Source organism: Streptomyces sp. NPDC088746, assembly GCF_044751065.1.
Lineage (GTDB): Bacteria > Actinomycetota > Actinomycetes > Streptomycetales > Streptomycetaceae > Streptomyces.
In genome coordinates, this window is sequence record NZ_JBIVLA010000002.1 from 1,122,239 (window position 1) to 1,523,851 (window position 401,613).

Annotated in this window: 341 protein-coding genes, 5 tRNA genes, 6 pseudogenes and 2 riboswitches (1 of these 354 running past the window's edge); of the genes and pseudogenes, 224 read left to right on the forward strand and 128 right to left on the reverse strand. The window is 70.9% G+C overall.

Annotated elements, in window-relative coordinates; genetic code table 11:
- Window positions 1-122 carry the 5' end (the start) of an ABC transporter ATP-binding protein gene (locus tag ACIP63_RS12685; protein WP_401514280.1) on the reverse strand. It extends 661 nt beyond the left edge of the window, so only the first 122 of its 783 coding nucleotides appear in the window; its start codon is at window positions 120-122; its stop codon lies beyond the left edge, outside the window.
- Window positions 123-204: 82 nt separating this feature from the next.
- Here ACIP63_RS12685 and ACIP63_RS12690 point away from each other — a divergent pair, with 82 nt between their 5' ends.
- From ACIP63_RS12690 to ACIP63_RS12705, 4 genes are all read left to right on the forward strand, one after another.
- On the forward strand, window positions 205-846 hold the full coding sequence (locus tag ACIP63_RS12690) for a TetR/AcrR family transcriptional regulator (RefSeq protein WP_401514283.1): 642 nt from the start codon (window positions 205-207) through the stop codon (window positions 844-846).
- 127 nt (window positions 847-973) lie between these two features.
- Complete coding sequence (locus tag ACIP63_RS12695) at window positions 974-1,822, forward strand: 3-hydroxyacyl-CoA dehydrogenase family protein (RefSeq protein ID WP_104791876.1); 849 nt, start codon at window positions 974-976, stop codon at window positions 1,820-1,822.
- Between the two features lie 243 nt (window positions 1,823-2,065).
- A complete protein-coding gene (locus ACIP63_RS12700) occupies window positions 2,066-2,389 on the forward strand; it encodes an STAS domain-containing protein (RefSeq protein WP_014154038.1) in 324 nt (107 codons plus the stop codon).
- A 246-nt stretch (window positions 2,390-2,635) separates the two neighbouring features.
- On the forward strand, window positions 2,636-5,101 hold the full coding sequence (locus ACIP63_RS12705) for an ATP-binding protein (RefSeq protein WP_401514286.1): 2,466 nt from the start codon (window positions 2,636-2,638) through the stop codon (window positions 5,099-5,101).
- A gap of 70 nt (window positions 5,102-5,171) precedes the next feature.
- On the opposite strand, the gene nucS is transcribed toward ACIP63_RS12705, so the two are convergent.
- Window positions 5,172-5,843, reverse strand: a complete 672-nt coding sequence (nucS, locus tag ACIP63_RS12710) for an endonuclease NucS (RefSeq protein ID WP_362895057.1) — start codon at window positions 5,841-5,843, stop codon at window positions 5,172-5,174.
- Between the two features lie 257 nt (window positions 5,844-6,100).
- On the opposite strand from nucS, the gene ACIP63_RS12715 reads away from it, so the two are divergent.
- Window positions 6,101-6,493, forward strand: a complete 393-nt coding sequence (locus tag ACIP63_RS12715) for an SCO5389 family protein (protein WP_104789158.1) — start codon at window positions 6,101-6,103, stop codon at window positions 6,491-6,493.
- Window positions 6,494-6,590: 97 nt separating this feature from the next.
- Here the strand turns inward: ACIP63_RS12715 and ACIP63_RS12720 are convergent, their stop codons facing one another.
- Window positions 6,591-7,622 (reverse strand): LLM class flavin-dependent oxidoreductase, encoded by a 1,032-nt coding sequence (locus ACIP63_RS12720; RefSeq protein WP_401514289.1) that lies wholly within the window; start codon window positions 7,620-7,622, stop codon window positions 6,591-6,593.
- Between the two features lie 214 nt (window positions 7,623-7,836).
- Between ACIP63_RS12720 and ACIP63_RS12725 the strand changes: the two genes are divergently transcribed.
- The gene (locus ACIP63_RS12725) at window positions 7,837-8,166 is read left to right on the forward strand and encodes an ATP/GTP-binding protein (protein ID WP_401514291.1); all 330 of its coding nucleotides are present in this window, start codon (window positions 7,837-7,839) and stop codon (window positions 8,164-8,166) included.
- 9 nt (window positions 8,167-8,175) lie between these two features.
- Here ACIP63_RS12725 and ACIP63_RS12730 read toward each other — a convergent pair whose 3' ends face one another.
- The 7 genes from ACIP63_RS12730 to mce all read right to left on the reverse strand — a co-directional run bounded on the left by ACIP63_RS12730 (window position 8,176) and on the right by mce (window position 17,751).
- Entirely contained in the window at window positions 8,176-9,045 is an 870-nt protein-coding gene (locus ACIP63_RS12730; protein ID WP_401514294.1) for an ABC transporter permease, read from the reverse strand.
- Window positions 9,042-10,205, reverse strand: coding sequence for an ABC transporter ATP-binding protein (locus tag ACIP63_RS12735; RefSeq protein ID WP_401514296.1), 1,164 nt, complete (start codon window positions 10,203-10,205; stop codon window positions 9,042-9,044). Before ACIP63_RS12735 ends, ACIP63_RS12730 begins: the two co-directional genes overlap by 4 nt.
- A 123-nt stretch (window positions 10,206-10,328) precedes the next feature.
- On the reverse strand, window positions 10,329-11,108 hold the full coding sequence (locus ACIP63_RS12740; protein WP_401514298.1) for an ABC transporter permease subunit: 780 nt from the start codon (window positions 11,106-11,108) through the stop codon (window positions 10,329-10,331).
- Window positions 11,109-11,113: 5 nt separating this feature from the next.
- Window positions 11,114-12,121, reverse strand: a complete 1,008-nt coding sequence (locus ACIP63_RS12745) for an ATP-binding cassette domain-containing protein (RefSeq protein WP_401514301.1) — start codon at window positions 12,119-12,121, stop codon at window positions 11,114-11,116.
- An 88-nt stretch (window positions 12,122-12,209) separates the two neighbouring features.
- The gene (locus tag ACIP63_RS12750) at window positions 12,210-13,148 is read right to left on the reverse strand and encodes a cellulose-binding protein (protein WP_362936521.1); all 939 of its coding nucleotides are present in this window, start codon (window positions 13,146-13,148) and stop codon (window positions 12,210-12,212) included.
- A 175-nt stretch (window positions 13,149-13,323) separates the two neighbouring features.
- Complete coding sequence (gene scy, locus ACIP63_RS12755; RefSeq protein WP_401514305.1) at window positions 13,324-17,118, reverse strand: polarized growth protein Scy; 3,795 nt, start codon at window positions 17,116-17,118, stop codon at window positions 13,324-13,326.
- A 204-nt stretch (window positions 17,119-17,322) separates the two neighbouring features.
- A complete protein-coding gene (gene mce / locus ACIP63_RS12760; RefSeq protein ID WP_401514308.1) occupies window positions 17,323-17,751 on the reverse strand; it encodes a methylmalonyl-CoA epimerase in 429 nt (142 codons plus the stop codon).
- 135 nt (window positions 17,752-17,886) lie between these two features.
- On the opposite strand from mce, the gene ACIP63_RS12765 reads away from it, so the two are divergent.
- The 4 genes from ACIP63_RS12765 to ACIP63_RS12780 all read left to right on the forward strand — a co-directional run bounded on the left by ACIP63_RS12765 (window position 17,887) and on the right by ACIP63_RS12780 (window position 24,804).
- Window positions 17,887-19,089, forward strand: a complete 1,203-nt coding sequence (locus ACIP63_RS12765; RefSeq protein ID WP_401514310.1) for an acetyl-CoA C-acetyltransferase — start codon at window positions 17,887-17,889, stop codon at window positions 19,087-19,089.
- 28 nt (window positions 19,090-19,117) lie between these two features.
- Entirely contained in the window at window positions 19,118-20,080 is a 963-nt protein-coding gene (meaB, locus tag ACIP63_RS12770; RefSeq protein ID WP_362936533.1) for a methylmalonyl Co-A mutase-associated GTPase MeaB, read from the forward strand.
- 135 nt (window positions 20,081-20,215) lie between these two features.
- Window positions 20,216-22,573: a protein kinase gene (locus ACIP63_RS12775; protein WP_401514313.1), complete on the forward strand. Its 2,358-nt coding sequence runs from the start codon at window positions 20,216-20,218 to the stop codon at window positions 22,571-22,573.
- Window positions 22,570-24,804 (forward strand): protein kinase, encoded by a 2,235-nt coding sequence (locus ACIP63_RS12780; protein WP_401514315.1) that lies wholly within the window; start codon window positions 22,570-22,572, stop codon window positions 24,802-24,804. Before ACIP63_RS12775 ends, ACIP63_RS12780 begins: the two co-directional genes overlap by 4 nt.
- 45 nt (window positions 24,805-24,849) lie before the next feature.
- Here the strand turns inward: ACIP63_RS12780 and ACIP63_RS12785 are convergent, their stop codons facing one another.
- Window positions 24,850-25,488: a PepSY domain-containing protein gene (locus tag ACIP63_RS12785; protein ID WP_401514317.1), complete on the reverse strand. Its 639-nt coding sequence runs from the start codon at window positions 25,486-25,488 to the stop codon at window positions 24,850-24,852.
- 124 nt (window positions 25,489-25,612) lie between these two features.
- Here ACIP63_RS12785 and ACIP63_RS12790 point away from each other — a divergent pair, with 124 nt between their 5' ends.
- Together ACIP63_RS12790 and ACIP63_RS12795 are read left to right on the forward strand one after the other, a co-directional pair.
- Window positions 25,613-26,272 carry a response regulator transcription factor gene (locus ACIP63_RS12790; RefSeq protein WP_401514320.1) on the forward strand — a complete coding sequence of 220 codons (660 nt, stop codon included), beginning with the start codon at window positions 25,613-25,615 and terminating at the stop codon, window positions 26,270-26,272.
- Window positions 26,269-27,720, forward strand: a complete 1,452-nt coding sequence (locus tag ACIP63_RS12795; RefSeq protein ID WP_401514323.1) for an ATP-binding protein — start codon at window positions 26,269-26,271, stop codon at window positions 27,718-27,720. The genes ACIP63_RS12790 and ACIP63_RS12795 overlap by 4 nt, the downstream gene beginning before the upstream one ends.
- A 12-nt stretch (window positions 27,721-27,732) precedes the next feature.
- Here ACIP63_RS12795 and ACIP63_RS12800 read toward each other — a convergent pair whose 3' ends face one another.
- The 4 genes from ACIP63_RS12800 to ACIP63_RS12815 form a co-directional block, all read right to left on the reverse strand.
- Window positions 27,733-28,209 (reverse strand): MarR family winged helix-turn-helix transcriptional regulator, encoded by a 477-nt coding sequence (locus tag ACIP63_RS12800; RefSeq protein WP_104789183.1) that lies wholly within the window; start codon window positions 28,207-28,209, stop codon window positions 27,733-27,735.
- 95 nt (window positions 28,210-28,304) lie between these two features.
- Entirely contained in the window at window positions 28,305-29,069 is a 765-nt protein-coding gene (locus ACIP63_RS12805) for an AIM24 family protein (protein ID WP_401514326.1), read from the reverse strand.
- Complete coding sequence (locus tag ACIP63_RS12810; RefSeq protein WP_401514329.1) at window positions 29,066-29,716, reverse strand: AIM24 family protein; 651 nt, start codon at window positions 29,714-29,716, stop codon at window positions 29,066-29,068. The genes ACIP63_RS12805 and ACIP63_RS12810 overlap by 4 nt, the downstream gene beginning before the upstream one ends.
- Window positions 29,716-30,348, reverse strand: a complete 633-nt coding sequence (locus ACIP63_RS12815; RefSeq protein ID WP_401515106.1) for an AIM24 family protein — start codon at window positions 30,346-30,348, stop codon at window positions 29,716-29,718. Before ACIP63_RS12815 ends, ACIP63_RS12810 begins: the two co-directional genes overlap by 1 nt.
- 214 nt (window positions 30,349-30,562) lie before the next feature.
- On the opposite strand from ACIP63_RS12815, the gene ACIP63_RS12820 reads away from it, so the two are divergent.
- The 3 genes from ACIP63_RS12820 to ACIP63_RS12830 all read left to right on the forward strand — a co-directional run bounded on the left by ACIP63_RS12820 (window position 30,563) and on the right by ACIP63_RS12830 (window position 32,767).
- Entirely contained in the window at window positions 30,563-30,913 is a 351-nt protein-coding gene (locus ACIP63_RS12820; RefSeq protein WP_099174426.1) for a DUF3817 domain-containing protein, read from the forward strand.
- Window positions 30,910-31,203 (forward strand): MTH1187 family thiamine-binding protein, encoded by a 294-nt coding sequence (locus ACIP63_RS12825; RefSeq protein WP_401514332.1) that lies wholly within the window; start codon window positions 30,910-30,912, stop codon window positions 31,201-31,203. The genes ACIP63_RS12820 and ACIP63_RS12825 overlap by 4 nt, the downstream gene beginning before the upstream one ends.
- Before the next feature lie 172 nt (window positions 31,204-31,375).
- Window positions 31,376-32,767 (forward strand): glycosyl transferase, encoded by a 1,392-nt coding sequence (locus ACIP63_RS12830; RefSeq protein ID WP_401514335.1) that lies wholly within the window; start codon window positions 31,376-31,378, stop codon window positions 32,765-32,767.
- A 26-nt stretch (window positions 32,768-32,793) separates the two neighbouring features.
- Here the strand turns inward: ACIP63_RS12830 and ACIP63_RS12835 are convergent, their stop codons facing one another.
- Window positions 32,794-33,780, reverse strand: coding sequence for a DUF5937 family protein (locus ACIP63_RS12835; RefSeq protein WP_401514338.1), 987 nt, complete (start codon window positions 33,778-33,780; stop codon window positions 32,794-32,796).
- Between the two features lie 71 nt (window positions 33,781-33,851).
- On the opposite strand from ACIP63_RS12835, the pseudogene ACIP63_RS12840 reads away from it, so the two are divergent.
- The 4 genes and pseudogenes from ACIP63_RS12840 to ACIP63_RS12855 all read left to right on the forward strand — a co-directional run bounded on the left by ACIP63_RS12840 (window position 33,852) and on the right by ACIP63_RS12855 (window position 37,933).
- A pseudogene (locus ACIP63_RS12840) lies at window positions 33,852-35,219 on the forward strand (MFS transporter).
- 10 nt (window positions 35,220-35,229) lie between these two features.
- The gene (locus ACIP63_RS12845; RefSeq protein ID WP_356711533.1) at window positions 35,230-35,739 is read left to right on the forward strand and encodes a MarR family transcriptional regulator; all 510 of its coding nucleotides are present in this window, start codon (window positions 35,230-35,232) and stop codon (window positions 35,737-35,739) included.
- 76 nt (window positions 35,740-35,815) lie between these two features.
- The gene (locus ACIP63_RS12850; protein WP_401514342.1) at window positions 35,816-36,148 is read left to right on the forward strand and encodes a DUF3817 domain-containing protein; all 333 of its coding nucleotides are present in this window, start codon (window positions 35,816-35,818) and stop codon (window positions 36,146-36,148) included.
- 84 nt (window positions 36,149-36,232) lie between these two features.
- Window positions 36,233-37,933: a methylmalonyl-CoA mutase gene (locus ACIP63_RS12855; RefSeq protein ID WP_401514344.1), complete on the forward strand. Its 1,701-nt coding sequence runs from the start codon at window positions 36,233-36,235 to the stop codon at window positions 37,931-37,933.
- Window positions 37,934-37,938: 5 nt separating this feature from the next.
- Here the strand turns inward: ACIP63_RS12855 and ACIP63_RS12860 are convergent, their stop codons facing one another.
- Window positions 37,939-38,574, reverse strand: coding sequence for a TetR/AcrR family transcriptional regulator (locus tag ACIP63_RS12860; protein WP_401514347.1), 636 nt, complete (start codon window positions 38,572-38,574; stop codon window positions 37,939-37,941).
- Window positions 38,575-38,913: 339 nt separating this feature from the next.
- Here ACIP63_RS12860 and ACIP63_RS12865 point away from each other — a divergent pair, with 339 nt between their 5' ends.
- The 4 genes from ACIP63_RS12865 to ACIP63_RS12880 all read left to right on the forward strand — a co-directional run bounded on the left by ACIP63_RS12865 (window position 38,914) and on the right by ACIP63_RS12880 (window position 43,052).
- Window positions 38,914-39,870 (forward strand): tetratricopeptide repeat protein, encoded by a 957-nt coding sequence (locus ACIP63_RS12865; RefSeq protein WP_401514350.1) that lies wholly within the window; start codon window positions 38,914-38,916, stop codon window positions 39,868-39,870.
- A 599-nt stretch (window positions 39,871-40,469) separates the two neighbouring features.
- On the forward strand, window positions 40,470-41,111 hold the full coding sequence (locus ACIP63_RS12870) for a DUF6230 family protein (RefSeq protein WP_104789203.1): 642 nt from the start codon (window positions 40,470-40,472) through the stop codon (window positions 41,109-41,111).
- 95 nt (window positions 41,112-41,206) lie between these two features.
- Complete coding sequence (locus ACIP63_RS12875; RefSeq protein ID WP_401514353.1) at window positions 41,207-41,773, forward strand: DUF6114 domain-containing protein; 567 nt, start codon at window positions 41,207-41,209, stop codon at window positions 41,771-41,773.
- Window positions 41,763-43,052: a hypothetical protein gene (locus ACIP63_RS12880; protein WP_401515109.1), complete on the forward strand. Its 1,290-nt coding sequence runs from the start codon at window positions 41,763-41,765 to the stop codon at window positions 43,050-43,052. Before ACIP63_RS12875 ends, ACIP63_RS12880 begins: the two co-directional genes overlap by 11 nt.
- Window positions 43,053-43,145: 93 nt before the next feature.
- Here the strand turns inward: ACIP63_RS12880 and pyk are convergent, their stop codons facing one another.
- From pyk to pta, 3 genes are all read right to left on the reverse strand, one after another.
- A complete protein-coding gene (gene pyk / locus ACIP63_RS12885) occupies window positions 43,146-44,573 on the reverse strand; it encodes a pyruvate kinase (RefSeq protein WP_401514356.1) in 1,428 nt (475 codons plus the stop codon).
- Between the two features lie 74 nt (window positions 44,574-44,647).
- Window positions 44,648-45,853: an acetate kinase gene (locus ACIP63_RS12890; protein ID WP_401514359.1), complete on the reverse strand. Its 1,206-nt coding sequence runs from the start codon at window positions 45,851-45,853 to the stop codon at window positions 44,648-44,650.
- A 40-nt stretch (window positions 45,854-45,893) separates the two neighbouring features.
- A complete protein-coding gene (pta, locus tag ACIP63_RS12895) occupies window positions 45,894-47,966 on the reverse strand; it encodes a phosphate acetyltransferase (protein ID WP_401514361.1) in 2,073 nt (690 codons plus the stop codon).
- A 239-nt stretch (window positions 47,967-48,205) separates the two neighbouring features.
- Between pta and ACIP63_RS12900 the strand changes: the two genes are divergently transcribed.
- Window positions 48,206-49,231 carry an ATP-dependent 6-phosphofructokinase gene (locus ACIP63_RS12900; protein WP_104789209.1) on the forward strand — a complete coding sequence of 342 codons (1,026 nt, stop codon included), beginning with the start codon at window positions 48,206-48,208 and terminating at the stop codon, window positions 49,229-49,231.
- A 63-nt stretch (window positions 49,232-49,294) separates the two neighbouring features.
- On the opposite strand, the gene ACIP63_RS12905 is transcribed toward ACIP63_RS12900, so the two are convergent.
- The 3 genes from ACIP63_RS12905 to ACIP63_RS12915 all read right to left on the reverse strand — a co-directional run bounded on the left by ACIP63_RS12905 (window position 49,295) and on the right by ACIP63_RS12915 (window position 52,410).
- The gene (locus ACIP63_RS12905; protein WP_401515112.1) at window positions 49,295-49,918 is read right to left on the reverse strand and encodes a helix-turn-helix domain-containing protein; all 624 of its coding nucleotides are present in this window, start codon (window positions 49,916-49,918) and stop codon (window positions 49,295-49,297) included.
- A gap of 165 nt (window positions 49,919-50,083) precedes the next feature.
- Entirely contained in the window at window positions 50,084-50,758 is a 675-nt protein-coding gene (locus ACIP63_RS12910; protein ID WP_401514365.1) for a response regulator, read from the reverse strand.
- Window positions 50,755-52,410, reverse strand: a complete 1,656-nt coding sequence (locus ACIP63_RS12915; RefSeq protein ID WP_401514368.1) for an ATP-binding protein — start codon at window positions 52,408-52,410, stop codon at window positions 50,755-50,757. Before ACIP63_RS12915 ends, ACIP63_RS12910 begins: the two co-directional genes overlap by 4 nt.
- Window positions 52,411-52,565: 155 nt before the next feature.
- Between ACIP63_RS12915 and ACIP63_RS12920 the strand changes: the two genes are divergently transcribed.
- From ACIP63_RS12920 to trxA, 4 genes are all read left to right on the forward strand, one after another.
- Window positions 52,566-53,930, forward strand: a complete 1,365-nt coding sequence (locus ACIP63_RS12920) for a cation:dicarboxylate symporter family transporter (protein ID WP_401514370.1) — start codon at window positions 52,566-52,568, stop codon at window positions 53,928-53,930.
- Window positions 53,931-54,097: 167 nt separating this feature from the next.
- Window positions 54,098-55,342, forward strand: coding sequence for a hypothetical protein (locus ACIP63_RS12925; RefSeq protein ID WP_401514373.1), 1,245 nt, complete (start codon window positions 54,098-54,100; stop codon window positions 55,340-55,342).
- Between the two features lie 115 nt (window positions 55,343-55,457).
- Window positions 55,458-55,874: a MerR family transcriptional regulator gene (locus ACIP63_RS12930; protein ID WP_401514376.1), complete on the forward strand. Its 417-nt coding sequence runs from the start codon at window positions 55,458-55,460 to the stop codon at window positions 55,872-55,874.
- Window positions 55,871-56,215 (forward strand): thioredoxin, encoded by a 345-nt coding sequence (trxA, locus tag ACIP63_RS12935; RefSeq protein ID WP_401514379.1) that lies wholly within the window; start codon window positions 55,871-55,873, stop codon window positions 56,213-56,215. The genes ACIP63_RS12930 and trxA overlap by 4 nt, the downstream gene beginning before the upstream one ends.
- A 116-nt stretch (window positions 56,216-56,331) precedes the next feature.
- Here trxA and ACIP63_RS12940 read toward each other — a convergent pair whose 3' ends face one another.
- From ACIP63_RS12940 to ACIP63_RS12985, 10 genes are all read right to left on the reverse strand, one after another.
- Entirely contained in the window at window positions 56,332-57,105 is a 774-nt protein-coding gene (locus tag ACIP63_RS12940) for an SDR family NAD(P)-dependent oxidoreductase (RefSeq protein WP_401514382.1), read from the reverse strand.
- Window positions 57,106-57,278: 173 nt separating this feature from the next.
- A complete protein-coding gene (locus ACIP63_RS12945; protein ID WP_401514384.1) occupies window positions 57,279-58,298 on the reverse strand; it encodes an ABC transporter ATP-binding protein in 1,020 nt (339 codons plus the stop codon).
- Complete coding sequence (locus ACIP63_RS12950; RefSeq protein ID WP_401514387.1) at window positions 58,295-59,452, reverse strand: ABC transporter ATP-binding protein; 1,158 nt, start codon at window positions 59,450-59,452, stop codon at window positions 58,295-58,297. The genes ACIP63_RS12945 and ACIP63_RS12950 overlap by 4 nt, the downstream gene beginning before the upstream one ends.
- Entirely contained in the window at window positions 59,452-60,339 is an 888-nt protein-coding gene (locus ACIP63_RS12955) for an ABC transporter permease (protein ID WP_401514389.1), read from the reverse strand. Before ACIP63_RS12955 ends, ACIP63_RS12950 begins: the two co-directional genes overlap by 1 nt.
- Complete coding sequence (locus ACIP63_RS12960; RefSeq protein WP_401514391.1) at window positions 60,336-61,457, reverse strand: ABC transporter permease; 1,122 nt, start codon at window positions 61,455-61,457, stop codon at window positions 60,336-60,338. The genes ACIP63_RS12955 and ACIP63_RS12960 overlap by 4 nt, the downstream gene beginning before the upstream one ends.
- Before the next feature lie 4 nt (window positions 61,458-61,461).
- Window positions 61,462-63,090, reverse strand: coding sequence for an ABC transporter substrate-binding protein (locus tag ACIP63_RS12965; protein ID WP_401514394.1), 1,629 nt, complete (start codon window positions 63,088-63,090; stop codon window positions 61,462-61,464).
- Between the two features lie 158 nt (window positions 63,091-63,248).
- Entirely contained in the window at window positions 63,249-64,259 is a 1,011-nt protein-coding gene (locus tag ACIP63_RS12970) for a membrane dipeptidase (RefSeq protein WP_401514397.1), read from the reverse strand.
- Entirely contained in the window at window positions 64,256-65,110 is an 855-nt protein-coding gene (locus ACIP63_RS12975; RefSeq protein ID WP_401514400.1) for a hypothetical protein, read from the reverse strand. Before ACIP63_RS12975 ends, ACIP63_RS12970 begins: the two co-directional genes overlap by 4 nt.
- The gene (locus tag ACIP63_RS12980; RefSeq protein ID WP_401514402.1) at window positions 65,107-66,855 is read right to left on the reverse strand and encodes a hypothetical protein; all 1,749 of its coding nucleotides are present in this window, start codon (window positions 66,853-66,855) and stop codon (window positions 65,107-65,109) included. The genes ACIP63_RS12975 and ACIP63_RS12980 overlap by 4 nt, the downstream gene beginning before the upstream one ends.
- 334 nt (window positions 66,856-67,189) lie before the next feature.
- The gene (locus ACIP63_RS12985; protein WP_401514405.1) at window positions 67,190-67,909 is read right to left on the reverse strand and encodes an IclR family transcriptional regulator; all 720 of its coding nucleotides are present in this window, start codon (window positions 67,907-67,909) and stop codon (window positions 67,190-67,192) included.
- Window positions 67,910-68,233: 324 nt separating this feature from the next.
- Between ACIP63_RS12985 and ACIP63_RS12990 the strand changes: the two genes are divergently transcribed.
- Window positions 68,234-68,692 (forward strand): hypothetical protein, encoded by a 459-nt coding sequence (locus tag ACIP63_RS12990; protein WP_401514407.1) that lies wholly within the window; start codon window positions 68,234-68,236, stop codon window positions 68,690-68,692.
- Here ACIP63_RS12990 and ACIP63_RS12995 read toward each other — a convergent pair.
- The 5 genes from ACIP63_RS12995 to ACIP63_RS13015 form a co-directional block, all read right to left on the reverse strand.
- Window positions 68,685-69,317 (reverse strand): hypothetical protein, encoded by a 633-nt coding sequence (locus ACIP63_RS12995; protein WP_401514410.1) that lies wholly within the window; start codon window positions 69,315-69,317, stop codon window positions 68,685-68,687. The two genes, ACIP63_RS12990 and ACIP63_RS12995, sit on opposite strands and share 8 nt — an antisense overlap.
- Window positions 69,318-69,466: 149 nt before the next feature.
- On the reverse strand, window positions 69,467-71,896 hold the full coding sequence (gene glgB / locus ACIP63_RS13000) for a 1,4-alpha-glucan branching enzyme (RefSeq protein ID WP_401514413.1): 2,430 nt from the start codon (window positions 71,894-71,896) through the stop codon (window positions 69,467-69,469).
- 49 nt (window positions 71,897-71,945) lie between these two features.
- A complete protein-coding gene (locus ACIP63_RS13005) occupies window positions 71,946-73,388 on the reverse strand; it encodes a maltokinase (protein ID WP_401514416.1) in 1,443 nt (480 codons plus the stop codon).
- A gap of 261 nt (window positions 73,389-73,649) precedes the next feature.
- Window positions 73,650-75,356 (reverse strand): maltose alpha-D-glucosyltransferase, encoded by a 1,707-nt coding sequence (gene treS, locus ACIP63_RS13010; protein ID WP_104789243.1) that lies wholly within the window; start codon window positions 75,354-75,356, stop codon window positions 73,650-73,652.
- Window positions 75,353-77,449: an alpha-1,4-glucan--maltose-1-phosphate maltosyltransferase gene (locus ACIP63_RS13015; protein ID WP_401514419.1), complete on the reverse strand. Its 2,097-nt coding sequence runs from the start codon at window positions 77,447-77,449 to the stop codon at window positions 75,353-75,355. Before ACIP63_RS13015 ends, treS begins: the two co-directional genes overlap by 4 nt.
- A 778-nt stretch (window positions 77,450-78,227) precedes the next feature.
- Here ACIP63_RS13015 and glgP point away from each other — a divergent pair.
- Together glgP and ACIP63_RS13025 are read left to right on the forward strand one after the other, a co-directional pair.
- The gene (glgP, locus tag ACIP63_RS13020) at window positions 78,228-80,915 is read left to right on the forward strand and encodes an alpha-glucan family phosphorylase (protein WP_401514422.1); all 2,688 of its coding nucleotides are present in this window, start codon (window positions 78,228-78,230) and stop codon (window positions 80,913-80,915) included.
- A gap of 188 nt (window positions 80,916-81,103) precedes the next feature.
- The gene (locus ACIP63_RS13025) at window positions 81,104-82,912 is read left to right on the forward strand and encodes a SpoIIE family protein phosphatase (RefSeq protein WP_401514425.1); all 1,809 of its coding nucleotides are present in this window, start codon (window positions 81,104-81,106) and stop codon (window positions 82,910-82,912) included.
- A 96-nt stretch (window positions 82,913-83,008) separates the two neighbouring features.
- On the opposite strand, the gene ACIP63_RS13030 is transcribed toward ACIP63_RS13025, so the two are convergent.
- From ACIP63_RS13030 to glgX, 5 genes are all read right to left on the reverse strand, one after another.
- A complete protein-coding gene (locus ACIP63_RS13030) occupies window positions 83,009-85,057 on the reverse strand; it encodes a M4 family metallopeptidase (RefSeq protein WP_401514426.1) in 2,049 nt (682 codons plus the stop codon).
- 397 nt (window positions 85,058-85,454) lie between these two features.
- Window positions 85,455-85,889, reverse strand: coding sequence for a hypothetical protein (locus tag ACIP63_RS13035; protein WP_401514429.1), 435 nt, complete (start codon window positions 85,887-85,889; stop codon window positions 85,455-85,457).
- 170 nt (window positions 85,890-86,059) lie between these two features.
- Entirely contained in the window at window positions 86,060-87,931 is a 1,872-nt protein-coding gene (locus ACIP63_RS13040; RefSeq protein ID WP_401514432.1) for an ABC transporter ATP-binding protein, read from the reverse strand.
- Window positions 87,928-89,730, reverse strand: coding sequence for an ABC transporter ATP-binding protein (locus ACIP63_RS13045; RefSeq protein ID WP_401514435.1), 1,803 nt, complete (start codon window positions 89,728-89,730; stop codon window positions 87,928-87,930). The genes ACIP63_RS13040 and ACIP63_RS13045 overlap by 4 nt, the downstream gene beginning before the upstream one ends.
- 185 nt (window positions 89,731-89,915) lie before the next feature.
- A complete protein-coding gene (gene glgX / locus ACIP63_RS13050; protein ID WP_401514438.1) occupies window positions 89,916-92,150 on the reverse strand; it encodes a glycogen debranching protein GlgX in 2,235 nt (744 codons plus the stop codon).
- A 154-nt stretch (window positions 92,151-92,304) separates the two neighbouring features.
- Between glgX and ACIP63_RS13055 the strand changes: the two genes are divergently transcribed.
- The 6 genes from ACIP63_RS13055 (at window position 92,305) to ACIP63_RS13080 (ending at window position 98,120) form a co-directional block, all read left to right on the forward strand.
- A complete protein-coding gene (locus ACIP63_RS13055) occupies window positions 92,305-93,525 on the forward strand; it encodes an Ig-like domain-containing protein (RefSeq protein ID WP_401514441.1) in 1,221 nt (406 codons plus the stop codon).
- 203 nt (window positions 93,526-93,728) lie between these two features.
- Window positions 93,729-94,979, forward strand: a complete 1,251-nt coding sequence (locus tag ACIP63_RS13060; protein ID WP_401514443.1) for an Ig-like domain-containing protein — start codon at window positions 93,729-93,731, stop codon at window positions 94,977-94,979.
- Window positions 94,980-95,059: 80 nt separating this feature from the next.
- Window positions 95,060-95,827 carry an enoyl-CoA hydratase/isomerase family protein gene (locus ACIP63_RS13065; protein WP_401514445.1) on the forward strand — a complete coding sequence of 256 codons (768 nt, stop codon included), beginning with the start codon at window positions 95,060-95,062 and terminating at the stop codon, window positions 95,825-95,827.
- A gap of 251 nt (window positions 95,828-96,078) precedes the next feature.
- Window positions 96,079-96,594: an ATP-binding protein gene (locus tag ACIP63_RS13070; RefSeq protein WP_401514448.1), complete on the forward strand. Its 516-nt coding sequence runs from the start codon at window positions 96,079-96,081 to the stop codon at window positions 96,592-96,594.
- 390 nt (window positions 96,595-96,984) lie between these two features.
- The gene (locus ACIP63_RS13075) at window positions 96,985-97,782 is read left to right on the forward strand and encodes a polysaccharide deacetylase family protein (protein ID WP_401514451.1); all 798 of its coding nucleotides are present in this window, start codon (window positions 96,985-96,987) and stop codon (window positions 97,780-97,782) included.
- Between the two features lie 122 nt (window positions 97,783-97,904).
- The gene (locus tag ACIP63_RS13080) at window positions 97,905-98,120 is read left to right on the forward strand and encodes an EF-hand domain-containing protein (protein ID WP_401514454.1); all 216 of its coding nucleotides are present in this window, start codon (window positions 97,905-97,907) and stop codon (window positions 98,118-98,120) included.
- 194 nt (window positions 98,121-98,314) lie between these two features.
- Here ACIP63_RS13080 and ACIP63_RS13085 read toward each other — a convergent pair whose 3' ends face one another.
- From ACIP63_RS13085 to gcvT, 5 genes are all read right to left on the reverse strand, one after another.
- Window positions 98,315-99,838: a catalase gene (locus ACIP63_RS13085; protein ID WP_401514457.1), complete on the reverse strand. Its 1,524-nt coding sequence runs from the start codon at window positions 99,836-99,838 to the stop codon at window positions 98,315-98,317.
- Window positions 99,839-100,128: 290 nt separating this feature from the next.
- Window positions 100,129-101,514 (reverse strand): L-serine ammonia-lyase, encoded by a 1,386-nt coding sequence (locus ACIP63_RS13090; RefSeq protein WP_401514460.1) that lies wholly within the window; start codon window positions 101,512-101,514, stop codon window positions 100,129-100,131.
- 157 nt (window positions 101,515-101,671) lie between these two features.
- Entirely contained in the window at window positions 101,672-102,931 is a 1,260-nt protein-coding gene (gene glyA, locus ACIP63_RS13095) for a serine hydroxymethyltransferase (RefSeq protein ID WP_401514463.1), read from the reverse strand.
- A gap of 18 nt (window positions 102,932-102,949) precedes the next feature.
- The gene (gene gcvH, locus ACIP63_RS13100) at window positions 102,950-103,327 is read right to left on the reverse strand and encodes a glycine cleavage system protein GcvH (RefSeq protein WP_376526419.1); all 378 of its coding nucleotides are present in this window, start codon (window positions 103,325-103,327) and stop codon (window positions 102,950-102,952) included.
- Between the two features lie 88 nt (window positions 103,328-103,415).
- Complete coding sequence (gcvT, locus tag ACIP63_RS13105; protein WP_401514467.1) at window positions 103,416-104,543, reverse strand: glycine cleavage system aminomethyltransferase GcvT; 1,128 nt, start codon at window positions 104,541-104,543, stop codon at window positions 103,416-103,418.
- A 167-nt stretch (window positions 104,544-104,710) separates the two neighbouring features.
- Window positions 104,711-104,808, reverse strand: a riboswitch (glycine riboswitch).
- A gap of 173 nt (window positions 104,809-104,981) precedes the next feature.
- Between gcvT and ACIP63_RS13110 the strand changes: the two genes are divergently transcribed.
- From ACIP63_RS13110 to ACIP63_RS13160, 11 genes are all read left to right on the forward strand, one after another.
- Window positions 104,982-105,671 (forward strand): AAA family ATPase, encoded by a 690-nt coding sequence (locus tag ACIP63_RS13110; RefSeq protein ID WP_401514470.1) that lies wholly within the window; start codon window positions 104,982-104,984, stop codon window positions 105,669-105,671.
- Between the two features lie 175 nt (window positions 105,672-105,846).
- Entirely contained in the window at window positions 105,847-106,623 is a 777-nt protein-coding gene (locus tag ACIP63_RS13115) for an enhanced serine sensitivity protein SseB (protein ID WP_401514472.1), read from the forward strand.
- Window positions 106,624-106,777: 154 nt separating this feature from the next.
- A complete protein-coding gene (locus tag ACIP63_RS13120) occupies window positions 106,778-107,572 on the forward strand; it encodes an enhanced serine sensitivity protein SseB C-terminal domain-containing protein (RefSeq protein WP_401514475.1) in 795 nt (264 codons plus the stop codon).
- Between the two features lie 357 nt (window positions 107,573-107,929).
- Window positions 107,930-108,922, forward strand: coding sequence for an ABC transporter permease (locus tag ACIP63_RS13125; RefSeq protein WP_362931711.1), 993 nt, complete (start codon window positions 107,930-107,932; stop codon window positions 108,920-108,922).
- Window positions 108,923-108,966: 44 nt separating this feature from the next.
- The gene (locus tag ACIP63_RS13130; RefSeq protein WP_401514479.1) at window positions 108,967-110,727 is read left to right on the forward strand and encodes an ABC transporter substrate-binding protein; all 1,761 of its coding nucleotides are present in this window, start codon (window positions 108,967-108,969) and stop codon (window positions 110,725-110,727) included.
- Between the two features lie 90 nt (window positions 110,728-110,817).
- The gene (locus ACIP63_RS13135; RefSeq protein ID WP_401514481.1) at window positions 110,818-111,807 is read left to right on the forward strand and encodes an ABC transporter permease; all 990 of its coding nucleotides are present in this window, start codon (window positions 110,818-110,820) and stop codon (window positions 111,805-111,807) included.
- Entirely contained in the window at window positions 111,804-112,892 is a 1,089-nt protein-coding gene (locus ACIP63_RS13140; protein ID WP_401514483.1) for an ABC transporter ATP-binding protein, read from the forward strand. The genes ACIP63_RS13135 and ACIP63_RS13140 overlap by 4 nt, the downstream gene beginning before the upstream one ends.
- On the forward strand, window positions 112,889-114,232 hold the full coding sequence (locus ACIP63_RS13145) for an ABC transporter ATP-binding protein (protein ID WP_401514486.1): 1,344 nt from the start codon (window positions 112,889-112,891) through the stop codon (window positions 114,230-114,232). Before ACIP63_RS13140 ends, ACIP63_RS13145 begins: the two co-directional genes overlap by 4 nt.
- A gap of 18 nt (window positions 114,233-114,250) precedes the next feature.
- Window positions 114,251-114,922 carry a trimeric intracellular cation channel family protein gene (locus tag ACIP63_RS13150; protein WP_401514489.1) on the forward strand — a complete coding sequence of 224 codons (672 nt, stop codon included), beginning with the start codon at window positions 114,251-114,253 and terminating at the stop codon, window positions 114,920-114,922.
- A gap of 52 nt (window positions 114,923-114,974) precedes the next feature.
- The gene (locus ACIP63_RS13155; RefSeq protein WP_401514491.1) at window positions 114,975-115,841 is read left to right on the forward strand and encodes a thioesterase family protein; all 867 of its coding nucleotides are present in this window, start codon (window positions 114,975-114,977) and stop codon (window positions 115,839-115,841) included.
- A 19-nt stretch (window positions 115,842-115,860) separates the two neighbouring features.
- Entirely contained in the window at window positions 115,861-116,832 is a 972-nt protein-coding gene (locus ACIP63_RS13160; protein ID WP_401514494.1) for a helix-turn-helix transcriptional regulator, read from the forward strand.
- On the opposite strand, the gene ACIP63_RS13165 is transcribed toward ACIP63_RS13160, so the two are convergent.
- Together ACIP63_RS13165 and ACIP63_RS13170 are read right to left on the reverse strand one after the other, a co-directional pair.
- Window positions 116,804-117,637: an alpha/beta fold hydrolase gene (locus tag ACIP63_RS13165; RefSeq protein WP_401514497.1), complete on the reverse strand. Its 834-nt coding sequence runs from the start codon at window positions 117,635-117,637 to the stop codon at window positions 116,804-116,806. The genes ACIP63_RS13160 and ACIP63_RS13165 overlap by 29 nt on opposite strands.
- A gap of 10 nt (window positions 117,638-117,647) precedes the next feature.
- A complete protein-coding gene (locus ACIP63_RS13170) occupies window positions 117,648-118,271 on the reverse strand; it encodes a TetR family transcriptional regulator (protein WP_401514500.1) in 624 nt (207 codons plus the stop codon).
- Between the two features lie 105 nt (window positions 118,272-118,376).
- Between ACIP63_RS13170 and ACIP63_RS13175 the strand changes: the two genes are divergently transcribed.
- The 4 genes from ACIP63_RS13175 to ACIP63_RS13190 all read left to right on the forward strand — a co-directional run bounded on the left by ACIP63_RS13175 (window position 118,377) and on the right by ACIP63_RS13190 (window position 122,142).
- The gene (locus ACIP63_RS13175; protein WP_401514502.1) at window positions 118,377-118,532 is read left to right on the forward strand and encodes a hypothetical protein; all 156 of its coding nucleotides are present in this window, start codon (window positions 118,377-118,379) and stop codon (window positions 118,530-118,532) included.
- A gap of 15 nt (window positions 118,533-118,547) precedes the next feature.
- Complete coding sequence (locus ACIP63_RS13180; RefSeq protein WP_401514504.1) at window positions 118,548-118,889, forward strand: DUF4190 domain-containing protein; 342 nt, start codon at window positions 118,548-118,550, stop codon at window positions 118,887-118,889.
- A gap of 128 nt (window positions 118,890-119,017) precedes the next feature.
- Window positions 119,018-120,802 carry a protein kinase gene (locus ACIP63_RS13185; RefSeq protein ID WP_401514506.1) on the forward strand — a complete coding sequence of 595 codons (1,785 nt, stop codon included), beginning with the start codon at window positions 119,018-119,020 and terminating at the stop codon, window positions 120,800-120,802.
- Between the two features lie 170 nt (window positions 120,803-120,972).
- Window positions 120,973-122,142 (forward strand): cysteine desulfurase family protein, encoded by a 1,170-nt coding sequence (locus ACIP63_RS13190; protein ID WP_401514509.1) that lies wholly within the window; start codon window positions 120,973-120,975, stop codon window positions 122,140-122,142.
- Here the strand turns inward: ACIP63_RS13190 and ACIP63_RS13195 are convergent.
- Window positions 122,135-122,830, reverse strand: coding sequence for an N-acetylmuramoyl-L-alanine amidase (locus ACIP63_RS13195; RefSeq protein WP_401514512.1), 696 nt, complete (start codon window positions 122,828-122,830; stop codon window positions 122,135-122,137). The two genes, ACIP63_RS13190 and ACIP63_RS13195, sit on opposite strands and share 8 nt — an antisense overlap.
- 61 nt (window positions 122,831-122,891) lie before the next feature.
- Here ACIP63_RS13195 and mnmA point away from each other — a divergent pair, with 61 nt between their 5' ends.
- Entirely contained in the window at window positions 122,892-124,025 is a 1,134-nt protein-coding gene (gene mnmA, locus ACIP63_RS13200) for a tRNA 2-thiouridine(34) synthase MnmA (RefSeq protein WP_401514514.1), read from the forward strand.
- 124 nt (window positions 124,026-124,149) lie between these two features.
- Here the strand turns inward: mnmA and ACIP63_RS13205 are convergent, their stop codons facing one another.
- Window positions 124,150-124,977 carry an MBL fold metallo-hydrolase gene (locus tag ACIP63_RS13205; protein ID WP_401514517.1) on the reverse strand — a complete coding sequence of 276 codons (828 nt, stop codon included), beginning with the start codon at window positions 124,975-124,977 and terminating at the stop codon, window positions 124,150-124,152.
- Window positions 124,978-125,179: 202 nt separating this feature from the next.
- On the opposite strand from ACIP63_RS13205, the gene ACIP63_RS13210 reads away from it, so the two are divergent.
- Window positions 125,180-125,476: a DUF3303 family protein gene (locus ACIP63_RS13210; protein ID WP_401514519.1), complete on the forward strand. Its 297-nt coding sequence runs from the start codon at window positions 125,180-125,182 to the stop codon at window positions 125,474-125,476.
- Window positions 125,477-125,534: 58 nt separating this feature from the next.
- Here ACIP63_RS13210 and ACIP63_RS13215 read toward each other — a convergent pair whose 3' ends face one another.
- Both ACIP63_RS13215 and ACIP63_RS13220 read right to left on the reverse strand, forming a co-directional pair.
- Complete coding sequence (locus ACIP63_RS13215) at window positions 125,535-126,335, reverse strand: alpha/beta fold hydrolase (RefSeq protein ID WP_401514522.1); 801 nt, start codon at window positions 126,333-126,335, stop codon at window positions 125,535-125,537.
- A gap of 62 nt (window positions 126,336-126,397) precedes the next feature.
- A complete protein-coding gene (locus tag ACIP63_RS13220; protein WP_401514524.1) occupies window positions 126,398-126,733 on the reverse strand; it encodes a DUF427 domain-containing protein in 336 nt (111 codons plus the stop codon).
- A gap of 65 nt (window positions 126,734-126,798) precedes the next feature.
- Here ACIP63_RS13220 and ACIP63_RS13225 point away from each other — a divergent pair, with 65 nt between their 5' ends.
- The 15 genes from ACIP63_RS13225 to ACIP63_RS13295 all read left to right on the forward strand — a co-directional run bounded on the left by ACIP63_RS13225 (window position 126,799) and on the right by ACIP63_RS13295 (window position 147,011).
- Window positions 126,799-127,338 (forward strand): TIGR00730 family Rossman fold protein, encoded by a 540-nt coding sequence (locus tag ACIP63_RS13225; RefSeq protein ID WP_401514527.1) that lies wholly within the window; start codon window positions 126,799-126,801, stop codon window positions 127,336-127,338.
- 15 nt (window positions 127,339-127,353) lie between these two features.
- On the forward strand, window positions 127,354-128,043 hold the full coding sequence (locus ACIP63_RS13230; RefSeq protein WP_356711388.1) for an SDR family oxidoreductase: 690 nt from the start codon (window positions 127,354-127,356) through the stop codon (window positions 128,041-128,043).
- A gap of 33 nt (window positions 128,044-128,076) precedes the next feature.
- A complete protein-coding gene (locus ACIP63_RS13235; RefSeq protein WP_401514529.1) occupies window positions 128,077-129,102 on the forward strand; it encodes a methionine synthase in 1,026 nt (341 codons plus the stop codon).
- Between the two features lie 44 nt (window positions 129,103-129,146).
- Window positions 129,147-131,345: an NAD-dependent DNA ligase LigA gene (gene ligA, locus ACIP63_RS13240; RefSeq protein WP_401514532.1), complete on the forward strand. Its 2,199-nt coding sequence runs from the start codon at window positions 129,147-129,149 to the stop codon at window positions 131,343-131,345.
- A gap of 331 nt (window positions 131,346-131,676) precedes the next feature.
- Window positions 131,677-133,818, forward strand: coding sequence for a putative bifunctional diguanylate cyclase/phosphodiesterase (locus ACIP63_RS13245; protein ID WP_401514535.1), 2,142 nt, complete (start codon window positions 131,677-131,679; stop codon window positions 133,816-133,818).
- A 195-nt stretch (window positions 133,819-134,013) separates the two neighbouring features.
- Window positions 134,014-134,310, forward strand: a complete 297-nt coding sequence (gene gatC / locus ACIP63_RS13250; RefSeq protein WP_014153935.1) for an Asp-tRNA(Asn)/Glu-tRNA(Gln) amidotransferase subunit GatC — start codon at window positions 134,014-134,016, stop codon at window positions 134,308-134,310.
- 5 nt (window positions 134,311-134,315) lie between these two features.
- On the forward strand, window positions 134,316-135,818 hold the full coding sequence (gene gatA / locus ACIP63_RS13255; RefSeq protein WP_401514538.1) for an Asp-tRNA(Asn)/Glu-tRNA(Gln) amidotransferase subunit GatA: 1,503 nt from the start codon (window positions 134,316-134,318) through the stop codon (window positions 135,816-135,818).
- Complete coding sequence (locus tag ACIP63_RS13260) at window positions 135,815-136,057, forward strand: hypothetical protein (protein WP_104789325.1); 243 nt, start codon at window positions 135,815-135,817, stop codon at window positions 136,055-136,057. Before gatA ends, ACIP63_RS13260 begins: the two co-directional genes overlap by 4 nt.
- 16 nt (window positions 136,058-136,073) lie before the next feature.
- Window positions 136,074-137,582 (forward strand): Asp-tRNA(Asn)/Glu-tRNA(Gln) amidotransferase subunit GatB, encoded by a 1,509-nt coding sequence (gatB, locus tag ACIP63_RS13265; protein WP_401514540.1) that lies wholly within the window; start codon window positions 136,074-136,076, stop codon window positions 137,580-137,582.
- Window positions 137,583-137,751: 169 nt separating this feature from the next.
- The gene (locus ACIP63_RS13270; RefSeq protein WP_401514543.1) at window positions 137,752-139,863 is read left to right on the forward strand and encodes a phosphocholine-specific phospholipase C; all 2,112 of its coding nucleotides are present in this window, start codon (window positions 137,752-137,754) and stop codon (window positions 139,861-139,863) included.
- 185 nt (window positions 139,864-140,048) lie between these two features.
- On the forward strand, window positions 140,049-142,268 hold the full coding sequence (locus ACIP63_RS13275; RefSeq protein ID WP_401514545.1) for an MMPL family transporter: 2,220 nt from the start codon (window positions 140,049-140,051) through the stop codon (window positions 142,266-142,268).
- Window positions 142,269-142,296: 28 nt separating this feature from the next.
- The gene (locus ACIP63_RS13280; RefSeq protein WP_401514548.1) at window positions 142,297-142,851 is read left to right on the forward strand and encodes a GNAT family N-acetyltransferase; all 555 of its coding nucleotides are present in this window, start codon (window positions 142,297-142,299) and stop codon (window positions 142,849-142,851) included.
- A 61-nt stretch (window positions 142,852-142,912) separates the two neighbouring features.
- On the forward strand, window positions 142,913-143,569 hold the full coding sequence (locus tag ACIP63_RS13285) for a hypothetical protein (protein ID WP_401514551.1): 657 nt from the start codon (window positions 142,913-142,915) through the stop codon (window positions 143,567-143,569).
- A gap of 182 nt (window positions 143,570-143,751) precedes the next feature.
- The gene (locus tag ACIP63_RS13290; protein WP_401514554.1) at window positions 143,752-143,925 is read left to right on the forward strand and encodes a hypothetical protein; all 174 of its coding nucleotides are present in this window, start codon (window positions 143,752-143,754) and stop codon (window positions 143,923-143,925) included.
- 47 nt (window positions 143,926-143,972) lie between these two features.
- Window positions 143,973-147,011, forward strand: a complete 3,039-nt coding sequence (locus ACIP63_RS13295) for an AAA family ATPase (RefSeq protein WP_401515115.1) — start codon at window positions 143,973-143,975, stop codon at window positions 147,009-147,011.
- A gap of 21 nt (window positions 147,012-147,032) precedes the next feature.
- On the opposite strand, the gene ACIP63_RS13300 is transcribed toward ACIP63_RS13295, so the two are convergent.
- The 3 genes from ACIP63_RS13300 to ACIP63_RS13310 all read right to left on the reverse strand — a co-directional run bounded on the left by ACIP63_RS13300 (window position 147,033) and on the right by ACIP63_RS13310 (window position 149,652).
- Window positions 147,033-147,320, reverse strand: coding sequence for a DUF6191 domain-containing protein (locus ACIP63_RS13300; protein WP_401514556.1), 288 nt, complete (start codon window positions 147,318-147,320; stop codon window positions 147,033-147,035).
- A 75-nt stretch (window positions 147,321-147,395) separates the two neighbouring features.
- Window positions 147,396-148,577: a PQQ-dependent sugar dehydrogenase gene (locus ACIP63_RS13305; RefSeq protein ID WP_401514559.1), complete on the reverse strand. Its 1,182-nt coding sequence runs from the start codon at window positions 148,575-148,577 to the stop codon at window positions 147,396-147,398.
- A gap of 118 nt (window positions 148,578-148,695) precedes the next feature.
- Entirely contained in the window at window positions 148,696-149,652 is a 957-nt protein-coding gene (locus ACIP63_RS13310) for an aldo/keto reductase (RefSeq protein WP_401515118.1), read from the reverse strand.
- Between the two features lie 129 nt (window positions 149,653-149,781).
- Here ACIP63_RS13310 and ACIP63_RS13315 point away from each other — a divergent pair, with 129 nt between their 5' ends.
- The 6 genes from ACIP63_RS13315 (at window position 149,782) to serA (ending at window position 159,453) form a co-directional block, all read left to right on the forward strand.
- Window positions 149,782-150,732, forward strand: coding sequence for a 2-hydroxyacid dehydrogenase (locus tag ACIP63_RS13315; RefSeq protein ID WP_401514562.1), 951 nt, complete (start codon window positions 149,782-149,784; stop codon window positions 150,730-150,732).
- Window positions 150,733-150,993: 261 nt separating this feature from the next.
- Window positions 150,994-153,825: a putative bifunctional diguanylate cyclase/phosphodiesterase gene (locus ACIP63_RS13320; RefSeq protein ID WP_401514565.1), complete on the forward strand. Its 2,832-nt coding sequence runs from the start codon at window positions 150,994-150,996 to the stop codon at window positions 153,823-153,825.
- A gap of 217 nt (window positions 153,826-154,042) precedes the next feature.
- A complete protein-coding gene (locus ACIP63_RS13325; protein ID WP_401514568.1) occupies window positions 154,043-155,899 on the forward strand; it encodes an acetolactate synthase large subunit in 1,857 nt (618 codons plus the stop codon).
- Between the two features lie 22 nt (window positions 155,900-155,921).
- Window positions 155,922-156,449: an acetolactate synthase small subunit gene (gene ilvN / locus ACIP63_RS13330; RefSeq protein WP_104789338.1), complete on the forward strand. Its 528-nt coding sequence runs from the start codon at window positions 155,922-155,924 to the stop codon at window positions 156,447-156,449.
- 107 nt (window positions 156,450-156,556) lie between these two features.
- On the forward strand, window positions 156,557-157,558 hold the full coding sequence (gene ilvC, locus ACIP63_RS13335; protein WP_389193933.1) for a ketol-acid reductoisomerase: 1,002 nt from the start codon (window positions 156,557-156,559) through the stop codon (window positions 157,556-157,558).
- 302 nt (window positions 157,559-157,860) lie between these two features.
- On the forward strand, window positions 157,861-159,453 hold the full coding sequence (serA, locus tag ACIP63_RS13340; protein WP_401514571.1) for a phosphoglycerate dehydrogenase: 1,593 nt from the start codon (window positions 157,861-157,863) through the stop codon (window positions 159,451-159,453).
- A gap of 81 nt (window positions 159,454-159,534) precedes the next feature.
- Here the strand turns inward: serA and ACIP63_RS13345 are convergent, their stop codons facing one another.
- Entirely contained in the window at window positions 159,535-160,674 is a 1,140-nt protein-coding gene (locus tag ACIP63_RS13345) for a PucR family transcriptional regulator (protein WP_401514574.1), read from the reverse strand.
- A gap of 177 nt (window positions 160,675-160,851) precedes the next feature.
- Between ACIP63_RS13345 and ACIP63_RS13350 the strand changes: the two genes are divergently transcribed.
- On the forward strand, window positions 160,852-161,778 hold the full coding sequence (locus ACIP63_RS13350) for a proline dehydrogenase family protein (RefSeq protein WP_401514577.1): 927 nt from the start codon (window positions 160,852-160,854) through the stop codon (window positions 161,776-161,778).
- Window positions 161,779-161,823: 45 nt separating this feature from the next.
- Window positions 161,824-163,455, forward strand: coding sequence for an L-glutamate gamma-semialdehyde dehydrogenase (gene pruA, locus ACIP63_RS13355; protein WP_401514579.1), 1,632 nt, complete (start codon window positions 161,824-161,826; stop codon window positions 163,453-163,455).
- 115 nt (window positions 163,456-163,570) lie between these two features.
- Here pruA and ACIP63_RS13360 read toward each other — a convergent pair whose 3' ends face one another.
- The gene (locus ACIP63_RS13360; protein ID WP_401514582.1) at window positions 163,571-165,883 is read right to left on the reverse strand and encodes a glycoside hydrolase family 3 N-terminal domain-containing protein; all 2,313 of its coding nucleotides are present in this window, start codon (window positions 165,881-165,883) and stop codon (window positions 163,571-163,573) included.
- A gap of 151 nt (window positions 165,884-166,034) precedes the next feature.
- Here ACIP63_RS13360 and ACIP63_RS13365 point away from each other — a divergent pair, with 151 nt between their 5' ends.
- A complete protein-coding gene (locus tag ACIP63_RS13365) occupies window positions 166,035-166,634 on the forward strand; it encodes a TetR/AcrR family transcriptional regulator (protein ID WP_401514585.1) in 600 nt (199 codons plus the stop codon).
- A gap of 129 nt (window positions 166,635-166,763) precedes the next feature.
- On the opposite strand, the pseudogene ACIP63_RS13370 reads toward ACIP63_RS13365, so the two are convergent.
- Window positions 166,764-166,972: pseudogene (locus ACIP63_RS13370) on the reverse strand (2Fe-2S iron-sulfur cluster-binding protein); the annotation flags it as partial.
- 341 nt (window positions 166,973-167,313) lie between these two features.
- Here ACIP63_RS13370 and ACIP63_RS13375 point away from each other — a divergent pair.
- From ACIP63_RS13375 to cimA, 8 genes are all read left to right on the forward strand, one after another.
- Complete coding sequence (locus tag ACIP63_RS13375) at window positions 167,314-167,442, forward strand: hypothetical protein (RefSeq protein WP_262346853.1); 129 nt, start codon at window positions 167,314-167,316, stop codon at window positions 167,440-167,442.
- Window positions 167,443-167,547: 105 nt separating this feature from the next.
- Window positions 167,548-168,591: a 3-isopropylmalate dehydrogenase gene (locus tag ACIP63_RS13380; protein WP_401514587.1), complete on the forward strand. Its 1,044-nt coding sequence runs from the start codon at window positions 167,548-167,550 to the stop codon at window positions 168,589-168,591.
- Between the two features lie 294 nt (window positions 168,592-168,885).
- On the forward strand, window positions 168,886-169,989 hold the full coding sequence (locus ACIP63_RS13385) for a branched-chain amino acid aminotransferase (RefSeq protein ID WP_401514590.1): 1,104 nt from the start codon (window positions 168,886-168,888) through the stop codon (window positions 169,987-169,989).
- Window positions 169,990-170,122: 133 nt separating this feature from the next.
- Window positions 170,123-170,812, forward strand: coding sequence for an urease subunit gamma (gene ureA / locus ACIP63_RS13390; RefSeq protein WP_401514593.1), 690 nt, complete (start codon window positions 170,123-170,125; stop codon window positions 170,810-170,812).
- Window positions 170,812-172,494, forward strand: coding sequence for an urease subunit alpha (locus tag ACIP63_RS13395; RefSeq protein WP_401514595.1), 1,683 nt, complete (start codon window positions 170,812-170,814; stop codon window positions 172,492-172,494). The genes ureA and ACIP63_RS13395 overlap by 1 nt, the downstream gene beginning before the upstream one ends.
- A gap of 8 nt (window positions 172,495-172,502) precedes the next feature.
- On the forward strand, window positions 172,503-173,519 hold the full coding sequence (locus tag ACIP63_RS13400; RefSeq protein WP_401514598.1) for an agmatine/peptidylarginine deiminase: 1,017 nt from the start codon (window positions 172,503-172,505) through the stop codon (window positions 173,517-173,519).
- 3 nt (window positions 173,520-173,522) lie between these two features.
- Window positions 173,523-174,167 (forward strand): TetR/AcrR family transcriptional regulator, encoded by a 645-nt coding sequence (locus ACIP63_RS13405; protein ID WP_401514600.1) that lies wholly within the window; start codon window positions 173,523-173,525, stop codon window positions 174,165-174,167.
- Window positions 174,168-174,445: 278 nt separating this feature from the next.
- Entirely contained in the window at window positions 174,446-176,053 is a 1,608-nt protein-coding gene (gene cimA / locus ACIP63_RS13410; protein WP_401514603.1) for a citramalate synthase, read from the forward strand.
- A 9-nt stretch (window positions 176,054-176,062) separates the two neighbouring features.
- Here the strand turns inward: cimA and ACIP63_RS13415 are convergent, their stop codons facing one another.
- On the reverse strand, window positions 176,063-177,931 hold the full coding sequence (locus tag ACIP63_RS13415; RefSeq protein WP_401514605.1) for a lectin: 1,869 nt from the start codon (window positions 177,929-177,931) through the stop codon (window positions 176,063-176,065).
- Window positions 177,932-178,222: 291 nt separating this feature from the next.
- On the opposite strand from ACIP63_RS13415, the gene ACIP63_RS13420 reads away from it, so the two are divergent.
- The 9 genes from ACIP63_RS13420 to ACIP63_RS13460 all read left to right on the forward strand — a co-directional run bounded on the left by ACIP63_RS13420 (window position 178,223) and on the right by ACIP63_RS13460 (window position 191,174).
- A complete protein-coding gene (locus ACIP63_RS13420) occupies window positions 178,223-179,197 on the forward strand; it encodes a LacI family DNA-binding transcriptional regulator (protein ID WP_401514608.1) in 975 nt (324 codons plus the stop codon).
- Window positions 179,198-179,329: 132 nt separating this feature from the next.
- Window positions 179,330-181,009, forward strand: a complete 1,680-nt coding sequence (locus tag ACIP63_RS13425) for an ABC transporter substrate-binding protein (RefSeq protein ID WP_401514611.1) — start codon at window positions 179,330-179,332, stop codon at window positions 181,007-181,009.
- A 19-nt stretch (window positions 181,010-181,028) separates the two neighbouring features.
- Window positions 181,029-182,084: an ABC transporter ATP-binding protein gene (locus ACIP63_RS13430; RefSeq protein WP_401514614.1), complete on the forward strand. Its 1,056-nt coding sequence runs from the start codon at window positions 181,029-181,031 to the stop codon at window positions 182,082-182,084.
- Window positions 182,081-183,061, forward strand: coding sequence for an ABC transporter permease (locus ACIP63_RS13435; protein ID WP_104789362.1), 981 nt, complete (start codon window positions 182,081-182,083; stop codon window positions 183,059-183,061). The genes ACIP63_RS13430 and ACIP63_RS13435 overlap by 4 nt, the downstream gene beginning before the upstream one ends.
- 5 nt (window positions 183,062-183,066) lie before the next feature.
- The gene (locus ACIP63_RS13440) at window positions 183,067-184,140 is read left to right on the forward strand and encodes an ABC transporter permease (protein ID WP_401515121.1); all 1,074 of its coding nucleotides are present in this window, start codon (window positions 183,067-183,069) and stop codon (window positions 184,138-184,140) included.
- Window positions 184,137-185,126 (forward strand): ABC transporter ATP-binding protein, encoded by a 990-nt coding sequence (locus ACIP63_RS13445; protein ID WP_401514615.1) that lies wholly within the window; start codon window positions 184,137-184,139, stop codon window positions 185,124-185,126. Before ACIP63_RS13440 ends, ACIP63_RS13445 begins: the two co-directional genes overlap by 4 nt.
- Window positions 185,127-185,178: 52 nt before the next feature.
- Window positions 185,179-186,591 carry a GH1 family beta-glucosidase gene (locus tag ACIP63_RS13450; protein ID WP_401514619.1) on the forward strand — a complete coding sequence of 471 codons (1,413 nt, stop codon included), beginning with the start codon at window positions 185,179-185,181 and terminating at the stop codon, window positions 186,589-186,591.
- A gap of 43 nt (window positions 186,592-186,634) precedes the next feature.
- The gene (locus ACIP63_RS13455; protein WP_401514622.1) at window positions 186,635-189,721 is read left to right on the forward strand and encodes a glycoside hydrolase family 3 N-terminal domain-containing protein; all 3,087 of its coding nucleotides are present in this window, start codon (window positions 186,635-186,637) and stop codon (window positions 189,719-189,721) included.
- A gap of 61 nt (window positions 189,722-189,782) precedes the next feature.
- Window positions 189,783-191,174, forward strand: coding sequence for a hypothetical protein (locus tag ACIP63_RS13460; RefSeq protein ID WP_401514625.1), 1,392 nt, complete (start codon window positions 189,783-189,785; stop codon window positions 191,172-191,174).
- Between the two features lie 12 nt (window positions 191,175-191,186).
- Here ACIP63_RS13460 and ACIP63_RS13465 read toward each other — a convergent pair whose 3' ends face one another.
- Window positions 191,187-191,780, reverse strand: coding sequence for an MSMEG_1061 family FMN-dependent PPOX-type flavoprotein (locus tag ACIP63_RS13465; protein WP_401514628.1), 594 nt, complete (start codon window positions 191,778-191,780; stop codon window positions 191,187-191,189).
- A 169-nt stretch (window positions 191,781-191,949) separates the two neighbouring features.
- Here ACIP63_RS13465 and ppk2 point away from each other — a divergent pair, with 169 nt between their 5' ends.
- Window positions 191,950-192,900: a polyphosphate kinase 2 gene (ppk2, locus tag ACIP63_RS13470; protein WP_401514631.1), complete on the forward strand. Its 951-nt coding sequence runs from the start codon at window positions 191,950-191,952 to the stop codon at window positions 192,898-192,900.
- Window positions 192,901-192,906: 6 nt separating this feature from the next.
- Here the strand turns inward: ppk2 and ACIP63_RS13475 are convergent, their stop codons facing one another.
- Entirely contained in the window at window positions 192,907-193,653 is a 747-nt protein-coding gene (locus ACIP63_RS13475) for a DUF4097 family beta strand repeat-containing protein (protein ID WP_401514634.1), read from the reverse strand.
- A 61-nt stretch (window positions 193,654-193,714) separates the two neighbouring features.
- The gene (locus ACIP63_RS13480; RefSeq protein ID WP_401514635.1) at window positions 193,715-194,581 is read right to left on the reverse strand and encodes a hypothetical protein; all 867 of its coding nucleotides are present in this window, start codon (window positions 194,579-194,581) and stop codon (window positions 193,715-193,717) included.
- Between the two features lie 81 nt (window positions 194,582-194,662).
- On the opposite strand from ACIP63_RS13480, the gene ACIP63_RS13485 reads away from it, so the two are divergent.
- The 4 genes from ACIP63_RS13485 to ACIP63_RS13500 all read left to right on the forward strand — a co-directional run bounded on the left by ACIP63_RS13485 (window position 194,663) and on the right by ACIP63_RS13500 (window position 196,341).
- Window positions 194,663-195,127, forward strand: coding sequence for a GNAT family N-acetyltransferase (locus tag ACIP63_RS13485; protein ID WP_401514638.1), 465 nt, complete (start codon window positions 194,663-194,665; stop codon window positions 195,125-195,127).
- A gap of 53 nt (window positions 195,128-195,180) precedes the next feature.
- The gene (locus ACIP63_RS13490) at window positions 195,181-195,621 is read left to right on the forward strand and encodes a hypothetical protein (RefSeq protein ID WP_401514640.1); all 441 of its coding nucleotides are present in this window, start codon (window positions 195,181-195,183) and stop codon (window positions 195,619-195,621) included.
- Between the two features lie 94 nt (window positions 195,622-195,715).
- A complete protein-coding gene (locus tag ACIP63_RS13495) occupies window positions 195,716-195,952 on the forward strand; it encodes a hypothetical protein (RefSeq protein ID WP_401514641.1) in 237 nt (78 codons plus the stop codon).
- Entirely contained in the window at window positions 195,949-196,341 is a 393-nt protein-coding gene (locus ACIP63_RS13500) for a type II toxin-antitoxin system VapC family toxin (RefSeq protein WP_401514644.1), read from the forward strand. Before ACIP63_RS13495 ends, ACIP63_RS13500 begins: the two co-directional genes overlap by 4 nt.
- Before the next feature lie 55 nt (window positions 196,342-196,396).
- Here the strand turns inward: ACIP63_RS13500 and ACIP63_RS13505 are convergent.
- The 5 genes and pseudogenes from ACIP63_RS13505 to ACIP63_RS13525 form a co-directional block, all read right to left on the reverse strand.
- Window positions 196,397-197,107, reverse strand: a pseudogene (locus ACIP63_RS13505) (cellulose-binding protein); the annotation flags it as partial.
- A gap of 181 nt (window positions 197,108-197,288) precedes the next feature.
- Window positions 197,289-198,671 carry a cellulase family glycosylhydrolase gene (locus tag ACIP63_RS13510; RefSeq protein ID WP_401514646.1) on the reverse strand — a complete coding sequence of 461 codons (1,383 nt, stop codon included), beginning with the start codon at window positions 198,669-198,671 and terminating at the stop codon, window positions 197,289-197,291.
- Window positions 198,672-198,952: 281 nt separating this feature from the next.
- Window positions 198,953-199,111, reverse strand: a pseudogene (locus tag ACIP63_RS13515) (DUF397 domain-containing protein); the annotation flags it as partial.
- 69 nt (window positions 199,112-199,180) lie between these two features.
- Window positions 199,181-199,426 carry a DUF397 domain-containing protein gene (locus ACIP63_RS13520; protein ID WP_401514648.1) on the reverse strand — a complete coding sequence of 82 codons (246 nt, stop codon included), beginning with the start codon at window positions 199,424-199,426 and terminating at the stop codon, window positions 199,181-199,183.
- Entirely contained in the window at window positions 199,423-200,244 is an 822-nt protein-coding gene (locus ACIP63_RS13525) for a helix-turn-helix domain-containing protein (protein ID WP_401515124.1), read from the reverse strand. The genes ACIP63_RS13520 and ACIP63_RS13525 overlap by 4 nt, the downstream gene beginning before the upstream one ends.
- Before the next feature lie 112 nt (window positions 200,245-200,356).
- On the opposite strand from ACIP63_RS13525, the gene ACIP63_RS13530 reads away from it, so the two are divergent.
- The 3 genes from ACIP63_RS13530 to ACIP63_RS13540 are packed head-to-tail and all read left to right on the forward strand — an operon-like array spanning window position 200,357 to window position 202,494.
- Window positions 200,357-200,803 (forward strand): ATP-binding protein, encoded by a 447-nt coding sequence (locus ACIP63_RS13530; RefSeq protein ID WP_401514651.1) that lies wholly within the window; start codon window positions 200,357-200,359, stop codon window positions 200,801-200,803.
- 15 nt (window positions 200,804-200,818) lie between these two features.
- Window positions 200,819-201,859 carry an NAD(P)/FAD-dependent oxidoreductase gene (locus ACIP63_RS13535; protein WP_401514654.1) on the forward strand — a complete coding sequence of 347 codons (1,041 nt, stop codon included), beginning with the start codon at window positions 200,819-200,821 and terminating at the stop codon, window positions 201,857-201,859.
- On the forward strand, window positions 201,856-202,494 hold the full coding sequence (locus ACIP63_RS13540; protein WP_401514656.1) for an SAM-dependent methyltransferase: 639 nt from the start codon (window positions 201,856-201,858) through the stop codon (window positions 202,492-202,494). The genes ACIP63_RS13535 and ACIP63_RS13540 overlap by 4 nt, the downstream gene beginning before the upstream one ends.
- A gap of 63 nt (window positions 202,495-202,557) precedes the next feature.
- Here ACIP63_RS13540 and ACIP63_RS13545 read toward each other — a convergent pair whose 3' ends face one another.
- Window positions 202,558-203,175 carry a YceI family protein gene (locus ACIP63_RS13545; RefSeq protein ID WP_401514659.1) on the reverse strand — a complete coding sequence of 206 codons (618 nt, stop codon included), beginning with the start codon at window positions 203,173-203,175 and terminating at the stop codon, window positions 202,558-202,560.
- A gap of 232 nt (window positions 203,176-203,407) precedes the next feature.
- Here ACIP63_RS13545 and ACIP63_RS13550 point away from each other — a divergent pair, with 232 nt between their 5' ends.
- Window positions 203,408-203,932, forward strand: coding sequence for a hypothetical protein (locus ACIP63_RS13550; protein WP_401514661.1), 525 nt, complete (start codon window positions 203,408-203,410; stop codon window positions 203,930-203,932).
- An 84-nt stretch (window positions 203,933-204,016) separates the two neighbouring features.
- Here ACIP63_RS13550 and ACIP63_RS13555 read toward each other — a convergent pair whose 3' ends face one another.
- Window positions 204,017-205,786 (reverse strand): amidohydrolase, encoded by a 1,770-nt coding sequence (locus ACIP63_RS13555; protein WP_401514662.1) that lies wholly within the window; start codon window positions 205,784-205,786, stop codon window positions 204,017-204,019.
- Window positions 205,787-205,831: 45 nt separating this feature from the next.
- Entirely contained in the window at window positions 205,832-206,809 is a 978-nt protein-coding gene (locus tag ACIP63_RS13560; protein ID WP_401514665.1) for a DMT family transporter, read from the reverse strand.
- 73 nt (window positions 206,810-206,882) lie between these two features.
- Between ACIP63_RS13560 and ACIP63_RS13565 the strand changes: the two genes are divergently transcribed.
- A complete protein-coding gene (locus ACIP63_RS13565; protein ID WP_401514667.1) occupies window positions 206,883-207,377 on the forward strand; it encodes an Lrp/AsnC family transcriptional regulator in 495 nt (164 codons plus the stop codon).
- A gap of 125 nt (window positions 207,378-207,502) precedes the next feature.
- Here ACIP63_RS13565 and ACIP63_RS13570 read toward each other — a convergent pair whose 3' ends face one another.
- A complete protein-coding gene (locus tag ACIP63_RS13570) occupies window positions 207,503-208,714 on the reverse strand; it encodes a glycoside hydrolase family 64 protein (RefSeq protein WP_401515126.1) in 1,212 nt (403 codons plus the stop codon).
- 612 nt (window positions 208,715-209,326) lie between these two features.
- Between ACIP63_RS13570 and ACIP63_RS13575 the strand changes: the two genes are divergently transcribed.
- Together ACIP63_RS13575 and ACIP63_RS13580 are read left to right on the forward strand one after the other, a co-directional pair.
- Window positions 209,327-210,910 (forward strand): acyl-CoA carboxylase subunit beta, encoded by a 1,584-nt coding sequence (locus ACIP63_RS13575; protein ID WP_401514670.1) that lies wholly within the window; start codon window positions 209,327-209,329, stop codon window positions 210,908-210,910.
- Window positions 210,911-210,974: 64 nt separating this feature from the next.
- The gene (locus ACIP63_RS13580) at window positions 210,975-211,178 is read left to right on the forward strand and encodes an acyl-CoA carboxylase subunit epsilon (RefSeq protein WP_014153860.1); all 204 of its coding nucleotides are present in this window, start codon (window positions 210,975-210,977) and stop codon (window positions 211,176-211,178) included.
- A 106-nt stretch (window positions 211,179-211,284) separates the two neighbouring features.
- Here ACIP63_RS13580 and ACIP63_RS13585 read toward each other — a convergent pair whose 3' ends face one another.
- From ACIP63_RS13585 to ACIP63_RS13620, 8 genes are all read right to left on the reverse strand, one after another.
- Window positions 211,285-211,866: an ATP/GTP-binding protein gene (locus tag ACIP63_RS13585; protein ID WP_014048542.1), complete on the reverse strand. Its 582-nt coding sequence runs from the start codon at window positions 211,864-211,866 to the stop codon at window positions 211,285-211,287.
- Complete coding sequence (locus ACIP63_RS13590; RefSeq protein ID WP_401514672.1) at window positions 211,847-212,521, reverse strand: DUF742 domain-containing protein; 675 nt, start codon at window positions 212,519-212,521, stop codon at window positions 211,847-211,849. Before ACIP63_RS13590 ends, ACIP63_RS13585 begins: the two co-directional genes overlap by 20 nt.
- 89 nt (window positions 212,522-212,610) lie before the next feature.
- Complete coding sequence (locus ACIP63_RS13595) at window positions 212,611-213,024, reverse strand: roadblock/LC7 domain-containing protein (RefSeq protein ID WP_006127847.1); 414 nt, start codon at window positions 213,022-213,024, stop codon at window positions 212,611-212,613.
- Window positions 213,025-213,034: 10 nt separating this feature from the next.
- On the reverse strand, window positions 213,035-216,196 hold the full coding sequence (locus ACIP63_RS13600) for a nitrate- and nitrite sensing domain-containing protein (RefSeq protein ID WP_401514675.1): 3,162 nt from the start codon (window positions 216,194-216,196) through the stop codon (window positions 213,035-213,037).
- 349 nt (window positions 216,197-216,545) lie between these two features.
- On the reverse strand, window positions 216,546-217,127 hold the full coding sequence (locus ACIP63_RS13605; protein ID WP_015611636.1) for an ATP/GTP-binding protein: 582 nt from the start codon (window positions 217,125-217,127) through the stop codon (window positions 216,546-216,548).
- Window positions 217,108-217,515, reverse strand: a complete 408-nt coding sequence (locus ACIP63_RS13610; protein ID WP_003966010.1) for a DUF742 domain-containing protein — start codon at window positions 217,513-217,515, stop codon at window positions 217,108-217,110. Before ACIP63_RS13610 ends, ACIP63_RS13605 begins: the two co-directional genes overlap by 20 nt.
- 134 nt (window positions 217,516-217,649) lie before the next feature.
- Window positions 217,650-218,063 (reverse strand): roadblock/LC7 domain-containing protein, encoded by a 414-nt coding sequence (locus ACIP63_RS13615; protein WP_024495006.1) that lies wholly within the window; start codon window positions 218,061-218,063, stop codon window positions 217,650-217,652.
- A 9-nt stretch (window positions 218,064-218,072) separates the two neighbouring features.
- Window positions 218,073-221,849, reverse strand: coding sequence for a nitrate- and nitrite sensing domain-containing protein (locus ACIP63_RS13620; RefSeq protein ID WP_401514678.1), 3,777 nt, complete (start codon window positions 221,847-221,849; stop codon window positions 218,073-218,075).
- A 607-nt stretch (window positions 221,850-222,456) separates the two neighbouring features.
- On the opposite strand from ACIP63_RS13620, the gene ACIP63_RS13625 reads away from it, so the two are divergent.
- From ACIP63_RS13625 to ACIP63_RS13665, 9 genes are all read left to right on the forward strand, one after another.
- Window positions 222,457-222,639 (forward strand): hypothetical protein, encoded by a 183-nt coding sequence (locus tag ACIP63_RS13625; RefSeq protein WP_401514681.1) that lies wholly within the window; start codon window positions 222,457-222,459, stop codon window positions 222,637-222,639.
- Between the two features lie 113 nt (window positions 222,640-222,752).
- Window positions 222,753-223,529 (forward strand): fumarylacetoacetate hydrolase family protein, encoded by a 777-nt coding sequence (locus ACIP63_RS13630; protein ID WP_401514683.1) that lies wholly within the window; start codon window positions 222,753-222,755, stop codon window positions 223,527-223,529.
- Window positions 223,522-224,994, forward strand: a complete 1,473-nt coding sequence (gene gltX, locus ACIP63_RS13635) for a glutamate--tRNA ligase (RefSeq protein WP_401514686.1) — start codon at window positions 223,522-223,524, stop codon at window positions 224,992-224,994. The genes ACIP63_RS13630 and gltX overlap by 8 nt, the downstream gene beginning before the upstream one ends.
- A gap of 86 nt (window positions 224,995-225,080) precedes the next feature.
- Window positions 225,081-225,800, forward strand: a complete 720-nt coding sequence (locus tag ACIP63_RS13640) for an HAD family hydrolase (RefSeq protein WP_401514688.1) — start codon at window positions 225,081-225,083, stop codon at window positions 225,798-225,800.
- Window positions 225,801-225,885: 85 nt separating this feature from the next.
- A tRNA-Gln gene (locus ACIP63_RS13645) sits at window positions 225,886-225,957 on the forward strand.
- A gap of 19 nt (window positions 225,958-225,976) precedes the next feature.
- A tRNA-Glu gene (locus ACIP63_RS13650) sits at window positions 225,977-226,049 on the forward strand.
- 60 nt (window positions 226,050-226,109) lie between these two features.
- A tRNA-Glu gene (locus ACIP63_RS13655) sits at window positions 226,110-226,182 on the forward strand.
- An 8-nt stretch (window positions 226,183-226,190) separates the two neighbouring features.
- Window positions 226,191-226,262 (forward strand) — tRNA-Gln (locus ACIP63_RS13660).
- A 20-nt stretch (window positions 226,263-226,282) separates the two neighbouring features.
- Window positions 226,283-226,355: transfer RNA gene (locus ACIP63_RS13665), tRNA-Glu, on the forward strand.
- Between the two features lie 60 nt (window positions 226,356-226,415).
- Here ACIP63_RS13665 and ACIP63_RS13670 read toward each other — a convergent pair.
- Both ACIP63_RS13670 and ndgR read right to left on the reverse strand, forming a co-directional pair.
- Window positions 226,416-227,057: a MerR family transcriptional regulator gene (locus ACIP63_RS13670; protein WP_401514690.1), complete on the reverse strand. Its 642-nt coding sequence runs from the start codon at window positions 227,055-227,057 to the stop codon at window positions 226,416-226,418.
- A gap of 398 nt (window positions 227,058-227,455) precedes the next feature.
- Window positions 227,456-228,172: an IclR family transcriptional regulator NdgR gene (ndgR, locus tag ACIP63_RS13675; RefSeq protein WP_033303994.1), complete on the reverse strand. Its 717-nt coding sequence runs from the start codon at window positions 228,170-228,172 to the stop codon at window positions 227,456-227,458.
- Between the two features lie 173 nt (window positions 228,173-228,345).
- Here ndgR and leuC point away from each other — a divergent pair, with 173 nt between their 5' ends.
- The 4 genes from leuC to ACIP63_RS13695 all read left to right on the forward strand — a co-directional run bounded on the left by leuC (window position 228,346) and on the right by ACIP63_RS13695 (window position 231,494).
- On the forward strand, window positions 228,346-229,770 hold the full coding sequence (leuC, locus tag ACIP63_RS13680) for a 3-isopropylmalate dehydratase large subunit (RefSeq protein ID WP_401514693.1): 1,425 nt from the start codon (window positions 228,346-228,348) through the stop codon (window positions 229,768-229,770).
- A 5-nt stretch (window positions 229,771-229,775) separates the two neighbouring features.
- Window positions 229,776-230,369, forward strand: coding sequence for a 3-isopropylmalate dehydratase small subunit (gene leuD / locus ACIP63_RS13685; RefSeq protein ID WP_401514695.1), 594 nt, complete (start codon window positions 229,776-229,778; stop codon window positions 230,367-230,369).
- 104 nt (window positions 230,370-230,473) lie between these two features.
- The gene (locus ACIP63_RS13690; protein WP_033303999.1) at window positions 230,474-230,701 is read left to right on the forward strand and encodes a hypothetical protein; all 228 of its coding nucleotides are present in this window, start codon (window positions 230,474-230,476) and stop codon (window positions 230,699-230,701) included.
- Window positions 230,702-230,843: 142 nt separating this feature from the next.
- A complete protein-coding gene (locus tag ACIP63_RS13695) occupies window positions 230,844-231,494 on the forward strand; it encodes an HU family DNA-binding protein (protein WP_401514698.1) in 651 nt (216 codons plus the stop codon).
- An 89-nt stretch (window positions 231,495-231,583) separates the two neighbouring features.
- Here the strand turns inward: ACIP63_RS13695 and ACIP63_RS13700 are convergent, their stop codons facing one another.
- Together ACIP63_RS13700 and cofC are read right to left on the reverse strand one after the other, a co-directional pair.
- A complete protein-coding gene (locus tag ACIP63_RS13700; protein ID WP_147959669.1) occupies window positions 231,584-231,787 on the reverse strand; it encodes a hypothetical protein in 204 nt (67 codons plus the stop codon).
- A 10-nt stretch (window positions 231,788-231,797) separates the two neighbouring features.
- Window positions 231,798-232,481: a 2-phospho-L-lactate guanylyltransferase gene (gene cofC, locus ACIP63_RS13705; RefSeq protein ID WP_401514701.1), complete on the reverse strand. Its 684-nt coding sequence runs from the start codon at window positions 232,479-232,481 to the stop codon at window positions 231,798-231,800.
- A gap of 148 nt (window positions 232,482-232,629) precedes the next feature.
- Here cofC and ACIP63_RS13710 point away from each other — a divergent pair, with 148 nt between their 5' ends.
- Genes ACIP63_RS13710 through ACIP63_RS13720 form a run of 3 tightly spaced genes read left to right on the forward strand, consistent with a single transcriptional unit; the run spans window position 232,630 to window position 235,608 of the window.
- Window positions 232,630-233,382, forward strand: coding sequence for a lysophospholipid acyltransferase family protein (locus ACIP63_RS13710; RefSeq protein ID WP_401514704.1), 753 nt, complete (start codon window positions 232,630-232,632; stop codon window positions 233,380-233,382).
- A complete protein-coding gene (locus tag ACIP63_RS13715) occupies window positions 233,379-234,389 on the forward strand; it encodes an NAD(P)H-dependent glycerol-3-phosphate dehydrogenase (RefSeq protein WP_393763859.1) in 1,011 nt (336 codons plus the stop codon). The genes ACIP63_RS13710 and ACIP63_RS13715 overlap by 4 nt, the downstream gene beginning before the upstream one ends.
- 34 nt (window positions 234,390-234,423) lie before the next feature.
- Complete coding sequence (locus ACIP63_RS13720; protein ID WP_401514707.1) at window positions 234,424-235,608, forward strand: D-alanine--D-alanine ligase family protein; 1,185 nt, start codon at window positions 234,424-234,426, stop codon at window positions 235,606-235,608.
- Window positions 235,609-235,639: 31 nt separating this feature from the next.
- On the opposite strand, the gene ACIP63_RS13725 is transcribed toward ACIP63_RS13720, so the two are convergent.
- Together ACIP63_RS13725 and ACIP63_RS13730 are read right to left on the reverse strand one after the other, a co-directional pair.
- Window positions 235,640-236,134 carry a DUF3515 domain-containing protein gene (locus ACIP63_RS13725; protein ID WP_401514710.1) on the reverse strand — a complete coding sequence of 165 codons (495 nt, stop codon included), beginning with the start codon at window positions 236,132-236,134 and terminating at the stop codon, window positions 235,640-235,642.
- A 20-nt stretch (window positions 236,135-236,154) separates the two neighbouring features.
- Complete coding sequence (locus ACIP63_RS13730; RefSeq protein ID WP_056791028.1) at window positions 236,155-236,388, reverse strand: Lrp/AsnC family transcriptional regulator; 234 nt, start codon at window positions 236,386-236,388, stop codon at window positions 236,155-236,157.
- Between the two features lie 320 nt (window positions 236,389-236,708).
- On the opposite strand from ACIP63_RS13730, the gene ACIP63_RS13735 reads away from it, so the two are divergent.
- Both ACIP63_RS13735 and thiD read left to right on the forward strand, forming a co-directional pair.
- Window positions 236,709-237,680: a thiamine-phosphate kinase gene (locus ACIP63_RS13735; protein WP_362931441.1), complete on the forward strand. Its 972-nt coding sequence runs from the start codon at window positions 236,709-236,711 to the stop codon at window positions 237,678-237,680.
- A gap of 10 nt (window positions 237,681-237,690) precedes the next feature.
- Window positions 237,691-238,500: a bifunctional hydroxymethylpyrimidine kinase/phosphomethylpyrimidine kinase gene (gene thiD, locus ACIP63_RS13740; protein ID WP_401514714.1), complete on the forward strand. Its 810-nt coding sequence runs from the start codon at window positions 237,691-237,693 to the stop codon at window positions 238,498-238,500.
- A 73-nt stretch (window positions 238,501-238,573) separates the two neighbouring features.
- On the opposite strand, the gene rpmB is transcribed toward thiD, so the two are convergent.
- Window positions 238,574-238,759 carry a 50S ribosomal protein L28 gene (gene rpmB / locus ACIP63_RS13745; RefSeq protein WP_003965989.1) on the reverse strand — a complete coding sequence of 62 codons (186 nt, stop codon included), beginning with the start codon at window positions 238,757-238,759 and terminating at the stop codon, window positions 238,574-238,576.
- Between the two features lie 257 nt (window positions 238,760-239,016).
- Between rpmB and ACIP63_RS13750 the strand changes: the two genes are divergently transcribed.
- The 9 genes from ACIP63_RS13750 (at window position 239,017) to mutM (ending at window position 249,063) form a co-directional block, all read left to right on the forward strand.
- Window positions 239,017-240,639 (forward strand): DAK2 domain-containing protein, encoded by a 1,623-nt coding sequence (locus ACIP63_RS13750; RefSeq protein WP_401514717.1) that lies wholly within the window; start codon window positions 239,017-239,019, stop codon window positions 240,637-240,639.
- A gap of 51 nt (window positions 240,640-240,690) precedes the next feature.
- Window positions 240,691-243,924 (forward strand): helicase-related protein, encoded by a 3,234-nt coding sequence (locus ACIP63_RS13755; protein ID WP_401514719.1) that lies wholly within the window; start codon window positions 240,691-240,693, stop codon window positions 243,922-243,924.
- Between the two features lie 88 nt (window positions 243,925-244,012).
- On the forward strand, window positions 244,013-244,597 hold the full coding sequence (gene rsmD, locus ACIP63_RS13760; protein WP_401514722.1) for a 16S rRNA (guanine(966)-N(2))-methyltransferase RsmD: 585 nt from the start codon (window positions 244,013-244,015) through the stop codon (window positions 244,595-244,597).
- A gap of 26 nt (window positions 244,598-244,623) precedes the next feature.
- Window positions 244,624-245,103, forward strand: coding sequence for a pantetheine-phosphate adenylyltransferase (gene coaD / locus ACIP63_RS13765; protein WP_041667884.1), 480 nt, complete (start codon window positions 244,624-244,626; stop codon window positions 245,101-245,103).
- A 97-nt stretch (window positions 245,104-245,200) separates the two neighbouring features.
- A complete protein-coding gene (locus ACIP63_RS13770; RefSeq protein ID WP_401514725.1) occupies window positions 245,201-246,307 on the forward strand; it encodes a cell division initiation protein in 1,107 nt (368 codons plus the stop codon).
- A gap of 137 nt (window positions 246,308-246,444) precedes the next feature.
- Window positions 246,445-247,110 (forward strand): YceD family protein, encoded by a 666-nt coding sequence (locus ACIP63_RS13775; RefSeq protein WP_401514727.1) that lies wholly within the window; start codon window positions 246,445-246,447, stop codon window positions 247,108-247,110.
- A gap of 2 nt (window positions 247,111-247,112) precedes the next feature.
- The gene (gene rpmF, locus ACIP63_RS13780) at window positions 247,113-247,286 is read left to right on the forward strand and encodes a 50S ribosomal protein L32 (protein ID WP_003965982.1); all 174 of its coding nucleotides are present in this window, start codon (window positions 247,113-247,115) and stop codon (window positions 247,284-247,286) included.
- Window positions 247,287-247,305: 19 nt separating this feature from the next.
- Entirely contained in the window at window positions 247,306-248,130 is an 825-nt protein-coding gene (rnc, locus tag ACIP63_RS13785; protein WP_401514730.1) for a ribonuclease III, read from the forward strand.
- A 75-nt stretch (window positions 248,131-248,205) separates the two neighbouring features.
- The gene (gene mutM / locus ACIP63_RS13790) at window positions 248,206-249,063 is read left to right on the forward strand and encodes a bifunctional DNA-formamidopyrimidine glycosylase/DNA-(apurinic or apyrimidinic site) lyase (RefSeq protein ID WP_401514733.1); all 858 of its coding nucleotides are present in this window, start codon (window positions 248,206-248,208) and stop codon (window positions 249,061-249,063) included.
- An 87-nt stretch (window positions 249,064-249,150) separates the two neighbouring features.
- Here mutM and ACIP63_RS13795 read toward each other — a convergent pair whose 3' ends face one another.
- Window positions 249,151-250,095 carry a CAP domain-containing protein gene (locus ACIP63_RS13795; RefSeq protein ID WP_401514736.1) on the reverse strand — a complete coding sequence of 315 codons (945 nt, stop codon included), beginning with the start codon at window positions 250,093-250,095 and terminating at the stop codon, window positions 249,151-249,153.
- Between the two features lie 157 nt (window positions 250,096-250,252).
- On the opposite strand from ACIP63_RS13795, the gene ACIP63_RS13800 reads away from it, so the two are divergent.
- From ACIP63_RS13800 to ACIP63_RS13815, 4 genes are all read left to right on the forward strand, one after another.
- On the forward strand, window positions 250,253-250,534 hold the full coding sequence (locus ACIP63_RS13800) for an acylphosphatase (protein ID WP_073745712.1): 282 nt from the start codon (window positions 250,253-250,255) through the stop codon (window positions 250,532-250,534).
- Between the two features lie 437 nt (window positions 250,535-250,971).
- On the forward strand, window positions 250,972-251,184 hold the full coding sequence (locus tag ACIP63_RS13805) for a hypothetical protein (protein ID WP_033304037.1): 213 nt from the start codon (window positions 250,972-250,974) through the stop codon (window positions 251,182-251,184).
- Window positions 251,185-251,493: 309 nt separating this feature from the next.
- The gene (locus ACIP63_RS13810; protein ID WP_401514741.1) at window positions 251,494-255,228 is read left to right on the forward strand and encodes an AAA family ATPase; all 3,735 of its coding nucleotides are present in this window, start codon (window positions 251,494-251,496) and stop codon (window positions 255,226-255,228) included.
- A gap of 253 nt (window positions 255,229-255,481) precedes the next feature.
- Window positions 255,482-256,900 (forward strand): sugar porter family MFS transporter, encoded by a 1,419-nt coding sequence (locus ACIP63_RS13815; RefSeq protein WP_401514744.1) that lies wholly within the window; start codon window positions 255,482-255,484, stop codon window positions 256,898-256,900.
- A 79-nt stretch (window positions 256,901-256,979) separates the two neighbouring features.
- Here the strand turns inward: ACIP63_RS13815 and ACIP63_RS13820 are convergent, their stop codons facing one another.
- Window positions 256,980-258,371 carry a purine-cytosine permease family protein gene (locus ACIP63_RS13820; RefSeq protein WP_401514747.1) on the reverse strand — a complete coding sequence of 464 codons (1,392 nt, stop codon included), beginning with the start codon at window positions 258,369-258,371 and terminating at the stop codon, window positions 256,980-256,982.
- A gap of 110 nt (window positions 258,372-258,481) precedes the next feature.
- Here ACIP63_RS13820 and ftsY point away from each other — a divergent pair, with 110 nt between their 5' ends.
- A complete protein-coding gene (ftsY, locus tag ACIP63_RS13825; protein WP_401514750.1) occupies window positions 258,482-259,687 on the forward strand; it encodes a signal recognition particle-docking protein FtsY in 1,206 nt (401 codons plus the stop codon).
- Between the two features lie 66 nt (window positions 259,688-259,753).
- On the opposite strand, the gene ACIP63_RS13830 is transcribed toward ftsY, so the two are convergent.
- A complete protein-coding gene (locus ACIP63_RS13830) occupies window positions 259,754-260,401 on the reverse strand; it encodes a bifunctional DNA primase/polymerase (RefSeq protein ID WP_401514752.1) in 648 nt (215 codons plus the stop codon).
- A 422-nt stretch (window positions 260,402-260,823) separates the two neighbouring features.
- On the opposite strand from ACIP63_RS13830, the gene ACIP63_RS13835 reads away from it, so the two are divergent.
- The 5 genes from ACIP63_RS13835 to ffh all read left to right on the forward strand — a co-directional run bounded on the left by ACIP63_RS13835 (window position 260,824) and on the right by ffh (window position 268,467).
- Window positions 260,824-262,299: a hypothetical protein gene (locus ACIP63_RS13835; RefSeq protein ID WP_401514754.1), complete on the forward strand. Its 1,476-nt coding sequence runs from the start codon at window positions 260,824-260,826 to the stop codon at window positions 262,297-262,299.
- A 337-nt stretch (window positions 262,300-262,636) separates the two neighbouring features.
- Window positions 262,637-263,980 (forward strand): ammonium transporter, encoded by a 1,344-nt coding sequence (locus ACIP63_RS13840; protein ID WP_401514755.1) that lies wholly within the window; start codon window positions 262,637-262,639, stop codon window positions 263,978-263,980.
- Window positions 263,977-264,315 carry a P-II family nitrogen regulator gene (locus ACIP63_RS13845; protein ID WP_014048583.1) on the forward strand — a complete coding sequence of 113 codons (339 nt, stop codon included), beginning with the start codon at window positions 263,977-263,979 and terminating at the stop codon, window positions 264,313-264,315. Before ACIP63_RS13840 ends, ACIP63_RS13845 begins: the two co-directional genes overlap by 4 nt.
- 32 nt (window positions 264,316-264,347) lie before the next feature.
- On the forward strand, window positions 264,348-266,798 hold the full coding sequence (locus ACIP63_RS13850; RefSeq protein ID WP_401514759.1) for a [protein-PII] uridylyltransferase: 2,451 nt from the start codon (window positions 264,348-264,350) through the stop codon (window positions 266,796-266,798).
- A gap of 121 nt (window positions 266,799-266,919) precedes the next feature.
- A complete protein-coding gene (ffh, locus tag ACIP63_RS13855; protein WP_401514761.1) occupies window positions 266,920-268,467 on the forward strand; it encodes a signal recognition particle protein in 1,548 nt (515 codons plus the stop codon).
- Between the two features lie 69 nt (window positions 268,468-268,536).
- Here the strand turns inward: ffh and ACIP63_RS13860 are convergent, their stop codons facing one another.
- Complete coding sequence (locus ACIP63_RS13860; RefSeq protein ID WP_399236667.1) at window positions 268,537-269,403, reverse strand: methyltransferase domain-containing protein; 867 nt, start codon at window positions 269,401-269,403, stop codon at window positions 268,537-268,539.
- Between the two features lie 521 nt (window positions 269,404-269,924).
- Between ACIP63_RS13860 and ACIP63_RS13865 the strand changes: the two genes are divergently transcribed.
- From ACIP63_RS13865 to ACIP63_RS13945, 17 genes are all read left to right on the forward strand, one after another.
- On the forward strand, window positions 269,925-270,518 hold the full coding sequence (locus ACIP63_RS13865) for a hypothetical protein (RefSeq protein ID WP_003965961.1): 594 nt from the start codon (window positions 269,925-269,927) through the stop codon (window positions 270,516-270,518).
- 155 nt (window positions 270,519-270,673) lie between these two features.
- Window positions 270,674-271,114: a 30S ribosomal protein S16 gene (gene rpsP / locus ACIP63_RS13870; RefSeq protein ID WP_401514766.1), complete on the forward strand. Its 441-nt coding sequence runs from the start codon at window positions 270,674-270,676 to the stop codon at window positions 271,112-271,114.
- A gap of 2 nt (window positions 271,115-271,116) precedes the next feature.
- Window positions 271,117-271,356, forward strand: coding sequence for an RNA-binding protein (locus ACIP63_RS13875; RefSeq protein ID WP_014153811.1), 240 nt, complete (start codon window positions 271,117-271,119; stop codon window positions 271,354-271,356).
- Between the two features lie 107 nt (window positions 271,357-271,463).
- Window positions 271,464-272,102: a ribosome maturation factor RimM gene (gene rimM, locus ACIP63_RS13880; protein ID WP_401514768.1), complete on the forward strand. Its 639-nt coding sequence runs from the start codon at window positions 271,464-271,466 to the stop codon at window positions 272,100-272,102.
- Window positions 272,102-272,923 (forward strand): tRNA (guanosine(37)-N1)-methyltransferase TrmD, encoded by an 822-nt coding sequence (gene trmD, locus ACIP63_RS13885; RefSeq protein WP_401515130.1) that lies wholly within the window; start codon window positions 272,102-272,104, stop codon window positions 272,921-272,923. Before rimM ends, trmD begins: the two co-directional genes overlap by 1 nt.
- A 124-nt stretch (window positions 272,924-273,047) precedes the next feature.
- The gene (rplS, locus tag ACIP63_RS13890; RefSeq protein ID WP_033304056.1) at window positions 273,048-273,398 is read left to right on the forward strand and encodes a 50S ribosomal protein L19; all 351 of its coding nucleotides are present in this window, start codon (window positions 273,048-273,050) and stop codon (window positions 273,396-273,398) included.
- Window positions 273,399-273,443: 45 nt separating this feature from the next.
- Window positions 273,444-274,217, forward strand: coding sequence for a signal peptidase I (lepB, locus tag ACIP63_RS13895; protein WP_401514770.1), 774 nt, complete (start codon window positions 273,444-273,446; stop codon window positions 274,215-274,217).
- Window positions 274,210-275,268 carry a signal peptidase I gene (gene lepB / locus ACIP63_RS13900; protein ID WP_401514773.1) on the forward strand — a complete coding sequence of 353 codons (1,059 nt, stop codon included), beginning with the start codon at window positions 274,210-274,212 and terminating at the stop codon, window positions 275,266-275,268. Before lepB (ACIP63_RS13895) ends, lepB (ACIP63_RS13900) begins: the two co-directional genes overlap by 8 nt.
- On the forward strand, window positions 275,186-276,067 hold the full coding sequence (gene lepB / locus ACIP63_RS13905; RefSeq protein WP_401515133.1) for a signal peptidase I: 882 nt from the start codon (window positions 275,186-275,188) through the stop codon (window positions 276,065-276,067). Before lepB (ACIP63_RS13900) ends, lepB (ACIP63_RS13905) begins: the two co-directional genes overlap by 83 nt.
- Before the next feature lie 49 nt (window positions 276,068-276,116).
- Complete coding sequence (gene lepB, locus ACIP63_RS13910; protein WP_401514774.1) at window positions 276,117-276,890, forward strand: signal peptidase I; 774 nt, start codon at window positions 276,117-276,119, stop codon at window positions 276,888-276,890.
- Window positions 276,880-277,368: an NUDIX hydrolase gene (locus ACIP63_RS13915; protein WP_401514777.1), complete on the forward strand. Its 489-nt coding sequence runs from the start codon at window positions 276,880-276,882 to the stop codon at window positions 277,366-277,368. The genes lepB (ACIP63_RS13910) and ACIP63_RS13915 overlap by 11 nt, the downstream gene beginning before the upstream one ends.
- Before the next feature lie 63 nt (window positions 277,369-277,431).
- Entirely contained in the window at window positions 277,432-277,740 is a 309-nt protein-coding gene (locus ACIP63_RS13920) for a DUF2469 domain-containing protein (protein ID WP_003965949.1), read from the forward strand.
- 132 nt (window positions 277,741-277,872) lie between these two features.
- Window positions 277,873-278,232: a YraN family protein gene (locus ACIP63_RS13925; protein ID WP_393763922.1), complete on the forward strand. Its 360-nt coding sequence runs from the start codon at window positions 277,873-277,875 to the stop codon at window positions 278,230-278,232.
- Window positions 278,232-279,854: a YifB family Mg chelatase-like AAA ATPase gene (locus ACIP63_RS13930; RefSeq protein WP_401514780.1), complete on the forward strand. Its 1,623-nt coding sequence runs from the start codon at window positions 278,232-278,234 to the stop codon at window positions 279,852-279,854. The genes ACIP63_RS13925 and ACIP63_RS13930 overlap by 1 nt, the downstream gene beginning before the upstream one ends.
- Window positions 279,851-281,023, forward strand: coding sequence for a DNA-processing protein DprA (gene dprA / locus ACIP63_RS13935; RefSeq protein ID WP_401514783.1), 1,173 nt, complete (start codon window positions 279,851-279,853; stop codon window positions 281,021-281,023). Before ACIP63_RS13930 ends, dprA begins: the two co-directional genes overlap by 4 nt.
- Before the next feature lie 261 nt (window positions 281,024-281,284).
- A complete protein-coding gene (gene whiG / locus ACIP63_RS13940) occupies window positions 281,285-282,121 on the forward strand; it encodes an RNA polymerase sigma factor WhiG (RefSeq protein ID WP_033304072.1) in 837 nt (278 codons plus the stop codon).
- 97 nt (window positions 282,122-282,218) lie between these two features.
- Complete coding sequence (locus ACIP63_RS13945) at window positions 282,219-282,776, forward strand: TetR/AcrR family transcriptional regulator (protein ID WP_401515136.1); 558 nt, start codon at window positions 282,219-282,221, stop codon at window positions 282,774-282,776.
- Between the two features lie 155 nt (window positions 282,777-282,931).
- On the opposite strand, the pseudogene ACIP63_RS13950 reads toward ACIP63_RS13945, so the two are convergent.
- Window positions 282,932-283,381 (reverse strand): annotated as a pseudogene (locus ACIP63_RS13950) (peptidoglycan DD-metalloendopeptidase family protein); the annotation flags it as partial.
- 277 nt (window positions 283,382-283,658) lie between these two features.
- Here ACIP63_RS13950 and rpsB point away from each other — a divergent pair.
- The 10 genes from rpsB (at window position 283,659) to ACIP63_RS14000 (ending at window position 294,450) form a co-directional block, all read left to right on the forward strand.
- Window positions 283,659-284,594: a 30S ribosomal protein S2 gene (gene rpsB, locus ACIP63_RS13955; protein ID WP_104789440.1), complete on the forward strand. Its 936-nt coding sequence runs from the start codon at window positions 283,659-283,661 to the stop codon at window positions 284,592-284,594.
- 101 nt (window positions 284,595-284,695) lie between these two features.
- Window positions 284,696-285,532, forward strand: a complete 837-nt coding sequence (gene tsf, locus ACIP63_RS13960) for a translation elongation factor Ts (protein ID WP_401514786.1) — start codon at window positions 284,696-284,698, stop codon at window positions 285,530-285,532.
- A gap of 158 nt (window positions 285,533-285,690) precedes the next feature.
- Window positions 285,691-286,464, forward strand: coding sequence for a UMP kinase (pyrH, locus tag ACIP63_RS13965; protein ID WP_104789442.1), 774 nt, complete (start codon window positions 285,691-285,693; stop codon window positions 286,462-286,464).
- 115 nt (window positions 286,465-286,579) lie between these two features.
- On the forward strand, window positions 286,580-287,137 hold the full coding sequence (frr, locus tag ACIP63_RS13970; protein ID WP_031100531.1) for a ribosome recycling factor: 558 nt from the start codon (window positions 286,580-286,582) through the stop codon (window positions 287,135-287,137).
- Window positions 287,137-288,225 carry a phosphatidate cytidylyltransferase gene (locus tag ACIP63_RS13975; protein ID WP_393763930.1) on the forward strand — a complete coding sequence of 363 codons (1,089 nt, stop codon included), beginning with the start codon at window positions 287,137-287,139 and terminating at the stop codon, window positions 288,223-288,225. Before frr ends, ACIP63_RS13975 begins: the two co-directional genes overlap by 1 nt.
- Window positions 288,226-288,591: 366 nt before the next feature.
- Complete coding sequence (locus ACIP63_RS13980) at window positions 288,592-289,119, forward strand: hypothetical protein (protein ID WP_401514790.1); 528 nt, start codon at window positions 288,592-288,594, stop codon at window positions 289,117-289,119.
- Window positions 289,120-289,202: 83 nt separating this feature from the next.
- A complete protein-coding gene (rlmN, locus tag ACIP63_RS13985; RefSeq protein WP_401514792.1) occupies window positions 289,203-290,309 on the forward strand; it encodes a 23S rRNA (adenine(2503)-C(2))-methyltransferase RlmN in 1,107 nt (368 codons plus the stop codon).
- Window positions 290,310-290,443: 134 nt separating this feature from the next.
- Window positions 290,444-290,560, forward strand: a riboswitch (TPP riboswitch).
- Window positions 290,561-290,633: 73 nt separating this feature from the next.
- A complete protein-coding gene (locus tag ACIP63_RS13990; RefSeq protein WP_401514795.1) occupies window positions 290,634-291,728 on the forward strand; it encodes a thiamine ABC transporter substrate binding subunit in 1,095 nt (364 codons plus the stop codon).
- A gap of 44 nt (window positions 291,729-291,772) precedes the next feature.
- Complete coding sequence (locus ACIP63_RS13995; protein ID WP_401515139.1) at window positions 291,773-293,386, forward strand: ABC transporter permease; 1,614 nt, start codon at window positions 291,773-291,775, stop codon at window positions 293,384-293,386.
- Window positions 293,387-293,388: 2 nt separating this feature from the next.
- Window positions 293,389-294,450, forward strand: a complete 1,062-nt coding sequence (locus ACIP63_RS14000) for an ABC transporter ATP-binding protein (protein ID WP_401514798.1) — start codon at window positions 293,389-293,391, stop codon at window positions 294,448-294,450.
- Between the two features lie 139 nt (window positions 294,451-294,589).
- Here the strand turns inward: ACIP63_RS14000 and ACIP63_RS14005 are convergent, their stop codons facing one another.
- From ACIP63_RS14005 to ACIP63_RS14025, 5 genes are all read right to left on the reverse strand, one after another.
- Entirely contained in the window at window positions 294,590-295,708 is a 1,119-nt protein-coding gene (locus ACIP63_RS14005) for an LOG family protein (protein WP_401514801.1), read from the reverse strand.
- 34 nt (window positions 295,709-295,742) lie between these two features.
- Window positions 295,743-296,906: a hypothetical protein gene (locus ACIP63_RS14010; RefSeq protein ID WP_401514804.1), complete on the reverse strand. Its 1,164-nt coding sequence runs from the start codon at window positions 296,904-296,906 to the stop codon at window positions 295,743-295,745.
- Window positions 296,888-297,625 (reverse strand): ABC transporter ATP-binding protein, encoded by a 738-nt coding sequence (locus tag ACIP63_RS14015; protein ID WP_401514806.1) that lies wholly within the window; start codon window positions 297,623-297,625, stop codon window positions 296,888-296,890. Before ACIP63_RS14015 ends, ACIP63_RS14010 begins: the two co-directional genes overlap by 19 nt.
- A gap of 226 nt (window positions 297,626-297,851) precedes the next feature.
- Window positions 297,852-299,231 carry an aspartate aminotransferase family protein gene (locus tag ACIP63_RS14020; RefSeq protein WP_401514808.1) on the reverse strand — a complete coding sequence of 460 codons (1,380 nt, stop codon included), beginning with the start codon at window positions 299,229-299,231 and terminating at the stop codon, window positions 297,852-297,854.
- A complete protein-coding gene (locus ACIP63_RS14025) occupies window positions 299,216-299,707 on the reverse strand; it encodes an Lrp/AsnC family transcriptional regulator (protein WP_187355837.1) in 492 nt (163 codons plus the stop codon). Before ACIP63_RS14025 ends, ACIP63_RS14020 begins: the two co-directional genes overlap by 16 nt.
- Before the next feature lie 177 nt (window positions 299,708-299,884).
- Here ACIP63_RS14025 and ACIP63_RS14030 point away from each other — a divergent pair, with 177 nt between their 5' ends.
- The 3 genes from ACIP63_RS14030 (at window position 299,885) to ACIP63_RS14040 (ending at window position 303,316) form a co-directional block, all read left to right on the forward strand.
- Window positions 299,885-301,324, forward strand: coding sequence for a gamma-aminobutyraldehyde dehydrogenase (locus ACIP63_RS14030; RefSeq protein WP_401514812.1), 1,440 nt, complete (start codon window positions 299,885-299,887; stop codon window positions 301,322-301,324).
- A gap of 258 nt (window positions 301,325-301,582) precedes the next feature.
- Window positions 301,583-302,746 carry a PotD/PotF family extracellular solute-binding protein gene (locus ACIP63_RS14035; protein WP_401514814.1) on the forward strand — a complete coding sequence of 388 codons (1,164 nt, stop codon included), beginning with the start codon at window positions 301,583-301,585 and terminating at the stop codon, window positions 302,744-302,746.
- Window positions 302,747-302,809: 63 nt separating this feature from the next.
- On the forward strand, window positions 302,810-303,316 hold the full coding sequence (locus tag ACIP63_RS14040) for a hypothetical protein (protein WP_401514817.1): 507 nt from the start codon (window positions 302,810-302,812) through the stop codon (window positions 303,314-303,316).
- Between the two features lie 3 nt (window positions 303,317-303,319).
- Here the strand turns inward: ACIP63_RS14040 and ACIP63_RS14045 are convergent, their stop codons facing one another.
- From ACIP63_RS14045 to ACIP63_RS14070, 6 genes are all read right to left on the reverse strand, one after another.
- Window positions 303,320-304,525 (reverse strand): serine hydrolase domain-containing protein, encoded by a 1,206-nt coding sequence (locus ACIP63_RS14045; protein WP_401514820.1) that lies wholly within the window; start codon window positions 304,523-304,525, stop codon window positions 303,320-303,322.
- Between the two features lie 74 nt (window positions 304,526-304,599).
- Entirely contained in the window at window positions 304,600-305,331 is a 732-nt protein-coding gene (locus ACIP63_RS14050; RefSeq protein ID WP_401514822.1) for a response regulator, read from the reverse strand.
- Window positions 305,328-306,539 carry a sensor histidine kinase gene (locus ACIP63_RS14055; RefSeq protein ID WP_401514825.1) on the reverse strand — a complete coding sequence of 404 codons (1,212 nt, stop codon included), beginning with the start codon at window positions 306,537-306,539 and terminating at the stop codon, window positions 305,328-305,330. The genes ACIP63_RS14050 and ACIP63_RS14055 overlap by 4 nt, the downstream gene beginning before the upstream one ends.
- The gene (locus tag ACIP63_RS14060) at window positions 306,539-307,345 is read right to left on the reverse strand and encodes an SAM-dependent methyltransferase (RefSeq protein WP_401514828.1); all 807 of its coding nucleotides are present in this window, start codon (window positions 307,343-307,345) and stop codon (window positions 306,539-306,541) included. The genes ACIP63_RS14055 and ACIP63_RS14060 overlap by 1 nt, the downstream gene beginning before the upstream one ends.
- A 52-nt stretch (window positions 307,346-307,397) precedes the next feature.
- Window positions 307,398-308,102, reverse strand: a complete 705-nt coding sequence (locus ACIP63_RS14065) for a glycerophosphodiester phosphodiesterase (protein WP_401514830.1) — start codon at window positions 308,100-308,102, stop codon at window positions 307,398-307,400.
- A 23-nt stretch (window positions 308,103-308,125) separates the two neighbouring features.
- Window positions 308,126-309,160 (reverse strand): adenosine deaminase, encoded by a 1,035-nt coding sequence (locus ACIP63_RS14070; RefSeq protein WP_401514831.1) that lies wholly within the window; start codon window positions 309,158-309,160, stop codon window positions 308,126-308,128.
- Between the two features lie 118 nt (window positions 309,161-309,278).
- On the opposite strand from ACIP63_RS14070, the gene ACIP63_RS14075 reads away from it, so the two are divergent.
- The gene (locus tag ACIP63_RS14075) at window positions 309,279-309,989 is read left to right on the forward strand and encodes a DUF4190 domain-containing protein (RefSeq protein WP_401514834.1); all 711 of its coding nucleotides are present in this window, start codon (window positions 309,279-309,281) and stop codon (window positions 309,987-309,989) included.
- A gap of 72 nt (window positions 309,990-310,061) precedes the next feature.
- On the opposite strand, the gene ACIP63_RS14080 is transcribed toward ACIP63_RS14075, so the two are convergent.
- Window positions 310,062-310,601 (reverse strand): NADAR family protein, encoded by a 540-nt coding sequence (locus ACIP63_RS14080; RefSeq protein WP_401515142.1) that lies wholly within the window; start codon window positions 310,599-310,601, stop codon window positions 310,062-310,064.
- 217 nt (window positions 310,602-310,818) lie between these two features.
- Here ACIP63_RS14080 and ACIP63_RS14085 point away from each other — a divergent pair, with 217 nt between their 5' ends.
- The 8 genes from ACIP63_RS14085 to ACIP63_RS14120 all read left to right on the forward strand — a co-directional run bounded on the left by ACIP63_RS14085 (window position 310,819) and on the right by ACIP63_RS14120 (window position 320,542).
- Entirely contained in the window at window positions 310,819-312,333 is a 1,515-nt protein-coding gene (locus ACIP63_RS14085; RefSeq protein ID WP_401514836.1) for a gamma-aminobutyraldehyde dehydrogenase, read from the forward strand.
- A 48-nt stretch (window positions 312,334-312,381) separates the two neighbouring features.
- Window positions 312,382-313,629, forward strand: a complete 1,248-nt coding sequence (locus tag ACIP63_RS14090; protein ID WP_401514839.1) for a spermidine/putrescine ABC transporter substrate-binding protein — start codon at window positions 312,382-312,384, stop codon at window positions 313,627-313,629.
- A 50-nt stretch (window positions 313,630-313,679) separates the two neighbouring features.
- A complete protein-coding gene (locus ACIP63_RS14095; protein WP_401514840.1) occupies window positions 313,680-314,831 on the forward strand; it encodes an ABC transporter ATP-binding protein in 1,152 nt (383 codons plus the stop codon).
- On the forward strand, window positions 314,828-315,751 hold the full coding sequence (locus ACIP63_RS14100) for an ABC transporter permease (RefSeq protein ID WP_362931547.1): 924 nt from the start codon (window positions 314,828-314,830) through the stop codon (window positions 315,749-315,751). The genes ACIP63_RS14095 and ACIP63_RS14100 overlap by 4 nt, the downstream gene beginning before the upstream one ends.
- The gene (locus tag ACIP63_RS14105) at window positions 315,751-316,554 is read left to right on the forward strand and encodes an ABC transporter permease (RefSeq protein ID WP_393763982.1); all 804 of its coding nucleotides are present in this window, start codon (window positions 315,751-315,753) and stop codon (window positions 316,552-316,554) included. Before ACIP63_RS14100 ends, ACIP63_RS14105 begins: the two co-directional genes overlap by 1 nt.
- A gap of 20 nt (window positions 316,555-316,574) precedes the next feature.
- Window positions 316,575-317,990, forward strand: a complete 1,416-nt coding sequence (locus tag ACIP63_RS14110) for an NAD(P)/FAD-dependent oxidoreductase (protein ID WP_401514843.1) — start codon at window positions 316,575-316,577, stop codon at window positions 317,988-317,990.
- A gap of 176 nt (window positions 317,991-318,166) precedes the next feature.
- A complete protein-coding gene (locus ACIP63_RS14115; protein ID WP_401514845.1) occupies window positions 318,167-318,628 on the forward strand; it encodes a hypothetical protein in 462 nt (153 codons plus the stop codon).
- 81 nt (window positions 318,629-318,709) lie between these two features.
- Window positions 318,710-320,542, forward strand: coding sequence for a chitinase (locus tag ACIP63_RS14120; RefSeq protein WP_401514848.1), 1,833 nt, complete (start codon window positions 318,710-318,712; stop codon window positions 320,540-320,542).
- Here the strand turns inward: ACIP63_RS14120 and ACIP63_RS14125 are convergent.
- Window positions 320,527-321,063: a phosphatase PAP2 family protein gene (locus ACIP63_RS14125; RefSeq protein ID WP_401514850.1), complete on the reverse strand. Its 537-nt coding sequence runs from the start codon at window positions 321,061-321,063 to the stop codon at window positions 320,527-320,529. The genes ACIP63_RS14120 and ACIP63_RS14125 overlap by 16 nt on opposite strands.
- A 393-nt stretch (window positions 321,064-321,456) precedes the next feature.
- Window positions 321,457-322,797 (reverse strand): 4-aminobutyrate--2-oxoglutarate transaminase, encoded by a 1,341-nt coding sequence (gene gabT / locus ACIP63_RS14130; RefSeq protein ID WP_401514852.1) that lies wholly within the window; start codon window positions 322,795-322,797, stop codon window positions 321,457-321,459.
- Between the two features lie 243 nt (window positions 322,798-323,040).
- Between gabT and ACIP63_RS14135 the strand changes: the two genes are divergently transcribed.
- From ACIP63_RS14135 to ACIP63_RS14205, 15 genes are all read left to right on the forward strand, one after another.
- Complete coding sequence (locus tag ACIP63_RS14135; protein ID WP_401514855.1) at window positions 323,041-325,410, forward strand: ATP/GTP-binding protein; 2,370 nt, start codon at window positions 323,041-323,043, stop codon at window positions 325,408-325,410.
- A gap of 154 nt (window positions 325,411-325,564) precedes the next feature.
- On the forward strand, window positions 325,565-327,142 hold the full coding sequence (locus ACIP63_RS14140) for a PucR family transcriptional regulator (RefSeq protein WP_401514858.1): 1,578 nt from the start codon (window positions 325,565-325,567) through the stop codon (window positions 327,140-327,142).
- 155 nt (window positions 327,143-327,297) lie between these two features.
- The gene (locus ACIP63_RS14145) at window positions 327,298-328,743 is read left to right on the forward strand and encodes an aldehyde dehydrogenase family protein (RefSeq protein WP_401514861.1); all 1,446 of its coding nucleotides are present in this window, start codon (window positions 327,298-327,300) and stop codon (window positions 328,741-328,743) included.
- Window positions 328,744-328,969: 226 nt separating this feature from the next.
- Window positions 328,970-329,662 (forward strand): DUF1524 domain-containing protein, encoded by a 693-nt coding sequence (locus ACIP63_RS14150; RefSeq protein WP_401514864.1) that lies wholly within the window; start codon window positions 328,970-328,972, stop codon window positions 329,660-329,662.
- A 228-nt stretch (window positions 329,663-329,890) separates the two neighbouring features.
- Entirely contained in the window at window positions 329,891-330,049 is a 159-nt protein-coding gene (locus ACIP63_RS14155) for a hypothetical protein (protein ID WP_401514866.1), read from the forward strand.
- A 518-nt stretch (window positions 330,050-330,567) separates the two neighbouring features.
- Window positions 330,568-332,514 carry an acyl-CoA dehydrogenase family protein gene (locus ACIP63_RS14160; protein ID WP_401514869.1) on the forward strand — a complete coding sequence of 649 codons (1,947 nt, stop codon included), beginning with the start codon at window positions 330,568-330,570 and terminating at the stop codon, window positions 332,512-332,514.
- Window positions 332,515-332,593: 79 nt separating this feature from the next.
- Window positions 332,594-333,835: a 3-phosphoshikimate 1-carboxyvinyltransferase gene (aroA, locus tag ACIP63_RS14165; protein ID WP_401514872.1), complete on the forward strand. Its 1,242-nt coding sequence runs from the start codon at window positions 332,594-332,596 to the stop codon at window positions 333,833-333,835.
- 41 nt (window positions 333,836-333,876) lie between these two features.
- Window positions 333,877-334,371, forward strand: coding sequence for a nucleotidyltransferase domain-containing protein (locus ACIP63_RS14170; RefSeq protein ID WP_401514874.1), 495 nt, complete (start codon window positions 333,877-333,879; stop codon window positions 334,369-334,371).
- A gap of 78 nt (window positions 334,372-334,449) precedes the next feature.
- Window positions 334,450-335,208 (forward strand): hypothetical protein, encoded by a 759-nt coding sequence (locus ACIP63_RS14175; RefSeq protein WP_401514875.1) that lies wholly within the window; start codon window positions 334,450-334,452, stop codon window positions 335,206-335,208.
- A gap of 61 nt (window positions 335,209-335,269) precedes the next feature.
- The gene (dxr, locus tag ACIP63_RS14180; RefSeq protein ID WP_401514878.1) at window positions 335,270-336,523 is read left to right on the forward strand and encodes a 1-deoxy-D-xylulose-5-phosphate reductoisomerase; all 1,254 of its coding nucleotides are present in this window, start codon (window positions 335,270-335,272) and stop codon (window positions 336,521-336,523) included.
- Window positions 336,520-337,830 (forward strand): M50 family metallopeptidase, encoded by a 1,311-nt coding sequence (locus ACIP63_RS14185; RefSeq protein ID WP_401514881.1) that lies wholly within the window; start codon window positions 336,520-336,522, stop codon window positions 337,828-337,830. The genes dxr and ACIP63_RS14185 overlap by 4 nt, the downstream gene beginning before the upstream one ends.
- Before the next feature lie 181 nt (window positions 337,831-338,011).
- Window positions 338,012-339,169, forward strand: coding sequence for a flavodoxin-dependent (E)-4-hydroxy-3-methylbut-2-enyl-diphosphate synthase (gene ispG / locus ACIP63_RS14190; RefSeq protein ID WP_401514884.1), 1,158 nt, complete (start codon window positions 338,012-338,014; stop codon window positions 339,167-339,169).
- A gap of 143 nt (window positions 339,170-339,312) precedes the next feature.
- Window positions 339,313-340,158, forward strand: coding sequence for a GNAT family N-acetyltransferase (locus ACIP63_RS14195; RefSeq protein WP_393764015.1), 846 nt, complete (start codon window positions 339,313-339,315; stop codon window positions 340,156-340,158).
- Window positions 340,159-340,187: 29 nt separating this feature from the next.
- Window positions 340,188-340,763, forward strand: coding sequence for a GNAT family N-acetyltransferase (locus ACIP63_RS14200; protein ID WP_401514887.1), 576 nt, complete (start codon window positions 340,188-340,190; stop codon window positions 340,761-340,763).
- A gap of 107 nt (window positions 340,764-340,870) precedes the next feature.
- Window positions 340,871-342,571, forward strand: coding sequence for a proline--tRNA ligase (locus ACIP63_RS14205; RefSeq protein WP_401514890.1), 1,701 nt, complete (start codon window positions 340,871-340,873; stop codon window positions 342,569-342,571).
- Between the two features lie 61 nt (window positions 342,572-342,632).
- Here the strand turns inward: ACIP63_RS14205 and ACIP63_RS14210 are convergent, their stop codons facing one another.
- The 3 genes from ACIP63_RS14210 to ACIP63_RS14220 are packed head-to-tail and all read right to left on the reverse strand — an operon-like array spanning window position 342,633 to window position 344,616.
- Window positions 342,633-343,547 (reverse strand): aminoglycoside phosphotransferase family protein, encoded by a 915-nt coding sequence (locus ACIP63_RS14210; RefSeq protein ID WP_401514893.1) that lies wholly within the window; start codon window positions 343,545-343,547, stop codon window positions 342,633-342,635.
- Between the two features lie 44 nt (window positions 343,548-343,591).
- Window positions 343,592-344,086, reverse strand: a complete 495-nt coding sequence (locus ACIP63_RS14215) for a ferritin-like domain-containing protein (protein WP_401515145.1) — start codon at window positions 344,084-344,086, stop codon at window positions 343,592-343,594.
- 5 nt (window positions 344,087-344,091) lie between these two features.
- On the reverse strand, window positions 344,092-344,616 hold the full coding sequence (locus ACIP63_RS14220) for a hypothetical protein (RefSeq protein ID WP_401514896.1): 525 nt from the start codon (window positions 344,614-344,616) through the stop codon (window positions 344,092-344,094).
- A gap of 171 nt (window positions 344,617-344,787) precedes the next feature.
- On the opposite strand from ACIP63_RS14220, the gene rimP reads away from it, so the two are divergent.
- From rimP to ACIP63_RS14270, 10 genes are all read left to right on the forward strand, one after another.
- On the forward strand, window positions 344,788-345,285 hold the full coding sequence (gene rimP, locus ACIP63_RS14225; RefSeq protein ID WP_401514898.1) for a ribosome maturation factor RimP: 498 nt from the start codon (window positions 344,788-344,790) through the stop codon (window positions 345,283-345,285).
- Window positions 345,286-345,287: 2 nt separating this feature from the next.
- Window positions 345,288-346,328, forward strand: coding sequence for a transcription termination factor NusA (nusA, locus tag ACIP63_RS14230; protein WP_356713707.1), 1,041 nt, complete (start codon window positions 345,288-345,290; stop codon window positions 346,326-346,328).
- A gap of 202 nt (window positions 346,329-346,530) precedes the next feature.
- On the forward strand, window positions 346,531-346,809 hold the full coding sequence (locus tag ACIP63_RS14235) for a YlxR family protein (RefSeq protein WP_329206847.1): 279 nt from the start codon (window positions 346,531-346,533) through the stop codon (window positions 346,807-346,809).
- 148 nt (window positions 346,810-346,957) lie between these two features.
- Window positions 346,958-350,086 (forward strand): translation initiation factor IF-2, encoded by a 3,129-nt coding sequence (gene infB / locus ACIP63_RS14240; RefSeq protein ID WP_401514903.1) that lies wholly within the window; start codon window positions 346,958-346,960, stop codon window positions 350,084-350,086.
- A gap of 200 nt (window positions 350,087-350,286) precedes the next feature.
- Window positions 350,287-350,583, forward strand: coding sequence for a DUF503 domain-containing protein (locus ACIP63_RS14245; protein WP_056792835.1), 297 nt, complete (start codon window positions 350,287-350,289; stop codon window positions 350,581-350,583).
- Window positions 350,584-350,608: 25 nt separating this feature from the next.
- The gene (rbfA, locus tag ACIP63_RS14250) at window positions 350,609-351,067 is read left to right on the forward strand and encodes a 30S ribosome-binding factor RbfA (RefSeq protein WP_384500998.1); all 459 of its coding nucleotides are present in this window, start codon (window positions 350,609-350,611) and stop codon (window positions 351,065-351,067) included.
- Window positions 351,064-351,960, forward strand: a complete 897-nt coding sequence (gene truB / locus ACIP63_RS14255) for a tRNA pseudouridine(55) synthase TruB (protein WP_104789493.1) — start codon at window positions 351,064-351,066, stop codon at window positions 351,958-351,960. The genes rbfA and truB overlap by 4 nt, the downstream gene beginning before the upstream one ends.
- Window positions 351,961-352,194: 234 nt before the next feature.
- Window positions 352,195-355,749 (forward strand): serine protease, encoded by a 3,555-nt coding sequence (locus ACIP63_RS14260; protein WP_401514907.1) that lies wholly within the window; start codon window positions 352,195-352,197, stop codon window positions 355,747-355,749.
- Window positions 355,750-355,792: 43 nt separating this feature from the next.
- Window positions 355,793-356,746 carry a bifunctional riboflavin kinase/FAD synthetase gene (locus ACIP63_RS14265; RefSeq protein WP_401514910.1) on the forward strand — a complete coding sequence of 318 codons (954 nt, stop codon included), beginning with the start codon at window positions 355,793-355,795 and terminating at the stop codon, window positions 356,744-356,746.
- A 79-nt stretch (window positions 356,747-356,825) separates the two neighbouring features.
- On the forward strand, window positions 356,826-357,941 hold the full coding sequence (locus tag ACIP63_RS14270) for an XdhC family protein (protein WP_401514912.1): 1,116 nt from the start codon (window positions 356,826-356,828) through the stop codon (window positions 357,939-357,941).
- A gap of 22 nt (window positions 357,942-357,963) precedes the next feature.
- Here ACIP63_RS14270 and ACIP63_RS14275 read toward each other — a convergent pair whose 3' ends face one another.
- The 9 genes from ACIP63_RS14275 to eccE all read right to left on the reverse strand — a co-directional run bounded on the left by ACIP63_RS14275 (window position 357,964) and on the right by eccE (window position 369,806).
- Entirely contained in the window at window positions 357,964-358,962 is a 999-nt protein-coding gene (locus ACIP63_RS14275) for an oligopeptide/dipeptide ABC transporter ATP-binding protein (protein WP_401514914.1), read from the reverse strand.
- A complete protein-coding gene (locus ACIP63_RS14280; RefSeq protein ID WP_401514916.1) occupies window positions 358,959-360,020 on the reverse strand; it encodes an ABC transporter ATP-binding protein in 1,062 nt (353 codons plus the stop codon). The genes ACIP63_RS14275 and ACIP63_RS14280 overlap by 4 nt, the downstream gene beginning before the upstream one ends.
- On the reverse strand, window positions 360,017-360,937 hold the full coding sequence (locus ACIP63_RS14285; protein ID WP_401514918.1) for an ABC transporter permease: 921 nt from the start codon (window positions 360,935-360,937) through the stop codon (window positions 360,017-360,019). The genes ACIP63_RS14280 and ACIP63_RS14285 overlap by 4 nt, the downstream gene beginning before the upstream one ends.
- A complete protein-coding gene (locus ACIP63_RS14290; protein ID WP_401514921.1) occupies window positions 360,934-362,025 on the reverse strand; it encodes an ABC transporter permease in 1,092 nt (363 codons plus the stop codon). Before ACIP63_RS14290 ends, ACIP63_RS14285 begins: the two co-directional genes overlap by 4 nt.
- 3 nt (window positions 362,026-362,028) lie before the next feature.
- The gene (locus tag ACIP63_RS14295; protein ID WP_401514924.1) at window positions 362,029-363,903 is read right to left on the reverse strand and encodes an ABC transporter substrate-binding protein; all 1,875 of its coding nucleotides are present in this window, start codon (window positions 363,901-363,903) and stop codon (window positions 362,029-362,031) included.
- Between the two features lie 197 nt (window positions 363,904-364,100).
- Window positions 364,101-367,022: an SCO5717 family growth-regulating ATPase gene (locus ACIP63_RS14300; protein WP_401514927.1), complete on the reverse strand. Its 2,922-nt coding sequence runs from the start codon at window positions 367,020-367,022 to the stop codon at window positions 364,101-364,103.
- 422 nt (window positions 367,023-367,444) lie between these two features.
- Window positions 367,445-367,678 (reverse strand): DUF397 domain-containing protein, encoded by a 234-nt coding sequence (locus tag ACIP63_RS14305; protein WP_104791893.1) that lies wholly within the window; start codon window positions 367,676-367,678, stop codon window positions 367,445-367,447.
- 80 nt (window positions 367,679-367,758) lie between these two features.
- Window positions 367,759-368,469, reverse strand: coding sequence for a hypothetical protein (locus tag ACIP63_RS14310; RefSeq protein WP_401514930.1), 711 nt, complete (start codon window positions 368,467-368,469; stop codon window positions 367,759-367,761).
- The gene (eccE, locus tag ACIP63_RS14315) at window positions 368,466-369,806 is read right to left on the reverse strand and encodes a type VII secretion protein EccE (protein WP_401514933.1); all 1,341 of its coding nucleotides are present in this window, start codon (window positions 369,804-369,806) and stop codon (window positions 368,466-368,468) included. Before eccE ends, ACIP63_RS14310 begins: the two co-directional genes overlap by 4 nt.
- 183 nt (window positions 369,807-369,989) lie before the next feature.
- On the opposite strand from eccE, the gene eccB reads away from it, so the two are divergent.
- From eccB to ACIP63_RS14345, 6 genes are all read left to right on the forward strand, one after another.
- Complete coding sequence (gene eccB, locus ACIP63_RS14320; protein ID WP_401514936.1) at window positions 369,990-371,522, forward strand: type VII secretion protein EccB; 1,533 nt, start codon at window positions 369,990-369,992, stop codon at window positions 371,520-371,522.
- Window positions 371,523-371,533: 11 nt separating this feature from the next.
- On the forward strand, window positions 371,534-372,784 hold the full coding sequence (gene mycP, locus ACIP63_RS14325) for a type VII secretion-associated serine protease mycosin (protein ID WP_401514939.1): 1,251 nt from the start codon (window positions 371,534-371,536) through the stop codon (window positions 372,782-372,784).
- A 146-nt stretch (window positions 372,785-372,930) separates the two neighbouring features.
- Window positions 372,931-373,371 (forward strand): hypothetical protein, encoded by a 441-nt coding sequence (locus ACIP63_RS14330; RefSeq protein WP_401514942.1) that lies wholly within the window; start codon window positions 372,931-372,933, stop codon window positions 373,369-373,371.
- A gap of 1,764 nt (window positions 373,372-375,135) precedes the next feature.
- Window positions 375,136-376,392, forward strand: a complete 1,257-nt coding sequence (locus ACIP63_RS14335) for a S8 family serine peptidase (protein WP_401514945.1) — start codon at window positions 375,136-375,138, stop codon at window positions 376,390-376,392.
- Between the two features lie 74 nt (window positions 376,393-376,466).
- On the forward strand, window positions 376,467-376,820 hold the full coding sequence (locus tag ACIP63_RS14340; RefSeq protein WP_104789510.1) for a WXG100 family type VII secretion target: 354 nt from the start codon (window positions 376,467-376,469) through the stop codon (window positions 376,818-376,820).
- 65 nt (window positions 376,821-376,885) lie between these two features.
- Window positions 376,886-377,185, forward strand: coding sequence for a WXG100 family type VII secretion target (locus ACIP63_RS14345; RefSeq protein ID WP_362937856.1), 300 nt, complete (start codon window positions 376,886-376,888; stop codon window positions 377,183-377,185).
- A gap of 418 nt (window positions 377,186-377,603) precedes the next feature.
- On the opposite strand, the gene ACIP63_RS14350 is transcribed toward ACIP63_RS14345, so the two are convergent.
- Window positions 377,604-378,407 (reverse strand): phytanoyl-CoA dioxygenase family protein, encoded by an 804-nt coding sequence (locus tag ACIP63_RS14350; RefSeq protein WP_401514949.1) that lies wholly within the window; start codon window positions 378,405-378,407, stop codon window positions 377,604-377,606.
- A gap of 180 nt (window positions 378,408-378,587) precedes the next feature.
- On the opposite strand from ACIP63_RS14350, the pseudogene ACIP63_RS14355 reads away from it, so the two are divergent.
- Window positions 378,588-379,449 (forward strand): annotated as a pseudogene (locus ACIP63_RS14355) (integrase core domain-containing protein).
- A 2-nt stretch (window positions 379,450-379,451) separates the two neighbouring features.
- Here ACIP63_RS14355 and ACIP63_RS14360 read toward each other — a convergent pair.
- The 6 genes from ACIP63_RS14360 to eccCa all read right to left on the reverse strand — a co-directional run bounded on the left by ACIP63_RS14360 (window position 379,452) and on the right by eccCa (window position 389,188).
- The gene (locus ACIP63_RS14360; RefSeq protein WP_401514952.1) at window positions 379,452-380,522 is read right to left on the reverse strand and encodes a (+)-(1(10)E,4E,6S,7R)-germacradien-6-ol synthase; all 1,071 of its coding nucleotides are present in this window, start codon (window positions 380,520-380,522) and stop codon (window positions 379,452-379,454) included.
- Between the two features lie 397 nt (window positions 380,523-380,919).
- Window positions 380,920-381,534 carry a hypothetical protein gene (locus ACIP63_RS14365; RefSeq protein WP_401514955.1) on the reverse strand — a complete coding sequence of 205 codons (615 nt, stop codon included), beginning with the start codon at window positions 381,532-381,534 and terminating at the stop codon, window positions 380,920-380,922.
- Between the two features lie 126 nt (window positions 381,535-381,660).
- Window positions 381,661-382,284 carry a hypothetical protein gene (locus tag ACIP63_RS14370; protein ID WP_401514958.1) on the reverse strand — a complete coding sequence of 208 codons (624 nt, stop codon included), beginning with the start codon at window positions 382,282-382,284 and terminating at the stop codon, window positions 381,661-381,663.
- A gap of 3 nt (window positions 382,285-382,287) precedes the next feature.
- Window positions 382,288-384,603 (reverse strand): hypothetical protein, encoded by a 2,316-nt coding sequence (locus ACIP63_RS14375; protein ID WP_401514960.1) that lies wholly within the window; start codon window positions 384,601-384,603, stop codon window positions 382,288-382,290.
- A complete protein-coding gene (locus ACIP63_RS14380) occupies window positions 384,603-385,073 on the reverse strand; it encodes a hypothetical protein (protein WP_401514963.1) in 471 nt (156 codons plus the stop codon). Before ACIP63_RS14380 ends, ACIP63_RS14375 begins: the two co-directional genes overlap by 1 nt.
- A 146-nt stretch (window positions 385,074-385,219) precedes the next feature.
- Window positions 385,220-389,188, reverse strand: a complete 3,969-nt coding sequence (gene eccCa / locus ACIP63_RS14385; protein ID WP_401514965.1) for a type VII secretion protein EccCa — start codon at window positions 389,186-389,188, stop codon at window positions 385,220-385,222.
- A gap of 246 nt (window positions 389,189-389,434) precedes the next feature.
- Between eccCa and eccD the strand changes: the two genes are divergently transcribed.
- From eccD to ACIP63_RS14415, 6 genes are all read left to right on the forward strand, one after another.
- Complete coding sequence (eccD, locus tag ACIP63_RS14390; protein WP_401514968.1) at window positions 389,435-390,937, forward strand: type VII secretion integral membrane protein EccD; 1,503 nt, start codon at window positions 389,435-389,437, stop codon at window positions 390,935-390,937.
- A 176-nt stretch (window positions 390,938-391,113) separates the two neighbouring features.
- Window positions 391,114-391,404, forward strand: a complete 291-nt coding sequence (gene rpsO / locus ACIP63_RS14395; RefSeq protein WP_003965855.1) for a 30S ribosomal protein S15 — start codon at window positions 391,114-391,116, stop codon at window positions 391,402-391,404.
- Between the two features lie 270 nt (window positions 391,405-391,674).
- The gene (locus tag ACIP63_RS14400) at window positions 391,675-393,888 is read left to right on the forward strand and encodes a polyribonucleotide nucleotidyltransferase (RefSeq protein ID WP_401515147.1); all 2,214 of its coding nucleotides are present in this window, start codon (window positions 391,675-391,677) and stop codon (window positions 393,886-393,888) included.
- Window positions 393,885-395,264 (forward strand): M16 family metallopeptidase, encoded by a 1,380-nt coding sequence (locus ACIP63_RS14405; protein ID WP_401514971.1) that lies wholly within the window; start codon window positions 393,885-393,887, stop codon window positions 395,262-395,264. The genes ACIP63_RS14400 and ACIP63_RS14405 overlap by 4 nt, the downstream gene beginning before the upstream one ends.
- 22 nt (window positions 395,265-395,286) lie before the next feature.
- Window positions 395,287-396,039 carry a 4-hydroxy-tetrahydrodipicolinate reductase gene (gene dapB, locus ACIP63_RS14410; RefSeq protein WP_401514973.1) on the forward strand — a complete coding sequence of 251 codons (753 nt, stop codon included), beginning with the start codon at window positions 395,287-395,289 and terminating at the stop codon, window positions 396,037-396,039.
- A 13-nt stretch (window positions 396,040-396,052) separates the two neighbouring features.
- The gene (locus tag ACIP63_RS14415) at window positions 396,053-396,505 is read left to right on the forward strand and encodes a hypothetical protein (RefSeq protein WP_401514974.1); all 453 of its coding nucleotides are present in this window, start codon (window positions 396,053-396,055) and stop codon (window positions 396,503-396,505) included.
- A gap of 57 nt (window positions 396,506-396,562) precedes the next feature.
- On the opposite strand, the gene ACIP63_RS14420 is transcribed toward ACIP63_RS14415, so the two are convergent.
- Together ACIP63_RS14420 and ACIP63_RS14425 are read right to left on the reverse strand one after the other, a co-directional pair.
- The gene (locus ACIP63_RS14420; RefSeq protein WP_401514977.1) at window positions 396,563-397,114 is read right to left on the reverse strand and encodes a hypothetical protein; all 552 of its coding nucleotides are present in this window, start codon (window positions 397,112-397,114) and stop codon (window positions 396,563-396,565) included.
- A 93-nt stretch (window positions 397,115-397,207) separates the two neighbouring features.
- Window positions 397,208-397,447: a hypothetical protein gene (locus ACIP63_RS14425; protein ID WP_104789522.1), complete on the reverse strand. Its 240-nt coding sequence runs from the start codon at window positions 397,445-397,447 to the stop codon at window positions 397,208-397,210.
- Window positions 397,448-397,622: 175 nt separating this feature from the next.
- Between ACIP63_RS14425 and thyX the strand changes: the two genes are divergently transcribed.
- From thyX to ACIP63_RS14440, 3 genes are all read left to right on the forward strand, one after another.
- Entirely contained in the window at window positions 397,623-398,360 is a 738-nt protein-coding gene (thyX, locus tag ACIP63_RS14430; RefSeq protein WP_401514981.1) for an FAD-dependent thymidylate synthase, read from the forward strand.
- 151 nt (window positions 398,361-398,511) lie between these two features.
- Window positions 398,512-399,411: a 4-hydroxy-tetrahydrodipicolinate synthase gene (gene dapA, locus ACIP63_RS14435; protein ID WP_401514983.1), complete on the forward strand. Its 900-nt coding sequence runs from the start codon at window positions 398,512-398,514 to the stop codon at window positions 399,409-399,411.
- A gap of 130 nt (window positions 399,412-399,541) precedes the next feature.
- On the forward strand, window positions 399,542-401,227 hold the full coding sequence (locus tag ACIP63_RS14440; protein ID WP_104789525.1) for a ribonuclease J: 1,686 nt from the start codon (window positions 399,542-399,544) through the stop codon (window positions 401,225-401,227).
- Window positions 401,228-401,613: the final 386 nt, after the last annotated feature.

Genomic DNA, 401,613 nt, shown 5'->3' on the forward strand with positions numbered 1-401,613 from the left:
GGGCCGAGGAGGCCGACGATCTCGCCGGGCAGGACGGCCAGGTCGACCGAGCGCACCGCGTGGACCGGCCCCGCCTTGGTCGTGAAGGTCCGGGAGAGCCCGGACGTACTGATGATTGGCATGGCGACCACAAAAACAGAGTGACTTAAAAATTGCAATCCCTCCAAAATTTCAGGGACACCATGTGCTCCGTAGGATGGGTCCATGGCTGAGGGACTGAGGGAGCGGAAGAAGCGCCGGACGAGGCAGCACCTCTCCGACGTGGCCACCTGGCTCTTCGTGGAGCGGGGCTTCGACGCGGTCACGATCGCCGAGATCGCCCAGGCCGCCGAAGTCTCGGTGAACACGGTCTACAACTACTTCCCGGCCAAGGAGGACCTCTTCCTGGACCGCAGCAGCGGCATGGTCGACCGGCTCCCGCGTTTCGTCCGGGGCCGCGACCACGGGGAATCGGCGGCCGAGGCCGTCCTGCGCGAACTGCGGATCCTCGTGGAGGGCGTCTCCCCGACGGTCGGCCTCATGGACGGCTACGCGAGCTTCATGCGGGTCATCGAGGGCGCCGACACCCTCAAGGCCCGGCTCTGGCACATCGGTCAGGAGGCCCAGCTCCGCCTGGAGGCGACCATGCGGGAGGAGTCGGGGGCGGACGCCGGCGACCCGGTCCCGGATCTGGTGGCCGGTCAGCTCTCCTGGGTGCACAGCACGCTCATGGCGTACATCGGGCGCGAGATGGTCGCGGGCCGCAGGCCGGAGGAGGTCTCGCGCGACGCGCTCGGCCTGCTCGACGACATGGAGGAGCTCCTCGGCGAGAAGGCGCTCAACTACGCGCGGCGCGCCGCCGCGTGACACCGGACGGTGTGATGTCCGTCATGTGAGACGTGACGCGCATCTCTTCGGGGCCTCACGGCCCCTCACGGGTACTAATCTCCGCCGGAGAGCATGCGAACGACCGAGATGCATTGGGGTGCGAAACGTGGCCAGGAAGCTCGCCGTCATCGGCGCCGGACTCATGGGGTCCGGTATCGCGCAGGTCTCCGCCCAGGCGGGCTGGGACGTCGTGCTGCGTGATGTCACGGACGAGGCCCTGGCGCGCGGGCGCGGCGGCATCGAGGCCAGTTACGGCAAGTTCGTCGCCAAGGGCAAGCTGGACGCCGCCGACGCCGAGGCCGCGCTCGCCCGGATCACGACGACCACCGACCTCGACGCCGTGGCGGACGCCGACGTCGTCGTCGAGGCCGTCTTCGAGAAGCTCGAGGTCAAGCACGAGATCTTCCGCACGCTCGACAAGGTCGTGCGGGAGGACGCCGTCCTCGCCTCCAACACCTCCGCCATCCCGATCACCAAGATCGCGGCCGTGACGGAGCGCCCGGAGCGGGTCGTCGGTGTGCACTTCTTCTCGCCGGTCCCGATGATGCAGCTCTGCGAGCTGGTGCGCGGCTACAAGACCAGCGACGAAACGCTCGCCACCGCACGGGAGTTCGCCGAGTCCGTGGGCAAGACCTGCATCGTCGTCAACCGCGACGTCGCGGGCTTCGTCACCACCCGGCTGATCTCGGCGCTGGTCGTCGAGGCGGCCAAGCTGTACGAGTCGGGCGTCGCCTCGGCCGAGGACATCGACACCGCGTGCAAGCTGGGCTTCGGCCACGCCATGGGCCCGCTCGCCACGGCCGACATGACCGGCGTGGACATCCTCCTGCACGCGACCGGCAACATCTACACCGAATCCCAGGACGAGAAGTTCGCCGCTCCGGAGCTGATGCGCCGGATGGTCGACGCAGGTGACATCGGGCGCAAGAGCGGGCAGGGCTTCTACACCTACTGATCACGACCGGGTCCCCGGCTGCCTGATGTGCCGTCAGTCAGAGCCGGGGTTCCGGGATCCGACGCCGTCCGGCGCGCGGATCCAGCGGGTACCGCCGGACCTGCTTCACCCCTCGGGGTGAATTCGGTATCGGTTCGCTTACAGACGGCAACTTCCCTGTCGCTGCGGCAGTCAGTTGTGGCAGAGGCAGGAAGAGAAAACCAGACAGACCGACCATGCTGCGGAGAGTTCCGGGGAGCGCATATGCACATCAGGGGCGACCACGCCGAGCTGGTCGTCGGGGGCCGCCTCGACGTCCGAAGCGCGGCGGACGCCCGTACGGTTCTGCACTCGGCCGTCGACGACGGAGCCGGCGACCTCGTGCTGAACCTGACCGAGCTGGACTCGTGGGACGCCACCGGACTCGGCGTCATCATGGGCGCGCACCGCAGAGCCGGCCGGGCCGGCCGGCGGCTCGTCCTGCGCGGTGTGCCGCCGCAGATGCAGCGCCTGCTCGTGGCGACGAGGCTGCACAGGATCCTGGCCATCGAGGGCGGGCTCGCCGCGGACTCCCTGCCACGCGTCTGAGGGATCCGCGGGGCCCCGCCCGGCCCGAGCCGCCCTGGAGCGGCGATACACGCACAATCCTCACGAGAATGTGATGTGGGGAGCCGCGCGGCCCCCCGCTGGATCGTAGATACTGTGCGAAGGTTTAGGGTTCGGCCGTCTGCCGATCGACGAGGACCCACTGGCGGACACCGGACCGGGAGCGACAGCGGGGCGTGCGAGGCCGGAGGGGGCAACCGCGCGCTGCGCGTCTGGGGGACTTTGACGATGGACCCGACCAACCGGGGACCGGAAGAGTACGGCCACGGCGCCGACCGTTCCGGCGACGACGCCGGGCGGCGGCGGCAGTCCCGCGACCCGCTGACGCCCGACCTCGGGCACCAGACGCCTCAGCAGTCGCGCACGGTACAGCTGATATCGGGCGACTTCCTGCTCACCGTCAATCCGGTCGACGGCAGCGAGATCGAGCCCTGCCGGCCGGGGGAACGGCCCGACGCACCCGTACGGCACACCGCCGAGCGGCGTGTGGAGCGCGAACGCGCCGCCTTGCCGCCCGTCCCCCCGGGGCCGCCCGCACCGCAGATGCCCCTCCTGGAACGCCAGGAGGAGCGCGAGCGGCTCGTACGGCTGCTCGCCCGTGGCCGCTCGGTGTGCCTCACCGGGCCGGCCGGGTCCGGGCGCACAGCCCTCCTGGACGCCGTCGCGGCCGACTGCGCGGACCTGGCGCCGGACGGCGTCGTACGTCTCTCCGGATACAAGCGGACCGCCGGCGAGCTGCTGTACGGGCTCTTCGAGGCCGTCTACCGCGCACCGCTGCACCGGCCCGACCGCGAAGGGCTCCTCGCGCTCGTCCACGGCATCGGCGCCGTCGTGGTCGTGGACGACCTGGAGCTCGGCGGCGCCGCGCTCCAGGAGCTGCTCGACGCCACCCCGGAGTGCGCGTTCCTCTTCGCCGCCACCCCCGATGTGCCCGCGCCGGGCCCCGAGGCGAACCTCGAAGAGGTCTTCCTCACCGGTCTCGGCCGCAGCGCCTCGATCGAGCTGATGGAACACGTCGTGGAGCGCGCGCTCACCGACGACGAGGCGAACTGGGCGGGAGACCTCTGGTTCGAGTCCGAGGGGCTGCCGCTGCGCTTCGTCCAGGCAGGCGCCCTGCTGCGCCGGCGCGACGATCTGCGCCCCGTCCAGGACGCGTTCGACGGCTACGACGACGATCCGGCCGACGCCCCCTTCGGCCGGGCCGAGCCCGCCGGCCTCCCGCTGCCCAGCCTCGGCGAGGGCGCGGCGCCCGCCGCCCTGCTCGCCTCCCGGCTGAGCGAGGCCGCCCGCGAGACCCTGCGCTTCGCCGTCGCGCTGGGCGGCGAGGTGCCGCACCAGGCGCACCTGCCAGCCCTGGTGGGGGACACCCACGCCGACGCCGCCCTGGGCGAGCTGGCCCTCAGCGGCCTGCTCTCCCCGGCCGGCCCCCGCTACCGGCTGGCCGCGGGGGCCCTGGCCCAGCTGGAGGCGAGCGGCTACGGCGAGAGTGCGGACGCCCACGCCCGCAGCGCCGCCCAGCACTACGCCTGGTGGGCGGGGCACCCCTCCGTCACCCCGGAGCGCGCGGTCGCCGAGGCGGACGCCCTCCTGGCGTCGATGACCCGCCTGGTCCCCGGCGAGGCACCGGGACAGGCCAGCGTGGCCGTCCTGCTGGCCCGCAGCGCCGCTCCCGCCTTCGCGGCGGGAATGCAGTGGGGCGCCTGGGAGAAGGCCCTCAGAGCCGGCCAGGAAGCCGCGAGGATCGCCGGTGAGGTGGCTGAAGAGGCGTACTTCCACCACGAGTTGGGTGTCCTCGCGCTCTGCACCGGGAACCTCGACCGCGCCAGGGCCGAGCTGGAGACGTCCATCGGCATGCGCGGGGCGCTCGCCGACAAGCCCGGCGCGGTGGCCGGACGCCGGGCGCTCGCCCTCGTCGGTGACCGCTCGGGCGAACCGGTGCACAGCACCCCGGCGGGCGAGGAGGTACCGGCCCCGCGTCACGACGAGTCGGCCTCACCCCCCGGCGGCATCCCGGCGGCCAAGCCCCTGTTCCCCCGGCTGACCGACACCTCCGCGACCCTGATCACCCGTCAGGACCCGCTGCCCCCCGGCCCGCCCACCGGGCGCATGGGAGTGCTCCAGGGCGCCCGGCGCAATCTCGTCGCGGTGGGCGCGGGTGCGCTGCTGGCGGCCGTGCTCGGCACCGTGGTGACCCTGGGAGCCACCTCGGGAAGCGAGGATCCGGACGGTCGGAACGTCACGACCGAACAGTCGGCGAACGAGGACGACAGCGAGAACGGCCTCCCCGCCGACGAACCGACCGACGGCCCCGCCACCGACGGGGACACCGCCGGCGGCTCCGAGTCCCCCGGCCCGTCAGGCACCGCCACCCCGTCCGGGAGCGGCAGCCCGTCCCCGGGCACCTCGTCGAGCCCGGGAACGAGCGCCTCCACCAGCGAGAGCCCCAGCGGCTCGCCGACCCAGGACAGCCCCACGCCGACGAAGAAGCCGACGGGCAAGCCGACGAAGACGCCCACCACGCCGCCCGAGGAGTCCGAGAGCCCGACCGAGGCCCCGCCCGACCCGCCCACCACGGAGCCGACCCCGACGGACACCCCGACGCAGCCGGAGACCTCCAACTCGGCGAGCGGCCCGGCGGAGTCCGTCACGGCCTCGGCGACGGAGAGCGGGCCGGCCTCCCCGACGGTGGCCTGAACGCGAAATCGCCGTACGGCTCCGGAGACCGGGGCCGTACGGCGATCAGGAAGCGGGCAGCGGCCCCAGGTCAGAACAGCCGCAGCTTGTCGTCCTCGATGCCCCGCATCGCGTCGTAGTCGAGGACCAGGCACCCGATCCCACGGTCCGTCGCCAGGACCCGGGCCTGCGGCTTGATCTCCTGCGCCGCGAACACACCCCGCACCGGCGCCAGATGCGGATCACGGTTGAGCAGCTCCAGATAGCGGGTCAGCTGCTCCACACCGTCGATGTCGCCCCGCCGCTTCAGCTCCACGGCCACCGTCGCACCGTCCGCGTCCCGGCACAGGATGTCGACCGGGCCGATCGCGGTCGGGTACTCACGGCGGATCAGGGTGTAGCCCTCGCCCATCGTCTCGATGCGGTCGGCGAGCAGCTCCTGGAGGTGCGCCTCCACGCCGTCCTTGATGAGCCCCGGGTCGACACCCAGCTCATGGGACGAGTCGTGGAGGATCTCCTCCATCGTGATGATCAGTTTCTCGCCCGCTTTGTTCACCACGGTCCAGACGCCCTCGCTGTCGTCGGCGCCCTCCTTCAGGGTGCACGGCGGGGACATCCAGTTGAGCGGTTTGTACGCCCGGTCGTCGGCGTGGATCGACACACTGCCGTCCGCCTTCACCAGGATCAGACGGGGGGCGGAGGGCAGGTGGGCGGTGAGCCGGCCCGCGTAGTCGACGGAGCAACGGGCGATGACGAGACGCATGGTCCGCAACGCTACTCGACGACCCACGGTCCACGCGATTCCCATCCTCCTCAGGCGCATCTCCCGACCGAGGCCGATCGGTCTTGCCCCTCTTTGCAACCGTTCGTTATTGGCCGGTTGTGTTCCCAATCTCCTGGTGCGGCCCGGACTGCGCCCTTAACGTGGAAGCAGGAGGTCGCCGCCTGTGTACGCAGCGTCGCCGTCCTGCCCTGCCCGTAAGGCCCCGGCCGCCCGCCGGGGTCGCGAGAGGAGAACCCATGTCGCTCGACGTCTCACCGGCGCTGTTGGAACAGGCCGAGCGAGGCGAGGTCGACGAAGCCGACTTCGTCGACTGCGTCCGGACCTCCCTGCCCTACGCATGGGAGATGATCAGCTCCCTGGTGGCCCAGCTGAAGGTGGACGGCGGAGAATTCGCCGACAACCAGACGCCGCCGCCGGACGAGCAGGCACGTGGTCAGCTGCTGCGTGCGCTCGCGAGTGATGCGATACGCGGCGCGCTGCAGCGGCACTTCGGAGTGCGCCTGGCATTCCAGAACTGCCACCGCGTCGCGGTGTTCCCGCTGGACGACTCGGTCGACGAGCGCCTGGCCCGATTCACCTCGGTGAGGGGCCAGTTGCTCAACCAGTCGCCCGAACTACGGGACTGCTGAGCGCTTCTGCTGCCGCTTCGGGCCGCGGGAGGTGCAACTGGCTCCGGGGCGGCAGCTCCCGTACCACCGCACCACCAGGACTACCAGCGTGAACAGCTCACTTCAGCAACGGCAGCACTTCCGTGCCCAGCCGCTCCACATTGGTCTCCGTCGCCGCGAGATCGCCCGACCCCTCGACCATGAGGGCGAAGCGGGTGATGCCCGTGCGCTCCGCCGTGGCCGCGAGCCGGTCGGCGGCGAAACGGGGCGGGCCCACCGGATGCAGGCCGCAGAGGAACTCGGTGTAGGCCACGGGGTCGCGCATCACCCGGTGCCGGCCGTCGACCGTCACATGGGCGTCGAGCCCCTGCCGCAGCCACCCCGGCATCGCCTTCACGAGCGTCTCCACGGCGTCCGCCGGGCGGTCGGAGATCTGGGCCACCCCTGCGGACACATGTGCTACCCGCTCCGCGACCTCCGCCGGCTGACCGGCCTCCCGGGCCGCCGAACTCCAGAGAGCGACCATGTCGGCCTTCTCCTCGTCGCCGCAATGCATCCCGAGGAGCATCGGCAAACCCTTTTCAGCGGCGAGTTTCACGCTTTTCGGCGACGTGCACGCGACGATCACCTCGGGACCCGCAGGACCGTCCCCGAGGAGCTCGTCGGCGCGGGGCACCACGGCCACCTCGCGGAAGCCGTAACGCTCCCCGCTCCCCGCCACCCGGGGTTTGCCCAGCCAGTCGAGCAGCAGCTCCAGCGCCTCCGGGAAGCCCTTCTCGTACGCATCGAGGCCGCCGCCGAACACCTCCAGGTCGACCCACGGCCCGCCACGCCCCACCCCGAGGGAGAAGCGCCCGCCGCTGGTCAGATGCAGCAGCGCGGCCTGCTCGCCGAGCGCGACGGGGTGCTGGTTCGGCAGCACGCTCACCGCCGTGCCCACGCGGATCCTGCGCGTGCGGCCGAGCAGCAGGGCGGCCAGTGTCGTGGCGGACGGGCACACCCCGTACGGCACGAAATGGTGTTCGGCCAGCCAGACGGAATCGAGCCCGGACTCCTCCGCGACCTCCGCCGAGCGGATCGCCCGGTGCAGGGCCTCACCCTGCCCCTGGCCCGGAAACTGAGCTGCCAGTACGAACGTTCCTACGCGCATCGCCTGTTGCCTCCTTACGGCCGACGCGGCTGTCCCTCTACCGGCAACAACGTCTGACACGTGCCAAAGGCACGGTCCACGGCGAAGTTGTTGCGATTTTCCGGTAACCCACCCGCCCCTCGGGTGCTCATCCGCCACTCCCGACACTGGTCAGCCGCCGGTGGCTCTAGGCTGGACGGAACAAACCGCCCGTGCCCGCCCCGTGAGGTGTCCCGTGTCCCCGCGCCGCAACCGCCCCCGAGGCGGCGAGAGTCCTACCGGCAGCCCACGAGGGGCGGGGGAGCGGTACGGAGGGGGCGGCGCCACGGAGAGCTGGCAGGGCGAGGAGTGGTCGGTGCGCCCGGTGAGCGGCGCGAGCGCGGCGGGCAAGCGCTACCGCTGCCCCGGCTGCGACCAGGAGATCCCGTCGGGGGTCCCGCACCTCGTGGCCTGGCCCGAGTTCGGCGGGATCGACGACCGCAGACACTGGCACAAGGCCTGCTGGAACGCGAAGGACCGCCGCACCACACGGGTGCAGCGGTCCAGGAACGCTCCGCGCTACTGAGGGGCGGCCTCAGACGTCCCGCCGGTCGAGCGAGGCGAGGGCGCCGGCCATGGCCACCGCGGTGACGCCGATGATGATCCACAGCGGCTCCCAGCCGGTCGGGCCGGACGCGGTCACCGAGACGTCGTACATCGCGCCGAGCTGGTTGGGGATCGAGTACTCGAAGAGCGCCTGCTGCACCGAGGCCAGCGTCGGCGAGAACATGAAGATCGCCAGCACGAGCGGGAGAAGCACCACCCCGATCATGATCGTGATGGCGCCCGCGGAGTGCCGGATGAGCGCGCCGAGCGCGAGCGAGAGCAGCCCGAGCGTCGCGACGTAGAGGCCGACACCCACCGTGGAACGCACCCAGTAGCCGGCGTCGGGTGTGGCGCCGTCCAGCATGGCCGTCTGCAGGACGCCGACGATCCCCGTGGTGACCGTGGTGATCGTGAAGGCGAGCAGGAAGAAGACGACCGACTTCGCGATCAGCATCCGCGCCCGGCTCGGGCACGCGGTCAGCGTCGTACGGATCATTCCGGTGCCGTACTCGGACGCGATGGTGAGCACGCCGAGGGTGATCACGCAGATCGACCCGAGCAGCACGCCGAAGAAGCCGAGGCTGAGCACGGGGGTGTCGTCGAGCGGCGCGTCCGAGATGCTCACGGTGAACGCGGTGAGCAGCCCGATGCCGACCAGGAGCACGATCATCACGCCGAGCGTCCACACCGTGGAGCGCACGGAGCGGATCTTCGTCCACTCGGAGGCGATCGCGTCACCGAGGCCGGGGGTGCGCACGGGAATCGGTGAGGCGTACAGGCCGGCCGGGCCGCCGTGACCCGGCTGGGGCCGCGGCTGCGGGGGAGCCTGGTGCGCCTGCGGGGGCGGTGGCATCGTCATCGGGAGTCCTCGCTGGTCTCGCGCTCGGGCCGGTCCGCGGTCTGCGCGGGCGCGGGTCCGGCCGGCGGTGCGGCGGCGTACGGGTTCTGTCCAGGGGGCGGCGGGGCGTACCAGCCCTGCTGCGGGACCTCCGGCGGGGGCGCGGGCGCGTGACCGGGCTGTCCGTGGCCCTGGGGGCCGTAACCGGCCTGGCCGGGCTGTCCGTAGCCGGGCGGCGGCAGCTGGAGCCCTTCCTTGGCGTCCGCCGTCGAGCGGTAGTCCACGGCGCCCTGCGTCATCCGCATGTACGCCTCCTCCAGCGACGCCTGGTGCGGCGAGAGCTCCCACAGCCGGACGTCCGACGCGTGGGCCAGATCGCTGATGCGGGGGAGCGGCAGCCCGGTGACGCGCAGGGCGCCGTCCGGCTCGTGCATGACCCCGGCGCCCGCCTCCGCCAGCGAGGCCGTCAGCTTCTCCCGTTCCTCCGGCCGGTCGGCCGGGACCCGCACCCGCGCGAAGTCCGCCGAGTTGGCGGAGATGAAGTCCTTGATGCTCATGTCGGAGAGCAGCTGCCCGCGCCCGATCACGATCAGGTGGTCGGCGGTGAGCGCCATCTCGCTCATCAGGTGGCTGGAGACGAAGACGGTGCGGCCCTCGGAGGCCAGCTGCTTCATCAGGTTGCGGACCCAGAGGATGCCCTCGGGGTCGAGACCGTTGACCGGCTCGTCGAAGAGCAGCACCTGCGGGTCGCCGAGCAGCGCCGCCGCGATACCGAGCCGCTGGCCCATTCCCAGGGAGTAGCCCTTGGACCGCTTCTTCGCGACGTGCTGGAGCCCGACGACGCGGAGGACCTCGTCCACCCGGGCCGCCGGGATGCCCGCGAGCTGGGCCAGGCACAGCAGGTGGTTACGGGCGCTGCGCCCGCCGTGCACGGCCTTGGCGTCGAGCAGCGCCCCGACCTGGCGCGGGGCGTTGGGAAGGCTGCGGAAGGCGTGGCCGCCGATCGTCACATGCCCGGACGTCGGCCGGTCCAGGCCGAGCATCATGCGCATGGTGGTGGACTTGCCCGACCCGTTGGGACCGAGGAACCCCGTGACGGCCCCCGGCCGCACCTGGAAGGAAAGGTTGTGCACGGCCGTCTTCGCGCCGTAGCGCTTCGTCAGGCCGACTGCCTCGATCATTCTCCAGCCCCATCGACTTATCTGTCGTCGGGGCCCAGGCCCGCGGCCGCACGCCCCCGTAAGAGTTAGGAGGATAACCAGCCGCGGGCGGTTCCGGCCAAGCCGTACGAGGAGCGACGGACGCTACGCGTCGCGCTTCCTCAGCACCAGGTAGCCGCCGATCAGCGCCGCCACCACCCACAGCGCCATGATCCCCAGCCCGGCCCACGGCCCGTACGGCGCCGGGTCGCTGTTCAGCGCGTCCGGGACCACCTGCATGATCTTGGAGCCCGCCTGGTCGGGGAAGTAGCGGGCCACGCTCTTGGCGCCGGGGACCGCCGAGAGGATCTGCGAGACGAGGAAGAAGAACGGCATCAGGATGCCGAGCGACAGCATGGAGCTGCGCAGCATCGTGGCCACGCCCATCGAGAAGATCGCGATCAGGCCCATGTAGACGCCGCCGCCGAAGACCGCGCGCAGCACGTTCTCCGCGCCGATGTCGGTGCCTCGGTCGCCCAGCATGGCCTGGCTGAGGAAGAAGGTCACGAAGCTGGTGGCCAGGCCGACCACCAGCGCCAGGGCCCCCGCCACCGCGATCTTGCAGAAGAGGAACGACCCGCGCCGCGGCACGGCCGAGAGCGAGGTGCGGATCATGCCGGAGCTGTACTCCGTACCCACCACCAGGACACCGAAGACGACCATCGCCAGCTGTCCCAGGACCGTTCCGGAGAAGCTCACGAACGTCGGGTCGAAGGTGGCCTGCTCGGCGGCCGAGAGGTCGTCGAACTGGCTGTTCAGCAGGGCGCTCAGGGCCGCGCCCATGGCGACCGTGACGACGAACGCGGAGATCAGCGTCCAGGTGGTCGAGGAGACCGTACGGATCTTGGTCCACTCGGAATTCAGGACCGCGGGTACCGATGTCATCGCCGTCACACCCCCTTCGTGCTCTCGCCGGCGAGGCCGCCGGCCTGCTGCTGGTTCCACTGTTCGCCCCAGTGCGGCCCCACCGGCGGTGGCTGCGCGCCGTCGCGGTCGGAATGGGCGTGGTACTCCACGGAGCCCGCGGTCATCTGCATGAAGGCCTCCTCCAGGGAGGCCCGCTGGGCGCTGAGCTCGTGCAGCACGATCCCGTGCCGGCCGGCGAGGTCACCGAGCCGCTCCGGGGCCTCGCCGTCGATCTCCAGCGTGCCGTTGCCCGACTCGACCGCGACGACGCCCTCCGCGTGCAGCAGGTCGCGTAGGCGCTCCTGTTCCGGGGAGCGCATCCGCACGAAGCTGCGGGAGTTCTCCTGGATGAAGTCCGCCATCGAGGTGTCCGCGAGCAGCTTCCCCTGCCCGATGACGATCAGATGATCGGCCGTCAGCGCCATCTCGCTCATCAGGTGCGAGGAGACGAAGATCGTCCGGCCTTCCGACGCGAGGGTCTTCATCAGATTCCTGATCCAGTGAATTCCCTCCGGGTCCAGACCGTTGACGGGCTCGTCGAACATCAGGATCTCGGGGTCGCCGAGCAGCGCGGCCGCGATTCCCAGCCGCTGGCCCATGCCGAGGGAGAATCCCTTGGACTTCTTCTTCGCCACCGCGGTCAGGCCGACCGTGTCCAGCACGTGCGCCACCCGGCTCGCCGGGATGCGGTTGCTCTGGGCGAGACACAGGAGGTTGTTGTACGCGCTGCGCCCGCCGTGCATCGACTTGGCGTCCAGCAGCGCCCCGATGTGCTTGAGCGGCTCCTGGAGGTCGCGGTAGTGACGGCCGTCGATCCGCACCGTGCCGCTGGTCGGGTTGTCGAGGTCGAGCATCATCCGCATGGTCGTGGACTTGCCCGCCCCGTTCGGGCCGAGGAACCCCGTCACCATTCCCGGTCTGACCCGGCATGACAGATGGTCGACGGCAACCTTGTTGCCGAAGCGTTTGGTGAGGCCGTCGAGCTCGATCATGCGCTCACGCTAGAACGGCCGCGCGCCCGGCGCCACCACAAAGGCGGAACCGGGCGCGCATGGGTACAGCTGATGTACGCGTTGTCGCTCAGCGGGTCTGCTGGGCGGGGACCCCACGGGTGGCGGACTCGTCCTCCGCCGGGGAGCCGGCGGCGGCGACAGCGGCACCCGTCAGCGTCGCCAGCATCTCGCGGACGTTGGTCAGCTGGGCGTTGATCGAGTCGCGGCGGTTGGTGAGCGCCGCCAGCTCGCGCTCCGACTCGCTGCGGATCCGGTCGGCCTTGGCGTTCGCGTCGGCCACGATGTCCTCGGCCTGGCGCTGAGCCGTCTCCACCGTCTGACGGGCCCGGCGCTCGGCGTCCGTACGGAGCTTCTCGGCCTCCAGGCGGAGCTGCTCCGCGCGGTGCTCGATCTCTGCGAGGCGCTTCTCGGCCTTCGCCTGACGGGACGCGAGGTCGCGCTCCGACTGGTCGCGGCGCTTGGCGAGGTTCGTCTCGAAGTCCGCGGCGGCCTGGGCCGCCTTGGCGCGGGTCTCCTCGAAGAGGGCGTCCGCCTCCTCGCGCTTCTGCTGGGCGTCCTTCTGGGCGTCGGTGCGGAGCGTGCTCGCCTCGCCCTTGGCCTTCTCGACGATACGAACGCCCTCGTCCTCGGCCTTCGCCTTGCGCTCCGCGGCGAACGTCTCCGCGTCGTTGCGCACCTGCTGGGCGGCCGACTCGGCCAGCTCGCGGTGCTGCTCGGCCGCGCGGCGGGCCTCCTCGCGCAGGTCCTTCGCCTCCTCCTCGGCGAGGCGGAGGATCTTCTCCACGCGGGCGCCGAGCCCGGCGTACGACGGCTCGGCGTCGTTGACCTGGGCCTGGGCGTTCTGCGTTTCGAGATGGAGTTCCTCGATGCGCTTTTCCAGAGAGGTGATCCGTGCGAGAGCGCTGTCACGGTCGGCGACGATTTTGGTAATGCGGTCGTCCACCTGACCGCGGTCGTATCCACGTCGCACGAGCTCGAAGCCGAAGGGGGAGGAAGGGTCGCTCATGGGGTTCCTGTCGAATGAGACCGGTGAGGTGTTAGAGGGAATCCTAGGGGCCAGAACGGCGTGTCAACGTGAAGATGCCGCTTTGGTATGGAGAATGACACCCCTTTTGAGTGGCTGACCCCCGGAGGGCTTGCGACCCGAAGGTTTGAATGTTCATGGCGAAGTACGCCGACGGCTACCCGTCCGACGCCTTGCCCCCCGACCGGTTGCCCGCCGCCGCACCGGCCTTGACGCCCCCGGCACCGCCGCCCGACGCCTTGCCCGTTCCGCCCGGGGCCTCGAAAGACTCCAACGCCTCGAGGACGTCCTGGACACGGGAGATCTCCGTATTGATGTCCTCGCGCCTGCGGACCAGCAGGTCCAGCTCCCGGCGGCCCTCGTCGACCATCTGCTCCGCCTCGGCCTGGGCGTCGGCGCGCAGTTTCTCGGCCACCCGGGTCAGCTCGGCCTTCTTCGTCTCGGCCTCCTTGAGGAGCGACTCGGCGCGCTTCACGGCGGCGATACGGACCTTGCTCGCCTCCGAATTCGCGTCCGCCAGCAGCTCCTTGGCCTGGGCCTCGGCCTCGGCGCGCTGCTCCGTCGCGGCCTTCATCAGCTTGTCGACGCGCTCGCCCGCGGTCTTCATCTGCTCCGAGGTCTCACGCCGGGCGCGCTCGTGCAGCTCCTCGATCTCGCTCTCGATGCGGGCCCTGAGCTCCTCCGCCCGCTCCCGGGTGGCGGTGGCGTCCCGGCGGGCGCCGACGAGCAGCTCGTCCGCGTCCGCACGGGCCCTCTCCACCAGGGTGTTGCCCTCGACCGTCGCCTCCGAGGTGATCCGCACCGCCTCGTTGCGCGCGGCGCCGACCATGCTGTCGGCCTGCTGCTCGGCCTCGGTGGCGGCGCGCAGCGCCTCCTCCTGGGCCTTCGCCACGAGCTGGTCGGCCTGTTCGGCGGCATCGGCACGGCGCTTCGCCGCGGCCTCGCGCGCCTCGTCCAGCAGCCGGTCCGCCTCCTGACGGGCCTCCGCTCGCAGCTGCTCCGCCGCGGACTCGGCGTCGGCGCGCAGCCGCTCCGACTCCTCGCGGGTGCGGGCCGCGTGCTCCTGGGCCGAACCGACGGTCTGCGCCGCCTCCGCGCGCAGCCGCTCCGCCTCGTCGGTCGCCTCTCCGACGAAACGCTCCGACTGCTCGGCCGCCTCGGCGCGGATCCGCTCGCTCTCGGTCGTCGCCTCGGCCATGAGCCGGTCGGCCTGCGCCGCCGCCTCGGACCGGATCCGGTTGGCGTCCTCACGGGCCTCGCCGCGGGCACGCGAGGCGTCCTGCTCCGCCGACGCGAGGGCGTCGGACGCCTCCGTACGCATCCGCTGGCTGTACTCCGAGGTGTCCGAGCGCAGCTTCTCCGACTCGGCGATGGCCTCCGAGACGGTCCGCTCGGCCAGGGCCTTGGCGGCCTCCGCCTCCTCGTGCGCGACCTGGCGGACGCGGTTGGCGTCCTCGGTGGCACGCTCGCGCTCGGCGTAGGCGTCGGACCTGACCCGGTCCGCCTCCTCCTGCGCCTCGGTCCTCGTCCGCTCCGCCGAGTGCTCGGCGGCGGAACGCAGCCCGGTGATCTCCTCCTCGGCCTGCTCCTGGAGCCCGGCGACGGAGTCCCGCACCTGCTGGGCGGTCTGCTCGGCGGCCGAGACCAGCTCGGAGGCCCGGCTCTCCGCCTCCTCGACCAGCCGCTGGGCCTCGTGCTGGGCCTCCTCGACCCGCTTGCGGGCGGAGGCGAGGAGCTCCTCGCTCTGCTCGCGGGCGCGCTCGCGCTCCTGCTCCGCCTCGGCACGCGCCGAATCGAGCGCCTCCTCGGCGGCGCGGCGGCGGCGGTTGGCCTCCTCCTGCGCGGCGGCCAGGGCCTCGGCCGCCTCCGCGCCGACCCGCTCGGCGGCGGCGGCCGCCTCGGAGCGGACCCGGTCGGCGCTCTCCTGGGCCTCGGTCTTCAGCCGCTCCGCCTCGGCCGCGGCCTCGCCGCGCAGCCGTACGGCCACGGACTCGCCCTCGGCGCGGGACTGCGCGGCGTCCGCGGCGGCCTCGGTGCGCAGGCTCTCGGCCTCCGTCGTGGCCTGCTCCTGGAGCGCACGGATCCGCTCGGCGGCCTCCGCGCGCAGCCGCTCGGACTCCTCGCTCGTCTCGCGGCGGATCCGCTCCGCCTCCGTACGCGCCTCTCCGAGCGCCTCCTCCGCGGCGGTGACCCGGGCCTCGGCCTCGGTGTGCAGCCGGGCCAGCTCCTCGGCCGCCTCGGTCCTGCGTGCCTCGACCCCGCGCTCGGTCTCCTCGCGCAGCGCCTCGGCCGCCTCTTCCGCCGCGGTGGTCAGGGCGGTGGCCTGCTCCTCGGCCTCGGCGCGCACCTTCTCCGCCTCGGCGCGGCTGCGTTCCAGCGCCTCCTCGGCCTGCTTGCGGAGGGTGGCGGCGCGCTCGGCCGCCTCGGTCCTGACGCGCTCGCTCTCGGCGCCGGCGGAGGTCCGCAGCTCCTCGGCGTCGGCCTTGGCCTTGGTGAGCAGCTCCTCGGCGGTGCGGGCACCCTCCTCGAGCTGCTGGACGGCCTCGCGGCGGGCCTCGCCGCGGATCCGCTCGCCCTCGGCGACGGCTTCGGAGCGCAGCTGCTCGGCCTCGCCGCGCAGCCGGCGGGCCTCCTCCTGCAGCTCGACGGTCTTGGCCCGGTACTCCTTGGTGTCGTCCTTGGCCGCGCCCTTGAGCTGGTCGGCCTGCTCGGCGGCCTCGCCGCGCAGCCGGTCCGCCTCGGCCTCGGCCTCACGGCGGATCCGTTCGGCCTCCTCACCGGCGGCCTTGGTGGTCGACCTGGCGTCGTCGGACGCCTTGGTCAGGACCTCCTCGGCGCTCCGGGCGGCCTTCGCGAGCTGGGCCGCGGCGTCCTCGGCGGCCAGGGTGCGGGCCTTCTCGGCCGCCTCCGCGACCACCCGCTCGGCCTCCGCGCGGGCGTCGACGAGTGCCTGCTCGGCCTCTTCCTTGAGCGTCTCGGCCTGCTTCGTGGCCTCGCCGACCAGGCGGGCGATCTCGGACTTGGCCGTACGGGTGCGCTGCTCGTTCTGCGACTCGGCGCCGGCCAGCCGCTTGACCGCGGCTTCCTTCGCCTCGGCGAGGACCTTCTCCGCCTCCAGCCGGGCCTCGCGCAGCCGGGTCTCGGCCTCCTGCATGCGCTGCTCGGCGGCGCGGTTCAGCTCCGCGGTCTGCTGCCGGGTCTGCTCGGTCTCGGCGGTGGCCGTCGAGCGCAGCCGTTCGGCGTGACCGGTCGCCTCCTGGGCCTGCGTGGAGGCGGCGTCGAGCAGCCGCTCGGCGTCCCTGCGGGCCCGGAGCAGCGTGGCCTCGGCCTCGGCACGGGCCGACTCCGCCTCGGAGTTGACGCGCCGGCGGGTCTCGTCCGCGAGCCGGGCGGCCTCGGCGCGGGCAGCGGCCAGCGACTGCTCGGCCTCCGTACGCGACTCGTCCAGGAGACGGCGGGCCTGGGACTCGGTCCTGGCCCGCAACTGCTCGGCCCAGGCGACGTTCTCGTTGACGTGGGACTCGACGGTCTGCCGGCGCTCCGCCAGCTCCTGGTCGAGCCGCTGGCGCCGCTGCACGGCCTCGGCGTGCAACTCGGCCTGCAGCCGGGCCTGGTGCTCCGCGTGCTCCTGAAGGATCCGCTGCGTCTGCGCCCTGGCCTCGCGCAGCTCGCGCTCGGCGTCGGTCCGCAGCTGGTCGGCCTGGATCTGGGCGTTACGCAGCATCTGCTCGGCCTGGTAGCCGATGTCCGCGCTGTCGTGTGCGGGACGGGTCGCGAGATTGCGCCGTGCCTCGTGCAGCTTGGCGCGCAAGACCTCGACCTGGTAGCCGAGGTCCTCGGCGTGCTGGACGGCCTTCTCCCGGTCGGTCTTCAGCCGGTCCATCTCGGCTTCGAACCGCGAGAGATGGTCGTCGTCAGCTCGGTGGCTCTGCTGGCTTTCGTAGCCCCGCACTGCGCGGTCCCATCCTTCCCCGAGCTCTCAACTCTGTTCGAGCAGGGGAGACCCCAACCCTGGTCGCAATTCTCCATGCGAGTACCGCTCGCCGGCGAGCGGTCCCCCGGGGAATGGTGACAGATCAACGGCGAGGACGCGGCACGGCCCCGATCCGGCCCCGGCCCGGAACAGCCCACTCTACCGGGCCGGGTATGGGTCAGGTCAGTGCTCGGTCGCGGAGGTGACCAGTTCGGTCAGCACGCCGTGGCAGTCCTTGGGGTGCAGGAAGGTGATCCGGGAGCCCATCGACCCGGTCCTGGGCTCGTCGTACAGCACCCGCACGCCCTTCCCGCGGATGTCCGCGGCGTCCGCGTCGACGTCGGCGGTCCCGAACGCGATGTGGTGCACGCCCTCACCGTTCTTTTCCAGCCACTTGCCGACGGCGGAGTCCTGGCGGGTCGGCTCCAGGAGCTGGAGGTACGAAGCGCCGCCGTCCGAGGTGTCGTTGATCTTCAGCATGGCCTCCCGTACACCCTGCTCCTCGTTGATCTCGGAGTGGTACACCTCGAAGCCGTAGGTCGCGCGGTAGAACTCGACTGTCTTGTCGAGGTCGAAACAGGCGATTCCGATGTGGTCGATTCGCGTCAGCATGGAACCAGTGCAGCGCCCCGGGGATGGTTACGCAACGTGCGCGCGATCACACCCACTGCCGGATGACGGGCGCCGTACCGCTCAGTACATTCAGGTAAACCCTCGTTCACAACCGATCCCAAGGGGCTGTGCCTCATGTCAGGAACGACCGGAACCACCTCAGTGATCGTCGCGGGCGCTCGGACGCCCATGGGCCGTCTCCTCGGCTCGCTGAAGAGCTTCTCCGGGGCCGACCTCGGAGGCTTCGCCATCAAGGCGGCGCTGGACCGGGCCGGCATCGGCGGGGACCAGGTCGAGTACGTGATCATGGGCCAGGTGCTCCAGGCCGGGGCAGGGCAGATCCCGGCACGCCAGGCGGCCGTCAAGGCCGGCATCCCGCTGAACGTCCCCGCGCTCACCGTCAACAAGGTGTGCCTCTCGGGGCTCGACGCGATCGCCCTCGCGGACCAGCTGATCCGCGCCGGCGAGTTCGACGTCGTGGTGGCCGGCGGCCAGGAGTCCATGACCAACGCCCCGCACCTGCTGCCGAAGTCCCGTGAGGGATACAAGTACGGCGCGGTCGAGATGCTCGACTCGATGGCGTACGACGGCCTGACCGACGCCTACGAGAACATCCCGATGGGCGAGTCCACCGAGAAGCACAACACCCGCCTGGGCCTTGCCCGCGCGGACCAGGACGAGATCGGGGCCCTGTCCCACCAGCGCGCCGCCGCCGCGCAGAAGAACGGCATCTTCGAGGCCGAGATCACCCCCGTCGAGATCCCGCAGCGCAAGGGCGACCCGGTCCTCTTCGCCAAGGACGAGGGCATCCGCCCCGAGACGACCGCGGAGTCCCTGGGGAAGCTGCGCCCGGCCTTCACCAAGGACGGCGCGATCACGGCGGGCACCTCCTCGCAGATCTCCGACGGCGCCGCCGCCGTCGTCGTCATGAGCAAGGCCAAGGCCGAGGCCCTGGGCCTGGACTGGATCGCCGAGATCGGGGCCCACGGCAACGTGGCGGGCCCGGACAACTCGCTCCAGTCCCAGCCGTCCAACGCCATCCGTCACGCCCTGAAGAAGGAGGGCATCGGAGTGGAGGACCTCGACCTCATCGAGATCAACGAGGCCTTCGCGGCGGTCGCGGTCCAGTCGATGAAGGACCTCGGCGTCACCTCCGACAAGGTGAACGTCAACGGCGGCGCGATCGCGCTCGGCCACCCCATCGGGATGTCCGGCGCCCGCGTGGTGCTGCACCTGGCGCTGGAGCTGAAGCGGCGCGGCGGCGGCACCGGGGCGGCGGCGCTGTGCGGCGGCGGCGGTCAGGGCGACGCGTTGATCATCCGCGTGCCGGGCAAGTAGTCCGTACGAGCGAGCGAGGAGGCCGAGTGTGAAGGTGGACGTCCCCACCCTGGTCGAGCAGGCACGTGAGGGCAGGCCGCGTGCGGTGGCCCGGCTCATCTCCCTGGTGGAGGGTGCCTCGCCGCAGCTGCGTGAGGTGATGGCCGCCCTGGCACCGCTGGCCGGCCACGCCTACGTCGTCGGCCTGACCGGATCGCCGGGTGTCGGCAAGTCCACCTCGACCTCGGCGCTGGTCTCCGCCTACCGGAAGGCCGGAAAGCGGGTCGGCGTCCTGGCCGTCGATCCGTCCTCGCCGTTCTCCGGGGGCGCGCTCCTCGGCGACCGGGTCCGGATGTCGGAGCACGCCTCCGACCCCGGCGTCTACATCCGCTCGATGGCCACCCGGGGGCACCTGGGCGGCCTCGCCTGGTCGGCGCCCCAGGCGATCCGGGTGCTGGACGCGGCGGGCTGCGACGTGATCCTCGTGGAGACGGTGGGGGTGGGCCAGTCGGAGGTGGAGATCGCCTCCCAGGCCGACACCTCCGTCGTCCTCCTCGCCCCGGGCATGGGCGACGGCATCCAGGCGGCGAAGGCCGGGATCCTGGAGATCGGCGACGTGTACGTGGTCAACAAGGCCGACCGGGACGGCGCGGACGCCACCGCCCGCGAGCTCAACCACATGCTGGGCCTGGGCGAGTCCCGGGGGCCCGGCGACTGGCGGCCGCCGATCGTGAAGACGGTCGCCGCCCGGGGCGAGGGGCTCGACGAGGTGGTCGAGGCGCTCGAGAAGCACCGGGCGTGGATGGAGGAGCACGGCGTCCTGGCCGAGCGGCGCACCGCGCGTGCGGCCCGTGAGGTCGAGACGATCGCGGTCACCGCGCTCCGCGAGCGGATCGCCGATCTGCACGGTGACCGCCGGCTGGACGCCCTCGCGGAACGGATCGTGGCCGGAGGCCTCGACCCGTACGCGGCGGCCGACGAGCTGGTCGCGGGACTCACCGGCGGGAACTGACGGCCCCCGGGCGGCGTGCGGGCCGCCCGGGAGCCGGCCCCGGTCCGAACGGCAGCGCCCACCTGACAGGGCGTGGAAAGATGTCGTGCACGGGGCGCGTGAGGTGCGCGTTCCTGTCATGCACCGGGGGGACGCATGCTGGGGCCGCTGCGCGAGGACTCACCGATACGCATAGGGCCGTACGCCGTGCTGGCGAGGCTCGGCGCGGGCGGCATGGGTGAGGTGTTCCTCGGGCTGCGCGAGGGCTCCGGCGACGACATCGCTCCGGTCGCCGTCAAGACGGTCCGCCGCGACGTGGCCCAGGACCCCGGATTCAGGCAGCGCTTCCGCCGCGAGATCGAGGTCGCCAGGTCGGTGACCGGGCCGGCCCTGGCCCCCGTGCTGGACGGTGACGCCGACGCGGACGTGCCCTGGCTGGCCACGGGCTATGTCGCGGGCCCGACCCTGTCGGCCGCGGTCCGCCGGTCGGGCGCGCTGGACGAGGAAGTGGTCCGGATGCTCGGGGCGGAGCTCGCCCGGGCCCTGGACACCGTCCACGGGGCCGGCGTCGTGCACCGTGACGTGAAGCCCGGCAACGTCCTGCTCGCCGCCGACGGGCCGCGCCTGATCGACTTCGGGATCGCGCGCGGCGCGGGCGCCACCCCGCTCACGACGACCAGCCGCATGATCGGCAGCCCCGCCTTCATGTCCCCGGAGCACGTGGCGGGCAGCGGACGCGTAGTACCCGCCTCCGACGTCTTCTGCCTCGCGTCCGTCCTCTGCTTCGCGGCGACGGGCCGCGACCCGTTCGGCGACGGCCCGGTGGCCGCGGTTCTGTACCGGGTGAAGTACGTCGAGGCGGACCTCGACCCAGTGCCCGGCGCCCTGCGCGCGGTGCTCCGGGACTGCCTGGTGGCCGACCCCTCCGCCCGGCCCGCCCCCGCGGAACTCGCCGCCCGGCTGGCCCCGGAAGGTTCGGTGGGATGGCCCGGCCCGGTGGCGGCCCACATCGCCGAGTACGAGCGCGAACTGGCCTCCGTCCGGGCGCCGGGCGGGCCGCCGCTGCCGGGATACACCCCGACGGAGGCCGTAGGCAGCCGGACGCCCGCGGCCCCGCCGCCGGAACGGGAACCCGGTACGACGCCGGTGGACCAGCTGCCCACCCAGGGGCCCGGCCTGCCGTCCGGCACGGCCCCGGCCCGCCCCGCCCGCCGTCGCCGGCTTCTCGGCGGGGTCCTCGCCGCGGTCCTCCTGGCGGGGGTGGCCACGGGAGGCCTGCTCGCCCTGCGGGACGGTGGCGGTGGCGGTGGCGGTGGCGGGGACGCCGAGGGCGGCAGCAGCCCCACACCCTCCGGCCCCGTCGGCTGGAAGGCGTGGCACGCGACCTTCTCCGGCACCCCGCTCGGCTGCGCGGCCGGCCAGGACGCGGTGGTCTGCCGTATGGCGGACGGATCGTACGAGGCGCTCTCCGCATCCGACGGCAAGAGCCTCTGGACATACGCGGCCGTCGAGGAACAGGGCGCGGGGGACGCCCGGATCAGCCCCACCGGGCAGTTCTTCATGCCGGGAGGCTCCACCCGCCCGGTGGTGGACGCGGGCTCGGCGTACTTCGCCACCGGTAACCGCCTGCTCGCGGTCGACGCGAAGACCGGCACGTCCCGCTGGGAGGCGCGGGCCGGCGGAGCCCACATGGCGTGGAGCTCACCGCGGGTGGCCGACGGGATGGTCTTCGCGGACATCGGCGACCTGCCCGACGGATCCGAGCTCGCCGCCTTCGACGTGCGGGACGGGACGGAGAAGTGGCGGAAGCCGCTGGTCGGGCAGGACCTGGCCCAGGCCGAGCGCGGCGACTTCTGGCCGCTGGGCGCCCAGGACGGGGTGCTGTACGTCAGCAACGAGAAGGGTCTGCAGGCGTTCGGCACGAAGGACGGCGCACGGCGGGACACGGGCTGCCCCGAGGAGACACCGCCCGACTTCGTCGTCCACTGCCCGGAGACCCAGGACGGCACCGGCCAGGAAGAGCCGCCCGCCGGAGTGGGCGCCCATGCGGCCGTGGTGGCGGAGACCGACCAGGTGACGGTCTACCGGACGGGCGCGTCGGCGCCGGCGGGCGAGGACGCGGCGGCGGACACCGAGGAACCGGAGATCGTGCTGGTCGGGCGGGCCGACGGCAAGGTCCTGGGCCGCTACGGCCTGGGCAAGGACGCGGAGGCCCGCGAGGAGAACCCGGTCTCCGCCCCGGCGCTCGTCGACGGCACGCTCGTCTGGGCGGACACCGACGCGCTCCACAGCGTCGCGCTCGGCGACGGGGGCGTCCCGGGGCCCCTGAGGCGGACCCCCATCGAGGACGTGCCGGTCCCCGAGATCGAAGACCCGTACGACCCCGACTTCGGCATCGCGCTGGGCAAGGAGAACACGCCCCCCGAGATCTTCCCGGCAGGCAGGGTCGTGCACATCGTCTACCGCCACGGCATCGCCGTCTCCGTCGCGATACCCGGCCCGGACGCCTCATGATCGGGCCCCTGCTTCCCGGGAGCCGCACCCGCGTCGGTCCCTACCGGCTTCTCGGGCTGCTCGGCGCGGGCGGCATGGGCGAGGTGTACCTCGCGCGCGAGGACAGCGCCACGCCGGCTCCCGGCGCACCGCTCGCGGGGCTCGTCGCGCTCAAGACCGTGCTGCCCGGACTCGATCTCGACGACGGATTCCGGATCCGCTTCCGCCGCGAGATCGCGGCGGCCGGTGCCGTGCGCAGTCCCCACTCCGCGGCCCTCGTCGCGGGGGACGCCACCGGTGCGACACCCTGGCTCGCCACGGAGTACGTCCCGGGCCCCTCGCTCGCCGAGGCGGTCACCCGCACCGGCCCGCTGCCCGAGGCCGTGGTCCGGGCCGTCGGTTCGCGCCTCTCCCTGGCACTCGCCGACATGCACGCCGTGCGCGTACTGCACCGGGACCTCAAGCCGGGGAACGTCCTGCTGGGTGCCGACGGGCCCAAGGTGATCGACTTCGGGATCGCCCAGGCCTTCGAGGCCACCCAGCTGACCCGGACCGGGGTGGTAGTCGGCAGCCCCGGCTACATCTCGCCCGAACACGTCAACGGCTCCCGTGCGCTGGTACCGGCCTCGGACGTGTTCTGCCTCGGAGCGGTGCTGGCCTTCGCCGCGTGCGGACGCGGCCCGTTCGACGACCCGGACATGGCCGCTGTCATCTTCCGGATCGCACACGGTGAGCCGGAACTCGACCGCGTACCGGCCGCATTGCGTGCGGTGGTCGAACGCTGTCTCGCCATCCGTCCCGAGGACCGGCCCACCCCGCACGAGCTCGCCGAGCTGCTTCTGCCGGGCGGTGTTCCCGGCCTCTTCCCGTGGCACGACGCGCTCCGGGGGCAGTTCGCCGCCCACACGGAACAGGCCCTGCGCTGTGCGGCGTCGGTGCGGGCGGCCCCGCCGAGGCCGTCCGCACCGCCGCAGGAGCCACCCGCGCCACCCGCGCCCACCCGGCGGCGGGGGCCGCTGGTGGCGACGGCCGCGATCGCCGTGGTCTGCGCCGTTCTGGGGGCCGCGTACCTGCCCGGCCTGCTCGACGGCGACGGCGACGACGGCGGCGGTCCGGCCGCAGGGCGGCCCGGCGCGTCGGCCACCGCGTCCGCGCCGGCGTCCTCCTCCGGCCCCACGGTCGTGCCCGGGGCGGACGCCGGCCGTACCGACGACTTCGGGTCCCGCGACGGGACGCTCGCCGCACGGCCGGCCGGCTGGAAGCCCTGGAAGTCCGAGGAGGGCACGGGAGAGTACGGCTGCGTGCTGTCGGCCGGAACCCTCGTCTGCTCCGGTGAGCACGGCGTCACCGCCCTGGACGCCGCGACCGGCCGTGAGCGCTGGAATCTCCCGGAGCAACAAGGGGCCGGGGCCGGTACGGACGGCCGGTCCATCGCCGCGGTGGAGGACGACACGGTCTACGCCTTCGTACGGGACGAGCTGGTCGGGCTGCGCCTCACCGACGGCAAGCGGGTGTGGCGGCGGCCCCTGCCGGACGGCCGGCTGGGGACGGGCGCCGTGTACGCGAACGGGGTCATCTACTACGTCGCCCGGGCAGAGGGCGGATCGGCCGGAACCCTGGTCGCCCAGCAGATCACGGGCGGGAAGAAACCCCAGAAGTGGGACGTGGACTACGACGAGTTCGAGTTCACGCTCCTCGCCGGTGACGGCCGGGTGGTGGCCGTGGGCAGCGACGTCCGGGTCTTCGACGCCGGGACGGGTGAGCGTCTGCCGGGTGGCGGAGAGGGGAAGGCCGGGTGCGGTCATCCCGTGCTCAAGGACGGCGAGCTGATCTGTGTCGCCGGGGACAGCCTCACGGTGACGGATCTGTCCGACCCCGCCCGCCGTCGCGTCCTGGCCGAGGGCGTGGAGGGCGCGATGAAGCCGGCCGTGGCGAAGGACGGCACGGTGGTGGTCTCGACGCCCGGCCAGGTGCGGGCCTTCCGGCTGAGCGACGGTGAGGAACGGTGGCACTACGTCGACACACTGCTCGACGAAGCGGCCGGGGACGTCTCGATCGTGGGCTCCAGCGCATTCGTCCACGCGGACGTCACGGTGGACTCCTACGCACTGGACGCCGACGGTGAGAACCCTCCCGGCCCGGGCAAGACCTTCTCGCTGCCCGGGACCACGCCCGCCCTGATCGCCGTGGACGAGGCCCTGTTCCTCTCCTCGCCGGACGACGGCACGGTCCTGTCCGGCTTCGCGCCGTGAGGCGGAGCCGGACAGGACCGTGGGGGCCGTGAGCCGAGGGACGGATCAGTCGTCGTCGCCGTCGTCGTCACCGTCGTTGTCGTTGTCGTCGTCCTGGTCCACGGTGACCTTGCCGCTCTTGGCGTCGACGTGCAGCTCGTGCTGCTTGCCGTCCTTGCCCGCGACCTCGACGTCCCAGCGCAGCGCACCGCGCTTGCCGTCGTCATCGTCGTCGTCCAGGTCCACCGACGTCACCGTGCCGGGCTGCGCGCCGAGCGCCGCCTTCACCGCGGCGTCCAGGGACACGGCCGCCGAGCGGGGCGCGTGCCGGTCGCGGTCGTCGTTGTCCTCGTCCTCGCGGTCCGACAGCACCTTGCCGTTCGCCGCGTCCACGCTCACGTCGTACCAGACCTTGTCGGAGCCGTACACGTCGAGCTCCCAGACCGTACGGTCGCTGTCGTCGTCATCGTCCAGCTCGGCCCCGGTGACCGAGCCGGGGACGGCCTTCAGCGCGGCGCCGGCGGCCTCGCCGACGGTGGTGCGTCCGGCCTTCTGCTCCCCGCTGACGCCTGACGCCCGGTCCGCCGTGGCCGCCCGGTCGTCCTTGCCACCGCTGTCGGAGTCCGCGAAGGCAACGGTCGTGACGAGCCCGCCGCCGACCAGTACGGCCGCGGTGAGGGTGGCGATGGCGATGTTGCGCTTCATGGTGGGTTCCTCCCCGATGGGATGTGCTGTGCTGAGCGACGGGAACCACACTGGCCCGGCGATGCTGAACGCAGCCTGAAGCCACCTGAAGGCGTCTTCAGGTTCGGTTTGCGAAGCTGTCCCCATGCGCCTGTTGATCGTGGAGGACGAGAAGCGTCTCGCGACGTCCCTCGCGAGGGGACTCACCGCCGAGGGCTTCGCCGTCGACGTCGTGCACGACGGCCTGGAGGGCCTGCACCTGGCGGGCCAGGGCGTCCACGACCTCGTGGTCCTCGACATCATGCTGCCCGGGATGAACGGCTACCGGATCTGCGCGGCCCTGCGCGCCGCGGGGCACGAGACGCCGATCCTGATGCTGACCGCGAAGGACGGGGAGTACGACGAGGCGGAAGGCCTCGACACCGGCGCCGACGACTATCTGACCAAGCCGTTCTCGTACGTCGTGCTCGTCGCCCGGGTCCGCGCGCTGCTGCGCCGCCGCGGCGGCTCCGCCTCGCCGGTGCTGACCGCCGGCACCCTGCGGATGGACACCGCCGCCCGTCGCGTCCACCGGGGCGAGGAGGAAGTCACCCTCACCGCCAAGGAGTTCGCCGTCCTGGAACAGCTCGTGCTGCGGGCGGGCGAGGTGGTGAGCAAGGCGGACATCCTGGAGCACGTCTGGGACTTCGCCTACGACGGCGACCCGAACATCGTCGAGGTCTACATCAGCACCCTCCGCCGCAAGCTCGGCGCCGCGTCGATCCGCACCGTACGGGGCGCGGGCTACCGGCTGGAGGCGCTGTGAGGTCCGTACGGGCCAGGGCCGCCCTGGGCGCCACCCTCGTCGTCGCCGTCGCGCTGACCGCCGCGGGGCTGGCCGTGCTGCTGGTGCTGCGCGGCAACCTGACGGACCGGGCGGGCCTTGAGGCCGAGGTGACCGCCCGCGAGGTGGCGGGGGAGCTGGCCGCGGGCAGGGCGTACGCGGACCTGGAGGCGGGCGACGAGGACAGCCATCCCGTCCAGGTGACCGACGAGGAGGGGCGCGTGGTGGCCGTCTCCAAGGATCTGGAGGCGATCTCGGGGACGGGCACGGCACAGGTCGTACCGGTCTCCCCGGCGCCGGCCACCGACCCGGGCGACGACGACGACGATGACGACGACGGGACCGACCCGCCCCGCAGCGAGGTCTCCTCCGACCCGCCGGACTTCACGAACGGCACCGCCACGGTCGACGGGGAGGCGGCGGACTACCGCTTCGCCACCGTCGAGGTGACCACGGAGGAGGACGTCACCCTGACCGTCCACGCGGGCGCCCCGCTCGCGGCCGAGCAGGAGGCCGTGGACACCGTACGCAACTCCATGCTGACCGGACTTCCGGTCATGCTGCTCGTCGTCGCCGGGGTGACCTGGCTGGTCACCCGGCGGGCACTGCGCCCGGTGGAGGGCATCAGGCGGGAGCTGGCCGCGATCACCGCGTCCGAGGACCTCGGGCGCCGCGTGCCCGAGCCGGACTCCCGGGACGAGATCGCGCGGCTGGCCCGTACGACCAACGAGACCCTCACCGTGCTGGAGGCCTCGGTCGACCGGCAGCGGCGCTTCGTCGCCGACGCCTCGCACGAGCTGCGCAGCCCGATCGCCTCGCTCCGCACCCAGCTGGAGGTGGGCGAGGCCCACCCGGAGCTGCTGGACGTGCCCGGCGCCGTCGCCGACACCGTACGGCTACAGGTGCTGGCCGCCGACCTGCTGCTGCTCGCCCGGCTGGACGCGGGGGAGCGCCCGGGGCGCACGGCGGTCGACCTGGGCGCGCTGGTCCGCGAGGAGGTCTACCGGCGTGCGGCGGACCGGATCGCGCCGGAGGTTTCCGTGGCCGACGCCGAGGCGCTCGAAGTCGGCGGGTCACGCGGCCAGTTGGCCCGGGTCGTCGGCAATCTGCTGGACAACGCCGAGCGCCACGCGGAGCGTTCGGTCGCCGTCTCGGTGCGGGCGGACCGGGGCGACGTGCTCGTCGAGGTCACGGACGACGGAGCGGGCGTGCCCGAGGCCGAACGGGACCGGATCTTCGAGCGTTTCGTACGCCTGGACGACGCCCGCAGCCGCGACGACGGCGGGGCCGGGCTCGGCCTGGCCATCGCCCGTGATGTGGCCTCCCGGCACGGAGGCACACTCACGGTGGGCGAAGGGGCGGGCGGCGGCGCGCGGTTCACCCTGCGGCTGCCGGGGCGGACCGGGGCGGGAGCGGCCGACGACGGCTGAGGGCCGGCCGCGCTACGGCTTGCCGCGCCGGCCGCGCAGGTGCTCCGCGATCGGGGTCAGCGCCGCGTGCAGCGCGGAGAGCTCCTCGGGGGAGAGCAGGTCCATGAAGTGCCTCCGCACCGACTCGACATGGTGCGGAGCGACCTTCCGCATCGTCTCTCCGCCCAGGTCGGTGAGGACCGCGAACAGTCCGCGCCGGTCCGACTCGCAGTGTTCGCGCCGGACCAGGCCGGCGTTCTCCATGCGGGTGATCTGGTGCGAGAGCCTGCTCTTGGACTGCAGGGTGGCGGCGGCGAGATCGCTCATCCGCAGACGCTGGTCCTCCGACTCCGAGAGGTTGACCAGGATCTCGTAGTCGTTCATGGTCAGGCCGAACGGCTGGAGGTCCTTCTCCAGCTGATGCGTCAGCAGCCTGCTGACGTCCAGGTGGGTGCGCCAGGCGCACTGCTCCGCATCGGTCAGCCAGCGGGTGGCCGTCTCGGTCTCCATGTATGGATTCTACCTAAGATGTTGAAAGCCGGACGAAGTCTGGGAGTGTGACTCCTCGCACGCACTGCCGGGCGTCACACTCCGCAGACTACCGTTCACAGCCCGAAGCGACGCTGGAGGTCCCCCAGCTGACCGGGCATGCGAGGGGTGGAGCCGTGTTGACCACCGCCGCCCGGCACACCCGGCTCGTGCGGGACGACGCCGGTCGCCTGCTCCGGCATCAGGGCCTCGGACGACTGGAGCAGCACCGTGCCCGCCCCGACGAACTCGAACTGGTGCTCCTCGCCCGAGGTTCCGCCGATCCCGGTCAGCGAGCGCAGTCCGCCCATGACGCCCGTCATGTAGTGGTGATCGTAGTGGTGGCACGGGGAGGGGCAGTCCGCCCACCCCACCAGCGCCTGCGGATCCACCCGCAGCGGCGGCTCCATGAAGACCACCGGGCCGTTGGACGCGGCGACGAACTTCCCCGTCCCGATCAGGGTCAGAAAGCCCGGCACGATCGACTGCTTCAGCGCCAGCGTCGGCTGGTAGGCCAGCAGGTTGCCGGACCGGATCGTCAGGTTGCCGTCCTCCAGGTCGAAGGAGTTCACGTCGAAGGCCCGGTGGGCGAGCAGCATCTTGCCGCTGCCCTCGGCCACCACCCAGTCGCTCGCGTGCAGCGGGGAGTGGAAGCTCGTGCGGATCAGCCGCTCGAAGCGGCCGTGCCCGATGCCGTTGAACTCGATCTGCCCGTAGTAGGCGATCATCTTGCCCTTCTGCAGGAACCACTGGCTCCCCTTGAGCTCCACGCAGAAGGTGTACGCGTTGACGTTGTCGTCCGACGGCAGCGTCATCGGGTCGTGAATCACCGGCGTGCTCAAAGCTTCTCCTCCGAGGCCTGGACGTACACCGCTCCGTTGCCGCTGAGCTCCAGCTGGAACGCCTCACCGGAACCGCGTCCCACCATGTCGCGCCAGCCGAGCGCGGTGGACAGCTTGTTGGTCACGTCCCCGTGGTGGGCGACGTAGGCCTGCGGGTCCACATGGACCGGCCTCCCCGGCGTGATCGGCAGCTCGATCACGCCGCCGTGCGCCATGACGGCGACCGCGCCGTGCCCCTTGAGCGTCGTCGTGAACAGGCCCTGCCCGGTCACCTGGCCGCGCACCATGCCCATCACACCGCCCTGCGAGCCCATGAACATGGTGCCCTGCTGGAGCGTCCCGTCGAAGGCGAGCAGCCGGTCCGCCTCCACGTACAGGGTGTCGCCCGCGAGGTCGATCACCTGGATGTGGTGGCCGCCGTGGCCGAACATCACCGTGCCGTTGCCCTCGACGGTCATCAGCGGGGTCGCCTCGTTCGCCACCCGCCGGCCGATCATCGACCCCAGGCCGCCCTGACCGCCCTGGATGTTCGGGGTGAACGAGACGTCGCCCCGGTACGCGAGCATCGCGCCGCGCTGGCTGTACAGCGTCCGGCCGGGGCCCACCACGGCCTCGACCATCTTCGAGTTGATCTCACGGAACGGCATCAGACATCGCCCCCGACGGTGTTCCGCTCGCTGGGCTGCACGTACACCAGGCCCTCGCCCTCGAAACGGATCTGGAAGGACTCGCCGGAGCCCTCGCCCATGAGTGTCCGGAAGTTGACCCCGGACTGGAAGTGCTGCTGGAGCCTGCCCTGGTGGGCGATGTAGGCGCCGGGGTCGACGTTCAGCGGGTACTGGGGCGTCACCCGCAGCACCACGGCCGAACCGTCCGACATGATGGCCGCCTGACCGGTGCCCTCGACGGTCGTGGTGAACAGGCCGTTGCCGCTCGCCCCGCCCCGGAGCCCCGTGAAGGTGGTGCCGGTGCGCAGCCCGGCGTCGGTGGCCAGCAGATTGCTCGCCTCGACGTACAGCGTCTCGCCGTGCAGCGAGACGAGGTTGATCTCGCTCGCCCGGTCGGCGAAATAGCAGGTGCCCTGCCCCCTCACCTCCATCATGACCATCTGCTCGCCGGTCAGCCGGCGGGTCACCATGCCGCGGAGGCCCTCACCGCCGCCCGACATCTTCTTGAACGCCATCTGGCCGTCGTACGCGACCATCGAGCCGTTCTTCGCCTTGACGGCATCGCCTGTCAGGTCGACGGCGAGCGTCTTGCTGCCTTGGAGTCGGAACATCGCCACAGTGCGACGTTAGCCGCAGGGGAGCCCGGCCGGACAGGGCCCGGCGGCCGATCCCGACCCCGACCTGACCCTGATATGCGCGGATACGCGCCGCGGGGCCCGGACCCGGACCCCCTGCCTCGGGGGGTCGGGAGCGATGCCACAATGGATGTGCTTGTGCCTGCTTTCACAAGCCGACACGCCCCTCCCACCCACCGAAGGTGCCCTCGTGGACATCAAGACCGCTTCCGCCCTGCACCGGCTGCGCCTCATCTCGCTTCCCGAGGCGCTGTCCTTCCCGGCGCTGATCCTCTTCGGCTCGGTGCTCAGCCGGGTCTCGGACATCGACTTCCTGATGATGCCGCTCGGCATGCTGCACGGCATCCTCTTCACGATCTACCTGGTGTTCCTGCTGGACGTGTGGGCCAAGGCCAAGTGGCCGTTCAAGCGTGTCGCCCTGTTCTTCCTCCTCGCCGTGCTGCCCTTCGGCGGGCTCTACGGCGAGAAGCTGCTCAAGAAGTACGAGGCCGACGGCGTCATCGCCGCCCGCGCCCGCGCCGAGGGGACGGTCAGCGCGTGATCGTCGCCTTCTCCGTCAGCCCCCTGGGCGTCGGCGAGGACGTCGGTGAGTACGTCGCCGACGCCGTCCGTGTCGTCCGTGAGTCCGGCCTGCCCAACCGCACGGACGCGATGTTCACCTCCATCGAGGGCGAGTGGGACGAGGTCATGGACGTCGTGCAGCGCGCCGTGGCCGCCGTCGAGGCCCGCGCGGGCCGCGTCTCGCTCGTGCTGAAGGCCGACATCCGGCCGGGCGTCACCGACGGACTGACCTCCAAGGTCGAGACGGTGGAGCGGCACCTGGCGGGCTGACGCCCCGTCCGCGCACCGGCCCCACGCGCACGACGAGCCCCCGACGCCTTCCGGCGCCGGGGGCTCGTTCCGTTCGGGCGAAGAAATCCGCTCACTCGGACCTGCCGGGTCGACACCCCGCGGGTTCTCCCCTTCTGTGGGGACACCGGCATATCCGACCGTTGGAGGCGCGATGCCGTCGGAAAGACGTGACCACGACCGGGGCGGCAGCCGCGGCCTGCCCGCCGGGCCGCTCGCGGAGCGGCCCGCGACCGGGTACCGGGTGCGGTACCGCGGCCTCCTGCGCACCGGGTGGCACCGAATACGAGCGGTCCTCCCGCTGACGCTCGCCCCCGTGTCCGCGGGGCTCGTGCTGCTCTTCCTGGTCCTGCCCGCGCACCGGGCCGGGCGCGGGAACGGCCAGGCGTGGCTCGGCCTCGCCGACTCCGTGACCGTCGCGTCCCTCGGCCTGGTCGCCGTGTTCGCACCGGTCGGCCTCGCCCTGACCGTGCACGCCGTGACGGTCGCGCGGGACCCGGTCCCGGTGACGCCCGAGCCCGGCACCCGGGTCGCCTTCCTCACCACGTACGTACCGGGCAGGGAGCCCCTCTCCGCGGTGCGGGCCGGCCTGGAGGGCGCCGCACGGATGCGGCATCCCGGGCCGCTGGACGTCTGGCTGCTCGACGAGGGCGACGACCCGGAGGCCAGGATGCTCTGCGCCGAGCTGGGCGTGCACCACTTCACCCGCCTCGGGGTGCCCGAGTGGAACCAGGCGGAGGGCCCGCACCAGGCCGGCACGGAGCACGGCAACCGCAACGCCTGGATCGCCAAGCACGGTGACGCGTACGACCTCCTCGCCTCCGTGGACACCGGTCACGTCCCGCTGCCCGGCTTCCTCGAACGGACGACGGGCTACTTCCGTGACCCGGACACCGCGTTCGTCGTCGGCCCGTGGCTCGCCGGGGACCACGACTTCCACGCCCTGGTGCAGCGCGCGGGCAACCGTTACGGCGCGCCCGTGCTCGCCGGCCCCGGAAGCGTCGTACGCATCGCCGCACTGTGCCAGGCCGGCGGCTTCCACGGCTCCGGAACCGAGGACACGACGACGGGTTTCGAGATCCACCGGCGCCGGAACCCCGGGACCGGGCAGTACTGGCGCTCCGTCCACACCCCGGACGTGCCGGCCTCCCGCGAGGGGCACGTCTCCCCGGCGGACCGCCACGGCCGGTGGCCGCACCGGTCCCGGGCGGAACTGCTGCGGCAGTACGGGAAGGCGCTGTTCCGGGTGCCGCCCGGCCGGCTCGTCGGCTACACGCTGCTCCTCGTCCACCATCCCGTGGCCACCGCCGCCGGGCTGCTCGGCGTGCTGAGCTGCCTGGCGGCGACCGTCCACACGGCGGCCCGTGGCTGGGCGGTGCTCGCGCTGCTGATCGCCCTCGCGCCGCTCGCGGCCCGGGTCTTCACGCTGCTGCGGGAGCGCGGGTACGGAGGCGGCGCACGGCACCGGTCCCGCGTCCCCGGTCCGGGCCAGGAGACGGAGCCCGCGCTCGCCACCGCCGCGGGGACCCCGGCCGCGGGAAGCTGACCCGCCGGCATGCCCGGACGACGCGCTCACGGCTCCTGCGCCGCCAGCGCGATGCCCAGCGGCGTGCGCTCGTACAGCACCTGGTGGCCGTAGCGCCGCGAGGTGAGCAGACCCGCCGCGCGCAGCGCCGACAGATGCGCGGACACGGAGGACGGGGCGAGCGAGAGCCGGTGCGCCAGCGCGCTCGTCCCGGCCGGTTCACCGAGGGCGCACAGCACGTCGGCTCGGGCCCTTCCCAGCAGCCGGGCGAGCGCGTCCGGCGTCCGGTCGGCTGACTCCGTCCACAGTCCGCCGATGCCGCGTGCCGGATAGATCACCGCGGGCTGCCAGGGCGGCTCGTAACCCCCGACGACGTCCGGCCAGACGAAGACACTGGGCATCAGGACGAGCCCCTGCCCGCCCAGGACCCGGCTGTGGTTCCCGCTGGTGCCGGCCACCGTCAGGGTCGAGTCCGTCCAGCGCAGCCGTGGGCTGATCTCGCCGAGCAGCCGCTCGAAACCGACCTCGGCGAGGCGGCGCGAGTGGTAGGCGACGTCCGCCTCCAGCAGGGCGCGCAACCGGGGCCAGTGCGGCTCGATCATCACCTCCCACGCCCGCTCCAGCAGGTCCGCCAGCTCCTGGACCGCGCGAGCCGGGTCGGCCAGCATCCGCTGCCCGGCGGGGGAGCGCAGGCCACCCGGGATGTCGGCGAGTGCGAGCGCCATGTCGTCGCGGGCGGTCGCCGGATCCGTCGCGCGCACGGCCGCGATCTCCTCGGCGAAGGTGGCGAGCGGCCCGAGCGGCGGCGGACAGATGAAGTCCGGGTTGTGGCCGTGCTCCGGCATCAGCAGCCACAGCGGCGCGAGATCCAGCCCGGCGGCGCCCTCCTCGACCTGCCGGAGCCACGGCAGGTGGTAGCCGTGCCGGGAGGGGCGGCGGAGCGTGCGTACGGCCTCCTGCGTCTCCCAGAGCGGGGAGAGGGCGAAGCGGCAGCGGAGCAGGTCGCTCTCGTCGAAGTACAGCTGGAACGGCATGGTGCCCACTCAAGTTTCGGCGTGAGCCGAAAGTCTACGGAAGGGCCGGGTCTCTGAGCCACGCTGCGTCCATGCCGAACGACACCACGCCGACGGGTACACCCCGCGAAACGCCCGCCGTCGAGGCGCTGTCCCCGGCCCTGTCTCCGGAGCGGAACTCCTCCTCCGACCCGGGCTCCGCCCCGGAGACAGAACCCCGGGTCAAGGGCTACCGCGCCGTCTTCGCCGTACGGGAGTTCCGGGCGGTCTTCGCCGCGCATCTGCTCTCCCTCCTCGGCGTGGTCGTCAGCGAACTGGCGCTCACCGTGCTGGTCTACGACCTCACCGGCTCGCCCCTCCTGTCCGCCCTCACCTTCGCGCTCGGCTTCCTGCCGTACATCGTCGGCGGCACGCTCCTGGCCGGGGTCGCCGACCGGTACCCCGCCCGCCGCGTCCTCGTCACCTGCGACCTGGTCTGCGCCGGCTGCGTCGCCGTGATGGTGCTCCCCGCCACACCCGTCGCGGGGCTCCTCGCGCTGCGCTGCCTGGTGGCCGCGATCGCGCCCGTCTTCACCGGGACACGGACGGCGGCCCTCACCGACATCCTCGGGGAGGGCGACCTCTACGTCCTGGGCCGCTCACTGCTGCGTCTGGTCTCGCAGAGCGCCGTGCTCGTCGGCTTCGGTGCGGGCGGGCTGCTGCTCACCGCGCTGTCCCCGCGCGGGGCGATCACCGTCACCGTGGTGACGTTCCTCTGCTCGGCGGCCCTGCTGCGCCTCGGCACCCGGGACCGGCCCGCCCGCGGGGGAGGGGACGCCGGTGGCGCGCTGCTCAAGGAGTCGCTCGCCGGGGCCCGCGCCGTCCTCGGCGACCGCCGGATCCGGGGGCTGCTCCTGCTCTTCTGGGTGCCGGCCTTCTTCGTGGTCGCCCCGGAGGCCCTCGCCGCTCCGTACGCGGACGCGATCGGCGCCGGCCCCGCCGTCCTCGGACTGCTGATGTGCGCGATGGCCGTCGGCCACATCGGTGCCGAGCTGTACGTGGCGACCGCGCTCGGCCCCCGCGCCCGCTCCCGGATCGTGCTGCCCACCGCCGCGCTCGGGCTGCTGCCCCTCGTGCTGTACGCGTTCCGCCCGGGGGCCGTCCTGACCGTGGCGGCTCTCGTGCTGGCCGGGGCGGGGGCGGCGTACATCATCGGACTCGACCAGTGGTTCGTCGAGGCGGTCCCCGAGCAGCTGCGGGGCCGGGCGATGACGCTCCTCACCGCCGGGCTGATGACGTCCAGGGGCTCGGCATGGCCCTCGCGGGGCTGGCGGCGGAGTTCTTCCCGGTGCACCAGGTGGTCGCGTACTCGGGTGCGGTCGGTACCGTCTGCACACTCCTGCTGGTCGTCGAGGTGCGTAGAACGCGCGTCCGGTACCGAAGTGCGAGACGGTGCTGACCGCCATGTGACCAGTGGGTAAGGTCGTGGCCGTGCCGAAGCCGCTCAGCCTCCCCTTCGATCCCATCGCCCGCGCCGAGGAACTCTGGCACCGGCGCTGGGGGCCGGTGCCCTCGATGGGCGCGATCACGTCGATCATGCGTGCGCAGCAGATCCTGCTCGCCGAGGTGGACGCGGTGGTGAAACCGTACGGGCTGACGTTCGCCCGCTACGAGGCGCTGGTCCTGCTCACCTTCTCCCAGGCCGGCGAGCTGCCGATGTCCAAGATCGGCGAGCGCCTGATGGTGCACCCCACCTCCGTGACGAACACCGTCGACCGGCTGGTGCGCTCGGGGCTGGTCGACAAGCGCCCCAACCCCAACGACGGCCGCGGAACGCTCGCCTCCATCACGGACAAGGGCCGTGAGGTCGTCGAGGCGGCCAGCCAGGACCTGATGGCGATGGACTTCGGGCTCGGGGCGTACGACGACGAGGAGTGCGCCGAGATCTTCGCCATGCTGCGCCCGCTGCGGGTGGCCGCCCAGGACTTCGAGGACAAGTAGCCGCACCGGACGGGGCGCCGTCGCGAGGGGCAGGGCGCCGCAAGATCGCCCCGGCCGCCCGGTTACGCTCGATGCCATGAAACGCAGTGTGCTGACCCGCTACCGGGTGATGGCCTACGTCACCGCCGTGATGCTGTTGATCCTGTGCGTATCCATGATCTTCAAGTACGGCTTCGACACCGGTGAGAGCGTGACACTCGTCGTCTCGCAGGTCCACGGTGTCCTCTACATCATCTACCTGATCTTCGCCTTCGACCTCGGTTCCAAGGCGAAGTGGCCGGTCGGCAAGCTGCTCTGGGTGCTGATCTCCGGGACGATCCCGACCGCCGCGTTCTTCGTCGAGCGCAAGGTGGTCCGGGAGGTCGAGCCGCTGATCGCCGACAGCTCCCCGCAGGCCGTCAAGGCCTGATCCGCACCGCCCGAACCGCCCCGCGCCAAGCGCCGGGCGGTTTGCCGTCGACATTTACTAGGACGTCCTAGTAAATTTGTCTCCATGGACGCTCATGCGATCGAGGAAGGCCGCCGCCGCTGGCAGGCCCGTTACGACAAGGCCCGCAAGCGCGACGCGGACTTCACCACGCTCTCCGGTGACCCGGTGGAGCCGGTGTACGGGCCGCGCCCCGGCGACACGTACGAAGGATTCGAGCGGATCGGCTGGCCCGGCGAGTACCCCTTCACCCGGGGACTCCACCCGACCGGCTACCGGGGCCGCACCTGGACGATCCGCCAGTTCGCAGGCTTCGGCAACGCCGAGCAGACCAACGAGCGGTACAAGACGATCCTGGCCAACGGCGGCGGCGGACTCAGTGTCGCCTTCGACATGCCCACCCTGATGGGCCGCGACTCCGACGATCCGCGCGCACTCGGCGAGGTCGGCCACTGCGGCGTCGCCATCGACTCCGCCGCCGACATGGAGGTCCTGTTCCGGGACATCCCGCTCGGCGACGTCACCACCTCCATGACGATCAGCGGGCCCGCCGTCCCCGTCTTCTGCATGTACCTGGTCGCCGCCGAGCGCCAGGGCGTCGACCCGGCCGTGCTCAACGGCACGCTCCAGACCGACATCTTCAAGGAGTACATCGCGCAGAAGGAGTGGCTCTTCCAGCCCGAGCCCCATCTGCGGCTCATCGGCGACCTGATGGAGCACTGCGCCCGCGACATCCCCGACTACAAGCCGCTGTCGGTCTCCGGCTACCACATCCGCGAGGCCGGGGCCACGGCCGCACAGGAGCTCGCGTACACCCTCGCCGACGGCTTCGGCTACGTGGAGCTCGGCCTCTCCCGGGGCCTGGACGTCGACGCCTTCGCCCCCGGGCTCTCCTTCTTCTTCGACGCGCACCTCGACTTCTTCGAGGAGATCGCGAAGTTCCGCGCCGCCCGCCGGATCTGGGCCCGCTGGATGAAGGAGACGTACGGCGCGAAGACCGACAAGGCGCAGTGGCTCCGCTTCCACACCCAGACCGCCGGTGTCTCGCTCACGGCCCAGCAGCCGTACAACAACGTCGTACGCACCGCCGTGGAGGCGCTGTCCGCGGTCCTCGGCGGCACCAACTCCCTGCACACCAACGCCCTGGACGAGACGCTCGCCCTGCCCTCCGAGCAGGCCGCCGAGATCGCGCTGCGCACCCAGCAGGTGCTCATGGAGGAGACCGGGGTCGCCAACGTCGCCGACCCGCTGGGCGGTTCGTGGTACGTCGAGCAGCTCACCGACCGCATCGAGGCCGACGCCGAGAAGATCTTCGAGCAGATCAGGGAGCGCGGCACCCGGGCGCACCCGGACGGCAAGCACCCCATCGGACCGATGACCTCCGGAATCCTGCGCGGCATCGAGGACGGCTGGTTCACCGGCGAGACCGCCGAATCCGCCTTCCGCTACCAGCAGTCGCTGGAGAAGGGCGAGAAGCGGGTCGTCGGCGTCAACGTCCACCACGGGTCCGTCACCGGCGACCTGGAGATCCTGCGCGTCAGCCACGAGGTCGAACGCGAGCAGGTGCGCGAGCTCGCCGGGCGCAAGGAAGACCGCGAGGAGGCGAAGGTCCGCGGCGCGCTGGACGCGATGCTGGCCGCCGCGCGCGACGGCTCGAACATGATCGCGCCGATGCTGGAGGCCGTACGGGCGGAGGCGACCCTCGGTGAGATCTGCGGGGTGCTGCGCGACGAGTGGGGCGTCTACACGGAGCCGCCGGGCTTCTGACCCGGTCAGTCCTCCCGCGAGGCCGCCGCTCCCAGTCCCGAGAGCAGCAGCAGGGTGAAGCGCTGGGCCCAGTCGGTGTCGACGGGCTCGGCGCTCACCAGTGCGCGGTGCACCACGGCGCCGGCGATCACGTCGAAGATCAGGTCGGCGGTGCGGGCCGCCACCACCGCGTCCGGCTCGACGGGCAGTTCACCGCGCCGCTGCGCACGCTCCCGCCCCTGGAGGACGAGGTGCTTCTGCCGGGTCACGATCGAATCGCGTATACGGTCCCGCAGCGCCTCGTCCCGCGTCGACTCGGCGACCACCGCCATCAGCGCCGTCTTGGTCTCCGGGCGCTCCAGCAGGGCCGCGAACTGGAGGACCACCGCCTCCACGTCGGCCGCGAGGCTGCCGAGGTCGGGCAGCTCCAGTTCGTCGAAGAGGACGGCGACCGCGTCCACCACCAGCTCGTTCTTGCCGGCCCAGCGGCGGTAGAGCGTCGTCTTGGCGACCCCCGCCCGCGTCGCCACGTCGCCCATCGTCAGCTTCGACCAGCCGAGGTCGACCAGCGACGCACGGGTCGCCTCGAGGATCGCGGCATCGGCTTCGGGGCTGCGGGGTCGTCCGGAACGAGAGGGTCCGGTTGGGCTGCGGCTCAGCATGCGGCGACCATACCGGCCGGTAAGTAGTACTGACCGGCCCGGGAGCCCGTGAGACAGATCACCGGGCGCTCTTGCCCCGGAGGGGGGCCTGCCAGTTACGCTACGACCCGTAGCGTAAGAAGCGACGGTCCGTCCGTCGTGACGCCACGACCGATCGACAGCCACAGGCACCGGGTGGGGACCCGGCGCCGAACACGGGGTTTTTCAGGGCCCCGGGACCGTTTCCGTCCACCCGTCGCGCACTCCGGCGCGGCTGTGGGCGGAACCGGTTCGCGGATCGCTTTCCGGAACAGTGCGCACAGGGGGGAGGATGTACGTATGCAGCCTAGGAACATGTCCATGAGCGGCGTCGTCGACCTCGCCGCTGTGAAGGCGGCCGGCGACGCCAAGGCGAAGGCGGAGCAGGCCCGCGCGGAGTCCGCCCGGCAGGGGGGCGGCGCCGCCGTGACCCCCGCCTCGCTGGTGATCGACGTCGACGAGGCGGGTTTTGAGTCCGACGTCCTCCAGCGCTCCACCGAAGTCCCCGTCGTCATCGACTTCTGGGCCGAGTGGTGCGAGCCGTGCAAGCAGCTCGGCCCGCTCCTGGAGCGCCTCGCCGTTGAGTACAACGGCCGCTTCGTGCTGGCCAAGGTCGATGTCGACGCCAACCAGATGCTGATGCAGCAGTTCGGGATCCAGGGCATCCCGGCGGTCTTCGCCGTGGTGGCGGGACAGGCCCTCCCGCTCTTCCAGGGCGCGGCCCCCGAGAGCCAGATCCGCCAGACGCTGGACCAGCTGATCCAGGTCGGCGAGGAGCGGTTCGGTCTGACCGGGATCGCCGTCGACCCGGACGCCGGAGCGGGTGGCGAGGAGAACGCCCCCGCGGAGGTGCCCGCCGGGCCGTACGACGCGCAGCTGGAAGCCGCCGCGCAGGCGCTGGACGCCAACGACTTCGACGGCGCGGTCCGGGCCTACAGGAGCGTCCTGGCCGACGACCCGGTCAACAGCGAGGCGAAGCTGGGCCTCGCCCAGGCCGAACTGCTGGGCCGCGTCGCGGGCCTGGACCCGCAGCAGGTCCGCAAGGAGGCCGCGGAGAACCCGGACCGGCCGGCGGCGCAGATGGCCGCGGCGGACCTGGACCTCGTGGGCGGGCACGTCGAGGACGCCTTCGGCCGGCTCGTCGAGACGGTGCGCCGCAATTTCGGCGACGACCGCGACGCCGTACGGGTGCGGCTCCTGGAGCTCTTCGAGGTGATCGGCCCCGACGACCCGCGGGTCACCGCCGCGCGGACAGCGCTGGCGCGCGTCTTGTTCTGATGTGACAACACGGCCGTGGAGCCCACCGGGCGCCACGGCCGTTTTCGCGGGCGAACGACAACGGACACACCCGCTTTACCAAAACTTGATAAAAGTACGCACTGTTACTCGCAGTAAATCGCCTCCAGCGGTCTGTCCGGTTTCGGGCCGTAATCCCGCTGTTCGCCCGTCACCCCGGTGCCACCCTGTGTGGCCGGGCGGTATCCCCCTGTCGTGTACTGGTTATCGGGTCGTTACTAGTCAGTAACGACCCCCCTTGTGTCCAGGCCGCGAATGCACCACGATCGGCCACGCTCGGTCCAATACCCCCCAGCCCGACGGCCAGTCGCGCAGGAGGGTCTTTTGGGTCCCCACCGGGTGGTCGGCGGCAGTGGCGCCGATCGCGGACAGGGGGGTTCCTGCCCCTGGGCAGGGCCTGTCCGAACCGGTTGCGCAGACGCGCGGCCAGTGGTTGTCGCTCGGGGGTGATCGCCGGTGATTCGGATGCGGTACGCGCCTCCGGTCCGGGCGCTCTCCTTCCCGAGGACGTAGCACTTCTCCCATCCCAGGGCGGGCACCATGCCCGTACCGGAGATGTACGTCCGAGAAGGAGGAAATTTATGAGTTCGCAGGTTCGCGGTGGTACCAGATGGAAGCGTTTCGCTCTGGTCATGGTGCCGAGCGTCGTCGCGACCGCAGCGGTCGGCGTCGGCCTGGCGCAGGGTGCGCTGGCCGCGTCCTTCAGCGTCTCCGGCCAGAGCTTCAAGGTCAGCACCGACAAGCTCGTCGGCAAGGACTTCGTCCAGTACGGCAGCGTCGCTGTCGGCAAGGACCTCAAGGGCAAGGACGCGGCGCACCCGGTCGCCGTCTCCGGCTTCAGCAGCGCCACGATCACCAACATGTGCCAGTCGGTGGTCACGCCTGACCTTCCGTTCGGTCTCGGCAGCGTCAGCCTGGAGCTGAATGCGGGTACCGACCCGAAGAAGCCCGTCGAGGCGACGAACCTGTACCTCGACGTCGCACAGCTCGACGCGGACGCGTACTTCGAGAACATCGACATCGGCGTCGCCGCCGGTTCGGTCGGTAAGCCCGGTATCCAGCCCGGCACAGAGAAGGCCGTCAACCCGAACGGCTTCGCGCAGCGTGCCGAGACGGCCACGCTGTCCAACGTGGAGCAGACGGCGTGGGCAACCACCGCCGGCACCTTCAAGCTCAGCAACCTGAGCCTGAAGCTGCACAAGGGCGTCAAGGAGTGCTTCTAGCACTCGCCCGGGGCGGCCGGAGGGTTCCGTGAGGACCTCCGGCTGCCCACCCCTTCTCTTCTCACAGCAGTACCGGTTCCAGGGAGCTGTTTTCCATGAGCCCCGAGTCCACAGGGCAGAACGAGCACCACCTCACCGTCTACCGGCGGGGATTCCGCACCTGGCGGGGTAACCGGCCGTTCTGGGCGGGCCTGTTCACCATCCTGGGTGGTCTACCCATCGCGTACTTCCCGTACGCCAACATGCACCTCGGCAACATGACGATCGCGATGTCCACCACCGCGGGTGCGGGTTCGCTGATCATCGGAATCCTGCTGATCACGCTGGGATTCACGATGTGGTTCCACCACATCGTGCGGGTGTTCGCAGGCGTCGCCGCGATCCTGCTCGCGCTGATCTCCATACCGGTCGCCAACATAGGCGGCTTCATCATCGGCTTCCTGTTCGCCCTTCTCGGCGGAGCGCTCTCGATCGCCTGGGCCCCGGCCGAGGCCACGGGTGTCCCGGCCTCCGAGGGCCCGGAGGCGCAGATGTCCAGGGTCGACGCCCCCGAGGCGCCTGAGCACCGCCAGGAGCCCCACGACGCGGGCGAGGCCCCGCGGAGGCCGATGCTCTTCAAGGCGGCGGCGGAGGCCGACGGTGGGAGGCATCGTGCGGGGTGACGACGGGCAGATGAACGACTTCGGTCCGGAGGACCTTCCGGAGCGGAGCGGGCCCCGCCACGCGGCGCCCAGGAAGTCACTCCTGACGAAGCTGCACATGCCCGCGGGCAAGAAGGCGTTCGCGCTCGCAGCGATGCCGACGGCCGTCTTCGTGGGCATGGGACTCACCCCCAAGCTGGCCATGGCCGACGACAACGCGGACATACCCTTCGCGCCCGGGCCCTGTGTGACCCGTTCCGACGAGCCGTCCGAGTCGGAGGAACCGGAGACGGAGCCGACCCCGAGCGCCTCGCCGTCCGACGACGCGGACAAGGACGACGCGGACAAGGACGAGGCGGGCGAGGACGACGCGGGCAAGGACGACGCGACCGCGACGCCGACCCCCTCCGCGAGTGCGAGTGCGAGCGCGTCCGAGGACGAGAAGTCCGCGGATGCCTCCGCGGACAGGACCGCCACCTCGGCCACCCCCACGCCCACGGAGTCGAAGAACCCCCTCGACCCGCTGGGTGTCGGCGACGCGCTCAAGGACCTCTTCGACGGACCGGACAAGGAGACGGCCGAGCCGTCCCCCAGCGCCACCACGGAGGCCCCGAAGCCGACGGAGAGCGCCACCACGAAGCCCGTCGAGAAGGCCACGGACGCGGTGAAGGACACGGTCGACAAGACCACCGACGCCATCCGTGACGCGGCCGAGAAGGCGGGCGAGGACGTCGAGGAGCTCGACGACGACGTCAAGGGCCTCGACCCGGTGAAGGACGAGGACATCCCGGACGGCGCCAAGGAGCGCTTCCCCTGCCCGACCGCCGACCCCGAGGCGCTCGCCGCGGCCGACCTGGAGGAGGGCCTCCCGCTGCTCCCGGACGACCCGTGGACGCTGGAGACCTCGAAGCTCACGCTCACCGGGCTCGACTACGCGGGCATCGTCGAGGTGAAGACGTACAACGGCAGTGTCAAGAAGGTCCTGAAGTTCACCGCCGAAACCATCGACATCAAGGACCTGCACCAGCTGACGAAGGGCCCGGGCGGCACCACCGGCCACGTCAAGGCGGAGGAGGGTTCCACCTCCACCATCCGCAACGGCCAGGTGACGATGTACACGGAGGAGCTGAAGGGCAACCTCTTCGGCCTCATCCCCATCACGTTCAGCCCCGAGACCCCGCCGCCGCTGAACGTGCCCTTCGCCTTCTTCACCGACGCCACCGTCAAGCAGGCCGGCCAGTTCGGCGGCTCGCTCAAGGTCCCCGGACTGCAGAACTACTTCACCGGCGGCAACAGCTAGTCGCAGACCCGTCCGGGAGCCGCACGACGACCGTGGCCCGCACCCTCCGTGAGAACGGGGGTGCGGGCCACGGTCGTCGGTGCGTACGGTGCGTCAGGCGTGCTCGCCGCCCAGGTGGTGCACCCGGACCATGTTGGTGGTGCCGGGGACGCCGGGAGGCGAGCCGGCCGTGATGACCATCGTGTCGCCGTCGCTGTAGCGGTTCAGCTTCAGCAGCTCCGCGTCCACCAGGTCGACCATGGCGTCCGTGTTGTCCACGTGCGGCACGACGTAGGACTCGACGCCCCAGCTCAGCGCGAGCTGGTTGCGGGTGGCCTCCTCCGTGGTGAAGGCCAGGATCGGCTGCGCGGCGCGGTAACGGGAGAGACGGCGGGCCGTGTCACCGGACTTGGTGAAGGCCACCAGCGCCTTGCCGTCCAGGAAGTCCGCGATCTCGGCGGCCGCGCGGGCCACCGAACCGCCCTGGGTGCGCGGCTTCTTGCCCGGCACCAGCGGCTGGAGGCCCTTGGACAGGAGCTCCTCCTCGGCGGCGACGACGATCTTCGCCATCGTCTTGACCGTCTCGATCGGGTACGCGCCGACGGAGGACTCCGCCGACAGCATGACCGCGTCCGCGCCGTCCAGGATCGCGTTGGCGACGTCGGAGGCCTCCGCGCGGGTCGGGCGCGAGTTGGTGATCATCGACTCCATCATCTGGGTCGCCACGATCACCGGCTTCGCGTTGCGGCGGCACAGCTCGATGAGGCGCTTCTGCACCATCGGGACCTTCTCGAGCGGATACTCGACGGCGAGGTCACCGCGGGCGACCATCACACCGTCGAAGGCGGCGACGACGCCCTCCATGTGCTCGACGGCCTGCGGCTTCTCGACCTTGGCGATGACGGGGACCCGGCGGCCCTCCTCGTCCATCACCTTGTGCACGTCCTTGACGTCCTCGGCGTCCCGCACGAAGGACAGCGCGACCAGGTCGCAGCCCATCCGCAGGGCGAACCGCAGGTCCTCGACGTCCTTCTCGGACAGCGCGGGGACGTTGACCGCCGCACCGGGGAGGTTGATCCCCTTGTGGTCGGAGATGACACCGCCCTCGATGACGATGGTGGTGACCCGGGGGCCGTCGACCGAGACGACCTTCAGCTCGACGTTGCCGTCGTTGATCAGGATCGGGTCACCCTTGGCGACGTCGCCCGGCAGCCCCTTGTAGGTGGTGCCGCAGATGGACTTGTCGCCGGCGACGTCCTCCGAGGTGATGACGAACTCGTCCCCGCGGACCAGCTCGACGGGACCCTCGGCGAACTTCCCGAGGCGGATCTTGGGGCCCTGGAGGTCGGCGAGCACGCCGACCGCGCGGCCGGACTCGGCGGCGGCCTTGCGGACGCGGTCGTAACGGCCTTGGTGCTCCTCGTGGGATCCGTGACTGAAGTTGAAACGGGCCACGCTCATGCCGGCCTCGATCAGAGCGACGAGCTGCTCATGGGAGTCGACGGCGGGACCGAGGGTGCAGACGATTTTGGAACGGCGCATGAGGCGGATCCTATCGGTTTGTTTCACTGCGGAATATTCCGTCTGGTGGAAGATACAAAGGGGCGCGGCCCCGCTCAGTTGTGGACCAGGTCGAAGGTCTGGCCGGCGATCTCCAGCTCCTCGTCCGTGGGGACGACGGCGACCGCCACCCGGGCGCCCTCGGGCGAGATCAGCCGCGGTTCGCCGGACCGTACGGCGTTGCGGCCGGTGTCCACGGCCAGGCCGAAACCCTCCAGTCCCGCGAGCGCAGCCTCCCGCACCGGGGCCGAGTTCTCCCCGACCCCCGCCGTGAACACCACGGCGTCCACCCGGCCGAGGACCGCCGAATAGGCGCCGATGTACTTCTTCAGCCGGTGGATGTAGACGTCGAACGCGAGCGTGGCACGCTCGTCGCCCTCGTCCACCCGGCGCCGGATCTCCCGCATGTCGTTGTCGCCGCACAGGCCGACCAGGCCGCTCCTCTTGTTCAGCAGGACGTCGATCTCGTCCGCCGACATCCCCGCCACCCGCTTCAGGTGGAAGGTGACGGCCGGATCGATGTCCCCGGAACGCGTACCCATGACCAGCCCCTCCAAGGGGGTCAGTCCCATCGACGTCTCCACGCACCGGCCGCCCGCCACCGCGGAGGCCGAGGCGCCGTTCCCCAGGTGGAGCACGATCACGTTCACGTCGGCCACCGGGCGGCCCAGCAGCTCGGCCGTCCTGCGCGAGACGTACGCGTGCGAGGTGCCGTGGAAGCCGTAGCGGCGGATCCGGTGCGCGTCGGCGGTCTCGACGTCGATCGCGTACCGCGCCGCGTACTCCGGGATCGTCGTGTGGAACGCCGTGTCGAAGACCGCGACCTGCGGCAGGTCCGGGCGCAGCGCCTGCGCCGTACGGATCCCGGTGATGTTCGCCGGGTTGTGCAGCGGGGCGACGGGGACGAGCCGCTCGATCTCCTTCAGTACCTCGTCGGTGATCACGGTCGGTTCGCTGAACTTCAGCCCGCCGTGCACCACCCGGTGGCCGATCGCCGCCAGTTCGGGGGAGTCCAGCCCGAGCCCGTCGGCGGCCAGCTCGTCGGCCGCGGCCTCCAGCGCCTCGGAGTGGTCGGCGATCCTGCCGGTGCGCTCGCGGGGCTCCCCGCCCTTCAGCGGTGTGTGCACCAGCCGGGAGGAGGACTCGCCGATCCGCTCGACGAGGCCGGTGGCCAGCCTTGAGCGGTCGCGCATGTCCAGCAGCTGGTACTTCACCGACGAGGAGCCGGAATTCAGCACGAGTACGCGGTGCGCGTCAGTCATGGAGCGGAAACCTTCACTGGTCGGGTCGGTGGTCATCGCGTCATTCCTCGCCCTGGGCCTGGATCGCGGTGATGGCCACCGTGTTGACGATGTCCTGGACCAGCGCGCCGCGGGAGAGGTCGTTGACCGGCTTGCGCAGCCCCTGGAGGACCGGGCCGACCGCGACCGCGCCCGCCGAACGCTGGACCGCCTTGTAGGTGTTGTTGCCCGTGTTGAGGTCCGGGAAGATCAGCACCGTCGCGCGGCCCGCCACCTCCGACGCCGGCAGCTTGGTCGCGGCGACGGTCGGCTCGACCGCCGCGTCGTACTGGATCGGGCCCTCGATCCTCAGGTCGGGACGTGAGGCGCGTACCCGCTCCGTGGCCTCCCGCACCTTGTCGACGTCGGCGCCCGTGCCCGAGGTGCCCGTCGAGTACGAGAGCATCGCGATCCTGGGGTCCACACCGAAGCGGGCGGCGGTGACCGCCGACTGCACCGCGATGTCCGCGAGCTGCTCCGCGTCCGGATCCGGGTTGACCGCGCAGTCGCCGTAGACCAGGACCTTGTCGGCGAGGCACATGAAGAACACCGAGGAGACGATCGAGGCCTCGGGCTTCGTCTTGATGATCTCGAAGGCGGGGCGGATCGTCGCCGCCGTGGAGTGCACCGAGCCGGAGACCATGCCGTCGGCCAGGCCCTCCTGGACCATCAGCGTGCCGAAGTAGTTGACGTCCGAGACGACGTCGTACGCCAGCTCCACCGTCACCCCGCGGTGCGCGCGCAGCGCGGCGTACCGCTCGGCGAAGCTCTGGCGCAGCTCGGAGGTCCCCGGGTCGACGAGCTGCGTCTCCGCGAGGTCGATACCCAGGTCGGCGGCCTTCTTGCGGATGACGTCGGTGTTCCCGAGGAGGGTCAGGTCGCAGACGTCGCGGCGCAGCAGCACGTCCGCGGCGCGCAGGACGCGCTCCTCGGTGCCCTCGGGCAGGACGACCCGGCGCCGGTCCGAACGCGCCTGCTCCAGCAGCTCGTGCTCGAACATCATCGGGGTGACCCGGCCGCTGCGGGCCACCGAGATCCGCTCCAGCAGCGCGCCGGTGTCCACGTGGCGCTCGAAGAGGCCGAGGGCGGTCTCCGCCTTGCGGGGCGTCGCCGCGTTCAACTTTCCTTCCAGGGCGAAGAGTTCACCCGCGGTGGGGAAGGACCCGCCGGCCACCGCGATGACCGGGGTGCCCGGTGCGAGGCGGGCCGCCAGCCGGAGTATCTCCTCGCCGGGGCGCTCGTTCAGGGTCAGCAGCAGGCCCGCGATGGGCGGTGTGCCGGCGCTGTGCGCGGCCAGCGAGCCGATGACCAGGTCCGCGCGGTCGCCGGGGGTGACGACCATGCAGCCGGGGGTCAGGGCCTTGAGGAGGTTCGGCAGCATGGCGCCGCCGAACACGAAGTCCAGCGCGTCCCGGGCCAGGCCCGAGTCGTCGCCGAGCAGAACCGTTCCGCCGAGGGCGGTGGTGATCTGGGCGACGGTGGGCGCGGAGAGCGCCGGGTCGTCGGGCAGCACGGAACAGGGGACCGGGAGCTGCGCCTTCAGCCGCTCGGCGATGTCCGTACGGTCCTCGGACGCCACCCTGTTCACGATCATCGCCAGGACGTCGCAGCCGAGGCCGGCGTACGCCCGGTAGGCGTTGCGCGTCTCGGCCCGGACGGACTCGGCGTCCTGGTCCTTGCCGCCGACCACCGCGATCACCGAGGCGCCGAACTCGTTGGCGAGCCTCGCGTTCAGGGCCAGCTCGTCGGGGAGCTGGGTGGCGGCGAAGTCGCTGCCCAGGACCAGCACCACCTCGTAGTCGCGGGCCACCCGGTGGAAGCGCTCGACGAGCAGCGAGACGAGTTCGTCCGTCCCCTTCTCGGCCTGGACCGCCGAGGCCTCCTGGTAGTCGAGACCGAAAACCGTCTCCGCGCTCTGCGAGAGCCGGTAGCGGGCCCGCAGCAGCTCGAACAGCCGGTCGGGCCGGTCGTGGACGAGCGGCCGGAAGACACCGACCCGGTCGACCTGACGCGTCAGTAGCTCCATGACTCCCAGATCGACGACCTGACGGCCGTCTCCCCGGTCGATCCCGGTCACGTACACACTGCGCGCCACGCGTGGTCTCCCGTCCTGTTTGGCTGGCATTGTCCCTTTGACGATACCTACCGGGGCAGGTGAGCCGCCCGCCGGGCAGGGCGCCCGGAGCGGGCGCCACCGGGCCCGTACCGTCCTCGCGACGCGGTCGGAAGCGCGGGGGCCCGGCTCGGCGTGGGACAATCGTCGTGGCTCACGGTACGGGGGTTTCACGACGGTCCCCGGAATGCATGGCACTAGCGAGCAGGAGACAGAGCAGGATGCGCATCGGAATTCTCACCGCAGGCGGCGACTGCCCAGGCCTGAACGCTGTGATCCGGTCGGTCGTGCACCGCGCCGTGGTGGGCCACGGCGACGAGGTCATCGGCTTCGAGGACGGCTTCAAGGGGCTGCTCGACGGCCACTTCCGGCCCCTCGACCTGAACGCGGTCAGCGGCATCCTGGCCCGCGGCGGCACGATCCTCGGCTCGGCCCGGCTGGAGCGCGACCGGCTGCGCGAGGCCGCCGAGAACTGCGCGGAACTCTCCCTCCGTTACGGCATCGACGCCCTCATCCCGATCGGCGGCGAGGGCACGCTCACCGCCGCCCGCATGCTGTCCGACGCCGGGATGCCCGTCGTCGGCGTCCCGAAGACCATCGACAACGACATCTCCGCCACCGACCGGACCTTCGGCTTCGACACCGCCGTAGGCGTCGCGACCGAGGCCATAGACCGGCTCAAGACCACCGCCGAGTCGCACCAGCGGGTCATGGTCGTCGAGGTCATGGGCCGCCACGCGGGCTGGATCGCGCTGGAGTCCGGCATGGCCGGCGGTGCCCACGGCATCTGCCTGCCGGAGCGGCCCTTCCAGGTCGACGACCTGGTCAAGATGGTCGAGGAACGCTTCGCACGCGGTAAGAAGTTCGCCGTCATCTGCGTCGCCGAGGGAGCGCACCCGGCCGAGGGCTCCATGACGTACGCCAAGGGCGAGATCGACCAGTTCGGTCACGAGCGCTTCCAGGGCATCGGCAACCGCCTCGCCGCCGAGCTCGAACGGCGGCTCGGCAAGGAGGCCAGGCCGGTCATTCTCGGTCATGTGCAGCGCGGCGGCACGCCGACCGCGTACGACCGGGTGCTCGCGACCCGCTTCGGGTGGAACGCCGTGGAGGCCGTGCACCGCGGCGACTTCGGCCGCATGACGGCCCTGCGCGGGACCGAGATCGTGATGGCCCCGCTCGCGGACGCCGTGACCCGGCTGAAGACCGTCCCCAGCGACCGGATGTACGAGGCCGAGTCGGTCTTCTGACGCTTCGCCCGCCCCCGGCCGGACCTGTTCGGACGGGGCGGGGCTTCTCGCGCGTACGACGGCTCAGATGCCGGCCGTCCGCCAGAACTCCTCGACCACCCGGTCCAGGAACTCCCGCCCCTCCTCGCCCGCCGTCCCGGCCCGGTCCCGGCCCGTGGTGTTCCAGCTCAGCGTCGACACCATCAGCGACTGGTAGTCGGTGTGCAACTGCTCCAGCACGTCCTGGACCAGGATCCGGTCCAGCGGTACGAGCTTGTCCACCGGGCGTACGTACGCCTGCCAGCGCGTCGTGACCGCCCTGGTCAGCAGGTCCGCCAGCTCCTCGTTCCGGCCGGTCGCCGTCAGGAACTGCGCCGCCGACATGTCCAGTACGTCGCAGAGCGCCAGGGCCTGGCGCTCGTTGCCGCGCCAGCGGCCCGACTCCTCGATCCGCTGGTACGCGGCGGCCGTCATCCCGAGCGTCCGCGCCAGGTCGTCCACGGCGACGTCCCGGGCCAGCCGGTGCTCGCGCAAGGTGCTCGCGGCGGCCAGCAGTTCGCCCGGCGCGCACCACAGCACACCGGCCAGCGCCATCAGTTCGCGTTCGCCCGGCAGCGCCGTGCCGCGTTCCCAGGCCATCACGGTCTCGGCGGTGATCCGAAGTCCGTACTGGGCGCCGAGCCCGTACGCAACATGTCCGGGAGCCATTCCCAGCGCCTCGCGCAGGCGGCGCGCGGCGGGGGCGTTGAAGGGCGGGGTGGGGTGCACGGCCCCACCGTAGAAGGCCGGGAACAGCCTGGCTACAGGCTGTTCCTATCAGTTCACCCTTCGTATGATCCTCCTAGGGGAGCCCCGGAGGGGCGGGCCCGACCATCAGCGGGTTTCAGCCACCCAGTGGTAGTGCAGCTCGGGCCGGCCGACCTGACCGTAGCTCGGCCGCCGCACGGCGCGCCCCGCCGTCACCAGATGCTCCAGATAGCGGCGGGCGGTGATCCGGGAGATTCCCAGCTCCTCCCCGGCGGCCGCCGCGGTCACCCCCTCTGGCGCCTCCCGCAGGGCCCGGGTCACCGCCTCCAGCGTCGGCCAGCTCAGCCCTTTGGGCAGCGTGGCCGGGTCCGAGACCCGCAGCGCGCCCAGTGCCCGGTCCACCTCTTCCTGGCCGCTCGCCTCGCCGGCCGCCGCACGGAACTCGGCGTACCGGACGAGCCGGTCCCGCAGCGTCGGATACGTGAACGGCTTCAGCACGTACTGCACGACACCGAGCGACACGCCCTCCCGCACCACCGCCAGATCGCGCGCGGACGTCACGGCGATGACATCCGCGCCGTGCCCCGCCGCCCGCAGTGAGCGCAGCAGCTGCAGACCGTGCCCGTCCGGCAGATAGAGATCGAGCAGCAGCAGGTCCACCTCCGTCCGGTCCAGCGCCCGTACGGCCTCCGCCCGGGAGTGGGCGACGGCGGCGACCTCGAAACCCGGCACCCGGCCCACGTACAGCTGATGGGCGTCCGCGGCCACCGGATCGTCCTCCACGACCAGCACCCGGATCACGGGGCCACCACCTCCGTCGTCGCCGTACGGCCGACGAGCGGCAGCCGCACCGTGAACTCCGCGCCGCCGCCCTCCGCCCGGTCCAGCGCCACCGTCCCGCCGTTGCGGTGGACCGCCTGCCGGACGAGCGCCAGGCCCAGGCCCCGGCCCGTGCCGTGGGTCGTCCAGCCGCGCCGGAACACCTCGTCCGCGTCGTCCGGGCCGATCCCGGCGCCGGTGTCCGCCACCCGCAGCAGCAGCTCGCCGGAGTCCGTCCGCGCGGTCACGGTGACCAGGGCCCGTGTCGCGGTGCGCTGCGCGGGGACGGGGGCGCCTGCGCCCGTCGCCGCCTCCGACGCGGCGTCCACCGCGTTGTCGATCAGATTGCCGAGGATCGTCACCAGATCCCGCGGGGCCAGTGAGCGCGGCAGGGCCCCGTCGTCGATCAGGCTGTCCTCGGCGAGCACCAGCTCCACGCCGCGCTCGTTGGCCTGCGCCGCCTTGCCGAGCAGCAGGGCGGCGAGCACCGGCTCGGCGACCGCGCCCACGACCCGGTCGGTGAGGACCTGCGCCAGCTCCAGCTCCGCCGTCGCGAAGTCCACCGCCTCCTCGACCCGGCCCAGCTCGATCAGCGACACCACGGTGTGCAGCCGGTTCGCCGCCTCGTGCGCCTGCGAGCGCAGCGCCTGGGTGAAGCCGCGCTCCGAGTCGAGCTCGCCCGACAGCGCCTGAAGCTCCGTGTGGTCCCGCAGCGTCACGACCGTCCCGCGCCGCTCGCCGCCGACCACCGGGCTGGTGTTGACGACGATCACCCGCTCCGCCGTCAGGTGGACCTCGTCCACCCGTGGCTCGGACGCCAGCAGCGCCCCGGTCAGCGGCGTCGGCAGCGCCAGCTCGTCGACCTTGCGCCCGACCGACCCGGGGGCCAGCCCCAGCAGCTCACGCCCCGCGTCGTTGATCAGGGCGACCCGCCGCTGGCCGTCCAGCATGAGCAGCCCCTCGCGCACCGCGTGCAGCGTGGCCTCGTGGTACGTGTGCATCCGGCTCAGCTCCCGGGCGTTCATCCCGTGCGTGTGCCGCCGCAGCCGGGCGTTGATCACGTACGTCCCGAGCGCGCCGAGTGCCAGGGCGGCGCCCGCAGCCGTCCCCAGGGCCCCGAGCTGCTCACGTACCTGCGTCGAGACCCGCTCGACGGTGACGCCCGCGCTGACCAGGCCGACGATCCTGTCGCCGTCCCGGACGGGCGTGACGACCCGTATCGAGGGCCCCAGCGTGCCGGTGTACGTCTCCTCGAACGTCTCGCCGAGCAGGGCGCGCTCGGTGTGCCCGATGAAGCTCCTGCCGATCTGGCCGGGGTCGGGGTGGGTCCAGCGGACCCCCTCCGGATTCATGATCGTGACGAACGCGATCCCGGTGTCCTCACGGACCCGCTCCGCGTAGGGCTGGAGTACGGCGGACGGGTCGGGGGTACGGATCGCCTCCCGCACCGACGGCGATTCGGCCATGGCGAGGGCGGCCGCCCGCACCTGGCGGGCCGCGGTCTCCTCCGCCTGGGAGCGGCCCGAGGCGTACGCGAAGAACGCGCACCCGGCCACGACCGCGGCCACGAGCAGGGCCTGCATCGCGAACAGCTGGCCGGCCAGGCTGCGGGGGAGGGTACGGGGCAGGCGCATGCCCCACAGTCTGCCTGGCAGGGGCCGCGGGCCCAAGGTGGCCGATAAGCGTCTGTGAACGATATGAACGCAAGGGTGACGGCCGTCACAGGGAAGTGAATAGTCACCGGGGCCCCCAGGGACGGGGGAGCCGCCGCACACCCGAGGAGACCCCCGTGGCAGAGAAAGCCGCACGACGGGACCGCACCCACTATCTCTACCTGGCAGTGATCGCCGCCGTGGTGCTGGGCATCACGGTGGGCCTCGTGGCTCCCGACTTCGCCGTGGAGCTCAAGCCGATCGGCACAGGCTTCGTCAACCTCATCAAGATGATGATCTCGCCGATCATCTTCTGCACGATCGTGCTGGGGGTCGGCTCCGTACGGAAGGCCGCCAAGGTCGGTGCCGTCGGCGGTCTGGCCCTCGGGTACTTCCTGGTGATGTCGACCGTCGCCCTGGCCATCGGCCTGGTCGTCGGCAACCTCCTGGAGCCCGGCTCCAGCCTCCACCTCACCGAGGCGGCCCGCGCCGCGGGTGAGGCGCAGGCGGGTGAGAGCGAGTCCACAGTGGACTTCCTGCTCGGCATCATCCCCACGACCATGGTGTCGGCCTTCACCGAGGGCGAGGTCCTGCAGACCCTGCTCATCGCCCTGCTCGCGGGCTTCGCGCTCCAGGCCATGGGCTCGGCCGGCGAACCCGTCCTGCGGGGCATCGGCCACATCCAGCGCCTCGTCTTCCGCATCCTCGCCATGATCATGTGGGCGGCGCCGGTCGGCGCGTTCGGTGCGATGGCGGCGGTGGTCGGTGAGACCGGCGTCGACGCCCTGAAGTCCCTCGCGATCATCATGGTCGGCTTCTACGTCACCTGCGCGCTCTTCGTCTTCCTGATCCTGGGCGCGATCCTGCGCCTGGTCGCCGGGGTCAACATCTTCTCCCTGCTGAAGTACCTGGGCCGTGAGTTCCTGCTGATCCTCTCCACCTCCTCGTCCGAGTCGGCCCTGCCGCGGCTGATCGCGAAGATGGAGCACATGGGCGTCAGCAAGCCCGTCGTCGGCATCACCGTGCCGACCGGCTACTCCTTCAACCTCGACGGCACCGCGATCTACCTCACGATGGCCTCGCTCTTCATCGCCAACGCGACGGGCGACCCGCTGAGCATCGGTGAGCAGATCTCGCTGCTGGTCTTCATGGTGATCGCCTCGAAGGGCGCGGCGGGCGTCACCGGAGCCGGCCTGGCCACCCTCGCGGGCGGCCTCCAGTCGCACCGTCCCGAACTGGTCGACGGTGTCGGACTGATCGTCGGAATCGACCGCTTCATGAGCGAGGCCCGCGCCCTGACCAACTTCGCGGGCAACGCGGTGGCCACGGTGCTGGTCGGCACCTGGACCAAGGAGATCGACCGGGCCCGGGTGGACGAGGTCCTCTCCGGCGCCCTCCCGTTCGACGAGCAGACGATGACGGACGACGCCCATGGCGGCGAGCCGCACGTCCCGGACGCCAGGGACGGCGACGGGGAGCAGCCCTCGCTGGTGAAGGCGTAGGGAACGGCCTGAGCGGCCGGTACGGGGCCCCCGTACCGGCCGCTCACGCATGTCCCGTCCCATGGTGTGCGGACAGTGTGATCATTCCGTGCTGGCGCCATGGGACGGGTCCGCGCAGTATCACTCCCCTGAACAGGCGCAGAAGGTGTCCTGACCAGGCACAAGGGGTGGGGACGCTGAAGACCGTACGACACCGGAGAGCCGCGGCCGCGCTGCTGTTGCCGGTTCTCATCGGCACAGCCGGCTGCGGCGCGGGCGAGAAGGCCCCGGCGGGGGATGCGGTCTACGGGCAGCCGCTCGCCGAGCAGTTCCAGGCGGCGACGGACGCCACCCGCGAGGCCGGCACCGCAGCGTTCGTGTCGACGCTGACGTACGGCGCGGCGGGCGGCGACGCCGTGCAGCGCGCGCGGGGGAGCCAGGACTACGAGCGGGGTACGGCACGCGCGGACCTCGGCCTCGACGCACCTCGCACGTTTCCGGAGGGCACGCTGGAGCTCCTCAGGGGAGCGGCTCCGGAGGGCAAGCAGGTGCTGGCCACGGCCGACGACGACGTCTACGTCCGCAGCGGAAGCTCCGCCTGGCTGAGATACACCCCCGAGGCCGTCAGTAAGTTCGGCGAGGCCGCGGGTGAGGTCGCCGGGCACGCGGCCGGGGACGCGGCGCCGTACAGCGGGACCCTCGCGGACCTCGTCCCGCGTGCGATCCCCCGGGAGGCCCCCGAGCGCCGCGCGGACGGCAGCCGGGTCTACCGGGTGGACCTGCTGCCCGAGGTCGCGGCGGAACTCCTGCCGCGTCACCTGCGGGGCCCCGGTGACGCCTGGGGGACGGAGTCCGTCGGGCTGACGGTGAAGCTGGACGCCGACGGCAGACTGGCCTCGGCCGCCGCCGACCTCGCGCCCGTGCTGGCCGCGCTGCACGACCAGGGGACGCTGGTCGAGGTGAAGCGGCTGCGGGCGGCGTACGAACTCACCGCCTTCGGTGAGCCGGTGAAGAGGCCGTTCGACGACGATGAGCCGGTCGAGGACGCCGCCGAGGTGCTGGCGCCCGTCGCCACGCTGAAGGCCGGCCGGTGCGCGGCCACCGGCGGCACGGGACTGGGCACCGAGGAGATCGTCCGGCCTGTGGGCTGCGCGGACCGGCACGACCTCCGGGTGCTGGGCCAGGTGAAGGTGGACCGGGCGTTCGACGGCAATCGGGATGTCGGGAGCGGCGACCGCTACGGAAGAGAGGAATGCGGGCGCGCCGATGCCGCCGCGCCGAAGGACTGGCGGCGCGGCGGCCGTTACGCCGACGGGTTCAGCATGCAGGGGGAGTCCGAGGTGAGCGTGTCGGTCTCCATGGACGGGGAACCCGGCAGCGGGACGGAGACGACGGTGACGGGCTCCTACACCTGCTACCTCACGACGTCCTGACGCGGACGCCTGCCGTGCGGCCCCCGGCCTGACCGACTGCCTCCCCGTCCGCCCTCCTTTCTTCCTTCTCGCCTTGCCTTGCCTTGACGCCGACGTCAAGGATTACCGTCGCGGTATGCGAATCGGGGAACTGGCCGAACGCGCCGGGACGACGACACGGACGCTGCGGTACTACGAGTCACGGGGCCTGCTGCACGCACGCCGTGCGGAGAACGGCTATCGCACGTACGACGAGAGCGACCTGCGGCTGATCCAGCAGATCCGGACCCTTCAGGACTTCGGGTTCGACCTGGAGGAGACCCGCCCCTTCGTCGACTGCCTGCGCGCAGGCCACCCGGCGGGCGACGCCTGCCCGGCCTCGCTGGCCGTCTACCGGCGCAAGCTCGGCGAGCTGGACGCGCTCATCGGCCAGCTCCAATCGGTCCGTACGGAGGTCGGCGCACAGCTGGCCCGCGCCGAACTGGAGGCGTCCGCCGGGGTGCCGGGCGGCCCCGAACCACGATGTGAACTGAACTGGGAGGACACGAGATGATCCATGCCGAAGGTGTCGCCGAGGTGACCGACGCGACGTTCGACGCGGAGGTCCTGGGAGCCGGCCTGCCGGTCCTGGTCGAATTCACCGCCGACTGGTGCGGCCCCTGCCGACAGCTCGCCCCGGTGCTCAGCGCGATCGCCCGGGAGGAGGCCGACCGCGTCAAGGTGGTCCAGATCGACGTGGACCATAACCCGGGGATCACCAGCCGCTACGCGGTCCTGTCGATGCCGACGCTGATGGTCTTCCAGGACGGCGAACCGGTGAAGTCGATGGTGGGCGCCCGCCCGAAGCGCCGCCTGCTCCAGGACCTGGAGGACGTACTCCCGGCGCCGGTGTGACCGGGGCCGGTCGGGGCCGGTCATTGGGAAGTTACGGACACCTCGCTGGGCTGTATATCCCGATTTGGCTGTCCGTGACTTCCCACCGACCGGGGGGGGCGAGGCGGGGGTGGGGGTTAGGTGGCTGTCCAGCCGCCGTCTATGGCAAGGGCGGAGCCTGTGGCGAAGGAGGCTCGGTCGCTGCACAGCCACAGGGCCGCCTGGGCGATCTCCACGGGGTCCGCCATGCGTTTCTGCATCTGGCGGGCGACGAAGGCCGTCCCCAAGTGCGGGTAGGCCTGCACGGCTTGGTCGATCATGTCCGTCCGGGTGGTACCGACGACAAGCGTGTTGATACGGATGCCGTGTTCCGCGTACTCGGCCGCAGCGGCCCTGGTCATGCCGAGCACCGCGTGCTTCGCGGCGACGTAGGGCACGGGGGCTCCGGTGGACCCCATGGCCGCGGTGCTGGACGTGTTGACGATCGCGCCCTTCCCCGCTTCGAGCATCACGGGGATCTGGGAACGCAGGCAGTTCCAGGTGCCGTTGACATTGACGGCCATCGAGCGGTCGAAGACCGCCTGGTCGAGTTCGTGCATCGGGGACAGGTCGTCGCCGGCGAAGCCTGCGTTGTTGAACGCCGCGTCCAGGGCGCCGAAGTGCTCCTGGGCCGCGTCCACGGCACGCTGTACGTCCTGGGCCACGGAGACATCGCCCGTGCTTGTCGCCGCACGGCCGCCGGAGTCGTTTATCTCCAGGGCCAGCTGCTTCAGTACGTCCTCGCGACGGGCCATCAGGAGGACCGCCGCTCCCTCGGCGGCGAACAGTCGGGCGGCCGCTTCTCCGATATCGCTCGACGCACCCGTGATCATGACGGTCTTACCGGCCAGCATTCCACTCATGTCACTCATCGGGCCGAGTAAACCTTCTCGGGCTCCTGAAGGACACCCGGCGTACCGCATGGTGGGGCGCGGTGGTCACCTACGGACCGTACGCCGCTCCGAAAGCCGAGGTCGAGGGAGACCCGGGTGTCCGTGGTCTCCCTCCGACCGGCTGTCCGCGGTCTCCCTTCGACCCGGCCGGATCAGGCCGGCGCCGGTTCCCGCGCCTGCGCGACCCAGCAGGCCACCTCGGATTCCGGCCCGGCCCCCGGCGCCTTCAGCAGGACCGGCTCCTCCGTCCGGCAGCGGTCGACGGCGAGCGGGCAGCGGGGGTGGAAGCGGCAGCCGGGCGGGGGGCTGCCCGGGTCCGGGACCTCGCCCGTCAGCGCCCGGGGGCGGGCGCCCGTGCCGTCCGGTACCGGTACGGCGGCCAACAGCGCCTGGGTGTACGGGTGCTGCGGCGCGTTGAATATCTGCTCGACGGTGCCCGTCTCCACGACGCGGCCCAGGTACATGACGACCACCCGGTCGGCGAGCGCGCCGACCACCGCCAGGTCGTGCGAGATGAACGCGAGGGCGATGCCCTCCTCGCGCGACAGGTCCCGCAACAGATTCGCCACTGCCGCCTGCGCCGATGCGTCGAGGGCCGACACCGGCTCGTCCGCGACGATCATCTTCGGGCGGGAGGCGAGCGCCCGGGCGATCGCCGCCCGCTGCCGCTGCCCGCCGGAGAACTCGTGCGGATACTTCTCCGCCGCTCCGTCCGGAAGGCCGACCCGGCGCAGCGCCTCGACGGCCTCGCGCGCGGTCTCCGGATCGCGGCGCCCGCGCCTGGCACCCAGCGCGCGCTCGCGGGCGACCACGACCTCCTGGATCTGCGCGCCGACGGTGCGCCGCGGGTTGAGCGAGGCGTTGGGGTCCTGGAACACCATCTGCAGCGGCAGCAGCCCCGAGGCGCGGCGGCGCCGTCCCATGGCGCCGACCGGTGTGCCGTCGAAGGTGACCGAGCCGGCGTGCGCGGGGGCGAGCCCGGTGACGGCGCGGGCCAGGGTGGACTTGCCGCAGCCGGACTCGCCGACGATGCCGACGATCTCACCGGGGGCGACCTCCAGACCGACCCCGGCCAGGGCACGCATCGGAGGCTGCCCCTTGCGGGGGTACTCGACGACCACGTCCTCGACGCGGAGCAGTGGAGCGGCCGGGTGGCCGGCGTTCACGGTCATGCCTTCCTCCTGGCGGGGGCATCGGCCGCGGAGACGGGGCCGGGGGTCGACGGGATGTCGGCGGGGCGGACGGCACCGGGCTCGGCCAGCACGCAGGAGACCGTACGGGCCGGGCCGATGCTCACCGGTACGGGGCGCGTACGGTCGCAGCCGTCGACCGCCGACGAGCAGCGCGGGTGGAACGGGCAGCCGGGCACGGGTGCGTCGGCGGCCGGGGCCGAACCGGGGATGGGGCGCAGCGGCACGGCGTGCCCGACGGCGGAGCGTTCGCCGAGCGACGCGTGCGGCAGCGCCTGCAACAGGCCACGCGTGTACGGGTGCTGAGGGGAGCCGATGACCTCGCCGACGGTGCCGGTCTCGATGACCCTGCCGGAGTAGAAGACGGCGATGCGGTCAGCGATGGAGGACAGGACGCCGAGGTCGTGGGTGACCATGACGACGGCCATGCCCGTCTCGCGCCGCAGCTCGTCGAGGAGTTCGACGATCCCGGCCTGGACGGTGACGTCGAGGGCGGTGGTCGGCTCGTCGGCGATGAGCAGGCGCGGGCCGCAGGCCAGGGCGGAAGCGATGGCGATGCGCTGGCGCATGCCCCCCGAGAACTGGTGCGGATAGCGGGCGGCGGCCGAGGCCCCGCCGGGGATGCGCACCAGGTCGAGCAGCTCGACGGCGCGGGCCGCCGCCTGCTTGCGGCTGACGCCCTGGTGACGGCGGACATGATCGGTGATCTGCCGCCCCACGGTGAGCATCGGGTGCAGGGCGGAGGACGGGTCCTGGAAGACGACCGCGATGTCCCGGCCGCGTACCTGCCCCCACTCCTTGTCCGGGAGCCCGACCAGCTCGCGCCCGTCGAAGCGGACCGAGCCGGTCACCCTGGCGCGTTCGGGGCCGAGGCCGACCAGGGTCATGCCCGTCACCGTCTTGCCGCTCCCGGACTCCCCGGCGATGCCGAGGACCTCCCCGCTGCGGACGGCGAGACCGACGCCGTCGACGAGCCGGATGTCCCGTCCGGCACGCGGCAGGGTGACCGTCAGGTCCCGTACGCGCAGGAGAGGCTCGACGGCCGTGACGGAACCAGCCGTACCGGTACGGGCCGTGCCCGTACCCGCCCGGGAGTCCAGCGGGGTGCGCGCGCCGAGGGTGTTGTCCCCACTCATCATCGTTCTCCAGCGGTCGAGAGCTTGGGGTCGAGCCGGTCGCGCAGGGCGTCGCCGAGGACGTTGAAGGCGACCACGACCGTGACGATGGCCAGGCCGGGAACGACCGCGAGCCACCACTGGTTGAAGTACTGCGACGCCTCGGAGATCATCGATCCCCATTCGGCGGACGGCGGCCTGGCACCGAGCCCCAGGAAGGACAGCCCGGCGAGCAGCAGGATCGCGCCGCCGACGTCCAGCATGGCGAGGACGAGGAGCGAGCCGGCGACGCCGGGCACCAGGTCCACGAGGATCGAGCGGACCGAGCCGACCCCGGCGAGCCGGTTGGCGTGGACGAAGTCCGACTCGCGCAGCGAGAGCACGGTGGAGCGCACGGTGCGTGCGTACCCGGGCCACCAGACGAGAGCGCCCGCGAGGACGGAGTTGGGCAGGGACGGGCCGAGCGAGGCGGCCACGGCCATCGCCAGGATGATCACCGGGAAGGCGAAGACGACGTCGGTGATCCGCATCAGGACCTCGTCGACCCAGCCGCCGAAGAAGCCCGCGACAAGGCCGACGACCGTGCCGATCACGGCGGTCGCGGTGATGAGCAGCAGCCCGACCGGGACGGAGAGCCGGGCGCCGTACAGGACGCGGGAGAGCACGTCCCGCCCGGCGGGGTCGGTCCCGAGCCAGTGCGCGGACGACGCGCCCTCCAGGGGCACCGCGCTCTGGTCGAGGGGGTCGTACGGCGCGAGCACGGGGGCGAGGAGGATGACGATCAGCCACAGGAGCAGCACGCCGACGGCGACGCCCTGTGCGGGGTTGCGGCGTGCCCAGCGCCAGGCGCCGGCCACCCGTCCCGTGCGGAGGCCCGGTGCGGTGACCGGGGTGAGGGTGGCGGTCATGACAGGCGGATCCTCGGGTCGAAGGCGGCGTACAGCAGGTCGGCGACCAGGTTGACCACGACGAAGACCAGGGCGATGAGGATGGATACGCCCATCACGGCGGGCAGGTCGAGGTTGGTCGAGCTGCGGAAGGCGTACTGGCCGATGCCGTTCCAGGAGAACTGCTGCTCGATGTAGACGGTCGCGGCGAGCAGCAGGCTGAAGGAGAGGGTGGTGGCGGTGATCAGCTGGCCGGACGCCGAGCGCACCGCGTAGCCCCACAGGACACCGCGTGCGCGAAGTCCCTTGGCGCGTCCCGCCTTCACGAAGTCGGAGGAGAGTGCTTCGAGTACGGCGCTGCGGGTGAAGCGCAGCACCATACCGATGACGGACAGGGCGAGGACCGATGCCGGCAGGACGAGATGGGCGGCCGCCGAGGCGAAGGCGTCCAGGTCGCCGGCCAGGAGCGCGTCGGCCGTGTAGAAGCCGGTGATCTGGTCCGGTGGATCGAGGGCCGGGGCGAGCCGTCCGGAACCGGGCAGGATGCCGAGGTTCTTGACGAACAGCACGGCGGCGACCATGCCGATCCAGAAGGTCGGCAGGGAGACCCCGGTGAGTGACAGGGTGCGGGCGATCCGGTCGAGCCGGCCGCCGCGCCCCTTCGCGGCGAGTACGCCGAACAGCACACCGATGACGAGGGCCATCACCGTGGCGACGACGACCAGTTCGAGGGTGGCGGGCAGCTTCTCGGCGAGGTCGTCGAGGACCGGGCGCTGGGTCTGCTGCGAGGTGCCCAGATCGCCGGTGAGCAGGTTGCCGAGGTACGAGGCGTACTGCACCGGCAGCGACCGGTCGAGGCCCTGCTCGGCGCGGTAGCGGGCGACGATCTCGGGGTCGTCGAGGGCGCGCTGGCCGAGGTTGGCGGTGGCCGGGTCGGCCGGGACGACGGAGCTGAGCAGGAACGTCACCAGGGTGACGCCGAAGATGATCAGCACCGAGGAGGCGACGCGGCGCAGTGCGTACGCCAGCAGGGGCGGCATCCTGCGGGGGCGACGGCGCGCCTCCTCCGCGGGGGCCCGGGAGCCGGGGGCCGGTCCGGCGAGGGCCGTGCCGGGGGCGGTGTCGGCGGTGTCGGTCACTGGGTCATCCCTCCGAGCGGCCGAGCGCGGCCAGATCGAGGTAGTAGAGCGGGTTGCGGACCAGGCCGGTGACCTCGGGCGAGGCGACGGTGACGAAGTTCGGCTCCAGCAGCGGGACGAAGGGACCGTCCTCGTTCATCGCCCGGTTCCACGCCGTGTAGGCGGTGAGCCGGTCCTGCTCGTCGACCGAGCCGTACGCCTTCTTCGTGAGGGCGGCGAGTCCGGGAGCGGCCTTCGCCGGCCAGTGCACCCGCTTGGAGAGGAAGTCGCCGGGTGCGAAGCCGAGCACGTTCTGCGGGTCGAGGTAGTCCGGCGGGTAGGACCACAGGGCGAGCTGCGTCCTGCCGTCCACGTACCGCTGCAGGGAGGTCGACGTCGGCGAGGGCCGGAGCGTGACGGTGATCCCGATCTTCCCCAGGTCGCTCTGTATCCGCTGGGCCATCACGCCGTAATCGAGGCCGGCCAGCCGGTGGTAGTCACTGGCGTAGTCGAGGGTCAGCTCGATCTTCTTCAGGCCCTGTTCCTTCTTCGCCTTCTCGACGAGGGCGCGGGCCGCCCCGGGATCGTGGGCGGCGGCGTCCGCCTGGCCGAGACCCCCGGTGAAGACGGTCGGCAGGATGCCGGTGGCCTGGGTGGAACCGGGCCCGGCGACCTCGACGAGGCCCTTGTAGTCGATGCCGAGCCGGATGGCCTTCCGCACGTCGTCGGAGGCCGTGGGGAGGCCCTTCGCACGGCTGACCGCGAGGTAGAGCACCTCCGCCGCCCGGCTGTTGTCGACGGTGAGGTCGGCGCCGTGCAGGCCCTTGGTCTGCAGCGCCGAGATGTCGAGGGCGATCTGCGAGTCACCGGACTGCACCCCGAGCAGCTGCTGCTGCGCGGACGGAACGTTCCGGATGATCACCCTGGGGTAGGCCGGTGCGTCACCGGCGTACTCCGGGTTGGCCTCCAGGACGATCTGCGAGGAGTTGCTGTAACTCTTCAGCCGGTACGGCCCGGAGCCCGCCGACGCCGTGTTCAGCCAGGTCTCGGCCTTGTCCTCGGTGACCGCGTTCTTCGCGTCGGTGCCGCCGTGCGCGCGCACCGCGTCGGCGTTGAGCACCCCGAATTGCGGGGTGGCGAGCATGGCGGGCACGTCGGCGCGGGGCGACTCGGTGGTGACGACGACGGTCCCCGCGCCCTTCGCCTCGACGGAGATCCCGGCCATCAAATAGGCCGGGCTGGCGTCGACGTGGCGCAGCCGGTCGAAGGAGAAGACGACGTCGCTCGCCTCGACGGGGGTGCCGTCGGAGAACCGGGCGTCCTCACGGAGGCCGAACGTCCAGGACTGCCCGTCCGCCGAGTTGGACCAGGCGGTGGCCAGACCGGGCACGGGCGTACGCAGGTCCTCGCCCCGGTAGGTGGTCAGCGTCTCGTACAGCGCGTGGTCGACGAGGTAGTCGGTGGGCTGGTAGACGCGGGCCGGGTCGATGGACTTGGCGTTGAACGCCGTGTCGACGACGAGGGTGTGGCGCGCGGCTTCGACGGACACACCCGCGGTCGCACAGGAGGTGAGCGAGGCGGTCAGGGCGGCGGCCAGCGCGAGGGCGGCGAGAGCGCGCCGCCGTGGCCGGGGCGCGGGAGGACGGTGGGGCATCGGGGTCTCCACTCGGAGAGACGGGCAGGGAGGAGGCGGGGGAGTCACTCCTGGGTGGCGTCCCGGGGCGTGGGGCTCGCTCCGGGGGCGTACGGCGGCTGACGGGTGCGTCGGTGGCGGCCGGGCGGCGGTTGTCGGTCCGCCGCCGGGCCGGGCGGTCAGGCCGAGGCGGTCACGGGTACGGCCGGCGGGCCACCCCGCAGGTCCACGTCGATGGTCTGCCGGTACAGGCGCAGCCAGTTGCCGCCGCACAGCTTCTCGACCTCGGCGGGCGAGAAGCCGGCCTTGGCGAGCCCGGCGGGGATGTTGCCGAACTGGGCCGACGTCTCGAACCACTCCGGGTCCGGCACGACCGGCGACTGGCCCGGCTTGCCCGCCCCGTACTCGGGGCCGCGCGTCCAGTGGCCCTTGCGCATCTCCACCATGTGCTCCTCGGTGAGGAAGCGACCGAGGTCGGAGCCGACACCGACGTGATCGACGCCGATCCGCTCCACGGTGCGGGCGACCAGCTCGCACCAGCTGTCGACGGTCTCGCTCCACTCGCCGGCGATGTTCGGATACATCGTCAGGCCGAGCACCCCGCCCCGCTCCGCGAGCGCGTCGATGACCTCGGGCCGCTTGTTGCGGGCGTGGTCGAAGAACTCGCGCGGGTTGGCGTGGTTGACCGCGACCGGGACGGCCGAGGCGTGGATCGCGTCATACGAGGTCCGGTCACCGACGTGCGAGCAGTCGACGAGGACGCCGCAGCGGTTCATCTCCTCGACGGCGTTGCGGCCGAAGCGGGTCAGGCCGGCGTCGGTGGTCTCGTAACAGCTCGCGCCCAGGGTGTTCTGGATGTTGTAGGTGAGCTGCATGACCCGCAGGCCCATGCGCGCGAACAGCTCGATGTAGTCGAGCCGGTCCTCGATCGGGGAGGCGTTCTGGGTCCCCATGAGGACGGCGGTGCGGCCCTCGGCGGCTGCCGCCTCGATGTCGGCCGTGGAGTACGCGATCCGTATGAGATCGGCGTTGTCGCGCTCCATCCCGTACCAGTCGGCGAGGGCCTGCATGGTCTCCGCCGCGTTCTCCCAGAACGCGATGGTGTTGGTCACGCAGTCCACGCGCCCGGCGCGCAGCTCCTCGAAGACCGTCCGGTTGAAGACGCCGCACTCGAGTCCGTCGATGTTCACCGCTGCTCCTCGTTGTCCGTGGCCGTGCCGCCGACGAAGTCCACGTCGTCGGTGAGGTCGGGTTCGATCACGCCGTTCTCGTCGACGGCGGTCGCGCCGGCGTGCTTGAGAGAGGTCACCGACTCCGGGGACAGCGCGTGTGCCGAGTCCTCGAAGAGCGACCACCACAGGGCGGCGGGGGTCTCCACCCCGGTGTGGACCGCGCGTGCCGCGGGCAGCGAGCCCACGAGCGGAAGGAGCCGCAACAGTTCGCTGTCGTCGGGCAGTTCGGGTGCGCGGCGCTCCATGACGAGGAGTACGCCGTCGCCTGCCAGGGCCTCGGGCAGCGGAGGCAGCCCGGCGCCCGGCGCGGCGTCCGAAGAGGTGGGCGTCACCGTGAGCACCACGCCCCGGTCGGTGCCCTGGTGCTCCAGTACGGCGGCGAGCCCGGCGCGCTCGACGCGCCCGGCCCACAGGGTGACCCGCTCGCCGGGCTCGGCCTGGAGCAGGTCGAGCAGCGCGGGGGCGACGACGAGGGCGCTCTGCCCGAGGCAGTCGACCACGAGCGCGCCCGGGGCCTCGGCGGCGATCTCCACCCGGCCCGAGCCGGCGCGGTCGGCGGCGCTCAGCCCTTCGGAGAGGAACCGGAGCGCGGGAAGCCCGGCGGCCTGGGCGTGCAGCACGAGGTCGCGTACGGCGGGTACGGCGCCGAGCGCGAGGCCCTGGGCCTGGAGCAGACGCTCGGTGATGAGCCGCAGTTCGCGCAGTGACAGCCGGAGGGTCTCGGCGTCGGAGGCGTTCTGCCAGGTGCGCCCGAGGCGGTCGGCGGCGCCGTCGCTCCCGGTGCCGCTGGTGAGGGTGGCGGAGGTCATCGGGCGGCTCCGTTCGAGGGGGCGGGTACGAGGGCGACGGTGTTTCCGGGGCGCGGCACGGCGGGCCAGAACCACGGGCCGGTGCCGGCACCCTCCAGGTCGGCGGCGGTGGGAGCGCCCTGGAAGATCACGCCGCGCAGGTCACGGCCGAGGTAGTCCTTGGTGCGTTCCAGGCCGTAGAGGGCGGCGTTCGCCAGGCGGATGATCCGCGCGGGCACGAAGGAGGCGTCACGGATGTTGGTGTGCGGTACGGCATAGGGGTGCCCGGCGAGGGACTGGAGGCGCTCGACGGCACCCCGCAGATCCGGCCGGCGTGCGAGGAGGCGTCCGACGGGCAGGGCCGGGTCCTCGGCGGCGAGTACGCCGTCGAGGTGCTGGACCATGCCGGGGATGTCCACGGTGAGATCGACGGTGCCCTCGGGCAGTTCGGCGGTGGCGCCGCACCGGGGCTCCTCGGCGGACCGGGACTTGTACCAGGTGTTGGCGACAGCGCCCGGCGCCGTCCGGTCGACGGCGAGAGCCCAGGCGTACCGGTCGGCGAGCAGCGCGCGCAGCTCACCGGCGGCCGTCGAGCCGTCCCGGCGGAACGTCTCGTTGACCGTGAGCCCTGCCGCGAGCCGGTCCGACTCCGCCGGATCCAGCTCGGTGAGCACGGAGTTGACCACCTCGGCAGCCTCGTCGCAGACCCCCTCGACACCGTCCACCAGCTCGGCAACCGTCGGCACCCGGCCCTCGGCCTCGGCCTCGGCGGCGCGTCCGGGGATCGCGGCGAGCACGCGTCGCAGGTCGGCGACGATCCGCTCGGCGGGGGTGAAGCAGGTGTACTCGTTGACGTCTTCGCTCTGGTAGACGGCGGCCCGCTCGAGCAGGGCGACCAGGGAGTCCGCCACACCGGAACCGGGAGCCGCCGCGAGGCCCCGGGCGTGGGCGAGGGCCTGTTCCCGCAGCGAGATCCAGCGGTCCACCAGCACCGGGTGGTTGCCGACCCACAGGACCAGGCCGAGCGCGGAGCTGTTGCCGACGCCGAGGAAACGGCGCACCTGCGGATCGAGGGCCACGGCCGTCTCCGAACGGCGGGCGGCCAGCGCCTCGACCAGGTCCGCGCTCAGCTCACGCATCATGTACGCGGACAGCAACTGGGCGTGGTACGGCACCGCGAGCGGGTGGTCGTCGCCGTACGCGAGGAACGTACGGGTGCCGAAGGTGCCGTTGCCGTCGAGGCCGATGTTGCGCATCAGATAGCCGACGCGGGCGAGCGCGACGGTGTCGGGCTGCCGGCCCGCGGCCAGCGCCTCCACGACGTGCTCGAAGACGCGCAGCGAGCGGTTGGCGCGGCACCAGGTGAGCGTGTGCGCGGTGGCGCGGCCGTGGTAGAGACGCGGCATCTCGTTGCGGGTGTGCTCGACGTCCTCGGCCGTCGCGGGACCGTCGAGGAGGGCGCCCATCATGTCCCAGCCGAGGTCGAAGATGCGCAGGGTGCGCTCCTGCGACGACGGCGGAAAGGCGAAGGCCACGAAGTCCATCACCCGGTCCGCGGCGTGGATGCGGTAGACGGCCTCGCCGCTGCCGTCCGCCTCGACGGTCAGTGAGCGGCGCTCGACGCGCCAGTCCTCGCGGAGCATCCGGTTGACCAGGGAGCGGGCCGACGAGAGGCGCCCGGCCTGCAGGGAGGAGAGGGCGGCCGAGGTCATGATCTCGGCGGCCGGCCGGCCGGAGGGCCCGGCCGGGCTGGGCTGTGGTGCCACGGATGGTTCCTTTCGTGCGGGTCGTGCGGTGCGGTGCGGTGCCGGGGATCCGGCTTCCTCGGGGCGGCGGAGCGGCTCCGGGCAGGGCGGAGGACGGGCCGGAGCCAGGCATGCGGATGTACGGGAGGACACGGCCGGCAGGGGGTGGGGTCCGGTCGCGAGTGTGGTGCGCGGGGTGGCGGCACGGCGGGGCACGCCCCGGTCGGGGGCGGCGGCGCCGGGGTGCCGCGATGGGTCGTGTCCAGCGGACGAGGGCCGGGACCGTGCGGGTGGGGCGGGTACTGCGTACGGGGCCCGGGTCAGGGCCCGGTGGTGCGGGGTCGGACGGCGGCGGTCACCTGCTCCCGGAGACGATCTTGGTGACGCGGGCGGCGCAGGCCACGGCGTCAGCCGCCGCCGCCTCGGCGTCGAAGCGGACCATGGGGCCGACCACGGACAGAGCCGCCATCACCCGGCGCCTCGCGTCGAGGACCGGGGCCGCCACGGCGACCGTCGGCTCCAGCCGGTTCGGCAGCGAGATCGCGTAGCCGAGCTCCCGGATGCGCTCCAGCTCCGCGTCACCGGCGGTCGGTACACCCGCCTCCCGCAGCGCCGCGAGATCGTGCGGCAGCGCCCAGGCGGTGAGCACCCGGCCGGAGGCGGTGTCGGAGATCGGCATCCGTGCCTCGATCCGGGAGTCGACGCGCAGCAGCCGGTCCACCTCGACCCGCTGCACGATCCGCGCCGAGTCACCGTCGAGGACGGCCAGGGACACCGTCTCGTCGACCAGGGCGGCCAGTTCCTCCATCGCCGCGGTGGCCCGGTGGCCGAGCCCGGCCTGGGCGAACGCGGCGTCGGAGAGCCGGGAGACACGGAGGCTGAGCCGGTAGGTCCCGTCCTCCGCCTGCTCGGCCCAGCCACCGGCGCAGAGCGTCACCAGCTGCCGGTGCACGTAGCCCCGGCTGCCGCCGGTGCGGCGGGCCAGCTCGGACACACCCACACCCTGCGGCTCGTCGGCCAGGGCAGCGAGGACCTCCAGCGTCTTGAGCGAGGAGGTGAGGATCTGGGTGGCCACTGTGCTGTCTCCTATAAGAGGACACTGTCTCCGATCGGGATGCGTCACTTAAACACCGCACTCGTCAGGCCGTCAATGGTTGCCGGGAGAAAAACAACAGACACACCATCAGGTGCGGTATTCACCTGCGTGTGCCTTTGATTTCATTCAGATGAGCGCATCTGGCTTACGAATATGAGGTTCCGACGAGTTCGGTGCGTCACCTCCGCGTGTCTTCCATACGGAGACGGCGCTGGGTCCGTGCCGCCCTGTGCGGCTGACTACGATCTTCCCGGACCCGGAACGTGCCGAGCGTGCCGGGGGACATCGACCATGGGGGAAGCAATGCGCAGGACACTTACCGCGACGGCCTTCGTTCTGGCGGCCGCTCTGCTGACGGGCTGCGGTGGTGACGCGGAGAAGCCGGCCGACGCGGGCAAGGGGAGCAGCCCCGCCGCTCAGGAATCGGCGAAGCAGGAGGAGGGCGGCGGAGGCGCCGTGGAGGAAGGCGCCTCGCACGAGGTGACGATCAAGGTCGAGGGGACGGGCAAGAGCAACGTCATGTACACCCTCGACGACTCGGACTTCGCGGAGGTGGACCTGCCGTGGACGAAGACGGCCACCATCGCTCCGCGGGGCGCGGAGCGCGAGGTCGGCCGGTTGGTCCTCGTCACGCCGGGCAACACGACCGCGGCCGACGGCATGCTCGTCGCGGCGGGGTGTTCGATCACCGTCGACGGTAAGACGGTCGTCGAGAACGAGGGTGGCGAGACGGGCAAGCCCTGCTCGTACACGCTCAAGTAGGCAGGGGCACGCGCTCAGTCAGGGGTGCGGGGTGCGCGGCGGCGGTCTCGCGACGTCCGTGCGATCTCGATGTCGGACCGAAGGGCGCTGAGGCGCACCGGACTTCGCGAATCGTCCAGCACGCCGCACGCAGCTGGTCGCCGATCCGTGGCGGCGGTACCTCCTCGGACCACCACGAGGGGTGCTTCGCCTGGTCGATGAAGCCCGGGACGGCCATCCCGGCCACCTCCACCGCGGAACCGGCCGGTGCCACCGCGGTCACGGTGACCTCGGCCTCCTGGTCGTTCACGAGCCGCGTGGAGACCGGCCGCCCGGCGGACCACGGGACCGCGGAGAGGACCGTCCCCTTGGTGAGTCCCGCGGCCGGTCCCCCGGAGAGCGTGACTCGGGCCGTGTGGGGAGGGTCCAGGAACGCGACCTCCCGCCCGTAGCACTCGATCCTGGTGACGGTGAGCGGGCCGGCGGGTGCGTGCCCGGCGGAAGCGGCGGGGGAGCGGAACGGCTGACCCGCCCGGGCCACTCCGCTGAGGCACCGGACGACGCAGACGACCCCGAGGTCGTCCCCGTACTCGACCTCGTGGATCCGCAGCGTGCAGCCGGGCTCGTGGACCGGCTCCGGTGCCACCGGCCGTTTCTCCGTGCTCACCGCGAGGACCGCCCTGAGGACGTGGCTGCTGATACACCCATGGCCGCAACGTAACGCACATGGGTGACGCGTCGACCGGGAGGGGGCGGTGCACCCGGACTCCGGGTGCACCGCCCCTTCCCCGTCCGTCAGGCCGGCCGCAGCCAGACCGTCGCCAGCGGCGGGAGCGTCAGCGTGATGCTGGTGTCCCTGCCGTGCGCCTGTACCGCCTCCGGCTTCAGCGGCTCCTCGTTGCGTACGTCGCTGCCGCCGTAGCGTGCCGCGTCCGTGTTCAGGACCTCGACCCAGGCCTCGGGACCGTCAGGTACGCCGATGCGGTAGTCGTTCCGCACCACCGGGGAGAAGTGGGAGACGGCGATCAGCGGTGATCCGTCCGCGTCGTAGCGGACGAACGCGAACGCGTTGTCCTCCGCGGCGCCCCCGTCGATCCAGCTGAATCCCTCCGGCGAGGTGTCCCGCTGCCAGAGCGCGGGCAGGGCGTTGTAGACCGCGTTGAGGTCCGTGACCAGCGAACGGACGCCCCGGTGGTCGCCGGAGGCCTCGTACGTCTCGTCGAGCAGCCACCAGTCCGGGCCGTGACCCTCGGACCACTCGGCACCTTGTGCGAACTCCTGTCCCATGAAGAGGAGTTGCTTGCCGGGGTGGGCCCACATGTAGCCGAGGTACGCGCGGTGGTTCGCCCGCCGCTGCCACCAGTCGCCGGGCATCTTGGTGACCAGGGCCTGCTTGCCGTGCACCACCTCGTCGTGCGAGATCGGCAGCACGTAGTTCTCGCTGTACGCGTACACCATCGAGAAGGTCATCTCGTTGTGGTGGTACTTGCGGTGGATGGGCTCCTTGGACATGTACACGAGGGAGTCGTGCATCCAGCCCATGTTCCACTTCAGGCCGAAGCCCAGACCGCCGTGGTCCGTGGCGCGGGTGACCCCGTCCCAGGCGGTCGACTCCTCCGCCATCGTGACGACGCCCGGGTTGCGCCGGTAGACCGTCGCGTTCATCTCCTGGAGGAAGGCGACCGCGTCCAGGTTCTCCCGGCCCCCGAACTCGTTCGGCGACCACTGGCCGTCCTCGCGGGAGTAGTCGAGGTAGAGCATCGAGGCGACCGCGTCGACCCGCAGCCCGTCGATGTGGAACTCCTCGCACCAGTAAGTGGCGTTGGAGACCAGGAAGTTACGGACCTCCTTGCGGCCGTAGTCGAACTCCAGGGTCCCCCAGTCCGGGTGCGCGGCCCGGTTCGGGTCGGAGTGCTCGTACAGCGGGCGGCCGTCGAATTCGGCGAGCGCCCAGTCGTCGCGCGGAAAGTGCGCCGGCACCCAGTCCATGAGGACGCCGATGCCCGCCGCGTGCAGCGCGTCGACCAGGAAGCGGAAGTCGTCCGGGGTGCCCATGCGGGACGTCGGCGCGTAGAAGCCGGTGACCTGGTATCCCCAGGAACCACCGAAGGGGTGTTCCGATACCGGCATCAACTCCACGTGCGTGAAGCCGAGTTCACGTACGTAGGCGGGGAGCTGGGAGGCCAGCTGGCGGTAGCTGAGCCCCGGCCGCCAGGAGGGGAGGTGGATCTCGTAGACGGAGAACGGGGACTCGTGGACCGGCCGGTCGCCCCGGTGGGCCATCCAGTCCGCGTCCTGCCACGCGTGGCGCGAGGCCGTGACCACCGAGGCGGTGGCGGGCGGGACCTCCGTGTGCCGGGCCATCGGGTCGGCGCGCTGGGTGTGAGACCCGTCGGGCCGGCAGATGTCGTACTTGTAGACGGCGCCCTCGCCGACACCCGGGAGGAAGACCTCCCAGACTCCGGTGGAGCCGAGCGAGCGCATGGGGAAGGCGGTGCCGTCCCAGTAGTTGAAGTCGCCCGTGACGCGGACCCCGCGCGCGTTCGGCGCCCAGACGGTGAACCGGGTGCCGGACACCCCCTGGTGCTCCATCGGCTGTGAGCCGAGCGCCTTCCAGAGCTCCTCGTGCCGGCCCTCGCCGATGAGGTGCAGATCGAGTTCGCCGATGGCGGGCAGGAAGCGGTACGGGTCGTCCACCTCGATCGTGTTGTCGTCGTACGCGACCTGGAGACGGTACCCGTCCGGCACGGCGGGCAGCGGCAGGATCCCCGAGAAGAAACCGTCGCCGTCGCTCTGCAGCTCGGCCCGCTTGCCCCCGGCCAGCACCGTCACCGAGCGGGCGTAGGGACGCAGCGCCCGGAACAGCACTCCGCCCGACGTCGGGTGCGCGCCCAGGAGCCCGTGCGGATCGTGGTGCTCACCGGCGAGCAGCCGGCCCCGGTCCGCGTCGTCCAGGGCGGTGGCGGGCAGCACGTTCTTGCTTCCTCCGCCGCGCCGGGGACGGGGCGGGGCGCCGGTGGCCGCGGCCGTCGTCTTCCTGGCCCGGGCGCGCTTCACCGGGGGCGGCGGGGGCGCGTCCGGGGGTGCGTCCACGGGCGCTTCGGCGGGGACGGGTGCCGCGGCGGGTGGAGCCGCGGGGGCGGTGACCTCGGTGGTCACCGGCTTGGCGGTGGGAGGGACCTCGATGGGATCGGAGGACTTGCGGGACGGCTTGCGGGCGGTCACAGAGACTGCCTCCTCGGAAGGCTCGGGGGGTGAGTGGTGGGAGCGGAGGTCACGCGGTCGTGCCGGCCAGGCGCTGGATGGCGGCCATCGGGACCGGCAGCCAGTCGGGGCGGTGGCGGGCCTCGTACAGCACCTCGTACACCGCCTTGTCGGTCTCGTGGGCGCGCAGCAGCTCCGGCTCGGCGCGTGGATCGGAACCCGCCGCGCGGGCGTAGCCCTCGCAGTACGCGGCACGGCAGCGGGCCGCCCATTCGGGGTTCCACGGGTGGTGCGAGCGGGCCGCGTAGTCGAAGGACCTGAGCATCCCCGCGACGTCACGCACCGTCGGCTGCGGGGCGCGCCGTTCGGGCAGCGGCCTGGCCGGCTCGCCCTCGAAGTCGATCAGCGACCAGAAGCCGTCCTCCGCCCGCAGCGTCTGGCCGAGGTGCAGGTCCCCGTGGATCCGCTGCGCCGCCCAGCCGCACTCCGTGTCCCCGAGCGCCGCGACCGCGTCGAAGGCGGTGCGCAGCCCCGGGACGTACGGGAGGAGGGCCGGGACCGCCTGGGCGGCGGCCTCCAGCCGCTCCACCATCCCGGCCACCAGGTCCCTGGTCCGGTCGTGGGCCAGGGGCGGCGTCGGCAGGGCGGCGGCGAGGGCGATGTGCACCTCGGCGGTGGCCCGGCCGAGCGCGTGCGCCTCCGGTACGAAGTCCTGACCGGCGGCCAGAGCGGCGAGCGCCAGCTGCCAGCCGTCCTGAGCACCGCGCAGGAACGGTTGCAGCACCCCGAGCGTGAGCGGCTCCGGGCTCGTCGTCGCCTCGAACCAGGCCACCGGGGCGGGAACCCGGCCGCAGCCCTCGCGGCCGAGCGCGAGCGGGAGTTCGAGATCGGGGTTGGTGCCGGGGAAGACCCTGCGGAAGATCTTCAGGATGAAGGCGTCCCCGAAGACGAGCGAGGAGTTGGACTGCTCGGCGTCCAGGACGCGCGGGGTGAGCCCCGGCGGGATGGGTTCCGCCCGGTCGAAGCGGAGAGGGCCGAGGGAACCCGGGTTACGGAATCGTTCCAGCAGGAGGTCGGCGACGCGCGGGTCGTGCAGCCCCTCGTACAGGGTGCGGCCGGCCAGCGGCCCGTCCGTGACCTGCCCGATGCGGGCTCCGGCCAGGCGCGGGGGCAGCGTCGTGCGCACGCCGAGCAGCAGCTGGTAGCAGTCGCCCTGGGCAGGCGCGGGGCGGCCGCCCGGCTGGTGCACCCGGACGAGCAGGTGCAGCAGTCCGGGGCCCGAGCCCGCCGCGTCCAGAGGCAGTATCTCGGTGGCGGCGACGAGGGAGAAGCCGGTGACGTCCTGTCCCTTGCCCGCGAACCAACGCTGCCGGGGCACCCACTCGTGGAGCAGCGGGGCGAGCGACGGCAGCAGGGCGGTTGTGCCCGTGGTGCTCGTCGAATGTCTTCTTGTCGTCTTTCTCGATGTTGTGCTCTTCGCCAGGGCGACTCGAGTGGATGCAGCCTCCGACATGGCATCGCGTCCTTTCCCCGGGCACACCACAGGATGCGAAGAGTGTCCCGGATTGCGGCAATGGCTGTCCGGCTGTGCGGGACGTGTCGGGTGAGGAAAAGTCCGTATGGACTCGATCAATGCTCGATCAATGGGCCACAAGTGCCCGGAAGAGCCAGGAACTGCTCGATATCGGGGAGAGTGCCCCGTGCGGGGCGGCGGAAACCGCCCCGCGGGTGGCGCCCCGGAGGTGAGGCGCCGTCAGTCGTCCGCCGTCTCCGGTCAGCCGACCGGAGCGTCCTTCCGCAGCCGGAACCAGTAGAAGCCGTGCCCCGCGAGAGTCAGCAGGTAGGGCCACTGACCCACGGCGGGGAAACGCACCCCGCCGATCAGCTCCACCGGATGACGCCCGTCGAAGGCCCGCAGATCGAGCTCGGTCGGCTGCGCGAACCGCGAGAAGTTGTGGACGCACAGCACGAGGTCGTCCTTGTACTCGCGGGTGAACGCGATCACCGCGGGGTTCGACGACGGCAGTTCGCTGTACGAACCGAGACCGAAGGCGGGGTTCTGCTTGCGGATCTCGATCATCCGCCGCGTCCAGTGCAGCAGCGACGACGGCGAGGCCATCGACGCCTCGACGTTGGTGACCTGGTAGCCGTAGACCGGGTCCATGATCGTGGGGAGGTAGAGCCGCCCCGGGTCGCTGGAGGAGAAGCCGGCGTTGCGGTCGGGCGTCCACTGCATCGGGGTGCGCACGGCGTCACGGTCGCCCAGCCAGATGTTGTCGCCCATCCCGATCTCGTCCCCGTAGTAGAGGATCGGGGAGCCGGGCAGGGACAGCAGCAGCGCCGTGAACAGCTCGATCTGGTTCCGGTCGTTGTCCAGGAGCGGCGCGAGGCGCCGGCGGATGCCGATGTTGGCCCGCATCCGCGGATCCTTGGCGTACTCCGCGTACATGTAGTCGCGCTCTTCGTCCGTGACCATCTCGAGCGTGAGCTCGTCGTGGTTGCGCAGGAAGATGCCCCACTGGCAGCCCGACGGGATCGCCGGGGTCTTCGCCAGGATTTCCGAGACCGGGTAGCGGCTCTCACGCCGTACGGCCATGAAGATGCGGGGCATCACCGGGAAGTGGAACGCCATGTGGCACTCGTCGCCGCCGGCCGTGTAGTCGCCGAAGTAGTCGACGACGTCCTCCGGCCACTGGTTGGCCTCGGCCAGCAGCACGGTGTCCGGGTAGTTGGCGTCGATCTCCTTGCGGACCCGCTTGAGGAAGCCGTGGGTCTCCGGGAGGTTCTCGCAGTTCGTCCCCTCGCGCTGGTAGAGGTAGGGCACGGCGTCGACGCGGAAGCCGTCGATGCCGAGGTCCAGCCAGAAGCGCAGGGCCGAGATGATCTCCTCCTGCACCGCCGGGTTCTCGTAGTTGAGATCGGGCTGGTGCGAGAAGAACCGGTGCCAGTAGTACTGCTTGCGGACCGGGTCGAAGGTCCAGTTGGACGTCTCCGTGTCGACGAAGATGATCCGCGCGTCCGGGAACTGCTTGTCGTCGTCGGCCCAGACGTAGTAGTCGCCGTACGGCCCGTCCGGGTCGGTGCGGGACTGCTGGAACCAGTCGTGCTGGTCGCTCGTGTGGTTCATGACGAAGTCGATGATCACGCGCATGCCGCGCTGGTGCGCGGCGTCGACGAACTCCACGAAGTCGGCGAGGTCGCCGAACTCGGGCAGCACGGCCGTGTAGTCGGATACGTCGTAACCACCGTCGCGCAGCGGCGACTTGAAGAACGGCGGCAGCCAGAGGCAGTCGACGCCCAGCCACTGCAGGTAGTCGAGCTTGGCGGTGAGGCCCTTGAGGTCACCGACGCCGTCCCCGTTCGAGTCCTGGAAGGACCGTACGAGTACCTCGTAGAAGACGGCGCGCTTGAACCAGTCGGGATCGCGGTCCTTGGCGGGAGTGTCCTCGAACAGGTCGTGGACAGGCTCATTGACGATCATGGTGTGGGTGACCCTCCGGTCGGCGGGGACGGTCGCAGGACCGCGATGTGCGCGGGTGTGACACCCGGCTCCAGACGCACATAGAAGGCCCTGCCCCAGTGATAGGTGTCGCCGGTGAGCTCGTCGCGCACCGGCACGCTCTCGTGCCGGTCGAGGCCGAGATGCGGCATGTCCAACGAGACCGTGGCCTCCTGGGTGTGGTGAGGGTCGAGGTTGACGACCACCAGAACGATGTCCGAACCCGAGCGCTTGCTGTACGCGATCAGCGCCTCGTTGTCGACCGAGTGGAAGTGGACGTCGCGCAGTTGCTGGAGCGCCGGATGGCGACGCCGGATCCTGTTGAGGGAGGTGATCAGGGGAGCGAGCGAGCGGCCCTCACGTTCCGCCGACTCCCAGTCCCTGGGCCTGAGTTGGTACTTCTCGGAGTCCTGGTACTCCTCGCTCCCGGGACACACCGGGGTGTTCTCGTACAGCTCGAAGCCCGCGTACACGCCCCAGGAGGGGGACAGGGTCGCGGCCAGCACGGCCCGGGCACCGAAGGCGGGACGGCCGCCGTCCTGGAGGTAACCGGGAAGAATGTCGGGCGTGTTCACGAAGAAGTTGGGCCGCATGTACGAGGAACTCTCGCCCGAAAGCTCCGTGACGTACTCGGTGAGTTCCTGCTTCGTGTTACGCCAGGTGAAGTACGTGTAGGACTGCTGGAAGCCGACCGAGGCCAGTGTGCGCATCATCGCGGGGCGGGTGAAGGCCTCGGCCAGGAAGATCACGTCCGGGTCGGTGCGGTTGATGTCGGCGATCACCTTCTCCCAGAAGACCACCGGCTTGGTGTGCGGATTGTCGACGCGGAAGATCCGTACGCCGTGCTCCATCCAGTACCGCAGGATGCGCACGCTCTCCGCGACGATCCCGGGCAGGTCCTTGTCGAACGCGATCGGATAGATGTCCTGGTACTTCTTGGGCGGGTTCTCGGCGTAGGCGATGGACCCGTCGGCGCGGTGGTGGAACCACTCCGGATGCTCCGTCACCCACGGGTGGTCCGGGGAGCACTGGAGGGCGAAGTCCAGCGCGATCTCCATCCGCAGCGTGCGGGCCGTCGCGACGAAGTGGTCGAAGTCCTCGATCGTGCCGAGATCCGGATGGACGGCGTCGTGCCCGCCGTCCGCCGAACCGATCGCCCAGGGCACTCCCGGGTCGTCCGCTCCGGGGGTGAGGCTGTTGTTGGGGCCCTTGCGATGGGTGGTGCCGATGGGGTGGATCGGCGGGAGATAGACGACGTCGAACCCCATCGCGGCGACGGCCGGAAGCCGCTCGGCGGCGGTCCGGAACGTGCCGCTGAGCATCCGGGGAGCCGGCGGCGGGAGCTGCTCCGTGACAGCCGCCGGAACCTTCCTGCGGGTGGCGGCCGTCTTCGCGGTCTTCGTGGCCCGGGGCTTCCGGGCGGGCTTCGGGGGCTCCACCGGCTCCGGCCGGGCGCCCTCGGAGCGCGGGAACATCTCGTACCAGGAGCCGTACAGGGCGCGTCGGCGCTCGACGGTCAGCGGCAGCGGCCGGGACGCGGTGACCAGTTCGCGCAGGGGGTGGCGGCCGAGCGCCTCGTCCACCTCGGCGGTCAGCGCGGCGGCGAGCCGGGAGGCCGCCGGGCGCTTCGTGTCGCGCAGCGCGTCGACGGCGGCCAGCACCGCCTCGCGGCCGTCCTTCTTGGGCACGCCCTCGGCGGCGCGGGCGTACAGCTCGGCCCCCTCCTCCAGGACCAGCGCGGTGTCGATGCCCGCCGGGATCTTGATCCGCGCGTGCGAGCGCCAGGTGGTGACCGGGTCGCTCCACGCCTCGACGGTGTACGTCCAGTGCCCCTCCGACCCCGGGGTGACGTCGGCGCCCCACCGGTCCGTGCCCGGTGCCAGCTCGCGCATCGGCGTCCAGGGTCCGGGCCGTCCGCTCGGGTCGCACAGGACGACATTGGCGGCCACGGCGTCGTGGCCCTCGCGGAACACCGTGGCGCTGACCTCGAAGGTCTCACCCGCGACGGCTTTGGCGGGCCGTCTGCCGCAGTCGACGAGCGGACGGACGTCCAGGACGGGAATGCGACCGATCATGGAATCACCTGGGGGTCGGAGCTCGGCATGCACGGCGCGCGACGTGGGCGTGAAGGGCTGACCGCGCGCGCCGCGATGGTGGGGTTGCGTCCTTTGTAGCTGCTCGGTTGTCGGCTGGCGGGCTGTGGGCATGGCCGCTCCTGTCCGCGTTCACTCGAATGGCACTCGAATGGCAGGCGCGCGGCGGATTCGTGCTCCGACCGGGGCACCTGGGATGTGCAGCGCGGGGGTCTCACCTGGTGCGCGATGGAGAGCGGGCTCCCGACGCTCGCTGATCCGCTCTCCATCGCGCACCAGGTCGTTCCCGAGGGAGCCTTCCCACCGTTTTCGAGTGGCCAACCCGGCGGTGTGTTAACTCCTGGGTGCAACCGGAGCACGCGCTGTGGGCCGCGCGCCGGTCCCCCGGCCGACGAGCGGGCACCCCCGAAGCCTTCCCTGAGGTGTGGGGTGCCACAAGTCCGCGTGAGGTGAGGAAATCAGCCATATCGCCCGTGACAGAAGGGTACGTAACTGGCGCATCTGGCCCATGGGGCGAGAGGGGCCCGAGAGACCGGCGGGACCCCGGCGACAGGAGGTGTCCAGGGGCCGGCTGAGGGAGGGCGCGCGCGGTGCAGCGCGGGGGACGGGAGCGGGCGGACCGCACCGCGCCGTACGCACTGAGCCGGTCGCGCGCCGTGGTCGCGTACGGCGGCACACCGCTACCGTCGAGGGTGACGGAGAGGGCGCCCACCGTCGTGCGTCCCCTCGGATCCGTACGTCCCCTGTAAAGGTGGGATACGTGAAGGCCATTCGTCGATTCACCGTGCGTCCCGTCCTCCCCGAACCCCTGCGACCGCTCAGCGACCTCGCCCGCAACCTGCGCTGGTCCTGGCACACCGAGACCCAACAGCTCTTCCAGGCGGCCGACCCGGAGGGCTGGCGGCCCGCGGACGCCGACCCCGTGCGTCTGCTCGGCGCCGTCTCCGCCGCACGTCTCGCCGAGCTGGCCGGGGACCAGCACTTCGTGCGCCGGCTCACCGAGGTGTCCGAGGGCCTCCGGGACTACCTCGGCGGCCCGAGGTGGTATCAGAACCAGCTCTCCCAGGGCGCGGAGCTCCCCGCGGCCATCGCCTACTTCTCACCCGAATTCGGCGTCACCGCCGCCCTGCCCCAGTACTCGGGCGGGCTCGGCATCCTGGCCGGCGACCATCTCAAGGCCGCCAGCGACCTCGGCGTACCGCTCATCGGGGTGGGCCTGCTCTACCGGCACGGCTACTTCCGCCAGAGCCTGTCCCGGGACGGCTGGCAGCAGGAGCACTACCCCGTCCTGGACCCCAACGAGCTGCCGCTCACCCTCCTGCGGGAGACCGACGGCACCCCCAGCAGGGTGGTCCTCGCCCTGCCCGGCGGCCGGTCCCTGTACGCCTCGGTCTGGCAGGCCCAGGTCGGGCGCGTCCCCCTGCTGCTCCTCGACTCCGACGTCGAGGAGAACGCACCGGGCGAGCGTGACGTCACCGACCGGCTCTACGGCGGCGGCAGCGACCACCGGCTGCTGCAGGAGATGCTGCTCGGCATCGGCGGGGTGCGCGCCGTGCGCACCTACTGCCGGCTGACCGGGCACCCGGCCCCCGAGGTGTTCCACACCAACGAGGGGCACGCCGGATTCCTCGGCCTGGAGCGGATCCGGGAACTCTCCGAGACCGGTCTGGACTTCGACGCCGCCCTGGAGGTCGTACGGGCCGGCACCGTCTTCACCACGCACACCCCGGTACCCGCCGGGATAGACCGCTTCGAACGGCAGCTCGTGGCCCGTCACTTCGGTGACGACGGCGAGCTGCCCGGGGTCGGCGTGGAGCGGATCCTGCGCCTCGGGATGGAGACCTACGCCGGAGGTGAGCCCGACCTCTTCAACATGGCGGTGATGGGGCTGCGGCTCGCCCAGCGCGCCAACGGGGTCTCCACCCTGCACGGAGCCGTCAGCCGGGAGATGTTCTCCGGGCTGTGGCCGGGATTCGACCCTTCCGAGGTGCCGATCACCTCGGTGACCAACGGGGTGCACGCCCCGACCTGGGTCGCGCCCGAGGTCCTCCGGCTCGGCGCCGGCACGTTCGGCTCCGAGCGCGCGGAGAACGCCCTCGCCGGAGCCGAGGTCGGCATCGCGTCCGGCGCCGACGGCGGGACGGCGGGCGCGGGGGGCACCCCCAGACGCTGGGACGCCGTGACCGCGGTCGGCGACCGGGAGATCTGGGACCTCCGCAGAGGGCTGCGCGAGCAGCTCGTCACCGAGGTGCGCAAGCGCCTCTACGCCTCCTGGCGCCGTCGCGGCGCCGGCACCGCCGAACTGGGCTGGATCGACGGGGTGCTCGACCCGGACGTGCTGACCATCGGCTTCGCCCGCCGGGTGCCCTCGTACAAGCGGCTGACGCTGATGCTGCACGACCGGGACCGCCTCCGCGAGCTGCTGCTCCACCCGACGCACCCGATCCAGATCGTCGTCGCCGGCAAGGCCCACCCGGCCGACGACGGCGGCAAGCGGCTCGTCCAGGAGCTGGTGCGGTTCTCGGACGACCCGAGGGTGCGCCACCGCATCGTCTTCCTGCCCGACTACGGCATGGGGATGGCCCAGAAGCTCTACCCGGGCTGCGACGTCTGGCTCAACAACCCGCTGCGCCCCCTGGAGGCCTGCGGCACCAGCGGGATGAAGGCGGCGCTCAACGGCTGCCTCAACCTCTCCGTGCGCGACGGCTGGTGGGACGAGTGGTTCGAGCCCGACTTCGGCTGGGCGATCCCCACCGCCGACGGCTCCGCCACCGACGAGGAGCGGCGCGACGAGCTGGAGGCCAACGCCCTCTACGCGCTGATCGAGGACCGGGTCGCCCCCCGCTTCTACGACCGCGACGCCGACGACCTGCCCCAGCGGTGGATCGAGATGGTCCGCCGCACCCTGGTCACCCTGGGCCCCAAGGTCCTCGCGGGCCGCATGGTGCGCGAGTACGTCGAGAGGCTCTACGCCCCCGCGGCGCAGTCGCGCCGGGCGCTGGAGCCGGCGGCCGCCCGCGAGCTCGCCGCCTGGAAGGCCAAGGTCCGCGCGGCCTGGCCGCAGGTGGCGGTCGACCACGTGGAGGCCTCCGCCGACACGGTCGTCGGCGGCTCCGCCGAGCTGGGGTCCACCCTGGCGCTCCGGGTCCGGATCGCTCTGGGCGGCCTCGACCCGGAGGACGTGGAGGTGCAGGTGGTCGCGGGCCGGGTCGACTCCGGGGACGCGATCGCGGAGGCCCAGACGTACCCGCTGAAGCCGGCGGGCGGTCACGACCTGGAGGACCGCTGGCTGTACGAGGGTCCGCTCGCCCTCGACCGTACGGGCCCCTACGGCTACACCGTGCGCGTCCTGCCCTCGCACCGGCTGCTCGCCTCCGGCGCGGAGCTGGGCCTGGTCGCGGTGCCGAACGCGTCCACGGGCGACGGCGGCGGGGTGCTCCTGCGCTGACTCCCCCCGCTCACGGTGGGCCCGGCGTGTCCGTGCGCCGGGCCCACCCGCGTGTCCTGCGGTCCGCCTGGTACCGGCAGGGGTGCATCGGGCGTGATCTCGCTAACATGACAGCCCTGCCGGTGTGGCCCTGAAGCCACCGACACGACAGCGAGGCGTCCCACCGGGCGCGAGTGGAGGTCAGCACGGTGAACGGCGGAGGCCGAGCGAGACGCCTGACCCGTCGGCTGGCCGCGCAGAACGGCACCTCACGGCAGTTGCACATCCGCCGGCCGGAACCCGCGGGACCGCCGAGGGGCGACCGCTTCACCACCGCGGCCCGGATGCGCTGGCTCAACGAGGCGAGCACCCGGATCGGCACGACGCTCGACCTGGAGCGGACGGCCAGCGAGCTGGCCGCGTTCAGCGTGCCGCGACTGGCCGACGCCGCCGCCGTCGATCTGCTGGAATCCGTGCTGCGCGGGGAGGAGGGCGAGCGCGTCACCGGCGCGGCGGTGCCCGTCACCCGCGCGATGGCCGTGCGCGCCATCCAGGCGCTGGACGAGCTCGAACCCGCCCCGGTGGGCGAGGTCGTCGACCGCCGGGAACGCCGCGAGACGCTGCTGACCACCGAGTGCCTGCGCAACGGCCGGCCCGTGCTGGTCGGCCGGATGACCCCGGAGGACTACGAGCGCGTGGCGCCGACGCCCAGCGCGGCGGAGGCGATGCGCCGGCAGGGGGTCCACAGCTACATGGCCGTGCCGCTGACCGCCCGCGGGGTCCTGCTGGGCTCCGCCGACTTCGTACGCGCAGGTGACAGCCCGCCCTTCAACCGGGCCGACCTGGAACTCGCGCACCAACTGGCCTCCATGGCCGCGGTTTTCATAGACAACGCCCGGCTCTACGGACGCGAGCGCGAGCATGTCGTCTCGCTCCAGCGCTCCCTGCTCCCGCGCGCCACACCGCACACCCCCGGCCTGCGGGTGCACGCCCACTACGCGCCGGCCGTCGACGCGCACGGGGTGGGCGGTGACTGGTACGACGTGGTCGCGCTCCCCAGCGGGCGCACGGCGCTGGTCGTCGGCGACGTCACCGGGCACGGCCTGCCCGCCGCCGCCACGATGGGCAGGCTGCGGACCGTCGCCCGTACGCTCATGATGCTGGACATCGCCCCCGACCGGCTCCTCGCCCGGCTGGACCTGGCCACCCGCGACCTGGAGGACGACCAGGTCGCCACGTGTCTGTGCGCGGTCTACGACCCGGCGGACTCCAGCTACACGATCGCGAGCGCCGGCCATCCGCCGCCGCTGCTCGTCGAAGCGGACGGGACCGCCCGCTATCCCGACGTGCCGGTCGGAGCACCGCTGGGTGCCGGGGTCATCCCGTACGACCCGCTGAGACTGCGCGGACCGGCCGGCGGACGGCTCGTGTTCTACACCGACGGGCTGATCAAGACGCGCACCGACGACGTGGACGTACAACTGGAGGGGCTGCGCGCCTCCGTGGCGGCGATGGCGCCCGAGAAGCTCGACGCCGGAGGCCCGCTCACCTCGCCGCGGCAGGACGACGGCCGGTTCGACGAGGCGGTGCTGCTGGTCGCGGGGGGCCACGAGCTCGCCCCCGACGTCCGGTTGCGGGAGTGGGACCTGCCCACGGAGGGCAACCCCGCGTCCACCGCCCGCAAGCTGGTCACCGAGCAGCTCGCCCGGTGGGGCCTGGACGAACTCGCCGATGTGACGGAGCTGGTGGTCAGCGAACTGGTCGGCAACGCCCTGCGCTACGGCGGCGGGCCCGGCCGGCTCAGGCTGCTCTGCGACGAGCGGCTCCAGGTGGAGCTGGCCGACACCGGGCCCGACCTGCCGCAGATCCAGCACGCCGACCTCAGCGACGAGGGTGGCAGGGGGCTCCAGCTCATCAACCTGCTGTGCCGCAGCTGGGGTTCGTGCCGGACGGCGACCGGCAAGATCGTCTGGGCCGAGCAGAACCTCCCCGGCCGGGACGCGAACTCCTCGCACTGACACGCGGAACAGCCCCGGGGAGGGTGCTCCCCGGAGCTGTTCCACTGCTGCCGCGCGCTCCGTGGCGACGCCCTGATCAGCGCCCCCGTACGGTGCTCAGAAGGTGAGCTTGACGCTGTTGAAGGTGCCGGTGTCGCCCGAGTAGACGTCCTGGACCTTGAGGTTCCACGTGCCGTTCGCCGTCTCGGCCGAGGCGTTGACCGTGTAGGTCGCCACCACGTTGTCCGCGGAGTCGCTCGACGAGGAGTTCTTCAGGCGGTACGCCGTCCCGTCCGGGGCGACCAGGTCCAGGACGAGGTCACCGCGGTAGGTGTGGCTGATGTTCACCGCCACCGACAGGTCGCTGGGCGCCTTGCCGGTGATGCCGCTGACGACGACCGGGAAGCTGGTGGTGCTCCGGTCGGCGATGGCCTTGACGGTCGTGTTCTGGAAGACCGTGCCGCCCGGGTCGGGGTCGGTGCCGCCGCCGGGACGGGAGCCGACGGCTATGCCGGCCCAGGCGTTGGCGACCGCGGTGTACTCGGCGCTCGTGGTGCCGTACAGCTCACCGGCCACGGCGAGGGTGCCGGTGCGGGCCGCGGCGTAGTTCGTGGTGGAGGTGAACTTCGTGGTGAGCGCCTTGAACCAGATCTGCAGCGCCTTGTCCCGGCCGATGCCGGTCACCGGGAGCCCGTCGGACGTCGGGGAGTCGTAGGAGACCCCGTTGACCGTCTTGGCGCCGCTGCCCTCGGAGAGCAGGTAGAAGAAGTGGTTCGCCGGTCCCGAGGAGTAGTGGACGTCGACCGAGCCGAGGCCCGAGTACCAGGAGTCCTTGGACGCGCCGTCCTTGCTGGGCTTGTCCATGTAACGCAGCGGCGTGCCGTCGCCGTTGATGTCGATCTTCTCGCCGACGAGGTAGTCGCCCGGGTCCGTGGTGGTGTTGGAGTAGAACTCCACGCCGGCCGCGAAGATGTCCGAGGTGGCCTCGTTGAGACCGCCCGACTCACCGCTGTAGTTCAGACCGGCGGTGTTGGAGGTGACGCCGTGCGTCATCTCGTGCGCCGCCACGTCGAGCGAGGTCAGCGGCGCGGCGTTGCCGCTGCCGTCGCCGTACGTCATGCAGAAGCAGCTGTCGGACCAGAAGGCGTTGACGTAGCTGTTGCCGTAGTGGACACGGGAGTACGCCCCGACGCCGTCACCCTTGATGCCGGTGCGGCCCATGACGTTCTTGTAGAAGTCCCAGGTCTCCGCGGCGCCGTAGTGCGCGTCGGCGGCTGCCGTCTCCGTGTTCGACGCGCTGCCGTTGCCCCAGATGTCGTCGGGGCCGGAGAACAGGGTCCCGGTGCCGGACGTACCGCGGTTCAGGTTGTACGTCTTGTGGTTGCCGCGCGCGGAGTCGGTCAGGTTGTACGAGCTTCCGGAGCCCGAGGTGCCCAGGGTCACCTGGCCGCTGTACTGCGTGTTGCCCGTGCCGGTCTCGATGGCCTGCCACTCGAAGAGCTTGGCGCCCGAGGTGGCGTCCGTGATGACGTGCAGCTCGTTCGGGGTGCCGTCGTGCTGGAGGCCGCCGACCACGGTCTCGTACGCCAGCTGCGGGGTCCCGCTCGCCGCCCAGACGACCTTGCGCGGGGCCTTGCTCGCCTCGGTGCTCTTCGAGCCGTCGGCCCGCGCCGCGGTGAGCGCCTGCTTCTCGGCGGTGGCCGGTGCGACGTCCGCGGTGGTGCCGACCGCCTTCAGCTGCGCGCCGGTCGCCCTGGACGCCTTGGTGACGCCCTCGGTCGTGCCGGACTTCGACTCGGCCACGACCAGGTCGCCGCCGAGGACGGGGAGACCGTCGAGCGTGCGCTCGTAGCGGGTGTGCGTGGTGCCGTCCACGTCCTTGACGACATCGCGGACGACGAGCTTCTCCGTGGCGCCGAGACCGAGTTCGTCGGCGGTGGCCGCCTTGGTGGCGTCGGCCTCGCGGAGCAGTTCGGCGCGCTGGGCGGGGGAGAGCTTCGCGGGGAGCGCGCCGGGGTCGGCGCCCTTCACCGCGGCCGCGGGGGCGGCGCTCGCGGCTTCGGGGGCGGCCGTCGCGGCACCGCCCTGCATTCCGACGGCGAGGAGGGCGGCTGCGGCAATCAGAGCGCCGGTCGCGGTGGCGCGACGGCTGGGCGTGGGTCTCACGCGGACTCCTTCTGCGAGGGGGAGCCGGCCGACTGGGTGAGCCGGCCGGGCAGAGCAGGCGGTGCGTGGAACGGGGGAAGAGTGTCAGCCGGAACAGGTGCGTGTCAGGACCGCGTCAACACATTGGCCGGAAGTCGTCCGTTGCCGGAATGGTCATGTTCGTTAAGCGGACGTTTCGCCGTGTGTCATGCGTGTGGCGTGGGAGGTTGATGGGGCTTTCATCTTCCGTGCACCGCAGGGCAGAGAGGGGTTTCCGTCGGTAGCCACCGTGCCCGGGGTGCGCTTGGGGAAGCGGACGGGGACCACGGGCTGAGACGGCGCGCGGGTATGGCCGGATACGGGCCGGGGCCGGGGCGGACTGCCGCTCACCGCGTGTTCGGCAGCGGGGCGGGGCGTCTCACCTCGCGGGCGCGGAGAGAACGCAGAGCTTGCCGTTGTCGGGGTCGCCGATGTAGATCCAGAGCTTCAGCGTGCTGCCGTCCCTCAGGGCCTGGTAGGAGGTGAAGGAGTCGCTGTTGTCGAACGACGCGTAGACGGTGGTCTGCCCCTTGAAGTCGGAGGCGACCCAGGTGCCTGCTCCCGACCTGACCACGTTCCTCCCGGCATCGTCGTCGGGGCTGCCGCAGACGTTGTCGGCGGCTATCGCCCCGTTCGGCTTCAGCTCCAGTGTGCCGCCGTGGGTGTCGGTCCATGTGGTCGCCGTACGCGCCGGACTCAGAACGGCCGGGTCACCGCCGGGGACCGGCGGGACGGGCAGCCAGCTGCACGCGGTCAGGCTGACGGCGAGCACGACGGGAAACAGGGTCTGGACCGACCGGGAGGAACGCGACACGGGCCACCTCATCACTCTGTGCGGGACACGGGCGAGGAGGTCGACCGGTGCGAGCAGGAGCGTAAACCAGGAGGTCGCGGCCTGGCCGGCCGGGTGGCGGAGGCCGCGGGCCCCCGGGCCGACGGCGTGGAGCGGCCCGGGGGAGCGGACGCCGCCGCCTTAGAAGGCCCTCAGGCCAGGCTCTCCCGCCACGCCCGGTGCAGGCCCGCGAACCGGCCCGTACCGCCGATGAGTTCGGCCGGTGAGCCGTCCTCCACGATCCGCCCGTGCTCCATCACCAGGACCCGGTCCGCGATCTCCACGGTCGACAGGCGGTGCGCGATCACCACCGCCGTGCGGCCGTGCAGCACCGTGTCCATCGCCCGCTGCACCGCCCGCTCACCCGGGATGTCCAGCGAACTCGTGGCCTCGTCGAGGATCAGCACCGCCGGGTCCGCCAGCAGCGCCCGCGCGAAGGCCACCAGCTGGCGCTGGCCCGCGGAGATCCGGCCGCCCCGCTTACGGACGTCCGTGTCGTACCCGTCGGGCAGGGAGCTGATGAAGTCGTGCGCCCCGATGGCCTTGGCCGCGTGCTCGATCTCCTCGGGCGTCGCCTCCGGACGGCCGATCGCGATGTTCTCCGCGATCGTCCCGGAGAACAGGAACGCCTCCTGGGTCACCATCACCACGCCCCGCCGCAGCTCGGCCGTCGCCAGGTCGCGCAGATCGGCGCCGTCCAGGAGGACCCGGCCCTCCGTCGGGTCGTAGAAGCGTGCCAGCAGCTTGGCCAGCGTCGACTTGCCCGCGCCCGTCGAGCCGACCACGGCCACGGTCTGGCCCGCGGGCAGGGTCAGATCGAAGCGCGGCAGGACCTCGCCGCCCGTGCGGTAGGCGAACCGCACCCCGTCGAACACGACCTCCCGGCCCGGGAGATCACCGGCGAGGGCCGGCAGCACCTTCGGGGCTACGGGCTCGGGCACCGAGGGCGTCTGCGCCAGCAGGCCGGCGATCTTCTCCAGCGAAGCGGCCGCCGACTGGTAGGAGTTGAGGAACATCGCGAGCCGGTCGATCGGGTCGTACAGCCGCCGCAGATAGAGCACCGCCGCGGCCAGGACGCCGAGCGCCAGCGTGTCCGACGCCACCCGGTAGGCGCCCCAGAGCACCATCGCCGCCACCGCCGTGTTGGCGACGAGCCGGGAGCCCACGACGTAGCGGGCCATCTCCAGCAGCGCGTCGCCGTTCCTCCGCTCGTGACGGCGGTTGAACACCGCGAAGTCCTCGTCGTTGGCGCGCTCCCTGCGGAACGCCTGCACCGGGCGGATTCCGTTCATCGTCTCGGCGAACTTCACGATGACCGCGGCGATCGCCGACGAACGCGCCGAGTACGCCTTCGCCGCCCGGCGCCGGTAGGCCCGCACCAGCAGATACAGCGGAGCGAAGGACGCCACGGCGATGGCGCCGATGCCGAGGTCGAGCCAGAGCAGCATCAGGGAGATCGAGACGAACGACAGGACCACCCCGATGAGTTCCTGCAACCCCTCGCTCAGCAGCTCCCGCAGGGACTCCACGTCGGTGGTCGAGCGGGAGATCAGCCGGCCCGAGGTGTAGCGCTCGTGGAAGTCCACACTCAGCGCCTGAGCGTGCCGGAAGATCCGCCCGCGCAGATCGAGCAGCACGTCCTGGTTGATCCGGGCCGCGGCCCGGATGAAGGCGTACTGGAGCAGCCCCGCACCGACCGAGCACACCGCGTACCCGATGCCCACGGCGGCCAGCGGGCCGTAGTCGTGGTCCCGGAACGCGGGCACACCGCTGTCGATGGCGTACGCGACGAGCAGCGGGCCCGCCTGCACGGCGGCCTGCTGGACGAGCAGCAGGAGGGAGGCCACGACCACCCTGGCCCGCAGCGGTGCGAGCAGGGAGGTCAGCAGTGCCCGGGTGGCACCCGGGGGAGCGGGCAGGGCGTCGGCGTCGAACGCGTCCCCGTCGCCCCCGGCCGGACCGGGCTCCCTCCCGGGGAGGTCCTCGTCGGCGAGGGCGGGTCCGTCGGCAGTCGTACTGGTCATCGGGTGCTGCCCTCCTCGGGGACGAGAACGCCGGTGCCCCGGTCGCCGGACATCAGCCAGGCGTACTCGGCGTTGGTGCGCAGGAGTTCCTGATGGGTGCCCACGGCGCTGATCCGGCCCTCGGAGAGCAGGGCCACCCGGTCCGCGAGCATCACCGTGGACGGCCGGTGGGCGACGACCACGGCCGTCGTCTCCTCCAGGACCCGTCGCAGCGCCGCTTCCACCAGCGTCTCCGTGTGCACGTCCAGGGCGGAGAGCGGGTCGTCGAGCACCAGGAAGCGCGGCCGGCCGACCACGGCGCGGGCCAGCGCGAGCCGCTGCCGCTGGCCGCCGGAGAGGCTCAGCCCCTGCTCGCCGACCTGGGTGTCGATGCCCTGCGGCAGCTCGTGCACGAAGTCGGCCTGCGCGACCGACAGGGCCCGGCGCAGCTCCTGTTCGCCCGCGCCCTCCGCGCCCATGAGCACGTTCTCCCCGACGGTCGCCGAGAAGAGGGTGGGTTCCTCGAAGGCCACCGAGACCAGCTCGCGCAGCCGGGACCGCTCGATGGTGGCGACGTCCTCGCCGTCCAGCAGGATCCGGCCGCCGGTGACCTCGTGCAACCGGGGGACGAGCGCCGTCAGCGTCGTCTTCCCGGACCCCGTGGCGCCCACCAGCGCCATGGTCTCGCCGGGCCGGATCCGGAGGTCCACACGGGCCAGGACCGGCGGCGAGCCGGGCTCGGCGTCGGGGTAGCGGAACTCCACCCCCTCGAAGACCATGCCCTGCCCGGCGGTCCCGGCCGCCTCTCCCGGGGCCCCGGACTCCGGCTCCTCCGCGACGTCCATGACCTCGAAGTAGCGGTCGGCGGCCGTCGCCGACTCCTGGCTCATCGCCAGCAGGAAGCCGATCGACTCGACCGGCCAGCGCAGCGCCAGAGCCGTCGAGAGGAACGCGACGAGCGTGCCCGCGGAGAGACCGCCGTCCGCGACCTCGATCGTGCCGAGCACCAGCGCCGCACCGATCGCCAGCTCCGGGATGGCCGTGATGAGCGCCCAGATCCCCGCGAGCAGCCGGGCCTTGCCCAGCTCCGTCGTGCGCAGCCGCCGCGCGAGCGCGCGGAAGGCCAGCGCCTGGCTGCGGTTGCGGCCGAAGCCCTTGACGATACGGATGCCCAGCACGCTCTCCTCGACGACCGTCGTCAGATCGCCGACCTGGTCCTGGGCCTTCCGCGCCACCAGGGCGTACTTCGTCTCGAAGAGCGAGCACAGGACCATCAGGGGGACGGCGGGCGCGAGCAGCACCAGCCCCAGCGACCACTCCTGGGCGAACAGGATGACGAAACCGACCAGAATCGTCGTGGCGTTGACCAGCAGGAACGTCAGCGGGAAGGCCAGGAACATCCGCAGCAGCATCAGGTCCGTCGTCCCGCGTGAGAGCAGCTGCCCCGAGGGCCAGCGGTCGTGGAACGCCACGGGAAGCCTCTGGAGATGACGGTAGAGATCGGCGCGCATCGACGCCTCGACACCGGCCAGCGGCCGGGCCACGAGCCACCGGCGGAGCCCGAACAGCCCGGCCTCGACGATCCCCAGAAGCAGCAGCCAGAGTGCCCCCAGCCATACCCCGCCCGGATCGCGGTCCGCGACGGGACCGTCCACCATCCACTTCAGGACCAGGGGGATCACCAGCGCGAGACAGGAGGCGAGAACCGCCACGAGCGCCGCGCTGATCCAGCGCACACGCACCGGTCTGACATAGGGCCACAGGCGCAGGAGGGAGCGCACGGCGGACCGGTCCGTGGGCTCTGCAGGTTTCTCGGGCATCAGGACCGAGCCTATGGTTCACCACTGACATCGCTCACGTGGTTTTCCGGTCACACGCCGCTGGTCGGAGGGACCGGTCAACCGATCGGCTGATGCGGGGACGGGCGTGACGGCGGATACGGTCGACGGCCGCCCGCCGGCCGGATTCCGGCATCCTCGGCTGAGACCGGCCCGCCCGGCCCCCCTCACTCCGCCACCCGCAGCAGCAGCACCGACCTGCCCTCCACCGTGAGCTCCGTGCCGCCCCGGTGGAGCGTGCCGGGGGCCGTGGACTGGTCCTCGCGCGAGGTGTCCAGCACCAGTTCGTAGGCCTGGGCCCACGGCGGGCCCGGGAGCCGGAAGTCGCAGGGCCGGTGGTCCGCGTGCAGGACCGCCAGGAAGCTGTCGTCGGTGATCTGCTCGCCCCGGGCGTCCCGGCCCGGGATGTCACGCCCGGAGAGGTAGAGCCCGAGCGTCGCGGCCGGCGCGTACCAGTCGCCCTCCGTCATCTCCGCGCCCTGCGCGGTGAACCAGGCCAGGTCCCGCAGGCCGTCCGGGGCCTGCGGCGTACCCGCGAAGAAGGCGCGGCGGCGCAGCACCGGATGGCGGTGGCGCAGGGCCAGGACCCGGGCGGTCAGCTCGGTCAGGCCCCGCCAGCGGGGCTCCTCCAGGAGCGACCAGTCCAGCCAGCTGACCTCGTTGTCCTGGCAGTAGGCGTTGTTGTTGCCGCCCTGCGTACGTCCCATCTCGTCGCCCGCCACCAGCATCGGCACCCCGGTCGACAGGAGGAGCGTGGTCAGGAGGTTGCGCAGCTGCCGCAGGCGCAGGGCGTTGACGTCCGGATCGTCGGTCTCGCCCTCGGCGCCGCCGTTCCAGGCGCGGTTGTCGTCCGTGCCGTCCCGGTTGCCCTCGCCGTTGGCCTCGTTGTGCTTGTTCTGGTAGCTGACCAGGTCGCGCAGGGTGAAACCGTCGTGCGCGGTGACGAAGTTGACCGAGGCGTACGGCCGCCTGCCGCCCCAGGCGTACAGGTCGCTCGACCCGGTGAGCCGGTAACCGATGTCGCGTACGTCGGGCAGGGCGCCGCGCCAGAAGTCGCGTACGGCGTCGCGGTAGCGGTCGTTCCACTCCGTCCACAGCGGTGGGAACGCGCCCACCTGGTAGCCGCCGTTGCCGACGTCCCACGGTTCGGCGATCAGCTTCACCCGGCGCAGCACCGGGTCCTGGGCGATCACCGCCAGGAACGGGGAGAGCATGTCCACGTCGTGCATCGAGCGGGCGAGCGCCGCCGCCAGGTCGAAGCGGAAGCCGTCGACGCCCATCTCCGTCACCCAGTAGCGGAGCGAGTCCGTGATCAGCCGGAGGACCTGCGGCTGCACCACGTGCAGGGTGTTCCCGCAGCCGGTGTAGTCCGCGTAGCGGCGGGCGTCCTGCTGGAGGCGGTAGTAGCCCCGGTTGTCGATGCCGCGCAGGGACAGCATCGGACCGAGCTCGCCGGCCTCCGCCGTGTGGTTGTAGACCACGTCGAGGATCACCTCGATCCCGGCGTCGTGCAGGGCGCGCACCATCTGCTTGAACTCGCCGACCTGCTGTCCCGTCGTGCCGCTCGCCGCGTAGTCCGCGTGCGGGGCGAAGTAGCCGATCGAGTTGTAGCCCCAGTAGTTGTGCAGTCCGCGTCGCAGCAGATGGTCTTCGTGGGCGAACTGGTGGACCGGGAGCAGTTCGACGGCGGTCACACCGAGGCGGCGGAGATGACCGATCGCGGCGGGGTGCGCGAGTCCGGCGTAGGTGCCGCGCAGCTCGGGCGGGATGTCCGGGTGGAGCTCGGTGAAGCCGCGTACGTGCAGTTCGTAGATGACCGTGTCCGCCCACGGGGTCTTGGGCCGACGGTCCTCCGCCCAGTCGTCGTCGTCATGCACGACGACGGCCTTGGGGACGTACGGCGCGGAGTCCCGGTCGTCGCGCACGGTGTCGGCGACGTGCTGCTCGGGCCAGTCCCTCACATGGCCGTACACCTCGGGCGGCAGGGTGAACGAGCCGTCCACCGCACGGGCGTACGGGTCGAGGAGCAGCTTCGCCGCGTTCCATCGGGCGCCGGTCCAGGGGTCCCAGCGGCCGTGCACCCGGTAGCCGTAGCGCTGTCCCGCGCCGATACCGGGAACGAAGCCGTGCCAGATCTCATGGGTCAGCTCGGTCAGCGGGAGACGGGTCTCGGTGCCCCGCTCGTCGAAGAGGCAGAGCTCGACGGCTTCGGCCCCACCCGCCCAGAGGGCGAAGTTGGTGCCCGCCACACCGTCCGGCCCGACCCGGAAGCGTGCCCCCAGCGGCATCGGGGCACCCGGCCATACGGGTGGTTCGTCTCCTTCGTTCTTCACGGTCGACCGGGCCGTCACCGCTCTCCCCGTCGTACGCGGCGTTTCCTCCTGCTCGGCTGTGCTCGACACCTCTAGCCTCCTGCGGCTCGTAGGAGCGGCCACCCGCCGTAGGAGTGCGCGGCGTCCCGGCCGCGGCCTTCCGAGCGGTGTCCTCCCCTCTGTTCTGCCCATCGGCGGGCCCGCACTCACGTTTCCCCGGGGCCGCCACGTCGTTGGGGGGAGCGTGAACCACGTAGCGAAGAGAGCACGGGCGGGTTCGGTCGCCGTGCTGACATGGGCAGGACTGTTCACCGTGCCGGCCGTACTGACGGGCTGCACCGAGGCGACGTCGCTCTTCGGGGACAACCGGTCACCCGGCGACGCCATCCGGATCTTCCCCGAGGACGGCGCCGAGAACGTCGGCGCCGACAGCCGGCTCGGAGTGACCGTCCCCGACGGACGGATCGAGCGGGTGAAGGTGACCCGGATGGAGGACGCGGAACACCAGGAGGTGCCGGGCCGGATCGCTGAGGACGGCCGTTCGTGGGCCCCCCGGGACGACACGTACCGGCTCGGGCTGGCCGGGAAGTACAGCGTGGAGGCCGTCGCCGTCGACGAGGACGGCCATCGCTCGGCCCGCAGCACCACGTTCACCACGCTGGTCCCCAAGGACCGGTTCATCGGCTACTTCAAGCCGGAGAACCGGTCCACCGTGGGCACCGGCATGATCGTCTCCTTCGACTTCAACCGGCCCGTCAAGAACCGGGCCGCGGTGGAGAAGGCCATCAGGATCACCACGGAACCCCGGGTCGAGGTGGTCGGCCACTGGTTCGGCAAGGACCGGCTGGACTTCCGCCCGGCCCGCTACTGGGAGCCGGGCACCGAGGTGACCGTGGACGTCGGCCTGCGCGACGTGGAGGGCGCGCCGGGGGTGTACGGCAGCCAGCGGAAGAAGGTGGCCTTCCAGGTGGGCCGCTCCCAGACGTCCGTGGTGGACGCCCGGGCGCACACCATGGAGGTACGCCGCGACGGCGAGGTCGTCAGCACGGTGCCGATCACCGCGGGCGCCGCGAAGACGACCACGTACAACGGGAAGATGGTGGTCTCCGAGCTGCACGACGTGACCCGCATGGACGGCAGCACCGTCGGCTTCGGCGGTGAGTACGACATCAAGGACGTGCCCCACGCCATCCGGCTGACGAAGTCGGGGACCTTCCTGCACGGCAACTACTGGGAGTCCCCGGACATCTTCGGCTCCGAGAACACCAGCCACGGCTGCATCGGGCTGCGCGACGTGAAGGGCGGCGGCTCGGACACCCCGGCCGGCTGGTTCTTCGAGCGCACCCTCGTGGGCGATGTGGTCGAGGTGGTCAACTCCACCGACAGGACCGTCGCCCCGGACAACGGCCTCGGCGGCTGGAACATCGGCTGGCCGCAGTGGAAGGCGGGCTCCGCGCTGCGCTGACCCCCGCCCGACCTGGGAAGGTCCCGGAGGTGAGCCCTCCGGGACCACCCTGCGGCGGTGCGACGCGACTTGGGACCGAACAGTGACATTCCGGGGAACTCTTCCTTACGCGCGGTGTGATTATCTTGCGCCGAGCGTGCACGTACGGCGCGCGGGGGTGCGGGCCATGGCGGGGCCAGGCCGTGCGAGGGGAGACGACCACATTGAACGGGCAGCCGATATCGGGGGCATGGGCCGACGCGGGCGGGGAACGGCGCGGGCGCGGAGCCCGGGGCCTCCTCGCGCTGGTACTGGGCGCGCTGCTGTTGCTGGTGACCGCTTGCGGGGGCAGCGGTAACGCCGCCGACAAGGACGGCAAGGGCCCGGCCGGGAAGGCCGAGGACACCAGTGCCTCGCAGGCGGTGGTGACGATCGCGCCCAAGGACGGCGCCGACGACGTGGCGACCAGCGGGGCGCTGAAGGTCTCGGCGGCCAAGGGCAAGCTGAGCACGGTGAAGGTCGCGGACCCCAAGGGCAAGGCGGTCGAGGGCAAGATCGCCGCGGACGGCCTCAGCTGGGTGCCGGACCGTCACCTGGCCGCCGCCACCAAGTACACCGTGCACGCGGTCGCCAAGGACGACGAGGGCCGGCAGTCGGCGAAGGACACCAGCTTCACGACGCTGGTCCCGCAGAACACCTTCATCGGCCAGTACACCCCCGAGGACGGCTCGACCGTCGGCGTGGGCATGCCGGTGTCGATCCACTTCACCCGGGGGATCACCGACCCGGCGGCCGTGGAGAAGGCGATCAGCGTGACGGCGGAGCCCGCCGTGCAGGTCGAGCCGCACTGGTTCGGCAACGACCGCCTCGACTTCCGCCCCGAGAAGTACTGGGCGGCGGGCACGAAAGTGACCGTGCGGCTCGACCTCGACGGCGTCGAGGGGCGGCCGGGGGTCTACGGCAAGCAGGCCAAGACCGTGAAGTTCACCATCGGCCGCAGCCAGGTCTCCACGGTCGACGCGAGCTCCCACCGGATGAAGGTGGTCCGTGACGGCAAGCAGATCAAGGACATCCCGATCTCCGCGGGCGCCCCTGCCACGACCACGTACAACGGACAGATGGTCATCAGCGAGAAGCTCAAGGTGACCCGGATGAACGGCGACACCGTCGGATTCGGCGGCGAGTACGACATCAAGGACGTGCCGCACGCGATGCGCCTGTCGACCTCGGGCACCTTCATCCACGGCAACTACTGGGGCGCTTCCAGCATCTTCGGCTCGACCAACACCAGCCACGGCTGTGTCGGTCTGCGGGACGTGCGCGGCGCCTGGGACAGCAAGACGCCCGCCGCGTGGCTCTTCGACAACTCCCTGATCGGGGACGTCGTCATCGTGAAGAACTCCCACGACAAGGTGATCCAGCCGGACAACGGCCTCAACGGCTGGAACATGGACTGGTCGGAGTGGATCAAGTAGATCCGTTCCGGAGGGCGGGCCCGGTGCTGTGACCAACGGCACCGGGCCCGCCCGCGTTAGTCATGGTTAACCTGCCTCCCATGACCGTAACCCTCGAAGTACAGGACAACGTCGGCACGATCCGGCTGGACCGGCCGCCGATGAACGCACTGGACGTCGCCGTCCAGGACCGGCTGCGCGAGCTCGCCGAGGAGGCGGGCCGGCGGGACGACGTGCGGGCGGTGATCCTCTACGGCGGCGAGAAGGTGTTCGCGGCGGGCGCGGACATCAAGGAGATGCAGGCGATGGACCATACGGCGATGGTCGTACGCTCCAGGGCCCTGCAGGAGTCCTTCACCGCCGTGGCGCGTATCCCCAAGCCCGTGGTCGCGGCCGTCACCGGCTACGCCCTGGGCGGGGGCTGCGAGCTCGCGCTCTGCGCCGACTTCAGGATCGCCGCGGAGAACGCGAAGCTCGGCCAGCCGGAGATCCTGCTGGGGCTGATCCCGGGCGCCGGCGGCACCCAGCGCCTGGCCCGGCTGGTGGGGCCGTCCAAGGCCAAGGACCTGATCTTCACGGGCCGTCAGGTGAAGGCCGAGGAGGCCCTGGCGATCGGACTCGTGGACCGCGTGGTCCCCGCCGCCGAGGTGTACGAGCAGGCGCGCGCTTGGGCGGCGCGGCTGGCCAAGGGGCCCGCGCTGGCGCTGCGGGCCGCCAAGGAGTCCGTGGACGCGGGGCTGGAGACGGACATCGACACCGGGCTCACGATCGAACGGACCTGGTTCGCGGGGCTGTTCGCCACCGAGGACCGCGAGCGAGGCATGCGCAGCTTCGTGGAGGAGGGCCCGGGCAAGGCCGAATTCCTCTGACCCAGCGTGAGTTGCGTACAGGGGCGCGCACGTTCATCCGTGCGGGCGGATTAGCTGGACCTTAAGAGAACCTTAAGGCGCGGCGGCCCCTCCGCTCGTGCAATTACTCGGCCCCCCGCACCCGCCGCAGGTGGGCATGGCTGAACAGGGCTCCGTTCTGCCCCTGGCATATGCCGGAGAACCGGCGCGGAATGACTGGTTCCGGCAGAGGGATTCTGCCGGAACGGTCACGGAGAGCGTTCTGTGCGTCCATGATGGGTGGCATGGCGGGCCTGGAGGGTGTGGAGCAGCCGCGACAGCGCGACAGCGCGACAGCGGCGCGATGGACGACTGCCGTCGAAGACGAACAGGCGTTCAAGGCGCTGGAGTTGTTCGGAAATCCGACGGAGGACGAAGTCCGTCTGCCCTCCCGTCCGGAGTCCGCCGCCACTGCCCGGCGCATCACTTCCTGCGTGATGCTGCGTCAGTGGCAGCTGCCTCCGCAGACGGCCGAATACGGTGTGCTACTGGTCTCCGAGCTCGTGGGCAACGCGGTGCGGCATACCGGGGCGCGGGTTTTCGGGCTGCGGATGCTGCGCCGCCGCGGCTGGGTGCGGATCGAGGTGCGCGACCCCTCGCGTGGGCTGCCGTGTCTTATGCCCGTCCGTGAGATGGATGTCAGCGGGCGAGGCCTCTTCCTGGTGGACAAGCTCTCCGACCGGTGGGGTGTGGATCTCTTACCGCGTGGGAAGACCACATGGTTCGAGATGCGCACTGCCGACCGCTGACACGCAGAAGCCCCCGGTCCGCCTGGGTGGTGGCGTGTCGGGGGCTTCTGAGGGGGCCGTGGAATGGGGGGGTGTGTCCACGGCCGCACAGGGGACCTGGCTCGGGTCGGAGGAGGTCGCGTCCCCGACTATGGCAGACGGGCGACCTCGGAGCCAAAGCCGCAAAGCGGACAAGTGGTGATGTAACTGGCGATTTGGCTTATGAATCGCAGGTGTGATGAGTCACTCGCCTGGCATTCTCTCCGTATCGATCGGTTTCTCTCGGTGATTCATCGATCACCTCATGGAGAGGGCCACACGCGGCCACCCCGGAATCTCCACGTGTTCCGCCTTACTGTGTCTCGGGTCTCGGGGAAATCGCACCCGAACCTATCCGCGAGGTGGACGTCCATGAGCGTTCGCAGGACCCCGGTGCCCCGACGCGGCGCCCTGCGCGCGGCGGCCGGAGCGCTCCTGGCAGGCACCTCAGCGGTCGGCTGCGCGGCGCAGGGCGGGGCGGCGCGGTCTCCGGCCCCGGCGGCCGCACGGAACGGCGAGACCGGCCGGAGCGCGCCACGTCCGGCCGCCACTCCGCGGCGCTTCCCCGGGCAGCCGGTGCAGATCGAGCACGGCCCCCGGGGCCGCCCCCAGGTCGCCCTCACCTTCCACGGCCAGGGCGACCCCGCCCTGGCGCGCACCGTCCTCGCCGAGGCAGAACGGGCCGGCGCCCGGCTCACCGTCCTGGCCGTCGGCAGCTGGCTCGACCGGAACCCCGGTATGGCGCGCCGGATCCTCGACGGGGGCCATGACCTCGGCAACCACACCCAGAGCCACCTCGACATCAACGCGATGGACGAGACGCGGGCGTACGAGGAGATCACCGGGTGCGCCCAGCGCCTGCGCCGGCTCACCGGTTCGATCGGCACCTGGTTCAGGCCCTCGCGCGCCCGGTACGCCACCCCGCTCGTCCAGGACCTCGCGCGCCGGGCCGGCTACCCCCACGTCCTCTCCTACGACGTGGAGTCCCTCGACTTCACCTCACCGGGGGTCGCGGCGGTCACCCGCAAGGTCGCCGGCGAACTCCGCAACGGCTCCGTGGTGAGTCTGCACTTCGGCTACCGGGACACCGTCGCCGCACTGCCCCTGCTCCTCACCGAGATCGACCGTCGCCGACTGCGCGCGGTGACCGCCACGGAGCTGCTGACCTGAGTCCTCGCGTCCGCCGGCGGGTCCCGGGCCGGGGCCGCGGGCGAGGTCGCCCGCCGGATCCGCCGCCCGGAGCGCCGGATAATCTGACCTCCGTCAACGACGCTTAACGAAGGGGCGGAACAGTGGCGGACATCGAGTCGGCACGAGCGGCATTCGAGCGCTTCGACCAGAACAGCGACGGCCGCATAACGGCCGCCGAGTACAAGAGCGCCATGGCGCAGCTCGGTGACCCCTATGTCACCGAGACGGTCGCGCAGGCCGTCATCAACGCCCACGACGGCAACGGCGACGGCGAGCTCACGTTCGACGAGTTCTGGGCCTCGCAGAACAAGGGCTGACCCGGTCCGGCAGGTGGCGGTCCGGCCCTTCGCGTCGGCGAAGGGCCTCGGATCCCGCACCTTCGGGCTCGGCATGAACCCCCGCACAGCGGCGGCGGACTCGGCATCGCGTCGGCCGCGCGACAGGCCCCCACCCCGGCGGGCCGGGGCGGAGGCCTGTGCGACGCGTGTGCGCGGAGCCGGGCGGAAGGCTCTCAGGCCTTGCGCTGCATGTCCCGGCGCGCGGGGTTGCCCTGCTCCTGGGCCTTGGGGTCCTTCTCGCCGGCCTTCGCGCGCACACCCTGCTCGATGCGCTTGCCGATGGTGCCGTCGATGTTCGACCAGTAGGTGAAGGCCCGCTGAAGCACGGGCTCGGTCACGCCGTTGAGCAGGTGGCCCACGACGTTGTCCACCAGCCGGTCCCGCGCCGCGTCGTCGAGGACCTCCCGCACCATGGTGCCCGGCTGCCCCCAGTCGTCGTCCTCGGCGTGGTCGACATAGGCCGCCCGGGTGATGTCGCCGTCGGCGTACCAGCTCGGCGGGGATCCGTAACGCTCGGTGTCGGCCGCCGGACCGCCCTTGGAGTTCGGCGCGTAGACCGGGTCGGTGGTCTTCCGGTACGCCATCGCTCCGTCCTTGGAGTACGTGTGCACCGGGACGACGGGGGCGTTCACGGGCAGCTGCTGGTAGTTGCCCCCGATGCGGTAGCGGTGCGCGTCCGCGTAGGAGAACAGCCGCGCCAGGAGCATCCGGTCCGGGCTCGGACCGATACCCGGTACGAAGTTGTTCGGCTGGAAGGCCGCCTGCTCGATCTCGGCATGGTTGTCGGTGGGATTGCGATCGAGCGTCATCCGCCCGACCTCGATCAGCGGGTAGTCGCCGTGCGGCCACACCTTGGTCAGGTCGAAGGGATTGAAACGGTAGTCCTTGGCGTCCTCGTACGGCATGATCTGGACCTTCAGCGTCCAGCTCGGGTAATCCCCGTCGCGGATGTGCTCGAAGAGATCACGCGTGTGATAGTCCGTGTCCGCGGAGGCCATCTGGTCGGCCTCGTGCTGGGTGAACGTCTCGACGCCCTGGTCCGTCTTGAAGTGGTACTTCACCCAGAACCGCTGGCCCTGCGCGTTGATCCACATGTACGTGTGGGAGGTGTAGCCGTTCATGTGGCGCCAGGTGCGCGGGATGCCGCGGTCGCCCATCAGCCAGGTGACCTGGTGCGCCGACTCGGGCGAGAGGGTCCAGAAGTCCCACTGCATGTCGTGGTCACGCAGGTTGTTGTCCGCCCGGCGTTTCTGGGACCGGATGAAGTGCTGGAACTTCATCGGGTCCTTCACGAAGAACACGGGGGTGTTGTTGCCCACCATGTCGTAGTTGCCTTCGCTGGTGTAGAACTTCACCGCGAAACCGCGGGGGTCCCGCCACGTGTCCGGGCTGCCCCGCTCCCCGGCGACGGTGGAGAACCTGATGACCAGGTCGGTCGTGGCGCCGGGCTGGAAGAGCGCGGCCTTCGTGTACGCGGAGACGTCCGCGGTCACCTCGAACCGCCCGAAGGCGCCGCTGCCCTTGGCGTGCGGCTGGCGTTCGGGGATTCGTTCACGGTTGAACTGGGCCATCTGCTCGATCAGGTAGGAGTCCTGGAGCAGGATCGGCCCACCCGGGCCGACGGTGAGCGAATGCTCATCGCTCTCCACCGGGGCGCCCGAGTCGGAGGTGGTCGGCTTGTGAGAGGTATCGGTCATTGCGTCGTTCCCCTTCGTCTTTGCCGCGGAGATGCCGGTGGCGGCTCCGCACCGGGCGCCTCCGGACCGAGCGCTCCGGCGAGGAGCGTCGAGGCGTGGGCGGAGCCGGTCAGGAAAAGCGCTCCGCGCCACCCGGGCGGGGCCGTGCTCGTCCCCTGCGCATGCACTGGTAACCCTCTACCAATGTAGGCAAACATGGACAACCGGCCAGTCAAGGACCGGTCGGCGCCCGTGGGGAGCCCGGCACCATCCGCCTGTCCACGCAGAGGGGATTCACACGTGGACGCGGTCTAACACTCGATGATGTTCACCGCGAGCCCGCCCCGCGCGGTCTCCTTGTACTTCACGGACATGTCCGCGCCCGTCTCCTTCATGGTCTTGATGACCTTGTCCAGGGAGACCTTGTGGCTGCCGTCGCCGCGCAGCGCCATCTTGGCCGCCGTGACCGCCTTGACCGCCGCCATGCCGTTGCGCTCGATGCAGGGGATCTGGACGAGACCGCCGACCGGGTCGCAGGTCAGGCCCAGGTTGTGCTCCATGCCGATCTCGGCGGCGTTCTCCACCTGCTCGGGGGAGCCGCCCAGGACCTCGGCGAGGGCTCCGGCGGCCATGGAGCAGGCGGAGCCGACCTCGCCCTGGCAGCCGACCTCGGCGCCGGAGATGGAGGCGTTCTCCTTGAAGAGCATGCCGATCGCTCCCGCGGCCAGGAGGAAGCGGACGACGCTGTCGTCCTTCTCGGCCTCGGTGCAGCCGCCCGCCGCGAAGTTCATCCAGTAGTGCAGGACGGCGGGGATGATGCCGGCCGCGCCGTTGGTCGGGGCGGTCACCACGCGGCCCCCGGCGGCGTTCTCCTCGTTGACGGCCATCGCGTAGAGGGTGATCCACTCCATCGCGTGGGTCTGGGGGTCGCCCTCGGCCCGCAGCTGCCTGGCCGAGTTCGCGGCGCGGCGGCGGACCTTCAGGCCGCCGGGGAGGATGCCCTCCCGGGACATGCCGCGGGCGATGCAGGCCTGCATGACGCGCCAGATCTCCAGCAGCCCGGCCCGTATCTCGTCCTCGGTCCGCCAGGCCTTCTCGTTCTCCAGCATCAGGGAGGAGATGGACAGCCCGGTCTCCCGGGCGAGCCTCAGCAGCTCGTCGCCGGTGCGGAAGGGGTGCTTCAGGACGGTGTCGTCCGGGACTATCGGGTTCTCGCCGGCCACCGCGTCCTCGTCGACGACGAAGCCGCCGCCCACCGAGTAGTACGTCTTCTCCAGGAGCGGGGCGCCGTCACGGTCGTACGCGCGGACCGTCATCCCGTTGGCGTGGTACGGAAGAGCCTTCCGCCGGTGCAGGACCAGCTGCTCGTCGGCGTCGAAGGGGATGTCGTGCATGCCGAGCAGGTTGATGCGCCCCGAGGCGCGGATCTCCTCGACGCGGGCGTCGGCGCCCTCGACGTCGACCGTGCGGGGCGACTCGCCCTCCAGCCCCAGCAGCACGGCCTTCGGGGTGCCGTGCCCGTGGCCGGTCGCGCCGAGCGAGCCGTACAGCTCGGCCCGTATCGAGGCGGTGTGGGCCAGCAGGCCCTCGTTCTTGAGGCGGCGGGCGAACATGCGGGCCGCGCGCATCGGGCCGACCGTGTGGGAGCTGGACGGGCCGATGCCGACCGAGAAGAGGTCGAAGACCGAGAGGGCCACGGGAGTACTCCTAAGGCGTTGGTGGACGTCGTTGTCCGCCGGGTGATGCGGGGACGGGCCGGGTGGGTCCGGGAGCGCGGGGCAAAGGGGTGGGGGCACCGGGCTCACTGTGTTCAGTGTGCGCGGTGCCCCCACCCTGCGTGCAAATCGCGGGTGACTACTTGATGCCGGGGTACAGCGGGAACTTCTCGGCCAGCGCGATCACGCGGGCCTTGAGGTCGTCGGCGTCGTACGTGGGCTTGAGCGCGGCCGCGATGATCTCGGCGACCTCGGTGAAGTCCTCGGCCTGGAAGCCACGGGTGGCCAGCGCCGGCGTGCCGATCCGCAGACCCGAGGTGACCATCGGAGGCCGGGGGTCGTTCGGGATGGCGTTCCGGTTGACCGTGATGCCCAGCTCGTGGAGCCGGTCCTCGGCCTGCTGGCCGTCCAGCTCGGAGTTGCGCAGGTCGACCAGGACCAGGTGGACGTCCGTACCGCCGGAGAGGACGGAGACACCCACCTCGGTGACGTCCGGCTGCACCAGGCGCTCGGCGAGGATGCGGGCACCGTCCAGGGTGCGCTGCTGGCGCTCCTTGAACTCCTCGGTCGCCGCGACCTTGAAGGAGACCGCCTTGGCCGCGATCACGTGCTCCAGCGGGCCGCCCTGCTGACCCGGGAAGACCGCCGAGTTGATCTTCTTGGCGAGCTCCTGCGTCGACAGGATGACTCCACCGCGCGGACCGCCGAGGGTCTTGTGCGTGGTGGTCGTGACGACGTGGGCGTGCGGCACCGGGTTGGGGTGCAGACCCGCGGCGACCAGGCCCGCGAAGTGCGCCATGTCGACCATCAGGTACGCGCCGACCTCGTCCGCGATGCGGCGGAAGGCGGCGAAGTCCAGCTGGCGCGGGTAGGCGGACCAGCCGGCCACGATGAGCTTCGGCTTCGACTCCTTGGCGAGGCGCTCGACCTCGGCCATGTCCACGACACCGGTGTCGTCGACGTGGTACGGGACCACGGTGTAGAGCTTGCCGGAGAAGTTGATCTTCATGCCGTGGGTCAGGTGACCGCCGTGGGCCAGGTTCAGACCCATGATCGTGTCGCCCGGCTTCAGCAGCGCGAACATCGCGGCGGCGTTGGCCTGCGCACCGGAGTGCGGCTGGACGTTCGCCGCCTCGGCGCCGAAGAGCGCCTTGATGCGGTCGATCGCGATCTGCTCGACCACGTCGACGTGCTCGCAGCCACCGTAGTAGCGGCGGCCGGGGTAGCCCTCGGCGTACTTGTTGGTGAGGACGGAGCCCTGCGCCTCCATGACCGCGACCGGAGCGAAGTTCTCCGAGGCGATCATCTCGAGGGTGGACTGCTGACGGTGGAGCTCGGCGTCGACGGCGGCGGCGACGTCCGGGTCCAGCTCGTGGAGGGAGGAGTTGAGAAGCGACATCAGTGGGTCCCTAAGGTCTCAGTTGCCGGAGAACGCGGTGTACTCGTCGGCGGAGAGAAGGCCCTTCGGCTCCTCCGCGACGCGCACCTTGAACAGCCAGCCGCCCTCGAAGGGGGCGGAGTTCACCAGCGACGGGTCGTCCACGACGTCCTGGTTGGCCGCGGTCACCTCGCCGGTCACCGGCGAGTACAGGTCGCTGACCGACTTGGTCGACTCCAGCTCACCGCAGGTCTCGCCCGCGGTCACCGTGTCACCGACCTCCGGGAGCTGGGCGTAGACGACGTCACCGAGCGCGTTGGCCGCGAACTCGGTGATACCGACCGTGGCGACGCCGTCCTCGAGGGCCGACAGCCACTCGTGCTCCTTGCTGTACCGCAGCTGCTGGGGGTTGCTCATGACCTGAATTCTCCTGTACGCGGGGGAGTGCTGATGAACGGTGGTCTTACGGTGTGAGACACGACTGCGTCACGTGCGGGGGCAGGTGTCACTTACGGCGCTTGTAGAACGGCAGCGCCACGACCTCGTACGGCTCGTGCTTGCCCCGGATGTCGACCCCGACACCCTCGGTGCCGGGCGCGGCGTGCGCCGCGTCCACGTAGGCCATGGCGATCGGCTTGCCCAGGGTGGGCGACGGCGCACCGGAGGTGACCTCGCCGACGACCTTCCCGCCGGCCACGACGGGGTAACCGGCGCGCGGCACCCGGCGGCCCTCGGCGACCAGGCCGACGAGCTTGCGGGGCGGGGCGGTCTCCGCACGGGCCGCCGCGGCGCTCAGCGCCTCGCGGCCGACGAAGTCGCCCTCCTTCTCGAACTTCACGACCCTGCCCAGGCCCGCGTCGAAGGGCGTCAGCGCGGTGGTCAGCTCGTGCCCGTACAGCGGCATGCCCGCCTCCAGGCGGAGCGTGTCGCGGCAGGAGAGCCCGCAGGGGATCAGACCGTACGGCGCACCGGCCTCGGTCAGGGCCTTCCAGAGCTGCTCGGCGTGGGCGGGTGCCACGAAGAGCTCGAAGCCGTCCTCGCCGGTGTAGCCGGTACGGGCGATGAGCGCGGGGACGCCGGCGACCGTTCCGGGGAGTCCGGCGTAGTACTTCAGTCCGTCCAGGTCGGCGTCCGTGACCGACTTCAGTACGGCGGGGGAGTCGGGTCCCTGGACGGCGATCAGCGCGTACGCGTCGCGGTCGTCCCGCACCTCGGTGTCGAAGTCCCCGGCGCGCTCGGTGAGGGTGTCCAGGACGAGCTGGGCGTTGCCCGCGTTGGCGACGACCAGGTACTCGGTCTCGCCCAGGCGGTAGACGATCAGGTCGTCCAGGATCCCGCCGTCCTCCGCGACGATCATCGTGTAGCGGGCCCGGCCCACGCCCACGGTGGCGATGTTGCCGACCAGCGCGTAGCTCAGGAAGGCCGCCGCCTGCGGACCGGTGACGGTGATCTCGCCCATGTGCGACAGGTCGAACAGGCCGGCCCGCTCGCGTACGGCGTTGTGCTCGTCACGCTCGCTGGCGTACCGCAGGGGCATGTCCCAGCCGGCGAAGTCGGTCATGGTCGCGCCCAGGGACCGATGCAGGGCATCGAGGGCGGTGAGACGGGGGGCGGCGCTCGGGGCAGTGCTCATGGACATGGCTCCAGGGCATGACGACAGGGGGTGGTTCCCTCCCCATCTGTCATCGGAACCTGAGAGGTTCGCCGAAAGCCCCTGAAAGGGTCCCGACGGGGTCGCCCCCGTCAGCGTCGGCTTGCACCTTGGGTGGAGCCGCAGAGCGGCCCGCTTTTCAGATCTGCCTCATCCACGCGGTACGGGGCCTGAGAGATTCAAGGGAGGAACTTGCTCCTTCGGCGCCCGGCGCACACGGTGACCGGGACTCTCCCGCGCGGATTCAAACGGCCTGTATGCAGTTGGCGGGGTCATCATCGCACGCATTGCGGGAGAGTGGGGCGTCCAGGCCCGGACGGGTGCCGACACCGACACGTACAAGCGGAAGCGGTTGTGCCGCATTACCTTTTCTTTACACTTCTTGGGCAGGTCAGTGGGTGACTCGGCAGGGGGAAGGCGATGACGTTGCAGCGCTACGCGACAACCGCGGGGGCGGCACGCGGTGCGATGCCCCAGCAGCCGGGCGCGCCCGCCCGGGAGCTGACGGGCGGGCGCGCTCCGGCGGTGCGTGATCTGCGGGGCGGGGGCGGCCGGGGGCCGAGCGGCCTGGACTTCGCGGCGGGTGACGTGGTCGTGGTCTCGGGGCTGCCCGGCAGCGGGAAGTCGACGCTGATCCGGCGGGCGGCGGAGGAGCACGCGGTCGACTCCCAGGACACCAGGGACCGCTGGGCGGCGGCTCTGCCCGGTTTACTCCCGTACGCCCTCTACCGGCCCCTGGTGCGTGCCGCGCACTACGCCGGGCTGTGGCGGCGCCTGCGGTCGGGCGGACCCGTCGTCGTGCACGACTGCGGCACCCAGACGTGGGTGCGGCGCTGGCTGGCGCGTGAGGCCCGGCGCCGGGGCAGCGGCCTCCATCTCGTCCTGCTCGACGTCACCCCCCGGGTGGCCCGGCAGGGGCAGCGGGAGCGCGGGCGCGGGGTCTCCGGATACGCGTTCGCCCGGCACCGGCGCGCGGTGGGCCGGCTGCTGCGCGACACGGAGACCGGCCTGCTGCCTCCGGGATGCGCCTCGGCGGTGCTGCTCGACCGTGAGGCCGCGGCGGGCATCGACCGGATCTCGTTCCCGGAGGCGCGGCTCCCGCGGGAGTAGACCGCCCGGGGCGTCACCGTTCGCATACGCACAGTTCGCGGAGCCCCGGCACGCTGTCCGGAATCTGGACGGTGCGGTGGACAGGGGTGTCCCCTCCGCCTGCGGCTCTGCCCTCCCGCCACGACCCGGTCTAGAGTTTCAGCCGCACCGCACGGCGAGAAAGGGACAAGACACCGTGGACATTCCGGCTCAGGCCCAGGCCCCGTCGCATCCGTCGCAGGGATGGCCGGCCAACGAACTGGAAGAAGTGCTCAGCGCCTCCCTCGGCGTGGCCGGCGCCGGCGGACGGCTGGTCGAGGTGCTCGGCCGCAGCCAGGTCTGGGTCCCCCTGCCGAACGGCGGCGGGCCCGACAGCATCGGCCTCGATCTGCCGACGGTCGACATCGACGGCGGCGCCTACGTCCCCGTGTTCAGCTCCGAGGCGCAGTTCCTCCAGTGCGTCGGCACCCATCTCTCCTTCACCGTGGCGCCCGCGCGCGAGTTTGCCCGTGGACTGCCTCCGCAGCTCGGTATAGCCGTCAACCCCGGCGGTGCCGTCGGGGTGCCCCTGCCGCCCGCCGCCGTCGCCGTGCTCTGCCGGGCCGGGCGCACGCCGCTGGACGGCCCCGCGAGCGGCGGCCGGGTGCGGCTGTACGAGCCGGACTGGAAGGAGGACCCCGTCGACTTCCTCGCCGCGGTGTCCGCCGAGTTCCAGCAGACCGCCGGGGTGAACACCGCGCGCCGGGCGCTGGCCAGCATCGAGGGCGACAGCCCCGTCCTCTTCGTCGGCGTCGAGTCCTCCGTGTGGGACGCCGCCGGTCAGAGCGCCCCGCTGGACGCCCTGGGCCGCGCGCTCGGCCGGGTCCAGGTGCCCTGGCCGGTCAATCTCCTGCTGCTCGACGTGGCGCAGGACCCGGTCGGCGACTGGATGCTGGAGAAGGTACGGCCGTTCTACCGGCGCGACGCGTACTGAGGGACGGAGCCCCCGTTGCCACGTGGCGTCAAGCCGGTGTCAGGGGCGGCGCATAAGCTGGTTGGATGACGAGGCCGCCCCGTGTGCCCGGGAGTGGCGCCACAGCACCGTGCGGCATGCGGGAACAGCGGAACGAAGAGGGGCGGGACCCAGGGTGAGTGCGTCAGGCACCGCGGCGGCCGGTCAGGTCGAGCACATGCTTCGCCAAGTGACCCCGGGGCGCCTCGACGCGTACGAGTCGCTGCTGCGCTCCCTCGCGGACGGCCAGGTCTGGATGCTCCTCTGGCACGGCACGGCGGGCTCCCCCGACGCCCAGTACGGCAACATGGAGGTCGAAGGGCAGGGTTACGCCCCCTGCGTGACCTCCGCCCAGGAGCTCTCGGCCAGCGGCTGGAACAGGGCGCACGAGGTGATCACGGGCCGCGACATCGCCCGCTCCCTCTTCCCCGACCGCTGGGGCATCTGGCTCAACCCGCACGCCCCCGGCGGCGGCGTCGGCATCCCCTGGCTGGACCTGCGCCGCATCGCCACCGGCCTCGACCGGATGCCCGCGGGGCCGCTGCGGCTCTCCGAACCCACCATCGCGCTCCCGCAGTTCTACGCCCTGCTGTCGCAGAACGCCCACCGCACCTCCGCCGTCCGCGCGCTGCGCCGCGCCTGGGTGCAGCCCGCGCTCGGCGCCCCGTACCTCGCGATCGGGCTCGACCTCTACGACACCGGCCGGCCGTCCGTCGACGCGGTCCGCGCGATGATGCAGCAGTCCATCGGCGTGGTCCCCGACGGGCTGCCCGTCTCCACGGTCTCGCTGTCCGACGAGTACGACCCCGTCGCGATGTGGCTGAACGCCAACTCACGCCCGTTCTACGACCGCGAGGCACACGCCCCGGCACCCCCGGTCCCGGGTTACGGCTACCCGCCCGCCACCGGCCCGGCACCGCACGCGTACTGAGAGGGCGTCGGGCGCGTCGCCCCGACGCGCGGTCAAATAGTCACCTGAACAACGCGGTTGGGTGGCATGTCCCTTAGTGGTGGATTGGTTCCCCGAGGGCCCGCTCAGCAAGCACAGCTGTCCGCATAACGGAAGCCTCTTGGCAGCATCACGTTTGAGCAAACATTCCCCGTCAGGTCTGGCGGGTGATCGCAAAGTGGCTGAAGACTCCACACAGCAGGTGCTCCATGCCCGACGAACCCCTCTTTCAAACAGGGTCAGTTCGGCATGTGTGATCGCATCTGTCATGTTTTGTTAGAGCCGCTACAGCGGCGGTCACAGGCCGGCCACCGTCGGCCGAGAGGGGTCTCCAGCGCAATGACGGCACCGATCGAGACCACCGGGGCGGATGCGCGGCCCGAAACGGTGCTGGAAGGCGCCGGGCGCAAGGAGATCGAGGGCCGCTCGCTCGGCCGCATCGCCTGGACGCGCTTCAAGCGGGACAAGGGCGCCATGGCCGGTGGCATCGTTGTCGTGCTGCTGATCCTCACCGCGGTCCTGTCCAAGCCGCTCCAGTCGCTCCTCGGGCTCGACCCCAACGCCTTCAACCAGAGCCTGGTCGACCCCGTCCTGCTGGCGCCCAAGGGCTCCCTGGGCGGAATCAGCTGGGACCACCCCCTCGGAGTCGAACCGCAGACGGGACGCGACATCCTGGCGCGCATCCTCGAAGGCTCCTGGGTCTCCCTCGTGGTCGCCGTGGGCTCCACGCTGCTCTCGGTCGTCATCGGCGTCGTCATGGGCGTCGTGGCCGGTTTCTACGGCGGCTGGGTGGACAGCTTCATCAGCCGCCTGATGGACACCTTCCTCGCCTTCCCGCTGCTCCTCTTCGCGATCTCCATCTCCGCCTCCCTGCAGGGCAACGCCTTCGGGATGGAAGGGCTCACGCTGCGGATCGCGGTCCTGATCTTCGTGATCGGGTTCTTCAGCTGGCCCTACATCGGCCGCATCGTCCGTGCGCAGACGCTCTCGCTGCGCGAGCGGGAGTTCGTCGAGGCCGCCAGGTCGCTGGGCGCCCGCGGCCCGTTCATCCTCTTCCGCGAGCTGCTGCCGAACCTCATCGCGCCGATCCTCGTGTACGCGACGCTGCTGATCCCCACGAACATCCTCTTCGAGGCCTCGCTGTCCTTCCTCGGCGTGGGCATCGCGCCGCCGCAGGCGTCCTGGGGCGGCATGCTCACGCAGGCGGTCGACCTCTACGAGGTGGACCCGATGTTCATGGTCATCCCCGGTATGGCGATCTTCATCACCGTGCTGGCCTTCAATCTGCTGGGGGACGGGCTGCGTGACGCACTCGACCCTCGTGGCAAGTAAACGCGGCAGTGCCGCACCGGACTAGCGAGGGGGCTTTCCTCAGCATGCAGAACAGAAAGACAGCAGCGGCCATAGCCATGGCCGTAGCGGTGTCGCTCGGCGCATCGGCCTGCAGTGGCAGTGATTCGGGCGGTGACAGCAACGGCGGTGGGGGCAACGCCAAGGCCGACGCCGGTCTGACGAGCATCGTCAACCCGACGGACAAGAAGGGGGGGACGGTCACGTACGAGCACTCCAGTGGCCCGGACTCCCTGGACCCGGGCAACACGTACTACGGCTGGGTGCAGAACTTCTCCCGCCTGTACGCCCGTTCCCTGGTGACCTTCAAGCCGGCCGCCGGCAAGGAGAGCCTGAAGGTCGTTCCCGACCTGGCCACCAGCCTCGGCAAGGCCAGCGCGGACGCCAAGACCTGGACGTACACGATCCGCAAGGGCGTGAAGTTCGAGGACGGCACCGAGATCACCTCGAAGGACGTCAAGTACGCCGTCGAGCGCTCCAACTTCGCGCCGGAGGCCCTGTCCAACGGCCCGACGTACTTCAAGGCGTACCTCGACGGCGGCGACAAGTACAAGGGCCCGTACAAGGACAAGTCGGCCGAGGGCCTCAAGTCCATCGAGACCCCGGACGACTACACGATCGTCTTCAAGCTGAGCAAGCCCTTCGCGGACATGGACTACCTCGCCGCCTTCTCGCAGACCGCTCCGGTCCCGCAGAAGGCCGACACGGGTGCCAGCTACGTCCAGAAGATGGTCTCCTCGGGTCCGTACAAGTTCTCGGCGTACGACGAGAGCAAGGGCGCGACGCTGGTCCGCAACCCGGAGTGGGACCCGAAGACGGACCCGATCCGCAAGGCGTTGCCGGACAAGATCCAGCTGAAGCTCAACGTCAACCCCACCACGGTCGACGACCACCTCCTCAACGACGTGACCACCGCGGACGTCGCGGGCACGGGTCTGCAGTCCAAGACCCAGCCCAAGGTCCTGGTCAAGTCCTCCGAGAAGGCGAAGACGGACAACCCGTACGCCGGCGTCCTTCAGTACATGGCGCTGAACGTGAACGTGAAGCCGTTCGACAACGTGGAGTGCCGCAAGGCCGTCCAGTACGCCGTCGACAAGCAGAGCCTGATCGACTCGATCGGTGGCTCGGTCAAGGGCGACCCGGCGACCACGGTCATTCCGCCGACCGTCGCGGGCTACAAGAAGTTCGACCTGTACCCGACCGAGGGCAACAAGGGCGACATCGCCAAGGCCAAGCAGCACCTGGCCAAGTGCGGTCAGGCCAAGGGCTTCAAGACCACGCTGACGGCGCGTTCGGACCGTCCTGACGAGATCACCGCCGCCACGCAGCTCCAGGGCAGCCTGAAGGCGATCGGCATCACCGCCGAGATCAAGCAGTTCCCGTCGGACAAGTACTTCACCGACTTCGCGGGTGTCCCCGAGTGGGTCCACAAGAACAACGCGGGCATGATGATGATGCAGTGGGGCGCCGACTGGCCGACCGGCTTCGGTTTCCTGGACCAGATCGTGAACGGATCGGCCATCAAGCCGTCCGGCGGCACGAACCTGATGGAGCTCGACGACAAGGGTGTCAACGAGGCCCTCGTCAAGGGCATCGGCACCGTCGACACCACGGAGCGTAACGCCGCCTGGGGCGAGGTCGACCAGAAGGTCATGGAGAACGCCTCGGTCGTTCCCCTCGTCTACCGCAAGAACCTGCTCTACCGCCCGGACTCCGCGGCGAACGTCACGGTCACCGACGCGTACCTCGGCATGTACGACTACGTGCTGATGACCTCGACCAAGTAACACCTGTTCATCAACAGCATCCCTTGAAAGGCAGGTGAAGGCGCCGGGCCGGCGGGCGTCACCCGTCCGCCCGCCCGGCGCCGCACGGCTGTGGCTGCGTACATCATCCGACGCGTATTCGCCGCGGTGTTGCTGCTGCTGGTGGTCAGCGCAGTCACGTTCGCGATCTTCTTCCTGGTGCCCCGCCTCGGCGGGCAGACCCTCGACTCGATGGCCGCCCAGTACGTCGGGAAGAGCCCCGACCCGGACGTCATCGCCGCGGTCAAGAAGAACCTGGGGCTCGACCAGCCCCTCTACATCCAGTACTGGGAGTTCATCAAGGGCATCGTCGTCGGTGCCGACTACCAGTTCGGTCCCGACCCGGTCACCTGCAACGCCCCGTGCTTCGGGTACTCCTTCAAGACCCACACCGAGATCTGGCCGCAGCTCGTCGACCGCATCCCGGTCACCCTGTCGCTGGCCGTCGGTGCCGCGGTCATCTGGGTCGTCTCCGGTGTCGCGATCGGCGTCCTCTCCGCGCTCAAGCGGGGATCGTTCTTCGACCGCGTCTCCATGGGCGTCGCGCTCGCCGGCGTCTCGCTGCCGATGTTCTTCACCGGCCTCGTCGTGCTGGCGCTGTTCGGCAACGGGGAGTACGTACCGTTCGCCGACAATCCCGTCGCATGGGCGGGCAGCCTCGTCCTGCCCTGGTGCACGCTCGCCCTGCTCTACTCCGCGCTCTACGCCCGGCTCACCCGGGCCGGGATGCTGGAGACGATGGGTGAGGACTACATCAGGACCGCGCGGGCCAAGGGCCTCAAGGAACGCAAGGTCGTCGTCAAGCACGGGCTGCGCTCGGCGCTCACCCCGCTCGTCACGATCTTCGGCATGGACTTCGCGCTGCTCCTCGGCGGCGCGGTCATCACCGAACGGGTCTTCTCCTTCCAGGGACTGGGTGCCTTCGCCATCCAGGGCGTGACCACCGCCGACCTGCCCAAGGTGATGGGCGTGACCCTGGTCGCCGCCTTCTTCATCGTCATCTGCAACCTGCTGGTGGACCTCGTGTACGCCGCGATCGACCCCCGGGTGAGGCTCTCATGAGCGACGCAATCAAGAAGGACTCCCCGGCGGCGGACACCGTTCCCGCCCCGCGGTCCGGCGACGACAAGGAATTCCTCTCCGTACGCGACCTCAGCGTCCACTTCGACACCGACGACGGCCTGGTCAAGTCCGTCGACGGCGTCAGCTTCGACCTGAAGGCCGGCCAGACCCTCGGCATCGTGGGCGAGTCCGGCTCCGGCAAGTCCGTGACCTCACTGGGGATCATGGGCCTGCACACCTCGGAGCGCGCCCGGATCGGCGGTGAGATCTGGCTCGACGGCGAGGAGCTGATCGGCGCCGGCCCCGAGCGCGTACGCAAGCTGCGCGGCCAGAAGATGGCCATGATCTTCCAGGACCCGCTGTCCGCCCTGCACCCGTACTACAGCATCGGCGCGCAGATCGTGGAGGCCCACCGGGTCCACAACAAGGTCGACAAGAAGACCGCGAAGAAGCGCGCGATCGAGATGCTCGACCGCGTCGGGATCCCCGAGCCGCACCGCCGCTACGACGACTACCCGCACCAGTTCTCCGGCGGCATGCGCCAGCGCGCGATGATCGCGATGGCTCTGGTCAACAATCCGCAGCTGCTCATCGCCGACGAGCCGACGACCGCCCTCGACGTCACCGTCCAGGCGCAGATCCTCGACCTCATCCGCGATCTGCAGAAGGAGTTCGGCTCCGCGGTCGTCATGATCACGCACGACCTCGGTGTCGTCGCCGAGATCGCGGACCACCTGCTCGTGATGTACGCGGGACGCTGCATCGAGCGCGGCACGGCGGAGAAGGTGTTCTACGAGCCCCAGCACCCCTACACCTGGGGTCTGCTCGGCTCGATGCCGCGCATCGACCGGGAGCAGACCGAGCGGCTCATCCCGGTCAAGGGCTCGCCGCCCAGCCTCATCAACGTCCCGTCGGGCTGCGCCTTCCACCCGCGTTGCCCGTACGCCGACGTCCCGCCGGACAACATCACCCGCACCGAGCGTCCGGAGCTGCAGCAGGTCAGCGACGGGCACTACTCCGCGTGCCACATGTCGCGTGAGCAGCGCGACCGGATCTGGACCGAAGAGATTGCGCCGAAGCTGTGACTGATCTGAACAAGAAGACTCCCGCGTCCGCCGCGGCCGGGTCGGACGGGTCCGGGTCCGAGCCGCTCCTCAAGGTCGACGGCCTGGTCAAGCACTTCCCGATCACCAAGGGCGTGCTGAAGCGCAAGGTCGGCGCGGTCCAGGCCGTGGACGGACTCACCTTCGACGTGCGTCCCGGGGAGACCCTGGGCGTGGTCGGTGAGTCGGGCTGCGGGAAGTCGACCATGGGCCGGCTCGTGACCCGTCTGCTGGAACCGACCGGCGGCAAGGTCGAGTTCCAGGGCCGGGACATCACCCACATGTCCGCGGGGCGGCTCCGGCCGATGCGCCGCGACATCCAGATGATCTTCCAGGACCCCTACGGCTCGCTGAACCCGCGCCACACGGTCGGCGGGATCGTCGGCACCCCCTTCCGGCTCCAGGGCGTCAACCCCGAGGGCGGCGTGAAGGCGGAGGTCCAGCGGCTGCTGGAGCTGGTGGGGCTCAACCCCGAGCACTACAACCGCTACCCGCACGAGTTCTCCGGCGGTCAGCGCCAGCGCATCGGCATCGCGCGGGCGCTCGCGCTGAAGCCGAAGCTGGTCGTCGCCGACGAGCCGGTCTCGGCGCTGGACGTGTCGATCCAGGCGCAGGTGGTGAACCTGCTGGACGACCTCCAGGAGGAGCTCGGGCTCACGTACATGATCATCGCGCACGACCTGTCGGTCATCCGCCATGTCTCGGACCGGATCGCGGTCATGTACCTCGGCAAGATCGTCGAGCTCGCGGACCGCACCTCGCTGTACGAGGCGCCGATGCACCCGTACACGAAGGCGCTGATGTCCGCGGTGCCGGTGCCGGACCCGCGCAGGCGCGGCGCCAAGAGCGATCGCATCCTGCTCAAGGGTGACGTGCCGTCGCCGATCTCGCCGCCGACCGGCTGCCGCTTCCACACCCGGTGCTGGAAGGCGACGCAGGTCTGCAAGACGACGGAGCCGCCGCTGCTCCAGCTGAAGACCGGGCACCAGGTGGCGTGTCACCACCCGGAGAACGGCGAGGACCAGGTCCCGGGGGACGCGCCGCTCGTCGCGGACGTCATCACGGTGAAGTCGGCGGGAGCCGCGGAGCCGGCCGCCGTGGCGGAGGAGGCGGCCGCCCCCGAGGCGACCGCTCCCGAGGCGACTGTTCCCGAGGCGTCGGACGAGCCGGAGGAAGCTCCCGAGGTGTCGGACGAGCCGGAGGAAGCGTCCGGGTCCGCAGCCCCGGAAGGGCCGGAGAAGCCCGCCGAGCCCGCCCCGGGCGGTGACGGCAAGGGCTCCTCCGCGCCGGTCGCTAGTGCGGAGGACAAGACGAAGGAGTAGTACCGGCACAATTGCCCGGTGCTCAACGAACTCTTCACCCCCTCCGTCCAGCATTCGCTCGACATCGTCGGAATCTTCGTCTTCGCGATCTCGGGTGCCCTGCTCGCCGTACGCAAGAACTTCGATGTCTTCGGCATCGCGGTCCTCGCCGAGGTGACAGCGCTGGGCGGAGGGATCTTCCGTGATGTGATGATCGGCGCGCTCCCTCCGGCGGCCTTCACGGATCTCGGCTACTTCGTGACCCCGCTGGTCGCGGCCGCCCTGGTCTTCTTCCTGCACCCGCACGTGGAGCGGATCCAGGTCGGCGTCAACGTCTTCGACGCCGCCGGACTGGGGCTCTTCTGCGTGGCCGGCACGGTCAAGGCGTACGAGTACGGCCTCGGCCTCACCTCGTCCGCCGCCCTCGGGCTGGCCACCGCCGTCGGCGGCGGGGTGCTGCGCGACGTCCTGGCCAACGAGGTGCCGTCGCTGCTGCGCTGGGACCGGGACCTGTACGCCGTGCCCGCGATCGTGGGCGCCGTCATGGTGGTCCTCTGCATCCGGTTCGACGCCCTCAACGGCTACACCAGCGGCGCCGCCGCGATCACCGCGTTCCTCCTGCGGCTCCTGGCCATGCGCTTCCACTGGCGGGCTCCGCGCGCCTACAACCGGCGGTCGGCCACGGCGGAGGAGAAGCCGGCCGTCATGTGACGGCAAACAAAAAGCTACCGCTCAGTAATACGATCGGTGTACCGTGCATGCCATGGCACAGGCAGCAGCGCAGGAGTCACGCGCGGTACAGGCGACCATCGGTGACAGCGAGTTCGACCGCGACACCACCGTCACGCTCCGGGAGGAAGGCGTCTACGACGCGGAGCTCTCCGCGGGGTGGACGATCATCCACGCGGTCAACGGCGGCTACCTGCTCGCCATGCTCGGCCGCGCGCTCGGTGACGCGCTCCCGCACTCCGACCCCTTCTCGGTCTCCGCGCACTACCTCACGGCCTCCGTCCCCGGACCCGCCGTGATCCGCACCCAGGTCGTCCGCACCGGCCGCACGCTCTCCACCGGTGAGGCCTCGCTCTTCCAGTTCGCGGAGGACGGCACGGAGATCGAGCGCATCCGGGTGCTGGCCACCTACGGCGACCTGGACGCCCTCACCGACGAGGTCCGTACGTCGGCCGAGCCGCCGGCCATCGCGCCCCTCGACCAGTGCTTCGGCACGAGCGACGGGACGGCGCCGATCCCCGGCAGCTCCGCCATCACCGAACGGCTGGACATCAAGCTCGACCCGGCGACCGTCGGCTGGGCCGTCGGCGCGCCGTCGGGCAAGGGCGAGATGCGGGGCTGGTTCGCGCTCGCCGACGGCCGCGACGCGGACCCGCTCTCGCTGCTGCTCACCGTGGACGCGCTGCCGCCGACCTCGTTCGAGCTGGGGCTGAAGGGCTGGACGCCCACCATCGAGCTCACCACCCACATCCGCTGCCGCCCGGCCCCCGGGCCGCTGCGCGTCTCCATCACCACCCGCAACCTCGCGGGCGGTTTCCTGGAGGAGGACGCGGAGGTCTGGGACAGCGCCGGCCGTCTCGTCGCCCAGTCCCGCCAGCTCGCCCGCGCGCCCCGCGGCTGAGGCCCGCCAGAATGGTGCGGTGAAGTCCGACCGGCTCCTCTCCATCCTGCTGCTCCTCCAGACCCGCGGTCAGGTCCCCGCCGGTGAGCTCGCCGAGCGCCTCGAAGTCTCCGTACGCACCATCTACCGGGACGTCGAGGCGCTCTCGGCCTCCGGCGTGCCCGTGTACGCGGAGCGGGGGCGCAACGGGGGGATCGCGCTGCTGCCCGGCTTCCGGACCGATGTCACCGGGCTCACCGCCGACGAGGCACGCGCCCTGTTCGTCCTCGCCGCGCAGGGCGCCCACAGTGCGCTCGGGCTCGACGCCGCGCTCGGCTCCGCGCTGCGCAAGGTGATGGCCGCGCTCCCGGCCCCGCACCGCCCCGCCGCCGAGCAGACCAGCCGCCGCATCCTGGTGGACCCGGTCCGCTGGATGAGCGGCCCGCAGGCCGCCGTCGACGTGGGTGAGCTGCACGACGCGGTCTTCGCCGACCGGAGGCTGCTGCTCCACTACCGGCACAGCGGCACGGACACGCTCCGCGTCTACACCGTCGACCCGTACGGCCTCGTGGTGAAGGCGGGCGTCTGGTATCTGACGGCCGATCTGGACGGCGCGCCCCGGCTCTTCCGCGCGGACCGGGTGGGACGGGCGGTCCTCTCCGAGGAGCCCGTGGTGCGCAGGGAGGGCGTAGAGCCCGCCGACGTCTGGGAGGAGCTGCGTCGGCAGGTCGAGGAGCGGCCCGGGGACGTACGGCTCCGGGTGCGCGTGCACCGCTCCCGGCTGGACCTCTTCGTACGCCTGTGCGCGGGGGTGCTGACCGGCCGGCCGGAGCCGGAGCAGGCGTCGGCGGGGGAGTGGCTGCTGGCCGAGCTCGCGGTGCCCGAACTCGGGTGGGCGCGCTCCCTGCTCTCCTTCGGTCCGAACCTGGAGGTGCTGTCGCCTCTTCAGGTGCGGACCTTGCTCGCCGATGCCGCGGCCGCGGTCACGGAGCTGTACGCAGAAAACGGGTGAGGGCCGCGGTGAGCTCGGCGGGCGCGTCCTCCTGGACCAGATGTCCGGCCCCCTCGATCAGCCGCAGCTCGGCACTCGGGATCATCCCGGCCAGCTCATGGCCGCGGGCCACCGGGATCCAGGTGTCCTCCGTGCCCCAGCACACCAGCACCGGCAGCTCCAGCTCGCCGTAACGGTGCTGGATCTCGTCGGTGAACCGCTGGTCGTTCTGGGCGATCTGCCGGTAGAACGCGGGCTGTCCGGCCTCCGTGCACCAGGGGGCGACGAGGCTCTCCAGCGCCGCCGGATGCAGGCCCCGGTGGCTGGCCGATCCGACGTACTCCGTCACCAGGGCCCGGTGCAGTCCGGGCGGCAGCTCGCCGAAGACCTCGGACCGCGCCCCGAGCAGCCGGTAGGCGGGCGATCCCCACGGGGCCAGGGCCACCGGGTCCACTAGGGCCAGACGCCGGTAGCGGGCGCCGTGCAGGAGGCGGGCCCGCAGGGCGACGCAGCCCCCGAAGTCATGGGCGGCGACGGCCGGTTCGTCGAGCCCCCAGTGCTCGATGAGTTCGGCGAGCACCCAGGCCTGGGAGCGGAGCGACACGTCCTGGCCGTCGTACTGCGCGGAGGCGCCGTAACCCGGCAGGTCCCACACGTACACACGGTGGTCCTGCGCCAGCCCCCGGGCGATGTCACGCCAGACGTACGAGGAGAAGGGCGTGCCGTGCACCAGGACCACGGGCGGAGCCTGCTCGGGCCCCAGTGAGGCCCAGCGGACCTCGCCCGCGGAGCTGACGAAGGTCCGGTCCAGCGTCCACTCGTTCATGAAACCGACCCTACGGCTTGTCCAGCCAGTGGGCCCGGCCCAGCGTGACCAGGCGCAGCCGGCGCCGGGCCACCCGGACGACCTCCTCCTCGCCCTCCGGACCGGCGTCCAGCAGCGCTGACGCGGTCAGCACCATGTGGTCGACGTACAGCCCGCCGAGCATCAGGAGGTCCTCCCGGTCCCAGCCCGCCGACTCCGGTTCCTCGCCGAGGACCTGGGCGACCTCCTCGGCGAAGCCGCGCAGCTGGGCGGCGATGGCCCCGCGGACCTCCCCGACACCGCCGTGCTGCTCGCGGGCGATGAAGCGGAAGTGGGCGGGCTGCGCGGCGACATGACCTGTTATCAGCCCGACGCTGCGGTCGAGCCGCTCCTCGCTGTCCCCCGTGTCGGCCAGGATCGCGCCGATCATGCCGTGCAGGCTGCCCAGCGTCTCCTCGACGAGGGCGACGCCGAGCGCGGCCGTGCCGTCGAAGTGGCGGTAGAAGGCGGTCGGGGTCACGCCCACGGCCCTCGTCACCTCACGCAGCCCCAGGCTGCTCAGGCTCTGGTGCTCCAGCAGTCCGAGTGCCGCGTCGAGCAGCGCCTGGCGGGTCTTCAGCTTCTGGGCCTGGCGGATGCCGACGGTGTGACTCATGACATTCAGTAAACAACCGTTCTCCGAGTTTAGGAAGTGATGCAGGGTCTAGACTCATAAGTCAGTGCACAGTCGTACTCTCAAAGCTCGCAGAAAGGCCCGGACATGTTCGTCCTCGTCGCCGCCCTGCTCCTGCTGGGGGTTGTCCTCGGAGCGGTCGCGCACCTCCCGCTCTCCGTGGCCCTGGCCGCCGCTGCCGTGATCGGTCTCTGGCTGGCGGTCTTCGGCGTCCGTGAACGCCTCGCCCGCCGCACCCGCTGACGAAGGAGCCGCACCATGACACTCATCACCGCACATACCGCTCCGCGTGACTCCCGCCGCGACTCCCGCTCCGACGAGGCGCGTTCCGGCGAGTCCCCTTCGGCCGGGGCGCGTTCCGGCACCCGGGAGGGCGACGGGCTCGCCGTCGCCTCGTTCGTGCTCGGGCTGCTCGGCCTCCTCGTGATGAACATCCTGCTCGGGCCCGTCGCCATCGTCATGGCGATCGTCGCTCTCGCCCGCTCCACCGCCCGCCGGGGCCGCGCGCTGCTCGGGCTGGCCCTCGGCATCGCCGACCTGGTCGTCCTGGCCGTCCTGGTCACGGCCAACGGCACCGTCTCCTGGAGCCTCGCGGCCTGAGGTTCGTGAGGGGGACGCTCCGCGTGAATTTCTGGAGTGAGTCTCTTGAATCCGCTTCCGCTTCCGGTGCCCGCTGGCCAGACTTTTCCCGGTACGGAAATGGTGTGTCACGGGGGGACAGTGTGGGCGTGTTGGACCTGACGGGCAGCGGTGCCAAACCGCTGGAAGCGGGCGATCCGGTACAGATCGGTGGGATTCCGCTCGCGGGCCGGCTCGGCTCCGGCGGGATGGGGCGCGTCTATCTCGGAGTCCACGAGGGGCGGTACGTCGCCGTCAAGCAGGTGCTGCCCTCGATCGCCGGCGAGGACCAGGACTTCGTCCGCCGCTTCGGGCACGAGCTGGACAACCTCGCCGAGCTGCCCGCGGAGGCCACCGCGCCCCTGATCGCCAGCGACCGCGACGCCCGGCCCCCGTGGCTGGCGACCGCGTACGTCCCCGGCCTCACCCTGAGCGACGCCGTCAGGCTGCACAAGGGCCCGCTGCCCGCCCGCACCCTGTGGCTCCTGCTGCGCGAGGCGGCCGCCGGGCTGGTCCCCGTGCACGAGCTGGGCATGGTGCACCGCGACCTCAAGCCGTCCAACGTCATGCTGACGGTCGAGGGCGCCACGGTCATCGACTTCGGCGTGGCCCGGGCCACCGAGCAGAGCCAGCTCACCAGAAGCGGCATGGTCGTCGGCACCCCGGCGTACATGGCTCCCGAACAGGCCACGACGAAGCGGGACCTGACCGGCGCCGCCGATGTGTTCGCGCTGGGCTCGGTCATCGCGTACGCGGCCAGTGGCAGCCCGCCCTTCGGCGAGGAGTCCGGCCCCGCCGTGCTGTACCGCATCGTGCACGAGGAGCCCGACCTGGAGGCGGTGCGGAAGCTGGACCCCGCTCTTGCCGACATCGTCGCGGCCTGCCTGGCCAAGGATCCCGAGGCCAGGCCCTCGGCCTCCGAGCTGGTGCGCAGTGCCGCGGAGCACGGGCCGTTCACGGCTCCTCTGTGGCCGGAGTCCATCAGCGGGAACCTCGACGAGAAGGCCGCCTTCGCGGCGAACGTCCAGAAGATCGAACTGCCGCCGCCCGTGTCCATGGAGACGCGGAACCTCGGGCGGAAGCCACGTACGAAGTTCCGGGACCGCCCGCGGCGCACCCGCGTCGCCTTCGCCGTCTTCCCCGTCGTCCTGACGGTGGGCGGGGCGACACTCGCCGTCCAGCTCCTGCCCCACATCTCGGAACCCGAGGACCGCGCGGCCGCCGGGCCGTCCGTCTCCGCCACGGCCCCGGCGGTGCCCGGCGCCGCCTCCTCGGGCGCGAGCCCGTCCGGCTCGGCGTCACCGGGGAAGTCGCCGAAGGACAAGCAGAACGAGAAGGAGAAGGGCGAGGGAGGCAAGGGAGGGGACAAGACCGCCGACGGGGGATCCTCCACCGCCCCGGGGGCCGGAGACACCGACGGCGGCGGTTCCCAGGACGTCTCCGGCGGGTCGGATGCGTCCGGCGGCTCCGGCGGCTCCGGCGGGTCCAGTGCCTCCGGTGGTTCCGACGCCTCCGGCGGCTCCGGTTCCGGGGGCACCGCACCCTCCGGGACCCACCGCTACCGCAACGGCGAGAACAGCAAGTGTCTCGTCGCCCCGTTCAACGGCTATCCGACCGCCGGCAACTGCGACGGGTCGGGTTCCTCCTGGACCCTCAAGCCCATGTCCGACGGGTCCTTCGAGATGGTCCACGAGTCGGGCAGGACCTGCCTGAGCGCCGGGGCCGGAGGGGTCCTGCTGCTCTCGTGCAACGAGGACGAGACGCGTCGCTGGCGCGTGGGGGCGGGAAGCACTCTCGTGAGTGTCTCCACCGGGCGCTGTCTCGGCTCGGGGAACGGGGGAGTGGTGGCGAGCAGCTGCTTGGGAAATGCGTCCCAGCGCTGGACGGCCGTCTGACCGCCCGCCCGGAGGCGGGCAGGACCCCTCGGGCCCTCCCGGGGGGCCCGCAGCGTCATCCCGGGCGTCCGCCGGCCGGGGCCCTCGGCCTCGCTCCCGGGCGCCCGCGGCCCATGGCGCGATGCCGCCCGGCACGCGCCGTGGCCCGGGCTCGTAGAATCGTCAGCACCATGGCTTACCTCGACCACGCCGCGACCACGCCGATGCTTCCGGAGGCGATCGCGGCGATGTCCGCGCAGCTCGCCGTCACCGGCAACGCGTCCTCCTTGCACGCTGCCGGGCGCCGGGCCCGCCGTACCGTCGAGGAGTCCAGAGAAACCCTCGCCGACGCCCTCGGGGCACGCCCCAGCGAGGTCGTCCTGACCTCCGGCGGCACCGAGGCGGACAACCTCGCGGTGAAGGGCCTCTACTGGGCCCGCCGCGACGCCGACCCCCGGCGCACCCGGGTCCTCGCCAGCCCCGTGGAGCACCACGCCGTCCTCGACGCGGTGGACTGGCTCGCCGAGCACGAGGGCGCCACCGTCGAATACCTCCCGGTCGACGCGTACGGACGGGTGCACCCGGACGCGCTGCGCGAGGCGCTCGTACGCGACCCCGACGACGTCGCCCTGGTCACCGTGATGTGGGCCAACAACGAGATCGGCACGATCATGCCGATACGTGAACTCGCCGAGGTGGCCGGAGAGTTCGGCGTCCCCGTGCACTCCGACGCGGTGCAGGCGTTCGGACAGCTGGAGGTCGACTTCGCCGCCTCCGGGCTGGCCGCCATGACGGTCAGCGCGCACAAGATCGGCGGCCCCTTCGGCATCGGGGCGCTGCTGCTCGGCCGCGACCAGGCCCCGGTGCCCGTCCTGCACGGCGGCGGCCAGGAGCGGCATGTGCGCTCCGGCACCCTCGACGTCCCCGCCGTGGCCGCGTTCGCCGTGGCCGGGCGGCACGCCGCCGACGGACGCGATGGCTTCGCCCGTGAGATCGGCGCACTCCGCGACGAGCTGGCCGCCGCCGTGCTGAAGGCCGTCCCCGACGCACTCCTCGGCGGCGACCCGGCCCCCGGCGGGCGGCTGCCCGCCAACGCCCACTTCACCTTCCCCGGCTGCGAGGGCGACTCCCTGCTGCTGCTGCTCGACGCCCAGGGCATCGAATGCTCCACGGGCTCGGCGTGCACCGCGGGCATCGCCCAGCCGAGCCATGTGCTGCTGGCCACCGGCACCGACCCCGCGCTGGCCCGCGGCACGCTGCGCTTCTCGCTCGGCCACACCACGACCGGGCAGGACGTGGAGGAACTCGCGCGGGCGATCGGTCCCGCCGTCGAGCGGGCCAGGACGGCGGGTCTCAGCTAGCCGTGGCCTTCTTGGTTCCCCCCGTGGACGCCGCGCGCACCAGCTTCATGTAGCGGGTCCAGTCCCAGTGCGGTCCGGGGTCGGTGTGGTCCGTGCCGGGCACCTCGACGTGCCCGATGATGTGCTCCCGGTCCACCGGGATCCCGTACCGCTTGCATATCGCGGCCGTCAGCCGCGCGGAGGACTCGTACATCTTGGTGGTGAAGTCCTGCGGGCGGTCGACGAAGCCCTCGTGCTCGATGCCGATACTGCGTTCGTTGAACGATCGGTTGCCCGCGTGGTACGCCACGTCGAGCTCCCGGATCATCTGGGTCACGCGGCCGTTCTGCCCGACGATGTAATGCGTGGCCGCCTGGTGTGCCGGGTCCTGGAAGACCTTGACCGCGCTCTCGTAGCTGCCCTGGGTGACATGGATGATCACCCGGTCCACGCCGTAGTCGTCGGGGCGGTCGGCCCGCCGCCAGTTCCCCTCGGACGCCGCGACCCAGGTCGCCGGTGCGTAGTCCAGCTCGCCGGTCTCGCGAGGCTTCTCCACGCCGGGCACCCGCCACCAGACGCGCCGGACCTCGTCCACGGCCACGGCGGCCGTGGCCGCCGCCGCGGCACCGCCACCGATCAGCAGCGAGCGCCTGCTGATGCCGTGACCAGGACCCTTTCCCGGCGACCCGGCACTCCCGTTGTTCCCCATGTGCTCCTCAACGCATATCCGCGAGCATTCGGTTCCCGGAGCCCCGTACTCTGGAGGAGCTATGACTCAGACCTCCCAGCGCCCCCTCCGTGTGCTCGCCGCCATGTCGGGCGGAGTCGACTCCGCCGTGGCGGCGGCCCGAGCCGCCGAGGCCGGCCACGACGTGACCGGTGTGCACCTCGCCCTCTCCGCGAACCCGCAGTCCTTCCGTACGGGCGCGCGCGGCTGTTGCACCATCGAGGACTCCCGGGACGCCCGCCGCGCGGCGGACGTCATCGGCATCCCGTTCTACGTCTGGGACCTGGCGGAACGCTTCCGTGAGGACGTCGTGGACGACTTCGTCGCGGAGTACGAGGCCGGGCGCACACCCAACCCCTGCCTGCGCTGCAACGAGAAGATCAAGTTCGCCGCGCTCCTCGACAAGGCGCTGGCCCTCGGCTTCGACGCCGTGTGCACCGGCCACTACGCCACGGTCGTGCTGAAGGAGGACGGCACCCGGGAGATGCACCGCGCCTCGGACATGGCCAAGGACCAGAGCTACGTCCTCGGTGTCCTGGACGAGAAGCAGCTCGCCCACGCGATGTTCCCGCTGGGTGACACCCTGACCACCAAGGACGAGATCCGCGCCGAGGCCGAGCGCCGGGGCCTGGCGGTCGCCAAGAAGCCCGACAGCCACGACATCTGCTTCATCGCCGACGGCGACACCCAGGGCTTCCTGGCGGGCCGCCTCGGCGGCCCCGCGGAGGGTGACATCCTCGACGAGTCCGGCACGAAGGTCGGCACCCACGAGGGGGCCTTCGGCTTCACCATCGGCCAGCGCAAGGGGCTGCGCATCGGCCACCCCGCCCCCGACGGCAAGCCGCGCTACGTCCTGGACATCTCCCCGGTGAACAACACGGTGACGGTCGGCCCGGTGGAAGCCCTCGACGTCACCGCGCTCACGGCCATCAGGCCCCGCTGGTGCGGCACCGCCCCCACGGGCCCTGGGACGTACACCGCCCAGCTCCGCGCCCACGGCGGCGAGACCGAGGTGACCGCGGAACTGCTCGACGGGACGCTCCACGTCTCCTTCACCGAGCCGGTCCGGGGCGTGGCGCCGGGCCAGGCGGTGGTGCTGTACGACGGGACGCGGGTCGTCGGGTCCGCCACCATCGCGACGACGGTGCGCAAGGAGAAGGCGGCGGCTTCCCGCTGACCGAGGGGGCCGGAGCGTCTCCGGCAGGAGCCGCGACGGCTTGCCTCGGCCGAGGCTCTGACGGCCGGTCGCACTCCGCCCGGGTCGCGCTACCGGCATCCGGCGGGCCAGGCGTCCTGGTGGTTCATGGGCTCATCGCGGAGGGCTGGGCGGCCGGGGGCTCGAAGCCGGCCAGCATCTCCTCCAGGCCGCGCTGGTCCGGGCCGATGAAGGGATCGGCCCCCGGTGCGTGGGCGAGCATGTCGAGGAACTCCGGCCCGCGCCCCTCGGAGGGCGGCAGGTGCGTGCTGAGGATGCGCTCGGGCTCCATCGCGCGCAGCGGTCCGGCCGAGCCGAGGAGCGCCACAGGGTCGACCAGGTGCACCCAGGGGCTGTCGACCGTCGCCCACAGGAGCTGACCGGCCCGGAGGTCGTCGGCCGGGACGGACGCGACATCGTCACAGCCGGCGAGGTCGACGCTGGGCATGGGCGCCCCGAAGCAGTCGGAGCTGAAGCAGGTGTGCGTGGCCGTGTCGAAGAATCCCACGGTCGCCGGGTTGTCGAACAGCGGCGGCCGGAAACCGACCAGCGTCCGGTCGCCCACGTCGAGGCTCTGCCCGGGATTGAGCAGGTAGACCCGGTCCGTCGGCAACGGGCGCTCGGTCGACATGATCCCCGCGCCCAGGAAGGTGGTCACCACCCGGGCCTCGGGAGCGGCGGCGAGAAGCTCGAACAGAGCCCCGGTGTGGTCGCGGTCCGGATGGGTCAGCCAGATCCAGCGCACGTCGGCGACGTCGACGACGGAACCGAGCGCGTCCACGAAGCCCCGGTCGGGCAGGCTGAGCCCGGTGTCCACGACGACGGGCTCAGCGGCGTGGAGCACGAAGGCGTTCACCGTCAGGAAACCGATTCCGGGTATGGGCAGGCAGTCGTTGAGGACGGTGACGTCACGTCCCAGCCGGTGGGTCAGCATCCGAGGCCTCCTCGCCCCCGACGACATCAACGGTCCGGTGTCCGCTCCGCGCCTTCACCCCCTCATCCGAGTCTTCTCCCGGTCGGTGCGCATAACAAGCCCTGACGGAAGTCCCGCGTCCCTCGAATGGCGTGGCCTGGGTGCGGCCCGGTCACACCGCTCCAACACTGAAGCGGCTTGCCGTCGAGAGAAAGAGGCACCCATGAGAACGATGCTGGTGATCCACATGGACACACAGAAGTCCAGCCAGATGATCGAGAACAACGAGATGGCGCAGTTCATGCGGTCCACGCTGGAGCGGCTGCGGCCGGAGGCCGCCTACTTCGGGCCGCACAACGGAGTGCGTACCGCTTTCGTCGTCATCGACCTGGAGGACCCTTCTCAGCTCCCGAGCATCACCGAGCCGTTCTTCGCGCAGCTCGGTGCCAGGGTCGAGGTCTTCCCGGTGATGACCGCCGAGGACGTACGGACGGGTCTGGAGCGATACGCGTCATCCTGAACGTGACCCCGCGCGGTCACGTCCGACCCCTGTGCGGGCGTGACGGCGCGGGGCGGTTTCAGGACGTCTGGCGTGCGAACACGTGCCTGCTGAAGAAGTCGGCCAGGACCGGCGCGATCGCGTGCGGGGCCAGCTCTCGGGTCTGGCCGGTCAGGGTGCGGTGCCTGGCCCGGGGGATCGCGGCCGCGAGGGCCAGCGTCGACCTGTGTGCCTGTTCCGTGCTGAAACCGCCGGTCACCACCAGGGTGCGCGCCGTGACCGAGGCCAGCCGGTCGGCGGGGACCGAGCCGTCACCCAGCAGGGCGTCGTCGTACGCGAGGGTGTGGGCCACCGCTTCGAGGCCGGACCAGAGCGGGGCCCGGCGCATGCGGGCGATCGTCTCCTCCGGGACTCCCGTCCGCGACAGATACAGCTCGACGGCGCCGCCCCGGTCACCCGCCGCCAGCAGCCGGTGCAGCAGTGCCGTGCAGCGGGACTTGTACAGGAGGCCGGCGGGGCCCGGGGTGTACGGCGGCTCGTAGACCGCCAGGAGGTCCACGGGCAGCCCCGCGGCCTGCGCCTCCAGGGCCAGCGCCCCTCCCGACAGCATGCCGAACACGCAGACGCGCCTGCCCGCCGTCGCCGCGACCGCGGCCAGGTCCTCGATCTCGCGGCGCGGCGCGTACGGCCCGCCGTCGCCGCTCGCCCCGCGGCCCCGGCGGTCGTACGTGACGACCGTGAAGCGCGGGGCCAGCAGAGCGGCCAGCGGGGCCTCGTCGGCCGCGGTGCTCAGGGCACCGCCGACCAGGATCACCGGCGGCCCGTCACCGTGGCGGCGATACGCGATCGGCGTCCCGTCACGGGAGAGAGTCTTGTCCATGTGAGGGTGGACTGCCGGGCCCCGCGGAACTCATCGGCGCGGCGGAGAAATATTCCTGACGGTCAGTCGGCGACCACGTCCGTGGCGTAGAAGCAGAAGTGCCCCTTGATCGCCGCGACTTGTTCCCTGGGCTCCGGGTAGGCCCAGACGAGGTCCGCCGCATCCGGCAGCGACCAGTACGACGCGTCGCCCTTGAACGGGCAGTGCGTACGGGTGTCCGAGGGCGTCAGCAGGTCGGTCCGCACATCCTCGGGCGGCAGGTAGTAGCGGTCGGGACAGCCCGTCTCGCGCAGCACCAGGGGGCGGCGGCTCTCGGCGAGCACCTGGCCGTCGTGCACCGCACGCACGTGCACGGCTTCGGGTCCGACGGTGATGGTGTGTCCTGTGGTGGAGGTCATACCTGGTTCAGCCGAGGGGGAGCCCGGTTTCTTCCCGGACCCGGGGCCGGTCGTACGGTATCCGCATGAACATCTGTGTCTTCCTCTCGGCCGCCGACCTCGACGAGCGCTACACCGGGCCCGCCCGTGAATTCGCCGAACTGCTGGGCCGGGGCGGGCACACCCTGGTCTGGGGCGGCTCGGAGAGCGGGCTGATGAAGGTCGTCGCCGACGGCGTCCAGGAGTCCGGCGGACGGCTCGTCGGGGTGTCCGTGGACTTCCTGGCGGCCAAGGCGCGGACGAACGCCGACGAGATGGTGACAGCCAAGGACCTGGCCGAGCGCAAGGCGCTGCTCCTGGAGAAGTCCGACGCGATCGTGATCATGGTCGGTGGGACGGGGACGCTCGACGAGGCGACGGAGATCCTGGAGCTGAAGAAGCACGGCAAGCACACCAAGCCCGTCGTCCTGCTGAACACCGCCGGGTTCTACGACGGCCTGCACCAGCAGTTCCGGCGCATGGAGGACGAGGGCTTCCTGCCGGTCCCGCTGACCGAGCTCGTCTTCTTCGCCGAGGACGGCGTCGGTGCGCTGGCCCACCTGGAGGAGTCGGCCGGCCTGCAGTGATGCGAGCATGAGTCCATGCCTACTCATCTCATCACCGGCGCCGGCTCCGGCATCGGAGCGGCCGTCGCCCGCCGTCTCCTGGAGCGCGGCGACGAACTCGTGCTGCTGGCCCGCGACGCGGGACGCGCCAAAGAACTGGCCGCGCTCCACCCCGGGGCCCGCACACTCGTCGGCGACCTCGGCAACCCCGACCGGCTCTCCTGGGCGTTCGGGCAGCAGCCGATGCCCGAACGCCTCGACTCGCTGCTGCACATCGCGGGCGTCGTCGAGCTCGGCACGGTCGGCGACCTCACCCCCAAGGCCTGGCACTTCCAGCTCAACGCCAACCTGGTCTCCCCGGCCGAGCTGACACGGCTGCTGCTGCCGCAGCTGCGCGTCACCCAGGGGCACGTCGTCTTCGTGAACTCCGGCGCCGGGCTCGCCGCGCACGCCGAATGGGGTGCGTACGCCGCGAGCAAGCACGGGCTCAAGGCCCTCGCCGACTCGCTGCGCCACGAGGAGCACGGCAACGGGGTCAGGGTCACCTCCGTCTACCCCGGCCGCACCGCCAGCCCCATGCAGGCCAAGGTCCACCAGCAGGAGGGCAAGGAGTACGACGCCTCACGCTGGATCGACCCGGAATCGGTGGCCACCACGATCCTGCTCGCGCTCGATCTGCCGAGGGACGCCGAGATCAACGACCTGACGGTCCGCCCCGGCCGCTGAGGACCCGCGGCCCGGGGCCCGTAGGCTTTCCGCGTGAGCGAGAAGAGCGGGTTCAGCGCGAGTGCAGCCACCGGGATCGGTTCCATGCCGGGGGGAGACGCCCGGGAGGCGGCCAAGACCGTCACCGGGTCCTTCGCCGACGGCCAGGGCATGCCGTATCTGGCGGAGCTGCCCGCGCGGGGCCCCGGCGCGGACATGACCGGACGCACCATCGGTCTGCTCGTCGAGATGTACGGCCATGTCGAACCCAGCGGCTGGCGCATCAGCGACCGCCCCGGCCGCGACACCCGCCGCGCCCGCTCCTGGCTCGGCGAGGACCTCGACGCGCTGGAGGAGTTCACCCAGGGCTACGAGGGGCTGCTCAAGGTCCAGGCCGTCGGACCCTGGACCCTGGCGGCGTCGCTGGAACTGCGGGGCGGCGAGGCCATGCTGGGCGACCCGGGCGCCTGCCGTGACCTGGCGGGCTCGCTGGCCGAGGGGCTGCGCTCCCACCTCGCCGAGGTGCGGCGCAGGATCCCCGGCGCCGAGGTCGTGCTCCAGCTCGACGAACCCTCGCTGACCGCCGTACTGCAGGGGCGGGTCAGGTCGGCGAGCGGCTACCGCACCTACCGTGCCGTGGACCGCCAGGCCGTCGAGGGAACACTGCGCGAACTGCTCGCGGTGAACGGCGACGGCCCCACGGTCGTCCACTCGTGTGCCCCGGAGGTGCCGTTCGCGCTGCTGCGCCGCGCCGGCGTCGGCGGGGTCTCCTTCGACTTCTCCCTGCTCACCGAGCGTGAGGAGGAGGCGATCGGGGAAGCCGTCGAAGGCGGCACCCAGCTCTTCCTCGGCGTGGTTCCCGGTGTCGACGCCGCCTCGACCGCATTGTCGGACCCGGGCGGTAGCGTCAGTGAGGTCAGGACGTTGTGGAGCAGGCTGGGGCTGAATCCGGGGACTCTCAGCGAGTCCGTCGTGGTCACCCCGTCCTGCGGGCTGGCGGGAGCGTCGCCCGCGTACGCGCGCGCCGCGCTCGCCCACTGCGCCCGGGCCGCGAGGTCGCTCGCGGACAACCCTGAGTAACGGGTCGTCGTAGAGGTCTTAATGGGGCAACGGAGGAACAGTCGATGGCCGGCGAAGAGCAGGCGCAGCAGCTGACCGGTGTGCCGGCGGAGGTGCAGGAACAGCACGCACTCCTCGCCGAGCAGATCGAGGAGCACCGCTTCCGGTATTACGTGAAGGACCAGCCCGTCATCGACGACGCCGAGTTCGACCGGCAGATGCGCGCGCTGGAGGCCATCGAGGACGAGCACCCCGAGCTGCGCACACCGGACTCGCCGACCCAGAAGGTCGCCGGCCCCTACACGACGGAATTCACCTCCGTCGAGCACCGTGAGCGCCTGCTCTCCCTCGACAACGCGTTCGACGACGCGGAGCTCGCGGCCTGGGCCGATCGCGTGGCCAAGGACGTGGGCAGGGGCGGGTACCACTTCCTGTGCGAGCTCAAGGTGGACGGCCTCGCCGTCAACCTCACGTACGAGCACGGCAGGCTGACCCGCGCGGCGACCCGGGGCGACGGGCGCACGGGGGAGGACATCACCCCCAACGTCCGCACGATCGCCGAGATCCCGCTCCGCCTCAAGGGCGACCACGTCCCCGAGCTCGTCGAGATCCGGGGCGAGGTCTTCTTCCCCATGGAGGCCTTCGAGGGGCTCAACGCCCGGCTGGTCGAGGCAGGCGACAAGCCCTTCTCCAACCCGCGCAACGCGGCGGCCGGTTCGCTGCGGCAGAAGGACCCGAAGGTCACCGCCACCCGCCCGCTCCACATGGTGGTGCACGGCATCGGAGCCCGTGAGGGCTTCGACATCGACCGGCTCTCCCAGGCCTACGACCTGCTGAGGGAATGGGGCCTGCCCACCGCCCAGCACAACAAGGTCGTCGAATCCCTCGACGAGGTCCGGGAGTTCATCGCCTGGTTCGGCGAGAACCGGCAGTCCGTCGAGCACGAGATCGACGGCGTCGTCGTCAAGCTCGACGAGATCCCGCTCCAGGGCAGGCTGGGCTCCACCTCGCGCGCGCCCCGCTGGGCGATCGCCTGGAAGTACGCCCCCCAGGAGGTCAACACCAAGCTGGTCAACATCCGGGTCGGCGTCGGACGCACCGGCCGCGTCACGCCGTACGCCCAGGTCGAGCCGGTGGAGGTGGCGGGGTCGGAGGTCGAGTTCGCCACCCTGCACAACCAGAACGTGGTGAAGGCCAAGGGCGTCCTCATCGGCGACACGGTGGTGCTCCGCAAGGCGGGCGACGTCATCCCGGAGATCCTCGGCCCGGTCGTCGATCTGCGGGACGGCAGCGAGCGGGAGTTCGTCATGCCGTCCGAGTGCCCCGAGTGCGGGACGGCGCTGCGGCCCATGAAGGAGGCCGACATCGACCTCCGCTGCCCCAACGCCCGCTCCTGCCCCGCCCAGTTGCGGGAGCGGCTGGCCTATCTCGCGGGCCGCAAGTGCCTGGACATCGACCACTTCGGCTATGTCGCGGCCGCGGCCCTGACCAAGCCCCTGGAGCCCGCCGAGCCGCCCCTGCTCGACGAGGGGGATCTCTTCGGGCTGACGGTGGAGCAGCTGCTGCCCATCCGGGCGTACGTCCTGGACGCCGACAGCGGGCTGCCCAAGCGTGACCCGAAGACGGGCGAGGAGAAGATCGCCACGGTCTTCGCCAACCAGCAGGGCGAGCCGAAGAAGAACGCCCTCGGCATGCTGGAAGGCATCGCGGCGGCCAGACAGGCCCCGCTCGCCCGGATCCTCACCGGCCTCTCGATCCGGCACGTGGGCCCGGTGGCAGCCGTCGAGCTGGCCCGGCAGTTCCGGTCCGTCGACCGGATCGACGCGGCGTCCGAGGAGGAGCTGGCCGCGGCGGACGGGGTGGGCCCGATCATCGCCGCCTCGGTCAAGCAGTGGTTCGCCGAGGACTGGCACCGCGAGATCCTGCGCAAATGGCGGGAGGCCGGGGTCCGGATGGAGGACGAGGGCGCCGGCGAGGACGAGGGGCCACGCCCGCTGGAGGGGCTCACCGTCGTGGTCACCGGCACCCTGACCGCCCACACCAGGGACGGAGCCAAGGAGGCGCTCCAGAGCCTCGGGGCGAAGGTCACCGGCTCCGTCTCGAAGAAGACCTCCTTCGTGGTGGTGGGCGACAACCCGGGGTCCAAGTACGACAAGGCGATGCAGCTGAAGGTGCCCGTCCTCGACGAGGACGGCTTCGCCGTGCTCCTGGAGCAAGGGCCGGACGCCGCCCGGGAAGCCGCCGTTCCCGCCGAGGAGACCTGATCGAGGCGCGATCGGGCGTGGAGACCTGATCGAGGCGCGATCGAGATGCCGGGGACGCGTGGCCGTGAGCGACGGGGGAAGTAAGGCAACGAGGTGACGCGGACGGACGGCCGGCCCGCCTCGCATCACCCGTTCGGCGCTTATCAGAAGGTGAACGGTGCAGGACCGCATTCGGGCAAGAGCTGCAGAGCGCTGCCCGTGGGGCCCCTCGTCGGCCTACTGTTGAACGAGCACCTGCCGTGCCCGGCCGCGTGGTGGGATTTGGGTCGTGGTGGCATGGGAGCGGGGGCCACCATGGGACATCGGCACCGCCGGCTGTGAGAGGGACGGAATGAAACCGACCGAGAGCGCCGCACCGGTGTCGCGTCTGCAAGGTTTCGTGGGCCTCACGTCCAAGGTGGGCGCCGTCGTCGTGGCGGTCGCCGCCGTGCAGCTGGCGACCGGGTTCTACCGCACGGTCCACGACGGACACGCGCTCTTTCCCGCCGGCACCGCCGGCTGGTCGCTCGCCCTGCTCACCGGAATCATCGTGGGCCATCTGGTCGCCCTCGGGCGCGACCGCTGGTGGGGCGGCACCGGTTCCGGCGCCGCCCTCACCCTCGCCGTCCTGCTGCTCTACGGCTGGGTGGCCGCGGGCCTGGTCAGCCTCGTCGTCGTGGTGCTCGTCGGTACGGCCAGGCGGCACCGGTGGTGGCAGGGGCTGCTGCACGGGGCGGTGGACATACTCGGCATAGGCGCGGCCGCGCTGGTCCTGTCCGCCTTCGGCGAGGTCCCGAGCGTCGAAACGCCCTGGCGGCCACTCCACTGGGGTATCGACGCCGTACCGGAAGTGCTGCTCGCCGCCGGCATGTATCTCCTCGTCACCCGCTTCCTGCTCTGGTACGCCAGGGCGTCCCAGGGCGGCGGGCTGCCGACGATCGCCCGCACCGCCCTGCTGCGCCAGGGGCTCGTCGCGGTCGCCCTGCTGGGCATCGCCCCGCTGATCTGTGTGGTGGCCTCGGCCAAGCCGGTGCTGCTGCCGCTCTTCGCCGTCCCGCTGATCGCCCTGGACTCCACGCTGTGGATCGCCCGCGCACGGGCCGAGGAGCAGCTGAGGGACCCGCTCACCGGTCTGCCCAACCGTCAGTGGCTCCTGGAGAGAACGTGGACGGCGCTGGAGGAGGCCGGCGGCACCGGCACCAGAACCGCCCTGGTCCTCATCGACCTCGACCGCTTCCGGGCCGTCAACGACACCCTCGGGCATCTCGCCGGGGACCGGCTGCTGCTCCAGATAGCGGAGCGGCTGCGGCTCGCCCTGCCGCGCGGCGCGGAGGCCGCACGGCTCGGCGGCGACGAGTTCGCCGTGCTGCTCCCGACCGCGGACTCGGCCACCAGCGCCCAGCGCATCGCCCGCCATCTCGTCGCCGAGCTCTCCTCGCCCCTCGACCTCGACGGGCTCACGCTCGTGCTGGAGGCGAGCGCGGGGGTCGCCGTCCACCCCGACCACGCGCTGGACGCCGAAGGGCTCCTCAGGCGGGCGGACGTGGCCATGTACCAGGCCAAGCGGGACCGCACGGGCGTGGAGGTCTACGAGTCCAAGCGCGACAGCAACACCCCGGACCGGCTCGGCCTGCTGGGCGATCTGCGCCGGGCCCTGGACGCCCACGAGGTGGAGCTCCACTACCAGCCCAAGGTCCGTTTCGACGGCCAGGTGGCGGGCCTCGAAGCGCTCGTGCGCTGGGTGCACCCGGAGCGCGGGCGGGTCCCCCCGGACGAGTTCATCGCGATCGCGGAATCCTCCGGCCTGATGCCCCACCTCACCGAGTACGTCCTGGAGACCGCGCTGGCCCAGGTGGCCCGGTGGCGGGCCCAGGGGCTGTTCGTCCCCGTCGCGGTCAACGTCTCGCCGCGCGACGTCCACACCCCCGGCTTCGCGGGCAGCGTCGCCGCCCGGCTCGCCCGGCACGGGGTCCCGGCCGGTGCGCTGCAGCTCGAGATAACCGAGCACGTCCTGCTGGAGGACCCTCAGCGGGCCGCGGACACCCTGGCCGGGCTGACCGGGCACGGCGTGAAGATGTCCCTCGACGACTTCGGCACCGGTTACTCCTCCCTCGTCCACCTGCGGAAGCTGCCGGTCAGCGAGCTCAAGATCGACCGGTCGTTCGTCGCACGGCTGGCCGTGGACAACGAGGACGCCGAGATCGTCCGCTGCACCATCGACCTGGCCCATTCGCTCGGCCTGATCGTCGTCGCCGAGGGCGTCGAGGACGACGAGACCTGGGAGCGGCTGCGGGACCTGCGCTGCGACGCGGTGCAGGGCTGGCTCGTCGCCGCGGCGATGCCGCCGCAGGAGACGACGGCCTGGCTGCGGGCCCGCGGCGAGCACGGGTGGCGGCGGCCCGCCGACCAGAAGGCCGCGGCGGCGGCGTTGCAGCCCGAGGTGGAGCAGCAGCGCCCGGCCGGACGGGCGGTCTCCGGCCCGGCGACGGCCTGAGGACCACACGGCCCCGCGCGACGGCCTGAGGACCGTACGGCCCCGCCCGGTGGCCGTTTTGTCCTCAATCGCCGGACGGGCCCGCCGTGGCCGGACCGGGATTGTGAGGCGGCGGGCGGTCATGCAGTCGGGGCAGTGTCCGGCGACCCCATAGGATTGGGCCAAAACCACACACCAAACCCTGAGGATCGCTGCATGCCTGGCATCACGCGCGAGGAGGTCGCCCACCTCGCCCGGCTGGCGCGTCTGGAGCTGAAGGGCGAAGAGCTCGAACACTTCGCCGGTCAGCTCGACGACATCATCGGCGCGGTCGCCCGCGTCTCCGAGGTCGCCGACCAAGACGTACCGCCGACCTCCCACCCGCTGCCGCTGACCAACGTCATGCGGGCGGACGAGGTCCGTCCGTCGCTCACCCCCGAGCAGGCGCTCTCCGGCGCCCCGGCCCAGGAGCAGCAGCGTTTCAAGGTGCCGCAGATCCTGGGGGAGGACTAACAGCCATGACGGACATCAGCACCATCATCAAGCTCACCGCGGCGCAGATCGCCGCGAAGATCGCCTCCGGCGAGCTGACGGCCGTCGAGGTCGCCGAGGCCCACCTGGCCCGGATCGACGCCATCGACGAGAAGGTCCACGCCTTCCTGCACATCGACCGCGAGGGCGCGCTCGCGCAGGCCCGCGCCGTCGACGCCAAGCGTGCGGCGGGCGAGAAGCTCGGCCCGCTGGCCGGCGTCCCGCTCGCGCTCAAGGACATCTTCACCACCCAGGACATGCCGACCACCGTCGGCTCGAAGATTCTCGAGGGCTGGGTCCCGCCGTACGACGCGACCCTCACGAAGAAGCTGAAGGCCGCCGACGTCGTCATCCTCGGCAAGACCAACATGGACGAGTTCGCCATGGGGTCCTCCACCGAGAACAGCGCCTACGGCCCGACCGGCAACCCCTGGGACCTCACCCGTATCCCGGGCGGTTCCGGCGGTGGCTCGTCCGCCGCGCTGGCCTCCTTCGAGGCGCCGCTCGCCATCGGCACGGACACCGGCGGCTCCATCCGCCAGCCCGCGGCCGTCACCGGCACCGTCGGCGTCAAGCCCACCTACGGCGGCGTCTCCCGCTACGGCATGGTCGCCTTCTCGTCCTCCCTCGACCAGGGCGGCCCCTGCGCCCGTACGGTCCTGGACGCGGCGCTGCTCCACGAGGTCATCGGCGGCCACGACCCGCTCGACTCGACGTCCATCGACGCCCCGGTCCCGCCGGTCGTCGAGGCCGCGCGCAACGGCTCCGTACAGGGCATGCGCGTCGGCGTCGTCAAGCAGTTCTCCGGCGAGGGCTACCAGGCCGGCGTCGTCCAGCGCTTCAACGAGTCCGTCGAGCTGCTGAAGTCGCTCGGCGCCACGATCGTCGAGCTGGACTGCCCGTCCTTCGACCTCGCTCTTTCGGCGTACTACCTGATCGCGCCGTCCGAGTGCTCCTCGAACCTGGCGCGCTTCGACGCCATGCGCTACGGCCTGCGGGTCGGCGACGACGGCACGCGCTCCGCCGAGGACGTCACCGCCCTCACCCGCGAGGCCGGCTTCGGCGACGAGGTCAAGCGCCGCATCATCCTCGGTACGTACGCGCTCAGCTCCGGCTACTACGACGCGTACTACGGCTCGGCCCAGAAGGTCCGCACCCTCATCACCCAGGACTTCGAGAAGGCGTTCGAGCAGGTGGACGTCATCGTCTCGCCGACGACGCCCACCACCGCCTTCCCGATCGGCGAGCGCGCCGACGACCCGATGGCGATGTACCTCGCGGACCTGTGCACCATTCCGACCAACCTCGCCGGCAACTCCGCCATGTCGCTGCCCTGCGGTCTGGCACCGGAGGACGGCCTGCCGGTCGGACTGCAGATCATCGCCCCCGCCATGAAGGACGACCGGCTGTACAAGGTCGGAGCAGCCGTCGAGGCCGCTTTCGTGGAAAAGTGGGGGCACCCGCTGCTTGAGGAGGCTCCGTCACTATGAGCGCAATGGCTAAGAAGGCCAAGAACTTCAAGAAGTCCAAGTCCGGTGTGTACGTGTCCCTGGGCACCACCGCCTTCGGCGCCCTGAGCGTCGTCAAGCAGGCGAGGATGGCCCGCCAGGACAACGACACGCTGCGGCTGGTCGACGCCGCCGTATCCGCCGCCGCGATCGTGACCGGACTCGCGATCCTCTACCGCGAGCTCAAGCGTCTCGGCGACGACGACGTCCTGCTGGGCTGAGAGGGAAAGTTTCATCGTGACTGTCATCGACCTGGAGTCGTACGAGGATGCCCTCGCGACGTACGACCCCGTCATGGGCCTCGAGGTCCATGTGGAGCTCGGCACCAAGACCAAGATGTTCTGCGGGTGCTCCACCGAGCTCAAGCAGGACGCGAACTCGCAGACCTGCCCGGTCTGCCTCGGACTGCCGGGCGCGCTGCCCGTCGTCAACGAGATCGGCGTCGAGTCCGCCGTCAAGATCGGTCTCGCGCTGAACTGCGAGATCGCCGAGTGGTGCCGCTTCGCCCGGAAGAACTACTTCTATCCGGACATGCCGAAGAACTTCCAGACCTCCCAGTACGACGAGCCGATCGCCTTCGACGGCTATCTGGACGTCCAGCTGGAGGACGGCGAGATCTTCCGCGTACAGATCGAGCGCGCGCACATGGAGGAGGACACCGGCAAGTCGACGCACGTCGGCGGTGCCACCGGCCGCATCCACGGCGCCTCCCACTCGCTGCTCGACTACAACCGTGCGGGCATCCCCCTCATCGAGATCGTCACCAAGCCGATCGAGGGAGCGGGCGCACGCGCCCCCGAGGTCGCCAAGGCGTACGTCGCCGAGCTCCGCGAGCTCATCAAGGCGCTCGGCGTCTCGGAGGCCCGGATGGAGATGGGCCAGATGCGCTGCGACGTCAACCTGTCGCTGCGCCCCAACGGCACCGAGAAGTTCGGCACGCGCTCCGAGACGAAGAACGTCAACTCGCTGCGCTCCGTCGAGCGTGCCGCCCGCTTCGAGATCCAGCGTCACGCCGCGGTGCTGAACTCCGGCGGGACGATCGTGCAGGAGACCCGGCACTTCCACGAGGAGGACGGCTCCACCACGGCCGGCCGCATCAAGGACAACGCCGAGGACTACCGCTACTTCCCCGAGCCGGACCTGGTGCCGGTCGCCCCCGCCCGCGACTGGGTCGAGGAGCTCCGCAAGGGACTCCCCGAGCTGCCCCGGCTGCGCCGCAAGCGGCTGAAGGAGGAGTGGGGTGTCAACGAGCACGACATGCAGTCCATCCTCAACGCCGGCGCGGTCGACCTGATCGTCGCCACGACGGAGGCGGGCGCCCCGTCGGACCAGGCACGCAAGTGGTGGATGGGCGAGCTCGCCCGTAACGCCAACGAGACCGGCCGCAGCCTGGACGAGCTGCCGGTCACCCCGGCGCAGGTCGCCCGGGTGGCGGAGCTCGTCGCCTCCGGCGACCTCAACGACAAGCTGGCGCGCCAGGTCCTCGAGGGTGTCCTCGCGGGCGAGGGCGACCCCGACACCGTCGTCGAGAAGCGCGGCCTGAAGGTCGTCTCCGACGAGGGTGCGCTGTCCACCGCCGTCGACGAGGCCATCGCGGGCAACGCCGCCATCGCGGACAAGATCCGCGGGGGCAAGGTGGCCGCCGCCGGCGCTCTGGTGGGCGCGGTCATGAAGGCCACCCGCGGCCAGGCCGACGCGGCACGCGTGCGTGAGCTGATCCTGGAGAAGCTCGGCGTCGAGGGCTGATCCCGGCACGCCCCTGGGGGCGGTGCACCCGTTCACCGGGTGTGCCGCCCCCTTCGCGTGGCCCGGGCCGGCCCGCAGGACGTTCACCACCAGGCCGTACGGCGGTCTTCCCGTAGCCATTCGGCGTGACTAGCTTCCAGAGCCGTAGATACGGAATCGGGAGGCTCACTTGACCACGGACATGTCACGGCGGCGGCTCTTCGCGCTCGGGGGCGGTGCGCTCGGCGCCGCCGCGGCGGGATCGTTCCTGCCCCCGTCGCTCCAGGCGGCGATCGCCGCGCAGCCCGCGGCCGGACGGTCCGGTGGTGCGGGGCTGGACGCCATCGAGCACGTGGTGATCCTGATGCAGGAGAACCGTTCCTTCGATCACTACTTCGGGACGCTGCGCGGAGTGCGCGGCTTCGGCGACCGCAACGCGATCGAACTCCCCTCCGGCCGGCCCGTCTTCGAACAGCCGGGGCCGGCGGGCACGACCGTACTGCCGTTCCCCGTGCGGGAGGCCGCGGAGGCGCAGAAGAAGGATTTGCAGTACATCGGCGCCCTCGACCACTCGTGGAGCGGTGGCTCCAAGGCGTGGGCCGACGGCTGGATGAACGGCTGGGTCACCGCGAAGACCGCCGCGACCATGGCGTACTACGACCGCGGGGACATCCCGCTGCACTACGAGCTCGCCGACACCTTCACGGTCTGCGACGCCTACCACTCGTCGATCCACACCTCCACCAGCCCGAACCGCAACCACCTGTGGAGCGGGAAGACCGGTAACGAGCCGAACGGCAGGCGGGCCGTCGGCAACGACGCGTACGACGAGGGCACCCACCCCGGATACGACTGGGGCACCTACGCCGAGCGGCTGGAGAAGGCCGGGCGGAGCTGGAAGACGTACACCGAGTGGGAGAACTTCACCGACAACCAGATCGAGTTCTTCGCCACCTTCAAGGCCATCGCGCGCAAGGCGCTGGCGAAGACCGACGGCCATACCTACATGGAGTCCTTCTACGCCACCGTGCGCGAGGCGGACGGGCCCGCCGAGCGGGAGCGGCTGCTGGCCCTGCTCGACGAGGGCGTCGCCGCCCTGACGGCGGCCGAGCGCAGTCTGTTCGAGCGGGGGCTGCGCCGGGTCGAGACGGGCACGCTCGCCCAGGAGTTCGCCGACGACGTGGCGGCGGGGACGCTGCCGGAGGTCTCCTACCTGGTCCCGTCGGCGGTCGATTCCGAGCACCCGAGCGTCTCCTCGCCGGTGCACAGCGCGACCGTCGTCTACAAGATCCTGGACGCACTCGGCAAGCACCCCGATGTGTGGCGGCGCACCGTCGTCCTCATCAACTACGACGAGAACGACGGATTCTTCGACCACGTGCCCCCGCCGGTCGCCCCCGCGGAGGTGCCGGAGGAGCACTGGGAGGGCAAGCCCACCGGGCTCGGCGTGCGGGTGCCGCTGCTGGTCGTCTCCCCCTGGTCGGTCGGCGGGTACGTCTGCTCCGAGGTCTTCGACCACACCTCCGTGATCCGCCTCCTGGAGCGCTGGACGGGGGTCGAGGAACCCAACATCGGCGCCTGGCGGCGCAAGGTCACCGGAGACCTCACCTCGGCCTTCGACTTCACCCGTGCGCGGCGGCAGCCCGGGACGGAGCCCCCCGCCGCGATCCCGCCGTTCGGCGGCCGCTGGCAGCCGAAGCCGCCCGCCGTCCAGCACATGCCCGCCCAGGAGGCCGGCGTCCGGCCGGCCCGGCCCCTGCCCTACCAGCCCGACGCGCAGGCCAGGCGCGTGGCCGGCGGGCTGCGGCTCGACCTCGGCAACACCGGCAGGTCCTCCGCGCACTTCACGCTCTACCCGTACGCGGGGGAGTTCCCCGCCCCCCAGCACCGGGACGTCAGGGGCACGGCACGGTGGGCGGTGCCGCTGACCGGTGAGGCGTACCGCTTCACGGTCACCGGTCCGAACGGCTTCCGGCGGGAGTTCGAGGGCGCGTCCGGCGGGGGCGCGGAACTCGCCTCCCGCATCGACGCCCACGAGCGGGACCTGCACCTCACGCTGCGCAACAACGGCAGGCGGACACTGACCTACACCGTGCGGCCCCTCGGATACGTCGACGAGGACGACCTGCGGAACTGGACCCGGACGGTCGCGGTCAAGCCCGGGCGCAGCCGTACGGTCGTGCACTCGGCGGCCGACGCCCACGGCTGGTACGACATTGAGGTGACGGCCGACGAGGCGGGCTCCTTCCGGCGCCGGCTGATGGGCCACATCGAGAACGGCCGGGCGAGCGTCACCGGCTGACGGCAGGAGGCGGGCGGTGGTGGCGGCCGTACGACGAAAGGGGCGAAGCCGACCCATGTGACCATGGCCACCAAAGCGGCACATGGTCAGGAATGGCTGACAGAGTGAGGCTCTCAGGTCATGCGACTTCGTGGGATGTTCCCGTCATATCCCCCTACGGTCCACGAACCCCAGGAGAACCTCCGTTGGCCGCCCTCGCACGCTGGTGTCTCAGGCACCGCCTCGCCACCGTCCTGATCTGGCTGATCGCCCTCGGAGGCGTGTCGGCCGCGGCCGGGTTCGCGGGGTCCGCGTACTCCGACGACTACGAGGTGCCGGGCACCGAGTCCGGCCGCGCCGGCGAGCTCCTGCGGACGGGTTTCGACGACCTCGGCGGCGAGACCGGCACCGTCGTCTGGCACACCTCCGGCTCCACCGTCCGCGACGCCCGCGTCGAGCGGACGATGACCAGGACGCTGCACGAGATCGGCGCACTGCCCGGCGTCGGAGACGTCAGCGGCCCCTACGGGGCGACGGATCAGGGGCGGATCAGCGCGGACGGGCACACCGCCTACGCGACGGTCACCTTCGGCCACCGGGCCGGGGAGATCCCGCCGGAACAGGCCCAGGCCGTCGTCGACACCGCGCAGCGGGCCGCCGGTGAAGGACTCCAGGTCGAACTCGGCGGGGCCGCCGTGGCGCTGACCGAGGCACCGGCGCTCCATCTGAGCGAGGCCGTGGGGGTGGCCGTCGCCGCGGTCGTCCTCTTCCTCGCCTTCGGCTCGCTCGCCGCGAGCCTGCTGCCCATCGCCACCGCACTCGTCTCCGTCGGCACCGCGTACGCGGGCATCGTGCTGCTCGGCCACGTCATGACCGTCGCCGACTTCGCGCCGATGCTGGGGATGCTCATCGGGCTCGGTGTGGGCATCGACTACGCCCTGTTCATCGTCACCCGGCACCGGAGAGGCCTGCGACGCGGCCTCTCCGTGCCCGAAGCCGCGCGGAACGCCGTCGCGACGACGGGGCGCGCCGTGGTCTTCGCCGGAGCCACCGTCTGCGTCGCCCTGCTCGGCATGCTGGTCCTGCGGCTCGGCTTCCTCAACGGGGTGGCGATCGCCGCCTCCCTCACCGTGGTGCTGACCGTCGCCGCCTCCGTGACCCTGCTGCCCGCGCTGCTCTCCTTCATCGGCATGCGGGCCCTGAGCCGGCGTGAGCGCGGCCGGCTCGCCGAGCACGGGTCGCAGGCCGAACGCGCCACCGGCTTCACCGCCCGCTGGTCGGCCTTCGTCGAGCGGCGCCCCCGGCTGCTGGGAGCGGCCGCGGCCGCTGTCATGGCGGTGCTCGCACTGCCGACCCTCTCCCTGCACCTGGGCACCTCCGACCAGGGAAACAACCCCGCCACGGCCACCACCCGCCAGGCGTACGACCTGCTGGCCGACGGGTTCGGCCCCGGCGTCAACGGGCCGCTGACCATAGCCGCCCACCTCGACGGAGCCGACGACCGGCTCGCCCTGGACGGCCTGCCCGCCGTGCTGCGGGACACCGAAGGCGTCGCCTCGGTGAGCCCGGTGACGTACAACGGCAGCGGCGACACCGCGTTCCTCACCGTCGTCCCCGACTCCGCTCCGCAGTCGCAGCGGACCAGCGAACTCGTCGACCGGCTCCGCCACGACGTCCTGCCGCCGGCGGGGGCCACCACCTCGCTCCGGACGCATGTGGGCGGGGTGACGGCCGGATACGACGACTTCGCCGAGATCATCGTCGGCAAGCTGCCGCTCTTCGTCGGGGTGGTCGTCGGGCTCGGCTGCCTGCTCCTGCTGCTGGCGTTCCGCTCCCTCGCCGTCCCCCTCAAGGCCGCCGTGATGAACGTGGCCGCCGTGGCCGCCTCCTTCGGCGTCGTCGTCGCGGTCTTCCAGTGGGGATGGGGGAGCGAGCTGCTGGGACTCGGCAGCGCGGGCCCCATCGAGCCCTTCCTCCCGGTGATCATGGTCTCGGTGCTCTTCGGGCTGTCCATGGACTACCAGGTCTTCCTCGTCGGCCGGATGTACGAGGAGTGGCTGGAGACCGGCGACAACCGGCGGTCCGTGCGCGTCGGCCTGGCGGAGACCGGCCGGGTGATCAACTCGGCCGCGGTGATCATGATCTCCGTCTTCCTCGCCTTCGTCCTCAGCGGCGACCGCGTCATCGCGATGTTCGGCATCGCGCTCGCCGCCGCCGTCGCACTCGACGCCTTCGTCCTGCGCACCCTGCTCGTGCCCGCGCTGATGCACATGCTCGGGGGTGCGAACTGGTGGCTCCCCGCCCGGCTGGACCGGCTGCTCCCGCATATCAGCATCGAGCCGCCGGACCGCACGGCACCACGTGCGAGGATCCCGGGGGAGCGCGCGGGGGAGGAAGTCCCGGCGGCCCCGCAGCGCGTTCACTGAGACAGCACGAAGACCGAGGAGATTCACTGTGTTCACGGTGTCACTGGGGGACGACGGAGCGGAGCTCCGGCCGGTCGAGCCCTGGCAGGCCGAGGAGTTCCTGGCCCACATGGACCGGGCGCGCGCCCTGGTCGACCCCTGGATCCCGTTCGCCGCGGCGGCCAAGGACCTCACGTCCGCACGCGCCCTGCTCCAGCGTTACGCGGACAAGCAGGCGGCCGACACCGGCCGGCTCTACGGCATCTGGCTGGACGGCACGCTGGTCGGCGGCGTCCTGTTCCGGATATTCGAGGCGGAGACCGGCAACTGCGAGATCGGCTGCTGGCTGGAGGCGGCCGCCGAGGGCCGCGGCCTGGTCACCCGGGCTTCGCGGAAGCTGATCGACTGGGCCTTCGGCGTACGGGGCATGCACCGCGTGGAGTGGGTCGCGTCCTCGGCCAACCGGCGCAGTGTCGCCGTCGCCGAACGGCTCGGCATGACCCGCGAGGGTGTACTCCGCGAGGCCTATCCGTACCGCGGCAAGCGTCACGACCAGGAGATCTGGGCCCTTCTGGCGTCCGAATGGCGGCAGAGGAAGGGCTGAGGCGGCCGGTGTCAGGCCGGTCTTAAGGAGGTTCTCATACGGGACCCCTAGCGTGCGGCGCATGAACACCTCCCCCTCCACTCCGACCACTGACGACACCGAGGAGAAGAAGGCGGCCGACGGAACCGCCACCACGCCGAGCGTGACGAAGCAGGCCGGGCCGGCGGAAGACGCCGTACCGGACGGAGTCGCACCGGGTGTGACCGCTTCGGACGTGACCGCCATGGACGTGGCGGCGACGGACGCGGCCGCGGAGGACGGCCTCGAGACCGACCTGGAGCCCGACCCCTACGCCGAGGCCGAAGCGGCCGCGGCGTCCGGGGCCGGAACCGGAGCCGCCGCCGTGGTGGCGGCCGGGCTGGGCGTCATCTCGCTCTCGGGTGCCTGGACCGGCCGTGTCGCCGCCGAGCGCGAGACCCTGGTCGGCCAGATCAAGACCTCCGGCGGCACAGGCAGCGCCGCCCAGCAGATCTCCGAGATCTACGGCGACGCGTGGCACAGCACGGCCCTCGTCAACGGGGTCTTCGCGCTGCTCGCGCTGCTCGTCGGCGTCTTCGTCCTGGTCCGGCCCTCCTTCGGCACCCCGTCCCTCGTCCCGCAGGCGGGCTGGGTCCGCTCCGTCGCCATGGCGGGCATCGCGCTCGGCGTCCTCGGCCTGCTGATCTCCGTGGGCATGTACCTCGACCTCTTCGTCGCGCTGCCCTCCGCGGCCGGCTGAGGACCTGGCCGACGCCTCGGCCCCCCGGTGACGGCCGGTCTAAGGCATCCGCCACCCGGGCCTAAGGCCCCCCGCCCGCAGAGATGCGGCACTCGCCCGATGTGGCGGCAACCCCTGGCGGACGAGAGTGGGGGCACGGCAGAAGCCGTGCCCCCACTTTCCGCTCCACCAGGGAGAACACCATGTACGAGTACGAGATCCACCAGCTCGCCGTCGCCGAGCTGATCCGCAGGGCCGAGGAGCAGCGGACCGTCCGCCAGGCGGTGCTCGCCCGCCGCGCCGCCCGTCGTTCCGGACAGGACGACACCGAAGGGCGGGTGGGGAAGAACCGGAGCTGGTTCGTCCGCGCCGCGTAGCGATGGACCACCGAAAATCGGTCGCCGGGGTGTCGTACGCGTATGCGATGCTCGGCGACGTGGAGACCAACACCGTCAGCCCCGTCTTCGTCGGCCGAGCCGGTGAACTCGCCGCGCTCACCGAGACGCTCGTCCGCGCCGCCGCCGGGGAACCGCAGGCACTGCTCGTCGGCGGCGAGGCGGGCGTCGGCAAGACCCGGCTGGTCGAGGAGTTCATCCGGGCGGCCTGCCGCCGGGACGCCGTCGTGGCCGTCGGCGGGTGCGTGGAGATCGGGGCCGACGGCCTGCCCTACGCCCCGTTCGCGACGGCGCTCCGCGCCCTGCGCCGGGCGCTCCCGGAGGAACTGACGGAGGCTCTGGCCGGCCAGGAGGGCGAGCTCGCCCGGCTGCTGCCCGAGCTGGGCGAGGCCGACCGGGCGCCGGACGACGAGCACGGCACCGCCCGGCTCTTCGAGCTCGCCGCCCGGCTGCTGGAGCGCGTCTCCGCCACCCGCACGGTCGTCCTCGTCCTGGAGGACCTCCACTGGGCCGACGCCTCCACGCGCCATCTGCTCGCCTATCTCTTCCGCACCCTGCGCAGCGGCCGCCTCGTCGTGATCGGGACGTACCGCGCCGACGACGTCCACCGCCGCCACCCCCTGCGCCCGCTCCTCGCCGAGCTCGACCGGCTCCGCACGGTCCGCCGCATCGAACTCGACCGCTTCAGCCGCGCGGAGGTCGGCCGGCAGCTCACCGGGATCCTCGCGATGGTCCCCGACGCCGCGCTGGTCGACGACATCTTCGAACGCTCCGACGGCAACGCCTTCTTCGTCGAGGAGCTCGCCCGCAGCGTGGAGTGCTGCGGCGACGGCTCCGGACTCTCCGACTCCCTCCGCGACCTCCTCCTGGTCCGCGTCGAGGCGCTGCCCGAGGACGCGCAGCGGATCGCCCGGATCATCGCCGAGGGCGGCTCCACGGTCGAGCACCCGCTCCTCGCCGCCGTCGCCGGCCTCGCCGAGGACGACCTCGACGAGGCGTTGCGGGCGGCGGTCGGCGCCAACCTGCTGCTGCCCGCCCCCGACACCGACGGCTACCGCTTCCGCCACTCCCTGGTCCGCGAGGCCGTCAGCGACGACCTGCTGCCCGGCGAACGCACCCGCCTCAACCGCCGCTACGCCGAGGCGCTGGAGGCCGACCCCTCCCTCGTACGCGCCGACGAGCGCGCCGCACGCCTCGCCAGCTACTGGTACGCCGCGCACGACGCGGCCAGGGCGCTGCCCGCCGTGCTCCAGGCAGCGGTGGCGGCCCGGCGCCGTTACGCGTACAGCGAGCAACTCCGGCTGCTGGAGAGGGCCATGGAGCTCTGGGACGACGTACCCGACGAGGTGCGCGCCACCCTGCGGCCGCTCGACCACGCCGAGGCCTACCCGGGGTGCGGCTGCGATCCGGCGGACCCGCTGGGCTACCTCGACCTGATGGCCGAGGCCACGGTGTCCGCCCGCTTCGGCGGCGACCGCGAACGGGCCCTGGCCCTCGCGAAGAAGGCGCTGCGCATCCTGGACCGGGCCCGGGACCCGCTGCGCGCGGCATGGTTCTGGGTGCAGCGTTCCCTCCTGATGCAGAGCCTCTCCCGGGGGGACGGCCGTCAGGAACTGGCCACCGCCGAGGACCTGGTGCGGGGTCTGCAGCCGTCCGCCGTGCACGCCGACGTCCTCGCCTCGGTCGCCGGCTGGGGCGCCCTGCACCGGCCCGGACCCGAGGCGCTGGTCGCGGCCGACCGGGCCGTGGAGTACGCCCGGCTCGTCGGCGAGGAGTCCATCGAGCTGCACGCCAGGCTCACCCGCGGCTGGCTCGCGATCGACGCGGGCGACGTCGAGGAGGGCATCGCCGAGATGTACGCCGTCCGCGACCGGGCCGAGGAGCTGCACCTGGTGGGCGTCATGAGCCGTGCCGCCACCAACCTGCCCTCCTCGCTCGAATCCTGCGGCCGCTCCCTGGAGGCGGTGGCCGCCGCCGACCACGGCATCCGGATCTGCCACAGCCACGGGGTCCCCGAGTCCGAGGCCTGGACACGGGCCAACCAGGCGCAGTCCTACTACTCGCTGGGGCACTGGAAGGAGAGCCGGGCAGCCGCGGAGGCCGCGGCCCCGCTGGCCCGGTCCCGCAAGTCGAACGCCCTGGTGGCCGCCCGCCGCACCGACCTGGCCCTGGCCACCGGGGACTTCGAGGAGGCCGAGGAGCAACTGACCCTGAACCGCCGCCATCTCGGCCACGAGACGCAGCCGCAGCACCTGATCTCTCCGGTACGGCACGCCATGGTCATCGCCGCCCGGAAGGGCATGCTCCCCGAGGCGCGGGCCGCGTTCGAGGCGCAGTCCGACATCGGACTGCCACCGGGAACCCAGCGGTACTCCCTGCCGCTGCTCGCCGCCGCCGCCGCGATCGAGGCCGACGCCCGCGGGCTGCCCGCCACGGACCCCGGGCGGCCGGCGATCCTGGAGCGGATCCGGGGCCACCTCAAGCGGCTGCCGATGCTGGTGCCCGTCTGGGCGGCGTACGGCGTGCTGATCGAGGCCGAACTGGCCCGTGCGGAAGGGGAGGACACCCCGGACCACTGGTGCCGGGCCGCCACCGCCTTCGCCCCGCTCCAGCGCCCCTTCGAGCTGGCCCAGATCCGCCATCACTGGGCGGAGGCGATCCTCACCGCCTCCGGCGACCGGACACCGGCGGCAGGACTCCTGCGCGAGGCCCACGCGGTCGCCGTACGCCTCGGGGCGCGGCCGCTCGCCGAGAGTGTCGAGCAGCTGGCCGGGCGGGCCCGAATCGCGCTCACCGGGCCGGACGACGTGGCCGGGGGCGAGGCCCGGCCCGCCGGGCCCGCCCCGGCGGTGGACGCCATCGAGTCGTTCGGGCTGACCTCACGGGAGCAGGAGGTGCACCGGCTGGTCGCGGCGGGCTACACCAACCGCCGGATCGCGGAGGAGCTGTACATCTCGCCGAAGACCGCCAGCGTGCACGTGTCCAACATCCTGGCCAAGCTCAGCGTCTCCAGCCGGGGCGAAGCGGCCGCCCTGGCGCACCGCTTCCGGCTGTACGCGGCGGGGTGAGAGCGGGCGGCCCCGCGGCTCTCAGCGGCGGGGCCGCCCGTGGTCGCGCCGCCCGTCGTCGCGCCGGTCCTGGGAGCGCCGGTCCTGGGACGGCCGGTCGTCCTGCTGCCGGTCGTCCTGCTGCCGGCCGTCCTCGGGAGGCGGCCCGGGTGCCGGGCGGCGGAGCGTCACCTTGCCGGAAGTGAGGTCTATCGGGCCCCGCGCCGGGTCGCCGACGCCCAGGTCGACCCGGCTCAGCTCCAGCCGCTTCTGCTCCTCGGCCATGTGCTTACGGCCCGGCGCGAAGAGCTCCTCGAAGAAGTTGAACACCCGCTGTGCTCCCTCCGGCCTGGTGCCCGTCCGGCGCGATACGGCCCGCCGGGTCCTGACGGGCCCGGGACGCCGCTACCGCACCTTCAGGAGCAGGATCCTGTCGTCGCCCGACTTCGCGGAGCCACGGCCGTCCGTGTTGCTCGTGACCAGCCACAGCTTGTCGCCGCCGGCGGCGAGCACCGTGCGCAGACGGCCGTACTTCCCCTCCAGGAACGCCTGGGGGGCGGCCAGGGGTTCCCCGTCCGCCTTGCCCGACAGCGGGATCCGCCAGAGCCGCTCGCCCCGCAGGCCGGCCATCCAGACCGATCCCCCGGCGTACGCGATACCGCTCGGCGAGGCCTCGGAGGTCTTCCACTGGGCCACCGGGTCGACGAAGCCCTCCTCGCCCTTCCTGCCCTCGACGTCGGGCCAGCCGTAGTTCCGGCCCGGCTCGATCAGGTTCAGCTCGTCCCAGGTGTCCTGGCCGAATTCCGATGCCCAGAGCCGCTTCCCGCTGTCCCAGGCCAGGCCCTGCACATTGCGGTGCCCGTACGAATAGACCAGCGAGTCGGCCTCGGGATTGCCGTGCACGGGCTCGCCGTCGGGCGTCATCCGCAGGATCTTGCCCGAGGGGGACGCCTTGTCCTGGGCGAGGCCGGTGTCGCCCGTCTCGCCGGTGCCCACGTACAGCATGCGGTCGGGGCCGAACGCGATCCGGCCACCGTTGTGGACGGCGCCCTTCGGGATCCCCCGCAGGATGGTGTCCGGTGCCCCCAACTGCTGTCCCGGGGGCTTCTTCTCGTCGTACTGGAGGCGGGCGACGCGGTTGTCCGACTCGGTGGTGAAGTACGCGTAGATCAGGTGGTCCGCGCCGTAGGTCGGTGCGACGGCGAGCCCCAGCAGGCCCCCCTCACCCGCGGGCGCGACCCCCGGCACCGAGCCCAGCAGGGTCTTCTCGCCGCTCTCCCCGTCGACCCGGGTGATCGTCGCCTCGTCACGCGAGGAGACCAGCAGGTCGCCCCCGGGCAGCGCCGCCAGGCCCCAGGGTGAGGCGAGGCCGTCCGTGAGCGTCTTCACCACCTCGACCGAGCCCTTGGCCGGCGGCAGGTCCGCCGACGGGCTCGCCGAGGCCGGGGGAGCGGACGTGGCGCTCGCCGGGGGCGAGGAGGCGCCCTCGCCGGCCGCAGGGCCGTCGCCGGACGAACAGGCGGTCAGCAGGAGGGAGGCCGAGGCGAGCAGGGCCACCGCCCCCTTGCGCAGCACGGGACTTTGCACAGCACCGATCCTTTCGAGGGTCGCACGACCATGTTCTTACACCGCCGCCCGAACCGGGTTCCCGATCTCCGCCAATTCTTCCGCCCCGGAGCCCGGCCGTCCCGCCGCGCCGGCCGTCTCAGTCCCACGACCCGCGGGCACGCGGCAGCCCGGCTATCTCGGCCAGATCCCGGTCCGTGAGCACGAGTCCCGCCGCACCCGCGTTCTCCACGGCCCAGAGCTCCCGCTTGGTGCCCGGCACGGGCACCACATGGCGGCCCTGCCGCAGGACCCAGGCCAGGGCCACCTGCGCCGGAGTGGCGCCGTGCCGCTCCGCGATCCTGCGCAGCCCCGACACCACCGGCTGGTTGGCCGCCATCATCTCGCCCGTGAAGCGGGGATGCCTGGCCCGCGGGTCGTCCGGCTCGAAACCCTGGCCGGGCTTGAGCGTGCCCGTGAGATAGCCGCTGCCGAGCGGCATCGCCGCGAGCACCCCCACACCCCGGGCCGAGCACCACGGCAGCAGATCCTCCAGCGCCTGGGGCGACCACACGGAGAGCTCCGCCTGGACCGCGCTGACGGGAAAGACCTGCTGCATCCGCTCCAGCTGCCGGATGGTCCCGTCGTGCATCCGGGCCCCCGGCCCGCGCCCGGCCCGGGCCCCCACCGCGCACAGTCCGAGCGCCCGCACCTTGCCCGCCGTCACCAGGTCCGCCATCGCGCCCCAGGTCTCCTCGACCGGCACCTCGGGGTCCGCCCGGTGCAGCTGGTAGAGATCGATCACATCGGTCTGGAGCCGTCGCAGCGAGGCGTCACAGGCGCGGCGCACATAGCCCGGGCGCCCGTTGGCCACGATGTGCTGATCGCCCACCAGCAGACCGCACTTGGTGGAGAGGAAGGCCTCGGAGCGGCGGCCCTTGAGCGCCCTGCCCACGAGCAGCTCGTTGGTGAAGGGCCCGTACATGTCGGCGGTGTCGAGCAGCTGGACGCCCGCGTCCAGCGCGGCGTGCACGGTCCGCACCGAGCGGTCACCGCGCTGCTGCGACGTGCTGTACGCCCAGCTCATCGGCATACAACCCAGCCCGACCGCACCCACGGCGAGTGCCGCCGCACCGATAGTCCTGCGCTCCAACTCCCCGAACCCTCCCTCGGCCCATGATCACGGGGCCACCAGCACCCCAAAGTAACCTCTACGGCCCGGCGCCCTTCGCATAGCCTCCTGACCATGACTTCTCCCTCTGCCACCGACGTATGGCTGCCGTTTCCCGCCGATGAGATCGACGGCCTTCCCGAGGGCCTCGACTACCGTTTCTGGGACGGCGGCCGGGACTACCCGGCGGACCCCTCCGACTGCGCTTTCTACGTCGTTCCCTACATGAAGGGTTCGGAGGTCGCGGTCCGCCCGCTCAAGGGGATGAAGGCCGTGCAGGTCGTCCAGACCCTCTCCGCGGGCATCGACCACGTGGAGCCCGGGCTCGGCCTGCTGCCCGCCGGAGTGCGGCTGTGCAACGCCAAGGGTGTGCACGAGGCCTCGACGGCCGAGCTGGCACTCGCCCTGATACTCGCCTCCCTCCGGGGGTTCCCCGGCTTCGTGCACGGCCAGGACGCGGAGGAGTGGCGGTCCGGTTTCTATCCGGCGCTCGCCGACAAGTCCGTCCTCGTGGTGGGGTACGGATCGATCGGCGCGGCCATCGAGGACCGGCTCGAACCCTTCGAGTGCGCGCGGGTGGTGCGCGTCGCACGCTCCGCACGGACAACCGCGCGCGGCCCCGTACACGCGCTCGACGATCTGCCCGCTCTCCTCCCCGAGGCGGACATCGTCATCCTGTCCACCCCGCTGAACCCTTCCACACAAGGGCTGGTGGGCCCCGGATTCCTCGCCGCGATGCGTGACGGCGCACTGCTCGTGAACGTCGCGCGGGGCGCCGTCGTCGACACCGCGGCCCTGCTGCCCGAACTCGAGTCCGGGCGCCTGCGTGCCGCGCTCGACGTGACCGACCCCGAACCGCTGCCCGCCGGCCATCCTCTCTGGCATGCTCCCCACACACTGATCACCCCCCATGTAGGCGGCAGCACCTCCGCGTTCCTGCCCCGGGCCAAGCGCCTGCTGGCCGGACAGCTCACCCGGTTCGCCGCGGGAGAGCCGGTCGCCAACCTCGTACTCACCACCGGCTGACCACGCTCCGGAGCGGTCCCGGCGCTCTCCGTTCCGACAACACCGCAGGTGGTAACGGAGAGTAGAGAAGCTATGTCCCTGAGTGACGGCTCTGGTGTATCGTCCACAAGAGGGCTGCGCCGTGGAAGGACGGCGCCGGGGGGAAGCGGAACGCGAGGGGGCGACGGGCATGTTCGGCCAGCGGAGAGACGATCCGACGCGGCGTGGCGGGCAGGCGAGGCAGGCGGCGAGGGCCCCAGGGCCTGCCCTTGGAGCTTTCCGGTGAGCGCCCTCGCGGCCCTGCTCTCCAGGCGGCCGGCCCCGGGACGGGCCGCGGGGCTGCGCTCCCAGCTCGTCCTCGGTGCCGTCTGCGCCGGATACGCGGTGGGAGCCGCCCTCGGCTGGGGATCGCCCGGAGTCGCCCTGTTCATGGGTGACTTCGGCCTCTGCGCCGCCGCCCTGATCGCCGCGGTGTCCTGCTTCCTCTACGCCCGCTCCGGCGGAAGCCGGTTCAGGCCCGCCTGGCTCCTCTTCTCGCTCTCCTCGGCCATGGCCGCCGGGGGCAACGCGGTCTGGGGGTGGTACGAGGTGGTGCTGAGGCGCCCCGTGCCCACCCCCTCCGTGGCGGACCTGTTCTTCCTCTGCTTCGCGCCGCCCGCCATCGTCGGACTGCTCGTCCTGGCCAAGCGGCCCGTCACTCGGGCCGGCTGGGTCTGCCTGGTGCTGGACGCCTGGCTGATCGGCGGGTCCCTGCTGACGCTCTCCTGGAGCCTCGCGCTGGCGCACACCGCCCATGTCGCCAACGCCGCCGGCGAGAGCGTGGCCAGGGCGGCGCTCTCGCTGGCCTACCCGCTGCTCGACATCGTGCTGGTCTCCATGGTCCTCGCGCTGCACTTCCGGCGGGTCAACATGAACCGCTCCGCGGTGAACACCGCCATCGCCGGCCTCGCCCTGACCGTGCTGTGCGACGCCCTGTTCACGGCCCCGCTGCTGCGCTCCGCCTACCAGTCGGGCCAACTGCTGGACGCGGGCTGGTTCTCCGGCTCCCTGCTCCTCGCGTACGCCCCCTGGGGCGTCGGCCGGGGCCGGGACAACGCTGTCGAGGCCCCCTCCCTGGAGCCGCGAGCCGCGAGCCGCCCGATCGCGGGGTCCCTCGCCGCGCTCACGCCCTATCTGGCCGCGGCGGTCTGCACCCTCGGCATCCTGTACAACGTGGTGGAGGGCCGCAGGGTCGACCGGGTCGTGGTCCTCACCGGGTGCACGGTCGTGCTCGCGCTGGTCATCCGGCAGGCCATCATGCTCCTCGACAACATCGCGCTCACCCAGGAACTCGCCCAGAAGGAGAACCACTTCCGCTCCCTGGTGCAGGGTTCCAGCGACGTCATCATGATCGCCGAACCCAGCGGCAGGCTCCGCTACGTCAGCCCCGCGGCGGCCGGGGTCTACCTGCGCGACGCCGAGGACCTCGTCGGCGCGGAACTGTCGTCGATCATCCACCCCGACGACCTCGGGGGAGTGGTCCACGAGCTGCGGCGCTTCCTCGCCGTGCCGTCCCGGGAGGAGCCCACCACCCGGATCGAGTGCCGCTTCAGATCGGGCACGGGGGACTGGCTCCACGTCGAGTCCACCGTCAACCGCCACGAGGGCGGCCTGCTGCTCAACAGCCGCGACGTGACCGAGCGGGTCAGACTGCAGGCGCAGTTGCAGCACAACGCCGAACACGACCCGCTCACCGACCTGCCCAACCGCGCCCTCTTCACCACCCGCGTCGGCCAGGCGCTCGGAGGGCGCCGGGCCGGGGACCCGGGCACCGCCGTGCTCTTCATCGACCTCGACGGCTTCAAGGCGGTCAACGACTCCATCGGCCACCAGGCGGGCGACGAGCTCCTCGTCCAGGCCGCACGCCGACTCCAGGAGTCCGTCCGCACCTCGGACACCGCCGCTCGCCTCGGGGGCGACGAGTTCGCCGCGCTCATCGTCGGGGACGGCACCCGCGACCAGGCCGACAGGGAGTGCCAGGTCCACGAGATCGCCGACCGGCTGCGCCTCAGGCTCTCCCAGCCGTACAGGATCGGTACCGGCGAGGTCCGGGTGGCCGCCTCCATCGGAGTCGCCTTCGCCGAGCCCTCCATCACGCCCAAGGACCTCATGCGCAACGCCGACCTCGCCATGTACCGGGCGAAGGCGAGCGGCAAGGACCGGGTCGAGCTGTACGCCCCCCAGATGCAGGCGGACGTCGTCCGCCGCTCGGAGCTCGCGTCACGGCTCCGCACGGCCCTGCGCGACGGCGAGTTCGCCCTGCTCCACCAGCCCGTCGTCCACCTGGCCAGCGGCACGGTCGCGGCCGTCGCCGCCCAGGCCCGCTGGCGCTCCGCCCAGGGCATCCTGTTCACCCCCGCCGAATTCCTCCGGGTCTCCGAGGGCAGTGACCGTGCCGCCGAACTCGGCACATGGCTGCTGGAGGAGGCCGTCGAGCAGGCCGCGGACCGGTTTCGGGCCGGGCATCCGGTCTCCGTGTCGGTGCGCGTGTCGGCAGCCCGGCTCCTGGACCGAGCCCTGCCCCCGGGGTCCGTCGAGGCGCTCCTGACGCGGTACGGGCTGCCCTCCGGCGCCCTGATGATCGAAGTGGCCGACAGCGACCCGCGGATCTCCATCGACGAGCTGGAGCGGCGGCTGGTCGCGCTGCGCCGTCTCGGCGTCCGGATCGCGCTCGACGGCTTCGGCAGCGGGTACGCCGCGGTCAACGCCCTGCGCAGGCTCCCCGTCGACGTCCTGAAGCTGGACCGCTGCCTGGTGGAGGGCGTCGTCGAGTCGGCGAGGCTGCACAAGATCACCAGCGGGCTGCTGCGCATCGCCGGCGATCTCGGGATGCAGTCCGTGGCCGACGGTGTGGACGTGCCCGAGCAGGTGCGCGCCCTGCGGGCGATGGGATGCACGCACGGCCAGGGGATGGCCTTCGCCGGGCCGCTGGACGAGTACCGGCTGCGACGCACGCTGATCCGGGGGAAGTACCCCGTCCCGGGCATCGGCCCGGCCGCTCAGCCGGTGCTGGCGGGCGGTGCGCTCCCGCTCCAGGGCCGCTCACATGATGAGACTCCCGTCCCACCCACTTGACACCGTGTGTGTGCCGGAGAGAGGGTCAATGCCATGCGCACCCGAATTCTCGTACTTGGAAAGCGCGTCGGCTGAAGCAGGGTCACTCATGGACACCCTGCAGACCGCACCGGCGCGCTCCCCTCGCTTGCCTCACGGCACGAGGGGTTTTTTGTTGCACCGGGACCTTTCAAAACCCCGTAAAAACACCGCATAAACCCTCAGCTTCGAGAAGAGAATGCCGATGACCGAGCAGGCCACCGGGGCCCAGCACCCGCAGCCGCGGGCCCGTAACGGCGGACCGTCCTCCGCCACCGTTGAGCACCTCACGGGCGCGCAGTCCCTCATCCGCTCTCTCGAGGAAGTCGGCGCCGACACCGTATTCGGCCTCCCCGGCGGCTGCATCCTTCCGGCGTACGACCCGCTGATGGACTCCACCCGGGTCCGCCACATCCTGGTCCGCCACGAGCAGGGTGCCGGTCACGCGGCCACCGGTTACGCGCAGGCCACCGGCAAGGTCGGTGTCTGCATGGTCACCTCGGGTCCCGGTGCGACGAACCTGGTCACCCCGATCGCCGACGCGGCCATGGACTCGGTTCCCATGGTCGCCATCACCGGGCAGGTGGCCTCCGCGGCCATCGGCACGGACGCCTTCCAGGAAGCCGACATCTGCGGCATCACGATGCCGATCACGAAGCACAACTTCCTGGTCACCCGCGCCGAGGACATCGCCCACACGATCGCCGAGGCCTTCCACATCGCCTCCACCGGCCGTCCGGGCCCGGTCCTCGTCGACATCGCCAAGGACGCGCTGCAGTCGAAGACCACCTTCAGCTGGCCGCCGACGATGGACCTGCCGGGCTACCGCCCGGTCACCAAGCCGCACGCCAAGCAGATCCGCGAGGCCGCCAAGCTCATCACCCAGGCCAAGCGCCCGGTGCTCTACGTCGGCGGCGGCGTCATGAAGGCCGGCGCCACCGCGGAGCTGAAGGTCCTGGCAGAGCTCACCGGAGCGCCCGTCACCACCACCCTGATGGCGCTCGGCTCCTTCCCCGACAGCCACCCGCTGCACGTGGGAATGCCCGGCATGCACGGTTCGGTCACCGCCGTCACCGCGCTGCAGAAGGCCGACCTGATCGTCGCGCTCGGGGCCAGGTTCGACGACCGCGTCACCGGCAAGCTGGACAGCTTCGCCCCGTACGCCAAGATCGTCCACGCGGACATCGACCCGGCCGAGATCGGCAAGAACCGCGCCGCCGACGTCCCGATCGTCGGTGACGCCCGCGAGGTCATCGCCGACCTCGTCCAGGCGGTCCAGGCCGAGCACACCGAGGGCAACACCGGCGACTACGCCGCCTGGTGGAAGGACCTCAACCGCTGGCGCGAGACCTACCCCGTCGGCTACGACCTGCCGGAGGACGGCAGCCTCTCGCCGCAGCAGGTCATCGAGCGCATCGGCGAACTCGCCCCCGAGGGCACGATCTTCGCGGCGGGCGTCGGCCAGCACCAGATGTGGGCCTCGCACTTCATCCGGTACGAGCAGCCCGCGACCTGGCTCAACTCCGGCGGCGCCGGAACCATGGGCTACGCCGTCCCGGCCGCCATGGGAGCCAAGGCGGGCATGCCCGAGCGCGCGGTCTGGGCGATCGACGGCGACGGCTGCTTCCAGATGACCAACCAGGAACTCACCACCTGCGCGCTCAACAACATCCCGATCAAGGTCGCCATCATCAACAACGGCGCGCTCGGGATGGTCCGCCAGTGGCAGACCCTGTTCTACAACCAGCGGTACTCCAACACCGTGCTGCACTCGGGCCCGGACGCGGACGGCAACGCCGCCAAGGGCACCCGCGTCCCGGACTTCGTCAAGCTGTCCGAGGCCATGGGCTGCTACGCCATCCGCTGCGAGGACCCGGCCGACCTCGACAAGGTCATCGCCGAGGCCAACGCGATCAACGACCGCCCGGTCGTCATCGACTTCATCGTCCACGAGGACGCCATGGTGTGGCCGATGGTCGCCGCCGGCACGTCCAACGACGAGGTCATGGCAGCGCGCGGCGTCCGCCCCGACTTCGGCGACAACGAAGACGACTGAGAGACAGAGAGAGACCGACTCCATGTCCACCAAGCACACGCTCTCCGTCCTGGTCGAGAACAAGCCGGGTGTCCTCGCCCGGATCACGGCCCTGTTCTCCCGGCGCGGCTTCAACATCGACTCGCTCGCGGTCGGTACCACCGAACATCCCGACATCTCACGCATCACCATTGTCGTGAATGTCGAGGGCCTGCCCCTGGAGCAGGTGACCAAGCAGCTCAACAAGCTGGTCAACGTCCTGAAGATCGTCGAACTCGAGCCCTCCGCAGCGATCCAGCGGGAGCTCGTCCTGGTGAAGGTCCGCGCCGACAACGAGACCCGCTCCCAGATCGTCGAGATCGTCCAGCTGTTCCGCGCCAAGACCGTGGACGTCTCCCCGGAGGCCGTCACGATCGAGGCGACAGGGGGCGCCGACAAGCTGGAGGCCATGCTCAAGATGCTGGAGCAGTTCGGCATCAAGGAGCTCGTCCAGTCCGGCACCATCGCCATAGGGCGCGGCGCGCGCTCGATCACCGACCGTTCCCTGCGCGCACTCGACCGCACGGCGTGACCCCCGCACGGGTCGCTCCGCCGCTCGCATGGCGAGACCCGGCAACGTATCCGACGCACCCCGCCGTACGGTGGGACGCAACACCTGCACACCAAGGAGAAGACCCAGTGGCCGAGCTGTTCTACGACGACGATGCCGACCTGTCCATCATCCAGGGCCGTAAGGTCGCGGTCCTCGGTTACGGCAGCCAGGGGCACGCCCACGCGCTGTCGCTGCGTGACTCGGGTGTCGACGTCCGTGTCGGTCTGCACGAGGGTTCGAAGTCCAAGGCCAAGGCCGAGGAGCAGGGTCTGCGCGTGGTGACCCCGTCCGAGGCCGCCGCCGAGGCCGACGTCATCATGATCCTCGTCCCGGACCCGATCCAGGCCCAGGTCTACGAGGAGTCCGTCAAGGACAACCTCAAGGACGGCGACGCGCTGTTCTTCGGCCACGGCCTGAACATCCGCTTCGACTTCATCAAGCCGCCGGCCAACGTCGACGTCTGCATGGTCGCCCCGAAGGGCCCGGGCCACCTCGTCCGCCGCCAGTACGAGGAAGGCCGCGGCGTCCCGTGCATCGTGGCCGTCGAGCAGAACCCCACGGGCAAGGGCCTGGAGCTCGCCCTCTCCTACGCGAAGGGGATCGGCGGCACCCGTGCCGGCGTCATCAAGACGACCTTCACCGAGGAGACCGAGACCGACCTGTTCGGTGAGCAGGCCGTCCTCTGCGGTGGCACCGCCGCCCTGGTCAAGGCCGGCTTCGAGACGCTGACCGAGGCCGGTTACCAGCCGGAGATCGCGTACTTCGAGTGCCTCCACGAGCTGAAGCTCATCGTCGACCTCATGTACGAGGGCGGCCTGGAGAAGATGCGCTGGTCCATCTCGGAGACCGCCGAGTGGGGCGACTACGTCACTGGCCCGCGCATCATCACGGACGCCACCAAGGCCGAGATGAAGAAGGTCCTGGCCGAGATCCAGGACGGCACCTTCGCCAAGGCGTGGATGGCCGAGTACCACAACGGTCTGCCCAAGTACAACGAGTACAAGAAGGCCGACAGCGAGTCCCTGCTGGAGACCACCGGCAAGGAGCTCCGCAAGCTCATGAGCTGGGTCGACAACGAGGACGCCTGAGTTCTCGCCGGAGGGCAGGTCCACAAAGGACCTGCCCTCCGGCGCACGGCCGGCCTCACACCCCGTGTCACTGCGGGGAGAGGTGGGTGGCAGGAGACGGCACCGTACGTCTGTACAGACCGTCCACCCCGTGCGGGTGATCCTTCCACCGGGGCGCAGTGTGTGCCCGGCCGCATGACTACACTCTCAACAACACATACACGCGTCAGGGCCCACAGTGTCGTGCGTCTTCCACGCGGCTAGCCCCTCCACCGCCTGCGGCCGTCGGGACGGCCGTCCGCACTGGACTTGTGAGGACACACGTGAGCTCGAAACCTGTCGTACTCATCGCCGAAGAGCTGTCGCCCGCCACGGTCGACGCTCTGGGTCCGGATTTCGAGATCCGGCACTGCAACGGCGCGGACCGCGCCGAACTCCTCCCCGCGATCGCCGACGTCGACGCGATCCTGGTGCGCTCCGCCACCAAGGTCGACGCCGAGGCCATCGCCGCCGCGAAGCAGCTGAAGGTCGTCGCCCGCGCGGGTGTCGGTCTGGACAACGTGGACGTCTCCTCGGCCACCAAGGCCGGCGTGATGGTCGTCAACGCGCCGACGTCCAACATCGTCACCGCCGCCGAGCTCGCCTGCGGTCTGCTCGTCGCCACCGCGCGCAACATCCCGCAGGCCAACACCGCCCTGAAGAACGGCGAGTGGAAGCGGTCCAAGTACACGGGCGTCGAGCTCAGCGAGAAGACCCTCGGCGTCGTCGGCCTCGGCCGCATCGGCGTCCTGGTCGCGCAGCGCATGTCGGCCTTCGGCATGAAGATCGTCGCGTACGACCCCTACGTGCAGCCCGCGCGCGCCGCGCAGATGGGCGTCAAGCTCCTCACGCTGGACGAGCTGCTGGAGGTCTCCGACTTCATCACGGTGCACCTCCCCAAGACCCCCGAGACGCTCGGCCTGATCGGCGACGACGCGCTGCACAAGGTCAAGCCCTCGGTGCGCATCGTCAACGCCGCGCGCGGCGGCATCGTCGACGAGGAGGCGCTCGCCTCCGCCCTCAAGGAGGGCCGGGTCGCCGGCGCCGGTCTGGACGTGTACACCAAGGAGCCCTGCACGGACTCCCCGCTCTTCCAGTTCGACCAGGTCGTCTGCACCCCGCACCTCGGCGCCTCCACCGACGAGGCCCAGGAGAAGGCCGGCATCGCGGTCGCCAAGTCCGTCCGCCTGGCGCTCGCCGGTGAGCTCGTGCCCGACGCGGTCAACGTCCAGGGCGGCGTCATCGCCGAGGACGTGCGTCCCGGCCTGCCGCTCGCCGAGAAGCTCGGCCGGATCTTCACCGCGCTCGCGGGCGAGGTCGCGGCCCGCCTCGACGTCGAGGTGTACGGCGAGATCACCCAGCACGACGTGAAGGTGCTGGAACTCTCCGCGCTCAAGGGCGTCTTCGAGGACGTCGTCGACGAGACCGTCAGCTACGTCAACGCCCCGCTCTTCGCGCAGGAGCGCGGTGTGGAGGTCCGCCTCACCACCAGCTCCGAGTCGCCGGACCACCGCAACGTGGTGACGGTCCGCGGCACCCTGTCGAACGGCGAGGAGGTCGCGGTCTCCGGCACGCTGGCCGGCCCCAAGCACCTCCAGAAGATCGTCGCCATCGGCGAGCACGACGTCGACCTGGCGCTCGCCGACCACATGGTCGTCCTGCGCTACGAGGACCGTCCCGGCGTCGTCGGCGCGGTCGGCAAGATCCTCGGTGAGGCCGGGCTGAACATCGCCGGCATGCAGGTCTCCCGGCAGGACGCGGGCGGCGAGGCGCTGGTCGTCCTCACGGTCGACGACACCATCCCGCAGTCGGTCCTCAACGAGATCGCCGAGGAGATCGGCGCGACCTCGGCCCGCTCGGTGAACCTCACCGACTGACCGGTTCTCCGCACGTACGACCGCGCCCGGCGGACAGACTTCGCTCTGTCCGCCGGGCGCGGTCGTTCTCACGGCCGGGACTCAGAGCCGGGCCCGCTTCAGCGCCATGTGCAGCAGCAGCCGGTCCTCGCCGTCGTTCAGGTCGAGGCCGGTCAGCTGCTGGACCCGGGCGAGCCGGTAGTAGAGCGTCTGGCGGTGGATCCCCAGCTCCGTGGCCGTCCGGCTCGCCTGGCCCGCCAGGTCGAGGAACACCTCGGCGGTGCGCGCCAGCTCCGCGTGGGGCGGGGTCAGCAGGGGGCGGACGGCCCGGTCCGGCGCGGTGTCCGGGGTGGGGGGCAGGGCGGTCAGGAGCCGGTAGGGGCCGATGGACGACCAGTCGGCGACCGGGCCGAAGCGGGATTCCGCCGCGGCGGCGCGGGCTGCGGACAGGGCCTCGTGCCAGGAGTCCGCCAGCTCCGTCAGACCCCGGCGGGCGGCGGCGAGGCCCGCGGTCGCGGCGGGCCCGGCGGTGGTGCGCAGCCGCTCCGCGGCCGTCGTCGCCGGGTCGAGCGCCTCGGGGGAGCGCAGCCGGACCAGGGCGGCCAGGGCATGGCCGCCGGCCCAGGGCGCCGGGGCGAGGGCCGCCGCCGACGGCACCGTACGCACGGACGGGGTCTCGCCGGGCCACGGGATCACGCAGACCACCGTGTGCAGCCCGTCCGCGTCGGCTCCCAGGGCTTCGTGCAGGGCGGCCACCGCCATGTCGCGCTGCCAGCCGCGCCCCGCGACCAGCACCGCGCCGAACTCCCGCGACAGATCCGCGCCCGCCCGCTCCTCGTCGGCGAGCAGGGCCCCGATCCGGGACGCCACGTCCATCGCGGCGGCCAGCTGCCCGTCCGTCGGCCCCGGGTCGGCGTCCAGCAGCCACACGTAGCCCAGGACGACACCCCTGTGGCGTACCGGAAGGCAGATGCGGTCCCGGAACACCCCGGCCTCCGGGGCGGCCGGGATGCGGACCGGGCCCGTCGCACGGGTGATGCCGAAGCCCTCGAACCAGGCGCGGACCGCGGGGGTGGAGCGCCGGGTGAGGATCGAGCGCGTACGGACAGGGTCCATGGCCGTGTCGTCGTCGCTGTCGTGGGCACCGAAGGCGACCAGGCCGAAATCGCGGTTCTCCAGCGTCGCGGGGGCGCTGAGCAGCGCGGAGATCTCGTCGACCAGCTCCTGGTAATCGCCCTTCACCCCGCCATTCTCGCACCCCTTCAGACATATGTCTGAGATCCAGTACACGGATGCGTGACAGCTGTCGATGGCAGGCGGGTGCACGGGTCCCTAGATTTCACAGTGGTTCTCCGTGCCGTCCCGGTCTGTTCACATGCGTACCGGTCCGGCCTCGTTCGTACTCCGTGGAGGTGCCCCGTGCTGGGTCCCGTGATTCTCGCCGCGTCACGCAGCGACAAGATGCGTCGTTTCATCTCGGCCGCGCCGGGCACCAAGCAGGTCGTCGACCGCTTCATCGCCGGTGAGGGCGTCGACCAGGTCGTCCCCGTCATCGAGGACGCGGCCTCCAAGGGCCTCGAGGTCACCCTGGACGTCGTGGGTGAGGACATCACCACCCCCGAGCAGGCGGCCGCCGCGCGCGACGCCTACCTGGAGCTCATCGGCCGCCTGAAGGAGCTCGGCCTCGGCACCCGGGCCGAGATGTCCGTCAAGCTCTCGATGTTCGGCCAGGCGCTGGAGGGTGGTCACGAGCTGGCCCTCGCCAACGTCCGCCCCGTCGTCGAGGCCGCCGCCGCGATCGGCACCACGGTCACGCTGGACGCCGAGGACCACACCACCCTCGACTCGATGTTCGCCATCCACGAGGAGCTGCGGAAGGACTTCCCGCAGACCGGCTGCGTGATCCAGTCCTACCTGTTCCGCACCGAGGCCGACGCCCGCCGCCTCGCCGCCGCGGGCAGCCGGGTCCGCCTGGTGAAGGGCGCCTACAAGGAGCCCGCCTCCGTCGCGTACCAGAGCAAGCCGGAGATCGACAAGGCGTACGTCCGCATCCTGAAGACGCTGATGCTGGGCGAGGGCTACCCGATGATCGGCTCGCACGATCCCCGTCTCATCGCCATCGGCCAGGAGCTCGCACGCCAGGCCGGGCGCAAACTGGACGAGTACGAGTTCCAGATGCTGTACGGCATCCGCAGCGACGAGCACATCCGGCTCGCGGCCGAGGGCCACCGCATGCGCGTCTACACGGCGTACGGCACCGACTGGTACGGATACTTCATGCGCCGCCTCGCGGAGAAGCCGGCCAACCTGCTCTTCTTCGCCCGCTCCGTCGTCACCAAGGGCTGACCTGCCCGGCCGACCACCCACCTCAACCAAGGAGACAAGGCACTCATGGACGCTGTCACCCAGGTCCCCGCGCCGGTCAACGAGCCGGTCCACTCCTACGCCCCCGGCACCGCCGAGCGAGCCCGCCTGGAGGCGAAGCTCAAGGAGCTCGCCGAGAACCCCATCGACCTGCCGATGACCATCGGCGGCGAGAAGCGCATGGGCGGCGGCGAGCGCTTCGACGTCGTGCAGCCGCACAACCACAAGGCCGTCATCGGTACCGCCGCCCAGGCGACCGAGACAGACGCCCAGGACGCCGTCGACGCGGCCCTCGCCGCCGCTCCGGCCTGGCGCGCCATGTCCTTCGACGACCGCGCGGCCATCATCCTGCGCGCCGCCGAGCTGCTGTCCGGCCCCTGGCGCGAGACGCTGGCCGCCTCCACGATGCTCGGCCAGGGCAAGACCGCGCAGCAGGCCGAGATCGACTGCCCCTGCGAGCTCGTCGACTTCTGGCGCTTCAACGTGCACTACGCGCGCCAGATCCTCGCCGAGCAGCCGCCGGCGAACTCCCCCGGCGTGTGGAACCGCATGGACCACCGCCCGCTCGAGGGCTTCGTCTACGCGATCACGCCGTTCAACTTCTCGGCCATCGCGGCCAACCTGCCCACCGCGCCCGCCCTCATGGGCAACGTCGTGGTGTGGAAGCCGTCCCCGACGCAGACCCACGCCGCCGTGCTGCTGATGCAGCTCCTGGAGGAGGCCGGGCTGCCCAAGGGCGTCATCAACCTGGTCACCGGCGACGGCATCGCCGTCTCCGAGGTGGCGCTGAACCACCGCGACCTGGCCGGTGTCCACTTCACCGGCTCGACCCCCACCTTCCAGCACCTGTGGAAGACGGTCGGCAACAACATCGCCAACTACCGCACCTACCCGCGGCTCGTCGGCGAGACCGGCGGCAAGGACTTCGTCGTCGCGCACCCGAGCGCCGACCGCGCCGTCCTGAAGACCGCGCTGACCCGCGGCTCCTTCGAGTACCAGGGCCAGAAGTGCTCCGCCTCCTCGCGCGCCTACGTCCCGGCCTCCATCTGGAACTCCGGTTTCAAGGAGGAGTTCGCGGCCGAGGTCGACTCCATCACCATGGGTGACGTCACCGACCTGTCGCACTTCATGGGTGCCGTCATCGACGCGCGGTCTTTCGCGAAGAACAAGGCCGCCATCGACCGCGCCGCGGCCGACCCGACGTGCACGATCGTCGCCGGCGGCACGTACGACGACTCCGTCGGCTACTTCGTCCGCCCGACGGTCATCGTCTGCGACGACCCGGCCAACGAGGTCTTCACCACCGAGTACTTCGGCCCGATCCTCGCCGTGCACGTCTACGAGGACGAGAAGTACGACGCCATGCTGGAGCAGATGGAGTCGGTCTCCGACTACGCGCTGACCGGTGCGGTCATCTCCAACGACCGCGCGGCCGCCGCGTACACGATGGACAAGCTCCGCTACGCCGCGGGCAACTTCTACATCAACGACAAGTCGACCGGTGCCGTCGTCGGCCAGCAGCCCTTCGGCGGCGGCCGTGGCTCGGGCACCAACGACAAGGCGGGCGCCCCGCAGAACCTGCAGCGCTGGACGCTGACCCGCGCCATCAAGGAGACGCTGGTTCCGCCGACCGACTACACCTACCCCCACCAGGGCTGACGGCCCTGCGGGGCGCCCCCTTCCGGCGCCCCGCCCCGTACTCCGCCTCCCGACCGGCTCCCCCCGCCGGCCGGGAGGCGGTTTCCATGTCCGCCCGGGCCCTCGGAGGGCGGACTCAGCCCTTCACGGTGAAGCCGGCCCGCAGGAGGGCGTCGTCGGACGAGGACGGACCGACGAGCAGCTCGAAGGCGCCGGGCTCGACGACGCGCCGGCCGGCGGCGTCCACGAGGGTGCACTCGGCGACAGGCACCTCCAGCAGCACCTCGCGCTCCTCGCCCGGGGCCAGCGTCACCTGCCGGTAGGCCTTGAGCTCCTTCTCGGCCCAGGTCACGGACGTCACCGTGTCGCTGACGTACGCCTGCACGGTCTCCAGGGCAGGACGCGCACCCGTGTTGCGCAGGGTGACGCGGGCCCGCAGCGTGTCGCTCTCCCCGACGCTCGCCGTGAGCACCTCCAGACCGGAGTACGCGACGGTCGTGTAGCTCAGGCCCTCGCCGAACACGAAGGCCGGACGCTGGGTGAGATCGGCGTACCGGGAGCCGTGCTGCCCGCGGATCTGGTTGTAGTACGTCGGCTGCTGCCCCGCGTGCCGGGCGAAGGAGACGGGCAGCCGGCCCGACGGCTCGACGAGGCCCAGCAGGACCTCCGCCACCGCACGGCCGCCCTGCATGCCCGGGTTGAAGGCGTGCAGGATCGCCGCCGCGCCCAGCGCGGACGGCGGCAGCACCAGGGGCTTCGAGCTGATGACCACGACGACCAACGGCTTGCCGGTCGCGGCGAGCGCGTCGAGCAGCGCCACCTGGTCGCCGACGAGTTCCAGGGTCGCGGTCGAGCGCCCCTCGCCGACCAGCTCGATGCGGTCGCCCACCACGGCGACGACGTGGTCGGCGGCCTCGGCGGCGGCGACGGCCTCGGCGATCAGGGTCTCGGAGGGCTCCGCGGGCACGACGACGTCCGGGCGGGGCTGCCCGTCCGGGAAGAACGCGCCCTCCGGGTCGGGGCCCACGGAGAGGATCTCGGCGCCTCGCGCGTACGTGACGTGCCAGCTGTCCGGGACGTGCTCGCGGAAGCCGTCGAGCACCGTACGGATCATGGCGCGCGGGTGGCCGTCCGGCATCCAGTCCGTCTGCCCGGAGGAGCCCGCCCAGTCGCCCAACTGGGTCTGCGCGTCGTCCGCGTTGGGGCCGATGACGGCGACCGTACGCGGCGCGGAGCCCGCTCCGGCGACGGCGCGTCCGTCCTTGCCCGCCGTGAGTCCGCCGGCCAGCGGGAGGGTGCCGTCGTTGGTGAGCAGGACCAGCGACCGGCGGGCGGACTCCAGGTTCAGCACGGTGTGCCCGGCGCCTCCGATGACGGCGGCCTGCCGGGCGGCGTCGGGGTGGCGGGGGTTCTCGAAGAGGCCGAGCTCGAACTTCAGGGTCAGGACACGCCGTACCGCCGCGTCGATCTCCGCCTCGTCCAGGGTGCCCAGGGCGACCGCGGTCTGCGCGCCCTCGAAGAACTGAGGGGTGGCCATCACCATGTCGTTGCCCGCCCGGACCGCCGCCGCGGCGGCCTGGGCGTGTTCGGCGTAGATCTTCTGCTCCCACACCATGCGGCCGACGTTGTCCCAGTCGGTGACCAGCGTGCCGGTGTAGCCCCACTCGCCGCGCAGCACCTCGTTGAGCAGCCAGTCGTTGACGGTGATCGGCACCCCGTCCATGGACTGGTAGCCGAGCATGAACGTACGGCACCCCTCGCGGGCGACCCGCTCGAACGGCGGCAGGAACCAGGAGCGGAGCTTGCGCCGGGAGATGTCGGCCTCGCTCGCGTCACGGCCGCCCTGGGTCTCGGAGTAGCCCGCGAAGTGCTTGGCGCAGGCCAGCACCGCTGTCGGGTCGTCCAGGCCCTCGCCCTGGTAGCCGCGGACCATGGCCGAGGCCAGCTCGCCGATGAGGAAGGGGTCCTCGCCGAAGGTCTCGCTGACCCGGCCCCAGCGCAGGTCCCTCGTGATGCAGAGCACCGGGGAGAACGTCCAGTGGACGCCCGTCGCCGAGACCTCGACGGCGGTGGCCCTCGCGACGCGCTCCACGAGCTCCGGGTCCCAGGTCGCGGCCAGACCGAGCTGCGTGGGGTAGATCGTGGCCCCCTCCCAGAAGGAGTGGCCGTGGATGCAGTCCTCCGCGACGAGCAGCGGGATGCGCAGCCGGGTCCGCCCGGTCAGCTCTGCCGCTTCGAGGACATGTGCGGGCGAGGCGTGGACGAGTGAGCCCGCGTGCAGGTCCTCGATGAGGTGGCGTACCCCGTTCTTGGCGTTCAGCTGGAGCATCTGACCGGTCTTCTCGGCCAGGGTCATGCGGCCGAGGAGGTCGCCGACCCGCTCGGCGACGGGGAGAGCGGGGTCGAGATAGGGCAGGGAGGAGGCCACCGGGGGGTCCTTTCGCGACATGGTTCGCCTTCACCATAGAGTCAATACCGACCACCTGGTAAGTATCTCCGGGGCCCAATCTCCGGGGGCCGGACCTCCGGGCGGTTGAATGGGTGTCCGATGGACCGAAGTGCCGGCCTGACCGAGGGCCGGCGGACCGGGAGAGTGGCGAGTGTCGGCCGAAGCACCGCGCGGCTACGCGAAGGGCCGCGCCAAGCGGCGCGAGATCCTCGATCAGGCCATGTCCCTGTTCGGTGAGGCCGGTTACCGGGGTGCGTCGCTGCGGGTGATCGCGACCCGCTGCGGCATCTCGCACACCGGCCTGCTGCATCACTTCCCGACCAAGGAGGCGCTGCTGCTCGCCGTGCTGGAACACCGCGACGACGTGGACGACGCATGGCTCTCGCTCGGCGGCACCACCGGCGTCGAAAGGCTGCGGCGCTTCGCCGAGCTGGCCGCGCTGAACTCCGAGCGGCGCGGGATCGTCGAACTCTTCTCTGTGGTCTCCACCGAGGCGACGGCCGCCGACCACCCCGCCCACCGTTATTTCGTGCGCCGCTACGAGAACTCGGTCGCGGGCGCACAGCTCACCTACGGACAGGTTCGCCAGGAAGGCGCGTTGCGGGCCGGTATCGCCCCGGACGCGGCGGGCCGGCAGCTGATCGCGCTGATGGACGGGCTCCAGGTGCAGTGGCTGCTCAGCGACTGCACCACGGACATGGCGGGCGTCCTGCGCGCGCACATCGAGGCGCAGCTCACCGTGGCTCTCTGAGGACGTGTCAGCCGGGGCTGGAGCGGCCGTGCGGGACTCCCCTGCGGCCCCGGTGCAGGAGCGGCCGGACGGCGCAGTCGCCGCCTTGACCGCGGCGAGTGGTCCAGGGCGAGCCGGGGGACAGGGCCCGGACACGCAGGCGTACATCCGGCGCTCGGGAGCGCCGATGTCGTCCCGGTGCTCGGGTGCGCCGCCCAGGGCGGTGACCTCGCAGCTGCCGCAGACGCCTTCGCGGCACCCGGACGGGAGGGGTGTCCGGCATGGGCGAGGGCGTCCGGCAGGGACTCGTCGGCCGGCACGGCGACGGTGTCCCCGCACCGGACGCAGACCGCGGCGACGTCCGGGGCTGACGTCCGGGGGCTGACGCCCGGTCCACCCGTACGTGGTGCCGCGCCCGCTGGTCACGACGAATTCCCTGTCCGGACGGTGGGGATCCACCGCCGCCGTCTCAGATAGTAGGAAGTCCGAGTATCTGTAGAGACAGATGGCCCGAGCTGTCCTAGCTTTGTAGGAGCCGAACGAATCGCTGATCCAGCGACCGGCGTGTGTGAGCGTGCCCCGAGCAGGCAACCCCTGCGGCAGCTCCCCGCCCTGCCGGCGCCTCGAAATCCCGATCTCGATATCCGTCGTGCGAAGTCCCGATCTCGAAATCCACGCGATCTCAAGGAGTCGATCCCTCATGGCCGAGACCACTGTCCGCCGCGTCCGCCACAGCTCCCGCTCCGCCGAGTCGGAGCGCAAGAACGCCGCCGCCGCCCTGCAGCGCGCCCTCGACCGCCGGGACAACGGCGGGTCGACCGGCCACTGAGGTCCCGGTCCCGCCCCATGGCGCCCGTCCCCCCGCCGGGGACACGCGGTGTCCGCATCGTGGACGTCGAATGTCATGGGGTGGGACGGAAGCTAGGGTGCCTGTATGTCTCGCAGCATCGATCTCGCAGTGATCCCCGGCGACGGTATCGGCCAGGAGGTCGTCACCCAGGGCCTCAAGGTTCTCAACGCTGTTCTCCCGCAGGATGTGAAGCTGGAGACCAAGGAGTACGACCTCGGCGCCCAGCGATGGCACCGCACCGGTGAGACCCTTCCCGACGCGGAGCTCGAAGCCCTCAAGGGCCACGACGCCATCCTGCTCGGCGCCATCGGTGACCCGTCCGTGCCGTCCGGCGTGCTGGAACGCGGTCTGCTGCTGAAGCTGCGCTTCGCCTTCGACCACTTCATCAACCTGCGGCCGTCGAAGCTCTTCCCGAACACGGCCACCCCGCTGGCCGGCCGCCCCGAGATCGACTTCGTCGTCGTCCGCGAGGGGACCGAGGGCCCGTACACGGGCAACGGCGGTTCCCTGCGCACGGGCACGGAGCACGAGGTCGCCACCGAGGTCAGCGTCAACACCGCCTACGGCGTCGAGCGCGTCGTGCGGGACGCCTTCGCGCGTGCCGCGGCCCGCCCGCGCAAGAAGCTGACGCTGGTCCACAAGAACAACGTCCTCGTGCACGCCGGCCACCTGTGGAAGAACACCTTCGACAAGGTCGCGGCCGAGTTCCCCGAGGTCACCACCGACTACCTGCACGTCGACGCCGCGACGATCTTCTTCGTCACCCAGCCGGAGCGCTTCGACGTCATCGTCACCGACAACCTCTTCGGTGACATCCTCACCGACCTGGCCGCAGCCGTGACCGGCGGCATCGGCCTGGCCGCGTCCGGCAACATCAACCCGACGGGTGCCTTCCCGTCCATGTTCGAGCCGGTGCACGGCACCGCGCCCGACATCGCGGGCCAGGGCAAGGCCGACCCGACGGCCACGATCCTCTCCGTCGCCCTCCTGCTGCGCCACCTCGGCTACGAGGCCGAGGCCGTGCGCATCGAGGAGGCCGTCTCCGCCGACCTCGCGGAGCGTGACGGGAAGAGCGCACGTACCACCGACGAGATCGGCGACGCGCTCGCGGTACGCGTAGCGAGCTGACCCGACGCCTCCACTTCGAAGCCGCCGGGTCGCAATCGCACCCGGCGGCTTCTTCTCGCGGTCTCCGGGTGCCACCATCGACCCCTGGACCGCGTTTTCGCGTCGCGTGAGCGTCGCCGTGAACGTCACCGCAATCACATCATTTCGTGCACAGCCGCCCCCGGGAGATAATCGAACGCGGGACCGCGGCACGCGGTAGAGCTCGGACGTCCTACAACCTGCCCGGCTGCTGCCGGGCGGGAGCGGGCGTGAGCGCGGTCCATCACACACAAGACCGGTGAAGGACACGCACTCATGACGACGCCCACGATCGAGCTCAAGCCCTCCTCGCACCCGCTGTCCGACGCGGAGCGCGAGGCGGCCATGGCCAACCCCGGGTTCGGCCGGTACTTCACCGACCACATGGTGACGATCAGCTGGACCGAGGGCCGCGGCTGGCACGACGCGCAGCTCGTGCCGTACGGCCCGCTGTCGCTCGACCCGGCCAACATGACCCTGCACTACGGGCAGGAGATCTTCGAGGGCCTCAAGGCCTACCGGCAGCCCGACGGCTCGGTCGCCACCTTCCGGCCCGAGGCCAACGCCGCCCGCTTCCAGCGGTCCGCCGCCCGCATGGCGATGCCGGAACTGCCCGTCGAGACCTTCATCGAGGCCTGTGACGTCCTGGTCCAGCAGGACCAGGCCTGGGTCCCGCCGCACGGCGGCGAGGAGTCCCTCTACCTGCGCCCGTTCATGATCGCCGCCGAGGTGGGCCTCGGGGTCCGCCCGGCCAACGAGTACCTCTTCGTCGTCATCGCCTCTCCCGCCGGCGCCTACTTCCCCGGCGGCGTGCAGCCGGTCTCGATCTGGCTCTCCCAGGACCGGGTGCGTGCCGTCCCCGGCGGCGTCGGCGACGCCAAGACCGGCGGCAACTACGCCGCCTCCCTCCTCGCCCAGGCCGAGGCGGCGGAGCAGGGATGCGACCAGGTCGCCTACCTCGACGCGGTCGAGCACAAGTGGGTCGAGGAGCTCGGCGGCATGAACCTCTACTTCGTGTACGGGCAGGAGGACGGCGGCAAGCGGATCGTCACCCCCTCGCTCACCGGCTCGCTGCTCGCCGGGATCACCCGCGACTCCCTCCTCACCGTGGCCCGCGACCTCGGCTACACCTCCGAGGAGGGCCGCGTCTCCATCGACCAGTGGCGCACCGACACCGAGAACGGCACCCTCACCGAGGTCTTCGCCTGCGGCACCGCCGCCGTCATCACGCCCGTCGGCACCGTGAAGTCCGCGGGCGGCGAGTGGACCCAGGGCGACGGCACCCCCGGCGAGGTCACCATGAAGCTGCGGGAGCGTCTGCTGGACATCCAGCGCGGCACCGCCGAGGACACCCACGGCTGGATGCACGAGCTCGGCTAGGCGTCCGCCGTACGCACCAAGGCCGCGTTCCCTGGAATCCGCCGACCAGGGGCGCGGCCTTTCTCGTCCCCCGAGTTTTGAACGCCGCTCAAAACCTGGTTAGAGTGCTGCTCCAACCAGGAGGTGCCGTGACGTGCGACTGACCCCGACCGAACGCGACCGGCTGCTGCTCTTCGGCGCGGCCGAGCTGGCCAGGGCCCGGCGAGCCCGTGGCCTGCGGCTCAACGTGCCCGAAGCGACCGCCCTGATCGCGGACACCGTCTGCGAGGCGGCCAGGGACGGACGCAGACTGGCCGAGGCGATCGAGGCCGCCCGCGCCGTGCTCGGGCCGGACGACGTGCTGCCGGGCGTGGCCGACGTCGTCACCGAGGTGCAGGTGGAAGCCGTGTTCGACGACGGGTCCCGGCTCGCCGTGGTCAGCGGCCCCCTCGACGGGGGGACGCTCGGCGACGACGCCCCCGGAGCGCTCCTCCCCGCCCCCGCGACGCCCGAACCGGAGCCCGCCGTGCGGCTCACCGTCCGTAACACCGCGACCGTCCCGGTCAGCGTGACGTCCCACTTCCACTTCTTCGAGTCCAACCCCCGGCTCCACTTCGACCGCGCGGCGGCGTACGGGATGCGGCTGGGCGTGCCGGCCGGCTCCTCCGTCCGCTTCGGCCCGGGGGAGACCGCCGAGGCCGCACTCGTCCCCATCGGCGGCGACCGGATCGCGATCGGCTTCGCCGGGCTCGTCGACGGACCGCTCGACGCGCCGGGCGCCAAGGAGGAGGCGCTGCGCAGAGCGGCGGCCTGCGGCTACCTCGGAGCGGGGGAGGGGGAGTGATGGACCCGTACGAATACGCCTCCGTGCACGGGCCGCGCGCCGGGGACCGGATCAGGCTCGGCGACTCCGGACTGACCGTGCGCGTGGAGTCCGACGCCCAGAAGCAGGGCGACGAGTTCCTCGCCGGCTTCGGCAAGACGGCCCGCGACGGCCTGCACCTCAAGGCCGCCGCCGTCCGGGAGACCTGCGACGTCGTCATCAGCAACGTCCTGGTCATCGACGCCGTGCTCGGCATCCGGAAGGTCTCGATCGGCATCCGCGAGGGCCGCATCGCCGCGATCGGACGGGCCGGCAACCCGGACACCCTCGACGGGGTCGACGTCGTGGTCGGCACGGGGACCACCATCGTCTCCGGCGAGGGCCTGATCGCCACGGCGGGCGCCGTGGACCCCCATGTCCATCTGCTCTCCCCGCGCATCATGGAGGCGTCCCTGGCCTCCGGCGTCACCACGATCATCGGCCAGGAGTTCGGCCCGGTCTGGGGCGTCGGCGTCAACTCCCCGTGGGCCCTGCGCCACGCCTTCAACGCCTTCGACGCCTGGCCCGTCAACATCGGCTTCCTGGGCCGGGGTTCGTCCTCCCACGAGGCGCCGCTGGTCGAGGCGCTCGCCGAGGGGGGCGCCTGCGGCTTCAAGGTCCACGAGGACATGGGCGCCCACACCCGCGCCCTGGACACCGCCCTGCGGGTCGCCGAGGAGTACGACGTCCAGGTCGCCCTCCACAGCGACGGGCTGAACGAGTGCCTGTCCGTCGAGGACACCCTGAGCGTGCTCGAAGGCCGTACGATCCACGCCTTCCACATCGAGGGCTGCGGCGGCGGCCACGTGCCCAACGTGCTGAAGATGGCCGGCGTACCGAACGTCATCGGCTCCTCCACCAACCCCACGCTGCCCTTCGGCCGGGACGCGGTCGCCGAGCACTACGGGATGATCGTCTCCGTCCACGACCTCAAGACCGACCTCCCCGGTGACGCCGCGATGGCCCGCGACCGGATCAGGGCGGGCACGATGGGCGCCGAGGACGTGCTGCACGACCTGGGGGCCATCGGGATCACCTCCTCCGACGCGCAGGGCATGGGCCGGGCCGGCGAGACCGTACGCCGCACCTTCGCCATGGCCGCGAAGATGAAGGCCGAGCTCGGCCCGATGGAGGGTGACGGTCCGGACGACGACAACGCGCGTGTGCTGCGCTACATCGCCAAGCTCACCGTCAACCCGGCCATCGCCCACGGTCTGTCGCACGAGGTCGGCTCCATCGGGACGGGCAAGCTCGCCGACATCGTCCTCTGGCGCCCCGAGTTCTTCGGCGCGAAGCCCCAGCTGGTCCTGAAGTCCGGCTTCCCCGCCTACGGAGTCACGGGCGACCCCAACGCCGCCACCGACACCTGCGAACCCCTCGTCCTGGGGCCGCAGTTCGGCGCGTACGGGGCCACCGCCGCCGACCTCTCCGTCGCCTTCGTCGCCGAGGCCGCCACCCAGCTGGGCGCCGACCTCATGCCCACCCGCCGCCGCAGGGTCGCCGTCCGGGGCACGCGTGGCATCGGCCCCGCCGACCTGCGCCTCAACTCCCGTACCGGACAGGTCGCCGTGGACGGCGACACCGGCCTGGTCACCCTCGACGGCGACCCCCTGCGCTCACCGGCCGCCGAATCCGTCTCCCTCAACCGCCTCTACTTTCTCTAGGACCCGCCATGACCTTCCGCATGCCGCCCGAGTGGGCCCCCCACGAGCGCACCTGGATGGCCTGGCCGGGCCCCAACCCCACCTTCGCCACCGGCGCCGAGCTCGACGAGGCCCGCCGGGCCTGGGCCGGCGTCGCCCGCGCCGTACGCCGCTTCGAACCCGTCACCGTGATCACCGGGCCGGGACAGGAGGACAGCGCCCGGGAGCTCCTCGGCCCGGACATCGAGACCGCCGTACGTCCCCTCGACGACGCCTGGATGCGCGACATCGGCCCCACGTTCGTCACCGACGGCCGGCGACTCGCCGCTGTGGACTGGACGTTCAACGGCTGGGGCGCCCAGGGGTGGGCCCGCTGGGAGCACGACCGGCACATCGCGCGGGCCGTCGCCGACCTCGCCGGCGTCCCCGTGCACAGCTCGCCCCTGGTCAACGAGGGCGGCGCGATCCACGTGGACGGCGAAGGCACCGTGCTGCTCACCGAAACCGTCCAGCTGGGCAAGGAGCGCAACCCCGGCTGGACCCGGCAGGCCGTCGAGGACGAGATCCACGCCCGCCTCGGCACCGAGGAGGCGATCTGGCTGCCCCGGGGCCTGGCCGGGGACTACGGAACGTACGGCACCCTCGGCCATGTCGACATCGTCGCCGCCTTCGCCCGCCCGGGTGTCGTCGTCGCCCACGTCCAGCCGGACCCCTCCCACCCGGACCACGAGATCACCCGCGAGACCGTCCGGATCCTGCGGGCCGCCACCGACGCCCGGGGCCGCCCGCTGGAGGTCGTGGAGGTCCTCGCGCCCACCGCACTCACCGACGCCGACGGCGCGTGGGCGGACTACTCCTACATCAACCACTACCTCTGCAACGGCGGGGTGGTCCTCTGCGCCTTCGACGACCCGAGGGACGAGGAGGCGGCGGCCGTCTTCGGCGACCTCTTCCCCGACCGTACGGTGGCACCCGTCGACGCCCGTACGATCTTTGCCGGTGGTGGAGGCATCCACTGCATCACGCAGCAACAGCCCAGGATCTGAACCGTGCCCAGTACCCCGCGCCGTCGCAACATCGCCCCGCCCAGGGAGGACGTGCTCGCCGCCGTCATGGCCACCGTCGCCGAGCGGGGGCTCGACGGGCTCACCATGGCGGGGCTCGGCCGGGAGGTGCGGATGAGCAGCGGCCACCTCCTCTACTACTTCCGCACCAAGGACGAACTGCTGCTGCAGACCCTGGAGTGGAGCGAGGCACGGCTCGGCACCGAACGCCGGGCCCTGCTCACGGGCCCCGGCACCGCGCGCGAGCGGCTCGACGCCTACATCGCGCTGTACGTCCCCGACGGCCACCGCGACCCGCACTGGACGCTCTGGCTGGAGGTCTGGAACCGCTCGCAGGGCGCCGACGACGACGCCCGCGCCCGGCAGGCCGCCATCGAGGACGCCTGGCACCGCGACCTCGCCGAGCTGCTGGCCGACGGCATCGCGCGCGGCGAGTTCCGCGCCGTCGAGACCGACCGGGCCGCCACCCGCCTGCGGGCCCTGCTGGACGGCTTCAGCGTCCATGTCACCGTCGGCATCCCCGGCACCGGACGGGAACAGGTCCTGGACCAGATGCGCAGGTATGCGGACGAGACGCTCACACCTCCCGGGCCGGCCGCCCCTGCGACGGACATCACGCCCGCATCCTGAGACGGGCCGGGACCCGGGGGCGCCGCTGTGCCAGACTGCGGGCGTGTCCTCGTTCGCCATGATTATCGGCAGCAGGCGCGCCGGTCCGCAGTGACCGTCCCGTACCACCATGTACGGAACGGACATCGTGCCCCAGACCCGCGCGCAGACCTCTCGCACCCGCGAGGGGTTTTTTCGTTTTCCGGCCCACACCACGGCCGGGGCGAGGCACGCGAGATGATGGGGGCAAGTGGAGCCGATTCGTCCGGATCCGCTCACCCGACAGGAGTCAGATCAGCATGACCACCAAGGCCACGGCCCCCGACGACACGTTCCATGTCTTCGACACCACCCTGCGCGACGGTGCGCAGCGTGAAGGCATCAACCTGACGGTCGCGGACAAGCTGACCATTGCCCGGCATCTGGACGACTTCGGCGTGGGCTTCATCGAGGGCGGCTGGCCCGGCGCCAACCCCCGCGACACCGAGTTCTTCGCCCGCGCCCAGCAGGAGATCGACTTCGAGCACGCCCAGCTCGTCGCCTTCGGCGCCACCCGCAGGGCGGGCGGCAAGGCCGCCGAGGACCCGCAGGTACAGGCGCTCCTGGACTCCGGTGCCCCGGTCGTCACGCTGGTCGCCAAGTCCCACGACCGCCATGTGGAACTGGCCCTGCGCACCACCCTGGACGAGAACCTGGAGATGGTCCGCGACACCGTCAGCCACCTCCGGGAGCAGGGCCGCCGGGTCTTCGTCGACTGCGAGCACTTCTTCGACGGCTACCGCGCCAACCCCGAGTACGCGAAGGCGGTCGTGCGCACCGCCCATGAGGCCGGCGCCGACGTCGTCATCCTCTGCGACACCAACGGCGGGATGCTCCCCGCCCAGGTGCAGGCCGTCGTCTCCACCGTCCTCGCCGACACCGGCGCCCGGCTCGGCATCCACGCCCAGGACGACACGGGCTGCGCGGTCGCCAACACCCTGGCCGCCGTCGACGCGGGCGCCACCCATGTGCAGTGCACCGCCAACGGCTACGGCGAGCGGGTCGGCAACGCCAACCTCTTCCCCGTGGTCGCCGCGCTGGAACTCAAGTACGGCAAGACCGTCCTGCACGAGGGCGCGCTGGCCGAGATGACGCGTATCTCCCACGCCATCGCCGAGGTCGTCAACCTCACGCCCTCCACCCACCAGCCGTACGTGGGTGTCTCCGCCTTCGCGCACAAGGCCGGGCTGCACGCCTCCGCGATCAAGGTCGATCCCGACCTCTACCAGCACATCGACCCGGAGCGCGTCGGCAACACCATGCGGATGCTGGTCTCCGACATGGCCGGCCGTGCCTCCATCGAGCTCAAGGGCAAGGAGCTCGGCATCGATCTGGGAGGCGACCGCGCACTCGTCCAGCGGGTCGTCGAGCGGGTCAAGGAGCGCGAGCTCCAGGGCTACACCTACGAGGCCGCCGACGCCTCCTTCGAACTGCTGCTGCGTTCGGAGGTCGACGGCAGGCCCCGCCGCTACTTCCGCATCGAGTCCTGGCGGGCCATCGTCGAGGACCGCCCCGACGGCACCCACGCCAACGAGGCGACCGTGAAGCTCTGGGCCAAGGGCGAGCGCATCGTCGCCACCGCCGAGGGCAACGGCCCGGTCAACGCCCTGGACCGGGCGCTGCGGGTCGGCCTGGAACGCATCTATCCGCAGCTCGCCAAGCTGGAGCTGATCGACTACAAGGTCCGCATCCTGGAAGGCCGCACCGGCACCGAATCCACCACCCGGGTGCTGATCACCACGGGCGACGGATCCGGTGACTGGGCGACGGTCGGCGTGGCCGAGAACGTCATCGCCGCGTCCTGGCAGGCCCTTGAGGACGCCTACACGTACGGCCTGCTGCGCGCGGGCGTCGAGCCCACCGACTGACGGCGGGGCCTACTGGAGCCGCCACTTCTGGTTGGCGGCTCCGGTGCAGGTCCAGATCTGTACGCGGGCGCCGTTCGCCGAGGACTGGTCCGTCACGTCGAGGCACTTGTCCGCCGCCGTGTTGACCACGTCCCCCGTCGACGCGTCGTACGTCCAGCGTTGCGCACCGGAGCCGTTGCAGGTGTACAGCTGGACCTTTGCTCCGTCGGCCGTGGAGCCCGAGGTGACGTCCAGGCAGGCGCCGAGCACCTTGATGCTTCCGTCGCCGCCGACCGTCCAGCGCTGGTTGGCCGCGCCGGTGCAGTCCCAGATCTGGACGGGGGTGCCGTCGGCGCCGGTGTTGCCCGTGGCGTCCAGGCACTTGCCGCCGGTGCCCGCGAGGGCGCCGCTGCTGCCGGAGGAGCCCGACTGGGTGCCCGACCAGGTGAACGTGGCCGAGGTGCGGCCGGGCAGCGAGTAGGTGAACTTCTGCCCGCCCCAGTTGACGGTGACCTGCTGGGCGGACGCCGATCCGTTGTACGCGATCAGGGCCTTCGAGCCGTCCGGGTTGCGCCACGCCACGTTGGGGACGGCCGAGCTGCCCGTGGAGGCTATGCGGGCGGCGCCGGGCCGGACGTACTTCGTCAGGTGGCCCATCGTGTAGTACTCGATCGTGTAGTCGACCTGGCCGTGCCTGCTGTCCCCGTTGTGCACGGTGACCAGCCCGTCGCAGGTGCCGCAGCCGCCGTTGTGCGGGCCCCGGTTCTGGTCGACGGCCAACGACCACTTGGTCACCGACTTCGCCCAGTTGCGCGTGTAGTCGATGATGTTGAGCATGTCCTCGCGCTGCTGGTCGGCGATCCACGTGCCGCCCGAGTGCTCGGTCTGGAAGGCGTCCAGCTCCGGGTACCGGTCGTGCACGGCGGTCTGCTTCGCGATGTCGCCGCCGTACCCGTGCCAGGCGATCCCGCCGAAGTTCGGGTGGCTGCGCACCGCCGCGTCGTCGACCGTCGCGGCGGCGTACGCGTCGTAGGTGTCCCAGTTCCAGTCGTGCGCCAGCACCTTGGTGGCCAGGCCCGCCGCCTGGAGCTTCGGCAGCAGCTCGCTCTTGGTGAAGTAGGCCAGCCCGGAGCCGTTCCAGCTCATCGACGGATAGCCGGAGCAGCAGGTCGGCTCGTTCTGCGCGGTGACGTAGTCGACCGGGACGCCCTGGTCCCTCCAGGCCTGGAGGTACTTCACGAAGTAGTTCGCGTAGGTGCCGTAGTTCTCGGCCTTCAGCCAGCCGCCGTTGAGCTGTCCGCTGTCCTTCATCCAGGCCGGCGCGGTCCACGGGGAGGCGACCGTGGTCAGTGCGGGATTGAGCTGCTTCGCCTGCCGGGTGAGCGGCAGCACGTCCTGCAGATCGTGTGCGATCGAGAACGTGGCGAGGCTCGGGTCCGTCTGGCCGGCCGGCATGTCGTCGTAGGTGTAGCCGAACCGCGCCAGGTCGGAACCGCCCATGGGATTGCGTACGAACGAGAGCCCGATGCCCTCCGTGGGGGAGAAGAGCTTCTTCATCGTCTCGTCGCGGGTGGCCTGGCTCAGCGCCCCGCTGCCCTTCATCAGCCAGGCCGCCGTGTCCGTGAACGAGGCGCCGCCGCCGGTGAAAGTCTGGTAGCGCGTGTTCTCGTCGACGGTGATGTTCGTGCCGGAGCCGCCGTTGCCGGAGCCGAAGGCGACCGGTGTCTGCTGCTGGAGCCCCCGGGTGACATGGCGTCCGCCGGAGTCGTCCGTGGTGGTCAGCGCGATGTTCACGGTCTCACCGGCGGCCTGCGCGGTGCCGGAGGAGAGCCCGGCCAGTCCCGCGGTCGCGAGCGCCGTCGCGACGAGGACTCTCACCGCTCTGCTTGTCCGAATCATGGGCTGCTGCCTTTCTCGGCAGGGGCGTGGGGGAAGTGCCGTCGAACGAGCCGTGAGTGAACTGCTCTTACGTGTTCGCGTCAAGACCTTCGTCCGTTCAAGAAGTGAACGGAAGCTTCGCCGGACCTGCTTCGATCATGGGTACGGACCAATGTCGGCGTGAAGTATTGACGCCCCTGTTCCGGCGCGGTTAACTCCAGCCGCAACGCCGGTACCGGTTCCGGGACCGGTTACGGAACCGGTACCGAAGCCCGCGCCACCCCCTGTCCTGCCTTGCCCCTGGAGGCCCCGTTGCGTGTCACCATCGCCGATGTCGCCCGTGAGGCCGGCGTCAGCAAGACGACCGTGTCACGGGTCATCAATCTCAAGGGCGAAGTGGACGGTTCGACCGCCGCCCGCGTTCGTGAAGTGATCGCGGACCTCGGCTACGTACCCAGCTCCGGCGCCGTCGGGCTGGCACGCGGCCGCAGCCGTACGGTCGGGCTGCTGGTGCCCTCGTTCACCTGGCCGTGGATGGGTGAGGTGCTCCAGGGGATCGTCGACACGGTCGAGGCCGCCGACTACGGGCTCCTGCTCTTCACGTGCACCCGGGGCGCGCAGTCCGTCGAGCGCTTCACCACCCAGGTGTCGGCGCGCGCCTTCGACGGGCTCGTCGTCGTCGAACCGGAGAACACGCTCGAACAGCTCACCGCACTGCACCGCTCCGGGCTGCCGATCGTCCTGATCGACGACCGGGGCCACCACCCGGAGTTCCCCTCCGTCGTGACCACCAACCACGAGGGGGGCGCGTCCGCCGCCCGTCATCTGCGGGACGGGGGGCGCACCAGGCCCCTGGTCGTCACCGGCCCGCGGCACTTCGGCTGCGTCCGCGACCGGCTCGCGGGCTTCCGTTCGGTCCTGCCCACCGACCTGGTCGTGGACGGGGACTTCACCGAGCACCGTGGCCGTCTCGCCGTGGAGGAACTCCTCGCGGCAGGCACGGAGTTCGACTCCGTCTTCGCCCACAACGACATCACCGCGACCGGCGTCCTGCGGGCCCTGAGGGCCGCCGGCCGCCGTGTACCCGACGACATCGCGGTGGTCGGCTTCGACGACATCCCGATGGCCGAACACACCGAACCTCCGCTGACCACCGTGCATCAGCCCACGCGGCAGATGGGCGAGGCGGCGGCGAGTCTGCTGCTCTCCCACCTCGGCGGCACCGCCGTACCGGACGGACCGGTCGTGCTGCCCACCGAACTGGTCGTGCGCCACTCGGCGCCGTAACGGGCCCGGCTCCGCCGGTCACCCGTCCGCATCCCCGAACAGCCGCACCCGCACACGCCACACCCGCCCCCGCGCGTCCAGCGCTGCCACCACCGCCGGATCTCCCAGACCCGCAGTCCTCCTGGAGTCGCCATGTCCGTACGCCGTCGTCACACTCTGAGAGCGCTCTCAGCCGCCACCGCCGTGGTCGCGCTCGCCGCCGGCTGCTCGTCCGCCAACTCGGGTGCCAACAAGGGAGGCGGAGCCGGTGCGTCCGGTGTGCTGACCATCGGCAAGCCCGACGGACCGCAGACGAACAACAGCAACCCGTTCCTCGCGACCTCGGCGAGCGCCACCCTCGGCTACCGGTTCATGATCTACGAGCCGCTGGCGATGACGAACCAGATCCGCCCCACCGACAAGGCGGACCCGTGGCTGGCGACCGCGTGGGACTGGGAGGCCAACTTCACCAAGGTCACCTTCACCCTGGACGACCGGGCCAAGTGGGCCGACGGCAAGCCGCTGACCGCCGAGGACGTCGCGTTCACCTTCGAGCTGCTCAAGAAGCACCCGGCGCTCAACGGCAACGGCATCCCGTACGACGGCGTCACCGTCGAGGGCAAGAAGGTCGTCCTGACCTTCAAGGACTCCCAGTTCGTCAACCAGAACAAGATCATCACGACGTACGTAGTGCCCAAGCACATCTGGGAGAAGGTCGAGAACCCCGAGACCTGGCCCAACCGCACCCCGGTCGGCTCCGGCCCGTACAAGCTGAAGACCTTCACCCCGCAGACCACCACCCTGACCGCCACGCCCACCTACTGGAAGGGCGAGACCAAGGTCAAGGAGCTGCGCTACAGCACGTACAACGACAACAGCGCCGCGACCACGGCCCTGGCGAACGGCAAGCTGGAGTGGTCGTTCGTCTTCATGCCGAACTACAAGCAGCTGTACGTCGCCAAGGACCCGAAGAACCACAAGCTCTGGTTCCCCTCCGGGCTCGGCATCCACGGGCTGTGGTTCAACACCGCCCGCAAGCCGTTCGACAACCCGGCCCTGCGCAAGGCGATGGCCATGGTCGTCGACCGCAAGGCGATCCACGTGCAGGCCCAGGCGACCCTCTACCCGGAGATCAGCAACCCGACCGGCATCCCGCTGCCCGCCGGTGACCCGTTCCTCGCGCCGGAGTACAAGAGCGCCACCACCGAGCCCGACGTGGACGGCGCCAAGGCGCTCCTCAAGGACGCCGGGTTCCAGCTCAGCGGCGGTGTCCTCAAGGACCCGAGCGGGAAGCCGGTGGAGCTGACCTTCACCGACCCGGCCGGCTGGAACGACTACATCACCGGGCTCTCGATCATCAAGGACAACATCAAGCAGCTCGGCATCGAGGCCAAGGTCAAGACACAGACCGCCGAGGCGTGGACCAACGACGTCGCCGCCGGCAACTTCGACGCCACCCTGCACTGGACCAACAGCGGCGCCACTCCGTACGACATGTACCAGAACATCATGGACGGGGCGATCCTCCAGCCCGTCGGCAAGCCCTCCCAGCTCGGCAACTTCGGCCGCTTCAAGAGCCCCGAGGCCACCGCCGCGCTGAAGGAGTACGCCAACGCCACGGACGACCCCACGCGCACCAAGGCCATGAACGCCCTCCAGAAGATCATGGTCGAGCAGGCCCCGCTCATCCCGACGGCAGCGGCCCCCATCGGCGCCGAGTACTCCACGAAGAACTGGGTGGGCTGGCCCACCGAGGAAGACCCGTACGCAGCCCCGCAGCACACCCAGCCCGACGCGCTGGAAGTCGTGCTGAACCTCAAGCCCGCCAAGTAAGTACGGGGAAGAACCGGCCATGACCGAACCACAGTCCGCAGACGTGCGCACCGCGACCGACGTGGTGCTCGAAGCACGTGGAGTCACCAAGCACTTCCCCGTACGGCGCACCGCCGGCGACCTCGTCGCCCGCAGACGCCGCACCGTCCACGCCGTCGACGACGTCTCGCTGAAGCTCCGGCGCGGCACCGTCACGGCCCTGGTGGGGGAGTCGGGCTCCGGAAAGTCCACCGTCGCACGGCTGCTCGCCCAGCTGTACCCGCTCACCGCGGGTGAGATCCAGCTGGGCGGCACGGCGGTGAAGGCCGGGCGTGGCCGGTCCTTCCGCAGATACGTCAAGCAGGTCCAGCTGATCTTCCAGGACCCGTTCGCCTCGCTCAACCCGGTGCACACCGTGCGCTACCACCTGACCCGGGCACTCAAGATCCATGACAGGGCGGGGAACGGGGAAGCGGACCTGGAGAAGAACCTGGCCGCTCTGCTCGAACGCGTCCAGCTGACTCCTCCTCATCAGTTCCTGGACAAGTTCCCGCACGAGCTGTCCGGAGGGCAGCGCCAGCGCGTCGCGATAGCGCGCGCGCTCGGCGCCGACCCTCAGGTGCTGCTCGCCGACGAACCGGTCTCGATGCTCGACGTGTCGATCCGGCTCGGCGTCCTCAACCTGCTGCGCGACCTCAAGGAGCGCCTGCACCTCGCGATCCTCTACATCACCCACGACATCGCGTCCGCCCGCTACTTCGCCGACACCACCCTGGTGATGTACGCCGGCCGCATCGTCGAGGGCGGCGACAGCGAGCAGGTCACCCAGCACCCCGCGCACCCCTACACCCAGCTGCTGATCGCCTCCGCGCCCGACCCCGACCGGGTGGCGGACGAGGAGGCGCAGGAGGAGACCGGGAGCGGCGAGCCGCCCTCCCTGATCGCCCCGCCGGACGGCTGCCGCTTCCACCCCCGCTGCCCGAAGGCCATGGAGCGCTGCCGCACCGAACTGCCGCCCCGCTTCGACCTCGCCGACGGCCAGTGGGCCGCCTGCTGGCTGTACGACGGCACGACCGCCGAGGGAGCAGCGAAGTGAAGTACATCCTCCAGCGGATCGCCTTCTACGCGGTCACCGCGTGGGCCGCCATCACCATCAACTTCCTGATCCCGCGCATGATGCCGGGCGACCCCGTCGACGCCCTGATGAGCCGCTACCAGGGGCAGCTCGACACCACGGCCATCGCCTCCCTGAAGGCGCTGTTCGGGCTCGACGAGAACCAGTCCATCTGGTCGCAGTACACCGACTACTGGTCCCACCTGATCGACGGCGACCTCGGACTCTCCTTCACCTTCTTCCCGACCCCGGTCGGCGAGGTGATCTCCCAGTCGCTGCCCTGGACGCTCGCCCTGGTCGGCATCACCACCCTGATCAGCTTCCTGCTCGGCACCGGCATCGGCGTCTACAGCGGCTGGCGGCGCGGCTCCTGGCTGGACGGGCTGCTGCCCGTGACCACCTTCATCTCCGCCATCCCGTACTTCTGGCTCGGCCTCATCGCCATCGCGGTGTTCGCGGTGAAGTGGCAGATCTTCCCGGCCGCCGGAGGGTACGACAACTCCCTGGTCCCGGCCTTCGACTGGCCGTTCGTCTCCAGCGCGCTCTACCACGGCGTGCTGCCCGGCGTGACGATCGTGCTCAGCGCCATCGCCGGCTGGATCCTCGGCATGCGCAACATGATGGTGACCGTCTCCTCCGAGGACTACGTCATGGTGGCGCAGGCCAAGGGGCTGTCCGAGCGGCGCGTGATGTTCTCCTACGCCGCCCGCAACGCGGTCCTGCCCAACATCTCCGGCTTCGCGCTCTCGCTCGGCTTCATCGTCGGCGGCACCCTGCTGGTCGAGATGGTCTTCTCCTACCCGGGCATCGGCTACCAGCTGTTCCAGGCCGTCGGAGCCAAGGACTACCCGCTGATGCAGGGCGTCTTCCTGATCATCACGCTCTCCGTCCTCGCCGCGAACCTGCTGGCCGACATGGCCTACGCCCTCCTCGACCCCCGCACTCGTAAGGAGGCATGACGACTGTGTCCGTCACCGCCACCGACGTCGCCGTACTGGACGACCCTCCCACCCCCGCCGCCGCGGGCCGGGCCAGATTCCGCTTCCTGCGCGGCGGGAAGACCCGCACCGGGCTGCTGATCCTCGCCTTCTTCGTGATCCTCGCCGTGGCGGGCCCCTGGCTCGCCCCGTACGACCCGGACGCGATGAGCGACCAGCTCCTCCAACCGCCGTCCGCCGACCACTGGTTCGGCACGACGCAGACCGGGCAGGACGTCCTCTCGCAGATCCTGGTCGGCACCCGAGGCGTGCTGCTCGTCGGATTCCTCGCCGGCATCCTGGCGACCGCGCTGTCCGTGCTCATCGGGGTCAGCGCGGGATTCCTCGGCGGAGCCGCCGACGAGATCCTCTCGATGCTCTCCAACATCTTCCTCGTCATCCCGGGCCTGCCGCTGATCATCATCATCGCGAGCTTCGTCGAGGACACCGGGGACATGCTGATCGCCGCCGTCATCGCCCTCACCTCCTGGGCCTGGGGCGCGCGCGTCCTGCGCGCCCAGACCCTGTCGCTCCGGCGCCGCGACTACGTGGAGGCGGCGCGGGCCACCGGCGAGTCCACCTGGCGGATCATCCTCTTCGAGGTCATGCCGAACCTCACGGCCGTCATCGCGTCCGGGTTCGTCGGCACCGTCATCTTCGCCGTCCTCTCGGAGATCACGCTCGCCTTCATCGGCGTCGCCGACATCTCCCACTGGAACTGGGGGACGGTGCTCTTCTGGGCGCAGTCCAACCAGGCCCTGGCCCAGGGCGCCTGGTGGTGGTTCGTCCCGGCCGGCCTGTGCATCGCCCTGCTGGGCACCGCGCTCTCCCTCATCAACTTCGGCATCGACGAGTTCGTCAACCCGCGCCTGCGCACCGCGACGGGCTCCTCCCGGAAGGTCCGGATGCGGGTCGGCTTCACCCCGGTGGCCCGCGCCACCGCGCCCGAGAAGACCGTGCCCGGCTTCACCCCGGTGGCCCGCGCCACCGAATCCGCCGCTCCCGGGCCGGCCGAGGAGCCCGAGTCGCCCGGAACGCCCAGCAAGGAGCACAGCGCATGACCGCCGAGCCGATCCTCACCATCAGCGGCCTGAACGTCGACTACGGCACCGGCGCGAACGGCGTCCGCGCCCTGCGGGACATCGACCTCACCCTGCACCGCGGCGAAGTCCTCGGCCTGGCGGGGGAGTCCGGGTCGGGCAAGTCCACCCTCGCCTACGCCGTCACCCGGCTGCTCTCCCCGCCCGGGGTGATCACCGGCGGCGACGTCCACTACCACCGGCCGGGCGGCGGCGAGCCCGTCGACATCCTCTCGCTCACCCCGGACGAGCTGCGTGCCTTCCGCTGGCAGGAGCTGTCGATCGTGTTCCAGGGGGCGATGAACTCGCTGAACCCCGTGCACACCGTCCACAGCCAGCTCACCGACGTACTCACCGCGCACCGCCCCGGCATGCGGGCCGCCGAGCGCACCGCCCGCGCCGAGGAGCTGCTCACCCTCGTCGGGATCTCCGCCGACCGGCTGGCCGCCTACCCGCACCAGCTCTCCGGCGGCATGCGCCAGCGCGTGATGATCGCGATGGCGCTCGCACTGGAACCCGAGATCGTCATCATGGACGAGCCCACCACCGCGCTCGACGTGGTGATGCAGCGGCAGATCCTGCGCAAGCTGGTGGAGCTGCGGGAGCGCCTCTCCTTCTCCGTCGTGTTCATCACCCACGACATCTCGCTGCTGATCGAGTTCTCCGACCGCATCGCGATCATGTACGGCGGCCGGATCGTGGAGCAGGCCGGCGCGGCCGAGATCTACCGCGACCCCCGCCACCCCTACAGCGACGGCCTGCTGCACTCCTTCCCCGCGCTGCACGGCCCCCGCCGCGAGCTCACCGGCATCCCCGGATCGCCCCCGCACCTCTCCGCGATGCCCACCGGCTGCGCCTTCCACCCCCGCTGCGGCAAGGCCTTCGAGCCGTGTGCCGAGCGGGTCCCGGCGCTCGCCCCGCCGGACGCCGGCCAGGACCGCGAGGTCGCCTGCTGGCTGCACCACTGACCGACCGCACCGCCGCCCACCACCCCACAGCAGAACCGGAGTCCGGAGACCCATGAATCTCGTCACGCCTCGCAGCAGCCTGCAGCCCGCCGCCGTCCAGGGACTCCCTGCCGACTTCCGCTGGGGCGTGGCCACCTCCTCGTACCAGATCGAGGGTGCGGCCTCGGAGGACGGCCGCACCCCGTCGATCTGGGACACCTTCTGCCGTGTGCCGGGCGCCGTGCACAACGCGGAGCACGGCGACGTGGCCTGCGACCACTACCACCGGATGCCCGAGGACGTGGAGCTGATCGCGGGGCTCGGGGTCGACACGTACCGCTTCTCGCTGGCCTGGCCGCGCATCCAGCCGGGAGGCCGCGGCCCCGCCAACGCCAAGGGCCTCGACTTCTACAAGCGGCTGGTCGACGAGCTCCAGGGCCGGGACATCACCCCCTGGATCACCCTCTACCACTGGGACCTGCCGCAGGAGCTGGAGGACGCCGGCGGCTGGCCGGCCCGCGACACCGCCCTGCGCTTCGCGGAGTACGCCATGCTCGCCTACGAGGCGCTCGGGGACCGGGTCGAGCACTGGACGACCCTGAACGAGCCGTGGTGCTCGGCGATGCTCGGATACGCCTACGGAGCCCACGCCCCCGGCCGTACCGACATGGGCGACGCCATGAGCGCCGTCCACCACCTACTGCTGGGGCACGGCCTCGCCGCCCGGCAGATGCGCGAGGCGGCGGGCAGCAGCCCGCTCGAACTCGGCATCACCCTCAACCTCGGCACCGCCACCCCGGAGACCGACAGCGAGGCCGACCGCGAGGCATGCCGCCGCGCCGACGGCATGGGCACGCGCCTGTACCTCGACCCGATCGTGCACGGCCGCTACCCGCAGGACGTCGTCGAGGACCTCGCGGCCCAGGGCATCGAACTGCCCGTCCAGGACGGCGACCTGGCCGCCATCGCGACGCCCCTCGACATCCTCGGCGTCAACTTCTACCGCGGCGCCCTGTTCTCCGGGGTGACCGAGGACGGTTCGCCGACCGACGCCGACGGCCTCCCCGTCGTCCGCGGGGTGGAGCGGGACCTGCCGCGCACCGCCATGGACTGGGAGATCACCCCTACCGAGCTCACCGACCTGCTGCTGCGGCTCCAGCGCGACTACGCGCTGCCGACCGTCATCACGGAGAACGGGGCCGCCTTCGACGACACCGTCGCCGCCGACGGCTCCGTGCCCGACACCGACCGCACCGCCTATCTCGCCGACCACATCGCCGCCGTGTCCGAGGCCCGTCGCCAGGGCGCCGACGTCCGGGGCTACTTCGCCTGGTCGCTGATGGACAACTTCGAGTGGGCCTACGGCTACGACAAGCGGTTCGGCATCGTCCGCGTCGACTACGACACGCAGCTGCGGACGCTCAAGGACAGCGCCAAGTGGTACCGCGACACGATCCACCTCACCCGGAACGCCCCCACCGACTGATCCTCCCGTGCCGAACAACCACCGGACCAGAGAAGAGCCGCACATGCCCCGTCCACCGCACGCCCGCACCCGCCGCCGGGCGAGACCGGCCACGGCCGCGCTCGCCGCGGCCACCGTCCTCGCGTCACTGCTCGCCGGGGCCGTCCCCAGCGCGGCGGCCGACGCGGAGGATCCCGCACCCGTCCTCGTCGACCGCTTCGAGGGCGAGGTCCCGCTCGGCAGTCCGCCCGCCGACTCCCTCTTCACCTGGGGCGGCGACACCGACGACCATCCCGCGCTGGAGCTGAAGGAGCGCGCCGACGCCCCCGAGGGGGCCAAGGTCCTCCAGGGCACCTACGACATCAGCGCCTACGGCGGGCTCAGCCACGAGTTCGCCGTCGACCAGCCCCCGAAGGACTGGACCGCCCACAAGGGCATCCGCTTCTGGTGGTACGGCCAGAACACCGCGCCGCTGCCGCCCGGTTCGGGCAAGCGGATCAACTTCGAGATCAAGGACGGCGGAGCCAACGGCGGCGCCTCCGAGCTGTGGACCACCTCCTTCACCGACGACTGGGAGGGCTGGCACCAGGTCGAGATCCCCTTCGCGGACTTCGTCTACCGGGCCGACTACCAGCCCGTCGGCGGCATCGACCAGGTCCTCGGCCTGAACGAGATGTGGGGCTACGCCCTCACCCTCCCGACCGGCGCCCCCGGCTCCTTCGCCATGGACGCCGTCGAGTTGTACGGCAAGGCCGACCCGGCCCTGAAGGCGAGCGTCGTCGTCGACTCCGCCGTGCACCCGGTCAAGGAGGGCGGCACGGCGGACATCAGGATCTCCGTCGCCACGACCGGCTCCGTCCCCACCGAGGAGCCCGTCACCGTCGCCTACACGACCAAGGGCGGCAGCGCCGGGTCCGGCAAGGACTACACCCCGGTCACCGGTACGCACACCTTCCCGGCCGGCACCGCCTCAGGCACCACCCACACCGTCTCCGTGGCCACCGCCAAGGACAAGGACGCCGAGTCCGCGGAGACGATCCCGCTCGAACTCACCGTCACCGGGGCCAAGGCGCCCAAGGAGAACCCCCAGGTCGTCATCGACGCCCACGGGCTGCCGTACCAGAACGCGAAGCTCCCGGTGAAGAAGCGCGTCGCCGACCTGCTGTCGCGGATGTCCCCGGCCGAGAAGGCCGGCCAGATGACTCAGGCCGAGCGCAACGCGCTGAGGTCGCAGGGCGACATCGCCACGTACGACCTCGGCTCGCTGCTCTCCGGCGGCGGCTCCGTACCCACGCCGAACACGCCCGAGGCCTGGGCGAAGATGACCGACGCCTACCAGCTGCGCGCGCAGGCAACCCGCTTCCAGATCCCGCTGATCTACGGGGTGGACGCGGTGCACGGCCACAACAACGTGATCGGCTCGACGATCATGCCGCACAACATCGGCATCGGGGCGGGCCGCGACCCGAAGCTCGCGGAGAGGACCGGCGCCGTCACGGCGAACGAGGTCCGCGCCACCGGCATCCCGTGGGACTTCGCCCCCTGCGTCTGCGTCACCCGCGACGAGCGCTGGGGCCGTTCCTACGAGGCGTACGGCGAGGACCCGGCGCTGGTTGAGGCCATGGAGACGGTCATCACCGGCATGCAGGGCAGCCCGTCGGGGAAGGACCTCGACCGCAACGACAAGGTGCTGGCCAGCGCCAAGCACTTCGTCGGCGACGGCGGCACGGAGTTCGGCTCCTCCACCACCGGGTCGTACACCATCGACCAGGGCGTCACGAAGGTCACCCGCCAGGAGCTCGAAGCCGTCCACCTCGCGCCGTTCGCCGAGTCCGTGAAGCGGGGCGTCGGCACGGTCATGCCGTCGTACTCCTCGCTCGACGTCCTCGGTGACGACGCGGGCCCCGTGAAGATGCACGCCAACGCCGAGATGATCAACGGCGTGCTCAAGGACCGGATGGGCTTCGAGGGCTTCGTCATCAGCGACTGGCAGGCCATCGACCAGATCCCGGGCGACTACGCGAGCGACGTGCGCACCTCGGTCAACGCCGGCCTGGACATGATCATGGTCCCGACCGCGTACCAGGACTTCACGAAGACCCTCCAGGACGAGGTCACCGCCGGCCGGATCACCCAGGCCCGGATCGACGACGCCGTCTCCCGGATCCTGACCCAGAAGTTCCGCCTGGGCCTCTTCGAGAAGCCGTACGCCGACACGTCGAACCTGGACGAGGTCGGCTCGGCCGGGCACCGCGCGGTCGCCCGCGAGGCGGCCGCCAAGTCCCAGGTCCTGCTGAAGAACGACGGCGCCGTGCTGCCGCTCAAGGCGTCCCAGAAGGTCTACGTCGCCGGGTCCAACGCCGACGACCTCGGCAACCAGGCCGGTGGCTGGACCATCAGCTGGCAGGGCGCCTCCGGTGCCACCACCCCGGGCACGACGATCCTGAAGGGCATCGAGAAGAACACCTCCTCGGCCACCTTCTCGCAGGACGCCTCCGCCCCGACCGAGGGATACGACGTCGGAGTCGTGGTGGTCGGTGAGAAGCCGTACGCCGAAGGCATCGGGGACGTCGGCAACGGCCACGACCTGGAGCTCACCGACGCCGACAAGAAGGCCGTCGACACGGTCTGCGCCGCCATGAAGTGCGCGGTCCTCGTCGTCTCGGGCCGCCCCCAGCTCATCGGCGACCGGCTCGGCTCCGTCGACGCCCTGGTCGCCTCCTGGCTGCCGGGCACCGAGGGCGACGGGGTCGCCGACGTCCTCTACGGCAAGCGGGCCTTCACCGGGCAGCTCCCGGTGACCTGGCCGAAGTCCGAGTCGCAGCTGCCGGTCAACGTCGGCGACACGGCGTACGACCCGCAGTTCCCGTACGGCTGGGGACTGACCACCCTGCGGAAGGCCCCCCAGGGCGGAGAGGCCACCCTCACCGGCCTCGCCGTCGCCGCAGGGCTCGCCGAGCGGGCGGGCCTCGGGAAGACGGCGGCGGGCAAGGAGATCGTGGACCGGGCGAGACTCCTGGTCCAGCAGAAGACCGGCGGGAAGCTGACCGCGGCGGTGTCCAAGCCGTTCGCCGAGGCCGACCACCTGCTGCTCACCGGAGACCTCACCGGGGCGGTGGCGAAGCTGCGCGCGGCGTACCGCGCCGTGTAACAGCATGGAAGGGACCCGGGCGGGCGACGCATTATTCGCCCGTTCGGGTTACTTTCGGAGTATGCGGAAAAGGCTGTTCGCTCCTCTGTGGGCCTGCCTGCTGCTGATCGTTTCGGCGGCCGTGCTGGCGATGATCCCCGCTGCCCAGGCCGCCGCCCCCTCGACGATCGACGATGTGGCCACCGCCCTGCGCGAGGACCCCGTCTACGTCGACCCGGCGGCGTCCGGCCAGCTCTCGGCGACCCAGGAGGCCGCCCTGGAGAAGAAGATCGAGGACGCCGACAAGCCGGTCTTCGTGGCCGTGCTGCCCGCGACGTCCGAGTACCCGCCCGAGAACCTCCTGCAGAACCTGCGCACCGACACCGGAGTCACCGGCGTCTACGCGGTCCGTCTCGGCGACGGCTTCGACGCGGGCGCCGACCCGCAGGTGATGCCGACCCGGGCCGTCGAGAACCTCACCACCGCCGTGAAGGCACCCGGCACGGGCACCGACGCCGCGACCCAGCTCAACGCCTTCGTCGACCGTGCCGTCGACGAGGCCAAGGGCAGCGCCCCGGCCTCCTGGTCCGGCGGCGGTGCCGGTGACGGTGCTCGGAACGGGGCCCCGGTGGCCGGTCTGATCGTCCTCGGCGGCGTGGTCCTGGTCGGCGGAGGCACCGCGTTCGCGGTCGTCCGCCGCAACAGGAAGCGCAAGGAGGAGGAAGAGCGGGCCGCCCTGGAGAAGCTCCGGATCGTCGTGGACGAGGACATCACGGCGTACGGCGAGACCCTTGACCGGCTGGACTTCCATCCCGCCGAGAAGGGCGCGAACGACGCGATGCGCATCGACTACGAGCGCGCGCTCGACTCCTACGAGGACGCCAAGTCCCGCATGGGCGACGCACAGCACCCCTCCGACGTACGAGGGGTGACCCAGGCCCTGGAGGACGGCCGTTTCTCGCTCGCCGTCCTGGAGGCCCGGCGCAAGGGCCGGGCCCTCCCGGCCCGCCGCCCGCCCTGCTTCTTCGACCCGCGCCACGGGCCCTCCGTCGCGGACGCCCTGTGGACGCCGTCCGGCGGAGCGGCCCGCGAGGTCCCGGTCTGCGGCGCCGACGAGGTGCGGCTGCGCGACGGAGAGGACCCCATGAGCCGCACGGTGGACGTGGGCGACGGCCGACGGCGCCCCTACTGGGAGGCGGGTCCTGCCTACGGCCCCTGGGCCGGCGGCTACTTCGGCGGCGGCCTGCTCCCGGGCCTGCTGGTCGGCACCATGCTCGGCTCGATGCTCTCCACCCCGGCGTACGCGGCCGAGTACGGCGGCGGTGACTTCGGCGGAGGCGGCGGGGGCGGTGACTGGGGCGGTGGCGACGTCTCCGGCTCCGACTTCGACTCGTCCGGCTTCGGCGGCGGCGGCTTCGGCGACGGCGGCGGTTTCGGAGGCGGCGGTGGCGGGTTCGACGGCGGCGGGTTCTAGATTCCAGGCGCTTCAGGCCTTCCCAGCCGCGCCCTCCCAGCTCTCCGGCGCCCACATGCCCGAGCGCTTGAGCGACGCCGCGCAGTGCAGATAGATCTCGTCGATCTCCACGACCAGGGCCAGGTCGGGGCGCCGGCCCTTCACCGTCATCCCGTCGAAGAAGGGCGCGTCCGTGAGGATGCGGGCGCGACCGTTGATCCGCAGGACGGTCATCGCGCCGGGTATCAGGTAGAGCAGGCCGACGTGCGGGTTGGACAGGATGTTGTGGAAGCTGTCGCCACGGCGGTTGCCCGGCAGGTCGGGCAGGGCCAGCGTCCGCGCGTCCAGGACCCGGGTGAAGCCCGGTGCGCCGCCGCGCGGGGAGGTGTCGCAGTTGCCTTCGGCGTCCGACGTCGAGACGGCGCAGAACGGCGCGCGGGCCAGGAGGTCCAGGTCGGCCTCGGTGAGCTCATCGTGGACCTTGTCGATGACCAGCGGCCACGGCGTGCCGAGGATTTCCCGCAGCTGCTCCGCCGACCTCAGGGGCACCGCCCCGGCCAGCGGGTCACCGCCGGGGGAGGGGGCGTCGGTGGTGGCGGCCACGGGCGCGGGCGCGGCGTTCGACAAGGGATTCTCCGTACCTCGCGGGGGCACAGCAGCGGATCGCTGACCTGGCACTGTGAGGAAAACCCTACTGACGCGCGCGGCCGCGCCCGTGCCGGGGCCGCACCGCCCGGGCCCCGCGCCACGTGCCATCTGGTGGCGCGGGGCCCGAACGGGTGACAGGCTTGATCAGGTGGACCGTGACCGTGTGGAGAAGCAGCTGCTGGACGGCTTGACCGTCGACACCAGCAGGCCCGAGCAGCCGATCCTGCTCGACGAGGCAGGCCGGCCGATCAGGACCTGGCGCGAGAACTACCCGTACGACCGCAAGATCCGCCGCAAGGAGTACGAGCGGATCAAGCGCATCCTGCAGATCGAGATGCTCAAGCTCCAGCGGTGGACCAAGGACACCGGCGCACGGGTCGTCGTGGTCTGCGAGGGGCGGGACGCGGCCGGCAAGGGCGGCACCATCCAGCGGTTCACCGAGCGCCTCAACCCGCGTGGCGCGCGCATCGTCGCCCTGGACAAGCCCACGGACCGCGAGCGCGGGCAGTGGTACTTCCAGCGTTACGCGGCCCACCTGCCGGCGCCCGGCGAGATCGTCTTCTTCGACCGGTCCTGGTACAACCGGGCCGGAGTCGAACGCGTCATGGGCTTCTGCACCCCGCCCGAGTACGAGCTCTTCCTCAGGCAGTGCCCGGACTTCGAGAAGATGCTCGTCGACGACGGCATCATCGTGGTCAAGCTCTGGTTCTCCGTCTCCCGGGCCGAGCAGCGCACGCGCTTCGCCATCCGCCAGGTCGACCCCGTCCGGCAGTGGAAGCTCTCGCCCACGGACATCGACTCCCTCGACCGCTGGGACGACTACACCACGGCCAAGGTCGACATGTTCCGCGCCACCGACACCGAGCACGCGCCCTGGACCGTCGTGAAGAGCAACGACAAGCGCCGGGCCCGTCTCGAAGCGATGCGCAGCCTGCTCGCCCGTGTCGACTACACGGCGAAGAGCGACGAGGCCGTCGGCAAGCCGGACCCCCTCGTCGTGGGCCCGGCCGCGACCCTGCTGGAACCGGGCGAGGAGGACACCGCCCTCTCGCCCACCCGCCTCGCCCCGCACGCCGAGGGCCCTGGCGAACACCCCTGACGGCTCTCAGCCGCGCGTGGCGGTGACGTCGCCGTTGACGGTGGCCAGGGTCATGTCGTGCCCGTGCCCCTCCGTGGCGGAGGGGAAGGCCACGGAGGCCCGGCCGTTCCGCGTCGTCGCGTCGACCGCGTACGCGGGCGCGTCGTGGGGCAGTGCCACCCGTACCGAGCCGTTGGTCGTGGCGGCCTCGAGACGGGACGGTGCAGTGGTGCTGCCGAGCGTCACGTCCCCGTTGACGGTCTCGGCGTGCAGGCGCGCCGAACTCAGGGTCCCGGCACGCACGGAGCCGTTGCGGGTGGCCAGCCGGACGGTGGCGTCACCGAGGCCGGACCGGGCGACCGTCACGTCCCCGTTGACGGTGGTCAGGTCCAGTGCCGTCGCGACGCCGGCCACGTCGATGCCCGCGTTCCTGGCGGTGACCGTGACCGGTACGCCGGCGGGGATGCCGACCGCCGGCATGCGGGGGCACGCCCTGTCCTCCTCGTGCCCGGGGCAGGACAGATCGAGGACCCAGGTGTCGTCGCGGTGGGACCAACGGCTGTCGATCCGGGCCTCGGTGACCGCCCGGTCGTCATCGGCCGGCCGCAGACGGACCCCGTTGTCGGTCGTGATCACCAGCCGCGATTCCCGGCCCAGGGAGGGGGGAGCTCCGTCGAGCCGTGCGCCGGGGTCCCCGCCGCACGCCGCCAGGAGGGGGACGGCCGCCAGCAGTGCGGCCCATCGCGATCGATGCGGGAAAGCCGTGATGTCCATGCCTGCTCGTGTGCCCTGCGCGAGGCCGTCCCATGGCAGGGGGCGGTCACACGACCGTGGCTCAGCGGGACAGCAGCTCGATCAGCTGGTACGGGACCAGGAAGAACCCGAGGACCAGCAGTGACGTGCCGCCGAAGGCGACGCCGATCGTCCTGAGCACCCAGGTCCGCAGGGGGAGGACGGCCTTGACCCGTTCGACATGCCGAGGGTCGTACAGGACGGTGACCTGCCGGGGCGCGCCGCGGACGGGTTCCGCGGCGGTGTCGGGCTCGCAGAACCGTTTCACGCCCTCCGCGTCGACGAAGCCGTAGATCTGCTTCTTGCCCTGGTCATGGTCGAAGGTCGCCAGCACGGAGATGCCGCGACGGCGCAGAAGCCACCGGTCGTACAGGTTCTTGGCCGAGAGGCCGTAGAGCAGCAGGCCGAAGGCGAGAGGCTTGAGACCGAGGAGCCAGAAGACCACGCCGAAGATGTCCCCGTGCGCGATCAGGACGACCAGGCCCGCCACGTAGAGGGCCACGGGCGACAGCGCGGCGGCGATCAGGAGCCGGTCGCGGGCCGTTCTCCTGTCCTTGCCCGCGAGCGGGGGGAGCACGACGACCTGCGCCGCGCCGTCCTCGCGCGGTGCGTCGGCGTCCCGGACGGGCAGCGCCCGGTTCGCCGCGTCCACGAAGGCCGTGGCCGACGCCCGGTTACGGCAGCCCACCCGGAAGACCGTGCCGGACGCCCCCGCGGGAGCCGTCAGGACGACCCGCACGCCGGACCCGCGCCGGCTTTCGAGGCAGACCTCCTCAACGGCCTCCAGCGGTATGCGTCTTCGGACGCCGCCCTGTTCCAGGAGGATCGATCGCCTCTCCAGCGAGAAGGAGCCGGCACGGCTGCGCACGGTCAGGGAAGGCAGTGCGGGGGAAGCGGGTGTAGTGGCCATGGAGGGACTTTAGCCACCATGACGACGAAGCGGCCGCCGATTCCCATATGACCGTACGAGTTCGTCTGCCAGACTTCTTGAGTGATCGTCAGACGTGCGCGGGAAGAGGACCTGGCCGGCTTCATCGCCCTTGCGGCCCAGGTCGAGGACTGGTTCGGGCCGATGGTGGAGGAGCCCGGCTTCCACCGTGCGGTGGAGGACCACATCCGCCGGTCCGCGGCGCTCGTCGCCGTCTCGTCGGACGGGGAGACCGTCGGAGGCCTGCTGTTCGGGGCGGGGGCTCCGGTTCATCATGTGCACTGGCTCGTCGTGACCGAGAAGGCGCGCGGGACAGGTGCCGGGCGGGCGCTGATGGCGGACGCCTTGCGCAGGTACGTGCGGGGCCCGGGCACCGTCGAGGTGGTCACCTTCGGGGCCGACCACCCGGGCGCCGTGGACAGCGGGGCGCGCGTCTTCTACGAACGTCTCGGTTTCTCACCGGCCGAGGCGGCCGAACCCGGCCCGGAAGGCGGTTCACGGCAGGTCTATCGCCGCACCGTCGCCTGAACGCCCGCCCAGGGCGTCGCCGCGTCGGGGCGGGAGAGGAGATGGGAGTGGGGATGGGCTTGGTTCAGCGGCTCTGGGCGGGCGGAGAGTTTCCGTTCCACGACGGGCTGTACCGGGCGGACGACACCGCCCTGGAGCTGTTCGTGGACGGGCCCGGGGCCTACCACCCGGAAGCCGGGCAGCCCGTCCCCTTCCGGCTCGGAGGTCCGCTCGGCGTGGCCGAGGCCATCGGGGAGAACGGCACCACCGAGGCGGACCCGTGCTTCGAGAGCCCGCTGCCCGACGGGTCGGGCTGGATGACCGGGGGCGGCAGCGGGATGGGCAACATCGGCTACCTCGCCCGCCTGGACGCCGACCGCTCCTTGCGTTGGGTCGCCGCGATGTGGGCGTCCAACCCGTTCGTGAGCGTGCGCTACGAAGGGCCGACCGCCGTCTTCACCAACGACTGGCGGAACCATCTGACCCTGGACCTCACCGACCGGGCCCTCTCCTGACCGCGCGACTGCATCGCCGTCCGGCGGGCGGGGTGCCACCCGATACCGCTGCGTGGCGATTGCGACGTAAGACAGATCGTCTTACGCTCGGATCGTGGCTGACACCGTGACGATTCGCACCGACCCGGAGACCGAACGCGCCCTTGACGTCCTCACATCCGACGGCGATTCCCGGTCGGCGGTCATAAGGCAGGCGGTGCTGGAAGCGGCCCGGCGCAAGGAGCGCGCAGCCGCGATGCGGCGAGCCGCGCTGCGTATGCCGCTCGGGGAACCCGACGGCATCGACGTGGGGGCCGAGATCTCTCGTGATCGCGAAGGCGAGAACCGGTGATCTACCTGGACTCGGCAGCCGTCGTGAAGCTCGTCCACGCCGAAACGGAGTCGCACGCACTGCGGGCATGGCTCGATGAGCGGGTGGACACCGGGTGGACGAGCTCTGTCCTGACCGAGATCGAAACGGCCCGCGCGCTGGCTCGCCACGCACCCGCGGCCGTTGCCCGGCTGCATACGGTTCTCGACCTGATCGACATGATGGACATCGACGCCGGTGTGAGGATTCTGGCGCAGACGGTGAAGCCGGCTACGGTACGCAGCCTTGACGCCATCCACCTGGCGACGGCCCTTCGCGCGCGGTCCCGGCTCACGGAGTTCCTCACGTACGACAAGAGGCTCGCCGACGCCGCACGCGAGGCCGGACTGCCGGTGGAGGCGCCTGCTTGAGCGGCACGCGCCGGAGCACCGGGGCAGGCGCTTCCCCCGGCGCTCCGGCGGACCGTCAGCAGGCGACGGGCTTGGAGTCGACGGCCACGTCGTCGAACCACAGAGTGTCGTCACCCGTCCCGTAGCTCTCCCAGCCCAGCCGCAGGGCCGTGGGCCGGGGAGGGGTGGTGCGGGAGAGCCACTGCTGGTCGATGTCCTGGGTGGGGACACCGTCGGCGTGCAGGCCCGGCACGAGTTCGTCACCGAGCCAGGTGTCGAGACCCGGAGCCGTCGTGTCGATCGCGAAGCGCAGGCACTGCCAACTGTCCGTCGACAGTGGCCTGCTCAGCGCCACTCCGACCGGGCTCTGTGCCGGCAGGGTGGCGTCGTCGCTCTCCCGGTTCCACTGAAGGGCGCCGTTCTGGCCCCCGACGCGCAGGCTCCGTCCGGCCTGGGAGGCGTCGGGCATGGAGACGAACGTGACGTGGGCGGAGGGGAGCGCCGTGGTGTGCCTCATCCACATACGTACGTACATCACCGGGCCGGCCGAGGACAGGTCCGCGGTGGAGGCGACGAAAGCGTGGTTGCAGTAACCGGCCCGGCCGTCGATCCGCAGCGATCTGCTGCCGCTGTGCGCGACGGCGGTGTCGACGACGGCCGTGCCGGTGCCCTGGCAGTCCGGTGCGGTGAACTGCCAGGCGCCGGACGGCGTGGGACCGCTCTGGTCCTCGAAGTCCGAGCAGATCACCGCGCTGCCGCAGTCGGCGGCGGACGGCGGGGGCGTGGTGGACTCCGCGCCGCTCGCGGACGTCGCGGTGAAGCCGGACGCCAGCAGGGCGACGGCCATGAGGACCGCCGTCCGTGGCCGGCGCGGTAATCGTGGGGGGACGATGCGCACGTGTGCCTCCGAGGCAGGGGGTGAGGTGGTGCGGAAAGGGGCGGCGGGGGTGGCCCCCCGCCGCCGCAGGTCAGCTGGTGGGGAAGCTGTCGGGGGTGCTGATCCGGTTCTTCAGCAGCGCCCCGGAATCGTTCAGCACGCCGTTGCTGCTGTAGTCACCGCCGCCGCAGGTGCCGGGCCGGAACGCCGCGCTGCTCTCGGGGGCGTCGGAATAGGTCCAGTTCGCGTAGCTGATCTTCAGCTGATCGAGCAGGTCCAGCCAGGCCGTGGTGCTCGCCTGGTCCATGGCTCCGCCGCCGGTGGCGCTCACGGTGCCGAACTCGGTGACGAACAGCGGGAGCCGGGAGGCCGCCCGGCTCAGCGCGGAGCGGTAGGAGTCCTTGTGACTCGCGGCGTAGAAGTGGAACGCGTACATGATGTTGGCCGCGTTGACGGGGTTGTTGACGACCTCGCTCTCGTTGGAGCCGTCCGAGACCCCGAGCGAGGACCAGCCGCGGGTGCCCACGATGACGACCGCGTCCGGGTCGGCGGCACGGACCACCGGGATGACCTGCTCCGCGTAGCTCTTGATGCCCGACCAGCTCACACCGTTGGGCTCGTTGGTGATCTCGTAGATCACGTTCTTCTTGCCGGCGTTGCGGGCGGCGACGGACGCGAAGAACGTCTTCGCGCGGTCGAGGTTGTAGTTCGGGTCACCCGGCGTGAGGGTGTGGAAATCGATCAAGGCGTACATGCCGCGGGCCTCGGCCATGTCGACGAGCTCGTTCACCCGTGCCGTGAACCCCGCCGGGTCGGTCTCGTAACCGTCCTCCTGTACGTACATCGAGATGCGCAGCAGGTCCGACTTCCAGTCGTTCGCGAGCGCGTCCAGCGACGCGGCGTTGTAGCAGGCGTCGAACCACTGGATGCCGTGCGTGCTCATGCCCCGCAGCTGGACGGGGCGGTCGTACTGGTTGCACAGGTTCACGCCGCAGACGTGGAGCTGACCGTTGACGTCCACGGGAGTGCCGTCGACGTCCGGGTCCGGTCCGGGCGGGGGCTCTTCGAGGGAGCCCGTGCAGGCGACACGGTTGAGCGTGAACGCGGTGGGCTTCGGGTTGGCGCCCGTGAAGGTGCCCGAGAATCCCAGGTCGGCCGTCGCGCCGGTGGCCAGCGTGCGGTTCCAGTCGACACCGACGGCGGTGACCGCGGAGCCGGACTGCGACCAGGTGGCGTTCCAGCCCTGGGCGACCTTCTGGCCGGAGTCCGGCATCGCGAAGGCGAGCGTCCATCCGTTGGTGGGGGCGCCCAGGTTGGTGACCTTCACTCCGGCCTGGAAGCCGCCCTGCCACTGGCTGGCGACGGTGTACTCGACCTTGCAGCCGGTGGCGGCAGCCGCCTCCTGGGGGGCGAGTGCTGCTGTGAGGCCCAGGACTGTCGCGCAGGTCGCCAGTAAGGCGAGTAGGCGTTTCATAGCGTTCCTCCTCGTGCGAAGCGGAAACAGTGGGGGGTGGGAGCGCTCCCAAGGTCCATCGGGCCGAGACCGTACACGCTGTGCCGATGCGCGTACAGACATCCGGCAGGCTTCGGTGAGGAGTGGTGTGGAGGCAACGGCTCCGTCATGGCGACGAGCTGGGAAGACGGGGCGATCAGGCCCAGGACGATGTGCCGTGCACGGTGTCGGCCGACTGCACGGGGCACCCATGAGCTCCACGGCCGCCGGCATGGCACGGCGGGCCGGTCACCTGCGCGCTGTCAGGCGGCGGAGGTGACGAACGCGGCCCAGGCGGCCGGGGGCACGGTCAGGACCGGGCCGTCGGTGACCTTGGAGTCGCGGATGTGCACGGCGGAGGGGTGCGCGGCGACCTCTACGCAGGCGCCGCCCTGGTCGCTGCTGTAGCTGGACTTGAACCACGAGAGATCCATGCCGTGTGCTGCGCGAGTCATGACTCTCCAAGCAGGTCGTCCAGTAGGCGCGCGCTGTCAGGCGGCGGAGGTGACGAACACGGCCCAGGCGGCCGGGGGCACGGTCAGGACCGGGCCGTCGGTGACCTTGGAGTCGCGGATGTGCACGGCGGCGGGGTGGGCGGCGACCTCTACGCAGTTGCCGCTGGCGCTGTAGCTCGACTTGCGCCAGTCGTAGGCGACTTCGAGGCACTCGCCGCCCTGGTCGCTGCTGTAGCTGGACTTGAACCACGAGAGATCCGTGCTGTGCGCTGCGCGAGTCATGACTCTCCAACCAGGTCGTCCAGTAGGCGCATGCTTTCTTCGGGGGAAAACGCCTGCGAACGCAGCATCCCATATTTCTGCTGGAGGACGCTGACGTCATCCGGGTCATCATGGAGCACGTTGGTCAGCTGGGCCTCCACGTAGGCCAGATGGTCTTGATCGGGGGTTTCCAGCAGCACCATCGGCCCGTCGAGTGCGGCGTGCGTCTGCCGGTCGGTGGGCATGATCTGGAGCCCCAGGAAGGGCAGTTCGGCGCAGCGTCGCAGATGCAGGATCTGCCCGCGCAGGACGGAGCGACCACCGAGGGGCCGCCGCAGAATGGACTCCTCGATCAGGAAGTTGGCCACCGGCCGGGGCTTGCGGTCAAACACACGCTGCCGGTCGAGACGCGCCGCGATGCGTTCCTCCAGCCCACTGTCCTCCAGGGGAGGGTAGAGGCTGGCGAAGACCGCGCGGGCGTAGTCCTCGGTCTGGAGAAGCCCTGGCACAACCTGGTTCTCGTACGACAGCAGCGTCACCGCCTCCTGTTCGTACTCCACGAAGTCCTGCACGAACGCCGGAAACCGCTCCTTCTGCGGCACCTTCGCCACCGCGACCGCCAACGCCCCCTTCGTGTCGAGCAGTTCGTCCTGCTGCGCCGCGAAGTCCGCCTGGAGCGGCCGGCGGCCCTGCTCGATCGAGGCGATCGTGTCCTCGCCCACACAGCACCGGTCGGCCAGTGACGCCTGTGTGTATCCGGCCGCGCGCCGGAACGCGGCGAGCTGGGCGCCGATGACGTGCCAGGACGTGACGCGCTTGTTCCTCTTCACCGAGTGCATGACGTGCCTTTCCCCGTACGCGAGCACCGCCGGATCCGTCAGCGCTCGTACGAACGCGGTGTACGACCTGACGCGGTGACCCACAGTAGTGACGTTCTGTGACAGTCGTCCCGTGAACGAGACAACGCAACTCGCCTCCTTCCGTGAGGCGTTCTACCGCCGTGAGCGCAGGTCGGTGCCGCTCGTGCGCCAGTTCGTCCGGGAGGCTCTGGTCGACTGGGCGTGCGAGGTGGACCTCGACGACGTACTCCTCTGCGTGAGCGAACTGGCGACCAACGCGCTGGTCCACGGCGTCCCGCCCGGGAGGGGCTTCCGGGTGCAGCTCACCTGGGGGAGCGTGCTCCGGATCGAGGTGCACGACAGCGGCGGGGGTCGGGTGGAAGAGCCGGTGGGCGCCGGGCTCCTCGCCGAGTACGGACGCGGCCTCACGCTCGTCGGGGTGCTCGCCGATGCGTGGGGGGTCGGGGAGCGGGACCCTGGGAAGACCGTCTGGTGCGAGTTTGCCGGTTCGGCAAGCAGGTTTGTCGAATCGCCGCCGCGCGCGCACCATCTTCCGTAACAGGAGGTGTTCCGCATGAGCGAGACGAACCAGCGGTACGACGTAGTGGTGATCGGCGGTGGGGCCGCCGGGCTGAGCGGGGCCCTCGCCCTGTCCAGGGCGCGGCGTTCCGTGCTTGTGATCGACGCGGGTAGCCCGCGCAACGCCCCCGCCTCCCACGCGCACAACTACCTGGGCCGGGAGGGCGTCCCGCCCCTGGAGCTGCTGGCCATCGGCCGGGCCGAGGCGGCGGACTACGGGGCGGAGATCGTCCAGGGCAGCGTCGTCTCGGCGGAGAGGCTGTCCGACGGCTTCCGCGTCCTGCGGGAGGACGGCAGCGCCGTCCATGCCCGTCGCCTGCTCGTGACCACCGGGATAGTCGACGAGCTGCCGGCCGTGGAGGGCCTGGCCGAGCGCTGGGGCAGCGAGGTGCTGCACTGCCCGTACTGCCATGGGTGGGAGGTGCGGGACAGGCCGGTCGGCATTCTGGCGAGCAGCCCCATGGCCGTGCACCACGCGCTGCTCTGGCGGCAGTGGACCGACGACGTGACGCTGTTCCGGAACGACCAGCCCGACTTCAGCGACGAGGAGTACGAGCAGTTCGCCGCACGGGGCATCTCGGTGGTGGACGGCGAGGTGGCCGCCGTGGAGGTGGCCGACGGCCGGCTCACCGGTGTGCGGCTGGCCGGAGGCACGCTGATCCCGCGCGAGGCGCTCGTCGTACAGCCCCGCTTCACCGCCCGCTCGGAAGTCCTGGAAAGCCTGGGTCTGCGGCCCACCGAGATGGAGATGGGCGGCCAGGTCATCGGCACGTACATCGCGGCCGACCCGGCCGGGGCGACCGATGTGCCCGGGGTCTGGGTGGCCGGGAACGTCGCCAACCTCATGGAGCAGGTCGTCGGAGCCGCCGCCGCCGGGCTGAAGGCGGCTTCGGCCATCAACATGGACCTCGTCACCGAGGACACCCGCCGCGCGGTCGACGCCCGACGCGCGCCCTTCTCGGCCGAGGCCGAGCGCCAGGTCACCGAGCGTGTGCTCGGGGACCGCCGTCACGGACTTCAGGAGACATCACGATGACCACCGACAGCACCCGCACCGACGCCGAGATGTGGGACGACCGGTACCGCGAAAGTGACCGGATCTGGAGCGGGAACCCCAACGTCGCCCTCGTCCGTGAGGTGGAGGAGCTGAAGCCCGGCCGCGCCCTCGACCTGGGGTGCGGCGAGGGCGCGGACGCGGTCTGGCTCGCCCGGTGGGGCTGGCGGGTCACCGCCACGGACATCTCGCGGGTGGCCCTGGAGCGGGCGGCGGTCCACGCGGCCGAGGCCGATGTCGCCGACCGGATCGACTGGCAGTGGCACGACCTGGGGGCCTCGTTCCCCGAGGGGGAGTACGACCTGGTCTCCGCCCAGTTCCTGCACTCGATGGGCGACCTGCCCCGCGAGGAGATCCTGCGCAGGGCGGCGAGGGCGGTCGCGCCGGGAGGCGTGCTCCTGATCGTCGGGCACGCCGGCTTCCCCTCGTGGGAGCACGACCACCCGGACATGGAGCTGCCCACGACGGACGAGGTGCTCGCCTCGCTCGAACTGCCGGACGGGGAGTGGGAGGTGCTGCTCAGCGAGGAGCACGAGCGGATCCAGAACGACCCCGAGGGCAACCCGACCACCCGCACGGACAACGCGCTGAAGGTCCGCCGTATCGCGGGCCGCTGACGCCGGGCGCCCGCCGCCCTCCCCGGGAAGGGGAGGGCGGCGGGCGCGCTCGGGTCGGGAGGGTCAGGCCTGCGGGGCGGCCTTGATGGCGGAGATGTCGAAGTTCAGCTTGACCTTGTCGCCGACCAGCACCCCGCCGGTCTCCAGCGCCGCGTTGTAGGTCAGGCCCCAGTCGGAGCGCAGAATCTCGGCGCTGCCCTCGAAGCCCACGCGCTGGTTGCCGAAGGGGTCGGTGGCGGAGCCGTTGAACTCCAGGTCGATGGAGAGCGGGCGGGTGACGTCCTTGATCGTGAGGTCGCCGGTGACGCGGTAGGTGTCCCCGCCGAGCTGCTCGGCCCCGGTGGAGCGGAACGTCATCAGGGGGAAGGTCTCGGCGTCGAAGAAGTCGCCGCTGACCAGGTGGCCGTCGCGGTCTGCGATGCCGGTGTCGACGCTGGAGATCTTGACGTCGATGGAGGCGGAGGACCTGGAGGGGTCGGTGCCGTCCAGCTCCAGGGTGCCCTCGTGCTCACCGAAGGAGCCGCGCACGTTGGTGACCATGGCGTGGCGCACGGTGAAGCCGATGCTGCTATGGGCCGGGTCGATCGTGTAGGTGCCGGTCAGCGCGGCCAGCGCGGGGTCCACCGCGAGGGTGGCGGTGGCGGTCGGGGCGTCGTTGTTCTTGCGGTTGAACAGAGCCATGGCTCCTCCTCGGGGGGACGGATTCAGACGAGTGACCGTCGAAGAGTTGATTTAACCTTCAACGAGTTTGACTGTAGACCCATCTTGTTCAAAGTTCAACATCAAGGGTCCAGGCCGGTCCGGAAGTCGCGGAAGGTCTGGCGGTGACCCCTGTCGCCCCCTGGCGGACGCGCGTAGAGCTGGGGCACTATCTCCCTGCCCCCGTAATTGTCATGAGCAGGAGGAATCTCCCATGCTGACCCGTCCCCGACTCCGCTCGGCCCTCACCGCTCTCGCCCTCGTCCTCGGTGCGCTCTTCGCGCCCGGCGTCGGTGTCCTCGGCGGCGGTGCCACCGAGGCGCACGCCGTCACCAAGCTGACCCACTCCCAGGCGACCTCCCGCTTCAGCTCGTCCGGGATCACCTGGTCGTCCTCGGGCGGCTGTTCCAACCGGAACGTCTCCACCTGCACGTCCTTCGACCAGCTCAACCTGACCAGCGCCCAGGGCGCCCAGACCCTGAAGAGCGCCACGGGCTGTGCCCTGAACATCACCGGGGGCACCGAGACGGGGCACGCCAGTGGCACGTACTCGCACTGGAACGGCTACAAGCTCGACTTCAGCAAGACCACCTGCCTGACCAACTACGTGAAGGGCGTGTTCAGTTACATCGGCCTGCGCGGCGACGGCGCCCCGCAGTACAAGTCCGGCTCCGGCAACGTCTACGCCGACGAGGGCAACCACTGGGACGTGACGTACTACAACTGCGGCGGCTGCTGACCTCGTGTGCACAGGCCCGGCCCCGTACGCGGAGGTGCCCCCGTCCGGCCGGACGGGGGCACCTCCGCGTACGGGCGGCCCGGATCAGGTCTGCGGCTCCAGCGCCGGCCCGAGCGAGGCGAACTTCTCCTTGCTGACGATCCGGCGCGGCGGCCAGGTGATGTTCTCCGGCGGCCAGCTCTGGCCGGTCTTCTTCAGGAACCAGGCGGGCGGCTCGTACATCGGCGGCTCGTAGCCCTCCGGCAGCGCGGTCTTCCAGGTCAGGCCCTCGGTCCGCTTCTCGAACTCCTCCTTGACGCCCCGCAGCAGCTCCGGCTTCACCAGGAGGTCGACAGCCGTGGCCGCCAGATAGGCCGCGGCGGCCTTGATCGCCGCGTGGGCGGGCGCCGATCCCGCGCAGGAGGCGGTCGACCAGGTGTGCATCTTCGACCCGATGGGGGCCACCGCCGCGCCCATGGAGACGGTCGGCACCTGCCAGCTGATATCGGCCACATCGGTGGAACCGCCGCCCAGGAAGACGGGGTTGGGCGGCGCCAGCTCACCGATCTTGTCGTGCAGGCCACTCTCGGGCAGCCCCAGGGAGGACTGGAGCTCCTTGGCGAGCCGCTGGGCGTCCTGGGAGAAGACCGGGGGGCCGATCTGCCGCATGTTGTCGTACATCAGCTCGGCGAACGCCTTGGAGGGGAGCTGGTTCCAGCACGCCGAGGTGATCCGGTGCCGCACCGACGTGCGGCTGGCGGTCGCGGCCGCCTCCGAGACGGCGATGACCTTGTCCAGCAGCGAGGTGACCCGCTCGACGCTGCCCTCACGGACGTAATAGGAGATCTCCGCGATCTCCGGTGTCACATTGGGGATGTCGCCGCCGTTGTTGATCACCCAGTGCAGCCGCGCCGAGGGGGCCATGCTCTCCTCGCGGAGGAACTCCGACATGGTCGCCATCATCACGGCCGCGTCCAGCGCGCTCTTGTTGCCGAGCGGGGTGCCGCCGTGGCCGGCGACACCGAGGAAGGTGAAGGTGACGGCCGTCATCGCGTTCGAGGTGCCCCAGCCGGTGGCGTTGCCGGTGGAGGGGTGCCAGTCCAGGAAGGCGTCGAGCCCGTCGTAGACGCCCTGGCTGACGGCGTACGTCTTGCCGATCAGCTGCTCCTCGGCGGTGGAGCCGAAGAACTTCACCGTGACATCGAGCTTGTGGCGCCGGGACGCCTCCGCGACGGCCGCGGCGGCGGCGGCCGCAGCGGTCCCGAGCGCGCAGTGGCCGCAGCCGTGCCCGGCCCCGTAACCCGGGGCGAACGGGTCGTGGACGTACTCCTTCGGATCGTGCTCGCCCACCCCCTTGTTCTGGGACAGGCCCGGAAGGGCGTCGTACTCGCCGCTGAAACCGATGACGGGGCCGCCCTTGCCCCGGGTGTACGTGGCGGTGAAGGCGGTCGGGAAGCCGGCCGTGCCGAACTCGACGTCGAAGCCCGCCTTGCGCAGGAAGTCGGCCTCGGCGAGGGAGGAGTTCCACTCCCGCAGGCTCAGCTCCGCGTGCTCCCAGATCTCGTCGTTCAGCCCGTTGATCCGGGACGCGTTCCGCTCGATCCAGCCGAGCGCCGTCCGCTTGGCGGCCGAGTCCTGGGCGAGCCCCTCGGGCGGGGTGTAGGAGGCGGCGTCCACCGCTTCGCCGGCGGCCTCGTCCGAGGCCGCCGCCATCGCCGGATCGGCGGTCGCGCCCATTGCCGTGGTGGCTATTCCGGCGGCCCCGAGCATCTGCATGATCCGGCGGCGGCTCAGCCCGTCGCCCGTGTGTACCGCATGGTCGTGGTCGCTGGGGTCGTGCAGGTCGCACACGGGCGCCTCCGGGTCCGATGGCATGTACAAGTACAGTGCCCGGCACTCTCCATTCCGGTTGTTGCGAAGTCAATAGGCCGGGATGTCGCCGGAGTTACGCGTTCCGGTGCCGGCCCCGGCGTGAACCGGACGCGCGGCCTCGGACCGGCGTGCGGAGCCGGGGAGGAGCCGGGGCGGCAGGCACATGGTGATCATTCCGGCGAGGATCAGCGCACCGCCGGCCCATGCCACCGGAGAGAGGTGCTCGTGGAGCAGGAGCACGCCGATCAGCGCGGCGGCCAGGGGCTCGGCGAGGCTGAGCGTTCCGGCCGTCGTCGCGCGCACCTTGGTGAGGCCTGTGGTGAACAGCCAGTAGGCGAGGGCGGTGGTCGCCACGCCCAGCCAGGCGATCAGGGTGAAGGTGGAGCCCGGCTGGGCGGGAGCGGCGCCGCTGACCATCCAGGGCGTCAGGGGGAGGGCTCCCGCGAGGAGGGAGAGCGCGGCGAGCCCGGGCAGCTGGGCAGCCGGAGCGACGGCGGCCAGCTTCTTGGCGAAGACGGTGTACAGGCCGTAACAGACACCGGCGGCCACGGCCAGGAACAGGCCCAGCGCGTCCACCCCCTCGCTCCCCGGCGTCAGCAACAGGGCGCAGCCGACGACGGCCGCGGCGGTACCGGCCGTCCAGACGGCCGTCATCCGTTCCCCGGTGACCCACCGGGAACACAGGCAGATCGCCGCGGGGGCGACGCCCAGGGCGACCACCGTGGCCAGGGCCGCCCCGGTCCGCGTCACCGAGGACATGAGGGCCGCCTGGAAGACGCCCGTGGACACGGCGCAGATCAGCAGGGGGCGCACCACCGTGCCCGTGGCCAGGGCCCGCAGGGTGTGCCGGCGGACGGTGAACACCGCCAGGACCAGACCGCCCACGAGCAGCCGCCAGCCCCCCAAGGCCGCCGGCGCCATGGTGCTGGACGCCAGCACCTGGGCGGGGCCGACCGTGCTCCACAGCACGGCCGCGCCGAGCACGAGCCCCGCTCCGAGGGTCGGTCCGTTCGTTCGTGTCTCCATAGCCGCCGACACTAGGCAGAGTCCCAGGTGATGCGGGCGATGGCCGCACTTCGTGCACCGTAGGGTCGATTCCATGGAACTTGATGCGCTGGACCTGGCCCTCCTGCGGGAGCTGCAGAACGATGCACGGCAGACCAACCGCGAGCTCGCCGCCAAGACAGGGGTCTCCCCCTCCACCTCGCTCGAGCGGGTACGGCTGCTGCGCGAGCGAGGCGTGATCACCGGCTACCACGCCGCCCTGGACCTCGACGCGGCGAACCGGCCGGTCCAGGCGCTCATCTCGGTGCGCATCCGGCCCCCGGCCCGCCCCGTCATCGAGGGGTTCCGGGAATGGGCCGCGCGGCTGCCGGAGGTGATCGGCCTGTTCGTCACCTCCGGCACGCACGACTTCCTCCTGCACATCGCCGTCCCCGACGTCGACGGCGTGTACGCCTTCGTCATCGACCGCCTCACCGAACGCAGGGAGGTCGCCGACGTGCAGACCACCATGGCCTATGAGCACGTCCAGTCCCGCTGCATCGAGCCGGCCGCAACCGAGCGGCCCCGCTTCTCACGCAGGGGCCGCTGACCGGCCGGCTCCGAGGATGCCCGCGGGGCCGACGGGCGACGACGCCGCGCCCCGCCGGCCGCGACGGCGGACGACGGGGCGGATCGTGGGGGGTGGGTCGTGGGAGGCGGGCCGTGGGAGGTGGGTCAGGAACCCACGCTCACCGTGAAGCGGCGGGGGTTGCCGTCGTGCGCCGCCCCCGACACGTCCGGCTCGCCGTCCGGGCGTACGTCGTCGTAGGGGAAGGCATAGCCGATGGGGGAGTTCGCGTGGACGACGCGCGACCAGTGGTTCGTCACCGCGCCCTTGTAGTAGTCCGCGACCGACGTGCCGTTCGGCTGGCTGGGGTGGCTGAGCATGATCGACCGGTTGAAGCCCGCCGCGATCCTGGCCAGCAGGGCCTTCTTGTCGTCGGAGTCCCCGGGGTTGTTGGTGAAGGGACCGTGGTTGCAGGTGAAGATGTCCTTCGAGGTCGGCTTGACGAACGTGTGGCCGCCCTCGAACGTCAGGGTGTCGCCGCTGACCCGGCCGGCGAGCGTGCCCCGGCCCCCCTGCAGATCGATCCGCAGGTCGGTGGAGCGGTACTTCTCCCAGACCTCGTCGATCTGCGCCGTGAACAGATCGCGGAACGGCATCTCGGCGGGGCGGTCGAAGAACGGCGCCATCAGGTTCTGCGGCGAGACGACCCGCAGGACCTGTCCGTCCGGGCCGCGGGTGACCAGCTTGTCCCAGGGCTGCCCGTCGGAGGCCGCCTGGGACGTGAGGTCGTCGGCGATCCGCTGGACCGCGCCGTCGGGGAGCGGGGCCACCGTGTGCGTGGCGTCGCCTTCGAGGGTCAGCCCGATCGGCAGCGCCGTCACCAGGTCGACGTAGCTGATGTTCGCGTACAGCTGCTGCGGGTTGAAGGTGAACTCGCAGAACGACCAGGTCCTGCTGTAGTTCGGGTCGGTGGGCGTCGCGAAGGCCGGCTCGACCAGGGACGGGCCCGGGTTGAGGTAGAAGTCCAGCTTGTCGTCGCGCACGAAGTAGACCCGCGCCCCGTACATCTGGGGCAGGGTCAGGACGACCGGGCCGGCGCCCGCGGCCTTCAGCGGGATGGCGCAGTCGACCGGCAGCGGGGTCTGCGGGGCGCCGGGGGAGTCGGGGCGGTAGACGCTGCCGTCCGGGCGCAGGAGCACCCAGCGGTCCGTGCCCTGTTCGTGGCCGGTGACATAGGCGTGCACGGTGCCCGGCAACGACTTGTTCTCCAGGGCCAGTTCACACGTCGCGGGGGCGGCCGACGTACGCGGGCTCAGGGCGCTGCCCCAGAGGGGGTAGGTGAGCGCGGTCGCGGAGGCGGCGGCGCCCGTCAGGAACATTCTGCGCGAAATCACGGAAACTCCCGAGGTGTGGGGGGACGCAGACAGGGGTCAGGGGTGGTGCGGGGAGGTGGAGCGGTGGGGCCGTCTGCGGTGCGCACCACTCTCGCGAGGGCTCCGGTGAGCGTCAAGAGTTAGGACTGAGAGCGCTCTCAAGAAGTCGCCGTTCTTCACAACTCGACGCAGTGGAACGGCTTTTGGCCACGCCTGGTCCCTGGCCGTGCGCGTGGAGTGAACAGGTACTGAACGCGGCAGCCGCCGGAGCCCCGGGGCCGGGGGTGCCCCAAGGGGGGTGCTGCCTCACCCGCCCCTGGAGGGGCGTGAAACTGTGGCACCGGAGCCTGCCTCGGTGACCGGAATCCGGCGTCGGCCCCCCTGCCATTCCGGTGGGTCCGGTCGTCCGCCCCGGTGGATCCGGGCGTGGCGCGCGGAGTGGCGTGTGGCCGGGGCCACACTCCGCGCTTTGTCGAAGCTCTACAACCCAGAAGCCCTGTGAGCTGGCAGATGGGATGCATGGTGCACCGCTTCTGTCAGGTGCCACCAGGAAACCGGGCAGGAGACTGTTCGGTGTGGACGGCAGGAATTACGCGGTCGGGTTCGTAGGGTCGACGTATGACCGTTGTGGACGAAATCCCGGGCGAGCCGAGTGACACGCGTGGCCGGGTGGCCGAACTGCTGGCACTGCGTGAGCAGGCCCGGCGTGGACCGAGCGACCGGGCGACCGAGGCGCAGCACGCCAAGGGCAAGCTGACGGCGCGCGAGCGCATCGAGCTGCTGCTGGACGAGGGATCGTTCAAGGAGGTCGAGCAGCTGCGCCGGCACCGGGCGACCGGCTTCGGCCTGGAGGCCAAGAAGCCGTACACCGACGGTGTCATCACCGGCTGGGGCACGGTCGACGGCCGGACAATCTTCGTCTACGCGCACGACTTCCGGATCTTCGGCGGGGCGCTGGGCGAGGCCCACGCCACGAAGATCCACAAGATCATGGACATGGCCATCTCGGCCGGTGCCCCGCTGGTCTCGCTGAACGACGGCGCCGGAGCCCGTATCCAGGAGGGCGTCAGCGCGCTCGCCGGCTACGGCGGGATCTTCCAGCGCAACACCCGGGCCTCCGGTGTCATCCCGCAGATCAGCGTGATGCTCGGCCCGTGCGCGGGCGGCGCGGCCTACAGCCCGGCGCTGACCGACTTCGTCTTCATGGTCCGCGAGACCTCGCAGATGTTCATCACCGGACCGGACGTCGTCAAGGCGGTCACCGGCGAGGAGATCACCCAGAACGGCCTCGGCGGCGCCGACGTGCACGCCGAGACCTCGGGCGTCGCGCACTTCGCGTACGACGACGAGGAGACCTGCATCGCCGAGGTCCGCTACCTCATCGGGATGCTGCCCTCCAACAACCGGGAGAACCCGCCGGTCGTCCCGAGCGACGACCCGGCCGACCGGCGCGGCGACGTCCTCCTGGACCTGGTCCCGGCCGACGGCAACCGCCCGTACGACATGCACAAGGTCATCGAGGAGCTCGTCGACGACGGCGACTTCCTGGAGGTCCACGAGCGCTGGGCCCGCAACATCGTCTGCGCCCTGGCCCGGCTCGACGGCCAGGTCGTCGGCATCGTGGCCAACCAGCCGCAGGCGCTGGCCGGTGTCCTGGACATCGAGGCGTCCGAGAAGGCCGCGCGATTCGTCCAGATGTGTGATGCGTTCAACATCCCCATCGTCACTCTGCTGGACGTACCCGGCTTCCTGCCCGGCGTCGATCAGGAGCACGGTGGAATCATTCGGCACGGCGCGAAGCTGCTCTACGCGTACTGCAACGCCACCGTGCCGAGGATCTCGCTGATCCTGCGCAAGGCCTACGGAGGCGCGTACATCGTCATGGACAGCCAGTCCATCGGCGCCGACCTCACCTACGCGTGGCCGACCAACGAGATCGCGGTGATGGGCGCCGAGGGCGCCGCCAACGTCATCTTCCGCCGGCAGATCGCCGACGCCGAGGACCCCGAAGCCATGCGGGCCCGCATGGTCAAGGAGTACAAGGCCGAGCTGATGCACCCCTACTACGCGGCCGAGCGCGGCCTGGTCGACGACGTCATCGACCCCGCCGAGACGCGCGAGGTACTGATCGCCTCGCTCGCGATGCTCCGCAACAAGCACGCAGACCTGCCGTCCCGCAAGCACGGCAACCCTCCGCAGTAGTCGCCGGCCGCAGCGGCGACCCCGCCCACCTTCCGCGACCACTGCATAGAAGACGGAGACATCCATGAGCGTCACCCCCGCCGATTCGGTCCTTCGCGTCGAGAAGGGCCAGGCCGGCCCCGAGGAGCTCGCCGCCATCACCGCGGTCCTGCTCGCCCGCGCGGCCGCCCAGCCCGACGCGCCCGCCCACCGCGGCCGCAGCACGGCCGGGTGGCGCCGCCTGGAGCGCACCCCCGGCTTCCGCGCCCCGCACAGCTGGCAGGGCTGAGAACCGGCCGCCGAGGCCGCTCCAGGGCCCACCGGGCCCCCTTCACGCCGAAGGCCCCGTACTCCTTCCGAGGAGTACGGGGCCTTCGCCGTGTGCGGCGGCGGGGTCAGCGCAGGCGGGCCATGAGGGCGTGCTCGACCAGGGTGATCAGCGCGCTCTTGGCGTCCGCGCGGTGCCGGGCGTCCGTGGTGAGGATCGGGGTGTCCGGGCCGATCTGGAGGGCTTCGCGTACTTCGTCGGGGGTGTAGGGCTGGTGTCCGTCGAAGCCGTTGAGGGCGATGACGAAGGGGAGGCCGCTGTTCTCGAAGTAGTCGACGGCTGGGAAGCAGTCGGCGAGGCGGCGGGTGTCGACGAGGACGACGGCGCCGATGGCGCCGCGGACCAGGTCGTCCCACATGAACCAGAAGCGGTCCTGTCCGGGGGTGCCGAACAGGTAGAGGATCAGGTCCTGGTCCAGGGTGATGCGTCCGAAGTCCATGGCCACGGTCGTCGTGGTCTTGTCCCCGGTGTGGGTCAGGTCGTCGATGCCCGCGGACGCGGACGTCATCACGGCTTCGGTGCGCAGCGGATTGATCTCCGAGACGGCACCGACAAACGTGGTCTTACCCACGCCGAAGCCCCCTGCCACCACGATCTTCGCCGAGGTAGTGGAGCGGGCCGCTCCGCCGCTAGAGCTTGCGAAGTCCACTGAGCACCCTTTCGAGCAGTGTCACATCTGGTTGGCCGCCGGCGGCCTCGTCGCCGCCGGGCTGATGGATAGCGACGAGTCCGGCCTCGGCCAGGTCGGCGACGAGGATCCGGGCAACGCCGAGGGGGATCGAGAGAAGGGCCGAGACCTCGGCCACCGACTTGATCTCGATGCAGAGCCGGCAGATCCGCTGGTGCTCGGGCAGCTGCCCTTGCAGCCGGGCAGGATCCGCCGTGGTGCTGACCAGCGCCTCGATGGCGAGCTGGTACCGCGGCCGGGTCCGGCCGCCGGTCATGGCGTACGGACGGACCAGCGGGTTGTGCGCGGCGGGCTTCGCCGGCTGGGGGGCCTGCCGCTGGACCGGCTGGATGCGCGACGGCGGAGCCTCGTACCGCTGGGGAGGCTGCTGCTCGTGCTGCGGCTGCTGGTAGTGCTGCGGGTGGTGCGGCTGCTGCTGCGGCCACCCGGAGCCCGGCTGCTGAGGCTGCTGCTGCCAGCTGCCCTGCTGGGGCTGCTGGTAGGGCTGATACGGCTGATAAGGGTCTTGCGAACCCTGTCTGCCGGGCATGGAGGGGTTGTCGAAACGATCGTCACCCTGCTCACCCGGAACCCGCTGACCGCCCTCGTACGGGTGTCCGCCTGTGGGTGCTGCCACGTTTCCTCCTCCGACTGCCGTTCGCCATCCCAGTGGTGCCGCGCCACCGCACCTTATGGCGCGGTGACGAGAAACGCACTGTCTGTCTGTTAGTTAAGAAGACTTCCCTGGAGTTCGGCGCGGAGATCCGGGGTAAGAACACTTCCTGCACGGTCCACGAGAAGTGCCATTTCGTACCCAACCAGGCCGATATCGGCGTCCGGGTGGGCGAGGACGGCGAGTGAGGATCCGTCAGAGATGGACATGATGAAGAGGAATCCTCGCTCCATCTCCACAACGGTCTGATTCACGGCACCGCCTTCGAAGATCCGTGAAGCACCCGCGGTGAGCGACGTCAGACCGGAGGCGACAGCCGCCAGCTGATCGGCGCGGTCCCGTGGGAAACCTTCGGACATCGCCAGCAGGAGTCCGTCGGCGGAGACCACCACCGTGTGCGACACCCCAGGGGTGTTGTCCACGAAGTTGGTGATCAACCAGTTCAGATTCTGCGCCGCCTGGCTCATCGGGCTCACACTAACGCTCCTGGTTGTAGGTATTACTTGCGTCCGACCCCGCGGTCCGTCCCCGCAGGACACCACGCCGCAGGTTGCTCAACCTGCCGCGTACGTCCTCAGGGGCGCGGGATATCTGAGGGCCGCCCTGCTGGGTCTGCTCCGCCGTGCCCTCGACCAGATTGGCCTTGGGCACGCGCCGGGGGAGTCCGGAAGGGGTGATCCCGCCCGCCTTCGGATCCCGGAGCTTCTCGGCCCGCTCCCAGCGCTCGTCGTTCGACGAACGCCAGTCGTCGGGCCGCTCCCCGTCGGCCTGCTCCGTCTGCTGCGGCTGCTCCTGCTGCGGCCGCTGCTCGGGTGCGGCAGGCTGATCGTTTCCGCGGCCGGTGGGCTGCCAGTGCTGCTGGCCGGCACCCCGGCGCGGGAGGCCCGCCTCGGTCAGGTCGTGACCGGGGTTCGGGGTGGGCCCCGGGCGGTCGAAGCCTACGTGGTCCTGCGTCTCCGCGGGAGCGCTGGGGACCGCTTCCGCCTGGGGCTCGAACGCCCCCTGGTAAGAACCCTGGTCCGCCCAGTCGCCCTGGTGGGGGAGACCCTCCTGCGGGGCGAACGGGTCGGCGTACTGCTCCTGCCGGCCGTCCGGAGCGGCGTACGCGGCTTCCGCGTAGGTGTTCTGCTGCGGATCCTGGTAGCCGTTCCCGGCGGCGTACGGGTCGTAGCCGCCCTCGTAACCGGGCTGCGCGTACTCCTGCTGCTGCTCGGGGGCGTATTGCTCCTGCGTGTACTGCTCCGGGGAGTACTCCTGCCGCTGACCGGAGCCGTCGCCCTGGAAGGACGGACGCTCGCCGCCGGCCTGCGCCTCCAGAGCCGCCCGCCGTTCCTCACGCATGAGTGAACGATTCACCGGGTCCAGCTGCGGGGAGTCGGCCGCCGAGGTGTCGTAGCGCGAGTCGTCGAAGCCGAGCTCCGCCGCCGTACGCATCGGAGCCTGCTGCGGCATCGGGTCGAACGTCTGCTGCTGCTCGGACATGATCGAGGAGACCGTGAAGTCGCCCTGCGGGAGCCCCTCGCCACCGCCACCGTGGGTGATGGCGTCCGGCAGCATGACCAGCGAGGTGGTCCCCGCCTGCTCGCCCGAGGGCCGCAGCTGGACGCGGATGCCGTGCCGGTCGGCCAGCCGGCCGACCACGAACAGACCCATCCGCTGGGAGACCGCGGCGTCCACGGTCGGCGGGTTGGCCAGCTTGTGGTTGATGTCCGCGAAGTCCTCGGCGGTGAGACCGATTCCCTTGTCGTGGATCTCGACCATGACGCGGCCGTCGGGGAGACGGGTCGCGGTGACCCGGACCTTGGTCTGCGGCGAGGAGAACGTGGTGGCGTTCTCCAGTAGCTCGGCCAGCAGGTGCACGAGGTCGGTCACGGCCTGGCCGTGGATCTCGCTCTCCGGGACACCGGTCAGCTCGATGCGCTCGTAGGACTCCACCTCGGACGAGGCGGCCCGCAGCACGTCGACGAGCGGCACCGGCTGGTTCCAGCGGCGGCCGGGCTCCTCGCCCGCGAGGACGAGGAGGTTCTCGCCGTTACGGCGCATACGGGTGGCCAGGTGGTCCAGCTTGAAGAGGCTCTCCAGCTGGTCCGGGTCGGCCTCGTTGTTCTCCAGGTCGGTGATGAGGGTCAGCTGGCCCTCGATGAGCGACTGGTTGCGGCGCGACAGGTTGGTGAAGATCGCGTTGACGTTGCCCCGGAGCATGGCCTGCTCGGCGGCGAGCCGTACGGCCTCGCGGTGCACCTGGTCGAAGGCGCGGGCGACCTCGCCGATCTCGTCCTGGCTGTTGATCGGGATCGGCTGCACCCGGGTGTCCACCCGGCCGGGCTCGGTCCGCGACAGCTGGTCGACCAGCATCGGCAGCCGCTGCTCGGCGATGCCGAAGGCGGCCGTACGCAGCTGGCGCATCGAGCGGCTCATCTGGCGGGCCATGAGACCGGCGATGATGAAGGCGGCCAGCAGCGAGATGATCACGATCGCCGCGTTGACGATGGCGTCGTTCCTGGCGTCGGTCGAGATCTCCGCCGCCTCGGTCACGGCCTTGTCGACGAGCTCGTTCTCGACCGTCGTGTAGCCGTCGAACTTCGCCGTGGCCGCGGCCATCCAGGTCTCGGGCGTGATGCCCTTGGCCTTCAGCTGCTCGGGGGACTTGCCCTGGCCGATCTGCTGGGCCATGCCGTCGAAGACCGAACCGTCGATGCTCGGAGGCGCCACGAAGGGCTTGCCGGCGGCCTTGGCCTGCGCCTGGGCGGCCTTCAGCTGCTTGGCCCCCTCGGCGGCCTTGCCGGCCATGACCTCCTTGAGCCGGGCGGCGTCGGCCTCCGTACCACCGGAGACGAACTCGCCGAGGGCGATCTGCTCCAGGTAGTTGTACGAGCTGAACGCCGTGACCTGGCCGTTGAAGTTGCGCTCCTCCTGGCTCGGACGCACCAGCAGGTGCATGCCGATGGAGCGCTGAAGCGATTCGGCGGCCTTGGAGAGCTCGATCGCGTACACGGTGCGGCCGTAGCTGGTGATGTTGCCCGTACCCAGGCCGAGCTCGTTGGAGAACTCCATCAACGAGTGCTGGACCTTGGTGTAGCCCTCTTCCGTCTTCACCGGGTCCATCGCCTCGGCGTAGGCGGCCTTGCGCAGCTCGGGAAGGAGCGGCTCCTCCACCTTGAACAGCTTCAGACGGCGGTGGAGGCCCTCCTTGTCCGGCATGTTCTGCACGGCGGCGTCGAACTTCGACGCGGCAGCGTCCGTGGTGGCGCGTACCTGCTCCACCTCGGCGGCGGTGCGCTTGTTGGACAGCAGCGGTTCGGCGGTGAGGTCGCGCTCGTTCAGCAGCGCCTGCCCGTACGCCGCCGCGGCGCGGACGACCAGCGCCGTCTTCTCGGCGTCCTGGGCCTCGTTCCAGGTGTCTATGGACCCCTTCACCTGGAAGCCGCCCATGACCAGGCCGACGAGCGCCGGGATCAGGAGAATCGCGTTCAGCCGGGTCGGCACCCGCCAGTTCCGCGGTGACAGCCGGCTGGTGCTGCCGCCTGCCGGTTCCGCCTCGGACGACGTGTCCGCGGGCGGGGACAGCGCGGCACGCGGCGGCGGCGTGAAGTTGCCCCGCTCCGGCTGCGCCGCGGAGCCCTCGTTGCTTCGCCTCACTCGACCAACAACCTCTCGGCGTCGGCACCTACGTTGTGCCGGATTATCGTTCAGGAGCCGTACTACTGGGTAGTTCGAGGCATTGCAGCACGCGGACCGGTCGCGTTCCAAACAGTCGGAATGAGTGATTCCGACTGTGACCCGCCGTCGATAAAACGGGCATAAAGAGCGAGCCCCGTCAAAAGGCGAGGCTCGTATGAGCGCAGTGGTACCGGTCGTGCGCGTCGGGTGTTGATGGGGCTCCAATTCTCTGTCGAAATGTTATGAACACGGGGGCGGATCGTGTCAAAGGACACAGGCCGCCCCCGTGTGACTACAGCAAGTTCCGTAGATCGCTACCGACTTACGGCTACTTCAGCCGGGCCATCAACGCGTGCTCGACCAGGGTGATCAGACCGCTCTTGGCATCCGCACGGTGCCGGGCGTCCGTCGTGATGATCGGGGCGTCGGGGCCGATCTGGAGGGCTTCGCGTACTTCGTCGGGGGTGTAGGGCTGGTGTCCGTCGAAGCCGTTGAGGGCGATGACGAAGGGGAGGCCGCTGTTCTCGAAGTAGTCGACGGCTGGGAAGCAGTCGGCGAGGCGGCGGGTGTCGACGAGGACGACGGCGCCGATGGCGCCGCGGACCAGGTCGTCCCACATGAACCAGAAGCGGTCCTGTCCGGGGGTGCCGAACAGGTAGAGGATCAGGTCCTGGTCCAGGGTGATGCGTCCGAAGTCCATGGCCACCGTGGTGGTGGTCTTGTCCCCGGTGTGGGTCAGGTCGTCGATGCCCGCGGACGCGGACGTCATCACGGCTTCGGTGCGCAGCGGATTGATCTCCGAGACGGCACCGACAAACGTGGTCTTACCCACGCCGAAGCCCCCTGCCACCACGATCTTCGCCGAGGTGGTAGCGCGGGCCGTACCGCCGCTAGAGCTTGCGAAGTCCACTGAGCACCCTTTCGAGCAGTGTCACATCCGGCGCGCCGCCGGCCTCTCCGTTGCCCGGCTGGTGGATGGCCACCATGCCGGCTTCCGCCAGGTCCGCGACGAGGATCCGCGCCACACCGAGGGGCATGGACAGCAGGGCCGAGACCTCGGCCACCGACTTCACCTCGCGGCACAGGTGGCAGATCCGCTGGTGCTCGGGGAGCAGTGTCCCGAGGTGGGCGGGGTCCGCTGTGGTGCTCACCAGTGCCTCTATCGCGAGCTGATAGCGAGGCCGGGTCCGGCCGCCGGTCATGGCGTACGGACGGACCAGCGGCTGGTCACCTTCACCGTCGTACGACGCGTGGTGCAGTGCGCCGTACGGATCAGGTGAGGCGGGTGGCGGGGTCATAAATCCTCCGGGCGTGACAGCAGGGTGTCGGCTTGCCGTCTGAAGGTGGCCGGTGAGGGGCTGTGTCGGCCGGACGGGTGAGGGTTTTGAGTAGTACCTGGGGGGATCACGTCAAGTGGCTGCCGCATGGCCGTCTAGTGGAGCAGACTTCCTTGTAGTTCGGCACGGAGATCAGGCGTGAGGACGGTCCCCGCACGGTCTACGAGGAGTGCCATCTCGTACCCCACCAGACCGATGTCCGCGTCGGGGTGGGCGAGGACGGCGAGTGAAGAGCCGTCGGAGACGGACATGAGGAAGAGGAAACCTCTCTCCATCTCCACGACCGTCTGGCTCACGGCGCCGCCTTCGAAGATCCGTGAAGCACCCGCGGTCAGCGACGTCAGACCGGAGGCGACAGCCGCCAGCTGGTCGGCGCGGTCGCGCGGGAAACCTTCGGACATCGCCAGCAGCAGGCCATCCGCGGAGACCACCACCGTGTGGGACACCCCTGGGGTGTTGTCCACGAAATTGGTGATCAGCCAGTTCAGATTCTGCGCGGCCTGACTCATGGGGCTCAACTAACGCTCCTGCTGGTGAGTGGGGCCGAGTTGGAAACTGCCGGTAGACGAGCCGGTGTTGGCCTGTCGTCCCTGCTGGATGCCCCGGCGGAGATTGGTCAGACGGCCGCGTACGTCATCCGGCGCACGCGAAACCTGAGGTCCGGACTGATGATTCTGCTGTTGAGCAGTGCCCGGCACCAAATTGGCACGTGGGACACGGCGCGGCAGTCCGGAAGTGGTGATCCCGCCGGCGGCGGGCTTCTTGACCCGCTCCGCCTGCCGCACGAGGTCGTCGTTGGGCGAAGCACGCCATGAACTGGTGGCTCCGGTGTCGGCCGCACCACGCCGCGGCATGGGCGGAGGCGGGGTGCCGGCGGGCTGGGGAGCGGCGGGTGCCTGCGGCTCCGCGGCGGGCGGCTGCTGGCCACCCTGCTGCGGTCCGTGGAACCAGTTCGTCTCCAGCGTGTCGTACAGCGGCGTACGCCCGTCACCGGGACCGGCCGGCGGCAGCTCCCCGGGCTGCTGCGGCAGGGCCGGGCGCTGCGGCAGTTCACCCGCGGAGGGGGCCGGCGGACGCGGGGCGCCGAAGTCGGCGTTGTCGCGGCGGCGCGGTGCCGGGGCCTGCGGGCCCTGGGCACCGAAGCCCTGGTCCTGCGGGGGGCGGTTGCCGAAGCCCTGGTCCTGCGGCATCGGGGCGTTGAAGTCCGGGCGGGCGAACTGCGCGGTGCTCGCCGGGTCCTGCCCCTGCGGGACATGGGGGGCCTGCGGTGCCTGCGGTGCCGAGAAGTCCGGGCGGGCGAACTCCGCCGTGGCACCCGGGCCCTGACGGTCGTTCATCGGCGGACGCTGGTTCGGGGGGCTGAACGGCTGGTTCGGGGCGGAGGTGCCCGGACGGGTGAACCGGCCGGCCTCGTGCTCCTCGTGACCACGCGGCGAGTCCGGCTGCGTGCGCCGGGGAGCACCCTGCTCCTCGACACCCCAGCTCGTGCTCTGCGGGCGCTGCGGCTGCGGGTTGCCGCCGGGCAGCTCGGCGCGGGGGCCGCCGGAGGGCGGCAGCTGGCGGCCGGGGCCGCCGGGCTGCTGCGGACCGCCCTGGCCGGGCTGGTCGCCCTGGCCGAGCTGGGCCTGCTGCGGCTGCGGAGCCTGGCGTCCGGGCTGGCCGCCCTGCTGGCCGGAGTGGCCGAAGAGGTTGGGCCGGCCCGCGTCCGCACCGGCCGAGGGGTCCTGCGGGGGGCGTGCGCCGGGCCGGGCGCCGCTGGCGAAGGCACCGGCGAGGCCGCCGCCCTGGCGCGGAGCGTCGGAGCGTCCCTGGCCGGGCAGGCCGGGTCCCTGCTGGCCCGGGTTCTGCGGGCCGGGTCCCTGCTGCGGCGGACGCGGTCCGCTGTCCCGCGTGGGCAGGCCGTTGTCACGCGTGGGCAGTGCGCCGTCGCGCGTGGGCAGCGCGGCCCGGGGCGCCGAGCCCGCGCCGACCTGGCCGCGCGGGGCGGCCGAGCCCAGACCCTTGGCCGGAGCCGCGGGAGGACCGGAGAGCCCGGGACGCTGGCCGCCCGCGGCGGGAGCGCCACCACCGGCGAGGAGCCCGCCCGGAGCGCCGCTCTGCGGGCCCTTGCCCTGCTGGCCCGGCTTCGACGGCTGCTTGCCGCCGTGCGCGACCTCCATGGGCAGCATGACCAGTGCGGTCGTACCTCCGGAGTCGGAGGGCCGCAGCTGGATACGGATGCCGTGACGCAGGGACAGCCGGCCGACCACGAAGAGACCCATGCGGCGGGAGACCGAGACGTCCACGGTGGGCGGCGAGGCGAGCCGCTCGTTGATCGCGGCCAGGTCCTCGGGGGAGAGGCCGATGCCGGTGTCGTGGATCTCGACGAGCACACGGCCGTCGGGCAGCGCGTGACCGGTGACCCGGACCTTCGTCTGCGGCGAGGAGAACGACGTGGCGTTCTCCAGCAGCTCGGCGAGGAGGTGCACGAGGTCGTTGACGACGCGGCCGGCGACCTCGGTGGCGGGCACCGCGGCCAGTTCGATGCGCTCGTACTGCTCCACCTCGGAGGCGGCGGCACGGAGCACGTCGACCAGCGGCACGGGCCGGGTCCAGCGGCGGCCGGGCTCCTCGCCCGCGAGGACGAGGAGGTTCTCGCCGTTACGGCGCATACGGGTCGCGAGGTGGTCGAGCTTGAAGAGCGAGGACAGCTGGTCCGGGTCGGCCTCGCGGGACTCCAGTTCGGAGATGAGCGAGAGCTGACGCTGGATGAGGCCCTGGCTGCGGCGCGAGAGGTTGGTGAACATCGCGTTGACGTTGCCTCGCAGCAGCGCCTGCTCGGCGGCCAGTCGGACCGCCTCGCGGTGCACGTCGTCGAAGGCCGCGGCCACCTGGCCGATCTCGTCCCGGGAGTGCACACCGACCGACTCGACGGAGGTGTCGACGTCCTGCGGGTCCGTCTCGGAGAGCTGGCGGACGAGCTCGGGCAGCCGGTCCTGGGCGACCCGGGTCGCGGTGTCCTGCAGCCGTCGCAGGGAGCGGATCATGGACCGCGCCACGACGAAGGCGCCGACCAGCGACACGCCGAGGACGATCAGGATGATCGCACCGTTGAGGATCGCGTCGCGCTGCGACTCCTCCTTCAGCTCGCGGGCCTTGCTCTCCATCTCACCGAGGAGCGTCTCCTCGATGGTCTTCATGGCCTGGATCTTGTTGGAGCTCTGGTCGTACCAGTCCATGTACGTGCGCGTCTTGCCGCTGCCCTCCATGCCCAGGGGGCTGTCGAGCACCTTCTTCGCGTACATGTCGGCGGCGGTTATCTCGGGATTCCCGTTGTCCAGCGGCGCCAGCAGCTCGGCGGAGCTCTTGCCGGTGGACTCGTAGGTCGTCTCGAAGGTCTTGAGGGTCGTGCCCGCCTTGCCGAGGGCGTTGCGGCCGAACGCCTGGTCGTTGTCGTTCAGGTGCGTCTTGGTGCTGTCGCCGCCCGGCAGCGCCGCGGCGATGATGGCGCGCTCGACGGAGGCGTACTCCTTCGAGGAGGAGAAGGCGGCCAGCGCACGCGTCCGCTTGATCATCTCGGGGCTGCTGGTGGCCTGCGCCATGTCCTGCGAAAGGCTCAGCAGCGACGTGATCAGCTGGCTGTACTGGTCGATCGTGTTGAGACTCGGGCTGTTCCCGGCGTACGCGTCCTTGCGGATGCTGGTGATGTTGCCCAGCTGCGTACCGATCTGGCTGACGCTCGCGTGGATGCTGTCCAGGGCCGCGTCACCGGGGGTGTTGCCGATGTCGTCGGTCGCCTCGAAGAAGGCGGCCTTGGCACGGTCGGTGCGCTCCCGGGGCTGGGTGACCTTGTAGTCGGTCGCCTTCACGCCGTTCGACAGCGGGCCGGCCGACTTGTCGCGCTCCTCCTGGAGCGCGTTGGCGAGCGCGGTCGCCTTCTTGGTCATCTGGGTCAGCAGCTGCATGTGCTCCAGCTGGTCCATGTCGTTCATGGACTCGTTGATCCGCAGTCCGCCCAGGGTGGTCGCCGCGACCACGGGGAGGGCGAGCAGGGAGACCAGACGGGTGCTGATGCGCCAGTTGCGCAGCGCCAGGCGTGAACCGGCGGAGGTGGGACCGGCCGGCTTCAGAGGTGGCGGCGTGGCCTCCGCGCTGCCGACGCCCGTCGTGCCGGAGCGCTGCGCGCGGTCGCCGCCGTCACCGGACGCACCGGGATTCTGGGCGTGCTGGGGCGAGGAACCGCGGTCGTTCCCGCCGCGCGGTTCCTGATCCGCCGGGGTTTCCCCTCGGCCCTGGCGGGGCTGGGGCGACCCCATGCCATCCCTCTTGAAACGTCCCTGCACTAGCGTCGCAACCTCTGGACCAGGCGTCCCTCCGCGCATACGCGGCGGGACGGTGTCGGCGTCGTGGGGCGCTGAACGCGCCCCATGGTGGTCGTGAGTGACCGGCGTACTTCCCCCTCCCGCCGCCACTCGGCGCTGCGTTGCGCCCCTGCGCGTTGGGCCTGAAACCCGCGGCGGTGCGTGGAATTCCAGCACAGTGGAGGATCTCCAACAAGGCCCGCGTACCGGGCTGTGACCTGGATGACACGGTGTGATGACGGGGTAACAAGGTGTGGAGTGTGTTCAGGGTCAAACCGGTCGATTAAGGGTGATGGCCTATGGGGTGACCGGTGTCCCAGACGCCATGATCGGGAGCGGAATAGGAGATTCAGAGCCGTATTGTCTGGTTTGCATCCCGTGATCAACTGCCTGCAATGAGCGTTTTGTCACCAAGTTCGTGAGCAAACTCACATGATGATCGCCGTCTCATCCCGGCCAGGGCTGGGAATCGGATGTTTAGCCTGACGCTTTACAGGGATAGCGAATCCGACAACCGGCGCACCTCCGGGCGGCGCCCCAGCGGCAAGGACCCATACGGCAGATGAAGACGACGATGATTTTCCGCAACATCGCCAACCCCCGGCGCACCACGCTGGCGCACCTCGAGGACGCCGAGGCGCTGCGGACGCCGGAGCAGCGGGAGCACGCCGTCGAGCTGCCCACCCAGACGGCCAACCCGCGCCGCACCATCCTCATGGAAGCCCCGGTCGCGGCGGCGAAGTAGCGGCCGCCCCCACTGTGTGACGCGCGAGGCCGGGCCCTTCACGCGCGCGGGCGAGGCGCTAGCCTGGAGCGTCAGTCTTCAGCCAGCCAGCAAGTGAGGGGCGACAGCATCCCGTGCGCATCGCCAGGTTCTCCATCGACGGCAATGTCGCCTTCGGCGCGGTCGAGGGCGACAGCCCCGACAGCCTCGTCCTCGACATCATCAAGGGCATCCCGTACGCCGACTTCGAGCTCTCCGGGACCAAGGTCCCGCTGAAGAAGGTCCGGCTGCTGCCGCCCGTGCTTCCCAACAAGGTCGTGGCCATCGGCCGCAACTACGCGGAACACGCCGCCGAACTGGGCAACGAGGTCCCGGATGTGCCCGTCGCCTTCTTCAAGCCCACCACCTCGGTGATCGGCTCCGGCGACTCCATCGAATACCCCTCCTTCTCCGAGGAGCTGCACCACGAGGCCGAGCTGGCCGTGGTGATCGGCCGTATGTGCCGCGAGGTCCCACGCGCGCGCGTCAAGGACGTCATCTTCGGCTACACCTGCGCCAACGACGTCACCGCGCGTGACGTCCAGCGACGCGAGAGCCAGTGGGCCCGGGCGAAGGGCTTCGACACCTCCTGCCCGCTCGGCCCCTGGGTGGAGACCGACGTCGACCCCGGCGACCTGGCCATCCAGGCCACGGTCAACGGCGAACAGCGCCAGCTCGGCCGGACGAGCGACATGGTCCGTTCCGTCGAGGACCTGGTCGTCCACATCTCGGAAGCCATGACGCTGCTCCCGGGCGACGTGATCCTCACGGGAACCCCCGCAGGGGTGGGCGCCCTGCACGTCGGCGACGAGGTCGCCGTCACCATCGAAGGCATCGGCACTCTCACCAACAAGGTGATCAAGCGTGGTTAACGCACCTGTCCGCGTACGTTTCTGTCCCTCCCCGACCGGTAACCCCCACGTCGGCCTGGTCCGGACGGCTCTCTTCAACTGGGCCTTCGCCCGGCACCACCAGGGCACCCTGGTCTTCCGTATCGAGGACACGGACGCGGCCCGCGACTCCGAGGAGTCCTACGAGCAGCTGCTCGACTCGATGCGCTGGCTCGGCCTCGACTGGGACGAGGGCCCCGAGACCGGCGGCCCGCACGCCCCGTACCGCCAGTCGCAGCGGATGGACCTCTACAAGGACGTCGCCGGGAAGCTCCTGGCCGCCGGGTACGCGTACCCCTGCTACTGCACCACCGAGGAGCTCGACACCCGCCGCGACGCCGCCCGCGCGGCCGGCAGGCCGTCGGGTTACGACGGGCACTGCCGCAACCTGAGCGACGAGCAGAAGGCGGCGTACGAGGCCGAGGGCCGCACCTCGATCGTCCGCTTCCGGATGCCCGACGAGGCGATCACCTTCACCGACCTGGTCCGCGGCGAGATCACGGTCCAGCCGGAGAACGTCCCGGACTACGGCATCGTCCGTGCAAACGGCGCTCCCCTCTACACGCTCGTCAACCCCGTCGACGACGCGCTGATGGAGATCACCCACGTCCTGCGCGGCGAGGACCTGCTCTCCTCCACCCCGCGCCAGATCGCCCTCTACCGGGCGCTCATCGAGCTGGGCGTCGCCAAGGACACCCCGGCCTTCGGCCACCTGCCGTACGTCATGGGGGAGGGCAACAAGAAGCTCTCCAAGCGTGACCCCCAGGCCTCGCTCAACCTCTACCGCGAGCGTGGCTTCCTGCCCGAGGGGCTGCTCAACTACCTCTCGCTGCTCGGCTGGTCGATCGCCGAGGACCGCGACATCTTCGGCCGCGACGAGCTGGTCGCCGCGTTCGACATCGCCGACGTCAACGCCAACCCGGCGCGCTTCGACCTGAAGAAGGCCGAGCACGTCAACGCCGAGCACCTGCGCATGCTCGACGTGAAGACCTTCACCGAGGCCTGCGGCCCCTGGCTGAAGGCACCCTTCGCCCCCTGGGCGCCCGAGGCCTTCGACGCGGAGCAGTTCGCCGAGATCGCCCCGCACGCCCAGACCCGTGTGACGGTTCTCTCGGACATCACGGCCAACGTCGACTTCCTCTTCCTGGACGAGCCCGTCGAGGACGAGGCGTCCTGGACGAAGGCGATGAAGGAGGGCTCCGACGCGCTTCTCGTCACCGCCCGCGCCGAACTGCTCGCCGCCGAGTGGAACGCCGAGGCGCTCAAGACGGCCGTCCTCACCGCCGGTGAGAAGCACGGTCTGAAGCTCGGTAAGGCGCAGGCCCCGGTCCGCGTCGCCGTCACCGGCCGCACGGTCGGGCTCCCGCTCTTCGAGTCCCTGGAGATCCTGGGCCGCGAGAAGACGATCGCCCGCATCGACGCCGCGCTGGCGAAGCTCGCCGCGTAGCTCCAGGTTCACACGACGGGGTGGCCGCCCGAGCCGGGGCGGCCACCCCGTCGGCATGTGGCGGACGTGCCGGTAATCTGGCCGGCATGCCGATCCGAGCGGTTCTCTGGGACATCGACGACACGATTTTCGACTACTCGGGAGCCGACCGGACCGGCATGCGCAAGCACCTGGAGCACGAGGGCTTTCCCGAGGGGTACACCACCCTTGAGCAGGCGCTCGACGCCTGGAAGGCCATCACGGACGTCCAGTGGGCGCGTTTCGCCGCGGGGGAGCTCGACTTCCAGGGGCAGCGGCGCGAGCGCGTGCGGGCGTTCCTGGGGCGGCCGCTGAGCGAGGCCGAGGCCGACGAGTGGTTCGGCCGGCACGCCACCCACTACGAGGCCGCCTGGGCGCTCTTCCCGGACGCCGTGCCCGCCCTGGACCGGCTCGCGGGCGACTACCGGCACGCCGTCCTGTCGAATTCGAGCATCCACAACCAGGACCGCAAGCTGCGCGCCCTCGGGGTGCGGGACCGCTTCGAGGCCGTGGTGTGCGCCGTCGAGATCGGGGTCGCCAAACCGGAAGCGGCGGCCTTCCACACCGCCTGCGAGGCGCTCTCCCTGGACCCGCACGAGGTGGCGTACGTCGGGAACGAGCCCGACATCGACGCGGGCGGTGCGGTGGCCGCCGGGCTGACGGGGATCTGGCTGGACCGTGAGGGGCTGGGCGGGCGCCCCGAGCTCGTACGGATCGCTGGGCTGGAGGAGCTTCCCGGGCTGCTGGCGGGCAATACCCGTTTTGGAGCGCCGGACACCTTCAGGTAATGTTCTTCCTGCGCCGCCCGAGCGGGCCGAAAGATCCGGCCGGGAAGCGCAGACAGAAACAGAACCCCCAGGGGTTGCGTTTCAGTGGGCTATGGTGTAATTGGCAACACTACGGTTTCTGGTACCGTCATTCTAGGTTCGAGTCCTGGTAGCCCAGCGCAAGACCGAAGTAACAAGCCCCCGTTGTGTAGCGGCCTAGCACGCTGCCCTCTCACGGCAGTAGCGCCGGTTCGAATCCGGTCGGGGGTACAGATCCTTCCCGCGAGAACATCTGGGTCGCACCCACGTACTCGATGCAGGATCGCTAGGGCCCCCGTTGTGTAGCGGCCTAGCACGCTGCCCTCTCACGGCAGTAGCGCCGGTTCGAATCCGGTCGGGGGTACTTCACCATGGGCTATGGTGTAATTGGCAACACTACGGTTTCTGGTACCGTCATTCTAGGTTCGAGTCCTGGTAGCCCAGCGCAAGTCAGCAGTAACCACGCCCCCGTTGTGTAGCGGCCTAGCACGCTGCCCTCTCACGGCAGTAGCGCCGGTTCGAATCCGGTCGGGGGTACAACACAGCAGTAGCGAAAGGCCCTTCACTCCGGTGAAGGGCCTTTCGCGTGTGCGCCCCTCAGAGCCCGTACCGCTCCGCGGACTCCTCCGCCTGGGCCAGCCGGCGCAGCGACGCCAGCAGCGGCTCGTACAGGACGGCCGACGCCACGGCGGCTTCCACCTGCTCGGCCTCCGTGGGGAATTGCTCCAGCGCGTCCAGGTCCCGCACCGCCACCTCCCGCATGAGGCGCGCCTGTTGGGCGAGGTACGCCACATCGCAGGGATAGCCGAGGCGGATGAGCGTGGCCAGTGAGGCCACCAGCGAGCGGTGTACGGGGGAGAGTTCGCCGAGCTCCAGTGCCGTGGTCCAGCCCAGTTCCGTGAGCAGCCGGGCGACTTCGGCGCGCGCGGTGGCGGTCTCCGGTGCTTCCTCGTCGGGCTCGGGGCCGTGGGGCAGCGCCCACAGGGCGGCGCCCAGCCGGACCGTCCGGCCCAGCGACTCGTCGTCCACGTGCGCCAGCACCTCGCGGGCCGTGGCCACCGGGAGGCCCCCGACCTGGAGCAGGGCCCGCACCAGGCGCAGCCGGCGCAGATGGCTCTCGTCGTAGTCGGCCTGTGTGGCACTGATCCGGGCGCCGGCGGGGAGCAGCCGCTCGCGCAGGTAGTACTTGATCGTCGCGGTGGAGACACCGCTCCGCTCACTCAGTTCCGACAGCCGCATCCTCTGTGCCTTCCCTCGTGCCGCCCGCTGGGTGGTGCCACCGTCCCACCCTTGGACAGTGGGGCTCTCCAATGATGCGACGAGGATCACCCACGAAGGGAGGAAGCCCCGGCAGCATGTGGGGCCGGGGCACGAGACCTGTCTCGTGCCCGAGGGGTCGTACGAAGCGATCTGCGCCGATACGCGGGCCTGCGGCGGGTGACCGGGGTGCTGCCGCTGGAGAGAGAGGGGCCGCCGACCGGCCGCCTCGCATCCGGGGAGCGGACACCGGGGGGTTCCGGGAGCAGCGGACACGGGGGGTTTCCGGGGAGCTGACACCGGAAGAAGGGGGCCGCCACGGCGCTGGGGCGGCCTCGGTGAGGGAGGAACAGGAGCGGCGACGACTCGCGGCGCGGGCTTCAGCCCGTGCGGCGCAGGGCCTCGCTCAGTCGCGCGGCCGAGTCGATGATGGCCTGCGCGTGCATACGGCCCGGGTGGCGGGTGAGGCGCTCGATCGGCCCGGAGACGGACACCGCGGCGACCACCCGGTTCGACGGTCCACGGACCGGGGCCGAGACCGAGGCCACGCCCGGCTCGCGCTCGCCGATCGACTGGGCCCAGCCCCGCCGCCGGACACCCGAGAGGGCCGTCGCGGTGAAACGGGCCCCTTGCAGGCCCCGGTGCAGGCGCTCCGGCTCCTCCCAGGCCATCAGGATCTGGGCGGAGGAACCCGCCTTCATCGTGAGCGTGGAGCCGACCGGCACGGTGTCCCGCAGGCCGGACAGCCGCTCCGCCGCCGCGACGCAGATCCGCATGTCTCCCTGCCGGCGGTAGAGCTGGGCGCTCTCGCCTGTGATGTCGCGCAGATGTGTGAGTACGGGTCCGGCCGTCGCCAGGAGGCGGTCCTCGCCGGCCGCGGCCGCGAGCTCCGCGAGCCGGGGGCCGAGAATGAAACGGCCCTGCATGTCCCTCGCCACCATGCGGTGGTGTTCGAGTGCCACGGCCAGACGGTGTGCCGTGGGCCGTGCGAGCCCTGTCGCCGCGACCAGCCCGGCGAGGGTGGCCGGACCGGACTCCAGGGCGCTCAATACCAGAGCTGCCTTGTCGAGAACGCCGACGCCGCTAGAGTTGTCCATACGACGATACTCGCGTCTCACTCTGTGAAACGCAAGTTCAATTTTCCCCGGAAGTTGCGAACCTGTACGTGCGGCCTTACAACGGCCCGCGGCCACCGCCCCGCTCGGGGGTCCGGACGGCGGCACCCGAATCTCTAGTTGGGCCGGCGAAGACGCCGGCCGGAGGGAAAGCGATGGGTAGGACACTCGCGGAGAAGGTCTGGGACGACCACGTCGTCCGGCGCGCCGATGGCGAGCCCGACCTTCTCTTCATCGATCTGCACCTGCTGCACGAGGTGACCAGCCCGCAGGCCTTCGACGGCCTGCGCCAGGCCGGCCGGCCGGTGCGGCGTCTCGACCTCACCATCGCCACCGAGGACCACAACACCCCGACCCTCGACATCGACAAGCCGATCGCCGACCCGGTCTCCCGCGCCCAGCTGGAGACCCTGCGCAAGAACTGCGCGGAGTTCGGCGTCCGGCTGCACCCGCTGGGAGATGTCGAGCAGGGCGTCGTGCACGTGGTCGGCCCCCAGCTGGGCCTGACCCAGCCCGGCACCACGGTCGTCTGCGGCGACTCGCACACCTCCACCCACGGCGCGTTCGGGGCGCTGGCCTTCGGTATCGGCACCAGCCAGGTCGAGCACGTCCTGGCCACCCAGACGCTGCCGCTGGCCCGCCCCAGGACCATGGCGATCACGGTCGAGGGCGAACTCCCCGACAGCGTCACCGCCAAGGATCTCATCCTGGCCATCATCGCCCGGATCGGCACCGGCGGCGGCCAGGGCTACATCCTCGAATACCGCGGCTCCGCCATCGAGAAGCTCTCGATGGAAGCCCGGATGACCATCTGCAACATGTCGATCGAGGCCGGCGCCCGCGCGGGCATGATCGCCCCCGACGAGACCACCTTCGACTACCTGCGGGGACGCGACCACGCCCCCCAGGGCGAGGAGTGGGACGCGGCGGTGGAGTACTGGAAGACACTCCGCACCGACGACGACGCCGTCTTCGACGCCGAGGTGTTCATCGACGGCACCGAGCTGGCGCCGTTCGTCACCTGGGGCACCAACCCCGGCCAGGGCGCGCCCCTGTCGGCCAACGTCCCCGACCCCGCTTCGTACGAGGACGCCTCGGAGCGCCACGCCGCCGAAAAGGCCCTGGAGTACATGGGGTTGACCGCCGGCCAGCCGCTGCGCGAGATCAACGTGGACACGGTGTTCGTAGGTTCCTGCACCAACGGCCGCATCGAGGACCTGCGCAACGCGGCCTCGATCCTGGACGGCCGCAAAGTCGCCGACGGCGTACGGATGCTGGTCGTCCCGGGCTCCGTCCGGGTCGCCCTGCAGGCGGTCGAGGAGGGCCTGGACAAGGTCTTCACCGCCGCCGGAGCCGAATGGCGGCACGCGGGCTGCTCGATGTGCCTCGGCATGAACCCCGACCAGCTGGCCCCCGGTGAGCGCTCCGCCTCCACCTCGAACCGGAACTTCGAGGGCAGGCAGGGCAAGGGCGGCCGCACCCACCTGGTCTCCCCGCAGGTCGCCGCCGCCACCGCCGTGCTGGGCCATCTGGCCTCGCCCGCCGATCTGTCCGACGTCCGTACGCCCGCCGGAGTCTGAGAGTCATGGAAGCATTCACCACACACACCGGCCGGGCCGTCCCGCTGCGCCGCAGCAACGTCGACACCGACCAGATCATCCCCGCGCACTGGCTGAAGAAGGTCACCCGCGACGGCTTCGAGGACGGGCTCTTCGAGGCCTGGCGCAAGGACGAGAACTTCGTCCTCAACCGCCCCGAGCGCAAGGGTGCCTCCGTCCTGGTGGCCGGTCCCGACTTCGGCACGGGCTCCTCGCGTGAGCACGCGGTCTGGGCCCTGCAGAACTTCGGCTTCAAGGCGGTCATCTCCTCCCGCTTCGCCGACATCTTCCGTGGCAACTCCCTGAAGAACGGTCTGTTGACCGTCGTCCTCGACCAGAAGGTCGTCGACAGCCTCTGGGAGCTGACCGAGGCCGACCCGACGGCCGAGGTGACCGTCGATCTGGAGAAGCGGCAAATCCTCGGCGGCGGAATCACGGCCGACTTCGAGCTCGACGAGAACGCCCGCTGGCGACTGCTGAACGGCCTCGACGACATCAGCCTCACTCTTCAGAACGAAGCGGACATTGCGACTTACGAGGCGGCCAGGCCGTCCCACAAGCCGCGTACAATTGACGCCTGAGCAGCGCTTTTCCCGAACTGCGCCCCCTGCCGGAAGGCAGGGGGCGCAGTCGCTTGTTGAGACCCCCTCGGGCGACAACTCGCCCCAGATGGCACAATCGGTGCATGGAACGCGACAGCCAACTCGAGCTCTATGGCCAAGTCGCCGACCGATTGAAAGAAGCACACGCAAAGGTGCGCGAACTGCAAGTCCCGGAGGGCGTACGGATGGCGCTGTCCCGGAAGCTGCTGGTCGTCACGGCCGCGGCTAAGCACGATCTCCCAGGCGCGGCAAGGCGTCTGGACCGGTTGATGAAGGACCTCGACGAGGGCCGATTCCCCGAAGGTGACTGACTCTGCGGACAGCGCAGCGGTCGACTTCGTTGCGGCACTAGGGTGATTAGCCCGTTTCGTGTTTGATTTGCGGTATATATCTGCCTAACGTGCGAAAAAGCCTGAACAGTTTCGTTCCGGCAATGTCTCCGAAGGGGAAGACGTGAACAAGGCGCAGCTCGTAGAAGCGATTGCCGACAAGGTCGGCGGCCGTCAGCAGGCCGCAGACGCAGTCGACGTGGTACTCGACGCGATCGTCCGTGCGGTCGTCGCGGGGGACCGGGTCTCGGTCACCGGCTTCGGCTCGTTCGAGAAGGTCGACCGTCCCGCCCGGTACGCCCGCAACCCGCAGACGGGCGAGCGCGTACGGGTCAAGAAGACCTCCGTGCCCCGTTTCCGTGCGGGACAGGGCTTCAAGGACCTGGTGAGCGGCTCCAAGAAGCTCCCCAAGAACGACGTGGCCGTGAAGAAGGCCCCCAAGGGCAGCCTCTCGGGCGGTTCTTCCACCCGTACGACCGCGAAGGCGGCCGCGAAGAAGGCCACCGCCAAGAAGGCCACGGCGCGCAAGACCACGGCGGCCGCGAAGACGGCGACCCCGGCGAAGAAGACCACCGCGAAGAAGACCACCGGGGCGGCCAAGAAGACAACGGCGACGGCGAAGAAGACGGCCCCGGCGAAGAAGACGACGGCCACCAAGAAGACCGTCGCCGCCAAGACGGCGCCCGCCAAGAAGACCACGGCGAAGAAGGCGCCCGCGAAGAAGACCACGGCACGCAAGACCACAGCCAAGAAGGTCACCGCACGCAAGAAGTGAGACCGGGCACCGCTCGTTCCTCATACGCGCCGGGCCGGGCTCCCCTCGGGGAGCCCGGCCCGCGGGCTGTTCAGGGGCGCCCTCGGAATTCAGAGCGTCTGCAGCGTCACCAGGGTGATCCGCAGCGAGGCGCCCTCGCCCTCGGTCTCGATCCGCACCCGCTGCCCCGGGCGCAGCAGCCGCAGCCCTCCCGCGTCGAACGCGGGTGCGTCGAAGTCCACCGGGGTGCCGTCGTCGAGAAGCACACTGCCGGTGCGGGTCTCGGAGTCGTACGTGAACGAGGTCGCCTGCATGAGCGGCAGCCTATCGGTCCGCGGCAGGCGCCACAGGGGCCGCCAGCGCGGCGGTGAACCGCCCCACCCCCAGCGCCAGCGCGGCCTCCAGGTCGTCGCCCGTGTCCACGTCCCTGCGTATCGAATCGATGCCCGGCAGCGAGATCTCCACCGCCCCCGACACCAGGTGCCGCGCCCTCGACGCCCCGCCGAAAGCCGGCCGCAATTCCACCCCGGGCGCCGCGGAAAGAAATGTGGTGCCGATTCCCTGTGCGTCACCGACAAATGCGCGGGGAAATGCGGCGGAGAATTCGAGCACCCGCGCCAGATCATCCGGGCGCAATGCGGGCAGATCCGCGTTGAGCACGGCCACCGCCGCACCCCCGCGCCGGCCGCGCGCCGACCGGGCCCCGTGCTCCATCGCCGCGTCGAGCCCGGCCGCCGGGGTGTCGGCCACCGTCCGCGCGCCGAGCGCCGCCAGCGCCGCTCCGGCCACCGGGTCGTCCGTGACGACCACCACATCCCGTACCGCCGGGCAGGACAGCGCGGCCGACACGGTGTCCTGCGCGAACGCCAGGGCCAGGCGCGGACGCAGATCCCCGCCCACCGCCCCGCCGAGCCTGCTCTTGGCCCGTGCGAGCGGTTTCAGCGGGACGACCAGGGACCAGGGGCCGGTCGGGTCGGTGTTCGTGGCGATCTCCCCCTCCGTACGCATCAGCCCTTATTCTCGCCTGCCGGTAGGACAACCCGGAGGTCCGCCCCCACGGGTGAGGCGTACGGTGTTCTCCACACAGCAGGGGCCCAGGGGCGAGGCAGCACCGCCCGAGCCCCGCGCAGCTGAGGTCCTAGAGGAAGGCGTCCGAGTGTCCCGCCGCAGAATCGGCTTCTGGTACCGCCTGGCGGCGGTCATCGCAAAACCGCCCCTGGTGGTTCTGTTCAAGCGCGACTGGCGGGGAATGGAACACATTCCGGCCGAGGGCGGATTCATCACCGCGGTCAACCACAACTCCTATCTCGACCCGCTGTCGTACGGGCATTTCCAGTACAACACCGGACGCGTGCCGCGGCTCCTCGCGAAGGCCGGACTCTTCAGGACGCCTTTCGTCGGAATGATCCTGCGCGGCACCGGCCAGATCCCGGTCTACCGGGAGACCACCAACGCACTCGACGCCTTCCGCGCCGCCGTGGACGCCATCGAGCGGGGCGAGTGCGTCGCCTTCTATCCGGAAGGCACGCTCACCCGCGACCCCGACATGTGGCCGATGGCCGGCAAGACCGGCGCCGCCCGGGTCGCGCTGATGACCAAGGCCCCGGTCATCCCCGTCGCCCAGTGGGGCGCCAACCTGGCGATGCCGCCCTACGCCAAGGAGAACAAGCTCCGGCTGTTCCCCCGCAAGACCCTGCGGGTGCAGGCCGGTCCGCCGGTCGACCTCTCCCGTTACTACGGCCTCGAACCGACGCCCGACGTCCTGCGCCAGGCCACCGAGACCATCATGGCCGCGATCACCGTCCAGCTCGAGGACGTACGGGGCGAGAAGGCCCCCGCCGAGCTCTACGATCACCGCAAGGCCCGCGCCGAACAGCGGCGCAAGGCAGAGGGAAAGGGAACGACGTGACGCACCCCGCGAAGGCGGCCGTCTTCGGAACCGGCTCATGGGGTACGGCCTTCGCCATGGTCCTCGCCGACGCCGGCTGCGAGGTCACCCTCTGGGGACGCCGCGCCGAGGTCGCCGAGGCCGTCAACACCACCCGCACCAACCCGGGCTACCTGCCGGGCGTGGAACTGCCCGCCTCGGTCCGGGCCACGACCGACGCCGCCGAGGCCCTGCGGGGCGCCGACTTCGCCGTCCTCGTCGTGCCCTCGCAGACCCTGCGCGCCAACCTCGCCGACTGGTCGCGTCATCTGGAGCCCGGCACGGTGCTCGTCTCCCTGATGAAGGGCGTCGAACTCGGCACCGCCAAGCGGATGAGCGAGGTCATCGAGGACGTCACCGAGGTCACCCCGGACCGGATCGCCGTCATCACCGGCCCCAATCTCGCCAAGGAGATCGCCGAACGCCGCCCCGCGGCCGCCGTCGTCGCCTGCTCGGACGAGAACGTCGCCCAGCGCCTCCAGGCCGCCTGCCACACCCCCTACTTCCGGCCGTACACCAACACCGACGTGGTCGGCTGCGAGCTCGGCGGCGCCGTGAAGAACGTCATCGGGCTCGCCGTGGGCATCGCCGACGGCATGGGCCTCGGTGACAACGCCAAGGGCTCCCTCATCACCCGCGGCCTCGCCGAGACCACCCGGCTGGGACTCGCCATGGGGGCGGACCCGCTCACCTTCTCCGGCCTGGCCGGACTCGGCGACCTGGTCGCGACGTGCTCCTCACCGCTCTCCCGCAACCACACCTTCGGCACGAACCTCGGGCGGGGGATGACCCTCCAGGAGACCGTCGCCGTCACTAGCCAGACCGCCGAGGGCGTCAAGTCCTGCGAATCCGTGCTCGATCTGGCACGCAGGCACGGCGTCGACATGCCGATCACCGAGACGGTCGTCGGCATCGTCCACGAGGGCAAGCCGCCGGTGGTCGCCCTCAAGGAGCTGATGTCGCGCAGCGCCAAGCCCGAGCGACGCTGACTCGAGCCCTACCAGCAGGTACGCTCATCGCGATATGAGCAGCCAGAACCTCCCCCAGAGCACCGAGAGCCCGCTGAGCTCCGAGCAGAGCTCCGAGCCGGGCCGCAAGCCGCGCGTGGCCGTCGTGTTCGGCGGCCGCAGCTCCGAACACGGCATCTCGGTCGTCACGGCCGGTGCCGTCATGAGCGCCATCGACCGGACGAAGTACGACGTCCTGCCGATCGGCATCACGAGGGACGGACGTTGGGTCCTCACGTCCGACGACCCGGCCCGCATGGCCATCACGGACCGGCAGGTGCCCGACGTGGATCAGCTGGCCGACTCCACGCAGGGCGCGGTGACGCTCTCCGTCGACCCCGGCAACCGTGACGTCGTCGTCAGCGAACCCGGCGCGGTGCCCACGGCCCTGGGCGAGGTCGACGTCGTCTTCCCCATGCTGCACGGCCCCTACGGCGAGGACGGCACGCTCCAGGGGCTCCTGGAGCTCTCCGGCGTCCCCTACGTCGGCGCCGGCGTCCTGTCCTCGGCCGTCGGCCAGGACAAGGAGTACATGAAGCGGGTGTTCACCTCCTTCGGGCTGCCGGTCGGCCCGTACGAGGTCATCCGGCCCCGGGAGTGGGAGTCGGACCGCCCCGCGGCCCGCAAGCGCATCATGGAGTTCGCGGCCGAACACGGCTGGCCGCTCTTCGTCAAGCCCGCCCGCGGCGGCTCCTCCATGGGCATCACCAAGGTCGACGACGCCGCCGGGCTCGACGAGGCGATCGAGGAGGCCCGCCGGCACGACCCCAAGTTCCTCGTGGAATCCCTGCTGCGCGGCCGGGAGATCGAGTGCGGCGTGCTGGAGTTCGAGGACGGACCGCGCGCCAGCGTGCCCGCCGAGATCCCGCCCGTCACGGCCCACGACTTCTACGACTTCGAGGCCAAGTACATCGACTCGGCGGCCGGCCTGGTTCCCGCTCCGCTCACAGAGGAGCAGACGGCCGAGGTGCGGCGCCTCGCCGTCGAGGCGTTCGAGGCGGCCTCCTGCGAGGGCCTCGTACGCGCCGACTTCTTCCTCACCGAGGACGGCACGTTCGTCATCAACGAGATCAACACCATGCCGGGCTTCACCCCGATCTCCATGTTCCCCCGCATGTGGCAGGCGAGCGGCGTGGAGTACCCGGAGCTGGTCGACCGGCTGATCACCTCCGCGCTGAACCGCTCCACCGGCCTGCGCTGAGCCGTCGAGGGCTGTCCCGGCGGGACAGCCCTCAGAGACTGTCGGGCACCGTCTTCTTCACGGGCACGGCGAACGCGGACAACGGGGTGATGTCATGGGCGTACTCCGTCCCGAGCGTCACCTCGACATACGCCTTGCGGTAGGTGGTCGTGAACCGCGGGCCGGCGTCAGCGTCATCGGGTTGCTCCAGCAGCCAGTTGACGCCGTCCGCCTCGACGGCCTTCGACTGGGAATCATCCATCCTCGCGGGCCGGGGGACACCGCAGCGCAGTACGATCGCCCCGTCCCCCCAGCCGGCGGTCAGGTCCGAATCCGGTGAGGGATCACTCCGTTCCAGATCGTCGACGGTCTCCGGCAGCTCCTCGTGCAGTTCCTCGCAGTACCCGGCGGCCTCCGACGACGGCGTGGGAACCGCCACCGAGGGCTGGTCACCACCGCCGGAACAGCCCGCCACGGCGAGCACGCACAGGGCGGCGGACGGGGCGAGAACACGGGAACGGGGGGACCGGCGGCGGGTGTGAGTCACCGGACCAGCGTAGACAGGGGTCAGAGGTGGACGACCGGGCAGGTCAGGGTGCGTGTGATGCCGTCCACCTGCTGGACCTTGGCGACCACCATGCGGCCGAGGGCGTCGACCGTGTCGGCCTGCGCGCGCACGATCACGTCGTAGGGGCCTGTGACGTCCTCTGCCTGGATCACTCCCGGGAGCTTTGCGATGGTCTCGGCGACGATCGACGCCTTGCCCACCTCGGTCTGGATGAGGATGTACGCCTGTACCACGGAACCTCCAGGGCGGCCACGAGGATCATGTGGGGGAAAGGGACGCCACGTTATCGCGTTGCCCCGGGCCGCGGGGAGACCTGCGGGCCGGTTGACGCCCACAGCGTGGCGCACGCACCACAGAAGTTGACGTATCTCTTGACGGTACCGACAGCAGTTGGGGCTCGCGACCGCAAGCCCACCGGTGCGGAAGGGCGACAGCGACGCCCGTACGCCCCGGGGCCACCGGCTCCCGTGGGCCGTCCGCCCACGGTCCGGACCTCCGGCCGCTGAAGCAGCCCGGACAGGTGTCCGGTGCGATAGATGAGAGGTGAGACTCGGTGAAGGGAACCGTGGGCGAGTTGGGGGAGTTCGGGCTCATCAGAGAGCTCACGTCCCGGCTCACCACCACTCCGGCGGTACGGCTGGGACCCGGCGACGACGCCGCGGTCGTGGCCGCTCCCGACCGCAGGGTCGTGGCCAGTACGGACATCCTGCTGGAAGGGCGGCACTTCCGCCGCGACTGGTCGACGGCGTACGACGTCGGCCGGAAGGCCGCCGCCCAGAACCTCGCCGACATCGCCGCCATGGGCGCCGTGCCCACGGCGCTGCTGCTCGGTCTCGTCGTACCGGCCGACCTGCCGGTCACCTGGGCCGCCGAGCTGATGGACGGACTGCGTGACGAGTGCCAGGTCGCCGGAGCGGCCGTCGTCGGCGGCGACGTCGTCGGCGGCGACACCATCACCGTCGCGATCACCGCGCTCGGCGACCTGCGCAACCACGAACCCGTCACCCGGGCCGGCGCCCGGCCCGGCGACGTCGTGGCCGTCACCGGGTGGCTCGGCTGGTCCGCTGCCGGATTCGCCGTGCTCTCCCGGGGGTTCCGCTCGCCGCGCGCCTTCGTCGAGGCGCACCGGCGCCCCGAACCGCCGTACCACGCGGGCCCCGCGGCCGCCGGGCTCGGCGCCACGGCCATGACCGACGTCAGCGACGGGCTCGTCGCCGACCTCGGGCACATCGCCGAGGCCAGCAAGGTCCGTATAGACCTGCGCTCCGGGCTCATCGACATCCCCTCGCAGATGTCCGACATCGGCCAGGCCGTCGGGGTCGACCCCTTGCAGTGGGTGCTGACCGGGGGGGAGGACCACGCGATCGTGGCGACGTTCCCCGCCGACGTGAAGCTCCCCGCGCGCTGGAAGGTCATCGGAGAGGTCCTCAACCCGTCGGCGCTTCCCCAGGTCACCGTCGACGGAGCGCCCTGGACCAGCAAGGGCGGCTGGGACCATTTCGGATCCATCGAGGACGCCCAGTAGATTCCGGGGCATGACCGCACCTGCCCCGATACCGCCCCGTGTCCTCACCGTCGCCGGATCCGACTCCGGCGGCGGTGCGGGCATCCAGGCCGACCTCAAGACGATGCTGGCACTCGGCACCCACGGAATGAGCGTGCTGACGGCGGTGACCGCCCAGAACTCGCTGGGCGTGCAGGGCGCCTGGGAGCTGCCGGCGGACGCCGTACGCGCCCAGTACCGCAGCGTCGTCGACGACATCGGCGTCCAGGCGGTGAAGACCGGCATGCTGTCCTCGGCCGCCCTCGTCGACACCGTCGCGGAACTCCTCGCGGGGACCGGCGCACCCGTCGTCGTCGACCCCGTCGGGGTCTCCAAGCACGGGGACGCGCTGCTGGCCGCCGAAGCCCTCGACTCCGTACGCACCAAGCTGCTGCCCGTCGCCACGGTCGCCACCCCGAACCTCGACGAGGTGGCCCAGCTCACCGGCGTCACCGTCACCGACGAACCGGGGATGCGCCGAGCAGCCGCCGAGATCCTCGGCTACGGACCGCGCTGGGTGGTGATCAAGGGGGGCCACCTGCCCGGCGAGGCCGTGGACCTGCTGACGGACGGCAGCCAGGAGCACTGGCTGCGCGCCCCGAGGCTCGACAACCGGCACACCCACGGCACGGGCTGCACCCTCGCCTCCGCCATCGCCTGCGGACTCGCCAGCGGCCAGGACGTCCCGACCGCCGTGCGGGGCGCGAAGGAGTACGTCACCGGGGCGATCCGGGCCGGCTTCGCGCTGGGCGGCGGGATCGGCCCCGTCGATCACGGCTGGCTCACGCGCCCCACGGGCTGAGCACAGCAAAAAGCCGGTCCACCGAGGTGGACCGGCTTTTCGGGCAACCGGAAGGCTGCGCTACGACGAGACGTCAGCGCGCGACCTTGCCGGCCTTGATGCACGAGGTGCAGACGTTGAGCCGCTTCGGCGTCCGACCGACCACTGCACGCACGCGCTGGATGTTGGGATTCCAGCGACGGGACGTACGGCGGTGCGAGTGCGAAATGCTGTTGCCGAAGCTCGGCCCCTTGCCGCAAACGTCGCAGTTGGCAGCCACGGGTCACTCCAAAGACTTCAGATGCACTTACAGTGAAATCCGGCGCGCCGGATTCATTTTACTGAAGTGGCGGTACCGGAGGAATGGCCCGACTTTCGTCGGGCAACCGAAGCAGCATACAACGGCTGCGTCGGAGATACGAAACTACCACGGCTCCACGGGCTCTCCGTCCCGCACCTGCACCCGCCGGGCCCGCGCACGACGGCTACCCTGCGGTGCAGCCAGCCCCCCCACGGCCGCCCCAAGGAGGACCAACGGTGCCGCAGTCGCCCGACGATCTCGACGCCGTCGCGGTGCGCACCTGGTGCTCACTGGCCCTGGAGGCCCTGGGCCGGGAGCGGGCGGCCATCGACGCCATCAACGTCTATCCCGTCGCCGACGGGGACACCGGCACCAACCTCTATCTCACCGTCGAGTCGGCGGCCGCGGCCGTCGAGGCGGTCTTCGCCGCCCATGAGACCGGCTCCACCGTGCCCGGCCCCGCCGACGCGGTGCGGGCCATGGCGCACGGCGCGCTGATCGGGGCCCGCGGCAACTCCGGGACCATCCTGGCCCAGCTGCTGCGCGGCATGGCCTCCGTCCTGTCCGAGTCGGGTGACGCCCGTCACCTGCGGTCCGCGCTGACGGAGGCCGCCGCGGCGGCGCGGCTGGCCGTGGCCCATCCCGTCGAGGGCACGGTGCTCACGGTCGCCACCGCCGCCGCCGAGGCGGCCGGGGCCACCGCCGGGAGCGCCCGGCTCACCGAGGTGGCCGAGGCGGCGTACGAAGGGGCGCGCACCGCCCTGGCAGCCACCCCCGGGCAGCTCGCCGTCCTCGGCCGTGCGGGCGTCGTCGACGCCGGCGGGCAGGGCCTGGTGACCGTGCTCGGCGCACTGCTGGAAGCGGTCGGCGGACGGGTGCGGGAGCGCGCCGTCACACCCGCCCCCGACGTCCTTCCGCTGACCGGCGACTGCGCGGACGCGGGCCCGGACAGCGGACCGGCCTTCGAGGTCATCTACCTGCTGGAGGCCCCCGACGACGCGGTCGCCCGGTTGCGGAGCCGCCTGGACGCCCTGGGGGACTCACTCGTCGTGGTCGGCGGCGACGGCCTGTGGAACGTCCACGTCCACGTCGACGACGCGGGGGCGGCCGTCGAGGCCGGGGTCGAGGCCGGCCGGCCCTACCGGATCCGGATCACCCACTTCGCCGCCGACCGGGGCTCGGCCCACCGTGAACCCGCCCAGCGCGCGGTCGTCGTGGTCGTACCCGGCGACGGGCTCTCCGGCCTGTGCGCCGAGGCCGGGGCGACCACCGTGCTGGCACGTCCCGGTGAGCCGCCCGCCAGCGGCGAACTGGTCGACGCCATCCGCCGGGCGCACGCCCGGGAGGTGGTCCTGCTGCCGAACGACGCACAGCTGCGTCACACCGCCGCCGCCGCCGCCGAACAGGCCAGGGGCGAAGGCATCCGCGTCGCCCTGGTCCCCACCCGCGCCGCGGTCCAGGGCATCGCCGCGCTGGCCGTCCATGAACCCGGACGCAGCTTCGACGAGGACGTCGTCGCGATGACGTCGGCGGCCGGCGCCACCAGGTACGCCGAACTGGCCGTCGCCGAACGGCAGTCGTGGACCATGGCGGGCATCTGCCAGGCCGGCGACATCCTCGGCCTGATCGACGGGGACGTCGCCGTCATCGGTGAGGACGTCCCCGGCACCGCCCGCACGGTCCTGGACCGGATGCTGTCGGCGGGCGGCGAACTCGTGACGCTGATCCTGGGCGAGGACGTGCCCGACGACCTCGCCGACGAGCTGAGCGAACACGTCCGCGAGGGCTACCTCGCCGTCGACACGGTCGTCTACCGGGGCGGCCACCAGGCGGCGCCCCTGCTCATCGGTGTCGAGTGACACGTCCGGCGGGGCGGCGCACGGAGACATCTGTCAGTGGCGTGGTGTGCAATGGACCGCGTGTCCGCTTTCGATGAACCCCTGAAGAAGCTGCTCGGCGGAGCCACCGCGAAGGTGATGGCCGAACACCTCGACCTGCACACGGTCGGTGATCTGCTGCACCACTACCCGCGGCGGTACGAGGAGCGGGGCCGTCTCACGGCGCTCACCGAGCTCCCGCTCGACGAGCATGTGACGGTCGTCGCCCAGGTCGCCGACGCGCGGATCATGATGTTCAACAACGGCCGCGGCAAACGGCTGGAGGTCACCCTCACCGACGGGAGCGGCCGGCTCCAGCTGGTCTTCTTCGGACACGGCGTCCACAAGCCCCACAAGGAGCTCCTGCCCGGCCGTCGGGCCATGTTCGCGGGCAAGGTCTCCGTCTTCAACAGGAAGATGCAGCTGGCCCACCCCACGTACCAGCTCCTGGACGCGAAGGACAGCGACGAGACGGCCGACGTGACCGAGGCCGTCGACGCCTTCGCCGGGCAGCTGCTGCCGATCTACCCGGCCTGCAAGCAGCTCGACTCCTGGCGGATCGCCAAGGCCGTCGACACGGTCCTGCCCAGCGCGCAGGAGGCGGTCGACCCGCTGCCGCCGGCACTGCGCGAAGGACGCGGCTTCGTCCCCCTGCCCGAGGCGCTCCTCAGGATCCACCGCCCGCACACCAAGGCGGACATCGCGGCCGCGCGGGACCGGCTGCGCTGGGACGAGGCCTTCGTCCTCCAGGTCGCGCTCGCCCGCCGCCGCTACGCCGACACCCAGCTCCCCGCGGTGGCCCGGAGGTCCGTGTCCGGCGGCCTGCTCGACGCCTTCGACGCCAAGCTGCCCTTCACGCTCACCGAAGGCCAGCAGAAGGTCACCGGGGAGATCTTCGGCGACCTGGCGACCGAACACCCGATGCACCGGCTGCTGCAGGGCGAGGTGGGCTCGGGGAAAGCGCAGCCGCTCGACGCGCTGGTTCTGACCCCCGAGGGCTACAAGCCCATGGGGGCCGTCGTGCAGGGCGACGAGGTAGTGGTTCCCACGGGGGAAGTCGCCGCAGTCGACGGGGTCTTCCCCCAGGGAGAGCGGGATGTCTGGCGGCTTGTCCTGTCCGACGACACCGTGGTCGAAGCCGATGACGAGCATCTGTGGATCGTCGGGACCAGCTGTGCCTGGGCCCGCGGGGAAACGCCCAAGGTGATGACGACCCGCGAGATCAGGATGGACACGTGCGAGGCCAACGGGTCGTCCAAGTGGTATCTCCCGTCCGCCACACCGGCGGATCTCACATCGGGGTCGGAGCCGCCCCTCGACCCCTATGTCTTCGGACTGCTGCTCGGGGACGGCTCGTTCCGTCACAACCTGCTTCTGTCCACGGCCGACGACGAGATCCTGATGGCAGCGCGATCCGTACTGGGACCGGACTGCGAGCTGGTACCCGTGCCAGGTTCGACATGTGACTACACCATCCGGATGACGGGGGTCAGGAGCGGATCGCGACGGAACCCGGTCATCAGCGTGCTGCGTGCGCTGCATCTGTGGGGGGCTACGTCGCACCACAAATTCATCCCACCGGTATTCATGAACACGACGGTCAAGCATCGGCTTGCTGTCCTGCAAGGGCTCATGGACACGGGCGGGACCGTGGACGCTCAAGGGATGTGTGTTTCGTTCTGCTCGGCCTCGCGGCAGTTGGCCGACGACGTGGCCTGGCTTGTCCGTTCACTCGGTGGGCGCGCCCGGGTGCATCCGAAACAGGCGGCCTTCAACGTGTCGATCGCCATGCCTGCCGAGTACGTGCCGTTCCGGCTCACTCGCAAGGCCTCACGCATGCGGACCCGACCGAAGTACAACACGTTCCGGCGTGGAATTCGCTCGGTCGAGTACGTCGGGCGAAAGCCGGTGCAGTGCATCAGTGTCGCCCACCCGAGTCACGCGTACATCACCGATCACTTCACGGTCACCCACAACACGATGGTCGCCCTGCGCGCGATGCTCACCGTCGTCGACGCGGGCGGCCAGGCGGCGATGCTCGCGCCCACCGAGGTGCTCGCCCAGCAGCACCACCGGTCGGTTACCGAGATGATGGGCGAGCTGGCCGAAGGCGGCATGCTCGGAGGATCCGACCTGGGCACGAAGGTCGTCCTGCTCACCGGCTCCATGGGCACGGCGGCCCGCCGCCAGGCGCTGCTCGACCTCGTCACGGGCGAGGCCGGGATCGTCATCGGCACCCACGCGCTGATCGAGGACAAGGTCCAGTTCCACGACCTCGGCCTGGTCGTCGTCGACGAACAGCACCGCTTCGGCGTGGAACAGCGCGACGCGCTGCGTTCCAAGGGCAAGCAGCCGCCCCACCTGCTCGTCATGACGGCCACCCCCATTCCCCGTACGGTCGCGATGACCGTCTTCGGCGACCTGGAGACCTCCGTCCTGGACCAGCTCCCCGCCGGCCGTTCGCCGATCGCCAGCCATGTCGTCCCCGCCAAGGACAAGCCGCACTTCCTCAGCCGCGCCTGGGAACGCGTCCGCGAGGAGGTGGAGAACGGCCACCAGGCGTACGTGGTCTGCCCCCGCATCGGGGACGACGCCGACGAGGCCGGGAAGAAGGGGAAGAAGAAGGCCGCCCGCGAGGACGACGCGGAGAAGCGGCCGCCGCTCGCCGTACTGGACATCGCCGAGCAGCTCGCCAAGGGCCCGCTGGCCGGTCTGCGCGTCGAGATCCTCCACGGCAGGATGCCGCCCGACGACAAGGACGACGTCATGCGCCGGTTCGCCGCCGGCCAGGCCGATGTCCTGGTCGCCACCACCGTCATCGAGGTCGGGGTGAACGTCCCCAACGCCACCGCGATGGTGATCATGGACGCGGACCGCTTCGGGGTGTCCCAGCTGCACCAGCTCAGGGGCCGCGTCGGACGCGGCAGCGCCCCCGGCCTCTGTCTGCTGGTCAGCGAGGCCCATGAGGCGAGCCCCGCCCGGGCCAGGCTCTCCGCGGTCGCCGCCACCCTCGACGGCTTCGAGCTCTCCCGCATCGACCTCGAACAGCGGCGCGAGGGCGACGTCCTCGGCCAGGCCCAGTCCGGTGTCCGCTCCTCCCTGCGGGTGCTCAGCGTCATCGACGACGAGGAGGTCATCGCGGCCGCCCGCGAGGAGGCCGTCCGCGTCGTCGCGGACGACCCCGGGCTCGAACGCCTGCCGGAGCTGCGCACCGCGCTGGACGCCCTGCTCGACAAGGACCGGGAGGAGTATCTCGACAAGGGGTGACCGGGCGGATCCCCGGCGACGCCATATCGTGGGGAACACGGCACGCGTCCCGTCCTGTGTGCCCCCGCGACCCGAGGAACAGACACCCATGACCCGCGTGATCGCCGGCTCGGCCGGCGGACGCCGCCTGGCCGTCCCGCCCGGCACCGGCACCCGCCCCACCTCCGACCGTGCGCGCGAGGCCCTGTTCTCCACCTGGGAAGCGCTCCTGGGCACCCTCGACGGCGTCCGTGTCGCCGATCTCTACGCGGGCTCCGGCGCGGTGGGCCTGGAGGCGCTCTCGCGCGGAGCGGCCCACGCGCTGCTCGTGGAGGCCGACGCCAAGGCCGCGCGCACCGTCCGCGACAACATCCGCTCCCTCGGCCTGCCCGGCGCCGAATTCCGTGCGGGCAGAGCCGAACAGATCGTGGCAGGACCGGCACCCTCGGACCCGTACGACGTGGTTTTCCTGGATCCGCCGTACGCCGTCACCGACGACGATCTTGGGGAGATCCTGCTCACACTCCGTGCTCAGGGGTGGCTCACCGGCGACGCCCTCGTCACGGTGGAACGGAGCACCAGAGGCGGAGAATTCAACTGGCCCGAAGGATTCGAGCCACAGCGGGCCCGTCGATACGGCGAAGCCACGTTTTGGTACGGTCGCGCCGCCTCTACGTGCGAAGACGCACGATGACCGCACCGGAGAGCGAGGGAACCACGTTGCGCCGCGCCGTCTGTCCGGGGTCGTTCGACCCCATCACCAACGGACATCTCGACATCATCGGACGAGCCTCGAAGCTGTACGACGTCGTGCACGTCGCCGTGATGATCAACCAGTCCAAGAAGGGCCTGTTCACCGTCGACGAGCGGATCGAGCTGATCCGCGAGGTCACGGCGGACTTCGGCAACGTCGAGGTCGAGTCCTTCCACGGCCTGCTGGTCGACTTCTGCAAGCAGCGCGACATCCCGGCGATCGTGAAGGGCCTGCGGGCCGTGAGCGACTTCGACTACGAGCTGCAGATGGCCCAGATGAACAACGGCCTCTCGGGGGTCGAGACGCTCTTCGTGCCGACGAACCCCACCTACAGCTTCCTGTCGTCCTCCCTGGTCAAGGAGGTCGCCACCTGGGGTGGCGACGTGGCCCACCTGCTGCCGCCGACGGTCCACGAGGCCCTGGTGAAGCGTCTGGGCGAGAAGTGATGCGCTGACCGGCCGTCACCAGGTGTCGGACGGGAGGCGACTGGCCTTACAGTCGTCCCGTCCGTCTCCAACAGCAGCAGAGAGTGGCGAGCACACGGTGGACGTGCAGAAGAAGCTCGACGAGATCGTCGAAACGGTCGGGAACGCCCGCTCCATGCCCATGTCGGCCTCCTGCGTGGTCAACCGGGCCGAACTGCTCGCGATGCTCGAGGAGGTCCGCGAGGCCCTGCCCGGTTCGCTGGCCCACGCCGAAGAGCTCATCGGCGGCCGTGAGCAGCTCGTGGAGCAGGCCCGGCAGGAGGCCGAGCGGATCATCGAGTCGGCCCGCGCGGAGCGCGGCTCGCTGATCTCCGGCACCGAGATCGCCCAGCGCTCCCAGGCCGAGGCGGACCGCATCCTGTCCGAGGCCCGCAGGGAGGCCGACGAGGTCCGCGGCGAGGCCGACGAGTACGTCGACAGCAAGCTCGCCAACTTCGAGGTCGTCCTCACCAAGACCATCGGCTCCGTCGACCGGGGCCGCGAGAAGCTCCTGGGCCGGAGCGAGGGCCTCGACGAGCAGGGCTACGAGGACCCCGACTTCGCGGAGGCCCCGGAGCGCAGCGCCGACCCCGAGACGCTCCGCCGCCGCGCCGACGACTACGTGGACACCAAGCTCGGCGCCTTCGAGGCCGTGCTCGCGAAGACCCTGGAGGCCGTCGGCCGGGGCCGCCAGAAGCTGCACGGCCGGGTCGCCACCGACGAGCTCGGCGCGCACATGGCCGCCCAGGACGCGGCGGGTGGCCACCTGCAGACCAGCGACGAGGACCACTGGGCGGGTCTGGCCGCGCTCTCCACCCCCGAGCCGCAGCAGAGCCTCCGGCAGCCGTCCTACGCCGAGCCCGCACAGCCGGACTACACGCCGGCCGCCGACTACCAGGACCCCGCGCAGACCGGCTTCCCGGCCCAGGGGCAGTCCGAGCCGCAGTACGCGCAGACGTACGGCTACCAGGACCAGCAGCTCCAGGACGGCTACGGCTACCAGCAGCAGGACCCGTACGGCGCCTACCAGCAGCAGCCGTACGACCCGAACCAGCAGCAGGAGTACTGGCCGCAGCAGGGCCAGGTGCCCGCGCAGCAGGGCGAGAGCGCGCTCGACGAGACCAGCCTCTTCGACACCAGCATGATCGACCTGGAACAGCTGCGCCGCTACGAACAGGGCCGCTGACCGGAGCGGGGCGTACCGGATTGGGAGCTGGGCGGTACGTCCAGTATCCTGGCTCTTCGGTCGCGTGTATGTCCGCGATCCCGGCTGCCCTCTTTCCGTCAGGACAGGGGTGGCCCTCCCGAAGCCGCACCACGCACATGATCTCGAAAGCAGGAAAAGCCCTGAACGGCCACCTCGACCACCGCAGCCCTCTCGTGTTCGATACGCGCGAGCTGGGCCGGCGTCCTGGTGCCATGAAGCGGCTGACCCGCACGGTGGAAGCTCCGAAGGACCTCGGTATCGACGGGGTCATCGGTGTGCAGGAGAACGCGCCCGTGGCGCTGGACCTCCGCCTCGAATCGGTCATGGAAGGGGTGCTCGTCACAGGCACCGCCCGTGCGACGGCCGAGGGGGAGTGCGTAAGGTGTCTGGAGCCGCTGGCCCTCGAGGTCGAAGCGGACTTCCAGGAGATGTTCTCGTACCCTGACGCCGATGACCGGAACCGCAGCAGGACCGCGGACCCGGTCGACGACGCCGAGGACGACGAGGACAGGTTCTTTCTCGAGGACGACTCGTTCGACCTCGAGCCTGTGCTGCGTGACGCGGTGGTGCTCGCACTGCCGCTGCAGCCGGTGTGCAAGGAGACCTGTGCCGGTCTGTGTTCCGAGTGCGGAATCAGGCTGGACGAGAATCCGGACCACCACCACGATGCCGTCGACATCCGTTGGGCGGCACTGCAAGGACTCGCCGAGACCGTTCAGGACGGCGAGAAGGACAACATGGGCGGCGCCGAACCGGGCGTCGACGAGAAGCAGGAGAAGTAGCCGTGGCTGTTCCGAAGCGGAAGATGTCGCGCAGCAACACGCGCCACCGCCGGTCGCAGTGGAAGGCTGCGGTCCCCACCCTGGTTTCGTGCGAGCGTTGCCAGGAGCCGAAGCTCCAGCACATTGCGTGCCCGAGCTGCGGCACCTACAACAAGCGCCAGGTCCTCGAGGTCTGAGCGGCTGGTGAGAGGCCCGATGTCTGAGTTGTCCAGCTCCAAGAAGACAGACAACATCAACACAGCCTCGTCCCACACGCTTCTGGAAGGGCGGCTCGGGTATCACCTCGAGTCCGCCCTTCTGGTGCGTGCGCTGACCCATCGCTCGTACGCGTACGAGAACGGCGGTCTGCCCACCAACGAGCGGCTGGAGTTCCTCGGGGACTCCGTGCTCGGCCTGGTGGTCACGGACACGCTGTACCGCACCCACCCCGACCTGCCCGAAGGCCAGCTGGCCAAGTTGCGGGCCGCGGTGGTCAACTCGCGTGCGCTTGCGGAAGTGGGCCGCGGCCTCGAACTCGGCTCCTTCATCCGGCTCGGCCGTGGTGAAGAGGGCACGGGTGGCCGGGACAAGGCTTCCATCCTCGCCGACACCCTTGAAGCGGTGATCGGCGCCGTCTATCTCGACCAGGGCCTCAGCGCGGCCTCGGAGCTGGTCCACCGGCTCTTCGACCCGCTGATCGACAGGTCCTCCAACCTCGGAGCCGGCCTGGACTGGAAGACCAGTCTCCAGGAGCTCACCGCGAGCGAGAGCCTCGGAGTCCCCGAGTACCTCGTCACGGAGACCGGCCCCGATCACGAGAAGACCTTTACTGCTGCCGCTCGCGTCGGTGGTGTCTCGTACGGCACCGGCACCGGCCGTAGCAAGAAGGAAGCGGAGCAGCAGGCTGCCGAGTCCGCATGGCGCGAGATCAGCGCCGCCGCGGAGGCACGGGAGGCCGCGGCCAAGGCCGCTGCCGACGGAGGGATCGCTGACATCCCTGCCGACGACCCGTCGCCGCACTCGGACGCGGCTCCGGCCTGAACCGTCCGAGAGCCCCCCGGTGCCTTGTGCGCCGGGGGGTTCTCGTTGTCTTCCCCCTGTGCCGAAGGAGTCACCGTGCCCGAACTGCCCGAGGTCGAAGTCGTGCGCCGGGGTCTGGAGCGCTGGACCGCCGGGCGCACCGTCGAGGACGTCGAGGTGCTGCACCCGCGTGCGGTGCGCCGGCACCTCGCGGGCGGCCCGGACTTCGCGGCGCGGCTCCGTGGTCTGCGCTTCGGTACGGCGATGCGCCGCGGCAAGTACCTCTGGGTCCCCCTCGACGAGGTGGAGTCCTCGCTCCTGGGACACCTGGGCATGAGCGGTCAGCTGCTCGTCCAGCCCGAGGACGCCCCCGACGAGAAGCACCTGCGGATCAGGATCCGCTTCGACGACGCGCTCGGCACCGAGCTGCGCTTCGTCGACCAGCGGACCTTCGGCGGGCTCTCGCTGCACGCCAACACCCCCGACGGCCTGCCCGACGTGATCGCGCACATCGCGCGCGACCCCCTCGACCCGGCCTTCGACGACACCGCCTTCCACCTGGCGCTGCGCCTGCGCCGTACGACGGTCAAGCGCGCCCTGCTCGACCAGTCCCTGATCAGCGGCGTGGGCAACATCTACGCCGACGAGGCGCTCTGGCGCAGCCGGCTGCACTACGAGCGGCCGACCGCGACACTGACCCGCCCGAGGACGGCGGAGCTGCTCGGCCATGTCCGGGACGTGATGCGGGAGGCCCTCGACCAGGGCGGCACCAGTTTCGACAGCCTGTACGTCAACGTGAACGGCGAGTCCGGTTACTTCGACCGGTCGCTGGACGCCTACGGACGCGAGGACGAACCCTGCCGCCGCTGCGGTACGCCGATGCGCCGACGGCCGTGGATGAACCGCTCCAGCTACTTCTGCCCGCGCTGCCAGCGTCCGCCGCGGATCTCCTGACGCGACCGGCCGTCCCCCGCACCGTCGCGGCCACCGCGGCTCACCGCGACGGTGCGGACGGCTCGGAACGCGGACGGTGCGGATGGCTCAGAAGCCGAAGTCCTGCGTCCACCAGGGGCCGCCGGAGCCGAGGTGGACCCCCACGCCGAGCGTCTTGTAATCGCAGTTGAGAATGTTTGCGCGGTGGCCGTCGCTGTTCATCCAGGCGTCCATCACGGCCTGTGCGTCGGCCTGGCCCCGGGCGATGTTCTCGCCGCCCAGACCCTGCACACCCGCTGCGGCGGCACGGTCCCAGGGGGTCGCTCCGTCGGGGTCGGTGTGGCCGAAGAAGTCGCGGGCGGCCATGTCCTCGCTGAAGTCCTGGGCGAGCGCGGTCAGCGAGGCGCTCGTGGTGACCGGGCTGCAGCCGACCTTCGCCCGCTCCTGGTTGACCAGGGTGAGCACGGCGGCCTGAGCGGTGGTGGCGGACGGGCTCGCCGGGGCGGGGGCCTTGCGGCTCGGCGCGGCGGACGAGGTCTTCGGAGCGGCCGGCTTCCTGGCCGCGGGGCTGGACGACGTGGTCTTCTTCGGCTCCGGCGCGGGAGCCTTCGTGCGCTCCGGAGTCTTCGTCGCCGGTCTCGTCGCGGTGGCGGACGGCTTCTTGGCCGGCTTCTCGCTAGGGGTGGCCGAAGGGGACTTCGAGGGTGCGGCGGAACGGCCGGAACCCCGGTCGGCCTCGGCGGACGCGGAGGCGGAGGTGCGTCCGGTCGGCTCGGCGGAGGACTCGCCCTGGGTCAGCAGATCGGGAGCACCGCCGGCGTGGACCTGGTCGGCGGCCCCGCCCCCGCTCACGCTGTAGCTGTCACCGCCGGGCAGCAGGCCCGAGGCCACGGCGACCGCTCCGACGGCCACGGCCGCGGACACGCCGAGGAGCCCGGCGCGTACGGGTATACCGGCTCGCTTCTTCCGGCGCGCGCCCCGGGGCCCGTCCTCCGCGTGCGCCGCGTGCTGCTCAGCGGCGGGGGCCGCGCCTGCGCGTCGATGCCGTCCCATGCGCTGTGCCTTCCTCGTGCTCCGGGGCGTCATGACGACGTCACCGTGTAAAAAGATCAAACTCACCCGTTCGGGTGAGGCTATTGCGAGGGGACCTTACGCCATGGCGGTTTGGGGCGGCGTGCTCCTTGAGCAATTGGACGGTTAGCGTTCGGGCATGAACGAAGATGCACGACTCGTCGTATGGGTACGCGGCCGAGTACAGCAAGTAGGGTTCCGCTGGTTCACCAGGGCAAATGCTTTGGAGATCGGAAACCTCACCGGTTTCGCCCTCAATCTCGACGACGGCCGGGTACAGGTGGTGGCCGAAGGGCCGCGTGAGAATTGCCACCGTCTGCTCGACTGGCTCGGCTCCGACGACACACCCGGGCGCGTGGACGGAGTCACTGAGATCTGGGACACGCCGCGCGGCGGATACGAGGGGTTCGCGATCCGCTGATCCCGCTCAGGAAACGCGGGCCGGAGGCGCTGTGCGCACGGGCGACGACGAGCGGTGAACAGGGGGCGGGTGAAGACCTCGCACCCGAAATGACCTGCGGAGGAAGCCGGCGCCTGGAGATGGTTGCCAAGACCGGCGCGCCGTGCCAGGCTGCGGCATTGACGAAGATCTCCACACCCTTCGGGAACCCGCAGGAGAGTCGCGCCGCATGATCGTCGGGCCGCGCACCCCCGGGACACCCGGTCCGCAGGCGTGTGATCGTGTTGACCGTCAAACTTTTTGGTGAGACGCTGAAAACCCCGCGCACCTTAGCTGTTCGGCAGAGCTGGTGACAGCAGAACAGCAGTGAATTCACAGCACTGCCGAGCACCGCGGGTGCGATTCCCTCACGACCCACACCGCATCGGTCGGTCACTCAGTGTGGAGGACCTTTCATCATGGCAAAGGCGCTTCTCGGTTACGTCGGCGGTTCCGATCCGCGACTCCTCGCCGAGATGCGACGGCTCCAGAAGCGCGTCCAGGACCTGGAATCCGAGCTCGTACGGATCCAGGACGAGAACGACGCGCTCAACGCCGCCGCCCAGCACCAGGAGTCGCTGCTCGACAGCATCGACATCGACGTACCCCAGGCGGAGCCCGCGCTGACCTGACCCCACGGCCCTGCCGGGGCCGGTCGGGCCACACGCCAGCCGCTCGGGATCAACCATCGAAGTCTTCGTCACGGATCGTCGTCCCGGAACACCGAGGACTGCTCGTGATCCGGTCCGCCAGCGATCCGTTACGCAAGACTGTGCTCGGATGACTGCACAGCAACACCGTGCAGGATTTACAAGGGACGCTCCGGCGTCCCTTCTTTCTTTCCCCCCGGGCCGTCGTCGGCCTATCGCTCTTCGCTTACCGTCTGATGTGCCCTGCACCTTCATCAGCGAAACCGAGAGTGAAAGGTAGAGTCCGGCGGCGTGCACCTCAAGGCCCTGACCCTCCGTGGTTTCAAATCGTTCGCCTCCGCCACGACCCTGCGGTTCGAACCGGGGATCACCTGTGTCGTCGGCCCCAACGGGTCGGGTAAATCCAATGTGGTGGACGCCCTCTCCTGGGTCATGGGGGAGCAGGGGGCCAAATCCCTGCGCGGCGGCAAGATGGAAGACGTGATCTTCGCCGGCACCACGGGAAGGCCGCCTCTGGGCCGCGCGGAAGTGTCGCTGACCATCGACAATTCCGATGGTGCTCTGCCCATCGAGTACGCCGAGGTGACGATCACCCGGATCATGTTCCGCAACGGTGGCAGCGAATACCAGATCAATGGCGACACCTGCCGGCTGCTCGACATCCAGGAACTCCTCTCGGACTCCGGTATCGGCCGTGAGATGCACGTCATCGTCGGCCAGGGCCGGCTGGACTCGGTCCTGCACGCCGATCCGACGGGGCGCCGCGCCTTCATCGAAGAGGCGGCGGGTGTGCTCAAGCACCGTAAGCGCAAGGAGAAGGCGCTGCGGAAGCTGGAGGCGATGGGCGCCAACCTCGCCCGCGTCCAGGACCTCACCGACGAACTCCGGCGCCAGCTCAAACCGCTGGGCCGGCAGGCAGCCGTGGCCCGCCGGGCCGCCGTCATCCAAGCCGACCTCCGCGACGCACGGCTGCGCCTGCTCGCCGACGACCTGGTGAGGCTGCGGGAGGCGCTGCGCGGCGAGATCGCCGACGAGGCCGCCCTCAAACAGCGCAGGGAAGCGGCGGAGGCCGAGCTCAAGGCGGCGCTCGCCCGCGAGGCGGACCTGGAGGACGAGGTACGCAGGCTCGCCCCGCGGCTGCAGCGGGCCCAGCAGACCTGGTACGAACTCTCGCAGCTGGCCGAACGCGTGCGGGGCACGATCTCGCTCGCCGACGCCAGGGTGAAGAGCGCCACCGCCGCGCCGGAGGAGGAGCGGCGCGGGCGGGACCCGGAGGACATGGAGCGTGAGGCAGCCCGGATCCGCGAGCAGGAGGCGGAACTGGAGGCGGCGCTCGAAGCGGCCGAGCACGCCCTGGAGGACACGACCGCGCACCGGGCCGAGCTGGAGCGGGAGTTGGCCGCCGAGGAGCGCAGGCTCCGGGACGCGGCCCGGGCCATCGCCGACCGGCGCGAAGGGCTCGCCCGGCTCACCGGGCAGGTCAACGCCGCGCGCAGCCGCGCGGGTTCGGCGCAGGCCGAGATCGACCGGCTGGCCGCGTCGCGGGACGAGGCGCAGGAGCGGGCGGTCGCCGCCCAGGAGGAGTACGAGCAGCTCAAGGCCGAGGTCGAGGGGTTGGACGCGGGCGACGCGGAGCTGGCGGAGCAGCACGATGCCGCCAAACGGGAACTCGCCGGGTCGGAGGCGGCACTGAGCGCGGCGCGCGAGGCGGTCACCGCGGCCGAACGCAGCCGCGCGGCGGTCTCCGCCCGGCACGAGGCGCTGTCGCTGGGCCTTCGCCGCAAGGACGGCACCGGGGCGCTGCTCGGTGCGGGGGACCGGCTCACCGGGCTGCTCGGACCGGTCGCGGAGCTGCTCACGGTGGCCCCCGGGCACGAGATCGCGGTGGCCGCCGCACTGGGCGCGGCCGCCGACGCCGTCGCGGTGACGGGTCCGGCCACAGCGGCGGAGGCGATCCGTCTGCTGCGTAAGCAGGACGCGGGGCGCGCGGCGCTGGTGACAGGCGGAGCGGCGGGCAGGCAGGTACCCGCGCAGGGTACGGAGCAGCCGCGGGAGCCCGTCGACGGCCCGGCCGGACAGGTGCCCGGGCAGGCCTCCGGCCCCACGGCCGCCATCGAGCACGGTTCCGCGGCCGCCACGGTTTCCGGGGCGGAGCACGGTCCGGCAACCATCACGGTCTCCGGCGCGGCATCGGCCGGCCCGGCCGTCGCCACCGGGGGATCCGCCGCGCCCGCCGTCGCGAGCCTGGTGCGGGGGCCCGCCGACCTGATGGCGGCCGTGCGGCGGCTGGTGCGCGACATGGTCGTCGTCGGCACCCTGGAGGACGCGGAGGAGCTGGTCGCCACCCACCCCGGACTGACCGCCGTCACCGCCGAGGGCGATGTGCTGGGCGCCCACTTCGCCCACGGCGGGTCCGCCGGGGCGCCCAGCCTGCTGGAGGTCCAGGCATCCGTCGACGAGGCCGCCGCCGAGCTCGCCGAGCTCGCCGTGCGCTGCGAGGAACTCGCCTCGGCCCAGCGGGCCGAGGCCGCACGGCGCGGCGAGTGCGCCGCCCGCGTGGAGGAGCTCGGGGAGCGGCGCCGGGCCGCCGAGCGGGAGAAGTCGGGAGTGGCGCAGCAGCTCGGACGGCTCGCCGGGCAGGCGCGTGGCGCCGCGGGGGAGGCCGAGCGGATGACCGCCTCCGCCGCCCGGGCGCAGGAGGCGCTGGAGCGGGCCACCGAGGAGGCCGAGGAGCTGGCGGAACGGCTGCTGGTCGCGGAGGAGACCCCGGTCGAGGAAGAGCCCGACAGCTCCGTACGGGACCGGCTCGCCGCCGACGGGGCCAACGCACGCCAGACCGAGATGGAGGCCCGCCTCCAGGCCCGTACGCACGAGGAGCGGGTCAAGGCGCTCGCCGGACGGGCCGACGCCCTCGACCGCGGGGCCCGGGCCGAGCGCGAGGCGCGCACCCGCGCCGAGCAGCGCCGTGCCCGGCTGCGCCACGAGGCGGCCGTGGCCGCAGCCGTGGCGTCGGGCGCCCGACAGCTGCTCGCCCACGTGGAGGTCTCGGTCGTCCGGGCGGACGAGGAGCGGACCCGGGCCGAGGCGGCGAAGGCCGAGCGCGAGCGGGACCTGGCGGCCGAACGCGGACGCGGCCGTGATCTCAAGAGCGAGCTCGACCGGCTCACCGACTCGGTGCACCGGGGCGAGGTGCTCGGGGCCGAGAAGAGGCTGCGCATAGAGCAGGTGGAGGCCAAGGCGCTGGAGGAGTTCGGCGTCGAGCCGGCCGGCCTGGCCGCCGAGTACGGCCCCGATCAGCTGGTGCCGCCGTCCCCCGCGGCGGAGGGCGAGGAGCTCCCGGCGGATCCGGAGGACCCGCGCAACCAGCCGAAGCCGTTCGTCAGGGCCGAGCAGGAGAAGCGCCTGAAGGCGGCCGAACGGGCGTATCAGCAACTCGGGAAGGTGAATCCTCTCGCCCTGGAGGAGTTCTCGGCGCTGGAGGAACGGCACAAGTTCCTCTCCGAGCAGCTCGAAGACCTGAAGAAGACCCGGGCCGATCTGATGCAGGTGATCAAGGAGGTCGACGAGCGGGTCGAGCAGGTGTTCACGGAGGCGTTCCGGGATACCGCACGCGAGTTCGAGGGCGTCTTCTCCCGGCTCTTCCCGGGCGGCGAGGGCCGTCTCATCCTCACCGACCCGGACAACATGCTGACGACCGGTCTCGACGTCGAGGCCAGGCCTCCGGGCAAGAAGGTCAAGCGGCTCTCCCTGCTCTCCGGCGGCGAGCGGTCCCTTACGGCCGTTGCCCTGCTGGTCTCCATCTTCAAGGCCAGGCCGAGCCCGTTCTACGTCATGGACGAGGTGGAGGCGGCGCTCGACGACACCAATCTGCAGCGTCTGATCCGGATCATGGTGGAGCTCCAGGAGAGTTCCCAGCTCATCGTCATCACGCACCAGAAGCGGACGATGGAGGTCGCCGACGCGCTGTACGGGGTCTCGATGCAGGGCGACGGAGTCTCCAAGGTGATCAGCCAGCGGCTTCGCTGAGCCATCGGTTCATCGACTGACGTGCAGTCACATCTCCTTTACCTAATCTTCAACACTTCAACGCACCTTTTGGGCGTTCCTGGGTACTTGTGAGGGACCACTTCGCCCGGACCCAGGTCTTGACTTCGAAACTTGAACGCATAACCTCAGCAATGTTGTTTTTACCTTCAAGTGGTGGTCGGCTGGAAGTTGTGCGCCACTAGGAGGGCTCACCCCCCACACCTGACGTTGCGGCCAGGTACCAGGAGTTCATGTGACCAGCACAGCGCGCGGACCGGAGTCCGGAGCCCGGGAGGCCCACCCGGACCATCTCGGCCATGTCATCTTCATCACCGCAGCCGCAGCGATGGGCGGCTTCCTCTTCGGCTACGACAGCTCCGTGATCAACGGGGCCGTCGAGGCCATCCGCGACCGCTACGACATCGGGTCGGGGACGCTCGCCCAGGTGATCGCGATCGCGCTGATCGGCTGCGCCATCGGCGCGGCGACGGCGGGACGCATCGCCGACCGGATCGGCCGTATCCGCTGTATGCAGATCGCCTCGGTGCTCTTCACCATCAGCGCCGTCGGATCCGCGCTGCCGTTCGCCCTCTGGGACCTCGCCATGTGGCGGATCATCGGCGGCTTCGCGATCGGCATGGCCTCCGTCATCGGCCCGGCCTACATCGCCGAGGTCTCGCCGCCCGCCTACCGAGGGCGCCTCGGCTCCTTCCAGCAGGCCGCCATCGTCGTCGGTATCGCCATCTCGCAGCTGGTCAACTACGGCATCCTGCAGATCGCCGACGGCGACCAGCGCGGCAAGATCGCGGGCTTCGAGGCCTGGCAGTGGATGCTCGGCGTGATGGTCGTGCCCGCCATCCTGTACGGGCTGCTGTCCTTCGCGATCCCCGAGTCGCCGCGCTTCCTGATCTCCGTCGGCAAGAAGGACCGTGCCCGGAAGATCCTCGAAGAGGTCGAGGGCAAGAACGTCGACCTCGACGCGCGTGTGAACGAGATCGAGACGGCCATGCGCCGGGAGCACAAGAGCAAGTTCAGCGACCTGCTCGGGAGCCGCTTCGGCTTCCTGCCGATCGTCTGGGTCGGTATCGGCCTCTCGGTCTTCCAGCAGCTCGTCGGCATCAACGTCGCGTTCTACTACTCGGCGACGCTGTGGCAGTCCGTCGGCATCGACCCGACCGACTCGTTCTTCTACTCGTTCACCACGTCGATCATCAACATCATCGGCACCGTGATCGCCATGGTGCTGGTGGACCGGGTCGGCCGCAGGCCGCTCGCCCTCATCGGGTCCATGGGTATGGCCGTCGCCCTGGCGTTCGAGGCATGGGCCTTCTCCGCGGACCTCATCGACGGCAAACTGCCCACGGCCCAGGGCACCGTCGCCCTGATCGCGGCCCACGTCTTCGTGCTCTTCTTCGCCCTGTCGTGGGGTGTCGTGGTCTGGGTCTTCCTCGGCGAGATGTTCCCGAACCGGATCCGCGCCGCCGCACTCGGTGTCGCCGCCTCCGCGCAGTGGATCGCCAACTGGGCCATCACCGCGAGCTTCCCGAGCCTGGCCGACTGGAACCTGTCGGGCACCTACATCATCTACACCTGCTTCGCCGTGCTCTCCATCCCCTTCGTGCTCAAGTTCGTGAAGGAGACCAAGGGCAAGGCGCTGGAGGAGATGGGCTAATCCCCGCTGCCCCTCTCCTCGACCCCGCTGCCCCGGTCCGGCCCATGCCGGCCCGGGGCAGCGTTCTGCCGTGCCGGGGTCAGAACCGGGCCGGTGCACCGCCCGTCCCGTCCGCCGGGCGCGGCAGCGCCGCGTACACCCCCGCCGCGACGAGGATCGTGGCCGCCCAGCCCAGGCCGTGGCGCCCGATCCAGAAGCCGGCGAGCGGGCCGGTGAACCACTCGACATCGGTGAACAGCAGCCCGGTCGCCAGTGCGGCCCCCCAGGCGCCCATGGCCTGCCGGCTGAACCCCCCGGCGTACCAGTAGCCGCTGCGGGGACCCGTGTCCATGAGGGCCTCGGCGTCGTACGTACGGCCACGCAGCAGGTCGACGCCGAAGACCCCGATCCACGCGGAGAACGTCACACCGAGCAGGGTCAGGAACGAGAGGAAGGTGCCGAGGAAGCTCGTCGCCACCATCATCAGGGTCCCGCCCAGCAGCAGGCTGATCGTCGCGTTCACGCCCACGGCCCAGGCGCGGGGCATGGCGAAGCCGAGCGTCTGCGCGGTGAAGCCGGCGGAGTACATCGACATCGCGTTGATCAGCACCATGCCGGCCACCGCGGTGAGGAGATAGGGCACCGAGATCCACATCGGCAGCAGCTCGCCGATGAACGCCACGGGGTCCTTCGTGACGGCCAGGTGCGGTGAGCTCACCGCCATGACCGCGCCCATCATCACCATCGGCGCCACCGTGACCAGCGCCCCGCCCACGGTCGCGCCGACCATGGCCCGGCCGGACGCGGAGCGCGGCAGGTAGCGGGCGAAGTCCGGGGCGGAGGGGACCCAGCTGATGCCCCCGGCGGCCAGTGTCCCGATCCCCGCGATCATCATCGCCGCCGGGCCGGGCGGCCGGTCCAGGACGGTCCGCCACGAGGTCGAGCCGATCAGATGGACCAGGACCAGGAGGCTCGCCGCCCCGAAGAGCCGGACGGAGACCCAGGAGGACACACGGAGTGCCCTGATCCCGAGCCCGGACACGAGGAAGCCCGCGGCGACGAAGGCCGTCAGGACGACCAGGACCAGTGCGTGGGTACGCCGGACGTCGAACAGCAGGTCGAGTACGGTGAGGAGGGCGTAGGAGCCGGTGACCGCGTTCACGGTCTCCCACCCCCACCGGGCGACCCACAGCAGGGCTCCGGGGAAGAGGTTGCCGCGCTGTCCGAAAACCGCCCTGGACAGTGCCATGCCCGGCGCCCCGCCGCGCTTGCCCGCGATCGAGACCAGGCCGACCAGTCCGTACGAGACCACGGGGGCCGTCACCGCCACGGCCAGCACCTGCCAGAGATTCAGTCCGTTGAACACGGTGAGCCCGGCCCCCACGGTCAGCAGCAGCACCGTCATGTTGGCCGTGACCCAGGTGGGGAAGAGGGTGCGGACCCGGCCGGTGCGCTCGTCGTCGGGGACGGGATCCAGGCCGCGGTTCTCCACGGCAGCAGCGTACCTTTACGCCCAAACGTGGCATACCGACCATGCGGCCGACACCCGCCGCTCTCCAGGGGCCGCGCCGGACCACGGCTGTGGCCGATACTGGACGCGTTATGGAAATCGTCATCCTTGCTGTAGTCATCGCCCTGGTCGCGGTCGGCCTGATCAGCGGGCTCGTGGTCAGCAGCCGCAAGAAGAAGCAGCTGCCGCCCTCGGCACCGTCGAGCACGCCGACCCTCACTCCTCCCGCCGAGCCCCGTGTCGGCGAGGAGGCCGAGACGCCGCGCGACGAAGCGCGGCGCACCATCGAGGAGGTCGGTCTCCCCGGCGCCGGGACTCCCGTCGAGGAAACCCCCGTCGTCATCGAGCCGGAGATCCCCGAGCTCGAAGTCCCCGAGCCCACCGCCGGCCGCCTGGTGCGGCTCCGCGCCCGGCTCGCCCGTTCGCAGAACTCCCTGGGCAAGGGGCTGCTCACGCTCCTGTCCCGCGACAACCTCGACGAGGACACCTGGGAGGAGATCGAGGACACCCTCCTCACCGCCGACGTCGGCGTCGCCCCCACCCAGGAGCTGGTGGAGCGGCTCCGTGAGCGTGTCCGTGTCCTCGGCACCCGTACGCCCGACGAGCTGCGCACCCTGCTGCGCGAAGAGCTCGTCACCCTGCTCGGCCCCGGCTTCGACCGTGCGGTGAAGACCGAGGGCGGCGAGGCGACCCCCGGCGTCGTGATGGTCGTCGGGGTCAACGGCACCGGCAAGACGACCACGACGGGCAAGCTCGCCCGGGTGCTCGTCGCCGACGGCCGCAGCGTCGTGCTCGGTGCCGCGGACACCTTCCGCGCCGCCGCCGCCGACCAGCTCCAGACCTGGGGCGAACGCGTCGGCGCCCGTACGGTGCGCGGCCCCGAGGGCGGCGACCCCGCGTCGATCGCCTTCGACGCGGTGAAGGAGGGCATCGCCGAGGGTGCCGACGTGGTGCTCATCGACACCGCGGGCCGGCTGCACACCAAGACCGGCCTGATGGACGAGCTCGGCAAGGTCAAGCGGGTCGTCGAGAAGCACGGGCCGCTCGACGAGATCCTGCTCGTCCTCGACGCCACGACCGGGCAGAACGGCCTCGTCCAGGCGCGGGTCTTCGCCGAGGTGGTCGACATCACCGGCATCGTGCTCACCAAGCTGGACGGCACCGCCAAGGGCGGCATCGTGATCGCCGTCCAGCGCGAGCTGGGCGTCCCCGTGAAGCTCATCGGTCTCGGCGAGGGTCCGGACGACCTCGCCCCGTTCGAGCCGGGCGCCTTCGTGGACGCGCTGATCGGCGACTGACCGGCGGTACCCCGCGTACGTGCGAAGGGCGGTGGACCCCGGGAGGGGGTCACCGCCCTTCGGCGTTCACCACCGGTGGCATATGTAGGCGAGCGTGCCCAGCAGCAGTCGCGCCTGCGGGGGAGCGGCGGCCGTGTCCGGCGCCGGCGGGCGCAGCCAGCGGACCGGGCCGAGGCCTCCGAGGTCCGACGGGGGAGCGGTGACGTACGCCCCGCGGCCCAGTGCGCGCAGGTCCAGGTCCGCGTCGTCCCAGCCCATCCGGTAGAGCAGCCCGGGGAGCCCCGCCGCCGCCCCCGGGGCGACGAAGAACTGTGTACGGCCGGTCGGCGTCACCGACACCGGCCCCAGGGGCAGACCCATCCGCTCCATCCGCACCAGCGCGCGCCGGCCCGCGGCCTCGGGGACATCGAGGACGTCGAAGGTGCGCCCGGCGGGGAGCAGCATCGAGGCGCCCGGCACCTCGGCCCAGGCGTCCGAGGCCATGTCGAGGGTGGCGCCCGGCGGCACCTCGCCGGCGAAGCCCAGCGGATGCGCGCCGGGGGCGGCGCACGCGGTGTCGCCGCACGAGCAGACACCCGCCGCGGCACGCGCGCCCGGAGCCACCGCCCAGCCCCAGAGTCCCGTGTACTCGGCCACCGCGGTCGCCCCGGCCGCACGGCCGCGCCGTCGCGTGCCGGAACGCATCTCCCGGATGCCGCCGATCGTGAAGCCCATGCCCCCTCCAACGGGTCCGACTCACCGGTGGTTACGACCCGGAGCACCGGACGTCCTCCGTCGCCGCCGATCCACCGGAGCGCGGGGGTCGCGCCGCAGAGGTGCGTGAGGTGCACCGCGCGCCCCTGAATGCTTCACTCCGCTCGCTGCTGATCGCGGCCTGTCAAGTGAATCGCGGACCGCGCCGAACGGGTTCATCCGAAGGGGTGGCGAATGGTGGCGTTTCTGCAACGGCCCTCGCCCAGGCGGTGATCGTAGGATTACCGTGGGTACTCGAAGCTGCAATTGCATCTGCAGTTGAGTATGCCGATGGCAATTCGCCGATCTGTTCGATGGGGCGCAACGGGCGTACGGGCAGCACCGAGGCGCGGCATTCTGATAGAGGTTCGCGCGACAGGTTTCAGCGGGATGGGGGCGTTCCAGTGAGTGGCAGCGGCGCAGGCGAGACGAATGCCGGAAAGCGCCCCAACGGGCAATTGGGATCGTGGTTCGTGCGGAGCGGCTGGTCGAAGGGCGAGCTCGCCCGCCAGGTGAACCGGCGCGCCCGCCAGCTCGGTGCCCACCACATCAGCACCGACACCTCCCGGGTGCGCCGCTGGCTCGACGGCGAGCAGCCCCGCGAGCCCATCCCGCGCATCCTCTCCGAGCTCTTCTCCGAGCGCTTCGGCACCGTCGTCTCCATCGAGGACCTCGGACTCCGCGCCGCCCACCAGGCGCCCTCGGTGGCGGGGGTCGACCTGCCCTGGGCCGGACCGCAGACCGTCGCGCTGCTCAGCGAGTTCTCCCGCAGTGACCTCATGCTCGCCCGGCGAGGCTTCCTCGGCAGCTCCCTCGCCCTGGCCGCCGGACCCACCCTCATCGAGCCCATGCAGCGCTGGCTGGTGCCCGTCACCCGGCAGGGGCAGGCGGAACCCGAGCTGCCGACCGCGGAGAGCCGCCCCTCGCGCCTCTCCGGCCCCGAGCTGGACCTGCTGGAGTCCACCACGGCGATGTTCCGGCAGTGGGACGCCCAGTGCGGCGGCGGGCTGCGCCGCAAGGCCGTCGTCGGCCAGCTCCACGAGGTCACCGACCTGCTGCAGGAGCCGCAGCCGCAGGCCACCGCCAGGCGCCTGTTCCGCTGCGCGGCCGAGCTGGCCGAGCTCGCGGGCTGGATGAGCTACGACGTGGGCCTCCAGCCCACCGCCCAGAAGTACTTCGTCCTCGCCCTGCACGCCTCCAAGGAGGCCGGCGACAAGCCGCTGGGTTCGTACATCCTCTCCAGCATGAGCCGCCAGATGATCCACCTCGGCCGGCCCGACGACGCACTCGAACTCATCCACCTCGCCCAGTACGGCAGCCGTGACTGCGCCACCGCCCGGACCCAGGCCATGCTGTATGCGATGGAGGCGCGCGCCTACGCCAACATGGGGCAGCCGAGCAAGTGCAAGCGGGCGGTCCGGATGGCCGAGGACACCTTCGCCGACGCCGTTCTCGACGACGAGCCCGAGCCCGACTGGATCCGCTTCTTCTCCGACGCCGAACTCCACGGGGAGAACGCCCACTCCTACCGTGACCTCGCCTATGTTGCCGGACGCAGCCCCACGTACGCCTCGCTCGCCGAGCCCGTGATGGCCCGCGCCGTCGAGCTCTTCGGCGAGGACGACGAGCACCAGCGGTCCTACGCGCTCAACCTGATCGGCATGGCCACCGTGCATCTCCTCAAGCGCGAGCCGGAGGAGTCGACGGTCCTGGCCACCAGGGCCCTGAAGATCGCCAAGAGCGTCAGGTCGGAGCGCGTCAACACCAGGCTCCGCAAGACCGTCGACACCGCTGCCAGGGACTTCGGTGACATTCCCGAGGTCGCCCGGCTCACCGACCTGCTCACCGAGCAGCTCCCGGAGACCGCCGAGGCGGTCTGACCGGCACTCGCGCCACCGGCCACGACGGCCGCCCCGTACCACCCGACCGGCTCCCCCATTGCCAGGTCAACGGGTCTCCGTCGTGGCCGGTTCACGTTCCCGGCCGCTCCGGCCGCGCCGTATGCGGCGCAGGCAGCATGGTAGGCAGCACACCGGGTCCGACACCCCCGGTTCATCGGTACGTAACACGCGGAGCCCAGCCGTCACTGCGGTGAAACATCGTGCGGCATCCGTGGAAACCGCGCTGCGCGAATCTCATGGCGCATAACCGGCCCGCACCTTTTCACCGTGGTCCCGCACCCCCGCACGTGGCCGCACCGACGACGAGGAGACGCCGATGCCCCCAGGCATCACGACGCTTGCCGCAGACGCCCCGCAGCTGTCTGCCGCCAACACAGGGTTCATGCTCATCTGCTCCGCGCTGGTGATGCTCATGACCCCGGGTCTGGCCTTCTTCTACGGAGGCATGGTCCGCGTCAAGAGCACCCTGAACATGCTGATGATGAGCTTCATCAGCCTCGGGATCGTCACGATCCTCTGGGTGCTCTACGGATTCAGCCTCGCCTTCGGCACCGACGTCGGCTCCGTCATCGGCTGGAGCTCGGACTTCGTCGGCCTCAGCGGCATCGGTGTGACCGAGCTCTGGGACGGCTACACCATCCCGACCTACGTCTTCGCGGTCTTCCAGCTGATGTTCGCCGTGCTCACCCCGGCCCTCATCAGCGGCGCCCTCGCCGACCGGGTCAAGTTCACCTCCTGGGCCCTCTTCATCACGCTCTGGGTCACCGTCGTCTACTTCCCCGTCGCCCACTGGGTGTGGGGCGCGGGCGGCTGGCTCTTCGAGCTGGGTGTCATCGACTTCGCCGGCGGTACGGCCGTCCACATCAACGCGGGTGCGGCGGCCCTCGGCGTCATCCTCGTCATCGGCAAGCGGGTCGGCTTCAAGAAGGACCCGATGCGGCCGCACAGCCTGCCGCTCGTCATGCTCGGCGCCGCCCTCCTGTGGTTCGGCTGGTTCGGCTTCAACGCCGGTTCGTGGCTCGGCAACGACGACGGTGTCGGCGCCGTCATGTTCGTCAACACGCAGGTCGCCACGGGTGCGGCGGTCCTCGGCTGGCTCGCCTACGAGAAGATCCGCCACGGCTCCTTCACCACCCTGGGTGCCGCGTCCGGCGCGGTCGCGGGCCTCGTCGCCATCACCCCCGCGGGCGGTGCGGTCAGTCCGCTCGGCGCCATCGCCGTCGGTGTGATCGCCGGTGTCCTGTGCGCCATGGCCGTGGGCCTCAAGTACAAGTTCGGCTACGACGACTCCCTGGACGTCGTCGGCGTCCACCTCGTCGGCGGCGTCATCGGCTCGCTCCTCGTCGGCTTCTTCGCCACCGGCGGGGTGCAGTCCGACGCCAAGGGCCTCTTCTACGGCGGCGGGCTCGACCAGCTCGGCAAGCAGGCCGTCGGAGTGTTCGCGGTCCTCGCGTACTCCCTGGTGGTCTCCGCGGTCCTCGCCTTCATCCTGGACAGGACGATCGGGATGCGCGTCTCCGAGGACGACGAGGTCTCGGGCATCGACCAGGTCGAGCACGCCGAGACCGCATACGACTTCAGCGGCGCCGGCGGCGGCGCGGCCCCGCGCACCTCGGCTCCGGCCCCCGGCGCCCCGACGAACAAGAAGGTGGACGCATGAAGCTCATCACCGCAGTCGTGAAGCCGCACAGGCTGGACGAGATCAAGGAGGCCCTCCAGGCCTTCGGCGTCCAGGGCCTCACGGTCACGGAGGCCAGCGGCTACGGGCGTCAGCGCGGACACACCGAGGTCTACCGTGGTGCCGAGTACACCGTCGACCTCGTCCCGAAGATCCGTATCGAGGTCCTCGTCGAGGACGAGGACGCCGAACAGCTCATCGACGTGGTCGTCAAGGCCGCCCGGACGGGCAAGATCGGTGACGGCAAGGTCTGGAGCGTCCCGGTCGAGACCGCGATCCGCGTACGGACCGGGGAACGCGGCCCGGACGCACTCTGACCGACGGTTCCAGTGAACGGAAAGGCAGCTGGGTGACGAGCACCGAAGTGACCACCGAATCCGAGGACTCGGGACCCAGCGGCTACGCGGCGGCCCGGCTGCGTCTTCTCCAGGAGAAGACGCGGTCCGGGCCGCCGCGCCGTGCCGCTCTGGCCCGGCTCACCGACGACTGGCTCACCGGGCTGTTCACCGCCGCGGCCGGGCGGGCGGGTGTACGGGGCGCCGCCCTCGTCGCCGTCGGCGGATACGGGCGCGGCGAGCTCTCCCCGCGCAGCGACCTCGACCTCCTGCTCCTGCACGACGGCACCGCCGACGCCGCAGCCGTCGCCGCGCTCGCCGACGGGATCTGGTACCCCGTGTGGGACCTCGGCCTCGCTCTCGACCACTCCGTACGCACCCCCGGCGAAGCACGCAAGACCGCGGGGGAGGACCTCAAGGTCCAGCTCGGACTGCTCGACGCGCGCCCCGTCGCCGGAGACCTCGGCCTCGTCGCCGGACTGCGGACCGCGATCCTCGCCGACTGGCGCAACCAGGCCCCCAAGCGCCTCCCCGCCCTCGACGAACTCTGCCGCGAGCGGGCCGAACGCATGGGTGAGCTCCAGTTCCTCCTGGAACCCGACCTCAAGGAGGCCCGAGGCGGCCTGCGGGACGCCACCGCCCTGCGTGCCGTGGCAGCCTCCTGGGTCGCGGACGCGCCCCGCGAAGGGCTCGCCGAGGCCCGGCGCACACTCCTCGACGCGCGCGACGCGCTCCACCTCACCACCGGCCGGGCCACCGACCGCCTCGCCCTGCAGGAACAGGACCAGGTCGCCGGGGCGCTCGGCCTCCTCGACTCCGACGCCCTGCTGCGCCAGGTGTACGAGGCCGCCAGGACCGTCTCGTACGCCACCGACGTCACCTGGCGCGAGGTCAACCGCGTCCTGCGGGCCCGCTCCGTCCGGCCACGGCTGCGGACGATGCTCGGCGGCGCCAAGGCCGCACCGGAACGCACCCCGCTCGCCGAGGGCGTCGTCGAGGCCGACGGCGAGGTGGTCCTCGCGCGCACCGCCCGCCCCGAGCGCGACCCCGTGCTCACCCTCAGGGCCGCCGCCGCGGCGGCGGAGGCCGGACTGCCGCTCTCCCGTCACCTCGTACGCCACCTGGGAACCGCGGCGCAGCCGCTGCCCGTGCCGTGGCCCGCCCAGGCCCGCGAGGAGCTCATCACCCTGCTCGGTGCCGGCGAAGCCACCGTCGGCGTCTGGGAGGCCCTGGAGGCGGAAGGCATCATCACCCGCCTGCTGCCCGACTGGGAGCGCGTGCACTGCCGGCCGCAGCGCAACCCCGTCCACACCTGGACCGTCGACCGGCACCTCGTCGAGACGGCCGTCCGCGCCTCCCACCTCACCCGCCGCGTCGGCCGCCCCGACCTCCTCCTGATCGCCGCCCTGCTCCACGACATCGGCAAGGGCTGGCCCGGGGACCACTCCGTCGCGGGCGAGGTCATCGCCCGCGACATGGCCGCCCGCATCGGCTTCGACCAGCAGGACGTGGGCGTCGTCGCCACGCTCGTACGCCACCATCTCCTGCTCGTCGAGACCGCCACCCGACGCGACCTCGACGACCCCGCGACCGTCCGCTCCGTCGCCACAGCCGTGGGCAGCGCCTCCACCCTCGAACTCCTGCACGCGCTCACCGAGGCCGACGCCCTGGCCACCGGCCCCGCCGCCTGGAGCTCGTGGCGGGCGTCCCTCGTCGCCGACCTGGTCCGACGCGTCGCCGCGCTCCTGGCCGGCGAGGAGCCCCCGGCTCCGGAGCCCCTCGCGCCCAGCGCCGAGCAGGAACGCCTGGCCGTCGAGGCCCTGCGCACCCGCGAGCCCGTCCTCTCCCTGCACACCCGGCCCGAACCGCCCGCCGAGGACGGCGGACCCGAACCCGTCGGTGTAGAACTCCTCATCGCCCTGCCCGACCGCCCCGGCGTCCTGCCCGCAGCGGCCGGAGTGCTCGCCCTCCACCGCCTCACCGTGCGCGCCGCCGACCTGCGCGCCGTCGAACTGCCCACCGAGATGGGCGAGTCGGCCGGCCTGCTGGTGCTCAGCTGGCGGGTCGCGGCGGAGTACGGCTCGCTCCCGCAGGCCGCCCGGCTGCGGGCCGATCTCGTACGCGCCCTGGACGGCTCCCTGGACATCCGGGCCAGGCTCGCCGAGCGCGAGGCGGCCTATCCACGGCGGCGCGGGGTGAAGGCCCCGCCCCCCAGGGTGACCGTCGCGGCGGCCGGCTCACGCCTGGCCACCGTGATCGAGGTCCGCGCCCAGGACGCCCCCGGGCTGCTGCACCGGATCGGCCGGGCGCTGGAACAGAGCGCGGTACGCGTGCGCAGCGCCCACGTCTCCACGCTCGGAGCGAACGCGGTGGACGCGTTCTACGTCACGGACGGCGACGGTGAGCCGCTGGCTCCGGAGCGTGCCGCGGAGGTGGCCAGGGAGGTCGAGAAGGAGCTGGGCTGAGCCCCCGCCCCGGGCCCGTTCGTCACGAGAAACGGGCGAGGGCTTCGCGTTCTCCGGGGTCCGGATACCCTGGAGAGCGACTGACCTGCCACGCCCCCGACCCTGAGGACCGACGAGCGCCGTGTTCGATACTCTCTCCGACCGCCTTAGCGCGACTTTCAAAAACCTCAGGGGCAAGGGCCGCTTGTCCGAGGCGGACATCGACGCCACGGCTCGCGAGATCCGTATCGCCCTGCTCGAGGCCGATGTCGCCCTCCCCGTCGTCCGCGCGTTCATCGCCAACATCAAGGAGCGGGCGCGGGGCGCCGAGGTCTCCCAGGCGCTGAACCCGGCCCAGCAGGTCGTCAAGATCGTCAACGAGGAGCTCGTCTCCATCCTCGGCGGCGAGACCCGGCGGCTCAGGTTCGCCAAGAACCCGCCCACCGTGATCATGCTCGCGGGTCTCCAGGGTGCCGGTAAGACCACCCTCGCCGGAAAGCTCGGTCTCTGGCTCAAGAGCCAGGGCCACTCCCCGCTGCTCGTCGCCTGTGACCTCCAGCGCCCCAACGCCGTCAACCAGCTCAGCGTCGTCGCCGACCGCGCGGGCGTCGCGGTGTACGCGCCGGAGCCGGGGAACGGCGTGGGCGACCCGGTCAAGGTCGCCAAGGACTCCATCGAGTTCGCCAAGGCCAAGGTCCACGACATCGTGATCGTCGACACCGCCGGCCGCCTCGGCATCGACGAGGAGCTGATGAGGCAGGCCGCGGACATCCGCGACGCCGTCAGCCCCGACGAGATCCTCTTCGTCGTCGACGCGATGATCGGCCAGGACGCGGTCAACACCGCCGAGGCCTTCCGTGACGGCGTCGGCTTCGACGGCGTGGTGCTCTCCAAGCTCGACGGCGACGCCCGCGGTGGTGCCGCCCTGTCGATCGCCCACGTCACGGGCAAGCAGATCATGTTCGCGTCGAACGGTGAGAAGCTCGAGGACTTCGACGCCTTCCACCCCGACCGCATGGCGTCCCGCATCCTCGACATGGGTGACCTGCTCACCCTGATCGAGCAGGCGGAGAAGACCTTCAGCCAGGAAGAGGCCGCCAAAATGGCCTCCAAGCTGGCGTCGAGCAAGGGCAAGGACTTCACGCTCGACGACTTCCTGGCGCAGATGGAGCAGGTCAGGAAGATGGGCTCCATCTCCAAGCTGCTCGGGATGCTGCCCGGCATGGGGCAGATCAAGGAACAGATCAACAACATCGACGAGCGCGACGTCGACCGCATGGCCGCGATCATCAAGTCGATGACCCCGAAGGAACGCGCCGAGCCGACGATCATCAACGGCTCGCGCCGCGCCCGCATCGCCAAGGGCTCCGGTTCCGAGGTCTCGGCCGTCAAGGGCCTCGTGGAGCGGTTCTTCGAGGCACGCAAGATGATGTCGAAGATGGCCCAGGGCGGCGGCATGCCCGGGATGCCGGGGATGCCCGGCATGGGCGGCGGCCCCGGCCGTCAGAAGAAGCAGGTCAAGCAGGCCAAGGGCAAGCGCAAGAGCGGCAACCCGATGAAGCGCAAGGCCGAGGAGCAGGCCGCGGCCGCCCGCCGCGAGCAGGCGGCGCAGGGCGGCGCGCTGGGTCTGCCCGCCCAGGAGGACAAGAACTTCGAACTCCCGGACGAGTTCAAGAAGTTCATGGGCTGACCGGCTGGGAACACGGACGAAGGGGCGCCCCGCCCGGCGGGGCGCCCCTTCGCTGTCCCGTGCCGACCGTTACGACACGCACACCAGGTAGCGGAAGACGTTCGGCATCCACACCGTGCCGTCGGGCCGCAGATGCGGATGCAGGGCCTCCGCGACCTCCTTCTCCACCTGGGTACGGTCCGTCGCCCGTATCGCCGTGTCGAACAGCCCGGTCGACAGCAGCCCGCGCACCGCGCTGTCCACGTCCGCGTAGCCGAACGGGCAGGACACCCGGCCCGAGCCGTCCGGCTTGAGCCCGGCCCGCGCCGCCACCTCTTCCAGGTCGTCCCGGAGCGCGGGCCGCCAGCCGCTCCCTGAGCGCGGGGCGCGCGCCGACTCCGTGAGCCGGGCCGCCACCCTCAGCACCGGAGCCGTGGCACACCGCTCCGGCGGCCCCCAGCCGGCCAGCACCACCGTGGCTCCCCGCACGGCCAGCGGCACGGCGGAGGCGAGAGCGGGCGCGAGCCCCTCCGAGTCCCCGGCCGCGCAGCCGATCGGCTGGAAGGCGGTCAGCAGGTTGTACGGCGCCCCGCCGTCGGGGGCGGCAGCCGGAATGCTGTCGACGAGCCTCGCCCGCGGCTCAGTACGGCCGGGGCCGGCGTCCTGCCCCTGGCCGGAGGCGAGGCGCTCACGGGCCAGGGCGAGCCGTTCGCGGTCGGTGTCGACGCCGGTGACGCGCGCCCCGCGTGAGGCCGCGATCAGCAGCGCGAGCCCGGAACCGCAGCCGAGGGAGAGCATCCGCGTACCGCCCCCGACTTCGAGGCGCTCGTACACCGCCTCGTAGAGCGGTGCCAGCATGCGCTCCTGGATCTCGGCCCAGTCACGGGCGCGGGTACCGGCGTCCACCGGGGCGGAGGAATCCGCGTACCTGTGGTGCCGGACGAGCGTAGGTGTCATGGAATGCGCCCCAATCCGCCGTGAGGTCGGTCGTGCCCGAGTGAGGTCCCCCATGTCTATGTGCTGTGTGTGTGCGCCCACAGCCCCCGTATGTCAGAGAACTCCGCATCGGCGGTCCCGTCCAGAGGTGGGACGGGGTGGGATGGCATTGCTTGCGTGCTCCGGCCGTGCGCCCCCGGGCGCACCTTTGCGGACGCGGGCGCCGGGAACAGCACGCCTGCTGCTCGCTTCCTCACAGTCTTACCCGACACGCGGGGCGCAGCACGTCGAGCGCCCCGGCCGCCGGTCACGACCGGTGTGCGGCCGTCGCTCCGTGCCGGGTACTGTCACTCGCGGGGCGCCCGTCCACGCCGGTGCGTACGCGTTGCTACGTACCACCTTGGTGCGAGCTGTGAGGCTTCTCCGCTGATCTGCGCACCCGCCCTCGTCCGGACGCATCAAGGGCAACTGACTGGTACGTGCAAATTATTTGAGATGCCCCGGAATAGGAACACCGGGGCACTCAGGCTCGTTGTCACGACGTGAGCACGACACCACCTGTACTTGCCGCAGAGCTGGCACAGGCGTGGGCCGACATTCAGCGGTACCACCCCGAGCTGCCCGATCTTGCCGCGCCAGAGTCCCTGATCGGAGAGTCCTCGTCCGCCTGTGGCGCCGAGCTCTCCTTCGAACGGCTGCTCCATGAGGCAGTCCACGGCATCGCCGCCGCGAGAGGTGTCCGGGACACCTCCCGGGCCGGCCGCTACCACAACCGACGCTTCCTCGCGATCGCCGAGGAGCTGGGCCTCGATCATGCCGAGGAACCCCACCCCAGCAGCGGATTCTCGCTGGTGACGCTGAATCCCGAGGCCAAACGCAGATACCGCCCGACGACCGAACGGCTGCAGCGGGCGCTCAAGGCGCACACCGTGGCCACCGCGGCGGACACCAAGCGCTCGTTCCGCGGTCCCGCCGCACGGCACGGCTCGTCCGGGGGAGGGGTGCGGGTCAAGGCCGTCTGCGACTGCGGGCGCAACGTCCGCGTCGTCCCCTCCGTCCTCGCGCAGGCCCCGATCGTCTGCGGTGGCTGCGGCAAGCCCTTCCGCATCCCGGAAGCGGCGGTCGCGGTGGGGTGACCCGATGTGGTGTGGCACAATGGTCAGCTGTACTCGACAGTCGCACAGGACCCCTCTCTCCTCCGGCTGACGCGTCCATCGGGCACCCGAGTACCGCAACCCCACGTGGCATCTTTTGTGCCCAACCACGTCAGAGACCAGGAGACACCACTTCCGTGGCAGTCAAGATCAAGCTGAAGCGTCTGGGCAAGATCCGTTCGCCTCACTACCGCATCATCGTCGCCGACTCCCGTACCCGCCGTGACGGCCGGGCCATCGAGGAGATCGGCCTGTACCACCCGGTACAGAACCCTTCCCGCATCGAGGTCAACGCGGAGCGCGCCCAGTACTGGCTGTCCGTCGGCGCCCAGCCGACCGAGCCGGTCCTCGCGATCCTGAAGCTCACCGGTGACTGGCAGGCCCACAAGGGCCTCCCGGCCCCCGCGCCGCTCCTGCAGCCGGAGCCCAAGGCTGACAAGCGCGCCCTGTTCGAGGCCCTGGCCACGGACGGCGACGAGGCCAAGGGTGAGGCCATCACCCAGAAGGCCAAGAAGTCGGACAAGAAGGCGGACGAGGCGGCTGACACTGCCGCGTCCACCGAGTCGACCGAGGCCTGAGCATGCTCGAGGAGGCTCTTGAGCACCTCGTGAAGGGCATCGTCGACAACCCCGACGATGTGCAGGTCGCCTCGCGTGACCTGCGCCGTGGACGCGTTCTCGAGGTCCGGGTTCACCCCGACGACCTCGGCAAGGTGATCGGCCGCAACGGCCGCACCGCACGCGCCCTGCGTACCGTCGTGGGTGCCATCGGCGGCCGTGGAATCCGTGTCGACCTCGTCGACGTGGACCAGGTTCGCTGAAAGAGTTGAACACCGGCCGGGGCCGGGGAGGGCTTTCGAGCCGTCCCCGGCCTTTGTCGTCCGTACATGACCGCCTCCTCAAGTAAGAGATCACCGGGAGAAGTAGCGTGCAGTTGGTAGTTGCGCGGATCGGTCGCGCCCACGGGATCAAGGGCGAGGTCACCGTCGAGGTGCGCACCGACGAGCCCGAGCTCCGGCTCGGGCCCGGTGCCGTGCTGGCCACGGAGCCCGCCCATGCCGGGCCGCTGACGATCGAGACCGGCCGGGTGCACAGCGGCAGGCTGCTGCTGCGGTTCGAGGGCGTGCGCGACCGTACGGGGGCCGAGGCGCTGCGCAACATCCTGCTGATCGCCGAGGTCGACCCGGCGGAACTGCCCGAGGATCCCGAGGAGTTCTACGACCACCAGCTGATGGACCTCGACGTCGTCCTCACCGACGGCACGGAGATCGGCCGGATCACCGAGATCACGCACCTGCCGTCGCAGGACCTGTTCATCGTGGAACGGCCGGACGGCAGCGAGGTGATGATCCCGTTCGTCGAGGAGATCGTCACCGAGATCGACCTGGAGGAGCAGCGGGCCGTCATCACCCCGCCGCCGGGCCTGATCGACGAGAGCGAGGCGGTGATCGCCTCCACGCGTGACGAGGACGGCTCCTCCACGCGTGACGAGGACACCTCCTCCACGCGTGACGAGGACGGCTCCGGGAGCGGCGCGGCGGCCGACGCCGGGAAGGGCGACGCGTGATGCGGCTCGACGTCGTCACGATCTTCCCCGAGTACCTGGAACCCCTGAACGTCTCACTGGTCGGCAAGGCGCGCGCCCGGGGGCGTCTCGACGTACACGTCCACGACCTGCGCGACTGGACGTACGACCGGCACAACACGGTGGACGACACCCCCTACGGCGGCGGCCCCGGCATGGTCATGAAGACCGAGCCCTGGGGTGACGCCCTGGACGACGCGCTGGCCGGCGGATACGAGTCAGGGGCGCACTCCCCGGTGCTCGTGGTGCCCACGCCGAGCGGCAGGCCCTTCACGCAGGAACTGGCCGTCGAGCTCTCGGAACGGCCGTGGCTGATCTTCACCCCCGCCCGCTACGAGGGCATCGACCGCCGGGTGATGGACGAGTACGCGACCCGGATGCCGGTCATCGAGGTGTCCATCGGGGACTACGTGCTCGCGGGCGGGGAAGCGGCCGTCCTGGTCATCACCGAGGCCGTGGCCCGGCTGCTGCCCGGAGTGCTCGGCAACGCCGAGTCGCACCGTGACGACTCCTTCGCGCCCGGGGCCATGGCCGACCTGCTCGAGGGGCCGGTCTACACGAAGCCCCCCGAGTGGCGCGGACGCGGCATTCCCGAGGTGCTGCTGAGCGGCCACCACGGCCGGATCGCGCGCTGGCGACGGGACGAGGCCTTCCGCCGTACCGCTCTCAACAGGCCCGACCTCATCGAGCGTTGCGAGGCCTCGGGCTTCGACAAGAAGGACCGCGAGATGCTCTCCATCCTCGGCTGGTCCCCGGGGCCCGACGGACGATTTTGGCGCAGACCCGAGGCCGTGGAAGAATAGGCCCGCTGTACGTCCGGCGTGCGCCCCTGCCACAGGGGGAAAGACGCCCGCCCGATGTGATCAGCATCCGAACTTCACTCTCTCCCGTCGATGACCTGTGGCATCGGCGAAGAAAGCAGACAACATGACTTCCCTGCTCGATGGCGTCAACGCCGCCTCGCTCCGTACCGACCTCCCGGCGTTCCGCCCGGGTGACACGGTCAACGTCCACGTGCGCGTGATCGAGGGCAACCGCTCCCGTATCCAGCAGTTCAAGGGCATTGTCATCCGTCGCCAGGGCTCGGGCATCAGCGAGACCTTCACGGTCCGCAAGGTCTCCTTCAGCGTCGGCGTCGAGCGCACCTTCCCGGTGCACAGCCCGATCTTCGAGAAGATCGAGCTCGTCACCCGCGGTGACGTCCGTCGCGCCAAGCTGTACTTCCTCCGTGAGCTGCGCGGCAAGGCCGCGAAGATCAAGGAGAAGCGCGACCGCTGATTCACCTCCGGCGTCCACAGCGCGGCCGGATAGGATTCGGCCCCGATGGACACGGAATCACAGCACATGGAGCGCGATCGTTCCGCCGTCCCCGCAGAAGGGGCGGAGGAGGGGTCGCGCTCCACGCATGTCCGGGACCGGCCGGCCGGGTCGATCACCTGGGGGCGAGCCGTCTTCCTGGGCATGCTCTGCACGGTCGCCCTGCTGCTCTTCAGCGCCTTCGTGCTGCAGCCCTTCCTCATTCCCAGCGGCTCGATGCAGCCCACGTTGCGCGTCGGGGACCGGGTCCTCGTCAACAAACTGGCGTACCGTTTCGGCTCGGAGCCCGAGCGCGGCGACGTGGTGGTCTTCGACGGCACCGGATCCTTCGTGCAGGAGACGGCGTCCGACGGGAACGCCGTCGGCGCGCTGCTGCACGGGGCGGCCGCGTCCCTGGGACTGGCCGAACCCGCCGGGTCCGACTTCGTGAAGCGGGTGGTGGGCGTGGGGGGCGACCGTGTGGTCTGCTGCGACAAGCGGGGGCTGATCGAGGTGAACGGCGCTCCGGTGGACGAGGAGTATCTGCACCCGGGTGATCGCCCGTCCGAGGTCTCCTTCGACATCGCGGTGCCCGACGGCACGCTGTGGGTGATGGGCGACCACCGCAGCAACTCGCGGGACTCCAGGGACCACCTGGGGCAGCCGGGGGGCGGCATGGTGCCCGTGGAGCGGGTGATCGGACGGGTCGACTGGCTCGGCTGGCCGCTCGGCAGGCTCGGCTCCCTGGAGGGCACCGACGCCTTCACCGCCATACGGCCGGCGGACGCGGACCATGGGTAACCGGGGGCGTAAGCGGGGAGGGCCGGACACCGGGCAGCCGCTGCCCACCGGGTCGAGGCCGGCCACGGGCCGCTCACTGCCCACGCGGGCGGAGCGCCGCAAGCTGGCCCGCAAGGTGAAACGCCGCCGGCGCCGGTCCGCGATCAAGGAGATACCCCTCCTCGTCCTGGTCGCGCTGCTGATCGCGCTCGTACTCAAGACCTTCCTCGTCCAGGCCTTCGTGATTCCCTCCGGGTCGATGGAGCAGACCATCCGGATCGGCGACCGGGTCCTGGTGGACAAGCTGACGCCCTGGTTCGGCTCCGAACCGCAGCGCGGCGACGTGGTCGTCTTCAAGGACCCGGGTGGCTGGCTGCAGCAGGAGACCGCGGCCACCGAGGACCCGCCCGCCGGGGTCAAACAGGTCAAGGAACTGCTGACCTTCATCGGACTGCTGCCCTCCGAGGACGAGCAGGACCTGATCAAGCGCGTGGTGGCCGTCGGAGGCGACACCGTGAAGTGCTGCGGCGCCGACGGCAGGATCACGGTCAACGGCGTGGCGCTCGACGAGCCGTACCTGAATCCCGGCGATGTGCCCTCCACTCTCAAATTCGAGGTAAAGGTTCCCGAGGGCCGTATCTTCGTCATGGGCGACCACAGGTCGAATTCCGCCGACTCGCGATTCCACCTCGACAAGCCGGGGAAGGGCACGGTTTCGGAGGACGAGGTCGTGGGGCGGGCCGTGGTGATCGCCTGGCCCTTCGGGCATTGGCGCAGGCTGGAGGAGCCCGGAACGTATGCCTCCGTTCCCGAGGGAGGAGTCGGAGCGACCGCTGCGAAGGCCCCGTCGAATAGTGTGTCCTCCCAGGATCGCAACGGAATGGTCCTGCTCCCGACCCCTGCGGAACTCCCGCTCGTTATGGGAGTGGTGGGCCTGCGCCGAATCGGGCGCGGGCGGTGGCACGGAGTGAGGAGTGGATGTGGGGGATTTGGCGGTCGGCGCACGATCCGGACACGACGAACCCGAGGACCGGCCTTCGAGCGACGGGGTCCCGGTGGAGGCGGAGAGTGACGGCGGGTCCCCGGGCGGTGGCAGTACGGCGGTGAAGAAGCCGCGTTCGTTCTGGAAGGAGCTGCCGCTCCTCATCGGCATCGCGCTGATTCTCGCGCTGCTGATCAAGACGTTCCTGGTACAGGCGTTCTCGATCCCCTCGGACTCCATGCAGAACACCCTGCAGCGGGGTGACCGGGTGCTGGTCGACAAGCTGACTCCGTGGTTCGGTTCGGAGCCCGAGCGCGGAGAGGTCGTGGTCTTCCACGACCCGGGCGGCTGGCTGGAGGACACCGCGACGCCCGAGCCCAACGCGGTGCAGAAGTTCCTGAGCTTCATCGGACTGATGCCGTCCGCCGAGGAGAAGGACCTGATCAAGAGGGTCATCGCCGTCGGCGGCGACACCGTCCAGTGCAAGAAGAACGGGCCGGTGACGGTCAACGGCAAGGCGCTGGACGACAAGTCGTTCATCTTCGAGGGCAACAGCGCCTGCGACGACGAGCCGTTCGGGCCGATCCATGTGCCCGAGGGCCGGATCTGGGTGATGGGCGACCACCGGCAGAATTCGCTGGACTCCCGTTACCACCAGGAGCTTCCCGGTCAGGGCACGGTCTCCACGGACGAGGTGGTCGGCCGGGCCGTGGTCGTGGCCTGGCCCATCAACCGCTGGGCGACCCTCCCGGTGCCGGAGACGTTCGACCAGCCCGGGCTGAACGCGGCTGCCTCGGCGGCCGTTCCCGGAGCACTCGGTGTAGCCGGAGCGCTGCCCCTCGTGTTCTGGCGTCGCCGCAGGCTGACCCGCGGGCGTACCGCCGGGTAGGGTGCCGCTCGGATCAGCGATTGTCGATCTCCGATGGGGGAGCGCTGGGATGAGTGGATCAGAACGTGACGACGGCCGCGGCCGGCTCGGCAACGTGTTGTCGAACCTGGCCGTGGCCGTCGGCTGTGTGCTCTTCCTCGGCGGTTTCGCCTGGGGAGCGGTGGTGTACAAGCCGTACACCGTGCCGACCGACTCGATGACGCCGACGGTGAACGCCGGTGACCGGGTCCTCGCGGAGCGGATAGACGGCGGCGACGTGCGGCGCGGAGACGTGGTCGTCTTCACCGACTCGACGTGGGGCGACGTGCCCATGGTGAAGCGGGTCGTGGGCGTGGGCGGCGACAAGATCGCCTGCTGCGACAAGGAGGGCCGGCTCACCGTCAACGGCAAGCCCGTCGAAGAACCGTATCTGCGCGGGGAGGGCGCCTCGTCCCTCCTCCCGGCCGACGGGAACGCCCCGGCCTCGCCCCAGAACTTCACGGCCGACGTACCCGAGGGCCAGCTCTTCCTCCTCGGGGACGAGCGCAGCACCTCCCTGGACTCCCGCGTCCACCTGGAGGACCCGGGCCAGGGCTCGGTGCCGCGTGGCGCCGTCCAGGCGCGGGTGGACGCCATCGCATGGCCCATGAACGGCATGATCGGCCGGCCCGACTCCTTCGCGTCGCTGCCCGGCGGCGTGTCGTCCGAGGGGCCGCTGCCGCTGCAGGTGGGCGCCCTCGTGGCGGGTGTGGTGCTCATCCTGGGCGGAGCGTCCTACGGTCCGCTCGCGGCGCGCTCCGCACGGGGGAGCAGGAGGCCGAAGGTGTCCGCCGGTGCTCACTGAGGCACGCAAGGTCGCTCGCGTGGTGCTCCTGGACCCGGACGACCGGATCCTGCTGCTGCACGGCTTCGAGCCGGCGAGCCCGGCGGACAGCTGGTGGTTCACCCCGGGCGGCGGCCTGGAGGGCGACGAGACCCGTGAGGAGGCCGCCCTGCGTGAGCTCGCCGAGGAAACCGGGATCACGGATGTCTCCCTCGGTCCGCTGCTGTGGACGAGGACCTGCTCCTTCCCGTTCGACGGGCGGCGCTGGGACCAGGACGAGTGGTACTTCCTGGCCCGTACGTCGCAGACCGCGACCGACCAGAAGGGGCTCACCGAGCTGGAGCTGCGCAGTGTCGCCGGTCTGAGGTGGTGGACTTCCGCCGAACTTCTCGCCACGCGTGAGACGGTGTACCCGACCAGGCTCGCCGGGCTGCTGCGCACGCTGCTCGACGAGGGTCCCCCGAGTGTTCCGCTGGTTCTCGCCCCCGAAATCGTCTAATCGGCCAGGGGTGCGTGGGGCTGACGCACAATAGGGGGACGCACGGCTGAAGGGGAACATGCCATGAGTGCCGAGGACCTCGAGAAGTACGAGACCGAGATGGAGCTGAAGCTCTACCGGGAGTACCGCGATGTCGTCGGTCTGTTCAAATATGTGATCGAGACCGAACGGCGCTTCTACCTCACCAACGATTACGAGATGCAGGTGCACTCGGTCCAGGGTGAGGTCTTTTTCGAGGTTTCCATGGCGGACGCGTGGGTCTGGGACATGTACAGGCCCGCCCGGTTCGTCAAGCAGGTCCGGGTTCTGACGTTCAAGGACGTGAACATCGAGGAGCTCAACAAGAGCGATCTCGAACTCCCGGGCGGCTGACCCCGGCGTGCTCCTCCGATGTCCCGGTTCACTCGTCCGAGTGGCCGGGATATTCACATCCGCCTGGTTGTCCACCAAGATCCAAAAGATCGGGCGGGGCGCGTCACAGTCGGTGCCGGAGGTGGTGCCGATATGAACGCACGGGGGGCACTCGGGCGGTACGGCGAGGATCTGGCGGCACGGCTGCTGGCCGACGCCGGCATGACTGTGCTGGAGCGCAACTGGCGGTGTCGGGCGGGAGAGATCGACATCGTCGCCAGGGACGGCGACGCGGTGGTCGTCTGCGAGGTGAAGGCCCGCAGGGCGGGCTCCTTCGAGCATCCCATGGAGGCCGTCACACCGGCCAAGGCGGAGCGGCTGCGCAGGCTCGCCGAGATCTGGCTCGACCGGCACGGCGGGCCGCCGCCCGGCGGGGTCCGGATCGATCTGATCGGCGTGATCCTGCCCAGGCGTGGCGCCCCGGTCACCGAGCATGTGCGGGGCGTGGCCTGATGGGGTTCGCGCGGGCGTGCTCGGTGGCGCTGGTCGGCGTCGAAGGTGTGGTGGTGGAGGTCCAGGCCGATCTGGAACCGGGCGTGGCGGCGTTCACGCTCGTGGGTCTGCCGGACAAGAGCCTGGTGGAGAGCCGGGACCGGGTCAGGGCCGCGGTCGTCAACTCCGGGGCGGAGTGGCCGCAGAAGAAGCTCACGGTGGGGCTGTCCCCCGCCTCCGTGCCCAAGGGCGGTTCGGGTTTCGATCTCGCGGTGGCGTGCGCGGTGCTCGGTGCGGCGGAGCGGATCGACCCCGCGGCCATCGCCGACGTGGTGATGATCGGGGAGCTGGGCCTCGACGGCAGGGTGCGCCCGGTGCGCGGGGTGCTCCCCGCGGTCCTCGCGGCAGCCGAGGCGGGGTACCGGCACGTTGTCGTCCCGGAACAGACCGCGGGGGAGGCCGCGCTCGTGCCGGGACTCTCCGTCCTCGGTGTACGGAGCCTGCGCCAGCTGATCGCCGTCCTCGGCGACGAACCCGTGCCCGATGAGCCGGCCGCCGACCGGGGGCGCCCCGACACCATGCTCGCCGGGCTGATGGTGCCCGGAGCGGGCCTCGGCACGGGCCTGGCCCCGATGTCGGCCGACGGCTCGGCGCACCGGCCAGATCTGGCCGACGTCGCGGGCCAGGGGCGGGCGCGCAAGGCCCTGGAGGTGGCGGCGGCAGGAGGACACCACCTGCTGCTCTCCGGACCGCCCGGGGCGGGCAAGACCATGCTGGCCGAGCGGCTCACGGCGATCCTGCCGCCCCTGTCCCGGCAGGAATCCCTCGAAGTGACGGCGGTGCACTCGGTCGCGGGCATCCTCCCGCCGGGTGAACCCCTGATCAGCAGAGCGCCGTACTGTGCCCCGCACCACTCGGCGACGATGCAGTCACTCGTGGGCGGGGGGAACGGCCTGCCGCGGCCGGGAGCGGTGTCCCTGGCGCACCGGGGCGTCCTCTTCCTGGACGAGGCCCCGGAGTTCTCCGGCCGGGCCCTCGACGCCCTGCGCCAGCCCCTGGAGTCCGGACACGTGGTGGTCGCACGCGCGGCCGGGGTCGTCCGGCTGCCCGCGCGCTTCCTGATGATCCTGGCCGCGAACCCCTGCCCGTGCGGCAGGCACACCCTGGCCGGGGCCGGCTGCGAGTGCCCGCCCTCCGCTGTCCGCCGGTATCAGGCGCGGCTGTCGGGCCCGTTGCTCGACCGGGTGGACCTGCGCGTCGAGGTCGAGCCCGTCGGACGGGAGGACCTGATGGGGAGCGGCGGCCGCGGGGAGTCCTCCGCGGAGGTGGCCGCCCGGGTGCGGGCAGCCAGGGAGCGCGCCGCCGAGCGGCTCGCGGGCACCCCCTGGACCACCAACAGCGAGGTACCCGGACATGAGCTGCGGACCAGGCTGGTCGCGGCCCCGGGCGCCCTGATGGGGGCCGAGCGGGACATGGAGCGTGGCGTCCTCACCGCCCGCGGCCTCGACCGGGTCCTGCGCGTGGCGTGGACCGTCGCGGACCTGAGGGCCGCCGACCGCCCGGACGCCTCGGACGTCGCGGTGGCGCTGGAGCTGCGGACGGGCATCCAGCGCGGTGTCCCGATGCAGGCGGGCTCCCGGTGAACGCCCCGGCCGCCCACGGCGAGCTCGAGCGGCTGGCACGTGCCGCCCTGACCCGGGTCTTCGAGCCCGGGGACGAGCGCGCCGGCCGCTGGATCCGTGAGATCGGGCCCGTCGAGCTGATACGGCGTCTCACGGCCGCGGACGGACCCGCGCAGGCGATGGAGGGGATGACGGCGACCCGGCTCGCCGCGTACCGCCTGCGTGCGTCGAGCGCCGCGCCCAGGAGGGACCTGGCGGAGATCGCCGCGATCGGCGGGCGGTTCGTCTGCCCCGGTGACAGCGAGTGGCCGAGCCAACTCGACGACCTGGGGGACGCACGGCCGATCGGCCTCTGGGTGCGCGGCCGGTCCGACCTGCGCCTCTGGGCGCTGCGCTCCGTCGCTCTGGTAGGCGCCCGGGCCTGCACGCCCTACGGGGCGCACATGGCGGCGACCCTCGCCGCGGGGCTGGCGGAGCGCGGGTGGGTCGTGGTCTCCGGCGCGGCGTTCGGGGTGGACGGCGCCGCCCATCGCGGGGCGCTGGCCGCGGGCGGCGCGACCATGGCGGTGCTGGCCTGCGGAGTGGACGTGGCCTACCCCCGGGGACACGCCGAGCTGATCGGACGCATCGTGGAGCAGGGCGTGGTCATGGGAGAGCTGCCGCCCTCGGACCATCCGACGCGCAGCAGATTCATCCTGCGTAACAGGGTGATCGCGGCACTCACGCGAGGCACCGTGGTGGTGGAGGCCGAATACCGCAGCGGCTCGCTGGTCACCGCGAGAAGCGCGCAACGGCTGGGACGGTTCACGATGGGGGTGCCGGGCCCCGCCACGAGCGGTCTCTCAGCCGGGGTCCATGAACTCCTGCGCGGTGAGGGCGTCCTGGTCACCGACGCCGCCGAGATCTGTGAACTCGTGGGGGACATCGGCGAGCTGGCCCCGGCCAGACGCGGCCCCGTCCTGCCCAGGGACCTCCTCGACGCCGCCTCCGTACAGGTGCTGGACGCGCTGCCGGGGACGGGCGTGATGGAGGGGTGCGACGTGGCCAGGAGCGCCGGAGCGTCCACGGATGAAGCCCTCGCGCGGTTGTACGAACTCCACTCACTGGGGTTCGTCGAACGCGAGGGCGACGGATGGCGGTTGACGCGGGGACGGACACGCAATGGGGACGCGCGGCGAGGCGGTACTTGACCCGGAGCATTCGGGTGAAAAGGTGATGCAGATGACCTCGGAGGCACCCGGTCAGGCCTCCGGGAGCGGTGTGAGCGGTGACGGTCCTCGCCATCACCCCCGTCAGGTGGAGGGAGAAGGGCAAGGGATTTGGCACGCAATCGCACCGCACGGTTCCCTTGTCCTGCGCGCACCGCAACGCTGAGGTCACGCTACGCTCACAAGGATTCCGCCCCAGAGACACGTCCCAGCACTTCACGGCAGAACGGCTCAAGGCACCACATGCCCCAGCACACCTCCGGGTCTGACCGCGCGGCAGTACCACCGGCTGCGCGTGGCACTGTGCGTCCTCCCGCCCCCTCCTCGCTCGACGAGTTGTGGCGTTCGTACAAGACCACCGGCGACGAGAGGCTGCGGGAGCAGCTGATCCTGCACTACTCACCGCTGGTGAAGTACGTCGCCGGCCGGGTCAGCGTGGGGCTGCCGTCCAACGTGGAGCAGGCGGACTTCGTCTCGTCCGGTGTCTTCGGACTGATCGACGCCATCGAGAAGTTCGACATCGAGCGGGCCATCAAGTTCGAGACCTACGCGATCACGCGGATCCGTGGCGCGATGATCGACGAACTCCGGGCGCTGGACTGGATTCCGCGGTCCGTGCGGCAGAAGGCGCGCAACGTCGAGCGGGCCTACGCCACGCTGGAGGCGCAGCTGCGGCGCACCCCCTCGGAGGCCGAGGTGGCCGCGGAGATGGGCGTCGCCCTGGAGGAACTGCACGCGGTTTTCAGCCAGTTGTCGCTCGCCAACGTGGTGGCGCTGGAGGAGCTGCTGCATGTCGGCGGCGAGGGCGGCGACCGGCTGAGCCTGATGGACACCCTGGAGGACACCGCGGCCGACAATCCGGTCGAGGTGGCCGAGGACCGCGAGCTCAGACGGCTGCTCGCCCGCGCCATCAACACGCTCCCCGAGCGGGAGAAGACCGTGGTCACGCTCTACTACTACGAAGGCCTCACCCTCGCCGAGATCGGCAACGTCCTCGGGGTCACCGAGAGCAGGGTCAGCCAGATCCACACCAAGTCGGTGCTGCAGCTCCGGGCGAAGCTGGCCGACGCCGGACGCTGAACCCGAGCGGCTTCGGCCGGCCTTCCGCGGACGCGCACCCCCCTTCGAACCGGCTCCGCCGTAGAGTGGAGGGGTGCCCAGGATTCGAGCGGCCTCCGTGGCCGAGCACCGGACCATGCAGCGCGGCGCCCTCCTGGACGCCGCACGCTCCTTGCTGTCCGAGGGCGGTACGGAGGCGCTGACCTTCCCCGCCCTCGCCGAGCGCACCGGCCTCGCCAGGTCCTCCGTCTACGAGTACTTCCGCTCCCGAGCGGCCGTGGTCGAGGAGCTCTGCGCCGTCGACTTCCCGGTCTGGGCCGCCGAGGTCGAGAACGCGATGGAGCGGGCAGGCACGCCCGAGGCCAAGATCGAGGCCTACGTGCGCCGGCAGCTCGACCTCGTCGGGGACCGGCGGCACCGCGCGGTCGTGGCGATCTCCGCGAGCGAGCTGGACGCCGGCGCCCGGGAGAAGATCCGTGCCGCGCACGGCGGGCTGATCACCATGATCGTCGAGGCGCTCGCCGACCTGGGCCACACCGAACCCAGGCTCGCGGCCATGCTCCTGCAGGGCTCCGTGGACGCCGCGGTGCGCAGGATCGAGCTGGGCGCGGCCGAGGAGCCGGGCATCGTGGCGGACATTGCCGTGGCCATGGTCCTGCGCGGCGTCCGGGGCTGAGCGCGCCTCCTGTCCGTCTCCGGGAGCGGTACGCCGAACACCGGCAGCAGCCTGGAGGGCCCCCGTCGCAGCAGTGACGGAGGAAGCAGCGACAACGGATCCAGGTAGACCTCTCCGCGCCGCAGCCCCCAGTGCAGACAGCCGGTTGCGCAGTGGGACGGCTCCGGCCCGACGACCCCCACCACCTGCCCCGCGACCACCTCGTCGCCCTCGGAGACCCGCGCCCGCACCGGTTCGTACGTGAAGCGCAGCGGTGGGTTTCCGCTCCCGGCCACGTCGACGGAGACCACCCCGCGCCCCGCGACCGGTCCCGCGAAGGCGACCCGGCCGGGGGCCGCCGCCAGAACCGGGGTGCCCGGCGGGGCTGCGAGATCGACCCCGCGGTGGCCCGGCGCGTAAGGACCGGCGGGCGGTTCCCAGCCCCGTACGACCAGGGGCCGGCCCGCGAGCGGCCAGACGCGGTCACCCCCCGGCGGCGCCGCCCAGGCTCTCGCGGAGGCCGGTCCCAGCAGGACGGCGAGCAGCGTCGCGGGCAGCAGGGCGAGCAGGACGGCCACCCGTGCGATACGCGGCCGGCCGGTGGTCCTTCCAGGTGAGCGGCACATGACGCCACGATCTCCCGCAGGCCCGCCCCATGGGGATCATGGCCCGGATCTGTGGACGGCCGAGGGGTTGTGGACATCGCCGTCACCCTGGACCCGGCGGGTCCCGTACACTTCTTCTGGCGATCCGGGTCACCGGGTCGACTTCGCACGCCCCGCCACCTCCCTCTCTGCGGACGGTGGCCGCGCTCCTCGGTCCCTCGTGGCACGGCGCGTCGGGGCGTCAGGCGCGACAGCAATCCTGCGGTCGCGAAAACCGAGTACCTCAAGGAGTACGGCCATGGCCGTCGTCACGATGCGGGAGCTGCTGGAAAGCGGCGTCCACTTCGGTCACCAGACCCGTCGCTGGAACCCGAAGATGAAGCGCTTCATCTTCACCGAGCGCAACGGCATCTACATCATCGACCTGCTCCAGTCGCTGTCGTACATCGACCGCGCCTACGAGTTCGTCAAGGAGACCGTCGCCCACGGCGGCTCCATCATGTTCGTGGGTACGAAGAAGCAGGCCCAGGAGGCCATCGCCGAGCAGGCGACGCGCGTCGGCATGCCGTACGTCAACCAGCGCTGGCTCGGTGGCATGCTCACCAACTTCTCCACCGTCTACAAGCGCCTTCAGCGTCTGAAGGAGCTCGAGCTCATCGACTTCGAGGACGTGGCCGCCTCCGGCCTCACCAAGAAGGAGCTCCTGGTCCTCTCCCGCGAGAAGGCCAAGCTGGAGAAGACCCTCGGTGGTATCCGCGAGATGCAGAAGGTGCCGAGCGCCGTCTGGATCGTCGACACCAAGAAGGAGCACATCGCCGTCGGTGAGGCGCGCAAGCTCCACATCCCGGTCGTCGCGATCCTCGACACCAACTGCGACCCCGACGAGGTCGACTACAAGATTCCGGGCAACGACGACGCGATCCGCTCCGTCACCCTGCTCACCCGCGTGATCGCCGACGCCGTCGCCGAGGGCCTCATCGCCCGTTCCGGTGCCGCCACCGGTGACTCGAAGCCGGGCGAGAAGGCCGCCGGCGAGCCCCTCGCCGAGTGGGAGCGTGACCTTCTCGCGGGCGAGAAGAAGGACGACGCCGAGGTGCAGTCCTCCGCCGAGACCGAGAAGGCCGCCGACGCCGAGCCGGCCGCCGCCGCCGACGAGCAGGCTGCCGAGCAGGCCGAGGCTCCCGCCGCGGAGGCCCCGGCCGCCGAGGCCCCGGCCACGGACGAGCAGGCCTGACACCCGTCAGTCACGGCTGAATGACGGCGGGGGCCGGTGCATCGGCACCGCCCCCGCCGTTCACCCGTAGATCTTTCAGACTTCGAGAGAGAAACAGACTCATGGCGAACTACACCGCCGCTGACGTCAAGAAGCTCCGCGAGCTCACCGGCGCCGGCATGATGGACTGCAAGAAGGCGCTCGACGAGGCCGACGGCAACGTCGACGGTGCCGTCGAGGCGCTCCGCATCAAGGGCCAGAAGGGCGTCGCCAAGCGCGAAGGCCGTTCTGCCGAGAACGGTGCCGTCGTCTCCCTCGTCTCCGAGGACAAGACGTCCGGCGTCCTGCTCGAGCTGAAGTGCGAGACGGACTTCGTCGCCAAGGGTGACAAGTTCCAGGCCGTCGCCAACACGCTCGCCGCCCACGTCGCCGCGACCTCCCCGGCCGACATCGAGGCGCTCCTCGCCTCCGAGATCGAGCCCGGCAAGACCGTCCAGGCTTACGTGGACGAGGCCAACGCCAACCTCGGCGAGAAGATCGTCCTGGACCGCTTCGCGCAGTTCACCGGCGACTACGTCAGCGTCTACATGCACCGCACCATGCCCGACCTGCCGCCGCAGATCGGTGTCCTGGTCGAGCTGGACAAGGCCGACGCCGAGCTGGCCAAGGGCATCGCCCAGCACATCGCCGCCTTCGCCCCGAAGTACCTCTCCCGCGAGGACGTCCCGGCCGAGGTCGTCGAGGCCGAGCGCCGCGTCGCCGAGGAGACCACGCGCGCCGAGGGCAAGCCCGAGGCCGCCCTCCCGAAGATCGTCGAGGGTCGCGTCAACGGCTTCTTCAAGGAGGCCACCCTCCTCGGCCAGCCGTACGCGCTGGACAACAAGAAGTCCGTCCAGAAGGTCCTGGACGAGGCCGGTGTCACCCTGAAGCGCTTCACGCGCATCAAGGTCGGCATCTGAGTCCGTCCGCGAACAACGGTGGACCCCGATAGGGTCTGGTGCAGTCGACGGCCGCACTCAGCCGGACGACCGCAGATCTGACGAGGAGGCCATTGCCGCTGAGGGACAACAGACCCACCGGCAATGGCCTTCTTCGTATGTGCACGAGGAGAATCTCCATGAACAAGGGCGCGGACGCCACACAGGGTGACCACAAGCGCGACGACGCGATTTCCGGCCGCTTCATGCTGAAGCTGTCCGGCGAGGCCTTCGCCGGTGGCGGAGGACTCGGAGTCGACCCCGACGTCGTGCACGCCATCGCCCGCGAGATCGCCGCGGTCGTACGCGACGGAGCGGAGATCGCGGTCGTCATCGGCGGCGGCAACTTCTTCCGTGGCGCCGAGCTCCAGCAGCGCGGCATGGACCGGGCGCGGTCCGACTACATGGGCATGCTCGGCACCGTCATGAACTGCCTGGCGCTGCAGGACTTCCTGGAGAAGGAAGGCATCGACTCGCGCGTCCAGACCGCCATCACCATGGGCCAGGTCGCGGAGCCGTACATCCCGCTCCGTGCCGTGCGGCACATGGAGAAGGGCCGCGTCGTGATCTTCGGCGCAGGCATGGGCATGCCGTACTTCTCCACCGACACGACCGCCGCACAGCGCGCCCTGGAGATCGACGCCGAAGCGCTGCTGATGGGGAAGAACGGTGTGGACGGGGTCTACGACTCCGACCCGAAGGCCAACCCCGACGCGGTGAAGTTCGACGCCCTGGAGTACGGCGAGGTGATCGCCCGGGACCTCAAGGTCGCCGACGCCACCGCCATCACTCTCTGCCGTGACAACCAGCTCCCGATCCTCGTCTTCGAGCTGACCACGGAGGGCAATATCGCCCGCGCGGTGAAGGGTGAGAAGATCGGCACGCTGGTGAGCGACCGGAGCACCCGGGCCTGACGGCCCAGAAGATGGACAACGGCCTGCCGGTCGGACACCGTGCAGGTGAGGACGCGACGCAGGATCCGCAGGACCCGGCGATGCCGGTTCCGCTCAAGACACGCAGGAGCACGTGGTGATCGAAGAAATCCTCCTCGAGGCCGAGGAGAAGATGGAGAAGGCCGTCGTGGTCGCGAAAGAGGACTTCGCCGCGATCCGGACCGGCCGCGCGCACCCGGCGATGTTCAACAAGATCGTCGCCGACTACTACGGCGCGCTGACCCCGATCAACCAGCTCGCCTCGTTCTCGGTTCCCGAACCGCGGATGGCCGTGGTGACCCCGTTCGACAAGACCGCGCTGCGCAACATCGAGCAGGCGATCCGCGACTCCGACCTCGGCGTCAACCCGAGCAACGACGGCAACATCATCCGCGTGACGTTCCCCGAGCTCACGCAGGACCGCCGCAAGGAGTACATCAAGGTCGCCAAGACCAAGGCCGAGGACTCCAAGATCTCGATCCGCTCCATCCGCCGCAAGGCCAAGGAGTCGCTCGACAAGCTCGTCAAGGACAAGGAGTCCGGCGAGGACGAGGTCCGCCGCGCGGAGAAGGAGCTCGACGACACCACCGCGAAGTACGTCGCGCAGGTGGACGAGCTGCTCAAGCACAAGGAAGCCGAGCTGCTCGAAGTCTGATGAACGACTCTTCCTGGGGCGCCCCGCAGGGAGCCGGCTACCGGAGCGCGCCCGAGATGGGGGGCGCTCCGGCGGGTCCTGCATACGATGTGCACGGTGCCCAGCAGACTCGGCCCATGCCCATCGTGCCGGACGTTCCCGACGCAGGTAGAGACGCTGACGACCGCGACGACCGGAACGGGGACGCCGCGCGCGTCAGCGGCCCCCTGTTCCGTGACGAGAAGCCGCAGGAGCCCATGTCCACCCCGCTGCCGTCCCCGCCGCCGCCCAAGAAGCGGGCGGGGCGTGATCTGCGCGCCGCCATAGGTGTCGGTGTCGGTCTCGGTGCCCTCGTCATCGGCTCCCTGTTCATCGTCAAGGCGGTCTTCGTCGGCGTGGTCGTGCTGGCGGTGGTGGTCGGTCTCTGGGAGCTCACGTCCCGCCTCAAGGAGCGCAAGGGCATCAACGCCCCGCTCGTGCCGCTCGCCGTCGGCGGCGCCGCGATGGTGGTCGCCGGCTATGTGCGGGAGGCGGAGGGCGCCTGGGTCGCGATGGCGCTCACCGCCCTCGCGGTGCTCGTGTGGCGGATGACGGAGCCGCCTGAGGGGTACCTCAAGGACGTCACTGCGGGCGTCTTCGCGGTGTTCTACGTGCCGTTCCTGGCGACGTTCGTCGCGATGATGCTCACCGCGGACGACGGTGCCTGGCGTGTGCTGACCTTCCTCCTGCTGACCGTGGTCAGTGACACCGGCGCGTACGCCGTCGGCTGGCGCTTCGGCACGCACAAGCTGGCTCCCCGTATCAGCCCCGGGAAGACCCGCGAGGGCCTGTTCGGCGCGGTCGCCTTCGCGATGGTGGCCGGCGCCCTGTGCATGGAGTTCCTCATCGACGGCGGGAGCTGGTGGCAGGGACTGCTGATGGGCCTCGCCGTCGCCGCCAGCGCCACGCTGGGGGACCTCGGCGAGTCCATGATCAAGCGGGACCTGGGGATCAAGGACATGGGCACGCTGCTGCCCGGTCACGGCGGCATCATGGACCGGCTCGACTCGCTGCTGCCGAGCGCCCCGGTCGTATGGCTGCTGCTGGTGCTGTTCGTCGGCTCCGGCTGAGCGGAGCGCCGACTTCCTGAGTAGCTCTTCAGCGGGGCCCGCCGTCCACCGGACGACGGGCCCCGTCCGTGCGTTCTCAACGACGTCGGGGAAGCTTCCAGCCGGTCCTGCGGAGCCGGGGCGTCGTGTGCCCGCACTCCGTGCGGGACACCCGCGTGCACGGCGAGCGACACCCGTACCACCACCGCGGTGGTCAGGCTCCCGCAGCCGGGCCGCTGACGGGGCCCGGACCGAGGCGCGCGCACTCCCGCAGAGCGGATCCATGACCCGTGCGGGCCGGCCGCTCAGGTGGCGGCGGTGGACCGGGCCGGGCGGGGTACCCGAGGGATGACAGAGGGTGTCCCGTCGCCCCGGGGAGGACATGCCGTGCGTGCGTTGAAGCTCTGGCTCGACCGTAGTCTCGCCGCGCAAGCGGTGCTGATCTTCGTCCTCGGCGTGGGGGCGAACGCCCTGTTCCGCCGGGACGGGCACCTCGGCTGGTGGGTGATCCAGACAGCGGTCTTCACCGCCGTCGTCATCGGCATCATGGCTGCCCAGCGCCGCAGGAGCGGCCGTGCGGCCGGCGTCGACCCCCGCGGGATCGCCGAGCTCAACCGCCAGATCCGGCACCGCGAGGTGCCGAGCGACCCCGAGAAGCGGGCGACCATGCAGAAACTGGTCGCCGAGCAGCTGGGCAAGATGGAGCGGGGCGGCCGATGGCTTCCGTACTGGCTGGCCTGCATGGGCCTGATCGCGGCCGGCATGCTCGCGCTCGGAATCGTCACCGGCTCATTGGCCCTCCCGCTGATCTTCGTCGTCGGGGTGGCCGTGTTCTGCTCCTGGGTCTTCTGGATGCGCCGCCGTGCTCTGGAGCACCACCGTCACATGAGGTCCGCCCTGCAGGACCACGGCTGACGCGGGCCGTGCCGGCCCCCGGCGTACCGCACGTCCTCCGGCGGCCATGAGTACCTCGGCGTGTCTGCGACACTGGAAGAACCATGCCTAAGCCCGGAGAACTCACTTTCGTCGCGCCCCGTGGAGCCAAGCGGCCGCCGCGGCACCTCGCCGACCTCACCCCCGACGAGCGCAAGGAAGCAGTCGCCGCGACCGGCGAGAAGCCCTTCCGTGCCAAGCAGCTGTCGCAGCACTACTTCACGCGGTACGCGCACGACCCGGCGGAGTGGACCAACATCCCGGCCGCGTCGCGGGAGAAGCTCGCCGAGGCGATGTTCCCCGACCTGATGTCGGTGATGCGCCACATCAGCTGCGATGACGACACCACCCGCAAGACGCTCTGGAAGCTGCACGACGGCACGCTCGTCGAGTCCGTCCTCATGCGCTACCCGGACCGGGTGACCATGTGCATCTCGTCACAGGCCGGCTGCGGGATGAACTGCCCGTTCTGCGCCACCGGGCAGGCGGGGCTCGACCGCAATCTGTCGACCGCCGAGATCGTGCACCAGATCGTGGACGGCATGCGGGCCCTGCGCGACGGGGAGGTCCCGGGCGGGCCTGCGCGGCTGTCCAACATCGTCTTCATGGGCATGGGCGAGCCGCTGGCCAACTACAAGCGTGTGGTGGGCGCGATCCGCCGGCTGACCGACCCGGAGCCGGACGGCCTCGGGCTGTCGCAGCGCGGGATCACCGTGTCCACGGTGGGTCTGGTGCCGGCGATGCTCCGCTTCGCCGACGAGGGCTTCAAGTGCCGCCTCGCGGTCTCGCTGCACGCGCCGGACGACGAGCTGCGCGACACCCTCGTCCCCGTGAACACCCGCTGGAAGGTCGCTGAGGTCCTGGACGCCGCGTGGGAGTACGCGGAGAAGTCGGGACGCCGCATCTCCATCGAGTACGCGCTCATCCGCGACATCAACGACCAGGCCTGGCGGGGCGACCGGCTGGGCCGGCTGCTCAAGGGCAAGCGGGTGCACGTCAACCTCATCCCGCTCAACCCGACGCCGGGGTCCAAGTGGACCGCCTCGCGACCCGAGGACGAGAAGGCGTTCGTCGAGGCGATCGCCGCCCACGGGGTGCCGGTCACCGTCCGGGACACCCGCGGTCAGGAGATCGACGGCGCCTGCGGGCAGCTGGCGGCGTCCGAGCGCTGAGGCGGTCCCGCGCACGGGCGGGATCCGGCCGGTCCGGCGTGATCCGGCCGGTCCGGCGTGATCCGGCCGGTCCGGCGTGATCCGGCCGGTCCGGCGTGATCCGGCCGGTGTAGCCTGGCCGGGAAATCAACTTCATATTCCGACAGGGGAGCGCCACAGCGCTGAGAGTGCGGCACCGAGGACAGGTCGGCCGCAGACCCTCTGAACCTCGCCCGGGTCATTCCGGGTAGGAAGTTCGGACCTTACTCAAGCTGTTGCGCCCTGCCCGCTCGCCGAGCGGGCAGGGCCGCGTCTCTTCCTGGTCACCTCCAGGAGGACATCACCATGAACACCACGACGAAGTACGCGGCGACCGCGCTCGCCGCCGCGCTCGGCGTCACCGCGCTCGCGGGCTGCGGGGGCTCCGACGACAAGTCTTCCGGGGACACCGGAGCCGGTTCGAAGACCGTCACCCTCGTCAGCCACGACTCGTTCAACGCCTCGGACGCCGTCCTGAAGGCGTTCACCAAGGAGACCGGTTACAAGGTCAAGGTGCTGAAGAGCGGTGACGCCGGGGCAGCGCTCAACCAGGAGATCCTGACCAAGGGCTCCCCGCGCGGCGACGTGTTCTTCGGCGCCGACAACACCCTGCTCTCCCGTGCTCTGGACAACGGCCTGTTCACGCCGTACGAGGCGAAGGGCCTGGACCGTGTCGCGGCCGACACCCAGCTCGACGCGGACAAGCACCGGGTCACGCCCATCGACACCGGCGACATCTGCGTCAACTACGACAAGAAGTACTTCGCCGACAAGAAGCTCGACCCGCCGAACTCCTTCGACGACCTGCTGAAGCCCGCGTACAAGAACCTCCTCGTCACCGAGAACGCCGCGACCTCGTCCCCCGGCCTCGGCTTCCTCCTCGGTACCGTCGCCAGTCAGGGCGAGAGCGGCTACCAGGACTACTGGAAGAAGCTGAAGAGCAACGGCGTCAAGGTCGTCGACGGCTGGGAGCAGGCCTACAACGAGGAGTTCTCCGGCTCCGCGGGCGGCAAGAAGGCCAAGGCCGACCGGCCGCTCGTCGTCTCGTACGCCTCCAGCCCGCCCGTCGAGGTGCTGTACGCCGATCCGCGGCCCAGCGAGGCCCCGACCGGCGTCGCCGCCGGCACCTGCTTCCGGCAGATCGAGTTCGCCGGACTGCTGGACGGTGCGAAGAACGAGGCGGGTGGCAAGGCGCTCCTGGACTTCCTGATCAGCAAGCGGTTCCAGGAGGACATGCCGCTGAACATGTTCGTGAACCCGGTGGTGAAGGACGCGAAGCTGCCGGAGCTCTTCACGAAGTTCGGGGCCACCGTCGACAAGCCTGCGACCGTCGCCCCGGAGAAGATCGCCAAGAACCGTGAGCAGTGGGTCCAGTCGTGGTCCTCGCTCGTCGTGAAGTAGTCGCGCGGTCCCCGTGGAGGGGGAACGCGGTGCGGCTCGGTCTCATGGCCGTGCCCGTCGCGTTCTTCGCGCTGTTCTTCGCCTACCCGGTCGTCGCCATCGTCGGCCGGGGCCTGAAGACGGACGGAGACTGGCAGTTCGGCCGGATCGGCGCGGTACTGAGCCGGGCGGACATCCTCGACGTCCTCTGGTTCACGACCTGGCAGGCGCTCGCCTCGACCGCGCTCACCCTGCTGATCGCACTGCCCGGCGCCTACGTCTTCGCCCGCTTCGACTTCCCCGGGAAGCAGCTGCTGCGTGCCGTCGTGACCGTGCCGTTCGTCCTGCCGACCGTCGTCGTGGGCACGGCGTTCCTGGCGCTGCTGGGGCGCGGCGGGTTCCTCGACGAACTATGGGGGGTCCGCCTCGACACGACCGTGTGGGCGATCCTGCTCGCCCATGTGTTCTTCAACTACGCGGTCGTCGTACGGACCGTCGGCGGCCTGTGGTCCCAGCTCGACCCCCGTCAGGAGGAGGCCGCCCGGGTGCTCGGGGCCGGCCGCCTCGCCGCCTGGCGGCGTGTGACCCTGCCCGCGCTCGCCCCGGCCGTGGCCGCGGCGGCTCTGATGGTCTTCCTCTTCACCTTCACCTCCTTCGGCGTCGTCCAGATCCTCGGCGGTCCGGCCTACTCCACGCTGGAGGTGGAGATCTACCGGCAGACCGCCCAACTGCTCGACCTGCCGACGGCCGCCGTGCTGACCCTGGTGCAGTTCGCCGCGGTCGGCGGGATCCTCGCCGTCCACGCGTGGACCGTGCGGCGCCGGGAGACCGCGCTGAAGCTCGTCGATCCAACCCAGACCTCCCGCCGCCCGCACGGAGCAGGGCAGTGGGCGCTGCTCGGCGGGGTACTGCTGACCGTCCTGCTGCTGATCGTGGTGCCGCTCGGCGTACTGGTGGAACGCTCCCTGGACAGCTCGGGCGGCCACGGCCTCGGCTTCTACCGCGCGTTGCAGTCGGCCGACGCGAGCGGCTCCACCTTCCTGGTCCCGCCGCTCGACGCCATCGGGAACTCCCTGCGTTACGCACTGGTCGCGACCCTCATCGCCCTCGTCGTCGGCGGCCTCGCGGCCGCCGCCCTGACGCGGCGCGCCGGCCGGCTGGTGCGCGGCTTCGACGCCCTGCTGATGCTGCCGCTCGGAGTGTCCGCCGTCACCGTCGGGTTCGGCTTCCTGATCACGCTCGACAAGCCGCCGCTGGATCTGCGTACGTCCTGGATCCTCGTGCCGCTCGCCCAGGCGCTGGTGGGCGTCCCCTTCGTCGTACGGACCATGCTGCCCGTCCTGCGCGCGGTGGACGACCGGCTGCGGGAGGCCGCGGCGGTGCTCGGCGCGTCACCGCTGCGGGCCTGGCGGGAGGTCGACCTGCCGCTGGTGCGGCGGGCGGTGCTGGTGGCCGCAGGCTTCGCCTTCGCCGTGTCGCTCGGTGAGTTCGGTGCGACCGTGTTCATCGCGCGCCCCGACAACCCCACCCTGCCGGTCGCCGTCGCCAGACTGCTGGGGCGCTCGGGTGAGCTCAACTACGGCCAGGCGATGGCCCTCAGCACGATTCTGATGCTGGTCTGCGCGGTGTCGCTGCTCCTGCTCGAACGTATCCGTACCGACCGATCCGGGGAGTTCTAGAGATGCTGACAGTGGAGTCGGCCACCGTCCGGTTCGGGAAGAGGACCGCGCTGGACGCGGTGGACCTGGAGGTCGCGGACCACGAGATCGTCTGCGTGCTGGGCCCGAGCGGCAGCGGCAAGTCGACGCTGCTGCGGGCCGTGGCCGGGCTCCAGCCCCTCGACGGCGGGCGGGTGTTCCTGGACGGCGCGGACCAGGCACGGCTGCCGGTGCACCGCCGCGGGCTCGGCCTGATGTTCCAGGACCACCAGCTCTTCCCGCACCGGGACGTCGGCGCCAACGTCGCGTTCGGCCTGCGGATGCACGGTGTCACCCGCCCGGAGCGCGACCGCAGGACCGGTGAACTCCTGGACCTGGTCGGCCTGCCCGGAGCCGGGCGGCGGGCCGTCGCCGCCCTGTCCGGAGGCGAACAGCAGCGGGTGGCACTCGCCCGGGCCCTGGCGCCCCGCCCGAAGCTGCTGATGCTGGACGAACCGCTGGGCCAGCTGGACCGGAGCCTGCGCGAACGGCTCGTCGTCGAACTGCGCACCCTCTTCGGCCGGCTGGGCACGACGGTGCTCGCCGTCACCCACGACCAGGGCGAGGCCTTCGCGCTCGCCGACCGGGTCGTGGTCATGCGGGACGGCCGGATCGCCCAGGCGGGCACCCCGCTGGAGGTCTGGCAGCAGCCCGCGTCGGCGTTCGTCGCCCGCTTCCTCGGTTTCGACAACGTGGTGCACGCCACGGTCACGGGCACGGCCGCCGACACCGTCTGGGGCAAGGTCCCGGTGCCCGAGGACTCGCCGCAGGGCGAGTGCGAACTGCTCGTGCGGCCGGGCGGCGTCCGGATAGGCGACTCCAAGGAAGGCCTGCGCTGCACGGTGGGCGTACGCACCTTCCGCGGCCACCACGTCACCGTCATCCTGCGCCCCGACGACGGGCCGCCCCTGGAGGCGGAGTGCGCTCTACGGGACACCCCCGAGGAGGGGGCCACCGTGGGCGTGACCTTCGACCCGGCGGAGACGGTGGTCCTTCCCCCGGAGGACCCGGAGGACCCGGAGGACCCGGAGGCCCCGGAGGCGTAGGGCGCCCGGGCCCGGCGCTCACGCCCTCCGGCGCCGGTGGTTCTCCCGGCGTGCGACCACCGGACCCCGCTCGCACGTCAGGATCACCAGGACAGGAGCGCGCCCGCGGCTCGCCGCCGGTAAAGCCCCCCGGAGCGGGTCAGCCCGTCAGCCGGGCGAGCGCCCCGGCCGCCTCCTCCACCGTGTCGACGAGCGCGATACGCGACTCCATCGCACGGCCCGCCGCGAGCGCGCTCAGCAGCGGCCAGGCGGGCAGCTTCTCCGTCCAGTGCGCGCGGTCGACCAGGACCATCGGCGTGGGCGCGGAACGCGACTCGTAGTAGTTCGGCGTCGCGTTGTCGAAGATCTCCTGCACCGTCCCGGCGGCTCCCGGCAGGAAGATCACACCCGCGGTCGAGCGAGCCAGCAGCCCGTCCTCGCGCACCGCGTTCGCGAAGTACTTGGCGATGTGGTCCGCGAAGGCGTTCGGCGGTTCGTGGCCGTAGAACCACGTGGGGATCGCGACCGAGGACCCACCGTCGGGCCAGCGCTCCCGTACGGCGAAGGCCGCCCTGGCCCAGTCGGTGACCGAAGGGCTGAACGACGGTGCCGCGGCCAGGAGTTCGCAGGCCTTGACCAGCATGGCGTCGGAGTGCGGAGCCGCGTACGCCCCGAGGTTGGCCGCCTCCATGGCGCCCGGACCGCCGCCCGTCGCCACGGTCAGACCGCTGCGCGCCAGGTCCCTGCCGAGCCGGGCGGCGCCTCGGTACTCCTGCGAACCGCGGGCCATCGCGTGGCCGCCCATCACGCCCACCACCCGGGCTCCGACGAGGTGTTCGTCCAGCGCGTCGGAGACCGCGTCGTCGTGGAGCGCCCGCAGCATCGAGGCGAACACGTCGCCGTTCGCCTTGGTCAGCTGGAACCAGGCATACGCCCGCGCGTCGGGGGTCGCGGAGTAACCGCCCTCCGACAGGCCCTCGTACAGGGCGTCGGGGGTGTAGAGCAGCCCGCGGTACGGGTCGAAGGGGAGGCCGGGCACCGGCGGGAACACGAAGGCCCCGTCCGCGCGTACCTTCGCCTCGGCGCGCGGCTCCATGCGGCAGCCGAGGAAGACCGCGCCCCGGGTGCCGGTCGCGAGCAGTGCGCCGCTCCGGTCCGTCAGGTCGACGGACTGGACGCGGTGGCCGGCCAGGGTTCCGGCCGTGACCGCCAGGTCGAATGCGGTGAGCGTCTCTATCTCGACGCCGGGTGCGTACGTGTTCTCGTCCGGATTCTCCACGCCGCCATGCTACGTACCGCCCCGGCGGCTGCGGTCACTCCGTCAGAGGAAGTGCCGCAAGCTCCGCGATCGCCCAGGTCAGCGGGGCGAAGACGGCCAGCAGCACCAGCGCCCGCAGAGCGGCGGCCGTGCGGAGCGAGGAGGCCGGGGCGCCGAGCCGCAGCAAGGTCCTGGCCGTACGGGCACGGGCCTGCCTGGCCTCGAGCGCGGTCGTCAGCAGGGTCGCCATGGTGCAGCCGATGACGAGTACGGCGCCGAGCGCGGTGAGCGGGCCGAAGGGACGGGGTCCGTCGGTGTAGAGCACGGAGGCCGCGATCACCCCGGACAGCACCGCGCAGACGATTCCCAGCGGGCGGCCGATCCGGCACGCCTCGTCCATCAGGACCCGGCCCGCCAGCAGCCGTACGGCTCCCGGGCGCACCGCCTGGAGCATCCGCCCGCAGAGATGGGTGAGACCGGGCCCCGCCATGGCCAGCCCGATCGCGGTGAGGATCCAGCCCGCGAGCACGGCGGCCGGGGTGGAGTCGAGCCGGCCCGGCAGCGGGAACGGGCTGCCCGCCGAGCCCCGGCTCGCGTACGCCTCGACCGCGAGGCCGGCCGCGGTGAGCGCGACCCCCCACGGCAGCCCCTTCGGGACCGGGGCGGGCGCGAGGTCCTCCTCGGCCTCCTGGGCGTCGGACGGAGCGACCGGCCTGGAGCGCAGCGCGAGCCCGCCGGCCGCCGACGAGGCCAGCGGCACGAGGGCCAGCAGCGTGAGAGCCGCGGCGAGGGGCAGCGGGGTGCCCGCGCCCAGGAACTCCGCCGCGCCGCCGTCGAACGGCAGGCCGGTCAGATCGCCGCGCAGGTGCAGGAAGAAGAGCAGCGCCACCACCGAGCCCAGCGTGGTGGACACCGCCGTCGAGATCGCGGCCAGCAGGGCCAGCCGCGCCGGTCCGAGGCCCGCGGCGAAGAGCCCGGGCCGCGGGCGGGTGCTCGGATCCGTACGCGCGACCGCCACAGCGAACTGGACGGTCGCCGCGAGCGGAACGGCGCACCACAGCAGCCGCAGCACGGAGCTCGACGCGTTCGCCGGGTGCCCGGAGGCGTACCCCAGGGTGCACAGGAGCAGGAAGCCCACGCCCGCCGACGCGGCGGCGAGGAGCAGCCGCCGCATCAGGACCAGGGGGTGCGAGCCACGGGTCAGACGGAGAGCGAGCACGCCGAGCGGCCTTCCGTATCGGACGCGGCGGGCAGGGAGACGGTGGTGACGCGGCGGCCGTCCAGCAGGCCGACCACGCGGTCGGCGAGCCCGGCGACCTCCCCGTCGTGGGTGGCGAGCACGACGGTGATCCCGTGGGACCGCGCCGCCGTGGTGAGGGTGCGCAGGAGCTGGGTGCGCTCGGCGTGGTGCAGCGTCGCGGTCGGCTCGTCCGCGAAGATCACGGACGGCGACCCGGCCAGCGCACGGGCCACGGAGATCCGCTGACGCTGCGACTGGAGCAGGGTGTGCGGCCTCTTCTTGGCGAGCGGCCCGATGTCCAGGCGCTCCAGCCACTCCGTGGCGGCCTTCTTCGCCGCCCGGTGCGAGACGCCCCGCAGCAGCAGCGGCAGGGCGGCGTTCTCCCAGGTGCTGAGCTCGGGCACGAGCTGCGGCTCGGCCCCGATCCAGCCGAATCTCTCCCGGCGGAGCCGCTCGCGCAGCCGGGGGCCCATGGTGTGGACGGGCACGCTGTTGAACCAGACCTCGCCCTGCTCGGGCACCAGCTGTCCGGAGAGGCAGTGCAGCAGTGTCGACTTCCCGCACCCACGAGGTCCGGACACGGCGAGGACCTCACCGTCGCGGACACCGAGGGAGACACCACCGAGGCCCGGTGATCCGTTGTGGGAGTGGTGCAGGGAACGTGCCCAGATCACGTCGTTGTCGGGCGGGGCCACCATGGCGTACACCTCGGTTCGGATCAGATTTCCTGTCCCCGGGTACGGGGGGACGAATACAACGAGAAAAAAGCCGATCGGTCACTCGGCACGCTAGGCAGCCGGAGCGAGGTGTCGGGACAGTACGCGGCCCGGATGCTCCCTTCCCACTCGAACGGGTGCATCCGGGCCGTGTGGTCCGTATGGGACGGCTGCCGAAACCCTGGGCGGGGCAGCCGTTGTCAGTCGGTCAGAGCTTCGTCCAGGCCTCCGTCAGGACACCGCGCAGAATGCCCTCGATCTCGTCGAAGGTCGACTGGTCCGAGATCAGCGGAGGAGCGAGCTGGACGACCGGGTCGCCACGGTCGTCGGCCCGGCAGTAGAGGCCGTTCTCGTACAGCGCCTTGGAGAGGAAGCCGTACAGGACGCGCTCGGTCTCCTCGTCGGTGAACGTCTCCTTGGTGGCCTTGTCCTTCACCAGCTCGATGCCGTAGAAGAAGCCGTTGCCGCGGACGTCGCCGACGATCGGCAGGTCGTGCAGCTTCTGCAGCGTCGTCAGGAACGCGTTCTCGTTGTCCAGGACGTGCTGGTTGAGGCCCTCGCGCTCGAAGATGTCGAGGTTGGCGAGCCCGACCGCGGCGGAGACCGGGTGGCCGCCGAAGGTGTAGCCGTGCAGGAAGGTGTTGTCGCCCTCGTAGAACGGCTCGGCCAGCCGGTCGGAGATGATGCAGGCGCCGATGGGGGAGTAGCCCGAGGTCATGCCCTTGGCGCAGGTGATCATGTCCGGCACGTAGCCGAACTTGTCGCAGGCGAACATCGTGCCGAGGCGGCCGAAGGCGCAGATGACCTCGTCGGAGACGAGCAGCACGTCGTGCCGGTCGCAGATCTCACGGACGCGCTGGAAGTAGCCGGGCGGCGGCGGGAAGCAGCCGCCGGCGTTCTGGACGGGCTCCAGGAAGACCGCGGCGACGGTGTCCGGGCCCTCGAACAGGATCTCCTGCTCGATCTGGTCGGCGGCCCAGCGGCCGAAGGCCTCCGGGTCGTCACCGAAGAGCGGCGCGCGGTAGATGTTGGTGTTCGGCACCTTGTGCGCACCGGGGACCAGCGGCTCGAACGGTGCCTTGAGCGCGGGCAGTCCGGTGATGGAGAGGGCGCCCTGCGGGGTGCCGTGGTAGGCGACCGCACGCGAGATGACCTTGTACTTGGTCGGCTTGCCCTTGAGCTTGAAGTACTGCTTGGCCAGCTTCCAGGCCGTCTCCACGGCCTCGCCGCCGCCGGTGGTGAAGAAGACCTTGTTGAGGTCGCCCGGGGCGTAGTCCGCGAGCCGCTCGGCGAGCTCGACCGCCTTGGGGTGGGCGTACGACCACACCGGGAAGAAGGCCAGCTCCTGCGCCTGCTTGTACGCCGTCTCGGCGAGCTCGTGACGGCCGTGTCCGGCGTTGACGACGAACAGGCCGGAGAGACCGTCGAGGTAGCGCTTGCCCTTGTCGTCGTAGATGTAGGTGCCCTCGCCACGCACGATGGTGGGAACGGGCGCGTTCTCGTAGTCCGACATGCGGGTGAAGTGCATCCACAGGTGGTCGTACGCGGTTCGGCTGAGGTCCTTGCTCACGGCTATCGGGTTCCCCACATATAGGTCTGCTTCTTGAGCTTGAGGTAGACGAAGCTCTCGGTGGAGCGCACACCGGGAATGGCCCGGATGCGTTTGTTGATCGTCTCCAGCAGGTGGTCGTCGTCCTCGCAGACGATCTCCACCATGAGGTCGAAGGAGCCCGCGGTCATCACCACGTACTCGCACTCGGCCATGGCCGACAGGGCCTCGGCCACTGGGTCGAGGTCACCCTCGACGTTGATGCCGACCATCGCCTGACGCCGCAGACCCACGGTGAGCGGGTCCGTGACGGCGACGATCTGCATCACGCCCTGGTCCAGCAGCTTCTGGACGCGCTGGCGCACGGCGGCTTCGGAGAGGCCGACGGCCTTGCCGATGGCGGCGTACGGCCGGCGTCCGTCCTCCTGGAGCTGCTCGATGATTGCGAGGGAGACGGCATCGACCGCTGGTGCCGATCCGTTCCCGGTCCTGGAGTCTGCGCTGCGACTGGCCACACCCCCACTCTGCACCGGGCCTCGTCTGTCTGGCAAGCCCGAATCGATGAAATTCGTTGTCTGGGACTCTCAATCTCACTGAATCCGAAGTTCACGGCGGGTGGGTATGTCGAAAGCGTCACCCGACGGTCTAGGGTGGGAGTCTCACCCATCGGACAGCCGACAGGAGGGGTGGTTGTGACCACCGAGGTGCGCCGTCTGCGCAACTACATCGACGGAGAGTTCCGGGACGCCGCGGACGGGCGGACCATCGACGTGGTCAACCCGGTGACGGAAGAGGTCTACGCGACCTCGCCGCTCTCCGGGCAGGCCGACGTCGATGCCGCCATGGCCGCGGCGGCCGCCGCGTTCCCCGCCTGGCGCGATGTGACGCCCGCCGAGCGCCAGAAGGCACTGCTGAAGATCGCGGACGCCTTCGAGGAGCGGGCCGAGGACCTGATCGCCGCGGAGTCCGAAAACACCGGCAAGCCGCTGGGGCTCACCCGCACGGAGGAGATCCCGCCGGCGGTCGACCAGATCCGCTTCTTCGCGGGTGCCGCCCGGCTGCTCGAAGGCCGTTCGGCCGGCGAGTACATGGAGGGCCTCACCTCCATCGTCCGCCGCGAGCCCGTGGGCGTCTGCGCCCAGGTCGCACCGTGGAACTACCCGCTGATGATGGCCGTGTGGAAGTTCGCCCCGGCGCTCGCCGCGGGGAACACCGTCGTCATCAAGCCGTCCGACACCACCCCGGCGTCGACCCTGCTGATCGCCGAGATCATCGGGCAGATCCTGCCCAAGGGCGTTTTCAACGTCATCTGCGGTGACCGCGAGACCGGCCGGCTGATGGTGGAGCACCCGACCCCGGCGATGGCCTCCATCACCGGCTCGGTGCGGGCCGGCATGCAGGTCGCCGAGTCCGCGGCCAAGGACGTCAAGCGGGTCCACCTGGAGCTCGGCGGCAAGGCTCCCGTCGTCGTGTTCGAGGACACCGATCTCGCCAAGGCCGTCGCCGGCATCGCCGAGGCCGGATACTTCAACGCCGGCCAGGACTGCACGGCCGCGACCCGCGTCATGGTCCACGAGTCCATCCACGACGAGTTCGTCACCGCCCTCGCCAAGGCGGCGGCCGACACGAAGACCGGCCTGCCGGACGACGAGGACGTGCTGTACGGCCCGCTCAACAACGCCAACCAGCTGGCGCAGGTCAGCGGGTTCATCGAGCGGCTCCCCGCGCACGCCAAGGTGGAAGCGGGCGGTCACCGGGTCGGCGACAAGGGCTACTTCTACGCCCCGACCGTCGTCTCCGGTCTCCGGCAGGACGACGAGATCGTCCAGCACGAGGTCTTCGGCCCCGTCATCACCGTCCAGTCGTTCACGGACGAGGCCCAGGCCGTCGAGTACGCCAACGGTGTGGAATACGCCCTGGCCTCCTCGGTGTGGACCAAGGACCACTCCCGCGCGATGCGGATGTCCAAGAAGCTCGACTTCGGTTGCGTGTGGATCAACACCCACATCCCGCTCGTCGCCGAGATGCCGCACGGCGGATTCAAGAAGTCCGGCTACGGCAAGGACCTCTCCGCCTACGGCTTTGAGGACTACACCCGGATCAAGCACGTCATGACGTCGCTCGACGACTGACCCGCTTACGGCGGTGACCACGGCCCCGGGCTCCCCGCCCGGGGCCGTCCACGTGCCCGCGACCTCTTGCCCGGGGCCGTCCACGTGTCCGCGACCTCTTGCCCGGGGCCGTCCATGTCCATGACGGACGCCGCCCCGCCGTCGCCCGTCATGGACATGGTGTGCGGGCACGGCGGCCCGCGCTGGACGGTTGGTCCATTGTCCGCCGTGGCCGGCGAACGGCATCCTGCGCGGGTGCGCTCGATTCCGGACCACCTCATGTCCCGTCGTTCCCTGCTCCGCACCCTCGGCACGGGTGCGGCCGGCGCCGCTCTGACCGGCTGCGGAGTCCCCGCCGCCTATGTGGAGCCCGGTGACCGGTCGGGCCCCGACCGCTCGGACAGCGACCACTCGCTGCACTTCGCCAACTGGCCCCTCTACATCGACACCGACGACGAGGACGAGTCGAAGCGGCCCACGCTCGACGCGTTCTCGCGCCGGACCGGGATCTCCGTCACGTACACCGAGGAGATCAACGACAACGACGAGTTCTTCGGGAAGATCAGCCCGGCGCTGATGAACCACCGGCCCACGGGCCGGGACCTCGTGGTCATCAGCGACTGGATGGCCGCCCGGTTCGTACGGCTCGGGTGGGTGCAGAAGATGGACCGGGCGCGGCAGCCCCATGTCGCCAGGTACCTGGACCCGCAGCTGCGTTCGCCCGCCTTCGACGACGGCCGGCTGCACAGCGTCCCCTGGCAGTCCGGGATCACCGGCATCGCCTACAACCGCGCGAAGCTCGGCCGGGAGATCCGGCACACGAGCGAGCTCTGGGCGGACGACCTGCGCGGCAGGGTGACGCTGCTGTCCGGGCTCGACGAGGCGTTCGCGCTGCTGATGCAGGGCGACGGGGCAGACATCACCCGCTGGACCGCCGACGACTTCCACCGGATGTGCGAGCAGGTGGAGAAGCGTGTGAGGTCCCGCCACATCCGCCACTTCACCGGCAACGACTACATCAAGGACCTGGCCAACGGGGATGTGCTCGCCTGCCAGGCCTACTCCGGTGACGTCATCCAGCTCCAGGCCGACAACCCGGGCATCGAGTTCGTGGTGCCCGCCGAAGGCGCCGAGCTCTGGTCGGAGTCGCTCATGATCCCCAACCTCGCGGCCCACAAGCGCAATGCGGAGAAGCTCGTCGACCACTACTACGAGCCGGAGGTGGCCGCCGAACTGGCCACCTGGGTCAACTACGTCTGCCCGGTTCCGGCCGCCCGCGACATCCTCGCCTCCGCCAAGGACGAGGAGACTGCCGCGCTCGCCGAGGACCCCCTGATCTTCCCCGACGACGCCATGCGCGAACGTCTGGCCATCGCCCGTGACATCACCTCCGAGGAGCGCACCGGGTACGCGAAGAAGTGGAACTCCATCGTCGGCCTCTGAGCACCCGCGAAGCGCACCGGGCCCGACTTTTGAACGTGTTCATGATGGGCGTACGCTGCCGGCATGAGCGAGCGAGCCCTCTTGCGGCGCATACGCGTGTGGTTGGTCGTCTTCATCGTCTGTCTGGTGCTCAGCGGGCTGACCGCCTTCCCGCTGGTCACCGAACTCCACTGGGCCGAGGACCTGTTGGCGTCGTCCGCCTCTCCTGTCCCCGAGCACTTCCCGGCCCTGATGGAGTGGATCACCCGGGTCAGGACCGGTCTCGACGAGGCGGACGCGAACTATCCCTTCGTGCTGTACGGCACCGACTGGCTGGCCTTCGCCCACCTCGTCATCGCGGTCGCCTTCTACGGCCCTTACCGCGACCCGGTCCGCAACATCTGGGTCATCGAGTTCGGGATGATCGCCTGTGCCGGGATCATCCCGCTCGCCCTGATCTGCGGACCGATCCGGGACATCCCCTTCTGGTGGTCCGTCATCGACATGTCCTTCGGTGTCTTCGGAATCATCCCGCTGCTCGTCGTCCGCCGCATGATCAAGCGCCTGGAGGCGGTGGCCGTGACGGCGTGACGCTCACCCGGCCGGCGGGGCCCCGAAGGCCGCCACCACGATGTCCATCGCCGTGGCGTTCATGTCCTGGCCCTTCGCGTCGGTGGAGTTGACGCTGTACACCAGTGTTCTGGAGAGATCGCGGGTGGCCGCCATCACCGTGTTGTAGCCCCAGCGGCCGCCCGTCTTCCCCCACACCTCACGCCCGCCCAGGGTCAGCGCGCTCAGCCCCGCGCTGTACTGGGCGGGCGCACCCGTCAGGTACGTACGCACCGAGGAGGCGGGCAGCGTGAACATCTCCTCCAGCAGAGGGCCACGCACGACCCTCCCGGTGAACAGCGCACGGGTGAAGCGCTCCAGGTCGGCCGTGGTCGAGACGATGTCCCCGGCCGCCCAGGCGTCGGTCACACCCCACACCGTCACGTCCCGCAGCTCCGTGCCGCCGCCCGGGGTGCCGAAGAGCTGATACCCGTGGTTGTGCGGACCCCGGATCCCCGGGTCGGTGCCGGGGAACGACGTGGAGCGCAGGCCCAGGGGGCGCAGGATGCGCTCGCCCACCTGATGGGCGTACGAGTCGCCGGTCACCTTCTCTATGAGCAGCCCCAGCACCGTGTAGTTGATGTTGAGGTAGTGCTGGCTCCGGCCGGGTGCGAACTCCGGGGCCTGCGCCATGGCCGAGGAGACCATCCCGCGCGGTGTGTGCGGGTCGAAGCGGTGGGCGTACGCCTCCTCCAGGGTCTTGCCGGGCATCTGAGCGGCCGGTATCCCGCTGGTGTGATCGAGCAGCTGCCGGACGGTCACACGGCCGTAGGCCGCCGGGATCAGGTCCGGGAGGTAGTGCCTGGCCGTGCGGTCGAGGTCCAGCTTCCGCTCGCCGGCCAGCTGCAGCGCCGTGGCGGCGGTGAAGACCTTGGTCACCGACCCGGCCCGGAAGCGCCCCGCCGGGTCGGCCGGGCGGTTGGAGACGAGATCGTGTACGCCTGAGCTCCCACGCCAGCTGCCGTCGGTGCCGCCGACCCGCACGAGGGCGGCGGTGGCATCGTCGGCGGGCAGCCCGGCGATCGCCGCGCCCAGGGCTTCGGCGTCCGCCTCGGGGACGGTGCGCGTGCGGTCGTCGCCCGCGTGCGGCGCGGTGGCGGTGGTGTTCGCGAACGCGGCCGGAGCGGCGGGCCCCGCGGCGATACCGAGGACCAGGGCAGCGGCCAGGAGTGTGCGGGCACGGGAGTTCATGGGATGCCTCCGGGAGAGATGAAGTCCGTAACTGCTCGATGGCTCCATCCTGTTGATCCGGAGTCCCCGGCGGATCACCCGAGCGAGGGGTCCTGGGAGGGAGACCGCCTCCCCCGAGCGGGGGAGGCGGCAGAGGCCCCTCCCTCGGGCGAGGGAGCGACGAGCCCTGTTTCGTAGGCGCAGATGACGGCCTGGATGCGGTCTCTCAGGCCCAGCTTGGACAGCACGTTGCCCACGTGGGTCTTCACCGTGTGCTCGCTGACCACCAGCGCCGCGGCGATCTCGGCGTTGGAGAGCCCGCGCGCCAGGTGGAGAAGAGTCTCCCGCTCCCGGGCGGTGAGCACGTCCAGCCGGTCCGATCCCATGGGCGAGCGGCCGGGAGACGGCCGTGAGGTGTACTCGGCGATCAGCCGGCGGGCCACGGACGGCGCGACCAGCGACTCCCCGGCCGCGACCACCCTCACCGCGTGCACCAGATCGTCCCGCCGGACGTCCTTCAGCAGGAACCCGCTCGCGCCCGCGTGCAGCGCCTCGTAGACGTACTCGTCCGAGTCGAAGGTGGTCAGCATCACCGTGCGGCAGTCGCTCCGGGCGCTGATCGCCCGGCAGGCCTCGATGCCGTCCATGACGGGCATCCTGATGTCCAGCAGCGCGACGTCGGGCCGCAGTCCGCGCACCGCGTCGAGCGCCTGCGCGCCGTCCCCCGCCTCGGCGAGCACCTCTATGTCCGGCTGAGCGTCCAGGATCATGGCGAAACCGCTGCGCACCAGCTCCTGGTCGTCCGCCACCACCACGCGGATCGTCAACTCCCCACCCCCTCGGGCGAGGGTACAAGGGGCGGCGAGGGCTCGAGGGGCAGGACCACGAGCACCTGGAACCCTTGGCCGCCCGGCCCCGCCCCGGCCCGAGCCGTCCCCCCGTGAGCGGCGGCCCGCTCCCGGATGCCGACCAGGCCCAGGCCGGTGGTGGTGCCCGGGCCCCGCCCGTCGTCCGTCACGGTGACGGTCAGCCCGGCCGGGGAGTGGTCCAGTTCCACCGTCACACGGCTCGCACGGGCGTGTCTGACGACGTTCGTCAGTGCCTCCTGGACGATCCGGTAGACCGTGGCCTCGGTGTCCTGGGGCAGCGGCCGCGGCCGGCCCGTCACCGTGTACGTGACCTCCGGTCCGCCGGAGCGGACCCGGTCGAGCAGGTCCGGGAGCTCCGCCGGCGCGGGCTGCGGGGCTCGCGGCGCAGGCAGGTCTCCGGGGCCGTCCTCCCGCAGCACCCCGAGCATGCGGCGCAGCTGCACCATCGCGTCCCTGCCCGTCTCCGAGATGGCGTCGAACGCCGCCTCCGCGCGGTCGGGCGCCGTGCGCACGGCCACCGGACCGGCCTCCGCCTGCACGATCATCAGACTCACCGCGTGGGAGAGGATGTCGTGCATCTCCCGGGCGATCCTCGCCCGCTCCCGCGCGGCCGCCTGTTCGGCCTCGATCCGGTGGGTCACCTCCAGCTGCCGGGCCCGGTCCTCCATCGCCCGGATGTACGCCTTACGGGTGTGGGTGAACCGTCCGAAGGCGTACGCGGCGGCGAAGACGAACAGGGAGAACAGCAGCTCCCTGGCCTCGCCGGTGTTCCACGCCACCGACGGGAACACCGCCGTCATCACCAGTACGGCGACCGCCATCCGCCGCCGGGGCGGGGACAGCTCGGCCACCGTGTAGAACGCCACCAGCCCGGTGTACGGGAGGGGCTGGCCCGGGCCGTCCACGGTGAACCTGTACGCGGCGCCCGCCGCGAGCACCGCGACCAACGCGGCGACGGGCGCACGCCGGCGGGCCACCAGCGGCAGCACGGTCAGCGTCGTCAGCCCGTACGCCGCCCAGGTGGCCGGCGGCAGACCGGCCGAGCGGGGCACCACGAACGGCATGGTCACCGCGGCCTGCACCAGCAGCACGATGCCGATGTCGGTGGCCCAGGCCCCACGCGGAACCCATCGCGCGCCCGGTCTCCGTACGACGGGTCTCACCATCAGGGCTTCCGGCCCACCGCGCCGAACTGGGCGACCTCGGGGGTCCGGCCCGCGTGGCCCGCCCGCCAGCGGGAGCAGGACACGATGCCCGGCTCCAGGATGTCCAGGCCGTCGAGGAACGAGGCGAACTCGAAACGGCTGCGAGCCGTGATCGGCGGGGTGGCGTTCTCGTTCCAGAAGCGCATCGCGGCCTCGTTGCCCTCGCCGCCCAGCTCCAGCGTGGGATGGGTGAGCACCAGATGGCTGCCGGACGGCAGGGCGTCCATCAGCTTCGTCACGATGTCCCGCGCCTCGTCCGTGTCCAGGACGAAGTTGAGGATGCCCAGCATCATCACCGCGACCGGGCGCCGGAGGTCCAGGGTCTGTCCGGCCGCGCGCAGGATGTGCTCCGGATCCCGGGCGTCCGCGTCGATGTACTCGGTGGCACCCTCCGGCGAGCTGCTGAGCAACGAGCGCGCGTGCGTCAGGACGATCGGGTCGTTGTCGACGTAGACGACCCGTGCGTCCGGCGCGGTGTGCTGGGCGACCTCATGGGTGTTGTCCGCGGTCGGGAGCCCGGTGCCTATGTCCAGGAACTGGCCGATCCCCGCGTCACCTGCCAGATGGCGCACCGCCCGGCCCAGGAACGCCCGGTCCGCGCGGGCCACTTCGCCGATGCTCGGATACATGCCGGTGACCCGGTCGCCCACCGCGCGGTCGACGGGGTAGTTGTCGCCGCCGCCCAGCCAGTAGTTCCACACCCGGGCGTTGTGGGCGATGTCGGAACGTACACGGGAGGGTGCGGTGGGACGGCCGGGCTCGGTCACGTCTGCTCCTGGGATCACGGACGGTACGGACCCGCCCATGATGCCGGACCGATCAAGAAGCGCCAGAGGGAAGGGAGTTCGCCAACTGGGCCCGGAGCGAGTCGATCCGGTTGGTGGTGATGGAGTCGACCCCGAAGGAGAGCAGCCGGCGCATGGTGCGCCGGGTGTCCGCCGTCCAGGCGGAGACCAGCAGCCCGTCGGCGTGGACGCGGTCGGCCAGCTCGCGGCTCAGCAGCCCGAAACGGTAGTTCAGCCAGCGCGGCCGCACCGCTTCCAGCAGTACGGCACGCGGGGGCGCGAGCGTCGTCCAGGTCAGCGCGATCTCGGCGGACGGATCGGCCGCTCGCACCTTCAGCATCGCGTGCGTGTCCGCGCAGTAGTACACGCGCTCCTCCGCCCCGCACTCCCGCACCACACCGACGACCTCCTTCACGGAGGCGTCGGTCGCACCGGGCAGGTCGACCATGATCCGCCGGTCCCCGGCGGCGGACAGCGCCTCGCGCAGGGCGGGCACCCCGCCGCCGGTCCTCTCCTTCAACTCCCGGTGGTCCAGCCGGTCGAGGCGGACGTCATGGCCCCACAGCCGCTCCAGCGTGGAGTCGTGGAGCAGCACCGGCACCCGGTCCCGGGTGACGCGGACATCGATCTCGACCGCGTCCGCCCCCCGTTCCACGGCGGACCGGATCGAGGGAAGCGTGTTCTCGCGGGCACGATAGGGATCGCCGCGGTGTGCCACGGCGGTGACAGTGGTGGTCATGGGGCCATTGTGTCCGGCCGGGGTCACCGGCCGGGGGCCTCCAGCCAGTTCGTCGTGTACGTGTCGATCTCGGCGGCCAGCGTCCGCTTGCCGGCCGGGTCGAGGAAGGACGCCTCCACGGCGTTCTTCGCCAGATCGGCCACTCCGCGCTCGTCCAGGCCTAGCAGCCTGGCCGCCACCCCGTATTCGTTGTTGAGGTCGGTGCCGAACATGGGCGGGTCGTCGCTGTTCACCGTGACGAGGACGCCCGCCTCGACCATCTCCCTTATCGGGTGCCGCTCGATGTCGGCGACGGCCCGGGTGGCGATGTTCGACGTCGGGCAGACCTCCAGGGCGATGCGGTGCTCGGCGAGATGCGCCAGCAGCTCCGGGTCCTGGGTGGAGCTGGTGCCGTGGCCGATGCGCTCCGCGCGCAGCGCGGTGAGCGCGTCCCAGACGGTCCCCGGGCCCGTGGTCTCCCCGGCGTGCGGGACGGAGTGCAGTCCCTCGGCGATCGCGCGGTCGAAGTAGGGCTTGAACTGCGGGCGCTCCACACCGACCTCGGGTCCGCCCAGGCCGAAGGAGACCAGCCCCTCGGGCCGCAGGTCGACGGCGAGCCGGGTCGTCTCCTCCGCGGCCTCCAGGCCGGCCTCGCCCGGAATGTCGAAGCACCAGCGCAGCACGGTGCCGAGCTCGGCCTCGGCAGCCTTGCGGGCGTCCTCGATGGCCTCCATGAAGCCCTGCTCCGGGATCCCCCGGCGGGTCGAACTGAACGGGGTCACGGTCAGCTCCGCGTACCGGATGTTCTGCCGGGCCATGTCCCTGGCGACCTCGAAGGTCAGAAGCCGGACGTCCTCGGGGGTGCGGATCAGGTCCACCACCGAGAGGTAGACGTCGATGAAGTGCCCGAAGTCGGTGAAGGTGAAGAAGTCCGACAGCGCCTCCGGGTCCGTGGGGACCTTGGAGTCGGGGTGGTGGGCCGCCAGTTCGGCCACGATGCGCGGCGAGGCCGACCCCACGTGGTGGACGTGGAGCTCGGCCTTGGGCAGCCCCGCGATGAAGGGATGCAGGTCGTTCATCGGATACTCCCGGATCTCTGATGTGGGCCGGGTGTACCGGCTGCACCGATCATCGTAGGCGGGACCCTGTGGGCGGATGCCGGGCCGTAGCATGGCGGGACCACGATGGGGGAGGCCCATGTCAGACAACACACAGCAGCCCGGGGGCGAGGGCGCGCCGCGCGATCCGTGGGCTCCGCCGGACAGCAGGGTCGAGCTCGGCAAACAGCCCGCGGACGCCGTCCCGCCCGCCGTGCACAACCAGCCCACGGTCACGTCCATGCCGGGCGCCGACCCGGGCACCGGGCCCATACCCGGGCCGGCCGGAACCTTCGGCCCCCAGCAGCCCCCTGTCCCGGCCCCGCCGGTCGGGCCGAACGGGCCGGGGGAGCCCGGGCAGTACGGCTATCCGGCCGCCCCTGCCGCACCGTCGGCGGCGTACGGCTACCCCGCCGCACCCGCCGCGCCCTCGGCTTCGTACGGCTACCCGGGATACCCCGGCTACGCCGGCCAGCAGCCCTGGGGCCCCGCGCCCGCGAACGGGCTGGGGACCGCGGCGATGGTCCTCGGCATCATCGCGGTGGTCGGCTTCTGCATGTGGGGGCTGGGGATCATCCTGGGCATCCTCGCCCTGATCTTCGGGATCATCGGCCGGGGCCGCGCCAAGCGCGGTGAGGCGACCAACGGGGGCATGGCCCTCGCCGGGATCATTCTGGGATCGGTCTCGATCGCCATCAGCGCGGTCTTCCTCGGATTCCTGATCTGGGCCATCGCCAACGACGAGTCGGGCAGCGACTACGACTACGACGACCCCTACGCCACGTCACTGGTCGTCGGCACCTCCCGCTGACCGACGGCGCACGGCTGCCCGTGGCCGGGCCCGGGGACCAGGCAGGTGCCCCGGGGCCCGGCCACGCGCGCATCACCCCGCGCGCAGCCGCGTCCGCGCCTCCATCAGCGCGAAGCCCAGCAGATTCAGACCTCGCCAGGAAGCCGGGTCCGCGGTGCGCGGATCGGCCTTGGCGAGCCCGATGCCCCATATCCGGTCCATCGGACTGGCCTCGACGAGCACGCGCTCACCGGTGCCCAGCAAGTACGCCCGCAGTGCCGGGTCCTGACCGAACTTGTGGACGCTGCCCTCGACGACGAGGGCGAACCTCTCCCGTGCCCATATCCCGTCGTCGAAGCCCTTGACCAGCCGGCCCACCTTCTTCGCCGCCGCCGGGCTGCTCGCGGAGACGGCCAGGGCCTCGGCCTCGGCGTCCCCGAAGAGCCTGGCCTTGCCGGCCATCATCCAGTGCTCGGCCGTGGCATAGGTGACCGCGTCGACCGTGAACGGCGCGGGCCACCACTGACTGAGGCAGCTCTCCCCGAGCCTGCCGTCCGCGCGGGGCCGATGCCCCCAGAACGGCAGGTACTTCACGCTCTCCCCGCGGGCCGCGCGCGCCAGGAGGCCGGCCATGTGTTCCTGTCCCATGGCAGCCGAGTCTGGCATCCGCCACTGACAGCCCGTACAGGGATTTCCGTACGCACGAGACACATCGTCGACAGATTCCGTCGCGTAACCAAAAGGAAACAACGGAATCACTTGTTGGTAGAGGGCCCCTCTGTCAGGATCGGCACTCAATTCGACAAGAAGCTACGCCGCCCCTGGTCACGGGGCAGCGGAGGAGAACGTCATGGGCAACACTTTCCAGGTGCGGGACCGCTTCGCCGAGGGTGCGCAGTACATCGGCGGGCGGCTGCGTCCCGGAACGTCGGGACGCCATCAGGACGTGGTGGACCCCGCGACGGGCAGCACGGTCCTCCGCTACGAGCTCGCGGGCACCGACGACGTCGACGCCGCCGTGGCCGCCGCCCGGGACGCGTTCCCCGGCTGGTCCGGGCTGACCCCGGGCGAACGGTCGGAGGCACTGCACCGCTTCGCCGCCGTACTCGACGGGCAGGCGGACGACTTCGCCCACGCCGAATCCCTCCAGTGCGGGAAGCCGGTCAAGCTCTCCACCGAGTTCGACGTCCCCGGCACGGTCGACAACGCCTCCTTCTTCGCGGGGGCCGCCCGCCACCTCGAAGGGAAGTCGGCCGGGGAGTACAGCGGCGACCACACCTCCTACGTACGCCGTGAGGCCCTCGGCGTCATCGGCTCGATCGCGCCCTGGAACTACCCGCTCCAGATGGCCGCCTGGAAGATCCTCCCGGCCGTCGCGGCGGGCAACACCATCGTGCTGAAGCCCGCCGAGATCACTCCGCTGACCTCGCTGATGTTCGCGCAGGCCGCCACGGAGGCAGGCATTCCCGACGGCGTGATCAACATCGTCTCCGGCGCCGGCCGGGACGCGGGTGAGCACCTCGTGAGCCACCCCGACGTCGTGATGACGTCCTTCACCGGCTCCACCGCCGTCGGCAAGCGGGTCGCCGCGCTCGCCACCTCCACCGTCAAGCGCCTCCACCTGGAACTCGGCGGCAAGGCGCCCTTCCTCGTCTTCGACGACGCCGATCTCGAAGCCGCGGTGCACGGAGCGGTCGCCGGAGCCCTCATCAACACCGGCCAGGACTGCACGGCCGCCACCCGCGCCTACGTCCAGCGCCCCCTCCACGACGCGTTCGTGAGCGGGGTCGCCACCCTGATGGAGAGCGTGCGGCTCGGTGACCCCTTCGACCCGGCGACCGACCTCGGCCCGCTGATCAGCCATCAGCAGCGCGACCGGGTCGCCGGATTCGTCGACCGGGCCCGGGCGTACGCCACCGTCGTCACCGGCGGCGAGGCTCCCGGAGGCGCACTCGCCGACGGCGCCTACTACCGGCCGACCCTGATCACGGGCGCCGCCCAGGACAGCGAGATCGTCAGCTCGGAGATCTTCGGCCCCGTCCTGGTCGTGCTGCCCTTCGACACCGACGACGAGGGCATCCGCCTCGCCAACGACACCCCGTACGGACTGGCCGCCTCCGCCTGGAGCACCGGGCTGTACCGGGCAAACCGCGCCACCCGTGAGCTCAGGGCGGGCTGCGTGTGGATCAACGACCACATCCCGATCATCAGCGAGATGCCGCACGGCGGATATGGCGCCAGCGGCTTCGGCAAGGACATGTCGTCGTACTCCTTCGAGGAGTACACGCAGGTCAAGCACGTCATGTACGACAACACCGCGGTGGCCAGGAAGGACTGGCACCGCACCGTCTTCGGGGACCGATAGCAGCGGCCGCCGGCCGGCGGCCCCACCCACCCGGAAGGGCACACGCGTATGGAGCAGTACGAGCCCGAGCGCCTCTCCGCGCCCCAGCTGGCCGCCATGAGGCGCAGTCTCACGAACGGCAGGGGCGCCCTCACCCGCCGTTCCCTCCTCCGGGCGTCGGGCACGGCAGCCCTCACGCTCGGCGGCCTCGGGGCCCTGAGCGCGTGCGGCATCCCGCCCGCCGCGCGGGAAGGGGACGCCGCGGCCTCCGACGACCACTCGGCGGCGGAGAAGCAGATCAACTTCTCCAACTGGACCGAGTACATGGACGTCGGCGAGGACGAGAAGAGCCGTCCGACCCTGGACGCGTTCACGAAACGCACCGGCATCAAGGTCAAGTACACGGAGGACATCAACGACAACGTCGAGTTCTTCGGGAAGATCAAGCCGCAGCTCGCGGCGGGTCAGGACACCGGCCGCGACATCGTCATCGTGACGGACTGGCTGGCCGCACGCATCATCCGGCTCGGCTGGGCGCAGAAGCTCGACCACGCGAACCTCCCGCACGCCTTCGCCAACCTGTCCGCCCAGTTCCGCAGGCCCGACTGGGACCCGGGACGCGCCTACTCCTATCCATGGACCGGCATCCCGACCGTCATCGCCTACAACGAGAAGGCGACCGGCGGCCGGAAGGTCGACTCCGTCACCCAGCTGCTCGACGACCCCGAGCTCAAGGGCAAGGTCTCCTTCCTCTCCGAGATGCGCGACTCGGTCGGCATGACGCTCCTCGACATGGGCAAGGACCCGGGCACCTTCACCGACGCCGACTTCGACGCGGCGATCGGCCGGATGCAGAAGGGTGTCGACACGAAGCAGATACGCCGCTTCACCGGCAACGACTACACCGCGGACCTGAGCAAGGGGGACATCGCGGCCTGTGTCGCCTGGGCGGGCGACATCATCCAGCTCCAGGCGGACAACCCGGCGATCAAGTTCTCCATCCCGTCCGCCGGTTACATCACGTCGAGCGACAACATGCTGATCCCGGCCCATGCCCGGCACAAGACCAACGCCGAGAAGCTCATGGACTACTACTACGAGCTCCCCGTCGCGGCCCAGCTCGCCGCCTACATCAACTACGTCTGCCCGGTGGACGGGGTCGCCGGCGAACTGGCGAAGATCGACGAGTCGATGGCGTCCAACACGCTGATCCTCCCCGACAAGGCGATGGCCGCGAAGTCGCGGGCCTTCCGCTCCCTCAGCTCCGATGAAGAGACGGCGTACGAGGAGAAGTTCGCCAAGCTCATCGGCGCCTGACCGGCCCGTCCCCCTCCCGTTCTCCCCCGACACCACTGGGACCGCGACCCATGACACAGCAGCAGACAGAGGGCGGCGACGTCCGTCTCACCGGGATCAGCAAGACCTACGGCTCCTTCACCGCAGTGCACCCCCTCGACCTCACCGTCCCGCAGGGCTCCTTCTTCGCGCTGCTCGGCGCGTCCGGCTGCGGCAAGACCACCACCCTGCGCATGATCGCCGGCCTGGAGGAGGCGACCACCGGCACGGTCTCGCTCGGCGGCCGCGACATCACCGGCCTGCCGCCGTACAAGCGGCCCGTCAACACCGTCTTCCAGAGCTACGCGCTCTTCCCGCACCTCGACGTCAGCGAGAACGTCGCCTTCGGGCTGCGCCGCCGCGGCATCAAGTCCGTGAAGAAGCAGGTCGGCGAGATGCTGGACCTCGTCCAGCTCGGCGACTTCGCCCGGCGCAAGCCGCACCAGCTCTCCGGCGGACAGCAGCAGCGCGTCGCCGTGGCCCGCGCGCTCATCAACCACCCCCAGGTCCTCCTCCTCGACGAGCCCCTGGGCGCCCTCGACCTCAAGCTGCGCCGTCAGATGCAGCTCGAACTCAAGCGGATCCAGACCGAGGTCGGCATCACGTTCGTCCACGTCACCCACGACCAGGAGGAAGCCATGACCATGGCCGACACCGTCGCAGTGATGAACGGCGGCCGCGTCGAGCAGCTCGGCGCCCCCGCCGACCTCTACGAGAACCCCCGGACCACCTTCGTGGCGAACTTCCTCGGCACCTCCAACCTCATCGAGGGGGAGATCGTCTCCACGGGCACGGACGTCGTCGTCACGGCCGGCGGCGGGAAGCTCAGGCTGCCCGGCGGCCGGTGCGCGTCCACCGCCCGGAGCGGGGACAAGCTGCTCGTGGGCGTCCGCCCCGAAAAGATCTCCCTCGCCCGCACCGCCGACGCGGCCGCGATACCCGACGGCCGCAACCGGGTCACCGGCCGCATCACCGACTCCAGCTTCATCGGCGTCTCCACGCAGTACGTCGTCGAGAGCCCGGCCGGCACGGCCCTCCAGGTCTACGAGCAGAACATCGAGCGCGACAGCCGGCTCGTCCCCGGCGCCGACGTCGTCCTGCACTGGAACCCCGAGCACACCTTCGGACTCGACGCGGACCAGTCCATCGACGCCGGCACGGAAGGCCTGGAGGAGGTGGCGTGAGCGTCACGAAGGCGCCACCCGCGCCCCCCGCGGAGGCCGTGGTCCGCAAGCCGTCCACCCGCAGGCGGCTCGTCCCCTACTGGCTGCTGCTCCCCGGCATCCTGTGGCTCGTCGTGTTCTTCGCGCTGCCGATGGTCTACCAGGCGTCGACCTCCGTCCAGACGGGATCCCTGGAGAAGGGCTTCGAGGTCACCTGGCACTTCCGGACGTACTGGGACGCCCTGGCCGACTACTACCCGCAGTTCGTCCGATCCCTGCTCTACGCCGGCACCGCCACGCTCCTGTGCCTGCTGCTCGGCTACCCGCTCGCGTATCTGATCGCGTTCAAGGCGGGCCGCTGGCGCAACCTGGTGCTCGTGCTGGTCGTCGCGCCGTTCTTCACCAGCTTCCTGATCAGGACGCTGGCCTGGAAGACGATCCTCGCGGACGGGGGCGCGGTCGTCGACGTGCTCGACAGCCTGCACGTCCTGGACGTCACCGCCTGGCTCGGCTGGACCGAGAACAACCGGGTCCTGGCCACCCCCATGGCCGTCGTCTGCGGTCTGACGTACAACTTCCTCCCGTTCATGATCCTTCCGCTCTACACCTCGCTGGAACGGATCGACGGCCGCCTGCACGAGGCCGCGGGCGACCTGTACGCCACCCCCGCCACCACCTTCCGCAAGGTGACGCTGCCGCTGTCCATGCCCGGCGTCGTCTCCGGCACCCTGCTGACGTTCATCCCGGCCAGCGGCGACTACGTCAACGCGGAACTTCTCGGCTCCACCGACACCAAGATGGTCGGCAGCGTCATCCAGACCCAGTTCCTGCGGGTCCTGGACTACCCGACGGCGGCCGCGCTCTCGTTCATCCTCATGGCGGTCGTCCTGCTCGTGGTCACCGTCTACATCCGCCGCTCCGGGACGGAGGACCTGGTCTGATGCCCGTACTCCGCATGCTCCGCCGGAACCTGGTCGTGATCGCCGGCCTGCTGACCCTGGCCTACATGATCCTGCCGAACATCGTCGTGATGGTCTTCTCCTTCAACCGGCCGGTGGGGCGTTTCAACTACGCCTGGCAGGAGTTCTCCCTCGACGCGTGGAAGGATCCCTGCGGCGTCGCCGACCTCTGCGGTTCGCTCTCGCTCTCGCTGCGGATCGCGGTCTGGGCGACCGTCGGGGCCACCGTGCTCGGCACGATGATCGCGTTCGCGCTGGTCCGCTACCGCTTCAGGGCGCGCGGCGCGGTCAACTCCCTGATCTTCCTGCCGATGGCGATGCCCGAGGTCGTCATGGCGGCCTCGCTGCTCACGCTCTTCCTCAACATGGGCGCCGAACTCGGCTTCTGGACCGTCCTCATCGCGCACATCATGTTCTGTCTCAGCTTCGTGGTGACGGCGGTCAAGGCACGCGTGATGTCGATGGACCCGAGGCTGGAGGAGGCCGCCCGCGATCTGTACGCGGGACCCGTGCAGACATTCGTCCGGGTGACGCTCCCGATCGCCGCCCCCGGAATCGCCGCGGGAGCGCTGCTCGCCTTCGCGCTCTCCTTCGACGATTTCATCATCACCAATTTCAACGCGGGTTCCACGGTGACGTTCCCCATGTTCGTCTGGGGATCGGCGCAGCGTGGAACGCCTGTGCAGATCAACGTCATCGGCACGGCCATGTTCGTCATCGCCGTGGCAGTCGTTCTCGTCGGACAGCTCATTGCGAACCGGCGCAAGAGCAACGCGGGAAAGTGAAAACGAAGGAGTTGGAAACCATGGCGCCGGATGCCATGCGTACTGCCGCACACTCACTCTCCGAAGCGCGCCCCCTGTCCTACTGGCTCGACGACCCGGGAAAGCCGGAAGCCCGCCCCGCCCTCACCGGCGACGAGCGGTGCGATCTCCTGGTCGTCGGCGGTGGTTACAGCGGACTGTGGACCGCGCTGATCGCCAAGGAACGGGATCCCGGACGCGATGTCGTCCTCATCGAGGGCCATGAGGTGGGCTGGGCCGCTTCGGGCCGCAACGGCGGTTTCTGCGCCGCCTCGCTGACCCACGGTCTGGCCAACGGTCTGGAGCGCTGGCCGGACGAGATCGGGAAGCTGGAGGAGCTGGGCGCGCGGAACCTAGACGCCATCGAGGCGGCCGTCGCCCGCTACTCCCTCGACTGCGAGTTCGAGCGCACCGGTGAGATCGACGTGGCGACCCAGCCCCACCAGCTCGACGAGCTGCGGGAATGGCACCGCCGGGCCGAGGGCCTCGGTCTCGGGGGCCTCGAGTTCCTGGACCGCGACCAGGTGCGCGCGGAAGTCGACTCACCGACATTCCTGGGCGGACTGCTGGACCGGCGCGGCGTCGCCATGCTGCACCCGGCGAAGCTCGCCTGGGGCCTGAAGGAGGCGTGCACCGGCCTCGGCGTACGGATCTACGAGCGCACCCCGGGCCTCGGCATCGCCCGGTCGGGCGCGGGCACGGCGGTGCGCACCCCGTACGGCAGGGTGTTCGCCCGGGACGTCGCGCTGGGTACGAACGTCTTCCCGTCGCTGGTGCGGCGAGTGCGGCCGTACACGGTTCCGGTGTACGACTACGCGCTGATGACGGAGCCGCTGAGCGCGGACCAACTCGCCTCGGTCGGCTGGCGCAACCGTCAGGGGCTCGGCGACAGTGCCAACCAGTTCCACTATTTCCGGCTCTCCGCGGACAACCGGATCCTGTGGGGCGGATACGACGCCGTATATCCGTACGGCGGCCGGCTGAACGCGTCGCTGGACCAGCGGCCGGAGACCTTCCTGAAACTCGCCGGGCAGTTCTTCGAGTGCTTTCCGCAATTGTCCGGCGTGCGTTTCAGCCATGCCTGGGGCGGTGCGATCGACACGTGTTCCCGATTCTCCGCCTTCTTCGGTACGGCCCACCGCGGCCGGGTCGCGTACGCCGCCGGGTACACCGGACTGGGCGTCGGAGCCACGCGCTTCGGAGCCGAGGTCATGCTCGACCTCCTCTCGGGGCGGGAGACCGGCCGGACGGCGCTCGGCATGGTCCGCACCAAGCCGATGCCCTTCCCGCCGGAGCCGTTCGCCTGGACCGGGATCGAGCTCACCAAGAGGTCCCTGGCCCGGGCGGACAGCCATGGCGGGCACCGCAACCTGTGGCTGCGGGCCATGGACCGGCTAGGGCTCGGCTTCGACAGCTGAGCCCGGCCCGGGGCTGCCGGCGGGGCGGCCCTCCGGGACGCGGCAGCCCGCACCGACGTGACCGGGCTCACTCTCATCAGTGGGGCCGACCCGCGTCATGATCGGGCTCCGCCCCCCTCTCCCTCCCGTACGCACCGGCATCAGCCGCCGGTGCCCACGGGAAGGGAAGGTGGCCCATGACCCGCACGGGGGCGGAGGCCGCGGTCGTCTGGCTCGCATCGGTGGCGCCGGATCCGAGGGCCTGCCGGAGGGAGTGGGAGCGCAACCCCCAGGGGATGGCGCTGCTTCCCGCCGGAAGGCGCTGGGACGTGCTGCTCGTTCCGGGGGAGCTGGGCTATCCCACGCTCGACGTGCTGACCCGGCTCCTCGACAGGCCGGGGCCCGTCCTCGCGGACTTCGGCGAGGCCCGGATGGGTTTCTTCGTGCTCCCGGGGACGGCGGCCCGCTGGGTCGGGACGGGCATCCGCGGGGTCGGCGAGGGGACGTGGATCGTCGTCCCCCGGCCGGGCAGCACCGTGGGCGGGGTGCGATGGCTGATCCCGCCGGACGGCTCGGGCACGCTCACCGACGCGACCCTTCTGGAACTGGCCCTGCACGAGGCCGCGGCGGCCAGGGGCGCGCGCGACGGCGGAGGGTGAGGCACCGCCAGAGGTCTTGACAACCTGATTGGTCTGGACCATGTTGTGCACCACTCAATTCCCCCCTGTGTGGAGGCTGTTGTGGAACGCACCGGATCCAGACCACCCGTCCGTCTCTCCGGACCCATCGCGGTCTTCTCGGCCGCCCTGCTCGCCGCCGGCGCCCTGGTCGCCACGGCGCCGGCCGCCGGAGCGGCCGACGTGGATCTGGCGAGCAACGGCGGCTTCGAGGCGGGACTGGACGGCTGGAGCTGCACCGCCGGCAGCGGTGCGGCCGTCAGCACGCCCGTGCACAGCGGCACCTCGGCCCTCAAGGCGACACCGGCGGGCAGCGACAACGCCCGCTGTTCCCAGACGGTGACCGTGAAGCCCGACTCCACCTACACGCTGGGCGCGTGGGTGCAGGGCAGCTACGTCTATCTCGGGGCGTCCGGCACCGGGACCACCGACGTCTCCACCTGGACCCAGTCGGCCGGTGCGTACAAGCAGCTCACCACCAGCTTCCGGACCGGCCCCGCGACCACGTCGGTGACGGTCTACACCCACGGCTGGTACGGCACCCCCGCCTACTACGCCGACGACCTCACCCTGACCGGCCCGGGCGGTGACCCCGTCGCCGTGCCCGCCACCCCCACCGGACTGCGGGCCGGCACGGCCACCGCGTCCTCCGTCCCGCTGTCCTGGTCGGCGTCCGCCGGAGCCACCGGCTACCGCGTCTACCGCGGCGGTACGAAGATCCTGGACACCACCGGAACCTCGGCGACCGTCACCGGGCTGACCGCCTCGTCCGCGTACAGCTTCCAGGTCAGTGCGGTCAACGCCGCCGGTGAGTCGGCGAAGTCGGCGGCCGTGGGCGTCACCACCGCCACGGGCGGCGGGGGAGGGGGCGACGCCGGTCTCCCGGCCCACGCCCTCGTCGGCTATCTGCACTCCAGCTTCGCCAACGGCTCCGGATACACGCGGATGGCCGACGTCCCCGGCTCGTGGGACGTCATCAACCTCGCCTTCGGCGAGCCGACGTCCGTGACGTCCGGCGACATCCGCTTCTCGCTCTGCCCCGTGGCCGAGTGCCCGAACGTGGAGAGCGAGGCGGAGTTCAAGGCCGCCATCAAGGCCAAGCAGGCCGCGGGCAAGAAGGTCCTGATCTCCATCGGCGGCCAGAACGGCCAGGTCCAGCTCAGCTCGACCGCCGCCCGTGACGCCTTCGTCTCCTCGGTGTCCAAGATCATCGACACCTACGGTCTGGACGGCCTGGACATCGACTTCGAGGGCCACTCGCTCTCGCTGAACACCGGCGACACCGACTTCCGCAGCCCCACGACCCCGGTGATCGTGAACCTCATCTCCGCGGTGAAGTCCCTCAAGGCCAAGTACGGTGACGACTTCGTCCTCACCATGGCCCCCGAGACCTTCTTCGTGCAGCTCGGCTACCAGTACTACGGCTCCGGCCCCTGGGGCGGTCAGGACCCGCGCGCCGGCGCCTACCTGCCCGTCATCCACGCCCTGCGGGACGACCTCACCCTGCTGCACGTCCAGGACTACAACTCGGGTTCGATCATGGGCCTGGACAACCAGTACCACTCCATGGGCGGCGCCGACTTCCACATCGCCATGACCGACATGCTGCTCACCGGCTTCCCGGTCGCGGGTGACCAGGCCAAGGTCTTCCCGGCGCTCCGTCCCGAACAGGTCGCCTTCGGCCTTCCGGCCTCCACCCAGGCGGGCAACGGCCACACCTCACCGGCCGAGGTCACCAAGGCGCTGAACTGCCTGACGAAGAAGACCGACTGCGGCTCGTACCAGACCCACGGCACCTGGCCGGGGCTGCGAGGGCTCATGACGTGGTCCATCAACTGGGACCGCTTCAACAACTGGGAGTTCTCGAAGAACTTCGACGCCTACTTCGGCGGCTGACCGTTCCTCGTGCCCGCCCGCAGGGCGAGCAGCAGCACCCCGCCGACGCACCAGGCGGCCACCACGTCCAGCGGCCAGTGGTAGCCGCGCAACACCAGACCGACGCTCGTCGCCGCCGTGAGCAGGACGGCGGCGACGGGCGTCATCCATGACCGCTTCAGGTGCGGGGCCAGCAGCAGGGCCGCGGCCCCGTACGCCGCCATCGCCGTGGTCGTGTGACCCGAGGGGTAGTAGCCCGTCGCCTCGGTCAGCGGACCCTGGCGGTCCGTCCACAGCTTGAGCGGGACGACGAGCGCGGGGACGGCCGCCATGGTCACGACGGCGTACACCGCCGCACGCCTCGCGCGGCGGAACCAGGCGAGGAGGACCGCACACGCCAGCACGGGAAGGGCGACCTGCGTGTTGCCGAGATCGGCGAAGAGCTCCGCGAGCGGTGCCGGACCCCGCCCGGCCAGCTCCAGGCCGAGGCGCTCGTCGGGATCCAGCAGCGGGCCGTCGGCCAGCACCTGCCAGGTGATCACGAGGAAGAGCGCCAGCAGGGCAGCGGGAACGAGAAGAACCGGCCACCGGGGAACAGGGGGGATTGTTCCGAGGTGGCCGGTCGGATCGGTTTGCCGCGCGCCCCGGGGGGTGTGGGGCGAGCGGCCATCCGATCGGTGAGGAGTCCCGGAGCCCGAAGCTCCAGCGGTGTGCGCGATGGCACGGCCGGTACGGCGCTGGGGGAGCCCCGGCCCGGCATCACCCGCAGTCCCCTGCGGGCGGGGTGTTTCTCTCATCTGGGGAAACCGTACGTCAGAGGAAGGAGGCACCGGAAGTGACAACGGTATCCCGCCATCGCCCCCGCACACCTTCTTCACACGCCTCCACCCGGGCGCCGGTCGTCACCGCCCCGGCGCCCGGGTGCTTCGTACGGCTCAGAGGGTCCCGAACGCCTGCTCGATGATGTCCAGGCCCTCGTTCAGGAGGTCCTCGCCGATGACGAGCGGCGGCAGGAAGCGCAGCACGTTGCCGTAGGTGCCACAGGTCAGCACCAGCAGGCCCTCCGCGTGGCAGGCCTTGGCCAGAGCCCCCGCCGCGGCCGCGTCGGGGTCCTTCGTGCCGGACTTCACCAGCTCGATCGCGATCATGGCGCCCCGGCCGCGGATGTCCCCGATGATGTCGCCGTTCGGGAGCTTCGCCCGCATCTCGGAGAGGCGGCCCTTCATGACCTCCTCGATGCGCTTGGCCTTCCCGTTCAGGTCCAGCTCACGCATCGTCTCGATGGCGCCGAGCGCGCCCGCGCAGGCCACCGGATTTCCGCCGTACGTCCCGCCGAGGCCGCCCGAGTGGGCGGCGTCCATGATCTCGGCGCGGCCGGTCACCGCGGAGAGCGGGAGGCCGCCCGCGATGCCCTTGGCCGTGGTGATCAGGTCGGGCACGATGCCCTCGTCCTCGCAGGCGAACCACTGGCCGGTGCGGCAGAACCCGGACTGGATCTCGTCCGCGACGAAGACGATGCCGTTGTCCTTCGCGAACCGCGCGATCGCCGGGAGGAAGCCCTTGGCCGGCTCGATGAAGCCGCCCTCGCCGAGGACCGGCTCGATGATGATCGCGGCGACGTTCTCCGCGCCGATCTGCTTGGTGATCTCGTCGATGGCCTGCGCGGACGCCTCGGCGCCGGCGTTCTCGGCGCCGGTCGGCCAGCGGTAGCCGTACGCCACCGGCACGCGGTAGACCTCGGGCGCGAAGGGACCGAAGCCCTGCTTGTACGGCATGTTCTTCGCCGTCAGCGCCATCGTGAGGTTCGTCCGGCCGTGGTAGCCGTGGTCGAAGACGACGACCGCGGTGCGCTTGGTGTACGCACGGGCGATCTTCACGGCGTTCTCGACGGCCTCGGCGCCCGAGTTGAACAGCGCCGACTTCTTGGCGTGGTCGCCCGGCGTCAGCTCGGCGAGCTGCTCGCAGACCTCGACGTACCCCTCGTACGGCGTGACCATGAAACAGGTGTGGGTGAAGTCGGCGAGCTGCGCCGAGGCGCGGCGTACGACGGCCTCGGCGGAGGCGCCCACCGAGGTCACGGCGATACCCGAACCGAAGTCGATCAGCCGGTTGCCGTCCACGTCCTCGATGATTCCGCCGCCCGCCCGAGCGGTGAAGACCGGCAGCGTGGAACCCACACCTGCGGCGACCGCCGCGACACGGCGGGCCTGCAGCTCGGCCGACTTCGGGCCGGGGATGGCGGTGACGACGCGGCGCTCCTGCGGGAGGTCGGACATGCGGGGCTCCTGGGGGTGTTTCGGACGCTTCTGTTTCTGCAGGCTAGGGGCGGGTGCGGGCAGCGGTCATGCTCCGATCGGGAGTGGTGGGGGCGTGTCCTTGTCCGCGACGGACAGATGCCCCGGTGGCATCCCCGGTGACGCCCCCGCCGGGTCATCCGGCCGCATGGCTGAACTCCCCGTGCCCGGGCACTAGATTGGCCGTGCAGAAGGCGGACCTGGCTGGTCAGGGGGCAGCGGTTCATGGACACCGAAGGCACGTACGACGCACGCGGCACGGGCGCGGACCGGGTGCCCCGTCCGGCTGGGCCACCACCCGCGGCGCCACCGCCCCCCGCGTATGCCCCGCACCCCCGGCGCCCGCCCACGGCGGACGCCGGTGTCGAGGAGTGGCTGCGCACCCCGCGCCCCGTCCGGGAACCGGGCGTGTGGCGCTACGGGCACACCCCGCGCCCGCCCGAGAAGCCCGAGGGGGTGTCCGACCGCTCGCTGCTGGTCGGGGTGCTCATCTCCGTACTCAGCGGACTGCTCCTGTGGTCGCTCTGGCGCAACGGGTACATCCCCTACCGGCTCGTCCCGCTGAAGCTGTTCACCCCCGGCGACTGGTGGTACGCCGGTACGTTCGGCGGCCCCCGGACGATCGAGGGCGCCGACGCCCTCACGGTCTACGAGGCCGTCCTCTTCGGGCTCCTGGTCTACGGCTGCGCGCGACTGGGCAACTGGTCCGAGATCTTCCGGCGCCACGTCGCGGGCCGGGGGCAGCCCTTCCTGGGGCTGGCCACCGCCGCCGGAGGGGCCCTCGCCGAACTGCTCGTGTGGAAGGACGGCGTGCCGGTCGTCCGGCCGGTGCTGATCCTCGTCGCCTCGGTCGCGGGCGGTGAGATCTACCAGAGCCAGACCGTCGTCAACGTGATCTACACCCTGATCGCCCTCGGGGTGCTCTGGCCGTTCGCCCGCCTGGGCCACTGGCGCCGGCTCCTCGCCGACCGGTTCGGGAAGGGCGCCGCGACGACACCCCAGGCCCTCTCCGCGCCCCCGGACGCACCCACCCCCGAGCAGTGGCCCGAGCTCCGCGCGGCAGGCCGGACGGACGCCGCCGACGCCCTCACCGCCGAGGTGCGCACCGGCCGCATGAACGACGTCGACGTCGCACGCCTGCGCCACGCCTGGACCGTCGGCCGGGGGCACCCGGAGCGGCTCGCCGCGCTCACCGAGGCCGTCCTGCGCACCGGCGGCGCCGCCGCGCTCCACCCCTCGGGCGCCCGGGACCTGCCCCGCCGCACCGCCCGGCACGATCTGCTGACCGGCCAGGTCCGCCTCGGCAGCTGCGCCGACGACCCGCACAACCCGTACGCCCGGCGCGGCTCCGGACTCGCCCTGGAACCCGCGCTGCTCGCCACCTCGCTGCTCGCGGTCGGACCTCCGGGAGCGGGCAAGTCCGCCCGGCTGGTGCGGCCGGTCGTGGAATCGCTCGCCCTTCAGGCACTCGCCGGGAAGGCCGCGGTGCTCGCCGTGGGAGGCGCCGGGGCCGAGCTCGGCCCGGACGACGCGTTCGACGTCGTGGTGCGGATCGGTGACCCGGCCTCCGCGCACGACTTCGACCTGTACGGCGGCACGACCGACCCCGACGAGGCCGCGAGCGTGCTCGCGGAGGGGCTGGTCGGCGACGTGACCCACCTGGACAGCAGGCGCGCCGCCACCGTGCTCGCCCAGCTGCTCGGCCCCTACCGCACGGCCCACGGGCACTTCCCCGGCGTGCCGGCGCTCCGGGAACTGCTGGACGGCGACCTCGACGCGATAGACGCGCTCCGGGAGGCGCTCGGGGCGGGCGGTCACCAGGCCATGCTGCGCGAGCTGGAGGCCCGCACCCGGCAGAAGGGCGGAGCGGGAGACCCGGGCCCGGTGCTCGCCGACCGGATCGCGCTCCTCGACCGCCCCGCCTTCGCGCCGTTCTTCGCCACCGGGGCGGGGGCCCGGCCCTTCTCGCTGCGGTCCCTCGAACACCTGCCGCTCCGGGTCAGGATCGACCTTCCGGAGCGGGCACACGCCGAGGCGTCACGGCTGCTCACCCGGCTGCTCCTCGCCCAGTTCACCGCCGTCGCCGCCGCCCGCACCGACCGGTCGCTCTTCGTCTGCCTGGTGCTGGACGACGCCACGCACGCCGTCACCGCGGAGACCGTCCGGGGGATCCGGCGGCTGCGGTCGGTCAACGCCGGAGCGGTCCTGACCCTGCGCACCGTCGACGACGTCCCCGAGGGGCTGCACACCGCGCTGCTCGGCGCGGTCGGCTGCCGCATGGCCTTCAGCGGCGTCACCACCTGGGACGGCAAGCGCTTCTCCGAGGTCTGGGGCAAGGAGTGGGTGGAGACCCGCGAGGTCGCCCAGCACGCCGTCTTCGCGGACCAGCCGTTCACCCGCGCCCTGCACGGGCTGCGCAAGCTCGTCACCGGCAAGGCCGTGACCAGGGACGCCGTGACCGTGCGACGGGTCGAGCGGGAACGCTGGTCCGCCTCGGAGCTGGCGTACGAGCTGCCGGCGGGCCACGCGGTCCTGTCGCTGACGACGGTGGACGGCGAGCACGCGCCGCCACTCCTGGTGGAGCTGGGCGGCTGAGCCGGGGGCCACGAGGTTACGGGGACCCTGCCGCCCTGGCAGAATTGACCCCGCCCGTCTGTACGGGGCGGCGCATTCGAGCCGCTCGCGCAGAGCGGCGCCATCGAGCCGCCCGCCCGGGCGGTGCCATCGACTCCAGAGGTCCGGCGGTCCCATGCCCCCCACTCTCGCCTCCCTCGTCCAGCACTCCGCGCTCAAGCTCACCGTCCGGGCCGGCGCCGACCGGCTCGCCACCCCCGTGCGCTGGGCGCACGCGAGTGAGCTCGCCGACCCGGTCCCGTACATGGACGGCGGCGAGCTGCTCCTCGTCACGGCGACCAACCTCGACGCCCGGGACCCGGGGACGATGCGCCGGTACGTACAGCGGCTGGCGGGTGCGGGGATCGCGGGGATCGGCTTCGCCGTGGGGGTCACCTACGACGAGATTCCGCCGGCGCTCGTGGACGCCGCGGAGGAGGCCGGGCTGCCGCTCCTGGAGGTCCCCCGGCGCACACCGTTCCTCGCCATCAGCAAAGCGGTGTCCGCCGCGATCGCCGCCGACCAGTACCGGTCGGTCACCGCGGGCTTCGACGCCCAGCGGGAGCTGACCCGGGCCGCGGTCGCGGGGGACGGGCCGGCGGAGCTGCTCACCCGCCTCGCCGCGCACGTCGACGGGTGGGCCGCCCTGTACGACTCCTCGGGCGCCGTCGTCGCCGCCGCGCCCGACTGGGCGGCACGCCGCGCCGCCCGGCTCAGCCCCGAGGTGGAGCGGCTGAGGGACCGCCCCGCCCCGGCGAGCGTGGTCGTCGGCGACAGCGAGAGCGACGACCGGGTCGAACTCCAGTCCTTGGGCACCGGCCGCCGGAACCGTGGCGCCCTGGCCGTCGGCACGGGGGCGGCACTCGGCACGGCCGAGCGCTACGCGGTGCACTCCGCGGTCGCCCTGCTGACCCTGACCACGGCCCGCTCCCGCGCACTCCAGGGTGCGGAGCAGCGCCTCGGCGCCGCGATCCTGCGCATGCTGCTGGCGGGGGAGCCGGACCACGCCCGGGCCGTCGCCGGGGATCTGTACGGCGGGCTGCTCGACGCCCCCTTCCGGGTCCTGATCGCGGAGTCGCAGGCGCCCGCCGGGACGGAGCTGCTCGCCGAGGCGATGGAGGCCGCCGCCTCCCGGTCCGGCGAGACCCTCCTGATGGTGCCCGAGGGCGAACGTCTCGTGGTGCTGGCCGCGGACGGCGGCTCGGCCGCCGAAGCCGGCGCGGCCCACGCCAAAGCCGCAGGCGATCCGCCGGTCCGCGAACCGGGAGCCGACGACGCCGGCGTGGTCGTCGGCATGTCCGCGCCGTCCGGCCCGACCGCCGTCTCCGCCGCGTACAAACAGGCCGAACAGGCGCTCTCCGTCGCCCGACGCCGCGGCAGGACCATGGTCGAGCACGAGGAGCTCGCCGCGGGCTCCGTCCTGCCGCTCCTCGCCGACGACGCCGTACGGGCCTTCGCCGACGGGATGCTCCGGCCGCTGCAGGAACACGACGCGAAGGGCCGCGGTGACCTGGTCGCCTCCCTCCGCGCCTGGCTCTCCCGGCACGGCCAGTGGGACGCCGCCGCCGCCGACCTGGGCGTCCACCGCCACACCCTGCGCTACCGGATGCGCCGGGTGGAGGAGATCCTGGGCCGCTCGCTCGACGACCCGGACGTCCGGATGGAGCTCTGGCTGGCCCTCAAGGCGACGGCCGCCTCCTCGGGGACGCAGTAACTCCGTCCGGCTACGACAAACCGGCGTACCGGCCCACCGCTCCACTCCACGGCGGACAAGCCTCATCCGCCCCTGACCGTCCTACGGTGGGGCCGACGGGTGCCCTCGCGACACCCGGCGATCGTCGTTCACCACCCCGAAGGGCCGGTACCGCCATGACTTCCACCCACGCCTTCTGGCTGGCCGGCCGCCAGGCCACCGGCGAGGACAGCTTCGACGTCACCAACCCCTGGGACGGCCGGCTCGTCGGCACGGTCGCCGTGCCGACCGACGCCCAGGTCGAGGAGGCCGTCGCCGCCGCGTACGCCGTGCGCGAGGAGTTCGCCGCGACCCCGGCACACGTACGGGCCGCCGCCCTCGACCACGTCGTACGCCGCCTCACCGAGCGCACCGAGGAGATCGCCCAGCTGATCTCCGCCGAGAACGGCAAGCCGGTCAAGTGGGCCCGCGGCGAGGTCGGCCGCGCCGTCTCCGTCTTCCGGTTCGCCGCCGAGGAGGCGCGCCGCTTCAACGGCGGTGACGCCCAGCGGCTGGACACGGACGCCGGCGGGACCGGCCGTCTCGGACTGACCCGGCGCTTCCCGCGCGGCCCCGTCCTCGGCATCGCGCCCTTCAACTTCCCGCTCAACCTCAGCGCCCACAAGGTCGCCCCGGCCATCGCCGTCGGTGCGCCGATCATCCTCAAGCCGGCCCCGGCCACCCCGATCTCGTCCCTGATCCTGGGCGAGCTGCTGGCCGAGACGGACCTTCCCGCAGGGTCCTGGTCCGTGCTGACCGTGCCGAACGACAAGATGCCCGCCCTGGTCCAGGACGAGCGGCTGCCGGTGATCTCCTTCACCGGATCCGGCCCGGTCGGCTACGCGATCATGGAGTCGGTGCCGCGCAAGCACTGCACCCTGGAGCTGGGCGGCAACGGCGCGGCCGTCGTGCTCGGCGACTGGTCCTCCGAGGAGGACCTGGACCATGCCGCGAGCCGTATCGCGACCTTCTCCAACTACCAGGGCGGCCAGTCCTGCATCTCGGTGCAGCGCGTCATCGCCGACGCCACCGTGTACGACCGGCTCGTACCGAAGATCGTCGCGGCCGTCGAGGCCCTGGTGACCGGCGACCCCTCCGACGCGGCCACCGACGTCGGCCCGCTGGTCAACGAGGAAGCCGCCCTCCGCGTCGAGTCCTGGGTCGACGAGGCCGTCGCCGCCGGCGCCACGCTGCTGACCGGCGGCAAGCGCGACGGCGCCACCTACGCCCCGACGGTCCTCACCGACCTTCCGGACACCACGACGATCGCCGGCGAGGAGGTCTTCGGCCCGGTGCTGTACGTTCAGCGGACCGAGGGCGAGGCCGAGGCCTTCGCCGCCGTCAACGCCTCCAAGTACGGGCTGCAGGCGGGCGTCTTCACCCACGACCTGCAGACCGCCTTCCGCGCCCACCGCGCCCTGGAGGTGGGCGGCGTGGTCATCGGCGACGTGCCCTCCTACCGCGCCGACCAGATGCCGTACGGCGGCGCCAAGCAGTCCGGAGTGGGCCGCGAGGGAGTGCGCTACGCCATGGACGACTACACCTACGAGCGGGTGCTGGTGCTCACCGGCCTGGCCCTGTAGCCCGGACCCCCGCGACGAACGGCCGGAGCCCAACTGTGCGGGGGCTCCGGCCGTCTCCGTTCGTCCACTGCCGGTACGCGCGCCGACCCTCTGCCGATCCGCCGAGAGCACCGGGTCCGGCCGGGCGCGTCCGCGAATCGTTCCTGCGGTGAACGTCCACGCCCGTGCGGGTGAGAGGCGGCCGTCGGACGCCCGCCGCCGACGGGGCGGCCGGTAGAACGCGGGGGTGATCAAGAACTTCCGACGGGTCCCAGGGACGCTCGCGCTCGCCCTCGCCCCGCTTCTCGCCGCCGTCCCGGCACACGCCGCCGCCCCCGCCCCGCAGGGGCCGCGGCCCGCCGTGGTGACCACACTCGCCGATGCCGTGGGCCTGGTGAAGGCCGTCGACGAGAACCGCACCGGTTACACCCCCTCGGCCTTCAAGCACTGGACGTCGGGCGAGCTGCCCTCCGACGGCTGCGACACCCGCCACGAGGTGCTGCTCGCCGAGGCGCTCACCTCCCCTGCCGTCGGCGCCGGGTGCACGCTGACCGGCGGTACATGGGTGTCGTACTACGACGGCCAGGAGGTGAGCTCCCCCGACGCCGTGGACGTGGCGCACACGGTGCCGCCGGCGGAAGCCTGGGACTCCGGTGCCTCCGGCTGGACGGCGGCCCGGCGTGAGGCGTACGCGAACGACCAGGGCGCGGCGGCCTCGCTGACCCCGGTGACGGCCCGCACGAACCGGCAGAGGGCCGACCAGGATCCGGCGGACTGGCTCCCGCCGGTGCCGGAGGCGCACTGCCGGTACGCCGGTGAGTGGGTGGCGACGAAGCTGCGCTGGCAGCTCACCGCCGACAAGACGGAGACGGAGGCGCTGAAGGTCTTCGCCGAAGGGCCCTGCGAGGACACCGTCGTCCAGTACACGCCGGCTTCCTAGCCACCCCCCGCGCACCGCGTCACATCCGGGACGGCGCGTTCAGGTCGGGCAGAGGCGGCGATCGTGCCCCTGGCGGATGATCTTGCGTGACCTCGGGCCCGTCCGGCGGTTGATGTGATCAGCGGGTGGACACATCCGATGAGAAGAGGACGAGGTCACAACGTGAAGTCATACCGGACGCGGTCACGGCTCCGAGGTTCTGTCGGGGGCGGTGCCGCCCTGATCGCCATGGGGCTGTCCGCCGGGGCGGCGTACGCCGACGAGACGCACACCCATTCGCACAACGCGCCCCGCGTGGGTCTCATCCAGACCGGGCAGATCGACGACCCCCTGGAGGACGTGCTGGAACACGCGGCGGTCCTCGGCACCACCTACGTCTTCGACTAGGAGGATTCTCGGCGGGCGCCCGCAGTCCCCCGGCCCCGGAAGGCTTCCTCGGGTGCCGGGAAGGCGCCCGGCGGCCGGACCGTCGTCCGCCGGTGCGGCCGGGCACCGCGCCGACGGAACGGTCCTTCCGGGCGGTGATCCGGCTACGTCGAGGTCGCCCGACCGGACGAGCGGCTCCCGCCCGGCTCGGTGCCGCCGGTACGCACGCCCCGGGCCTCGGCGCGCGGAGCGCCACGCCCGGCCGGACCGAAGGGCGACCGGGCTCGACGGCACGGGCGCCAGGCTCCCCGCGGCAGGTACCGGCGGGTGTTCCCGCAGGACGCCGCGACGGGCGGAACGGCAGGCCGGCGTGGGGCGGAACGCCGTCGCGGGAGGGTCCCGGCCGCTCCCGTACGCCGCCGGGAGCCCGGCGCAGGGGTGGTGGGGCCGACGCAGATCGGGTAGATACGGACGAGTGGTACCGATCGGCACGCGTACGGCCCGACCCCTACCCCGACTCGCGGCGAGGTGAGCTCCTCATGTCCGCCCCATCCGACATCCCCCAGGCCCCCAAAGTCACCGAGCGCGAAGCGCGGCAGGTGGCCGAGGCCGCCCGTGAACAGGACTGGCGCAAGCCGAGCTTCGCCAAGGAACTCTTCCTCGGACGCTTCCGGCTGGACCTGATCCACCCCCACCCCCTGCCGGCCCCGGACGACGTGCGGCGCGGCGAGGCATTCCTCGCCCGGCTGCGCGAATTCTGCGAGGCCCACGTCGACGGCGCCCTGATCGAACGCGAGGCCAGGATCCCCGACGAGGTCATCAACGGCCTCAAGGAGCTCGGCGCTCTCGGCATGAAGATCGAGACCAAGTACGGCGGTCTCGGACTGACCCAGGTCTACTACAACAAGGCGCTCGCGCTGGCCGGTTCGGCGAGCCCCTCGATCGGCGCGCTGCTCTCCGCCCACCAGTCGATCGGCGTACCGCAGCCGCTGAAGATGTTCGGCACGCAGGAGCAGAAGGACGCCTTCCTGCCCCGCCTCGCACGGACGGACATCTCCGCCTTCCTCCTCACCGAACCCGACGTCGGCTCCGACCCGGCCCGGCTCGCCACCACGGCCGTGCCCGACGGGGACGACTACGTCCTGGACGGCGTGAAGCTCTGGACGACCAACGGCGTCGTCGCCGACCTGCTCGTCGTCATGGCCCGGGTCCCCGGGAGCGAGGACCACAAGGGCGGCATCACCGCCTTCGTCGTCGAGGCCGACTCCCCGGGCATCACCGTGGAGCACCGCAACGCCTTCATGGGACTGCGCGGCATCGAGAACGGCGTCACCCGCTTCCATCAGGTCCGGGTCCCCGCGGCGAACCGGATCGGCCCCGAGGGCGCCGGTCTCAAGATCGCGCTCACCACGCTGAACACCGGCCGCCTCTCGCTGCCCGCCATGTGCGTCGGCGTCGGCAAGTGGTCCCTGAAGATCGCCCGTGAGTGGTCGGCGGTCCGCGAGCAGTGGGGCAGGCCCGTCGCCCGGCACGAGGCGGTGGGCGCGAAGATCTCCTTCATCGCCGCCACCACCTTCGCCCTCGAAGCGGTCGTGGACCTCTCCTCGCAGATGGCCGACGAGAGCCGCAACGACATCCGCATCGAGGCCGCGCTCGCCAAGCTGTACGGCTCCGAGATGGGCTGGCTGATCTCCGACGAGCTCGTCCAGATCCGCGGCGGACGCGGCTTCGAGACCGCGGCCTCGCTCGCGGCCCGCGGCGAACGCGCCGTACCCGCCGAGCAGATGCTCCGCGACATGCGGATCAACCGGATCTTCGAGGGCTCCACGGAGATCATGCACCTGCTGATCGCCCGCGAGGCCGTCGACGCCCACCTCAAGGTCGCCGGCGACATCATCGATCCCGACAAGCCGCTCTCCGACAAGGCGAAGGCGGGCGCCAACGCCGCCGGGTTCTACGCACGCTGGCTCCCCAAGCTGGTCAGCGGGCCCGGTCAGCTGCCCAACGCCTACGGGGAGTTCCGCGTCCCCGGCCACCCCGACCTCTCCGCCCACCTGCGGTACGTCGAGCGCTCGTCCCGGAAGCTCGCCCGCTCCACCTTCTACGCGATGTCCCGCTGGCAGGGCCGCATGGAGACCAAGCAGGGCTTCCTCGGCCGGATCGTCGACATCGGCGCGGAACTCTTCGCGATGAGCGCCGCCTGTGTCCGCGCCGAGCACCTGCGGGCCGACGACGACCACGGCCGCGAGGCCTACCAGCTCGCCGACGTGTTCTGCCGGCAGGCCCGCCTCCGGGTGGAGGAGCTCTTCAACCGGCTGTGGTCCAACACCGACGACATCGACAGGCGCGTCGTCGACGGAGTCCTCTCCGGGACCTACACCTGGCTGGAGGAGGGGGTCATCGACCCCAGCGGAGACGGCCCCTGGATCGCCGACGCCACCCCCGGCCCGGCCACCGGGGAGAACGTCCACCGCCCCATCCGCTGAACCCGGCACACCCGCGGGGCGCGTCCACTGCCTGGACGCGCCCCGCGGGCACGCCCGCCGCACGGCAAAATGGACGCCCGTGACCGTCATCGACATCCCCGGCTCCAAGTCCGTCACCGCCCGCGCCCTGTTCCTGGCCGCCGCCGCGGACGGCACCACCACCCTCCTGCGCCCCCTGCACTCGGACGACACCGAGGGGTTCACCGAGGGACTGACCCGCCTCGGATACGGGGTCACCCGCGAGCCGGACCGATGGCACATCGAGGGGCGCCCCTCCGGACCCGCCGTCACGGACGCCGAGGTCCACTGCCGCGACGGGGCCACCACCGCGCGGTTCCTGCCGACGCTCGCCGCCGCCGCGGCCTCCGGGACCTACCGCTTCGACGCCTCCGCGCAGATGCGCCGGCGCCCCCTCGCGCCCCTCACCCGGGCCCTTCGCACCCTCGGCGTCGACCTGCGCCACGGAGGGGCCGAGGGCCACCACCCGCTCACCATCGAGGCGTCCGGCGTCAAGGGCGGCGAACTGACCCTCGACGCGGGGGAGTCGTCCCAGTACCTCACCGCCCTGCTCATGCTCGGCCCGCTCACCACCGAGGGCCTCCGGATCGACGTCACGGAGCTCGTCTCGGCGCCGTACATCGAGATCACCCTCGCGATGATGCGCAGCTTCGGTGTCGAGGTCGCCCGGGAGGGGAACACCTTCACCGTTCCTCCCGGGGGCTACCGCGCCACCACCTACGCCGTCGAGCCCGACGCGTCCACCGCCTCGTACTTCTTCGCCGCGGCGGCCCTCACCGGCCGTGAGGTCACCGTCCCCGGCCTCGGGACCGGCGCGCTCCAGGGCGACCTGCGCTTCACCGACGTGCTGCGCCGCATGGGAGCCGAGGTCACCACCACGGCCGAGGCCACGACCGTACGGTCCTCCGGGCGGCTCTCCGGCCTGACGGTCAACATGCGCGACATCTCGGACACCATGCCGACCCTCGCCGCGATCGCGCCCTTCGCCGGCTCGCCCGTACGGATCGAGGACGTCGCCAACACCCGGGTGAAGGAGTGCGACCGGCTGGAGGCGTGCGCCGAGAACCTGCGGAACATGGGCATCACCGTCCACGCCGGGCCCGACTGGATCGAGATCCACCCCGGCACCCCCCGCCCCACCGAGATCGTCACCCACGGCGACCACCGCATCGTGATGTCGTTCGCCGTCGCCGGACTGCGCACCCCCGGAATCAGCTACGACGACCCCGGTTGCGTACGGAAGACGTTCCCCCGGTTCCACGAGGAGTTCGCGGACTTCGTGGCGAGGACCGCGCGGCCGTAATCGCGGTGCGCCCCGGCGCGGGGCGCACTACGGTCACCCGCATGATGACCCGGAACGACGCCCTGGCCGTCCTCGCCCTGCTGCGCGAAGCGGGCACCGACGTGGTGATCGCCGGAGGCTGGGGCATCGACGCCCTGCTCGGCGAGGAGACCCGCGAGCACCGCGATCTCGACCTCCTGCACCGCCGTGACCAGGAGGCCGCCGTCGTGGCCGCCCTGGAGTCCGCCGGATACACCGAGACACTGGACTGGCGCCCCGTCCGTTTCGTGCTCAGCCATCCGTCCGGGCTCGAGATCGACCTGCACCCGCTGGAGTTCGCCGCCGACGGGTCCGCCGTCCAGTCCTCGCCCGACCCCGCCGAGCCCTTCCGCTACCCCGCCGCCTGCTTCGTCACGGGCACCATCGGCACGACCACCGTCCGCTGTATCTCGGCCGAACAGCAGGCGCTGTTCCACCAGGGCTACGAACCGGCCGGGCGCGATGTGGCGGACATGCGGCGGCTGCGGGAGAAGTTCGGCATCCATACGCACTTCTGACCTCACGATGCCGCACAATCGAGCCTCGGCCGCGATCGGACACGGGTCCCGGCGCGTCAACAGGAGACAGGGGCGGGGATGTTCGGGGTGTACGGGGCCGGCGGCCGGCGGGGAACCGTGGCGGCGGGATGCGCGGTGGTGGCCCTCCTGGGGCTCACCGGATGCGGTGGGGACGACGGCGACGGCAAGAGCGGCGCCGCGAGGAGCCCCGCCCCCTCGCGCCCGGCGGCGACGGCCGAAGGGCTCACCGAGGCGCAGCTCACCGCCGCCGCGTTCACCGACGGGGAGCGGGCCGGCGGCCTCACCGCGTCCGAGTACACCCTGGACGGGCCGCTCGGGGACGCCTACACCGCCGACCCCGCCGTCTGCCAGCCGCTCGTCAGCCTCGCCGGCGACGTCAGCGACTACGACCCCATCGCCCAGGTGCAGCGCAAGGCCGACAAGCCCGAGGAGATGCTCGGGATCACCGTCGACGTGACCCTGCGCTCGTACGACGACGGCGAGGCCGCGAAGGTCATGCAGTCACTGGACCGGGCCGGCCGGGAGTGCGCCGGGGGCCTCACCGAGGAACGGGCGGTCGCGCGCGCCGCCTACGAGAAGGTCGAACCCGCCGCGCTGCCCGCCTTCGCGGACGAGGCCGACGAGGCGAAGGCCTACCGCTTCACCGTCCTCGACGTGAAGGGGAAGCTGAAACTGTACGAGTACCTCACGGTCCTGCGCTCCGGCTCCACCACGCTCGCCTTCCGCGGCGAGATCCTGGGCACCCAGGACATCGGCGGGGTCCCGGAGGACGTCATGGCCGCCCAGTGGAAGAAATTCCGTGCCGCACGGGCCTGAGGCGCGCGCCGACGGGGGCGCGCTGTCACGACGCACAGCGGATGCGGCAACAATGGGGGCCATGAGCGACAGCCCCGCACCCCTGGCCGATCCGCATCTCGTCTTCGACGCGGCGGAAGGCCGCCGGGATCTGGTGATCCTCGGCTCCACCGGGTCCATCGGTACCCAGGCCATCGACCTGGTCCTGCGCAACCCCGCCCGGTTCCGCGTCACCGCGCTCTCCGCCGCGGGCGGCAGGGTCCGGCTCCTCGCCGAGCAGGCGCGGCAGCTTCGCGTACGTACGGTCGCGGTGGCCGACGGGGACAAGGTGCCGGCGCTCCGTGAGGCCCTGGGCGAGGTCTACGGGGCCGGGGAGCCGCTCCCGGAGATCCTGGCCGGCCCCGACGCCGCCACGGAACTCGCGGCGAGCGCATGCCACACGGTGCTGAACGGGATCACCGGCTCGATCGGTCTCGCCCCCACGCTCGCCGCGCTGAAGGCGGGCCGCACGCTCGCCCTGGCGAACAAGGAGTCCCTGATCGTCGGCGGCCCGCTGGTGAAGGCCCTGGCGGCCCCCGGCCAGATCATCCCGGTCGACTCCGAGCACGCCGCGCTCTTCCAGGCCCTCGCCGCGGGGAAGCGCGCCGACGTCCGCAAGCTCGTGGTGACCGCGTCCGGCGGCCCGTTCCGCGGGCGTACGCGCGCTGAGCTGGCCGACGTCACGCGGGAGCAGGCCCTCGCGCACCCCACCTGGGCCATGGGCCCGGTCATCACGGTCAACTCCGCGACCCTGGTCAACAAGGGCCTGGAGGTCATCGAGGCGCATCTCCTCTACGACATCCCGTTCGACCGGATCGAGGTCGTGGTCCACCCCCAGTCGTACGTTCACTCGATGGTGGAGTTCACAGACGGCTCCACCCTCGCGCAGGCGACCCCGCCCGACATGCGGGGCCCCATCGCCATCGGTCTCGGCTGGCCCGAGCGGGTCCCGGACGCGGCCCCCGCCTTCGACTGGACGAAGGCCTCCAGCTGGGAGTTCTTCCCGCTCGACACGGAGGCGTTCCCGTCCGTCGGGCTCGCCCGGCACGTGGGCACCCTGGGCGGCACGGCCCCCGCGGTTTTCAACGCGGCCAACGAGGAGTGCGTGGAGGCGTTCCTGGCGGGACGGCTCCCCTTCAACGGCATCATGGATACGGTCACAGCGGTGGTGGCCGAACACGGCACCCCCGTACGGGGAACTTCACTGACGGTCGCGGACGTCCTCGAAGCGGAGACCTGGGCCCGGTCCAGGGCCCGCGAACTCTCGGCGGAAGCGACAGCGGAGGCGCACGCATGAGCATGACGACGATCCTGATGACGATTCTCGGTATCGCCATCTTCGCCGTGGGTCTGCTGTTCTCGATCGCCTGGCACGAACTGGGCCACCTGTCGACGGCCAAGCTCTTCGGCATCAGGGTGCCGCAGTACATGGTCGGCTTCGGGCCGACCATCTGGTCGCGCAAGAAGGGCGACACCGAGTACGGCATCAAGGCCATCCCCGCGGGCGGCTACATCCGCATGATCGGCATGTTCCCCCCGGGGCCCGACGGCCGGATCGAAGCGCGCTCCACCTCGCCGTGGCGCGGCATGATCGAGGACGCCAGGTCCGCCGCCTTCGAGGAGCTCGAGCCGGGCGACGAGACGCGCCTCTTCTACACGCGCAAGCCGTGGAAGCGCGTGATCGTGATGTTCGCCGGACCCTTCATGAACCTGGTCCTGGCCGTCGCGATCTTCATGGGCGTGGCCATGACCTTCGGTTTCCAGACCCAGACCACCGAGGTCGCGGGCGTCCAGAAGTGCACGATCGCGCAGAGTGAGAAGCGTGACACGTGCGAGGCGTCCGACCCGGTCTCACCGGCCAAGGCCGCCGGTCTGCTGGAGGGCGACAAGATCGTCGCCTTCAACGGGAAGAAGATCGACGACTGGGCCACCCTCTCGGACGAGATCCGGAAGACCATCGGCCCCGCCACCGTCACCGTGCAGCGGGACGGCCGGGAACAGACCCTGAACGCCGTGCTGAAGAAGAACGCCGTCGCGCAGAAGGACGGTGACGGCGAGGTCGTACCCGGCAAGTTCGTCGACGCCGGCTACCTCGGCTTCGCCGCCAAGACCGAGATCCTGCCGCTCTCCTTCGGCGACTCGGTCGTCCGCATGGGCGACATGATCGAGAACGGCGTCGATTCGATCATCGCCCTGCCCTCCAAGATCCCCGACCTGTGGAACGCGGCGTTCAGCGACGGTGAGCGCGCCGACGACTCACCGGTCGGCGTGGTCGGCGCGGCCAGGATCGGCGGCGAGGTGATGAACCTCGACGTCCCGGCCCAGAACCAGATCGCGATGATGCTGTTCCTGCTGGCCGGCTTCAACCTCTCGCTCTTCCTCTTCAACATGCTGCCCCTGCTCCCGCTGGACGGCGGGCACATCGCGGGCGCCCTCTGGGAAGCCCTGCGCCGAAATGTGGCCAAGGTCTTCAAGCGGCCCGACCCCGGCCCGTTCGACGTGGCGAAGCTCATGCCGGTCGCCTACGTGGTCGCCGGGATCTTCATCTGCTTCACGCTGCTGGTGCTGGTCGCCGACATCGTGAACCCCGTGAAGATCACCTGACGTCCCACCTGTCACATGGGTGACGGCCGGCCACACAGGTGGTGTCCGGCCGTCACCCATCGGGCGGTTTGACGGCACGGGTGCGCCCCGTTCCCCTCCGGTGCCGTAACCTCGAAGCCTGGAGCCCGCCGTTCTCGGGACCTCGATCCACACTGATCCACACCTTGGGGATGCTCAGCGCATGACTGCGATTTCTCTCGGAATGCCGGACGTTCCGACCAAGCTCGCCGACCGGCGGGTCAGCCGCCAGATCCAGGTCGGGTCGGTGGCGGTCGGCGGGGACGCACCGGTGTCGGTGCAGTCGATGACGACGACGCGTACGTCGGACATCGGTGCGACGTTGCAGCAGATCGCGGAGCTGACGGCTTCGGGCTGTCAGATCGTGCGGGTGGCGTGTCCGACGCAGGATGACGCGGACGCGTTGGCGACGATCGCGAAGAAGTCGCAGATCCCGGTGATCGCGGACATCCACTTCCAGCCGAAGTACGTGTTCGCGGCGATCGACGCGGGCTGCGCGGCGGTCCGGGTGAATCCGGGCAACATCAAGCAGTTCGACGACAAGGTCAAGGAGATCGCGAAGGCGGCCGGTGACGCGGGTACTCCGATCCGTATCGGGGTGAACGCGGGTTCGCTGGACGCGCGGCTGCTGAAGAAGTACGGCAAGGCGACGCCGGAGGCCCTGGTGGAGTCGGCGCTGTGGGAGGCGTCGCTGTTCGAGGAGCACGGCTTCCGGGACATCAAGATCTCGGTGAAGCACAACGATCCGGTCGTGATGGTGAACGCCTACCGTCAGCTCGCGGCACAGAGCGACTATCCGCTGCACCTGGGTGTGACGGAGGCCGGTCCGGCGTTCCAGGGGACGATCAAGTCCGCGGTGGCGTTCGGTGCGCTGCTCTCGGAGGGCATCGGGGACACCATCCGGGTGTCGCTGTCGGCGCCTCCGGCGGAGGAGGTCAAGGTCGGGCTTCAGATCCTTGAGGCGCTGAATCTGAAGCAGCGGCGGCTGGAGATCGTGTCGTGTCCGTCGTGCGGGCGTGCGCAGGTGGACGTGTACAAGCTCGCGGACCAGGTCAGTGCGGGTCTGGAGGGCATGGAGGTCCCGCTGCGGGTCGCGGTGATGGGCTGTGTCGTGAACGGTCCGGGTGAGGCCCGTGAGGCCGATCTGGGTGTGGCGTCCGGCAACGGCAAGGGCCAGATCTTCGTGAAGGGCGAGGTCATCAAGACCGTCCCCGAGTCGAAGATCGTGGAGACCCTCATCGAGGAAGCCATGAAGATCGCGGAGCAGATGGAGAAGGACGGCATCGCCTCGGGCGAACCCCAGGTCTCCATCGCCGGCTGACCTCCCGCCCCTCGGTGCCCCGCAGGGCGTGCCCTGCGGGGCACAGCCATGTCCCGCACCCATCGGCCTTCCCCACCTGGGGCGCACCCCACAGCCTTGTTGGGTACAGTGCGGACATCAGTAGACCGTTTGGTGAGGCCCCAGTGTTGACGCAGACCACTACCCGGGTCCTCGACCCCGGCGAGCTCCCCGCCGCGCTCGCCATCCTCGAGAGCGAACCCGTGGACAACGCGTTCGTCACCTCCCGCGTCCAGGTCGCCGGGCTCGATCCATGGCGTCTCGGCGGCGAGATGTGGGGCTGGTACGCCGACGGCCGACTGCGCTCTCTCTGCTACTCCGGGGCCAACCTCGTGCCCATCTGCGCCACCCCCGAGGCCGTCAGGGCCTTCGCCGACCGTGCCCGGCGGGCCGGCCGCCGCTGCTCCTCGATCGTCGGCCCGGCCGGCCCCACGGCCCAGCTGTGGCGCCTCCTCGAACCGAGCTGGGGCCCCGCCCGTGAGGTCCGGCCCAACCAGCCCCTCATGGTGACCGACCGCCCCTCGGCCGAGGTGGCGCCCGACCCGCTCGTGCGCAGGGTCCGCAAGGAGGAGATGGACGTCCTCATGCCGGCCTGCGTGGCCATGTTCACCGAGGAGGTCGGCGTCTCCCCGCTGGCCGGCGACGGCGGGCTCCTCTACCAGGCCCGGGTCGCGGAACTGATCACCACCCGCCGGTCCTTCGCGCGCATAGAGGACGGCAAGGTCCTCTTCAAGGCGGAGATCGGCGCGGCCACCCCCCACGCCTGCCAGATCCAGGGCGTCTGGGTCGCCCCCGAGGCCCGCGGCCGGGGACTCTCCGAAACGGGCATGGCGGCCGTCCTGCGCTACGCGCTCAGCGATGTGGCCCCCGTCGTCAGCCTGTACGTGAACGACTACAACACCGCCGCGCGCAGGGCCTACAGCCGTGTGGGCTTCCGCGAGACGGGCGCCTTCATGAGCGTGCTGTTCTGACCGGACGGTACGGCCAGTAGGGTTCGCGCATGGCAGCAGCAACCCCCACGCCCCCCCGGGGCTCCGGGACCCCCGACATCGTGGTCGGACCGCTCGACCTCACCGACCGCGTCGACGAGGCCCTCGCCGTGCAGGCCCTCGCCTTCGGCCTCACCCAGGACGAGATCGACGTACGCCGCCATATCGTGCTGCGGCACCTCGACCATCCGCAGGCACGCGCCCTCGGCGCCACCGCCGCCGACGGACGGCTCGTCGGATTCGTCTACGGGCTGCCGAACAACCGGACGCACTGGTGGTCCACCGTCGTGGAACCGTATCTGCGCGCCACCGGATCCGAGAGCTGGCTCGACGACTCGTTCGTGATCACCGAGCTCCACGTCCACCCCGAGTTCCAGCAGCGCGGCATCGGCCGGAGCCTGATCACCACCATCACGGACGCCGTCGACCTGCCCCGTTCCATCCTCTCGGCGATCGACACCGAGAGCCCCGCCCGCGGCCTCTACCGAGCCCTGGGCTACCAGGACCTGGCCCGGCAGGTGCTCTTCCCCAGCGCGCCCAAGCCGTACGCGGTGATGGGCGCGCCCCTCCCGCTGCTTCGCGGCTAGGACCGACCGCCGTCCTCAGGCGTCCGCCGGTCCGAGGAATGGATTTCCGCCCGCGCGGGCCCCCCGGCTAACCTCGGGCTCACCACCCTTCCGAGCAGGAGTTCATCATGGCCCAGGTCCAGCGCATGTCCCGATTGATGATCAAGACACTGCGCGACGACCCGGCGGACGCCGAGACGCTCAACCACAAGCTCCTCGTCCGCGCCGGTTACGTGCGCCGCACCGCGGCCGGCATCTGGTCCTGGCTGCCGCTCGGCAAGAAGGTCCTGGAGAACATCACCCGCGTCGTCCGCGAGGAGATGGACGCCATCGGCGGCCAGGAGGTCCTGCTCCCCGCGCTGCTCCCCAAGGAGGCGTACGAGGCGAGCGGCCGGTACGACGAGTACGGCGACCTGCTGTTCCGGCTGAAGGACCGCAAGGGTGCCGACTACCTCCTCGGCCCGACCCACGAGGAGATCTTCACCCAGGTCGTCAAGGACATGTGCTCGTCCTACAAGGACCTGCCCGTGATCCTCTACCAGATCCAGACCAAGTACCGCGACGAGGCCCGCCCCCGCGCCGGTGTGCTGCGCGGCCGCGAGTTCCAGATGAAGGACTCGTACTCCTTCGACACCACCGACGAGGGCCTGGCCGAGGCGTACCAGCTGCACCGCGCCGCGTACATCCGGATCTTCGAGCGCCTCGGCCTCGACCACCGCATCGTGTCCGCCGTCTCCGGCGCCATGGGCGGCTCCGCCTCCGAGGAGTTCCTCGCGCCCGCGCCCGCCGGCGAGGACACCTTCGTCGACTGCCCGAACTGCGACTACGCCGCCAACACCGAGGCCGTGACCTTCAAGGCCACCGCCGCCGACGCCTCGGTGACCGGCCCGGCCGAGGAGCTGGACACCCCCGACACCCCGACCATCGAGACCCTCGCCGCCCACCTCGGCGTCGAGGCCTCCGCCACCCTGAAGAACCTCCTGGTCAAGGTCGACGGCGAGATCGTGGCCGTGGGTGTGCCCGGCGACCGCGAGGTCGACCTCGGCAAGCTCGGTGAGCACCTCGCCCCCGCCGTCGTCGAGCTCGTCACCGCCGAGGACTTCGTGGGCCGCCCCGACCTGGTGCGCGGTTACGTCGGCCCGCAGGGCCTGGAGAAGGTCCGCTACATCGCCGACCCCCGCGTCGCCGCCGGCACCGCCTGGATCACGGGTGCCAACAAGGAGGGCAAGCACGCGAGGAACGTCGTCGCGGGCCGCGACTTCGAGGTCGACGACTACCTCGACGTCGTCGTCGTCGAGGCGGGCGACCCCTGCCCCAAGTGCGGTACCGGCCTCCAGGTGGACCGCGCCATCGAGATCGGCCACATCTTCCAGCTCGGCCGCAAGTACGCCGACATCTTCTCCCTCGACGTCCTCGGCCAGCAGGGCAAGCCGGTCCGCGTCACGATGGGCTCGTACGGCATCGGCGTCTCCCGCGCCGTCGCCGCCCTCGCCGAGCAGACCGCCGACGACAAGGGGCTGTGCTGGCCCCGCGAGATCGCCCCGGCCGACGTGCACGTCGTCGCCGCAGGCAAGGCGCTCCAGACCGAGCTCGCCCTCGACGTCTCCGAGAAGCTCAACGCCGCGGGCCTGCGCGTCCTGGTCGACGACCGGCCCGGTGTATCGCCGGGCGTGAAGTTCACCGACTCCGAGCTCATCGGCGTCCCGAAGATCCTTGTCGCCGGCCGCCGTTCGGCCGAAGGCGTCCTGGAGCTGAAGGACCGTCGCACGGGTGGGCGCGAGGAGCTCACCGTCGACGAGGCGATCGCCCGCCTGACCGACCAGGGCTGACCCGGCCGGCAACGGAGAGGGCCCCGCGCACCGCGCGGGGCCCTCTCCTCGTGTGCGGCGGCTACAGCCAGGCCGCGAACTCCAGTGACATCTCGCCGTCCTGCGTGCGCCCCGCCGCCAGCGCGCGCGTGCCGGACTCGACGGCACGGAACAGCGTCCAGCCGCGCAGCCGCGCCTGGTCGACCTCCAGCGACTCGGCGAGCTTCTTGACCCTGCGGCGGGCGGTCACCGCACCGCCGGGCGAGGCGATCAGGTCCTCCACCCGGTCACGCACCAGCCGCGCCAGGTCGTACGCACGCTCCCCGGTCAGCGGCTCGGGGCCGACCGCCAGCCACGGGGCACGCTCGCCGGCCAGGACCTTGCTCTGCCGGAAGTTGCCGTGCAGCAGGAAGGCCTCCGGGGAGTCCTGGACCAGCTCCTCGCGGGCCGCGAGGGCCGCCGAGACCAGCGGTTCGAGCGCGGGGTCCTGCGCGGCGGCCGCCCGCACGGGTCCCACCTGCCGGGCGGTGCGCTCCTCGACGGTCTCGAAGGCGTGGCCGGCCGGCGGCTCGACCCACAGCCGGCGCACCGTGCCCGAGGCCTCCAGCAGCGCCTTCGCCTCGGGCAGGGAGCGCAGGGACACCTCGTGGTGCAGCCGCTCCAGCAGGAGGGCCCCCTCGGGCCCGGCCGCGTCCGGGGCGGTCAGGAGCTCGACGGCCCCCCAGCCCTTCCAGTGCGCGAGAGCGGCCCCCTCCTGCGCGGGAGCGGCCCCGGGAGGCGCGATCTTCAGCACGGCCTGCGTGCCGTCGCCCCGGTGCACCAGGACGACGAGAGCGCTCCGCCCGCCGGGGGCGCAGACCCGGTCGGGGGAGACCGAGTGCGCGGACAGCGCGTCGTCGGTGAGCGCGGGGAGCCGCCCGAGCCACTCGGCGGCGGCCGCGTCGCCGTACGTCTCGCCGAGCGCTCGCACCAGACGCTGCGGCGGTTCGAAACCCATACGTGCCTTGTTCCCTTTCAGAGCGTGCTCAGTGGCTCAGTGGCTCAGTGCGTGACACCCGTGGCCCCCGCCTCCGCCGTGTTTTCCGGCGGGGCGGCCTTCTCGGTGAGCCCAGGAAAGGCTACGCCGGTGCCGCGCCAGCGCACCGCACGCACCGCGGCCTCCCGGAGCGCGCCCGCCGCGTCCTGCCGCAGCGGCCCCCGGGCAGCCCGTACGAGATCGGAGTACACGCCCGCCACCCGGTCCTCCAGCACGGCGGCGAGCCGCATCGCGGTCGCGGGGTCCCGCACCGCGAAGGGCAGCGTGTACGCCGCGTGCGCCGCCACGGGCGTACCGCCCAGGTCGCGCACCGTGCGGGTGAGCGCGTCCCGCCGGGCCCGGTGGGCGTCGCAGGCCGCCGTGGCGTCGTTGCGGCGGCCGCCCTCCAGCCGGCCGCCCAGCGCCCCGTACCCGTACACGGCGGCGTGCTCGGCGGCGAGTGCGGCCTGTGCGGCACGCAGCGCGCCCTCGGTGTCGTCCGCTCCGGCGTCCTGTGCCATGCCGTTCATGCGGGGGACTCCTTGGCCAGTTCGGTCAGCAGATACGCGTGGGCGGCGCCGGCCGCGGCGATCGAGGCCAGCAGCCTGGCCAGTTCCGGTTCGGCGGTCACCAGGGCCGCGGCACGGACGTCGGCCAGCCTGCGCTCCTCGCCCGCCAGCTCCCTCAGGGCCGCACGCGCGTCGGTGGCGGCCGCCGGCGGGGCGGGGGCGGGGGAGCCGCTCGCGGCCTTCGGCGGCCCGCCCAGGGCCGCGAGGTGCTCCCGCACCGCCGCCCCCATCGGCGCGAGCCCGGGTTCCGTCACCGGGTGGGCGGCCGCGAGCTGTTCGTAACGGGAGAGCAGCGAGGCACTGTCACGGGCCGCCGACGCACGCAGTGCGGTGCCCGCCCGGAGCGAGGCGGCCCTGGCGTCCGCGCCCCCGGAAGCACTCGGCGTCTTCGTCCCGTCCCCGCAGCCTGTCAGCACCGCACCCAGGGCCAGGGCTCCCGTAGCGGTGAGCGCACTCCTGCGCGTCGTCCCCGTGCGGTGCACTTGTCTCCTTCAGCCTGGTTTTTGACAGTTTCTGACCTGAAGTGATCACCGGACGTGAGCGTACCCGCGGCCGGACGGGAGGGGGACGGCAACACCCCTGCGGACCGGATACCCTTTGACCTGACACGCGACGATCCCCACAACAGCACACGCGGCCGAGGAGTCACCCGGATGAGCACCACCCAGAGCGACAGGCTGCGCGAACTGCTGGAGCCGCTCGTCAGCGCCAAGGAGCTCGACCTCGAGGAGATCGAGGTGTCCCAGGCGGGCCGCCGCCGGGTGCTGCGGGTCATCGTGGATTCCGAGGACGGCGTGGAGCTCGACACCTGCGCGGAACTCAGCCGCGGCATCTCCCAGAAGCTGGACGAGACCGACGCCATGGGTGAGGGCGAGTACGTCCTCGAAGTGAGCTCTCCGGGCGCCGACCGCCCGTTGACCGAGCACCGCCACTACGTACGCGCCACCGGCCGGCTGGCCAGGCTCACCCTGGGTGAGGGCGGCGAGCTGGTGGCCCGCATCCTCGGGGTGGACGACGAGGGACTCGATCTGGAAGTACCGGGCGTCAAGGGCCGCAAGCCCACGTCGCGCCGTGTCACCTTCGACGAGATCGTCAAGGCGCGCGTGGAGATCGAATTCAACCGCAAGGACAAGAAGGAAGAGGAGGCGTAGCCGTGGACATCGATGTGAAGCTTCTGAAGGGCTTGGCGCAGGACAAGGAGATCCCCTTCGACGTGCTCGTCGGGGCGATCGAGTCGGCCCTCCTCATCGCGTACCACCGCACCGACGGCAGCCATCGCCGTGCGCGCGTCGAGCTGGACGCGGCCGGCCATGTCACGGTGTGGGCGAAGGACGACCCGGCCGAGCTCGAGGAGGGCCAGGAGCCCAAGGAGTTCGACGACACGCCGTCCGGTTTCGGCCGTATCGCCGCGACCACCGCCAAGCAGGTCATCCTGCAGCGGCTGCGCGACGCCGAGGACGACAGGACGTTCGGGGAGTACGCGGGCCACGAGGGTGACGTCGTCACGGGCCTGGTCCAGCAGGGCAAGGACCCGAAGAACGTCCTCGTCGACATCGGCAAGCTGGAAGCGATCCTGCCGGTCCAGGAGCAGGTCCCGGGCGAGGAGTACACCCACGGTCTGCGGCTGCGTACGTACGTCGTACGGGTGGCCAAGGGCGTGCGCGGCCCGTCCGTGACGCTCTCGCGCACCCACCCGAACCTGGTGAAGAAGCTCTTCGCGCTGGAGGTTCCGGAGATCGCGGACGGCTCGGTCGTCATCGAGGCCATCGCCCGCGAGGCGGGCCACCGCACCAAGATCGCCGTACGCTCCACCCGGGCCGGCCTCAACCCGAAGGGCGCCTGCATCGGCCCGATGGGCAGTCGTGTGCGCAATGTCATGGCCGAGCTGCACGGCGAGAAGATCGACATCGTGGACTGGTCGGACGACCCCGCCGAGATGGTCGCCAACGCGCTGTCACCCGCACGGGTGAGCAAGGTCGAGGTCGTGGACCTCGGGACGCGCTCCGCCCGGGTGACCGTGCCGGACTACCAGCTGTCGCTGGCGATCGGCAAGGAGGGGCAGAACGCCCGCCTGGCCGCCCGTCTCACCGGCTGGCGCATCGACATCCGCCCGGACACCGAGACCGACGAGGAGCGCGACGTCGCGGACCGTGAGCGCGCCGAGCGCGCCCGGGAGCGTTCCGAGCGCGGCTGACCCACGGACCCGTGCGGGGGCCTGCCCGGGCCCCGGACAGGCCCCCCGCACGGTCTCCGGACCGTCTCCGGGTGGTCTCGGGACCGTCTCCGGGCGGTCTCCGAAGGAATAGATCGAGGCGCCAGGCCGCTGAGATCACGACAACATCCGTTCGATTTTTGCCCCGAAGGGGTGAGGTCGGTGCGGGGAGGTAGACTTAAACGTGTCTGGCCGGACGCACGCCCGCGCTTGCCCCGAGCGAACCTGTGTGGGATGCCGGGAGCGAGCGGCCAAGAGCGAGCTGCTGCGCATCGTGGTGGACGAGGGAGAAGTCGTCCCTGATCCACGCGGTACGCTGCCCGGCCGGGGTGCGTATGTACACCCCGTCTCTGTCTGTCTCGACCTGGCGGTTCGCCGCCGGGCATTCCCCCGGGCCTTCAAGGCCAAGGGGCCGTTCGACTCCGCGGCACTGCAGCGGTTCGTCGAGCGGGTGACACCGTAAGAAAGTGAACGGCACGGGTCCCCGTGCGGTCAGGTACCTCGCGAGTTGGAAGTAGGTCGAGATTGCGATGAGCACTCGATGAGTACGCGATGAGTACGCCCATGAAGTAGCGACGGTCCGGCGGTAACCCGGACCTAAAAGGAGCGAAGTGGCTAAGGTCCGGGTATACGAACTCGCCAAGGAGTTCGGGGTTGAGAGCAAGGTCGTCATGGCCAAGCTCCAAGAACTCGGTGAATTCGTCCGTTCGGCGTCCTCGACGATCGAGGCGCCGGTCGTACGCAAGTTGACTGACGCACTGCAGGGTCCCGGTGGCAACGCCGGCAAGTCCGCTGCAAAGCCTGGCGCGCCCCGCAAGGCCGCCCCCTCGAAGCCCGCAGCGCCCTCCCCGGCCGCTGCGGCACGTCCCGCTGCCCCGAAGCCCGGCGCCCCGGCCCCCAAGCCGGCCGCCGCGGAGACTCCGGCGAGCAGCACCCCCGCGGCGCCCTCCGCGCCGTCCGCGGGCCCGCGTCCGGGCCCCAAGCCCGCGCCGAAGCCCGCCCCGGTCACCCCGGTGCCCGCCGCGGAGTTCTCGGCACCGGCTCCGGCCCAGCAGCCGGCCGCGCCGCAGCAGGCCCCGCGTCCCGCGGGTGCCACCCCCGGTCCCCGCCCCGCCCGTCCGGCTCCGGCCGGCGGTCAGCGCGACGGTGGCCGCGACGCTGGTCAGCGTGACGGCGGCCGTGGTGGCGAGCGTGGCGGCGACCGCCCCGCCCGCCCCGCAGGCCAGGGCGCACACCCCGGTCCCTCCGGGCGACCTGGCGGCTCTCGCCCGGCCGGTCCCCGTCCGGGCAACAACCCCTTCACCTCCGGCGGTTCCACCGGCATGGCGCGCCCCCAGGCGCCCCGTCCCGGCGGTGCCCCGCGCCCCGGCGGCGGTCAGGAGCGCCCCGGCGCCCCGCGCCCCCAGGGTGGTCCCGGCGGCGCCCCGCGCCCCCAGGGCCAGGGTGGCGCACGTCCCTCTCCGGGCGGCATGCCCCGTCCGCAGGCTCCCCGTCCGGGCGGTGCCCCCTCGGGTAACCGTCCGAACCCCGGCATGATGCCGCAGCGTCCCGCTGCCGGCCCGCGTCCCGGCGGTGGCCCCGGCGGTGGCCGTGGTCCCGGTGGCGGCGGCGGTCGCCCGGGTGGCGGCGGCGGTCGTCCCGGTGGCGGCGGCTTCGCAGGCCGTCCGGCCGGTCCCGGTGGCGGTGGCGGCGGCTTCGCCGGCCGTCCCGGCGGTCCCGGTGGTGGCGGTGCGGGCCGTCCCGGTGGTGGCGGCGGCTTCGGCGGTCGTCCCGGCTTCGGTGGACGTCCCGGCGGCCCGGGTGCCCGTGGTGGCACACAGGGTGCGTTCGGCCGTCCCGGTGGTCCCGCGCGTCGTGGTCGCAAGTCGAAGCGTCAGAGGCGCCAGGAGTACGAGGCCATGCAGGCCCCGTCGGTGGGCGGCGTCATGCTGCCTCGCGGCAACGGGCAGGCTGTCCGGCTGTCGCGCGGCGCGTCCCTGACCGACTTCGCGGAGAAGATCAACGCCAACCCGGCGTCGCTCGTCGCCGTGATGATGAACCTCGGCGAGATGGTCACCGCCACGCAGTCCGTCTCCGACGAGACGCTGAAGCTCCTCGCGGACGAGATGAACTACGTCCTCGAGATCGTCAGCCCGGAGGAGGAGGACCGCGAGCTGCTCGAGTCCTTCGACATCGAGTTCGGTGAGGACGAGGGCGGCGAAGAGGCCCTGGTCTCCCGTCCGCCGGTCGTGACCGTCATGGGTCACGTCGACCACGGTAAGACCCGGCTGCTGGACGCGATCCGCAAGACGAACGTCGTCGCGGGCGAGGCCGGCGGTATCACGCAGCACATCGGTGCGTACCAGGTCTCCTCCGAGGTCAACGGCGAGGACCGCCGTATCACCTTCATCGACACCCCGGGTCACGAGGCGTTCACCGCCATGCGTGCACGTGGTGCGAAGTCGACCGACATCGCGATCCTCGTGGTGGCGGCGAACGACGGTGTGATGCCCCAGACGATCGAGGCGCTGAACCACGCCAAGGCGGCCGAGGTGCCGATCGTGGTCGCGGTCAACAAGATCGACGTCGAGGGTGCCGACCCGACCAAGGTGCGCGGTCAGCTCACCGAGTTCGGTCTGGTGGCCGAGGAGTACGGCGGCGACACGATGTTCGTCGACATCTCCGCCAAGCAGAGCCTCAACATCGAGGCACTGCTGGAGGCCGTCGTCCTCACCGCCGACGCCTCGCTCGACCTGCGGGCCAACCCGGAGCAGGACGCGCAGGGTATTGCGATCGAGTCCCACCTCGACCGTGGCCGCGGTGCCGTCTCGACCGTCCTCGTCCAGCGCGGAACGCTGCGCATCGGCGACACGATGGTCGTCGGCGACGCGTACGGCCGCGTCCGGGCGATGCTCGACGACAACGGCAACAACGTCCAGGAAGCGGGTCCCTCGACCCCCGTCCTGGTCCTGGGTCTCACCAACGTCCCGGGTGCCGGCGACAACTTCCTGGTCGTCGACGAGGACCGCACGGCGCGTCAGATCGCCGAGAAGCGGGCCGCCCGCGAGCGCAACGCCAACTTCGCCCGCAAGGGTGTCCGGTTCTCCCTGGAGAACCTGGACGAGGCGCTCAAGGCCGGTCTGGTCCAGGAGCTCAACCTCATCATCAAGGGCGACGCGTCCGGTTCGGTGGAGGCTCTCGAGTCCTCGCTGCTCCAGCTCGACGTCGGTGAAGAGGTCGACATCCGGGTCCTGCACCGCGGTGTGGGTGCGGTCACCGAGTCGGACATCAACCTGGCGACCGGCTCCGACGCCATCGTGATCGGCTTCAACGTGCGCGCCGCAGGGCGTGCCGAGCAGATGGCCGAGCGCGAGGGCGTGGACGTCCGGTACTACTCGGTCATCTACCAGGCGATCGAAGAGATCGAAGCGGCCCTCAAGGGCATGCTCAAGCCGGAGTACGAAGAGGTCGAGCTCGGTACGGCGGAGATCCGCGAGATCTTCCGCTCGTCCAAGCTGGGCAACATCGCCGGTGTGCTGGTCCGCTCCGGCGAGGTCAAGCGCAACACCAAGGCGCGCCTGCTGCGCGATGGCAAGGTCATCGCGGAGAACCTCAACATCTCCGGTCTGCGCCGCTTCAAGGACGACGTCACCGAGATCCGCGAAGGCTTCGAGGGCGGTATCAACCTCGGAAACTTCAACGACATCAAGATCGACGACGTCATCGCGACGTACGAGATGCGCGAGAAGCCGCGAGGCTGATCCACGGGGAACCCCGGGGGAGACCCCGGGGCTCTCCTGCACGGTCGGGGCCGGTCGACGGGTCGTATTTCCGTCGATCGGCCCCGGCCGTTCCGTGTACGGTTCGGATGTCCCCGCCGGGTGAAGGCGGGGCGTGGCTGTGCCAGTCCGGGGGACGACCCCGGACCCCGAACCCGAACCGGCGGGACATCCGGACATACATGTATGTGGGGACACTGTCCTTCGATCTGCTCCTCGGCGACGTACGGTCGTTGAAGGAGAAACGCTCCATCGTCCGCCCGATCGTCGCCGAGATCCACCGCAAGTTCGCGGTGAGCGTCGCGGAGACGGGCGGCCAGGACCTCTACCGCAGGGCCCAGATCGGTCTTGCCGTGGTCTCCGGGGACACCGGGCACCTCACAGACGTACTCGACCGGTGCGAGCGCATGATCGCGGGCCGGCCGGAGGTGGAGCTGCTGTCCGTACGACGGCGGCTGCACAACGACGAAGAAGACTGAGCACGTATCAGAAGGAGAAGGACCAGTGGCCGACAACGCGCGGGCAAAGAAGCTGGCGGACCTCATCCAGGTGGTGGTCGCCGAGAAACTGCAGCGCGGTATCAAGGACCCGCGTCTGGGTACGCACGTGACCATCACGGACACCCGTGTCACCGGCGACCTGCGGGAGGCCACGGTCTTCTACACGGTCTACGGCGACGACGAGGAGCGGGCCAGCGCGGCCGCCGGCCTGGAGAGCGCCAAGGGCATCCTGCGCTCGGCGGTCGGTGCGGCGGCGGGGACGAAGTTCACCCCGACGCTGGCCTTCGTGGCCGACGCCCTGCCGGACAACGCCAAGGCGATCGAGGACCTGCTCGACCGGGCACGTGCCTCGGACGCCAAGGTGCGCGAGGCGTCCTCCGGTGCCGCGTACGCCGGAGACGCGGACCCGTACCGCAAGCCGGAGGACGAGGACGAGAACGGCGAGGGCTCACCTTCCGCATGACGCAGAACAAAACGCCGGACGGCCTTGTCATCGTCGACAAGCCGTCCGGCTTCACTTCGCACGACGTCGTGGCCAAGATGCGCGGCATCGCCCGCACCCGCCGGGTCGGCCACGCCGGCACGCTGGACCCGATGGCGACCGGCGTCCTCGTCCTGGGCGTCGAGAGAGCCACCAAGCTGCTCGGGCATCTCGCACTGACCGAGAAGGAGTACCTCGGGACGATCCGGCTCGGCCAGGACACCGTCACCGACGACGCGGAGGGCGAGATCACCTCGTCCACCGATGCCTCGGGAGTGACCCGCGAGGGCATCGACGCCGGGGTCGCCGCACTGACCGGCGCGATCATGCAGGTGCCGTCCAAGGTCAGCGCCATCAAGATCGACGGCAAGCGGTCCTATGCCCGGGTGCGCGGCGGCGAGGAGTTCGAGATCCCGGCCCGCCCGGTGACCATCTCGTCCTTCCGGGTCTACGACGTCCGTGAGGCCGTCGCGGAGGACGGCACCCCGGTCGTCGACCTGGTCGTCTCCGTCGTCTGCTCCTCGGGTACGTACATCCGCGCCCTCGCCCGCGACCTCGGCGCCGGGCTCGGCGTGGGCGGGCACCTGACCGCGCTGCGGCGCACCCGCGTCGGACCGTACGGCCTCGACGCGGCGCGCACCCTCGACCAGCACCAGCAGGAGCTGACCGTGATGCCGGTGGCCGAGGCCGCCGCGTCCGCCTTCCCGCGCTGGGATGTCGACGAGAAGCGCGCCAAGCTGCTGCTCAACGGCGTGCGGCTGGACATGCCGTCGTATCCGCCGGGGCCGGTCGGGGTCTTCGGGCCCGACGGGGCGTTCCTCGTGCTCGTCGAGGAGCAGAAGGGCAAGGCCAAGAGCCTCGCCGTCTTCGCCTGACGTCTCCGTCCGACGAAGGTCGCGCGGGCTCCCCATGGGTCCGGCCCGTCGTGGAGCGGGCAGCCCCCCCGGTGCGTGCCCGCTCCACGATCCCCCTCCCGCGACCATCCCTGTCCACAAGAACCCGCCGATTCACCCCAATGGACGGGCGCTCGGAGTGACCGGGGGGTGCGAGGGGGGCGCTTTCGCCCCGCGCGTTTCCTGTGGCGATCATCTGGGACCTACCGTCGGACCATGGGCAGCGGGGACCGGTCGAAACTTGTGAAGATCTGCGATCAGGCCGGCCGGCCGCGGGGGACCGGATTCGTCGCGGACGACCGGGGCACGGTCGTCACCAGCCATCAGGCCCTCGCACGCTCCGTTCCCCTCACGCTGCACTCCGCCGACGGCCTCAGCTGCCCCGTCGGCCCCGACGACATCACCGAGCTGCCCGCTCTCGGCCTCGCCCTGCTGCGCACCGGCGGCCCCGGGACCCTCGGGGTGGAGCCGCTCCCCATCGCCGTACGGGAGCAGATCGGGACGGGCACCTATGTCCGGATCGCCGCCCACGGCTGGCGCGAGGCACGGGTGCTCGGGACGACCCCCGCGACGTACTCCGAAGGCGGACGCGACCACCCCGTGACCGACGCGCTGGAGCTCGCCCTCGGTACGGACGGGCGTGACGCACTGAGGTCCGGCGGCGCCGCCGTCGGCGGGCCCGTGACGGACCCGCGCACCGGTGCCGTCCTCGGCGTGCTCTCGACGGCGCTGACCGCCGGGCGCGAGACCGCCGGGCTCGCGGTGCCGCTGGCTCCCCCGGACGCCCCGGCGCCGCTGGCCGAGGTGCTCCGCCGCAACGCGAACAGCGTTCCGGGGTACGGGCACGACCTCAACCTCGCGGGGGCGCTCCAGCTGACCGCCACCTCGCTCGGCCACGCGGACAGCCGGCCCTGCGGCACGGAGGCTGTCGAACGCCCCGGCATCAGCGCGGAGTTCACCGCTTTCGAGACCGGCACGGGACCTGTGCTCGGCATGGTCGGCGCCCCCGGGACCGGCCGCACCACGGAGCTCGCCGCCCTGGCCGGCCGCCGCGCCCGGGGGCCCGTGCCCGCACTGACGCTCTGGCTGCGCGGAGCCGACCTGCTGGCCGACGACACCTCGGTCACCGACGCCATGACCAGGGCGCTCCAGCGCTCCGGCAGGATCATCACCGCGGCCGGGGCCAGGGGCGACATGGAGGCGGCCACCCCCGAACGGGTGGCCCGCCTCGCCGCGGCCTCCGGGAACCCGCTCCTGGTCGTCGTGGACGGCCCGGAGGAGATGCCGCCCCTGCTGGCCCACCGGCTCGCCGGATGGGCCGTGGCGACGGCCGAGTGGCTGCGGGCCCACGAGGTGCGGATGGTCGTCGCCTGCCGCCCCGAGCACTGGGAGACCGCCGGCGCGCTGTACCCCCCGGGGACCCTGCACCGTCCGGAGCGGCCCGCCGGGGGTTTGCCGCCCGCAGTCCGGCTCGGCGACCTCACGGCGGAACAGGCCGAGCGGGCGGCGGAGCGGTACGGCATCCCGCCCGGCACGATCGCTCCCGGCCACGACCGGCACCCGCTCACGCTGCGCCTGCTCGCCGAGGTACGGGCGGCACTGCCCCCCGACGTGCCCGGCAGGCCCGGCACGGAGGAGGTCTTCGCCGCCCATCTGGACCTCGCCTGCGTCCGGATCGCCGTACGGATCGGGGCCCAGGCCGAACCCCGGCTCAGGGGCACGGCGATCCGCAGACTGGCGGCGAAGGTGGCCGGCCAGGTCCACGAGGCGGCCAGGCGCTGCCTCGGGCCGGGCCAGGGCGAGCTGGACCGGGCGGCGTTCGAGGAGATCTTCCCCTGGCGCACGGGCTGGGCCTCGGCCGTACTCACCGAAGGCCTGCTGGTCCCGGCGGGCGCGGGATACCGCTTCGCCCACGAGGAGCTGGGCGACTGGGTGCAGGGCGCGCACCTCGACCTGGACGCGGCGCTGCACTCGCTGGTCCACCGCTGGCACGCGGACGGGGCCTCCGCGGAGCCCGCGCCCGCCCCGCAGGACCCGGCCGAACCCCACAACCTTCCTGTGCCGCGCCACCGCATCGGCCCCGTCCTCCAGGCGATGCTCCTGCTGGAGCGGCGGCAGGGGCACGCGGCCCTGGCCCACCGCATGGCCGACCTGATCGAGGCGATGGACCGCCTGCCGTCCAGCCCGGGTGCGCAGGAGCGGCTCACCGACGCCGCCTGGTGGGCCGCGCACCTGCTCCGGGAGAGTTTGCTCAGGGTCCCCGACGCCCGGCCCTGCCTCGGGGTGCTGCGGGTGCTCGCCGGACGGATCACCCGGCGCTCCCTGTCCGGCGGTGGCCCCGCCGCGCTCGGGCCCTACGCGGAATTCGGGCCGTGGTTCTGGCGCCGGATCCGGCTGCCCGAGGCCGACCGGATCGATCTCCTGCGCCGTCTCCTGCCCGCCGACGGCGCCCCCCGCGCGGACGGCGGCGAACGGTATCTGGACGCCGTCTCCCGGCGCCTGGCCGCCCACCCCAGGACCGTGCAGGCACTGCTGTGCCGCTGGTTCACCGACGAGAGCCCCCTGCCGGCCGAGGAGCGCCTGCCGATGCGGCTCACCGTGGCCGCCGCCGCGCAGGCGCTCCTGTACGCCCGCCGGGACCTCGCCGTCGACGACCTGACCGAGGCGCTGGTCGACACCCACCACCCGCGCGCCGCGGAACTTCTCACCACTCTCGGCGAGGACGAGCCGGCCGCCCTCTGCCGGGCCGTCGACCGGTGGGCGCGCGACGAGGAACGGCCCGAGCGGCGCGCCGCCGCGGCGGTCCACGCCACGCTCACCGCCGCCCGCGCCCTGACCGCCTCCGACCGCGCCCTGCTGCGCGGGGCTGCGCTCACCCTGCTGGCCCGGCCGGACGACACACCCCTGCACGCCCAGGCGCTCACCGTCCTCGTGCGGGATCCGGGCACGGGGGGCCGGTACCTGCCGCAGGCCCTGAGGCTCTTCGCCGCCGGTGACCCACGGCTGCCGGTGAGCCTGCTCGCGGAGGTGTTCCCCGAGCACCCCGAGCCGGTGCTGGCCGCGCTGCGCGCCCGCCTGTCGCTGCCCGGGGAGGCCGCCGGTGGTGTCCTGCGGGAGCTGGCCGCCCTGGACACCCCGGCCCTGGCCCTGCACGCCCCCGGGCTCGTACGCCGTTACATCGACAGCCGTGGCGACGACGACTCCGGGGCGCAGGCCGCCGCCTATGTGGATCTCCGGCTGGAGCACAGTCCTGCCGCCCGGGCGCTCCTGCTGCCCCTGATGACCGGGCTGCTGCGGGACCGCCCCGCACCCCCGTCCGTGCGCGCCGCGCTGGCCCGGGTGCTCGCCGCCACGGGCAGCGCCGCGTCGAGGCCGCTGCGGGCGGAGCTGCTGGAGGTCCTGCTGGAGTTCGAACAGGAGAAGGGGAGGGACCCGGAGGTCCTCGACGCCCTGCTGAGGGCGGCCGCGGCCGGCTCCGGCCGCCGCCCCGAGGCCCGTACACGGGCTCTGGTGCACCGCACCGGGATGCTCCTCGTACGGACGCCCGAGGGTGCGGCGCGCTTCGACCGCGGACTGGTCGAACTCGCCCGGGACGTTCCCGGATTCGCCGCGCTCGTCGGCCGCTGGCTGGCGGACGCCCCGCAGGAGTGGGCCGCCGTCGTGGGCCCCGGCGCCCGGCGCACGTTGGAGGCACTGGAAGGTTCGCGGCCCGGGATCCCTATGCCGATGCAGGCCGTGGGACGTGAGCATGGCAGTCTTAGACCTGCGTAATGGACATACACACGTACACAGGTTCGGGCGAGGAGCGGTCAGAGTGCACTGCTGGCGTGGCTTGGAGGACATCCCTGAGGGCTGGGGGCGCAGCGTCGTCACCATCGGCTCCTACGACGGGGTGCACCGCGGACACCAGCTGATCATCGGCCGTGCCGTGGAGCGGGCGCGCGAGCTCGGTGTGCCCTCCGTCGTCGTCACCTTCGACCCGCATCCCAGCGAGGTCGTCCGCCCCGGCACGCACCCGCCGCTGCTCGCACCGCACCAGCGGCGTGCCGAGCTCATGGCGGGACTGGGGGTGGACGCCGTGCTGATCCTGCCGTTCACCTCCGAGTTCTCCAAGCTCTCGCCCGCGGACTTCGTCGTGAAGGTGCTCGTCGACAAGCTGCACGCGAAGCTGGTCATCGAGGGCCCCAACTTCCGCTTCGGACACCGGGCGGCGGGCAACGTCACCTTCCTCGCCGAGCTCGGTCCGACGTACGACTTCCAGGTCGAGGTCATCGACCTCTACGTGAGCGGTGACGCGGGCGGCGGCGAGCCGTTCTCCTCCACGCTCACCCGCCGTCTGATCGCCGAGGGCGACGTCGCGGGGGCCGCCGAGATCCTCGGCCGCCCGCACCGCGTCGAGGGCGTCGTGGTGCGCGGCGCCCAGCGCGGCCGCGAGCTCGGCTTCCCCACGGCGAACGTGGAGACCCTGCCGCACACCGCGATCCCCGCCGACGGCGTCTACGCCGGCTGGCTCACGGTGAACGGCGAGGCGATGCCCGCCGCGATCTCCGTGGGCACGAACCCGCAGTTCGACGGCACGGAGCGGACCGTCGAGGCGTACGCGATCGACCGCGTCGGCCTCGACCTGTACGGACTGCACGTCGCGGTGGACTTCCTGGCCTACGTACGCGGCATGCTGAAGTTCGAGTCGATCGACGACCTGCTCGTCGCGATGGCCGCCGACGTGAAGCGTTCCAGCGAGCTGACCGCGGCGTACGAGCGGGCCTGACGCCTTCCTGTGGTGCGGGCGCCGGCACCGGGGCATGGTCGGGGGCAGGAGCCCGTCGAGCCCGGGAGGACGCCCGCCCATGCGTGAACTGCTGTCGGAACTGCGCGACTGGCACACGGCCGGTACGCCCTTCGCCCTGGCCACGGTCGTCGGGGTGCGGGGCAGCGCGCCCCGGGCCCCCGGCGCCCTCATGGCGGTGTCCGCGACGGGCGCGGTGGCGGGCAGCGTCTCCGGCGGGTGCGTGGAGAGCGACGTGTACGAGGTCGCCACGGAAACGCTCACCACCGGCCGTACGGAGCTGCGGACCTACGGCATCAGCGACGACGAGGCCTTCGGCGTCGGGCTGACCTGCGGCGGCACGATCGACGTTCTGGTGCAGCCCTTCGTCTCGGCGGCCGACCGGGACGGACTGCGGGAACTCGTCGAGACCGTCGCCGCAGGAGAACCCGTCGCGCTCGCCACCGTGGTGTCCGGAGCGGCGCGGCCCGGCGCGCGCCGGGTGGTCCTGACCGGCGATGTCAGCGGTTCGCTCGGCGACGGAGGTCTCGACGCCGCCGTCACCGACGACGCGCGCGGGCTGCTCGCTCAGGGGGCCACGGGCAGCGTCCGGTACGGCGCGCACGGCGAGCGCCGGATGCAGGACGTCACCGTCTTCGTCCAGACGTACGCCCCCGCGCCCCGCATGCTCGTCTTCGGGGCCATCGACCACGCGGCGGCCACCGCGAGGATCGGGTCCTTCCTCGGCTACCGGGTGACGGTGTGCGACGCCCGCCCCGCCTTCGCCACCCGGGAGCGCTTCCCCACGGCGGACGAGGTCGTCTGCGCCTGGCCGCACACCTACCTGGAGTCGACCCCGGTGGACGCGCGCACCGTCGTCTGCGTCCTGACCCACGACCCGAAGTTCGACGTCCCCCTGCTCGTCGCCGCGCTGCGCACACCGGCCGCGTACATCGGTGTGATGGGCAGCCGCCGCACCCACGCCGACCGGATCGCCCGGCTGCGGGAGGCGGGGGTGGAGGAGGCGGAACTGACTCGCCTCGCCTCACCCGTCGGCCTCGACCTCGGCGCCCGTACGCCCGAGGAGACGGCCGTCTCCATCGCCGCCGAGATCATCCAGCACCGCTGGGGCGGCACCGGCCGCCCCCTGGGGGAGCTGGCCGGCGCGATCCACCACGGCCGCGGCGGCGTCCGGTAGACGCCCGTCCGCGCGGCGGCGCCTAGGAGGCGCCCGCCCCCGCGGCCGCCCAGTGGCAGGCCACCTGGGTGCGGCCGTCCCCCTCCAGCACCGGCAGGTCCTTCGTGCGGCACGCGTCCGCGACTCCGGCGCGCTCCGCCTCGCCCGAGGCCAGGATCTGGCACCGGGCGTGGAAGCGGCAGCCGGACGGGACCTTCGAGGGGTCCGGCGGCTCGCCCGTCAGAAGCACCGGCTCACCGTCCGCCTCCGGCAGCACCGACAGCAGCGCCTGGGTGTACGGGTGCCGGGGAGCCGTGAGGATCTGCTCGACCTCACCCGTCTCCACGATCCGGCCGAGATACATCACCGCCACCCGGTCCGCGATGTTCCACGCCAGTCCCAGATCATGCGTCACCACCAGTGCGGAGAGACCCAGTTCGTCCCGCAGCCGCAGCAGGAGCGCGAGGATCTCGCCGCGTACGGAGGCGTCCAGCGAGGCCACGGGCTCGTCCGCGACGATCAGCTCCGGCTCCAGGACCAGTGCGCCCGCGATCACGACGCGCTGGCGCTGACCGCCGGACAGCTCGTGCGGGTAGCGCAGGAAGAACCGCTCCGGAGGCCGCAGTCCCGCCCGCGACAGTGCCCCGGCCACGGCCTCCCGCTCGTCGCCCGGGTAGCCGTGGATGCGCAGGCCCTCCGCCACCGCGTCGTACACCGTGTGGCGGGGGTTGAGAGAACCGCTGGGGTCCTGGAGCACCAGCTGCACCCGCTTGCGGTACGCCTTCAGCGCCCGGCCCGCGTAGTCGAGGGGCTCGCCGCCGAAGGTGACCCGGCCCGCCGTGGGAGGCACCAGGCCGAGCAGCGACCGGGCCAGCGTCGTCTTCCCGCAGCCCGACTCGCCGACCAGGGCGACGATCTCACCGGGACGGATGTCGAGGTCCACCCCGTCGACCGCACGCGCGGTCGCCGCCCCGCGCCGCCCGGGGAACGCGACCTTCAGCGCCTGGGCGCTGAGCAGGGGAGCCGGGGGAGTGGTCGTCATGAGGTGCTCCTTGCTTCCTCGGTACCGCCGTGCGGCCCGGGCGTCACGGTGGCTTCCGGCTCCACCAGCACACAGGCCGCCCGCCGGGACGGGCCGGCCGGCCGCAGCTCCTGGTCCTCGGTGGCACAGGAGTCCAGCGCGGCTGCGCAGCGCGGATGGAACGTGCAGCCGGAGGGCAGCGCCGACGGGTCCGGGGGATCGCCCGGCAGGCCGCGTGGCGCGTGCCGCGACGAGAGGTCGCCGATCCGCGGGAAGGCGGCCGACAGGGCGCTGCTGTAGGGGTGACGGGCGTTCTCGTAGACCTTCTTGGCCGGCCCCTCCTCGACGACCCGGCCCGCGTACATCACGGACAGCCGGTCGCAGGTGTCGGAGAGCACCGCCAGGTCGTGGCTGATCATGATCAGACCGAGGCCCTCGTCGCTGACGAGCTGTTCGATCAGCCGCAGGATCTGCGCCTGGATCATCACGTCGAGGGCCGTGGTGGGCTCGTCGGCGATGATCAGCCGCGGATCGCAGGCCAGCGCCATCGCGATCATCACGCGCTGGCGCTGACCGCCGGACAGCTCGTGCGGATAGGCGTCCGCGCGTGCGGCCGGAAGCCCCACCTGTTCCAGCAGCTCACCGGCGCGCCTGCGGGCGGCCGCCGGGGTTCCCCTGCCGTGCAGCAGGATCGGTTCGGCGATCTGGTCCCCGATGCGGTGCACGGCGTTCAGCGAGTGCATCGCGCCCTGGAAGACGATCGACGCCCCCGCCCAGCGCACGGCGCGCAGCCGCCCCCACTTCATGGTGAGGACGTCCTCGCCGTCCAGCAGGATCTCGCCGCTCAGGGACGCGGTGGCGGGCAGCAGCCTCAGCAGCGCGAGTGCCAACGTCGACTTCCCGCACCCGGACTCCCCGGCGATGCCCAGTTTCTGGCCCGCCTCGACCCGCAGGTCGACTCCCCGTACGGCGGGGACGGCCGAGGCCCCGGAGCCGTAGGTGACATGCAGGTTCCGGACGTCGAGCAGCGGCTGCCCGGTCTCCGGTTTCGGTACGCTCTCGGTCTTCACGGCGGTCAACGGGACACCCCCAGCTTGGGGTTGAGCACGGACTCGATGGTGCGGCCGCACAGCGTGAACGCGAGGGCGACGACCGCGATGGCGAGTCCGGGCGGAGCGAGGTACCACCAGTTGCCGGAGCTGACCGCTCCGGCCTCACGGGCGTCCTGGAGCAGCCCGCCCCAGGAGACGATCGTGGGATCGCCGAGCCCGAGGAAGGCGAGGGTCGCCTCGGTGAGGATGGCGGTGGAGATCACCAGCGTGGTCTGTGCGAGCACCAGCGGCATCACATTGGGCAGCACATGGCGGGACATGATGTGGCCGTGCCCGCCCCCGAGCGCCTTGGAGCGCTCGATGTACGGACGGGACTCCACGGACAGCGTCTGCGCCCGCACGAGCCGCGCCGTCGTCGGCCAGGTCGTCACGCCGATGGCGAGGACCGTGGTCCAGAGGGACCGCGAAAGCACGGTGGCGAGCGCGATGGCCAGCACCAGCGTCGGCATCACGAGGAACCAGTCCGTGATCCGCATGACGACGTTGCCGTACCAGCCCTTGAAGTGACCGGCCGTGATGCCCACCAGCGTCCCGATGGCCACCGAGAGGAAGGCGGCGAGCAGGCCGACGGTCAGCGACACCCGCGTCCCCCACACCAGGAGGGCGAGCAGGCTGCGGCCGAACTGGTCGGTGCCGAGGGGGAACTCGGCGCTCGGCGACTCCAGGGCGCCGCCCGGCGCGTCGGTGACGCTCAGCGAGTCCGTGCCGACCAGCAGCGGGGCCGTCAGCGCGGTCAGGGCGATCAGCCCGAGCACGGCCAGGCCGGCCAGGCCCGCCCGGTGGCTCCGGTACTGCCGCCAGAAGCGGGCCGCGGCCTGTCGGCGGCGGGCCCAGGTCAGCGCGCGCGGCCCGAGGGCCGGCGCGGCGTCGGTCGTGGTCGTCATCGGCCCACCCGGGGATCGAGGAGCGGATAGATCACATCGGCGAGCGTGTTCATCAGGATCACCGCGGCGGCGAAGATGAAGAACAGCGCCTGCACCAGCGGCAGGTCGGGCACGCTCAGCGCCTGGTAGAAGAGTCCGCCCAGTCCGGGCCAGGAGAACACCGTCTCCACCAGGATGGCACCGGCCACCGTGTTGCCCAGGTTGACGAAGAGCAGCGTCACCGTCGGCAGCATCGCGTTCGGGACGGCGTGCCGGCGGCGTACGAGGTCGTCGCGGAGCCCCTTCGCACGGGCCGTCGTCAGATAGTCGCTGCCCATCTCGTCGAGCAGCGAGGAGCGCATCACCAGCAGGGTGCGCGCGTACTCGACGGCGACGAGGGTGATGACCGGCAGCACGAGGTGGTGGGCCACGTCGAGGACGTAGGCGAAGCCGCTCTCGCTGCCGGACTCCATGCCACCGGTCGGGAAGAGCCCGGGGATGGGCCCGATGCCGACCGACAGGGTGATGATCAGGAGCAGACCGAGCCAGAAGGAGGGCACCGAGTACAGCGTCAGCGCGAAGGCGGTGTGGAAGCGGTCACCCGCCGAGCCGTTGCGCCAGGCGGACCTGGCGCCCAGCCAGATGCCGATCACCGTGTAGATCACGAACGCGGTGCCGGTGAGCAGCAGCGTCGCGGGGAGCGCCTCGGCGATCTTGTCCATGACGGGGGCCCGGAACTGGTACGACGTACCGAAGTCCCCGGTCAGGGCCTTGCCGCAGTACTCGGTGAACTGCTGCCAGAGCGGCAGGTCCAGGCCGAATTCCCGGCGCATCGCGGCGATCTGCTCGTTCGACACCTGGCGGCCGCCGGTCATCTGCTTGACCGGGTCGCCGGGGATCAGACGGAACAGGAAGAAGCTGGTGACGAGCACGGCGAACAGCGAGACGGCCGCACCGGCCAGCTTGCCCGCCGCATAGCGGAGGTACGCGGTCGTGCTGCGCGTGCGCGGACTGCGGGCCGACGGCCCGGCCGGAGCCGGGCCGTCGGCCTGCACAGCGTCCACGCCCGCCGCGCCCTTCAGGAGCGCGGGAGTGCTTTCTGTGCTCATGGACTATTCACGGTCTTCCGCGGTGGAACGACGACGCATGGCGAACAGCAGCCCGCCACCGGCGAGGACGACTACAGCGATACCGACACCGACGAGGACTCCGGTGGAGCCGCCGCCGTCGCCGGACGAGTCGCCCGACGCACCGGCGGCCGGGACCGCCGACCACCAGCTCCAGTAACCGTCCTGACCGTAGATGTTGCCCGCGTCCGAGGGCATGGTCGTGATCGACTTGATCTGGTCGGTGCGGTAGGCCTCGACGGCATTCGGGTACGCCATGACATTCATGTACCCCGTGTCGTACAGCCGCGACTCCATCTGCTTCACCAGGTCGGCCCGTTTGGCGGGGTCGTATTCGGCCAGCTGCTTCGCGTACAGCTCGTCGTACTGCTTGTCGCAGATGAAGTTGTCGGTCGCCGCCGTCTGCTTCGCCTTCGCCGGGAGCGCGGCGCAGGTGTGGATCGACATGACGAAGTCGGGGTCCGGGTTGACGGACCAGCCGTCGAAGGCGAGGTCGTACTCACCGGCGTACCAGGGGTCGGAGACGTTGTCCCGGCAGTCGACCTTCAGACCGATGCCGAGCTCGCCCCACCACTCCTGGAGGTACTTGCCGATCGCCTTGTCGTTGGGGTCCGTGGCGTGGCACAGGATGCGGAAGTCGAGCGGCTTGCCGTCCTTGCCGGTCCGCTTGCCCGCGCCGTTCTTCCTGTAGCCCGCCTCGTCGAGGAGGGCGCCCGCCTTCGCGGGGTCGTAGGCGAGCTTCTGCTCGGCCGACGGCTTCCAGAAGTACGAGCCGAAGCGGGGCGGGATGTAGCCCTCGCCCTCCACGGCGTAGCCCTGGAAGACCTTGTCGATGATGGCCGTGCGGTCCACGGACATGAAGAGCGCCTGACGGACCTTCTGGTCCTGGAGCGCCGGGTGCCCGTCGCCGAACTTCTTGCCGTCCTTGGTCTGCGCGCCGGGGTTGGTGGCCAGGGCGTAGAAGCGCCGGCCGGGGGCGTCGTTCACCTTGATGTTGTCGGTGGACTTCAGCGCCGTCGCCTGCGCGGGGGTCAGGCTCGGGCTTCCGGCGACGAAGGAAACTTCACCCTTTCGGAGGGCGGCGACCGCTGCGTCCTGGTCCTTGTAGTACCGGAAGACGAGCTCGTCGAACTTGGGCGAACCCCGCCAGAAGTCCTTGTTGGCCTTGAGCTTCACATAGCTGTCGACCTTGTAGTCCGTCAGGATGAACGGCCCGTTGCCGACGATCGGGAACTTCGTGTCGTTGTTGAACTTCGAGAAGTCGCCGACCTTCTCCCAGACGTGCCTGGGAACGATGGGCACGTCCAGCGCCGTCATCGTGGCCTGAGGCTGCTTCAGCTCTATGACCAGCTTGTCCGGGCTGGGCGCGGTCACCTTCTTGAAGTTGGAGACGAAGCTGCCGTTCGACGTCGCGGCGCCCTCGTCGGTCATCATCTTGTTGAAGGTCCACGCCGCGTCCTCGGCGGTGGCCTTCTCGCCGTCCGACCACTTCGAGTCGTCCCGGATGGTGTACGTCCACGTCAGCTTGTCCGCCGACGTCTCCCACTCGGTGGCGAGCCCGGGGATCGTGTGGTTGTCCTTGGCGTCGTAGTTGGTCAGGAAGTCGTACATCAGCCGGCTGATGCTCGTGGAGACGAGCCGCTGCGCGAGGAACGGGCTCAGGGAGTCGACGCTCTGCGCGACCGCGACCGTGAGCGTCGACTTGCCGTCGGCGGCCTGTGCCTGCTGCGGGGCGGGGGCGAGCGGATTTCCGGGGACGACCGATCCGGCGGCCAGCGCCAGGGCGGCGGCTCCGGAGGCGAGGAGGATACGCAGTCGGCCGCGTGGGCGGGACGGGCGTGGAGGGAATCTTGTGACCATGGACGTGGACCTCGCGTCATGACTCGCACGGTGAAGGCGGGCAGATCTCTGGTTCGCCAGCTGGTGAAGCGAAGGTTTATCAGCGGCGGTCGAGTCGCGTCAACGGTCCGCCAAACCGTGTGTGGTCTGCGGGAATGCGATGAGGGCCCGCACCGTGTGAACGGTGTGGGCCCTCATTGGTTTAGACCTCTACTGCCTTACTGCTGAGGGGCCGGCGGCGGCTGCGGGGGGTGCTGCTGCCAGCCCGCGGGCGGAACGGGGCCTTGCAGTTCGGGCTGTCCGGACTGATGTGCCTGGCCATCGTGTTGCGCGGGCGGCGGGGGCGGTCCGGCCTGCCCCGCGCCGCGCTGCGCCTGCGGGGGCGGCGACTGCTGCCAGCCGTTGTTCTGCGCGCCCGGGCCGGCGTGCGGCGGGTACGGCTGCTGCGGTACGGCGGCCTGCTGGGGCGGAGGCTGCTGCCCTCCGTACGGCTGCTGTCCCCCGTACGGCTGCTGGGGCGGATACGGCTGCTGCGGCTGCCCCGGGTACGGCTGTCCGGGGTACGGCTGCTGCCCCGGGTACGGCTGACCGGGCTGGGGGGCGTACGGCTGCTGACCGGGCGCCTGCTGCCCGGGCATGGGCGGGGCGAACTGCGGCGGCGGAGCGCTGCCGTCGGCCGTCCACAGCCCCTGCTGCTGCTGCGCGCGCTGGAAGTCCTCGGCGACGAGCGCGGAGAGGTTGAAGTAGGCCTCCCGGGTCTTCGGCCGCATCATGTCGAGGTCCACTTCCGCCCCCGCCGACAGGTGTTCGTCGAACGGTACGACCACGACACCGCGGCAGCGCGTCTCGAAGTGCTGCACGATATCGTCGACCTTGATCATCTTTCCGGTCTCGCGGACCCCGGAGATGACCGTCAGGGAGCGCTGCACGAGTTCCGCGTAGCCGTGCGCCGACAGCCAGTCCAGCGTGGTGGACGCGCTCGAGGCGCCGTCGACTGACGGCGTCGAGATGATGATCAGCTGGTCGGCGAGGTCCAGCACGCCGCGCATCGCGCTGTAGAGCAGGCCGGTGCCCGAGTCGGTGAGGATGATCGGGTACTGCTTGCCCAGGACGTCGATCGCCCGGCGGTAGTCCTCGTCGTTGAAGGTCGTGGAGACCGCCGGGTCCACGTCGTTGGCGAGGATCTCCAGGCCGGAGGGGGCCTGCGAGGTGAAACGGCGGATGTCCATGTACGAGTTGAGGTACGGGATCGCCTGGACCAGGTCGCGGATCGTCGCCCCGGTCTCCCGGCGCACCCGTCGCCCGAGCGTGCCGGCGTCCGGGTTGGCGTCGATGGCGAGGATCTTGTCCTGCCGCTCGGTGGCCAGGGTCGAGCCGAGCGCGGTGGTCGTCGTGGTCTTGCCCACCCCGCCCTTGAGGCTGATGACCGCGATCCGGTAGCACGACAGCACCGGCGTGCGGATCAGCTCCAGCTTGCGCTGCCGCTCGATCTCCTCCTTCTTCCCGCCCAGCTTGAAGCGGGAGGCGGCGGACGGCGTGCGGCTGCTCTTGGCCTTCTGCTTGCCCCGGACCAGCCGGTCCGACGACAGCTCCACCGCGGCCGTGTAGCCGAGCGGGGCGCCCGGCACGGAGCGCTCGCGCTGGTCATGCGTGACCGGCGTCGGCCAGGCGGCGCCGGTGCGCGGGTCGACCGGCGGGGCCTGGGGCGTGGGCGGCTGGGGCTGATAGGCCTCGGGCTGCTGCTGCTGCTGTGCAGGCAGGTTCGGCGTGCCCTGCCCGGGCTGCTGAGGGGACTGCGGGGGGAGCGGAGCACCCTGCGCGGGGAACTGCGGGGGCTGCTGGCCGGCCTGCGGAGCCGGGAAGCCGTAGCCGCCCTGGGGCTGCGCGCCCGGGGGCAGTTGGGGCGCGCCCTGGGCGGGATACTGCTGCTGCGGTGCCTGGGGGAACCCGTAACCGCCCTGCTGCGGTGCCTGCGGGAAGCCGTAACCGCCCTGCGGCGCGGGCGCGTCGGGCTGAACCGGCTGCTGGGGAGCCGGCGGGGACGGCTGCGCGGGCGGTGGCGGCGTGGGGGCCTGCGGGAAGCCGTAGCCACCCGCCGCACGGGCGGGCGGAGCGGGCGGCTGCTGTGCGGGCCACTGCGGCGCGGGCTGAGGCGCGCTCGGCTGCGGTGCGGCCGGCTGGAAGGCGGGCGGCAGCGGCGGGAGGGCGCCCTGCGCGGGCGGCGCGGGCGTCCACGGGGCCGGCGCGTTCGGCGCGTTCGGCGCCACGGTGCCCTGAGGCGCATCGGTGGACGCGTCCGTGGACGGCGCGTCGGCGGGGGACACGCCCCCGGGCGCTGTGCCGTCCGACGGTGTACCGGCCGGCGGTGTGTCCTGGGGGCCGGCATCCGTCACGGAGTCCGCCGGCTCGTCGGCCCGCCCGCCGGCCCGCTCCTCGCCCGTCCCGGGCTCGCCGTCGGCTTCCCGTACGGAGGTCTGCGATGCCTGCGGCTCCGGGGCACCCGTCTCCGCGGCGTCTTCCTCGGATTCCCCGGATCCTGCGGATTCCTTCTCGCCCACCGGACCGGCCGGCTCCGCGCCTTCGGGCTCGGACGGGGCGGCAGGAGGCGCGGGCTCGGCGGAACCCGAGTCCGTGGACCCGGCCTTCGCCTCGGCCCTGGCCGCTTCGCGCTCGGCGATCTCCTGCTTCAGAGCGGCGGGCGAGAACCGCATGGTGGCGCCGCTCTCCACATCACCGCCACCGAAGGCGCCGTCCGTACCGCTCCCGGCGTCGGGCTCCTCGGAGCCCGCCGCCGGGGTGGCCGACGCCGGGGGAGCGGGCTCGTAGGAAGGTGACGGCGGCTCGGACGAGGCGGCCGACGACGCCTCGGACGGCGGGGCCGGAACCGGCGGCCAGCCGGGCTCGAAGCCGCCGGAAGCGGGCAGCCCCGGTACGGACAGCGGTGCCCCCTGCGGCGGCGGAGGCGGCGCCAGGTGCGACCCCGCCCCTCCCGAGGAGTCACCCGGCGCGTTCTGCGTGTACCAGGCGGGCGGGGTGTAGTCGATGGTGAACTCACCCGTCATCTCGGCGGGATCCGCGTCGGACGACTCGTCGACGGGCGTGTTCCATCCCCCGCTGATCTCGTCCCGATCGCCGTTCACTTTGCCTCCTGGTGTGGTCGAGCACCCTTGTGCCGTGGTGGGTGGGGGCGACCGTTCCCGTTATGTCCGGTCCGCCCGGCTCTCCCCCTTGCGACGCGCAGTGCCTGCCCGCAGGTTCCTCTGCCGCGCCCCCACCCACCCTAATCGCCATGGGGCGCACTACGGCAGGCCGTATCACTCGCGACCGCTGTCCCGTGGGTCACGTACGGCTCCCGTACGGAGCGAGCGTGACAGAACACGGAGGAACGGGCCATGTTCCGCGCACCGGTGCGGGGCCGGATACAGCGAAGTCGCGGGGCCGGACGCAGCGAAGTCGCGGGGCCGGACGAGGAGGGCGCGGGGCCGGACAGGGCCGGACGGGCGGGCCGGACACGGCGAGGGGGCGGCGGTCCCCGACCACCGCCCCCTCACCGTGCGGTCACCTACTTGAGGTCGAACTCGCCGTCCCGGGCGCCCAGCACGAACGCGCGCCACTCGGCCTCCGTATAGCGCAGTACGGTTCCCGGGTCCAGGGACGACCGCATCGCTACCGCGCCGCCCGGGAGGTGGGCGATCTCCACCCGTTCCTCGACGTTCTCGGTACCGGGTGCGCTCAGCCACTCCACATCCGAGATGTCGAGAGCGTAGAGCTCGTCCTTTTCCTGCTGGGTGCCCATGCCCACGTCCCTTCGGTCGAACTGTCTCGTTCCCCCATGATCCTGAAAAGCGACCGGTCCGGGGCGCGAACGGGACGGATTCAGTCCATCCTGCGAGCGGTGCCCAGCAATCCGGTCTCCACGTCCGTCGCGCTGGTCATCACCCAGTGGCGCTCACGGCCCGCCACCCAGAGGGTGACACCGTCCGCCAGGGTGGGCAGCGCCTCGCTCTCGGCCCGTGCGAGCCCCAGGATCCGGCCGATCTGCTGTGCCTCTTCCGGTGAGACCCGCTGCACACCCACGAGGGTCGCCGCCCGCATCAACCGGGGCGCCACGGGGCTCAGATAGGGCAGCAGCGTCAGCACCGACTGCCACGGCGAGGACACCACCCGGCCGCGGGGCGGACGCATTCCGCAGTCGCGCACCACCACCACAGGGCTGCCGACGGTCGCGCCGGTCGGCGGGACCCGCCCCACGTCATGGAGCGAGACGCACTCGAGACCGGCACCCGCGGCCTGCGCCAGCGTGGTCCACGCCTGGGTGCGGCCCGTCTCGACCGCCACCCGCGCACCCGTACCGGCCGCGCGCAGCGCCAGGACCTGCGCGGTCCACAGACCGCCGATCAGCAGGACGTCGTACGGCGCCGGCCGGTGGAACCCGATCATCTGCGGGCGCCCCTCGGCGTCGTCCCCGATGATCACGCCGTCGTCCCCCACCGGCAACGACAGCGCGCCCAGATGGTCCGCGGCCAGGGTGTGACCGGCATGGCGCGGCCCCAGGAGCCCCCGCCTCGGAGCGATGTGCTTCGTCACTGCGCGCCTCCCAGCGGGAGCGTGGCCAGGACACCCGGCAGCTGCTCGCGGTCCAGCCGTACGAGACCGACCTCCGCGTGCCGGGCGGCTTGCTCCAAAGTCCTTCGTACCCCGACCAGTTCGGTGTCGGAGCCACCGGTGATCCGTACGTGGCCGCGCACGGACATGTGCCCCTGGTGCGCCCCGCGGCGCACCGTCAGGCTGAACGTCGTCGCGTACGCGGGCACCGAGGTCAGCAGCGCCACGAGCCGTGGCAGCGGAGTCGCTCCCCGGCCGAGCTCGGGCCAGCGGTCCACGGCGTAGGTGGTGTGCCAGCGGTCGTCGCAGCGCCAGACCCGCGTGGTCTCCGTCGTCCGTCGCTGCGGCGCGGCATCCGGACGCCCGGCGCGCGCCGACAGGATGGGATTTGCACACGCGGACGTGGCCACGGCGGAGTTCAGCTCGTCCTGGTCCAGCACCGAGGCCCGGAACCCCGCGCCGGTGATCCGGCTCGCCACATGGTCCGCGACCCGCACCAGGCAGCGCTGAGCGCCTCCGAGCCCGCCACCGCGCGCCTCCACGGCCTCCCGGCACAGCTCCGGATCCAGCTTCACCGCCACCCAGGTCATCCGCAGCGCGGGCGCCCCGGTCCGGTCCTGGAGGGGCGCGTACGACAGCCTGGCCACCGACCGCTCCGGCAGATGCGGTGCCGGAGCGGGCCGTACCTGCTGCACCAGCTGCGCGGACTCCAGCACGATGTCGTCCACCTCGAGCGCGTCGCCCAGGAGGGAGAGCGGGAGCGCCCGGGCGCCCATGGCCTGACGGAGCGACTCACCGCTCGCCTCGACCCGTACGACGGCGGTCAGGAACGTCCCGTCCCCGACCATGCCCACCGTGCGGCGGGCGCCGTCCACATAGATGTAGGGAGCGAACCCCGGCACGTTCTCCGCCACCGGCGCCAGCTGCGGCTCCGTCTCGGCGGGGGACGCCGTGGCGGTCCGCCTGCGACGGCGGAGGGACGACACGGTCGACAGCCAGTCCTGCACGGCCCGGCCCCGGCGGCGTACCACCGCGAGCAGGATCAGCAGAGCGGCGATCACACCGGCCGGGATCATCCAGGCACCGCCGAGCGCGGCGCCCACCACGGCGACCGCCAGGGCGGCTTCGACGAGCACCAGCTGCCGCAGCGCGGGACCGACGCGGCCGGTCCTGGAGATCGAGTGGAGAGTGGTCGCAGCGGGGGTGTCCCCCGACCGACGGGGAGCCGATCCGTCCGGTCCGTTGCTGCGTTGCCGCCGGGAAGGGGCGGGCGTTCGCCGGCTGGACCGCCTCGTGCGCTCGCCCGTCGCTGCAGCCATCGCCGCGTTGCCCCCTCGTGTCCGTATTCACCGTTTTTTTCACGGGCGTTGATCGGGCGATCACCCTACCTGAGCGGTGAATGCCAAGTGCCAACAGGCATAGTAGGGGTCCCGGTCGGCGGCAGCGGTCCACGGCGGGTGTGGGAACCTGGTCGCCCACTGGGGAGAAGGGGCAGCGCGCACATGGCATCACGGCGGGACGAACTCAATGCCTACACCTTCGCGAAGCGGAGGTTGGTCGCACAGTTCCTGCAGCCCCACCCGTCGGGCTCGGAGGAGGGTGCGCCGCGCCCTCTCCGCGCGGTCGTGCCCGGGGCGATCGTCGGCGTGGTCGTCCTGGCGGTGTTCGGCGCCTGGGGGATGTTCAAGCCCGTGGCGCCCCAGAAGTGGGACACCCCGTACGAGAACGTCATCATCGCCAGCAAATCCACCACCCGCTACGTGGTGTTGAAGACCGACGGCAAGACGCAGCTCCACCCCGTCCTGAACATGTCCAGCGCGAAGCTCCTCCTCGCCCCGGACAAGGGCAAGGTCATCAACGTCGACGAATCGGTCCTCGACAACGGCAAGATCCCGCACGGGGCGACCCTCGGTATCCCCTACGCCCCGGACCGCCTGCCCGACCCGAAGGAAGCCGGCTCCACCAAGCGCTGGGCGGTCTGCGAGCGGCCCGGCGAGGGCGGCAGGGCCATACAGAAGGCGGCGTTCGTCTTCGCGGAGCGCGAGCAGAACAAGACCGAGGGCACGGGCAAGCTGCGGGGCGGCGAACTCATGTACGTCGAGGGCCCGGGGCCGGACAAGGCCCGCTACATCGTGGACGCCACCGGCACCGCGTACGCGGTGAACAACGACGAACTGCTGCTGCGTACCCTGGTCGGCCCCGACCGTGACCCCCAGCGGGTGTCAGCCGACTGGCTGGACACCCTGCACAAGGGAGACGCTGTCGCCATTCCGGCCATCGAGGGAACTCCCGGTACCGACGCGGGCGTTCCGGGGATCCTCCAGGCCGAGGACAACAAGGTGGGCATGATCCTCGCGGCGACCTCCGGCACCGGAACCCAGCAGTACGTGGTCCTGCCGGGCAGGGTCGCCCCGGTCTCCGACTTCGTCGCCAAGCTCCTGCTCAGCAGCCGCGCCCTGGTCGGCCTCGGCCAGGATGGCCAGGCGAAGAACGTCAGCGCCGGAGCGTTCGAGCCCGGTGAGGCGTTCGGGCAGGAGAAGAACTGGCCCACGAGCAAGCCGACGCCCGTCAACTCCGCGAGCACGGACAGCGGAAGCCGCAACACCGTGTGCAACGTCCTGCGCGGTGTCTCGGACAAGGACGGCACCAGCACGCTCAGCACCTGGGCGGGCACGGCCTTCCCCGCCACCCTCCCCACCGGCTCCAGCAGTGCCTACGCCACCCCCGGAACGGGGCAGCTCTTCCGGCAGTTCAAGGGGTCCAGCCCCGACTCCGGTCCTCTCTTCCTCGTGACCGACACCGGGCTGCGCTATGCCATGCAGTACAACGGCGACAGCGTGCAGGGCGACTCGGGCATCGGTGAGTCCGGCACCGAGGAGGAGAAGGAGAACAGCCAGCAGGAGGCGCAGCAGGCGCAGAACCATCTCGGGTACAAGGACGTCGAGCCCGCGCCCATTCCCGCCGCCTGGTCCACCTTCCTGCCGACCGGCCCCCGCCTGTCGACGGGCGCGGCCCGTCAGCCGCAGGGTTCGTGAGGAGCGACCACGTGACCACGGACTCTTCATACCGGCGGCGGCTGCTGACAACCGCGGCCGCCACGGCAGTCCTCCTCGTGTCGCTGCCGGTGCTGCCCGCAGCCGCGGACGACTCCACCCAGTGCACCTTCGGCCCGGAATCGAAGATGTACACGGGCCGGCCCTGGGCACTCCAACGCGTGCTGATGGACGAACTGTGGGAGCAGTCCACCGGCAAGGGCGTACGCGTGGCGGTCATCGACACCGGTGTCGACATCAAGAACCCGCAGCTCACGAAGGCGGTGGACGCCGGGAGCGGCCGCAACTACCTGCCTAAGAACCTCAAGGACGAGAGCGGCAACAAGATCGAGCGCGGCAAGGAGAACGGCACCACCGACGTGGTCGGGCACGGCACCAAGGTCGCCGGCATCATCGCCGCGCGAGAGGCGAAGGGCACCGGCTTCACCGGCCTCGCTCCCGACGCGACGATTATCCCGATCCAGCAGAACGACGCCGAGGGGCACGGCACGGCGGAGACGCTGGCGGACGCCATCAACTACGCGGTCGGGCAGGGCCGGGCGGACGTCATCAACATCTCCCAGGACACCGCTGACGCGGTGAAGCCCACGCCCCTTCTGGAGCAGGCGGTGAACGCCGCCCTGGCCAAGGAGATCGTGGTCGTCGCCTCGGCCGGCAACGACGGGCTGGGCGGCAACATCAAGAAGACCTACCCGGCCTCGTACGAGGGCGTCCTGTCCGTGGGTGCCTCGGACCGCAACAACGAACGCGCCGCCTTCTCGCAGTCCGGCGACGTGGGCGTCTCGGCACCCGGCGTGGACATCGTCTCGACGGTCCCCGGCGGGGGCCACTGCTCCGACAACGGCACCAGCTTCTCGGCCCCGTACGTCGCCGGGGTCGCGGCCCTCATCAAGGCCAAGCACAAGGACTGGACGCAGGAGCAAATCGTCGCCCAGATCGAGCAGACGGCGGAGCGCTCGATCGCGGGCAAGGACCACCTGGTCGGCTGGGGCGTCGTCGACCCGGTGCGCGCGCTGACCGAGGATGACAAGCCCATCGAGAAACCGGTGGCACACGAAGGTGTGAGCAAGGGCGAAGCCCCGTCCCCGGCCGTCGTCCACCTGGGCGAAAGCGCCGAGGAACGCAACTCCAGGCTGGCGACCTACGTCGTGGTGGGCGGGGGCGTACTGGTGGCCTCCATCGCCGGTGCAGCGGTGGCCGTACGCGACAGACAGCGACGGCCGGGGCGACCGGGCGGTGCATGAGGCCGGGAAGTTACGTGATGGACAAGACAGTTGGTCCTGTCAGTGCCATTGGCTAGAGTGATGTTATGGGGTCAGTGCTGTTCGCGCGGGTGCGATAGCAACGCGAAACGGACTGAGCAAACGGGGAAACGGGGAAGGGCAGCAACGTGAGCAAAGGAAAGGGAGATCTCCGGCGCGGGGTAGGCGCCCTGGAGAAGTTCCAGAAGAGAGTCAACGCGTTGCTGGCGGACCTCGAGAGCTCACCGGCCGGCAAGTCGAAGGTCGCGGCACAGACGGTGTCGCGTAACGCCTTGAGCGGCGGGAACACAAGCTTCGCGGAGGCGGACGGCCTCTACACCCAGTACAACCGCGTCCACGACGCACTCGTCACGCTCTCGAAGTCGCTGGGCGACCAGATCGAGTACCTGAGCCTCGGTGTGCACGCGGCGGCGGTGGGCTTCGACAACGTGGACGACGACACGCGGCGGCGGTTCTACGAGATCCAGATGCGTCTGGACGCGGAAAGCGAGAAGGCGCGGGCGGAGAAGCACGGCAAGCCTGAGCAGAACGCCGACAAGCAGAGTGACGGGGGATGGGCAGCCGAATGAGCGAACCGAAGAAGCCGGGACCGGGTTCCGAGACGGAGCTCACCCCCGCAGAGCAGCAGAAGCAGGACACGGAGCGCGTCCAAGGGCAGCTGATCGTCACGGACGTGACCCGTCAGATGCAGGGAGTGATGGAGGCATTCGGCTTCGGGAGCCCCGGCGCCTCGGGTCGGACGTCCTTCGAGGGCGTGGACCTCAACGTGATGATCGACCTGATCGAGAACTCCAACCCGGAGCACCTCGAGGAGGCCGGTGAGGCGTTGCTGAAGGCACGGACCGCGATCAGCGACGCGGCGAAAGAGCTGGGCGACTTCATTGCTGAGGTCGACTGGGAGGGCGAGTCCGGAGTCGCCTTCCGGGACTGGGGCAAGGGCTTGGTCGCCCATGCCGAGAAGCTGGGCGAATTCGCCCAGGCGGCCGGCACGCAGATCACGGTCGCGGGCACGGGCCTCGCCTCGGTGCGCAACTCCCTCCCTCCTCGCGACAGCCGTTTCATCCGCAAGTCCCCCGAGGACATCGAGTCCCCGGCACGGATCGAGTCCAACCCGGAGTACGCGGCGGCGCTGAAGGTCGAGAAGGACCGCCAGGAGGCCATCAACCAGGCCAACCGGCTGGCTTCGTACTACGCGGTGGCGGGGGAGACGCTGGCTTCGCAGGAGCCGCCGCGTTTTGACAAGAAACTTAATGTTGCTATGCCTCGGCCGCAGGGCGATGGGTTCCGACCAGGCGAGCCGGACTCCTCGTCGTCTGAAAGCCCCGCCTCGTCAGGCAGCGGAGGTTCCGGTGGAGTGACGGAACACATCGGGGCTGGCAGCCAGGGCTCTGCGGCAAGCGGTCGCGCCGTTGAGATGCCCGTCGCGGTGACGCCCGTCCCAGACACGGCCACATCGACAGAGATCAATAGCGTCGCAACTCCGTCGGCCCCAGTGACCGCGCAGGGCACGCCATCTCCGCAATCGACGACCGGCCCTGCCGTCACTGGGGGAGGCCAGACCCCTCCCATGGCGACGAGCTTCGTGAACCCCGTGACGGGTACCTCGCGAGCACCCCAGACAGCGACTGGCGCGCCCAGAGCGGTTAGCCAGGCAGGAGGCGGTACCCGCACGGGTGGCGGCCCGGAGGTAAATAGTCGCGCTTCTGGGCCCTCGGTGGGGCGCCCTGGGCCTATGAGCCAGGGCTCGGCCTCCGGGACCGCAGGACGTGGAGGACCGCAGACACCCACGGCCGGTCGGTCCGGTGTCACCGGCGGCAGGCCCGCGGCAACAGGCCGGACAGGTGTGCCTGGAGCCACCGCCCCGCGTGCAGGCCGAGGTGGCATCGTCGGTGGAACTCCTCAGCGCGCCGCTCCCGGAGCGGGGGCGTCCGGGGGCACTCGTGGCGTCCCGCGCGGCACGGTCATCGGAGCCGGAGGAGCGGCCAGGACAGGTGGCCCTGTCGGCGGCGTCGGCCAGCGGGGTGTCCTCGGAGCCAGCGGAACGGGCAATGCGTCGCGACCTGTTGGGCGAGGTACGCCCAGCACCAAGGGAGTTGTTGGCACGCCCCGTGGAGGCGCCGCAGGATCTGGTGCAGGCGCGAAAGGCTTTACTGCCGGGGGCGCGGGCCTTGTGCGTGGCCCTGCGGGTCGGAAGGGTTCCGGCGACGAGGACCAAGACGATGGCACCCCGCGCCCGGACTACCTGACCGAAGACAGAGAGACGTGGGAGGCGGGCAGGCGTGAATCCGCACCGCCGGTGATCGAGTAGGTACTGGGAAGGTTCGGAAGTCAGGATGACAGCAGGAATGAGCCAGACCCGGAAGCACGGCATGCCTCTCGGATGGAGAGGGCGCTTGCTCGGCACGTTGACTGTGGCTGCCGCCTGGAGTGTGGGGTTTGCGGGGGCCGCTCCCCCCGCCCTGGCCGTAGATGTGCAGTCGAAGCAGTGGTACCTCAGCGCGATGCAGGCTGAGGAGATGTGGAAGACGACCACGGGTGAAGGCATCAAGGTTGCTGTCATCGATACCGGTGTCAACTCGTCTACGGCATCCCTGAAAGGGCAGGTCCTCAAGGGGCTTGATGCCACGGGCGCCAAGGGCGATGAGACCGATGATTACGAGGGTCACGGCACGACCATGGCCGAGCTAATTGCTGGCACGGGCAAGGGCGGAGGCCTGAAAGGGCTGGCTCCAGGGGCAAAGATTATTCCAATGAGAGTTGCTGACGCTGACTGGGAGACAGAGGAGCGCGTAAATTCCCTCGACACCACGGACGCGATTCGGGCCGCGGCTGACAGTGATGCCAAGATCATCAGCATGTCGTTCGGTAACGAATTCAAACTGGATGAGGAGCTCGAAGCGGTAAAATATGCTCAGAGCAAAGGGAAGCTCTTCTTTGCTGCTGTGGGCAATGGGGCCAAGGAAGGTAACCCGGAGAGTTATCCCGCTGCATATCCCGAGGTCGTCGGAGTCTCTTCGGCTGATCGCGAAGGAAAGGTAGCAGAGTACTCCCAGAACGGGAGCACGGTGGATATTGCAGCTCCCGGTAACGACATTCCCTACTGGTGTGACGATACGTTCCAGGATTACTGTGACGGCGACGGCGGAACAAGCGCTGCGACCGCGATCGCATCCGCCTCCGCAGCCCTGGTCTGGTCCGCCCACCCTGACTGGACCGCGAACCAGGTCCTCAACGTACTTTTTGACACCGCCAGCCGGGACTGGAAAAAGGGCACACTCAGCAAGTACCTCGGCCACGGTCTGATTCGTCCCTCCATGAACATTCTGAAGGGCAAGGGAGCCCCCGGCGCCCCGGACATCAGCCCTCTCACCAAGGAAAAGACGTCCGGCTCCACGGCCTCGCCTGCCGCATCCGCATCAGGTTCGTCACAGCCCGAGAAGAAGGACGAGGCTGAGGACGCCGCCATGGCAGGCTCCAGCACGGAGAAGAACGACGACAGCCAACTGGGCCTGATCCTCGGCGGAGTGGCAGTAGTCCTCGTGCTCGGCGGCGGCGCTTTCGCGCTCGTTCGCAAGCGCCGCAGCGCCTGACCGACCGCAGTTCCTCACACGCACCCCGGCGGGAAGCCGGACCGAACAAGAGCACCAGGAAGGAAGCCAGAACTATGGCAGATCAGAAGCTTTCAGATGAGATGCTCCTCAAGCTCGAGGGTGAACTCAGCAGGCGATTCGACTCCGTGAGGGGCCAGCTGAAGACGCTGCAGGCGACGATCGACAGCCTGGAAGGTGCCTGGAAGGGCATCGGCGCCAACGCCTTCAACGTAAAGCAGGCTGACATCAACGTCAGGATGAGCGGCATCGCCACCCGGCTGGTCAATTTCCAGGAAGCCATCAAGGCGGCGCGCACCATTTCGGGCAACACCGAAGACGAGATCAGGCAGGCCCTCCAGGGCGTGGACGTTGTCGACGGCCACTCGACCGGCTCAGAGGCCAAGACCTCGGCCATCAACTCCCTCTGAAGCTTGCTGTACCCCCGTACCGAGTACGGGCCACCACATCGAACTAGATTGAACTGGAGGACCGTATGTCGACCAACGACGGCACGATGGTTGTCACTTACTCGAGCCTGGAGCAGGCTGCCGGGGACATCGACCGGCAGAGCAGGCAGCTTCAGGAAGACCTCGCGTCGATCAAGCGCATGATCGCCAACGTCTCCGAGCTCTGGGTCGGCGAGGCCAAGACGGCGTACGACGCGGCACAGGCCGGCTGGGACCGCGACGCCACGGGGATCCACACCGCCCTGTCTGAGATCTCTCGCAAGGTGCGCGACGCCGGTACTGCCTACCAGGCCGGCGACAAGCGGGCGCGAGCCAACTTCGAGTAGGACTCGGCAGAGAACAAACAGATCAGGGTGGGCACGCACGGGAGGTGCCCACCCTGACGTGTGTCGTGAGGCAGTTGCAGGGAAGGTTCGGAAGTCAGGACGACAGCCGTAGTGAGCCATACCCGGAGACGTCGTGTGTCGCTCGCGTCGAGAGGCCGCGTGCTCGGGCTGACGGCTGTGGCCGCTGCCTGGAGCATGGGGTACTTGGGTGATTCGGGCGTGCGGCGAGTGGGGGCACCCCCTGCTCGGAGAGCTTGGGACAACCGCAGCACCCCACGACCGGAGAAAACCCTGCTCCATACGGTGCGGCATCGAAACTACTCGTCCAGAGGTTCTGCTACGAGTGCTTCACCTCGGTTCAGGGCGGCTGCGCTCGTCGTTGTGGTCGAGGACGCACAGGATCGCGGCGGGACCACGTTCACCGGTCCGCGCAGTCTCCGTCTGGGCCGGGGGTCTCCTGTCCCAGACCTCGGCGGATCGCGATCTCCACGGGTGAGTACGCGCCGTCGGCCCGTTCCAGTTCGTACAGTGCGGTCGGCACCAGAGGCGGCTGAGCCATGAACCGTGGCCGTACCCCATGGTGTGGCTGCGCCGCGTGCACCAAGAACGGATGGCACAGGAAGACGTCGCCGGGTGACCCGGTGGCATGGGCCAGTGGCCGGTGGTCGGAGGCGGCCACCAGATCGGGGGCGAGGGTGAGCCCGCTCGCCCCTTCCTCCCCGTATTTCTCCAGCACCTTCGGCACGTCGAGGTGTGATCCGACCCGGATCCGGGTCGGGGCGTCTCGTTCACCGACCTCGCTGAACAGGAACAGCATCAGCAGCGCCCGGCCTCGGGAGCGCAGATTGGTGAAGTACCAGCTCTCGCCCTCTGGAAGATAGCTCCCCTCGATATGCCAGCCCGCGTCGTCCGGCTCCTCCTCGTGCGGGAAGCGCAGCGGAAACGTGCCCAGCGAGTAGCGGGGCTCCCAGCGACCCGCACCGACGAGCAAGTCGTACGCGCGGTGCAGCGAGGGGGAATTGGGTGCGGCTGCGAACGGTCCCTGTCCCATGCCGGGCACCCAGTGCACGGGCTGCGTCCACGTCGACGGGTCGTCCGGGTCACAGCCTGTCTCCCGCCACAGCAGCCGCGCGCAGTCCGCGGCCACGCGCGGTGCGACGGCGCCCTCCAACTTCACGAAGCCGTCGCGGAGGAAGCGGGATACCAAGGTCGTGTCATCCATGCCCACATCGTGCGCTGACTACAGTCCCGTTCACCCGACTTTCCCCGACCGTCTTTATCGGGTGGTCGTCGGGCGTCGTCAGCGCTCGCCGCCTGGTAGACCATGATGAATCGCCTGGAACATGACGAAGACCTCCGGTGTGGTGGGCGCTGTCTAGGAACTCACCGCACGGAGGTCTTCGTGTCCCACCGTAATGCCCGGCTGACCGTTTTCGGTAGGCAGATACTGGTCGAGCGGGTCTGCGCTGGCCGCCCGGTCGCTCACGTAGCCGCCGAGATGGGCATCTCCCGGGCTACGGCCCACAAATGGGTCCGCCGGTGGCGGACCGAGGGGGACGCGGGTCTGGCGCCGCACCGGACTGCGGCCGCGGTGGAAGACCGCGTCTGCGACCTGCGACGAAGCCGCAAGCTCGGCCCCGCCCGGACCGGTCCGATCGTGAGCCTGCCCGCCTCGACCGTGCACCGGATCCTGACCCGCCACCAGCTGCGCCCCGGCGAACTCATCCACGTCGACGTGAAGAAGCTCGGCCGAATCCCGGACGGCGGCGGCCACAGAGCCCTGGGCCGCCAGGCCGGCCGGGCCACCCGCAGCAACATGGGCCTCGACTACGTCACTCCGCCGTCGACGACCACTCCCGCCTCGCCTACAGCGAGACCACGACGACGAGAAAGTCGGGACCTGCGCAGGCTTACTCAAGCGCGCAGCCGCCTACTTCCGCAACCAGGGCATCGACCGCATCGAACGGGTCCTCACCGACAACGCCTGGGCCTACCGCAAGGGCCTGGCCTGGAAGAACGTCCTCGCTGACCTCGGCGCCACAGGCAAAATGACCCTCCCCTACCGGCCCCAGACCAATGGCAAGGTCGAACGCTTCAACCGCACTCTGGCCGACGAATGGGTCTATTAGTGGCCTTACACCTCAAACGACGAGCGAACCACGGCCCTGGCAGACTTCCTCCACACCTACAACCACCACCGCTGCCACACCGCACTCGGAGGCCAGCCCCCGATCAGCCGCGTCAACAACGCTGCGGGTCAATAGACCTAGTCCTTCAGGAGAGTCCACCACCAGGCGATGCTGGCGATCGGCAGCGGTTGGTCCGCTTCCCTCTCCTGGAAGGGGGAAGCGGCGCTGCCGGCCGGCAGGTCGGCCGGGTTCTCCGGGTTGACGTAGCGGTGGGTGGTGAGGGACCAGTCGTAGTCGGCACGGATCCAGGAGTCGCAGTCCGTGATCCATCGACGGAGCTCGGGACCGGCGTCACGCAGAATCTGGTCGCGGAGACGGAGGTAGAGGGCCATGGCACGGGTGTGCATCATGGCGGTCTCACTCACCGCTTCGTCGAGGGTGCACTTCCGCTCGTACGCGATCAGGTCGACGATGTTTCCGTATCCGTCCTGGCTGCGTTGGCGCTCCTTGTGGTACGAGACCAGGTCGTTGGACCAGCCGATGATCGAGGCGAAGACCTCGACGAACCCGCGGATGTCGGGGCGCTCGTAGTCGGCCGCCGGGAGGTCGTACCCGTGGATGATCTCGCTGAGGGTCGAGAAGATCTTGACCCCGGAGGAGTCGAGCCGGACCGCCAGGTGGTCGGAGAGCGTGGGGATCCGCCCTGCGGCGCTGTTGGCGGCCATCCAGATCTGGCCCTGGAGGTAGGCGCGAAAACTGGCAGCCCAGCGGGCTGTCTGCACCGGGGTGGTCAAGCTGTCGAGCCGCAGGCGCAATTCGCGTAACGCCGCGCTGTAGTTGTCGTCGGTGGGCGCCGTCCAGGGGACGTCGACGATGCGCTGAAGCTTGGTGATCATGAGCAGAGTGGCATCCGGGGAAGCCGCGACGGGTCCCTCGTCGCAGTACTCGTCGTCGAAGGCGAAGAGCCACATCAGGAAGTCCGAGGTCCACTGCAACGCAGCGACGCGGCCGGAAGGGGCGCCGCGGCTGGTTATCTCTCCCACGGAGATACGGGTCAGCCGTTCGCGCTGCGCCCGGTCGGAGTAGAGGCCGAACCGATCGAGCCAGGCGGCCGAGCGTTCGTCGATCTCACGCCAACTTGGATGGATCCCCGAGGGGAGCGGAACCCACAGCTGGGGGATCTTCGGCGCTGGTGCTGGGGAGGTCATGTACCGCCCTTTCGCATGTGCTTTTCAATGCCTCTGAGACCCGGAAGTTAGCAAGGTGTACGGGGAACGGGTACAGCCGTTTCAAGCCTGGTTGGCTCGTGGACGGCTGTCGTTTTCAGCCGGGGTCCAGGCCCCAGGCACCGTCTCCGGCGCCCACGCGAGGTGCGAAAGTGGTTGAACACGCATCGTTTGCAGTTGATCGGTCTCCGTGCACAGTTGGCCCGAAAGTGCCTCTTGCCAGTTCAGGATTCACCGATTCAGCGGCGGAGCAGCGGATTCCGCCACCGGGATCCTCCAGAAGGCTGAGCACGCCCGGCCCGCCGCAGTGGTTCGTGCCGGGCGGAGCGCTCCGCGGAGGGTTGCCTCGGCGGGGAGCGCCGCTACGAAGCGGAGGCCCTCAGCACTCACCCTCCCGACTCGTCACGGCAAAGTCGTAGTTCGGGACCGTCACCGAGCCGGCTCCGCCCGCTATGCCGGGAGGCTCGTAGTCCCCGTCCTTCGAGGGCGTGCGCACGACGTGCACGCAGAAGGCCACGTCCGCACCTGCGGCCTGGACCGTGTAGTCGGCGTCGGAGGGTTTGTTCGAGGCTGCACCGCTGGCCCCCACCCCATCCTGCGGGGCGCCACCGCCACCGTTCTCGACGATCTCCTCCTCGATCATCGTCGCGAACTCCTCGTCGAAGCCGCTGTCATCACCGAATATGTCACCGAAGCGCGAAGTGCCGTCCAGTTCCGCCGTGGCCTGGCTGACCGCGCTGGACAGCTCGTCATCGCTCCACTCCCCATCGGCGACCACGGCCATGAACTGGAACGCCGAAAAGATGCCGATTCCCGCCATCCCGAAGAGGACGACGCGAGCCACTACGAAGGCGGAATCGGGGAGTTCGGGCGCCGACGGGTTGAACGACTCACGCCACCTGCGGACCCTCTCCGCCTTGACGCAGCCCATGGCGATGAGCCCGGCAGCCAGCACAAAAACAACCACGTTCAAAGTACTCAACGTCTGCCTCATTCGAATATGCCTACAACCGTAGGCCCTGCGCCGGTACGTCGCTGTGCCCTGCCTTCGGTGCTACCTGGGTCTCTCGTTGACGGTGTAGCCCGAGTGTCTGGCCTCGATTTCGTGGCTGGAATTCAGTCAAACCTTGAAAGGGAGGGTGCAACCAGCGTCTTCGTGTGCGAATTCAGCTGTGCTGGTGGCAAGATCGATCAACTCTTGGCGATATCTGTCTGCAGTTCTCTCCGGCTCTGCCGAACTCCGCAGCAAAACAATGGTGGTCAGGCCCTGATGGCCGTGGCTGAAGCAAGGAGTGACTATGGCGGCCTTGCTCTTTGACACCACGCCCCACGTGTTCGCGTCGGTGTTGAAACGGTCGAAGTTCCTCGGGTTCTCCGTCTCTACCATCTTGCTGGCCGGCCCACTGCTCCAGGACTGGAAGGAGCTGTTTCCCAGCATGGTGACCTCGGTTCTGGTGACCAGAAACTCTGATTCTTCCGTCCTGCCGCTGCAGCTGGAAAAAAAGAAGTCCACGGACCCTTGGTTTCGCTGTTCCACGAACGAGTATTTTGGATCTGGTGGTGCAATTTCCTTGAGGGCAGGAACGACCTTGTTCGAGGGCCCGAGGTTTTCGCAAACTTTCCCGGCCTCGATCGTCCCGACGCCTTCGAACGGAGGGATCTGAAGCAGGTAGGCAGCGCCAGCCGCCAAAGCCGTGGCTGCGGCTAGGCTTGTTGCGAGAATTCCAACATTGCTCTTTTTCATGGCTTACTTCTTCTCCTCGAGTTTCGTTGGCATTCCCTCGCCGTCAATGTATGAATGGGTGTTGGCGCTGGCGCTGTTGAACCCCTTTTCTGCGGCGGATGCCACAGAGGCCACAATGTTCGGTGACGGGTTTCCGGACCGCTCGCCGGCTGTCTTGGCCGCCGTCTCGACAAGCTCGTAAGTCGACACCTTTGTGGCGCCCATTTCTTGACCGTTGCGGTAGATTACTTCTCCGGAGCTATCTTTCAGGGCGCCCTCTGTCAGTGCGCCGATGATTTCGTCTGCTGCAGTACCGGCCACTCCTCCTGCTACGGCTCCGCCGGGGCCGAGCATGGGAGCTGTTCCTATTCCGATGCCGATTCCAACGGTACTTCCGACCCAGGTGCTCGTCGTCTCGATTGCCTTGTTGTAGTCAGCGTCCTTGGCCCCTCCCTCGAGTTCCGCCTCATACGAGCGACCTGCTCCGATGGTTCCCTGGATCTCCCCTGCCACTTCTGCGGTCAAAGTAATTGTCTGCTTCAGATTATCATTCTGCGAAAAACCGGGATCGGTAATGAATGCGTCGGGGTTGCGGAAATGGTATTCCATCAGGTGGGTTGTGTAGCTATGTTGACCGACGCTCACTGCTGCGTAACCTTCAGGATTCTGTCCCAGCAAATACAGGAAACGCGCGGTGTCGGGTTCGTCTACTGCCACTGCGGATCCTGCGATGGGGAAGAGGTTCTCCTCGCCTTCTTGATTCGCATTCAATGACCGATGGATGTCCGGCATGTATTCAGCAGCAATCTGTCCGATGCTGTCGGACATGTAACTGTGGCCACTCAAGAGCGCGGGCTTCTCCGAGATTGCTTCGATCAGGCTCTTCGTCAGCGCTGCCTGTTGCGCGTTGTGAGCCGGAGTGTCTTCCGTGGGCATCTCGCCAGCCGGGTGCCCGGTTGTTGCTGCCTCGATAGCCAGGGCCATGTTGTTGCGCCCTGCGATGCTGTCGTCGCCCTTGTCGGTCTGGTCCTCCGGCCAATCCCGCTCACCGAAGAGGTAGTCGAAGTTGGTGAGTTCCCTCATCTCCCTCTTGTTGTTGCCGTCGGTGTCTTCCTTGAACTCGTGATCCTCGTCCTTCGTCAGGAAGGTGTCGCTGAAGAACTCGGTCGCAGCATCAGGGCTGCTCGACAGCGCCTTCATGAATCCGGTCATCGGGTCCATGCCGGAATCAGATCCGGTGCGGTTGAGCGTCGGGTCCATGGGGGCCGGGGTGTTCCAGGTGCCGTGCCTGCCGTTGTCGGTGCGTTCCTTCTCGGTTTTGATCAACTCGTTCCCGTACTCGTTGAGGAAACTGTTGTCGTAGTTCCCCCAACGCATGAGATTGCTCATCACTTGGAAGCCGACGGTGCCTGAATTCTTCGAGATGGGCTGGCTGCCGAGCTCTACCATCTCGTGCTTCCACTTCGTCATCCCGGACGAATCACTATGACTGGCAGTGGCGAGGGTGAGACTCAGGTTCTTCTGCAATTCGTCGAACTGGTCGCCCCGGGCCCTCTGCAGGTCGGTAGAACTCGGGGTGTTCAGCTCCGCCCAGAAGTCCAACGTCCCCTGCGCTTCCAGTTGCTCCGCGAAGCGGGCGCTGAACAGCTCGTCGCTCGACATCTTCTTGAGCCCGGTGTTCAGCTTGTCGAATTCCTTGGCGGTGAGGTCGTCCGGGTTCTTCTTCGCGATGGCCGCCAGCTCGTCGGCCTGCTTGATCGCCTTGTCCGCGGAGTCCCGGTCCTTGTACTCGGCACCGGTGAATCCGAGCTCGGCTTGGTCCGCAAGAGCGCGGAGGGCGACAGAGCCTGTGTGGTCGCTCTCGGTCGCCTTGTCGAGGATCTTCTGGAGCTCGCCGCGCAGTGCGTTGACATCATGCTGGCTCTCGCTGGAGCCGGGAGCGGTAGGGCCCATGGTCGGGGCGACATAGAGGGAGCCCGCGGTGACCACGAAGCCCCCTCCGCTGGTGGCGGCGACCCTGAGGTTCTTCGCCGTCCCGCGTTCCACGGCTTCGTTGAGCTGCCTCTGGTAGGCCTTCAACTCGTCGCGCGTGTCCTTGACGATGTTCCACAGGGACTTCGCCTGCTTGTGGGCGTCATCGAACTCCCGCACCGTCTTGTCGACGAACCCTTTGGTGACGTTCGCGTTGTCGCCCGACCAGTCGGCCTTGTCGGCCGCTGCCTTGAGACCGTCCCGGGCGTCGTCCTTCAGGACGGCGAGGTTGCTCACCATCGTCGACCAGTCGGTGACGGCTGCGTCCAGTTGCCCGAACTTGGCGAAGCGCAAGGATTCGAAATCCATCAGTTGTCCGCCTTGTTCTTCTCACCCTTGGGCGCGTTGTCGTCGTCGAAGGCCTCGTCGAGCGCGGTGATACTGCTGACCCTGCTCCGGACGTGCTGGTCGTCTCCGTCGTGAACGTACTTGGTGAAGTCCATGTGGTTCGCGATGTGACCACACGCATCCAGAAGGGACTTGAGCTGGACGTCCCACTTGCTCGCCACGTGCCGGAGCGCGCCACCGAGTTCGAAACCCTGCGTGGTGAGATCGCCCGCCGCTGATTCGCTGGTCGGGACTGCTACGCGGGCCTCTTTCCACAAGCGCGTATTCAGCTTGGAGGCCTCGTTACGGACGCCCGACAGGTCGGTCTGGTTGACGGCGAGGTCTCCCTTCCTGCCGCCACCGCCACCAGGCTCGGCCTTGTTGAGGCGCATCTCCGTGCCGCCCTTGTCGGCCGCGTCTTCCTTCAATTGCTCCCACTCGGCCCAGGCCATGCGGAACCCCCGTCAGTCGGTGCGTACTGGAACGCTGAACGATTCGAACATCTGGCGCGCCGGCGCCACCCCACACGCCGAGGCGGGCAGTGACAGCTGCGCGTATCCGCCTGCCGTCACCGCCCGCCCCGGTATCGCCGTACGTCCTACCGTTCCCCGTCCATGAGTCCCGACTGCACCAGCGGATTCCCGCGGCGCCGGGTGACGAACACCCCGCGCCCCGGGGGCATCGGGCGCGGTCGTACGTTGCCGAGGATGTCGCCCTCGATGGGGTCGCCCGAAAGCATGACGCCCTGCGCGCCCAGTTCCAGGATGCGCTGCAGGAACGGCTCGTACAGTGCGCGGCCCGCCCCCGCCGTGCTGCGGGCGATGATGAAGCGCACGCCGACGTCGCGGGAGAACGGCAGCATCTCCGTGAGCTTCGCCAGCGGGTTGCCGCTGGACGTCGAGACCAGGTCGTAGTCGTCGACGACCACGTACACGTCGGGGCCGCTCCACCAGCTGCGGTCACGCAGCTCCTGCGCCGTGACCTCGGGCGAGGGCGTACGGCGCTTCATCAGGTCGTACAGGGCGTCCGCGTGGTGCTCCATGTTGTTGGACATGGGGACGTACTCCGCCAGGTGCGTGGCCGGGGTGACGTCCAGGAGCGCTCGCCGGTTGTCGATGACGAAGAACTTGGCGGCGTTCCCCTCGTACCTCTCGGTCAGCTGCTTGATGAGCAGGCGCAGCAGGTTGGACTTGCCGGACTCGCTCTCGCCGAACACCAGGAAGAACGGGTCCCGCTCGAAGTCGAGGAAGACCGGCTCGAGGTTGTTCTCGTCGATGCCGAACGCGATGCCCCGCTCCGGCCGCGCGTAGCCCGCGGGCAGTTCGCGGACGGGGAGTTCGCGGGGCAGCAGCCGGACGGCCGGGGCGGGCGCCGCGGTCCAGTGCCGGGCGACCTCCTGGTTCATGGCGGCCGTGGCCTCGGACAGGTCGCTGTCGGAGTTGATGCCGTCGATCCGCGGTACCGCGGCCATGAAGTGCAGCTTCTCCGGGGTGAGGCCGCGACCGGGCACGCCGGCGGGCACGTTGACCGCGGCCTTGCGGTCCAGCTCGGAGTCCATGACGTCACCGAGCCGCAGTTCGAGCCGGTTCATCAGGTGGTCCTTGAGGTTGGCCCGGACCTCCATGGAGCGCGACGCCGTGACGATCAGGTGGATGCCGTAGCCGAGACCGCGCTGCGCGATGTCGATGGCCGCGGATTCCAGCCCCTCGTAGTCCGTCCGGAAGTTGCCCCAGCCGTCGATCAGCAGGAAGACGTCACCCCACGGCTGGTCCGTCGCCGAGATGTCGCCGCGCGCCCGCATCCTGCGGAAAGTGGCGATGGAGTCGATGCCCGCGCTGCGGAAGTACTCCTCGCGGCGGGCCATGATCCCGTACACCTCGGCGACCGTACGGCGCACCCGCTCGGGGTCGAGCCGGGACGCGACCCCGCCGACATGGGGGAGACCGGAGACCGAGGCCATGCCGCCGCCACCGAAGTCGAGTCCGTAGAACTGGACCTCCTGGGGCGTGTGGGTGAGGGCGAAGCCCGCGATGAGCGTGCGCAGCAGCGTGGACTTGCCGGACTGCGGGCCACCGGTGATCTGCATGTGGCCCGCCGCGCCGGAGAAGTCCCGGTAGAGCGTGTCGCGGCGCTGCTCGTACGGCTTGTCGACCACACCCAGCGGTACGACGAGCCGTCCCGAGCCCTCGAACCCGGGCTGGGTCAGCCCGCGCCCCTCCACCGCGGAGAGCCCCGGCAGGAGCTCGTCCAGCGACGGCGGGTTGTCCAGCGGAGGCAGCCACACCTGGTGCGCGGACGCCCCCCGGCCCTCCAGCCGGCGCACGATCACGTCGAGCACCGTGTCGGCCAGGGCGTCGTCCTCGGACGTGCGGGCGTCAGGTACGCCGGCCTGCGCCGTCGGCTGTACGTAACGCACCGGCACCGGAGCCGCGGTGAACACCACCGGCCTGCGGTCCACCGGCAGAGGACCGGAGGCCGCGGCCGGCTGGGCACCCGAGCGGTACACCCCAGAGACGTACGCGGCCTTGAAGCGCACCATCTCGTCCGTGCCGTACTTCAGATAGCCCGAACCAGGGACGTTGGGCAGGTGGTAGGCGTCGGGCACGCCCAGCGCGGCGCGGGACTCACCCGCGGAGAACGTACGCAGACCGATCCGGTACGACAGATAGGTCTCCAGGCCGCGCAGCCGCCCCTCCTCGAGGCGCTGCGAGGCCAGCAGCAGATGGACGCCCAGGGAACGGCCGATGCGCCCGATCTGCACGAACATCTCGATGAAGTCCGGCTTGGCCGTGAGCAGCTCGCTGAACTCGTCGATGACCAGGACGAGCGACGGGATGGGCTGCAGCGGCGCACCCGCGGCCCGCGCCTTCTCGTAGTCGTGGATGTTGGCGTAGTTGCCCGCGTCGCGCAGCATCTCCTGGCGGCGGTTGAGCTCACCGCTGATGGAGTCGCCCATGCGGTCCACCAGCGTCAGGTCGTCCGCGAGGTTGGTGATCACCGCTGCGACGTGGGGCATCTGCGCCATGCCGGCGAAGGTGGCGCCGCCCTTGAAGTCCGCGAGGACGAAGTTCAGCGTCTCCGAGGTGTGGGTGACGGCGAGCCCGAGGACGAGCGTACGGAGCAGCTCGGACTTTCCGGAACCGGTGGCGCCGACACACAGGCCGTGCGGGCCCATGCCCTCCTGCGCCGCCTCCTTGAGGTCCAGCATCACGGGGCCGCCGTCCTCGCCCACCCCGATCGGCACCCGGAGCCGCTCCGCCTGCGAGCGGGCCCGCCAGGTCCGGCTGACGTCGACCGAGGCGGCGTCTCCGAGATTCAGCAGATCGGTGAACTCCAGGTTGGCGAGCAGCGGTTCGTCGTCGTCCCCGCCCGACGCCACGTGGAGGGGGGCCAGCTGCCGCGCCAGCGCCTCCGCGGCCTCGTGGCTCAGCAGGTCGGGGAGGCCGTCGTACACCAGGCCGTGTCCCGACTCCAGCTGCAGTGAGTGGGGGCCGACCACGATGGAGAGGCCGCCGCGCGCTCCGGTGACCTGGCCCGTGACGATCTCGACGACCGTCACGCCCTGGAGGCCCTCCGTCGACGCGAGCGCCGACGTCGCCGGTACGGACTCGCCGTCGAGCACCACGACGACGTGCGGCTGGTCCAGGATCGGCTGGCCACCCGGCTGGAAGCGGGGCCGGCCGTCGAGACGGCCCGCGAGCATCTCCTCCAGCTCCGCGACGCTCGTGGTGATCAGGCGGCGGCTGCCGGCACCGTCGATGGAGCCCTGCACCTGGACGTGGGGGAGCCACTTCGTCCATTCCCAGCGCGGAGCGGCGTCGCGGCCGGTCGCGACGGCGATGATCAGGTCCTCGGGGGAGTGCAGCGAGGCGAGCGCCCCGACCATCGCGCGGGCCGTCGCGCGCGCGGACTCCGCCTCACCGCTGATCGTCAGGTGGTAGAAGGCGCGGAGCGAGACCGCCATCGGCAGCCCGTCCAGCGTGCTGTGGGTCGTCAGGAACTGCTGCATCGCCCCGGCGGTCAGCGGCTCCAGCTCATCGACCGGCGCGGTGTCCGGTGCGACGAGCGGGGTGGCGAGTTCCTGGCTGCCCAGGCCGATGCGCACGTGGGCGAAGTCCGCGTCCCCGACACGGCGCTCCCACACCCGGCTGCCCTCGGCGACGAGCGCCCACAGCTGCTCCGGGGACGGGTGGAGGTAGAACTGCGCGTCGCGCTGCTGCCGGGCGGTCCTCAGCACAGCGCGCCTGGTCTGCGTCAGGTACTTCAGATAGTCGCGCCGCATGTCCGCGAGCTGACCCTGGGTGCCGCGCCGGAAACGGATGATCATCGCAATGGCCATCGCGACCGTCGACGCGATCATGATCATGCCCATGATCCGCATGATCGGGTTCGGCGTCATGAAGAAGAACACGACGGAACCACCCATGCCGAGCATCGGCAGCAGCTGCATCATCACCCCCTCCTGCTGCCCACGGGGCAACTCGGGCGGAGGTTGCAACTGCACCTGCTCGCCCGGAACTTCGGAGGGGAGGGCCCGCGGTGGGCGCTTGACGACAATCTGGCTCACAGCTCACCAATTCCCTTGCCGGACGGAACTGTTCCTATCGGCGCCCCCGTGGCGACGGGTTCCGTCCGCGGGAGGATCCTACTGGCGTACCCGGCCACCCGAGGGCGGTAGGGTGTCGCGACGCGTGTACGCATCCGCTAACTACCGCAAAAAAATGGGTCATTCGGGACGCGGCTGGAGCCCATGGCCCAGGGGTGCGTTCCAGAGGGAACCCAGGAGAAGCATGAGGGGGAGCAGCAGGTGACTATGACGGCCCAAACGGCGGCTACCGGATCCGGTCGGCCGGGTCCCGGAGTTCCGGCCGGCAACGGAACCGGCTTCTGCCGGGTCACGGTCGTCGCGCCCGACAGTCGCGTCGACGTGGCGCTGCCCGAGGACATCCCCGTCGCCGACCTCTATCCGGAGATCCTCCGGCTGTCGGGGCAGAGCCCCGCCCAGGGCGCCCCGGTCGGCTATCACCTGGTGCGCCGTGACGGCACCGTGCTCGACAGCGGGCGCACGCTGGCCGGCCTGCGCGTCCTGGACGGCGAGCTGCTGTCCCTGCGCCCCTTCTCGGAGTCGCTGCCCCCCGCGGTCTTCGACGACGTCTCCGACGCCGTCGCCACAGCGGTCGCCCGGGACCGCACCCTCTGGGGTGACACCCTCATGCGCTCGGCCGGCCTCTTCGGCGGGTCCGTCCTGCTGGTCCTGCTCGGCTTCGTGCTGTGGACCTCCGACGTACGGCACGACATGCACGGCCTGCCGGGCATCCTGGCCGCCGTCACCGCCCTGCTCCTCCTCGCGCTGGCGTGCGTACGCGCGCGCGTCTACGCGGACCGTGGGTCGTCCATCGCGCTGGGGATCGGCGCGCTCACCAACGCCGCGGTCGCCGGCGCCGGGCTCCTCTCGCTCAGCCAGGGCCAGGGCATCGGCAGGCTCCAGTTCCTGCTCGCCTGTGCCGCCGTGCTGGTGGTGTCGGTGATCCTCATGATCGCCGCCCCCGAGGGCGACGGAACCTTCGTCGCGTTCGTGTTCGCCTCCGCCATCGGCGTACTGGTGACCTTCATCGCGATCATGACCGGCATGGCGCCGTCCGAGACCGCGGCCGTCTGCGCCCCCCTCTCCGTGGGGCTCCTCGGCTTCCTGCCCGGGCTCTCCACCCGCTTCGCCCGCCTCCCGATCGGCTTCGAGCCTCCCCGCACCACCGTCGGCGACTACGGGACGTCCGACCCGGCCCCGCAGGGCCCCGTCGACGCCGACCGCATCGCCGCCCAGGCCCGGCGCGGCCACGAACTGCTCCTCGGCCTGGTCGGCGGATGCGCGCTGGTCGCCGTGGGCGCAGCCGCGGTGCTCGGCTTCTCCGACAGCGTCTGGGGCCAGCTGCTGGCGCTCGCCACCGGGGTCGCGATGCTGATGCGCGCCCACCTCTTCCGCTACACGGCCCAGGTCGGCTGCGCCCTGGGGGCGGGTCTCTCCGCGCTCGTGCTCCTCGGCCTCGGGCTGTCGCTCAACCCGCCGGTCGAGCTGTTCCAGAACGCGCTCAAGGGCGACAGCGCGGGACTCGACATCCGTACGATCTGGCTCACCGCCGCGGTCGCGGGCGTGGCCGCGCTGATCACCGCCATAGGACTGATCGTGCCGCGCAAGGGCGTCACCCCGTTCTGGGGGCGCTTCCTGGAGGTCGCCGAAGCCTGCGTACTCCTCACGCTGCTGCCGCTGTGCCTCGCCGTTTTCGACGTCTACCACTCGATCCGGGCGCTCACCAGCTGACACCCGTCCGGGGTGTCCCGGAGGACTGGTACTCTGACCAGTGGCCGTTTGTGTACGCGTCCCCGGATCATCCTGGGGGCTGCGCTCATCGGACCTTCGCCTCCGAGTCATGGAAGCTCCCCTGAGATCAAGACCAGGGGCACTCGTGGGCGCATCGAACATCAAGAGGAGTACGCGTGCCGCTCGACGCCGCTACGAAGAAGCAGATCATGTCCGAGTTCGCCCAGAAGGAGGGTGACACCGGATCCCCCGAGGTCCAGGTCGCCATGCTCTCCCGCCGGATCTCGGACCTGACGGAGCACCTCAAGACGCACAAGCACGACCACCACTCCCGTCGTGGTCTGCTGATCCTGGTCGGCCAGCGTCGCCGCCTCCTGCAGTACCTTGCCAAGAAGGACATCCAGCGCTTCCGTGCGCTCGTCGACCGCCTCGGCATCCGCCGTGGCGCGGCCGGCGGCGCCAAGTAAAGACGCTGTTGAAGGGAGCGGTACCCACTTCCAGGGGACCGCTCCCTTTGCCGTACGTGCGGTACCGGGCCCCGGCTCAGTAACCTGGACGTACAACACCAGACGAGGAGAGGCGCCCCACGGCCGCCGCCGGTCCTCGGTAGTGGCCCCCGGGACAACGCCCGGGAGCTTCGATCGAAGACCGGCCCCGCACACACGGTGCGCTTCTCCGCACCGTCCTCCGCCACACGGGCGGCAGGACGAAAGACGACGAGTATGGAGAAATCACTAGTGGAGAACGAGACCCACTACGCCGAGGCCGTTATCGACAACGGAACCTTCGGCACCCGCACCATCCGCTTCGAGACGGGCCGCCTGGCCAAGCAGGCCGCAGGCTCCGCCGTCGCGTACCTGGACGACGACACCATGGTGCTGTCGGCCACCACCGCTTCCAAGCGGCCCAAGGACAACCTCGACTTCTTCCCCCTCACGGTGGACGTCGAGGAGCGGCAGTACGCGGCCGGCAAGATCCCCGGCTCCTTCTTCCGCCGCGAGGGCCGGCCCTCCGAGGACGCGATCCTCACCTGCCGCCTGATCGACCGCCCGCTGCGCCCCTCCTTCAAGAAGGGCCTGCGCAACGAGATCCAGATCGTCGAGACGATCATGGCGCTCAACCCCGACCACCTGTACGACGTGGTCGCGATCAACGCCGCCTCCGCGTCCACGATCCTGGCGGGCCTGCCCTTCTCCGGCCCGATCGGCGCCACCCGCGTCGCCCTGATCAAGGGCCAGTGGGTCGCCTTCCCGACGCACACCGAGCTCGAGGACGCCGTCTTCGACATGGTCGTCGCCGGTCGCGTCCTGGAGGACGGCGACGTCGCGATCATGATGGTCGAGGCCGAGGCCACCGAGAAGACCATCCAGCTCGTCAAGGACGGCGCCGAGGCCCCGACCGAAGAGGTCGTCGCCGCCGGTCTGGAAGCCTCGAAGCCCTTCATCAAGGCGCTCTGCAAGGCCCAGTCCGACCTCGCCGCCAAGGCCGCCAAGCCCACCGGCGAGTTCCCGGTCTTCCTCGACTACCAGGACGACGTCCTGGAGGCGCTCTCCAAGGCCGTCAGCACCGAGCTCGCCAAGGCGCTCACCATCGCCGGCAAGCAGGAGCGCGAGGCGGAGCTCGACCGCATCAAGGAGATCGCGGGCGAGAAGCTCCTCCCGGCCTTCGAGGGCCGCGAGAAGGAGATCTCCGGTGCCTACCGCGCGCTGACCAAGAAGCTGGTCCGCGAGCGCGTCATCAAGGACAAGGTCCGCATCGACGGCCGCGGCGTCACGGACATCCGTACGCTCGCCGCCGAGGTCGAGGCCATTCCGCGCGTGCATGGCTCGGCGCTGTTCGAGCGTGGCGAGACCCAGATCCTGGGCGTCACCACCCTCAACATGCTCCGCATGGAGCAGCAGCTGGACACCCTCTCCCCGGTGACCCGCAAGCGCTACATGCACAACTACAACTTCCCGCCGTACTCCGTCGGTGAGACCGGCCGCGTGGGCTCGCCCAAGCGCCGCGAGATCGGCCACGGCGCGCTCGCCGAGCGCGCCATCGTGCCGGTGCTGCCGTCGCGCGAGGAGTTCCCCTACGCGATCCGCCAGGTCTCCGAGGCGCTGGGCTCCAACGGCTCGACGTCCATGGGCTCGGTCTGCGCCTCCACCATGTCGCTGCTGAACGCCGGTGTGCCCCTCAAGGCCGCAGTCGCCGGTATCGCCATGGGCCTGATCTCGCAGGAGATCGACGGCAAGACCCACTACGTCGCCCTCACCGACATCCTCGGTGCGGAGGACGCCTTCGGCGACATGGACTTCAAGGTCGCCGGCACGAAGCAGTTCGTGACCGCGCTCCAGCTCGACACCAAGCTCGACGGCATCCCCGCCTCGGTCCTGGCCGCCGCGCTGAAGCAGGCCCGTGACGCGCGTCTGCACATCCTGGACGTCATGAACGAGGCCATCGACGTCCCGGACGAGATGTCCCCGAACGCCCCGCGGATCATCACCGTCAAGATCCCGGTGGACAAGATCGGTGAGGTCATCGGCCCCAAGGGCAAGATGATCAACCAGATCCAGGAGGACACCGGCGCCGACATCACGATCGAGGACGACGGCACCATCTACATCGGTGCCCAGCAGGGCTCCCAGGCCGAGGCCGCCCGCGCCACGATCAACGCCATCGCCAACCCGACCATGCCGGAGGTCGGCGAGCGCTACCTGGGTACGGTCGTCAAGACCACCACCTTCGGTGCCTTCGTCTCCCTGATGCCCGGCAAGGACGGTCTGCTGCACATCTCGCAGATCCGCAAGCTCGCCGGTGGCAAGCGCGTGGAGAACGTCGAGGACGTGCTCGGCGTCGGCGCCAAGGTCCAGGTCGAGATCGCGGAGATCGACTCCCGCGGCAAGCTCTCCCTCATCCCCGTGATCGAGGGCGAAGAGGACGAGAAGAAGGACGACACCGACAAGTGACGTCCCGTAGTTCCGTGACGACGGCCCGCCCCTCCTCGGAGGGGCGGGCCGTCGCCCGTACCCAAACGCTTCTCAAGGGCAGCAACGGCATCGGCACCGTCCGCCGCACGGTCCTCCCGGGCGGTCTCCGGGTCGTCACCGAGACGCTGCCCTCCGTACGCTCCGCCACCTTCGGGATCTGGGCCAACGTCGGTTCACGCGACGAGACGCCCACCCTGAACGGCGCGACGCACTACCTCGAACACCTCCTTTTCAAGGGCACGGCCAAGCGCAGTGCCCTCGACATCTCGTCCGCGATCGACGCGGTCGGCGGCGAGATGAACGCCTTCACGGCGAAGGAGTACACCTGCTACTACGCGCGGGTCCTGGACACGGATCTGCCGCTGGCCATCGATGTCGTCTGCGACATGCTGACCGGCTCCCTGATCGCCCCCGAGGACGTCGACGCCGAGCGCGGCGTCATCCTCGAGGAGATCGCGATGACGGAGGACGACCCGGGCGACTGCGTGCACGACCTGTTCGCGCACACGATGCTCGGCGACACCCCGCTGGGCCGCCCCGTACTCGGCACCGTGGACACGATCAACGCCCTGAACCGCGGCCAGATCGCCCGCTTCTACAAGAAGCACTACGACCCCACGCACCTCGTCGTCGCCGCCGCCGGCAACGTCGACCACGCCACGGTCGTACGACAGGTCCGCAAGGCGTTCGAGCGCGCCGGCGCCCTGGGCCGCACCGACGCCGTCCCCACGGCGCCCCGCGAAGGCTCCCGCACGCTGCGCGCCACCGGCCGCGTCGAACTGCTGAACCGCAAGACCGAGCAGGCCCACGTCGTCCTCGGCATGCCCGGCCTGGCCAGGACCGACGAGCGCCGCTGGGCGCTCGGCGTCCTGAACACCGCGCTCGGCGGCGGCATGAGCTCCCGCCTGTTCCAGGAGGTACGGGAGAAGCGCGGCCTGGCCTACAGCGTGTACTCGTACACCTCGGGCTTCGCCGACTGCGGGCTCTTCGGTGTGTACGCGGGCTGCCGCCCCAGCCAGGTGCACGACGTCCTCAAGATCTGCCGGGACGAGCTCGACCGCGCGGCCACGCACGGCCTCGGTGACGAGGAGATCAGCCGCGCCGTCGGACAGCTCGCCGGTTCCACCGTCCTCGGCCTGGAGGACACGGGCGCGCTCATGAACCGCATCGGCAAGAGCGAGCTCTGCTGGGGCGAACAGATGTCCGTGGATGACATGCTGGCGAAGATCGCGGCGGTCACCCCCGACGAGGTCCGGGCCGTCGCGGCCGACGTCCTCGGACAGCGGCCCTCGCTCTCGGTCATCGGCCCTCTGAAGGACAAGCAGGCGGACCGCCTCCAGGAAGCCGTCTCCTAATCCCCTTAAGGAAAAAGAGCACATGAGCAAGCTGCGCGTGGCCGTTCTCGGCGCCAAGGGACGCATCGGTTCCGAGGCTGTACGAGCCGTGGAGGCCGCCGACGACATGGAGCTGGTGGCCGCGCTCGGCCGCGGCGACTCGCTGGAGGCCCTCACGGACAGCGGCGCCCAGGCGGTCGTCGAGCTGACCACACCCGCGTCGGTGATGGACAACCTCGACTTCTGCGTCCGGCACGGGATCCACGCGGTCGTCGGCACCACGGGCTGGACCGACGAACGGCTCGCGCAGCTGAACACCTGGCTCTCCGCCTCCCCGGAGACCGGTGTGCTCATCGCGCCGAACTTCTCCATCGGCGCGGTCCTCACGATGAAGTTCGCGGAGCAGGCCGCCCGCTACTTCGAATCCGTCGAGGTCATCGAGCTGCACCACCCGAACAAGGCGGACGCGCCCTCCGGCACGGCCACCCGCACCGCCCAGCTCATCGCGGCGGCCCGCGAGAAGGCCGGGGCGGCGCTGCAGCCCGACGCCACCGCCACGGCGCTGGACGGAGCGCGCGGTGCGGACGTCGACGGGGTCCCGGTCCACTCGGTCCGGCTCCGCGGCCTCCTCGCCCACCAGGAGGTCCTGCTGGGCGGTGAGGGCGAGACCCTCACCCTGCGCCATGACTCGCTGCACCACAGCAGCTTCATGCCGGGCATCCTGCTCGGCACCCGCCGCGTGGTGACCACTCCCGGCCTCACCTTCGGCCTGGAACACTTCCTCGACCTGAACTGACTGGGCCCCACCCATGCGCGCAAAGCTCACCTACGCCGTCACCGCCGTCGTACTGGTCTTCTACTTCGTCCTGGCCGGCAGCCGCGGCGTCCTGCTCATCGAGCACGGCACGCTGCTCACTGTCACCTTCGGCGTGGCGGTGCTGATCCTGCCGGTGATCGGCATCTGGTTCCTCTGGAAGAACACCCAGTTCGTACGCAGGGCCAACGCCCTGGCCGCCGAACTGGACGCGGAGGGCGGCCTCCCCGTCGACGAGCTGGTGCGCACCCCCTCCGGGCGTATCGACCGCGACTCCGCCGACGCCGTCTTCGCGCGGCGCCGGGAGGAGACCGAGGACAGCCCGGACGACTGGCGCTGCTGGTTCCGGCTGGCGGTGGCCTACCAGGACGCGAGGGACACCCCACGCGCCCGCAAGGCGATGCAGCGCGCCATCGCCCTGCACATGAACAAGCCGGTACGCGCCTGACGGGCGCCGTACCGGCTTGTGTGAGGTGTCCTGGCGGCCCCGTGAGGGGCCTTCGGGTCAGGGAGTGCGGTATTCGTCGCCCCAGGCCTCGATGGAGTCCGTGGCACGCTCGAACGCCTCGGCGCGGGCCAGGAAGTCCGCGTTGTGGTCGGTGACCAGCGGCGCCAGCGGCTCGCCGCCCCTACGCACCACGATCAGGGCCTGCCCCTGGACGGTGCGCGGGAGACCGAGCCACTTGACCGGCTGCTGCACCGTGCGCACGGCCGCGGCGTCGGCCCACCGGACAGTGGTCGTGAGGAAGAAGCCCACCCGGCGTACGCCGTGCCGGCTCACCCAGGCACCGACCCGGAGCAGCCGCAGCGCACACGCGATCACCACGGCGGCGAGCACGAAACACACGCCGGCGCCGGAGAGCGATCCGGCGAACGTGATGATCATCGCGGCCAGCAGGACGAAGGACGCCAGCAGCAGCAGGGTGGCTGCCGCCGCGACCCGCCACGGGCCGGGGCGGTAGGGCCGCCGCCACCTGTCGTGGTCGTCGAACGGCAGCGCGATGTCCTCCGCTTCCGCGTCGAATACGCGGTCGGCCGTTAGGAAGGGCAGGGGCACGACTGATCCTCACTCACAAGCACGCTCGATTGCTGTGCCTGGTGAGGCTACCGAGCAGCCCCCCGGCCGACCACCCCAGGGGGCCCGTACGGGTCAGCGGTGCTGCGCGGCCTCGGACGTCTGGCTGTGCGACGGCGTCCGGTCGGTGTCGAGAGCGGGCAGGCCGAAGAGCAGCGAACCGGCGAAGCCGGCGATCAGGGTCAGCCCTACGAGGGAATGAGCGGCCAGCTGGGAGCGCGTGGCGCGCCGGCGGGGAGGAGGAGTGACATTACTGCGGAACCGGTCGGCCTCGGCAACGAACGAGAACGGGACGGATTCACGCCGGCGGAACATGAGGAAGCTCTCCTTGAACTCTGTGACGGGTGCTGCTAATGAGTCAGACGTACGAGAGGCCTCATCGGTGCCCCGAATCGCCGAACACATCCAAAATTTCCCGCTGACGGAGGCCGTCCCCGGGGCCCGTAGAGTGGACGCCGCCCGAGCGACGCCATTGGAAGGACCCCCGCCGGTGACCGACACCCCCGAGCCCACGAAGGCCCACTTCCGCAGCGATGTCACCGTTGACCTGGTGAAATCAGCTGCCGGCGACTCCGATGTGCTGTTCGCAGCCCGCGTGTCGACGGCAGGGGAGCAGTCCCTGGAAGAGGTCGCCAAGGACCCCGAGCGCTCCAAGGGGCTCATCAATTACCTGATGCGGGACCGGCACGGCAGCCCGTTCGAGCACAACTCGATGACCTTCTTCATCAGCGCCCCGATCTTCGTGTTCCGTGAGTTCATGCGGCACCGCGTCGGCTGGTCGTACAACGAGGAATCGGGCCGTTACAGGGAGCTCGAGCCGGTCTTCTACGTCCCGGGCGAGTCCCGCAAGCTCATCCAGCAGGGCCGCCCCGGCAAGTACGAATTCGTCGAGGGAACCCCGGAGCAGCACGAGCTCACCAGCCGCGCCATGGAGGCCTCGTACCGCCAGGCGTACGACGCCTACCAGGAGATGCTCGCCGCCGGGGTCGCCCGCGAGGTCGCCCGGGCGGTGCTCCCCGTCGGACTGTTCTCCACGATGTACGCCACCTGCAACGCCCGCTCGCTGATGCACTTCCTCGGCCTGCGCACACAGCACGAACTGGCGAAGGTGCCGTCCTTCCCGCAGCGCGAGATCGAAATGGTCGGCGAGCAGATGGAACAGCACTGGCAGAACCTGATGCCGCTCACTCATGCCGCCTTCAACAAAAACGGACGGGTAGCCCCGTAGGCGGTGTCCGTATTGCGGCGTTTCGTGAAGTTCATCTAGGCTGATCAAACGGACCCGGCACTGCTTGAACCCCCGAGCAGGCAGTGCCGGGCTCCTCTTCCTCGTCCCCCGAGGGAGCGCGGCGCTCCGAGCAACGAGTAGCGTGTTACCCATGGCTCCGATCTCCACTCCGCAGACCCCCTTCGGGAGGGTCCTCACCGCTATGGTCACGCCGTTCACGGCGGACGGCGCACTCGACCTCGACGGCGCCCAGCGGCTCGCCGCCCATCTGGTGGACGCAGGCAACGACGGCCTGGTCGTCAACGGCACCACGGGCGAGTCCCCGACCACCAGCGACGCGGAGAAAGACCAGCTCGTACGGGCTGTGCTGGAAGCTGTAGGAGACCGGGCCCACGTCGTCGCCGGCGTCGGCACCAACGACACGCGGCACAGCATCGAGCTGGCCCGCACCGCCGAGCGCAGCGGTGCCCACGGCCTCCTCGCGGTCACGCCGTACTACAACAAGCCGCCGCAGGAGGGCCTCCTCCGCCACTTCGGCGCCATCGCGGACTCCACCGAGCTCCCGGTCATGCTGTACGACATCCCGGGCCGCAGCGGTGTGCCGATCGACACAGAGACGCTCGTACGCCTCGCCGAACACCCCAGGATCGTCGCCAACAAGGACGCCAAGGGAGATCTGGGCCGTTCCAGCTGGGCCATCGCCCAGTCCGGCCTCGCCTGGTACTCCGGCGACGACATGCTCAACCTCCCGCTGCTCTCGGTCGGCGCGGTCGGCTTCGTCTCCGTCGTCGGCCATGTGGTCACCCCGGAGCTGCGCGCGCTCATCGAGGCCCACCTCGGCGGTGACGTGCAGAAGGCCACGGAGATCCACCAGAAGCTGCTCCCGGTCTTCACCGGGATGTTCCGCACCCAGGGCGTGATCACCACCAAGGCCGCGCTCACCCTGCAGGGCCTGCCCGCCGGCCCGCTGCGCCTCCCTCTGGTGGAACTCACCGCCCAGGAGACGGCCCAGCTCAAGATCGATCTGGCTGCCGGTGGGGTACAGCTCTAACCACGGACTTCACAACTGAATACGCGAGGACACTCGCGGCGGAAACACCACCTGACAACAGCAAGTGCACGAATGACATGCGCGCCACGTGCCCTCAGCGGTACGTGGCGCGCGTGGTAAGGAGAGTCTTTTGAGTCATCCGCATCCTGAACTCGGTACCCCGCCGAAGCTCCCCAAGGGCGGCCTCCGGGTCACCCCGCTGGGCGGCCTGGGCGAGATCGGCCGCAACATGACGGTCTTCGAGTACGGCGGCCGCCTGCTCATCGTCGACTGCGGTGTGCTCTTCCCGGAGGAGGAGCAGCCCGGCATCGACCTGATCCTTCCGGACTTCACCACCATCCGGGACCGCCTGGACGACGTCGAGGGCATCGTCCTCACGCACGGCCACGAGGACCACATCGGCGGTGTCCCCTACCTGCTCCGCCTGAAGCCGGACATCCCGCTCATCGGCTCCAAGCTGACCCTCGCGCTCATCGAGGCCAAGCTCCAGGAGCACCGGATCCGCCCCTACACCCTCGAGGTGACCGAGGGGCAGCGCGAGCGCATCGGCGTGTTCGACTGCGAGTTCATCGCGGTCAACCACTCCATCCCGGACGCTCTCGCCGTCGCCATCCGCACCCCCGCGGGCATGGCCGTCGCGACCGGTGACTTCAAGATGGACCAGCTGCCGCTGGACGGCCGTCTCACCGACCTGCACGCCTTCGCCAGGCTGAGCGAGGAAGGCATCGACCTTCTTCTCTCCGACTCGACGAACGCGGAGGTCCCCGGTTTCGTCCCGCCGGAGCGGGACATCTCCAACGTCCTGCGTACGGTCTTCGCCAACGCGCAGAAGCGCATCATCGTGGCCAGCTTCGCCAGCCACGTCCACCGCATCCAGCAGATCCTGGACGCCGCCCACGAGTACGGCCGCAGGGTCGCCTTCGTCGGACGCTCCATGGTCCGCAACATGGGGATCGCCCGCGATCTGGGCTATCTGAAGGTGCCCGCCGGTCTGGTCGTCGACGTCAAGACCCTCGACGACCTGCCCGACGACGAGGTCGTGCTGGTCTGCACGGGCTCCCAGGGCGAGCCGATGGCGGCCCTCTCCCGCATGGCCAACCGTGACCACCAGATCCGGATCGTTCCGGGCGACACGGTGATCCTGGCGTCGTCACTGATCCCGGGCAACGAGAACGCGGTCTACCGCGTGATCAACGGCCTGACCCGCTGGGGCGCGAACGTCGTCCACAAGGGCAACGCCAAGGTCCACGTCTCGGGCCACGCCTCGGCCGGCGAGCTGCTGTACTTCTACAACATCTGCAAGCCGAAGAACCTGATGCCGGTGCACGGCGAATGGCGCCACCTCAGGGCCAACGCCGAGCTGGGTGCGCTGACCGGCGTGCCGAAGGACCACATCGTCATCGCCGAGGACGGCGTCGTCGTCGACCTCGTCGACGGCAAGGCGAAGATCGTCGGCAAGGTCCAGGCCGGCTACGTGTACGTCGACGGCCTCTCGGTCGGCGATGTCACGGAGACCTCCCTCAAGGACCGCCGGATCCTCGGAGACGAGGGGATCATTTCGGTCTTCATCGTGGTCGACAGCTCGTCCGGCAAGATCGTCGGCGGCCCTCACATCCAGGCCCGCGGCTCCGGCATCGACGACAGCGCGTTCACCGCGGTGGTGCCCAAGGTCGAGGAAGCCCTCAACAAGTCGGCGCAGGACGGCGTGATGGAGCCCCACCAGCTCCAGCAGCTGGTCCGGCGCACGGTGGGCAAGTGGGTGTCGGACACCTACCGTCGGCGTCCGATGATCCTTCCGGTCGTCGTCGAGGTCTGACCCGGACGGCCGCCGGCGGTCGCAGGCAGACCGCCGGCAGGCCGCCAACCAGGAGCGGGGCGCCCCGATTTGCATCGGGGCGCCCCGCTCCAGTACGTTTGCCATTCCGCCTGAACGGGAAGCCCCTCGAGCACATGTGCGCCGGGAGCCCTTCGAGGAGGCGGGAAATCCGACTCAGAATCTCTGATAAAGTCGGATGCGCCGAAAGGCAAAGGCCACTCCACAGGCCACCGGAATCAAATTCGGACCGGAAACGGAACGGAAAAGAGTCTGGTAAAGTTGGAACCGCCGGAAAGGGAAACGCGAAAGCGAAGAACTGGAAAGCGATTGAGCAGGAACCCGCTTCGGCCGGGAATCGGACACGAAAGAGTCTGATAGAGTCGGAA

What these genes read in the sequence shown, in the direction of transcription:
- ACIP63_RS12690 (WP_401514283.1), top strand. Translation starts at nt 205, where the DNA reads ATGGCTGAGGGACTGAGGGAGCGGAAGAAGCGCCGGACGAGGCAGCAC.
- ACIP63_RS12700 (WP_014154038.1), top strand. Translation starts at nt 2,066, where the DNA reads ATGCACATCAGGGGCGACCACGCCGAGCTGGTCGTCGGGGGCCGCCTC.
- ACIP63_RS12705 (WP_401514286.1), top strand. Translation starts at nt 2,636, where the DNA reads ATGGACCCGACCAACCGGGGACCGGAAGAGTACGGCCACGGCGCCGAC.
- nucS (WP_362895057.1), bottom strand. Translation starts at nt 5,843, where the DNA reads ATGCGTCTCGTCATCGCCCGTTGCTCCGTCGACTACGCGGGCCGGCTC.
- ACIP63_RS12715 (WP_104789158.1), top strand. Translation starts at nt 6,101, where the DNA reads ATGTCGCTCGACGTCTCACCGGCGCTGTTGGAACAGGCCGAGCGAGGC.
- ACIP63_RS12720 (WP_401514289.1), bottom strand. Translation starts at nt 7,622, where the DNA reads ATGCGCGTAGGAACGTTCGTACTGGCAGCTCAGTTTCCGGGCCAGGGG.
- ACIP63_RS12730 (WP_401514294.1), bottom strand. Translation starts at nt 9,045, where the DNA reads ATGACGATGCCACCGCCCCCGCAGGCGCACCAGGCTCCCCCGCAGCCG.
- ACIP63_RS12735 (WP_401514296.1), bottom strand. Translation starts at nt 10,205, where the DNA reads ATGATCGAGGCAGTCGGCCTGACGAAGCGCTACGGCGCGAAGACGGCC.
- ACIP63_RS12740 (WP_401514298.1), bottom strand. Translation starts at nt 11,108, where the DNA reads ATGACATCGGTACCCGCGGTCCTGAATTCCGAGTGGACCAAGATCCGT.
- ACIP63_RS12745 (WP_401514301.1), bottom strand. Translation starts at nt 12,121, where the DNA reads ATGATCGAGCTCGACGGCCTCACCAAACGCTTCGGCAACAAGGTTGCC.
- ACIP63_RS12750 (WP_362936521.1), bottom strand. Translation starts at nt 13,148, where the DNA reads ATGAGCGACCCTTCCTCCCCCTTCGGCTTCGAGCTCGTGCGACGTGGA.
- mce (WP_401514308.1), bottom strand. Translation starts at nt 17,751, where the DNA reads ATGCTGACGCGAATCGACCACATCGGAATCGCCTGTTTCGACCTCGAC.
- ACIP63_RS12765 (WP_401514310.1), top strand. Translation starts at nt 17,887, where the DNA reads ATGTCAGGAACGACCGGAACCACCTCAGTGATCGTCGCGGGCGCTCGG.
- ACIP63_RS12775 (WP_401514313.1), top strand. Translation starts at nt 20,216, where the DNA reads ATGCTGGGGCCGCTGCGCGAGGACTCACCGATACGCATAGGGCCGTAC.
- ACIP63_RS12780 (WP_401514315.1), top strand. Translation starts at nt 22,570, where the DNA reads ATGATCGGGCCCCTGCTTCCCGGGAGCCGCACCCGCGTCGGTCCCTAC.
- ACIP63_RS12785 (WP_401514317.1), bottom strand. Translation starts at nt 25,488, where the DNA reads ATGAAGCGCAACATCGCCATCGCCACCCTCACCGCGGCCGTACTGGTC.
- ACIP63_RS12790 (WP_401514320.1), top strand. Translation starts at nt 25,613, where the DNA reads ATGCGCCTGTTGATCGTGGAGGACGAGAAGCGTCTCGCGACGTCCCTC.
- ACIP63_RS12800 (WP_104789183.1), bottom strand. Translation starts at nt 28,209, where the DNA reads ATGGAGACCGAGACGGCCACCCGCTGGCTGACCGATGCGGAGCAGTGC.
- ACIP63_RS12810 (WP_401514329.1), bottom strand. Translation starts at nt 29,716, where the DNA reads ATGCCGTTCCGTGAGATCAACTCGAAGATGGTCGAGGCCGTGGTGGGC.
- ACIP63_RS12815 (WP_401515106.1), bottom strand. Translation starts at nt 30,348, where the DNA reads ATGTTCCGACTCCAAGGCAGCAAGACGCTCGCCGTCGACCTGACAGGC.
- ACIP63_RS12830 (WP_401514335.1), top strand. Translation starts at nt 31,376, where the DNA reads ATGCCGTCGGAAAGACGTGACCACGACCGGGGCGGCAGCCGCGGCCTG.
- ACIP63_RS12835 (WP_401514338.1), bottom strand. Translation starts at nt 33,780, where the DNA reads ATGCCGTTCCAGCTGTACTTCGACGAGAGCGACCTGCTCCGCTGCCGC.
- ACIP63_RS12850 (WP_401514342.1), top strand. Translation starts at nt 35,816, where the DNA reads ATGAAACGCAGTGTGCTGACCCGCTACCGGGTGATGGCCTACGTCACC.
- ACIP63_RS12855 (WP_401514344.1), top strand. Translation starts at nt 36,233, where the DNA reads ATGGACGCTCATGCGATCGAGGAAGGCCGCCGCCGCTGGCAGGCCCGT.
- ACIP63_RS12860 (WP_401514347.1), bottom strand. Translation starts at nt 38,574, where the DNA reads ATGCTGAGCCGCAGCCCAACCGGACCCTCTCGTTCCGGACGACCCCGC.
- ACIP63_RS12865 (WP_401514350.1), top strand. Translation starts at nt 38,914, where the DNA reads ATGAGCGGCGTCGTCGACCTCGCCGCTGTGAAGGCGGCCGGCGACGCC.
- ACIP63_RS12870 (WP_104789203.1), top strand. Translation starts at nt 40,470, where the DNA reads ATGAGTTCGCAGGTTCGCGGTGGTACCAGATGGAAGCGTTTCGCTCTG.
- ACIP63_RS12875 (WP_401514353.1), top strand. Translation starts at nt 41,207, where the DNA reads ATGAGCCCCGAGTCCACAGGGCAGAACGAGCACCACCTCACCGTCTAC.
- pyk (WP_401514356.1), bottom strand. Translation starts at nt 44,573, where the DNA reads ATGCGCCGTTCCAAAATCGTCTGCACCCTCGGTCCCGCCGTCGACTCC.
- ACIP63_RS12890 (WP_401514359.1), bottom strand. Translation starts at nt 45,853, where the DNA reads ATGACTGACGCGCACCGCGTACTCGTGCTGAATTCCGGCTCCTCGTCG.
- ACIP63_RS12900 (WP_104789209.1), top strand. Translation starts at nt 48,206, where the DNA reads ATGCGCATCGGAATTCTCACCGCAGGCGGCGACTGCCCAGGCCTGAAC.
- ACIP63_RS12905 (WP_401515112.1), bottom strand. Translation starts at nt 49,918, where the DNA reads ATGGCTCCCGGACATGTTGCGTACGGGCTCGGCGCCCAGTACGGACTT.
- ACIP63_RS12915 (WP_401514368.1), bottom strand. Translation starts at nt 52,410, where the DNA reads ATGCGCCTGCCCCGTACCCTCCCCCGCAGCCTGGCCGGCCAGCTGTTC.
- ACIP63_RS12930 (WP_401514376.1), top strand. Translation starts at nt 55,458, where the DNA reads ATGCGAATCGGGGAACTGGCCGAACGCGCCGGGACGACGACACGGACG.
- trxA (WP_401514379.1), top strand. Translation starts at nt 55,871, where the DNA reads ATGATCCATGCCGAAGGTGTCGCCGAGGTGACCGACGCGACGTTCGAC.
- ACIP63_RS12940 (WP_401514382.1), bottom strand. Translation starts at nt 57,105, where the DNA reads ATGAGTGACATGAGTGGAATGCTGGCCGGTAAGACCGTCATGATCACG.
- ACIP63_RS12945 (WP_401514384.1), bottom strand. Translation starts at nt 58,298, where the DNA reads ATGACCGTGAACGCCGGCCACCCGGCCGCTCCACTGCTCCGCGTCGAG.
- ACIP63_RS12950 (WP_401514387.1), bottom strand. Translation starts at nt 59,452, where the DNA reads ATGAGTGGGGACAACACCCTCGGCGCGCGCACCCCGCTGGACTCCCGG.
- ACIP63_RS12955 (WP_401514389.1), bottom strand. Translation starts at nt 60,339, where the DNA reads ATGACCGCCACCCTCACCCCGGTCACCGCACCGGGCCTCCGCACGGGA.
- ACIP63_RS12965 (WP_401514394.1), bottom strand. Translation starts at nt 63,090, where the DNA reads ATGCCCCACCGTCCTCCCGCGCCCCGGCCACGGCGGCGCGCTCTCGCC.
- ACIP63_RS12975 (WP_401514400.1), bottom strand. Translation starts at nt 65,110, where the DNA reads ATGACCTCCGCCACCCTCACCAGCGGCACCGGGAGCGACGGCGCCGCC.
- ACIP63_RS12990 (WP_401514407.1), top strand. Translation starts at nt 68,234, where the DNA reads ATGCGCAGGACACTTACCGCGACGGCCTTCGTTCTGGCGGCCGCTCTG.
- ACIP63_RS13005 (WP_401514416.1), bottom strand. Translation starts at nt 73,388, where the DNA reads ATGTCGGAGGCTGCATCCACTCGAGTCGCCCTGGCGAAGAGCACAACA.
- treS (WP_104789243.1), bottom strand. Translation starts at nt 75,356, where the DNA reads ATGATCGTCAATGAGCCTGTCCACGACCTGTTCGAGGACACTCCCGCC.
- ACIP63_RS13015 (WP_401514419.1), bottom strand. Translation starts at nt 77,449, where the DNA reads ATGATCGGTCGCATTCCCGTCCTGGACGTCCGTCCGCTCGTCGACTGC.
- ACIP63_RS13040 (WP_401514432.1), bottom strand. Translation starts at nt 87,931, where the DNA reads ATGACCAGTACGACTGCCGACGGACCCGCCCTCGCCGACGAGGACCTC.
- ACIP63_RS13045 (WP_401514435.1), bottom strand. Translation starts at nt 89,730, where the DNA reads ATGCCCGAGAAACCTGCAGAGCCCACGGACCGGTCCGCCGTGCGCTCC.
- ACIP63_RS13065 (WP_401514445.1), top strand. Translation starts at nt 95,060, where the DNA reads ATGACCGTAACCCTCGAAGTACAGGACAACGTCGGCACGATCCGGCTG.
- ACIP63_RS13070 (WP_401514448.1), top strand. Translation starts at nt 96,079, where the DNA reads ATGATGGGTGGCATGGCGGGCCTGGAGGGTGTGGAGCAGCCGCGACAG.
- ACIP63_RS13075 (WP_401514451.1), top strand. Translation starts at nt 96,985, where the DNA reads ATGAGCGTTCGCAGGACCCCGGTGCCCCGACGCGGCGCCCTGCGCGCG.
- ACIP63_RS13085 (WP_401514457.1), bottom strand. Translation starts at nt 99,838, where the DNA reads ATGACCGATACCTCTCACAAGCCGACCACCTCCGACTCGGGCGCCCCG.
- glyA (WP_401514463.1), bottom strand. Translation starts at nt 102,931, where the DNA reads ATGTCGCTTCTCAACTCCTCCCTCCACGAGCTGGACCCGGACGTCGCC.
- gcvH (WP_376526419.1), bottom strand. Translation starts at nt 103,327, where the DNA reads ATGAGCAACCCCCAGCAGCTGCGGTACAGCAAGGAGCACGAGTGGCTG.
- gcvT (WP_401514467.1), bottom strand. Translation starts at nt 104,543, where the DNA reads ATGAGCACTGCCCCGAGCGCCGCCCCCCGTCTCACCGCCCTCGATGCC.
- ACIP63_RS13110 (WP_401514470.1), top strand. Translation starts at nt 104,982, where the DNA reads ATGACGTTGCAGCGCTACGCGACAACCGCGGGGGCGGCACGCGGTGCG.
- ACIP63_RS13125 (WP_362931711.1), top strand. Translation starts at nt 107,930, where the DNA reads ATGACGGCACCGATCGAGACCACCGGGGCGGATGCGCGGCCCGAAACG.
- ACIP63_RS13130 (WP_401514479.1), top strand. Translation starts at nt 108,967, where the DNA reads ATGCAGAACAGAAAGACAGCAGCGGCCATAGCCATGGCCGTAGCGGTG.
- ACIP63_RS13140 (WP_401514483.1), top strand. Translation starts at nt 111,804, where the DNA reads ATGAGCGACGCAATCAAGAAGGACTCCCCGGCGGCGGACACCGTTCCC.
- ACIP63_RS13155 (WP_401514491.1), top strand. Translation starts at nt 114,975, where the DNA reads ATGGCACAGGCAGCAGCGCAGGAGTCACGCGCGGTACAGGCGACCATC.
- ACIP63_RS13165 (WP_401514497.1), bottom strand. Translation starts at nt 117,637, where the DNA reads ATGAACGAGTGGACGCTGGACCGGACCTTCGTCAGCTCCGCGGGCGAG.
- ACIP63_RS13170 (WP_401514500.1), bottom strand. Translation starts at nt 118,271, where the DNA reads ATGAGTCACACCGTCGGCATCCGCCAGGCCCAGAAGCTGAAGACCCGC.
- ACIP63_RS13175 (WP_401514502.1), top strand. Translation starts at nt 118,377, where the DNA reads ATGTTCGTCCTCGTCGCCGCCCTGCTCCTGCTGGGGGTTGTCCTCGGA.
- ACIP63_RS13180 (WP_401514504.1), top strand. Translation starts at nt 118,548, where the DNA reads ATGACACTCATCACCGCACATACCGCTCCGCGTGACTCCCGCCGCGAC.
- ACIP63_RS13190 (WP_401514509.1), top strand. Translation starts at nt 120,973, where the DNA reads ATGGCTTACCTCGACCACGCCGCGACCACGCCGATGCTTCCGGAGGCG.
- ACIP63_RS13195 (WP_401514512.1), bottom strand. Translation starts at nt 122,830, where the DNA reads ATGGGGAACAACGGGAGTGCCGGGTCGCCGGGAAAGGGTCCTGGTCAC.
- mnmA (WP_401514514.1), top strand. Translation starts at nt 122,892, where the DNA reads ATGACTCAGACCTCCCAGCGCCCCCTCCGTGTGCTCGCCGCCATGTCG.
- ACIP63_RS13205 (WP_401514517.1), bottom strand. Translation starts at nt 124,977, where the DNA reads ATGCTGACCCACCGGCTGGGACGTGACGTCACCGTCCTCAACGACTGC.
- ACIP63_RS13210 (WP_401514519.1), top strand. Translation starts at nt 125,180, where the DNA reads ATGAGAACGATGCTGGTGATCCACATGGACACACAGAAGTCCAGCCAG.
- ACIP63_RS13215 (WP_401514522.1), bottom strand. Translation starts at nt 126,335, where the DNA reads ATGGACAAGACTCTCTCCCGTGACGGGACGCCGATCGCGTATCGCCGC.
- ACIP63_RS13220 (WP_401514524.1), bottom strand. Translation starts at nt 126,733, where the DNA reads ATGACCTCCACCACAGGACACACCATCACCGTCGGACCCGAAGCCGTG.
- ACIP63_RS13225 (WP_401514527.1), top strand. Translation starts at nt 126,799, where the DNA reads ATGAACATCTGTGTCTTCCTCTCGGCCGCCGACCTCGACGAGCGCTAC.
- ACIP63_RS13230 (WP_356711388.1), top strand. Translation starts at nt 127,354, where the DNA reads ATGCCTACTCATCTCATCACCGGCGCCGGCTCCGGCATCGGAGCGGCC.
- ligA (WP_401514532.1), top strand. Translation starts at nt 129,147, where the DNA reads ATGGCCGGCGAAGAGCAGGCGCAGCAGCTGACCGGTGTGCCGGCGGAG.
- ACIP63_RS13245 (WP_401514535.1), top strand. Translation starts at nt 131,677, where the DNA reads ATGAAACCGACCGAGAGCGCCGCACCGGTGTCGCGTCTGCAAGGTTTC.
- gatC (WP_014153935.1), top strand. Translation starts at nt 134,014, where the DNA reads ATGCCTGGCATCACGCGCGAGGAGGTCGCCCACCTCGCCCGGCTGGCG.
- gatA (WP_401514538.1), top strand. Translation starts at nt 134,316, where the DNA reads ATGACGGACATCAGCACCATCATCAAGCTCACCGCGGCGCAGATCGCC.
- ACIP63_RS13260 (WP_104789325.1), top strand. Translation starts at nt 135,815, where the DNA reads ATGAGCGCAATGGCTAAGAAGGCCAAGAACTTCAAGAAGTCCAAGTCC.
- ACIP63_RS13285 (WP_401514551.1), top strand. Translation starts at nt 142,913, where the DNA reads ATGAACACCTCCCCCTCCACTCCGACCACTGACGACACCGAGGAGAAG.
- ACIP63_RS13290 (WP_401514554.1), top strand. Translation starts at nt 143,752, where the DNA reads ATGTACGAGTACGAGATCCACCAGCTCGCCGTCGCCGAGCTGATCCGC.
- ACIP63_RS13295 (WP_401515115.1), top strand. Translation starts at nt 143,973, where the DNA reads ATGCTCGGCGACGTGGAGACCAACACCGTCAGCCCCGTCTTCGTCGGC.
- ACIP63_RS13315 (WP_401514562.1), top strand. Translation starts at nt 149,782, where the DNA reads ATGACTTCTCCCTCTGCCACCGACGTATGGCTGCCGTTTCCCGCCGAT.
- ACIP63_RS13325 (WP_401514568.1), top strand. Translation starts at nt 154,043, where the DNA reads ATGCCGATGACCGAGCAGGCCACCGGGGCCCAGCACCCGCAGCCGCGG.
- ilvN (WP_104789338.1), top strand. Translation starts at nt 155,922, where the DNA reads ATGTCCACCAAGCACACGCTCTCCGTCCTGGTCGAGAACAAGCCGGGT.
- pruA (WP_401514579.1), top strand. Translation starts at nt 161,824, where the DNA reads ATGGACGCTGTCACCCAGGTCCCCGCGCCGGTCAACGAGCCGGTCCAC.
- ACIP63_RS13360 (WP_401514582.1), bottom strand. Translation starts at nt 165,883, where the DNA reads ATGTCGCGAAAGGACCCCCCGGTGGCCTCCTCCCTGCCCTATCTCGAC.
- ACIP63_RS13375 (WP_262346853.1), top strand. Translation starts at nt 167,314, where the DNA reads ATGGCCGAGACCACTGTCCGCCGCGTCCGCCACAGCTCCCGCTCCGCC.
- ACIP63_RS13380 (WP_401514587.1), top strand. Translation starts at nt 167,548, where the DNA reads ATGTCTCGCAGCATCGATCTCGCAGTGATCCCCGGCGACGGTATCGGC.
- ACIP63_RS13385 (WP_401514590.1), top strand. Translation starts at nt 168,886, where the DNA reads ATGACGACGCCCACGATCGAGCTCAAGCCCTCCTCGCACCCGCTGTCC.
- ACIP63_RS13395 (WP_401514595.1), top strand. Translation starts at nt 170,812, where the DNA reads ATGGACCCGTACGAATACGCCTCCGTGCACGGGCCGCGCGCCGGGGAC.
- ACIP63_RS13400 (WP_401514598.1), top strand. Translation starts at nt 172,503, where the DNA reads ATGACCTTCCGCATGCCGCCCGAGTGGGCCCCCCACGAGCGCACCTGG.
- cimA (WP_401514603.1), top strand. Translation starts at nt 174,446, where the DNA reads ATGACCACCAAGGCCACGGCCCCCGACGACACGTTCCATGTCTTCGAC.
- ACIP63_RS13415 (WP_401514605.1), bottom strand. Translation starts at nt 177,931, where the DNA reads ATGATTCGGACAAGCAGAGCGGTGAGAGTCCTCGTCGCGACGGCGCTC.
- ACIP63_RS13425 (WP_401514611.1), top strand. Translation starts at nt 179,330, where the DNA reads ATGTCCGTACGCCGTCGTCACACTCTGAGAGCGCTCTCAGCCGCCACC.
- ACIP63_RS13430 (WP_401514614.1), top strand. Translation starts at nt 181,029, where the DNA reads ATGACCGAACCACAGTCCGCAGACGTGCGCACCGCGACCGACGTGGTG.
- ACIP63_RS13445 (WP_401514615.1), top strand. Translation starts at nt 184,137, where the DNA reads ATGACCGCCGAGCCGATCCTCACCATCAGCGGCCTGAACGTCGACTAC.
- ACIP63_RS13450 (WP_401514619.1), top strand. Translation starts at nt 185,179, where the DNA reads ATGAATCTCGTCACGCCTCGCAGCAGCCTGCAGCCCGCCGCCGTCCAG.
- ACIP63_RS13455 (WP_401514622.1), top strand. Translation starts at nt 186,635, where the DNA reads ATGCCCCGTCCACCGCACGCCCGCACCCGCCGCCGGGCGAGACCGGCC.
- ACIP63_RS13460 (WP_401514625.1), top strand. Translation starts at nt 189,783, where the DNA reads ATGCGGAAAAGGCTGTTCGCTCCTCTGTGGGCCTGCCTGCTGCTGATC.
- ACIP63_RS13475 (WP_401514634.1), bottom strand. Translation starts at nt 193,653, where the DNA reads ATGGACATCACGGCTTTCCCGCATCGATCGCGATGGGCCGCACTGCTG.
- ACIP63_RS13480 (WP_401514635.1), bottom strand. Translation starts at nt 194,581, where the DNA reads ATGGCCACTACACCCGCTTCCCCCGCACTGCCTTCCCTGACCGTGCGC.
- ACIP63_RS13490 (WP_401514640.1), top strand. Translation starts at nt 195,181, where the DNA reads ATGGGCTTGGTTCAGCGGCTCTGGGCGGGCGGAGAGTTTCCGTTCCAC.
- ACIP63_RS13510 (WP_401514646.1), bottom strand. Translation starts at nt 198,671, where the DNA reads ATGAAACGCCTACTCGCCTTACTGGCGACCTGCGCGACAGTCCTGGGC.
- ACIP63_RS13520 (WP_401514648.1), bottom strand. Translation starts at nt 199,426, where the DNA reads ATGACTCGCGCAGCGCACAGCACGGATCTCTCGTGGTTCAAGTCCAGC.
- ACIP63_RS13525 (WP_401515124.1), bottom strand. Translation starts at nt 200,244, where the DNA reads ATGCACTCGGTGAAGAGGAACAAGCGCGTCACGTCCTGGCACGTCATC.
- ACIP63_RS13535 (WP_401514654.1), top strand. Translation starts at nt 200,819, where the DNA reads ATGAGCGAGACGAACCAGCGGTACGACGTAGTGGTGATCGGCGGTGGG.
- ACIP63_RS13540 (WP_401514656.1), top strand. Translation starts at nt 201,856, where the DNA reads ATGACCACCGACAGCACCCGCACCGACGCCGAGATGTGGGACGACCGG.
- ACIP63_RS13545 (WP_401514659.1), bottom strand. Translation starts at nt 203,175, where the DNA reads ATGGCTCTGTTCAACCGCAAGAACAACGACGCCCCGACCGCCACCGCC.
- ACIP63_RS13550 (WP_401514661.1), top strand. Translation starts at nt 203,408, where the DNA reads ATGCTGACCCGTCCCCGACTCCGCTCGGCCCTCACCGCTCTCGCCCTC.
- ACIP63_RS13555 (WP_401514662.1), bottom strand. Translation starts at nt 205,786, where the DNA reads ATGCCATCGGACCCGGAGGCGCCCGTGTGCGACCTGCACGACCCCAGC.
- ACIP63_RS13560 (WP_401514665.1), bottom strand. Translation starts at nt 206,809, where the DNA reads ATGGAGACACGAACGAACGGACCGACCCTCGGAGCGGGGCTCGTGCTC.
- ACIP63_RS13565 (WP_401514667.1), top strand. Translation starts at nt 206,883, where the DNA reads ATGGAACTTGATGCGCTGGACCTGGCCCTCCTGCGGGAGCTGCAGAAC.
- ACIP63_RS13570 (WP_401515126.1), bottom strand. Translation starts at nt 208,714, where the DNA reads ATGTTCCTGACGGGCGCCGCCGCCTCCGCGACCGCGCTCACCTACCCC.
- ACIP63_RS13575 (WP_401514670.1), top strand. Translation starts at nt 209,327, where the DNA reads ATGACCGTTGTGGACGAAATCCCGGGCGAGCCGAGTGACACGCGTGGC.
- ACIP63_RS13580 (WP_014153860.1), top strand. Translation starts at nt 210,975, where the DNA reads ATGAGCGTCACCCCCGCCGATTCGGTCCTTCGCGTCGAGAAGGGCCAG.
- ACIP63_RS13595 (WP_006127847.1), bottom strand. Translation starts at nt 213,024, where the DNA reads ATGAGCCAGGCGGCGCAGAATCTGAACTGGTTGATCACCAACTTCGTG.
- ACIP63_RS13610 (WP_003966010.1), bottom strand. Translation starts at nt 217,515, where the DNA reads ATGACCCCGCCACCCGCCTCACCTGATCCGTACGGCGCACTGCACCAC.
- ACIP63_RS13615 (WP_024495006.1), bottom strand. Translation starts at nt 218,063, where the DNA reads ATGAGTCAGGCCGCGCAGAATCTGAACTGGCTGATCACCAATTTCGTG.
- ACIP63_RS13620 (WP_401514678.1), bottom strand. Translation starts at nt 221,849, where the DNA reads ATGGGGTCGCCCCAGCCCCGCCAGGGCCGAGGGGAAACCCCGGCGGAT.
- ACIP63_RS13625 (WP_401514681.1), top strand. Translation starts at nt 222,457, where the DNA reads ATGAAGACGACGATGATTTTCCGCAACATCGCCAACCCCCGGCGCACC.
- ACIP63_RS13640 (WP_401514688.1), top strand. Translation starts at nt 225,081, where the DNA reads ATGCCGATCCGAGCGGTTCTCTGGGACATCGACGACACGATTTTCGAC.
- ACIP63_RS13670 (WP_401514690.1), bottom strand. Translation starts at nt 227,057, where the DNA reads ATGCGGCTGTCGGAACTGAGTGAGCGGAGCGGTGTCTCCACCGCGACG.
- ndgR (WP_033303994.1), bottom strand. Translation starts at nt 228,172, where the DNA reads ATGGACAACTCTAGCGGCGTCGGCGTTCTCGACAAGGCAGCTCTGGTA.
- leuC (WP_401514693.1), top strand. Translation starts at nt 228,346, where the DNA reads ATGGGTAGGACACTCGCGGAGAAGGTCTGGGACGACCACGTCGTCCGG.
- leuD (WP_401514695.1), top strand. Translation starts at nt 229,776, where the DNA reads ATGGAAGCATTCACCACACACACCGGCCGGGCCGTCCCGCTGCGCCGC.
- ACIP63_RS13690 (WP_033303999.1), top strand. Translation starts at nt 230,474, where the DNA reads ATGGAACGCGACAGCCAACTCGAGCTCTATGGCCAAGTCGCCGACCGA.
- ACIP63_RS13700 (WP_147959669.1), bottom strand. Translation starts at nt 231,787, where the DNA reads ATGCAGGCGACCTCGTTCACGTACGACTCCGAGACCCGCACCGGCAGT.
- cofC (WP_401514701.1), bottom strand. Translation starts at nt 232,481, where the DNA reads ATGCGTACGGAGGGGGAGATCGCCACGAACACCGACCCGACCGGCCCC.
- ACIP63_RS13720 (WP_401514707.1), top strand. Translation starts at nt 234,424, where the DNA reads ATGAGCAGCCAGAACCTCCCCCAGAGCACCGAGAGCCCGCTGAGCTCC.
- thiD (WP_401514714.1), top strand. Translation starts at nt 237,691, where the DNA reads ATGACCGCACCTGCCCCGATACCGCCCCGTGTCCTCACCGTCGCCGGA.
- ACIP63_RS13755 (WP_401514719.1), top strand. Translation starts at nt 240,691, where the DNA reads ATGGACCGCGTGTCCGCTTTCGATGAACCCCTGAAGAAGCTGCTCGGC.
- rsmD (WP_401514722.1), top strand. Translation starts at nt 244,013, where the DNA reads ATGACCCGCGTGATCGCCGGCTCGGCCGGCGGACGCCGCCTGGCCGTC.
- ACIP63_RS13775 (WP_401514727.1), top strand. Translation starts at nt 246,445, where the DNA reads ATGATCTCGAAAGCAGGAAAAGCCCTGAACGGCCACCTCGACCACCGC.
- rnc (WP_401514730.1), top strand. Translation starts at nt 247,306, where the DNA reads ATGTCTGAGTTGTCCAGCTCCAAGAAGACAGACAACATCAACACAGCC.
- ACIP63_RS13795 (WP_401514736.1), bottom strand. Translation starts at nt 250,095, where the DNA reads ATGGGACGGCATCGACGCGCAGGCGCGGCCCCCGCCGCTGAGCAGCAC.
- ACIP63_RS13800 (WP_073745712.1), top strand. Translation starts at nt 250,253, where the DNA reads ATGAACGAAGATGCACGACTCGTCGTATGGGTACGCGGCCGAGTACAG.
- ACIP63_RS13805 (WP_033304037.1), top strand. Translation starts at nt 250,972, where the DNA reads ATGGCAAAGGCGCTTCTCGGTTACGTCGGCGGTTCCGATCCGCGACTC.
- ftsY (WP_401514750.1), top strand. Translation starts at nt 258,482, where the DNA reads ATGGAAATCGTCATCCTTGCTGTAGTCATCGCCCTGGTCGCGGTCGGC.
- ACIP63_RS13830 (WP_401514752.1), bottom strand. Translation starts at nt 260,401, where the DNA reads ATGGGCTTCACGATCGGCGGCATCCGGGAGATGCGTTCCGGCACGCGA.
- ACIP63_RS13840 (WP_401514755.1), top strand. Translation starts at nt 262,637, where the DNA reads ATGCCCCCAGGCATCACGACGCTTGCCGCAGACGCCCCGCAGCTGTCT.
- ACIP63_RS13845 (WP_014048583.1), top strand. Translation starts at nt 263,977, where the DNA reads ATGAAGCTCATCACCGCAGTCGTGAAGCCGCACAGGCTGGACGAGATC.
- ACIP63_RS13860 (WP_399236667.1), bottom strand. Translation starts at nt 269,403, where the DNA reads ATGACACCTACGCTCGTCCGGCACCACAGGTACGCGGATTCCTCCGCC.
- ACIP63_RS13875 (WP_014153811.1), top strand. Translation starts at nt 271,117, where the DNA reads ATGCTCGAGGAGGCTCTTGAGCACCTCGTGAAGGGCATCGTCGACAAC.
- trmD (WP_401515130.1), top strand. Translation starts at nt 272,102, where the DNA reads ATGCGGCTCGACGTCGTCACGATCTTCCCCGAGTACCTGGAACCCCTG.
- rplS (WP_033304056.1), top strand. Translation starts at nt 273,048, where the DNA reads ATGACTTCCCTGCTCGATGGCGTCAACGCCGCCTCGCTCCGTACCGAC.
- lepB (WP_401514770.1), top strand. Translation starts at nt 273,444, where the DNA reads ATGGACACGGAATCACAGCACATGGAGCGCGATCGTTCCGCCGTCCCC.
- lepB (WP_401514773.1), top strand. Translation starts at nt 274,210, where the DNA reads ATGGGTAACCGGGGGCGTAAGCGGGGAGGGCCGGACACCGGGCAGCCG.
- lepB (WP_401514774.1), top strand. Translation starts at nt 276,117, where the DNA reads ATGAGTGGATCAGAACGTGACGACGGCCGCGGCCGGCTCGGCAACGTG.
- ACIP63_RS13920 (WP_003965949.1), top strand. Translation starts at nt 277,432, where the DNA reads ATGAGTGCCGAGGACCTCGAGAAGTACGAGACCGAGATGGAGCTGAAG.
- ACIP63_RS13925 (WP_393763922.1), top strand. Translation starts at nt 277,873, where the DNA reads ATGAACGCACGGGGGGCACTCGGGCGGTACGGCGAGGATCTGGCGGCA.
- ACIP63_RS13930 (WP_401514780.1), top strand. Translation starts at nt 278,232, where the DNA reads ATGGGGTTCGCGCGGGCGTGCTCGGTGGCGCTGGTCGGCGTCGAAGGT.
- whiG (WP_033304072.1), top strand. Translation starts at nt 281,285, where the DNA reads ATGCCCCAGCACACCTCCGGGTCTGACCGCGCGGCAGTACCACCGGCT.
- rpsB (WP_104789440.1), top strand. Translation starts at nt 283,659, where the DNA reads ATGGCCGTCGTCACGATGCGGGAGCTGCTGGAAAGCGGCGTCCACTTC.
- tsf (WP_401514786.1), top strand. Translation starts at nt 284,696, where the DNA reads ATGGCGAACTACACCGCCGCTGACGTCAAGAAGCTCCGCGAGCTCACC.
- pyrH (WP_104789442.1), top strand. Translation starts at nt 285,691, where the DNA reads ATGAACAAGGGCGCGGACGCCACACAGGGTGACCACAAGCGCGACGAC.
- ACIP63_RS13975 (WP_393763930.1), top strand. Translation starts at nt 287,137, where the DNA reads ATGAACGACTCTTCCTGGGGCGCCCCGCAGGGAGCCGGCTACCGGAGC.
- rlmN (WP_401514792.1), top strand. Translation starts at nt 289,203, where the DNA reads ATGCCTAAGCCCGGAGAACTCACTTTCGTCGCGCCCCGTGGAGCCAAG.
- ACIP63_RS13990 (WP_401514795.1), top strand. Translation starts at nt 290,634, where the DNA reads ATGAACACCACGACGAAGTACGCGGCGACCGCGCTCGCCGCCGCGCTC.
- ACIP63_RS13995 (WP_401515139.1), top strand. Translation starts at nt 291,773, where the DNA reads ATGGCCGTGCCCGTCGCGTTCTTCGCGCTGTTCTTCGCCTACCCGGTC.
- ACIP63_RS14000 (WP_401514798.1), top strand. Translation starts at nt 293,389, where the DNA reads ATGCTGACAGTGGAGTCGGCCACCGTCCGGTTCGGGAAGAGGACCGCG.
- ACIP63_RS14015 (WP_401514806.1), bottom strand. Translation starts at nt 297,625, where the DNA reads ATGGTGGCCCCGCCCGACAACGACGTGATCTGGGCACGTTCCCTGCAC.
- ACIP63_RS14035 (WP_401514814.1), top strand. Translation starts at nt 301,583, where the DNA reads ATGTCCCGTCGTTCCCTGCTCCGCACCCTCGGCACGGGTGCGGCCGGC.
- ACIP63_RS14040 (WP_401514817.1), top strand. Translation starts at nt 302,810, where the DNA reads ATGAGCGAGCGAGCCCTCTTGCGGCGCATACGCGTGTGGTTGGTCGTC.
- ACIP63_RS14045 (WP_401514820.1), bottom strand. Translation starts at nt 304,525, where the DNA reads ATGAACTCCCGTGCCCGCACACTCCTGGCCGCTGCCCTGGTCCTCGGT.
- ACIP63_RS14055 (WP_401514825.1), bottom strand. Translation starts at nt 306,539, where the DNA reads ATGGTGAGACCCGTCGTACGGAGACCGGGCGCGCGATGGGTTCCGCGT.
- ACIP63_RS14065 (WP_401514830.1), bottom strand. Translation starts at nt 308,102, where the DNA reads ATGACCACCACTGTCACCGCCGTGGCACACCGCGGCGATCCCTATCGT.
- ACIP63_RS14070 (WP_401514831.1), bottom strand. Translation starts at nt 309,160, where the DNA reads ATGAACGACCTGCATCCCTTCATCGCGGGGCTGCCCAAGGCCGAGCTC.
- ACIP63_RS14075 (WP_401514834.1), top strand. Translation starts at nt 309,279, where the DNA reads ATGTCAGACAACACACAGCAGCCCGGGGGCGAGGGCGCGCCGCGCGAT.
- ACIP63_RS14080 (WP_401515142.1), bottom strand. Translation starts at nt 310,601, where the DNA reads ATGGCCGGCCTCCTGGCGCGCGCGGCCCGCGGGGAGAGCGTGAAGTAC.
- ACIP63_RS14085 (WP_401514836.1), top strand. Translation starts at nt 310,819, where the DNA reads ATGGGCAACACTTTCCAGGTGCGGGACCGCTTCGCCGAGGGTGCGCAG.
- ACIP63_RS14090 (WP_401514839.1), top strand. Translation starts at nt 312,382, where the DNA reads ATGGAGCAGTACGAGCCCGAGCGCCTCTCCGCGCCCCAGCTGGCCGCC.
- ACIP63_RS14095 (WP_401514840.1), top strand. Translation starts at nt 313,680, where the DNA reads ATGACACAGCAGCAGACAGAGGGCGGCGACGTCCGTCTCACCGGGATC.
- ACIP63_RS14105 (WP_393763982.1), top strand. Translation starts at nt 315,751, where the DNA reads ATGCCCGTACTCCGCATGCTCCGCCGGAACCTGGTCGTGATCGCCGGC.
- ACIP63_RS14110 (WP_401514843.1), top strand. Translation starts at nt 316,575, where the DNA reads ATGGCGCCGGATGCCATGCGTACTGCCGCACACTCACTCTCCGAAGCG.
- ACIP63_RS14115 (WP_401514845.1), top strand. Translation starts at nt 318,167, where the DNA reads ATGACCCGCACGGGGGCGGAGGCCGCGGTCGTCTGGCTCGCATCGGTG.
- gabT (WP_401514852.1), bottom strand. Translation starts at nt 322,797, where the DNA reads ATGTCCGACCTCCCGCAGGAGCGCCGCGTCGTCACCGCCATCCCCGGC.
- ACIP63_RS14135 (WP_401514855.1), top strand. Translation starts at nt 323,041, where the DNA reads ATGGACACCGAAGGCACGTACGACGCACGCGGCACGGGCGCGGACCGG.
- ACIP63_RS14140 (WP_401514858.1), top strand. Translation starts at nt 325,565, where the DNA reads ATGCCCCCCACTCTCGCCTCCCTCGTCCAGCACTCCGCGCTCAAGCTC.
- ACIP63_RS14145 (WP_401514861.1), top strand. Translation starts at nt 327,298, where the DNA reads ATGACTTCCACCCACGCCTTCTGGCTGGCCGGCCGCCAGGCCACCGGC.
- ACIP63_RS14155 (WP_401514866.1), top strand. Translation starts at nt 329,891, where the DNA reads ATGGGGCTGTCCGCCGGGGCGGCGTACGCCGACGAGACGCACACCCAT.
- ACIP63_RS14160 (WP_401514869.1), top strand. Translation starts at nt 330,568, where the DNA reads ATGTCCGCCCCATCCGACATCCCCCAGGCCCCCAAAGTCACCGAGCGC.
- ACIP63_RS14170 (WP_401514874.1), top strand. Translation starts at nt 333,877, where the DNA reads ATGATGACCCGGAACGACGCCCTGGCCGTCCTCGCCCTGCTGCGCGAA.
- ACIP63_RS14175 (WP_401514875.1), top strand. Translation starts at nt 334,450, where the DNA reads ATGTTCGGGGTGTACGGGGCCGGCGGCCGGCGGGGAACCGTGGCGGCG.
- dxr (WP_401514878.1), top strand. Translation starts at nt 335,270, where the DNA reads ATGAGCGACAGCCCCGCACCCCTGGCCGATCCGCATCTCGTCTTCGAC.
- ACIP63_RS14185 (WP_401514881.1), top strand. Translation starts at nt 336,520, where the DNA reads ATGAGCATGACGACGATCCTGATGACGATTCTCGGTATCGCCATCTTC.
- ispG (WP_401514884.1), top strand. Translation starts at nt 338,012, where the DNA reads ATGACTGCGATTTCTCTCGGAATGCCGGACGTTCCGACCAAGCTCGCC.
- ACIP63_RS14200 (WP_401514887.1), top strand. Translation starts at nt 340,188, where the DNA reads ATGGCAGCAGCAACCCCCACGCCCCCCCGGGGCTCCGGGACCCCCGAC.
- ACIP63_RS14205 (WP_401514890.1), top strand. Translation starts at nt 340,871, where the DNA reads ATGGCCCAGGTCCAGCGCATGTCCCGATTGATGATCAAGACACTGCGC.
- ACIP63_RS14210 (WP_401514893.1), bottom strand. Translation starts at nt 343,547, where the DNA reads ATGGGTTTCGAACCGCCGCAGCGTCTGGTGCGAGCGCTCGGCGAGACG.
- ACIP63_RS14215 (WP_401515145.1), bottom strand. Translation starts at nt 344,086, where the DNA reads ATGGCACAGGACGCCGGAGCGGACGACACCGAGGGCGCGCTGCGTGCC.
- rimP (WP_401514898.1), top strand. Translation starts at nt 344,788, where the DNA reads ATGAGCACCACCCAGAGCGACAGGCTGCGCGAACTGCTGGAGCCGCTC.
- ACIP63_RS14245 (WP_056792835.1), top strand. Translation starts at nt 350,287, where the DNA reads ATGTATGTGGGGACACTGTCCTTCGATCTGCTCCTCGGCGACGTACGG.
- truB (WP_104789493.1), top strand. Translation starts at nt 351,064, where the DNA reads ATGACGCAGAACAAAACGCCGGACGGCCTTGTCATCGTCGACAAGCCG.
- ACIP63_RS14260 (WP_401514907.1), top strand. Translation starts at nt 352,195, where the DNA reads ATGGGCAGCGGGGACCGGTCGAAACTTGTGAAGATCTGCGATCAGGCC.
- ACIP63_RS14270 (WP_401514912.1), top strand. Translation starts at nt 356,826, where the DNA reads ATGCGTGAACTGCTGTCGGAACTGCGCGACTGGCACACGGCCGGTACG.
- ACIP63_RS14275 (WP_401514914.1), bottom strand. Translation starts at nt 358,962, where the DNA reads ATGACGACCACTCCCCCGGCTCCCCTGCTCAGCGCCCAGGCGCTGAAG.
- ACIP63_RS14285 (WP_401514918.1), bottom strand. Translation starts at nt 360,937, where the DNA reads ATGACGACCACGACCGACGCCGCGCCGGCCCTCGGGCCGCGCGCGCTG.
- ACIP63_RS14290 (WP_401514921.1), bottom strand. Translation starts at nt 362,025, where the DNA reads ATGAGCACAGAAAGCACTCCCGCGCTCCTGAAGGGCGCGGCGGGCGTG.
- ACIP63_RS14295 (WP_401514924.1), bottom strand. Translation starts at nt 363,903, where the DNA reads ATGGTCACAAGATTCCCTCCACGCCCGTCCCGCCCACGCGGCCGACTG.
- ACIP63_RS14305 (WP_104791893.1), bottom strand. Translation starts at nt 367,678, where the DNA reads ATGGGCACCCAGCAGGAAAAGGACGAGCTCTACGCTCTCGACATCTCG.
- eccE (WP_401514933.1), bottom strand. Translation starts at nt 369,806, where the DNA reads ATGGCTGCAGCGACGGGCGAGCGCACGAGGCGGTCCAGCCGGCGAACG.
- eccB (WP_401514936.1), top strand. Translation starts at nt 369,990, where the DNA reads ATGGCATCACGGCGGGACGAACTCAATGCCTACACCTTCGCGAAGCGG.
- ACIP63_RS14335 (WP_401514945.1), top strand. Translation starts at nt 375,136, where the DNA reads ATGACAGCAGGAATGAGCCAGACCCGGAAGCACGGCATGCCTCTCGGA.
- ACIP63_RS14340 (WP_104789510.1), top strand. Translation starts at nt 376,467, where the DNA reads ATGGCAGATCAGAAGCTTTCAGATGAGATGCTCCTCAAGCTCGAGGGT.
- ACIP63_RS14345 (WP_362937856.1), top strand. Translation starts at nt 376,886, where the DNA reads ATGTCGACCAACGACGGCACGATGGTTGTCACTTACTCGAGCCTGGAG.
- ACIP63_RS14350 (WP_401514949.1), bottom strand. Translation starts at nt 378,407, where the DNA reads ATGGATGACACGACCTTGGTATCCCGCTTCCTCCGCGACGGCTTCGTG.
- ACIP63_RS14360 (WP_401514952.1), bottom strand. Translation starts at nt 380,522, where the DNA reads ATGACCTCCCCAGCACCAGCGCCGAAGATCCCCCAGCTGTGGGTTCCG.
- ACIP63_RS14365 (WP_401514955.1), bottom strand. Translation starts at nt 381,534, where the DNA reads ATGAGGCAGACGTTGAGTACTTTGAACGTGGTTGTTTTTGTGCTGGCT.
- ACIP63_RS14370 (WP_401514958.1), bottom strand. Translation starts at nt 382,284, where the DNA reads ATGAAAAAGAGCAATGTTGGAATTCTCGCAACAAGCCTAGCCGCAGCC.
- ACIP63_RS14375 (WP_401514960.1), bottom strand. Translation starts at nt 384,603, where the DNA reads ATGGATTTCGAATCCTTGCGCTTCGCCAAGTTCGGGCAACTGGACGCA.
- ACIP63_RS14380 (WP_401514963.1), bottom strand. Translation starts at nt 385,073, where the DNA reads ATGGCCTGGGCCGAGTGGGAGCAATTGAAGGAAGACGCGGCCGACAAG.
- eccD (WP_401514968.1), top strand. Translation starts at nt 389,435, where the DNA reads ATGACGGCCCAAACGGCGGCTACCGGATCCGGTCGGCCGGGTCCCGGA.
- dapB (WP_401514973.1), top strand. Translation starts at nt 395,287, where the DNA reads ATGAGCAAGCTGCGCGTGGCCGTTCTCGGCGCCAAGGGACGCATCGGT.
- ACIP63_RS14415 (WP_401514974.1), top strand. Translation starts at nt 396,053, where the DNA reads ATGCGCGCAAAGCTCACCTACGCCGTCACCGCCGTCGTACTGGTCTTC.
- ACIP63_RS14425 (WP_104789522.1), bottom strand. Translation starts at nt 397,447, where the DNA reads ATGTTCCGCCGGCGTGAATCCGTCCCGTTCTCGTTCGTTGCCGAGGCC.
- dapA (WP_401514983.1), top strand. Translation starts at nt 398,512, where the DNA reads ATGGCTCCGATCTCCACTCCGCAGACCCCCTTCGGGAGGGTCCTCACC.